The 461,373-nt window shown below is 62.7% G+C and carries 341 protein-coding genes, 4 tRNA genes, 20 pseudogenes and 1 riboswitch (1 of these 366 only partly in view); of the genes and pseudogenes, 178 read left to right on the plus strand and 187 right to left on the minus strand.

The genetic code is table 11. The annotated features are described in order from the left end of the window. Positions 1-1,251, minus strand: a pseudogene (gene egtB / locus AC15MQ_RS18515) (ergothioneine biosynthesis protein EgtB); the annotation flags it as partial. Positions 1,252-1,273: 22 nt separating this feature from the next. Continuing rightward, positions 1,274-2,209, minus strand: coding sequence for an L-histidine N(alpha)-methyltransferase (egtD, locus tag AC15MQ_RS18520; protein WP_483080934.1), 936 nt, complete (start codon positions 2,207-2,209; stop codon positions 1,274-1,276). Between the two features lie 316 nt (positions 2,210-2,525). On the opposite strand from egtD, the gene AC15MQ_RS18525 reads away from it, so the two are divergent. Further along, positions 2,526-4,730 (plus strand): thioredoxin domain-containing protein, encoded by a 2,205-nt coding sequence (locus AC15MQ_RS18525; protein ID WP_483080935.1) that lies wholly within the window; start codon positions 2,526-2,528, stop codon positions 4,728-4,730. Positions 4,731-4,774: 44 nt separating this feature from the next. Here the strand turns inward: AC15MQ_RS18525 and AC15MQ_RS18530 are convergent, their stop codons facing one another. The 5 genes from AC15MQ_RS18530 to AC15MQ_RS18550 form a co-directional block, all read right to left on the minus strand. Continuing rightward, a complete protein-coding gene (locus tag AC15MQ_RS18530) occupies positions 4,775-5,449 on the minus strand; it encodes a hypothetical protein (RefSeq protein WP_483080936.1) in 675 nt (224 codons plus the stop codon). A gap of 124 nt (positions 5,450-5,573) precedes the next feature. Further along, a complete protein-coding gene (locus tag AC15MQ_RS18535; RefSeq protein WP_483080937.1) occupies positions 5,574-6,824 on the minus strand; it encodes a hypothetical protein in 1,251 nt (416 codons plus the stop codon). A gap of 887 nt (positions 6,825-7,711) precedes the next feature. Next, a tRNA-Phe gene (locus AC15MQ_RS18540) sits at positions 7,712-7,787 on the minus strand. 288 nt (positions 7,788-8,075) lie between these two features. Next, positions 8,076-9,329, minus strand: coding sequence for an ISL3 family transposase (locus AC15MQ_RS18545; RefSeq protein WP_483080938.1), 1,254 nt, complete (start codon positions 9,327-9,329; stop codon positions 8,076-8,078). A 353-nt stretch (positions 9,330-9,682) separates the two neighbouring features. Then, entirely contained in the window at positions 9,683-9,886 is a 204-nt protein-coding gene (locus tag AC15MQ_RS18550; protein WP_042335273.1) for a cold-shock protein, read from the minus strand. A 259-nt stretch (positions 9,887-10,145) separates the two neighbouring features. Between AC15MQ_RS18550 and clpS the strand changes: the two genes are divergently transcribed. From clpS to AC15MQ_RS18575, 5 genes are all read left to right on the plus strand, one after another. Next, positions 10,146-10,454 carry an ATP-dependent Clp protease adapter ClpS gene (clpS, locus tag AC15MQ_RS18555; protein WP_287655088.1) on the plus strand — a complete coding sequence of 103 codons (309 nt, stop codon included), beginning with the start codon at positions 10,146-10,148 and terminating at the stop codon, positions 10,452-10,454. Beyond that, positions 10,455-12,713, plus strand: a complete 2,259-nt coding sequence (gene clpA / locus AC15MQ_RS18560) for an ATP-dependent Clp protease ATP-binding subunit ClpA (protein ID WP_483080939.1) — start codon at positions 10,455-10,457, stop codon at positions 12,711-12,713. A gap of 73 nt (positions 12,714-12,786) precedes the next feature. Beyond that, positions 12,787-13,293 carry a ribonuclease E activity regulator RraA gene (rraA, locus tag AC15MQ_RS18565; protein WP_483080940.1) on the plus strand — a complete coding sequence of 169 codons (507 nt, stop codon included), beginning with the start codon at positions 12,787-12,789 and terminating at the stop codon, positions 13,291-13,293. Beyond that, entirely contained in the window at positions 13,290-13,799 is a 510-nt protein-coding gene (locus tag AC15MQ_RS18570) for an ankyrin repeat domain-containing protein (RefSeq protein WP_287655091.1), read from the plus strand. Before rraA ends, AC15MQ_RS18570 begins: the two co-directional genes overlap by 4 nt. 118 nt (positions 13,800-13,917) lie before the next feature. Beyond that, the gene (locus AC15MQ_RS18575; RefSeq protein WP_483080941.1) at positions 13,918-14,118 is read left to right on the plus strand and encodes a hypothetical protein; all 201 of its coding nucleotides are present in this window, start codon (positions 13,918-13,920) and stop codon (positions 14,116-14,118) included. A 257-nt stretch (positions 14,119-14,375) separates the two neighbouring features. Here AC15MQ_RS18575 and AC15MQ_RS18580 read toward each other — a convergent pair whose 3' ends face one another. Together AC15MQ_RS18580 and AC15MQ_RS18585 are read right to left on the minus strand one after the other, a co-directional pair. Continuing rightward, positions 14,376-14,831 carry an META domain-containing protein gene (locus AC15MQ_RS18580; RefSeq protein WP_483080942.1) on the minus strand — a complete coding sequence of 152 codons (456 nt, stop codon included), beginning with the start codon at positions 14,829-14,831 and terminating at the stop codon, positions 14,376-14,378. Positions 14,832-14,926: 95 nt separating this feature from the next. After that, positions 14,927-17,728 carry an FAD-binding and (Fe-S)-binding domain-containing protein gene (locus AC15MQ_RS18585; protein WP_483080943.1) on the minus strand — a complete coding sequence of 934 codons (2,802 nt, stop codon included), beginning with the start codon at positions 17,726-17,728 and terminating at the stop codon, positions 14,927-14,929. A 207-nt stretch (positions 17,729-17,935) separates the two neighbouring features. On the opposite strand from AC15MQ_RS18585, the gene AC15MQ_RS18590 reads away from it, so the two are divergent. Then, complete coding sequence (locus tag AC15MQ_RS18590; RefSeq protein ID WP_287655103.1) at positions 17,936-18,694, plus strand: FadR/GntR family transcriptional regulator; 759 nt, start codon at positions 17,936-17,938, stop codon at positions 18,692-18,694. 242 nt (positions 18,695-18,936) lie between these two features. Here AC15MQ_RS18590 and AC15MQ_RS18595 read toward each other — a convergent pair. Both AC15MQ_RS18595 and AC15MQ_RS18600 read right to left on the minus strand, forming a co-directional pair. Beyond that, positions 18,937-19,686: pseudogene (locus tag AC15MQ_RS18595) on the minus strand (DUF1254 domain-containing protein); the annotation flags it as partial. Then, entirely contained in the window at positions 19,644-19,949 is a 306-nt protein-coding gene (locus AC15MQ_RS18600; protein WP_287655104.1) for a hypothetical protein, read from the minus strand. The gene AC15MQ_RS18600 and the pseudogene AC15MQ_RS18595, both read right to left, overlap by 43 nt. Before the next feature lie 375 nt (positions 19,950-20,324). Here AC15MQ_RS18600 and AC15MQ_RS18605 point away from each other — a divergent pair, with 375 nt between their 5' ends. Further along, entirely contained in the window at positions 20,325-20,690 is a 366-nt protein-coding gene (locus tag AC15MQ_RS18605; RefSeq protein ID WP_483080944.1) for a hypothetical protein, read from the plus strand. 368 nt (positions 20,691-21,058) lie between these two features. Here AC15MQ_RS18605 and AC15MQ_RS18610 read toward each other — a convergent pair whose 3' ends face one another. Genes AC15MQ_RS18610 through AC15MQ_RS18630 form a run of 5 tightly spaced genes read right to left on the minus strand, consistent with a single transcriptional unit; the run spans position 21,059 to position 26,146 of the window. After that, entirely contained in the window at positions 21,059-22,537 is a 1,479-nt protein-coding gene (locus tag AC15MQ_RS18610) for a lipopolysaccharide kinase InaA family protein (protein WP_483080945.1), read from the minus strand. Further along, positions 22,524-23,285, minus strand: a complete 762-nt coding sequence (locus AC15MQ_RS18615; RefSeq protein WP_483080946.1) for a lipopolysaccharide kinase InaA family protein — start codon at positions 23,283-23,285, stop codon at positions 22,524-22,526. The genes AC15MQ_RS18610 and AC15MQ_RS18615 overlap by 14 nt, the downstream gene beginning before the upstream one ends. Further along, complete coding sequence (rfaP, locus tag AC15MQ_RS18620) at positions 23,282-24,106, minus strand: lipopolysaccharide core heptose(I) kinase RfaP (protein WP_483080947.1); 825 nt, start codon at positions 24,104-24,106, stop codon at positions 23,282-23,284. Before rfaP ends, AC15MQ_RS18615 begins: the two co-directional genes overlap by 4 nt. Further along, complete coding sequence (locus tag AC15MQ_RS18625; protein ID WP_483080948.1) at positions 24,106-25,224, minus strand: glycosyltransferase family 4 protein; 1,119 nt, start codon at positions 25,222-25,224, stop codon at positions 24,106-24,108. The genes rfaP and AC15MQ_RS18625 overlap by 1 nt, the downstream gene beginning before the upstream one ends. 52 nt (positions 25,225-25,276) lie before the next feature. Beyond that, positions 25,277-26,146: a lysophospholipid acyltransferase family protein gene (locus AC15MQ_RS18630; RefSeq protein WP_483080949.1), complete on the minus strand. Its 870-nt coding sequence runs from the start codon at positions 26,144-26,146 to the stop codon at positions 25,277-25,279. Positions 26,147-26,375: 229 nt separating this feature from the next. Between AC15MQ_RS18630 and metK the strand changes: the two genes are divergently transcribed. Together metK and AC15MQ_RS18640 are read left to right on the plus strand one after the other, a co-directional pair. Further along, the gene (gene metK, locus AC15MQ_RS18635) at positions 26,376-27,542 is read left to right on the plus strand and encodes a methionine adenosyltransferase (protein WP_287654876.1); all 1,167 of its coding nucleotides are present in this window, start codon (positions 26,376-26,378) and stop codon (positions 27,540-27,542) included. A gap of 114 nt (positions 27,543-27,656) precedes the next feature. Then, the gene (locus tag AC15MQ_RS18640; protein WP_483080950.1) at positions 27,657-28,895 is read left to right on the plus strand and encodes an HD-GYP domain-containing protein; all 1,239 of its coding nucleotides are present in this window, start codon (positions 27,657-27,659) and stop codon (positions 28,893-28,895) included. Positions 28,896-28,951: 56 nt separating this feature from the next. Here the strand turns inward: AC15MQ_RS18640 and AC15MQ_RS18645 are convergent, their stop codons facing one another. The 4 genes and pseudogenes from AC15MQ_RS18645 to AC15MQ_RS18660 all read right to left on the minus strand — a co-directional run bounded on the left by AC15MQ_RS18645 (position 28,952) and on the right by AC15MQ_RS18660 (position 35,945). Continuing rightward, positions 28,952-32,287 carry a PAS domain S-box protein gene (locus tag AC15MQ_RS18645; RefSeq protein WP_483080951.1) on the minus strand — a complete coding sequence of 1,112 codons (3,336 nt, stop codon included), beginning with the start codon at positions 32,285-32,287 and terminating at the stop codon, positions 28,952-28,954. Between the two features lie 167 nt (positions 32,288-32,454). After that, positions 32,455-32,740, minus strand: a pseudogene (locus tag AC15MQ_RS18650) (pseudouridine synthase family protein); the annotation flags it as partial. A gap of 155 nt (positions 32,741-32,895) precedes the next feature. After that, positions 32,896-34,149, minus strand: coding sequence for an HD-GYP domain-containing protein (locus AC15MQ_RS18655; protein ID WP_287654873.1), 1,254 nt, complete (start codon positions 34,147-34,149; stop codon positions 32,896-32,898). A 173-nt stretch (positions 34,150-34,322) separates the two neighbouring features. Further along, positions 34,323-35,945: a tetratricopeptide repeat protein gene (locus tag AC15MQ_RS18660; RefSeq protein WP_483080952.1), complete on the minus strand. Its 1,623-nt coding sequence runs from the start codon at positions 35,943-35,945 to the stop codon at positions 34,323-34,325. Between the two features lie 182 nt (positions 35,946-36,127). On the opposite strand from AC15MQ_RS18660, the gene AC15MQ_RS18665 reads away from it, so the two are divergent. Continuing rightward, positions 36,128-37,123 (plus strand): LysR family transcriptional regulator, encoded by a 996-nt coding sequence (locus AC15MQ_RS18665; protein ID WP_483080953.1) that lies wholly within the window; start codon positions 36,128-36,130, stop codon positions 37,121-37,123. A gap of 17 nt (positions 37,124-37,140) precedes the next feature. Continuing rightward, complete coding sequence (locus AC15MQ_RS18670; RefSeq protein WP_483080954.1) at positions 37,141-38,412, plus strand: MFS transporter; 1,272 nt, start codon at positions 37,141-37,143, stop codon at positions 38,410-38,412. Here the strand turns inward: AC15MQ_RS18670 and AC15MQ_RS18675 are convergent. Then, positions 38,407-38,574: a hypothetical protein gene (locus AC15MQ_RS18675; protein WP_483080955.1), complete on the minus strand. Its 168-nt coding sequence runs from the start codon at positions 38,572-38,574 to the stop codon at positions 38,407-38,409. The genes AC15MQ_RS18670 and AC15MQ_RS18675 overlap by 6 nt on opposite strands. 75 nt (positions 38,575-38,649) lie before the next feature. Here AC15MQ_RS18675 and AC15MQ_RS18680 point away from each other — a divergent pair, with 75 nt between their 5' ends. Further along, positions 38,650-39,273, plus strand: coding sequence for a 3'-5' exonuclease (locus AC15MQ_RS18680; RefSeq protein WP_287667994.1), 624 nt, complete (start codon positions 38,650-38,652; stop codon positions 39,271-39,273). A 37-nt stretch (positions 39,274-39,310) separates the two neighbouring features. On the opposite strand, the gene AC15MQ_RS18685 is transcribed toward AC15MQ_RS18680, so the two are convergent. Then, positions 39,311-40,261, minus strand: a complete 951-nt coding sequence (locus AC15MQ_RS18685; protein ID WP_483080956.1) for a pseudouridine synthase — start codon at positions 40,259-40,261, stop codon at positions 39,311-39,313. Positions 40,262-40,274: 13 nt separating this feature from the next. Beyond that, positions 40,275-40,619, minus strand: coding sequence for an FKBP-type peptidyl-prolyl cis-trans isomerase (locus AC15MQ_RS18690; RefSeq protein ID WP_287654866.1), 345 nt, complete (start codon positions 40,617-40,619; stop codon positions 40,275-40,277). A gap of 81 nt (positions 40,620-40,700) precedes the next feature. Between AC15MQ_RS18690 and tcdA the strand changes: the two genes are divergently transcribed. The 12 genes from tcdA (at position 40,701) to AC15MQ_RS18750 (ending at position 84,933) form a co-directional block, all read left to right on the plus strand. Then, on the plus strand, positions 40,701-41,573 hold the full coding sequence (gene tcdA, locus AC15MQ_RS18695; RefSeq protein ID WP_483080957.1) for a tRNA cyclic N6-threonylcarbamoyladenosine(37) synthase TcdA: 873 nt from the start codon (positions 40,701-40,703) through the stop codon (positions 41,571-41,573). A gap of 148 nt (positions 41,574-41,721) precedes the next feature. Beyond that, positions 41,722-42,426, plus strand: a complete 705-nt coding sequence (locus AC15MQ_RS18700; RefSeq protein WP_287654864.1) for an SDR family oxidoreductase — start codon at positions 41,722-41,724, stop codon at positions 42,424-42,426. A gap of 13 nt (positions 42,427-42,439) precedes the next feature. After that, a complete protein-coding gene (gene fabD / locus AC15MQ_RS18705; protein ID WP_483080958.1) occupies positions 42,440-45,793 on the plus strand; it encodes an ACP S-malonyltransferase in 3,354 nt (1,117 codons plus the stop codon). Between the two features lie 11 nt (positions 45,794-45,804). After that, positions 45,805-46,068 (plus strand): acyl carrier protein, encoded by a 264-nt coding sequence (locus AC15MQ_RS18710; RefSeq protein ID WP_483080959.1) that lies wholly within the window; start codon positions 45,805-45,807, stop codon positions 46,066-46,068. A 40-nt stretch (positions 46,069-46,108) separates the two neighbouring features. Then, positions 46,109-48,082, plus strand: a complete 1,974-nt coding sequence (gene asnB / locus AC15MQ_RS18715; RefSeq protein WP_483080960.1) for an asparagine synthase (glutamine-hydrolyzing) — start codon at positions 46,109-46,111, stop codon at positions 48,080-48,082. Continuing rightward, positions 48,082-57,321 carry an SDR family NAD(P)-dependent oxidoreductase gene (locus AC15MQ_RS18720; protein WP_483080961.1) on the plus strand — a complete coding sequence of 3,080 codons (9,240 nt, stop codon included), beginning with the start codon at positions 48,082-48,084 and terminating at the stop codon, positions 57,319-57,321. Before asnB ends, AC15MQ_RS18720 begins: the two co-directional genes overlap by 1 nt. A gap of 9 nt (positions 57,322-57,330) precedes the next feature. Continuing rightward, positions 57,331-79,401, plus strand: coding sequence for an SDR family NAD(P)-dependent oxidoreductase (locus tag AC15MQ_RS18725; protein WP_483080962.1), 22,071 nt, complete (start codon positions 57,331-57,333; stop codon positions 79,399-79,401). 34 nt (positions 79,402-79,435) lie between these two features. Continuing rightward, positions 79,436-80,140: an HAD family hydrolase gene (locus AC15MQ_RS18730; protein WP_287654087.1), complete on the plus strand. Its 705-nt coding sequence runs from the start codon at positions 79,436-79,438 to the stop codon at positions 80,138-80,140. A gap of 42 nt (positions 80,141-80,182) precedes the next feature. Beyond that, a complete protein-coding gene (locus AC15MQ_RS18735) occupies positions 80,183-81,841 on the plus strand; it encodes a cyclic peptide export ABC transporter (protein WP_287668012.1) in 1,659 nt (552 codons plus the stop codon). A 170-nt stretch (positions 81,842-82,011) separates the two neighbouring features. Beyond that, complete coding sequence (locus AC15MQ_RS18740) at positions 82,012-82,593, plus strand: YcjF family protein (protein ID WP_287654083.1); 582 nt, start codon at positions 82,012-82,014, stop codon at positions 82,591-82,593. 93 nt (positions 82,594-82,686) lie between these two features. After that, a complete protein-coding gene (locus AC15MQ_RS18745; protein ID WP_483080963.1) occupies positions 82,687-83,490 on the plus strand; it encodes a prohibitin family protein in 804 nt (267 codons plus the stop codon). 9 nt (positions 83,491-83,499) lie between these two features. Then, positions 83,500-84,933, plus strand: a complete 1,434-nt coding sequence (locus AC15MQ_RS18750; protein WP_483080964.1) for an ABC transporter substrate-binding protein — start codon at positions 83,500-83,502, stop codon at positions 84,931-84,933. 60 nt (positions 84,934-84,993) lie between these two features. Here the strand turns inward: AC15MQ_RS18750 and AC15MQ_RS18755 are convergent. From AC15MQ_RS18755 to AC15MQ_RS18800, 10 genes and pseudogenes are all read right to left on the minus strand, one after another. Next, positions 84,994-85,593, minus strand: a pseudogene (locus AC15MQ_RS18755) (4'-phosphopantetheinyl transferase family protein); the annotation flags it as partial. 73 nt (positions 85,594-85,666) lie between these two features. Then, entirely contained in the window at positions 85,667-86,398 is a 732-nt protein-coding gene (locus AC15MQ_RS18760) for a flagellar brake protein (RefSeq protein ID WP_483080965.1), read from the minus strand. 125 nt (positions 86,399-86,523) lie between these two features. Beyond that, positions 86,524-87,831 (minus strand): 23S rRNA (uracil(1939)-C(5))-methyltransferase RlmD, encoded by a 1,308-nt coding sequence (gene rlmD, locus AC15MQ_RS18765; protein WP_483080966.1) that lies wholly within the window; start codon positions 87,829-87,831, stop codon positions 86,524-86,526. A 95-nt stretch (positions 87,832-87,926) separates the two neighbouring features. Next, the gene (locus AC15MQ_RS18770; protein WP_483080967.1) at positions 87,927-91,196 is read right to left on the minus strand and encodes a response regulator; all 3,270 of its coding nucleotides are present in this window, start codon (positions 91,194-91,196) and stop codon (positions 87,927-87,929) included. Continuing rightward, a complete protein-coding gene (locus AC15MQ_RS18775) occupies positions 91,193-93,160 on the minus strand; it encodes a cobalamin-dependent protein (RefSeq protein WP_483080968.1) in 1,968 nt (655 codons plus the stop codon). The genes AC15MQ_RS18770 and AC15MQ_RS18775 overlap by 4 nt, the downstream gene beginning before the upstream one ends. Positions 93,161-93,169: 9 nt before the next feature. After that, the gene (locus AC15MQ_RS18780; RefSeq protein ID WP_483080969.1) at positions 93,170-96,298 is read right to left on the minus strand and encodes a PAS domain S-box protein; all 3,129 of its coding nucleotides are present in this window, start codon (positions 96,296-96,298) and stop codon (positions 93,170-93,172) included. Then, the gene (locus AC15MQ_RS18785) at positions 96,295-98,940 is read right to left on the minus strand and encodes an EAL domain-containing protein (RefSeq protein WP_287654073.1); all 2,646 of its coding nucleotides are present in this window, start codon (positions 98,938-98,940) and stop codon (positions 96,295-96,297) included. Before AC15MQ_RS18785 ends, AC15MQ_RS18780 begins: the two co-directional genes overlap by 4 nt. A 75-nt stretch (positions 98,941-99,015) precedes the next feature. Continuing rightward, on the minus strand, positions 99,016-101,502 hold the full coding sequence (locus AC15MQ_RS18790) for an EAL domain-containing protein (protein WP_483080970.1): 2,487 nt from the start codon (positions 101,500-101,502) through the stop codon (positions 99,016-99,018). Further along, the gene (locus tag AC15MQ_RS18795) at positions 101,499-103,025 is read right to left on the minus strand and encodes a bacteriohemerythrin (RefSeq protein WP_483080971.1); all 1,527 of its coding nucleotides are present in this window, start codon (positions 103,023-103,025) and stop codon (positions 101,499-101,501) included. Before AC15MQ_RS18795 ends, AC15MQ_RS18790 begins: the two co-directional genes overlap by 4 nt. Beyond that, a complete protein-coding gene (locus AC15MQ_RS18800; protein WP_483080972.1) occupies positions 103,022-106,489 on the minus strand; it encodes a PAS domain S-box protein in 3,468 nt (1,155 codons plus the stop codon). The genes AC15MQ_RS18795 and AC15MQ_RS18800 overlap by 4 nt, the downstream gene beginning before the upstream one ends. A gap of 414 nt (positions 106,490-106,903) precedes the next feature. On the opposite strand from AC15MQ_RS18800, the gene AC15MQ_RS18805 reads away from it, so the two are divergent. From AC15MQ_RS18805 to AC15MQ_RS18840, 8 genes and pseudogenes are all read left to right on the plus strand, one after another. Continuing rightward, positions 106,904-108,427 (plus strand): DUF4118 domain-containing protein, encoded by a 1,524-nt coding sequence (locus tag AC15MQ_RS18805; protein WP_483080973.1) that lies wholly within the window; start codon positions 106,904-106,906, stop codon positions 108,425-108,427. Beyond that, positions 108,424-109,113, plus strand: coding sequence for a response regulator (locus AC15MQ_RS18810; RefSeq protein WP_287654068.1), 690 nt, complete (start codon positions 108,424-108,426; stop codon positions 109,111-109,113). Before AC15MQ_RS18805 ends, AC15MQ_RS18810 begins: the two co-directional genes overlap by 4 nt. 16 nt (positions 109,114-109,129) lie before the next feature. After that, positions 109,130-111,010 (plus strand): potassium transporter Kup, encoded by a 1,881-nt coding sequence (locus tag AC15MQ_RS18815; protein ID WP_287654067.1) that lies wholly within the window; start codon positions 109,130-109,132, stop codon positions 111,008-111,010. Between the two features lie 343 nt (positions 111,011-111,353). Then, complete coding sequence (locus tag AC15MQ_RS18820; protein ID WP_287654066.1) at positions 111,354-113,231, plus strand: potassium transporter Kup; 1,878 nt, start codon at positions 111,354-111,356, stop codon at positions 113,229-113,231. 376 nt (positions 113,232-113,607) lie between these two features. Continuing rightward, a pseudogene (locus tag AC15MQ_RS18825) lies at positions 113,608-113,809 on the plus strand (IS21 family transposase); the annotation flags it as partial. After that, a pseudogene (locus AC15MQ_RS18830) lies at positions 113,808-114,089 on the plus strand (AAA family ATPase); the annotation flags it as partial. The pseudogenes AC15MQ_RS18825 and AC15MQ_RS18830, both read left to right, overlap by 2 nt. A gap of 574 nt (positions 114,090-114,663) precedes the next feature. After that, positions 114,664-115,143, plus strand: a complete 480-nt coding sequence (locus AC15MQ_RS18835) for a DUF7931 domain-containing protein (protein ID WP_287654065.1) — start codon at positions 114,664-114,666, stop codon at positions 115,141-115,143. A gap of 30 nt (positions 115,144-115,173) precedes the next feature. Then, complete coding sequence (locus AC15MQ_RS18840; RefSeq protein ID WP_287654064.1) at positions 115,174-116,085, plus strand: DMT family transporter; 912 nt, start codon at positions 115,174-115,176, stop codon at positions 116,083-116,085. Between the two features lie 37 nt (positions 116,086-116,122). Here AC15MQ_RS18840 and AC15MQ_RS18845 read toward each other — a convergent pair whose 3' ends face one another. The 4 genes from AC15MQ_RS18845 to AC15MQ_RS18860 all read right to left on the minus strand — a co-directional run bounded on the left by AC15MQ_RS18845 (position 116,123) and on the right by AC15MQ_RS18860 (position 118,895). Then, a complete protein-coding gene (locus tag AC15MQ_RS18845) occupies positions 116,123-116,881 on the minus strand; it encodes an amino acid ABC transporter ATP-binding protein (protein WP_287654063.1) in 759 nt (252 codons plus the stop codon). Positions 116,882-116,894: 13 nt separating this feature from the next. Then, on the minus strand, positions 116,895-117,653 hold the full coding sequence (locus AC15MQ_RS18850; protein WP_350496207.1) for an amino acid ABC transporter permease: 759 nt from the start codon (positions 117,651-117,653) through the stop codon (positions 116,895-116,897). 15 nt (positions 117,654-117,668) lie between these two features. Next, on the minus strand, positions 117,669-118,442 hold the full coding sequence (locus AC15MQ_RS18855; protein WP_287654060.1) for an ABC transporter substrate-binding protein: 774 nt from the start codon (positions 118,440-118,442) through the stop codon (positions 117,669-117,671). A 249-nt stretch (positions 118,443-118,691) separates the two neighbouring features. Then, the gene (locus tag AC15MQ_RS18860; RefSeq protein ID WP_287669189.1) at positions 118,692-118,895 is read right to left on the minus strand and encodes a heavy-metal-associated domain-containing protein; all 204 of its coding nucleotides are present in this window, start codon (positions 118,893-118,895) and stop codon (positions 118,692-118,694) included. Between the two features lie 184 nt (positions 118,896-119,079). Here AC15MQ_RS18860 and AC15MQ_RS18865 point away from each other — a divergent pair, with 184 nt between their 5' ends. The 10 genes from AC15MQ_RS18865 (at position 119,080) to xerC (ending at position 133,119) form a co-directional block, all read left to right on the plus strand. Beyond that, positions 119,080-119,478, plus strand: a complete 399-nt coding sequence (locus tag AC15MQ_RS18865; protein WP_483080974.1) for a hypothetical protein — start codon at positions 119,080-119,082, stop codon at positions 119,476-119,478. A gap of 162 nt (positions 119,479-119,640) precedes the next feature. After that, the gene (locus tag AC15MQ_RS18870; protein ID WP_483080975.1) at positions 119,641-120,138 is read left to right on the plus strand and encodes a hypothetical protein; all 498 of its coding nucleotides are present in this window, start codon (positions 119,641-119,643) and stop codon (positions 120,136-120,138) included. After that, positions 120,135-120,956: a VWA domain-containing protein gene (locus AC15MQ_RS18875; protein WP_483080976.1), complete on the plus strand. Its 822-nt coding sequence runs from the start codon at positions 120,135-120,137 to the stop codon at positions 120,954-120,956. Before AC15MQ_RS18870 ends, AC15MQ_RS18875 begins: the two co-directional genes overlap by 4 nt. Before the next feature lie 188 nt (positions 120,957-121,144). Further along, positions 121,145-126,043: a beta strand repeat-containing protein gene (locus tag AC15MQ_RS18880; protein WP_483080977.1), complete on the plus strand. Its 4,899-nt coding sequence runs from the start codon at positions 121,145-121,147 to the stop codon at positions 126,041-126,043. Further along, entirely contained in the window at positions 126,044-127,729 is a 1,686-nt protein-coding gene (locus AC15MQ_RS18885; RefSeq protein WP_483080978.1) for a ShlB/FhaC/HecB family hemolysin secretion/activation protein, read from the plus strand. It begins immediately after the preceding gene. A 9-nt stretch (positions 127,730-127,738) separates the two neighbouring features. Further along, positions 127,739-130,009 (plus strand): CHAT domain-containing protein, encoded by a 2,271-nt coding sequence (locus AC15MQ_RS18890; protein WP_483080979.1) that lies wholly within the window; start codon positions 127,739-127,741, stop codon positions 130,007-130,009. A gap of 177 nt (positions 130,010-130,186) precedes the next feature. After that, entirely contained in the window at positions 130,187-130,717 is a 531-nt protein-coding gene (locus tag AC15MQ_RS18895) for a GNAT family N-acetyltransferase (protein ID WP_483080980.1), read from the plus strand. After that, positions 130,714-131,544: a diaminopimelate epimerase gene (dapF, locus tag AC15MQ_RS18900; RefSeq protein WP_287668062.1), complete on the plus strand. Its 831-nt coding sequence runs from the start codon at positions 130,714-130,716 to the stop codon at positions 131,542-131,544. The genes AC15MQ_RS18895 and dapF overlap by 4 nt, the downstream gene beginning before the upstream one ends. Continuing rightward, positions 131,541-132,194, plus strand: a complete 654-nt coding sequence (locus AC15MQ_RS18905; RefSeq protein WP_287654042.1) for a DUF484 family protein — start codon at positions 131,541-131,543, stop codon at positions 132,192-132,194. Before dapF ends, AC15MQ_RS18905 begins: the two co-directional genes overlap by 4 nt. 10 nt (positions 132,195-132,204) lie before the next feature. Further along, positions 132,205-133,119, plus strand: coding sequence for a tyrosine recombinase XerC (gene xerC, locus AC15MQ_RS18910; protein WP_287654040.1), 915 nt, complete (start codon positions 132,205-132,207; stop codon positions 133,117-133,119). Between the two features lie 78 nt (positions 133,120-133,197). Here the strand turns inward: xerC and AC15MQ_RS18915 are convergent, their stop codons facing one another. From AC15MQ_RS18915 to AC15MQ_RS18935, 5 genes are all read right to left on the minus strand, one after another. After that, positions 133,198-136,017, minus strand: coding sequence for a TOTE conflict system archaeo-eukaryotic primase domain-containing protein (locus AC15MQ_RS18915; protein WP_483080981.1), 2,820 nt, complete (start codon positions 136,015-136,017; stop codon positions 133,198-133,200). Then, positions 136,014-136,394, minus strand: a complete 381-nt coding sequence (locus AC15MQ_RS18920; protein WP_483080982.1) for a DUF2784 domain-containing protein — start codon at positions 136,392-136,394, stop codon at positions 136,014-136,016. Before AC15MQ_RS18920 ends, AC15MQ_RS18915 begins: the two co-directional genes overlap by 4 nt. Positions 136,395-136,458: 64 nt before the next feature. Continuing rightward, positions 136,459-136,863, minus strand: coding sequence for an RNA-binding S4 domain-containing protein (locus AC15MQ_RS18925; protein ID WP_483080983.1), 405 nt, complete (start codon positions 136,861-136,863; stop codon positions 136,459-136,461). A gap of 2 nt (positions 136,864-136,865) precedes the next feature. After that, on the minus strand, positions 136,866-137,432 hold the full coding sequence (locus AC15MQ_RS18930; RefSeq protein ID WP_483080984.1) for a response regulator transcription factor: 567 nt from the start codon (positions 137,430-137,432) through the stop codon (positions 136,866-136,868). 5 nt (positions 137,433-137,437) lie between these two features. Beyond that, positions 137,438-138,811, minus strand: a complete 1,374-nt coding sequence (locus AC15MQ_RS18935) for an ATP-binding protein (protein WP_483080985.1) — start codon at positions 138,809-138,811, stop codon at positions 137,438-137,440. Positions 138,812-138,978: 167 nt separating this feature from the next. Beyond that, positions 138,979-139,065: riboswitch (cyclic di-GMP riboswitch) on the plus strand. Between the two features lie 118 nt (positions 139,066-139,183). Between AC15MQ_RS18935 and AC15MQ_RS18940 the strand changes: the two genes are divergently transcribed. The 7 genes and pseudogenes from AC15MQ_RS18940 (at position 139,184) to AC15MQ_RS18970 (ending at position 144,543) form a co-directional block, all read left to right on the plus strand. Next, positions 139,184-139,552, plus strand: a complete 369-nt coding sequence (locus AC15MQ_RS18940; RefSeq protein ID WP_350496927.1) for a response regulator — start codon at positions 139,184-139,186, stop codon at positions 139,550-139,552. Between the two features lie 7 nt (positions 139,553-139,559). Further along, the gene (locus AC15MQ_RS18945; protein WP_332336003.1) at positions 139,560-139,889 is read left to right on the plus strand and encodes an STAS domain-containing protein; all 330 of its coding nucleotides are present in this window, start codon (positions 139,560-139,562) and stop codon (positions 139,887-139,889) included. Then, positions 139,886-140,923 (plus strand): Hpt domain-containing protein, encoded by a 1,038-nt coding sequence (locus AC15MQ_RS18950; protein WP_483080986.1) that lies wholly within the window; start codon positions 139,886-139,888, stop codon positions 140,921-140,923. Before AC15MQ_RS18945 ends, AC15MQ_RS18950 begins: the two co-directional genes overlap by 4 nt. A 17-nt stretch (positions 140,924-140,940) precedes the next feature. Then, a pseudogene (locus tag AC15MQ_RS18955) lies at positions 140,941-140,994 on the plus strand (hypothetical protein); the annotation flags it as partial. 54 nt (positions 140,995-141,048) lie between these two features. Continuing rightward, positions 141,049-142,134, plus strand: coding sequence for a chemotaxis protein CheA (locus tag AC15MQ_RS18960; RefSeq protein ID WP_483080987.1), 1,086 nt, complete (start codon positions 141,049-141,051; stop codon positions 142,132-142,134). Next, on the plus strand, positions 142,131-144,005 hold the full coding sequence (locus AC15MQ_RS18965) for a methyl-accepting chemotaxis protein (protein WP_483080988.1): 1,875 nt from the start codon (positions 142,131-142,133) through the stop codon (positions 144,003-144,005). Before AC15MQ_RS18960 ends, AC15MQ_RS18965 begins: the two co-directional genes overlap by 4 nt. Before the next feature lie 10 nt (positions 144,006-144,015). Continuing rightward, entirely contained in the window at positions 144,016-144,543 is a 528-nt protein-coding gene (locus AC15MQ_RS18970) for a chemotaxis protein CheW (RefSeq protein WP_483080989.1), read from the plus strand. Between the two features lie 75 nt (positions 144,544-144,618). On the opposite strand, the gene AC15MQ_RS18975 is transcribed toward AC15MQ_RS18970, so the two are convergent. The 3 genes from AC15MQ_RS18975 to AC15MQ_RS18985 form a co-directional block, all read right to left on the minus strand. Next, complete coding sequence (locus AC15MQ_RS18975) at positions 144,619-147,288, minus strand: PAS domain-containing hybrid sensor histidine kinase/response regulator (protein WP_483080990.1); 2,670 nt, start codon at positions 147,286-147,288, stop codon at positions 144,619-144,621. 15 nt (positions 147,289-147,303) lie between these two features. Then, positions 147,304-148,506 carry an ABC transporter substrate-binding protein gene (locus AC15MQ_RS18980; protein WP_483080991.1) on the minus strand — a complete coding sequence of 401 codons (1,203 nt, stop codon included), beginning with the start codon at positions 148,504-148,506 and terminating at the stop codon, positions 147,304-147,306. A gap of 214 nt (positions 148,507-148,720) precedes the next feature. After that, complete coding sequence (locus tag AC15MQ_RS18985) at positions 148,721-149,002, minus strand: hypothetical protein (RefSeq protein WP_483080992.1); 282 nt, start codon at positions 149,000-149,002, stop codon at positions 148,721-148,723. Between the two features lie 693 nt (positions 149,003-149,695). On the opposite strand from AC15MQ_RS18985, the gene AC15MQ_RS18990 reads away from it, so the two are divergent. Further along, positions 149,696-150,190, plus strand: a complete 495-nt coding sequence (locus tag AC15MQ_RS18990; protein WP_483080993.1) for a methyl-accepting chemotaxis protein — start codon at positions 149,696-149,698, stop codon at positions 150,188-150,190. Positions 150,191-150,375: 185 nt separating this feature from the next. Here the strand turns inward: AC15MQ_RS18990 and AC15MQ_RS18995 are convergent, their stop codons facing one another. Continuing rightward, positions 150,376-150,948, minus strand: coding sequence for a flavin reductase family protein (locus tag AC15MQ_RS18995; RefSeq protein ID WP_483080994.1), 573 nt, complete (start codon positions 150,946-150,948; stop codon positions 150,376-150,378). 309 nt (positions 150,949-151,257) lie between these two features. On the opposite strand from AC15MQ_RS18995, the gene mutY reads away from it, so the two are divergent. Continuing rightward, positions 151,258-152,352 (plus strand): A/G-specific adenine glycosylase, encoded by a 1,095-nt coding sequence (gene mutY / locus AC15MQ_RS19000; RefSeq protein ID WP_483080995.1) that lies wholly within the window; start codon positions 151,258-151,260, stop codon positions 152,350-152,352. A gap of 32 nt (positions 152,353-152,384) precedes the next feature. On the opposite strand, the gene AC15MQ_RS19005 is transcribed toward mutY, so the two are convergent. The 7 genes from AC15MQ_RS19005 to AC15MQ_RS19035 all read right to left on the minus strand — a co-directional run bounded on the left by AC15MQ_RS19005 (position 152,385) and on the right by AC15MQ_RS19035 (position 161,427). After that, positions 152,385-156,584, minus strand: coding sequence for a bifunctional diguanylate cyclase/phosphodiesterase (locus AC15MQ_RS19005; protein ID WP_483080996.1), 4,200 nt, complete (start codon positions 156,582-156,584; stop codon positions 152,385-152,387). Positions 156,585-156,690: 106 nt separating this feature from the next. Next, the gene (locus tag AC15MQ_RS19010) at positions 156,691-157,911 is read right to left on the minus strand and encodes an MFS transporter (RefSeq protein WP_483080997.1); all 1,221 of its coding nucleotides are present in this window, start codon (positions 157,909-157,911) and stop codon (positions 156,691-156,693) included. Between the two features lie 148 nt (positions 157,912-158,059). Then, complete coding sequence (locus AC15MQ_RS19015; protein ID WP_483080998.1) at positions 158,060-158,677, minus strand: flavin prenyltransferase UbiX; 618 nt, start codon at positions 158,675-158,677, stop codon at positions 158,060-158,062. Positions 158,678-158,710: 33 nt separating this feature from the next. Continuing rightward, the gene (locus AC15MQ_RS19020) at positions 158,711-159,331 is read right to left on the minus strand and encodes a Gx transporter family protein (protein WP_483080999.1); all 621 of its coding nucleotides are present in this window, start codon (positions 159,329-159,331) and stop codon (positions 158,711-158,713) included. A 58-nt stretch (positions 159,332-159,389) separates the two neighbouring features. Next, on the minus strand, positions 159,390-159,917 hold the full coding sequence (locus AC15MQ_RS19025; RefSeq protein ID WP_483081000.1) for a DUF3124 domain-containing protein: 528 nt from the start codon (positions 159,915-159,917) through the stop codon (positions 159,390-159,392). Positions 159,918-159,978: 61 nt separating this feature from the next. Beyond that, entirely contained in the window at positions 159,979-160,662 is a 684-nt protein-coding gene (locus tag AC15MQ_RS19030) for a fumarylacetoacetate hydrolase family protein (protein ID WP_483081001.1), read from the minus strand. Positions 160,663-160,680: 18 nt separating this feature from the next. Continuing rightward, on the minus strand, positions 160,681-161,427 hold the full coding sequence (locus AC15MQ_RS19035; protein WP_483081002.1) for a Nif3-like dinuclear metal center hexameric protein: 747 nt from the start codon (positions 161,425-161,427) through the stop codon (positions 160,681-160,683). A 22-nt stretch (positions 161,428-161,449) separates the two neighbouring features. Here AC15MQ_RS19035 and AC15MQ_RS19040 point away from each other — a divergent pair, with 22 nt between their 5' ends. Together AC15MQ_RS19040 and AC15MQ_RS19045 are read left to right on the plus strand one after the other, a co-directional pair. Further along, entirely contained in the window at positions 161,450-162,625 is a 1,176-nt protein-coding gene (locus AC15MQ_RS19040) for a trypsin-like peptidase domain-containing protein (protein ID WP_483081003.1), read from the plus strand. Positions 162,626-162,639: 14 nt separating this feature from the next. Beyond that, positions 162,640-163,446, plus strand: coding sequence for a class II glutamine amidotransferase (locus AC15MQ_RS19045; protein ID WP_483081004.1), 807 nt, complete (start codon positions 162,640-162,642; stop codon positions 163,444-163,446). Positions 163,447-163,482: 36 nt separating this feature from the next. Here AC15MQ_RS19045 and tatC read toward each other — a convergent pair whose 3' ends face one another. The 10 genes from tatC to hisB all read right to left on the minus strand — a co-directional run bounded on the left by tatC (position 163,483) and on the right by hisB (position 169,146). Further along, entirely contained in the window at positions 163,483-164,340 is an 858-nt protein-coding gene (gene tatC / locus AC15MQ_RS19050; protein WP_287666471.1) for a twin-arginine translocase subunit TatC, read from the minus strand. A gap of 5 nt (positions 164,341-164,345) precedes the next feature. Beyond that, complete coding sequence (gene tatB, locus AC15MQ_RS19055; RefSeq protein WP_483081005.1) at positions 164,346-164,771, minus strand: Sec-independent protein translocase protein TatB; 426 nt, start codon at positions 164,769-164,771, stop codon at positions 164,346-164,348. Between the two features lie 125 nt (positions 164,772-164,896). Then, positions 164,897-165,151 (minus strand): Sec-independent protein translocase subunit TatA, encoded by a 255-nt coding sequence (gene tatA, locus AC15MQ_RS19060; RefSeq protein ID WP_287655214.1) that lies wholly within the window; start codon positions 165,149-165,151, stop codon positions 164,897-164,899. Between the two features lie 79 nt (positions 165,152-165,230). Beyond that, positions 165,231-165,581: a histidine triad nucleotide-binding protein gene (locus AC15MQ_RS19065; protein WP_287666468.1), complete on the minus strand. Its 351-nt coding sequence runs from the start codon at positions 165,579-165,581 to the stop codon at positions 165,231-165,233. A gap of 3 nt (positions 165,582-165,584) precedes the next feature. Then, on the minus strand, positions 165,585-165,905 hold the full coding sequence (locus AC15MQ_RS19070; protein ID WP_287655216.1) for a phosphoribosyl-ATP diphosphatase: 321 nt from the start codon (positions 165,903-165,905) through the stop codon (positions 165,585-165,587). Further along, positions 165,902-166,246 (minus strand): phosphoribosyl-AMP cyclohydrolase, encoded by a 345-nt coding sequence (hisI, locus tag AC15MQ_RS19075; RefSeq protein ID WP_483081191.1) that lies wholly within the window; start codon positions 166,244-166,246, stop codon positions 165,902-165,904. The genes AC15MQ_RS19070 and hisI overlap by 4 nt, the downstream gene beginning before the upstream one ends. A gap of 56 nt (positions 166,247-166,302) precedes the next feature. Further along, complete coding sequence (hisF, locus tag AC15MQ_RS19080) at positions 166,303-167,064, minus strand: imidazole glycerol phosphate synthase subunit HisF (protein WP_287666466.1); 762 nt, start codon at positions 167,062-167,064, stop codon at positions 166,303-166,305. 40 nt (positions 167,065-167,104) lie between these two features. Beyond that, a complete protein-coding gene (gene hisA / locus AC15MQ_RS19085; RefSeq protein ID WP_287655219.1) occupies positions 167,105-167,848 on the minus strand; it encodes a 1-(5-phosphoribosyl)-5-[(5-phosphoribosylamino)methylideneamino]imidazole-4-carboxamide isomerase in 744 nt (247 codons plus the stop codon). Between the two features lie 51 nt (positions 167,849-167,899). Continuing rightward, complete coding sequence (gene hisH / locus AC15MQ_RS19090) at positions 167,900-168,559, minus strand: imidazole glycerol phosphate synthase subunit HisH (RefSeq protein ID WP_483081006.1); 660 nt, start codon at positions 168,557-168,559, stop codon at positions 167,900-167,902. Then, the gene (hisB, locus tag AC15MQ_RS19095; RefSeq protein WP_287655221.1) at positions 168,559-169,146 is read right to left on the minus strand and encodes an imidazoleglycerol-phosphate dehydratase HisB; all 588 of its coding nucleotides are present in this window, start codon (positions 169,144-169,146) and stop codon (positions 168,559-168,561) included. Before hisB ends, hisH begins: the two co-directional genes overlap by 1 nt. 157 nt (positions 169,147-169,303) lie before the next feature. Here hisB and hisC point away from each other — a divergent pair, with 157 nt between their 5' ends. Then, positions 169,304-170,380, plus strand: a complete 1,077-nt coding sequence (hisC, locus tag AC15MQ_RS19100; protein ID WP_287666462.1) for a histidinol-phosphate transaminase — start codon at positions 169,304-169,306, stop codon at positions 170,378-170,380. 76 nt (positions 170,381-170,456) lie between these two features. On the opposite strand, the gene tpiA is transcribed toward hisC, so the two are convergent. The 6 genes from tpiA to AC15MQ_RS19130 all read right to left on the minus strand — a co-directional run bounded on the left by tpiA (position 170,457) and on the right by AC15MQ_RS19130 (position 178,246). Continuing rightward, entirely contained in the window at positions 170,457-171,224 is a 768-nt protein-coding gene (gene tpiA / locus AC15MQ_RS19105) for a triose-phosphate isomerase (RefSeq protein ID WP_287655223.1), read from the minus strand. 75 nt (positions 171,225-171,299) lie between these two features. After that, complete coding sequence (pgk, locus tag AC15MQ_RS19110) at positions 171,300-172,556, minus strand: phosphoglycerate kinase (protein ID WP_483081007.1); 1,257 nt, start codon at positions 172,554-172,556, stop codon at positions 171,300-171,302. Between the two features lie 297 nt (positions 172,557-172,853). Further along, complete coding sequence (locus AC15MQ_RS19115) at positions 172,854-174,449, minus strand: phospholipase D-like domain-containing protein (RefSeq protein WP_483081192.1); 1,596 nt, start codon at positions 174,447-174,449, stop codon at positions 172,854-172,856. An 83-nt stretch (positions 174,450-174,532) separates the two neighbouring features. Then, positions 174,533-176,038 (minus strand): endonuclease/exonuclease/phosphatase family protein, encoded by a 1,506-nt coding sequence (locus tag AC15MQ_RS19120; RefSeq protein ID WP_287655227.1) that lies wholly within the window; start codon positions 176,036-176,038, stop codon positions 174,533-174,535. A 78-nt stretch (positions 176,039-176,116) separates the two neighbouring features. Continuing rightward, positions 176,117-177,904, minus strand: coding sequence for a GGDEF domain-containing protein (locus tag AC15MQ_RS19125; protein ID WP_483081008.1), 1,788 nt, complete (start codon positions 177,902-177,904; stop codon positions 176,117-176,119). Positions 177,905-177,913: 9 nt separating this feature from the next. Next, positions 177,914-178,246: a hypothetical protein gene (locus AC15MQ_RS19130; RefSeq protein ID WP_483081009.1), complete on the minus strand. Its 333-nt coding sequence runs from the start codon at positions 178,244-178,246 to the stop codon at positions 177,914-177,916. A gap of 252 nt (positions 178,247-178,498) precedes the next feature. Here AC15MQ_RS19130 and AC15MQ_RS19135 point away from each other — a divergent pair. From AC15MQ_RS19135 to AC15MQ_RS19160, 6 genes and pseudogenes are all read left to right on the plus strand, one after another. After that, positions 178,499-178,572, plus strand: a tRNA-Thr gene (locus AC15MQ_RS19135). 963 nt (positions 178,573-179,535) lie between these two features. Continuing rightward, positions 179,536-181,083 (plus strand): class I SAM-dependent DNA methyltransferase, encoded by a 1,548-nt coding sequence (locus AC15MQ_RS19140; RefSeq protein WP_483081010.1) that lies wholly within the window; start codon positions 179,536-179,538, stop codon positions 181,081-181,083. Then, a complete protein-coding gene (locus tag AC15MQ_RS19145; RefSeq protein WP_483081011.1) occupies positions 181,073-182,389 on the plus strand; it encodes a restriction endonuclease subunit S in 1,317 nt (438 codons plus the stop codon). The genes AC15MQ_RS19140 and AC15MQ_RS19145 overlap by 11 nt, the downstream gene beginning before the upstream one ends. Beyond that, positions 182,386-185,553 carry a type I restriction endonuclease subunit R gene (locus tag AC15MQ_RS19150; RefSeq protein ID WP_483081012.1) on the plus strand — a complete coding sequence of 1,056 codons (3,168 nt, stop codon included), beginning with the start codon at positions 182,386-182,388 and terminating at the stop codon, positions 185,551-185,553. Before AC15MQ_RS19145 ends, AC15MQ_RS19150 begins: the two co-directional genes overlap by 4 nt. A 434-nt stretch (positions 185,554-185,987) precedes the next feature. Next, positions 185,988-186,257: pseudogene (locus AC15MQ_RS19155) on the plus strand (type II toxin-antitoxin system RelE/ParE family toxin); the annotation flags it as partial. 27 nt (positions 186,258-186,284) lie between these two features. Then, positions 186,285-186,602: an addiction module antidote protein gene (locus AC15MQ_RS19160; RefSeq protein ID WP_287655485.1), complete on the plus strand. Its 318-nt coding sequence runs from the start codon at positions 186,285-186,287 to the stop codon at positions 186,600-186,602. Positions 186,603-186,950: 348 nt separating this feature from the next. Here AC15MQ_RS19160 and AC15MQ_RS19165 read toward each other — a convergent pair whose 3' ends face one another. Continuing rightward, a complete protein-coding gene (locus tag AC15MQ_RS19165) occupies positions 186,951-187,472 on the minus strand; it encodes a hypothetical protein (RefSeq protein WP_483081013.1) in 522 nt (173 codons plus the stop codon). Between the two features lie 91 nt (positions 187,473-187,563). Beyond that, positions 187,564-187,695 carry a cbb3-type cytochrome oxidase subunit 3 gene (locus tag AC15MQ_RS19170; protein ID WP_287655482.1) on the minus strand — a complete coding sequence of 44 codons (132 nt, stop codon included), beginning with the start codon at positions 187,693-187,695 and terminating at the stop codon, positions 187,564-187,566. A gap of 674 nt (positions 187,696-188,369) precedes the next feature. Here AC15MQ_RS19170 and AC15MQ_RS19175 point away from each other — a divergent pair. Beyond that, positions 188,370-190,403, plus strand: a complete 2,034-nt coding sequence (locus tag AC15MQ_RS19175; protein WP_483081014.1) for an AsmA family protein — start codon at positions 188,370-188,372, stop codon at positions 190,401-190,403. 60 nt (positions 190,404-190,463) lie between these two features. On the opposite strand, the gene AC15MQ_RS19180 is transcribed toward AC15MQ_RS19175, so the two are convergent. The 3 genes from AC15MQ_RS19180 to AC15MQ_RS19190 are packed head-to-tail and all read right to left on the minus strand — an operon-like array spanning position 190,464 to position 192,891. Beyond that, positions 190,464-191,879, minus strand: coding sequence for a sensor histidine kinase (locus tag AC15MQ_RS19180; protein ID WP_483081015.1), 1,416 nt, complete (start codon positions 191,877-191,879; stop codon positions 190,464-190,466). Next, positions 191,879-192,538 carry a response regulator transcription factor gene (locus tag AC15MQ_RS19185; protein ID WP_483081016.1) on the minus strand — a complete coding sequence of 220 codons (660 nt, stop codon included), beginning with the start codon at positions 192,536-192,538 and terminating at the stop codon, positions 191,879-191,881. Before AC15MQ_RS19185 ends, AC15MQ_RS19180 begins: the two co-directional genes overlap by 1 nt. After that, positions 192,538-192,891: a PepSY domain-containing protein gene (locus AC15MQ_RS19190; protein WP_287655477.1), complete on the minus strand. Its 354-nt coding sequence runs from the start codon at positions 192,889-192,891 to the stop codon at positions 192,538-192,540. Before AC15MQ_RS19190 ends, AC15MQ_RS19185 begins: the two co-directional genes overlap by 1 nt. Before the next feature lie 178 nt (positions 192,892-193,069). Here AC15MQ_RS19190 and AC15MQ_RS19195 point away from each other — a divergent pair, with 178 nt between their 5' ends. The 15 genes from AC15MQ_RS19195 to AC15MQ_RS19265 all read left to right on the plus strand — a co-directional run bounded on the left by AC15MQ_RS19195 (position 193,070) and on the right by AC15MQ_RS19265 (position 213,965). Further along, the gene (locus AC15MQ_RS19195) at positions 193,070-193,492 is read left to right on the plus strand and encodes a DUF1924 domain-containing protein (protein ID WP_287655476.1); all 423 of its coding nucleotides are present in this window, start codon (positions 193,070-193,072) and stop codon (positions 193,490-193,492) included. Positions 193,493-193,517: 25 nt separating this feature from the next. Next, positions 193,518-194,009, plus strand: coding sequence for a diheme cytochrome c (locus AC15MQ_RS19200; protein WP_483081017.1), 492 nt, complete (start codon positions 193,518-193,520; stop codon positions 194,007-194,009). A gap of 238 nt (positions 194,010-194,247) precedes the next feature. Further along, positions 194,248-195,555, plus strand: coding sequence for a ferredoxin reductase family protein (locus tag AC15MQ_RS19205; protein WP_483081018.1), 1,308 nt, complete (start codon positions 194,248-194,250; stop codon positions 195,553-195,555). Between the two features lie 463 nt (positions 195,556-196,018). After that, positions 196,019-196,095, plus strand: a tRNA-Met gene (locus tag AC15MQ_RS19210). 281 nt (positions 196,096-196,376) lie between these two features. Next, positions 196,377-196,589 carry a helix-turn-helix domain-containing protein gene (locus AC15MQ_RS19215; RefSeq protein ID WP_483081019.1) on the plus strand — a complete coding sequence of 71 codons (213 nt, stop codon included), beginning with the start codon at positions 196,377-196,379 and terminating at the stop codon, positions 196,587-196,589. Position 196,590: 1 nt separating this feature from the next. Next, the gene (gene brxF / locus AC15MQ_RS19220; protein ID WP_483081020.1) at positions 196,591-197,106 is read left to right on the plus strand and encodes a BREX-3 system P-loop-containing protein BrxF; all 516 of its coding nucleotides are present in this window, start codon (positions 196,591-196,593) and stop codon (positions 197,104-197,106) included. Continuing rightward, positions 197,103-200,801: a DUF6079 family protein gene (locus AC15MQ_RS19225; RefSeq protein ID WP_483081021.1), complete on the plus strand. Its 3,699-nt coding sequence runs from the start codon at positions 197,103-197,105 to the stop codon at positions 200,799-200,801. The genes brxF and AC15MQ_RS19225 overlap by 4 nt, the downstream gene beginning before the upstream one ends. 1 nt (position 200,802) lies before the next feature. Continuing rightward, a complete protein-coding gene (locus AC15MQ_RS19230; protein WP_483081022.1) occupies positions 200,803-202,734 on the plus strand; it encodes an ATP-binding protein in 1,932 nt (643 codons plus the stop codon). After that, entirely contained in the window at positions 202,731-205,535 is a 2,805-nt protein-coding gene (locus tag AC15MQ_RS19235) for a DNA methyltransferase (protein ID WP_483081023.1), read from the plus strand. Before AC15MQ_RS19230 ends, AC15MQ_RS19235 begins: the two co-directional genes overlap by 4 nt. 15 nt (positions 205,536-205,550) lie before the next feature. Then, a complete protein-coding gene (locus tag AC15MQ_RS19240; RefSeq protein ID WP_483081024.1) occupies positions 205,551-208,376 on the plus strand; it encodes a DEAD/DEAH box helicase in 2,826 nt (941 codons plus the stop codon). After that, positions 208,373-210,403 (plus strand): BREX-3 system phosphatase PglZ, encoded by a 2,031-nt coding sequence (gene pglZ, locus AC15MQ_RS19245; protein WP_483081025.1) that lies wholly within the window; start codon positions 208,373-208,375, stop codon positions 210,401-210,403. The genes AC15MQ_RS19240 and pglZ overlap by 4 nt, the downstream gene beginning before the upstream one ends. Further along, positions 210,400-211,143, plus strand: a complete 744-nt coding sequence (locus AC15MQ_RS19250) for a hypothetical protein (RefSeq protein WP_483081026.1) — start codon at positions 210,400-210,402, stop codon at positions 211,141-211,143. The genes pglZ and AC15MQ_RS19250 overlap by 4 nt, the downstream gene beginning before the upstream one ends. A gap of 144 nt (positions 211,144-211,287) precedes the next feature. After that, the gene (locus tag AC15MQ_RS19255) at positions 211,288-211,758 is read left to right on the plus strand and encodes a hypothetical protein (RefSeq protein ID WP_483081027.1); all 471 of its coding nucleotides are present in this window, start codon (positions 211,288-211,290) and stop codon (positions 211,756-211,758) included. Between the two features lie 53 nt (positions 211,759-211,811). Continuing rightward, entirely contained in the window at positions 211,812-213,035 is a 1,224-nt protein-coding gene (locus tag AC15MQ_RS19260) for an ISAzo13-like element ISCap1 family transposase (RefSeq protein ID WP_287655600.1), read from the plus strand. Between the two features lie 402 nt (positions 213,036-213,437). Beyond that, entirely contained in the window at positions 213,438-213,965 is a 528-nt protein-coding gene (locus AC15MQ_RS19265) for a hypothetical protein (RefSeq protein WP_483081028.1), read from the plus strand. A gap of 254 nt (positions 213,966-214,219) precedes the next feature. On the opposite strand, the gene AC15MQ_RS19270 is transcribed toward AC15MQ_RS19265, so the two are convergent. From AC15MQ_RS19270 to AC15MQ_RS19325, 12 genes are all read right to left on the minus strand, one after another. Continuing rightward, entirely contained in the window at positions 214,220-214,876 is a 657-nt protein-coding gene (locus AC15MQ_RS19270) for a hypothetical protein (protein ID WP_483081029.1), read from the minus strand. Further along, positions 214,873-215,334, minus strand: coding sequence for a hypothetical protein (locus AC15MQ_RS19275; RefSeq protein WP_483081030.1), 462 nt, complete (start codon positions 215,332-215,334; stop codon positions 214,873-214,875). Before AC15MQ_RS19275 ends, AC15MQ_RS19270 begins: the two co-directional genes overlap by 4 nt. 188 nt (positions 215,335-215,522) lie before the next feature. Further along, a complete protein-coding gene (locus AC15MQ_RS19280) occupies positions 215,523-217,154 on the minus strand; it encodes a YfjI family protein (protein WP_483081031.1) in 1,632 nt (543 codons plus the stop codon). Beyond that, the gene (locus tag AC15MQ_RS19285; RefSeq protein WP_483081032.1) at positions 217,147-217,578 is read right to left on the minus strand and encodes a DNA primase; all 432 of its coding nucleotides are present in this window, start codon (positions 217,576-217,578) and stop codon (positions 217,147-217,149) included. The genes AC15MQ_RS19280 and AC15MQ_RS19285 overlap by 8 nt, the downstream gene beginning before the upstream one ends. Before the next feature lie 173 nt (positions 217,579-217,751). After that, positions 217,752-217,979 (minus strand): helix-turn-helix domain-containing protein, encoded by a 228-nt coding sequence (locus tag AC15MQ_RS19290; protein WP_483081033.1) that lies wholly within the window; start codon positions 217,977-217,979, stop codon positions 217,752-217,754. 141 nt (positions 217,980-218,120) lie between these two features. After that, entirely contained in the window at positions 218,121-218,822 is a 702-nt protein-coding gene (locus AC15MQ_RS19295; protein ID WP_483081034.1) for a hypothetical protein, read from the minus strand. 130 nt (positions 218,823-218,952) lie between these two features. Further along, positions 218,953-219,252 (minus strand): hypothetical protein, encoded by a 300-nt coding sequence (locus AC15MQ_RS19300; RefSeq protein WP_483081035.1) that lies wholly within the window; start codon positions 219,250-219,252, stop codon positions 218,953-218,955. Positions 219,253-219,376: 124 nt separating this feature from the next. After that, the gene (locus AC15MQ_RS19305) at positions 219,377-219,604 is read right to left on the minus strand and encodes a type II toxin-antitoxin system MqsA family antitoxin (protein WP_483081036.1); all 228 of its coding nucleotides are present in this window, start codon (positions 219,602-219,604) and stop codon (positions 219,377-219,379) included. Then, a complete protein-coding gene (locus AC15MQ_RS19310; protein ID WP_483081037.1) occupies positions 219,576-220,325 on the minus strand; it encodes an HIRAN domain-containing protein in 750 nt (249 codons plus the stop codon). The genes AC15MQ_RS19305 and AC15MQ_RS19310 overlap by 29 nt, the downstream gene beginning before the upstream one ends. Beyond that, positions 220,322-221,275, minus strand: a complete 954-nt coding sequence (locus tag AC15MQ_RS19315) for a HipA domain-containing protein (RefSeq protein ID WP_483081038.1) — start codon at positions 221,273-221,275, stop codon at positions 220,322-220,324. Before AC15MQ_RS19315 ends, AC15MQ_RS19310 begins: the two co-directional genes overlap by 4 nt. Before the next feature lie 69 nt (positions 221,276-221,344). Beyond that, positions 221,345-222,580, minus strand: a complete 1,236-nt coding sequence (locus tag AC15MQ_RS19320) for a tyrosine-type recombinase/integrase (protein WP_483081039.1) — start codon at positions 222,578-222,580, stop codon at positions 221,345-221,347. A gap of 581 nt (positions 222,581-223,161) precedes the next feature. After that, entirely contained in the window at positions 223,162-223,314 is a 153-nt protein-coding gene (locus tag AC15MQ_RS19325) for a hypothetical protein (RefSeq protein WP_483081040.1), read from the minus strand. Between AC15MQ_RS19325 and AC15MQ_RS19330 the strand changes: the two genes are divergently transcribed. Next, positions 223,307-223,999, plus strand: coding sequence for a DUF3334 family protein (locus AC15MQ_RS19330; protein ID WP_350496534.1), 693 nt, complete (start codon positions 223,307-223,309; stop codon positions 223,997-223,999). The genes AC15MQ_RS19325 and AC15MQ_RS19330 overlap by 8 nt on opposite strands. Before the next feature lie 84 nt (positions 224,000-224,083). On the opposite strand, the gene AC15MQ_RS19335 is transcribed toward AC15MQ_RS19330, so the two are convergent. From AC15MQ_RS19335 to AC15MQ_RS19365, 7 genes are all read right to left on the minus strand, one after another. After that, positions 224,084-225,379: an extracellular solute-binding protein gene (locus AC15MQ_RS19335; protein ID WP_483081041.1), complete on the minus strand. Its 1,296-nt coding sequence runs from the start codon at positions 225,377-225,379 to the stop codon at positions 224,084-224,086. A 145-nt stretch (positions 225,380-225,524) separates the two neighbouring features. After that, positions 225,525-227,459, minus strand: a complete 1,935-nt coding sequence (locus AC15MQ_RS19340) for a hypothetical protein (protein WP_483081042.1) — start codon at positions 227,457-227,459, stop codon at positions 225,525-225,527. After that, on the minus strand, positions 227,456-228,142 hold the full coding sequence (locus AC15MQ_RS19345; RefSeq protein ID WP_483081043.1) for an N-acetylmuramoyl-L-alanine amidase: 687 nt from the start codon (positions 228,140-228,142) through the stop codon (positions 227,456-227,458). Before AC15MQ_RS19345 ends, AC15MQ_RS19340 begins: the two co-directional genes overlap by 4 nt. Before the next feature lie 167 nt (positions 228,143-228,309). Beyond that, on the minus strand, positions 228,310-229,563 hold the full coding sequence (locus tag AC15MQ_RS19350) for a hemolysin family protein (RefSeq protein ID WP_287653356.1): 1,254 nt from the start codon (positions 229,561-229,563) through the stop codon (positions 228,310-228,312). Beyond that, entirely contained in the window at positions 229,556-230,956 is a 1,401-nt protein-coding gene (locus tag AC15MQ_RS19355; protein ID WP_483081044.1) for a hemolysin family protein, read from the minus strand. The genes AC15MQ_RS19350 and AC15MQ_RS19355 overlap by 8 nt, the downstream gene beginning before the upstream one ends. 263 nt (positions 230,957-231,219) lie before the next feature. Further along, the gene (locus AC15MQ_RS19360) at positions 231,220-232,830 is read right to left on the minus strand and encodes a Na+/H+ antiporter (RefSeq protein ID WP_483081045.1); all 1,611 of its coding nucleotides are present in this window, start codon (positions 232,828-232,830) and stop codon (positions 231,220-231,222) included. Positions 232,831-232,976: 146 nt separating this feature from the next. Continuing rightward, a complete protein-coding gene (locus AC15MQ_RS19365) occupies positions 232,977-234,773 on the minus strand; it encodes a Na/Pi cotransporter family protein (protein WP_483081046.1) in 1,797 nt (598 codons plus the stop codon). Between the two features lie 317 nt (positions 234,774-235,090). Between AC15MQ_RS19365 and AC15MQ_RS19370 the strand changes: the two genes are divergently transcribed. Both AC15MQ_RS19370 and AC15MQ_RS19375 read left to right on the plus strand, forming a co-directional pair. Next, positions 235,091-236,674: a hemolysin family protein gene (locus AC15MQ_RS19370; RefSeq protein ID WP_483081047.1), complete on the plus strand. Its 1,584-nt coding sequence runs from the start codon at positions 235,091-235,093 to the stop codon at positions 236,672-236,674. Between the two features lie 15 nt (positions 236,675-236,689). Next, positions 236,690-237,946, plus strand: a complete 1,257-nt coding sequence (locus AC15MQ_RS19375) for a hemolysin family protein (RefSeq protein WP_483081048.1) — start codon at positions 236,690-236,692, stop codon at positions 237,944-237,946. Positions 237,947-238,026: 80 nt separating this feature from the next. On the opposite strand, the gene AC15MQ_RS19380 is transcribed toward AC15MQ_RS19375, so the two are convergent. The 15 genes and pseudogenes from AC15MQ_RS19380 to AC15MQ_RS19450 all read right to left on the minus strand — a co-directional run bounded on the left by AC15MQ_RS19380 (position 238,027) and on the right by AC15MQ_RS19450 (position 252,048). Beyond that, positions 238,027-238,719, minus strand: coding sequence for a Crp/Fnr family transcriptional regulator (locus AC15MQ_RS19380; RefSeq protein ID WP_483081049.1), 693 nt, complete (start codon positions 238,717-238,719; stop codon positions 238,027-238,029). An 18-nt stretch (positions 238,720-238,737) separates the two neighbouring features. Continuing rightward, positions 238,738-241,104 carry a TonB-dependent receptor gene (locus AC15MQ_RS19385; protein WP_287669027.1) on the minus strand — a complete coding sequence of 789 codons (2,367 nt, stop codon included), beginning with the start codon at positions 241,102-241,104 and terminating at the stop codon, positions 238,738-238,740. A 121-nt stretch (positions 241,105-241,225) separates the two neighbouring features. Next, entirely contained in the window at positions 241,226-242,950 is a 1,725-nt protein-coding gene (locus tag AC15MQ_RS19390; RefSeq protein ID WP_483081050.1) for a hypothetical protein, read from the minus strand. A gap of 241 nt (positions 242,951-243,191) precedes the next feature. Then, on the minus strand, positions 243,192-244,604 hold the full coding sequence (gene nhaD, locus AC15MQ_RS19395; protein WP_287653436.1) for a sodium:proton antiporter NhaD: 1,413 nt from the start codon (positions 244,602-244,604) through the stop codon (positions 243,192-243,194). Positions 244,605-245,050: 446 nt separating this feature from the next. Continuing rightward, a complete protein-coding gene (gene murA / locus AC15MQ_RS19400) occupies positions 245,051-246,310 on the minus strand; it encodes a UDP-N-acetylglucosamine 1-carboxyvinyltransferase (protein WP_287653366.1) in 1,260 nt (419 codons plus the stop codon). Further along, positions 246,303-246,548 carry a BolA family protein gene (locus AC15MQ_RS19405; RefSeq protein WP_287653367.1) on the minus strand — a complete coding sequence of 82 codons (246 nt, stop codon included), beginning with the start codon at positions 246,546-246,548 and terminating at the stop codon, positions 246,303-246,305. The genes murA and AC15MQ_RS19405 overlap by 8 nt, the downstream gene beginning before the upstream one ends. A gap of 3 nt (positions 246,549-246,551) precedes the next feature. Continuing rightward, positions 246,552-247,304, minus strand: a complete 753-nt coding sequence (locus AC15MQ_RS19410) for an ABC transporter permease (RefSeq protein WP_287653368.1) — start codon at positions 247,302-247,304, stop codon at positions 246,552-246,554. Beyond that, complete coding sequence (locus AC15MQ_RS19415) at positions 247,301-248,227, minus strand: ABC transporter ATP-binding protein (RefSeq protein ID WP_332337303.1); 927 nt, start codon at positions 248,225-248,227, stop codon at positions 247,301-247,303. Before AC15MQ_RS19415 ends, AC15MQ_RS19410 begins: the two co-directional genes overlap by 4 nt. 33 nt (positions 248,228-248,260) lie before the next feature. After that, on the minus strand, positions 248,261-248,554 hold the full coding sequence (locus AC15MQ_RS19420; RefSeq protein ID WP_483081051.1) for an STAS domain-containing protein: 294 nt from the start codon (positions 248,552-248,554) through the stop codon (positions 248,261-248,263). Continuing rightward, entirely contained in the window at positions 248,551-249,165 is a 615-nt protein-coding gene (locus AC15MQ_RS19425; protein WP_483081052.1) for an MlaC/ttg2D family ABC transporter substrate-binding protein, read from the minus strand. Before AC15MQ_RS19425 ends, AC15MQ_RS19420 begins: the two co-directional genes overlap by 4 nt. 51 nt (positions 249,166-249,216) lie before the next feature. After that, positions 249,217-249,559, minus strand: a pseudogene (locus AC15MQ_RS19430) (MlaA family lipoprotein); the annotation flags it as partial. Continuing rightward, entirely contained in the window at positions 249,450-249,959 is a 510-nt protein-coding gene (locus tag AC15MQ_RS19435; RefSeq protein ID WP_483081053.1) for an MlaA family lipoprotein, read from the minus strand. The gene AC15MQ_RS19435 and the pseudogene AC15MQ_RS19430, both read right to left, overlap by 110 nt. A gap of 1 nt (position 249,960) precedes the next feature. After that, the gene (gene mlaD, locus AC15MQ_RS19440; protein WP_287653373.1) at positions 249,961-250,431 is read right to left on the minus strand and encodes an outer membrane lipid asymmetry maintenance protein MlaD; all 471 of its coding nucleotides are present in this window, start codon (positions 250,429-250,431) and stop codon (positions 249,961-249,963) included. Continuing rightward, complete coding sequence (mlaE, locus tag AC15MQ_RS19445; protein ID WP_287653438.1) at positions 250,431-251,213, minus strand: lipid asymmetry maintenance ABC transporter permease subunit MlaE; 783 nt, start codon at positions 251,211-251,213, stop codon at positions 250,431-250,433. Before mlaE ends, mlaD begins: the two co-directional genes overlap by 1 nt. Before the next feature lie 16 nt (positions 251,214-251,229). Then, positions 251,230-252,048 carry an ABC transporter ATP-binding protein gene (locus tag AC15MQ_RS19450; protein WP_350496523.1) on the minus strand — a complete coding sequence of 273 codons (819 nt, stop codon included), beginning with the start codon at positions 252,046-252,048 and terminating at the stop codon, positions 251,230-251,232. A 134-nt stretch (positions 252,049-252,182) separates the two neighbouring features. On the opposite strand from AC15MQ_RS19450, the gene AC15MQ_RS19455 reads away from it, so the two are divergent. The 12 genes from AC15MQ_RS19455 to AC15MQ_RS19510 all read left to right on the plus strand — a co-directional run bounded on the left by AC15MQ_RS19455 (position 252,183) and on the right by AC15MQ_RS19510 (position 266,820). Continuing rightward, the gene (locus tag AC15MQ_RS19455; RefSeq protein ID WP_332337300.1) at positions 252,183-253,646 is read left to right on the plus strand and encodes a sigma-54 dependent transcriptional regulator; all 1,464 of its coding nucleotides are present in this window, start codon (positions 252,183-252,185) and stop codon (positions 253,644-253,646) included. Further along, entirely contained in the window at positions 253,643-255,076 is a 1,434-nt protein-coding gene (locus AC15MQ_RS19460) for an AAA family ATPase (protein ID WP_483081054.1), read from the plus strand. The genes AC15MQ_RS19455 and AC15MQ_RS19460 overlap by 4 nt, the downstream gene beginning before the upstream one ends. Positions 255,077-255,147: 71 nt before the next feature. Continuing rightward, complete coding sequence (locus tag AC15MQ_RS19465) at positions 255,148-256,977, plus strand: type II secretion system protein GspD (RefSeq protein ID WP_287653439.1); 1,830 nt, start codon at positions 255,148-255,150, stop codon at positions 256,975-256,977. After that, complete coding sequence (locus AC15MQ_RS19470) at positions 256,974-258,209, plus strand: tetratricopeptide repeat protein (protein WP_287669016.1); 1,236 nt, start codon at positions 256,974-256,976, stop codon at positions 258,207-258,209. The genes AC15MQ_RS19465 and AC15MQ_RS19470 overlap by 4 nt, the downstream gene beginning before the upstream one ends. A gap of 51 nt (positions 258,210-258,260) precedes the next feature. Continuing rightward, entirely contained in the window at positions 258,261-259,973 is a 1,713-nt protein-coding gene (locus AC15MQ_RS19475; protein ID WP_287669014.1) for a GspE/PulE family protein, read from the plus strand. A gap of 5 nt (positions 259,974-259,978) precedes the next feature. Then, the gene (locus AC15MQ_RS19480) at positions 259,979-261,181 is read left to right on the plus strand and encodes a type II secretion system F family protein (protein ID WP_287669012.1); all 1,203 of its coding nucleotides are present in this window, start codon (positions 259,979-259,981) and stop codon (positions 261,179-261,181) included. Positions 261,182-261,185: 4 nt separating this feature from the next. Next, positions 261,186-262,727 carry a hypothetical protein gene (locus AC15MQ_RS19485; protein WP_287669010.1) on the plus strand — a complete coding sequence of 514 codons (1,542 nt, stop codon included), beginning with the start codon at positions 261,186-261,188 and terminating at the stop codon, positions 262,725-262,727. Next, positions 262,724-263,326 carry a hypothetical protein gene (locus tag AC15MQ_RS19490; RefSeq protein ID WP_287653386.1) on the plus strand — a complete coding sequence of 201 codons (603 nt, stop codon included), beginning with the start codon at positions 262,724-262,726 and terminating at the stop codon, positions 263,324-263,326. Before AC15MQ_RS19485 ends, AC15MQ_RS19490 begins: the two co-directional genes overlap by 4 nt. Positions 263,327-263,349: 23 nt before the next feature. Beyond that, positions 263,350-263,808 carry a hypothetical protein gene (locus AC15MQ_RS19495; RefSeq protein ID WP_287653387.1) on the plus strand — a complete coding sequence of 153 codons (459 nt, stop codon included), beginning with the start codon at positions 263,350-263,352 and terminating at the stop codon, positions 263,806-263,808. Positions 263,809-263,971: 163 nt separating this feature from the next. Further along, positions 263,972-264,784 (plus strand): hypothetical protein, encoded by an 813-nt coding sequence (locus AC15MQ_RS19500; protein ID WP_287653388.1) that lies wholly within the window; start codon positions 263,972-263,974, stop codon positions 264,782-264,784. Further along, the gene (locus AC15MQ_RS19505; protein WP_332337292.1) at positions 264,760-265,530 is read left to right on the plus strand and encodes a type II secretion system protein; all 771 of its coding nucleotides are present in this window, start codon (positions 264,760-264,762) and stop codon (positions 265,528-265,530) included. Before AC15MQ_RS19500 ends, AC15MQ_RS19505 begins: the two co-directional genes overlap by 25 nt. 3 nt (positions 265,531-265,533) lie before the next feature. After that, on the plus strand, positions 265,534-266,820 hold the full coding sequence (locus tag AC15MQ_RS19510; RefSeq protein WP_483081055.1) for an adenylate/guanylate cyclase domain-containing protein: 1,287 nt from the start codon (positions 265,534-265,536) through the stop codon (positions 266,818-266,820). On the opposite strand, the gene AC15MQ_RS19515 is transcribed toward AC15MQ_RS19510, so the two are convergent. Further along, positions 266,817-268,535 (minus strand): ATP-binding protein, encoded by a 1,719-nt coding sequence (locus AC15MQ_RS19515; RefSeq protein WP_483081056.1) that lies wholly within the window; start codon positions 268,533-268,535, stop codon positions 266,817-266,819. The two genes, AC15MQ_RS19510 and AC15MQ_RS19515, sit on opposite strands and share 4 nt — an antisense overlap. A gap of 178 nt (positions 268,536-268,713) precedes the next feature. Between AC15MQ_RS19515 and AC15MQ_RS19520 the strand changes: the two genes are divergently transcribed. Next, positions 268,714-269,418 (plus strand): prepilin-type N-terminal cleavage/methylation domain-containing protein, encoded by a 705-nt coding sequence (locus AC15MQ_RS19520; protein ID WP_353849968.1) that lies wholly within the window; start codon positions 268,714-268,716, stop codon positions 269,416-269,418. Positions 269,419-269,495: 77 nt separating this feature from the next. On the opposite strand, the gene AC15MQ_RS19525 is transcribed toward AC15MQ_RS19520, so the two are convergent. Beyond that, complete coding sequence (locus tag AC15MQ_RS19525) at positions 269,496-271,463, minus strand: monovalent cation:proton antiporter family protein (protein ID WP_483081057.1); 1,968 nt, start codon at positions 271,461-271,463, stop codon at positions 269,496-269,498. Between the two features lie 112 nt (positions 271,464-271,575). Here AC15MQ_RS19525 and AC15MQ_RS19530 point away from each other — a divergent pair, with 112 nt between their 5' ends. The 11 genes from AC15MQ_RS19530 to AC15MQ_RS19580 all read left to right on the plus strand — a co-directional run bounded on the left by AC15MQ_RS19530 (position 271,576) and on the right by AC15MQ_RS19580 (position 281,720). After that, complete coding sequence (locus tag AC15MQ_RS19530; RefSeq protein WP_332337290.1) at positions 271,576-272,559, plus strand: KpsF/GutQ family sugar-phosphate isomerase; 984 nt, start codon at positions 271,576-271,578, stop codon at positions 272,557-272,559. Positions 272,560-272,677: 118 nt separating this feature from the next. Next, the gene (gene lptC, locus AC15MQ_RS19535; RefSeq protein ID WP_287653394.1) at positions 272,678-273,265 is read left to right on the plus strand and encodes an LPS export ABC transporter periplasmic protein LptC; all 588 of its coding nucleotides are present in this window, start codon (positions 272,678-272,680) and stop codon (positions 273,263-273,265) included. 2 nt (positions 273,266-273,267) lie between these two features. Next, positions 273,268-273,873 (plus strand): lipopolysaccharide transport periplasmic protein LptA, encoded by a 606-nt coding sequence (gene lptA, locus AC15MQ_RS19540; RefSeq protein ID WP_483081058.1) that lies wholly within the window; start codon positions 273,268-273,270, stop codon positions 273,871-273,873. A gap of 160 nt (positions 273,874-274,033) precedes the next feature. After that, positions 274,034-275,113: a pilus assembly protein PilM gene (locus AC15MQ_RS19545; RefSeq protein ID WP_287653396.1), complete on the plus strand. Its 1,080-nt coding sequence runs from the start codon at positions 274,034-274,036 to the stop codon at positions 275,111-275,113. After that, positions 275,110-275,676, plus strand: coding sequence for a PilN domain-containing protein (locus AC15MQ_RS19550; RefSeq protein WP_287653398.1), 567 nt, complete (start codon positions 275,110-275,112; stop codon positions 275,674-275,676). Before AC15MQ_RS19545 ends, AC15MQ_RS19550 begins: the two co-directional genes overlap by 4 nt. After that, the gene (locus AC15MQ_RS19555) at positions 275,673-276,347 is read left to right on the plus strand and encodes a type IV pilus inner membrane component PilO (RefSeq protein ID WP_287668992.1); all 675 of its coding nucleotides are present in this window, start codon (positions 275,673-275,675) and stop codon (positions 276,345-276,347) included. The genes AC15MQ_RS19550 and AC15MQ_RS19555 overlap by 4 nt, the downstream gene beginning before the upstream one ends. A gap of 77 nt (positions 276,348-276,424) precedes the next feature. Further along, positions 276,425-276,859: a pilus assembly protein PilP gene (locus AC15MQ_RS19560; protein ID WP_287653402.1), complete on the plus strand. Its 435-nt coding sequence runs from the start codon at positions 276,425-276,427 to the stop codon at positions 276,857-276,859. Further along, complete coding sequence (locus AC15MQ_RS19565; RefSeq protein ID WP_287653404.1) at positions 276,860-278,905, plus strand: type IV pilus secretin PilQ; 2,046 nt, start codon at positions 276,860-276,862, stop codon at positions 278,903-278,905. Between the two features lie 130 nt (positions 278,906-279,035). Then, entirely contained in the window at positions 279,036-279,527 is a 492-nt protein-coding gene (locus AC15MQ_RS19570; protein WP_287653441.1) for a shikimate kinase, read from the plus strand. Further along, positions 279,515-280,603, plus strand: a complete 1,089-nt coding sequence (gene aroB / locus AC15MQ_RS19575) for a 3-dehydroquinate synthase (protein ID WP_483081059.1) — start codon at positions 279,515-279,517, stop codon at positions 280,601-280,603. Before AC15MQ_RS19570 ends, aroB begins: the two co-directional genes overlap by 13 nt. Further along, positions 280,596-281,720 (plus strand): deoxyguanosinetriphosphate triphosphohydrolase, encoded by a 1,125-nt coding sequence (locus AC15MQ_RS19580; RefSeq protein ID WP_483081060.1) that lies wholly within the window; start codon positions 280,596-280,598, stop codon positions 281,718-281,720. The genes aroB and AC15MQ_RS19580 overlap by 8 nt, the downstream gene beginning before the upstream one ends. Before the next feature lie 149 nt (positions 281,721-281,869). Here AC15MQ_RS19580 and AC15MQ_RS19585 read toward each other — a convergent pair whose 3' ends face one another. The 3 genes from AC15MQ_RS19585 to AC15MQ_RS19595 all read right to left on the minus strand — a co-directional run bounded on the left by AC15MQ_RS19585 (position 281,870) and on the right by AC15MQ_RS19595 (position 285,607). Then, positions 281,870-282,331: a CBS domain-containing protein gene (locus AC15MQ_RS19585; RefSeq protein ID WP_287653409.1), complete on the minus strand. Its 462-nt coding sequence runs from the start codon at positions 282,329-282,331 to the stop codon at positions 281,870-281,872. Positions 282,332-282,577: 246 nt separating this feature from the next. Then, complete coding sequence (gene pntB / locus AC15MQ_RS19590) at positions 282,578-283,990, minus strand: Re/Si-specific NAD(P)(+) transhydrogenase subunit beta (protein WP_287653442.1); 1,413 nt, start codon at positions 283,988-283,990, stop codon at positions 282,578-282,580. A 27-nt stretch (positions 283,991-284,017) separates the two neighbouring features. Beyond that, positions 284,018-285,607, minus strand: coding sequence for a Re/Si-specific NAD(P)(+) transhydrogenase subunit alpha (locus tag AC15MQ_RS19595; protein WP_287668985.1), 1,590 nt, complete (start codon positions 285,605-285,607; stop codon positions 284,018-284,020). A 669-nt stretch (positions 285,608-286,276) separates the two neighbouring features. Between AC15MQ_RS19595 and AC15MQ_RS19600 the strand changes: the two genes are divergently transcribed. The 6 genes from AC15MQ_RS19600 to AC15MQ_RS19625 all read left to right on the plus strand — a co-directional run bounded on the left by AC15MQ_RS19600 (position 286,277) and on the right by AC15MQ_RS19625 (position 298,390). Continuing rightward, a complete protein-coding gene (locus tag AC15MQ_RS19600; protein WP_483081061.1) occupies positions 286,277-290,953 on the plus strand; it encodes a glutamate synthase-related protein in 4,677 nt (1,558 codons plus the stop codon). Between the two features lie 2 nt (positions 290,954-290,955). Continuing rightward, positions 290,956-292,398 carry a glutamate synthase subunit beta gene (locus AC15MQ_RS19605; protein WP_287653412.1) on the plus strand — a complete coding sequence of 481 codons (1,443 nt, stop codon included), beginning with the start codon at positions 290,956-290,958 and terminating at the stop codon, positions 292,396-292,398. Between the two features lie 311 nt (positions 292,399-292,709). Beyond that, positions 292,710-294,068: a bifunctional UDP-N-acetylglucosamine diphosphorylase/glucosamine-1-phosphate N-acetyltransferase GlmU gene (glmU, locus tag AC15MQ_RS19610; RefSeq protein ID WP_287653414.1), complete on the plus strand. Its 1,359-nt coding sequence runs from the start codon at positions 292,710-292,712 to the stop codon at positions 294,066-294,068. Positions 294,069-294,075: 7 nt separating this feature from the next. Further along, positions 294,076-295,905, plus strand: coding sequence for a glutamine--fructose-6-phosphate transaminase (isomerizing) (gene glmS, locus AC15MQ_RS19615; RefSeq protein WP_483081062.1), 1,830 nt, complete (start codon positions 294,076-294,078; stop codon positions 295,903-295,905). Between the two features lie 483 nt (positions 295,906-296,388). Beyond that, complete coding sequence (locus AC15MQ_RS19620) at positions 296,389-297,132, plus strand: DUF4399 domain-containing protein (RefSeq protein WP_483081063.1); 744 nt, start codon at positions 296,389-296,391, stop codon at positions 297,130-297,132. 280 nt (positions 297,133-297,412) lie between these two features. Then, entirely contained in the window at positions 297,413-298,390 is a 978-nt protein-coding gene (locus tag AC15MQ_RS19625) for a hypothetical protein (protein WP_483081064.1), read from the plus strand. Between the two features lie 137 nt (positions 298,391-298,527). Here the strand turns inward: AC15MQ_RS19625 and AC15MQ_RS19630 are convergent, their stop codons facing one another. From AC15MQ_RS19630 to AC15MQ_RS19650, 5 genes are all read right to left on the minus strand, one after another. Next, positions 298,528-300,342 (minus strand): diguanylate cyclase, encoded by a 1,815-nt coding sequence (locus AC15MQ_RS19630; protein WP_483081065.1) that lies wholly within the window; start codon positions 300,340-300,342, stop codon positions 298,528-298,530. Between the two features lie 663 nt (positions 300,343-301,005). Beyond that, on the minus strand, positions 301,006-302,130 hold the full coding sequence (locus AC15MQ_RS19635; RefSeq protein ID WP_483081066.1) for an ABC transporter permease: 1,125 nt from the start codon (positions 302,128-302,130) through the stop codon (positions 301,006-301,008). A 4-nt stretch (positions 302,131-302,134) separates the two neighbouring features. Continuing rightward, a complete protein-coding gene (gene rbbA / locus AC15MQ_RS19640; protein WP_483081067.1) occupies positions 302,135-304,894 on the minus strand; it encodes a ribosome-associated ATPase/putative transporter RbbA in 2,760 nt (919 codons plus the stop codon). Then, a complete protein-coding gene (locus AC15MQ_RS19645) occupies positions 304,891-305,982 on the minus strand; it encodes an HlyD family secretion protein (protein ID WP_483081193.1) in 1,092 nt (363 codons plus the stop codon). The genes rbbA and AC15MQ_RS19645 overlap by 4 nt, the downstream gene beginning before the upstream one ends. Positions 305,983-306,407: 425 nt before the next feature. Continuing rightward, positions 306,408-307,889 carry an efflux transporter outer membrane subunit gene (locus AC15MQ_RS19650; protein WP_483081068.1) on the minus strand — a complete coding sequence of 494 codons (1,482 nt, stop codon included), beginning with the start codon at positions 307,887-307,889 and terminating at the stop codon, positions 306,408-306,410. A gap of 804 nt (positions 307,890-308,693) precedes the next feature. On the opposite strand from AC15MQ_RS19650, the gene AC15MQ_RS19655 reads away from it, so the two are divergent. After that, complete coding sequence (locus tag AC15MQ_RS19655; RefSeq protein ID WP_483081194.1) at positions 308,694-309,965, plus strand: cation:proton antiporter; 1,272 nt, start codon at positions 308,694-308,696, stop codon at positions 309,963-309,965. Between the two features lie 518 nt (positions 309,966-310,483). Here the strand turns inward: AC15MQ_RS19655 and AC15MQ_RS19660 are convergent. After that, positions 310,484-311,002 (minus strand): IS630 family transposase, encoded by a 519-nt coding sequence (locus AC15MQ_RS19660; protein ID WP_483080469.1) that lies wholly within the window; start codon positions 311,000-311,002, stop codon positions 310,484-310,486. A 37-nt stretch (positions 311,003-311,039) separates the two neighbouring features. Further along, positions 311,040-311,486 (minus strand): helix-turn-helix domain-containing protein, encoded by a 447-nt coding sequence (locus tag AC15MQ_RS19665; RefSeq protein WP_287652175.1) that lies wholly within the window; start codon positions 311,484-311,486, stop codon positions 311,040-311,042. A gap of 154 nt (positions 311,487-311,640) precedes the next feature. Here AC15MQ_RS19665 and AC15MQ_RS19670 point away from each other — a divergent pair, with 154 nt between their 5' ends. Further along, positions 311,641-312,696 (plus strand): transposase, encoded by a 1,056-nt coding sequence (locus tag AC15MQ_RS19670; RefSeq protein ID WP_483081069.1) that lies wholly within the window; start codon positions 311,641-311,643, stop codon positions 312,694-312,696. Positions 312,697-312,889: 193 nt separating this feature from the next. Here AC15MQ_RS19670 and hemH read toward each other — a convergent pair whose 3' ends face one another. Both hemH and hrcA read right to left on the minus strand, forming a co-directional pair. Continuing rightward, complete coding sequence (gene hemH / locus AC15MQ_RS19675) at positions 312,890-313,993, minus strand: ferrochelatase (RefSeq protein WP_483081070.1); 1,104 nt, start codon at positions 313,991-313,993, stop codon at positions 312,890-312,892. Then, the gene (gene hrcA, locus AC15MQ_RS19680; protein ID WP_483081071.1) at positions 313,993-315,021 is read right to left on the minus strand and encodes a heat-inducible transcriptional repressor HrcA; all 1,029 of its coding nucleotides are present in this window, start codon (positions 315,019-315,021) and stop codon (positions 313,993-313,995) included. Before hrcA ends, hemH begins: the two co-directional genes overlap by 1 nt. A 75-nt stretch (positions 315,022-315,096) precedes the next feature. Here hrcA and AC15MQ_RS19685 point away from each other — a divergent pair, with 75 nt between their 5' ends. Further along, entirely contained in the window at positions 315,097-316,023 is a 927-nt protein-coding gene (locus AC15MQ_RS19685) for an NAD kinase (RefSeq protein ID WP_287653424.1), read from the plus strand. A gap of 23 nt (positions 316,024-316,046) precedes the next feature. Next, positions 316,047-317,702 (plus strand): DNA repair protein RecN, encoded by a 1,656-nt coding sequence (gene recN, locus AC15MQ_RS19690; RefSeq protein WP_483081072.1) that lies wholly within the window; start codon positions 316,047-316,049, stop codon positions 317,700-317,702. Positions 317,703-317,776: 74 nt separating this feature from the next. Here recN and AC15MQ_RS19695 read toward each other — a convergent pair whose 3' ends face one another. Next, the gene (locus AC15MQ_RS19695) at positions 317,777-318,082 is read right to left on the minus strand and encodes a helix-turn-helix domain-containing protein (RefSeq protein ID WP_287653426.1); all 306 of its coding nucleotides are present in this window, start codon (positions 318,080-318,082) and stop codon (positions 317,777-317,779) included. 243 nt (positions 318,083-318,325) lie between these two features. On the opposite strand from AC15MQ_RS19695, the gene AC15MQ_RS19700 reads away from it, so the two are divergent. Further along, a complete protein-coding gene (locus tag AC15MQ_RS19700; RefSeq protein WP_287653427.1) occupies positions 318,326-319,606 on the plus strand; it encodes an aspartate kinase in 1,281 nt (426 codons plus the stop codon). Then, positions 319,606-319,699: transfer RNA gene (locus tag AC15MQ_RS19705), tRNA-Ser, on the plus strand. The genes AC15MQ_RS19700 and AC15MQ_RS19705 overlap by 1 nt, the downstream gene beginning before the upstream one ends. Positions 319,700-320,078: 379 nt before the next feature. Here the strand turns inward: AC15MQ_RS19705 and AC15MQ_RS19710 are convergent. Further along, entirely contained in the window at positions 320,079-321,317 is a 1,239-nt protein-coding gene (locus AC15MQ_RS19710; RefSeq protein WP_483081073.1) for a tetratricopeptide repeat protein, read from the minus strand. A 348-nt stretch (positions 321,318-321,665) separates the two neighbouring features. Between AC15MQ_RS19710 and AC15MQ_RS19715 the strand changes: the two genes are divergently transcribed. Beyond that, on the plus strand, positions 321,666-322,886 hold the full coding sequence (locus AC15MQ_RS19715; protein ID WP_483079949.1) for an IS110 family RNA-guided transposase: 1,221 nt from the start codon (positions 321,666-321,668) through the stop codon (positions 322,884-322,886). A gap of 1 nt (position 322,887) precedes the next feature. On the opposite strand, the gene AC15MQ_RS19720 is transcribed toward AC15MQ_RS19715, so the two are convergent. Continuing rightward, complete coding sequence (locus AC15MQ_RS19720) at positions 322,888-323,049, minus strand: hypothetical protein (RefSeq protein ID WP_483081074.1); 162 nt, start codon at positions 323,047-323,049, stop codon at positions 322,888-322,890. 151 nt (positions 323,050-323,200) lie between these two features. After that, positions 323,201-323,419 carry a hypothetical protein gene (locus AC15MQ_RS19725; RefSeq protein ID WP_483081075.1) on the minus strand — a complete coding sequence of 73 codons (219 nt, stop codon included), beginning with the start codon at positions 323,417-323,419 and terminating at the stop codon, positions 323,201-323,203. Between the two features lie 135 nt (positions 323,420-323,554). On the opposite strand from AC15MQ_RS19725, the gene AC15MQ_RS19730 reads away from it, so the two are divergent. The 4 genes and pseudogenes from AC15MQ_RS19730 to AC15MQ_RS19745 form a co-directional block, all read left to right on the plus strand. Further along, the gene (locus AC15MQ_RS19730) at positions 323,555-324,025 is read left to right on the plus strand and encodes a YbhB/YbcL family Raf kinase inhibitor-like protein (protein WP_483081076.1); all 471 of its coding nucleotides are present in this window, start codon (positions 323,555-323,557) and stop codon (positions 324,023-324,025) included. 322 nt (positions 324,026-324,347) lie between these two features. Beyond that, positions 324,348-324,587: an AbrB/MazE/SpoVT family DNA-binding domain-containing protein gene (locus tag AC15MQ_RS19735; protein WP_483081077.1), complete on the plus strand. Its 240-nt coding sequence runs from the start codon at positions 324,348-324,350 to the stop codon at positions 324,585-324,587. Then, the gene (locus tag AC15MQ_RS19740; protein WP_483081078.1) at positions 324,587-324,997 is read left to right on the plus strand and encodes a type II toxin-antitoxin system VapC family toxin; all 411 of its coding nucleotides are present in this window, start codon (positions 324,587-324,589) and stop codon (positions 324,995-324,997) included. The genes AC15MQ_RS19735 and AC15MQ_RS19740 overlap by 1 nt, the downstream gene beginning before the upstream one ends. A gap of 84 nt (positions 324,998-325,081) precedes the next feature. Beyond that, positions 325,082-325,288, plus strand: a pseudogene (locus AC15MQ_RS19745) (hypothetical protein); the annotation flags it as partial. A gap of 155 nt (positions 325,289-325,443) precedes the next feature. Here AC15MQ_RS19745 and AC15MQ_RS19750 read toward each other — a convergent pair. Continuing rightward, positions 325,444-326,961, minus strand: a complete 1,518-nt coding sequence (locus AC15MQ_RS19750; RefSeq protein WP_332335740.1) for a MarR family transcriptional regulator — start codon at positions 326,959-326,961, stop codon at positions 325,444-325,446. 344 nt (positions 326,962-327,305) lie between these two features. Continuing rightward, on the minus strand, positions 327,306-328,565 hold the full coding sequence (locus AC15MQ_RS19755; protein WP_483081079.1) for an integrase: 1,260 nt from the start codon (positions 328,563-328,565) through the stop codon (positions 327,306-327,308). A gap of 282 nt (positions 328,566-328,847) precedes the next feature. Between AC15MQ_RS19755 and AC15MQ_RS19760 the strand changes: the two genes are divergently transcribed. Both AC15MQ_RS19760 and AC15MQ_RS19765 read left to right on the plus strand, forming a co-directional pair. Continuing rightward, positions 328,848-329,717, plus strand: a complete 870-nt coding sequence (locus AC15MQ_RS19760) for an SHOCT domain-containing protein (RefSeq protein ID WP_483081080.1) — start codon at positions 328,848-328,850, stop codon at positions 329,715-329,717. Positions 329,718-329,748: 31 nt separating this feature from the next. Next, entirely contained in the window at positions 329,749-330,477 is a 729-nt protein-coding gene (locus tag AC15MQ_RS19765; RefSeq protein ID WP_483081081.1) for an N-formylglutamate amidohydrolase, read from the plus strand. Positions 330,478-330,495: 18 nt separating this feature from the next. Here the strand turns inward: AC15MQ_RS19765 and AC15MQ_RS19770 are convergent, their stop codons facing one another. Next, positions 330,496-331,218: a proteasome-type protease gene (locus tag AC15MQ_RS19770; RefSeq protein WP_483081082.1), complete on the minus strand. Its 723-nt coding sequence runs from the start codon at positions 331,216-331,218 to the stop codon at positions 330,496-330,498. Then, positions 331,215-332,027: a transglutaminase-like domain-containing protein gene (locus tag AC15MQ_RS19775; protein WP_287668959.1), complete on the minus strand. Its 813-nt coding sequence runs from the start codon at positions 332,025-332,027 to the stop codon at positions 331,215-331,217. Before AC15MQ_RS19775 ends, AC15MQ_RS19770 begins: the two co-directional genes overlap by 4 nt. 622 nt (positions 332,028-332,649) lie before the next feature. Between AC15MQ_RS19775 and AC15MQ_RS19780 the strand changes: the two genes are divergently transcribed. Then, a complete protein-coding gene (locus tag AC15MQ_RS19780; protein ID WP_287654235.1) occupies positions 332,650-333,444 on the plus strand; it encodes a transglutaminase-like domain-containing protein in 795 nt (264 codons plus the stop codon). A gap of 65 nt (positions 333,445-333,509) precedes the next feature. Here the strand turns inward: AC15MQ_RS19780 and AC15MQ_RS19785 are convergent, their stop codons facing one another. From AC15MQ_RS19785 to AC15MQ_RS19795, 3 genes and pseudogenes are all read right to left on the minus strand, one after another. Continuing rightward, positions 333,510-336,014, minus strand: coding sequence for an ATP-binding protein (locus AC15MQ_RS19785; RefSeq protein ID WP_483081083.1), 2,505 nt, complete (start codon positions 336,012-336,014; stop codon positions 333,510-333,512). Positions 336,015-336,018: 4 nt separating this feature from the next. After that, entirely contained in the window at positions 336,019-336,624 is a 606-nt protein-coding gene (gene gstA, locus AC15MQ_RS19790) for a glutathione transferase GstA (protein ID WP_287669093.1), read from the minus strand. Between the two features lie 852 nt (positions 336,625-337,476). Next, a pseudogene (locus tag AC15MQ_RS19795) lies at positions 337,477-338,268 on the minus strand (DUF2235 domain-containing protein); the annotation flags it as partial. Positions 338,269-338,723: 455 nt separating this feature from the next. On the opposite strand from AC15MQ_RS19795, the gene AC15MQ_RS19800 reads away from it, so the two are divergent. The 3 genes from AC15MQ_RS19800 to AC15MQ_RS19810 are packed head-to-tail and all read left to right on the plus strand — an operon-like array spanning position 338,724 to position 341,631. Continuing rightward, positions 338,724-340,967, plus strand: coding sequence for a hypothetical protein (locus AC15MQ_RS19800; RefSeq protein ID WP_483081084.1), 2,244 nt, complete (start codon positions 338,724-338,726; stop codon positions 340,965-340,967). 15 nt (positions 340,968-340,982) lie between these two features. Next, on the plus strand, positions 340,983-341,369 hold the full coding sequence (locus tag AC15MQ_RS19805; RefSeq protein WP_287654240.1) for a hypothetical protein: 387 nt from the start codon (positions 340,983-340,985) through the stop codon (positions 341,367-341,369). Continuing rightward, entirely contained in the window at positions 341,350-341,631 is a 282-nt protein-coding gene (locus AC15MQ_RS19810) for a hypothetical protein (protein WP_287664047.1), read from the plus strand. The genes AC15MQ_RS19805 and AC15MQ_RS19810 overlap by 20 nt, the downstream gene beginning before the upstream one ends. A gap of 103 nt (positions 341,632-341,734) precedes the next feature. On the opposite strand, the gene AC15MQ_RS19815 is transcribed toward AC15MQ_RS19810, so the two are convergent. From AC15MQ_RS19815 to AC15MQ_RS19850, 8 genes are all read right to left on the minus strand, one after another. Continuing rightward, positions 341,735-342,337: a PEP-CTERM sorting domain-containing protein gene (locus tag AC15MQ_RS19815; RefSeq protein ID WP_350496499.1), complete on the minus strand. Its 603-nt coding sequence runs from the start codon at positions 342,335-342,337 to the stop codon at positions 341,735-341,737. 301 nt (positions 342,338-342,638) lie between these two features. Beyond that, positions 342,639-343,124, minus strand: coding sequence for a BrnT family toxin (locus AC15MQ_RS19820; protein ID WP_332337272.1), 486 nt, complete (start codon positions 343,122-343,124; stop codon positions 342,639-342,641). Between the two features lie 61 nt (positions 343,125-343,185). After that, positions 343,186-343,641, minus strand: a complete 456-nt coding sequence (locus AC15MQ_RS19825; protein ID WP_483081085.1) for a PaaI family thioesterase — start codon at positions 343,639-343,641, stop codon at positions 343,186-343,188. 1 nt (position 343,642) lies between these two features. Continuing rightward, a complete protein-coding gene (locus AC15MQ_RS19830) occupies positions 343,643-344,779 on the minus strand; it encodes an acyl-CoA dehydrogenase (RefSeq protein ID WP_287654246.1) in 1,137 nt (378 codons plus the stop codon). Continuing rightward, on the minus strand, positions 344,776-345,756 hold the full coding sequence (locus AC15MQ_RS19835; RefSeq protein WP_483081086.1) for a DMT family transporter: 981 nt from the start codon (positions 345,754-345,756) through the stop codon (positions 344,776-344,778). Before AC15MQ_RS19835 ends, AC15MQ_RS19830 begins: the two co-directional genes overlap by 4 nt. A gap of 25 nt (positions 345,757-345,781) precedes the next feature. Beyond that, positions 345,782-346,924 (minus strand): carbonate dehydratase, encoded by a 1,143-nt coding sequence (gene can, locus AC15MQ_RS19840; protein WP_287664029.1) that lies wholly within the window; start codon positions 346,922-346,924, stop codon positions 345,782-345,784. 7 nt (positions 346,925-346,931) lie between these two features. After that, positions 346,932-348,095 (minus strand): isovaleryl-CoA dehydrogenase, encoded by a 1,164-nt coding sequence (locus tag AC15MQ_RS19845; protein WP_483081087.1) that lies wholly within the window; start codon positions 348,093-348,095, stop codon positions 346,932-346,934. A gap of 16 nt (positions 348,096-348,111) precedes the next feature. Next, on the minus strand, positions 348,112-348,594 hold the full coding sequence (locus AC15MQ_RS19850) for a PaaI family thioesterase (protein ID WP_287654250.1): 483 nt from the start codon (positions 348,592-348,594) through the stop codon (positions 348,112-348,114). Between the two features lie 144 nt (positions 348,595-348,738). On the opposite strand from AC15MQ_RS19850, the gene AC15MQ_RS19855 reads away from it, so the two are divergent. The 5 genes from AC15MQ_RS19855 (at position 348,739) to AC15MQ_RS19875 (ending at position 353,938) form a co-directional block, all read left to right on the plus strand. Next, the gene (locus AC15MQ_RS19855; RefSeq protein ID WP_483081088.1) at positions 348,739-349,788 is read left to right on the plus strand and encodes an MBL fold metallo-hydrolase; all 1,050 of its coding nucleotides are present in this window, start codon (positions 348,739-348,741) and stop codon (positions 349,786-349,788) included. A gap of 95 nt (positions 349,789-349,883) precedes the next feature. Beyond that, the gene (locus tag AC15MQ_RS19860; protein WP_483081089.1) at positions 349,884-351,332 is read left to right on the plus strand and encodes a hypothetical protein; all 1,449 of its coding nucleotides are present in this window, start codon (positions 349,884-349,886) and stop codon (positions 351,330-351,332) included. Positions 351,333-351,417: 85 nt separating this feature from the next. After that, a complete protein-coding gene (locus tag AC15MQ_RS19865; RefSeq protein WP_287654253.1) occupies positions 351,418-352,587 on the plus strand; it encodes an alkaline phosphatase family protein in 1,170 nt (389 codons plus the stop codon). 50 nt (positions 352,588-352,637) lie between these two features. Continuing rightward, entirely contained in the window at positions 352,638-353,021 is a 384-nt protein-coding gene (locus tag AC15MQ_RS19870; protein WP_332337263.1) for a YajD family HNH nuclease, read from the plus strand. Between the two features lie 68 nt (positions 353,022-353,089). Next, positions 353,090-353,938, plus strand: a complete 849-nt coding sequence (locus AC15MQ_RS19875) for an HDOD domain-containing protein (RefSeq protein WP_287664022.1) — start codon at positions 353,090-353,092, stop codon at positions 353,936-353,938. A 48-nt stretch (positions 353,939-353,986) separates the two neighbouring features. On the opposite strand, the gene AC15MQ_RS19880 is transcribed toward AC15MQ_RS19875, so the two are convergent. Further along, on the minus strand, positions 353,987-354,484 hold the full coding sequence (locus tag AC15MQ_RS19880; RefSeq protein WP_332337261.1) for an adenylyltransferase/cytidyltransferase family protein: 498 nt from the start codon (positions 354,482-354,484) through the stop codon (positions 353,987-353,989). 191 nt (positions 354,485-354,675) lie between these two features. Between AC15MQ_RS19880 and AC15MQ_RS19885 the strand changes: the two genes are divergently transcribed. Continuing rightward, positions 354,676-357,606: an HD domain-containing phosphohydrolase gene (locus tag AC15MQ_RS19885; protein WP_483081090.1), complete on the plus strand. Its 2,931-nt coding sequence runs from the start codon at positions 354,676-354,678 to the stop codon at positions 357,604-357,606. Between the two features lie 807 nt (positions 357,607-358,413). Here AC15MQ_RS19885 and AC15MQ_RS19890 read toward each other — a convergent pair. Continuing rightward, positions 358,414-359,346, minus strand: coding sequence for a LysR family transcriptional regulator (locus tag AC15MQ_RS19890; protein WP_483081091.1), 933 nt, complete (start codon positions 359,344-359,346; stop codon positions 358,414-358,416). A gap of 116 nt (positions 359,347-359,462) precedes the next feature. Here AC15MQ_RS19890 and aceB point away from each other — a divergent pair, with 116 nt between their 5' ends. From aceB to AC15MQ_RS19960, 14 genes and pseudogenes are all read left to right on the plus strand, one after another. Beyond that, positions 359,463-361,061, plus strand: coding sequence for a malate synthase A (aceB, locus tag AC15MQ_RS19895; protein WP_483081092.1), 1,599 nt, complete (start codon positions 359,463-359,465; stop codon positions 361,059-361,061). Positions 361,062-361,975: 914 nt separating this feature from the next. Further along, a pseudogene (locus AC15MQ_RS19900) lies at positions 361,976-363,205 on the plus strand (aminotransferase class I/II-fold pyridoxal phosphate-dependent enzyme); the annotation flags it as partial. A gap of 155 nt (positions 363,206-363,360) precedes the next feature. After that, positions 363,361-364,584 (plus strand): polysaccharide biosynthesis/export family protein, encoded by a 1,224-nt coding sequence (locus AC15MQ_RS19905; RefSeq protein ID WP_483081093.1) that lies wholly within the window; start codon positions 363,361-363,363, stop codon positions 364,582-364,584. A gap of 57 nt (positions 364,585-364,641) precedes the next feature. Further along, entirely contained in the window at positions 364,642-365,418 is a 777-nt protein-coding gene (locus tag AC15MQ_RS19910; protein ID WP_287654262.1) for an ABC transporter permease, read from the plus strand. Beyond that, on the plus strand, positions 365,415-366,077 hold the full coding sequence (locus AC15MQ_RS19915; protein ID WP_287654263.1) for an ABC transporter ATP-binding protein: 663 nt from the start codon (positions 365,415-365,417) through the stop codon (positions 366,075-366,077). The genes AC15MQ_RS19910 and AC15MQ_RS19915 overlap by 4 nt, the downstream gene beginning before the upstream one ends. Continuing rightward, positions 366,074-367,252 carry a KpsE/RkpR family capsule polysaccharide export protein gene (locus tag AC15MQ_RS19920; RefSeq protein WP_287654264.1) on the plus strand — a complete coding sequence of 393 codons (1,179 nt, stop codon included), beginning with the start codon at positions 366,074-366,076 and terminating at the stop codon, positions 367,250-367,252. The genes AC15MQ_RS19915 and AC15MQ_RS19920 overlap by 4 nt, the downstream gene beginning before the upstream one ends. An 18-nt stretch (positions 367,253-367,270) precedes the next feature. Further along, the gene (locus AC15MQ_RS19925; protein ID WP_483081094.1) at positions 367,271-368,794 is read left to right on the plus strand and encodes a hypothetical protein; all 1,524 of its coding nucleotides are present in this window, start codon (positions 367,271-367,273) and stop codon (positions 368,792-368,794) included. A gap of 642 nt (positions 368,795-369,436) precedes the next feature. After that, positions 369,437-369,577 (plus strand): hypothetical protein, encoded by a 141-nt coding sequence (locus tag AC15MQ_RS19930; protein WP_483081095.1) that lies wholly within the window; start codon positions 369,437-369,439, stop codon positions 369,575-369,577. Continuing rightward, positions 369,574-371,067: an FkbM family methyltransferase gene (locus AC15MQ_RS19935; protein ID WP_483081096.1), complete on the plus strand. Its 1,494-nt coding sequence runs from the start codon at positions 369,574-369,576 to the stop codon at positions 371,065-371,067. Before AC15MQ_RS19930 ends, AC15MQ_RS19935 begins: the two co-directional genes overlap by 4 nt. 510 nt (positions 371,068-371,577) lie before the next feature. Beyond that, positions 371,578-372,865 (plus strand): annotated as a pseudogene (locus tag AC15MQ_RS19940) (CgeB family protein); the annotation flags it as partial. Positions 372,866-373,041: 176 nt separating this feature from the next. After that, positions 373,042-376,296, plus strand: a complete 3,255-nt coding sequence (locus tag AC15MQ_RS19945) for a methyltransferase domain-containing protein (protein ID WP_483081195.1) — start codon at positions 373,042-373,044, stop codon at positions 376,294-376,296. Between the two features lie 95 nt (positions 376,297-376,391). Continuing rightward, entirely contained in the window at positions 376,392-377,204 is an 813-nt protein-coding gene (locus tag AC15MQ_RS19950; RefSeq protein ID WP_483081097.1) for a class I SAM-dependent methyltransferase, read from the plus strand. Positions 377,205-377,245: 41 nt separating this feature from the next. Beyond that, complete coding sequence (locus AC15MQ_RS19955; RefSeq protein WP_483081098.1) at positions 377,246-377,899, plus strand: O-methyltransferase; 654 nt, start codon at positions 377,246-377,248, stop codon at positions 377,897-377,899. A gap of 227 nt (positions 377,900-378,126) precedes the next feature. Next, positions 378,127-378,396, plus strand: a complete 270-nt coding sequence (locus tag AC15MQ_RS19960; protein ID WP_483081099.1) for a DapH/DapD/GlmU-related protein — start codon at positions 378,127-378,129, stop codon at positions 378,394-378,396. A gap of 510 nt (positions 378,397-378,906) precedes the next feature. On the opposite strand, the gene AC15MQ_RS19965 is transcribed toward AC15MQ_RS19960, so the two are convergent. Further along, a complete protein-coding gene (locus AC15MQ_RS19965; RefSeq protein ID WP_483081100.1) occupies positions 378,907-380,016 on the minus strand; it encodes an alginate lyase family protein in 1,110 nt (369 codons plus the stop codon). 363 nt (positions 380,017-380,379) lie between these two features. Between AC15MQ_RS19965 and AC15MQ_RS19970 the strand changes: the two genes are divergently transcribed. From AC15MQ_RS19970 to AC15MQ_RS20000, 7 genes are all read left to right on the plus strand, one after another. Then, positions 380,380-381,342, plus strand: a complete 963-nt coding sequence (locus tag AC15MQ_RS19970) for a polysaccharide deacetylase family protein (protein ID WP_483081101.1) — start codon at positions 380,380-380,382, stop codon at positions 381,340-381,342. 72 nt (positions 381,343-381,414) lie between these two features. Beyond that, positions 381,415-382,383 carry a polysaccharide deacetylase family protein gene (locus AC15MQ_RS19975; protein ID WP_287654271.1) on the plus strand — a complete coding sequence of 323 codons (969 nt, stop codon included), beginning with the start codon at positions 381,415-381,417 and terminating at the stop codon, positions 382,381-382,383. A gap of 146 nt (positions 382,384-382,529) precedes the next feature. Further along, positions 382,530-383,720, plus strand: a complete 1,191-nt coding sequence (locus AC15MQ_RS19980; RefSeq protein ID WP_483081102.1) for a glycosyltransferase family 4 protein — start codon at positions 382,530-382,532, stop codon at positions 383,718-383,720. 4 nt (positions 383,721-383,724) lie between these two features. Continuing rightward, a complete protein-coding gene (locus tag AC15MQ_RS19985; protein WP_483081103.1) occupies positions 383,725-384,786 on the plus strand; it encodes a CgeB family protein in 1,062 nt (353 codons plus the stop codon). A gap of 15 nt (positions 384,787-384,801) precedes the next feature. After that, positions 384,802-386,277, plus strand: a complete 1,476-nt coding sequence (locus tag AC15MQ_RS19990; protein WP_483081104.1) for a glycosyltransferase — start codon at positions 384,802-384,804, stop codon at positions 386,275-386,277. After that, positions 386,277-386,423 carry an ISAzo13-like element transposase-related protein gene (locus AC15MQ_RS19995; protein ID WP_483081196.1) on the plus strand — a complete coding sequence of 49 codons (147 nt, stop codon included), beginning with the start codon at positions 386,277-386,279 and terminating at the stop codon, positions 386,421-386,423. The genes AC15MQ_RS19990 and AC15MQ_RS19995 overlap by 1 nt, the downstream gene beginning before the upstream one ends. Further along, on the plus strand, positions 386,420-386,608 hold the full coding sequence (locus AC15MQ_RS20000; protein WP_483081105.1) for an ISAzo13-like element transposase-related protein: 189 nt from the start codon (positions 386,420-386,422) through the stop codon (positions 386,606-386,608). The genes AC15MQ_RS19995 and AC15MQ_RS20000 overlap by 4 nt, the downstream gene beginning before the upstream one ends. A gap of 27 nt (positions 386,609-386,635) precedes the next feature. On the opposite strand, the gene AC15MQ_RS20005 is transcribed toward AC15MQ_RS20000, so the two are convergent. The 4 genes from AC15MQ_RS20005 to AC15MQ_RS20020 form a co-directional block, all read right to left on the minus strand. After that, complete coding sequence (locus tag AC15MQ_RS20005; RefSeq protein WP_483081106.1) at positions 386,636-387,916, minus strand: O-acetylhomoserine aminocarboxypropyltransferase/cysteine synthase family protein; 1,281 nt, start codon at positions 387,914-387,916, stop codon at positions 386,636-386,638. Positions 387,917-387,925: 9 nt separating this feature from the next. Then, the gene (locus AC15MQ_RS20010; RefSeq protein ID WP_483081107.1) at positions 387,926-388,396 is read right to left on the minus strand and encodes a CoA-binding protein; all 471 of its coding nucleotides are present in this window, start codon (positions 388,394-388,396) and stop codon (positions 387,926-387,928) included. A 169-nt stretch (positions 388,397-388,565) separates the two neighbouring features. Beyond that, positions 388,566-389,084 (minus strand): SRPBCC family protein, encoded by a 519-nt coding sequence (locus AC15MQ_RS20015; RefSeq protein WP_483081108.1) that lies wholly within the window; start codon positions 389,082-389,084, stop codon positions 388,566-388,568. Between the two features lie 105 nt (positions 389,085-389,189). Then, a complete protein-coding gene (locus AC15MQ_RS20020; protein ID WP_287655361.1) occupies positions 389,190-389,540 on the minus strand; it encodes a hypothetical protein in 351 nt (116 codons plus the stop codon). A 472-nt stretch (positions 389,541-390,012) separates the two neighbouring features. Here AC15MQ_RS20020 and AC15MQ_RS20025 point away from each other — a divergent pair, with 472 nt between their 5' ends. Then, complete coding sequence (locus AC15MQ_RS20025) at positions 390,013-390,687, plus strand: DUF2461 domain-containing protein (RefSeq protein ID WP_483081109.1); 675 nt, start codon at positions 390,013-390,015, stop codon at positions 390,685-390,687. On the opposite strand, the gene AC15MQ_RS20030 is transcribed toward AC15MQ_RS20025, so the two are convergent. From AC15MQ_RS20030 to AC15MQ_RS20045, 4 genes are all read right to left on the minus strand, one after another. After that, complete coding sequence (locus tag AC15MQ_RS20030) at positions 390,650-390,874, minus strand: IS66 family transposase (RefSeq protein WP_483081110.1); 225 nt, start codon at positions 390,872-390,874, stop codon at positions 390,650-390,652. The genes AC15MQ_RS20025 and AC15MQ_RS20030 overlap by 38 nt on opposite strands. Positions 390,875-390,891: 17 nt before the next feature. Further along, positions 390,892-391,872, minus strand: a complete 981-nt coding sequence (locus AC15MQ_RS20035) for a hypothetical protein (protein ID WP_483081111.1) — start codon at positions 391,870-391,872, stop codon at positions 390,892-390,894. After that, positions 391,866-393,029, minus strand: a complete 1,164-nt coding sequence (locus tag AC15MQ_RS20040) for a glycosyltransferase family 4 protein (protein ID WP_483081112.1) — start codon at positions 393,027-393,029, stop codon at positions 391,866-391,868. Before AC15MQ_RS20040 ends, AC15MQ_RS20035 begins: the two co-directional genes overlap by 7 nt. Before the next feature lie 90 nt (positions 393,030-393,119). Then, positions 393,120-394,094 (minus strand): glycosyltransferase, encoded by a 975-nt coding sequence (locus AC15MQ_RS20045; RefSeq protein WP_483081113.1) that lies wholly within the window; start codon positions 394,092-394,094, stop codon positions 393,120-393,122. A 472-nt stretch (positions 394,095-394,566) separates the two neighbouring features. On the opposite strand from AC15MQ_RS20045, the gene AC15MQ_RS20050 reads away from it, so the two are divergent. The 8 genes from AC15MQ_RS20050 (at position 394,567) to AC15MQ_RS20085 (ending at position 402,049) form a co-directional block, all read left to right on the plus strand. Next, positions 394,567-395,196, plus strand: coding sequence for a 2-hydroxychromene-2-carboxylate isomerase (locus tag AC15MQ_RS20050; RefSeq protein WP_287670205.1), 630 nt, complete (start codon positions 394,567-394,569; stop codon positions 395,194-395,196). After that, positions 395,196-396,812 (plus strand): carboxyl transferase domain-containing protein, encoded by a 1,617-nt coding sequence (locus tag AC15MQ_RS20055; protein WP_332337219.1) that lies wholly within the window; start codon positions 395,196-395,198, stop codon positions 396,810-396,812. Before AC15MQ_RS20050 ends, AC15MQ_RS20055 begins: the two co-directional genes overlap by 1 nt. Positions 396,813-396,821: 9 nt before the next feature. Next, positions 396,822-397,616 carry an enoyl-CoA hydratase/isomerase family protein gene (locus AC15MQ_RS20060; RefSeq protein WP_287655355.1) on the plus strand — a complete coding sequence of 265 codons (795 nt, stop codon included), beginning with the start codon at positions 396,822-396,824 and terminating at the stop codon, positions 397,614-397,616. A gap of 80 nt (positions 397,617-397,696) precedes the next feature. Continuing rightward, the gene (locus AC15MQ_RS20065; RefSeq protein WP_483081114.1) at positions 397,697-399,742 is read left to right on the plus strand and encodes an acetyl/propionyl/methylcrotonyl-CoA carboxylase subunit alpha; all 2,046 of its coding nucleotides are present in this window, start codon (positions 397,697-397,699) and stop codon (positions 399,740-399,742) included. Next, positions 399,739-400,665 carry a hydroxymethylglutaryl-CoA lyase gene (locus tag AC15MQ_RS20070; protein WP_287670210.1) on the plus strand — a complete coding sequence of 309 codons (927 nt, stop codon included), beginning with the start codon at positions 399,739-399,741 and terminating at the stop codon, positions 400,663-400,665. The genes AC15MQ_RS20065 and AC15MQ_RS20070 overlap by 4 nt, the downstream gene beginning before the upstream one ends. Before the next feature lie 52 nt (positions 400,666-400,717). Continuing rightward, positions 400,718-400,942 carry a DUF1289 domain-containing protein gene (locus AC15MQ_RS20075; protein WP_287655352.1) on the plus strand — a complete coding sequence of 75 codons (225 nt, stop codon included), beginning with the start codon at positions 400,718-400,720 and terminating at the stop codon, positions 400,940-400,942. Between the two features lie 2 nt (positions 400,943-400,944). Next, positions 400,945-401,148 (plus strand): DUF1289 domain-containing protein, encoded by a 204-nt coding sequence (locus AC15MQ_RS20080; protein WP_287655351.1) that lies wholly within the window; start codon positions 400,945-400,947, stop codon positions 401,146-401,148. After that, complete coding sequence (locus AC15MQ_RS20085) at positions 401,135-402,049, plus strand: MBL fold metallo-hydrolase (RefSeq protein ID WP_483081115.1); 915 nt, start codon at positions 401,135-401,137, stop codon at positions 402,047-402,049. The genes AC15MQ_RS20080 and AC15MQ_RS20085 overlap by 14 nt, the downstream gene beginning before the upstream one ends. 83 nt (positions 402,050-402,132) lie before the next feature. On the opposite strand, the gene AC15MQ_RS20090 is transcribed toward AC15MQ_RS20085, so the two are convergent. The 5 genes from AC15MQ_RS20090 to AC15MQ_RS20110 form a co-directional block, all read right to left on the minus strand. Then, positions 402,133-403,086, minus strand: coding sequence for a DMT family transporter (locus AC15MQ_RS20090; RefSeq protein WP_483081116.1), 954 nt, complete (start codon positions 403,084-403,086; stop codon positions 402,133-402,135). A gap of 24 nt (positions 403,087-403,110) precedes the next feature. After that, positions 403,111-403,557, minus strand: a complete 447-nt coding sequence (gene ubiT, locus AC15MQ_RS20095; protein WP_287655348.1) for a ubiquinone anaerobic biosynthesis accessory factor UbiT — start codon at positions 403,555-403,557, stop codon at positions 403,111-403,113. Continuing rightward, positions 403,557-404,477: a U32 family peptidase gene (locus tag AC15MQ_RS20100; RefSeq protein ID WP_483081117.1), complete on the minus strand. Its 921-nt coding sequence runs from the start codon at positions 404,475-404,477 to the stop codon at positions 403,557-403,559. The genes ubiT and AC15MQ_RS20100 overlap by 1 nt, the downstream gene beginning before the upstream one ends. A gap of 13 nt (positions 404,478-404,490) precedes the next feature. Then, positions 404,491-405,504 carry a ubiquinone anaerobic biosynthesis protein UbiU gene (ubiU, locus tag AC15MQ_RS20105; protein ID WP_350496300.1) on the minus strand — a complete coding sequence of 338 codons (1,014 nt, stop codon included), beginning with the start codon at positions 405,502-405,504 and terminating at the stop codon, positions 404,491-404,493. 98 nt (positions 405,505-405,602) lie between these two features. Continuing rightward, positions 405,603-406,403 carry a helical backbone metal receptor gene (locus AC15MQ_RS20110; RefSeq protein WP_483081118.1) on the minus strand — a complete coding sequence of 267 codons (801 nt, stop codon included), beginning with the start codon at positions 406,401-406,403 and terminating at the stop codon, positions 405,603-405,605. 36 nt (positions 406,404-406,439) lie between these two features. On the opposite strand from AC15MQ_RS20110, the gene AC15MQ_RS20115 reads away from it, so the two are divergent. Continuing rightward, positions 406,440-407,165, plus strand: a complete 726-nt coding sequence (locus AC15MQ_RS20115) for an SDR family NAD(P)-dependent oxidoreductase (protein WP_483081119.1) — start codon at positions 406,440-406,442, stop codon at positions 407,163-407,165. 68 nt (positions 407,166-407,233) lie between these two features. Here the strand turns inward: AC15MQ_RS20115 and AC15MQ_RS20120 are convergent, their stop codons facing one another. The 4 genes from AC15MQ_RS20120 to argS form a co-directional block, all read right to left on the minus strand. Beyond that, positions 407,234-408,007, minus strand: a complete 774-nt coding sequence (locus AC15MQ_RS20120; protein WP_483081120.1) for an SDR family oxidoreductase — start codon at positions 408,005-408,007, stop codon at positions 407,234-407,236. A gap of 62 nt (positions 408,008-408,069) precedes the next feature. Next, the gene (locus tag AC15MQ_RS20125) at positions 408,070-408,711 is read right to left on the minus strand and encodes a thiol:disulfide interchange protein DsbA/DsbL (RefSeq protein WP_483081121.1); all 642 of its coding nucleotides are present in this window, start codon (positions 408,709-408,711) and stop codon (positions 408,070-408,072) included. Positions 408,712-408,730: 19 nt separating this feature from the next. Then, a complete protein-coding gene (locus AC15MQ_RS20130; RefSeq protein ID WP_287670222.1) occupies positions 408,731-409,552 on the minus strand; it encodes an SPOR domain-containing protein in 822 nt (273 codons plus the stop codon). Positions 409,553-409,583: 31 nt separating this feature from the next. Then, positions 409,584-411,356, minus strand: coding sequence for an arginine--tRNA ligase (gene argS / locus AC15MQ_RS20135; protein ID WP_483081122.1), 1,773 nt, complete (start codon positions 411,354-411,356; stop codon positions 409,584-409,586). A gap of 139 nt (positions 411,357-411,495) precedes the next feature. On the opposite strand from argS, the gene ubiB reads away from it, so the two are divergent. Beyond that, positions 411,496-413,028 carry a ubiquinone biosynthesis regulatory protein kinase UbiB gene (ubiB, locus tag AC15MQ_RS20140; protein ID WP_483081123.1) on the plus strand — a complete coding sequence of 511 codons (1,533 nt, stop codon included), beginning with the start codon at positions 411,496-411,498 and terminating at the stop codon, positions 413,026-413,028. A gap of 23 nt (positions 413,029-413,051) precedes the next feature. On the opposite strand, the gene AC15MQ_RS20145 is transcribed toward ubiB, so the two are convergent. Genes AC15MQ_RS20145 through AC15MQ_RS20195 form a run of 11 tightly spaced genes read right to left on the minus strand, consistent with a single transcriptional unit; the run spans position 413,052 to position 422,009 of the window. Continuing rightward, positions 413,052-414,437 (minus strand): ATP-binding protein, encoded by a 1,386-nt coding sequence (locus AC15MQ_RS20145; RefSeq protein WP_483081124.1) that lies wholly within the window; start codon positions 414,435-414,437, stop codon positions 413,052-413,054. Further along, complete coding sequence (locus tag AC15MQ_RS20150; protein ID WP_287655400.1) at positions 414,434-415,096, minus strand: response regulator; 663 nt, start codon at positions 415,094-415,096, stop codon at positions 414,434-414,436. The genes AC15MQ_RS20145 and AC15MQ_RS20150 overlap by 4 nt, the downstream gene beginning before the upstream one ends. A gap of 45 nt (positions 415,097-415,141) precedes the next feature. Then, a complete protein-coding gene (locus AC15MQ_RS20155) occupies positions 415,142-416,899 on the minus strand; it encodes an ATP-binding protein (RefSeq protein WP_483081125.1) in 1,758 nt (585 codons plus the stop codon). Positions 416,900-416,927: 28 nt separating this feature from the next. Beyond that, on the minus strand, positions 416,928-417,551 hold the full coding sequence (locus AC15MQ_RS20160) for a Maf family protein (RefSeq protein WP_483081126.1): 624 nt from the start codon (positions 417,549-417,551) through the stop codon (positions 416,928-416,930). Then, complete coding sequence (gene rlmH, locus AC15MQ_RS20165; RefSeq protein ID WP_287655405.1) at positions 417,551-418,021, minus strand: 23S rRNA (pseudouridine(1915)-N(3))-methyltransferase RlmH; 471 nt, start codon at positions 418,019-418,021, stop codon at positions 417,551-417,553. The genes AC15MQ_RS20160 and rlmH overlap by 1 nt, the downstream gene beginning before the upstream one ends. Next, positions 418,018-418,401: a ribosome silencing factor gene (gene rsfS / locus AC15MQ_RS20170; protein WP_287655406.1), complete on the minus strand. Its 384-nt coding sequence runs from the start codon at positions 418,399-418,401 to the stop codon at positions 418,018-418,020. The genes rlmH and rsfS overlap by 4 nt, the downstream gene beginning before the upstream one ends. Positions 418,402-418,408: 7 nt before the next feature. Next, complete coding sequence (nadD, locus tag AC15MQ_RS20175) at positions 418,409-419,083, minus strand: nicotinate-nucleotide adenylyltransferase (protein ID WP_287655407.1); 675 nt, start codon at positions 419,081-419,083, stop codon at positions 418,409-418,411. After that, on the minus strand, positions 419,076-419,852 hold the full coding sequence (locus AC15MQ_RS20180; RefSeq protein ID WP_483081127.1) for a BPSS1780 family membrane protein: 777 nt from the start codon (positions 419,850-419,852) through the stop codon (positions 419,076-419,078). The genes nadD and AC15MQ_RS20180 overlap by 8 nt, the downstream gene beginning before the upstream one ends. A gap of 18 nt (positions 419,853-419,870) precedes the next feature. Beyond that, positions 419,871-420,608 carry a BPSS1780 family membrane protein gene (locus AC15MQ_RS20185; protein ID WP_350496292.1) on the minus strand — a complete coding sequence of 246 codons (738 nt, stop codon included), beginning with the start codon at positions 420,606-420,608 and terminating at the stop codon, positions 419,871-419,873. 31 nt (positions 420,609-420,639) lie between these two features. Then, positions 420,640-421,605 carry a homoserine kinase gene (locus tag AC15MQ_RS20190; RefSeq protein ID WP_483081128.1) on the minus strand — a complete coding sequence of 322 codons (966 nt, stop codon included), beginning with the start codon at positions 421,603-421,605 and terminating at the stop codon, positions 420,640-420,642. Positions 421,606-421,658: 53 nt separating this feature from the next. Then, positions 421,659-422,009, minus strand: a complete 351-nt coding sequence (locus AC15MQ_RS20195) for a DUF2782 domain-containing protein (RefSeq protein WP_483081129.1) — start codon at positions 422,007-422,009, stop codon at positions 421,659-421,661. A gap of 227 nt (positions 422,010-422,236) precedes the next feature. Here AC15MQ_RS20195 and polA point away from each other — a divergent pair, with 227 nt between their 5' ends. The 3 genes from polA (at position 422,237) to AC15MQ_RS20210 (ending at position 427,062) form a co-directional block, all read left to right on the plus strand. Continuing rightward, positions 422,237-424,996, plus strand: coding sequence for a DNA polymerase I (gene polA, locus AC15MQ_RS20200; RefSeq protein WP_483081130.1), 2,760 nt, complete (start codon positions 422,237-422,239; stop codon positions 424,994-424,996). Between the two features lie 20 nt (positions 424,997-425,016). Then, positions 425,017-425,595: a DUF2242 domain-containing protein gene (locus AC15MQ_RS20205; protein WP_483081131.1), complete on the plus strand. Its 579-nt coding sequence runs from the start codon at positions 425,017-425,019 to the stop codon at positions 425,593-425,595. Positions 425,596-425,688: 93 nt separating this feature from the next. Next, positions 425,689-427,062, plus strand: a complete 1,374-nt coding sequence (locus AC15MQ_RS20210; RefSeq protein WP_483081132.1) for an EAL and HDOD domain-containing protein — start codon at positions 425,689-425,691, stop codon at positions 427,060-427,062. A gap of 28 nt (positions 427,063-427,090) precedes the next feature. Here the strand turns inward: AC15MQ_RS20210 and AC15MQ_RS20215 are convergent, their stop codons facing one another. Both AC15MQ_RS20215 and AC15MQ_RS20220 read right to left on the minus strand, forming a co-directional pair. Then, on the minus strand, positions 427,091-432,304 hold the full coding sequence (locus tag AC15MQ_RS20215; protein ID WP_483081133.1) for a WD40 domain-containing protein: 5,214 nt from the start codon (positions 432,302-432,304) through the stop codon (positions 427,091-427,093). Then, the gene (locus AC15MQ_RS20220) at positions 432,304-433,002 is read right to left on the minus strand and encodes a helix-turn-helix transcriptional regulator (protein WP_483081134.1); all 699 of its coding nucleotides are present in this window, start codon (positions 433,000-433,002) and stop codon (positions 432,304-432,306) included. Before AC15MQ_RS20220 ends, AC15MQ_RS20215 begins: the two co-directional genes overlap by 1 nt. Before the next feature lie 66 nt (positions 433,003-433,068). Between AC15MQ_RS20220 and AC15MQ_RS20225 the strand changes: the two genes are divergently transcribed. Continuing rightward, positions 433,069-433,833, plus strand: a complete 765-nt coding sequence (locus tag AC15MQ_RS20225; protein WP_483081135.1) for an IS5 family transposase — start codon at positions 433,069-433,071, stop codon at positions 433,831-433,833. Positions 433,834-433,931: 98 nt separating this feature from the next. On the opposite strand, the gene AC15MQ_RS20230 is transcribed toward AC15MQ_RS20225, so the two are convergent. Beyond that, positions 433,932-435,113 (minus strand): transposase, encoded by a 1,182-nt coding sequence (locus tag AC15MQ_RS20230; RefSeq protein WP_483081136.1) that lies wholly within the window; start codon positions 435,111-435,113, stop codon positions 433,932-433,934. Between the two features lie 90 nt (positions 435,114-435,203). Beyond that, the gene (locus tag AC15MQ_RS20235) at positions 435,204-437,477 is read right to left on the minus strand and encodes a heparinase II/III domain-containing protein (RefSeq protein ID WP_483081137.1); all 2,274 of its coding nucleotides are present in this window, start codon (positions 437,475-437,477) and stop codon (positions 435,204-435,206) included. Positions 437,478-438,293: 816 nt separating this feature from the next. On the opposite strand from AC15MQ_RS20235, the gene AC15MQ_RS20240 reads away from it, so the two are divergent. Beyond that, a complete protein-coding gene (locus AC15MQ_RS20240) occupies positions 438,294-439,937 on the plus strand; it encodes a transposase (protein WP_483081138.1) in 1,644 nt (547 codons plus the stop codon). A 22-nt stretch (positions 439,938-439,959) separates the two neighbouring features. Further along, positions 439,960-440,238 (plus strand): annotated as a pseudogene (locus AC15MQ_RS20245) (IS21 family transposase); the annotation flags it as partial. Here AC15MQ_RS20245 and AC15MQ_RS20250 read toward each other — a convergent pair. Continuing rightward, entirely contained in the window at positions 440,145-440,624 is a 480-nt protein-coding gene (locus AC15MQ_RS20250; RefSeq protein ID WP_483081139.1) for a hypothetical protein, read from the minus strand. The pseudogene AC15MQ_RS20245 and the gene AC15MQ_RS20250 sit on opposite strands and share 94 nt — an antisense overlap. Then, a complete protein-coding gene (locus AC15MQ_RS20255; RefSeq protein ID WP_324568620.1) occupies positions 440,621-440,986 on the minus strand; it encodes a hypothetical protein in 366 nt (121 codons plus the stop codon). The genes AC15MQ_RS20250 and AC15MQ_RS20255 overlap by 4 nt, the downstream gene beginning before the upstream one ends. A gap of 596 nt (positions 440,987-441,582) precedes the next feature. Here AC15MQ_RS20255 and AC15MQ_RS20260 point away from each other — a divergent pair. Together AC15MQ_RS20260 and tnpA are read left to right on the plus strand one after the other, a co-directional pair. Further along, positions 441,583-442,629 (plus strand): site-specific integrase, encoded by a 1,047-nt coding sequence (locus AC15MQ_RS20260; RefSeq protein WP_483081140.1) that lies wholly within the window; start codon positions 441,583-441,585, stop codon positions 442,627-442,629. A gap of 288 nt (positions 442,630-442,917) precedes the next feature. Beyond that, positions 442,918-443,100 (plus strand): IS66 family insertion sequence element accessory protein TnpA, encoded by a 183-nt coding sequence (tnpA, locus tag AC15MQ_RS20265; RefSeq protein WP_483081197.1) that lies wholly within the window; start codon positions 442,918-442,920, stop codon positions 443,098-443,100. Positions 443,101-443,495: 395 nt separating this feature from the next. Here the strand turns inward: tnpA and AC15MQ_RS20270 are convergent, their stop codons facing one another. Beyond that, positions 443,496-444,716, minus strand: a complete 1,221-nt coding sequence (locus AC15MQ_RS20270; protein ID WP_332335577.1) for an IS110 family RNA-guided transposase — start codon at positions 444,714-444,716, stop codon at positions 443,496-443,498. A 754-nt stretch (positions 444,717-445,470) separates the two neighbouring features. On the opposite strand from AC15MQ_RS20270, the gene AC15MQ_RS20275 reads away from it, so the two are divergent. Then, positions 445,471-446,337, plus strand: coding sequence for a PA4780 family RIO1-like protein kinase (locus AC15MQ_RS20275; protein ID WP_483081141.1), 867 nt, complete (start codon positions 445,471-445,473; stop codon positions 446,335-446,337). A gap of 96 nt (positions 446,338-446,433) precedes the next feature. Here AC15MQ_RS20275 and accC read toward each other — a convergent pair whose 3' ends face one another. The 4 genes and pseudogenes from accC to scpA form a co-directional block, all read right to left on the minus strand. After that, a complete protein-coding gene (gene accC / locus AC15MQ_RS20280) occupies positions 446,434-448,422 on the minus strand; it encodes an acetyl-CoA carboxylase biotin carboxylase subunit (protein ID WP_287653616.1) in 1,989 nt (662 codons plus the stop codon). Between the two features lie 21 nt (positions 448,423-448,443). Continuing rightward, positions 448,444-449,977, minus strand: a pseudogene (locus tag AC15MQ_RS20285) (acyl-CoA carboxylase subunit beta). A 75-nt stretch (positions 449,978-450,052) separates the two neighbouring features. Next, a pseudogene (meaB, locus tag AC15MQ_RS20290) lies at positions 450,053-451,054 on the minus strand (methylmalonyl Co-A mutase-associated GTPase MeaB). 29 nt (positions 451,055-451,083) lie between these two features. Further along, positions 451,084-453,262 (minus strand): annotated as a pseudogene (gene scpA / locus AC15MQ_RS20295) (methylmalonyl-CoA mutase). Between the two features lie 200 nt (positions 453,263-453,462). Here scpA and AC15MQ_RS20300 point away from each other — a divergent pair. Then, a pseudogene (locus AC15MQ_RS20300) lies at positions 453,463-454,138 on the plus strand (GntR family transcriptional regulator). Beyond that, positions 454,135-454,918 (plus strand): annotated as a pseudogene (locus tag AC15MQ_RS20305) (enoyl-CoA hydratase/isomerase family protein). The pseudogenes AC15MQ_RS20300 and AC15MQ_RS20305 overlap by 4 nt, the downstream one beginning before the upstream one ends. A gap of 31 nt (positions 454,919-454,949) precedes the next feature. Here AC15MQ_RS20305 and AC15MQ_RS20310 read toward each other — a convergent pair. The 4 genes and pseudogenes from AC15MQ_RS20310 to AC15MQ_RS20325 all read right to left on the minus strand — a co-directional run bounded on the left by AC15MQ_RS20310 (position 454,950) and on the right by AC15MQ_RS20325 (position 459,359). Next, positions 454,950-455,699: pseudogene (locus tag AC15MQ_RS20310) on the minus strand (sulfite exporter TauE/SafE family protein). 180 nt (positions 455,700-455,879) lie between these two features. Continuing rightward, the gene (rfbD, locus tag AC15MQ_RS20315) at positions 455,880-456,776 is read right to left on the minus strand and encodes a dTDP-4-dehydrorhamnose reductase (protein ID WP_483081142.1); all 897 of its coding nucleotides are present in this window, start codon (positions 456,774-456,776) and stop codon (positions 455,880-455,882) included. After that, positions 456,773-457,840, minus strand: coding sequence for a dTDP-glucose 4,6-dehydratase (rfbB, locus tag AC15MQ_RS20320; protein WP_483081143.1), 1,068 nt, complete (start codon positions 457,838-457,840; stop codon positions 456,773-456,775). The genes rfbD and rfbB overlap by 4 nt, the downstream gene beginning before the upstream one ends. Before the next feature lie 97 nt (positions 457,841-457,937). Then, positions 457,938-459,359, minus strand: coding sequence for a mannose-1-phosphate guanylyltransferase/mannose-6-phosphate isomerase (locus AC15MQ_RS20325; RefSeq protein ID WP_483081144.1), 1,422 nt, complete (start codon positions 459,357-459,359; stop codon positions 457,938-457,940). A 158-nt stretch (positions 459,360-459,517) separates the two neighbouring features. On the opposite strand from AC15MQ_RS20325, the gene waaC reads away from it, so the two are divergent. Further along, entirely contained in the window at positions 459,518-460,474 is a 957-nt protein-coding gene (waaC, locus tag AC15MQ_RS20330) for a lipopolysaccharide heptosyltransferase I (RefSeq protein WP_483081145.1), read from the plus strand. Beyond that, positions 460,471-461,373: the 5' portion of a lipid IV(A) 3-deoxy-D-manno-octulosonic acid transferase gene (waaA, locus tag AC15MQ_RS20335; RefSeq protein ID WP_287653628.1), read on the plus strand. 372 nt of this gene lie beyond the right edge of the window; the window shows 903 of its 1,275 coding nt (coding positions 1-903); it begins with the start codon at positions 460,471-460,473; the stop codon falls past the right edge of the window. The genes waaC and waaA overlap by 4 nt, the downstream gene beginning before the upstream one ends.

The raw sequence follows: 461,373 nt of genomic DNA on the forward strand, positions 1-461,373 counted from the left end.
GCCTGCTCGACGTCGCGGGCGAGGCGGATGCCGGAGAATTGCCAGCACGCCGATGCCGGGAAAAAGTTGCGGTAGCTGGCGCGCACGTGCGCGTCGGGAGTGACGCACGACCCCCCGCGGAGGACGTACTGATTGACCATGAACTTGCCGTTGTACTCGCCGACGGCACCGGCTCCGGCGCGGAAACCGGGATACGGTTCGTAGCTTGAGCGCGTCCATTCCCAGGCGTCCCCGAACAACTGCGCCAGACCGTCAGCGACAGCGGCAGCGGGGTGAAACTCGCGCCTACCGGCGAAATGGCCGGCCACCGGCAGCGTAGCGGCCGCGTTCTCCCATTCCGCCTCCGTCGGCAGCCGCGCCTCGGCCCAACGCGCATAGGCATCGGCCTCGTAATACGAGACATGCGCTACCGGCCGCTGACGATCAAGGGGAACGAGACCGCCCAGGGTGAATTCCTGCCAATTCCCCGGCCGCTGCCAGTACAGCGGCTGGCGGCGGTTCTCCGCCAGGCGCCAGTCCCAGCCCTCGGCCAGCCAATGCACGGGATCGGCGTAGCCGCCGGCCTCGATGAACTGCAGGAACTCGCCGTTGGTGACCAGGCGTGACGCCAGCTGATAGGGTTCGAGGAACACGCGATGGCGCGGCGTTTCGTTGTCGTAGCAGAAGCCGGTGCCGGCATGGCCGATCGCGACGATGCCGCCAGGAAAGTCGTGCCAGTTCAGCTCTGGTGCGGCTTCGGCGGCCGCCGGCCTGACCGCGTAGGCCGGGGCCAGGGGACTGTGGGAGAAGAGGTGTTTGAGGTCGGTCAGGATCAGTTCCTGGTGCTGCTGCTCATGGTGCAGCCCGAGGGTGAGCAATGCCGCCAGATCCGGCATCCAGATGCGGATCCGCCGCCCTCTCGGCGAGCATGTCCTGCACGCGGCGATCGACATCGGCGCGATACGCGAGAACGCTGGCCAGTTCCGGGCGCGTCAACAGCCCGCGCTGCGGCCGCGGATGCTTGTCGCCGACGGCGTTGTAGTACGAGTTGTAAAGCACCCGGAAGGCGGCGTGAAAGGGCTTGAAGTCTCGCTCCCAGCGCTCGAGGACGAAGGTCTCGAAAAACCAGGTGGTATGGGCAAGCTGCCATTTCACCGGGCTTGCGTCGGGCATCGACTGCACGCAGCAGTCTTCTGCCGACAGGGTGGCGATCAGTGCCAGGCTGGCATCACGCACCAACCGGTAGCGGGCGGCGAGGTCGTTCGTGTTCATCGAGCCAGCCTCCATGAGGTCGTCAGGGTCGGGCAAGCAGCACCGCAAAGGCGTGCCCGGGATCGGTCCAGCACGAGCAACTGGCGAAGCCGGCGAGCTCGAGCAGGTGGGCGAAATCGGCGATGCGGTACTTGTAGCTGTTCTCCGTGTGGATGCGTTCGCCGCGGCAAAAGTGCCGGCTACCGCCCGGCCACGTCACCAGCGTGTCGGCGTAGGCCTCCAGATGCATCTCGATACGCGACTTCTCGCGGTTGAAGAGGGCACGGTGTCGCCACTGAACGAGGTCGAAATCGGCGCCCAGCAGCCGGTTGAGGTGCGTCAGGACGTTCAGGTTGAACGCGGCGGTCACCCCGGCGGCGTCATCGTAGGCCGCTTCGAGCACGGCCACGTCCTTGACCAGGTCGACGCCGATCAGCAAGGCGCCATCCGCGGCCAGCAGAGCGCGCATGCGACCCAACAGGGCAAGCGCCGCCGGCGGGTCGAAGTTGCCGATCGACGAACCGGGATAGAAGACCAGCCGCCGATCGGCCGGTATGTCGTCAGGCAGGGCAAGCTCGCCCAGGAGGTCGGCGACCACTGCGCGAACGTCGAGCGCCGGAAAGGCGTCGCGCAGGCCATCAACGGCCTGGTGGAGAAAGTCGGCCGAGATGTCGACGGCGACGAAACACCCCGGCTCGATCAGCGCGCAGAGGCGGCGCGCCTTTTCGCAGTTGCCGGCGCCGAGTTCGATCACCGTCGCGCCGCGGCCGACCTGCCGGCCGATTTCCTCGCCGTGGGCCTGCATGATCGCGCGCTCGGTACGCGTGAGGTAATACTCCGGCAAGCGCGTAATCCGCTCGAAGAGCACCGAACCCTCGGCATCGTAGAAATACTTCGGGGAAATGGTGGCCGGCGCCGCGCCAAGCCCGGCGGCGATTTCCGTGATTTCGGCGGCAAGAGCAGGCGAAGCTGGGGGCAATTCCGTGTTCTCCAGTCGTGTCCAGTGGCGGTTTCGGGTGTCACGAATTTCCGGCTCCCGGCGATCCCTGCGCGGCCAGGACTCCGGCCGCGTCACGCGCACATTCCGGCACTCCCTCTCGGTTCGCTACGCACCGGCAAACCTTACAACACTTCCGGCCGGGCTGGCGAGAAAAGGCAAACGCCCTACGCACGGTGTGCATGCCTGGTCGACAGCCCGTCCCAGGCATGCTTGCGGCCGCCGAGCGATCGCGCTTGACCTATACTCACCGCTCCCCTTGACCCACCTGACCACCCCCCGCCGCGAGGAGCACGCAATGCCTGATGGTACGCCCCCCGGAGCCGACCCGTTTGCCACCGAGCTACAAGCGCGGCTTGCCAGCGCGATTGCCCTGCGCGGGCCGGCCTATGTGCCGCGCACGCATCACCTCGACGGCGACGGGCGGCCGCTGTTCACCAACCGGTTGGCTCTGGAGACCAGCCCCTACCTGCTGCAGCACGCGCACAACCCGGTGAACTGGTTCCCCTGGGGTGACGAGGCGTTCGCCGAAGCGCGGCGGCTCGGCCGGCCCGTGTTCCTGTCGATCGGCTATTCGACCTGTCACTGGTGCCACGTGATGGAGGCCGAGTCCTTCGAGGACGCGGCGATCGCCCGCTTCCTCAACCGTCACTACGTCGCCATCAAGGTCGATCGCGAGGAGCGTCCCGACATCGACGCCGTCTACATGAGCGCCGTGCAGCAACTGACCGGCGCCGGCGGCTGGCCGATGAGCGTCTGGCTGACCGCAGCGCGCGAACCCTTTTTCGGCGGCACCTACTTCCCGCCACGCGACGGCGGCCGCGGCGGCCCGCGTGGCTTCCTGCCGCTGCTCGGCGCCTTGTCCGACACCTTCCAGCGCGATCCCGATCGTGTCCGGCAGGCGTGCACGGCGCTGGTGGAGGCGATTCGCCACGACATGCAGGGCGCGTACGGAACGGGCGGCGCCGACGCTGCCATCGGCTTGCCTGCCAGCGACGTCATCGACGCCACCGTCGCGCATTACCGGCAGTCTTTCGATGCCCGGTACGGCGGCCTGAGCCGGGCGCCGAAGTTCCCTTCGCACATCCCGGTGCGCCTGCTGCTGCGCTATCACCAGCGCACCGGCGATGCCGACGCGCTGCGCATGGCGACCCTGACGCTGGAAAAGATGGCCGCCGGCGGCCTCTACGATCAGCTTGGCGGTGGCTTTCACCGCTATTCCACCGACGTCCGCTGGCTGGTCCCGCATTTCGAAAAGATGCTCTACGACAACGCCTTGTTGGTCGTGGCCTACGCCGAGGCGTTTCAGGTCAGCGGCCGCGCGGACTTCGCCCGCGTCGCGCGCGAGACCTGCGACTACATCCTGCGCGAGATGACGGACGCCGGCGGCGGCTTCTACTCGGCAACCGATGCGGATTCGGAAGGCGAGGAAGGACGCTTCTTCGTCTGGCGCGAGGACGAGATCCGGCGCGAACTGGACGCTCTCGGCGACGGCGACACGACCGAACGTTTCCTTGCACACTATGACGTTCACCCGGGCGGCAACTGGGAAGGCCACACCATCCTCAACGTGCCGCATCCCGACGAAGCCGCCTGGGAGGCGCTGGCCGCTGCGCGTGCAAGGCTCTACGCGGTACGCGCCAGGCGCACGCCGCCCTTGCGCGACGAGAAGATCCTCGCCGCCTGGAACGGGCTGATGATCTCGGCCCTCGCCGTCGCCGGACGCATTCTCGACGCACCGCACTATGTCGCCGCGGCGGTGCGCGCGGCGGATTTCGTTCTCACTCGCCTGCGCGGCGCCGACGGCGGACTCCGGCGCAGCTTCAAGGACGGCCAGGCACGGCAAGCGGCCTTCCTCGATGACCATGCCTTCCTCGCGGCCGGCCTCATCGATCTCTACGAAGCCACCTTCGACGTGCGCCACCTGCGCGACGCCCTGGCGCTGGCCGAGACCACCGAGCGCCTGTTCGCCGATCCGGCAGGCGCCTGGTTCATGAGCAGCGAGGCGCACGAGGGCTTGATCGCGCGCGAAAAGCCCGCCTACGACGGCGCCGAACCTTCCGGAACTTCGGTCGCCCTGCTGAATGCGCTCCGCCTCGGCGTGCTCACCGACGACGATCGCTGGCGCCAGATCGCCGAGCGGGGCCTGCGTGCCAATGCCGCGGTACTCACCGAGCGGCCGATCGCCATGACCGAGGCCCTGCTGGCCGTCGATTTCCTGGCCACCACGCCGCGCCAGATCGCCATCGTCTGGCCGGATGGCGCGGCGACGGCCGGCGCGCCCTTGCTGGCCGTCCTGCGGCGGCACTTCCTGCCCGCCCGCGCGCTCGCCGCCGCGCCCGAATCGGCCATCGAAGCGCTGGCGCAAACGATCCCCTTTGTCGGCGACAAGATCGCGCAAGGCGGCCGCCCGACCGGGTATGTTTGCCGTCACGGTCGCTGCGAACTGCCGGTCAGCGATACGGCAGGGCTGGAGGCTCAGCTACGCGAAGCGGGCTCCTGAATTCCTGAGGCTCGCGGATGAGCGGATTGCCCGTAGCGCGCATGTCAGCGCGGCGGCGGATGGTTGAGGTACGTCACCGAATCGAGGATGCGCTGAACTTCCTTTTCGGCCTCGGCAGCCTGGAACACCAAGAAAAAGGTGAAGCAGAAGCCCCGATAGTAGGGGAACCAGAAGATCGCCTTGCGCGGGCCAAACTGCCGATCCTCCGAATCGAAGACCTGCAGCCGCTTCCCATGTCTTTCGACCTCGACGACCTTCCCGACGGTTCCCCGGTTGCCCACGTGGCGGGCCGTCTGATCGCGGGCTTTGCTGGTGTAAGGTGTGTGCCACTCGCGACACGCTCGCTCGCCGTCAGCGCCGGGCACCTTCTCAGCCAGGATGCTTGCCGTCGTGCCTGAAGCGGGATGCCGCATGAAGAGGAAGTGCTCGGGCATGAAAAACTCTGGCGGCTTGCCGACTTCGGAGACTTGTTCGTAGCCGGGCATATCGATCAGGAGATGCCAGTCCTCCCCCTCGATGTAGAGGCCCAGTTGCCCAGGCTGGCCGGTGGTGAAGATCTGATTCGGGAAGACTCGGAAGGACGCCGTGCCCGACTTCGAGGCGCCCTCTTCACTGGCCCAAGCCAACCCGCAGGCGACACGCAACGCCACTCCGAAGAGAAGCGCCAGACGCGTGATCCGGATCGCCCGCGCTGCCGCACTTTGCCGTGGCCGAATCACTTCGCGCAGGTTTCCCAACTAACTCGAGAAGATCATTTCGTCTTCCACTCCCTGGCAGCCACCCGATTCCCCGAGGGACGATTCATCACCGGAACATCCGCATGCCGGCGCTTGGGCCATCACTTTACTTCGGCATTTTCTTCATCAGTTCCTTGACATCCCCGCGCTCAACCTTGTTGCGGAACTCCTTGAGATCGAGCACCTTTGCCTGGGTGATGTTCTCCGTGAGATGCTCGGCAGCCGCCGTGCCGCCGTCGCTATACAAGAGGGAAATGCTCACGATGCTATCGCCAAGTCTCACGAACCCGTGGCGGTGATACCTGAACCCGTAGGTCGCGAAACCCTGCGAATACTGGGGTTCGTCACCACGGATGGTCACATCGTAATACTTGACACAGGTCTCCACACTGCACTTACTACGTGTATAGCTAACCGCATCACCCCGACCCAGCTTGGTTTGCCGCGCCGCCACGGTCATCGCTCCGGTCTGGTCTTCGGACGAGTTTGCTGTGCCGAGCGGAGCGATCAAGAACGAGAAAACCTCACCCTTTTCAGGCTGCCGCAGCTCGATTCCACCGATCGGACCGTCGGGCAGTGGCCGAAAGCCCCAGCGCCAGTCGATCGGAACGTTGAGGCGAATCCGGAAGTGGTACAGATAGAACAGTCGCTCGACGTCCGTATTCGTCGGCTTCTGGGCCAGATAGGCGACGGAATCGAGGATGCGCAGGACTTCCTTCTCGGCGGACGGACTCGATGCATCGAAATGGAAGTCGAAGCAGAATCCACGGTAATACGGAAACCAGTGCAGAGACTTTCGTCGGTAGTCCCGGAGTGGGAGACGATCGGAACCAAACTCGAAGACCAACAGTAGTTTTCCGTTCATTTCGACTTCGGAGACCGGCCCGGCTGTGCCCCCTTCGCCGAGAGAGCGGGCTGCGCCTTCTCGAACTTGACCAGAAGTGGCCGCATAGTGCCTGCGACAAGACTCTTCGCTATCAGCGCCAGCTATGCGCTCGGCGAAGATGCTGGCCGTCGTCTCTGAGCCGGGGTTGGTCATGAAGAGGAACTGGGAGGGAGAAGTGAATGGCCACTCGTCATGCACGAAGCCGGGCATATCGACGCGCAGTTGCCAATCCTCACCTTCGATCCACAGAGCGATCTGACCGGGTTTATCGGTCCGGACAACCTGATTCGGATAGGTAATCAGCGCAGGTGGCTTGCTGCCCGCGGCAAATGACGATCCTTGGCCGAAATGGAGCGAAGTAGCGTGCATCAGCAAGCTGACAGCCAACACGGCAACGGCTGTTCTGATCAGTATGGCCACCTTTCCGTCCCGGCACGATCCACGGCCGATCCTCACCTGGTTGCCAAACATGATTTTCCCCCCTTGAACGTCCGACACCAGGCGGCAACGACACGCTATCCCCCACACCAACGGTATGGCTATGAGTTCAATATAGTCCGGCGCCAGAGGGAGATCCACTCGCGAGTGATCTCTGCCTGCCGGCGCCCAGATGCGGCGCCAGATGAGCCGGGGCGCGGCACGGGCTCTCGTCGCTCAGGATCTTCTTCATCCCAAGAAACAGCAGTCCGCCGGACTTCCAGCATTATGGAGCAGCCATCCCAACCCCCCTGGGGCCGTCCCGGCGACGACGATTTCTTTCGAGCAGGCGCATTCTGCGAGCCCGGCCGTGGTTACACTGGTCCTCATGACGTACTCCCATGAGCCAATACCATGAGTCTGCATTTCCTGCTGAAAGCCGAAGCCCGGACGCGGTCCCTGGTGGAAGTCCTGGGCATGAGCGACGATGATGCCTTTACCCCGTCCCGCCGGGTTTGCGTATGGTGCGATTGGTGTAGTGCGGCGGGCGGCTGCGTGTGCGCTTCGCCACGGTGAGACTGCAGCCACCTCGCGCTGGCCTGCGTTCAGGCGCTTGCTGCGCCTGTCCCCGAAACTGGCCCAGTTTGGAATCAGGCCTTCTAACGAGCGAGCGATCAGATGCGGGTTGTCGCGCATTCCTCGTGACCGCGTCGAACACCGTGCCAGCAACCGCCTCAGGGCGGTTATTTTGTGCCTGCGTTACTCTCGGTCGCTTCTGCTGCAGGAGTTTACAACCACAACCGACCGCCTTGAAACCCGCGCAAATAAAGGAAGTGACCTCACGACCACTCGTGAGACCACCAGAGAACAGAGCGGACAGAGAGGCGTTGGCGGGAATAGGCGAAAAAAAACCAACCGAGAAAGGTTGGTTTTGTGAATTTTGGTGGCCAAGCGCGGAATCGAACCACGGACACGCGGATTTTCAGTCCGCTGCTCTACCAACTGAGCTACTTGGCCAACGAGTCGCGCAGTATACCCAATCGATCGCGCGTCGTCAAAAAACTTGGGAATGGATCAGTCCTGCTGCACGAATGGGCCAACTCCGATCCGTTGGCCGGTAACGCCTGCTTTCGCCGGCGTGGCGGTCAGATCACGGCGGGCTGTCGGGCAAGTAGGGCTTGGGTCGCAGACAGTGTGGTGCACACAAAAAGAGAGGAGGCCGTCGAGCGGTTGCTGGGGGGCCGGCAGGATCGCTGGGCGCGGCTTTTCCGGTTCGGAGAGCTCCTCGCACGTCGATTGACGGGTTTAGGTCGTTTCGTGTGGAACGGGCCTGAAAGGGACGAAGGGAGATACGGGCAAATGGATGAGTTTCCCGGCGATGAGGTAGGCCATGGCGATGAAGTTGTCGACGCGGCGATAGCCGCGGGCGCGGGCACGTGCCTCCTGAAGAGCTCTATTCATTGCTTCGACACGGCCGTTGTGTTTGCCGGATTCGAAGCCGTTGAGTACGCCAGGAAGGTGCTTGGTAATGGTCCTGCCGAGGCGCTTGAAGGGTTCCAGTCGGCAACGACAGGCCCAACTGAGCCAGCGCTTCAACAGGGGCTTGGCCTCGTCAGGTGTCTTGGCCGTGGCATAGATCGCGCGCAATGCTTCCTTGATGCGCCAGGCACGTGCGGTTTTGAGGTTGGAGCGCTGCAACCAGTGCATGGTCTGGGTTTGCTTGATGGTCCAGTCGGCGGGTTTCTTGTGCAGGCTCCAGCGGGTGCCTTTGAGTTCAGGTTCGCTTTTGACCTCCGCACGGCGCACCTCGTCCAGGGCCGTGCTGCCCAGGGCGACCACGTGAAATCTGTCGAAGCAGACCTCGGCTTCGGGAAAGTGTTCGGCGGCGCCGGCCTGAAAGGATCCACTCATGTCCATACTGACATGCGTAATCGCGCTCGGTTGGCCGCCATGCTCGGTGAGGTCGGTGGCGAACATCCCCAGCGTGGCCTTATCCCGGCCAGGCGTGGCAAACAGCAGGCGCGGCTTGTCTAGATCATGGAAAACAGTGATGTACGTCTGGCCGCGCTTACTGGCGGTTTCATCAACACCAATGGCGCGAACCTCGGCATGGCTTTCCTTGGCGCGCGCTTTGTTCACATGATGCTCGATCACGCGCCACAGTCTGCGACTGCGGACACGCAGCAGCCGGCCGGCCGCCAATACCGACATGGTCGGTGCCAGCATCAGCGTCAAGGCTTCGAACAGCAGGGTGAAGCGACTCCCTTCCCGTGCCCAAGGCACGGGAATCTGTGTCACCTTGTCGCAGACGGCACAGGCCACGCGCGGCACGGCGGCATGCAGATGAGCTTCATACAGGAAAAAATCCAGATGGCGCCACGAGCGCGCCAAGCGGTCGTGCAGTGGCTGCGCCGCCGTTCGACAGGCCGGACAGGCATGAACTGCTGCGCTGAACGTCACCTGGAAGTCAATCCGCCCCGCTTCGGGTGTAAAGATCACTTGATCCACTTGCCAAGGAGCGACAAGACCCAGAGCCTGGGTGAACAGCGTTTCAATCATGGGGAACCGGTCGAGAGAAGGAAGGCCGCTATTGTCCTCCATGCCGAGTGCGGCAGGCTGCCTCCCTCGGCCCGGAGGAAGCGTAAGCGAGGGGGCGGCGATGTCAAGGGTTCGGCTACGCCCGGACTTCGTCCGCCCTTGACATCGCCGCCCCCTCAAAACCACAAGGCCACCGCCCGTTCCACACGAAACGACATAGATCCCGATTGACCGATACAGGCACGGCGAACGTCAGCAACGGGCCAACTCTTCCGTTTGCCGGGCAGGTAGAGGACTTCCCCCTCAGGACCGTTCGCCCTGTCGGGCGAAAAAAAACCCGCCGGAGGCGGGTCCCTATTGCACACCTGACGCGATCAAGCGCGCGCGATATTCGATGCTTGCTTGCCCTTGGGGCCCTGCGTCACGTCGAAGGAAACCTTCTCGCCCTCTTTGAGGGTCTTGAACCCGCCCATGGTGATCGCGGAGAAATGAGCGAAAAGATCTTCGCTGCCATCGTCCGGAGTAATGAAGCCGAAACCTTTGGCGTCATTGAACCACTTTACTGTACCAGTTGCCATATTGCCACTTCCTTGAAAAAAGACTAAATCCGGGCATTTCCCGACTTGCATGCTTTTAATTCAACAACGGCCGGATCGGGATTTGACACACGCAGAACCACGACCCATCGGCTTGACTAAAAACATGTCCCCTTTTTACGCCAAGTCAGGCGTACCCGTCAACTGTTTTCCGCGTTTACGACTCCCCAGGCTGCCCAATTGCGCCAAGATTGGCCTACAGCGGTATTGCGCATCCGCAAAGACCCGTTAGAATTCATCCATGGCAACAAAGCATCAAGACGGTTCACTGCTCGAAGCAAGACGCGCGCAACTCGCGCCGCCACCACTGTACAAGGTCCTGCTGCTGAACGACGACTTCACACCGATGGATTTCGTGATCGTCGTTCTGCAAAAGTTTTTTGGCCTGGATAGAGAACAAGCGACGCGGATCATGCTCAAAGTCCACACCGAAGGGCGGGGAATCTGTGGAATCTACTCGCGCGATGTCGCGTCCACAAAAGTTGAGCAGGTCACAACCTTCGCACGCAGCAACCAGCATCCCCTGGCGTGCGTAATGGAGGAAAACTGAATGATTGCGCAGGAACTCGAAGTCAGCTTGCATATGGCATTTGTCGAAGCGCGGCAGAAACGTCATGAGTTCATTACCGTGGAGCATCTCCTGCTTGCCCTGCTCGACAATCCGTCGGCAGCGGAAGCCCTGCGCGCCTGTGGCGCCAATATCGAACAACTGCGCAAGGATCTGACACGATTTATCGGCGAACACACTCCGACCGTCGCCGGCGATGACGAGATCGATACCCAGCCGACGCTGGGTTTCCAGCGCGTGATTCAACGTGCGATCCTGCACGTTCAGTCATCGGGCCGAAAGGAAGTGAACGGGGCCAACGTCCTGGTGGCGATCTTCGGCGAAAAGGATTCGCACGCGGTCTACTACTTGCAAAAGCAGGGTGTCACGCGTTTGGATGTCGTCAACTTCATCGCCCACGGAATCAGCAAGGTTCCTCAGAGCGCGCCACGTAGCGATCCTGAGGTCGAGACTGAAAGCGAGCCGCCAGTGGCGGCCGGCCCGCTCGAGAGTTATACGATCAATCTCAACGCCCTTGCCCTCCAGGGCAAGATCGACCCGCTGATCGGTCGTGACCGCGAGCTTGAGCGCGTCATTCAGACGCTATGCCGCCGGCGGAAGAACAACCCCTTGCTGGTCGGCGAGGCTGGCGTCGGCAAGACGGCCATAGCAGAAGGACTGGCGCGCAGGATCGTCGAATGCGACATCCCCGAAATTCTTGCCAAAGCAAACGTGTACTGTCTCGACATGGGCTCGTTGCTGGCCGGCACCAAGTATCGTGGCGACTTTGAACAGCGCCTGAAGGGGGTTCTCAAGCAATTGAGCGACAACCCGCAGGCCATTCTGTTCATTGACGAGATCCATACGCTGATCGGTGCCGGATCGGCTTCTGGCGGCACACTCGACGCTTCGAACCTGCTCAAGCCGGCGCTCTCCACCGGACAGCTGAAATGCATCGGTGCGACGACCTACACTGAATACCGCGGCATCTTTGAAAAAGACCACGCCTTGTCACGGCGATTCCAGAAGATCGACGTCAGCGAGCCGTCGAGCGCCGAAGCGGTCGAGATCCTCAAAGGGCTCAAGTCGCGATTCGAATCCCACCACGGAATCAAGTACTCTGCCGCAGCCCTGACCTCGGCGGTCGAGTTGTCGGTGCGTTTTATTACCGACCGCCACCTTCCGGACAAGGCGATCGATGTGATCGACGAAGCGGGCGCCGCGCAACGGATCCTGCCGAAGTCCAGGCAGAAAAAGCTGATCGGCAAGATCGACATCGAGGAGATCGTCGCCAAGATCGCGCGCATTCCTTCGACGCACGTTTCCTCCGACGACAGGAACAACCTGCGGAATCTCGACCGAGATCTGAAAGCGGTCGTGTTTGGCCAGGAGGCAGCCATCGACGCGCTCGCCAGGGCGATCAAGATGGCCCGTTCCGGACTGGGCAATCCCAGTAAGCCGATTGGCAGCTTCCTGTTTTCAGGTCCCACCGGCGTCGGCAAGACCGAAGTAGCCAAGCAATTGGCCTACTGCCTGGGGAACGAACTGATCCGTTTCGATATGTCGGAATACATGGAACGGCACGCAGTGTCACGCCTGATCGGCGCACCGCCTGGCTACGTCGGGTTCGACCAGGGTGGCCTGCTGACCGAGGCCGTCACCCGGAAGCCGTACAGCGTGCTGCTGCTCGACGAGATCGAGAAGGCGCATCCCGATATCTACAATATCCTCCTGCAAGTGATGGATCATGGCACGCTGACCGACAACAACGGGCGCAAGGCCGACTTCCGGAATGTGGTGATCATCATGACCACCAACGCCGGGCAGGAAGCGATCCAGAAGTCCACGATGGGCTTCACCCCATCGAGACAGGCCGGCGACGAGATGGTCGAGATCAAGCGCATCTTCACCCCCGAGTTCCGCAATCGCCTGGACGCCACGATCTCGTTCAAGGCGCTCGACCGCGAGGTGGTCCTGCGTGTGGTAGACAAGTTCCTGATGCAACTCGAAGCGCAATTGCACGAGAAAAAAGTCGAAGCGGTGTTCACCAGGGCATTGAAGGAGCATCTCGCTGCTCATGGCTTCGACCCGCTCATGGGCGCCCGCCCGATGGCGCGCCTGATTCAGGACACGATCCGCGCCTCTCTGGCCGACGAACTGCTGTTCGGCAGGCTTGCCAGTGGCGGCCACGTTACCGTGGACATCGACGCAAACCAGAAGGTCAAACTGACCTTCGAAGAAGAGCCGGCGATCGTAGCTTGACCGCCGACGACCTCCCTGGCCAACCAGCCCGTAAGGATTTTGGTTCCCCTCAACCACCCACAAGGCAGGCAGCATGAGCTTCAAGACACCCGACCTCCTCGACAGACACGAAGAAAAGACCCAGAACGGTAGCGTCCGTGTGGTGGCACCGATGTTCCAGCCTTACGGCGGGCGGGCTTCTTTCAGTGGCCAGATCGTCACGCTCAAGCTGTTCGAGGACAACTCGCTGGTGCGAGAAGCCCTGTCCGGAGAGGGCAAGGGCAAGGTGCTGGTTGTTGACGGCGGTGGTTCGCTGCGTTGCGCACTTGTCGGCGACCAGTTGGCGTTCCTGGCCCACAAGAACAGTTGGGAAGGAATCATTGTTTACGGCTGCATTCGTGACGCGCATGACATCGGCCAGGTCGACATCGGACTGCGAGCGCTCAATACGCATCCGCTGAAGAGCGTCAAGAAGGGCGTGGGCCAGCACGATATGGTGATCAGCTTTGGCGGAGTCACCTTCAGGCCCGGCGAATGGATTTATGTGGATGGCGATGGGGTCATCGTCAGTGACCAACCACTCAACGGAGAAACCCGGTGACCCCTGCCATCGACCTGCTCAGAGCGATTCGGACAGGCCGGTTGCACGAGGTTCGTGCCGTGCTAGATGCAGGCGCGCCGGTTGAATTGCTTGATGGCCGTGGTGACCCCGGGTTGCCACTCGGTGTGGCCTGCTTCATGGGCTACGCCGACATCGTCCGCGAACTGGTCCAACGGGGCGCCAAAGTCAATACCGCAGATAACTCACAGCCCACATCTCCTTTGTCGATGGCTATTCGGGGGAACAGGACCGAGGTCGTCAAAATCCTGATCGAATTGGGAGCCGAGGTTCCGCCGAACATGGAAACCGGGCTCACGAAACAGGAAATGATGATCGCGCGCTGGCGAGGGCAGCAATACGGAACGAAGACGGTTACGCCTCCAGTAGCCAGCGACGAGCAGGAGCCGGTATTCGAGGAAATCGAAATGGTGCGTTGCTATGGTACGGACACTGCCGTGCTGGATGCGGACATGATCAGGGCCGCACGGGAAATGGACAAGAAATAGAGGGTTCCCGGACCCCGGTTCGACAGGACCCGGTGGACGGTGTTCGAAGGACCTGGAAACGTCCTCAAAAAATCATTGGCGAGCCGAACTTTGAGCACCATTGGCAAGAACGGTAGGCATGGCCCGCATCATGATCTATCGTGCGATTCATCCGCTCGTTGAGCGATTCGAGCAGGCCTACGACAAAGACGTTCGCCCCTGCAAGAATGCGATCAAGTCCAACGAAGCTCGCCACATTCGTAAGGCTGGCTTCGAAAAATGGTTCATATCCATTTTCCCCTCCCGGTGCGGGATGGTTTTTTCTTGCCGCGGTTCTTAAAAAAACTCCCGATCTGGCCCTATAACCAGATTGATGAGTTGCTGCCGCTCAGGACGGTCAACACCCTGAAGCCCACTTGGCGGCGGGCGCATAGAGCGCTGACTGTTGGATGCTACAAGCGGTCGTTTTTGCGCCTTTATTGGTCTGTTGACAGTTCAGCTGCTGGTAACCAAGTTTCGAATTCAGCGGACGGTGTTGTAACTACCAACGATGAAGTCGGCCGTCGCGGTTGGACCAGCAGCAACACCCACACCCCTCTATTTCTCTTCTGCCCGAGAATAGGGCAGCCACACGTAGATACCGCCATCTGCCATCAGCGACATGAATAGTCTGCCGTCCTTGAGCAGGTAGGAACGTACATAGGGCAGCTCGCGCATCATCTTCTGGTCGTGCGATCCCGGTGGACACGTCATGCGCGTCGTGGCGATCGGCCCGAAGGTCAGTGAGCCGGAATCGCGGGCAGCCGGCGTTGCTTGCCAACTGCCGGTGCCGCGATTGCAGTCGATGCGAAATGCCGCCCGGCCATCTGCACCAAAGCTCAAAGTGTAGCGCTGCGGCCCGGCGATCTTGGTCGTGCCTTGGGCGTCATCCATCGACTCGATGGCGACCAGTTGCCAGGAGGTACCCGACAAGGGTTGAACCGAACGCTCGGGGGTTGTCGTGCAGGCGCCAAGCATCAGGAGCAGTAGCGCGAACGAACAAGAGGATTTCATCAGACGCTCCCATTCTCACCAAATGATGATTCGCTTCTAGGGTGCCCGCCACATCGGGTCGCCTACGCGGGTGTCAAAAGCCTTGTGGAACGGATCTAGATGCAGCAATGGGCCGACAGGGTTTCCGTACGACTGCATTCCTCGAGCAGGTAAGCAATGGAGTGGTAGGGGCGGCCGGTTTCGGCGGTGAGGCCGATTTCGCAGGTGCGGTTGGTCGAGACTCCCTCGCAGCAGTTGGCGGGCAGTGCCGCGTGTACCTTGCGCAGGGCGTGCACGTTGAGTTCGGGGACAACGAAACCGCGGTCGCCGGCGAAGCCGCAGCAGGTGACGCCGGCGGGTTCGACGATTTCTTCGGCACACGCCGCGATCAGGCGGCGCAGTTTGCTGTCGGAGGCGACGCGGCGGACGCTGCAATTGATATGCAGGGCAATGGGTCCTCGCTTGCGCGTTACCATCAGACGGGGCAACAGCGCATCGTGGGCGAATTCATGGAAATCGAGCACCGTCAGGCGACCGGCGAGGTGCTTCTGCATGCGTACCGAGCAGGTACTGGCATCCATGATCACCGGATAATGGCCGCCATGCCCGTCGTCCGCCGCCCTGAGCAGCGCAGCGGTTACGCTCTCGGCCATCTGCTCGGCCTCCTCGGCCATGCCCTTGCTGGCGAGCATCTGGCCGCAGCAGAGCTTGTCGAAGCCTTCCGGCAGGCGCGGGTCGTAGCCGGCGCGCAGCAGCAGCTCGATGACGACCTCCGGCAGGGTCGCCTCTTCGGGGGTGTTGGCGCCAAAGATGCGGCCGCCGCAGGCGGGGAAATACACCACCGGGTCGCCCTCGCCGCTGCCTCTGTGGGGTTTGGGTGCCCTGCCGGCCTGTGGCATTCCCCGCTTCCATGCGCCGCGCGAGAGGCGAGCGACGAGGTTTTCGCCGACCACGCTGGAAACGGCATGGCCGATGGACAGGCCTACGCGGGAGGCGGTGGCTACCTTGCCGAAATTTTCCGCCGTCCAGTGCGCGACCTGATGCGACGGCGCCTTGTTCCCCAGCCCGCGGCCGCGCAGGCGGCGCGTCAGCTCGCCGGTGTCGATGCCGACCGGACAGGCGGTGGAACAAAGGCCGCAGCCGGCGCAGGTGTCGAGACCAAAGTAGGCAAAATCCTTGCCGACGTCGGCGGCCTCTTCGCCAGCGGCGGCACGCCGCGACAGTTCGCGCCAGCTGACGATGCGCTGGCGAGGCGACAGGGTCAAGCGATGCGAAGGGCACAATGGCTCGCAGAAGCCGCATTCGATGCAGCGGTCGATGATGTCTTCAGCGGCCGGCATCGGCTTGAGGTTCTTCAGGTGCGCCTGTGGGTCGTCGTTGATGATCACTCCGGGATTCAGCCGGTTGTAGGGATCGAGGAGCGTCTTGATCCGGCGCATCAGGTCGGTGGCCTGCCGGCCCCATTCCATCTCGACAAAGGGTGCCATGTTGCGGCCTGTTCCGTGTTCGGCCTTGAGCGAACCGTCGTACTTGTCGATGACCAGTTTGCAGACCTCGTCCATGAAGCGGGCGTAACGTTCCACCTCTGCCGCATCCGAGAAATCCTGGGTGAACACGAAATGCAGATTGCCTTCGAGCGCATGCCCGAAGATGATTCCTTCGCTGTAGCCGTGCTGGCGTAACAGCGCCTGCAGGTCGAGCGTGGCGGCGGCCAGAGACTCGATCGGGAAGGCCACGTCCTCGATGATCACCGTGGTGCCGGCGCGACGCATCGCGCCGACCGAGGGGAAAGTACCCTTGCGCACCTTCCAGTACATTTCGCAGGTGGCGGGATCGGTGGAGAACGTCGGCGCTTCGACGGTGGCGATGCCGGTCAACGCGCCGAGCGCGGCATCAATGCGCTGTTGCAGGAGCGCGGCGCTTTCCGCGCGCACCTCGATCAGCAGAGCAGCGGCATCGTTGCCCAGCGTCCGAATGATGGGTGGCAGGCCGGGCTTGTCTTCCACCGAGCGCAGGGCCGGACGATCGAGCATTTCAACGGCGGACACCGGCTCCTGCTTGAGGCGGATGACGGCTTGGCAGGCGGTCTCGATGGTGGGGAAGAACACCAGCGTGCTCGCCTTGCAGGGGTCCTCGACGACGGTGCGGTAGGTGATGCGTGACATGAAGCCGAGTGTCCCCTCCGAGCCGATCATCAGGTGGGCAAGAATATCGATCGGGTCTTCGTAGTCGATCAGGGCGTTGAGGCTGTAGCCGGTGGTGTTCTTGATCTTGTACTTGTGGCGGATGCGCGCTGCCAGTTCCGCGTCGGCGCGCGTGGCGGCGCCCAGACGCGCGAGTTCGTCGACCAGGGCAGCATGGCTGGCGCGAAAGCGGGCGACGCTGGACGCGTCCTCGGTGTCGAGTACGGCCCCGTCGGCGAACACGACGCGCAGACCGGCCAGGGTGCGGTAACTGTTCTGGGCCGTACCACAGCACATGCCGGAGGCGTTGTTGGCGGCGATGCCCCCAATCTTGCAGGCGCTGATCGAGGCCGGATCGGGGCCGATCTTGCGGCCATGCGGTGCCAGACGGTAATTGACCTCGCCGCCGATGATGCCGGGCCCGACGCGCACCGTGGCTGCGTCTGGCCCGATTTCACAGGTGGCGAAAGCTTCACCGATGAGGACCAGGATACCGTCGGTCACCGCCTGCCCCGAAAGGCTGGTACCGGCGGCGCGGAAGGTCAGGTGAACGCCATGCTGCGCGGCTACCGCCAGAACGTGCGCCACATCGTCTTCGCTTTCCACGACCACCACCACCTGCGGGATCAGCCGGTAGAAGCTGGCATCGGTGCCCCAGGCCAGTAGTCGCAGTTCGTCGGTAATGACGCTCGTTGCGGGGAAATGCGTGCGCAGGGCAGAAATGAGCGAGTTCATTATTGGCTTCCTCCTCCAGTGACCCGACGGGTGGTTACGCCCCTTTCCCTGCAACGCCGGCGAGGCATTCACTCCATGATAATACGTTGCACTTAACGAAAACCGACGGCGTGAAGATAAATCAGAGATAGAATTGACCTGAAATTGGTAGTACCAATTGTTTCCTGGAGTCAGGCGGGTCTTCGGGGAAGCTCGGGGAGGATGGCCATGGCATCGCACAGCGTTGCAGAACAGACCCGACGGGCTCTCGAAGTGCACCTGCTGGATGGTTCCTGGCCGGTCGGCACGCGTTTGCCTGCCGAGCGGGTCCTGGCGGAGACGCTGGGCGTTTCGCGAAACTCGGTACGTGAGGCGATTTTTTGCCTGAAGGAGCGCGGCCTGCTGTTCAGCAGGCACGGCAGCGGCGTTTTCGTCAGCGACCGCCTGCAGACGGCAATCTCGTCACCGTGGCGGCAACTGGTGGCAGCGCATCCGGACCTGCGTTGGGATACGCTCGAATTTCGCCGCGAACTGGAGGGGGCGAACGCGTACTACGCTGCGCTACGCGCCAACGCCAGCGATCTGGAGAACATCGAGGGCATCGTCAGGCGTCTGACCGACGCCTACGACACGGACGAAAAGGAGGAAGAGTGCCGGGCCGACGCCGACTTCCACGAGGCCATCGCCAAAGCCTCGCACAACAGCATGTTTCTCTACCTGCATTCAGGCATCGTGCGCATGCTGCGCGAGCACATCTCCCTCAATCTGATGGCCATGGAAGTTCCGACGGGAGACGTCACCGCACACCTTCGCCGGCAGCACCTTGGTATCTGGGAGCGGATCCGCACGCAGCAGCCGGACGACGCCAGGCAGGCGATGCTCGCTCACATCGACTTCACGTGGTCGGAACTGGCGCGCCGGGAAGACGCAGCTGCCGGCTGCCAGCGGCATCTGGATCAGGGAAGGTTGATGAAGGTCGCCGGATAGGCGGCTGGGTTCCTGCAAGTCGACTGCGCCGGCTCGCAAAGGCCGGCGAGAAGCTTCTGCAGGGCCCGCCATGCGGAAGAACCAACCGCGCCGCCGGCGCCACGCTGGTCCTGGCCACCATGAGACTGGGCTACGGACAGTGTATTGGGATGGTTCATGATGTCGACTCCTGGTGCTTCAGATGGCCCTTCGTGAGGGAATGTCGCCACGATAGAGGGCTGCGCACCGCGCGACAAACGATCGTTTCTCATGCTATCGAAGAAAAAGTAGTCTGAATCGTACCTCGTCAGCGACCAGAAGCCATTCACGGGTGGCTGCTGGCCTTTCTCGAAGTGCATGACGTACTTCTTCTCGCCGCTGTATCTCGCGGCAATGTCCGGCCCTTTCGAGGTCGGATACACCGCGACTTCCGGCCGGTTGGCGCCGAGGCCGATGGCAGTGACGAGTGCGCGTTGCACGTAGCTCGTACCGTACTGGCCGACCTTGGTCGAGAACAGCCAGCCGTTTTCAAGCTTGGAGTCGCCTGCGACGGTGCCGCCCTTCAACCCGCCCATGATCAGTTCCTGGGCCGGCTTGGGTGCTCCGGCCATGTCGATGGCCGGGTCGACCGTTCCAGGCGCTGGAGAGTAGGGCTTCTCGTATGCGGACAAAGGAACAACCGAAACCTTGTCCTGCAACGCGTGCACTTCCTTGTAGTCCGCGGGGGGGCCGGAACTGTAGATGCGCCCGAGGATCCAGACCAGCCCCGTCGGGGACTTGTACTCGGTCACGCCGGCGGGCAGTTTGCCGGTCCATCCCGGTCCGGTGATGGCGTAGGTTTGTGCCTTCGTGCCGGTGTTCCGGTTGCCAGGGACCTGGAATACGTTGGTCCAGCCGTCGAGCATCGGGAAGAGGAAATGACGCTCCTTCATGTCCGGGAGGCTCAGGATCCACGGCTCCTTGGAAACGTCTATCCAGGTGCTCGTGTACAGTGTGTCGGCGTTCGGAGCGGTTTGATGACTTTCTCCCGGAGGATGAGCCAGCCAGCGAGAATACTGATCCTCATCGGCGGAGGTCGGTAGCGGCGCTTTTTGGCGATGCGCTCAATCAGGCGCTTGCCCCGGAGCTTCATGAGATCGCAGGCGGCCTGTCGCCCGGTGTAGGCGTCGCGGGCGACTTCAGGCAGCGACGGACGCACTTCGTCAGCCAGATCTTGTACCGTGAAACCGTCGGGATTGGGCGCGAGAAGCAGGATGGCTTCGGCGACCGAGCGCATGCGCGGCTTCTGGAGATCGACGCCGGATAAGCGGCGATTGCCACGCTCGGTCGGTTCGATGAGGGAGTCAAGAACTGGTGCAAACTCAGCGCTGATGAGGGTTTTCAGCCAAGAGGGAAGATCACCGAATGGGAGAGGCGGATTTCGAGCGAAAAGATCTGGTCAAGGCGGTGGATAGAGCCTTGCGGGAAGTGGAACAAGGGGCGGCGGAAATGCACGTGGCCACCCCTGGCGGCCGGTTTCATGTTCGCTGGGACGATGGGGGAAGTGGTTGATGTTCTGGGCACGTGGCTGCTGTAGATCCTGGATGGACAGTGGCGTTATGCGCACGTGGCCGGGCTGCGCGGCGACGTAGTCGCGCCAGGGATTCTCGGCATGAACAAGGTCATCAGCGATGAAAGCCTACGCCGCGCCTTGGCGCATCTCGCCCCGAACCCACCCAAGGGCAGCCGTGACGAGGAGCGCGCTGGGCGCACGGCCCAACGGGCCAGGAGCACGGCCTGGATGGACAAGGCCCTGTTCGAGAGCAGCCGCGAAGCCCTGCGTACGCCCTGGATTCTCGACACCGACAGCAGCGTCAAGGTACTCTACGGCCATCAGGCAGGCGCCGAGATCGGATACAACCCCCCAGCCAAGCCCGACGGACCCAGCCCTACCCTGGACACGTACTGGATCGGCACCCTGTGCCTCTTCGTGACCGCTCGGATACGGCCACGCTCTGGGAGTATGCCGTCCTGGTGACCAACACGGACTACCGCCTTGAAGCCATTGGCCAGTTGTACCGGGATCGTGCCGATTGCAAGAACGGCTTCGACGAACTGAAGAATCAATGGGGTTGGGGCGGCTACATCACGCAAGACCTGGAGCGCTGCAACCTCTCGGCACGGGCGATGGCACTGATTTACAACGGGTGGAGCTGGTCTGTCCGTTTGGCACACCCGAAGACTCGCCTGGAGGCGATCACCAGCCGCCCGATGTTGCTCTCCGGTGTCGCCCGCCTGCAGCTCACCCTTTCCTGCGCATGCAAGCTCTGCAGTTCAGCGTGGCGCCAGCCGGCGCACCAGCCGACGCCGCGCTCTGAGCCGCGCCTCACGGCTAGCTCCGATCGCTCAGGCTGGCGGCAGGCGCGCGTCGAGCCAGCGCTGCAGAACGCTATCGGGCGGCCAGTTGCGCAGCAGGCGGGCGCGATCGCGCCGCCAGGCGCGGGCATGTGTCGCCGGCGAGCGGTGCTGGACGACGGCATCGAGGTCGATGAGCAGCACCTGGCCGGCGTCCCACAGCAGATTCGTCGCCTTCAGGTCGCCATGGCTGATCCGCTGCCGGTGCATGGCCGCGAACAGGCTGACGATCGCGTCGGCCTCGGCGGCCGGCGGTTCGCGATCGGCGGCGAGGTGGCTGAGCAGGTTCGGTCCGCTGCAGAATTCGCTGACCAGCCAGGCGCGCCGGCGCAACGGCCCGATGCGTTCCTCGACCAGCGCCAGCGGCGCCGGTGTCGGGATGCCGAGGAACTGCAGGCGATGCGCTTCACGCCACGAGTGCCAGGCCCGGGTCGGTCGCCAGCAGCGGTTCAGGGCGTGCCCCAGGCTCTTCAGGTTGTAACGCTTGAGCAACAGCACGCGCTCGTCGACCACGATCCTGGCCACCGTGCAGGTGCCGCCGTCCTTGAGCACCACGGCGCTGTCGAGCGCGGCATCCGGGTCCGGCAGCAGGGCGGCCAGCGCGTCGGCCTGGCGGCGCAGCACGGCCGTGAACCGGGTCAGCGTCTGTTCGACCGCAAACAGCGTGCAGTCGCGCACGGTTTTTCCGAGAAAGTCTCGGAGGCGCCAGGCCCGCACGTGCGCGATCCGGGCGCGCAGGGCCTGCGGCTCGGGAAAGGCGCTCGCCGCAGCGGTGCAATAGGGAGCTTGCAGGATGCTCAGCCGGTCGTCCCATTCGGCAGGCAGTTGCGCCAGCAGCACCGCCAGATTGGCGCCGGCACGTGCCATCGGTAGCGGCTGCCCGCGGCCGACGCGGCGCAGCGCGTCGCCGTCGATGACCAGCACCTCTCCGGCGTGATGCAGGAAGTTGCCGAGATGCAGGTCTTCCTGGATCAGGCCGGCGGCGTGCAGGCGGCCCAGCAGGCGCACTGCCGGAGCCAGCACGGCCAGGGCGGCGGCGTCATCCGGCGACTGCCGCGGCAAGCGCGCCCACGCCTCGGCAAGGGTCTCGGCGGGATCAAGGAAGGCGGTCAGCAGTGCGTGGCCGCCGTCGGCCAGCGGCGCCGCGGCGAGCAGCGCCGGGGTTGGTACGGCGGCCGCGACCAGTGCCGCGAGGCCGGTGCGTTCCTGCCGCCAGTGTTTCTCGCTGCGCCGTCCGACGAAGAGCTTGGCGAGGACGCGGCAGCCATCGATTTCGGCTTCGCCGACCAGACGCTTGCCCGGCAGCACGCGCAGCAGACGGCGCATGCTGATTTGTCGGCCGTCGGCCAGGGCGATCCGGAAGGGTAGTCCGGGGTTGCGGCCGGCGGCGCGCAGGGTGGCGGCATCGATCAGGACGGGGAACTCGTCGCCCGGGCGTGCTCCCGGTGAGTCCGGTTTAGTCGCGGCCATTGAAAAAGTTAACGATTTTGCCGATGCGCCGGCGGTCGGCGGCGGTCGTGCGCACGTGCTGCGTGTAATTCAGGTAGAAACGCAGTCGCTGGCTGCGCGACAGGCACTTCCTGCCGACCTTGTCGAGGCAGGCGAGATCCTTGATCATCCGGTAGTCGAGCAGCGCGCCGCGGTAGAAGCCGCCGCTGGGACAATCGATCAGGTAAACCGTCGGTTGGTCGCCGCCGGAGACCAGCAGGTTGCGCCACTTGAGATCGTTGTGCGCGAAGCGTGCCGCGTGCAGTGTGCGCGTGATGTCGGCGACCTGCCGGGAAACCTGTTCGACCCAGCGGCGGTCGCGCAGACGCGGGTCTTCGGCCCTCACCATCCCGGCCAGATCGAGCGTGTCGGGAATCTCCTCGGTGACCAGCGCGCCACGGCTGAAGCCGCCGCAGCGGCGTTCCAGGCCGTAGGCGACCAGCGTCGCCGTCGGAATTCCCCAGGCGCGGAAGGCCAGCAGGTTCTGCCATTCGGCGCGTACCCGCGGCGGACCGAGCCAGCGGCGCAGGCCGAACCAGCGGCGCAGCGGGCTTTTCCCGGTGCCGCTGTAGCATTTGACGTAATAACGCTTGCCGGCAGCGCTGACCCGCAGCACGCGGCTCAGCGAATCACTGGTGATCCGCTCGCCGGCGAGCGCAAAGACGCGATCGATGTCACCGAACAGGGCTGCCGCCGACGGGTATTGCGGATTCAGCCACCAGTCGATCATGACATTTCACCGGCGGCCGACTTGCGCGCGAAACGCGCCTGCAGGCGCTGTGCCTCGTTCGCCAGCCTGGCGAGCAGGGGCGCCTCGTCGCGCAGCACCCGCCGCAGCGGCTGGGCGAAATACGCGGAGAGAAAGCGCAGCCGGTCGTGGCGGGTGAGGGGCATGTCGAGTACCGAAAAATACAGGGCAGCGAGATCCTTGTCGCGCCAGCGGCGCGGCGTGATGTCCCGGACCTGCGCCCGGTGCAGGTCGATCAGCGACAGCCGCAGCCGGTTGGCAGTCGGTGGGGGTTGGAGATGCAGGAGGAAATGACAGATATAGAAGTCCCGATGGTTCACGCCACCCAGGTGCATGCGCCGCGCTGCCTGCGCCACGGCGACCAGCAACGCGCGCTTGAGGCGCAGCGACGGTGGGTGCTGCGCCCAGCCCAGGCAGTAGTCCTCGAGACTGATCGTCGGCGCCAGCTCCTCGGTAATGATGAACGACAGTTGCCGCGCCGGATTGCGGCCGCGCAGACCGAAGGCGACGGCGCGCATGCTGTCCACCCCGAGGTCGCGCAGGCGCTGGATCGCCAGCCACTCGTTCGCCGCCCCGAGCACGGGCAGGCGCAGCGTGGCGAGGTTCTTGGCGATTTCGGCCCAGCCGATGCCGCGATGGATCTTCACGAAGTAGCCGCGCCCGGCGACCTCGGTGCGCAGCGTGCGTCGCCCTTCCAGCTCGCGGTAGACCTCGCCGGCGAGCGCCTCGACGGCAACGAACGGGTCTCTGCCGGCCCACAACGAGCGGAACGGTTCGTCGAGAAAGACTTTGCCGGCGTCCATCAGCGTGCGCTGGTGATCACGTCGGCCGCACGTTCGGCATTGCTGTAGATGTCGGCCCGACCGGCATAAGCGAGCGCGTTGCGGCGCCAGCACCGGCGCGCGGGTTCGTCCTCCAGCATCCGAGCCAGCGCGGTGTCGAGCGCGTGCTGCGTGAACGGCTCGGCGACCACCACTCCGGCATCGGCCTCCGCGATATGGTGGGCATAGCCGCAGACGGCGGTGGTCAGCACCGGCAGGCCGGCGACCACCGCTTCGAGCAGGACCGTGCCGGTATTCTCGTTATACGCCGGATGCACCAGCAGGTCGGCACCGAGCAGAAAGCGCAGGATGTCGCTGCGCCCGCGCAGGATGCTGACGCGCTCGGCGACGGCCAGCGCCTGCGCCTGTGCGCGGAACAGCTTTGGATCATCGTCGCCGATGGCGATCAGTCGGCAACGCCTGGCAAGGGTCTGCGGCAGGGCGGCGAGGGCCTTCAGGCTGCGGTCCAGCCCCTTGGTCTTGAATCCGGAGCCGATCTGCAACAGCAGCAGGCCGTTCTCCTGGATACCGAACTCGCTGCGGAATTCGGCCCGGATGGCCGCGGCGTTGGTCGGTGCCCGCCGGTCGGCGGCGATTCCCGGCGGCAACAGGTGCAGGCGCACGTCGGGCGTGCCGTAGTACTTCTGGAACAGCGGCATCTGCAGCGGCGAGATCATCAGGATCTCGGTCCTGCTCTCCGCTCCGAAGACCGCGCGCTCGTAAGCGGCGAAATGGCGGTAGCGCCCCGAGAGGCGGTACAGCGGGTTACGCAGGGTGCGTGCCTTGTCTTCGTAACAGGGGTCGGCGGCAAAATAGACGTCCAGGCCCGGCATCTTGTTGAACCCCACCAACCGGTCGGCGGGATTGCCGTGTAGATGCGCCGAGACCCAGGCGCTGAATTTCGCATAACGGCGGCAGTTGCTCAGCGCGCGCACCGGTACCAGCACCAGTTCGAAGCCGGCGGGGATATCGCCACGCCATTCCAGTGTGTAGACGCGTATGGCGTGGCCGCGTGCCTGGCAGGCGAGCGCTACGCGCAGAAAATCGCGCTGCAGACCGCCGAAGGGGAAGTACTTGTACAGGCAGAAGGCAATTCGCATCAATGTCTGTCCGCGCTGTGGCTATCCGACGATCGCTGCGCCACGTGCCTGCTCACGTCGGTCCGCCGGCGTTCGGCAGCGGCTGCGCTTCGCTGCCGCGGCGCCCCTTGTAGCGGTTGTAGCCCCACAGATACTGGCTGGGACACTGGCGGATCAGGTGTTCGATCTCGTGGTTGATCTGTTGTGCGCGTTCTTCGATCGTGCCGCGGATCGGTCGGGTCGGTTCCTGTAGGTGGAAATGATAGCCGCGACCGCCGGGCAGGCGTTCCGCCCAGACCATGATCACGCTGGCGCCGCTGTCGACCAGGCGCGCGGCGAGGGTCATGGTATAGGCCGGTTTGCCGAAGAAGTCGAGCCAGCGACCTTCGCCCGCCTTCGGCGCCTGGTCGGGCAGCATGCCGACCGCCTCGCCACGCTTGAGTGCCTTGAGCAGGCTGCGTACGCCGGACAGGTCGGCGGCTGCCAGATGCAGTTGCGCGCGCGCCCGGCCGGCTTCGATCATCGCCTGTAGCCAGGCCTGCCGGGGCGGCCGGTAGAGGACGGTGATCGGGGCGTGCGTGGACAGGTACTGGGCGGTGATCTCGAAACAACCCAGATGCGGCGTCAGGTAGAGGATCCCCCTGCCGCGCCGCGCCGCCGCCTCGACCAGTTCCCAGCCCGAGATCTCGACGACCCGCGCGGCCGTCTCGGCGAGCGGCCGCAGCCAGATGCGCGTCAGTTCGAGCGCGCCCTTGCCGGCTTCGCCGATGGCCGCGGCGCGCAGCCGCCGGCTCTCGGCTTCCCCCAGCGCGAGCTGCATGTTCTCGCGCAGGTGCCGGCGGTAGGTCGGCGACAGTAGCCAGGTGAGCCAGCCCAGCAGGGCGCCGAAGGCATGCAGCCACGACAGTGGCAGACGACTGAGAAGACGGGAGAGAGTGAGCACGCGACAGGATTTCCAGGGAGCGTCAGAAGAGCGAAGGAAGACTGCAAGAAGGTTTGACCAGCCGGCAGGAGAAAAACTATAATTATCCATCCGCCGAGTTAATCAGGACAACTTGCAGGGCGGAAGGAGCCGGGTAATCGGCCACCAAATACTGCTAAAGCGTCGTCTGCTCGAACCCCGGAGCCGGCAACGCCGCCGTTTCGGGGTTTTTTATTGGAGCAGACGCAGCGTGAGCAAAGAGTACCTCTTCACTTCGGAATCGGTTTCCGAAGGTCATCCGGACAAGGTTGCCGACCAGATTTCCGATGCCATCCTTGACGCCATTCTCGCTGAGGATCCGCCCGCGCGGGTCGCCTGCGAAACGCTGGTGTCCACCGGTCTGGTCGTCATCTCCGGCGAAATCACCACCAGGGCACATATCAATTATCGCGAAATCGCGCAGGACGCGGTCCGCCGTATCGGCTACGACAATTCCGATATCGGCTTCGACTACAAGAGCTGCGCCATTCTGACAGCAATCAACCGCCAGTCGCCGGATATCGCGCAAGGTGTCAATGAAGGGCAGGGCCTGGATCTCGATCAGGGCGCCGGCGACCAGGGGCTGATGTTCGGTTACGCGTGCAACGAGACCGCGTCGCTGATGCCGCTGCCGATCCACTACGCGCATCGCATCATGGAGCGTCAGGCCGAGGTCCGCCGCGACGGCCGTCTGCCGTGGCTGCGCCCGGATGCGAAGAGCCAGCTCACCGTCCGCTATGTCGATGGCCGGCCGCAGTCGGTGGACACCATCGTGGTTTCGACGCAGCACGATCCCGAAGTCTCGCACGCGCAGATCTCGGAAGCGGTGATCGAGGAGATCATCAAACCGGTCGTTCCGAAGGAACTGCTGACCGGCAACACCCGCTACCTGGTCAACCCGACCGGGCGTTTCGTCGTCGGCGGTCCGCACGGCGACTGCGGCCTGACCGGCCGCAAGATCATCGTCGATACCTACGGCGGAGCCGCCAGGCATGGCGGTGGTGCCTTCTCGGGCAAGGACCCGTCGAAGGTCGACCGCTCGGCCGCCTATGCCGCCCGCTACGTGGCCAAGAACGTCGTCGCCGCCGGTCTCGCCGAACGCTGCGAAGTGCAGGTGGCGTACGCCATCGGCGTTGCCCGGCCGGTGTCGCTGATGGTCAATACCTTCGGCACCGGCAAGGTCAGCGACGAAATCATCGTCGACCTGATCGGCAAGCACTTCGACCTGCGTCCGAAAGGCATCATCCAGTCGCTCGATCTGTTGCGCCCGATTTACCGCAAGACCGCTGCCTACGGGCACTTCGGCCGTGACGAACCCGAGTTCACCTGGGAAGTCACCGACAAGGCGGCTGCCCTGCGCTCGGCCGCCGGTCTCTAGGCTCGCCGCAGCACGGTAAGGAAAGGGGGCCATTCGGCCCCTTTCTTGTTTCTGGTGCGGCGGAAGTCTACACTGCAGCCTTCACGGCGCAGCCCCGTAAACCGCGATATTGCCATGCTCAAGCGAATCAGCGTTCACCAGCTCACGGTGGGCATGTACCTCAAGGAGTTCTGCGGTTCGTGGATGGAACATCCGTTCTGGCGCTCGTCATTCGTCATCACCAATCCGAAGGACATCGAGGTGGTGCGCGCGAGCAGCATCCGGGAAGTGTGGATCGATTGCAGCAAGGGTCTTGATTTGCCGGCAGGTCAGCCCCTGGTCTCGGAAGCCGAATCGGAAGCCCAGGTGGACGCTGAACTGGCCAGCGCGGCCGACGCCGAGCGGGAGGTCGCGCGCACCACGCTCGCTGCCGAATTCACCCGTGCGGCGAAGATCGTCGCCAAATCACGGCAGGCGGTGACCTCGATGTTCGAAGAGGCGCGCATGGGCAAGGCGGTCGACACCCACGGGGCGCAGCGACTGGTCGAAGAAATCTCCGACTCGGTGAGCCGCAATCCGGGAGCAGTGATCAGCCTGGCCCGTCTGAAGACCGCCGACGACTATACCTTCATGCATTCGGTGGCCGTCTGCGCGCTGATGATTGCCCTGGCCAGGCAGCTTGCCCTCGACGAGCAGCAGACACGTTCGGCTGGCATCGCTGGGCTGTTGCACGACCTGGGCAAGGCGGCGATGCCGATGGAGGTGCTCAACAAACCGGGCAAGCTGACCGATGCCGAGTTCGCGATCATCAAGTCGCATCCCGAGGAAGGCTATCGGATGTTGCTGGAAGCCCGCCAGGTCGACGCTGTGGCTCTGGACGTTGTCCTGCATCACCACGAGAAGGCCGACGGTTCGGGTTACCCGAAGCGCCTGAAGGGTGCCGAGATCAGTCTTTTCGCCAAGATGGGCGCGGTCTGCGACGTTTACGACGCGATCACCTCGAACCGGCCGTACAAGGCCGGCTGGGACCCGGCCGAATCGTTGCGCAAGATGGCCGAGTGGAGCAATGGTCATTTCGACCCGATGGTGTTTCAGGCCTTCGTCAAGAGCATCGGCATCTATCCGATTGGTTCGCTGGTCCTGCTGAATTCCGGTCGTCTGGGGGTGGTCACCGAGCAGGGCGACAAATCGCTGCTCAGCCCACGCATCAAGACCTTCTTCTCGACACGTTCCAATTCCCGTATCCGGCCGGAAGTCATCGACCTCGCGCGACCGGGCTGTCCGCACAAGATCGTCAGCCGCGAAGATCCGGCGAAATGGAATTTCCCCGACCTTCACGAAATCTGGTCCGGCGTGCCGCGATCACCGGGCTGAAACGCCAGTCGGTCCCGGTTACCCGACGGCAATTTCCTGTACGCAGCGTCGCCCGGTCACCGTGGCCGTGTCAGCCATTTCAGCAAGGTTGCGTAGAGTCGGTCCGGCTCGACAGGCTTGGAAATGAAGTCGTCCATCCCGGCCTGCAGGCAGCGTCGGCGGTCTTCCTCGAAGGCGCTGGCGGTCATCGCCAGGATGGGAACGGATACCGGTGCACTGACCAGCCGGATCGCGCGCGTCGCCGCCAGGCCGTCCATTTCAGGCATCTGCATGTCCATCAGGACGGCCGCATAGTCGTTCGTCTGTGCCATGCGCAGCGCCTCGACTCCGGTCCCGGCGAGATCGACCTCCAGGCCGACCTCTTCCAGAAGGAACTGCGCCACCTCCTGATTGATCGGCTCGTCCTCGGCGAGCAGAACGCGTTTGCCGCGATGCTCGCGACGCAGGACGAATTCGGCCGGCTCCCCGACGGGCTCGGTAACTGCCCCGGTCGATTCCTGTTCCTTCGCCAGCCGCACGGTCAGCCAGAAGGTACTTCCCTGCCCCGGCGTGCTGTCCACGCCCACATTGCCGCCCATCAGTTCGGCGATTCGCCGGGTGATGGCCAGTCCCAGGCCGGTGCCCCCGTACTTTCGCGTCATTGAGTGATCGACCTGCTCGAAGGTCTGGAACAGATGTGTCATCTCGGCCGCGTGCATGCCGATGCCGATGCCGGTGTCGCTGACCGCGATGCGCAGCAGGTAGTCGGCGTCGGTTTCCTCAACAACGCCGACGGTCAGCGTGATGCTGCCCTGTTCGGTGAACTTGACGGCGTTGCTCATATAGTTGATCACCGCTTGCGAGAGCCGGGTCGGGTCGCCGCGCAGCGCCTGCGGCATGCCGGGAGCGTGGACGGCAATCCGCAGTCCGCGTGCCGTCGCGGAGTCGCCGACGACGGCGACGACCGAGTTCAGCACGTCGGCGAGGTTGAAATGGGTCTGTTCGAGCAGTAGCCTGCCGGCCTCGATCTTGGACAGATCGAGGATATCGTTGATCACGCTGAGCAGGTGTTTGCCCGACGCCGCGATCTTGTCGAGCTGGGCCGCCTGGCGGGGCGTGACACTGCCGCGGCGCATGATTTCCACCATGCCGAGGATGCCGTTCATCGGCGTACGGATCTCATGGCTCATGTTGGAAAGAAAGGCGCTCTTCGCCAGATTCGCCTGTTCAGCCGCCTCCTTGGCGGCTGCGAGTTCGGCGGTGCGGGCAGCAACCCTCTCCTCAAGGAGTTGGCGATGACGTTCCAGTTCGACGAGCACCCGCTTGCGCTCGCCGATGTCTCTCCAGATGGCGACGCAGCAAAAGCGGCCGCGCAGTTCAATGAAGCGCATGCTGACCTGAACCTCGATCACGCTGCCGTCCTTTCGCCGGTGCCTGGCCTCGAAATGGCGTTCTTCGCCGACCCTGGCGTCGGCCACCAGCGCGCGCGTCTGATCCCTTGGCAATTCGGCCTGGATGTCGAAGACCGTGAGCCGTGCATACTCCTCACGGGTGTAGCCGAGGAGGCGACAGGAAGCATCGTTGAACTCGATGAAGCGGAAGGTTTCCAGGTCGGTGAGTTCGATCGCATCCACCGCCTGGGAGACGATCGCGCTCATCACTTCTTCCCGATCGTGCAGGGCCTGCTCGGCCTGTTTGCGCGCACTGATGTCCCGGGCGGTGCCACGGTAACCGAGCAGTTCGCCGGTTGGCGACAGGATGGGGACGCCGCTGGTCAGCAGCGTTATCAGCCTCCCGTCGTGATGTCGGCAGAGGTTCTCCAGATCGCTGAAAGACGCCTTGCGTTCGGCCAGGCCCTGGAAGATGCCGCGCACCCGCGTGGCTTCCTGTGGTGGCATCAGGTCGAAGGGGGTGCGGCCTGTCAGTTCCGCCGGCGCATGACCGAGTATGGCCATAACATTGTCCGAGGCAAAGGTGTAGCGCCCCTGCGCGTCCATTTCCCAGATCCAGTCGGCGCTGGTGAAGGCGATATCGCGAAAGCGTTGTTCGCTGCTGCGCAGCGCTTCCTCGGCTTGTCTTTGCTCGGTGACATCCCGTCCAGCCGACTGAATCTCGGTGCATTGCCCCTGCGCGTCGAAGAGCGATACTTCAGCCCAATGAAACCAGCGCACACTGCCATCGGCGAATACCACCGAGTGCTCGTATTCGAGGATGTCGGGTGCTTGCGACAAACGCGCATGTTGTTCCAGCACGGCCACCCGTTCCTCCTCGGGAACGAATTCGATCCACCGTCGGCCGAGCACCTCGACTTCGCCGCCAGCGAACAGGCGACGATACTCGTGGTTGGCGAAGGTCAGCGTGGTGTCGGGCAAGGATCGACAAACCGCATCCTGCTGCGCTTCGATGATGGCCCGGTAACGTGTTTCGCTGTCGCGCAGGATGGCGTCGCTGCGCTTCAATCGACGCAGCAGGCCGCCCAGCGCGAGCAATCCGGCCACTGTCAGCGCCGACGAGATCAGTGCCGTGTCGCGCCAGGCCGCAAACTGTTCGTGAACGGCACGGCCGACCAGTACGTAGAACGGATAGGCGCTGACTTTCTGAAAGGCGAATATGCGATCCACCTGGTCGACCTGGCCCTTGTAACGGACGATGCCCTGCGTCTTGCCACTCTGGATGCTCAGGTAGGGTGGCGTCTGGTCGGCCGGTTTGTTGATTTCTTCGGGGGCCTCAGGCCAGCGCACGACCAGGCGGCTGTCGTCGCTCCTGCGGATGCTCACCATTCCATTCTCTCCGACCTGCAGTTCGGAAAACTCCCGGGAAAAATGGCGCAGGTCTATCGGTGTGATAACCAGCCCCAGGAATGCTCCACTTCGGTTCAGGATGGCTCGGTACGCGACGATGCTCGGCGTCCCCGTGGTCCTGGCGTTCAGCGTCTCCGAAAAATGCAGTTCGCGATCCGGGCGGTTCCTGATTTGTCGGAAGTACTCGCGGTCGGCAATGCTCAGGTCCTTGCGGCCGAAGGTGTTGCCGAAGAGGGGATTACCTTCGCTGTCGATGACCAGATAGACCAGAATTTCGGGGAAGTTCGTGGCCAAAGCGCTCAAAGTGGCGTTGATTCGTTGCGGGTTCAGTGACGAATCCTGCTGGGAAGCAGCGCCTGGGGACACGCTTTCGGCGATGAACGATGTGTTGGAGTCGATTCGTCGCAGGGTTTCACTGACCTGGTTGGCGAGAATGTGCGCTTCGTTCCGCGAAGAAGTTTCGACCGCCTGTTCGGTCTGTTGATGGCTGAGATGCAGAAAATAGCCGAGCAGCAGCGCGGTCAGGATCGACAGCAGCAGGAAATAGGCAAGGTAGGGCGTACGTCCGCTTTCGCTTCTGATTACCGACTGGGACAGGGCAGCGCGTGTCATGCGGTTACGGTTTCCGGTTTTTCGAGGGGTAATGTGGCCTGTAGAAAGGCCACCTGCGGCGGGCAGGGATTCGCCGTCTCCGCAGTGCCTCACGCTGGCTGGAGTCTGCGCCAAAGGCGAACGGACGTGCAAGCAGCCGTCAGATAAAGAGCCGGGCGCTCAAGACACTATAGCCGGCAACGATTGACCGGGCCAGGTAACTTTTCACGCTCTGGTACCGGGTGCAGGAAGCGCCATTGTCCGAGCGGTGGGTCACCGAGCCGGACCGCGCCGATGCGGACACGCTTGAGGTCGCTGATGCGCAGCCCGAGCAGTTCACACATCACCGAATCTGCCGTTTGCGTCCCTTATGGAGAACGAAACGGAGCTGGTCGTCGTTGAGCCATTCGACCCTGGCTGGTTTCAGTTGCCGCGCATCGAGGTGAGGCCGTGGTTCAGGAGAGCGAGGCCCCTGGCGTCGACGAAGACCCAGCCGCGCGTGATGTCGGCGTCCGCGTCACGACGCGAACAGAGGCCATGTCAGCCATCAGCCTGGAGATCCATGCGCCGCTCGGTGCTACGATAACCGTGCAAGTCGCCGGCCGGTGACCCGCTGGGGACAGCGCTGGTCAGCAAGGTGGCGGGCGGCTGGCGCGGGTCGAATCGGGTAGCCCGGACCATATCTCGTTCAAGTCGGGAAAGTTCCATTTCGCCGGATCTTCGCGGCTGACGATCTTGTCCTGGCCACGCGCGAGGTCGACGATTTCCGGGCGGATGCGCGCGTGGCTTCGTGTCGAGAAAAAAACCCGGATGCGTGGACTGAGCAGCGACTTGTCGCCCTGTTCGATGACGGTGCCGAGCCGACCACTGCTCAAGATCACCAGCGATCCGATCGGGTAGATGCCGACGCTCTTGACGAAGGCCTGAAAGACCTTGGGGTCGAAATGTCCCTTGGTCCACTCGGCCATCTTGCGCAGCGATTCGGATGGGCACCAACCGGCCTTGTACGAACGATTCGAGGTGATCGCGTCGTACACGTCGCAGACCGCCCCCATCTTGGCAAACAGGCTGATCTGGTCGGCTTTGAGGCGCTTCGGGTAACCCGATCCATCGGTCTTTTCATGGTGGTGGAGGACGACGTCGAGCGCAATGGCATCGACGCCGCTGCCCTGGAGCAACATCCGATGCCCTTCTTCAGGATGCGACTTCATGATCGAAAACTCCTCATCGGTCAGCTTGCCCGGTTTGTTGAGAATTTCGATCGGTATCACCGCCTTGCCCAGATCGTGCAACAGGCCGGCGATACCGGCCGAACGGATCTTTTCCTCGTCGAGGCCCAGTTGCCTGGCGAGCGCGATCATCAGAGCACAGACGGCGACCGAGTGCATGTACGTGTAATCGTCGGTACTCTTCAGACGAGCGAGGCTGATCAGGGCGCCAGGGTTGCGGCTCACCGAGTCGGCTATTTCGTCGACCAGTCGTTGCGCGCCCGACGAATTGAAGGCGTTGCCCATACGTGCTTCCTCGAACATCGAGGTCACTGCCTGCCGTGATCTGGCAACGATTTTCGCCGCACGGCCAAATTCGACGATACTCGGGACACGCTTGAGCTGGCGCACTTCGCCAACCACACTGGCCAGTTCGGCATCGACCTCGGCTTCCGATTCTGCGAACGAGACCAGCGGCTCACCAGGTGCCAGATCACGACCCTTGTCGCAATCGATCCACACTTCCTGGATGCTGCTGGCCAGGATGGTGGCGATATCCTTCGGGTCGGTGATGACGAACGATGAGCGCCAGAACGGATGCTCCATCCAGGAGCCACAGAACTCTTTGAGGAACATGCCGACGCTGAGTTGATTAACATTGATTCGCTTCAGCATGGTGACCTCCCGAGATATTGCTGACTGAAGTTGACTACAGTGGCGCGCGTCGGTACGTTCCCGTCCGAGTTCTGCATCAAGCTTCATCACTGCCTCGGGCCGAAAGGCAATCGCGAATCCCGGCAGCGTCTTCTCTACTGCCTCCGGCGATGGACACCGGCTCATTTGCGCTTCTATTTCGGCGCTTGCGCGTATCTGGTATGAATTCGCTTCATCAACTCGGCCATTTCGGCGAGTTTGGGGTGATCCGGGCACTGCGCCTCGACGTTTTGCTGGAAGGTTTGCGCCGTGCGCAGCTTGGCGGCGTCGAGACCATTCCTGAAGATGTCGAATAGGAGTGCGGTCGCCGCGTTGGCTACGACCTGCAGGTTGCCGGGCAGGCGATGCGCGGCTGCGCAGAGCATCTCGGCCGCGATGGCGAGTTCGCCGGCCTTGGCCCGCCGCACCGCCTCGTTGTTGAGTTGAATGATTTCGCGAATGCTTTCCTTGACCAACTGGTCGGCAAGTTCTGGCGCACCGTTGTCGCGCAGGACCGCCGAAATGCGTGCATGCAGATCCTTTGATTCCGGGTTTTCCTGCACCAGGTTTTTCAGTATCTCCTGCGCCGCCTGCTGATTGCCGGTCGCCAGGCAGGCCTTGGCAAGCGCCATCGTCACCGCCTCGGGCAATCGGGACGGGTCGCTCTGCATGGCACGCGCGAGCGCTGCCGCGGCTTTTTCCGGGTTGCCCGATTTCTGCTGCGCGATCGCCTCGACGGCGGCGAGCAGCGGATCGTTGGCATCGTTCCTGAAATTCGTGCGGACCTCCTCAAGCAACGCGACAGCCTTGCCAGGCTCGCCCATCTCGGTCAGCGCGTTGCCCAACTGGGCAAAGTCGCGGGTTTCGCGCAGCGGCGAATGACGCGTCTTCCGGATCACGTGGCCAAGCGCCTTCTCGACGCGCGCAAAGTCGCCTTTCTTTTCGGCGACCCTGGCGATGGCACGGTGGCGCGTCAGCGAGTTCGGGGAAATGACGCAGGCGCTGTCGAGGATGGCCATCGCCGCGTCGGCGTCGCCGCTCGCGAGATGCACCTTGCCGAGCAGGTCATAAGCGGCCATCAGCTTCGGCGACTCGGCGATCAGAGTCTTCAGTGTGGTCTTGCAGTGCGCGCTCTCGCCCAGTTGATTCAGCGCCCGCGCCAGCCCCAGGCTCGCCCAGGGAAGGGAACGCATGTGCAGCACCTGCTGGTAGAAAGCCGCGGCGGTTTCGGCTTCGCCCGCCTGCAGCAGGGCGTTGCCCTTGATGCGCAGGGCGTCGACCAGGTAACGATCCTTGGTGGCAATGATTTCATTGCAGGCGTTGATCACCCCGTTCCAGTTCTTCCTGTCGCGCATCCGATCGACTCGGGCGAGTCGTTTTTTCTTGTCGAGCAGGCGTTCGATGCGCATTTTCAGCGTATCGGCGGTGAACGGCTTGAGGAGGTAGTCGTCGGGAAGACACTCGGCGGCCGTGACGACACTGTCGTAGCTTTTCTCGCCGGTGACCATGACGAACAACACGCCACTGCCGATGATGTTGCGGCCACGCACGAATTCGAGGAATTGTTGCCCGTCGGTACCGCCGGCGAGGTAGTAATCACACAGGATGATATCGAAAGCACTGCTCTCGAGCTTCTCCAGCGCATCCTTGACGGTGTTGCTGAGCACGACGTGTTCACATCCGAGACTACCCACCTGGCGACGTAACGAAAAACGCATCTCGGGTATGTCGTCGATAATGAGGAAGCGTTTGTCTTTGCAGGCAGTATTGAATGGCATGGCGATCAGGGTGGCGAAAGTTTCTCCGGAGTGGGCGCCAGAATGCGCCCGCCGGCTCGGCAAGCCGGGTAGAGGTCATCGTCACTTCCCCGAGTTGATATCGCCTCAACCTGCATCTAGGATCTCATCGCCTTGCGGTGGTGTCCAATACCTCTGTTGCACGATTGTGATACGCTGCACGTATGATTATTGAGTTGCGCCTCATCCGCCACGCCCTTGCCCTCGGCAAGCATGGCAACTTTGCGCGCGCGGCCGAAGCCCTGCATCTCACGCAGCCGAGCCTGTCGCGGAGCATCGCCGCGCTCGAACAGGCGCTCGACGTGCCGCTCTTCGACCGCGCGCCGCGGAGCGTGACGCCGACGCCGTTTGGGCGCGTTCTGCTCGAACGCGGCGAGAACCTGCTCAGCAGCGAAGCCGAACTGCGCCGCGAAATCCGACGCCTCGCCGGACTCGAGGCGGGAAGCCTGGCCATCGGCGCCGGCCCTTATGCCAGCGAGATCTCGGTCGCCACCGCCATCGCCCGTGTCCTGAAGGCGCATCCCCGCCTGAAAATCCGGTGCGCGACCGCCGATCCGGCAGAAGTTGTGCATGACGTACTCGCCGAACGAATCGACGTGGGTATCGCCGAGATTTCTGGCGCCGATGACGACAAGCGCCTGATCGTCGAAACGCTCCCCTCGCACCGCATCGTTCTCGCCTGCCGGCCAGGCCATCCGCTGGCAACGGAAATCCAGCCTTCGCTCGCCCGGGTGAATGCCTTTCCGCTGGTGACGACCCTGCTGCGTGGCGCCGCTGCCGCTACGGCGTCCGAGCGGGGTTCGGGAGTGGCCAACGGGGGCGATTCCGAAGATTTCGTTCCTCCGATCTCGGTGAACTCGCTGGCCCTGGCTCGACGGATCGCCCGTGACAGTGATGCGCTTTTCCCCAGTACGGTCGGCATGATCGCCGACGACCTTGCGGCCGGGTTCCTCGCCGTGGTCGATTTCGCTGCGCCGGTCATGCGCACGAACTACGGCGTGATCTACCTCGCCGGCCGCACGCTGGCGCCGTCGGCCCGGGTGTTCATCAAAGCCTTGCACGCGGTCGAAGCGGAAGCCCGGCAAGCCGATTCACAGCCACCTTCACAGCCACCTTCGGTCACCAGGAGTGCGCCGCAAGGCGCGCTGCGACCCTGTTGAATCAACCCCTGGGGTGGATGAAGACACGCCAGCTCGCAGCACCGCCCGGCGCCGCAACGACGAGCCGGCGCTTCGTCACCGCGTGGATCTTCTACGACGTCGCGCTGCATGGTTACGGCCTGATGATTCCCGGCGTCGCGTATGCGATCTATTTCACGGCATACGTCGCCACCGATTCCGGCCAGGCCGACGCGCTGTGGTCGCTGGCGATCGCCCTGTCGCTCGTCATCTCCGGCCTGCTTTCGCCGTTGATCGGTGCGGTCGCCGATACCGGCGGACACCGCCGATCGCTGCTGGCAACTGTGACGCTGGTCTGCGGCGTCGCCACCGCACTGCTGACGGACGTCGGCCGCGGCGACCTCATGGCCGGTGTCGCGATCTTCGTCGTGGCCCAGGTCGGCGCGACGGTCGGCAGCAGCTTGTACAACTCGTACCTGCCGCTGATCACTGCTCCGCAAAGTGCGGCGCGCGTTTCGGGGTTGGCGTGGGGGCTTTCCTACCTCGGTGGAATCGCCTGTTTCCTGTTGTGCCTGCCTTTCACACGCGCTGGAATGACCACCGACAACGCGGCGAACTTCGCCAACGCCTTTCTCGTCAGCGCCGTTTTCCTGCTCCTGATCGGTTTGCCCGCGGTGGCCGTGCTGCCGAGCGCTTCGCCCATCCAGGCCGACACCGGTTTCACTGCCCAGTACCGGCGCATCTGGGCCACCGTCAGGCAATGGCGCGAGAATCGCGAAGTGCCGAAATTCCTCCTCGCCTACTACCTCGTGAACGACGCCATCGTCACCGTGATGTTCTTTACCGCGGTGATGATGAAGAAGACTTTCGGACTCGAAGTTCAGGAGGTCCTGGAACTCTCGCTCATGTTTCAGGCGATCGCCATCCCGTCGACGATGTTCTTCGGCTGGCTCGGTGGTCGGTGGTCACAACGTGGCGCGATCTACGTCACCCTCGCGCTGTGGATGATGACGCTGGCGCTGATGGCGCTGGCGCGGGGATGGCTTGGAGCGATCCTGATTGCCGTGTCGCTGGGGCTCGTTCTCGGTTCGACGCAGACCCTGTTCCGCAGCCTCTTCACGACCATGATTCCGAAGGAGCGGGAGTCCGAATACTTCGGCTTTCACGCGCTCGTCGGGCGCACTTCAGCGGCGCTCGGCCCGCTCTTCTTCGGCGGCGTCAGCGCAGCGACCGGCAGCCAGCGCCTGGCGATGGCTTCGCTGGCGCTGTTCTTCATCGCCGGCGGAATCATTCTCGCGTGGGTGCGTATCCCGAGCAGCGAGCAATCATGAGTGCAAGCCGCTCTTCACCGTCCAGTCGGCTTTTGCCAAATCTTGTTGCGCCTGCGCGCTGACCTTGCCGGCGACGAGCAGGAGCAGCTTTTTGCCGCCGAGTTCCTTGCGTGGTGCGAAAGTGGCTGCGGTTTCGTTCCAGTACGCGTAGTCGGTCGCCACAGCGACGACCAGCGTTCCGTTTCCATCACCGGATTGAGCGGGTATAGTTGCGGACAGGCAAGACGTGGGGGTGGCATGCGCGAGCGGGTAATCATCGATTTCGAGACCACCGGGCTGTCGGCGATGATGGGCGACCGGGCCACCGAAGTGGCGGCGGTGGTGATCGACGAAACGGGGATCATCGACCGCTTCCAGAGCCTGATGAACGGTGGTCGCCGCATTCCGCCCTGCGTCCAGCAATTGACCGGCATCAGCAACGCGATGATCAGCCGGGCGCCGAAGGCCGAGGTGGTGATGCACGAGCTGCTGGACTTCGTCGCCGGGCGACCGCTGGTGGCCCATAACGCGGCCTTCGACCACGGCTTTCTGGGCGCCGAACTCGACCGCATCGGCGCTGCTTGTCCGAGCGTTTGGCTCTGCTCGCTGAAAGTGGCGCGCCGGGTGTATCCGGAAGCGCCGAATCACCGCCTGCAAACGCTGATCCGGCACCTGTGCATCGAAACCGTCGGGCAGTACCACCGGGCGCTGGCCGACGCTGAAATGACCGCCTTGCTGTGGCTGCGCATGGAGCAGAAGCTGCAGCACGACTTTGCTTTGCCGGAGGTGCCGCTGGAACTCATGCGGCGCATCCAGACCGCGCCCTGCAAGGGCCTAGGCCAGTGTGTCGGCAGCTTCAAGCGAAGCGTCTCGTCGGCATAGCCGGGAAAAGCAATCACTGCCGCTCACGCGATTGCCGTCAGAAGCTTTCATCCGGGCGCAGGAAGCGCCATTGCCCGAGCGGCAGGTCGCCGAGCCGGACCGCGCCGATGCGGACGCGCTTGAGGCCGCTGACGCGCAGCCCGACCAGTTCGCACATGCGCCGAATCTGCCGTTTGCGTCCTTCACGGAGAACGAAACGGAGCTGATCGTCATTGAGCCATTCGACCCTGGCTGGTTTCAGTTGCCGCGCATCGAGGCTGAGGCCGTGGTTCAGGAGGGCGAGGCCTTTGGCGTCCAGATGGCCTTCGACGCGCACCAGATATTCCTTGTCGATTGCCGAGTCCTCGCCGATCAGCTGCCGCGCCACCCGCCCATCCTGGGTCAGAACCAGCAGGCCGGTCGAATCAATATCCAGCCTGCCGGCGGGCGCCAGTCCCTTCAGGCAGGCCGGATGAAACAGTGGCGTGTCCGGCGTGCGGTATTGTCGTTCCGGCTGGATCAACGTCACCGCCGGCGTAAAGCCCGGTTCCGGTTGCCCGGAGACATAACCCATCGGCTTGTGCAGCAGGATGGTCAGGCGGCTTTGCTGGTTTGCCTGGGCTTGTCGGTCGAGGGTGATGACGGCGCCCGCATCGGCGCGGGTTCCCAGTTCGCTGACCCGCTTCCCATCGACGAAGACCCAGCCGCGCGTGATGTAGGCGTCGGCGTCACGACGCGAACAAAGACCGCGCTCGGCCATCAGCTTGGAGATCCGTACGCCGACCGGTGCCGGGCTGCTCGCCGGCCCCGCGCCGGTTGTCGCAGCCGCGGCCGGCACGCGCACCATGTTCCGACGTTCGCCTCGGGGCGGGCCCGGCGAGTCGCCTTTGGCGAGTTCTGCCGTGGGTTTGTGCCTGGCCACGCCGCCGCGTACCGTCGGGCGATCGCTCACGGGCTGCGGCGGTTGCGCGGCGGGCGGGCGCGGGGGCTTGCGGGGCCCGTCGGCCATCAATCAAACATCATCAGGCAATATCGAGGAGCTCGATCTCGAACACCAGCTTGGCGTGCGGCGGGATCATCTTGCCGGCGCCACGCGCGCCGTAAGCGAGTTCGGGCGGAATGGTAAGTTTGCGGACACCGCCGACGCTCATGCCGGGAACTCCTTCTTCCCAGCCGGGAATGACATGTCTGCCGTCGAGCGGAAAACGGAAGGGTTCGTTGCGATCCACGCTCGAGTCGAATTTCTTGCCATCGGCCAGCCAGCCCGTGTAATGCACGATCACGTGTTGGCCAGCGCTGGCCGTGGGACCGCTGCCGAGAATGATTTCTTCGATCTGAAGTCCGCTGGGTGTGGTGACGATGGGCATCGGAGATCCTCTTGAACAAAAAGAGCGAAGTTTAGCCCAGCATGCCGGTTCTCTGCCAGTTCCTATTACACTCTACGAAACTTGCCGAGGACAAGCGCCATGGACAGACACGAGGTCACCGCGCCGGTCGCCAGCGACGGCGACGGCTTGCGGGAATGCATCGATCCCCGGCGCCGCTTCGCCGGCGTCGCGCGCCTCTACGGGGCCGACGCCTTGCGGCGTTTTCAGCAGGCGCATGTGGCGGTGGTCGGTGTCGGCGGCGTCGGTTCGTGGGCGGCCGAGGGCCTGGCGCGTTCGGCGATCGGCCGGATCACCCTGATCGACCTGGACATCATCGTCGAATCGAACGTCAACCGACAGGTGCATGCGGTCGACGGGGAATTCGGCAAAGCCAAGGTCAGTGCCATGGCGCAGCGCATCCGCAGCATCAACCGCGATTGTGAGGTCAGGGAAATCGACGATTTCGTGACGCCGGAGAACGTCGACAGCCTTCTCGGAGGGGGTTTCGACTACCTGATCGACGCCATTGACCAGGTACGCAGCAAGGTCGCCATGATCGCCTGGTCGCGGCGCTGCGCGGTACCGCTGATTACCGCCGGGGGTGCCGGTGGCCAGATCGACCCGACGCGCATCGCGGTCGCCGACCTCGCGTTCACCATCCAGGATCCGCTGCTCGCCAAGGTGCGCGCACTCCTGCGCAAGGAGCACGGGTTTACCCGTGAAGCCAGGAAGAAGTTCGGAATCCCGGCGGTGTTTTCCAGCGAACCCCTGCGCCATCCGGAGCGCAGCGATAGCTGCGAGCCGCCGCGGACGCTGACTGGCCTGAGCTGTGCCGGCTTCGGTTCGGCGGTCTGCGTGACCGCACCCTTCGGGCTGCTGGCCGCCGGAGAGGTCCTCAAGCACCTGGCCGACAGTTCACCGCAGGGCGCCGGAGGTGGACCGCCCGGTGAATAGGGCGGGCGCACCGGGAAGATCGCGGCGCGGCCGGACTGTCGCGATTCGACCGGTGCGGTGCGCGGCCATGCCCGGCGTGTGGGGATTGTTCATTGAAATGCCGGGCCATCCATGGCACCATGCGTCCCAGACAAAATCCGGCTGAAGCATGGCGCTGAAAAACAAGAAAATTGTGGTGGTTGGCGGCGCCACCGGCATCGGCTTTGCGGTGGCTGGCAAGGCGTTGGACGCCGGCGCCAAAGTGCTGATCGCTTCGCGCTCGCAGGAAAGTCTGCAGGCGGCGCTGTGCCGGTTGGGGCCGGGTGCCAGCGCCGATCGGGTCGATGCCGGCGACGAGCAGTCGGTGAGGGATTTTTTCCGGCGCGTCGGGTCCTTCGATCATCTGGCCATGATCATCAAGGCGGCGCTGCCGCACGACACTTTCCTGAGCAGCGACCTGAACGCCGTGCGTGCCGCTTTCGAGACCAAATTCTGGGGTCAGTATCGCCTGGCCCGGCACGCCGCGGAATGGCTACGACCCGACGGTTCGATGGTGTTCACTTCGGGCGTCGCGTCGCGCCGGGCCACCCCCGGCATGTCCGTGGTCAGTGCGATGAACGCCGCGACCGAGGCGCTGGCGCGGGTGCTGGCGGTGGAACTCGCGCCGATCCGCGTCAACACCGTATCGCCAGGGCTGGTCGACGCCCGGCCGCTCGATCCGGCGCAGCCCGAACGGTTGCAAAAGCTGGTGCAGTACGTGCCGCTGGCACGCCTGGGTGGCACGGCGGAAATCGCCGAGGCCTACCTCTACCTGTTCGGCAATGCCTACACTACCGGCAGCGTGATGGTGGTCGACGGCGGCGTCGCCTGCTGAGGGCGGCGACACCATGTCTGCGACGATCGCCCGGAAGACAGTGTTTCTGATGTCGGGGCAGGGCTCGCAGTACTTCCAGATGGGCCGCCTGCTGTATGACAGCGAGCCGGTGTTCAGGGAGCAGATGGATCGCCTCGACGAAGCCGCGCAGTTCAGCCTCGGCGACTCCATCGTGCGCATCCTGTATACCCAGGGCAGGGGTCGGGGTGGCGACTTCTCGCGCACCGTGCATACCCACCCGGCAATCTTCATGGTCGAGTTCGCGCTTGCGCAGGCACTGATGGCGCGCGGGGTGCACCCCGATTACCTGCTTGGCAGCAGCCTGGGCGAATTCGTGGCGGCGGCGCTGACCGGGGCCGTCGCGCCCGAGGCGATGCTGGCTGCCTTGATCGAGCAGGCGCATGCCGTCGAACGACACTGCCAGCCGGGCATGATGCTGACCATACTGCACGACCCGGCACTCTACGACAGCGACCCGGTACTGCACCAGCGCAGCACCCTGGCCGGTATCAACTACGACCGGCATTTCGTGGTTTCCGGCGTCCGCGAGCAACTTGAACTTGTCTTGCGCCACCTGCAGGGGCTGGGCATCAGCGCCATCAAGCTACCCATCTCGCACGGCTTTCACTCGCCGGCGATCGACGCCGCCCGCGCGGCCGTGCCCCTTGCCAGCGCATCGCTTGACTTTGCTCCGCCGCGCGTACCGATCATTTCCTGCCGGACCGGGGCGCGGGTCGAGGCGCTGTCCGATGAACATTTCCGGAAGGTCGGGCGCGAGCCCATCCTGTTTCGTGAGGCGCTGCAGCACGTGCTCAAAACGGAGTCCGGGGACCTCGACTTCGTCGATATCGGACCGGCCGGCACGCTGGCCGGCTTCGTCAGGCAGCATCTGCCCGATGGCGGTGGTCACCGCACCTTCACGGTCATGTCGCCCTTCATCGACGACCGCGAGGGATTCAGGCAGGTCACGCAACAACTCGCGGCCGGCGCAGTCGGGACGGCCACCGGCGCAAGGAGCCAGCAGATGATCGCCTATATCTTCCCGGGCCAGGGCGCCCAGAAAAAAGGCATGGGGCAAGGCCTGTTCGAGCGGTTTCCCGATCTGGTCCGGCAGGCCGACGCGCTCCTCGGCTATTCGATCCGCGAGTTATGCGTAGACGACCCGCGCCGGCAACTGGACCAGACGCTGTACACCCAGCCGGCCCTGTACGTGGTGAATGCCCTGACCTATCTGTCGGAGCGGGCCAGCGCGGTGCGCGGCCCCGATTTCGTGGCCGGCCACAGCCTGGGCGAATACGATGCGCTGTTCGCGGCCGGCATGGTCGACTTCGAAACCGGCCTGAAGCTGGTGCAGCGCCGCGCAAAGCTGATGTCGCAGGCCAGGGACGGCGCCATGGCGGCGGTGATCGGGCTCGACGCGGAGGCGATACGGCGTTCCCTGGCGGCCGCCGGTCTCGATCAGGTCGACCTGGCCAACCTCAACACGCCGTCGCAAATCGTCATTTCCGGAGCTCGGGAAGACGTTCTGAAGGCGCGGCCAGTGCTCGAAGCGACGCCGGGTTGCCGCATGGTCATGCCGCTGACGGTCAGCGGCGCGTTCCATTCGCGCCTGATGGCCGCTGCGCAGAGCGAGTTCGAAGCCTTCCTGGCGCCCTTCGTCTTCTCCGAACCCCTGGTGCCGGTGATTTCGAACGTCAGCGCCCGTCCGTACACGCTCGACAGCGCCAAGGCGCTGCTGGCGCGCCAGATCACCCAGCCGGTGAACTGGGTCGAGTCGATCCGCTACATGTGGGGCCAGGGCGTCGAGGAATTCAAGGAATGCGGTTACGGCAAGGTGCTGACCGGGCTGGTCACCAAAATCCGGGCGGAATCGGCGCCCCTGCTGGAGGCAGTGCCGGCACCGGCGGCCGTGTCGCCGGCCAGGGTGCTCGCAGAGCCGCTGATCGCAGCACCTCCGGGCACGCTCGAGCCGCCTGCGCGCCAGGCCGGCATCAGCGCCGCCAGCCTCGGTTCGCGGCATTTCAAGGCCGACTACCAGGTGCAATACGCCTATGTCGTTGGCGCCATGGTGCATGGCATCGCCTCGGCGGCGATGGTGATCCGCATGGGCCGCGCCGGCATGCTGTCCTACTTCGGCAGCGGCGGCCTTGCCCCCGGCGCGGTCGAGCAGGCGATCGTCCAGATCCAGCAGGCGCTGCAGCCGGGCCAGCCGTACGGGGTGAACCTGCTGAACGGCTCGCACGAGGAGGCCAACGTGGCGCTGTTCCTCAAGCATGGCGTGCGCAATGTCGAGGCGTCGGCCTATCTGCAGATGACCAGTGGCCTCGTACGCTACCGCCTGTGCGGCCTCGAACGTGCCGGCGACGGCAGCGTGCTGGCTCGCAATCGCATCATGGCCAAGCTGTCACGCCCGGAAATCGCCGCCGCCTTCCTCAACCCGGCGCCCGAGCGTATCGTGCGCAGGTTGCTCGAACAGGGGCTGGTCAGCGCGCAACAGGCGGAATGGTCGACCCAGGTGCCGATGGCCGACGACATTTGCGTCGAGGCCGATTCCGGTGGCCATACCGACCGCGGCGTGGCCGCTACGCTGCTGCCGGCGATCCAGCGCCAGCGCGACGCGGCGATGGCCGCGCATGCCTACCGCAAGTCGATACGCGTCGGCTGCGCGGGTGGCATCGGCACCCCGGAAGCGGCGGCTGCGGCCTTCGTGCTGGGTGCCGACTTCATCCTCACCGGCTCGATCAACCAGTGTACGGTCGAAGCGGGTACCAGCGAGCTGGTCAAGGATCTGCTGCAGGAAATGCAGGTGCAGGACACCGATTACGCGCCGGCCGGCGACATGTTCGAGATCGGCGCCAGGGTACAGGTGCTCAAACGCGGCCTGTTCTTCCCGGTTCGCGCCAACAGGCTCTACGAGTTGTACCGGTCGGTCGATTCGATCGAGCAGATCGATCAGGGAACCGCCAGGATGATCCAGGAAAAGTATTTCCAGCGTTCCTTTGCCGAGGTCTATGAGGAATGTCGGCGCCATCATGACGCCGCCCAGATTGCAGTGGCGGATCAGCATCCGAAGAAGAAGATGGCACTGATCTTCCGCTGGTATTTCGGCCATGCCAATCGCCTGGCGTTGCAGGGTGACGCCGACCACAAGGTCGATTTTCAGATCCATTGCGGGCCGGCACTGGGAGGCTTCAACCAATGGGTCAAGGGCACGCCACTGGAGAACTGGCGCCGGCGGCATGCCGACGAGATCGGCTTGAAACTGATGGATGACACCGCGCGCCTGCTGATGCGGCGCTTTGGCGCGCTGTTCGAGCAGGATGCCGCGCCGCCGATCGACCGGCGCGTGGCCGATTGCGTGGAATGACGAGGAAGACGATGGAAGAGAAAATCCGGCGGTTTATCGAAGAAACCTTCATGTTCGAGTTCGGGGAAGAGATCACGACGGAGACCGACCTGTTCAAGGCCGGCGTGATCGATTCCTTCGGCTACATGCAATTGATGCAGTTTCTTGACAGTGAATTCGGTGTCCGCTTCGCGGACGAAGAATTGCTGAGCAACATCCTGGTCAGCTACGACAATCTGATCGCATCGGTGCGCGCCAGGATGGCGACGCAGGGTGTCCGCGAAGGCGCCGCATAAGCGGGATATCGCCCAGGAATATGGGCATCGGGGAGAGCTGATGTGTGGGATATCCGGGATCTACGGCGCGCCTCTGCAGGGTGTCGAGCCGGCCGAAGCGGTCAAGAGGATGCTGGCGCTGATCCAGCATCGAGGCCCCGACGAGGCGGGTTATTACGTCGACGACCGCCTGGCGATGGGTACCGTCCGTCTCAGCATCATCGATCTCGCCTCCGGCACGCAGCCCTTGAGCGATGCCGGCGAGCGGCACTGGATCTGCTATAACGGCGAGCTGTACAACTACCGGGAATTGCGCAGGGAACTGGAAGGTCACGGCTGCCGGTTCCGCACCCAATCGGACACCGAAGTTGTGCTGCAGGCCTGGCTGTACTGGGGCGAGCAGTGCCTGCCGCGCCTGAACGGCGCCTTCGCCTTTGCCATCTACGACCATGTTGCCGGCAGTCTGCTGCTGGCGCGCGACCGCTACGGCAAGCGCCCGCTGTTCTATGCGCAACACGCCGGGGCCTTGATCTTTGCGTCGGAAATGAAGGCCTTCCTGGCGTTCAGGGATTTCCAGTTCGCCGCCGACCCGCAGCAACTGTCCTCGATCTTCGCGCAGTGGACGCCGCTGCCGGCGCAGAGCGGCTTCAAGGGTATCCGCCAGTTGCCGATGGCCTGCTTTCTGCGCGTCCAGGAGGGTCAGCGCAGCGAAGGCTGCTACGAGCGGCTCGACTTTGCTCGCGGGCCGGCGGTCGCCAGCGAAGCGCAAGCCGTGGAGATGGTCAGGCAGGCGCTGACCGACAGCGTGCGCCTGCGCCTGCGCAGCGATGTCGAGGTGGGCGTCTACCTGAGCGGCGGGCTGGACTCATCGATCATCACCCAACTCGTCACGCAGATGTCGCCGCACAAGATCCACACCTTTTCGGTGGCCTTCGAAGACAAGTATTTTGACGAGTCGGATGACCAGAGCGAGGTCAGCCGCTGGCTCGGTACCGAGCACAGTGCGATCACGATCGGCCACGCAGACATCGCCGAAAACTTTCCGGCGGCGCTCTATCATGCCGAGATGCCGGCGTTCCGCAGCGCCTTCGTGCCGATGTTCCTGCTCTCGCAAGCGGTGCGCGCCAAAGGCATCAAGGTGGTGCTCAGCGGCGAGGGGGCTGACGAGGCCTTCCTCGGCTACGACCTGTTCAAGGAAACGCTGCTGCGCACGGCCTGGAAAAGTTACGACAACGAGGAGCGCAAGCGCCAGATTGCGCGCATGTATCCGTACCTGCGCCATTTTGACGAGGGGCACGCGGCGCCATTGCTGGGGCTGTTTCAGCAGTTCTCCGAAGAGCAGTTGCCGGGCCTGTTTTCGCATGAAATCCGTTTTCAGAACGGCCGCTTCGCCAACCGCCTGCTCCGGGACCGGGCCGATCCCTTCGGCGCCTTGCTGCAACTGACGCGCGCAGACGCCCAGTTCGCCGGCATGGGGCCGATCGAAAAGGCGCAATGGCTGGAATTCAAGACCCTGCTGGCGGGTTACCTGCTGTCGACGCAGGGCGAGCGCATGAGCCTGGCGCACGGCGTCGAGAATCGCTGCCCCTTCCTCGACCCGCAGGTGGTCAGGCTGGCGGCGACGGTGAACCTGCGCTTCGACAACGGCAGCAACGAAAAGTACCTGCTCAAGCAGGCCTTCGCACAGGTGCTGCCGGCATCGATCATCAACAAGCACAAGCATCCGTACCGCGCGCCCGACAGCGCCGCTTTCGTGAGGCATCGCCCCGATTACCTCGAAGTGCTGCTGTCCGAGGCCGAACTGAAGAACATCCCCTTTCTCGACACCGCCTTCTGCAAGGCCCTCACCAGAAAGATCTTCAACAGCGAGCCGGCCACGATCAGCACGCGCGAGAATCAGGCCTTCATCTTTCTGCTGTCGGTGGCCTTGCTTGATCGCCAGTTCGTGCGCCGGGAGGGCACGCCGGCGGTGTCCGTGAATAATCTTGAGCGGGTACTGGTCCGGGCCATCGACCGCAGAAGTGGAGTTCATTGATGTTCAGTTTCCTCCGCAAGCCGGTCACCCCGCCGCCGCGCAACGACGCCGCGCCCGACGACGTGGCCATCATCGGCCTGGCTTTGCGCCTGCCGCAGTCGGACACCCTGGAACAGTTCTGGAGCAACCTGGTCGAGCAAAAGTCGTCGATTACCGAGGTGCCGGCGCAGCGCTGGTCGAAGGACGATTACTATGGCGACCCGCGCCGGTTCGACGGCAAGACCAACAGCATCTGGGGTGGCTTCGTCGAGCATGCCGATTGTTTCGACGCCGAGTTCTTCAGGATCTCGCCACGCGAAGCGCAGAACATGGACCCCCAGCAGCGCTTCGCGATGGAACTGTCGTGGCAGGCCATCGAGGACGCCGGCTACCGTCCGAGCCAGTTCGCCGGCAGCAACACCGGCGTGTACATGGGCGTCTGCCACTGGGACTACGCCGAACTGTTCGAACAGACCGGGCAGAAGGTCGATGCCTATTTCCCGACCGGTACCGCCTATTCGATCATCGCCAACCGCATCTCGCATTACTTCGACCTGGCTGGCCCGAGCCTCATCAACGACACCGCCTGCGCCAGTTCGCTGGTGTCGGTCTACCAGGCGGTGCGCGCCATCCAGAACGGCGAAGTCGAGGCCGCGCTGGCCGGCGGTGTCAACCTGTGCTGGTCGGTCAACCATTTCATCGCCTTCAGCAAGAACGGCATGTTGTCCAGGGACGGCCGCTGCAAGGCCTTCGACGGCAGTGCCGACGGTTACGTGCGTGGCGAGGGCGGGGCGGTGCTGCTGCTCAAGTCGCTGCGCAGCGCGCTGCGCGATGGCGACAGCATCCACGCGGTAATCAAGGGGATCGGTACCAATCACGGCGGCCGCACCAATTCCCTGACGGTCACCAATCCCAGGGCGCAGGCACGCCTGATCACCCAGATCTATGCCGCCGCCGGTGTCCCCCCGGCCAGCGTCAGCTATATCGAGGCACACGGGCCTGGTACCCCGCTCGGCGACCCGGTCGAGGTCCTCGGACTGAAACTGGCGTTCCAGGAACTGCACCAGCGCTTCGGCTCGGCGATGCGGCCGGCCAGTTGCGGCATCGGTTCGGTAAAGACCAACATCGGTCATCTCGAGGGCGCCGCCGGCGTCGCCGGCATGCTCAAGGTGGTGGCCGCGATGCGGCACCGGACGTTGCCGGCCAACGTCCATTTCACGCGCTTGAATCCGATGATCAAGCTCGATGACAGCCCGTTCTACGTGGTCGCCGAAAGCGTCCCCTGGCAACCGGACGGCATCCGCCGCGCCGGCGTGAGTTCGTTTGGCTTTGGCGGCAGCAACGCGCACGTGCTGTTGGAAGAGTTCATCGCACCGGCCGTCACCGTCGCGGCGCCGGCCGACGCACCCGTGCTGGTGCCGCTGTCGGCGCGCGACCCGGAGCGCCTGCGCGTTCTGGCGCAGGCCTTGTCGGCGGAGTTGCAGGCGCGTCCTGCGGTCGAGCTGGCAGCGCTCGCCTGCACCCTGCAGCTGGGACGCGAAGCGATGGCCGAGCGTGTCGTGTTCGCGGTGAGCGAACTCCCTGAACTGGTCGGCAAGCTCGAAGCCTGGCTGGCGGGCAAGCCGGCCATCGCCGCATGCTGGGGTGGCAACTCAAGCCAGGGGGGCCGGCTGGTGAGCCTGTTGACCGACGATGACGCTTACCGAAGCCTGCTCCGGCAGTGGATCGCCGACCGCCAGTTGGCAAAGATCGGCGAATTCTGGGCGCATGGCGCGGCGATCGAATGGGAGCTGTTCTATCCGGCCGGCAAGCCGCGCAAGTTGCACCTGCCGACGTATCCGTTTGCCAGGGTTCGCCACTGGTTCCCGGATCCTGTCGGCGGTGTCGGTGTGGCGCAGGTTGAGCGGCTGCATCCGTTGCTGCACCAGAACATCTCGACGCTTCGGGAACAGGCCTACAGCGTCCGTTTCAGCGGGCGCGAGTTCTTTCTGGCCGACCATCACGTGGCCCAGGAGATGGTCCTGCCCGGTGTCGTCTATCTGGAAATGGTGCGCGCCGCGCTCACCCTGGCGCTGGAGCAGGCCGAGCCGCTGCTGCTGAAGAACGTGGTGTGGACGCGGCCGCTGGTACTCGCCGACGGCCCGGTCGATCTGCGGCTCAGCCTCACGCCGCAGGCAGATGGAGAACTCGCCTATGCGGCCTCCAGCGGCAGCGGCGAACAATCGCAGGTGTACAGTCAGGGTCGGGTGACCCGCGGCGACAGCGCCAGGCCGGCCGCGCTCGACCTGGCGCGCCTGCGGGCCGAATGCCCGGACAGCGTCACTCCTGCCGCCTGCTATGGCATGCTCGGCGCTGCCGGCATCGAGCACGGGGCCAGCTTGCAGGGCCTGCAAACGCTGCACCTCGGTCAGCGCCAGGTGTTGGCCGAACTGCGCCTGCCGGCCGGGCTCGCGCCGGCAGCGGCCGAGTACGTCCTGCACCCCAGCCTGCTCGACTCGGCGATTCAGGCCACCGTGGCCCTGCTGCGCGGCGAGGGGCCGGCGCTGCCGTTTGCGCTGCGCGAACTGCGCGTCGATGCTCCGTGCACGCTACAGATGTGGGCCTGGGTGCGCTACAGCGACAGCGCTTCGCCGATGCCGACCTTCGACATCGACCTCTGCGACGGGCAAGGCCAGGTCTGCGTGCGCATGGCGGGCCTGGCGCTGCGCCGGCTGGAAACCGCGACGGCCACGCCCCGCTCCGAGCCGGAGCTGCTGTACAGCCGTAACGAATGGCAGGATCAGCCGCGGCTGCCGGGCGACATCGACGCCGCGCAGACGCTCAGCGTCTTCGTGGCGCTGTCCGACCCGCAGCGCATCGCCGCGCTCGGGGAACAACTGGGGGATGCGCATGTCGAGGCTTTGCCGCTCGCCGCCGACAGCCTGGAAGCGGCCACCCTGGCCGTGCTGCGGCACCTGCAGACGCGGCTCGGCGAGCATCGCAAGACGCTGGTGTGCATCGTCGTCCCCGATACCGAGCAGGGGCACCTGCTGACGCCGCTGCTTGCCCTGCTCAAGACCGCACGCCTGGAAAGTTCGCGCATCGACGGCAAACTGATGCGCGTGGCCGGCCTCGCGGCGATGCGTGCCGGGCCACTGGCCGAGCTGATCGGCGCCGAAAGCCGTGCTTTCGGCCAGCATGTGCGTATCGACCCGCAGGGGCGGCGCCAGGTCCGGCTTCAGGTCGAACTGGCCGTCGCTGCCCCGACCACCCCGGTGTTCAGGGAGGGCGGGGTCTACTGGATCACCGGCGGTGGCGGTGGACTGGGCCAGATCGTCGCCCGCGAACTGGCACGGGCCGGTGACGTCAGGCTGGTACTCAGCGGCCGTTCCGGCGCGCCTGCCCACGATCTCGCGGTCGATTACTTCGCAGCCGACGTCAGCGATGCCGCCGACGTGCGCCGTGTGGTCGCCGCCATCATCGACAAGTACGGCGTGCTGAATGGCGTCATCCACTGCGCCGGCGTGCTCGACGACGCCTTCATCGCCAACAAGAGCGAACGGCAGGTGGCCGCCGTGTTCGCACCGAAGGTGAGTGGCGTGCAGCATATCGACCACGCCACCCGCGACATCGGGCTCGACTTTCTGCTGCTGTTCTCCTCGGTGGCGGCAGTCCACGGTGGTGCCGGTCAGGTCGACTACAGCGTCGCCAACGCTTTCCTCGATGCCTACGCCGAACAGCGCCAGGATCGGGCGCGCGCCGGCCAGTGCAGTGGCCGCACCATCGCCATCAACTGGCCCTTGTGGGCCGACGGTGGCATGCGCATGCCTGCCGCCGGCATCGCAGCGATGCGCCGCCGCGGCATGCTGCCGCTGCCGACCGAATCCGGTTTGAGCGCGCTTGCCGCAATCCTCGCATCCGGCCATGGCGGCGCGATTGCGCTGGCCTATGGCCAGGGCGACGCGCTGCGCCGGGACTTGCGCGCGGAATCGGAGCCCCCGGCTCCGGCGGCGGCAGTGGTGCCCGTCGATGTGTCCGGTCTGGAGGCGCGGACGATGACGCTGCTGAAGACCATTCTCGGCAAGGTGCTGAAACTGGATCCGCAAAAGATCCGGCCGAAGGAAAAGTTCGAGCAATACGGTTTCGATTCGATCATGGCCGTAGACATGATCCTGCAACTGGAGGAATTGCTCGGCTCGTTGCCCAAGACCCTGTTTTTCGAATACGTCGATCTGCAGGGTGTGGCCGGTTACCTGATCGAGGAACACCGGGCCGCTCTGGTCGCCAGCCTGGACCCGCAGTCCGCTGTGGCCGACGTCGGGCCGGCTCCGGCCGCGGGGATTGCGAACCGCTTCGTGGCGTCGTTGCCGACGCGACACGACAGTGGCGATGCGCAGGATTATCACGATATCGCCGTCATCGGCCTGGCCGGCCGTTATCCGCGCGCCGAGACCATGGAGCAGTTCTGGGAAGTGCTCAGCAGCGGCCAGCACTGCTTCGAGAAGATCCCGTCCGAGCGCTGGCGGCACGCCGGCATCTACCACGACCAGCGTGACATCCTCGGCAAGACGACCATCCGCAACGGCAGCTTCCTCAGCGATATCGACCGCTTCGATCCGCGCTACTTCAATATCTCGCAGCGCGACGCCGAGCTGATGTCACCCGAGGTGCGCCTGTTCCTGCAGGTCGGGGTCGAAGCCTTCGAAGACGCCGGCTATTCGCGCGAGCAGATGCACCAGCGCTTCGACGGCGACGTCGGGGTGCTGGTCGGGACGATGAGCAACCATTACGGCCTGTACGGCTTTCAAAACATGCTGGTCCGTGGTGCGCGTGCCAATGGCAGCTACACCGGCACCCTGCCGAACATGCTGTCCTATTTCTACGGGTTTTCCGGTCCATCGATCTTCATGGATACCATGTGCTCGGCCGCCGCCACGTGCATCGACCAGGGCGTGCACATGCTGCGTTCGCGGCAGTGCCGGATGGTGCTGGCGGGCGGCGTCAACCTGCTGCTGCATCCCTACAACTTCATCTCCAGTTCTCAGGAGCACTTCACCACCCGGACTTCGGAGTTGATCCGCAGCTACGGCCAGGGCGCCGACGGCACCATTCTCGGCGAAGGTGTCGGCGCGGTGCTGCTCAAGCCGCTGGTCGAGGCGGTCAGGGACCGCGACCACATCTACGGCGTCATCAAGGGCACGGCGATCAACAATGCCGGCGTGCGCAACGGCTTTACCGTGCCCAGCCCGGCGATGCAGGCCCGGGCGGTGGACAAGGCGCTGCGCGATGCGGCCGTCGACCCGCGCAGCATCAGCTATGTCGAAGGGCACGGTTCGGGTACCAAGCTCGGCGACCCGATCGAGATCAAGGCCCTGACCCAGGCCTACCGTTCGTATACCGAGGCGCGGCAGTTCTGCCCGATCGGTTCGGTGAAATCGAATATCGCGCACTTGCTGGCCGCCGCCGGGGTGGCCGGATTCACCAAGGTGCTGCTGCAGCTCAAGCACCGGCAGATCGTGCCCTCGCTGCATGCCGAGGAACTCAACCCCGACATTCCGTTCGCCGATTCGCCGTTCTACGTTCAGCGCGAGCTGTCCGGCTGGGAGCGCCCGAAGGTCGATGGCCAGGTTTATCCGCGGCGTGCCGGTGTCACTTCCATCGGTGCCGGCGGCATGAATTCGCACATCATCGTCGAAGAGTACAGCGCAACCCTGGCGCCGCGCCTGCCAAGCCAGCCACGCCTGGTGGTCGTGTCGGCCGGGAACCGGAGCCTGTTGCTGAGCTACCTGGAACGTCTGCGCGGATACCTGGAACGGCATCCCGACTGCGACCTGGCCTCGCTCTCGTATACGCTGCAGGTGGGCCGCAACGCCTTGCCGTGCCGCCTGGCCGTGGTCGTCGCCGACGCTGCGGCGCTGTTGCGGGCAATGGCCGATTTCGCGCGCGACGGTGTCGCGGACGGGCTCTGCCATGGCGACAATATCGTCACCGGCAATCAGGAATTCGACGACGCCGACATCGAGCGCGTGCTCGACGCCGCCAGCCTGGAGCGCATCGCCGATTACTGGGTACGCGGTGCGGCGATCGACTGGGATCGCCTGTGGGGCACGCAACTGCCGTACCGCATCTCGCTGCCCACCTGCCCCTTTGAAAAGATCCGTTGCTGGTACGCCGTCGATGCGGATGCCCCGACGGTGGAAAATCCCCTGTCTTCGCAACGCAAGTGGCACCCCTTCATCGGCCGCAACGTGTCCGACCTGGCCTCGGTGCGCTACGAAACCGACTTTCGGATCAGTGAACTGCTCGACTACGCTTTTCATCACGGCACGCGTCGGCAGATCCTGCCGAGTTTCGTGATCGACACCGCGCTGGCACTGGCCGGCATCGCCGGCGTCAGGGGCGAGTTCGTGGTGGCCGACCTGAAGTGGCATCAGGCCGGCGACTGGGAAGCGGTCGCTACCCTGCACATCGCCATTGCCGCAGCCACCGACGGCACCCATGCGGCGCAGATCGCCTGGCAGGGGCCGGACGACGCGCCGCGCTTGCTGGCCGAATGGCAGTTGCGGCCGGCGCTGCTGTCGCCGGCGCCGGCGCAACTGCCGGCAGCGCAGCAGACCATCGACGGCGCCGACTTCTACCGGGAACTTCAGGAGGGCGGTCTCGACTACGCGCCTTATCTCGAAGGCGTGCACCAACTGTCCCTGCTCGACGGCGGCGCCTGCCTGGCCACGCTGCAGGCACCGCTGCTCCGGCAACACCACTACCCGTCGAATGTGCGCATCGAGCCGTACGTGCTCGGCGCACTGGTGCAGGTAGCGCAATACCTGGCCAAGCGCGAAGGCCGCAGCGACTGGGCGGGTTATGCGCCGCTCGACATCGGCGAACTGGCGCTGCTGCCAGGCCAGGTCACGCAGGTGCTGCTGCACGGCTTGCGTGGCCGTGCCGAGCTGCTCGCCAGCGACGCGACAATCCTGGGCCGGATCGGCGGTATCCGCTTCGGCAACGCCGCCGCCGACGCCACGCCGCTCGCGGTGGTGACGGTGGCGGTGCCTGACGATGAAAGCGCACTGATCCGTGCCGATCTGGTGGCGCAGATCCGCGCGCACATGTCGGCGATCCTGAAATTCCCGCTCGCCGACATCGACACCCGCACCCCCTTCTACAACTTCGGCTTCGATTCGATCTCGATGACCGAACTGGCCGGCAAGATCAGCGTCGAGTTCGGGCTCAGCCTGACTCCGGCACTGTTCTTCGAGGTCGAGAACGCCGAGCAGTTGGTCGGGCACATGCTGGGCGCGCACCCCCTGAAACTGCAGGACCGCTGGCGACGCAAGCATCTGCGGCAGCGGCCAGCCGCCGCACCGCCAGGCGTTGCGGCGGCTGGCCTGGCGGGCAGTCGCGCGCTGGCGCGCAGCCCGGCCGGGCCCGGTCTGCCGATCGCGATCGTTGGCGCGGCCGGCAGATTTCCCGGCGCGGACAACCTTGATGCGTTCTGGGACCAGCTCGCAGCTGGGTACAACGCCATTGGCCCGCTGCCGATGAGCCGCTACGGCGAAGCCTACCAGGAGCTGGTGCGACAGGCCGATTTTCCCAAGCGGGCAGGCATCCTGCACGACATCGACCGCTTCGACGCCGCCTTCTTCAATATCTCGCCCACCGAAGCCGAACTGATGGACCCGCAACACCGGCTGTTTCTGGAGACGGTGTGGAGCGCGCTCGAACACGCCGGCTACCGTCCCGCCGCCCTGCCGGCCAGCACCGGCGTCTACGTCGGGGTGTCGGCGACCGACTACGCGACGCTGCTGGCGGCGCATGCGGTGCCGGCCGACGCCTACACCTCGACCGGCACCGCCCACTCGATGCTGGCCAACCGGGTTTCCTTCTTCCTCGACGTGCACGGCCCGAGCCAGGCCATCGACACCGCCTGTTCAAGTTCGCTGGTGGCGCTGCACCGCGCTGTCGAGAGCATTCGCAGCGGCCAATGCGCCATGGCGATTGCCGGCGGGGTCAACGTCGCGCTTACCACCGACACCTTCGTCGGTGCCCACATGGCGGGCATGCTGAGCCCTGACGGCCAGTGCCAGACCTTCTCGGCGCGTGCCAACGGCTATGTGCGCGGCGAAGGCGTGGCCGCGCTGGTGCTCAAACCGCTGCTTCAGGCCGAACGCGACGGCGATGCCATCCTCGGCGTGCTCCTCGGCAGTGCCGAAAACCACGGCGGCCGTGCCCATTCGCTGACCGCGCCGAATGCCAGGGCGCAGGCCGAACTGGTCGAGCGCGCCATGCGCGGCATCGATCCTTGCAGTATCAGCTACATCGAAACACACGGCACCGGCACCAGCCTCGGCGATCCGGTCGAGATCAACGGTCTGAAACTCGCTTTCGCCAGGCTGCACGCAGAACGCGGCGGCGCCGCCAGCGGCCAGCGCTGTGGTCTGGGTTCGGTGAAATCGAACATCGGTCACCTCGAAGCGGCGGCCGGGATTGCCGGCGTGGTCAAGGTCCTGCTGGCGATGCGGCACCGCCTGCTGCCGGCCAGCCTGCACTGCGATCCCCTCAATCCGTACATCGATCTGGCGGGCAGCCCTTTCCACATCGTAAGCGCAGCGTGTGCCTGGGAGGCGCCGGCACCGCGCCGCGCCGGCGTCAGCAGTTTCGGTTTCGGTGGCGCGAACGCGCATGTGGTGCTCGAGGAATATCCGCTCCGGCCCACCGCGCCGCCGGGCACTCCGGGACCGTGGCTGGTGGTGCTCTCGGCGCGCAGCGACGAGCGGTTGCGCGCGGTGGTCGGGAACCTGTGCCGGTGGATCGAGGGCGCCGCGCCCGCGGCCGATCTGCTCGAACGGATCGCATACACGCTGCAGGTCGGGCGCGAACCGATGTCGGAGCGGCTCGCGCTGGCGGCCGGCTCGCCGGAGGAACTGTGCCACCGGCTGCGCGCCTTCCTCGACGGCCGGGCCGACGCCGCGCAGGTGTTGCGCGGCTCGGTCAAGCGCCCCGACGGCGGCCCGGCCCTGCCGGCGGAGGGCGACCCGCAGGCACTGCTGCAGCGCTGGATCGCCGGCTGCGACATCGCTTGGGACGGTCTCTACCGGCAACAACCGCGGCGCATCGCGCTGCCGACCTATCCCTTCGCGCCGGATCGCTACTGGATACCGACGGTCGCCCCCGAGGTCGATGTCGCGCGCCTGCTGGACGCAGTGCTCGATGACGTGGTCAGTGTCGATGCCGCGATCGATGCCTTGCGGCGCGCCGGTTACGGGCAGTCGGAACAAATCTAGGAGAACGGAGTGGACCGTCTGCAGGCGATTTTGCACGATTTGAAATGTGGTCGGATCGACAAGGCCGAAGCCCACCGTCGACTCGACGCCGGACGCGGTCGGCGCGACGCAGTCGTTTCCCTGTTCGCCATGCACTGGCGTGAACAGGGCCCGGGCAGGCCATTCGGCGACGACCGGCAGCGCCTGCTGTGGGCGTGCGAGCAGTTGGGACCGGTTGACGCGGCGACACCGCTGTGCGCCGGCCAGGCTGATGCGGTCGCCCGCTTCGAGACCTACGCTGCGCAGTTGCTGGCGGCGCTCAAGGCCTTGCCCGCGCAGGGCCCCGAGGTTCTCGTGCAGGTTGCCGTCCCGGCGGCGCAGGAAACGCTGTTCGGCCTGTCCGGTCTGCTCCTGACGGCGCAGTTGGAGAATCCGCGCCTGCGCGGCCAGGTGATCGGCCTGGAAGGAGTTGACGACATGGCCGCCGTGTTGCGCGTCGAGGGCAGGCAAGCCGATGCGCTGGTGCGTTATCGCGCCGGCGTGCGCTCGGTGATGGTCAGCGAGGAATGCGCCGCGGCGCCGGCCGGGCATCCCTGGCGGGACGGCGGGGTCTACCTGATTACCGGCGGCAGCGGCGGACTGGGCATGCTGTTTGCGCGTGACATCCTGCGCCACGTCGGGCAGGCCACGGTGATCCTCGCGGGTCGTTCGCCGCAGCCGGCGCAGCCGTTGCCTGAGCCCCTGCGCTACCGCCAGATCGATGTGGCCGACGCCGCGGCGGTGAGTGCCGGCGTCCGCGCGATCAGGGAAGAATTCGGTGCCCTGAACGGCATCCTGCACTGCGCCGGGGTGCTGCGTGACGGCTACCTGCGGCACAAGAGCGCTGCCGACCTGCGTGCCGTGCTGGCGCCCAAGGTGCGCGGTCTGGTCAACCTCGACCAGGCCAGTGACGGCGTCGGGCTCGATCTGTTCGTCGCCTTTTCCTCGCTCGCCGGCGTCACCGGCAATGTCGGCCAGGCCGACTATGCGGCGGCCAATGCCTTCATGGATCGTTATGCGGCCGGCCACGCGCGCCTGTTGTCGATCAACTGGCCGCTTTGGGCTGATGGCGGCATGCGCGTCGACGCGGCGACCGCCGACGTGCTGCGCGAGAGCATGGGTCTGACGCCGCTGGCGACGCAGGACGGTCTGCGGGCTTTCTACCAGGCGGTCGCCGGCGGCGCGCGACAGGTGCTGGTGGCGGCCGGCGATTCCCGCCGGATCGACGCCCTGCTCAAGCCGCCGGCGCGTGTCGCCGCGGTCGCCGGCGACATCGCCACGGACGCGACGGCTTCGCCGGCGGCCGTCCTGGCCGAGCTCAAGGTACTGTTCGCCGCCACCACCCGGTTTCCCGCCGCACAACTCGACGCGTTCGAGCCGCTGTCAAGCTACGGCATCGACTCGATCATGATCACGCGCCTGAACCAGAAGCTGGGCGCCGTCTTCGGCGCCCTGCCCAAGACCCTGCTCTACGAATACCGGACCCTCGCCGCGCTGGCCGACTACCTGTGCGCGCATCATCCCGCGGCGTGCCGGCGATGGCGCGCGCCGGCCGGCACACCGGCACCGCTCACCAGGTCTGCGGCCGGCGTCAGCGAGCCGATCGCCATCGTCGGCATCAGCGGACGCTATCCGCAAGCCCGCACCCTGGCCGAATACTGGGACAATCTCAAGGCCGGCCGCGACTGCATCGCCGAGATCCCGGACGAGCGCTGGCCGCTGCCGGGTTTCTTCGAGCCGGACCACCAGTTGGCGGTCGCGCAAGGCAGGAGCTACAGCAAGTGGGGTGGCTTCATCGATGGTTTTGCCGAATTCGATCCGCTGTTTTTCGGCATTTCGCCGCGCGAAGCCGAGGGCATCGACCCGCAGGAGCGACTGTTCATCCAGGCGTGCTGGGAGGTGCTCGAAGACGCGGCGCTGACCAGGGAGACGATCGCCAGCCGGCACCGTGGCCGTGTCGGCGTGTTTGCCGGCATCACCAAGAGCGGCTTCAGCCTGTACGGGCCGGAATTGTGGCAGGGCGGCGAGACCCTGCAGCCGCGAACCTCTTTCAGTTCGCTGGCCAACCGGGTCTCCTACCTGTTCAACCTGAACGGCCCCAGCCTGCCGGTCGACACCATGTGCTCGTCCTCGCTGACCGCGGTCCACCAGGCCTGCGAGGCGCTGCGCCACGGTGACTGCGAGCTGGCCATCGCCGGCGGCGTCAATCTCTACCTGCATCCGTCGAGCTATGTCGAACTGAGCGCCGCGCACATGCTGTCTGCGGATGGGCGCTGCAAGAGCTTCGGCCGGGGCGGCGACGGTTTCGTTCCGGGCGAGGGCGTCGGCTGCGTGTTGCTCAAGCCATTGGCGCGTGCGATTGCCGACGGCGACCCGATCCACGCCGTGATCCGCGCCACGCAGATCAACCACGGCGGCAAGACCAACGGCTATACGGTGCCCAATCCGGCTGCGCAGCGGGAACTGATTCGTGCGGCACTCGACAAGGCCGGCATCGACGCGCGCAGCATCGGTTACGTGGAAGCACACGGCACCGGTACCGAAATGGGCGACCCGATCGAGATTGCCGCACTGACCGAGGCCTTCCGCGTCGACACTGCGGATTCCGGCTATTGCGCGATCGGCTCGAGCAAGTCGAACATCGGCCATCTCGAAGCGGCCGCCGGCATCGCCGGCCTGACCCGCATCGTCCTGCAGTTCCGGCACCGGCAACTGGCGCCCAGCCTGCATGCGACGGTCTTGAACCCGCATATCGATTTCGCGCACAGCCCGTTCTTCGTGCAGCAGCAACTCGCTCCCTGGCCGCGCGGCCCGTTGCCGCTGCGTGCGGCAATCAGCTCGTTTGGCGCCGGCGGCGCAAATGCGCATGTGTTGCTGGAAGAGTACGTTGCCCCGGGCGCCGCCACGCCGCCGCCGCGGCCGGCCGCGGTGTTGCTGTCGGCGCGTGGCGAAGCCGCCTTGCGCGACCGCGCGGCGCAGTTGCTGGCCTTCCTGAAACGCCCCGGCGCTGCGCCCGCGTCGGCGTTGACCGAAGCGCTGCGGGGACGCCTGGCGGCGCTCCTGCACGTCGATCCCGGCCTGCTGGAAGGGGCGGTGCCGCTCGAAGAATACGGTGTCGAGGTGCTGCACCTGCTGCAATTGCAGGAAGAATTCGGTTTCGACGGCAGCCTGCAGGACTGCCCGACGATCGACGCCATGGCGCAGCGCGTGACGCCTGGCGACGGGCGCGTGAACCTGGCGGACCTGGCGTACACGCTGCAGATTGGGCGCGAGGCGATGCCCTTCCGGCTGGGATGTGTGGCCACCTCGGTCGCCGACCTCACTGCCAGGCTCGAGCAGTTCCTGTCCGGCGATGCAACCGGAGTGCAACTCGGGCGGGTGTCGCGGCCGGTCGAAGCGCAGCGGGAACTCGACGCCGACCCGGCGCGACAGCGCCGCGCCGCCAGCGGCGACCTGGCACAGATGCTTGAATTGTGGCTGGACGGCCAGTCCATCGACTGGTTCGCCGGGCACGCGGGCGTCGCGCCGCGGCGCATCAGCCTGCCGACGTATCCCTTCGCCAGGAACCGTTACTGGATTGGTGATCGCTGCCGCCGGACCGCTCCGGTTCCCGTCGCCGCGGCGACGGCGGCTACCGCGGCTACAGCCGCCGGGCCGCGCGTCGGCGACGAATTCATCGTCCAGACGATCATCGACAAACTCAACGCCACGCTCAACCTGGCGCCGGGCGAGCTGAGGCCCGATCAGTCCTTTGCCGACTATGGCCTCGATTCCATCCTCGGCGTCAATCTCGTGCATGCGCTCAACGAGGCCTTCGGCATCGCGTTGGCAACCACCTGCCTGTTCGACTACAGCTCGGTCGACAAACTGAGCGCCCATGTGCGCACGCTCTACCAGGAGGACGGCAGCGCGCCACTCTCGTCAGCCACCGCAGCGCCGGACGCAGCACGCGGCGGCGACGAGGCCATCGCCATCATCGGCATCAGCGGTCGTTTCCCGAAATCGGACAAGCTGCCGCAATTGTGGCGGCACCTGGCCGACGGCCGCGACCTGGTTGAACCGGTGTCGCGCTGGCCCTTGCCGGACGACGGCGGTTGCCGCCACGGTGGCTTCGTCGATGGCATCGACCAGTTCGACGCGTTGTTCTTCAATATCTCCGGTCTGGAAGCGAGTTACATGGACCCGCAGCAGCGGCTTTTCCTGCAGGAGGCGTGGCAGGCGCTGGAGGACGCCGGTTATGCCGGGGCGGCGGTGGCGGGGAGCGCCTGCGGCGTGTACGTCGGCTGCTGCGCCGGCGACTACCAGGATCTGTTCCTCGGCCAGCCCTCGGCGCAGTCGTTGTGGGGCAACATGGCGGCGGTGATCCCGTCGCGCATCGCCTACTATCTGGACTTGAAAGGCCCGGCGCTGGCCATCGACACCGCCTGTTCCAGTTCGCTGGTGGCCATCGACCTGGCCTGCAAGGACCTGCGCAACGGCGAAGTGGCGATGGCTCTGGCCGGTGGGGTGTTCCTGCAGGCAACTCCGAAGCTCTACACCTCGGCCAATCGCGCCGGCATGTTGTCGGCGAGCGGGCACTGCCACGCTTTCGACGCCGCTGCGGACGGTTTCGTGCCGGGCGAGGGTGCCGGCGTACTGCTGCTCAAGCGCCTGGCTGACGCCGAGGCCGACGGCGACCATATCTACGGCGTGATCCGCGCTTCCGGGGTCAACCAGGATGGCACCACCAACGGCATCACCGCGCCCAGTGCCAGGTCGCAGGAGGCCCTGTTGCGCCGCATCTACGACCGCTTCGGCATCGACGCGGCGCAGATCCGGATGGTCGAAGCGCATGGCACCGGCACCCGGCTGGGCGACCCGATCGAATTCGGCGCGCTCAGCAAGGCTTTTCGCGCCGACGGCGGGCGCCGGCAGTATTGCGCGCTGGGATCGGTCAAGACCAACATCGGCCACAGCCAGTACGCGGCGGGCGTGGCCGGCGTGCTCAAGGTCGTGCTCGCACTGCAGCACCGACAGATACCGCCTTCCCTGCACTACCACGTCGGCAACCCGGCGATCGACTTCGCCGACAGCCCGTTCTTCGTCAATACCACCTTGCTGCCGTGGCCCGAGGGCGGTCGCCTGGCGGCGGTCAGTTCGTTCGGCGCCGGCGGCACCAATGCCCACCTGGTGATCGGCGAGGCGCCGGTATCGGCCCGCCGGCACGCGTCCCTGCCCGCTTACCTGGTCGTCCTGTCGGCGCGTTCAGAACGGCAACTGCGGCAACAGGCCGAACAACTGCTCACCTTCTGCCGGCAAACGCCGACGCTTGACCTCGGCAACCTGAGCTTCACGCTGATCGGCGGGCGCAAGCATTTCGAGTACCGGCTGGCGGTGGTCGTCGGCAATCTTGACGAGTTGTGCGCGGCGCTTGCCGCGCCGCGCCTGCAGGCGCCGTCGGGGCGCACCCGGCAAGCCGCCGCGACCCGGTTGTGGCAGCAGTGCGTCGAGCGCCTGCCGGGCGCGCCGGTGTACCGGAGCGAACTGGAAAACCTTGCCGAAGCCTACCTTGACGGCGCCGAACCAACCTGCGCCGGACTGTTTGGCGACGGCTATTGCCGTTTGCCATTGCCGACGTATCCGTTCGCCCGCGATCGCTACTGGATCGCCCCGGCCGCGCCTGCCGAGCCGGCGGCGGCTGTGCACCCGCTGTTGCAGCGCAAGCTGGGCGACAGGTGTTTTGCTACCCGCTTCACCGGCCGCGAATTCTTCCTGGCCGACCACCAGGTCCAGGGCAAGAGCATCATGCCGGGCGTCGTGGCGCTGGAAATGGCGCGTGCGGCGTTCGCCGCCGAACTCGGGCACGAGACCGGCATTCGCCTGCGCGACGTCGTCTGGCTTCGCCCGCTGGCGGGTCCGGCGCCGGAGATCCGGATCACGCTCGATCCGGTCGCGGGTGGGTCGTTCGAATTCCGGATTGGTGCCGCCGACGACCCGCAACGGGTCTACAGCCAGGGGCTGGTCGAGGCCATGGCGCAGGTGGCGCCGCACCAGGACCTGGCTGCCTTGCGCGCCGCCTGCGCCGGCCGCAGCGTGACGCGCGGCGAGTGCTACGCGGCCCTGCGCGCCATCGGCATCGAACACGGCGAGCGCCTGCAGGCGGTGCGGGAGATCCATGCCGGTGCCGGGCTTGCCGTCGCCCGACTGGAACTGCCGGACGGCGCCGCGATGCCGGTGGTGCTGCATCCAAGCCTGCTCGATGCGGCGATCCAGGCCGCGGTGGCATTGCTGCCGGAGCAGCGCCAGACGGCGCTGCCGTTCGCCTTGCAGACGCTGGAGGTGTTCGCGCCATGCGCGCCGGCGATGTCCGCGGTCATCAGGCGCAATGCCACGCAGACGCTGGACAAATACGATATCGACCTGTGCGATGAGCGCGGCCAGGTGTGCGTGCGCATGCTCGGCTACAGTGCGCGCGTGCTGGAGACCGGCGCGCCGGCCGAAGCCGCGTTGTCGGTGCTGTTGCAGCCGGTATGGGATGCGCAGGAGTTGCCACCGGCGCCATCGCTGACCGGCCGGATGCTGGTGATTGGGGCCGCGCCGGCCGTGTTGCGACAGTTGCAGCGGTTCGCGCCGCAGGTGCTGGAGTTGGGCATTGACGACAGCGTCGCGCAGATCGCCGCGCGGCTGGCGGCGTTGGACACTTTCGACCACCTGCTGTGGGTGGGCGGCGCCGCGGCGACAGCGGAGCAGCCGGGGTGGCAGGAGCATGGCGTGTTGCGCGCCTTCCGCCTGATCAAGGCTCTGCTGGGCGCCGGCCACGACGCCCGCGGCCTGCACTGGACGCTGATCACCAGTCAGTGCCAGCCGATCGCCGGCTCGGACCCCGTTTTGCCGGCCGACGCCGCCCTGCATGGCCTGTTCGGTTCGCTGGCCAAGGAGTATCCGAACTGGCTGGTACGCATCGCCGACGTCGAGATCGGTGTGGAATGGCCACTGGAAGCCATCTTCGGCCTGCCGTTCGATGCGCGCGGCGACGCCTGGGTGTGGCGGCGGCGGCAATGGCACCGTCGGCAACTGGTGCCGCTGTCGTCGACGGATCCGGGCGCGACCGGCTACCGGCAGGGCGGCGTCTATGTGGTGATCGGCGGCGCTGGTGGCGTGGGCGCGGTGTGGACCGACTACGTGGTGCGTCGCTACCAGGCGAGCGTGATCTGGATCGGTCGTTCCAGGCCGGACGCGGCACTGCAGGCCCGCATCGACGCCTTCGGTGGCGCGGTGCACTACGTCAGTGCCGACGCGACCGACTATGCCGCGCTGGCTGCCGCGCGCGCGCAGATCGAACGCGCCTTCGGGCCGGTGCACGGGGTCGTGCACTCGGCCATCGTGTTGCTCGACCAGAGCTTGGCGAGGATGGACGAGCAACGCTTCCTCGCCGCTTACCGCGCCAAGGCCGCGATCAGCGTGCGCATTGGCGAGGTGTTCGGCCACCGCCGGCTCGACTTCGTGCTGTTCTTCTCGTCGATCCAGTCGTTCGCCAGAATGCCGGGACAGAGCAATTACGCCGCCGGCTGCACGTTCAAGGATGCCTTTGCCTGCTACCTGGGACAGCACGGCAGTACGCCGGTGAAAGTGATGAACTGGGGATACTGGGGCCGGGTCGGCATCGTGGCCGGCGAGCAGTACCAGCAACGTATGGCCCAGGCTGGCCTGGCGTCGATCGAGGCACCCGTGGCCATGGCCGCGCTGGAAACGTTGCTCGGCGGCGGCGCCGGTCAACTCGCGCTGGTCCGGAGCACCCGCCTGACGGCGGTCGATGGGATAAACAGCCAACAAAGCATCAGCGTCTATCCGCAAACCTTGCCCTCGTGCCTCGGCCAGATCGAGCAGGCGCTTCCACCGCAACAGATCCTGGTCGATGAACTGCGTGCCACGGTGGGGGCGCAGATGAGCGACCTGGATGTCCTGCTGGCGCGCCTGCTGTTCGCGCAACTGCGGGAGATCGGCCTGTTTGCCGGCCAGGGCATTGCCGCGATGAAGGCACGGTTGCCGCCGCTGTACGCGCGCTGGTTCGATGAGAGCCTGGTGGTGTTGATGCGGCATGGCTGGATCGACACTTCCGCCGTTGCTCTGCGGAGTATCGACGGCGCTGCCGCATGGGCCGACTGGGAACACGCAAAAGCACCATGGCTGCAGGACGCGAACCGCCGTGCCCAGGTGCTGCTGGTCGACACCATGTTGCGTGCCCTGCCCGACATCCTCAACCAGAAACACCTGGCTACCGACGCGATGTTTCCCGATTCCTCGCTCAGGCTGGTCGAGGGCATCTACAAGAACAACCTGGTGGCCGACTACTTCAACGCCGTCCTGTCGGACGTGCTGCTCGCCTATCTCGGGCAAAGGCTGGCGCAGGACCCCAAGGCGCGCATCCGCATCCTCGAAATCGGGGCTGGTACCGGCGGCACCAGTGCGCAGGTCTTCGCGAAGCTGTCGCGGTATCGGGATCACCTCGACGAATACTGCTATACCGATCTGTCGAAGGCCTTCCTGATGCATGCGCAGCGCGAATACGGCCCCGGCAACCCTTACCTGAGTTACCAACGATTCGATGTCGGGCAGCCGATCGCCGCTCAGCAGATCGCTGCCGGAGCCTTCGACGTGGTGATTGCCAGCAATGTGCTGCACGCCACGCGCAACATTCGCACGACGCTGCGCAACGCGAAGGCCGCGCTGCGCCGCAACGGCGTGCTGCTGCTCAACGAACTGAGTGACAACGTGCTGTTCAGCCATCTGACCTTCGGTCTGCTCGAAGGCTGGTGGCTGTACGACGACGCAGCGCTGCGCATCCCCGGGTCGCCCGGTCTGTCCCCGCAGTCCTGGAAATCCGTGCTCGAGGACGAAGGTTTCGGCCTGGTCGCTTTCCCGGCTGCTGCCGCGCACGGCATGGGTCAGCAGATCATCGTGGCGGAAAGCGACGGCGTGGTGCGACAGGCCACGCCGTTCATCCCGGAATCCTCCGGAGAACCGTTGCGCGCGCTGTCCGGGCAGGCTGAACAGAAGCCTGCCGAAGCGGCGCCGGCGCCCACTGGCGACCTGGTGCGCGACAAGGCACGCAGTTATTTCAGGGAACTGGTCGGCGAGACCATCCGCATTCCGGCCAGCGAGATCGAAGCCTGTGAGCCGCTGGAACGCTACGGGATCGATTCGATCCTGGTGGTGCAGCTGACCAGCCGATTGCGCAGCGTCCTCCCGGATATCAGCAGCACGCTGTTCTTCGAAGTTCAGAGCATCGACGGGCTGATCGAGCACCTGCTGGCAACCCAGCCGGCGGCGCTCGCCGCGCTGCTCGACGTGGCCACGCCGCGGCTACCGCCGGCGTCCTCGCCGCTCCCGCCACCATCGCCCCCGTCACCGCCAGTCGCCGCGGCGGTGGCGCCGGTCGCCAGCGTCCGGTCCGCCGCGCGCTCGCAGGACATCGCCATCATCGGCCTGGCGGGCCGCTATCCGCAGGCCGGGAACGTCGAGCGCTTCTGGCAGAACCTTCGCGAGGGCAGGAACTGCATCACCGAGATCCCGCCCGAGCGCTGGAACTGGCATGACTATTTCGATCCCGAGCCGGGCAAGAGCGGCGCCATGTACAGCAGGTTCGGTGGCTTCCTGGATGATGTCGGACATTTCGACCCGCTGTTTTTCCACCTTTCGCCGGCCGAGGCCGAGCGCATGGATCCACAGGAGCGGCTCTTCCTGCTGCAGGCCTACAGCGCCATCGAGGATGCAGGCTACACCCCCCAGAGCCTCGGCGGGCAACACAAGGTCGGGGTGTTTGTCGGGGTGATGAACGGGCGTTACCCGACCGGAGCCGCATTCTGGTCGGTGGCCAACCGGGTTTCCTATCTGCTGAACCTGACCGGGCCCAGCCTGTCGGTCGACACCGCCTGCTCGTCGTCACTGACGGCCCTGCACCTGGCCATCGAAAGCATCAACAGCGGCATGAGCGATTGCGCGATTGCCGGTGGCGTCAACCTGATCCTTGATCCGCAGCACTTTGTGACGCTGTCCGAAATGGTGATGCTCTCGCCGTCCGACGAGTGCAAGTCGTTCGGTGCGCAGGCCGATGGTTTCATTGACGGCGAAGGCGTTGGTGCGCTCGTGCTCAAGCCGCTGGCGGATGCCCTGGCCGCTGGCGACCAGGTCTATGGGATTGTCCGGGGCAGCGCCATCAACGCCGGCGGCAAGACCCACAGTTACACTGTGCCGAGCCCCGTCGCGCAGGCGCGCGTCGTCAGCGAGGCCTGTGCACGGGCCGATGTCGCGCCGCGCACCATCAGTTACATCGAAGCGCACGGCACCGGCACCGCGCTCGGCGATCCGATCGAGATCGCCGGCCTGACGCGCGCCTTTCGTGCCTCGACCGAGGACCGGCAGTTCTGCGCGGTCGGCTCGGTCAAGTCGAATATCGGCCATTGCGAAAGCGCCGCCGGCCTGGCCGGCATCACCAAGGTGCTGATGCAGTTCAGGCATGCGCAACTGGCACCGTCGCTGCACGCGGACTCGCTGAACCCGGAGATCGATTTCGCGAACAGCCCATTCACCCTGCAACGCGCGTTGGGGCCCTGGCCGCGCCCGCTGATCGAGGGCCGCGAATATCCGCGCCGCGCCGGTATCAGCTCGTTTGGCGCCGGTGGCGCGAACGCGCACGTGGTGCTGGAGGAATTCGTCGTACCGGAGCGCGCCGCTGCCGCTGCCGGTCCGCAGGCGATCGTCCTCTCGGCGAAGAATGACGAACGCTTGCGCGTGCTGACGCAGAATCTGCTGAGCTTCCTGGAGACGCATCCGGATACCCGCCTGGCGGACCTGGCGTTCACCCTGCAGGTCGGGCGGGTGGCGATGGATCATCGGCTGGCGCTGGTTGCCGATTCCCTGGCCGGCGTGCAGGAGCATCTGCGCGCCTATCTGCATGGCGGCAGCGACGCGGTGTACCACGGTCAGCTGAGCGGCAAGCGCGACGCGCTGGCCGCTAGTGACGGCGACAGCGAAATGCGGCGCAGCTTGGCGGCCTGGGCGGCGCAGGGACGATACGACAAACTGCTGCCGCGGTGGGTGCAGGGTGCCAATTTCGACTGGTCAGACTTCGGCATCCATGCCGGGGCGCGCCGTATCAGCCTGCCGACCTACCCCTTCGCTGCGGAGCACTACTGGATTGCTCGTGCAGAACCCCGGACGGACGCGGCGGCGCCGTTCCTGCATCCCCTGGTGCACACCAACAGCTCGGACCTCGACGGCCTGCGCTTTTCCTCCACGTTCAGCGGCGGCGAATCGTTTCTGGCCGACCATCTGGTACAGGGACGGCGCGTCCTGCCTGGCGTCGCCTATCTCGAAATGGCGCGCGTCGCCGTGAACCGGGTGGCTCGGGTCCAGGACGCGCGTATCGTCCTCGGCAACGTCGTCTGGGAGCGCCCCTTCGTCGTCGAGGAAGGCCAGCCGGCCGGCCTGCATGTCGGCCTGAGCCGGCAGCCGGACGGCAGCATTGCCTTCCGGATCTACAGCGATGCCGCGCTGCACAGCCATGGTCGGGCGCAAATCGCGGCGCCGCCGCCCGCCGCCACACTCGACCTGTCGGTCCTGCAGGCCAGGATGACGCGCGCCCGGTTCAGCGCCGAACAATGTTATGCGGCGTTCGCGACGCTGGGAATTGCCTACGGTCCCGCGCATCGCGGCCTCCAGACGGTCTATGCCGGCAGCGGCGAAGCGCTCGCGCGGCTGGACTTGCCGGCCACCGCTGACGCCTTTGTGCTGCCGCCCGGCCTGGTGGATTCGGCGCTGCAGGCGAGCCTGGCCCTGCTGCTCGATGCCGGGGGGGCGCTCGCCGCGCCGACGGCGATGCTGCCGTTCGCGCTGGCGCGCGTGGAGATTCTGGCGCCGTGTGCTGCGGCGGTGTGGGCGTTGGTCGCGGCGAGTGGCGATAGCCACGCCGGCGAGCAGATGCAAAAACTGGACATCACCCTGTGCGACGCCGACGGGCAAGTCTGCGCCCGCCTGCTCGGCTTTGCCGCGCGCCGCCTGACCACCGCACAGGGTCTGGCGCCGGCTGCGGACAACTCGACCGACGCCGCGCTGAAGGAGCGTACCGGCCGCTACCTTAAGGGATTGCTGGCCAAAGCCACCCGGCTGGCTGCCGAGCGAATCGCGGTGGACACTCCGCTTGAAGAATACGGGCTCGATTCGGTGATGGTCATCAAGCTGACGAGCGAGCTGGAAAAGACCTTCGGCGCCCTGTCGAAGACCCTGTTCTTCGAGCACAAGCACCTCGATGAACTCGCCGACTACTTCGTCACCGCGCACGCGGGTCGCCTGCGCACGCTTTTCGGTGCCCCCGACAGTGCTGCCGTGGCCGCCGCCACGGGGTCTGCCGCAGTGCCGTTGATCGGCGTCGAGCGTACCGCCCCTCCGGTCTCTTCCGGCGGGGTTCTCGATGTGGCCATCATCGGTCTGTCGGGGCGCTATCCGATGGCCACCAGCCTGGAGCAATTCTGGGCCAACTTGCGCGACGGCGTCGATTGCATCACCGAGGTCCCTGCCGAGCGCTGGGATCACAGCCGGTACTACCACCCGGACAGGAGCCGGCAGGGGGCGACCAACAGCAAATGGGGCGGCTTCCTGGACGGCGTCGATCAGTTCGATCCGCTCTTCTTCAACATCTCGCCGCGCGACGCCGAGATCATCGACCCGCAGGAGCGCCTGTTCCTCGAAGGGGCCTACCATGCCATCGAAGACGCCGGCTACACCCGCCACAGCCTGACCGAGTCGGGCCACAGCGTCGGGGTCTACGTCGGCGTGATGTACGAGGAGTACCAGCTCTACGGCGCCGAACAGACCGCTCTGGGCAGGCCGATGGCCTTGTCCGGCAGCCCGTCCTCGATTGCCAACCGGGTTTCGTATTTCTTCGACCTGGACGGTCCGAGCATGGCGGTCGACAGCATGTGCTCGTCGTCCTTGACCGCGATCCATCTGGCCTGCCAGGCCTTGCAGCAGGGCGATTGCTCGATGGCCATCGCCGGCGGCGTGAACCTGACGCTGCATCCGAACAAGTATCTGGCGCTGGGGCAAGGCCGGTTTGCGTCGAGTCAGGGCCGCTGCCGGAGTTTCGGTGATGGCGGCGACGGCTATGTACCGAGCGAAGGCGTCGGTGTGCTGCTGCTCAAGCCGCTGGCGCAGGCCATCGCCGATGGCGACCACATCTACGGCGTCGTCAAGGGAAGTGCCATCAACCATGGCGGCAAGACCAATGCCTATACCGTGCCGAATCCGCAGGCCCAGGCCGGCGTCATCGCCCGCGCCTACGCCAGGGCCGGCATCTCCCCGCGCACCGTCAGCTACGTCGAAGCGCACGGCACCGGCACCGCGCTGGGAGATCCGATCGAGATCGCCGGTCTGAGCAGCAGCTTCCGCGACGACACGGCCGATACCGGATTTTGCGCCATCGGGTCGGTCAAGTCGAACATCGGTCACTGCGAAAGCGCGGCCGGCGTTGCCGGCGTGACCAAGGTGCTGCTGCAGATCAAGCACCGCCAATTGGCGCCGTCGTTGCATGCGGCCACGCTCAACGCCAACATCGATTTCGACAGCACACCGTTCGTGGTGCAGCAGCACCTGGGTCCATGGCAGCGTCCGCGCATCGCGATCGACGGTGCGCTGGTCGAGGTGCCGTTGCGTGCCGGCGTCAGTTCCTTCGGTGCCGGAGGATCGAATGCCCACCTGATCATCGAGGAATACGTCGCCGCGCCGCCGGCCGCCGCCGGCGATGATGGTGATGGCGGCGGCGCCGTCGTGGTGGTGCTGTCGGCCCGCACGACGGAGCAACTCGCCCAACTTGCCCGCAAACTGCTGGACCATCTGGAAACTGAACAGCCGCGGCTGCGAGCACTCGCCTACACCTTGCAGCTTGGTCGCGAGGCGATGGACGAGCGATTCGGCCTGGTGGTTTCATCGCTCGCCGAATTGCGTTTCGGCCTGCGCCAGTTTCTAGATGGGAGCGACGCCACGGGCGCCTGGTTCAGGGGCAACATCAAGGCCGGCAAGGGGGCGTTGTCGGCCTTCCGTGACGAGGATCTGCAGGGGGCGATCGCGGCGTGGGTTGACAAGCGCAAGTACGACAAACTGCTGGAACTGTGGGTGCAGGGTATGCCGCTCGATTGGCGGCGGCTGTACGGCGGGCCGCCGCCGGCGCGCATCAGCCTGCCGGTCTATCCGTTTGCGCGCGCGCGCTACTGGATTCCCGGCACCGGCGCCACGCTCCCGGCAACGACCGTGACGGCAGCGGAACACGCCGCCGTCACGGCGCCGCCCGGCGCACTCGACGGCGTCGTGCTGCTGCACCCCTGCTGGCGCGAGCAGGCGCCTGCCAGTTCCGGCGAGGCCTCCGACCCCGGCCGGCAGCTGGTGTTGTGCTGTGGCGCGGGAAGCGTCACCGATGCGCGCTGCGAGGTGATCGACTGCGCGGGTGTCGACAGCGGCGCGCGCTTCGCCGCCGCCGCGGGGCGTGTCTTCGAGGTCTTGCAGGGCCTGCTCCGGGAGAAGCCGCGCAGCGATGTGCTGCTGCAGGTGGTGGTTCCGCTCGACGGCGAGGGGGCACTCTTCGCGGCACTGGCGGCGATGTTGAAGACCGCGCAACTGGAAAATCCGCGCCTCCGGACGCAGTTGATCGCGATTTCCGGATCGGAGGATCTCGCCGAGATTCTGCAAACCGAAAGCGCGCACCCGCACGTGCCACAGGTGCGCTATCGCGCCGGCCGCCGACAAGTCCTGGAACACGTCGAACTGCCGCCGGCCCCCGTGCTCGCGCATCCCTGGCGCGACAACGGGGTCTACCTCATCACCGGCGGTGCCGGTGCCCTCGGCCTGATCTTCGCCCGCGCCATCCTCCGCCAGGCGCCGCGTGCCACCGTGATCCTGAGCGGCCGGGCGGCGGCGGTGTCGCTGCCGGTGTCCGCCGCCGGGATGGTCTATCGCCAGTTGGACGTCACCGACGCCGTGGCGGTGGAGCGCATGCTGGCTTCGATCGGTCGCGAATTCGGCAGCCTGACGGGCATCCTGCACAGTGCCGGGGTGCTGCGTGACAGTTATCTGCTGAAGAAGAGCCGTGCCGACCTGGATGCCGTGCTGGCCGCCAAGGTGCGCGGACTGGTCAATCTCGACCTGGCCAGCCGCGCCTTGCCGCTCGAACTGTTCGTGGCCTTTTCTTCGCTTGCCGGGGTGACCGGCAACCCGGGTCAAGCCGACTATGCGTGCGCCAATTCCTTCATGGACCACTACGTCGCTTACCGCAATACCCTGGTCGCGCGCGGCGAGCGCGCTGGCCGCAGCCTGGCGCTGAATTGGCCGTTGTGGGCCGAGGGCGGCATGCGCCCCGACCCCGCCAGCGTGAAGCTGATGCGCGATCGCTTCGGTTTGAGCCCGCTGGCCAGCGAATCCGGCATCGCAGCGTTTTACCAGGCGCTCGCCAGCGGCCATGCACAGGTGCTGATCGCCGCCGGCGAGCGCGACAGGCTGCTCGATCTGTTCGATGCCCGGGCCGCGCAGCCCGGAGCCGACGCGGCGGCGCACCTGCCGGAAGCGGCGTGCGATCTCGGCGACAGGGTGCGCGCCATGCTGCGCCAGCACGCGGCGGATCTGATCAAGGTCGGACCCGAGGTGATCGAGCCGGACGTCGCGCTCAGCGAATACGGCTACGACTCGGTGGCGATGACCGAGCTGGCCAACAAGCTCAATGACGCTTACGACCTGGAACTCACGCCGACCCTGTGCTTCGAGTATCCGAGCATTGCGGCGATGGCCGACTACCTGCTCGGCGCGCATCCGGCGGTGTTCGCGCGCCGCTTCGCGCCGCGCACGCTGCCGCCCCGCCAACCGCCCACACAGCGGGAACAACCGCCGGCAGCCGCGCGGCCGGCACCGTTGCCCGGCGCGCCGGCACCGATCGCCGTCGTCGGCATCAGTGGCTGCATGCCGATGGCCGTCGATCTCGATGCCTTCTGGGCCAATCTGGTGGCCGAACGCGACTGTATCTCGGAAATCCCGGAAAGCCGCTGGGACTGGAAGGCCCTGGACGGCGATCCCGAGCGCGAACCGAACCCGTCGACTGTCAGGTGGGGCGGCTTCATCGACGGCATCGACGAGTTCGATCCGCTGTTCTTCGGCATCTCGCCGCGCGAGGCCGAAGTGATGGATCCGCAGCAGCGCCTGTTGATGGTGCACGTCTGGAAGGCGCTGGAAGACGCCGGGCATGCGCCCGAAAGCCTGTCCGGTAGCCGCACTGCGCTGTTCGTCGGCACCGGTGCGAGTGGCTATCACACCCGGTTTTCGGCGGCCCAGCGGTCGATGGATGGTTACAGCGCGACCGCCAGCGTACCGTCGATCGGGCCCAACCGGATGAGCTACCTGCTCAATCTGCGCGGCCCCAGCGAACCGATAGAAACCGCCTGTTCGAGTTCGCTGGTGGCGGTCATCCGCGGCGTGTCCGTGCTGCGCGACGGCAGCTGTGACCTGGCGATCGTCGGCGGCATCAACACCATCATCACTCCGGAAGCGCATATCAGTTTCAACAAGGCCGGCATGTTGAGCCCGGACGGGCGCTGCAAGCCTTTCGCGCAACAGGCCAACGGCTATGCGCGTGGCGAGGGCGTCGGCATGCTGGTGCTCAAGCGCCTGTCAGACGCCGAGGAGGCGGGCGACCACATCCATGGCGTGATCCTTGGCTGCGCCGAAAACCATGGTGGGCGCGCCACCTCACTGACGGCACCGAATCCGCAGGCGCAGGCCGAATTGCTGCGCGACGCCTACCGCCGCGCCGGCATCGACCCGCGCACGATCAGCTATGTCGAGGCGCACGGTACCGGTACGCGGCTCGGTGACCCGGTCGAGATCGCCGGGCTGAAGGCGGCTTTCGGCGAGTCGGGCGAGCAGGGGTTCTGCGGACTCGGCTCGGTGAAGAGCAACATCGGTCATCTGGAACTGGCCGCCGGCGTCGCGGGCATGCTCAAGGTGCTGCTGCAGATGCGGCACAAGACGCTGGTCAAGAGCCTGCACAGCGAGCAGCTCAATCCTTATTTCGACCTTGCCGACAGTCCGTTCTACGTCGTTCAGCAGACGGCGCCGTGGCTGGCGCAGCGCGATGCACAGGGCCAGCCACTGCCGCGCCGCGCCGGCGTCAGTTCCTTCGGCTTCGGCGGGGTCAACGCGCATGTGCTGCTGGAAGAATATCTGCCGTCGGCGGCGACGCCTGTTGCCACCGATCGACCGGCGCTGATCGTGCTGTCGGCGCGCAACGAGGAGCGGCTGCTGGAGGTCGTGTCCAATCTCCTGGCCTTCCTGAACCGCGCCGCCGAGCCTGGTCCGGCCTGGCTCGCATCGCTGGCCTGCACCTTGCAGCTTGGACGCGACGCGATGGAGGAACGGCTCGCCTGGAGCGTGACGACGGTGACCGAGCTGATCGGCAATCTGCAGGCTTTCGTTGCCCGTGGCGCGCTCGGCGGCGGCATGCGCGGCCAGGTCAAGCGTCACAAGGAGGCGCTGTCGGTGCTGGCGGCCGACGAGGATGCCGCGGTCCTGATCGATGCCTGGGTGGCCAAGGGCAAGACCATGCGCCTGCTTGAACTGTGGACCAAAGGACTCAACGTCGGCTGGGAGCGGCTGTACGGCGCCGGCATGCCACCGCGTCTGTGTCTGCCGACCTATCCATTCGCCAGGGAGCGCTACTGGGCGGCGCCCGCCGCGACCCGGCCGGTGGCTGCGGGGGGATCCCTGCTGCACCCCCTGTTGCATGCGAATACCTCCGATTTCAACGCGCAGCGTTTCACCTCGCGTTTCAGCGGCCAGGAGTCGTTTCTGGCCGATCACCAGGTGCAGGGGCAACGTGTCCTGCCCGGCGCGGCGTACCTGGAGATGGCACGCGCGGCAGTCGCGCACACGCTTGAGGATTGCCCGGGCATGGTCCTGAACAATGTGGTCTGGACGCGTCCCTTCATTGCCGGCGACACGCCGCTGCCGCTCGACGTGGTCCTGACTGAGCAGAACGACGGTCGAATCGCCTTCGCGATCCAGAGTGCTGTGGAGGAAGCGGTGATCCACTGCCAGGGCGTGGCCGAAGTGTTGGCCAGCGGCGTGCCGGCGGCGGTGCTGGATCTGCCCGCCGTACAGCAAAGGATGGTGCGCGGCCAGTTGAGCGGCGCGCAGTGTTACGGCGCATTTGCCGGGATGGGCATCGACTACGGACCCGGCCACCGCGCCATCGCCGCGCTCCACGTGGGGGCCGGGGAAGTGCTGGCGCGCCTTTCGCTGCCCAGCCTGGGGGCCGGTTTCGTGCTGCATCCGGGTATGCTCGACGCGGCAATCCAGTCTAGTCTCGGCTTGCTGCTCGACGACCACGGCCGGCTGGATGGCGCGGCGGCGATGCTGCCGTTCGCGGTCAGGCGGGTCGACATCGCCGCTCCCTGCGCCACCGAGATGTGGGCCGTCGTGGCGAACGCTGGCGACGGACTCGACATTGCGCTGTGTGACCAGGACGGACGCGTCTGCGTGCGTCTGAGCGGTTTTCGCACGCGCCCGGTCGAGGCGGCTGCGCCGCGGCCGCCCGGCACCGTCGTCGAGGTGCCGGCGGGCGAACTGCACGGCCAGGTGCGCGCTGCCTTGCGGCAGATGGTGTCCGCGCTGATCAAGGTGAACCCGACGGACATCGATCTGGACAGCGAGCTGAGCGAGTACGGCTTCGACTCGATTTCCCTCACCGAACTGGCCAACAGGCTCAATTCGGAGTTCGACCTGGATCTGATGCCGACGCTGTTTTTCGAGTTTCCGACCATCGTTGCGCTTGCCGCTCATCTGGTCGAGGCGCACCCGGCGGTGTTCGCGCGGCGTTTCGGCGCGGCGCCGGCAACGCCGGCGGCACTGCCGCCGCAGCCGGCGCCGCGCAGCCGGCGCCGGCACCGGACTGCCGCAGCGCCGGCCGACACCGCGTCCGAGCCGATCGCCATTGTCGGCATGAGCGCCTGTCTGCCGATGGCTGCCGATGTCGATGCGTTCTGGGACAATCTGCTCGCCGGGCGCGACTGCATCAGCGAGATACCCGCCAGCCGCTGGGACTGGCGGGCCGTCTACGGTGATCCGGGGCGCGAAGCGAACAGGACCAACGTCAAATGGGGCGGCTTCATCGACGGCGTGGACCAGTTCGACCCGTTGTTTTTCGGCATCACGCCGCGCGAAGCGGAAGTGATGGATCCGCAGCAACGGCTGTTGATGACGCATGTCTGGAAGGCCATCGAAGACGCCGGCTATGCCGCACAAACCCTGTCCGGCAGTCGCACCGCGCTGTTCGTCGGTACCGGGGCGAGCAGCTACGGCAGCCTGCTGGCGCGCTCGCCGCGCGCGCACGACGCTTTCAGCTCGACCGCCGTGGTGGCCTCGATGGGGCCAAACCGGATGAGTTACTTCCTCAACCTGCATGGCCCGAGCGAGCCGATCGAAACTGCCTGCTCCAGTTCGCTGGTGGCGCTCAACCGCGGCGTGGCGGTGCTGCGCGACGGTAGCTGCGACATGGCGATCGTCGGCGGGGTCAACACCATGGTCACCCCCGACGCGCACATCAGTTTCAGCAAGGCCGGCATGCTGAGCCCCGATGGGCGCTGCAGGACCTTCTCGCCGCAGGCCAACGGCTATGTGCGCGGCGAAGGCGTCGGCATGCTGGTACTCAAGCGCCTGTCCGACGCGGAACGGGCGGGCGACCCCATCCATGGTCTGATCCGCGGTTGTGCCGAGAATCACGGCGGGCGTGCCAGTTCGCTGACCGCCCCGAATCCGCTGGCGCAGGCCGCGCTGCTCAGGGAGACCTATGCGCGCGCCGGCATCGACCCGCGCAGCATCGGCTACATCGAAGCGCACGGCACCGGCACGCGGCTGGGCGACCCGGTCGAGATCAACGGCCTGAAGAGTGCCTTCGGTGAACTCGGGACGCAGGCGTTTTGCGGGATCGGTTCAGTGAAGAGCAATATCGGTCACCTGGAACTGGCCGCCGGCGTCGCCGGCGTCATCAAGGTTCTGTTGCAGATGCGGCACAGGACCCTGGTCAAGAGCCTGCACAGCGAGCACATCAGCCCGTACATCGAGCTCGCCGGGAGCCCCTTCTACGTCGTCCAGGAAACCACGCCATGGCTGGCGCAGCGTGACGCGCAAGGGCGCGAGTTACCGCGCCGCGCCGGCGTCAGCTCGTTCGGCTTCGGCGGCGTGAACGCGCATGTGCTGCTGGAAGAGTATCTGCCGCCGGCGCGGGAGGCGCCGCCGGCAACCGGGCGGCCGGCGTTGATCGTGCTGTCGGCGCGCAACGAAGAGCGTCTGCAGGAAATGGCGGCGAATCTGCTGGCCTGCCTGCGTGCGCGGCCAGCGCAGGCTGACGACGACAACGCCGCCTGGCTGGAGTCGCTGGCGTATACGCTGCAGGTCGGACGCGAGGCGATGGATGAGCGGCTCGGCTGGGCCGTGTCCTCGCTTCCGGAACTGATCGATCACCTGCACGCATTCGTCGTCGATGCTGCGCTCGGCAGTGGCGTGCGTGCTCAGGTCAGGCGCCACAGGGAAACGTTGTCGCTGCTCGCCGACGAAGACGGTGCGTCGCTCCTCGTGGACGACTGGCTGGCCAGGGGAAAATACACGCGGCTACTGGAGATGTGGGCCAGGGGCCTGTCTGTCGACTGGCAGCGGCTGTATCGGGGCGCCACTCCGCGCCGTCTGAGCCTGCCAAGCTATCCGTTTGCCAGGGAACGCTACTGGATCGATGCGGCGCCGCTCGTCGCCCTGCCCGCGTCGCCGCCGGCACCGCCGGCGGCGACGGATGTGCGCGGACGGGTCGTCGCCTGCGTCGCCGAACTATCCGGGCTGCCCGCCGCCGACTTCGCCGACGACGGCGACCTGCATGCGCGGGGTTTCGACTCGGTGTTCCTGCTGCAACTCGCGGCGGCCCTGACGCGCGAATTTCCCGTCCTCGACCGCCAGCAGGACGGCGATGCCTTGTTGTGCTGCAGCAGCATCGCTGCGTTGGTGGCATACATCGAGCAGGCCGGCCCGCCAGCCCCGACCGCGACCCTGCTGGCATTCACGCCACCAGCGCGGCAGGGCAGCGAAATCACCGCGCAGGTGCTCAGGCGTGACGCGCGCAACGTGCTCTGCGAGGCCTTGCGCATCGAAGCGAACGAGCCTCTGAGCCTCAAGGCGAGGGTCGTGGTCGATCAATCGCATCCCTTCCTGTTCGACCATCCGCTCGACCACATCTCGGGTCTGCATCTGGGGGCGGCGATGAGCGAGGCGGTCAAGGTGGCGCATATGCATCGCTACGGTCTGGCGCCGGAGACCGCGGTGTGCGTTTCGACGCTGGCGCTCGACTTTATCGAGGTCTGTCGCAAGCAGCCCGAAGCGCTGGTGCAAGTCGTGGCGACATCGGCGCATGACGAGTACACGGCCAGTGTCAGCCAGGAGGGGCGGGTGATGGTGCGCGCGAGCTTCGCGGTGCACGGCGGCGCACCGCGTCCCTCGGGTGCGAGCGCGCCGCCGCCCGGTTTGCGGCCGGCCAGCCCGCACACGCTCAACAAGCGTAACGAGGCGAATGTCCTGCTCAGCGAAGTGCAGGGCGGCGCCGACCGGCCGGGTTGCTGGTTGCTGGCGCCAGGCGCTGCCAGCTTCGTCAACGACTTTCCCGGCCGGATGATCGATTCGGTGGTCCTGGCCGAGGCGGCACGCCAGGGCTTGCGGCTCTTTTCGGCAACCGGGCCGGGGCAGCCCGAGCCGGCGGCGCGCCGCGCCGCGCAGGTAGATCTGCTCAAGACGCTGGAGGTGAGCCTGCAGCGCCCGCTGTATTGGGACGAAGGAGTTTATCTGGAACTACTGGCCTGTGATAGATTCGAGATCGGCAGCGCCGCCAGGTTGCGGATTGACGGCGTCTTCCTGGTCGCCGGCGCGCAGGTCGGGCGCTTTTCGGCGAGTGCCCTGTCCTTGAGCCCGGCCCTGCACCAACAGTGGGACCACTCCGGACGTGCGGGCCTCTAGGGCCGGCGCGATCTCAACCTGCGCAGAAAGTGACATGGAAACGATCAAGCTGATTGCCATCGACCTGGACGGGCCGCTGCTGGTGGATACCTTCAGCCCGATCATGTACCAGTTGTGCCGCGACTATTACCGCATCGACTATACGCGTGCGCTCGAACGCCATACCTTCTCGCGCCCGCGTGCCGAAGTGGTCGCCTACATCCGCCAGTTGGTGCAGGCTACGATGAGCGCGCAGGACCTGGCCAAGAGCACCGAGCAAAGTCTCGAAAGCTATTTCGAGTACCGCGCCGAGTATCTGCGCCACAATCCGTCGGGCATGCGGCCCGAAGTCCCGGAGTTCCTCGACCTGCTGGCTGGCCTGGAAGTGACGCTGCTCTGCTACGGTGGGCTTGCCGAACAGCACATGCGCGACGGCCTGGGGAGGTATGCCGAGCGCTTCGTGCAGTACGTGTGCACCAACGACTGTCGCCCCGGGATACGCGAAATCATCGAGGAGATCCATCAGGTCGAACCGCAACAGGCCTTGTTCATCGACGACGTCAACTTTGTCGCCGAGCATGCCCGGGCGCTGCGCGTGCCTTTCATCGGGGTACCGTCGTTGGCGCCGTGGAGCTGGCAGAAGAAGGACATGCAGGAGACTGGTGTCAGGCATATCGTCGACTCGGTCGGCCAGATTGACCGCGCCATGCTCGAAGCCATCGACCGCGAAGCCGGCAGCGGCGACTTCTGGTGGCGTTGACGCCGCCGGACGATTACCAGAAAACCACCGGACCAGCCTGGCATGGAATTGATCAAGTTATTCAAGAGCGAGTCGTCGAAAGCGTTCAAGCTCATCATCCTGATGGCGGTGGTGTCGGGCGCGGCAAACGGCGCGCTGGTCGGCCTGATCAATGCGGGTGCCATGGCGGTCCATTCCGAAACCGTCGCCACGCGCGACTTCATCCTGTTCGTGGTCGGTCTGGTGCTCTACCTGTATTCGAAGGACATTTCCGAGAATCGCGGCAAACAGGTGATGGAACTGGCGATGAGCAAGCAGCGCCTGCGCATCTACGAGAAAATCCAGAACGCCAGCCTGAGCACGATCGAAGCGCTCAACCCCAGCGAAGTGATCGCCAAGACCGCACGCAACATCAGCCAGATCCTGCAGTCCTCCGACAGCGTGATCTACGGCATGCAGTCGCTGATGATGCTGGTGTTTTGTTCGATCTACCTGTTCATCATTTCAGCCGCGGCCTTTCTGGTAGTGATGGCCGGAGTCGGGTTGCTGATCTTCCTGCGCTACATGCGCGACAGCACCAACAAGCAGCAGCTCGAAGAGTTGATCGTCCGCGAGGGTCGCCAGTCGGGTTACATGGCCGACATGATCGAGGGTTTCAAGGAAATCAAGATCAACCACGCCAAGTGCGAAGATCTGTTCGCCACCTTCAACGCCGCGGTGCAGGACGCGCGTGCCCTGAGCATGAAGACGGCGGTCCAGTACATCCGCTTCCGCATCGTCATGCAGGCCTCGTTCTATATCATCCTGGCGGTGGTGGTCTTCATGCTGCCGCGGTTCATCGACACCTACAGCCGCCAGGTCATGGAGAGCACCTCGGTGGTGCTGTTCATCGTCGGCTACCTGTCCGGCTTCGTCGAAATCATCCCCGTCTTTGCCCGCTCCAATGCCGCGCTCAAGAACATGGCGGCGCTTGAGGCGCAGCTCGACGCGGCGGTCGAACTGCGCCCGGAGACGCTGGAGCTATTTCCCGGCTTTCAGACGATCTCTGCCAGGGACATGCACTTTGCGTATCAGGACCAGTCCGGGGAGAAGGCTTTTTCGGTGGGCCCGCTCAATCTGGAGGTGCAGCGCGGCGAGATCCTGTTCCTGACCGGCGGCAACGGCAGCGGCAAGTCCACGCTGCTGAAGCTGCTGACCGGCCTGTACCGCCCGGATGCCGGAGCCATTACCGTCGATGGCGTGGCGGTCAACCAGGCCAGCGTATTCGCGCTGCGCGAGATGTACTCGGCAATCTTTACCGACTTTCATCTCTTCGACCGCTTCTACGGCTATCACGACGTCGACGCGGCGCGCATCAACGCCCTGATCCACGACCTCGGACTGGAGCAGAAGGTCAGCTTTGCCGATGGCGCGTTCTCGACGCTCAAGCTATCGACCGGCCAGCGCAAGCGTCTGGCGTTGATCATCGCGCTCATCGAGGACCGGCAGATCTATGTCTTCGACGAATGGGCAGCCGACCAGGATCAGCGTTTCCGGCGCCAATTCTACGAAGTCATCCTGCCCGAACTCAAGCAACGCGGCAAGACGGTGATTGCCGTCACCCATGACGACGCCTACTGGGGGCATGCCGACCGCCTCGTCAAGCTCGACGGTGGGGCCGTGGTCGGCGATGCGCACGCCGCACCGGCATCCCGGGAGGGATCGGCCGGCAACGCAATTTGAGTGTGCATCAATAATGAATCTGTTATAAGGCAAAATCGTTGGCAGATCGACGCGGCCGGCAAGACAACGCCTTCGCCGCAATTTTCTTCCGCCCTGGCGGGACAGGCGGCTGGCAGCAGGCCAGCGCACCGTCCTGGCGGGCATGTTTTTCATTCAGAGGAGCGGTAATCATGACGACAGACAGTAGCATTGCGGTTGCGGGCGCGCCAGCGGGTGCCGAGGACGGGCAGGTGGCGGATGCGCCGCCCGCCGTTGCCAGCAGCCGGATGGTCGATGCCGAGCGCATCATCCACAAGGATATGCTGTTGGCGATGGGGGTGGGGGTGGTGCCGATTCCCCTTGTCGACTTCATCGGTGTGACGGCCGTGCAATTGCGCATGCTGCGTCGTCTGGCCGAACTGTACCAGACGCCTTTTTCAAAACGCGATACCGGCCCGCTGGTGTCGGCGCTGGTGGGCGGTGCCTTGCCGGCCTTTGCGGCCTGGCCGGTGGCCAGCCTGGTGCGCTGGATACCGGTGGTCGGCTGGACACTGGGTTCGGCCTCGATGGTGATCCTGTCGGGCGCCTCGACCTATGCCGTCGGCAAGGTGTTTGCGCAGCATTTCGAGCGCGGCGGCAGCATCAGCGATTTCGACACCGGTGCGGCCAAGGATGAATTCCTCGCTTTCCTGCATCTCGGCAAGGAGAAGGCGGCCAAGCTGAAAACGGCAGCGCAGCCCGAGGTGGCGGAAAAGTCCGAAGCCAGCGTCTGAGCTGAACGATCGCGGCCCGCTCGTCCGGGCCCGGCCTTTCCGTCGCTGCCGGCACTCTCATGATCTGGATCATCAAGTCACATGCGTAAAATAATGCCGCAGCTGATCGTCATATCGCTGTTGGGGCTGTTCGTCTTCATCTACTTCATTCCCCAGATCTTCATCACCATCCACTCGGGAGAGGGCGGCGTGCATTTTCGCCGCTTCTTCCAGGGCACGGTGACCGATGTCGTCTATGGCGAAGGCCTGCAGATCATCTTTCCGTGGGACGAAATGGTGGTCTACAACGTGCGCATCCAGGAAAGCAAGATGACGCTCGACCTGCTCACCAGTGAGGGCCTGTCGGCGAGGGTGAAGGTGTCGGTGCGCTACTACCCGGAATACGAGTTGCTGGGGATGCTGCACAAGCGCGTCGGCAGGAATTATGCCGAGGTGCTGGTACTTCCCGAAGTGGAGTCGGTGCTGCGCACGGAAGTGAGCCGGCTGACTGCCGAGTCGCTGTATACCACCAGTGATCTGGCGGTGACGCAGGTGGTGGTGAAGGCGATCGATGAACTGGTTTCCAACTACGTGGTGATCAACGATGTGATCGTCGAAAGCATCGAACTGCCACCGTCGGTGCAGAAGTCGATTCAGGAAAAGATCCAGCAGAAGCACATTGCCGAGGCCTTCACCTTCAAGATCGCTGGCGCCCGCCAGGAAGCGATCCGCAAGGAAATCGAGGCCAGGGGTTACGCCGCCTACAACCAGATCATCGACAAGTCGCTGAGCCCGAACATGCTCAAGTGGCGCGGCGTCGAGGCCACCAGGGATCTTGCGGCTTCGCCGAATGCGAAGGTAGTGGTGATCGGCAACGGCCCAGGCGGTTTGCCGCTGATTCTCAATTCCGAGAAATAGGCCAGGCGCATGCGGACCACCTTCCTGTTCTGGGCGTTCAATGTCGTCAGCCTGGTGACCTTGCTGCTGCTGCTGGCCATGGTGCGCAAGGACACGACGGTGCAGGTGCGCTTCCTGATGCTGTTTGCGCTGGTGGTGGGCGTGGGTTATTACTTCTTCTCCGAGCGAAGTGCCTTCTACATCCACACCAGCGCGGCGCGCACCAGCCATTCACTGGAAAGCACCGGCCCGATCGACCTGGCGGCGGTCTGGGACAACCAGGACGACGGATTCTTTCGCGGTGTGCAGTTGGCGGTCGAAGAAATCAACGCGCGCGGCGGGGTGGCACAAGATCCCGAACGGGGTGGTCGCAGTGCGCGGCCGATCAGGCTGAGCCGGTTTTTCGAGCGCGATGGGCAGGAATCGGACAAGGTCCAGTACGAACTGGCGCGCCAGGTGGCGATCGTGGCGGTGGTCGGCCACCGCAGCGCCGAGCAGGCCATCTCGGCCTCGCTCACCTACGACAACAACAAGCTGCTGTATCTGGCGTCGACGGTGAGCGATCCGCGCCTGACCGGTCATGGTTTCCGGAATGTGTTTCGCTCCATTCCCGACGACAAGCAGCTTGCCGGCGCACTGGTCGCTTATTGCCGCAGTCGCGGCGCCGGGCGCATTGCCCTGCTGTATCCGCGCACCCCCTACGGCAATACCCTGGCGGCCATTTTCCGCGACCGTCTGAGGGCGAGCAACCCGAACGTCGAGGATCGCGAACATGCCCTGTCGATTGCGACGATGCAGTCCTATGCGCCCGGCGAAGACGATTTTTCCGCCCTGGTCAGCAATCTGGGCAATTACCAGTACGACGCGATCCTGATCGCCGATGCGTTGCCGCGCGCCGGCGCACTGATCAGGGAAATCCGCATGCGCGGCATCGACCAGTTGATCATCGGTTCGGACGCGATGGCCTCACCCCGCTTATGGGAAGCCTCCGGGGGGCAGGCGCGCGACGTGGTGGTGGCTTCGCTGTTGCCGGCCGACGGCACGGCGCCTGCCGCCATGGCGGTGGAGTTTGCGCGCAACTACCTGGCGCGTTATGGCATGCCGCCGGACAACTGGGCCAGCGAGGGCTACGAGGCGGTGCGACTCCTGGCCCAGGCCTGGGAGCGCGCCGGGACGACCTTGCCGGCAGCGGTCGGGTCGGCGTTGCGCGCCTACCGGGGCTGGCGGGGCCTGTATGGCGACTATGGTTTCGGTCAGGACGGCGAGGTGCTCGATCGGCCGGTCTATCTCAAGCAAATGCAGCAAGGGCAATTCGTGGCAGTCGGCTCATTCGGTGAGGGATCGGAGAACGGCATTGGCCTCGCGCTTCGCGGCGCTGGCGGCAAAGGCCGCCTGCAAGGTCTCAACGGCGAGGCCGCGGCTTTCCCGCGGCAGCACGATGGCGCAGGCGTTCTCAGCGAGTGAGAAGGCGATCGCACGATACTGGGTGAAATGCCGGAAGCAGGCGGCGAGGCCGGCGCCGGCGTGCTCGACGGCGGCCACTTCGAGGACGTGGAAGGGGCTGGTCAAGCCGCATTTGAGCACCTTGGACAAGGCTTCCTTCATCGTCCAGAGCAGGGTATACGCCTGCAGGCGGGGCAGCCGCATCTGCGCCGCGAGCGTGACTTCGTGCGCGGTCAGCGCGCTCTCGATGACGCGCGCACGCTCGGCATCATACTGCTCGACGTCGAGCGCCATCGGATGCCCTTCCGCGAACGCCAGCGCCGCCCCAATCGCACCGCTGTGGCTGACGCTGACCTGCAATCCCAGCGTATTGGGCGCCTGCAGCACCGGCTGGCGAAATACGCCCATGCCGATGTGCACCCCGGTCGGGTCGACATCCGGATGCAGGGCGGCGATCGCGCGCTTGCAGGCATAACGTCCGCGCAGGAAATCGTCGGCACGTTTCTGCACCGGCATCGCCGCCGCCAGGAGCAATTCCCCGGGGTGCAGGAACTGCCGCCTGAGGTGCCGCAGTGCGCCGGTCGACGCCGACAGCACGCAGAGGCCGACGGCCATCCGGGAGTCGCTCCGGCTCAACTCCAGCCTGAGGGTCACCTCCTGGTCGAAGGGTGAATCACTCATAGGAAGGCTTCGCTGGCGCGCCAGTCCTGGCCTCGGGCAGACACGGTCAACAGCACCGGCGCTGCCGAAGTCGTCAGCGCGACGCTTCCGCCAGGGTCTGATAGACGAACGTAGTCAGCGCAATGGCCGTGGCATCGGGCAGGCCGGCGAACTCGATGCCCTGGAGGAATTCACCGGACGCATCCTGCGATTGTGAGCGAATCGTCGCATCAATCGCCATCAGCACCTCGATCCCCCTGACATGCAGGCGAAACTTGACGGACAGGAGCGCGCCTTTCTTTCCCAGCGCCGTCTTGGTTGTCAGCAAGGCGCCGCCGACACTGAGGTTGGTCATCAGGCCTGCCGCGGCAATCGTGCTCGACCCATGCGGCATGTCGATGGCGCAGATGATCCGCACCGGGACTCTCTCGCCGGCGCGTACCACCAGACCACGCACCTGCGGCGGATAGTTGAGATACATGTGTGGAAAAGGGATGCTCGACGAACGCAGCACATTGGCGGTGAAGGCATAGGCATTCTTGCCGGCGAAAAAGCGTACGACCAGGGTCTGCCCGTCGCGCAGGTAACAGAGTTTTCCGTCTGCTTCCGGAATCGTGGTCACAACGCTCTTGCCTTTGAGATAGCCGATCAGCTTGACGTAGTACCGGCTTTGCGCCAGATCGGTCTGTGGCTGGACCTGGAAGGAATCGCCGATGGCCAGCTTGACCTCGTCGAGCGGTACGCTCCGCTCGGCAGTTGTTTCGGTCGTGCCGCGTCCCTCGGCCTCCTGCTTCGGAGCGCGTTCTTCCCTGCTGTCGGCGGTCATCGTCGAATTTCCGTGGCCCGGTCTGAAAGCACAGATCATAAAGAACTTTCAGCAGAGTGGATCTATCGGGAGAGAAATCGTTGCCGGCCGTCCTGCGTAGCGCAGTTGCCGCGGTGGGTGGATGCTCAGGGCGAGGGGTGACGTTCGAACAGGGCGATCGACTCGACGTGCGAGGTATGGGGAAACATGTTCACCACGCCGGCGCCACGCAGGCGGTAGTCCTTCTGCGTGACCAGAATCGCCGCGTCGCGTGCCAGCGTGGCCGGGCTGCACGAGATGTAGACGATGCGCCGCGGGCGCTCGGCGTCCAGTGACTTGATCAGTTCCAGAGCGCCTTCGCGCGGTGGGTCGATCAGCATCCGGTCGAAGCGGCCCAGCGCAGCCAGCGTTTCCGGCGTGGTTTCGAAGAGATTGGCGACCCGATATTCGACCCGATCGCCCAGACCGTTCGCCAGCGCGTTCCCGGTGGCGCGGCGAACCAGTTCGGGGCTGCCCTCGACGCCGACCACGCGCGCGCCCGCACGCGCGATCGGCAGGGTGAAGTTCCCCAGACCACAGAACATGTCCGCGATGCGCTCGCCCGGTTGCGGCGCGAGCAGCGTCATCGCCCGTCGTACCAGCACGCGGTTGATCGCGTGATTGACCTGCGTGAACTCGGTCGGCGAGAAGGCATGCTCGACGGCAAACTCCGGCAGGAGGTAAGACAGTTGCGGGCCGGTGAGCGGATAAAACCGGTAGGCCGTGGCCGGTCCCTGTGGCTGCAGGTAGAAGACCACCGCGTGACGGTCGGCAAACTCGCGCAGCAGGACCTCGTCAGACGGACTGAGCCCCTCCAGGATGCGCAACACCAGCGCCGTCATCCGTTCGCCGACCGCCACTTCGATCTGTGGCAGTCGATCGCGGATCGACATCCGGCCAACCAGTTCACGCAGTGGCAGGAGCATCGCCGAGAGATGCGGCGGCAGGATTTCGCACTGCTGCATGTCGGCGACGTAGCTGCTCTTCTTCTCGTGAAAACCGACCAGCACGCCCCCCTTTTTCAGCACGAAACGTACCGAGAGACGGGCGCGATAGCGGTAAGCCCAGGGTTGTCCGTGAATCGGGGCGTAGAGCTGCTCGGCCTTGATGCGGCCGAGATGCCAGAGATTGTCCTCCAGCAAACGCTGCTTGGCCGCGACCTGCGCCGCCGCGTCGAGATGTTGCATGCTGCAACCGCCGCAGACCGCAAAGTGCGGGCAGCGCGGCGTGACCCGCTCCGGCGAAGGGTTCAGGATGCGCAGCGTGCGGGCCAGTTCATAGCTCGGCTTGCGGCGATAGCTGGCATATTCGACGCGTTCGCCGGGTAGCGCGCCCTCGACGAAAACCGTCTTGCCATCGAGCCGCGTCACCCCGCGTGCCTCATGGTCCAGCGATTCTATGATTCCGGTTGGCATGCGCCGCTTTCACCCAAGGAAAGCGGCGATTTTATCCCGAATGTGCGGGCAGTTTACCGGCGATCGGGGCGAACGCCTGGCCGGATGCTCGAGTGTCAGGGCGCGAGTTCCGGGTGCTGGCTGCGGGCGCGTTGCAGGATCTCCAGGGCCTCGGGATAGCGGAACTGGCGAACCTGTCGTTCTAGCTCGGCACCAATATCGCCGAGCGCACTGTGCAGTAGCGCGGCGTTCTCATCGACCAGTTGATGGGCACGCAGATGGGAGCCGGCGAGCAGCGCTTCGATCTCTCCCAGAAGGCGGCGCGCGCCTGCCCAATCGACTTCTGCAGGCGGCGTGCCTGTCGCTTCCGGTGGCGGTTCCAGGGCGGTGATGAGTGCACTGCAGATCGTCGCGTAGCGCGCGGCGATTTGCACGGCAAGCGCGTCGAGCTCTTCGGCGGTGGCGTTGCCGGAACCGAGTGCCGCTTCGAGGGTGACAGCGGCCTGCTGCACGCCGGTGACGCGCAGATTGGACGATACGCCCTTGAGTGCGTGCGCGTAGCGCTGCACCTCGGCACGCTCGCCAGCGCGGAGTTGCCGACGCAGATCGCCGATCGTTTCTCCATAACTTTCGGCGTAGAGGCGTAGCAACCGGCAATAACTGGCCACGTTGCCGTTCAGCAGGCGCACGCCGCTGGCGGCGTCGAGATCGGCGATAGCCGCCAGGCGGCTCAGCGTCGCGTATTGGTCTACGACCGGCGTGGGTGTCGCACGCGGCGCCGGCGCGGCTGCGGCCGTCGGTCGGGAAGGCAGCAGCGGCAGGCATCGCCGCAGGGTAGCGTACAGTTGTTCGGGTTCCACCGGTTTGCCGACGAAATCGGTCATCCCGGCCGCAGTGCAGGCTCGCCGATCTTCATCGAAGACGTTGGCGGTCATCGCCACGATCGGTATCGAGGCGCCCCCTGGCAGCGCGCGGATTGCCCGCGTCGCTTCGAGACCATCCATGTCCGGCATCTGCACGTCCATCAGGATCAGGTCGTAGGCCTTTGCCGTGGCCATGCGCACGGCCGCACGCCCATCGATGGCGCTATCGACGAGCAGCCCGAGGCTCTGCAACAGGTCGATCACCACCTCACGGTTGAGTGCATTGTCTTCGGCGAGCAGCAGGCGAGTACCAGGGAAATGTCGACGCAGCGTATCCTCGGCGTTGTGGGCGGGTGCGAGCAGTGGCAGTGCGCCGCGACCGCGCCGCAGGCAGGCGGTGAACCAGAAGGTGCTGCCCTGGCCGGGCGTACTGTCGGCACCGGCGCTGCCGCCCATCAATTCGGCCAGTCGGCGGGTGATTGCCAGGCCGAGGCCGCTGCCGCCGTACTTGCGCGTGGTCGAGGTATCCGCCTGTTCGAAAGCACCGAACAGGCGCGGCAAGTTTTCAGGGGCGATGCCGATGCCGCTATCCTCGACCTCGAAGCGGAGCAGCAGGGCCTCGCCGGCTGCTTCGAGCAGACGCGCGCGCAAGGCGATGCGACCGTGTTCGGTGAACTTGAGCGCGTTGCCGGCGTAATTGAGCAGCGCCTGGCGCAAGCGGGTCGGGTCGCCGCGCAGCCACAGCGGCACATGCTCGGTGTCGACCTCGACCGCCAGTCCCTTGCTGCGCGCCTGCTCGGCAATCAGCGAGCGGACGCCATCCAGAATCGCATCGAGGCGGAAATCGGTTTCCTCCAGAGTCAGCTTGCCGATCTCGATCTTCGACAGGTCGAGCACATCGTTGATGATCGCCAGCAGGTGCCGGGCCGCCGCATCGATCTTGTTCAGACGGTCGGCCTGCTGCGGCGTCGGGTCGGCACGCTGCAGCAGGTGCGTCAGACCGACGATGGCGTTCATCGGCGTACGGATCTCGTGGCTCATGTTGGCCAGGAAGGCGCTCTTCGCCCGGTTGGCCGCCTCGGCGTGCGCGTGTGCCTCGGCCAACTGCTCGGTCCGTTCGCGGACCAGTTCTTCGAGGTGATGGCGGTGGCGGTCGAGTTCGGCGCCGATCCGCTTCTTCTCGGTGATGTCTTCCTTGACCGCGACGTGGTGGCTGATGCGTCCGTCGGACTGGCGGATCGGGGTGATGATCGCGTATTCGATGTACTCGTCGCCGTCCTTGCGACGATTATGCAATTCGCCCTTCCACGCGCCGCCGGCGGCCAGTGCCGCGGACATCGCGGCGTAACCTGTCTGCGGTGTCGGGCCCGCCTGCAGCAGGCGCGCGTCGCGTCCGATAAGCTCCGCACGCGTGTAGCCGCTGGCGCTGACGAAGGCTTCGTTGACGTATTCGATCTGTGCATCGAGGTTGGTGATGACGATGCTTTCGGGGCTTTGCTCGACCGCCAGCGAGAGCTTGCGCAGGTCATCCTCGGCCTGCCTGCGCTCGCTGATGTCCTGTAGCGTCCCCTCGAAGCGCAGCGGGCGACCGGCGGCATCGCGCAGGCAACACCAGGTCGGCTGCAACCAGCGTTGCACGCCGTTCGCCGGATTGCTGCGAAAGATCGACGCCTGTGGGTTTTCGCCGACAGTCATGAGGGTGAGCGCCTGTTCGATCTGCGGTCGATCGTCGGGATGGATCAGATCCAGGCACCCCGGCCAATCGGGAACGCCATCGGCGCGGTCAAGACCGAACAGCGCGAACATCTGTTGCGACCAGTAACTCTCGCCGCTACCGACGGCGAGCGACCAGTTGCCCAGGCGCGCGTAGGTCTCGGCGCGCTCGAGACGGTCGAGCGTTGCCTGCAGTTCGCTGCGCGCCGACTGCTCGTCTTCGAGGACGCTCAGCAGCATTTCGCGTCCGCCCTCGGCCGCCGCCAGCAGGCGGTCGGTTTCCGCGCGCGCGGCCTGCAGTTCGGCTGTGCGCGCGGTCAGTTCGTGGCGCGTCCGTTCGATTTCGCCATTCCGGGCGCGCAGCGCAACGGCCAGGTCGCGGATGCGCAGGAAGGTGGCGATCGAAGATTGCAGTTGGTGATCGCTGATCGGCAGCCCGATCCAACCATCGGGCTCACCCTCGCAGCCGGGCGCTGTTTCACCGTAGTCAGCCGGCTGGTCGACGGTGATGACCACGAAAGTGTCGGCGAGCGCCGCTTCGCCCTTGATGCGACGGCAAAGATCGCGGCCGTCGACGTCGGGCAGTCGGCGAGCGAGCAGCACCAGTGCCGCTGGCGCGGCGAGGAGCACTCGCCAGGCTTCCGCGCCATCGACAGCCAAGCAGGTCGCGTAGCCTGCCTGCTCCAGCGTGCGGCAGGTGACTTCGCGCTGTGCCGGGTCGTCGTAGGCGACGAGAATCCGTGCTGACGCAGTCACCGGCGCCTGCGCCAGCGCGCTGAATTGCTCGCTGGCGAATAGTTCAGCGCTCATGCCTGCTCCTTTGTGGCGTCAGCGCGGTGTGCCGGAACGCTGAAGGTGAAACAGGCGCCACGGCCCGGTGCGCTGTCGACGCCGATCCAGCCGCCGTGCGCCTCGATGATCCGACGGGCGATGGCCAGTCCGGGGCCGACGCTGCGGGTGCTGTCGCCGGGGCGCGTGGCGCCTCGCCCGACGCCGTCGAACCAGCGCAACTGATCGGCGACGGCAATGTCCGGACCCTGATCGTGCACCGCGACATGCAGCAATTCGGCGTCGATCCAGGCCTCGATGCGCACTTGCTGGCCGCTGGCGGAATTCTTGATGGCGCTGCCGGCGAGGTGCACCAGCACCTGCTGTAACCGGCCGGCGTCGAGCAGCCACTCGCCGGGTGCCGCAGCGGTGTCGGCGAAGAGCCGCACATTCCTGGGCTGCGCCAGTCTCTGCAGCAGGGGCAGCGTCGCCACGACAAGGTCGGCGACACTGGCCGGCGCCAGATCCAGCCGCAGACGGCCGGCTGCGGGTGTGGCCGCGGCGAGGAAGTCGTTGACTCGCCGTTTCATGCCGGCGGCGGCTGCCAGGCAACTGCGCAACGAAGCGTGGTGTTCGGAAACCGGCGTTGTGCCTGTGGCGTCGAGCACCAGTTCAGTATGCGTCATGATCAGGCCGATCGGTGTGCGCAGTTCGTCCACAGCCATGCCGAGAAAGGTTTCCCGGAGCGCGTTGAGCTCACGCAGTTCGGCGTTGCTCTGATGCAGTTGCCGGATCAGATCGTTGAGTTCGCGGTTGAGGTCGAGGACCTCGCCGCGCAGTCGTCGCTGCTCTGCAAAATCGGGCCAACCGAGAGCCAGCGTGCCGGCGGCGAGGGGGTGGAAGCTGAAGGTCAAGGTTTCCGGTACGCCGGCGGCCGTCGCCAGGGTCAGCCGTGACCGGCGGCCACCGGCGCTCCTGCCGGCGGCGACCAGCGCCGCCACGTCGATGTTGCGGCTGGTGAAATCGAGCAGCAACGCGGCCAGCGGTCGTCCGAGGCGTGCCGGCGGCAGCAGTTGTGTGGCGAACGTGTTGAGCGCGATCACCCGCAGCTCGCTGTCGAGTGTCAGTGCCAACAGTGGCGCCTCGTCGCGGACGCAAGCCTCGAGCGCTGCCAGGCGCAAGGGATCCGCTGCGATCCCGGACGTACCGGCGCCGGTGTTGTCCACGGTGCCGTCGACAGCGGCGGTGCCTCTTTCCACCATTTCGCTCGTCTGCACTGCGGGGAGCGGGGCGACCACGGCAGCATCGGCCGGGGAGGTGCCGGGACGCGCTGCGCTGCCCTCGATCCACGCTTCGAGTTCGGCCAGCGAGCCGATGACGTGCACACCGGGAATTGCTTCGACGCGGGCCCGACCAGTGTCTCCAAGACCCTGGCCGCCGACAATGATCGGCATCTCCGGGTACAGCCCGCGGATCGCGTTGGCGATTTCGAGCAGCCGTTCCAGGTGGCAGTGGACGGTCAGCGACAGGCTGACCACCTGCGGTCGCCGGCTCGCCATCAGCGCCAGAATGTCGCCCTGCGGTGTGTTGGCGCCGAGAAAATAGCTGCGCCAGCCGTGCAGCTCGAAGATGTCGGCGACCATTCGGGCGCCGATCTGGTGATGTTCGTTGGCCGCGCAGGTGACCAGTGCCGAGCAGCCGGTGGACGGTCGATCGAAGAGGTAGGGGTAGCTCAGGTTGAGCAGACTCTCGGAAATCGCCGTAGCCAGATGTTCGTCGGCCACCGAGGCGCGACCGCTCTCCCAGAGCATGCCCACATCGTAGAGCGCGCGCTGAATGAGGTCCTCGTAGAGCGCGCGGACTCCCCGGCCGGCGTCGAGCCAGGCCTGGACCTCGGCGCGGCAGTAGGCGACATCGCCGACCAGGAGAGCGTCCAGAAAGCGTCGGTAGCGGGCCTCGCCGGCGAGTCTGTCGCCAGGGTCGGCGGTGCCGGGATTCGCCGTCATGCGCATCGCCTAAGCCGGATCGCGCTTGACGGCGCCATAACGTGGTCGCCGGCCGGCTTCGGCGAGCAGGGCATTGACCTCGCGCTTGAGCTGCAGCACCCGGCCTTCGCGGTTGCGGGTCACCGCGTGCCAACGGCGTAGTTCTTCCAGCTGGGCGAGCAGGCGCGCCTTGTCCTGCTCGCGTTCGGTGATGTCGTTGGCCAGGACCACATGCGCGGTGCCGGTGCCGAAGTCGAGGGCGTGTGCAACGATGTCGACCAGGATTTCGCGGCCGTCCTTGCAGCGATGCCGCCATACCCCCGCCTCGCCGTTCGCGGCGGTTTCGGCGAGATGCGTCAGAAAGCGCGGAATGTCTTCCGTCGGCCGGATGTCCTTGATGGTCATCGTCAGGAATTCCTCGCGCGTATAACCGTAGTGGCGGATGGCGGCGTCGTTGACCTCGATGAAGGCCAGCGTCGCGTGGTCAAAAACCCACATCGGCAGTGGATTTTCCGCAAACATTTCGCGGTAGCGTCTTTCACTGTCCTGCAGCGCCAGCGTGGCCAGTCTGGCGGTGGTAATGTCCGTCCACGCGCCGACGATTTCGACGGCTAGCCCGCTGGCGTCGCGGATCGGCCGTTGCTCGTCGCGGATCCACAGGTAGTGGCCGTCCTTGTGGGCGAAACGATACTCATGAACGGTCGCGGCATCGCCCGGCAGCAGCCCGGCGGCCAGGGCCGTGGGGCGATCATCGGGGTGCAGGCCGGCAACCCACCAGCCGTCCTGCAGCGCCTCGGCAACGGTATGCCCGGAGATCCGTTCGATGTTCGCGCTGACCTGCAGCGTTCGCGTGGCGCCGTCGGCAACGCGCAGCGCGTAGAGCACGGTCGGGCTCGCTTCGAGCAAATGCTGCAGTTGCTGTGTGGTGGCGCGCAGAGCCGCTTCGGCGCGGTCGCGTGCGGTGCGGTCGCGCAGCGTGCGGATGCCGTAGGCCAGGTCGCCGGCCAGTTCGACCAGGAGTCGTGTCTCGTCGGCGTCAAAGGCATCGGCCGTACCAGCGTACAGGTTCAGCGCACCGAGACAGCCACTGTCTGCGGCGAGCAGCGGCAGCGTGATCGAGGCCGCGTAGCCTCGCCGTAGCGCGGCGTCACGCCAGGGTCCGAAGTGGGGGTCATCGACCAGATTCTGCGCCAGCACCGGTCGCCGCTCGCGGATCGCCGTACCACTCGGGCCACGCCCCCGCTCGACATCTTCCCTGGTCACGTCGGCGGTTGCCAGGTCGCCGTCTTCGAAACCGGCCTGCGCGACCGGTCGCACGCGGTGCGGCGGGTCGTCGTCGGCATAGCCGACCCAGGCCATGCGGTAACCGCCGAAGTGAACGACCAACTGACAGATCTCGGCGAGCAGTGCCGGTTCGGCGTCGGCGCGGATCATTGCCTGGTTGCATTCGCTCAAGGTGCGCAGGGCGCGATGGCTTCGCTGCAGGGCCGACGCTGCCTTCCGGCGTTCGCTGATGTCGCGGATGAAGCTCTGGCGATAGGGCTTGCCTTCGATCTCGATCGCGCGCGAACTGATCTCGACCGGAAAAGCGCTGCCGTCGCGGCGGCAGTGCAGAGCCTCGAAGAGTGCGCCTTCCGGGTTGGCGGAAGCCTGCCATTGTTGAGAGAACAGCGCCGGCGTGTCTTCGCCGCGCAGGTCGCGGATGTGCAGGGCACGCAGTTCTTCGATGCTCCAGCCATAGGCGGCGACAGCCGCTTCGTTGGCCTCGACGATACGACCGGTATCGTCGAGCAGGAGGATGATGTCGCGCGCCTTGCCGACCATCGTTTCGTAGTGGCTGACCAGCGCACCGCGCTCCTCACGCTGTCGATCGACGAACTGCTGCATGCGCAGCGCTTCGGCCTGCGCTTGCCGGACCGACTCGGACAAACGCAAGCGCTGCTGCTGACGCAACATGACCCCGAAGAAAACGACCGCGAAGAGCGCCGAAGCGACGCTGAGCGAGATCCAGAAGAGATCGTCCCGCAGCGCCAGGTCCACTTCTTCACGGTCGATCTTGGCGATCAGCCACCACCCGGTGTCGGCGACCGGGATGCCGACACCGAGCACCGGCACGCCACGGTAATCACGCGCCGCGTGCGGCCGTTCGGCGTCCGAACCGACGTTGCTGGCCTGCACGAGAAAGGACCCGGTCTCGCTCAGCGGGATGCGCCGTGGCCACGTGCTGCCGGCGCGGTCGCGCGGCGCGTCGAGCAGCAGTACCGAATCGCTGTCGCGGCGTACCAGCAGGGTTTCGGCACTGGCGCTGGGTACCGGCAGAACCTGCAGCAGCGGCAAGAGGAAATCGCCTTCATTGGCGCGCAGCAGAATGAGCAGATCCGGGGCGCCGGCGGCAGCCGGCAGCGGGGCGACGAAAGCGCACGACAGCTCGGTACCACCGGCACGGTCCACGGAGAGGTCCGCGAACTGCGATGCATTACCGCTCAGCGCGCGCTTGATCGCCGTGTCGAGCCGATCTTCAGGAAGGTGGTAGTCCTCGCCGGCGGTAAACCGCACTGTGCCGGCGGCGTCGAGCACGGCGATGCTGCGGTGGCCGCCGATGCGCAGTACCTCCACCAGCTGCTCGCGGGCGAACGTGGTGCTGGCCGCGTCCCCATCACGCTGCCACTGACGCAGCGCCCGGATAAGCTCCGGCAGGTGGCGGACGATCTCGATGTCCTTGCGCCGCTCGCCCAGCCATGCCTCGATCTGGCCGACCTTGAGGCGTGCCATGGCGTGCAGTTGCGCGGCGGCCAGGGCCTCGTGCCGCTGCGCCACCTGGCGCATGGCCGCAGCTCCGGCGAGGAGGATCAGCAACGCCAGTCCGACGACCCAGGCCACCAGCCGGCGGTTGCCGACCGGGGCCGCCGTTGCCTCGTCGGTACCGCCGACGCGCCGTAACAACGCGTAAAGCAGCAGCGAGGTCAGTGCGACAAAGGCCAGCCCCTTGAGCGTGCCGAGCATGACCAGCGTTCCGGGATTGTTGCTCAGTCTGCCGATCAGGGTATCGGAGAACAGGATCCAGAGCGTGGCGAAGACCGCGTAGGCAACCACCACGCGCAGCATCTCGGCGCGCACCGGCCTGGCGGACGTGAGCCCGGCTGCCGCTTGCGAAGTCACGGCGGCGATTCCTCGCGGTCTGGCACCGCGCTGATTGGGGTAGCCACGCCATGCCGGGCCTTGTGGCGCGCTTCGTAGTGGAGGAACGCGGCGCGCACCGCCTCGACCAGCTTGGCGTCGTCCCACGGTTTGGTGATGAACTGGTACAACTCGCCACTATTGACCGCGCGCGTGACCGCCTGCAGATCGGTATAGCCGGAGAGCATCAGGCGTACCGTATCGGGGTAGAGCGCGCGCACCTTGCCGAGCAGTTCGCTGCCGTCCATGCCGGACATGCGCGCATCCGAAATGATGACCTTGACCGGGTGCGTGGCGAGCAGGTCAAGCGCTTCGGCGCCGTTGCCGGCAGTCAGTACGGTATATCCTTCGCGCCGAAACAGGCGCTTCAGCGACGAGAGGATGCTGGTCTCGTCGTCGACCAGCAGCAGGGTACGGGAGGGTGCCGTCGGATCGGCCGTCAGACTGACGTGGCGGCCGCCACCGAGCAGTTGCGCGAAGTCGCTGGCCGGCAATGGCCGGCTGAACAGGTAGCCCTGCATCTCATCACAGCCGTGGGCGCGCAGGAAGCCCAACTGGGCTTCGGTCTCGACACCCTCGGCGATCACCGCCATGCGCAGATTGTGCGCCAGGGCGATCACCGAAAGTGCGATGGCGGCGTTCTCGGGGTCGCGGTTGATGTCGTGGACAAAAGACTGGTCGATCTTCAGACGGTCGATGGCGAAACGCCGCAGGTAGCTCAAGGACGAGAAACCGGTGCCGAAATCGTCGATCGACAGTGATACCGCCAGCGCCTTGAGGCGCTGCGTGGTGCGGATGAAGGCTTCGGCGTCCTTCATGACCGCGCTCTCGGTCAACTCGAGTTCCAGGCAGGCAGGGTCGAGACCGGTTTCCTTGAGCACACTGCCGACCAGGGCGAGTACATCCTGACTCTCGAACTGTCGCGCCGAGAGATTGACCGCCACACTGATACGCGGCAAGCCGGCGGTCTGCCAGGCCTTGTTCTGGGCGCAGGCCTGCCGCAGCACCCATTCGCCGAGCGGCGCGATCAGACCGGTATCCTCGGCCAGCGGGATGAACGCCGAGGGCGGTACGAGCCCGCGTGTCGGGTGTTGCCAGCGCACCAGCGCCTCGGCGCCGACGATGCGGCCGGTGCGCAGATTGACCTGTGGCTGGTAGTGCAGCAGCAGGTTCCCCTGGGCAATGGCACGGCGCAACTCGCCTTCCATTTCCAGCCGTTCGAGGGCGCGCGAGTCCATGTCGACAGCGTACAGGTGGCTGCGGCCGCCGCCCTCGGCGCGTGCCTTGTGCATTGCCGATACGGCATGGCGGAGCAACTCGTCGCCGTTGCTGCCGTCCTTCGGGAAAAGGGCAATGCCGATGCTGACGCCGAGCGTCAGTTCACGCCCGGCGAGCAACATCGGCCGCGCCATGGCGCTGACCACGGACTGTGCGAGGCTGCTCGCGAGTTCGCTGCGGGCGACCTCGGTGACCAGCACGAATTCGTCGCCTTCGAGCCGGGCGAGGGTGTCGGCCGGCTGCGTGTGCGTCGCCAGGCGTGTCGCCAGTTCGGTGATGACGCGGTCGCCGGTGGCGCGGCCAAGGGTTTCATTGACCGTCTGGAAGCGGTCCGGCTCGATCGCCAGCACCGCCAGCACCGCCTCCGGGGAGTGCCGGGGCTGGTCGATGGCGTGCGCCAGGCGGTCGTTGAGCAGGTTGCGGTTGGGCAGACCGGTCAGGTCGTCGAAGTTGGACTGGCGTTCGAGTTGCGCCAGGTAGCGTTTGCGCTCGCTGATGTCGCGCAGGCTGACGACGGCGCCGAGTCGCCGCTCGGCTTCGATGATCGGCACGCTCGAGTACTCGATCGGCAACTGCGTACCATCCTTTCGCCAGAAGGTTTCTTCCTGACCGCGCAGGGCGATGCCGGCGGCCAGCGAGTTGACCAGCGGACAGTCGTGCTGCGGATAGGGGCTGCCGTCGACGCGCGAGTGATGGAAGGTGGCGTGCGCCGAAAAACCGATCAGTTCGTCGCGGCTGAAGCCGAGCATCTCCGTCGCGGCGGGGTTGACAAAATTGACCACGCCGTCGGCATCGGTACCGTAGATGCCCTCACCGGCGGTGCTGAGGATCAACTCCAGTTGGTGGCTGAGCCGTGCCTGGGCTTCCCGGCTGGCGTCCTCGAGGCGGCGGTTCTCGGCGACGCGGCGGCTGACTTCGGCTTCGAGCCAGGCGTTGTGGTCGCTGAGGATGTCGCGCGCACGCTTGAGATCGAGCTGATTGCGGACGCGGGCCAGGACCACGGCCGGCTGGATCGGTTTGACGATGTAATCGACGGCGCCGAGCGACAGTCCGTGCTCCTCGTCTCCCGGATCGCCGAGTGCGGTCAGGAAGATCACCGGGGTGGCCTGCGTTGCCGGGTTCTGCTGCAGGGCGGCGAGGACCGCGTAGCCGTCCATCTCCGGCATCATGATGTCGAGCAGGATCAGGTCCGGCACCGGCTGGCGGGCGGCAACTTCAAGGGCGCGCCGGCCGTTCGGCGCGACCAGGACATCGTAACGCGTTTGCAGCAGTTCCCCGAGTACCGCAAGGTTCTGCGGCTGATCATCGACGATCAGCAGGGTGGCGCGTGCTACTGGCGCGGGCATGGGTCTGCTCCGGTGTTCATTTGCGGGATGCGAAAGGGCATCAGCGTTGCCGATCCATCGCCGTGGACAGCGATTCTAGCGCGGAATGGCCTGGCTGGCGCTGCCGAAACGTTCGTTCCAGTGGCGCAGCGCGGCGCGTACTTCAGTCTTGAGGGTTTCGTCATCCCAGGGCTTGTTGAGATATTTGTATACCGCGCCGCGGTTGATGGCGTCGGTGACCGCCTGGATCTCCGAGTGTCCCGACAGAACCATGCGCACCGTTTCCGGGTACAGCGTCCTGACTCGGGCGAGCAGGTCGGTCCCGGTCATCGTCGGCATGCGCTGGTCGGAGACGATCACCTTGACCGTTTCGCGTGCTAGGATACCCAGCGCAGCGTCGCCAGTCTCGGCGGTCAGGACGCGGTAGCCCTCGCGCCGCAGCAGGCGGTTCAGCGCCGACAGGATGCTCGGCTCGTCGTCCACCAGCAACACCGTCGGCAGTTGTTCGCCATGGTCGGTCGCCCGGAAGTGCAGTCGGCAGTCACCTGCGCGCAGCGTGGCAATCTCGTCGGCGGGCAGCGGTCGCGAAAAGTAGTAGCCCTGCATTTCGTCGCAGTCGTTGCGGCGCAGGTAATACATCTGTTCTTCGCTTTCGATGCCTTCGGCCAGCGTGATCTTGCCGAGCTTGTGCGACATGGCGATCGTTGCCTGGGCAATGGCGGCGTTGCTGGGGTTGGTGGTGATGTCGCGAACGAAGGACTGGTCGATCTTGACGACGTCGATCGGAAATCGCGACAGATAGGCGAGCGACGAGTAGCCGGTGCCGAAGTCGTCGAGCGAGAGGCGCACGCCGAGCTCCTTGAGACGCTCGCTGGTGCGGATGGCGGCGGCCACATCGTGCATCATCGCCCCCTCGGTGATCTCGAGTTCGAGCATCGGCGCCTGCAGCCGGTTACCGGTCAGCGCCTCGCTGATGGAGAGGGTCAGGTTGCTCAAACGGAATTGCCGGGCCGACAGGTTGACCGCCACCTTGATCGGCGCGAAACCGGCGTCCAGCCAGCGGCGCATTTGCCGGCAGGCTTCGCGGAGGACCCATTCGCCGATGCTGACGATGTGGCCGCTCTCCTCGGCGGCGGCGATGAACCGGCCCGGCGGCAGCAGGCCGTGTTCCGGATGCTGCCAGCGCACCAATGCTTCGAGGCCGACCATGGCGCCGGTCTGCAGGCTGAGCTGTGGCTGGTAGTGCAGGACGAGTTCATTGCGCGCGGCCGCGTGGCGCAACTCGCCAAGCAATGCGTGCCGGCCGGAGTCGACTCTGGCGAGTGCCGGGTCGAAACGGATGAACGAGTCGCCGCCGCCGCGCTTGGCCGTCTGTGCGGCGGCGGCCGCCAGCGTCAGCAACTCGCCGATGTCGCTGCCGTCGGCTGGGGCACAGGCGATGCCGATTGACGCCGTAACCTCGATCGCCTGTTGACCGAGAGCGAACGGTGGGCGAATCGCGGTCAGCAGGCGGTTGGAAACCTCGGTCAAATCGCTTGCCGAGGGTGCTTCGGGGATCTCCAGCAGCAGACCGAACTCGTCGCTGCCGAGGCGGGCAACAACGTCCGTTTCGCGCACGCTGTCGGTGAGGCGCCTGCCGAGTTCGATCAGCAGGCGGTCGGCGAGGTCCGACCCGAGCCGGCGGTTGACGGCTTCGAAGTCATCGATGTCGAGGTCGACGACCGCCAGTCCGTGTCCACTCTGAGCGGCGCTGCGCATTGACAGCGCGGCGAGGTCGAGAAAGCCGGCGCGGTTGGGCAGGCCGGTGAGCAAGTCGGTGCTGGTCAGTGTCGCCAGGCGCTGCTCGAACTCGCGCTGCCGCGACTGGTCCTCGGCGATCGAAAAATAGAAACGAATCACGCCTTCCCGATCCGGGATCGGCGAGATCTGGATCTTCTCGACGTAGGTGCTGCCGTCCTTGTGGCGGTTGATGAACTCGCCGCTCCAGCCGGTGCCGCTGTTGAGTGCGGCCCACATCGCGCGATAGGTATCGTCGGGCGTCAACCCGGAACGGAACATCCGCGGCTGGTTGCCAATCACCTCTTCGGCCGCATAGCCGCTCATCGCCAGCGCCGCCGGGTTGGCGAAACGGATGCTCAGGTCGGCGTCGGTGATGACGATGCCGAGCGGGTTGCTCTGGGCAATGTCGCGGAACAGTTGCGAAGACTCGATGCTCTCGTGCAGGCGGGTGATGTCGGCACCGACCAGGAAGATCGGCGCCAGCAGCATGTCGGTGTCGGCGCGGTGCTCGATGGTCCACGAGACCCACAGCCGGCGACCGGCGGCCGTTCGCAGCGGCGATTCGATCTGGCGAACGACGCCGTGGGCGCCGATGTCTTCGAGTTGCGCCAGAAACTCGGTGGCCTGCGCGGAGTCCCTGTCGACCAGGCTGGGCATCGAGCGCTGGAAGACCTGACCGAGGCGACTGTAGCCGAGCAGGCGGAGGCCGAAGGAATTGACGTACCAGACCTTGAGTTGCGCATCCAGCCGAATGACGATGCAGCCCAGTGCATCGTAGATCGAGGCCTGCGTTCTCTGGCTCATGGCGCGCTGCTCTTGCCGCCCGCGAGGCTTGGACCGGCGATCGGCAGACGAACGCGGAAGCAGGTGCCGCGGCCCGTTTCGCTGTCGACGCTGATCGTGCCGCCGTGACGCTGGACGATCTCCCAGGAGATCGACAGGCCGAGCCCGGTGCCCTTGCCCACCGGTTTGGTGGTAAAGAAAGGTTCGAAGATCCGCCTCTGCACCTCCGGCGGGATACCACTGCCGCTATCCTCGATCTCGATCCAGGCGTAGCCGTCGGCATGGCCGGTGCGCAGCGTAATCGTGCCGGTGCTCTCGATCGCCTGGCCGGCATTCACCAGCAGGTTCATGAACACCTGGCCGAGCTGCGCCGGGATGCAGCGCACGGCCGGCAGATCGCCGAAATTGCGCACGACCCTGGCCTTGTACTTGAGGTCGCCGCTGACGACATTGAGCGTGCTTTCCAGCCCCTGGTTGAGGTTCGCATGCTGCCACTGCGCTTCATCGACGTGCGAGAAGTCCTGCAGGTCGGCAACGATCTTGCGTACCCGCGCCAGACCCTCGGCCGATTCCTTGAGCAGGTCGGGAACGTCCTGGCGCAGGAATTCGATTTCGCTGTCCTGACGCGCCTGCTCGGCTGCGCGCCGCGCCGGGTGGTCGGCAGCCAGGGCGGCGATTGCCGGAGCGTCGGCATCGACGATGTCGAGCAACTGGCCGACGTAGTGCTTGAGCGAACCGAGGTTGGAGCTGACGAAGCCGATCGGGTTGTTGATCTCGTGCGCGACGCCGGCGGCCAGCTGGCCGACGGCAGACATCTTTTCCGACTGCAGCAACTGACTCTGCGTCCGTTCGATGGTTTCCAGTGCCTGTTGCAGGGCCGTCTGCTCGCGCAGCAGTTCGGCGTTGGTGCGCTGCAACTCGTGCGTGCGTTCGGCGACCTGTTGTTCGAGACTGGCGTTGAGTTTGCCGAGACTGGTCTGCGCCGCGTGCAGCCTGTCGTTGATCTGCACCAGGGTGCGGTTGCGTTGCGAGACGACCGTGAAGAGGTCGATCAAGGCCCCGGTTAACACGGCCTGTGCCGATTCGCTGCGGCGCTCGCGACCCAGCTCGACCGCTTTTGCCGGGCTGTGCTGGTCGGCAATCAGTCGTAATTGACGCGCCAGGTGCTGGTCTTCGACGAGAATGTGGAAGGTCAGCCAACTGGCGAGAAAGCGTAGCAGCTGCGGGCCGTCGAGGCGACGATCGGTATCGAACTGGCGACGCATCAAGGCCACCTCTTCGACAAAACTGCGATGGCTGCGCATATGGTGATCGAGGTAGTTGCCATCGATGCCGGCGTCGCGCATCAGTTGCTCTTCCTCACGAAAATGCGTCGTCGCGTATTCGGCAAGGCGATCGATCAGCACCTGCGCGTCGCCGGCGCTCGGATCACCGCACGACAACGCCGGCGCAGCGGCATTGACCAGATCGACCAGTCCCTGATGCTGGCGATCGACCCCATCGATGTGAGTCACGAAGTGCTCGCTCCAGCGGAGAAAGGTCATGCTTTGGTTTCCTTGTGCTGGCTGCCGTTCACTGGCAGCGTGATGCGGAAAGTGGTGCCGTGTCCAGGGGTCGAGCGTACATCAATCCGGCCTTGGTGTTTCTCGATGATGTTGAAGGAGATCGACAATCCCAGGCCGGTGCCCTGGCCAACCGGCTTGGTGGTGAAGAACGGCTCGAAAAGCCGTTTCTGCACCTCCGGTGACAAGCCCTGCCCGCTGTCCTCGATCTCGACCCAGACCGACTGCCCGTCGAGGCTGGCGGTTCGGACGACGATGCGCCCGCGTTGTTCGATTGCCTGGGCCGCGTTCACCAGCAGGTTCATGAACACCTGGTTGAGTTGCGAGGGCAGGCAGCGGACTTTCGGCAACTCGCCGTACTGGCGCTCGACATCGGCCTTGTACTTGAGCTCGTTCCAGGCGATGTTGATCGTGCTGTCGAGGCAGGCGTGCAGGTCAGCCCATTGCCAGTCATTCTCGCCGCTGCGCGAAAAGTCCTTGAGGTCGAGGATGATCCGGCGTACCCGTTCGAGCCCTTCCTTGCTTTCGCGGATCAGCTTCGGCAGGTCGTCGATGATGTACTCGTAGTCGCAGGCCACCTTGAGGCGGCGCGCATCTTCCAGGGCAGCACCGCTGTGCGACGGCGGCAACTGCTCGACACGGACGTAGGCGGCTTCGATCGCCAGCAGGTCATCGACGTATTTCTGGAGCGTGCCGAGATTGGAATGGACGAAACCGATCGGGTTGTTGAGTTCGTGCGCGACACCGGCCGCGAGCTGGCCGATGGCCGACATCTTTTCCGATTGCAGCAGTTGCAGGTGCGCTTGTTCGAGGCGTTCCTTGAGTTGCGTGACTTCGGCGAGGCGGCGCGCCAGTGCCGCTTCGGCACGCGCGCGGCGTACGATGCGCCAGAGGTCGTTGCCGAGCAACTGCACGGTGGTCAGGTCGACGTCGTTGTAGTCGTCGGGCTTGTTGCCGACGCCGATCATCATCCGCACCGCGCCGTCCTCGATCACCGGTACCGAGATCAGCCGTTGCAGCGCTGCGTGCCCGTCGGGCAGGCCATGTTTGTCGGCGTAGTCGGCGTAGTGGTTGAAAGTGACCGGCTGCTTGTGGCGGAAGCAATCGGCCCAAATCCCGGCCTGGCTGATCGGGTAGTGGCTGTCGAAGGCGGCTTTGCAGCCCTGCAGCGCGCCGGCAGTCCAGGTGACGAGTTCGATCGTTTCCTGGTCGTCGTTGACGAAATGCAGAAAGCCGATCCTGCTGTCGGTGAGGCGTTCCGCAAGTTCAAGACCGTGCGCCAGGAATTCCCTTTCCGGCAGACTGCCGCCGACCTCGTTGATTTCCAGCAACGCCCGGGTACGCGCCTCGAGTTGGCGGCGGCGGGTAATGTCGAGGGCGATGCCGCCAAGCAGGGCAGGGCCGTCGTCCTGCGGGATGACGAACCGGGTCGATTCGTAGATGGCGCCACCGTAGCGTTCATCGAGCACTTCGGTTTGTCCCGAAGCGAGCACGCGCCGGTCGTCGGCGCTGATCTGCTCGTTCAGTTCGCCCGGAAAGATCTCCCGGTTGCTGCGTCCGATCAACTGTCGCGAGTCGAGGTTCAGCAAGTCGAGAAAACGTCGGTTGGCGTGCACCACCCGGAGCGTCGCGTCCTTGATGTAGGCAGTGCCCGGCAGGTGGTCGAGAAAGCGCTGCAGCAGTTCGCGCGAGCGGTGCAATTCACGCTCGGCGTTCTTGCGCGCGGTGATGTCCTGAATCAGGGTGATGAAGTAGTCGATCGTACCGTCACAGCGGCGAACCACGCGCGTAGCGACGTAGGCGTCGATGACCACGCCGTCCTTCCGGATGTAGCGCTTCTCGAGTTCGTAGGCGTTGATTTCGCCGGCGACGGCGCGTTCGACGCCGGAGAAGCTGCGCGCGCGGTCATCCGGGTGGGTCAGTTCCATCCAGCTTTTGCCCAGCAGTTCCGCGCGCGGATAGCCGAGAATGTCGCAGGTGGCCTGATTGACTTCGATCCATTGACGTTCCGGTGAGGTCGTCGCCGTGCCGATGATCGAGTTCTCGAACAGGCTGCGGAACAGCAGTTCGCTGCGCCGCAGCGCGTCCTCGGCGGCGTGGCGGGCGGTGATGTCGTGGATCGTGCCGAGTACCTGCGGCATGCCGCCATTGGCTTCCGGCGCCAGGCGCCAGGCGCCGCTCAGCCAGCGCACGGCGCCGTCGACCGGGCGAACGATCCGGTACTCGTGGATGATCCGTTGCCGTCGCGAGGATAGGGCGTCGCGAAAGGCTGCTTCGACACGGCTGCGGTCCTCGGGATGGACCACCGTGCGCCAGTCCGCCCAGGTCTGCGGGGGGGCTGCGCCGACACCGGCTATTTCACAGAGTGATTTCGACGCCATCCAGCGATCGGTGATCGGGTCGATCGTAAAGTGACCGAAGCCGCCGACGCGTTCGGCTTCAACGATCCATTCGTTGCGTTCCCGCAACTCCGCCGTCAGCGCGGTCTGTCGCGTCCACGTGCGGTGCAGCAGCAGCGCCAGGCCACCGCTGAGCAGTGCGAACAGCCCGAGCAGCGCGGCCGTGGCCTGCGCCGCGCGTTGCCAGCCGGCCAGATAGCTCTCGCGGGCCAGGCCGGCGGTGACGTAGAAGCCGTAGCGGGCGCTCCGCCGGTAGGCGTACTTGCGATCGACGCCGTCGAGGCTGTCCGGGCCGGTATTGAACACGCCGTGATCGGGATGCTCATCGAGCACTTCGCGAAATCGATCGGTCATCGTCGACGATCCTGGCGCCATCGCCTCGGGCAGTGGCGGGCGGCGCTGAATCCAGCTCAGATCCGGAGCACGCAGACCGATCGCGTCGAGCGGCCCAAGATTGAGCTGTGCGAACTTGTCCTGGAAGTAATCCACCGGAATCGAGGCGATGGTGACGCCCTCGAAGCGGCCGCCGAGGTCTTCCAGGCGTCGAGCAAGAACGATTACCGTCTTGTCGCTGCTGCGACCGAGCAAGGGCGGCGAAATCTGGAGTCCCGCCTGTGCGTCGTCGCGCAGGCGGATGAAGTAGGCGCGGTCGGCGACGCTCATTGGCGGCGCGTCGTGCCTGTCCAGTGCATAAGTGGCCTGCCCCTCGGCATCGGTAATGCGCAGCAGATTCAACGCGGTATTGCGCCGCTGCAGGCGTGTCAGCCAGGCGCTCAGTTCGGCCGCTCCCCGATTGGCGTAATACGCGTGTTCTTCGGCGATGCTGCGCAGACTCTGGTCGATCTTTTCGTATTCGTGTTCGATGTCGCGGACGACCAGCAAGGCAAGGTCTTCGGCCAGTAGCCGTGCCTTGTCCTCGTCATTGGCGCGTTCGCCATTGAGATAGAACATCGCGGCAGCGATGACCAGCAGGTTGATGCACAGCACCACGACGACCAGGTAACGCGCCAGGCTGGGCTGCCGAAAGTGGGCTGCAGGCGCCGGCAAATGCGTCAGTCCCGGCCCGTAAGGCGGGCGATTGCGCGCCGCTGCGGGCTGTACCCGGAGCGCGTGTGGTCGTCTTTCGGCGATGTCAAGGTGACAGGCTCGTGCATGGTCTGGCCGTCCTCCCTGTGGGGTTGTGCGCGCCTTCTCCGGCTGTCGTCCACCCCTGCGTCGGGGCAACCACCGCCCCAGGATGACGCGCTCGGGTCCGGCAGATCGAAGGATAGTCCCGAGCGGGAAAAAACGCCATGTCCGCCGCTGGCGATGGGGCTCCGGGTCGGCCTGGATGGGGCGCGAGGCTACCCGCCGGGGCGTTTCCGCGGTCAGGCGGCGCCCTGCGAACGTGCAATGTTTACACTATTTTTACTGCACATTTACGACACTAGAGTCATCTTTTCTGGACACGGCCTTGCGGCGATGAAAACCTTACTGTTTTCCGACCGGCAGGGTGGCCGGTATCTGCTGGCCGCGGCCCTGTGCGTTCTGACCACGCTCGGTGCGTTGCCCCTGCGTGAACTGCTGGATCTGGCAAACATCGTGATGCTCTTCCTGCTGACGGTGTTCGTCTGCGCCGTCCGCCTAGGGCGCGGGCCGGCGGTGATGGCGGCCTTCTTCGGGGTTGCCCTGTTCGACTTCTTTTTCGTTCCCCCACAGCTTTCGCTGGCGGTGGCTGATGCGCAGTATCTGGTGACCTTCGCGGTCATGCTGGCCGTCGGGCTGATCACTTCGCATCTGGCCGCGTTGCTGTCCGAGCGGACCGAAGAGGCGCAGGCGCGGGAACAGGAGACACGCGCTCTTTACGAACTGGCGCGCGACCTCGGCGGCGCCCTGGCAATTGCTCAGGTGACCGACATTGCGCGGCGTTTTCTGGGCAGCCTCGACATGGACGTCAGCTTGCTGATCGCCGAGGGTGGTAGCGAAGTCTTCCCGTTTCGGCAATACGGCGGTCGCCACCTGAGCGAACTGGAGCAGACCTTCGCGCGTTCGGCCTATCAGCGCCGGAGTATTGTCGAGACCGACTCGCTGGCGGGCATGGGCGTGGCCATCGTCTTTCTGCCGCTCACAGCACCGACGCAGGTGCTCGGCGTCCTGGCCTTGGCGCCACAACGCGACAACGTCGATGAACTGCGCCAGCAGCGGCCGCTGCTGGAAGCGGTGGCCTCGCTGCTGGCGATCACTCTGGAGCGGCTTCACTACGCCGAAGCGGCGCAAAGCGGTGAATTGCAGGTGGCCGCGGAACGGTTGCGCACGTCGATCCTCGCGTCGCTGTCGCACGATCTGCGTACGCCGCTGACGACGGTGGTCGGACTCGCCGATACGCTGGTGCATGGGCAGCCATCGCTACCCGAGGGCGCGACCGAGACCGCCGGCATCATTCGCGACCAGGCGCGCAGCATGCATCATCTGCTCTCGAACCTGCTGGAAATGGCACGCCTGCAGGCCGGTGGTGTGACGCTGAACAAGGAGTGGCAGGCTTTCGAAGAGATTGTCGGCTCAAGCACACGCCTGCTCGCGACCTTGCTGGCCGACCGACAGCTGGCCATCGAGGTGCAGCGGGAATTGCCACTGGTGTGTTTCGACGCTGTGCTGCTCGAGCGCGTGTTGTGCAATCTGCTCGAAAACGCCGTCAAGTACTCGCCGCCGGGGGGGCGCATCCGGCTGCTCGCACGTGCCGGCGAGATGGCGCTCGAAGTCGCCGTGGACAACGATGGCACTGGTTTTCCATCCGACCGGATCGACCAGGTCTTCAACCTCTTTGCCAGGGGCGAGCAGGAGCCGGCGATCGCCGGCACGGGCCTGGGACTGGCGATCGCCAAGGCGATCATCACCGCGCATGGCGGCACGATTGTCGCCGAGAACCGTCCCGGTGGCGCCTGCGTACGCTTTACGCTGCCGCTCGGCACGCCCCCTGCCGTGGCGGATGAGGAGGTGTCTTCATGAGCGAGACGCAGGCGTGTGTGATCGTCGTCGAGGACGAGCCGCAAATCCGCCGCTTCGTGTGCGATGCCCTGGGCAAGGAAGGCTGTGCCTCGCTCCAGGCGGCCACCGCGCGCGCCGGGCTGGACGCCGTCGCTGCCGGCAGGGCCGACCTCGTGATCCTCGATCTGGGGCTTCCCGACATGAACGGCATCGACTTCATCCGTGAACTGCGCAGCTGGTCGCCGCTGCCGATTCTCATTCTTTCGGCGCGCTCGGCCGAGCGGGACAAGATCGCGGCGCTCGACGCCGGGGCCGACGATTACCTGTGCAAACCCTTCGGCGTCGGTGAATTGCTGGCGCGGGTTCGGGCGTTGATACGACGACACTGGCATAGCGGCGAGAGCATGCCCAGGCATCAGTTTGCCGATGTCGAGGTGGATCTTGCCCGCCATGTCGTCAGCCGGGGCGGGGTCGAGATACACCTGACGCAACACGAGTATCGCCTGTTGGCGGTGATGCTGGCCAACCGCGGCAAGGTGCTGACCCATCGTCACCTGATGCAGGAAGTGTGGGGACCGGGATACCGCGAACAGGGACATTACCTGCGCATCTACGTCGGTCGGTTGCGCCAGAAGCTGGAACTCGACCCCGCCCAGCCGCAGCACATCCTCACCGAAACCGGCGTCGGCTATCGCTTTCAACCCTGAAACCAGAGGCAAAATCATGTCTGCAACAACCCCTGACAGCCGCCTGGCGGCACTGTCGCTGGCAGCCCTCGGCGTCGTATATGGCGACATCGGGACCAGTCCACTGTACGCGCTCAAGGAGGTCTTCGGCGGTGCACACCATCCGGTGCCGATAACGCCAGACAACGTTCTCGGCATCCTGTCGCTGATCTTCTGGTCGTTGATGATCGTGGTCAGCCTGAAATACGTGACCTTCATCACCCGCGCCGACAACCGCGGTGAAGGCGGCATCATGGCCTTGATGGCGCTGGCCTTGCGGCCGACGGCGCCGGGGTCGACCCGGCGCCGGCTGATCATTCTCCTCGGCCTGTTCGGCGCCGCCCTGTTCTATGGTGACGGGGTGATCACGCCGGCGATTTCGGTACTCTCGGCGGTTGAAGGGCTGGAGGTGGCGACGCCCGCCTTCAAGCCCTACGTGCTGCCGATCTCGTTGATCATCCTGATCGTCCTGTTCGCCATGCAGCGTCACGGCACCGCCGCCATGGGCAATTTCTTCGGACCGATCATGGTGCTGTGGTTCCTGACACTGGGAGTCCTGGGGGTCGTCAGCATCGCCGAGTCTCCCGAGGTGTTGCGCGCACTCGGACCCTGGCACGCCGTCAGTTTCTTTGCGGACCATCCGCTGCTCGGGTTCTTCTCTTTGGGCGCGGCGGTGCTGGCGTTGACCGGCGCCGAGGCGCTGTACGCCGACATGGGGCACTTCGGGCGGCGGCCGATTCAGTTGGCCTGGTTTGTCCTGGTGCTGCCGGCGTTGCTGCTGAACTATTTCGGGCAGGGGGCGCTGTTGCTGCGCGATCCGCAAAGTATCGTCAACCCGTTCTACCTGCTGGCACCGGCCTGGCTGCTCTATCCGATGGTGGTGCTGGCGACCACGGCGACAGTGATCGCCTCGCAGGCGGTGATCTCGGGCGCATTTTCGATGACCCAGCAGGCGATCCAGCTCGGCTTCTCACCGCGGATGGAGATCAGCCATACTTCCGATCAGCAGATCGGGCAGATCTACCTGCCGGGAATCAACTGGACGCTGCTGGCGGCGGTCGTGGCGCTGGTGGTCGGTTTCGGCAGTTCGTCGAATCTCGCCGCCGCCTACGGGATCGCGGTCACGGGAACCATGTTCATCACCAACCTGCTGGCCTTTTTCGTCGCGCGATACGTCTGGGGCTGGTCGTTGTGGCGGGCATTGCTCGGGGCCTTGCCCTTTGCGATCATCGATCTGGCGTTCTTCTCGGCGAACTCGGTGAAGATCGCCGACGGCGGCTGGTTCCCGCTGGTCTTTGGCGTCGGGGTCTATCTCCTGCTGTCCACCTGGAAGCGCGGTCGCGATCTGCTCAGCGCCCGCCTGGCCGAGGATGTGATGGATACCCGGACCTTCATCGAAGGGATTGAAGGCGTGACCCGCGTCCCCGGTACGGCGGTCTTCCTGACGCCCAATTCCGACAACATTCCGCACGCCATGCTGCACAGCCTGAAGCACTACAAGGCCTTGCACGAGCGGATCGTACTGGTGTCCGTCGAGATCCTCGACATTCCCCGCCGCACGGACGGCAGTCGCCGGGTGGCGGTGGTACGTCTGGCCGACAACTTCTGGCAGGCCAGGGTGTTCTATGGTTTCATGGAGCAGCCGAACCTGCCGGAGGGCCTGGGATGGTGTGCGGATTACGGTCTCACCTTTGATCCGATGGACACCTCGTTCTTCCTCGGTCGGGAAACCCTGGTGCCGCGGCTGCATTCGGAGATGTGGTCGTCGTGGCGTGGAAAGATTTTTGCGGGAATGTTCCGCAATGCGGGTAGCGCCGCCAGCTTCTTCGGACTGCCGGCCAATCGCGTGGTCGAGTTGGGTACCCAGGTGGTGCTCTAGCGTTGCAGTCCGCGCACGCGTCTCGCGGCCGATGACTGTTGACAGATGAGCCCTTGCAAAACTCCCCCGCGCCATTTGCTGCGCCGCACCATTCGTCTGCTGGGAGCGATTTTTGTCGCGAGGGAAGTCTTCTTGGCTGGTTGTGCGTAACGACGGACGCTAAGCGGTCAGTAAGAAGTCTTTCGTGTTTCTATGAACGTATTTGCTTGGCTAGGAGCCTCTGAAGATCGAAGAACTTATCCGAGAGCGCTTATCGATCACGAAAATGTTGTAGGCGCTCCCGCACTCTTTCGACCTTGGACCCCGTCGAGATGCACCTGACCTGAATCCTGAGGTACACATCATGTCCGCAAACCCGGCTGACAGCAACCCGACTGGGCTGTTGTTAGCAACCCTCGGCGTAGTTTATGGCGACATCGGCACCAGCCCCCTCTATGCGCTAAGGGAGGTCTTCGGCGGCGCCCACCATCCGGTGCCGATCACACCCGACAACGTCCTCGGCATTCTCTCGCTGATTTTCTGGTCGCTGATGATCGTCGTCAGCCTGAAGTACGTGATGTTCTTCCTGCGCGCCGATAACAAGGGCGAAGGCGGCATCATGGCCTTGATGGCACTGGCCCTGCGGCCGACCACGCCGGGCTCGACACAGCGCAGAGTGATCGTCATCCTCGGCCTGTTCGGCGCCGCTCTATTCTACGCTGACGGGGTCATCACACCGGCGATTTCCGTCCTCTCCGCGGTCGAGGGCCTGGAGGTGGCAACACACGCCTTCGCACCCTACGTGCTGCCGCTCTCCTTGATCATCCTGGTGGCGCTGTTCGCAGTCCAGCGGCACGGCACGTCCATGGTGGGCAACTTTTTTGGGCCGATCATGCTGCTCTGGTTCCTGACCCTGGGCATCCTGGGCTTGATCAGCATCGCCCACGAGCCGGACGTGCTACGCGCACTCGATCCCTCACACGCGGTCCGTTTCTTTGCGGACAACCTCATTCTTGGTTTTTTTGCCCTGGGTGCAGCCGTGCTGGCGTTGACGGGTGCCGAAGCGTTGTATGCGGATATGGGGCACTTCGGGCGCTGGTCGATCCGGATTGCATGGTTTGGCCTCGTTCTGCCGGCGCTGGTGGTCAATTATTTCGGCCAGGGTGCGCTGTTGCTGCGAGATCCAGAAGCGATCGCCAACCCGTTCTACCTGATGGTTCCCGAATGGTTGCTATACCCGATGGTCGCTCTGGCCACGGTGGCGACGGTGATTGCCTCGCAGGCGGTGATTTCGGGAGCTTTTTCAATGACACAGCAGGCGATTCAGCTTGGTTTCTCGCCGCGCATGGAGATCAGCCACACTTCGGACCAGCAGATTGGGCAGATCTACCTGCCCGCAATCAACTGGACGCTGCTCGCGGGAGTGGTGGCTCTGGTGGTCGGCTTCGGCAGTTCGTCGAACCTAGCAGCGGCTTATGGCATCGCCGTAACCGGCACGATGTTCATCACCAACCTGTTAGCCTTTGTCGTGGCCAGATATCACTGGGGCTGGTCGTTCTGGCGTGCCATTTTCGGCGTCTTGCCTTTCGCAATCATCGACCTGGCCTTCTTTTCCGCCAACTCGGTCAAGCTCTTCGACGGCGGCTGGTTCCCGCTGGTATTTGGCCTCGGCGTCTACCTGCTGATGTCCTCGTGGAAACAAGGCCGTGATCTGCTTGAAGCGCATCTGGCGGCCGAGGCGATAGACACCCAGAGCTTCATCCAGGGAACTGCAGGCGTGACAAGGGTTCCGGGCACGGCGGTGTATCTGACACACAATCCCGACAGCGTGCCGCACTCCATGCTGCACAGTCTGAAACATTACAAGGCATTGCACGAGCGCATCGTTCTGGTTTCGGTCAAAATCCTTGACATTCCTCGCCGCGCTGACCCAAGGGAATGGCTAACGGTCGATGGCCTTCCTGGTGATTTCTGGCAGGTGACAGCGTTCTGCGGCTTCATGGAAGAACCAAACCTGCCCGAGTCGCTCGAAGGGTGCGCTGATCAAGGGCTCCCTATTGACCCGATGGACACGTCGTTTTTCCTCGGTCGTGAAATGTTGATTCCGCATTTGGATTCCAGCAAGTGGTCTTGGCGAAGCAAGGTTTTTATTGCAATGTTCCGCAATGCCGGCAGCGCAGCAAGCTACTTCGGTCTGCCGGCCAATCGCGTGGTCGAATTGGGAACGCAGGTGGATCTGTAGCCCTTGTGGGGCCTGTAGATTCAGAGCCTGGAGCGCGAGGAACTCCTGCCAGACCGAGAGCAAGTCCTGGTCCTTGAGCACGATCCTGAACGGCCAGTGGGCGCGCCAGCAGCGCTGCATCACCGGCCCGTTGGCGTAGAGGCCGTCGAGCAGAAGCAGGATCGGCAGACCGGGAAACAGCATCTTGAGCCGGTCGCTCAAGAGCGCAAAGGCGCGCAGCTCGCCATCCTGCTTTTGCGCTTCGGTATCGCCCAGAGCGTATTCGAGGAACTCGCTGAGCAACGGGATGACCAGACCGTTGTGGAAGGCGAGACTGTCGTCTGCAGCCGCTGCGACCGGGGCCAGATCTATTGCGCCGCTGGCTGCGCGCAGGCTGCACGCTCGTCATCTGGTTGCCTTGCACCGGCCGCGACCGAAGGCCGAAGCGTACCTGCGGCTCTCGACGCTGCCCGGCAAACAGGCCCAGGTGGACTGGGCACTTCGGCCACCTGGAAATCGGCCGCGCCCGCCGGGCACTAATGGCTTTCGTGATCGTGCTGGCGTGGTCGCGCATGATCTGCCTGCGCTTCTTTCTCGATGAAGTGGAATCCGTTTGCTCCCGAGTTGCCGATCGAAGCGATCCACATTCCGCCTCGAATTGAGAACTTCTGCTGGCGGATCGCGCACGCCCAGATCCGCGAAGGGGGCTTCGCGATGATTCACGGCGACCCGGGAACCGGGAAGAGCGTGGCCTTGCGTCTCCTGGCTGAACGCCTGGCGCGCCTGCCCGATGTCACGGTCGGCGCGATCAATCATCCCCAGAGTTCTCTGGTCGATTTCTATCGCGAATTGGGCGATATCTTCGCCGTCCCACTCAAAAGCGGGTCAAGCATCGGCTCCAACTGGAGCATACCTCCGGCCTGTCTTGGCACGCGGCGCGGCAGGATTTCGGCGCCAAGGCGGTCTACGACAACCTCAACGCCCTGGCCGCCTATGTCGCCACAGATGCTCATCTGGACCCGGAATCCTCGTACAAAATCAACCGCACCCTCGCGATCGACAAGAACAAGCGGCAACTTGGTCGCTGGCTCTTGGCCGCTCAGGCTACCACTCGCCGCCTCAAACCGCTCCTCGCAGAAATCGCTCTGAACCTCCAGAAGTTCGTTCCCGACCGTTCGCAACCTCGCAAACCTCAGCCGAAGCCGCATCTGTCTCACGCCCATAAGTGATTATGCCTATATACTAACTTGGCCTTGCAGGGCGTGATTTTCAAGAGGCTCAGATGACTTGCGCACGCGGCGGCAAGCCTGCTATCTTCATCGGCAGCCCAACGGTCATGGATTTATCAGACACTCTGGATGATGAATGCCCTGACCGTTTCCCTCTCTCGCCAGCGGGCGAGGGGAGATTCTTCAGTCGCAGGCGCGACTTTCACGGTAACGGACCGCTACTGATGACCAGCAGACTGCTCGACTCCTGGAGCGAATACGATGCCGCGGTCCAGGAAATCCTGGACTTGACGACCGACACCCTGCTCGTCTTCGACCAGGACCTGTCGTCGCTCAAGCTCGAACGCCCGGAGAGAATCGCCGCCCTGCGCCGCCTGCTCGGCGCGCGGGAATTCAACAAGCGACTGACCATCGTCGTGCAGAAACCCGCGTTCGTCAGGCAATACAGCCCGCAGTTGATGGACCTGCTGGCGGTCTACTCGCCGGCGTTGACGATCATCCAAGCGCCGCCGCATCTCGATGGCCTCAAGGATTCACTGCTGATCGCCGACGACCGGCACGTGCTCGTCCGTTTTCATCAGGATCACGCACGCGCCAGACTGACCATCGACGACGCGCCGGAGTGCGCACCCTACGTGCTGCGCTTCGCAGAAATCCTCGGCGCCGGCGGCGACCCGTTGAGTGCGACGACACTGGGGTTGTAAACTGTCGCGTTCAATCCGGGACACGTCATCTTGAAGCGCTCTCAAGCCAATCTGGTGTTGCTGGCCGTCGCCGTCATCTGGGGCTCGGCTTTTGTCGCGCAGGCCGAGGGCATGGCGGGGGTCGGGCCTCTGACCTTCACCGGCATTCGTTTTCTGCTCGGAACCGCCATCGTCGCTCCGCTCGCCTGGCGCGAGTGGCAAATCCTGTCGTCGCGCGGCGCTCGACCGCTACCCGGCGACGCGCTCGGCGTCGCGGTGCTCGGGGTGCTGCTGCTGCTCGGCGCGGCCCTGCAGCAGATCGGCATGATCAGCACGACGGTGACCAACGCCGGTTTTCTCACGGCCCTGTATGTGCCGCTGGTGCCACTGCTGGCCTGGCTGATTCTCGGGACAAGCCCGCACTGGTCGGTCTGGCCGACGTCGATCGGTTGTCTGGCCGGAACGTGGCTGCTCTCCGGTGTCCAGGGCGTCGAGCCGGCGGTCGGCGACCTGTGGGTGATTGCCAGCAGCGTCTTCTGGGCCCTGCATGTCCTTTTTGTCGGACGCCTCGCCGAGCGTATCGCCGCGCCTTTCCTGGTGGCCTGCGGGCAGTTCCTGGTTTGCGGCTTGCTCGGTCTGCTCGGCGCCGGGCTGACTGAAACGATCACGGCTTCCGGGATGCGCCAGGCGCTGCTGCCGATTGTCTATGCCGGCGTGGTTTCGGTGGCCATCGGCTTTACCGCACAGGTGGTCGGGCAGCGCTATGCGCAAGCCGCCGACGCGGCGATCATCCTCTCTGCCGAAACCGTTTTCGCCGCGCTGTTCGGCTTCCTGCTCATGGGCGACCGTCTCAACGCCAGTGGCATGGTCGGCTGCGCGCTGATCCTGACCTGTATCGTCGTCGTCCAGGTAGTACCGCTGGCGCCGGCGGCGCCCGCACTGGAGCGGCGGGACGGCCGTTAGGCCGGCCTTTCCCGGGCATGCGCTGCGGCCGTGGCCATCAAAAACCGTGCCGCACCTGCGACAGAAACGCCTTCGCACGGTCGTGGTCGGGGTTCGAGAAGAAGCTCTCGGGCGTGGTATCTTCCAGGATCACGCCTTCGTCGAAGAAAATGATGCGGTCGGCAACTTCCCTCGCGAAACCCATCTCGTGCGTCACCACCAGCATGGTGATGCCGCTGTACGCGAGTTCGCGCATCACCGCCAGGACTTCGTTGACCATTTCCGGGTCCAGCGCCGAAGTGGGTTCGTCGAACAGCAGCACCTTCGGATCCATCGCCAGCGCACGCGCGATCGCCACCCGCTGCTGTTGGCCGCCGGACAGTTGCACCGGGTACTTGGCCGCCTGATTCTTCAGACCGACCCGTTCGAGCAGGTTGAGGGCCTTGCTTTCGGCAGCCTCGCGGCTCATCTTGCGGACCCGCATCGGCGCCAGCGCGACATTGCGCAGGATGCTCAGATGCGAGAACAGATTGAAACTCTGGAAGACCATTCCGACCTCACGGCGGATCGCGTCCAGGTTCTTCAGATTGTCGTTGAGGACGATGCCGTCGATGACGATTTCGCCCGAATCATGCGTTTCGAGACGATTCAGGGTACGCAGGAAAGTCGACTTGCCGGAACCGGACGGTCCGACGATCGCCGTCACCTGTCCTTCATAGAAGGTCGCCGAAACGTCCTTCAGCGCATGGAAGGTGCCGAAGCGCTTGTCGACCTTGCGCGTCTCGATGATCGTTCGAAGGGTGCCGTCGCTGCTCATGTGATGGTCCTGGCTAACGTTTCTGGCCGACGTCGAGTTGCGCTTCCAGCGCTGCCGTGAGAGTGGTGAAGGCCGTGGTCAGGATCAGGTAGATCGCGGCAATGGTGATGAACACCGGGATCGGTTGATAGCTTTCGGCCTGCACCCGGTAGCCGACCATCGTCAGTTCGACGACACTGATCGCATAGGCCAGCGAGGAATCCTTGACCAGTGAAGCCAGGTTGTTGGCCAGCGCCGGCAGGGCCACACGCATGCTCTGCGGCAGCACGACGTCCATGAAGGTCTGCAGCGGGGTCAAGCCGAGAGCGCGCGCGGCCTCGACCTGACCATGCGGAACGGCGAGGATGCCGGCGCGTACGCATTCGGTGTTGTAGGCTCCGATATTCAGTGACAAGGCAATCGCCGCGCAGGCGAAGTCGGAGAGCTCGATGCCTTCGGGCATGATCGACGGGAACGCCAGCCAGACGAAGAGAATCTGCAACAGCAAAGGGGTGCCGCGGATCAGCCAGACGTAGCTGTCGCACAGCCAGCGCAGTGGCCAGAAACTCGACAGTTTGCCGAGCCCGGCCAGGACGCCGATCAGCACGCCGGCGGTGCCGGCAATCAGCGTCAGGCCGACGGTGATCCGGGCGCCGTCGGCGAACTGCTCTGCCGCCGGTCCGATCGGCGCCGGTGCCGCCGCGAGCGGCACCGCCATGCCCCAGAGGAACAACAGCAGCCCGATCATCGCGGCGAACATCGACCAACCCGGATATTGCCTGGTCCAGTTCATGGGTCGCTACTGGCCTCAGGAACGGCAGGAAATGTCTTCTTTGAAATACTTCTCGGACAGTGCCTTGTAGGTGCCGTCCTTCATCACTTCGGCCAGCCCCTGGTTGAGTTTGTCTTCCAGTGTCTTGTTGTTCTTGCGCAGGATCATCGAAACGCGTTCGACGAAGACCATTTCACCGGCGCTGATGCCGGCATCAGGATTCTTGTCGAGCGTCGCCTTGACGGTGAACTTGTCGGAAATCCAGGCATCGACCTTCTTGGCGCGCAGCGCCGAGAAGGCTTCGGGGTCGCCCTTGTAGGTCTTGATGTTCTTCAGCCCCTTGAGTTTCTTGGCGGCATCGGCGTAGGTGGTGGCCAGTTGTACGCCGACGGTCTTGCCGGTCAGTGCCGAGACGGTCAACGGACCGTCCTTGTAGGCGGCGATCTGGCCGCCGGTGCAGTAGTGCGGATGAGCGAAATCGACCGACTTGGCGCGTTCTTCGGTATACCCGTGCGAGGCAATCGCAAAATCGAAACGGTCCTGCTTGAGCGCTGCCAGTTGCGCGTCGAAGGGAACCACGCGCCATTCGAGCTTCAGGCCGAGCTTCTTGGCGATGGCTTCGGCGAGTTCCACTTCGAAGCCGGTCAATTTGGGACCGTCATAATAGTTGAACGGTTGGAAGCCCCCCTCGGTCGCCGCAACGATGGTGCCGGAGGTCTTGATCGCCTCCCATTCGCGGGCCTGGGACGGACCGCCGATCATCAGCGACAGCGGAACAACGACACTCAACAACCTGGCTAAGAAACGCATGACACCTCCTGTTGATAAAGATCAGACCTCGTTGAACAAGCGCCGACAACCCTCGACCCGTGCAGACCCGGTCAGTTCGGCGAAAAAGTAGCCAAGAGTACAACAAACCGGAGCACAGGGGCGCAAGAAAAACGGTCGCTGCCGCAGCTTGCTCGCGCGGCTGCGACTGGCGCAGCGCAGCACCTCAGGACAGCAAGCGCGGAGGCAGCGGCCGCGGGCCAGCCCGACTGGGGGGCCCGCGAGTCGTCGCTAGATCGTCGGATAGCCGGCATCCTCGATGATTTGCCGGATGTCGCCCTCCGAGACCATGCTGGTGTGTTCGATGGTGGCCTCACCGGTTTCCAGCGACACGTCCACGCAGCCGATGCACGGCAGATCCTGGATGGCATTCATGACGCTGCGCAGACAATCGTCGGATTGCATGCCGGTGATTTTGAGGGTGGTGGTCGGCATGGCGTGCTCCGGGCATGAGGGATCACCGATTATCCCAGAAACCGTCATTGCGCGCGTCCGGCGGGCGTGAATCGTCCCCAGGGAAAAAGAATTGAGAAAAAGAATTCCCGCGTCGGCGGGTTTTCCTAACTTGCCTTGTGAGCAAAATGAAATTACATTAAATCGTTGAGTTGATAGCGGGAGTGTGACTGAAATGGGGCAAGCAGACGTTCTGATTATGGTCTTTCTGGCGCTGACGGGAGCATTCTTCTGGCTGCGAATCCGCAGGCGGCAACCGGTGTCCAAGTCGAACCTCGGCAAACGTGACAGGTACCACTGCATCGAAGTGAAAAGTGACGATGGGGCGTGCGAGGCGGTCAAGCGTCTGGCGATCTTCCGGTTCCTGCCTGACGAGGCGCCCCGCCTGCCCGTGCCCGGATGCGACGCAAAAGAGTGCGCGTGCAGGTATCGGCATTACGACGATCGCCGACAGGAGATCCGCCGTCATCCCTACGGGCAAATGAACCGATTGCCTCCTGCCGAAATAGCCGAGCGCCGCACGCGGTCCGACCGGCGTTCGCCGCAGTTGGCATTCGATTTGTGACGGGGAACTGGTGGACCCTCCAGGGCTGGACCAGGGGCGAACTGATAGGGCACCGCGTTCATCACTGCTCGGCGGCTGAGGTGAATCTTGTCGTCTATTCCTGATTGCATTTAGTTACCGGTGCCGATATTATTGGTTACCGGTAACTAAAAGGAAGCCTGCGTGGCCGATGACGAATTCACCAAACCCCCAGGGCGCCCGCGCCTCTATGCGAGTGCTTCGGAGAAGTTGTCGGCGTTTCGGGCTCGCCTGGAGCAAGCCGGCTATGTGCGCCGGGAAGTGCTGGTTACCCGCAGCACCGAAGAGCGAGTCAAGGCCTTGGCCGAGGAACAGAACGTCAAGCCCCTGGACGTTTACTCGGCAATGGTCGCGTACGGTCTCGACGCCTATAAGCGCGAACACGGCGCTGCGGAAGTGACACTTTCCGGGTCGTCTACTGCGCAGCATGCGCAGGCATCAGGCCCCTTCATGCAGGGTGGCGAGGCCGGCCGGGCAGGGCTCGCACAGGAAACCGATCGTCCCCTCGCCGCCGCGCCGGCGCCCGGCACGGTGACCCATGTCACCGCTCCGGGCATGACCGGCAGCGGCCCTGCATCGCCGGAACGTTCCAACAATCCCATCGCCGCGTTTTTCCAGAAACGCAAGGAGACTCTCAAATGAGCACCCAAAAGAACCGTTCAGCCACCCCTGTCCAGCATCCGTTTGCTCCGGTCAGCCCGCAACCCCGCCAGCACATCCGAGCTTCACACTGGCCGGACGGGTTGCCGCCACAAGTCCGGCGCATCCTGGACACGCCCGTCCCGGTGTTCATGGCCCTGCAAAAGGAGGCCCCGGCGCCTGGTGCGCAACCCCTGACGCATGTGGGCTTTGTCCTCGACCGCTCGACTTCGATGGAAACAGGCAAGTCGGCGACAATCGAAGGTTTCAACACCCAGGTGAATGTGGTCAAGGCGGGGGCCCGGGACGCTGGAGAGACGCGCCTGACGATGGTCGATTTTGCTACCGAAGCACGCCTTCGTTATGTTGGCCGGGCTCCGGATGCGCTCGAGCCCCTGAATGAAGCCAATTACATCCCGGACGGGTGGACGGCGCTGTACGACGGCATCGGCCTGATCATCGCTGAACTCTTGGCTCAGCCTGGGATGGACTCGCCGCTGACCGCGACCCTGGTCACCATTTTTACCGATGGGGAGGAGAACCGCTCGGCCTTGTACACTGCGGCGATCCTCAGGGAACTGATCCAGAAGCTCGAAGCCAGCGGTCGCTGGACCTTTGCCCTGGTCGGCCCCAGGCACGGCGTGGCGGCATTGGCACGTTTGCTGGCCATCAACCCTTCCAACACCACCGGCTTCAATCCGGCATCGGAGTCTGATCGGGTCGACACGCAGATCAGAATGGCCTGCGCCAGTGCCAGCTACATGTCGTCCCGCTCGGCCGGGCACACGCAGATGAGCGGGCTTTACGACGAGGAAGGCTGAAGGCGAGTGCCGGAAGCGGAAACCGTAGGGGATGCTCAAGACCATTGGCATGGCCAGCCCCGGGAAACAATTTCATTGACAGGGTTATAGTCGCCGGCTAGAATCGCGCGCCATCAAGCAGTCGTTTGTCGGGGGGCGCGATGCTTAGTCAATACCGGGGGCGGTGGGTTTTCCTTTCGCAGACAGTCGTGACGGCGGCCCTGCTGACGACCGCGACCGGCGGCTACGCGGGCGCCGGAATAGCCACCGACGGCAGGGCCGGCCCCGCAGCGACGATTGCCGCGGCCAATGCGGGTCCCGGGACGTTTCGCGTTCCGCAAGGGCTGGGTTCAGTCGCCGGCAGCAATCTCTTCCACAGCTTTTCGCGATTCAATATCGACTCCGGGCAAACCGCGAGGTTCGAGACCAACACGGCGGCGATTGCCAACGTGATCAGTCGCGTGACCGGCGGAACGGCCTCGGAGATCTTCGGCCGTTTGCAACTGGCTTCGCCCGCGGGTTCCACGCCGGCTTTCTTCTTCATCAACCCGGCCGGGGTCGTTTTCGGCGCTGGCGCGACCATCAACGTCCCCGGTGCGTTTCACGTCAGCACCGCCGATTACATCAAATTCGCCAACGGCGACAAGTTCTACGCCGATCCGGCCAACGGCAGCACGCTGTCGAGCGCCGCGCCAGAGGCGTTCGGCTTCCTCGGGAGCAATAGAGCGGGCATCACGGTCAAGGATGGCGGGAGACTAGAGACGCAAGGTTCTCAGCCGATCAGCATTGTCGCAGGTGATGTCGAGATCGACGGTGGCAATGTCTGGACGCGAGGCGGCGACATTCGGGTGGTGGCGATCGGTCGGGCGGCGCAGGAGATAGGCTTCACCGGTGCCTTGCCAGCGGCATCGGGGGAATTGAATCTTGTGAATGCTGGGTGGATTCGCTCGCAAAGCGCTGGCGCAAGGGATGGCGGATCGATTGCCGTCAGCGCTGGCAATATCACCATCGACAGCGGCTATAGCTACGATTACACAGGGATTTTCAGTTTGGCGTATCCGGACGCCAACGCCGGCATGGTCAATGTCCGTGCCGGCAGTATCGCCATCACCGGGCAGGGAAGCGTCGGCTACCCGGCCGGTATCTTCAGTCAGGCGTGGGGTGGCAGCGGCAATGCCGGCAATGTTGAAGTCTCGACAACGGGGAGTATTTCTCTGGTCAATGGAGGCCAGATTTCAGCCGATACTTTCTCCGACGGTAACGCCGGGAAGGTCACCGTGCACGCCGGCAGCATTTCCATCGACGGGCAGGGAAGCTATGTCTACACGGGTTATGGTTATGGCTATACCGGTATCTTGAGCAACGCGAACAAGGGCAGCGCTGGCAATGCCGGTAGCGTCGACGTCTCGACGACCGGAAATCTCGACATCAGGAATGGGGGAGTACTGTCTACCGATACCTTTTCCTCCGGTAGCGCCGGCACGGTCAAGGTGAGTGCCGGTAGCATCGCCGTCGACAAGCAGACCGACAAGCAGACCAGTAGCAGTGATACCGGAATTTTCAGTCGAGCGATGTCGAGTAGCACGACGGGCAGCGCCGGCAGCATCGATGTCAAGGCCGCTGGGTTGGTCTCGCTTGACAATGGGGGGGCGATATCTTCCCACACATCCTCCTCGCGTAACGCTGGCACGGTAGCAGTCCGTGCCGGTAGTATCATCCTCGACCATGGGAGTGTCATAGATTCAGACACTGCTACGAGTTCATCGGGCAGTGCCGGCAGCGTCGAAGCGTCGGCGACTGGCAGGCTTGCTATCGACCATGGCAGCAAGATATCTTCCGAAACTGGTGGTGAGTTTTCCTCTGGTAACGCTGGTACGGTGACCGTCCACGCCGGCAATATTACCATCGGCAATGGCGGAAAAATATCTTCGGAAACCGGCACTCTTTCCGCTGGTGGCAATGCGGGCAGCGTGTATGTCAAAGTGGAAGATGCGCTTGAAATTTTCAATGGCGGGGTGATCAAGTCGTCTACTGGTGATAATCGGTTGATTACTAGCTTCGGCATATTCACGCTCCCTGCGCACAGTAATGCCAGCGATGTTACGGTCAAGGCCGCCACGATCCGGATCAACGGTAATGGTGCTGCTGTGCCTACAGGCATTCTGAGCCACTCATTTTCTAATAACATTGGCAATGTCGGCAACGTCGATGTGGATGCGACAGGTGATATCGCGCTCCTTAATGGCGGCACCATATCGTCCGCTGCGCTCTCGTCCGGAAATTCTGGCGCTCTCAAGGTCAGTGGTGGCAGCATCACCATCAACGGCCAGGGAAATAACCTGACCGGTATAATCAGCGACTCGAAGTCGACCACTGGGAATGTCGGCACTTTCGACGTCGCAGCCAAAGGAGATCTCTCTATCACCAATGGGGGCATGATAATTTCAGGAAAGGGTTCAAACAGTAGTGTCGGGTTGATTAAAGTCAGCGCCGACAATATCACCATTGACGGCAAGGAAACAGAAAGTACTGGCATCTTTACCAATGCGCAAGATTCTGCTACCCGAGTGGGGAGCATCGATGTGTCTGCGAAGAACAATCTTTCGATTAGCAATGGTGGAATACAGGCAAGCACTTTCTCCTCCGCTGATGGTGGTACGGTTACAGTCAGTGCGGGCAGTATCGACATCGGACGCAAGGGCATCATCGTCAGCCAAGCTAGTAGCACGGGTAATGCAGGCGATATCGATGTTTCGTCGACAGGGCATATTGCCATCACCAATGGCGGCGGAGTATCGACCTCCACTTTGTCCTCGGGTAATGCAGGCTCTATCAAACTCAGCGCTGCCAACATAGAAATCAATGGCCATGACAGAATTACTGGGATTTTCAGCATAACCGGCGGTGATGGCAACGCCGGCAGCGTCGAGATCCATGCCACCACTGGGAATCTTTCCATCGGGCATGGAGGCTCTATTTCTTCCAATACCTACGCACCTGGTCAAGCCGGCACCGTGATAGTCGACGCGGTGGGCAGTATTACCATCGACGGCCAGGGCAGCAGCGGCAACGACGTGACCATCGGAATCTCCAGCGACGCCAAGTCTGGCAGCACGGGCAACGCCGGCAACGTCGCAGTCTCGGCGAAGAAAAATCTGTCCATAGTCAATGGTGGCCAGATCTCCTCCGATACTCTCTCCTTGGGTAACGCAGGCACGGTGAAGGTCAGTGCCGCCGATATCGCTATCAGCAGTGGTGGAGGAATATCTTCCAGTACTGCGTCTTCCGGTAATGCCGGCACGGTTACCGTCAACGCCAATAACATCACCATCGACGCCTTTAACCAGGGAGGCTTGCCTACCGGCATCTTTAGCGAGAGTTCTGTGACCGACGAAGGTCCAAGCGGTCATGGCGGCGATATTGCGGTAACAGCAGATGCCCTCACTCTGACCCGAGGCGGCGTAATTTCTGCCCGGACCAGTTTCAACGGGCGCGGAGGGTCGATCAATCTGCAGGTCAACCACCTCGCCTTGACCGAGGGTGGCAGCATCACCGCCCTTACCTCCGGGACGGGGAGCGCAGGTGACATCATCATCCACAGTGCGAGCGACGTGACGATCAGTGGCGTGAGTGCTACAGACTTTCGGCGCGATTACGACGGTCAACAGGTGACAGGCCAGTTCTCCGGGATTTACCTCAATTCACAAGGCTCCGGCAATGGCGGCAACCTTCAGCTTAAGACGAGACAACTGACCGTGAACGACGGTGGCTTGATCAGTGCCATTGCCGTCGATGGCAACGTTGCCAGTTTGCCGGAGACCCAGGCTGGAAACATCGATATCGACGCCGGGAGCATCATCCTGGCCAACGGAGGAGCGATCGACGCTTCGACGTCCGGGGCAGGAAGGGCAGGTTCGGTGACAGTGGATGCGGGCACATCCATCACTATCACCGGAAAATTTGACCACGCTCTACACCCTACAGTTAACAATCAAACGGTCTCGGATCAAAGCCACATCGGCAGCAGCGCGACCTACCGCCTGAACCCGAACGCCAGGGCACTGGGTTCCGGCGGTGACGTAAGGGTAACAACTCCCAAGCTGATACTGACCAACGGTGGTCAAATCGCCGTCAATACCGAAGGGGCAGGCAGAGCGGGGTCGATTCAGATCGACGCCGGCACGCTGTTGGTCGATGGCGACTCAAGCAAGATCAGCGCCGCCGCCGAGGGCTCTTCCGGCCAGACCGGCTTCGTCAGCGTCACCGCGAACGACATCACGCTCTCGAACGGCGGCCAGATCTCGATCGAGAACCATGCCACCGTTGCCGCCCCCTCGGCGCTGACGCCTACCTCGATCAGCGTGACGGCGCCGCGCATCACCATCCTGAACAGCCCGCATGCGATCACCACCGAGTCGACCGGCAATGTCGCCGCCGGCAGCATCGGGATCACCGCCAGCGAGCAGCTCTTTCTCGACCCGAGCGGCATCACTACCACCGCCAACCTGGGGAACGGGGGCGCCATCGACATCATCACCGGGCTCTTCTGGCTCGAGAACTCCCAGATCGCGACGTCGGTGCGAGGCCTTTCCGGCAACGGCGGCAATATCACCATTTCCGCCGAGTCGTTGATCATGAATACCGGCTTCATCCAGGCCAACACCGCGGCGCCGAACGCCAGCGGCGGCCTGGTTTCGATTACGGTCGACAACCTGATCGCCAGCGGCGGCTCGCTGTTCCTCGGCGACAAAACGCCCTACACCTACCGACCGGGCGTCTTCGGTTTCAACGTCATCCAGGCGGCGGCGCCGACCGGGGTGAACGGCGTGGTGCAGATTTCTTCGCCACGGCTCGACATCACTTCCAGCCTGGTCGGTTTCGACACCCGTCTGCTCAACGCGCAGGTCGCGCGCCGCCTGTGTGGCAACAGCGGCGGCAGTTCGCTGGTGCCGGTCGGGCGCGGCGGTCTGCCGCTGGTGGGTGCCGACTACCTCAGCCCGGGCCAGGTTTCCGGTCTGGATTTCATCGCCTCGCCTGTGGCGAGCCTTCCTGCCGTGCGCACGAGTTGGCGAACGGACGCCTTTGCCCCTTGCCTGGCGAGCCTCTGAATGCTGAAGAACCCTTTGCGTGCTGCAGCCACCGCGCTGTCGGCCCTGGCCGCTTCGTCGGCACTTCCGATCGAACCCGATCACCTCAATCTCCAGGAGCCTGAGCGACCGGCCTACCTCGTGCCGCCGCCCGCTGGTCGCTTCACGCTGCCGCCGATACCGCCGGATGGCGCTGTCGCGGTGACCGACGCAGCCGTCGTCATTCTCGAAGGCGTGCGCTTTGTCGGCAACACGGTGATCGGCAACGATGACCTGCAGGCTGTCGCCGCTCCCTATCTCGGCAAGGCGCTTGGCGCCGCCGACGTCGAAACGCTGCGCCAGAAAGTCTCGCTGCTCTACATTGACCGCGGTTACGTCAATTCCGGCGCGTTGCTCCCCGCGGACCCCTGGGATCGCGGGACGCTGACACTCCAGATCATCGAAGGCAGGCTCAAGGAAGTTCGGTTGCGCGGCCTCGGACGGCTCAACGAGCACTATGTTGCCGACCGCCTGGCGCGCGACGACGAGCCGCTCAACATTCAGACGCTCAGTGAGCGCTTCCAGTTGCTGCTCGCCGACCCGCTGTTCGCGCGCATGAGCGGCCAATTGCTGCCGGATGTTGAGCGCGGCAAGGCGATCCTCGATGTCGACATCGAGCGGGCGCGGCCTTACCAGTTGAGCCTCTTCGCCAACAACTATCTGCCGATCTCGATCGGCCCACAGAGCGGCACGATTGCCGGTTGGGTACGCAATCTGACCGGTTACGGCGACGTCCTGGAAGCGAGCTACCAGGATCCCCTTGGCCACGGCGAGGCGCGCCGCGGCGCGATCGGCTGGCGCCTGCCGCTCAACACCTGGGGTACGCAGCTCTCGGTATCCTACGACCATGGTGTCTCTTCGGTCATCCAGCAGCCGACGCAGCCGCTCGACATCTCGAGTCACCTGACCGACAAGGAGATCGGCGTCGGCCAGGTGCTGCTGGAGACCCTCCGACAGAAGCTGTCGATCGGCCTTAACCGCGTCTGGCGGGAAAACAGTACGGAACTGTTCGGGTTTCCCTTCTCCTTTGTCGCCGGGGAGCCCTCCGGCACTTCGAAGGCCAGGGACTGGCGCTTCTGGCAGGAGTACACGCACCGCTCGGAGAATCAGGTGCTCGCGCTGCGTTCGGTGTTCACCTTCGGCGAGAACAACGAACTTCCCGCCAGCGCATTCCCGGTCGCCGGACTCACCCTGGATCACGATTACCGGATCTGGCTGGGGCAGGCGCAGTATGCCCGCCGGGTTCTCGACAACGGCACCCAGTTCATCCTGCGTTTCAACGTCCAGAAGACGTCGGACCGGTTGATCCCGATGGAACAGATGTCGGTGGGCGGCATCAACACCGTGCGCGGCTATCTCGAAAACCAGTTGGTGCGTGACAATGGCGTGGTCAGCAACGTCGAGTTCGACTTTCCGGTGCTGGCCGATCCCGCCAGGCGTTTGAGCGTTAACCTGAAACCCTTCTTCGACTATGGCCGCGCCTGGAACTCCGGCGAAGACGCGGCGGTGATCACCTCTCTGGGCGTCGCGGGTCGCCTGCGCTGGTACGGGCTGACCTTCGATCTCTCTGTTGCCAAGCGGCTGCATCACTCGGGGACGGTCATCAGCAACGGCTCGAATCTTCAGGAACAGGGCATCGAGTTGCAGTTGTCCTATGATTTCTTCTAGGGGAAGACCATGACGGTGCCGAGGTCGGTTGTCGCCGAAGTGTTGCTGGCCATGTTGTTGGCGGTTACCGCGGTGCAGGCTGCGCCTGATACGGCAGCGCCCCAGGCGGAAGCGCTGGCACACGGCGTTGCGCTACGCAATGGGGGCAACCTGCAGCTCGCCATCGACCACTTTCGCACGCTTTCCGCAAGTAGCGACGAGGGCTGGGTCGCCACCGGCGAACTCGGGGCTTCGCTGTTGCAGGCGCGCCGCTACGACGAAGCCGAGCCCTACCTGCGCGAAGCCTACGACAAGACCAGCGGCAGTGCGCGCGCACGTCACGCGATCGAGCTTGGGAACCTTGCCGCAGCCCGCCATCATCCGCAGGAGGCTTTGCGATTCTATGCCGAGGCACGGATGCTGGCCGGCGCGGACACGGCGCTGGTACTCGTCGCGCGGATCAATGAAGCACGCCTGGCCGGCCCCGGCGAACGGTCGGTGCTGCTCGTTGCGCTGGCGCGCGACGTGGCCGGCGTGCGTGCTCCCTTGGCGCGCGCTCGCATGCGCCTGTCGGTCGGCACGCTGGCGGGCGATGTCGGCAGTCTGCAGATCGCATACGACAACTTGGAAGACGCCCGCTTGCTCGCCGTTCAGGCCGGTGATGCGCGCCTTGAAGTTGAGGCGCTCGATGCTCTGGCGCAACTTTATGAGGGGCAGGGACGCGACGCCGACGCGTTGCGCTTGAGCCGCCGCGCCATCGCCCGCGCCCGGACGGCAGACGGCATGTATACCGACATCCTGTTGCGGCTCGAGTGGCGCCTGGGCCGCCTGCTTGCGGCGCAGGGCGCGCGCGACGAGGCTCTGGCTGCCTACCAACGTGCAGTAGACCACGTCGAGAGCATCCGCCCGGACATCCCCGTCGAATACGAGCACGGTCGCTCGTCGTTTCGCGATACGCTGGAACCGATGTATCTCGGTTTCATCGATCTGCTCCTGCAGCAAGCCGATGCGGCACAGGGAAGCGCGCGCAGTGTGCTGCTGCGGCGCGCGCGCGACGTTGGCGAGTTCGTCAAACAATCCGAACTCCAGGACTATCTGGGTGAGCGCTGCAGCGTCGACGCGGCACAGAACTCTGCACCGACGAGCGTTGCGCCGGGTACGGCGATTTTATATCCAATCGTCCTCAACGATCGCATCGAAGTGATCTTCGATTCGAGCGCAGGGATTTCCCGCCACACGACGCGCCTTGATGCCCCGTCGCTGCGTAAACTGGTGGAAACCTATACGCAGCGGCTGCGCGAGGGTCAGCCCGATTACCGTGGCGCCGCAGCGCAGATCTACGACCTTCTGGTCCGACCCTTCGAGAACGATCTGGCGACGCAAGGCGTGCACACCCTGCTGGTCGTCCCCGATGGCGTGCTGCGCCTGCTGCCATGGACTACACTACACGACGGTCAGCGCTTCCTGGTCGAGAAATACGCCGTAGTCATCAACAGCGGCCTGGCGATGACCAGCCAGAGCGCCGGCGGGAGGAACGGGTTCACCGCTCTTGTCGCTGGTCTTGCCGAGCCCGGACCGGTCGTCGATAAGCTGTCGACCAGTTCTCTGGGCAAGGTTCTGGGGGTATCAACGTCACGTTCGGCGGCGCTTGAGTCGGCCCGCCAGCGCGGCGGGATCCGGAAGCTGTCAGTCTCGTCGCGGACGTTCGCCGAGAGCGGTCCCGAGCGCACGGCCATGCTCAAGGAGCAATTGGCACTTCCGGGGGTCAAGATCGAGGTCGACTCGCTGGCGCAGATACTGCCGGGCACCAGTCTGCTTGACGGCAGTTTCACGACCGACCGCCTGAACGACGAGATCGGCAAGGGCGAATACCACATCGTGCATCTCGCTACGCATGGCTTTTTCGGCAGTACCGCCGACGCAAGCTTCATCATGGCCTACGACAACTTCGTGACGATGAATGGATTGCAGCAACTGCTGCAACTGGAGGGGGTCAGGAATCGCCCGATTGATCTATTGACCTTGTCGGCCTGCGAGACAGCCGAAGGCGACGATCGCTCGCCGCTTGGGATTGCCGGCGCGGCGATCAAGGCCAAGGCCGGGAGTGTCCTCGGGAGTTTGTGGCCGGTTTCCGACGAGGCGGCGCAGCAGGTCATGACCGGCTTCTACCACGGCCTCGTGACCGTCGGGCTGTCGAAAGCCGAAGCGCTGCGCCGCGCGCAGGCCGCGCTGATCGAAGACCCCCGCCTTGAGCACCCGTTTTATTGGGCGCCTTTCATCATCGTCGGCAACTGGCGATAGGAGCACGTCGGCCAACGCCGAGCGGTGCCAGTACGGGTCCGCGATGGCGGACCCCAGGACGCGTAAATGGGCGGCGACCCGCTACAATCGCTCCTTTGCCACCGTCACCGCGCGCTGCCGATCCGGCGTGCCTGCAGCATGCTTCGGCAGCGCGGTGACGAACCCGCCGGAGCCGCCATGGATGTCCTGATCACAGCAGTCACTCCCGCCGATGTCGCGCCGGTCACGGCGCTGGCACGCCTGGTCTGGCAGCAGACCTACCCTGGAATCATCAGCGGCGAGCAGATCGACTTCATGCTCGAGCAGCGCTACAACCCGCAGCGCTTGCTCGAAGAATTGACGATGCCATCGTTGTGGTGGGATCAGGCCCGGGTCGAGGGTCAACTGGTCGGTTTCTCGTCTTGCCTGCTGACCGCCACCGGCCGCGAAATGAAGCTTGACAAGCTCTACGTCGATCCGGCGCGGCAGCGCCTGGGCATCGGTGCGAGACTGATCGAGCAGGTGGTTCGCCGGGCCGTGCAGGCGCGCTGCGAGGCGCTGATCCTGGCAGTGAACAAGCGCAACGAACGCGCCATCGTCGCTTACAGGAAACACGGCTTCGTGGTCCGCGAATCGGTCTGCGTCGATATTGGCAACGGATTCGTGATGGACGACTTTATAATGGCCAAGTCACTGCTTGCACCGGCCGCAAATCCCCAACCCGAATGAGACTGACATTTGTCAAGATGCACGGACTCGGCAACGACTTTGTCGTGCTCGACGGCGTGCGCCAGTCGGTCGAACTGCGGGAGGAGCAACTGCGCCTGCTGGCTGACCGCCATCTCGGCATTGGCTGCGACCAGATTCTGCTCGTCGAGCGAGCTCGGCAGCCAGGCGTCGATTTCCGCTATCGGATCTTCAACGCCGACGGCGGCGAAGTCGAGCAGTGCGGCAACGGCGCGCGTTGCTTCGTGCGTTTCGTTCATGAGCAGGGCCTGACGGCGAAGCGTGCGATCCGCGTCGAAACCATGAGCGGCGTGATCGTCCCGCGCCTTGAGGATGACGGTACGGTGACCGTCGATATGGGCGCGCCGGTTTTCGCCCCCGAGCGGATTCCTTTCACCAGCGACAATGATGAGCTGGTGCAGACGCTGCGAATTGCCGACGAAGCGGTCGCCATTACCGCCATCGGGATGGGCAATCCGCACGCCGTGCAGGTGGTGGCCGATATCGACGCCGCCCCGGTCGAGCGCCAGGGGCCGCTGATCGAATCACACCCGCGCTTTCCACGGCGGGTCAACGCCGGTTTCATGCAGGTACTGGACCGACATGCCATCCGCCTGCGGGTTTTCGAACGTGGTGCCGGTGAAACCCTGGCGTGCGGCACCGGTGCGTGCGCTGCCGTGGTCGCCGGAATTGCCCGCGGACTGCTCGATTCGCCGGTGCGCGTCGAAACGCGTGGCGGGATGCTGAGCATTGCCTGGGCCGGGAAGGGCACGCCGGTGCTGATGACCGGCCCCGCGGTTACCGTATTCAAGGGAGAGATTGAGTTATGAGATCGGAAGAAGTCGCCCACTATCTGCGGGACAATCCGCGGTTCTTCGAAGAACACATCGATCTGATCGCCAATGTCGTGGTTCCGCATCCGCACGCGGGGCGAACGATCTCGATCACCGAACGCCAGATGCTGGCGCTGCGAGACAAGAACCGGCAACTCGAAGGCAAGATGGGCGAGTTGCTGCAGTTCGGCGAGGAAAACGACGCGATCAGCGTGAAGATGCACCGTCTGGCGGTCGGTTTGATCGCCGCCAGGAGCTTCCAGTCGCTGCTGCACACGCTGAATTTTCACCTGCGCGACGATTTCGCCATCCCGCACGTGGCCGTGCGCCTCTGGCATCGGCCCGAAGGCAGCGATGAACTGCCCGAATTCGCCGACGTCAGCCGCGATCTGCAAGCTTTTGCCGAAACGCTGGCGCAGCCCTATTGCGGCACGACCAGCGGCTTCGAGACTTCCGGCTGGTTCGGTGAAGCGGCGACGCACGTGCGTTCGCAAGCGCTGATCGCGATGCGCAACAGCGGCGGCACGATCGGCATGATCGCGCTTGGCAGCGAGGACAGCGAGCGCTTCTACACCGCGATGGGTACCATCTACCTGGAGCGTCTCGGCGAAATGGCGTCGGCGGCGCTGGCGCGCGTCCTGTCCTGAAATCGGGGCGATGAGCACCGGCGCGCGCGCCGCCAGCGTCAGCGCTTACCTCGACGAACTTGCCCAGCAGCGGCGCCTGTCGGCGCACACCGTCAAGAACTACGGGCGCGATCTCGATCTGCTCTGTGACCTGATCGGCGAACTGCCTGGCGCGTGCGGCTTCGCCGCCATCGAGACGCACCACATCCGCCGTTTCGTCGCCCAGTTGCACGTGCGTGGCCTGGGCGGGCGCTCGCTGGGGCGTACGCTTTCTGCCTGGCGCGGTTTCTATCGCTGGCTCGGCCAGCACGCGATGGCCACGCACAACCCGGTGGACAGCGTACGGCCGCCGAAAAGCCCGCAGGCGCTGCCGAAAGCGCTGTCGCCGGACGAGGCGAATCGGCTGCTGGCAGCGGCTGCCGAAGACCTCCTGGAAATTCGCGACCAGGCGATCTTCGAACTGTTCTACTCCTGCGGCCTGCGCCTGGCCGAACTCGCGGCGCTCGACCTGTCGTGTCTCGACGACCTGCTGGCCGGCGAGGTGCGCGTGCTCGGCAAACGCAACAAGTTACGGCTCGTCCCGGTCGGCAGCAAGGCCCGCGAAGCGGTCGCGGTGTGGGCCGGGCAGCGCGCCCGCCTGGCGGCTGCCGACGAGGCGGCGCTGTTTGTCGGCCAGCGCGGCCGGCGCCTGGGGATGCGCATGATCCAGTTGCGGCTGCAGCGACGCGGCCTGGCGCAGGGCCTGCCTGCCCGGGTGCATCCGCACATGCTGCGCCACTCGTTCGCCTCGCACGTGCTGCAGTCCTCGGGTGACCTGCGCGCGGTGCAGGAGATGCTCGGACACGCCAGCATCGCCTCGACGCAGGTGTATACGCACCTCGATTTCCAGCATCTGGCGACGGTTTACGATCAGGCGCACCCGCGCGCGAAGCGCAAGACCGAATAGTTGCCAACTGCCTGTTACGCCCCGCCGTGCGCATCAGTACAGCGCGAGGGCCTTGTTGGGTGGCATTTGGGTCAGTGCTTATCCCGAGGCGCGTTGCCGACCAGCCAGAGCGCGCAGGATGGCGTCGAGGACGTCGCCGAGATGCTTGCCGACGTCCTCGGCGAGAAAGCGCAGCACGAAGAAGCCGTTCGCCTGCAGGAGAGCATCCTTGCGACGATCTCGGCGGTAGGCTTCAGCGTCGTTCAGATGTTGAGCGCCATCCAGTTCGATCGCCACGCGTGCCTGTGCGCAAAGCAGGTCTACCTCCATTGCACCCCGACCGTCGAAAGGAATCGGTAGCTCGGCATTGAGAGAGAACTTGCCGGCGGTCTCGGGCAGGGTCTTCAGCCGACGGTAGAGGAACGCTTCGGTTGCGCTACGCGCTCGCTCCACTTCGATTGCGTCCGGATCAAAGGCGCGCACGGCGTAAATGAACAGATTGCCCAGCGGCGCGTCCACTCCGTCGCTGACCAGCCGTTGAACGCTGGCCGCATAGTTCCGTTTCCATTCGGGGTCCACCGGCAGCGGCACTTCGGACGGCCAGCCCGGTACGGCGCTGGCCGGCAGCAGGACGCTGTACCCGAGCGCCTCGTAGCCCCGGCATCGGCGGTCGAACATCCGAGCCAGCATGGGGGTATTGAGGTCTGCGTAATCATAGATGCGGACTTCTCGCTTGCTGTCGTGCAGGCGATGCAGGCGCCCGGCGTATTGGGCAATCGTCCCGCGCCACGAAACCGGCAGCGTCAGGAACAGCGTGTCGAGACGGGCGTCGTCGAACCCCTCACCGACATAACCGCCGGTGGCCAGGACGACGCGCTCCTCATTCTCCGGAATGCTCACCAGTTGGGCCCGCGCCTGTTGCAGTGGCTGCCGGCCCATGCCACCCCGCAGGACGATCAGGTGGCGCACCGTGGTAGACAATCGCGCCGCCAGTTCTTCGAGGTGTGCGATTCGTTCAGTGAGTACCACCGGAGAGCGTCCCTCGCGCACCGCCTGCGTCACGTCGTCAGCGATCAAGCGGTTTCGGTCTTGATCGGCAATCAGCGCCGCGTAAAGATCACGGAACTGGACCCGAGGATCGGGGTTTCCAGGTGTGGTGGTGCGGAACGCCGTCGGGCGTATCCACACCGCGTGGGTGAAGGGCCGTTCGGCTGCCTCGTCCTTTGCATTCACACGGTAGCGGACGGGTCCGCACTGCATGAAGACGATTGGCTGATGGCCGTCCTTGCGTGTCACCGTCGCGGACAAGCCCAGGAGATACCTCGCCTTCGCGCGTCTGGCCACCTGCTCGAAACTGATCGCGGGCAGGTGATGGCACTCGTCCACCACGAGTTGGCCGTATTCCCCGACGCGGTCATTGACCACGCCCTTGCGGACGAGGCTCTGTATCAGGGCCACGTCCAGGGTTCCGTTGGGCCTGCTTCTCCCACCGCCAATCCGACCGATGTCCCTGATCGACAATCCCAGAAAAGTCGACAGACGCTCCATCCACTGTTCCATCAATTGCAGGCGGTGCACCAGGATCAGGGTACTGACGCCGCGCCTGGCAATCAGCCACGCGGCAACGACGGTCTTGCCGAAGGCGGTGGTTGCCGCGAGAACGCCGGTATCGTGGGCAGCCAGAGCATCCGCGGCGAGTTGCTGCGTGTGCCGCAACTGGCCGTGAAACGAAACGGCCAGCGGCCGACCGGGATTGCGCTCGTCGCGGACCACGCTCTCGATGTTGAGCTCAGACAGCAGGCGCAGCAGTTCGTCGAGGCAGCCGCGCGGCAAACCGATGTGCAGGGGATGGTCCTCTGCACAGGAGATGACGCGCGGCTTTCCGAAGGTCGACAGGCGCATCGCCTGGGTCCGGTAGAACTCGGGATTCTGGAACGCCGCAAGGCGCTGCAGGCGATTACGCAAGGCCGGTGGCATCCCCTCCTTGGCGATATAGATCTCGTTCCCGAGAACCAGTTGCACGCGCTCGGGCAAGGGACCGGAAAGTGGAGGTTCACGCCGATCGCGCGAGGGCGGAACGTTCCAGGGTTCGTTGTAATCGCCGTCGTCCTCGGCGAGTGCGGGATGGCGAACAGCGATCACGCGCCCGTGGTGTTCCGCGGCGCTGGCAATACCTTCTGCGTCAGATCGCGCGATCTTCCCGAGTACCGAGAGAAACGCCCATTGATCCGGGTAGGGGAGCCAGTGTTCGTCGACAAACACGCTATGGCCGCGTTCGCGCGGGTGCTTCTGCAAAGGCAACGCGATCAGGTTCCCGAAGCCGCCCTTGGGCAGGGTGTCCTGGTTTGGAAAGAAGCGGTCGTAGGAGGCGAGCCCAATCTCCGGTCGTCGCTCCAGGGTCTCGGTGAGAAGGTGTGCCCCCAGCTTTCTGGCCAGCACGGCCGGAATGGCCTCCTCGAAGAATAGCCACAGGTGGCCGCCGTTGCCCGATCGGGATCGTTCCAGCGCTGCGGGAAGCGCCAATTGACGGCAACTTTCGAGGACGGCAGCGACATCCTCTTGCCAGCTTCCCTGGTCGAAATCCATGGCCAGGAAGAAGCACGTTTCATCGAGCAACATGGGGTAGAGACCCATGACGAAGTCTCGGCCGCTGGGGTCCTGACCGGATAGATGTTGGCGGATCACCTCGTCGGTTACGGGAAGAAATCTCCGGTTCGGGCAATCCTGGCACCTCAATCGTGGCTTGTCGCACACCTCGCGTACCCATTCATTTGAGCAGGCAGGGCTGTAGCCCGGCTTGCCGGTCTTGCGGCTCTCGAAAAGGCGGGGGTATACATCGTCCCGGCCACGGAATAGGGACCGATAGAGGGCGATCTTGGCGGCAACCTGGGAGTGTCGGGTGACTATGCTCGCGTTCATTTGGCGGTGGAACGCAAACACCTGTGCCGATAGAACAGCCAGCCATAGATGGCTACATTGACCACGATCACCACCGCCGCAAGTCCGTACTGAATGCCGCGCGTCAGCCCGGCCGGATAGATGATCGGCAGCAGGTAGTGCTCAATGAAGCTGCCTGGATAGCCGGCCGCACCGGCCGCCAGCCGGAATTGATTCTCGAGCGGCGTCAAGGGACAGATCCCGCCGCTCAGTTCGATTGCCGCGCCCCAGCAGGCCGCCGGGAGGTGCAGCAGTGCGAGCCCTGGCCAGCGCAGTACGAGGCCTCCACCGAGAACGACGAAGATGATGAACAGCAGGTGCAGGACGACGATGCCGTCTGCCAGGACTCGATGGGTCATGCTTGCAGACCGAGATTCGAAAGTCCACCAAGCGTGGTCTGGGTCATCGTCGCCGCCCTCCGGTTCAGAAACTGTCGTTGAAACCCTTGATCTGGCGTCTGGCCTTCTTGGTGGGTCGACCACGCAGGTCGCTGCCGGGGACCGGCGCGAGCTGTCGCACCTCCCGCTGCGCCGCACGCCGCGCGCGGCTTTCGCTGCTCTCCTCGTAGAGTTGCTGCGCCTCGGCCGCCGGGCGGCGTTGATCGGAGAGACCGTTGACAGTGATCGTCCATGTCTGGTCGCCGATGGCGATTTCGAGTGGGTCACCGCAGCGTATCTCGCGCGCAGGTTTGAGTGTGTGCCCGTCGAGCCGGACGTGGCCGGCGGCTACGGCCTGTGCGGCCAGGGACCGCGTCTTGTAAAAGCGCGCCGCCCACAGCCATTTGTCGATCCGCATGCGCTCCAGTACCCCCTGTTCGATGCTGCTCATGGTTACTCCCGGCTCGGGTGTTTGCCGAGCTTGCGCTGCAGCGTGCGGCGATGCATTTTGAGGGCTCTGGCGGTTGCCGAGACATTGCCCTGCTGCTCGACCAGGACACGCTGGATGTGTTCCCATTCGAGCCGATCGATCGACAGGGGCGAGCCCGTAACCGGGATCGCCGAGTCGCCGCCGCTGCTCTTGTTGAGCGCCGCGACGATTTCGTCGGCGTCGCACGGTTTGGCCAGGTAGTGGACGGCGCCGAGCTTGATCGCCTCGATGGCGGTGGCGATGCTGGCGTAGCCGGTGAGCATGACGATGCGCGTGTTCGGGTCGAGTTCCAGCAGTTTCTCGATCAATACCAGCCCCGACTGGCCGGGCATCCTGAGGTCGACGACGGCGTACTCCGGCGACTGTGCCTGTGCCTTGACGATGGCTGCCGCGACCGTGGCGGCAACGCTCACGGCATAGCCGCGTCGATCCAGCGCACGCGCGAGAACGCGTCGGAAAGCGTCGTCGTCGTCGACCAGGAGCAGCGTCGAGCGTTCGTCATCGGCTGCTTGCGGGTTTCGTCCAGGCATCTTGATCACGCTTTCAGGCGGTTCAGGGGGAGGGTGACGCGGGTGCAGGCGCCGCCCTGCGGGTCACTGCGGTTGAACAGTTCAACCTGGCCACCGCAGCGCTCGATGGTGGCGTTGCTGAGAAACAGTCCGATGCCGATGCCGCCGGCCTGGTCGTGCGCCGCGCGCTTGCTGCTGAAAAACGCCTGGCCAAGACGCAGCGCCGCTTCTCCCCCGATCCCTGGGCCGCGATCGAAAATCTCGATGCGACAGCTGTCGCTGTCCCAGGACGCCGAAAACCGGAGCGCTTCCGGGTTCGCCGCGTGCGCATCGGCGGCATTGTCGAGCAGATTGAGGAGCGCCTGTTCGAGCGTGCGCTCGGCGGTGACCAGCGGGGGGGGTTGCTCGCCTTGCAGCGTAACGCTGATCCGGGCATGCGGGCGGATGACCTGCCAGTCGTCGAGCAGACGCTGCAGATAGTCGTCGAGTGCCAGCGAGCGCAGACTTTCGTCACGGCCCTGTCCAGTCGATGCGAGGATCTGCGAGATCGTTTGCTTGCAGCGGTCGACCTGTTCTCGCAACAGCAGCAGGTCCTCCTGCAATTCGGCGTCATCGCCGTGTTGCAGTTCGAGTTCGTGGATCACCACGGCCATCGTCGCCAGCGGCGTGCCCAACTGGTGCGCCGCGCCGGCGGCGAGCGTTCCGAGCGAGAGAATCTGTTCGTTGCGCAGTGCCGCTTCGCGGGCAGCGGCGAGTTCGCGCTCACGGTTCTTGAGCGTCGCCGCCATGCGCGTCAGGAAGAAGGCCACGACGCCGAGGCTGATCACGAAGTTGAGCCACATCCCCAGAACATGCAGCGCAAAGCCGCTGCCGTGCGCGGCGTGTGTGTGGGTGCCGCCGGTAGCGCGGGCAAGCAGGGCGTCGAACTGCGCCAGGTCACCCTGCGGTGGTGGTAGTGGCAGGTTCCAGAACATCAGGAAAGTGTAGGCGAAGAGGGTGAGTCCCGCCATCGCCCAGGCGTGTCGGGCCGGCAGCATCGCCGCGGCCAGGGTTGGCGGCAGCAGGAACAGCGAGACGAAAGGGTTGGCCGGGCCGCCGGCAAAATACAGCAGCACGGCGAGGATCGCGACATCGATCGCCATATGGGCGAACACCTCGTTCGCGGTGGGCGGGCCACCCTTGTCGATCCACCATTGCGTGACGAGATTGACGGCTGCGAGCACGGCAATGGCGGCGATCATCGGTACCCCATCGAGGGGAATTTTCAGCCACGCGAGTGCGAGCACCAGCACTACGGCCTGCGTCAGCACTTCGATCCGGCGCAGCGTGACCAGCCGCCGCAGCGGATTCGCCGTGGACGAAAGAACAACGGGTGCGTGCGTCTGATGGACCCGAAACATGCGCTGCAGCATTGCCTGACAGTGATCGAAGCGCCGAATTCTACGCCCTGTGCGTCGCGGTGATGAGGGCTGCGGCAATTGGTCGCGCCTCCAGCTAGCCCTGTCCGCGATCGGAATGTGACGGAAGTCGCACATCGCCGGTCGGTTCTCCTCATATACTTCCGGCACGAGTTGAATAGCAAACGGGGCGAAAGCCCCGGACGCAAAGCTGCAGGCCCTAACCTGAAGTCGAGGAGGGTGGCTGGGTTGCCTCATGGCAAGACGTTCGTTCTGACGTCGAATGCCTCCCTGTCTGCATGCGTGCGTCTCGTGCGAGCGCGCGGCCGGTCCCTTGCGGGCGCGCCGTGTCAAACATATCAGCGGGAGCGCGTGATGAGCAAGACCATCCTGATTGTTGACGACTCTGCCTCGATGCGGCAGGTCGTCAAGATGGCGCTGAAGGGTGCCGGATTTGAAGTAATCGAAGCCTGCGACGGACGGGACGCGCTGAGCAAGCTGGGTGGACAGAAGATCCACCTGGTGATCAGCGACGTGAACATGCCGAACCTGGATGGTATCAGCTTCGTCAGGGAAATGAAGAAGCAGCCCGCCTACCGGTTCGTGCCGGTGATCATGCTCACCACCGAAGGCAACGAAGAAAAAAAGAAAGCGGGCCAGGAAGCCGGCGCCAGAGCCTGGGTGGTCAAGCCCTTCCAGCCGCAGCAGATGCTCGCGGCGGTATCCCGACTGTTGATGATCTGAAGCCGCGATGAGCCTCGCCCGCGCACGCCACGGCCAGACCGCGCGGCTGACCCTCACCGGCGAACTCACCATCTACAGCGTCGCCGAAACCAAGGCCGGACTGGCCGACGCCATGCGCAACGCCGACGACCTCGAAGTCGACCTCGCCGGCATCACCGAAATCGACACCGCCGGACTGCAACTGATGCTCCTCGCCAAACGCCATCCCGGCAAGAACGTCCGCTTCATCAACCACCCCGCGAGTGTCCTGCGCCTGATCGACCTCGCCCATCTCGGCAGCGTGCTCGGCGACCCCCTGTACCTCCCCGCCAGCGAACCGGCCGCGCGCACCCCATGAACGACACCGCCAGTGACCTCAGCGCCGACCTCGCCCAGGCCCTCGGCACCTTCATGGACGAGGCCGCCGAACTCCTCGCCGAAATGGAAGCGATCCTGCTGCGTGCCGAAGCCGGCCGCTGCCGCGAAGACGACCTCAACGCCCTGTTTCGCTGCGCGCACACCATCAAAGGCTCCGGCGGACTGTTCGGCCTCGACGCCGTCGTCCGCTTCACGCACGTCGTCGAAAACGTCCTCGACCGCCTGCGCAACGGCCAACTCCAGTTCGACAGCGAACTGATCAGCCTGCTCCTCGACTGCCAGGACCACATCGCCCAACTGATCGCCGCCGTCGCCGAACACACCACCGCCCCCCTCGCCGGCAGCGACCCCCTGCTCGCCCGCCTGCAAAGCGTCCTCGGCAACGGCGCCGGCCCGCTCCGCGTCGGCACCGACCCGTCGCCCGCCGGCGAAGTCAGCGCCAGCGGCGGCGGCGCGTTCGGCGCCGACCACTGGCATATCTCGCTGCGCCCCGGCAAACAGGTCCTGCAGGACGGCATGGACCCGCTCGCCTTCATCCACTACCTGAGCCAGTACGGCCAACTGCTGCACGTCGAAACCCTCACCAGCGGCCTGCCCGAGTTCGCCGCCGCAGATCCCGAACTCTGCCACCTCGGATTCGAAATCGCCCTCGCCAGCCAGGCCAGCAAGGCCGAAATCGAAGGCGTCTTCGATTTCCTCCGGGAAGGCTCGCAGATCCACATCCTCCCCCCGCAGAGCCAGATTGCCGAGTACCTCGCGCTCATCGAAGCCCACCACCACGACGACGTCGAACGCATCGGCGAAATGCTCGTCGCCTGCGGATCGATCACCGCCCACGAACTGACCACCGCACTGGCCGCGCAGCCACACCAGGCCCCGCGGCGCCTCGGCGAGATCCTCGTCGAACAAGCGGCGCCTGTCCCGCCGCGGCCGACAAACAACAGCGCGCCGAAGCCAGGCGCAGCAGCGACGCGCGCCTCGTCAAAGTCCCCGCAGACCGCCTGGACGCCCTGATCGACCGCGTCGGCGAACTGGTCATCGCCGGCGTCGGCACCCACCTGCAGGTCAGCCGCCTGCAACGGCCCGACCTCCAGGAATCGGCCGAAACCCTGCTCTCGCTCGTCCAGGACATCCGCGACATGACCCTGCGCCTGCGCATGGTCGCCATCGGCGAAGTCTTCGCCCGCTTTCCGCGCGTCGTTCGCGACCTCTCCCGGGAATTGGGCAAGGACATCGAACTCGCCATCCGCGGCGCCGAAACCGAACTCGACAAATCGATGGTCGACCGGATCGGCGACCCCCTGATGCACCTGGTGCGCAACGCCATCGACCACGGCATCGAGACCGCCGAAACGCGCCAGGCCCGCGGCAAACCCGCACGCGGCACCGTCGCACTCCACGCCTACCACGAGTCCGGCAGCATCACCATCGAAGTCAGCGACGACGGCGGCGGCCTCGACCGCGAACGCATCCGCCAGACCGCGATCCAGAAAGGCCTGCTCCCCCCCGACGCCCAACCGACCGACCAGGAAGTCTATCGGCTGATCCTCGCCCCGGGCTTCTCCACCGCCGAAAAAGTCACCGAGCTCTCCGGCCGCGGCGTCGGCATGGACGTCGTACGCAGCAACATCGAAGCCCTGCGGGGGACGATCGACATCGATTCCGTACCGGGGCAGAGCACCACCATGCGCCTGTGCCTGCCGCTGACGCTGGCGATCATCGACGGCTTCCACGTCGGCGTCGGCGGCTCGCACTTCATCATCCCGCTCGACATGGTCGTCGAGTGCCTCGAACTCCCCCCCGAAGTCGGCGAACGCCAATACCTCGAACTGCGCGACCAGGTCCTGCCCTTCGTTCGCCTGCGCCAGCTCTTCGACGAACCGGGGCCGCAACACCCCCGCCCGCGCGTCATCGTCGTCCGATACGGCCACCGCCAGGCCGGCCTGGTCGTCGATCGCATCCACGGCCAATGCCAGACCGTGATCAAACCGCTCGGCCCCCTGTTCGCCGGTGCGCCGGCCGTCTCGGGGTGCACCATCATCGGCAACGGCGAAGTCGGCATGATTCTCGACGTCCCGGCCCTGGTCCGACATTGCGTCGCCGCCGGCCGACGACCGCGCCGCCTGGCGACGCCCCCGCCAGGCGGCGCCGCGCAAGGACCAGACACCGGCGCCATCGACGCCCGGACAGCGATTTCAGACGATTCAACAGGGAGTAGCACATGAACGGATTACGTTCGATCACGGTCGGCAAACGCAACCTCATCTGGGGAGGGGTCACGGCCATCGGCCTGATCCTCTTCTGTATCGTGTCGCTGGTCACCATCCGCGACAGCATGATGGAAGACCGCAAGCAACGGATCAAGAGCCTGGTCGAAGCCGGCACCGGCGTGCTCGACCACTACCAGCAACTCTCGGCGAGCGGCAAGCTCAGCGAAAAGGACGCCCGCAACACCGCGCTCGAAGCCCTGCGCCACATGCGCTACGAAGGCGGCAACTACCTGTTCGGCTTCGACCCCGAAGGCAACTACTACCTGAGCCCGGCCAGCCGCGACTTCGAAGGCACCAACAAGATCGATCTCAAGGACGCGAACGGCAAGTACCTGATCCGGGAGTTGATCACCGCGGCCAAGGCCGGCGGCGGCTATGTCCAGTACGACTTCCCCAAACCGGGCCTGCAGTCGGCGTCGCCGAAGATCGGCTACGCCGCGCTGTTTGCGCCGTGGAATCTGGTGATCGGCACCGGCATCTACATCGACGACGTCGATGCCGTCTTCCGTCGCGTCCTGATCCAGCTGGGCTCGATTTCCCTGGCGCTGCTGGCGCTGCTGACTGCCCTGGGCTGGGCGATCTCGCGCTCGATTTCGGTGCCGCTCAACGCGGTCGTCGACGTCTCCAAACGCATGGCCGCCGGCGACTTCGCGTTCAAGCTCGACACCGCCGGGCGCGATGAAGCCGGCGCCGTGTTCCGGGCGGTGATGCTGGTTCAGGAAGCGGTGCGGGCGATGATCGGCGATGCCCGCGCCCTGTCGGCGGCGGCGGCGCAAGGCAACCTGGCGGCGCGCGCCGATGCGGCCGCGCACCAGGGCGAATTCCGGGCCATCATCGAAGGCCTCAACAGCACCCTGGATGCCGTGGTCGGCCCGATCAACGCGGTCAAGCAGGTGATGGCGGCGGTCGAGCAGGGCGATCTGAGCGAAAGCATCGACGCCGACTACCAGGGCGACTTTGGCGCCCTGCAGGCGAGTGTGAATAACACCGTCGGCAAACTGTCGGCCACCATCGCGCAGGTGAATACCTCGGCCAGCGAACTCTCGAACGCTGCGACGCAGGTCTCGGCGACCTCGCAGGTCCTGTCGCAAGCCACCTCCGAGCAGGCGGCGAGCCTCGAACAAACGACCTCGGCGATGGAGCAGATGTCGGCATCGATTGCCCAGAACACCGACAACGCCAAGACCACCGACGGCATCGCCGGGCAATCGGCGGCCGACGCGCTGGCCGGCGGCGAAGCCGTGCGCTCGACGGTCGCGGCGATGAAATCGATCGCCGGCAAGATCTCGATCATCGACGACATTGCCTACCGCACCGACCTGCTGGCGCTGAATGCGGCGATCGAGGCGGCCCGCGCCGGCGAACACGGCAAAGGGTTTGCCGTTGTCGCCGCCGAGGTCCGGAAGCTGGCCGAGCGCAGCCAGATCGCCGCGCAGGAGATCGGCGAACTGGCGAGCAGCAGCGTCGAGACCGCCGAACGTGCCGGCCAGTTGTTCGAGACGATGCTGCCGTCGATTCGCAAGACCGCCGATCTGGTCGGCGAGATCACCGCCGCGTCGGAGGAGCAGACCACCGGCGCCGGCCAGATCAGCCAGGCGATGGCGCAGTTGAACACCGTCACGCAGCAGAACGCCGCCACCGCCGAGGAACTCTCGGCCACCGCCGAGGAAATGAACGCGCAGGCCGAGAACCTCAACGACCTGATGCGGCAGTTCACGCTTGCCGGCCACGACGTCGCGGCGCCGGCGGCCAGGATGGCGCGACCCGGCAAGGCCAGGGCGCGCGCGGCCACCGCGCAGCCGCTGAAAGACTATGAGCGATTCTGAGGACCTGGCCATGCGCACGGCTCTTCCGGTTCCGGCCTCCCACCAGCCGCCGGTCGTCGTCGGCGGTGCGACGGCGCTGTATCTCGCGTTCCGGCTGGCCGACGAGGTCTATGCGATCGATATCCTGCGCATCCGGGAGATCCTCGAGTACCGCGTGCCGACCGGCGTGCCGATGATGCCGCCGTCGGTGCGCGGGGTCATCAACCTGCGCGGCGCGGTAGTGCCGGTGATCGACCTCGCCGTCCGTTTCGGCGGCGGCGCCACCGGCGTGGGGAAACGCAGCTGCATCGTCATCGTCGAAGCGACGCATGCGGGGACGACCCAGATTCTCGGATTGATGGTCGATGGGGTCAATGCGGTGATGGACATCGGCGCCGACCGCATCGAGCCGCCGCCGGCCTTCGGGACCGCGGTCAGCAGCGACTTCATCGCCGGCATGGCGCGCGTCGATGGCCGCTTCGTGGTCATTCTCGACATGGCGCGCGTCCTGTCGATCGGCGACATGGCAGTGATCCCTGCCCGGTCGACCGACGCGTGATGGCCGGCAAAGTGTCGCCCCTGGCCGAGCATGCGCCAATGCTCCCCATGAGCCGTACCCCCACTTTCTGGGAAGCTACGTATTGAGGGGCGTGGAGGATTTCTCCAACCACCTCAGCATCGTCGAAAACAATACATCCGGATCGACCGGCTTGCCGATGTAGTCGTTCATGCCGGCCGCCAGACAGCTGGCCGCGTCGTCGGTGAAAGCATTGGCCGTCATCGCAAGGATCGGCACGTCCTTGTAGCGGGGGATGCGGCGGATCGCGCGGGTTGCTTCAAGGCCATCCATCTCGGGCATCTGCATGTCCATCAGAATTAGCGCGTATGGATCCTGGCTGGCCATTTCGACGGCTTCCCGGCCATTCGACGCCAGATCGACGGTCAAGCCCAACGTCTCTCCGAGCAGTTCCATCGCGACTTGCTGGTTCACCCAGTCGTCTTCGGCAACCAGGATGCGGGCATCGCTATACTGTATGCACAGCCGCGTTTCGACCTCCAGCGCGGCTTCCGCCCTGGCCTCCGGCGAACTCGCCGAATCCCCGTCGGCTTTCTCAAATCGCAGGGCGAACGAGAAAGTACTGCCGGCGCCCAGCGTACTGCTCACTTCGACCTCGCCGCCCATCAGGCGGATCAGGCGCTGGCAGATCGACAGGCCGAGCCCGGTGCCGCCGTATTTGCGTGTCGTTGAACCGTCGGCCTGTTCAAAGGGATCGAAAATTCGTTTCAGGGTCTCGTCCGAAATGCCGATGCCGGTGTCGCGCACCGAGAATTTGAGATGGGCATTGTGCTCCGTCTCACTGATCAATTGCACGGCCAGTGTCACACTGCCGCGTTCGGTGAATTTGATGGCGTTACCGACCAGATTGAGGAGCACCTGTTGCAGGCGCAGCGGATCGCCGAGCAGTTCCAGGCGCCGCAGGCTGGGCGCGATCTCGCTGCGCAGTACCAGTTGCTTCGTCTGCGCCTTGTCGCCGACCAGACTCTCCAGATTGCGACACAGGCTGCCGACGGTGAAAGGAGTACGTTCGAGCGTCAGGCGTTCGGCGTCGATCTTCGACAGGTCGAGAACTTCGTTGAGCAACTGCAGCAGATGGTTGGCTGAATTGGTGATCTTGCCAAGCTTGTCGCGCTGGCCTGGATCGGTACTGTTGCGGGTGAGCAGATGGGTCAGGCCGATGATGGCGTTCATCGGCGTGCGCAGTTCGTGGCTCATGTTGGCGAGGAAAGTACTCTTGGCGCGGTTGGCCGACTCGGCAGCTTCCTTGGCGATGGACAGATCAAGCGTACGCGCTTCAACCAGTTCTTCCAGATGCTCGCGGTGATGTTCCAGTTCTGCCTTGATGCGGTTGCGCTCGGTCACGTCGTGGATGATCGAGTAGAGGTAGCGATGCACGCCGACGGTAGCCGGCCCCGAGTACACCTCGACATCGCGGATCTCCCCGGTCGCCAGGCGGTGGCGGAAGTTGAAATACTGCTGCTCGCTGCGATTCGCCGTCTGTATCTCCGTCGCGACTTCGTCTTTGCTCAGCGTGTTGATGTCGCTGATGTGCATCGACAGCAGTTGCTCGCGCGGATAACCGTAGTAGTCCACGGCAGCGCGATTGGCGTCGACGATCTGCTGCGTCTCCAGGTCGATGATCAGTTTGACGGCGGTATTGACCTCGAATGACTGCCGATAACGCTCCTCGGACTCCTGCAGACTGTGCGCCAGTTGTTCCAGATTGGCATTGGCCTGCTGGTAGGCAGCAATCGCCATGCGCAAGGTCCGGTTGAGCACGCCGATCTCGTCCAGGGAGTCATCTGGCGGAATGTTGAATTCCTCGCCGTCCAGGGTACGCCGGCTGGCGGCAGCCAGTGCATCGAGGCGCGTCGTGATGGTTGACGCCAGGCGGCGCGACAGCCATGTCACGATGATGGCGAGCGCCAGTCCCACGATCACGTAGATCGCAATGCGCTTCGCGATCGGTGCCAGAAATGAGTCTTCGACCGAATAAAATTCCAGTTGCAGCGCGTACGCCGCAGGGAATTCCGGATGCTGTAACTGGAAATACTCCGGAAAATAATGCTTTGCGTCTGGGCCGGCGGTGCGCAGCAGCACCGCGCCGTCCGACCCCAGCAGACTGATGCCGTGCTCGGTAGACACTCCCAACGTGGCACGCTGCAGCATCCGTTGCAGATCCAGTCGCCCGAAAAGGATGCCGATCACGTCTTTGGTATAGGGGAAACGGATCGGGAAGCTCACCAGCAATTCGGGCTTTGCCCCGCCCAGCACGTCGAAACGCGCGACCTGTGTGCCTAATACCTGGCTGACGGCCTCCTGCATCAACTCGCTCAAACGCTCGACCGGTGCTTCCCCCGTCACCAGGCGGCCGCGATAGTCCAGGAGGGCGAGCGCCAGAGCCGGCTCGCCCGACTGCCGATCGGCGAGGTAGGGTTTCAGATACGCTTCGCGGCCGACCGAGTCGGTCAGGGCCGTCCACATCAGCGGCGTGCGTGCCAATGCCTGCAGGCTGTCGATCTGGTGAATCAGGTCGCCCGACAGGCGCTCGCCGATCAATTGCGCGGCATTGCGGTGCACGTCGCGCTCGTTTCCGCGAATCTCCAGTATGGCCAGGAAGAGCGAAATCCCGCCGAGCACCAGGACCACGGCCATCGTGATGCCAAATGCGGCGCGCTCGAAGCGCGCTGCGAGAGAGTCGCCGCGCCTGGGGAGCAGATCGGTGGGAAAAGACAGCCCTGGCATCGTTGGCGTAAATGCTTAATGGGCGTTCCGGCGATTGAGCGGCTTCAACAAGTCGTCCGCGCCGTAACGCGCCATGAAGATGTTGGCCGGTGACAGCGCATCGTGGCGATCGGCCGAGAACGGTTTGGCGTAGCGCTGAACCAGGCCGTCGTAGGGGCCGAGTTGCTCCATCGCGACCCTGACCTTGCCACGGTCGGCGCTGCCGGCACGGGTAATCGCCTTGGCCAGCAGATGCGTCAGGTCGTAAGCGTGGGCAATGCCGACCGGACTTTTGACTCTCTCGGCCGACTCGACGCCATAACGCTGCTTCAGCGCAGCGAGCACACGCTTCGCCGCCGGAGAGGCATTGCCGATGAAGCTGTAGGTCTGAATTACCGAGAAGTCGACCGCCTGCAGCGCGTCGCCCGACATGCGCACGAAATCGCCGCCGGTGACGCCCCAATGGCTGACGATGGGCAGGCGCTCGTTGACGGGCAGTGCCGCCAGTTCGCGTACGAGAAGGGAGCCCTCGGTTTCGTTGGCGACCAGAATGATGGCTTGCGCGCCGGCCTCGCGCAGCGCGCGGTATTGCGTGAGCAGGCTGGCATCGCCCCAGTTGTACCAGTGCTGCCCGACGATGCTCATCTTGAGACCCGGCGCGGCTTGTGCAATCGCTGCCTGGTTGCTGCGCCCCCACGCCGTGTTCGGCAGGAGCACACCGACCTTGCTCGCCTTGCGCTCGTCCCGCGCGAATTGCAGCAATGCCGGTCCGGCCCAGGCGTCCTTCAGTGAAAGCCGGAAGGTGTAGCTCGGCTGGTAGCGGTGGTCGGTGATGCCGTCGGCCGAACCCCAGGGGTCGAGAAGGAGGATGCCCAACTCATGCACGGCCGGCAGCAGTTCCATATACGTCGGGCTGAACTTGCCGCCAAACACCGCCACGACGTTGGGGTTGCTGGCGTGTGCGCGCAGATTATCGACGGCGATTGCCGGTATCGAGCGATTGTCGCTGGTCACCAATTGCAGCTTGCGCCCGCCCAGCACGCCGCCAGCCCGATTGATTTCGTCGATGGCGATTTCGATTCCCTGCTGTACGGCCTGCGCCGAGGTGCTTGTCGTGTGGCCGAATTCGGCGTCGAGCGCAAGCAGGATGGGGGCCTGTTCAGCCGCGCCAGCGGGCAGCCAGAGCATCGAAAGCAGTAGAACCAAAGCAGGGAACAGACCACGAAACCAGGAATACATGGCGAAAACTCCACGTTCGAAGGCAACAGCAGTGTAAGGCAGTGAGCCTACTTCACTGTAGTGGTTTTGACCAGATCGCCTTGGGACTCTCTTGATCCAGGTCGACCGATACGCGCTATACAGGCATTATGGAGCAGCCATCCCAACCCACCTGGTGGCCGTCCCGGCGCCGACGATTTCCCCCGGGTCCCCCCAACGCCGCGCCTGTACGGTGTCACTTCGTTTCCGCCCTAGCGGCGTCCCGCAAGACAATGAGCGTTTTTCTTGTTGTGCTGCGCGGGGGCAGGTTCACAGCGATGCGGCGGTGGCGCTCATCGCAGAGGCCGTGGCGGTCGAGATACGCCGCCCAGTCGTCACCGGCAAACGGGGTCGTCCGCAGCCGCTCGACCAGCGCCTCCTTCATTCCCTGCTTCTGCAGATGGCTCAGGGCGATGTCGTTGAGCACCCAGGGCGGCTGCTCGTCATGCAGGTGGGCCAGGGTGGCCAGACCCGGCAAGGTCAGGTCGCGCTCGGTCGCAACCCATCCGCTGAATGACTACGAGCGATTCTGAGGACTAGGCCATGGCGCGCATCCTGTCGATCGACGACGTGGCCGCGATCCCCGCGCTGTCAGCCGACGCATGATGGCCTACGGGTCTGTAGAAGAATTCGTGATGGGACAAGAAATCAAGGTCATGATTGTCGATGATTCTGCCGGGGTGCGCAGCCGGCCTTCGAGGAGACAACCAGGCAGCCGAACTCGACACGGAACCGACTTCTGACAACCCCCCGCAAGCGAACCGATGCCGGCACTGACTGATCGATGGCGTTCTCGCGGCGAAACGAACGGTTCCCGTCTTATACGGTGGACGTGCGGGTACAGGTTGCGCACATCCGCCAGAAGAGAATGCGAGGCCAGGCGCGGCTGGCGACACAAGCGGTTGCTGCGACGATGCGCGGACCCAGTTCGGCGAGGGCTCTGTCCGGCGGACAGCGGTCCAGGTTCGCCGCTTCGTCAGCCGCCCCGCATTCGACGGCGGCGCGGCTCTCCGGTCGGTTCCGGCAGGTCGCGAAGGCGCCGCACCCAAAGCGTGATGTCCGGGTCCATACGCGCCAGCACCACTTGCGGGTTCCTGGCTTCGTCCACTCGCGCGATGGCCACACCGACGGCGGATCCGCCAAACAAGCCTGCCCCCCACAGTCGGTCAGCATGCTTGTCAAGCAATTCATCCAGTGCCTCCCAGGTGCGCGCACGGGTCGCGGCCGCAAACAGTTCTTCGAGCCAGAGCGGCCAGCCGGCCCTCTTCTCGAAGTGCGCAAACTAGCCGAGCGTACTACGCAAGCCACCATGGACATCGCGCGGATGATCGACGCAATACAAGACAGTTCACGGCCGGTTGTATCCGCGATGAGGTCCGCAGTCGAGGATGTCGGCGGAGGTGTAGGCATGGCCGAGCAAGCCGGTTCGGCGATCGTTCAAATCAAGGATGGCGCAGAGCGCGTGGTCAATGTCGTAGCCAACAACTCGTCGGCACTGGTTGAGCAAGGTGTCGCCAGCGAGGGCATTGCCGTCCAAGTCGAACAGGTGGCGCAAATGACCGAGCAAAACAGCGAGGCCGCATCCGTGGTCGCTACCGCCGCAGAAGTACTCATGGAGTTGGCTATTGTCATGAAGGTCCCTGGCAGCCGGTTCCAGATAGGCTGATGGCGGGGGCCGTTGGTGTTGCGATGCGGATTGGGAAGATCGGTCGCGTGCGTATCGGCAAGGTGTCTTTGGGGGGCGAATACCAAAAATCGGGCCGGGGTGCATTTCCAAGACTGTTGCGGAGGGAGTACGCGGCGATAATGACGATGGTCATCGCCCTTCGCTACGGGTGCACCGGCGGCAGTCTAATCGCTGATTCGCCGATAGCGGCCGGCATGGAAGATCAGGGGAGCTGCCGGCTCACCACGGGCGAAGCGCTCGACCCGACCCACGAAAATCAGGTGGTCGCCGCCGGGGTACTGCGCTTCGTTGCTGCACTCGAACCAGGCCGAACAGCGCTTGATCAGTGGCACGCTGGCCAATCCTGCAGTGAACTCCACCTCGCGGAAACGGTCATCCTCGCGCTTGGCAAAGCAGTCGGAGAGCCATTGTTGATCTGCCGTCAGGACGTTCACTGCATAATGCCTGGCCAGTCGGAAGGCCTCCAGTCTGGGCGAGGCGCATGCCAGGCTCCAGAGGATCAGGGGCGGTTGCAGCGAAACGGAGTTGAACGAACTGATCGTCACTCCGATTGGCTCCCCGTCAGGGGTCAGCGCGGTCAGCACCGTGACGCCGGTGGCAAAGCTTCCCAAGGCCTCGCGAAAATCAAGGCAGATCAACTCGCTCGCTGCCAGCGAGCGGCCAACTTCACAGTCCCCGCAGGGCGGGGTGAGCATCGCTGTTTCCGGGCACTCCGGAGAGGCAAGAGTAAGGTTCATCAGGCAATCCGGAGACGTTGTCGAGGCATGCTAAGATTCCCGGTCGATAGAGAAAGGAGAGACTTCCGCGATGTCACCTGCAGCCTTGGAGTGCGTCACAAAGCACATCGCCAGCGCTTGCATGCCCTTGAGTCGGTTCCCTGCACAAGCAGTGGATGCGGCGCGCCGACTATCGGCCCAGGTTCGTGATTATCGCCGTGCGACCGGCGCGTGTCGAGACGATTCTGCTGGCCCGGCGCCATGCGGGTGGTCGGTGCCAGGTTGCTCGAGTGAGTCCGCAGATCGATCCTGGTCATCGTTTATAGGCGGATGGGCAGCACGCCAGAGGTTGTTGCCTCGGGGATGAAGGCGGCTCGGTCGTCCTTCATCCCGAGCTTCTCCGAACGGGTGATCGCCTGGCAGAAGGTGAGCGGTCGTCACGACCTGCCATGGCAGCAGGGCGGCGACGCCTACCGCATCTGGCTATCCGAGGTCATGCTGCAGCAAACGCAGGTGCGCAGCGTGATTCCGTATTTTGCTCGATTTCTGGAACGCTTTCCGACGCTGGAAGTGCTTGCCGCAGCGCCGCTCGAGAGCGTGCTGGAACAGTGGTCTGGTCTTGGCTATTATGCGCGCGCACGAAATTTGCACCGCTGCGCGCAAATCCTTGTCCACGAGCGTGGCGGGGGCTTCTCTGCCGAACCGGCCGACAATGCCCAACTGCCTGGAATTGGCCGCTCCACCGCGGCGGCGATCAGCGTTTTTGCCTTTGGCCGTCGGGCAGCCATTCTCGATGGCAACGTCAGGCGCGTGCTCGGGCGTTGCTTCGGTATCGCCGGTGGCGACTCGCCGGCACGCGACGCACGCGTGTTGTGGGATCTGGCCGAATCGCTACTCCCGGAAAGCGACATCGAAACCTATACCCAAGGGATGATGGATCTCGGGGCCACTGTCTGCAGCCGTCGCAAGCCCAGTTGCGACACTTGTCCTTTGCAGGGAATCTGCGTCGCCCGGTACGAGGGTCGGCAAACCGACTTTCCTCAACGCCCGAAACCAAAGGTGCTGCCGCAACGTCTCAGCCGCCTGTTGCTGTTTTGCGATGGCCGACGAGTGCTGCTCGAACGTCGCCCGCCTAGTGGCATCTGGGGTGGTCTGCTGAGCTTGCCTGAATGGTCAGGCGAATCTGCCGAACGTTTCGCCGAGAACCAGGGCTGTCGTCTGGTGGATACACAAAGCCTGCCGCCAGTTACCCACGCCTTCACGCACTTCCGTCTGACCATCGATGTGCTGCTCTGCAAGGTCGAAATCGCAGGCCTGCGGGCAATGGAAATGCGTTGGCAATGGTTGCCTCTGGAGAACGTCGCTGCTGCGGCCTTGCCGATGCCGATCAAGAAGCTGTTGCTGACGCTGCCTCTGCAAGGTTGATCCGACAGCCTGCCGGCTCGGGTGCTGGCGGGTCAGATCGGCTTCTCCCTCAAGAACTGTTCGAAAGCTTCGACCGGCAAGGGGCGGCTGAAGAGGAAGCCCTGGTAGCCGTGGCAGCCGTGATTGGCAAGGAACTGGCGTTGGGCTTCATTTTCCACCCCCTCGGCAATCACCTTCAGGCCGAGGCTGCGTCCCATGGTGACGATGGTCTGAGCGATTACTGCGTCGTTCTGGTTGTCCGGGAGGCGGCGGACGAATGCCCGGTCGATCTTGAGCTGGTCGAGCGGTAACCGGGTCAGGTAGGAAAGCGAAGAATAGCCGGTGCCGAAGTCGTCCATCGAGAAAGTTACGCCAAGCAGCTTGATGGCATGCATCTTGGCGATGGTATCGGCGACGTTGTCCAGCACCAGGCTCTCGGTCAGTTCGAGTTTCAGGCGTGTCGGCTCGGCGCCGCTACGCTCCAGTAGCTCCCGTAGTTGGTCGACGAAATCGGCTTGGCGGAACTGGCGTGCGCTGACGTTGACCGCCACCTGCAACTCGCGAGTCCGGGCATCGGTTGCCCACGCGGTGATCTGTGCGCAGGCGGTTTCCAGTACCCAGTGCCCGATCGGCACGATCAGCCCGGTGTCTTCGGCCAAGGGGATGAATCTGGCCGGTGCGACCAGCCCGTGTTCGGGATGCTGCCAACGCAGCAGCACCTCGGTTCCGAAAACACGCTGCTGGGCGTCGATCTGCGGTTGGTAATGCAGTACAAACTGGCCCTGCTGCAGGGCCAGATGCAGATCTTCCTCGAGTTGTCGTCGGTCCCTGGCGGCCTCGTTCATGCTCGCGGTAAAGAACTGCACGTTGTTGCGTCCGGCCGATTTCGCGTGATACATCGCGGCGTCGGCATTGCGCATCAGGATTTCGACGGTTTCGCCATCTCCGGGGAAGACGGCAATGCCAATGCTCGACGTCGTATGCAGCCCATGCCCGTCGATTTGACACGGTTGCGACAGGGCCTTGAGCACTTTCGCCGCCACTCGCTCGGCAGCAACGGCGTCGGCCCCGGTCAATACGACGACGAACTCGTCGCCGCCAAGGCGTGCCACCACGTCGCTCTCGCGCACGCTTGCCGTCAGCCTCTTGGACACTTCGAGCAACAGCGCATCGCCGACGTGGTGACCGAGAGTGTCGTTGATATTCTTGAAGCGGTCGAGATCAAGGAACATCACGGCTACCGGGTGGCGATGGCCGTCTCGTCGCGCCGAGGCCAGGACCTGATCGAGCCGGCCCTGCAGGTTGGAGCGGTTGGGCAGATCGGTCAGAGTGTCGAAATGTGCCAGATGACTGATCTTTTCTTCGGCAGCCTTGCGCTCCGAGATGTCGACGAAGCTGCCGATATAGTGTTCGATGTCGCCATCGGCAGCGCGCATGGTCGAGATCGAGAGCCATTTCGGGTACACGCTGCCATCCTTGCGGCGATCCCAGATCTCGCCTTGCCAGTGGCCACTGCAGGTGATCGAATGCCACATCGCTCGATACTCTTCCGGGGCCGATCGCCCGGAAGACAGGAGACGTGGATCCTTGCCGCGGACTTCCTCGGCACTGTAGCCGGTGAGGCGACAGAAGGCCTTGTTGACTTCCAGAATGCGGTTGTCCCGGTCGCTGACCATGATTGCTTCGGCACTGTGTTCGAAAACCCCGGCCAGCAGGCGCAAGCGCGTTTCGGTGATGCGCCGGTCGCTGATGTCGCGCCACAGGGTGTGCAAGATCACCTCGCCACGCAGGGTGATCGGGGTCAGCGTGACCTCGACCGGAACCGGTGTGCCGTCCCCGCGCTGGTGCGTCCACTCGAAACGGTGGTAGCCGCAGCGATGTGCGGTAGCCATCATCGCTGCGGCTTTCTCCTTCGATGGCTGACCGTCGGGTTGGCAGGCCGGCGAGATGTCTTCCGGGTTGCGTCCGAGAAACTCGGCCTTGGAAGGGTAGCCGAGAAGTTCCAGGGTGGCTGTGTTGCAGTCGATGAAGTGTCCATCCTGGAGCAGCAGCAGGGGGTCCTTGGCGTCTTCGAAGAGGTGGCGGAAAGCCTCCTCGCTCTCGCGCAGCAGCTTCTCCGCTTGCAGGCGCTCGGTGACGTCTTCCTTGACTGCCAGATAGTGCGTCACCTCGCCGTGATCGCCGAATACCGGGGCAATCGAGGCCTTTTCCCAGAACAGTTCGCCATTCTTGCGCCGGTTGTGGAGAAGGCCGTTCCAGACCTTGCCCGCGAGCAAGGTTTGCCACAGCGTCTTGTAGGTTTCAAGAGGGACCAGGCCGGATTTCAGAATGCGCGGGTTCTGGCCGATCGCTTCAAGCCGCGTATAACCGGTTACGCGCGTGAAGCTCGGATTGACGTACTCGATCTCGGCATTGCGGTTGGTGATGACGATGGCCACGGGGCTTTGTTCCACAGCCTGCAACAGGTTCTGGGATTCTTCCTCCGCCTGACGCTGCTCCGAGATGTCGGCGTAGACCCAGATGCTGCCTTCCTGTGGTTGGCTGGGGTCGATGGCCCGTCCGGTCAGCACGCCCCAGAAGAGGTTGCCATCCTTGCGTCTCAGCATCAGTTCGGCCCGGAAATTTCGGCCTTCGGCGACGATGCTGTAAGCCCGGGTACCGATCTGTTCGAAGACCTCGTTCGAAGGGTAAAAGCATTCGGACGTTCTGCCGATCAGTTCCCCCGGGAGATAGCCGAAGATCTCCTCAAGACGCCGGTTGCACGAAACCACTCGACGGTGCCGCAGGTGTACGATGCCTACCAGTGCGTTGGCGAGGAGCGTTTCCATTTCGGCCAGCAACTGGCGGTTGGTTTCCTCCATCTGTTGCCGCTCGCTGAGGTCGGCGAGCACATTGGCGATGATCGGATCGTCACCAGCCACGTCGTGGACGACGAACAAGGTATGGATCGTCGGGATCCGCCGTCCGTCGAGCGCGGACAAGTCCAGTTCACCTGTCCACCGCCCCAACGAGAGAACGTTTGGCAGCACCTCTTCGTGCAATCTCGTGGCGTTCTCCCCGCTGTAGAACTGCGTGAAGGAGTACGTGCTGCATGTCGCGTCGAGGGGTATTCCGAGCATCTGGCGAAGCGCCGGGTTGGCATAGAGGATGGTGCCGTCAGGGTGAGCCATGCCGATTCCCTGTCCGGCATTTTCTGCCAGGCGTTCGAATATCTCGAGCCGCTGGCTGTTGGCTCGTTGTTGTTGTTCGCTGTCGATCAGGTCGGCCAATACCTTGGCCTCGCGCTGCTCGCTGTGCCACAGGCGGCGTAGCAGTCCCGCCAGGAGCATCAGCAACAGCAGCCCTGAAACCCCCACCACCAGGGCACGTGTCCGCCAACCGGCCAGCAACTCATCGCGACTGATGCCGATAATGAAATAGAAGGGATAGCGTTCGAGCCGGTGGAAACTGTAAATGCGGTAGGTGCCGTCAGTCTGCGAGACGAAATGCAGGGTGCCGGTGGTGTCTCCGCGCGCGATGGGTTGCCGAAGGGGATGGCCCGGATCGAGCGTCTGGTTTGTCTGGGTGGGTACCGACGGCCAGCGTACCACTTGCCGGTGGTCGTCGCTGCGGCGAAAGGAGATGACCCCATCGGTTCCGACGTCTACCGAGCGGAAGATCTCCGCGTAGAGGTCAAGGTTGAGTACCGCGGTAACGATGCCGCGAAAGACGCCATCCGCATCGCGCAGCGGGCTGGCGACAATCAGACTGGGGCGGTCCGTGGCGCGTGACACGATGACTTCGGAGAACACCAGACCATTTTGTGGCTTGTCCTGCAGGGCGCGGAAGTATGGCCGGTCGGCGACGTTGATGCGCGGGGTGTTGGCCCAATCCGAGCTGTACAGCAACTCGCCCTCGACATCGAAAACGCGCAGGCCGACGAGTTCGCTGAAATTGAGCAGTTGGGAGTCGAGTTCGCTGGTCATTTCGCCGATGTAGGCGGACGAGGCCTGGCGGGAGAGTGCCCGTGCCGGGATACGACGGGTCATCCCCTGCAGAATGGCATCGGTGCGGCGTAACGTAGCGTCGAGGCGGGTTTCGAAGATGGCCGCATAGCTGCGAGTCCTCGTTTCGGCATCATGAATTTCCTCGCGGTAGCTCAGCCAGAGTTGATAAGCGAGGAGTTGCACAACCAGGAGGACCAACAAGCCGAGGACCAGCAGCAGCGTCTTGCGCTGACGACGGATTTTGACGAGTGAATTCGGTGAGGTCATGCGAGAATACTGCAAGACTTCCCAAGCAAAGGCAAGGCCACCCTGCGCGACCGGGGATCTTGCGCAGGGATATCCTTGTGGCCTGAACACGAGTTTGTTCTGCGGGCTACTGTGGCCTGGTGTCGCTCCCCTGGCTTTCGATTCGGCCAATCGCCCAGCGCCCGCAGCCGACCCCACAGGCCAGGGTCACGAAACCGGCAGCCCAGCCGGCGTGAGTGTTGCGCCCGAAGGCGTCAAGTGCGGCTCCGAAGGCCACCGGCCCGATGAAGCCGCCGGCAAAACCGATCGACGAATACAGTGCGAGCGCCGTGCCGCGTTGCTCGGGAGGGGTTTCGGTGAGCAGACCGGCGGTCAGCGCCGCCGAGTCGAGGTTCATGCTCGCAGCGTAAACGAGGATCACGGGCACCAGCAAGCGGCTCGACTGACTACCCGACAAGCCGACGATGAGCGCCAGAATGCAAGACAAAGGCATTACGCTCTGCAGCCAGCGCTTGCGGCCCCAGTGTTGCGCGCCTTCGTTGCCGAGAATGCTGGCGGGCACCGCCAGGAAGGTCGCCAGTGCGGCAATCCACCCTGGTCTTGCGGTCCATGCGTCAGGTGACATGGCGTGCGTCCAGGTCAGGTAAGCCACCAGCCAGGCCCGAAAGCCAAAGAGTTCCCAATTGTGTCCGAAATAGCCGCCGCAGAACGCCAGGATGCGTCTGTCGTGCAAGACATTGCGCCACTGACCGTGCCCGACTCTGGGACGCAGCGATGACTTGCCCGGTGAGACGCCGCGCCAGACCAGCAGCACGGACAACGCGGCACCAGCGGCCGCGAGGGCGAACAGCGAGGGCCAGGGCATGAGTCCCTGCAGCAGTTCGATCCAGAGGTACGAAAGACCCACGCCGACACCGAAGGTGGCGGTGTAGAACGCAGTTGCTCGCGATTGCACGGGCACCGGCAATCGATCGGTCATCGCCTTGAGGCCCGGCATGTAGGTGCCAGCCAGGCCCAGGCCGGCGAGCGACCACCAGCACAGGGCGGCCGAAAGACTGTCCGCGAGGCTGGCAAAGCCGGCCAGTGCGATTCCGCTCAAACCTGCGCAGGCCAGGTAGACTCGCCTGGCGTCAAGGCGATCGGTCAGACTGACCAACAGCGGTACGGCGAGGATATAGCCGAGAAAGAAGATGCCGCCGAGCCAGCCGCCTTCCGTCGCGGATAGCGACCATTGCTCCGAAAGTCGTGGCAACAGCGAAGGTACGAGTGCAAATCCGGCCATCGAGAAGGTTTCTGCGGCACAAAACAGGGCCACCAGCAGCAGCGGCGAGCGGGTTGTATCGGTCACTGAAGTCGTTGCCTCCGCAGCGACAGCCAGTCCGGAATACTGTGTGCTTGCAGCAGGGCCTGATGCTGAGCGCGTAACGCAGGATTTCCAATGGGCTGACGAGCAACCGGCGTTGCCGCCGGGGGCCGGTGCGCGGCGTCAGCGGCGCTCACCTGGCGGGTTCCGCCTCTCCCCAGCGCTGCAGCAGGGTATGGCTGACCTGCAGTTGATCGAGGATGCGGGCGACCACGAAGTCAACCAGGTCCTCGACATGGCGGGGATGATGATAGAACCCTGGATTGGGAGGCAGGATCACGGCTCCAGCCCTGGACAGGCGCAGCATGTTTTCCAGATGGATCGCCGACAGGGGCGTCTCGCGCGGCACCAGAACCAGCTTGCGCCCCTCCTTGAGAACCACGTCGGCGGCACGCTCGATCAGCCTGCTCGCCAGACCCTGCGCGATTGCCGCCAGCGTTCCCATCGAGCATGGGCAGACAACCATGGCGTCGGGAGGATTGGAGCCACTGGCCAGCGGTGCGAACCACTCCTCCCGGCCATACACCTCGAGCGTGCCGGGCAGGGTGGCATAGCGTTGCTGCAGACTGGCGCGTGCTTCACTCGCTCGCGCTGGCAGCTCCAGCCCGATTTCCTGCCTGGCGACAATCTGCGCGACCTGCGAATACAAGAGCTGAACACGACACCCGGCTGCCAGCAGGCATTCGAGCAAGCGCACCCCGTAGGGCATGCCCGAGGCGCCGGTGAAGGCCAGGCAGATGGTGGCGGGCATTTTCGATATCACTGGCGTCAATGTGCAAGGGTTTCAGGGTTCGCCGTTGTCCCGCGCGCGGGACAACGGGGGAGGGGAGGCGATGGAGTGATCCTGTTCCGGGTCTGGGTGGCCATTGCATGGAAGGGCGTTGGCCGGCAACTCCAGAAGCAGACGCGCGGCGACGAGGCCGTTGATGAGGCCGAAAACGAGTGCCGCCATCGCGAAAAAAGGCACCAGAAAAAACAGGCCATCATGTGGAATGAGCCACAGTCGAGCCAGCAGCAGTTGTCCCCCGATATGGGCAAAGGCGGCCAGTATGCTCCAGCTGACGGGTCCGAAGTAGCGGCGTGGCAGGCGCATCGCCATGGCCAGCATGAGCAGACTGAAGAGCGCGCCGGTGAGGCTCATGAAAAACCCCGGCGAGAGAAAATATCCCAGCAGCAGACTGCCGGCAAAGACCCGCAGACCGCTGACCCAGGCAGCTGCGACCCAGCCGTAGCGGGACAGGACAATCAGCGACACGATGTTGGCCAGGCCAGGTTTGATTCCGGGCAGAGGCAGCGGGATTGCCGCGTCGATCAAGGACAGACCGATCGCCGCTGCCGCGAGTTGCGCAATGCGGTGGTCGTCCGGCGTCGTCGTGAGTTTGATCACGCGCAGTGTATCGGGCATCGAGATCAGTGCCGGCAGCCGACATCTGCGGAGTCCACGTGCGGGTTGCGCGGCATGCTCAAGGCTCCGAAATGGCACGTCCCCGCGAAATGAAGGCGACCGAATAGCCCGCCTGGAACTTCGAGTGCAGGGCCTCGATGGTCGGCGGGGAAACCGGCGTGGCTGCATCCCACTTGATCGCGTAATTGGCGCCTGAACCCCCGGCGTTCTCGCGCAGTTCGACGAACAGTTCGAAGGTGCCGAACGGGGCGATGACTCTTGGCGTCTGCACCGAGTTGCGAATCAGGACGCCGTCGGTGTTGTAGTACGGCGCGGCGACGACCCGGATCGGGTTGCTGGGGTCGGTGTTGCGGACGCTCACCAGTACCGACATCAGTGTGCTGTCCGCTCTCCCTGACGATGCGACATTGCCGTGCCTGATCTCCGAGTAAATTGGCACGTAAACGGTTTGTCCCTTGGTCGGGGGTTCGATGCCCTCGGCCAGTGCCGGCGCCATCGTGCCGGTGAAGAGCAGCGCTGCGAGCAGCCGGAAACTGCCGGCCGGGCTGCTGCGGCGCATGCGCGAGGAAATGCGGAGGGTGGACATGACATACTCCCTTACAGGTCAAGAGTCGCTATGGTCGTCGGGGTAGCGAGGATGAGGATTTTCATACGAGCCGGATCGTCAGCTCTCCGACGCCGGCGACCCCGGCTTCGAGGACGTCACCGCGGACCACAGTGGAGACGCCTGCCGGGGTGCCGGTGAAGATCAGATCGCCCGCCGCGAGCGCCACATAGCCCGATAGCCTGGCAATCACTTCTGCGACCTTCCAGGACATCTGCTGGAGATCGCCACTCTGTCGCAGCTGGCCGTTGACCTTGAGCCAGATCGATCCGCGCGTCGGGTGGTCAAGCGCCGCCAGCGGATGAATCGCTCCGATGGGCGCGCTCTGATCGAAGCCCTTGCCCATGTCCCAGGGGTGCCCCTTGTCCTTGGCAAGTTGCTGCAGATCGCGTCTGGTCAGATCGAGTCCGACGGCGTAGCCATACACGTATTCGAGCGCCCGCTCGGGCAGGATATCGGCACCGCCATCGCGCAGTGCCACCACCAGTTCGACCTCGTGCTGGAGATTGCTGGTTGCCGGGGGATAAGCGACATCGCCGCCGCCGGGTACCAGTGCATCGGCCGGTTTGCTGAAGAAAAAAGGCGGCTCGCGGGTATCTGCCCCCATCTCGGCGGCGTGGTCGGCGTAGTTACGGCCGACGCAGTAGACGCGGCGTACCGGGAAAAGGGCGCTGCCGCCGGTGACCGGGACACTGACCCGCGGGGCGGGTGAAAAAACGTAGCTCATAATGGCTCCTGATGTGATTCAGACAGGGTTGTCGATGTCGACGAATTCGCAGTCCAGGGCGAAACGCTCGGCCAGATGTTCGGCAAGGGCCTGTACACCGTAGCGTTCGCTGGCGTGGTGACCGGCAGCAATATAGGCGACGCCGGACTCGCGTGCCAGATGCACCGTCGGTTCGGAGATCTCGCCGCTCAGGTAGAGGTCGACGCCGAGCGCGATCGCTTGCTCGAAGAATCCCTGGGCCGCCCCGGAGCACCACGCGACGCGGCTCACCATGCGGCCGTCGCCGGCAATGACCAGCGGTCGGCGTTGCAACTCGCTGCCGACGCGATCGGCGATGGCCGAGACGCTGCACGGGTTTTCCAGGTGTCCCAGCCAGCCGAGTTCCTGTTCTCCGAAGTGGTCGTCGGCAATCCAGCCGAGTCGTTTGCCCAGTTGCGCGTTATTACCGAACTCGGGATGGGTATCGAGCGGCAGGTGATAGGCGATGAGGTTGATGTCGTGCCTCAGCAGTGTTTGCAGGCGCGTCTTGCGCAGGCCAGTGACCCGCAAATCGTCGCCGCGCCAGAACCAGCCGTGGTGGACCAGGACTGCGTCGGCACCGCGGGCGACCGCGGCATCGAGCAGGCTTTGGCTGGCGGTCACGCCGGCGAGCAGGCGCTGGACCTCAGGCCGTCCTTCCACTTGCAGGCCGTTTGGGCAATAATCCCGGAAGCGCCCTGTCTCCAGCAACTTGTCCAGGTAGCGTGACAATTCTTCGCGTTTCATTCACTGGCTCCGATTTTTGCCCATGCGCAGGCTCTGGCTGATTTTTGCACAAACGGTGACGGTTGGTCTTGCCATCCTCTTCGTGGTGAGCACGCTCAAGCCGGAGTGGCTGGGCAAGTACCCTCCGGCCGGCAGCAGCGTCGTCGCCTTGCAGGAGTCGGCGGTGGCGGCGGTGCCAGCAATTGCTGCCACATCCTTTCGCGACGCGGCGAAAAAAGCCCTGCCCTCGGTAGTGCACATTTTTACTTCACAAAAGATCAAGGCGCGTCGTAATCCGCTATTTGACGATCCGGTATTCCGTCACTTCTTCGGTGACAGCGCCGAAGGGGAGGGTCCAAGGACCTCCGGACTCGGTTCGGGGGTCATTGTCAGCCAGAACGGCTATATTCTCACGAACTTTCATGTTGTCGAGGCTGCCGACCAGATCGAGATAGCCCTAAGCGACGGCCGCAACCTCAATGCCCGTGTTGTCGGGAGTGACCCGGAGTCCGACCTTGCCGTACTCCAGATCACCGAGCAGAACGGCAAGGAACTGGTCCTGCCGGCAATCACGCTCGGGAAAATGGAGAATGTCGTGGTGGGTGACGTCACGCTGGCCATTGGCAATCCTTTCGGGGTTGGTCAGACGGTGACCATGGGAATCATCTCGGCCCTGGGTCGCTCGCATCTGGGAATCAACACCTTCGAGAACTTCATCCAGACCGATGCGGCGATCAACCCGGGCAATTCGGGGGGCGCTCTGGTAGACAGCCAGGGCAATCTGATCGGCATCAACACGGCCATTTATTCGCGCTCAGGCGGCTCGCTCGGGATCGGTTTTGCGATTCCAATCTCGATTGCGAGGAATGTCATGGAGCAGATCATCCAGAGTGGCAGCGTGACGCGTGGCTGGATCGGCGTCGAAGCACAGGAGATCAGTATCGATCTGGCGGAGTCCTTTGGACTGCCGGATACCAACGGCGCCTTGATTGCCGGCGTCCTGCGCGGCAGCCCGGCGGATGCGGGCGGGATCAAGCCGGGCGACATCCTGCTCGCTGTCGACGGCACGGCGGTCAAGGATCCGCAAGGCATGCTCGACCTGATCGCCAGTCAGAAGCCGGGTGAGACGGTTGCCTTCAAGTTGCGCCGCCAGAACAACGTGTTGGAAACCACCGTCCGGATCGGCAAGCGCGCGCCGCAGCGCCGCGAGCGCGACTAGCCGAGGCAAGATCGATGTGTCAGTTGCTGGCCATGAACTGCAATGTGCCGACGGATATCTGCTTTTCCTTCGCCGGCTTTCAGGCGCGTGGCGGCGCCACCGATGTGCACGCGGATGGTTGGGGAATCGCCTTCTTTGAAGGTCGTGGCACGCGCGTGTTCCTCGATCCGCAGCCTTCCTGCGTTTCGCCGGTAGCCGCACTGGTGCGCAGCTACCCGATCCATTCGAAGAACGTCATTGCCCACATCCGCAAGGCGACGCAGGGGGAGGTAGCGCTGGAGAACACGCACCCTTTCATGCGCGAACTATGGGGACGTTACTGGATTTTTGCCCACAACGGCAACCTGCCTGATTTCTCGCCTCAACTCGACGGCAGTTTCACGCCGGTCGGCGAAACCGACAGCGAGCGCGCGTTTTGCTGGCTGCTGCAGAATCTGCGCCAACGTTTTGGCTCCCGGGCGCCGGCGCAGGCCAGCCTGTTCGATGCACTTCATCAAATGACCGTCGAGCTTGGAGCGCGTGGCGCTTGCAACTATCTGCTGTCGAATGGCGACTGTCTGTTCGCCCACTGCTCCAACCAGCTCAGTTACATCATCCGACAAGCACCTTTCAGCGTTGCGCATCTGCGCGATCAGGATCTGAGCATTGATTTCAGTGCCGTCACGACACCCGATGATCGGGTTGCGGTGATTGCCACCGTGCCGCTGACCGACAACGAGCGCTGGATAACGATGCCCAACGGTAGTCTGTGGCTATTCGAAGAAGGGGCAGCGGTCAGGCATCAGCTCACCGTTGCCGGCCCGGTGAAGGTGCCTTCCTGAGCGGGGCAGGCAGCACAACGACGGCAGCGTAGCCGGTCACGGCGATGGATCGGGAGACCTTGCCGGCTTGTCGTCGCCATCGGGCCGATGACCCAGTCCCTCGATCGCCTTGTCCATTTCCGCAGCCGACATCGGCGCCCAGTCGGCTGTCGGTGCCAGCGGAGCGGTTCGGCGTAGCGAGCCCTTGCTGACAAAACGCGCGAGCAACAGCCCGAGCTCAAAAAGCAGGCACAGCGGAATGGCCATCATCAGTTGTGAAATCACGTCGGGTGGCGTAAACACCGCGCCCACGACAAACGCCCCAACGATCACATAGGGGCGCCATTCCTTGAGCTTGGCCAGTTCAACGACCCCTGCCTGGACCAGAACGACCACCACCACCGGGACCTCGAAAGTCACCCCGAAGGCGATGAAGGTGGTCAGTACGAAAGAGAGGTACTTCTCGATGTCGGTCATCCACGCGACACCTTCGGGCGCCACCGTGGCCATGAAGCCGAAAACCGTGGGAAAGACCAGGAAATAGGCGAAAGCCATGCCGAGAAAGAACAGCAGCACGCTCGCGGCAACCAGCGGCAGTGCCAGCCGTTTCTCGTGCGCATAGAGGCCGGGGGCGACAAAAGCCCAGACCTGGTAAAGCACGTAGGGCAGGGCGATCAGGAACGCCACCATCAGCGCCACTTTCATCGGCACCAGAAAAACCCCGATCACGTCGGTCGCGATCATCTGACCACCTTGCGGCAGTGTCGCCAGCAAGGGCTGCGCCAACAAGGCATAAAGTTCCTTGGCCCAGGGGAAGAGGCAAATGAAGACAATGCCTATCGCGATCAGCGCCCGTATCAGGCGGTCACGCAACTCGACCAGGTGCGAGAGAAAGGAGTCTTCGGGGAGGTTCATCGCGATCAGAGCGTGCGGGTGGGTTGCGCAGCTTCAGCTACCGAGGGGCCAGTCGGTGCTGGTGGTTGGGGGTTGCCCGTTGCAGCCGATGGCGATTCTGCGATGGTTGGGTATACGAGCGCCGCCGGCGCAGGAATATCGTTGGCAATCGTTGCCGGGATCTGGTCGAGCGCCTGTCTTGCTGCCTGCATTTCTGTCTTCAGACTGTGCTCAACGCTGTGCGCGGACTCCCGGATCTCGGACTGCAGTTTCTTGAGCTCTTCGAGTTGCATTTCTCGGTTGATGTCCGACTTCACGTCACTGACATAACGTTGCAGACGCCCGAGCATATGCCCGGCCGTCCGCGCCACCTTGGGCAGCCGTTCGGGACCGATCACCACCAGTGCGACGATGGCGATGACCAGCATCTCGGAAAAGCCGATATCAAACATTGGCAGCCGTCTGCAGGCGGGGCAAGGAATGCGGGGTCGTCTGCCGAGCGCGTGGGCGGCTTACCCTCCCCGGTCGATCCAGATGCCTGTTCCTGGTGTGTGTGATCACGTGACTGGCGCCGTAACTAGCTGCGGGTCTTTTCCCTGATTTCCCCCTCGATGGTCTGACCGGTGCCGACTTGTGGCGGCGGTGCAGGAGCAGGCGGAGGAGACGGCGTCTCTGCCGGCTTGTCCTCTGTGGTGGCGTCCTTGATGCCGTCCTTGAAACCCTTTACCGCACCACCAAGATCGGCTCCGAGGTTGCGCAGCTTCTTGGTGCCGAAAATCAACAGTACGATGACCAGAACGATCAACCAGTGCCAGATGCTGAAAGAACCCATGTCAGGCCTCCATCTAAAGTGAAACTCGGCAGCTTGCCCCGCAGGCAGCGCCGCCGGTGCCCGTGGTTGGTGGTGTGGTTCAGACGCGTTTGAGCATCGGTCCGACCGGGTCCGGTCCGCCGACGATGTGCGCGTGCAGGTGCTGAACTTCCTGGTGGCCGATACGTCCGGAATTGATGATCAGTCGAAAGCCGTCCGGGCTGCCCTGTTCCGTTGCCAAACGGTTGGCGACGGCAAGAATCCTGCCGAGAACCGGTGTATCGGCTTCGGTGGCGGTCGCCAGCGACGTGATGTGCCGCTTGGGGATGACCAACAGGTGCACCGGGCGAGCCGGATTGATGTCGTGAAAGGCCAGGATGTCGTCGTCTTCATAGACCTTGCGACACGGAATCTGGCCGCCGGCGATTTTGCAGAACAGGCAGTTTTCCATGTTTCAGCTTTTCCGTGATTTTTTCTCGTCGATTCCCGAAATGCCTTCGCGTCGACGCATCTCCTGCAGCACATCTTCGATCGTCAGACCATAAAAGGCCAGCAGGACCATCGTGTGATAGAGGACATCCGCAGACTCCCAGACCACGTGCAGGCGGTTGCCTTCCTTGCCGGCCATGATCAACTCGGCGCATTCCTCGCCAATCTTCTTCAGGATCGAATCCGGCCCTTTGGCCAGTAGCTGTGCCGTATAGGAAGTTTCCGGGTCTGCCTTGCGGCGCTCAAGCAGCGTATCCGAGATCCGGTGCAGCATGTCCATGTTCATTTGCCGTAAATGTCCTTGGGGTCCTTGAGCACCGGGTCGACCGCAACCCAGAAGTTCCCCTGCAGTTGATGAAAGAAACAGCTCTCGCGGCCGGTATGGCAGGCGATACCGCCCGCCTGGTCGATCGAGAGCAGCAATACGTCGCCGTCACAGTCGGTCCGGATCGAGCGCACCCGTTGCGCGTGGCCGGACTCTTCGCCCTTTCGCCACAGCCGCTGGCGCGAACGCGACCAGTATACCGCGGTCCCGCTATCAATCGTCTCCTGGAGTGACTGACGATTCATGAACGCAAACATCAGCACCCGGCCACTATCGGCGTCCTGTGCGATCGCCGGAATCATACCCTGGGCATCCCACTTGAGGGCATCGAGGCATTCGTGACGAGGGTTCAGATCGCTCACAGGCGAACCTCGATACCGCGCTCGCGCATGTACTCCTTGGCCTGGCGTACGGTGAATTCACCAAAATGGAAGATGCTTGCCGCCAGAACGGCGTCCGCATGCCCTTCGGACACTCCGTCGGCGAGGTGCTGGAGATTGCCGACGCCGCCGCTGGCAATGACCGGGACATCTACGGCATCGGAAATCGCCCGCGTCAATGACAGATCGAAGCCGTTCCTGGTGCCGTCACGATCCATGCTCGTCAGCAGGATCTCGCCGGCACCGAGTTGCTGGACGCGGCGGGCCCAGGCGACGGCGTCGATACCGGTATTGCGCCGACCACCGTGGGTAAATACCTGCCAGACACCCGGCGCCGACTGCTTGGCGTCGATGGCCACGACGATACACTGGTTGCCGACCTTGGCTGAGGCTTCGGCCACCAGATCCGGATTCTCGACCGCCGCGGTATTCATGCTCACCTTGTCGGCGCCGGCATTGAGCAGGCGGCGCACATCGGCCACCGAGCGCACACCACCGCCAACCGTCAACGGTATGAAAACCTGCGCCGCACAGGCCTCGACGATATGCAGGATAATGTCGCGCTGATCCGAGGAGGCCGTGATGTCGAGGAAGGTCACTTCGTCAGCGCCCTGCTCGTCGTAGCGGCGGGCGATTTCCACGGGGTCGCCGGCGTCACGCAGGTCGACGAAATTGGTGCCCTTGACGACCCGACCGGCAGTCACATCAAGGCACGGGATGATGCGTTTGGCCAGGCCCAAGGTCAGCTAACGCCCCGAGTTTGCCGGAATGTCGCGCGCTTCATGGTCCCGCGGCATTGTCGGCTGCCGCCTGCGCCACAGCAAAATCGAGCGAGCCATCGTAGATGGCGCGGCCGGCGATCGCGGCGCTGATTCCTTCGTCTTCGACCGCGCAGAGTTGCCGGATGTCGTCGAGGCTGGACAGGCCGCCGCTGGCAATCACCGGGATCAACAATGCCTGAGCGAGTTTTACCGTCGCCTCGATGTTGATCCCCGAGAGCATGCCGTCGCGGCCGATATCGGTATAGATGATCGCTTCGACGCCGTAATCCTCGTACTTCCGCGCCAGGTCGATGACATCATGTCCGGTCATTTTCGACCAGCCATCAACAGCCACCTTGCCGTCTCTGGCATCGAGTCCGACAATGATGTGGCCAGGAAACGCGCCACAGGCATCATGCAGGAAACCGGGATTCTTCACCGCGGCAGTGCCGATGATCACGTAGCTGACGCCGTCGTCGAGACAGCGCTCGATGGTGTCCAAATCCCGGATGCCGCCGCCGAGTTGCACCGGAATGTCATCGCCAACAGCCTTGACGATTTCCTTGATGGCTTTCTCGTTCTTCGGTTTTCCGGCGAAGGCGCCGTCGAGATCGACCACATGCAGGCGCCGAGCACCCTGCGCCAGCCAGTGGCTGGCCTGCGCGCCGGGCGAGTGGGAGAACACGGTCACCTGGTCCATGAGGCCCTGTTTGAGGCGGACGCACTGTCCCTGTTTCAGGTCAATCGCGGGAATGATAAGCATGTCGAAAGCGGAAGAAAGGTGGGTTGAAACAAGTCGGATCCCGGCAACCGGTCAGGGCTTCCAGGCAACGAAGTTGGCCAGCATGGCAAGTCCCGCTTGCGCGCTCTTTTCCGGGTGGCACTGAATGGCAAAGATATTATCCCGTGCCACTGCGCTGGTAAAGAGGATGCCGTAATCGGTCGTTCCGACGACACAGGCGTCGTCCACCGGGGCGACGTAATAACTGTGAACGAAATAGAAGCGTGCGCCATCGGCAATGCCTGCCCATAGTGGGTGCTCCCGACAGTGTCGTACCTGATTCCAGCCCATGTGCGGAACCTTGAGCCTGTGGTCGTCGCTGTCGCGCATTCTATCCGCCGGAAAACGGCGGACGCTGCCCCGAAGGACGCCGAGGCCCGGAACATCACCTTCCTCACTGTGCTCGAAGAGCATTTGCTGGCCGATACAGATGCCGAGAAAAGGTTTGTTGGCTGCGGCCTCGAGCACCGCCGGCCGCAAACCGCGGGCGTCAATCTCGCGCATGCAGTCGGGCATCGCCCCCTGGCCGGGAAAGACCACACGTTCGGCAGCGCCGACCACCGCCGGATTAGCCGAGACGAGCACTTCACGCCCATCGGCGACACGTACCAGCGCCTGCCAGACAGAGCGCAGGTTTCCCATGCCGTAATCAATGACGACGATCGCTCCCCTGCGTGCGGGCGGTTCGTGCATCACAGGGAGCCTTTGGTCGATGGAATGCTGTCGCTGGCGCGTGGGTCGTGTTCCAGGGCCATGCGCAGCGCACGACCGAAGGCCTTGAACACCGTTTCGGCCTGGTGGTGGGCATTGTCGCCACGCAGATTATCGACGTGCAGGGTCAGCAGGGCATGATTGACGAGGCCCTGGAAAAACTCATGCACCAGGTCGACATCGAACGTGCCGATCATTGCACGTCTGAAATCGACGTGGAACTCGAGGCCGGGTCGGCCGGAAAGATCGACCACGACCCGTGAAAGCGCCTCGTCGAGAGGCACGTAGGCATGCCCGTACCGCCGCAGACCCTTCTTGTCGCCCAGTGCCTGGGCCAGCGCCTGGCCGAGTGTGATGCCGATATCCTCGACCGTGTGGTGCGCGTCGATATGCAGGTCGCCCGTGGCCTGGATATCGAGGTCGATCAGACCATGGCGGGAAATCTGGTCGAGCATGTGGTCGAGGAAGGGGACGCCGGTGGCGAAGCTTCCCCTGCCGTTGCCATCCAGATTCAGACGAACGGTGATCCGGGTTTCGAGCGTATTCCTGGAAACTTCTGCTTGCCGCATCGTGAGACCATTGCAGAGTGGCAAAAAACTGTCAGGTGGGGAAAGGCTTCGGTTTGCTGCTGCGAAGTGTTGATCGCCGGCAGGCGATGGTTCTGCATCGACAGAGACGCATGATACCATTTCACGCTTGCCGTGCACCCAACCTGACCAGCCTTTCATGAGCCGCTACTGGAGTTCCCTCGTTCACCGTCTGACGCCTTACGTTCCGGGCGAGCAGCCGAAGCTGCCGAATCTCGTCAAGCTGAACACCAACGAAAATCCCTATCCCCCGTCGGCACAGGTCCTGGCGGCAATCGCCGACGAACTGGCGAATGGTGGGCGGTCGCTGCGCCTTTACCCGGACCCGAACGCCGATCGCCTCAAGGAGGCGGTTGCCGCCCGTTACGCTGACTTCGGCATCAGGCCGCAGCAGGTATTTGTCGGCAACGGCTCCGATGAAGTGTTGGCGCACATCTTTCCGGCGCTGCTCAAGCATACGTTGCCGGTGTTGTTTCCGGACATCACCTATAGCTTCTATCCGGTCTACTGCGGCCTCTATGACATTGCCTTTAGTACGGTGCCGCTCGATGAGGAGTTCACCATCCGCGTCGAGGACTATGCCATGGCCAACGGCGGCATCATCTTTCCCAACCCGAATGCGCCAACCGGCTGCCTGCTGCCGCTTGCAGACATCGAGCGTTTGCTGCTTGCGCATCGCGAGTCGGTGGTCGTGGTCGATGAAGCCTACATCGATTTCGGCGGTGATACGGCGATTGCCCTGGTTGACCGCCATCCAAACCTGCTGGTGGTGCACACCCTTTCCAAGTCGCGTTCGCTGGCCGGACTGCGGGTTGGCTATGCGGTGGGCCAGAACCATTTGACCGAAGCGCTCGAAAGAGTCAAGAACAGCTTCAATTCGTACCCGCTCGATCGCCTGGCGATTGCCGGTGCCGTTGCCGCGATCGACGACCAGGAGTACTTCGAATTGACGCGACAAGCCGTCATCGACAGTCGTGAGGCTTTGCGCCGTGCGCTGCAGGAACTTGGTTTCACCGTTCTTCCGTCGGCAGCCAACTTCATCTTCGCCAGCCACCCGCAGCGCGATGCCGGTGAACTCGCCGCCGCCCTGCGCCAGTGCGGCATCATCGTTCGCCACTTCAGGTTGCCGCGAATCGACCAGTACCTGCGGATTACCATCGGCACCGACGCACAATGCGAACTGCTGGTCGAGGCCCTGCGCAATATCCTGATTTGAACGGCGGGCCTGACGACCCGCCAGTCCGGGCGGCGCGGCGCCGGAGGCCAGCGCCGCACTTGCCACGTCGTGCCTGTTATTTGCTGATTGACTCACCAGGCGTGACGATGCCCAGGAAACTGTCTGCCTTGAGCGCGGCACCGCCGATCAAGCCACCGTCGATGTCCGTCTGAGCCAGCAGGCCGGCAGCGTTCTCCGGCTTCATCGAGCCGCCGTACTGGATTGAAATCGACTGGGCGACGTCTTCGCCGTAGCGTATGGCCAGCAGGCTGCGCACGAAAGCATGCGCTTGCTGAGCCTCGTCGTCGCTGGCGGTGACGCCGGTACCAATTGCCCAGACCGGTTCGTAGGCGATGATCGTGCGCAGCGCATCGTCGGCGGCAAGACCTTCGTAAGCGCCGTTGACCTGCGTGGTCAGTACGCTCTCCAGACGGCCATCCTTACGTTCCGCGAGCGTCTCGCCGATGCAGATGATGGGTGTCATGTCGAGTGACTGGACCTTGCGGACCTTCTTGTTGACCGTTGCGTCGGTTTCACCGAAGTACGTTCGTTGCTCGGAGTGGCCGATGATCACGTACTCGACGCCGATTTCCTTGAGCATGTCTGCGCTCACCTTGCCGGTGAATGCGCCCTGGTTTTCCCAATGCACATCCTGAGCCGCGAGTTTGACGTTGCTGCCCTGCACTACCTCCGCGACCTTGGCCAGGGCAAGGTAGGTCGGAGCAATGATGACGACTACACTCCGGATGCCTTGGGCAGCTGCCACCACGTCGGTGGCGAGCTTCACTGATTCGGCAACGGTCTTGTTCATTTTCCAGTTGCCGGCGATAACGATCTTGCGCATGGTGTTCCTCAATGTGGTGATTCCTGGGTGAAGTGATGGGCAAGCTGGCCCCGGTGAGGCCGGGGCCAACCGCACTTATTTCTCGGAAAGGGCGGCGACGCCCGGCAGGATTTTGCCTTCGAGGTACTCGAGCGACGCGCCACCTCCTGTTGAACTGTGGGTGACCTTCTTGTCGGCACCATACTTCTTCGCGGCAGTGGCCGTGTCACCGCCTCCGATCACGGTGATTGCGCCTGCAGCGGTGGCCTGGACGACTGCTTCAGCCATGGCCCGGGTACCCGCTTCGAACTTCTCGAACTCGAAAACGCCGGCCGGGCCGTTCCAGATGATGGTCTTCGCCTGCAGGATCGCGTCGCTGAAGATGCGCGTCGATTCCGGACCGCAATCAAGCCCCAGCCAGCCGTCGGGAACGCCGTCGACGTCGTTGGCACTGCCGGTGTTGGCCGCGGCGTCAAACTTGTCGCCGATGACGAAGTCCACGGGCAGCAGGATCTGCTTGCCTTTCTCGCGGGCCTTGTCCATCAGGCCGGGTACGAGTTTGGCGCCTTCTGCGTCGAACAGGGAGTTGCCGATCGGCATTCCGGAGAGGACCTTCTTGAAGGTGAAGGCCATGCCGCCGCCGATGATGATCTGGTCCGCCTTGTCGAGCAGATTGTTGATCAACTGAATCTTGTCAGCGACCTTGGCGCCGCCGAGGATGGCCAGCAGCGGACGCTGCGGCGATTCGAGAACGGCCGAAAAAGCCGCCAGTTCCTTGTTCATCAGGTAGCCCGCCGCGCGTTCGGGCAACTGCACGCCGGTCATCGACGAGTGGTCGCGGTGAGCGGTACCGAAGGCGTCATTGATGTAGACGTCGGCGAGCCTGGTCAGCGACGCACGGAAGGCTTTCACGTTTTCCGGGTTGGCATTGATCTTGGTGACCGTGCCGTCGGGGCCGGTCGCGGTGGCTTTGCCTTCTTCCTCGATATGGAAACGAAGGTTCTCGAGCAGGATGACTTCGCCGGGCTTGATCTGCGCGCATGCGGCCTCGACTTCCGGCCCGACACAGTCGGAAAGGAAGGTCACAGGTTTGCCGAGAAGGCCTTCGAGAGCGGTGGCAACCGGCGCCAGGCTGTATTGCGGCACGACTTTCCCGTCGGGGCGCCCGAGGTGCGACATGAGAATGACGGCTGCACCCTTGTCCAGGGCATACTTGATCGTCGGCAATGCGGCCTCGATGCGCTTGGTGTTGGTAATGGCGCCGCTGACTTTGTCCTGGGGGACGTTGAAGTCAACGCGGATCAAGGCGCGCTTGCCTTCGAGGGCGAGATCTTCAATGAACAGTTTGGGCATGATTTCCTCGACAGTGAGTGGGTGTTGAAAAAGGCGGGAATCCGGATCGAAAATAGCACGGGGTGTCCGTGCTGGTTGCATGACGACTCCTCGGCAGAGCATTTTCAGCAGCGACCTTGAGCAAATGAACCCCGAGGGAAGGCGTTTCAACCACGCAGACGAAGTATCCTTGGCGCTGCATACTGAGTCAAATGCCTGTTGTCAAGGGGAGTGTGGTCAACTCGTGGCAGGTGCGCATGCGGTGTCGGTGGCTCACCATTCCCCGGTTCCCGACAGGCGGGAACGAAGGATCGGGCCTCAGTAATAGATTCTGAAAAGACGCTGTATTTGCTCGAACTCGTGCAGATATGCCTTCGCTACTTCGCGATGGGTTGCCAGTACCGTCAAGTCATGCGAAAACACCGAAGTGTTGTACCAGTTGAAGCTCCCTTCGATGATCGTCGCTTCGTCGATGATGCAGTACTTGGAGTGAATCGGAGAATAAGGAACTGGTTGATCGGCTTGTCCGTAGACCAGCCCCACCGCGATTCCGGCCGATCGCAGCGCTTGTGCTGCCGGCAAGAGGGGGCGATCAAGTTCCTCCTGCATCGTACGTTCGGTGCCGACTTGCCCCTGCCGGGCAAGATGCCCGTTGAGCAGGATATGCACATGCACGCCGCGCTGCTGCGCGTGTATCAGGGCATCGACCACGCTGTCTCCGTGTTCGCCCAGAAGGTTGCCGATCAGAAACAGCGTGAGTTTGATGGAACGTCTGGCGCGGTGTATCTCGGCCAGGATGGCATGGTGCGGACGGTAATACTTGCCGTCCATTAATGCGTGTCGGCCGTAGGTGTAGAGCAGGTTGAAAGGACTCAGTGGGTCGATCCCGTATTTTTGAATCACCCCGCCGCGTTCGCTCTGAAATACGTTGTCCAGCAAACGGCATACGCCTTTCGAATGAAAACTCATCCCGGATTCCCAATTGGCCCACCATCGATCAAAGGTGATATTGAACGACCCTAATATGCAGTCTTCATCGTTGAAGATGATGAACTTGGTATGCATGTCGGGAGCGACCTCGATCAGGTGATGGTGCGGCGTGCAAAATACCCCCAGCAGTTCGATGCCGGCGCGCTTCAGACGCGCATAGTTCGAACTGTTGGTCAGCGTCATCTTTCTCCAGTCGACAATGCATTGCACGCAGACACCATGGTTGCTGGCATGTACCAGGTGGCGGGTAAAGTCATTGTCGTCGATGCAATCGACGCTGACCTTGATCGTGCAGAAGCGATTTGGGTTTTCATTCTTGCAGCGCACGACCTTGTCGATGTGATCGTGTATGAAGCGCTTGGGGTGATAGGGATGGTACTGTTGTCCCTTGGTGAACTTGGGAGTCAGGTGCAGCGATTCGAAATGATGGTTGTACCAATCGACATCGCTCTGGAGTTGCCAGGCATTCCCCTCGTGCGTACGGAAAGGGTTGCTGGTTGCCCATTCCGGGCTGATTCTTCGGTATTGCGGATGCTCGTCCCTCAATTGGGGCCAGTCCATGAAGATATACTCCATCTGTGAAGGGATGGAGCGTTCTTCTACATGCGCGATGAAGGCGAACTTGACACAGTTGGCCTGCCCGAAGGTGGCGGAGCAAGGGTGGATATAGAAATCCCTGGTCCGCCGCCGGTGATGGTTCCACTGGATATCGTAAGGGTCGGTGTCGACGATGTACGTTTCGCAGATGTTGTTATTCCGATAGACCTTGAGAATAACCTTGATATTCACCTGCACACCGAACCACACATCGAAGCTTATCTTGCCCCAGCGCAGGTGAAATTTCTCGTTGAAGTCATTTACCCGCAGGCAGGAGCCACCAAGATTGCCGTGCACAGGAACTGCATAATTCTCTGCTGTCTTCATCATCCCACTGCGTTGCTGTTGTATTGGTTAAAGCGGTACCAGCCGAACCTGTGCCGATGCCGCCACATTCCTGCTCATGCAGGTCACTTCGGCTCGAAGGTCATCAGATAGCCGCAGTGATCGGACACGGTTCCATAGTCCTGCTCAGTGAACACGGTTCGTCCCGAGGTGACGCGAAGATTGCTTCCCTTGCGGAGGAATACATAGTCGATACGATGATCATCGTCGAGGTCGTGCTGCCACCCCGGATCCCGGGTTTCGAAGATCCGTCGAAATAACTGCGGCGAAGTTGCCGACAGGTACTGGTCGTCGTATTCGTGCGAGTTGGCCACCAACTGGTAACCACTGGAACCGGCCTTGATGTTGAAATCCCCGCCGAGCAGGGTGGCGGCAACCTGCGCGCCATGTTCAGCGGCCGCCCACTGCCTCAACGCCTCGAACTGCTCCGGGAAACCATCGTCCCACCAACTCAGGTGGGACGAAAATACATTGAGCAAGCCGACATGCGGTACCCTGATCTGGCCCATCACCACCTTTCTCGAATGAATACTGTAGGGGTCGCGACTAGCCGAGACATATCTTGCGGCATGCTTCTCGATCGGGTATCTGCTCAGGATGGCAACACCTTCGCGATAACGCGCAAAGCCCAGATGCGACCAGTCCGTCACCAGATGATAAGGCGAGGCGAGCCGCTCATTGATGATTCTCGCCGTATTGGTCTGCCAATCACCCTGGCCGTTATTCCACAGTTCTGCAACTTCCTGGAGACAGATGATATCAACCTCAAGGGCACCGATCGCCTCGGCAATCAGTGACAGCTTGTAGTCCTGGTTGTCTTCCTGGCGGCAATGCAGGTTCAGGACCAGAACCTTTAGCGGGCGCCGCTGGATTGCATGGCTCTTGCCGAAATTGTCGTCCCAGAGAACGCGCTGCCGGGTTTCGCAGGAAATCTTGTATCGTACCCGGAAGGCATCGTCGACCTTGAGCGCAGCATGCCAGATCTGGCTGCCGTAGTGGTTGGGGTTTCTGGCATTGCTGAGAAACTCGGCATCCCAATAGTTCAGCCGGAAGCGGCAGTTGGACTTGTGCGTAGTCTTCCACTCGTCACGGGTCCAGTGAACGGTGACGCGCTTGACGTGCAGACTTCTGTCGACTGCCACTGCGATGGGCAGGAGGCTTTGTCCGTCTGTCAGATTGCTCTCGAACTCAACGTTCAGAAGGGGGTGTTGCTGGTCCACCCGGATCCCGGAATCCGCCTGAATCGAATGGTTTTCGCCGTGATTGTTGTCCCAGTATTCGGCGCCGGGCGTTTGGTAGCGCACCGCGAACTGAACGTTGCCAGGAAGGGGTTCGTCTGGCCCAAGGGTGAATGCAACCCGGGCGAGCCAGTATTCCTTGTGGTCATCGATCGTGCTGTGGAAGTGGGCGGGCAGGGTGCGCCATTGCCCGTCTTCCCCGCTCCACACGACATCCACACGCTTGACGAACGCCAGGTTCTCGACCAGCAGGAGAAACGACAACTCCTGCCGGACGGCAGTGGCCTTTCGGGTGATCAGGTTCTTCGCGTAGAGTAGGTCGATCTTGTGCATTTGTTCTCGCGTCGTAGATGGGCTACACAGGGATATCCGGCAAGGCGGTTCGCCTTGTGCTCCTGGGGTCGGTTCGCTTCAGCCGATGAGGACCCGATTCTTGCCGGCCTGCTTGGCAGCATACATGGCGTCGTCGGCACGCTTGGTCACCGAAACCTGTGTGTCGCCTGGCCGAAAATCGGTAACCCCGGCACTGAAGGTGATCAGTTGTCGATTGTTGTTGTGCAGGAAGATGCGTCGGGTCAACTCGCGTTGGAGCCGAACGAGAGCCGTCCGCGCGTCTTCGGAGGTCGTGTCGGGCAACACGATGATGAACTCCTCGCCGCCGAAGCGGGCAACGGTGTCCTGCGGTCGCATGGTCTCCCGGATGACGGTCGCCAGGTGGATCAGGGCAGCGTCGCCTGCATCGTGTCCCAGTGAGTCATTGAGCTTCTTGAAGTTGTCGATGTCGAGCATGGCGACACACAGCGTCGACTGGCGGCGTTGGGCGCGTGCGGTTTCCTTGTCGAATGCTTCTTCCAGTCCCCGCCGGTTGAGGGTACCGGTCAGTTGGTCGTGCCGCACCAGCGTGCTGGCCTTGTCGAGTTCCATCTGCAATTCACCGATCCGCTTGTCGGCTTCTTCGACGCGCTTCTTGGCGGTACGCAGGTCGTCACGCGAACGCTGGGCATTCAACTGGATGATGCTGGTTTCCCGAATCACTTCGGCGAGCACCTCTTCCAGTTGGGTGATGTCCTCGGTCTTGCTGATCCTCTTGGCGCAGATTTCGATCTTGTCATGATAGTCCGAGGTCGAATCGGCAAATTCTGCCAGGTGATCGACGAAGCCGGCAAGCATCTGCTTGAGGTTCTCCTTGGCTTCGTTAAGGCTGTGCTTGAGCTGGCTCTGCTTGAAGATGACGTCCTTGAGGCGGCTCTCGGCGTCACCAAGGGAGCGGACGTTCAAGGGAGCAGAGACGATGTCCCGTACGATATCGATTTGTCCCGCCAGCCAGCGGTCCTCAACGACCAGTTCGCCGACGTTCTCGATCAGCAGTTGCAGCAAATTGAGCAAACCTGCACGCAGTTCGGCACGGTCTTCGGTCAGGAGCTCAAGGCGGAATGCCAGGCGCTTGACATTGGCCAGCAAGGCGTCGATTGCTGCCGCTGAAGTTGCCGTGCGAACCTTGTGCGCCAGCGCGCGGGCATCTGCGGCAATGTCCGGTTGATCGGCGAGTTGTGACGTAACGAGTGTTTCAAGCGTGTAGGCGAAGGTGTCGCGTAGTTCGTTCGACAAATCGTTGACGGTTGGCGTGGTGACGGAGACATTGTCCGCCGGCGGGACGCCGGACTCCGGTCCGGCTATCGCCGGGTGTTCCACCAGGGTCATTTCGTCGCCGACCGGGGCGTTGAGTGACCACGATTTCACCAAGCCCTGCAACCTTGTGAACAGTAAATCACCGTTGCCTGAACCGCTGGCCAATACACGTTCAAGGGCTTCACGCTTGCGAGCGATGGTCAGGCCAGCCTGCTTGTTTTCCCATTGGCGGAGGAAATTGCCAATCAGTTCGCTCCAGGGTAATTCCTGCGCTTTGCCGAGTTGCTGCGCCAATTCGGCAAAGCCCTCGCTGATGCCGCCCCAGTTTTTCCCCTTCAGCGCCTGCTCGAAGCGCTTGGCCAGTTTCTGCTGGGCCGCGTTCTCTTTGGGCAGCGAATCCAGCAGCCCTTTGAGTTCACGCTCCGGAAATGCGTTACCGACATCCTCCGCAATGCCGGCAATCTCGTTGTAAAGCTGCCGGTAGTTCTCTGGGGAGGGAGACATCCGCCTGACAGCCAGAAGGCGCAGGGCTTCCCGGGCAATTTCCGAAGGGTTGGAGAGCTTGGGCATGACTGTCTATCAAGGAAGCAGGCAGCGCATTTTAACAGTGGGTTTGCAACTACGAAAGAAACGGCCCCAATCGTCTAGTGACCGCTGGCCGGGAGCAGCACCAGGGGTGTGGGTTTGCGATCGGTAGAAAACGACCAGGCCTTTACCGTACTCGCATTCACCCATCACCAGAGGTGGCTGCGCGAGCGTGGACAAGCCAATCTGAATGCATAAACCGGGGCTCTGTGCGTGGTTGGTCTTGAAGATTATGGTGGAAACCTCGGCCATCCACGCCTCGTCTGCCAAAGTCTGCGCCAACGAATCGGCCAGTGAGGCGACGCCAAAGAAAGCAGGAACAAGCACGATAGTTGCCAGCAAATCCTGTGCCCCGACGGGTTGGCGTCATACTCTGTACCAGTGGCGAGACCCTGGCGGCGCGAGGCGCCCGCCGACCATCCACGAGCCAATTGTCCCGGCAGAGCCGGTTACCCCGGATAAAGCGTGGCGTCGATCAGGGCAGGCGCATGCATGCATAAGCTGAATGTGACCGCACGGTGGCGTGGATGGTGGCGACGGCTTCTGGTTCCGCTATAATGCAGCGGTCCGAAGCAAGATGCCCCCGTAGCATGAAGGTCGTGCAGTTGATTTGTAATCATCAGGTGTTGGTTCGATTCCGACTGGGGGCACCATAAGTCAAGAGCTTGCGGATATTTCTGCGGTAAGGTGGGCGGGTTTAGTCACGAACTACGTCGTGCCGCCGTCCTTACCGATAGGCGTGCCCGCCCATTCTTCTCCGATGCCGCGGCCAAGCACCCTACGCAGTGCCGATCTTGCCGGGCGACGTTCATGCGCCATTGCGGGCGGTGGCGGGTTGTCGAGCCAGGGTTCCGGTGAATGACCGGTTCCGGTATTGATCCATGACGGCGAGCGACCCGTTGCGGTCATTCAGGCTTTTGAAAAAAGCAGACCCTCAACGCATTCGGTCACCCGCTCCACGTAGCGGGGTTGAGTGCGACGCCCAGCTGGGCGGGTTTCGCTTTGCTCTACCCGCCCTATACGCCACAAACAACCGTTAGCCCCCATTCAGCGCCGAACGCCGACGCGGTTCACTCCGCCATTTCGATTGGTTGCACTGACGCCCGGAGCCGCAACTACGGCGGGCCTTACCACCGTCGCGGTGGGCCGAGCCACACAACCTTTCGGTACGCCCACGGTCTTGCAATATACGACGGCGCTCGCGGGCATGGTTGTGAAAGCCAGGCCCAGGGCTAGCCCTGTTGCTACGATGATTCGGTTCATCATTGACTCCTTCATCATGAAATAAACAACACGAAATCGGTGCTTCAGGATATGGAACGTCAGCTTACACCCAGAACGCCTCGATGACTTGTTTGGGCTGACTTCTTTGGCGCCCATTCCTGGCCGGCGGCCGTCACCCACCAATCACCCCACCCGACCTACTGCATGTCCCGCACGTCGAGATCAGTGAATCCTGCCGGCAGATCGTTCACCGGCGTTCTCCTGTACTGGCAACGTGCAGGCCTGCAGCGTTCGCGGCCGATATCAGGCGCCGATTTTCCCCCGAAATGGGTCCAGCCAGGCTCCCCGATGCATAATCGATAGCTGGACCAACTCTCAGCGCCTGCCACCCCATGCTCGACGACATCAGGAAGACCTTGTGGGCGACCGCCGACAAGCTGCGCGCCAACATGGACGCCGCCGAATACAAGCACCTGGTCCTCGGGCTGATCTTCGTCAAGTACATCTCCGACACCTTCGCCGCGCGGCGTGCCGAACTGGCGCGGCGCTTTGCCGACCCCGACGACGATTACCATCTCGACGCCGCCGAACTGATCGCGGCAGAACTCGAAGACCGCGACTACTACCGCGAGGTCAATGTCTTCTGGGTGCCCGAGTCGGCGCGCTGGGAAGCGCTGCGCGCCGCCGCCAAGCAGCCGGACATCGGCAAGCGCATCGACGAGGCGCTGACCCTCATCGAAGTCGAGAACCCCAGGCTCAAGGGCATCCTCGACAAGCGCTACGCGCGCGCCCAGTTGCCCGACGGCAAGCTCGGCGAACTGGTCGATCTGGTGTCCACCATCGGCTTCGCTGCCGACCCCGGCAAGGCCCGCGACGTGCTCGGGCAGGTCTATGAATACTTCCTCGGCCAGTTCGCCAGCGCCGAAGGCAAGAAGGGCGGCCAGTTCTACACGCCGGCGTCGATCGTCAAGACCCTGGTCGCCGTTCTCGCTCCCCACCACGGCAAGGTCTATGACCCCTGCTGCGGCTCCGGCGGCATGTTCGTGCAGTCCGAGAAGTTCATCGAGGCGCACGGCGGCAAGCTCGGTGACGTGTCGATCTACGGCCAGGAATCCAACCCGACGACCTGGCGCCTCGCGGCGATGAACCTCGCCATCCGCGGCATCGACTTCAACCTCGGCCGCGAACCCGCCGACACCTTCACCCGCCACCAGCACCCGGACCTGCGCGCCGACTTCATTCTCGCCAACCCGCCGTTCAACATCAGCGACTGGTGGCATGGCAGCCTCGAAGACGACCCGCGCTGGGAGTACGGCACCCCGCCGCAGGGCAACGCCAACTACGCGTGGCTGCAGCACATGCTGTACCACCTGAAGGCGGGCGGCCGCGCCGGCATCGTGCTGGCCAATGGCTCGATGAGTTCCAGCCAGAACAGCGAGGGCGACATCCGCCGGGCGATGGTCGAGGCCGACGTCGTCGAGGTGATGATCGCATTGTCGGGGCAGCTTTTCTTCAACACGCAGATCCCCGCGTGTCTGTGGTTCCTGACTAGGCGGAAAGCTGCTCGACCGGGTGAAGTGCTGTTCATCGATGCTCGCAAGCTCGGCCGCATGATCAGCCGCGTGCAGACGGAGTTCCCCGATGAAGTGATCGAGCGCATTGCCGGTACCGTCGCTGCGTGGCGCGACGAGCTGGACGCCGGGGAGTATCAGGACGTCCCTGGCTACTGTCGCAGCGTGCATCTCGCCGAGATCGGCGAGCATGGCCACGTGCTGACGCCGGGCCGCTACGTGGGCGCCGAAGCGGTCGAGGACGACGACGAGGCCTTCGCCGGGAAGATGCAGAAGCTCACCGAGAAGCTCGGCGAGCAGATGGCGAAGGGGGCGGAACTCGATGCTTTGATCCGGCAGAAGCTGGGGGGGCTGGGGTATGAGTTCTGAGTGGGAGACGGCCGCTCTTGGCGAGACTGTTGTCTTTCTCTCTGGCAACACACCTTCCAAGAGCAACACGGATTATTGGGGAACTGGCACGTCTTGGATTTCTGCCAAGGACATGAAGTCCTTCTGGGTCGAATCCGCAGAGGACACCCTGACAGCAGCAGGTGTTGAAGCCGCCTCGCGGCTCGTTGAACCTGGGACAACGTTGTTGCTTACTCGTGGTATGACGCTGCACCACGATGTTCCGATCGTGCGGACTCGGTTTGCTGCGGCATTCAATCAGGACGTGAAGGCTGTAGTGCCGCGTTCCAGGGTACTTGCTGACTATGTGCCCTATTTGCTCTTGGGAAACAAACCTAGACTCCGGAGTATGGTCGATAGCGCAGGACATGGCACGGGGAGACTCAACTCCGATTCGTTGAAGGCACTGCAAGTTGCGATCCCTTCCATTGAGGAGCAGCGAGATATTGCCTCTTTTTTTGGTGCAATTGACGACCGCATCGCCCTCCTGCGCGAAACCAACGCCACGCTCGAAGCCATCGCGCAGGCGCTGTTCAAGTCGTGGTTCGTCGATTTCGACCCGGTCAGCGCCAAGCAGGAAGGCCGCGCCCCGGAAGGGATGGGCGAAGCCACTGCTGCGCTGTTTCCGGATGGGTTCGAGGAATCGGAACTGGGGTTGGTGCCGAGGGGGTGGCGGGTGGCGCCACTTGGCGAAGTCGTCCAGTCCGCAGGTGGCGGCACGCCAGACACCAAAGACGCGAGCTACTGGGAGCCAGCCCAACATTTCTGGACGACGCCGAAAGACTTGTCGGGTATGCAAGCGCCGGTGCTGCTGGGTACGGAGCGGAAGCTATCGGCCAAAGGCATTGCCAAGATAAGCTCAGGGCTGCTGCCGGTCGGTACGCTGTTGATGTCATCACGAGCGCCGATTGGCTACTTGGCAATGACCAATGCGCCGATGGCGATAAACCAAGGTTACATCGCAATACTGCCGGACAGCGTCTTGCCTCCGCTCTACATGCTGTTCTGGTGCCGGCTGAATATGGAAACCATCAAAAGCCATGCGAATGGTTCAACCTTCATGGAAATCAGTAAGAAGGCATTTCGACCCCTTCTGGCTCTTGTGCCTTCGATTGCCTTGCTTGCCGAATTCGTTGCTGTTGCAAGCGCTTTGTTCGAGCGTATCGTTGAAAATGAAGTGCAAGCCCAAACCCTCGCCACCCTCCGCGACACCCTGCTTCCCCGCCTGATCTCCGGCCAACTGCGCCTGCCAGCCGCCGACGCCCTGCTGGCAGAATTCGCCGCATGACCGAAAACCACCTCGAACAGGAAGCGCTCGGCTGGCTGAGCGAAATCGGCTACGACACCCGCTACGGCCCCGACATCGCCCCCGACGGCGCGAGCCCGGAGCGCGCCCGCTACCAGCAGGTGCTGCTGCCCTTCCGACTGCGCGAGGCGATTCATCGCCTGAACCCCGCCATCCCGGTCGCCGCCCGCGAGGACGCCTTCAGACAGGTGCTCGACCTCGGCATCCCGTCTTTGCTCCCGGCCAACCGCCACTTTCACCGGCTGCTGGTCGGCGGTGTGCCGGTGCAGTACCAGAAGGACGGCGAAACCCGCGGTGACCGGGTCCGCCTGATCGACTGGAGCAACCCCGCCAGGAACCAGTGGCTGGCGGTCAACCAGTACTCGATCAAGGGGCCGCGCCACACCCGCCGACCGGACCTCGTCCTGTTCGTGAACGGCCTGCCGCTGGTGCTGATCGAACTGAAGAACCCGACCGACGAAAACGCCGACATCTGGCGCGCCTACGAGCAGCTTCAGACCTACCAGGAGCAGATTCCGGACGCCTTCCTGTACAACGAGGTGCTGGTCATCTCCGACGGCAGCCAGGCACGCCTGGGGTCCCTCTCGGCGAACGCCGAGCGCTTCATGCAGTGGCGCACCATCGACGGGCTGGCGCTCGATCCGCTCGGCGAATTCAACGAACTGGAGACGCTGATCCGCGGCCTGCTGGCGCCGGCCATGCTGCTCGACTACCTGCGCTACTTCGTCCTGTTCGAGGATGACGGCACGCTGGTCAAGAAGATCGCCGGCTATCACCAGTTCCATGCGGTGCGCGCGGCGATCAATCAGGTGGTCACCGCCTCGCGCCCCGGCGGCACGCACAAGGGCGGCGTCGTCTGGCACACGCAGGGCAGCGGCAAGAGCATCACCATGACCTGCTTTGCCGCGCGCGTCATGCAGGAAGCGCTGATGGAGAACCCGACGATCGTCGTCATCACCGACCGCAACGACCTCGACGGCCAGTTGTTCGGCGTCTTCTCGCTGGCGCAGGACCTGCTGCGCGAGGAGCCGGTGCAGGCCCACAGCCGGCAGGACCTGCGCGCCAGACTCGGCAACCGTCCCGCGGGCGGCATCGTCTTCGCCACCATCCAGAAGTTCATGCCCGGCGAGGACGAGGACCGCTTTCCGGTGCTTTCCGACCGCCACAACATCGTGGTCATCGCCGATGAGGCGCACCGCACCCAGTACGGCTTCGAAGCCCGGCTCAGGACCGTCCGGGCGCCCGGGAACACCGCCGGCGACGCCGTCAACGCATTCAACGACGCCCACGCGCTGCTCGCCGCCGAGCCCGCCGCGTCGTACCGGGCACGCTACCAGCCCGGTTACGCCCAGCACCTGCGCGACGCCCTGCCCAATGCGACCTTCGTCGCCTTCACCGGCACCCCGGTATCGAGCGAGGACCGCGACACGCGTGCCGTGTTCGGCGACTACATCCACATCTACGACATGCAACAGGCGAAGGACGATGGGGCGACCGTCGCCATCTACTTCGAGTCGCGTCTCGCCAGACTGTCGCTGAACGAGGCCGCGCTGCCGCAGCTCGACGACGCGGTCGATGAACTCGCCGAGGACGAGGAGGAAGGGCAGCAGGCCCGGCTGAAGAGCCGGTGGGCCGCGCTTGAGAAGGTCGTCGGTGCCGGACCCCGTATCGCCAGCGTCGCCGCCGATCTGGTCGCGCACTTCGAGGAACGCAGCCAGGCCCAGACCGGCAAGGCGATGGTCGTCGCCATGAGCCGCGAAATCTGCGTCCATCTCTACCACGAGATCACCCGCTTGCGCCCCGCGTGGCATGACGCCGATCCGGAAAAGGGGACGATCAAGATCGTGATGACCGGTTCGGCCAGCGACAAGGCCCTGCTGCGGCCGCACATCCATAGCGCCCAGGTCAGGAAGCGCCTCGAAAAGCGCTTCAAGGACCCCGCCGACGCGCTGCGCATCGTCATCGTGCGCGACATGTGGCTGACCGGCTTCGATGCCCCCTGCGTGCATACGATGTACATCGACAAGCCGATGCAGGGCCACAACCTGATGCAGGCCATCGCCCGCGTCAATCGCGTGTTCAGGGACAAGCAGGGCGGCCTGGTCGTCGACTACATCGGCATCGCCCACGAACTCAAGAGTGCGCTCAGGGAATACACCGCCAGCCAGGGACGCGGCCGGCCGACGGTCGATGTCGCCGAAGCCTACGCGCTGCTGGAAGAGAAGCTCGACATCCTGCGCGCGATGCTGCACGGCTTCGATTACCGTGATTTCCTGACCGCCGGCCACCGGCGGCTGGCCGGCGCCGCCAACCACGTGCTGGGGCAGCCGGACGGCAAGCAGCGCTTCGCCGATGCCGCGCTGGCGATGAGCCGGGCGTTCAGCCTCTGCTGCACGCTCGATGAAGCCCGGGCGGTGCGCGACGAGGTGGCTTTCCTGCAGGCGGTGAAGGTCATCCTGAGCAAGCGCGACAACAGTCAGCAACGCCAGTCCGATGAGCAGCGCGAACTGGCCATCCGCCAGATCATCAATTCGGCGATCGTTTCCGGGGAGGTCGTCGATGTGTTCGACGCGGTCGGCCTCGACAAGCCGAACATCGGGATTCTCGACGACGCCTTTCTCGCCGAGGTGCGTAACCTGCCCGAGCGCAATCTGGCCGTCGAACTGCTGGAGCGCCTGCTCGAAGGCGAGATCAGGAGCCGCTTTGCCGGCAACGTGGTGCAGGCGAAGAAGTTCTCCGAGTTGCTGACCAACGTGATCAAGCGTTACCAGAACCGGGCCATCGAGACCGCGCAGGTCATCGAGGAACTGATCGAGATGGCCAGGAAGTTCCGGGCGGCGGCGAACCGCGGCGAGGCCCTGGGCCTGACCGAGGACGAGGTCCGTTTCTACGATGCCTTGGCCGACAATGCCTCGGCGGTCCGCGAGTTGTCCGATGAAACCCTGAAGAAGATTGCCCACGAACTGACCGAGAACCTGCGCCAGAACATCACCGTGGACTGGTCGGCCCGGGAGAGCATCCGCGCCAGACTCCGGCTCATGGTCAAACGTATTCTGCGCAAGTACAAGTACCCTCCGGATCAGCAGGAGGCGGCCATCGAGCTGGTGCTGCAGCAGGCCGAGGTGTTGGGCGAGGAGTGGATGTGAGTGCTGGCGCCCTGGCGCGGGATCGGCTCGCATGACCGGACCCGGCAGCCGCGCCGTCTCGCCCGCCTGCCGCTACGGCGCGCGCCCGTTCCTGCGAACGACGCTGCCGTGCTGCCGAGGCACGCTTTCGTCGCCCGGAACTGCGCCAGCGTCGTTCGGAACTGCACCTTCGTCGCTCGCAAGGACGAACGCGTTCCTCTGTGCAGCGATGTCGATGTTCAGAACCCCCTCCGGCGACTTCCGGAAAGACAGCGTCGTCGATCCGAAGCACGACGCCATCCCCCCGCGCAACGGCGTCGATGTTCGGAGCAACGACTTTGCTGCATGACGCCGCGTCACCATTTTTCCGGGCGACGACGGCGTAGCGTCGATCGACGCCTCTGTTATTCCTCGCCAGAGGTTGACGACTCGTATCCCATAGACTACAGTCCGGCATGCGCATTCAGTTCACCGAGGTCTATCGAGATTGGATCAATGGGCTCAAAGACCGAACAAGCCGGGCAAGGATTCAGGTGCGAGTCGATCGTCTTTCGCACGGCAATCCTGGCCAGCATCGTCATCCGACTGAAGGCGTGTCCGAACTGAAGATCGATGTTGGGCCTGGCTACCGGGTTTACTACACCGAGAGAAACGGTGAGTTGATGGTTCTTCTTGCTGGCGGGGATAAGTCAAGTCAGCAGCAAGACATCAAGGCAGCTAACGCGCTGGCGCGAAACCTTCAGGAGTACGAGATGGCTAAAGCAGCAGCAAAAGCGAGTCCGAAAACCAAGACCGTTGCCTACGATGTCGCTGAACAGCTTCGCACGCCCGAAGAAATGGCAGCGTATCTGGATGCCTGTTTCGTTGAGGCACCAGAAGATGCTGCAGGTATCGCCCGTGCGCTAGGTGATATCGCTCGCGCCAAGGGAATGACGCAAGTCGCGCGCGACGCCGGCCTCAGTCGAGAGAGCCTCTACAAGGCTCTCAGTGAAAACGGAAACCCGAGCTTCGCAACCATCCTGAAGGTCGCCCGCGCGTTGGGTGTGCGTCTGCACGCAGAGGCGGCGTAAGCGGGGCGAACGTGCCTCCGGTGACACCCTTTCCATCGAGAGGACCGTTCCGGTAAGCCGGGCCTGGCCTGTCATGCCAAACTTTGCTTCGGTGCAGTCAATGGTGGCGTCCTGATGCAGGGTCCCGGCAGTCCTCCGGAAACGATTTTGCTAATCACAGTGGCTCTCCACGGCGGGTCATGCAGCGGACTGGCCAACGCCGCCTGCAGCCGCCGCGGCTCGGCCACGCGTCAGAAAATACGACCTGATGTGGTCCGGCCTTGACCGTCGAGGCTGAGGATGCTGGCCCTGACCCTTACACTGCGTGAGCTTGGCGCTGTGGCTCCGGTCAATGACGGGGCACCCGGATCAACGCCTGGTCGCGCGATGAACGTAGAAGCTTACCGGGGTGGCGATCAGCAACGCCCTGCCGGCGCGGTCCACCACGGCAACTTCGACCTGATGTTCGACCTGATCCTTGGCCGCCATCTGCCACTCGTCGGGACTGATGTCGAACTGCAGCGTGACTCGCCGGACCGGCAGGACCGTTCCGTCGAGCCTGATCGCAATGGCGTCCCCCCGCGCTGTCCGCAAGTCGGGGGAGAGCGTCACGGCCATCGAAAACAGGCCGGTATTCGTGTGTACCGTGCCGCCGTTTTCAGGCTGCATGATCTGCACTGCGGAGTAGGGCGCCACCGCCGGCGCGGGCTGGCCGGCAACCTGGGGGGACGGCGAATCCATCAGATTGATCTGCGGCAACGTGATCTCGCGGGCTCCGGCACTCGGGAGGTCCGAAAAAACCGGGCCAACGCGGTCACTGGTTTCATACACCGGCTGTGCAACAGCGACCGTTGCGATGCTCAACACGACAAGGAGAGAAGGTTTGCTCATGGTCAGGGTTCCTCGCTGCTTCCGATCGCCCGAGCAGGCATCCCGAAGCATGCTCCGGCGCAGTTCTGCGGGGGTGTCCCCGCGACGCTTGTCAATCCTTGTCTTCCTCGAAAGGAATCCGCGCATCCCGCTCAAAACGCGCCTTGCGCTTGCGGGCGAAGACCCAGAGCACGATGCCGATGAAGGCAATGATCAGGACGAAGTGATAAATGGTCAGGTTCATGTCGTTCCCGTTGCGCAGCCAAACGTCGAGGAGGGTCTGGGAGCCTGGGCGAACTTATCTGCTCAGGTTTCGCCGGCCGCCGTTGCCCTGGCGTTGCCGCACATGTCCAGCCGATGGGCTGCCGCGACGGGTGTCAGGGAAATCTTGATCACCGCTATCCGCTTGCTCATGAGCAGTTCTCCTGGATGCCTGGTCAATGGACGATGCCCGGAACGTTTGTCCAGGTTGGATCCTATGGGTGAATTATAAGCGGCTGGCGAACAGGTACGACAGCAGATCCGACCGCAGACGCGGTTTTCCCTGCGTCGAGGCCGGCGCGCCGTCAGGCCGGAGGCTCATGCCTGTGGGTCACGGCCAGGCATTGGCCGGCGGCAGGCAGGATCGCCAGCAGGGTTGCGCGTGTCGGGTTTCCCTGGCGGGGAAGGGCGCGGGAAGGGCTTGCGCGACGCCGGCCATTGGCCTGGCACGACTTCTTCGGCAACTCGTCGCGCGCCAGGCGGGTCTTTCCAGCGTCGGCGCACACCGGGTCGCGGTAGTGGCGTTGCCGGGGTGGCCGCGTTCAAGGCGGCCGGAGGCGTAGCGGTGGGCGGCGCTTGGCTCGTCCCCGTGTGCGCTGGCGAACAGATGACGTCCCATCATCAGCATATCGTCTTGACTGGCTGTTGAAGGGCACGATGCGTACGCGTCAGCGACATCCCCGCGCGGGCATACCGGCGACGGCAAGGCGTTTCACCAGGCCTCCTGATATTCCTTCCTTCACCGCCATGACCCTGACGCGTTCGCTCAAATGGACAACTGGAGTATTTCTCGCCCTGGTGGTGCTGACCGTCATGCTTGTCGACCGGAACGGGCTGCTTGAGCCCATTGCGCGCCGGATCAGTAGCGCTACGGGTAGAAGTGTCGCCGTCAACGGCGAACTGAGCGTGCATCTTTCATGGCGGCCGCGCATCGTTGCCCACCACGTTGTCTTCGGGAATGCCGCGTGGAGCCCCGACCCCGTGATGGCCGAAATCAAGCGCCTGGAGTTCACGATCGACCTTTTCAAGCTTCTGATCGGCAGGCTGGAATTTCCCGAAGTCGCCTTGTCCGAACCGCAGGTGCTGCTTGAGGTGAGTCGGGATGGCGTGCCCAACTGGGTCTTCGACGAGCAGGACAAGAACCATGCCGTCGATTTTCCGACCATCGGCGTGCTGACCATCGATCACGGCAGCGTGCGTTATCGGGATCCCGACAATCATACCGAACTGGCGCTTGACATCAAAACGCGGGAAGACAGCAAAGATAATCCTGAACTCGGGCTGGAAGTCGCGGGCAAAGGCCGCTTCAAGGGCCTGCCGACGACGCTGCACGCGCGCGGTGGCGGGCTGCTGAGTCTGGGCAGCGCCGAAAATCCCTACCCGATCAGGGCAAATGCGATGCTGGGTAGCACCAGGGCCAGCATTGACGGCAAGCTGCTCGATCCGCTGCATCTCAAGGGAGAGGAACTGAACTTCAAGCTTGAAGGGAGCGACCTGGCGTTACTCTTTCCGATCATCGGTGTGCCATTTCCGCCGACACCCGCGTACAAACTCGTCGGATTTCTGGATCGTGAAGGCGACGTGTGGACTTTTCGCCGCTTCAAGGGGACGGTGGGGCAAAGCGATCTGGGGGGAAATTTCACGGTTGATCGGGGTCAGCGGCCCCAAATGATCAGCGCCGACCTGGTCTCACAACAACTGCTGATGAAAGACCTCGGCGGCTTCATCGGAGCTGAGCGCGGTTCGCAGCCGAGTCGGAACCCACCACTCGGCGACAAGGTGCTGCCGGCCGAGCCGTTCAGTCTGGAAAAGCTGAACGCGGCGAACGCGGATGTGCATTTCCGTGGCGAGAAGATCCTGACCGAGAACATGCTGCTCAACAAAATGAGTGCGCATCTCACCGTAAACGATGGTGTGTTGAAGCTCACACCGCTGGATTTCGGAATCGCTGGCGGAAATCTGGTGACGCGCATCGAAATGGACGGGCGCCACCGGCCCATCGCGATACAGGTAGACACCACCGCGAAAGGTCTGCACCTGGATCAGTTGTTCCCGACTTTCAGATTGGCCGACGCCAATACCGGCACGATGGGGGGGCGGGCCAGACTGGCTGGCCATGGCAATTCGGTGGCACAGATGCTCGCCTCGGCCAACGGCGAGGCCGCTCTGATCATGGCTGGTGGTTCGGTCGGGGAGTTGGTTCTCAGACTGTCGAACCTTGACCTGGCCAATTCGCTCCTGGTCATGCTGGGTGGCGACAGGCAGGTTCCGATTCGCTGCATGGTGGGTAATTTCAAGGCGCTTGATGGCGTTTTCAGCGTGCAGAACCTGGTGCTCGATACGCCCAAGGTCAGCATTACCGGTAGTGGCAACGTAGACTTCACTGATGAATCGCTCAACCTCAGATTGGTGCCCGAGTCGAAGGGCTTCAGTCTGGCATCGCTGCGCGGCCCCATCGTGATCACGGGGACGTTCAATAGCCCGACGGTACGACCTGAAATGGGCGGCGTGATCGCGCGCGGCGCTCTCGCGGTGGCTTTGGGTGCGGTGACGTCAGGTGTGGGAGCATTGATACCGCTGCTCGACTTTGGCAACGACAAGGACAGCGACTGTGCCTTACTCATCAACCAGGCCAAGTCGGATGCGCGCGTGAAGACGAGCGATATTGCGCCACGTGCCGGAAAACGGTAAACAGCGCTTCCGGCTCGACCATCAGGTTGCGTTTGGGCGATCAATTTCGCCAGTTCTGCTTCAGTTTGTCGCCGGTAGCGTCAGCGCCGAACGCAATCCGCCCAGTGGCGAATCCATCAGCTCCAGCCGGCCTCCATACAGCCGTGCCAGATCCTCGACGATGGCTAGTCCCAGCCCGGATCCCGGTACCTGTTCGTCGGCTCGAATGCCGCGGCGGATAACGGCATCCCGTTGCGCGGCGACAAGCCCCACGCCGTCGTCGTCGATGATGATGCACAGTTCACTGCCCTTGCGTTCCGCGTCGACCCTGACCTGCTGTGAGGCCCACTTGCAGGCGTTGTCGAGCAGGTTGCCTAGCATTTCCTGCAGGTCCTGTGCTTCACCCCGGAAGACCAGGGCCTCGGAAAATCTCCGGCAAGTGAGGTCAAGCTGGCGCTCGGCGTGGATATGCCGCATGGTTCGCAGCAGGCCGTCGATGACTGGCCGCAGCGAGGTTCGTGCACCGGGCATGCGGCTGGTGGCGGCGGCTTGTGCGCGGGCAAGGTGGTAGTCCACTTGTCGACGTGCGGTGGAGACCTGCTCCAGGACGAGGCGGGCGAGTGCCTCGTGCTCCCGGCTCGCAGGCTTGCTGGCGGCATCTGCCGCGTTGGCCAGTACACTCAGCGGCGTTTTCAGCGCGTGCGCCAGATTGCCGGCCTGCGTACGCGCGCGCTCGACGACCTCGGCGTTCTGCGCCAGCACGGTGTTGAGCTCTTCGACCAGCGGCATGATTTCGGCCGGAAAATCGCCATTCAGGCGCGGCGTTTCGCCGCTGCGCACCTTGCCAAGCGCGGCATGCAACTTGCGCAGGGGTGCCAGACCGACGAAGACCTGCACCAGGGCAGCGACCACCAGGCCCATGCCGAGCACTCCCAGTGCCACCCACAGCGCATCGCTGAAGCGTGCCACGGGTTCGGACATCAGGCTCTCGTCGGCAGCCACGATCAGACGGAAGCTACGGGGCTTGCCGTCCGGTATGTCGTCGATACGCACGCTGCGTTCGCCCATGCCGAGCATCTTTCCCTCAGGTCCAGCGATCCGGTGCTGGTGAATTTCGCCGTCGGCTGGCGTGTCCGGCGGGACGGCAAGCACGTGATCCCACAGCGAGCGCGAGCGCAGCAGCCCGCTGCTTACCGGGGCAGCGTCATTGATCTCGTCGATCTGCCAATAGCACCCGGAATAGGGCCGGCTCAAGCGTGGGTCGCTGAGCGGGAGGGCCAAGGTTGGCTGCCCCTTGCTGTCAAGCGTCAGTTGCGCCGTGAGTTGGTCGAGATAGGTTTTCAGTTCGGCATGGAACTGAACTTCGACATGCCGCTGGAAGAGGCTGCTCAGCCCCCAACCGGCAGCGATGATCGAAGCGGCAATCCAGAACAGGGTGCCGGCCAGCAGGCGTAGGCGTAACGAATTTCGCAGCGCGCTGCTGACGGCATTTTTCATTACGGAGGGGTCAGCCGGTAGCCGAGGCCGCGCACGGTCTCAATCAGCCCCGGCGGCAGCTTCTTGCGAAGCCGGGCGATGAACACTTCGACGGTGTTCGAGTCGCGGTCGAAATCCTGGGCGTAGATGTGCTCGACCAGATCGCTGCGCGAGATGACTTCGTCGCGGTGATGCATCAGGTAGGCGAGCACGCGGTATTCGTGGCTGGTCAACGTCAGCGCCTGTCCATTGACCGTGGCGCGGTGGTTACGGGTATCCAGCGTCAGCGGTCCGCAATTCAGTTCGGCGCTGGCATGGCCGCCGGCACGGCGGATCAGCGCACGCAGGCGGGCCAGGAGTTCTTCCATGTGGAAGGGTTTGCTCAGGTAGTCGTCAGCACCGGCGTCGATCCCGGCCACTTTCTCGTGCCAGCCGTCACGTGCGGTGAGGATCAGTACCGGCATCGTGCGTCCGCTTGCGCGCCATTTGCGGAGCACGGTGATGCCATCCACCTGCGGCAGGCCAAGGTCGAGAACCACCGCGTCGTAGGACTCGCTAGCGCCCAGGTAGTGCCCGTCTACGCCATTTCCGGCGGTATCCACGGCGTAGCTTGCAGCGCCCAGACCTTCGGCCAGTTGCGCCTGCAGGGTCGGTTCGTCTTCAACAATCAGTATGCGCATCAGCTGCCCTCTCCGCCGCGTCGATGACCACGTGGTTCCCGTTCTTGCTCCGTTCCGCTGCGTTCCTTCTTGCCGATGACTGCGCCGGTACGCGCATCGACCTTGAGTTTGATCAGGCTGCCACCACTGCGCAGCAACTTGATCTTGTAGACCCAGGGTTCAAGCTTGTTCTCGTGTTCACGTTCCAGTTCGACATCAATCACGTGTCCCGGGTATTCGCGCTCAACTCGTTCGAGGATAGTGCGCAGCGGAAGTATCTCGCCTGCCTCCACCGCCTGTCGGGCGCGGTCATGGTCGCGGCCATTTTCCGCCATGCCGCTACTGGCGCCAAACGCCAGCAACAGGGTACACAAGGCGCCTGCAGCCCTATGGCAACGGTGGCTTGCAGATCGATTGGTAGTCGGGTTCTGTTTCAGCATGCCTGATTTATAGCCCGGACTTCATGAACGCAGGATGAACGGGGGATTAACCTTCCATTCAGTTCACTCTCTGCATAGTACGCCTGACACCGACCCCAACGAGGAGTACACCATGCACAGAAAACTGACCATCACCTCGCTTGCCGTCACGCTCGCACTGAGCTTTTCCGGTGCCGGCATCTCCGGCACGCGCGAGGATCAACTGGACAAATATGCCCGTACCGCCAAGGCATCCAACCCCGCATTTTCCGGATTTTCCGCCGCCCGCGGCAAGGTGCTGCACAACCAGGCCTTCTCCGGCGGCAAGCCCGATACGCCGTCCTGTACCTCGTGCCACGGCAACGACACGCGCGGCGCAGGCCGCAACCCGGCCGGCAAGGCGATCGACCCGATGGCGCTGTCGGCTTCGCCCTCGCGATATACCGACCCGACGAAAGTCGAAAAGTGGTTCAAGCGCAACTGCAACGAAGTGCTGGGACGTGAATGCACGCCGCTGGAAAAGGGCGACTGGCTGAGTTTCATGATTAGCCAGTAGTCCAGCAATTACCAAGGAGCCGATCATGAAAATTCCCGCTCGCCTACTCGCCCTCTGCCTGCTCGCCCTGGCCTTTTCCGCACTGGTCCTCGGCCGTGCCCAGGCCGGCGGCAGCCACTATTTCGCCCCCGTTGCCGACCCGATGGTCAAGGAAGAGTGCGGCAGTTGTCATCTTGCTTTTGCCCCTTCGATGCTGCCTGCCAGTTCATGGAGACGCATGATGGCCGACCTCAGGAACCACTTTGGCGACGACGCCTCGCTCGACCCAGCCGTGACGACGAAGATCACCGAGTACCTGGTCAACAACGCTGCCGATACCGGCGGCCGGCGCTACAGCGACAAGCTGCTGCGCGGCGTGTCGGCCACGAATGCGCCGCTCCGCATCACCGAACTGCCGAAATGGGTGAAGGAGCACCGCAAGGTTCAGGACTGGGAGTGGAAGCACAAGGATGTGCGCTCCAAGGCTAACTGCGCGGCCTGCCATACCGGCGCCGAGCGCGGTTACTATGAAGACTGAGATGCTTCCTGAACGGCTGATGAACAGGACTTTCACCTCGCATTCAGGCTGCGCCGTGCATTATCTTCACATGCTCTGCAGCCTGGCTGCGACAAACGGAGGGTTCCAGCATGCGTCATCCGCGTACAGGCAACGCTTCGGTCGAATGCAAGCTGCCGCGACGATACGCCACAGCGCCCTGCGGTCATGCGGCCGGCAGCGAAGCAGGTCACCCTCAACATTTTTCGAGCGCGATGCCATGAAAACCATGCTTGCCAGTCTGTCCGCCCTGGTCGCCGTAGTCTGGGGCTGGGATGTGCTCAATACGAGCTTTCCTGTCCATGCGCATTCGTTATGGATCGCCCGTCAGGAAGCGCTCTACCTGAGCGGCCTGCTGTCGATCGCGCTGATGTCGCTGGCGATGCTGCTGGCCACGCGCCCCACCTGGCTGGAATCTTCCCTGGGGGGCATGGACCGCGTTTACCGGACGCACAAGTGGGCCGGCATTCTCGCCATCTCCTTTGCCGCGCTGCACTGGCTGATCGAACTGGGGGGCGACATCCTCAAGTCGAGCATCGGTCGCGAAGGCCGCCTGCCCAAGGAAAAATTCACCGGCCTGCTGGAAATCATGCGTGATCTTTCGAAGGACATGGGCGAGTGGGCAATCTACGCCGTGTTGGCGATGCTGGTGATCACGCTGTGGAAGAAGTTTCCGTACCGGACCTGGCGCCTGCTCCATCGGGCCATGCCGATCATCTATCTGATGCTGGCCTTTCACGCGGCTCTGCTTGCCCCCCGGAACTACTGGTTGCAGCCGGCCGGCGCGCTGCTCGCGATCCTGCTGGCTGCGGGCACCTACGGTGCCATACGCTCGCTGCTCGGTCGCATTGGCACGACTCGCAAGGCTTCCGGCGAAATCGTCGCGGTCGAACATCCCGCACACGACATCACTACGGTACACTGCCGACTCGACTCCGGCTGGCAAGGACACCGCCCAGGGCAGTTCGCATTTGTCACATTTGACGACCGGGAGGGGGCACACCCCTTCACGATCGCCAGCGCAGACCATGGCGATCGTACGATCAGCTTCCAGATCAAGGCACTTGGCGACTACACCAACCATCTGTCGGTTAACCTCAAGCCAGGGCAAGCGGTTCGCGTCGAAGGACCTTACGGCTGTTTCGAACTCCGTCGTTGCGATCCCACGGCCCGGCAGATCTGGGTAGCGGGCGGTATCGGCGTCACGCCTTTCCTCTCCTGGCTGGAATCGTTACAGGCCGACCCAGCCAGCGCACCGATAGCCGAACTGTACTATTGCACCCGCGACCAGGCAACAGATGCCTTCGTTCCTCGGCTGCAAGCTTTGTGCGCCAGCCTTCCACGCGTCCATCTGCACGTGCATGGCGCCCGCCAGGGTGCAGTGCTGGAAGTGGCATCGCTGGGCGCCTCGAAAGGCTCGGAAATATGGTTCTGCGGCCCCGCGGGCTTGGCCGAAGTACTGCGCAACGGGCTGCGTTCGATGGGAACGATGACGCGCTTCCATCAGGAAGCTTTCGAGATGCGCTAGGCCTGGGTTTCACAGTTATGAAGCTCTGCAGACTGAATCTCCAGGAAAGAGGGTTACCCAATGGGTGAGTTGGATTTTGATCGAAAAGCGCTGGTCAAGGCGGTTGGTGGTGCCTTGCAGGAGATCGGACAAGGGGCTGCGGCGATGCGGGTTGCGGCGCCTGGCGGGCGATTTCACGTTCGTTGGGACGAGGGGTGGAAGTGCCACGGTCCTGGGGCAGTTGGCGTTCTTTGCCAATTTTCTCGGAGTCTCAGGGCTATTCGCCCGCTGGCGGGACGAGTGACCCTTGGCAACATCCAGTCGCGCCAACAGGCGCAGCAGTATTGCGAATGGTGCGGTTGAATGCCGGCTTGCTGCACGTCTAGAAGAAGGTCGGGAGAAACATAACCTTCGAAGCGAGTACCTGCAGCATGCATTCAGTATTGACCATGCTCTCATGAGAGCACTATAATCACACGCCCAAGGTGATGTAGCTCAGTCGGTTAGAGCGATGGATTCATAACCCATAGGTCGGTGGTTCAATTCCACCCATCACCACCAAAGAAACAAAGAGTTAGCCTCGGTCAAATGCCGGGGCTTTTTTGCGGGGTTACGCCGGGGTTACACTTGCCATTTTTCCTCCGCAATGTTGCCCGCCGCCGCCACCACCTGCACCAGGGTGGTCCGCAGCCCGCGGCTTCCTCAAAGCAGTAGTTCGTTCTCATCGACTTTTACCTTTTCACGTCTTGTTTGGCCTCGTGGATGGTGGTAGTTTCGCTGGACGCTGCTGGAAAGCCTGCGCAACAGCGCGTGCAGCCTGTTCTGCTATTGGAGGACCAACGATGCCAGAACCCTGGGTTTCCGTAGACGAAGTCGCAAACCACTTGGGCGTGGCCAAGGACTCGGTCTACCGCTGGATCGAGCAAAAGGGCCTGCCGGCTCACCGCGTCGGCAGGCTCTGGAAGTTCAAGCTCTCGGAAATTGACGAGTGGGTTCACGTCGGGGGGGCCGGGTCGGACGATGACCTTTCAACCGGACCGCGGAGAGAGAAGTAGGATGGTGCCCCCGCTTTCACATCAAGTTGCGGAGCAGATCAAGAAGGCGAGCCAGCTGTATCACCGGCTCGTCATCGTCGCGGGTCCGCCGTGCTCGGGAAAGACCAGCGCGTTGCGCGACCTGCATGAAGAGCGCGGCTGGCCGCTCGTGAACGTCAACCTCGCGCTCTCGGAGAAGCTGCTTGAGCTCACCACCAAACAGCGCGCCCTGCGTGTCGCCCGGATCATCGACGACATCGTCCAGGGGCAAACGGGCGACACAGTCCTGCTGGACAACGTCGAGATGCTCTTTCACCCGGACTTGCATCAGGACCCGCTCCGCCTGCTGCAGAGCCTCTCGCGCAACCGCACGATCGTGGCGACCTGGCGTGGCGCGCGTGTCGGCTCCTCGTTGACCTACGCGACGCCCGACCATCCTGAATTCCGGCGCTTCGAGGAACCTCATGCGCTCATCGTTTCGAGCGGGGGCGTCCCCAGCAGTAGCGGGGCCACGTCTGCACAGGAGCACTCGGCATGAACTACGTGGACCTCATCCAGTTCGACCCCATCGAGACCGTTGTTCAGCTCCGCGAGGCTGACCAGGCTGCCAGTGCTCGTCGCCTCGTTGAGACCTTTGTCATCTCCAACCGGATGGGCGAGCAGCTCGCCGACTTGGTGCTCCCGCAGCTCCAGTTCGAGACCCCGGCCGACAACAAAGGTCTCCTCGTCGTCGGCAACTACGGGACCGGTAAGTCGCACCTCATGGCAGTCATCTCCGCCATCGCGGAGCATGCCAATCTGGCGGGGGTTCTCACCAACCCCGCGGTGGCGGACAAGGCCTCGCTTGTCGCCGGGCGCTTCTTCGTGATCCGTGCCGAGATCAACTCGTCGATGCCACTGCGGCAGTTCGTCATGGAGACGCTCCAGGACCAGCTGTCGGAACAAGGCGTGCACTTCGAGGTGCCGCCCGAGGACCAGGTCAAGAACCACAAGGACGTGTTCGCCTCCATGATGGCAGCGTTCACCGCCAAGTTCCCCGACAAGGGGCTCCTCTTCGTCCTCGACGAGCTCCTCGACTACCTTCGCTCCAACCGGGAGCAGGAGCTGATGCGCAACCTGAACTTCCTCCGCGCGGTCGGAGAGTTCGCCAAGGGCTCGCGCTTCCGCTTCATCGCCGGTGTCCAGGAGAGCCTCTTCGACAACCCGCGCTTCCAGTTCGCCGCTGACAGCCTCCGGCGAGTCAAGGACCGCTTCGAGCAGATGCGCATCGCTCGCGAGGATGTGGCTCACGTCGTCGCCGAGCGGCTCCTCAAGAAAGACGCGAAGCAGCAGGCGCTGGTGCGCGAACACCTGACCAAGTTTGCGCCGCTCTACGGCTCGATGAACGAGCGGATGGACGAGTTCGTCCGCCTCTTCCCGGTGCACCCTGCCTACCTCGACACCTTCGAACGCGTGTACGTCGCGGAGAAGCGCGAGGTCCTCAAGACGCTGAGCGCCGCCATCCGGCGGATACTCAGCGAGAGTGTGCCGGCCGACGAGCCGGGCCTCATCGCCTACGACTCGTACTGGCAGAACCTGAAGGACAACCCGTCGTTCCGCTCGGTGCCGGAGATTCGGGACGTCATCGAGAAGGCCGACGTCCTCGAAGCGCGCATCCAGCAGGCCTTCACGCGGCCGCAGTACCGCCCGGCTGCGCTGCGCATCATCCACGCGCTCTCGGTCCACCGCCTGACAACCAGCGATATCTTCGCCCCGATCGGCGCGACCGCTGAGGAGCTACGGGACAACCTCTGCGTGCTCATGCCGTTGCCGGAGCGCGACGCGGAGTTCCTCAAGACCGTCGTCGAGACCGTGCTCCGCGAGATCGTGAAGACCGTCAGCGGGCAGTTCCTTTCGTTCAACCGAGAGAACGGCCAGTACTACCTCGACCTCAAAAAGGACATCGACTTCGACTCGCTCATCGACAAGCGGGCGGAGTCTCTCAGCGACTCCCAGCTCGATCGCTACTACTTCGATGGTCTGCGCCGCGTCGTGCTCGAAGTCCCGGAGGCGCCGCCCTACGTCTCCGGCTACCGCATCTGGGAGCACGAGCTCGAGTGGCGCGAGCGCAAGGCGGGCCGCAGCGGCTATCTCTTCTTTGGCGCCCCCAACGAGCGCTCCACAGCTCAGCCGCCGCGCGACTTCTACATCTACTTTATCCAGCCATTCGAAGCGCCGTACTTCAAGGACGAGCGTAAGCCCGACGAGGTCTTCTTTCGGCTGACGCACCGGGACGAGGAGTTTGACCGCGCCCTCAAGCTCTACGCCGGCGCGCGAGAGCAATCGGCCACCGCGTCGGGCAGTAACAAGAAGATCTACGACGACAAAGCGCTCGAGCACCTGCGGACGATGACCCGCTGGCTACAGGAGAAGATCACGACTGTCTACGAGGTCACGTACCAGGGAAAGGTGCGCAGCCTGGGCGAGCTTCTTCAGACTCTCTTCGCTCGTGCACCATCGCGCGGCGGTGTTCGTGACTACGTCGACGTCGCAGCGGCCGTGTGTCTGTCGATGCATTTCGAAGATCTCGCGCCGGATTACCCCATCTTCGACACCCCCATCACGCGCGCGAACCGCGGGCAGGCGGCGCAGGACGCCCTGCGCTGGATCGCCGGGAGCGTGAAGAGCAAGCTCGGCGCCGCCGTTCTCGACGCGCTTGAGATGCTCGATGGCGACCAGCTCCGGCCGCGTGAGTCTCGCTACGCGAAGCACATCATCGAGCAGCTGGGCGCCAAGGGCGAAGGCCAGGTGCTGAACCGCTCCGAGCTCGTTCATGAGCAGGCCGGCATCGACTACTGGAACCGCTTCCGGCTCGAGCCGGAGTTCCTCGCCGTGGTCCTGGCGGGGCTGGTCCATAGTGGCGACGTCGTGCTGAGCATCACCGGCAAGAAGATCGACGCTGGTGCGATCGACCAGTTCGCGAAGCTCTCGGTGAACGACGTCGCGCAGTTCAAACACATCGAGCGCCCGCGCGACCTGCCGCTCGGCGCGCTCCAGGAGCTCTTCGACCTGTTCGGCGTGCCCAAGGGTCTGATCGTCAACCCGGCCAAGCGCGACGACGCGGTGACGCAGCTGCAGGCGAAGGTCGCCGAGCTGGTCAACAAAACGGTGCTCGCGCACGCCCACGTGGCCGACATGGTCCTGTGGGGCAAGCCCATCTTCTCGGAGCAGGAGCAGACCGAGTGGCGGCAGCGCCTCGGCAACCTGAAGCGCTTCCTTGAGTCGCTCCAGGCCTTCAACACCGCCGGCAAGCTCAAGAGCTTCCCGCACGACGTCGCGGCTATCCAGGCGCAGCGGCCCGGGCTCGCGCTCGTGCGCGAGATCGAGGAGCTCGGCGAGCTGGTGCAGCAGGTCGGTCCCACGACCTCGTACCTGGGCAAGGCGGAGGCGGTGCTCCAAGCCGGCCACCCATGGGTGGACCAGATGCGAGGGCGACGCAGCGACCTCATGGCCAAGATCACGAGCCCGAAGCACCGCGCCGACTCGGGCTTCCAGCGTGCGCTCGGCCAGGCCCTGGCGGATCTCAAGACGGCCCACCAGGACGCCTACCTGCAGCGCCATGCGCAGGCGCGCCTCGGGGCCACCGATGACCAGCGCAAGGCCCGGCTGGGGCAGGACCCGCGCCTCAAGCAGCTCCAGCAGCTCTCGACAGTCGAGATGATGCCGACCCAGCAGCTGCGCGACTTCCAAAACACGCTCTTCGGCCTGAAGACATGCTTCAGCCTGACGAAACAGGATCTCGACGCCGACCCCATCTGCCCGCATTGCGCGTTCCGCCCCGTCGAGGAGCCCTTCGCCGGGACCAAGGCGGGCGACCGGATCGGTCAGCTCGACACCGAGCTAGACGACATGGTGCAGAGCTGGACGAACACGCTGCTGGGCAACCTCCATGACCCGACGGTGTCCGGCAACATCGAGCTCCTCGGCACGGGCGAAGGCCGTGACGCCGTCGAGGCCTTCCTCAAGAGCAAGAGCCTGCCCGACCCGGTGAGCCCCGCGTTCGTGAAGGCGCTCCAGGAGATCCTGAGCGGGCTCGAGAAGGTCGTGCTCACGGAGGCGCGGCTCAGCTCTGCGCTCACCGACGGTGGCGTCCCGTGCACGGTCGGCGAGCTGAAAGAGCGCTTCGACGCCTTCGTCGCCGACCTCACCAAGGGCAAGGACGCTTCCCGCGTACGCGTCGTCGTGGAGCGCTGAAATGGCGGAGACCGCAGCCGAACAGTGGCCGCTTCGCCGCGGCAGCCTCATCTACCCGACGCCGGTTGCCATCGCCTGCGGCCGGGTCCTGCGTGCGCGGACGGCTGCGGAGCGCGTGAACGCTTGCCTCAAGGCGGCCGAGGTGCTCACCCGCTATCTCGCGACGGTGGCGGTGGCTTCGTTCGCGTCGCGGGACGATGACGCCGAGGCCAAGCTCAGCGAGCTGAGCGGCAACCTCTCCTTCGGCCACTTCCTGACTACGGTGCTGGAGATCACTGCGGCGCGCGGCCAGCATCCAGCCCAGCAGCTGCTTCGCTACTCCTTCAGGGTCAGCAAGAAGGAAAAAGGCAGCGGTGCAACGAACGAGGCGCTCTCTCGGCTCCTGACCCTGCGCAACCGACTTGGCCATGAGCTTGCGACGCTCGACGAAACCAGGGCAGGCATCGTCGAGGCTGAGGACCGGCCCCGGTATGCACTTGTTCATGCGCTCGTCGGCGCAGAGGCTCTCCTCGCCCTGCCGCTCTTCGTCGTTGAGCAGCAGGAGTGGGTGAAGAAGGACCGCGTCTTCGTTCTGCGTCGGCTGCTGCTCATGGGAGAGTCGCTGGACCCCGCGCCCACCTTTGCCGTTGTTCAACTCGAGTCGAGTATCGAGAACCTCGGTGTGCCATACGTCGCTATCGGCGAATCCTGCGTTCAGCTGCCGCCGTGGATTCTCTGGGGGATCGACGAGAAGCGAAAGAACCTATCGCTCCTGTTTCTGGATGGCGTCGAAGACGACAAGGTCATCTACTGCACCATCGACGGGACGAAGCAGGACGGCGCCACCCCTCATGCGGACGCGCTTCGAGACTTCTTCGGAGGCGTGATCGCGAGGCCGTTCGACAACGTGCTTCTCGTGGACGGCCGACACCTTGCCCAGGAGTGGGCGGAGATCCGAGAACGAATCGAAGAAAGTGGACGCCGTCAGGATGGTACGGTCGACTGGAGCACCTTCGATGCCGCGACCCTTCAGTGGTACGCACAACGCCTTGATCGCGATGCGTCAGACCCCCACGCGCTCATCCGCGAGCGACTGCTCGACGATCGATCCCACGTGGAGCCGGACGAGTTCCGTCAACTGACTCTCCTGTTCGGACGTCCTGCGGAGATTCGCTCCCGGCTACAGCGAGATGTACTGGACCTTCGGGTCATCGACCCCCAGTCGATGCGGCCCGTCAAAGACAAGAGAGACACCGTTGAGTCGGCAAACCTCGTCGAAGCACTCAAGCGGGCCGTCCGGTTCTTCGCCGAGCACACCGGCATGAAGGATGCCGATCCCGAAGACCTTAGCAGGACCGAGGGGACGATCGACTACCTCACGCTTCGTGAGATCTTCGTCAACCAGACCATCCACCAGGACTATCGGGACTCGACCGCTGCGGCGCAGATCGAGCTCTATCCAGACCGAGTGACTGTATTCAACACGGGTTACTCGTTGGTGCCGACCGACAAGCTGCTCGACGGCGGCAAGAGCCAGTCGCGCAATCCCCTTATCGCTAGGGCGCTGCGCCTCATCGGCTTCGCGGAGATCTCGGGTTCCGGCATCCGGGCAGTTCACCGCGCCTGCCAACAGGCGCGCCGACGGGCACCTACGTTCGAGAGCGACAAGGACGCCAACACATTCGCGCTGACCCTCGACTGGTCGGAAGGCGCGGTCGACATCGATACCTATTGGCAGACGCTCGTGGGAGTCCACCTCACGCAAGGACAAGCAGCTGTACTGAACGCTGTCGCGAGCGTCGCCAGCGCCACCATCCCGGTTATCGAGTCAGCCACGGCATTGAGCGCGGAAGATGTCGTCGAATCACTCGACCTCCTCGTGTTTCAGCGCGTCGTCGAGCAAGACGACGCAAACTACCGCCTCGCGCAGCACCTCAGGGAGAAGCTGGGATGAGCAATCAGCAGAATCTTGGCTTCGCGAAGCCTCACACCGACGACGGGCCCGTCGAGTGCCTCGGTAAGACCTTCGAGAGCGACGATGCGCGCCGCGCGCACTTCCTCAATCTGCTCAGCGAAAAGCTCCAGAACCCGGAGTTCCGGAACACGCCGGGATTCCCGGCAGGGAGCGACGAGTCCATCCTGCGTATGTCGGACCCGCCGTACTACACGGCGTGCCCGAACCCGTTCCTCGCGGACTTCGTTCGGGTCTACGGCAAGGTGTACGACCCCAGCGAGGAGTACGAACGTGAGCCCTTCGCTGTCGACGTGAGCGTGGGCAAGACCGACCAGCTCTACAAGGCGCACGGGTACCACACCAAGGTTCCGCACCTCGCCATCGTGCCATCGATCCTGCACTACACCCGTCCCGGTGAACTCGTGCTCGATGGCTTCTGCGGCTCTGGGATGACCGGTCTCGCCGCGCAATGTTGCGGGACCGCTTCGGCCAGCTACCGCCAGCAGGTCGAGGCGGAGTGGAAGGCTGCCGGGCACGCCAAGGCCGAATGGGGCGCGCGAAGGGTCGTCCTGAACGACCTGGGGCCTGCCGCGTCGTTCATTGCTGCGGGCTATAACCTTCATTTCGATGCGGAGCGCTTCGAGCAGGAGGCAGAGCGCATCCTGCTCGAAGTCAGCGAAGAGCTCGGATGGATGTACGAGTGTTTGCATACGGACGGCAAGACGAAGGGGCGCCTCAACTACACGGTCTGGAGCGAAATCTTCTCGTGTCCGCAGTGTGCCAGGGAGGTTAACTTCGTTGAGGAGGCCTTCGATCAAGCGTCCGGCGATACAAGCAGTGAGTTTCCTTGCCCACACTGTGGGATAGAACTCACGAAGAAGCGTCTCGATAGGCTCTACGTTACTCGTTACGACCAAGCGATCGGCGTCACAGTAAAGGTCCCGAAACGTACGCCCGTGCTCCTCAACTACAACGTGGGAGCGACAACACATCAGCGCGCTCCTTCGCAGGCGGACATTGATCTGCTTGGAAGGATCGAAGAGCTGGCATTGCCGCCGGACGTTCCGACTTCTGCGCTTCCGTACATGCACATGACGCACGAGCGTGCCCGGATGGATTTGGTTGGCGTCACCCACGTGCATCACTTCTTCATTCCTCGCGCTGCCCACGCTGTCGCAGCACTCTGGCGGAAGACAAATGCGGTGCCAGATCGGAGCCTCCGACGCATGCTGCTCTGGTTCATGGAGCAAGCAATCTGGGGGATTTCTCTCCTCAACCGCTATAAGGACAAGCAGTTCGGCCGGACGGGTGGGTCTCAGGTCAACAACTACATGTCTGGGATCTACTACATCTCCTCCGTCATTGGGGAGTGCAGTCCGTGGTACATCCTCCACGAAGCGACGAAGCGCTCTACCAAGTTGAGCCGCCTTGCAACATCGTTTACGCCGACTCCCGCGGTCGACGGACAAGCAATCATCCAAACCGGCGACTGCGCCTACGTTCCGATCCCTGACAAGTGTGTCGACTATGTCTTCACCGACCCTCCGTTCGGCGAGAACATCTACTACGCGGATCTGAACTTCCTCGTCGAGGCGTGGCACGGGGTGATGACCGCCACCGCCAACGAGGCCATCGTCGATCAGGCCAAGAAAAAGGGTGTCCACGAGTACCAGGAGCTGATGCGCCGCTGCTTCGAGGAGTACCACCGCGTGCTCAAGCCCGGCCGCTGGATGACGGTGGTCTTCAGCAACTCGAGCAACGGGATCTGGCGCGCAATCCAGGAGGCAATGGGCACGGCAGGATTCGTTGTCGCCGACGTGCGCACCCTCGATAAGAAGCAGGGCTCTTATCGCCAGGTGACCAGCTCGGCCGTGAAGCAAGACCTCGTCATCTCGGCCTACAAGCCCACCGAGGCCCTGACCCACCGGTTCGAGCTGGGTCACGCCACGGCTGAAGGAGCATGGGCCTTCGTCAAGGAGCACCTCGGCAACGTCCCGGTCTTCGTTGGGCGCGCGAGCGAAGGAAAAGTCGTCGCACAGCGCACGGCGCAGATGCTGCTCGACCGGATGACCGCGTTCCATGTGCAGCGCAGGCTGAGCGTGCCGCTCTCCGGCCCCGAGTTCCTCCAAGGCCTGTCGCAGCGATTCCCGGAGCGGGACGGAATGTACTTCCTTCCAGACCAGGTGGCGGAATACGACCGCAAGCGGACGAGCATCAGCGAGCTGCGCCAACTCAGTCTCTTCGTTAACGACGAGGCGAGCGCCATCCAGTGGGTTCGGCAGCAGCTGCAGGACAAGCCCCAGAGCTTCCAGGACCTCACGCCCCAGTACATGCGCGAAGTCCAGGCGTGGGCGAAGCACGAGGAGACAGTCGAGCTGAAGACCATCCTCGAGCAGAGCTTCCTCCACTACGACGGCCGGGCCCCTGTACCGAGCCAGATCCACCGATACCTTTCGACGAACTATAAGGACCTCCGCAACCTTGAAAAGGAGGACCCGCGCCTCGTCGAGAAGGCCCGTGACCGCTGGTACGTGCCGGACCCGAGCAAGCAGGCGGAGCGCGAGGCCATTCGCGAGAAGGCGTTGCTCCGCGAGTTCCAGGAGTACAAGACCAGCACGCAGCGAAAGCTCAAGGTCTTCCGTACCGAGGCGGTGCGCGCGGGCTTTAAGGCCTGCTGGCAGGAGCGTGACTACGGCACGATCGTCAAGGTCGCGGAGAAGCTCCCGGACGCCGTGCTCCAAGAGGACGAGAAGCTCCTCATGTACTACGACAACGCGCTCACGCTCCTCGGGGACGAGTGAGGTTGAGCGAGGCGCATGTCTGCGGGTGACTGGTGCTACAGCCTCGACCACGATGAGCCCTGCCGGGTCATCGCGCTGGACGTCGTGTGGGGGGAGGAGACCGCGCAGGTCTGGCTCGCCCGGCGCGACGCGGTCGTGCGCTTGCACCGAAGCCGCCTGCAGCCGCTCGCCGGTGCCGTCGCGCCATCGCTCGACCAGCTCTGTTACGTCGCCTCGGCGGCCCGGATCCTCGACGCCATGGAGCGCGATGCGCTGATCGCGCCGCTCGAAGGCTCGGTCATCCCTCTGCCCCACCAGCTCTTTGCGCTCCAGCGGGCGATGTCCGCTGACCGCCTGCGGTACCTGCTGGCCGACGAGGTCGGCCTCGGCAAGACCATCGAGGCGGGACTCATCCTCCGAGAGTTGAAGGTCCGAGGTCTCGCCAAGCGCATCCTCGTCGTCGCGCCCGCGGGGCTCACGAGCCAGTGGGTCAGCGAGATGAAGACCCACTTCAGCGAGGACTTCCGCCTCGTGCAACCCGGAAACTTCCCCGCGTGGCGGCAGCTCACCGGCGTCGACGAGAAGGAGAACCTCTGGCGCCTTCACGATCAGGTCGTGTGCCCGCTCGACTCGATCAAGCCGATGGACACGCGGCGGGGCTGGTCGCGCGAGCAGGTGGCTCGCTACAACCGCGAGCGCTTTGAGGACCTGGTCTCCGCCGGCTGGGATCTGGTGATCATCGACGAGGCTCACCGGCTCGGTGGCAGCTCCGAACAGGTGGCCCGCTACCGACTCGGCGAGGCGCTGGCCCAGGCGTCGCCGTACCTCCTGCTGCTCTCGGCCACGCCGCACCAGGGCAAGACCGACGCCTTCCGGCGCCTGGTCGCGTTCCTGGACGCCGACGCGTTGCCGGACGACGAGTCCGTCACGCGCGACAACGTCGCGCCCTACGTCATCCGGACCGAGAAGCGGCGCGCCATCGACGCCGATGGCAAGCCGCTTTTCCGGCCCCGCTACACCCAGATCGTCTCCGTCGAGTGGGACGCCTCGCGGCAGGAGCAGCGCGCGCTCTACGAGGCCGTCACCGAGTACGTGCGTGAGGGGTACAACCAGGCGCTCCGGGAGAAGCGAACCGCCATCGGGTTCCTGATGATCCTCATGCAGCGGCTCGTGACGTCGAGCACGGCCGCCATCCGGACGGCTCTCGAGCGGCGCCTCGATGTGCTGGAGCTGCCTTCCGGTCAGCTCTCGCTCTTCGGCGAAGATGTGGGCGCGGAGTGGGTCGAGCTCGACGGGCAGGACCAGATGGAGTCGCTCCTCCAGAGCCGGCTCAAGGGGCTCAAGAACGAGCGAGCCGAGGTCGAGCTCCTGCTTTCGGCTGCGCGACGCTGTGAGGCCCGCGCGCCCGACAGCAAGGCCGAGGCGTTGCTCGCCTGGATTCAGAACCTGCAGCGTGAGGAGAACGACCCGGCGCTCAAGGTGCTGGTCTTCACGGAGTTCGTTCCGACCCAGACGATGCTCGCCGAGTTCCTGCAGCAGCGCGGCTACACGGTGGCGTGCCTCAACGGCTCGATGGACATCGAGGCGCGCCAGTCGGTTCAGCGGGCGTTCGCCGGGGACGCCCAGGTGCTTATCTCCACGGACGCCGGCGGCGAGGGGCTCAACCTCCAGTTCTGCCACGTCATCGTGAACTACGACCTGCCGTGGAACCCGATGAAGATCGAACAGCGCATTGGCCGGGTCGACCGCATCGGCCAGAAGCACGTCGTGCGTGCGCTCAACTTCGCGCTTGAGGACACCGTCGAGCTGAGGGTGCGTGAGGTCCTGGAGGAGAAGCTCCAGCGCATCCTCGAAGAGTTCGGCGTCGACAAGCTCTCGGATGTGCTCGACTCCGAAGAGGGCGGCGTCGACTTCGAGCAGCTCTACGTCGGTGCCGTGCTCTCGCCCGAAGAGGCCGAGGCCCGGGCCGAGGCGCTGGCCGAGTCCATCCGAGCGCGAGCGCGCTCGGCTCGCGAGGGCTCGGCGGTATTGGCAGCCACCGAGGAGCTGGATCCGTCGGCCGCCAAGAAGGTCGCCGGGCACCAGATGCCCTTCTGGACCGAACGTATGACCGTCGCGTGGCTGCGCACGCAGGCCGCTCGTGGATCCTCGGTCCAGAGCAAGGCGCCCGGCGTCTACGACCTCACGTGGCCTGGTGGCGGAACGACAGCCGCCGCGTCGTTCAGCCGTTCCGCGGCCGACGATCCCGGCAAGGCGCTGCTCACGATCGAAGACCCACGCATCCGTGGTCTGACGACACGGATCCCGCCCTACGCGCCCGGCATGCCAGTCGCGCACGTCGTCATTCCTGGCGTGTCGGACAAGGTCGGTGGCTTCTGGTCCTTGTGGCGAGTAGGCATGTCGACCTTCGACGGCCGGGAGCAGCGCGTGCTGCCGATCTTCGTTACGTCCGAGGGGCAGACGCTCGGGCCAACGGCGCGCGTGGTGTGGGATCGCCCGGTCGAACTGGCCGACGGGCTCGAGGTGCTGCCAGCGGCCGCTACCACGGACGGGTCCGCGGAGCGGGCGTTCGAGCAGTCCCGAGGGGCAGCGGAGCAGCAGGGGAAGGCTACGTACCACGAGCTTTTGCAGCGGCACCGCGAGCGCCTGTCGATGGAGTCGCGGAAGATGAACGTCGCCTTCTCCGCTCGACGCCGCATGATCGAACGGCTCGGCCTGCCGCAGGTTCGCGACTTCCGGCTGGCACAGCTCGCGGACGAAGAGGCGGCCTGGCGGCGCGAAATCGAGGCACGAGAACACGGCCTTCCCGAGCTGAGCCCGATGCTGCTCGTCGCGGTGACACGGACCGGGGGTGCGCCATGACGCAGCGGCGCGACGGCTGGCGCGGTCCAATCCTGCAGCACTTCAGCGAGGCCAGCGCCAAGGCGGGACGGCTCACCGTGGTGAGCGACCCCGATGAGCTGCTCACCGAGCCCGGGGTAGTCGAGCGCCTCGCCGCGCGGGGCTTCGAGCTCATGACCTTCGGCGATCCGGTGGCCTTCCGTTACGCCTATGAGAGCCGTTTCCGTCAGCACTGGGATTGGGGCGAAGCCACGCACCTGGTCGTCGTCATCCGCACCGACCACGGCGACCTGAAGCACATTCCCCACGACCTGCTCGAGGAGGCGCGCGAGAGCGGACGTGTCCTGTCGTTCAGCCTCGTCCACCTCTTCCCGTCGCTGGCCCCGAACGTCGTAGCGGAGCTGGATCCACAACACTTCGACGCGCTCGCACAGGCGCACGAGCACGCGGGCGCGGGAAACCTCGGGACCAACGCCACCCGCGACTTCGTTCTGCGGCATGTCTTCGAGATCGCGCCCGAACTGATCAAGCAGCCGGCGGACCTGCTCCGTGTTCTGCTTCGCCGTCACTACCGGTCGCAGGTCTTTCCCGAGAGCCTGGACGCACGCTTCATCGAGGTGCTCACACAGAGGCCGAAGTGGCGGTCGTGGCCACTGGAACGTATCGTGCCGAATCGCGAGGCGTTCCTGAAATTTCTCGGCGAGCGCTGGCCGGGCTTCCTCGTCTCCAAAGGCCTGGAGGCTGTGCCTGGGCGTGAGCCGGCGGAGCCGAGCATCTCCGGCCCGACGGACCTGCCATTCGACCACGACGATGTCCGCGTCTACATGGACAACCTCTTCGTCGAGGGGCTGCTCGAGCCGACGGCGGCCGTGCGCCCGATCGACGACGACCGCTGGTTCGGCGTCGGCATCGCCGGCTCTCCCGCGTCGAGCTCCGAGGGCCGGTTCTTCCACCTGCTCGACGAGCTCGGCGCCACAATCCCGAGCTCGGACGATGCGACCTACCAGGAGTGGCAGGACTACAGCCTCCGCTGGGGCACGTGGGTGCGCCTGCGATGGCAGACCCAGCCGGACCGCGACAGGACGAGCGAAACCGCTGCCATCGGGTTCGTGGAACGTGTTCAGGCGGCCTTCTCGAACTGGCTTCTGCGGTGCTTCGGCCCGATGGCGACGCTCCCCTATCTGCCGCACCCGGTGCTCGGACACCACGTGCCCCACTATCTCGCTCATCACCTCGGCCAGCCAGGCACTGAGCGTGTCGCGCTGCTCGTGATCGACGGAATGGCCATCGACCAGTGGCGTATCGTCAGAGACTCACTCGAAGGCTTCCATTTCGATGAGCACGCGATCTTCAGCTGGATCCCGACGCTCACGCAGATCGGGCGACAGGCCATCTTCTCGGGCCGCGTCCCGCTCGAGTTCGCGAAGAGCATCGAAGGCACCCACCGTGAGCCGCAACACTGGTCGAACTTCTGGCAGGACCATGGGCTGCCGGAACGCGCGATCCGGTACCTGAAGCCGCAAGGGAAGAACGAGTCGTTCGAGCCGCTGGCGGCGGACATGCTTGGCGCTGCGGATGACGGTGCCGTGCGCGTGATCGGGGCGGTCATCGGGCTCATCGACCAGAGCATGCACCAGGTCGGTCTCGGCACGCCCGGGCTGCACGGTCTGGTCGAGGTCTGGTCGCGCACCAAGCAGCTCGCGGGGCTGGTGGACGCGCTGGTTCAGCGAGGCTTCGCCGTGTTCATCACCGCGGATCACGGCAACGTCTTCGGGCGAGGCTTCGGCAAGCCCGACGTCGGAGTGACCGCCCAGCAGCGTGGCGAGCGCGCCCACATCTTCCGCAACAAGGGCTTCCGCGACAACACCGCGCCCCTGTACCCGAACGCGATCAAGTGGCCGCAGATCGGACTCCCCCAGGACTACTTCCCGCTGATCGCACCGTACGGCGCCTGCTTCATGCCAGAGGGCAAGGAAGCCGTGAGCCATGGCGGCATCGCGCTCGAGGAGGTGATGGTGCCCTTCGTCCGCATCGCGGGGCGGTCATGAACCGGCGCTCCAGCATCGGGTTCGACCGGCGTATCGATCTCGCGTGGCTCGACTCGGCGGCTGGTCAGGCGGCGGCGGATGCCACGCCCGACGAGATGCGAGCATACCTTCGGAACTTACTCGAGGGTGTGCTAAGTGGCGATAGGTGCAACAGCGCCCGGGGTAAGACGGTAACCGTATTGAATCACATCTGGGGCGAGGTCCATGAAGGCGCCGAGGCCCTTCGGCAGCACGCCACCGTACAGCTCGCCGGGTGCTCGGCGGACGAGAGGCTCGCCCTGCACTGGGCGATGATGATGGGCACGTATCCGGTCTTCACGGATGTCGCGGCCGCCATCGGCCGTCTTCTGACGCTGCAGGGCAGCTTCACGCTCGCGCACCTGACGCGCCGCCTCGTCAGTACCTGGGGTGAGCGCTCGACCCTCGAGCGCGCTGGACAGCGCATCGTTCGCTCCATGATTCAGTGGGGAGTACTTCGGGACACCGCAACGCGAGGGATGTACGAAGGCGCGCTCCATCGCAGAACGGTCGGGCCGGCTGTGGGCACGGTGCTCATCGAGGCTCTGCTCGTCGACGCCGAGGAGGCATCAATCCCGTTTGACCAGCTGATCGGACATTCAGCACTGTTCCCCTTCGAGGTCGACGTGAACGCCAGTCATGTTCGTGGCGCCTCGCAGTTCCGAGTGCATCGGCAGGGGCTCGACTCGGACGTCGTGGAACTGAAAAGGGGCCGAGCCTGATGCATAGCGGCGCGCGACAACTTCCTGTCCAGCATCTGTCGGTCCGGGTTCCTTGGCACTGGTTGGGCGGCTGCCGTGTGCCAGATACCATCGGAGAACAGTTGGTCGACTGCACGGTCAACATGATCAATATGGAGCTTTCACATGAGGCAAGCCAAGACACAGGCCCGGGTGCTCCGGGATCCTGAAGTCGTACTCAACCTGTGGGCGTATGCGGACGAGGAAGGCTACGTCATGCGCATTGCGGGTAAGACCTACGTGATGGATGGCGACGACGCCAAAAAACTCACGTTGCTAAGACACTTGTCGGCCACTGACTTTCTGTCTGCGCCGTGGCAAACGATTTCCCGGAACTTCACTGTTCACAACGCGGATGGTCAGAAAATGCTGGGCGTTGCGCATGCCTCGCTCGTGGGTGACCCGAACGCGCAGGAAGCGCTGTTCGGGCCGCTCATGGATTCTCTGGCGAAGGGTCTGCCCGAGCAACTGCGAAATCTGCACGGCGATTACTCCAGTTTTCGTCTAGAGCTGTCGAACTCCCCGCTCTGCGTGACGACCGTAGTGATGGAGTACGAGGACGGTCGTTTGGAGCCTATGGTCTCGGTCTGCGCTTAGGACGTAAGCAAAAATAACTTGAACATTTGTGGTAATTGTCTTATGGTTTCTGCATGGAGCAAGAGCTAGCCATAGAAGCCAAGTATCAAGCGCTGTGTGGAAGGCTGGATGAGTCCACGCTTCGCCTTTGGGCGGCGACGGAGGCACGAAGCCTGGGGCGTGGTGGCGTCACCTTGGTCGCCAAGGCGACTGGCCTGTCGCGCACGACGATTCATGCCGGTTTGAGTGAACTGAATGCACCGGTGTCGGCCGGGGAGCAAGGCGTGCAACTCCGGGCGCGAGCGGCAGGAGGTGGGCGAAAGAAGCTGATTGACAAGGATGCCAGCTTGCTGAGCGATGTCGACGCCTTGGTGGAGCCGACAACGCGTGGTGATCCGATGTCGCCGCTGCGCTGGACCTGCAAGAGCACCTATCGGTTGGCTGAAGAACTGAGGCGGCAGGGGCACACGGTCAGCCAGCGAAGCCTGTGTGATTTGTTGAGTCTGGCAGGCTTCAGTCTGCAATCAACGCGAAAGACCCGAGAGGGTGGGCAGCATGAAGACCGCGATGCCCAGTTCAGCCACATTGCCCGCACCGTTGCGGAGTATCAGGCGGCAGGTGATCCGGTCATTTCGGTGGACACCAAGAAGAAAGAGTTAATCGGCGACTTCAAAAATGGCGGCAAAGAGTGGCAACCCAAGGGCAAGCCAGAAGAAGTCCGGGTTCATGACTTCATTGACCGTGAACTCGGCAAGGTCGCACCCTACGGGGTTTATGACTTGACCACCAATACGGGCTGGGTCAGTGTCGGTATCGACCACGATACCGCCGAATTCGCCGTCGAGAGCATCCGGCGCTGGTGGCGCGAAATGGGACAGGTGACCTACCCGAATGTTCGCCGTCTGCTGATCACCGCGGATGGCGGTGGCAGCAACGGTTATCGCGTGCGTCTATGGCGAAGGGAGTTGCAGAAACTGGCGGATGAACTGCGCCTGACGGTTCAGGTTTGTCATCTCCCGCCGGGAACCAGCAAATGGAACAAGATCGAGCATCGCATGTTCTGCCACATCACCGCGAATTGGCGCGGACGACCGCTAGTCAGTCGACAGGTGGTGGTGAACCTGATCGGCAACACGACCACCGAGACCGGCTTGCGAATCCAGGCGGCGATCGATGAGAACGCTTATACGTCGGGAATCAAGGTGTCCGACGAAGAGCTGGCTTCGCTCGCCATCGAGCGCGACGCGTTTCATGGCGAATGGAACTACCGGCTGATACCTCGGGACAATGACAAATAACTCGTATTGTTCAAGTTATTTTTGCTTGCGTCCTTAGCGAATAAGGTGCTTTGCCCTCTGCGCAACCTCGACAAGTGGGTACGACGCAAGTTACGCTGCTATCTCTGGAAACAATGGGGTCGAGCGGGTGTCAATGGCGGTCAAGAGGTGCCGGTAGTTGGCTGCGAGGCGTAGAGGGGGCTGCCGGCGAGGGATGGTCCGTGGCGGGTGTCGCAGACACCGGCCCCGCCGATCGCGCTACCCTTGTGCTTCTTCGACCAAATGGGCCTACCGAGCCGTGCGCCGCGGTAGGAATTCAATTCATCGAACCGCCGGATACGTGACCCCTTCGTCCGGTGGTGTGGGAGGGGAAGGCCGCGAGGCTTTCTCCTATCCCGATTAGGCATCTGAAACCGGCGTCCTATGCCCTCCTCCATTGAGCAATACCTTCTTCATGCTGCGCTGCTCTGCGGCATGAGCCCGAACGAGGGAACAGTCGTCTATCGCCAACAACTGTTCTTTGTCGCCAATCGTGATCTGGGTTCGCGAAACCACGACAGCGATTTCCAGCGTGCCCTTGAAACCGCCGTGGACAAGAAGGGGCTCTTCCGGAATGCCGAGAAGGGGCAAGGCGAATACAGCCTTACCGGGGCGGGGTTCGCCGCAGCCACTGCTCATGCAGGTAGCGTCCAAGCTCGCTACGCGCCAACACGCAGAGATGACTTTCGCCTAACTGTACGAGGTCAGGTGGGTAGGACAAGAGTTGAACTGAGGACACGTGGAGTGAGAACCACGGTGCTTCTAGATGGTCAAGCGATCCGTGCAGCAACGGACGCATGCCGTAGGCTTGAACTCGTTGCCGGCCTCAGCCTGCCCACGCAAGGAACTTCTGCCGTCCGTGTACTGCATGACTTCGCCGTCGATCGCAACTTTGAGATTGAGTTCAGCTGAAGGTTCAGCGCTTGCACAGAGGCCTAACGAATAAGGATTGATCGTGCGAAGTCACGATCTGATCCGTTTGTTGGACGAGCCAGGGGAGAGCGGCGGATTGAGTCCGTACAGCGCTCTGAATCGGTGGTGTGGGCAGCCCACCGACCGTCTAGCCGATGCGCTTCAACGTTTCGGCCTGCTCCCGCAACGCCCGTGCAAGTTGCCGCAACTGATCACGCCACCCCCCCTTGAATCCGCGCATCGCCGATCGCGCCTTACCCTCGGGAGACTTCGGCCCGGTCGACTTCTCCCAAGGTTTCCAGCGCCGGATCAACTCGGCTCGCAATGCCCGATGTTCGGGCGTCCGGTAGTAGCTCATGGGTTCCCCCTGATAGTTGGGTTTGCTCAGCGTCGATTTCCCGCGGGCGCGAAGGTACGGCGACGCTATTGTTGACCTGCTGCGGCCCAGTCGTCACGTTCGCTTGCCGGGCATAGACAATCGGCGGATTCTTGATCGCGGCCAGTGTTTCCAGCGTTGCCCGGCATTGAGACTGCGCCCGAAGCGCCAGCCGCATGAAGCCTTCAAGGTTCGGCATGTGACTTTGCTCCACCGCCCGCTCGGCGAGCCGCACGAAAAGGGCTTGCAGCGCCGCGGCCTGATTGATCAACATCGCCTCGGGATGGGACATGTCGCCGCCTTGCACCGTCGCCGCTTGCTCGCGCAAGATCGCCAGAAATGTCGGGGCATCAATTTCTTTCGCCAGATCCTTTGGGTGGTTGGCGAGAATGACGCGGTACGCGCATACATCGGGGGAGGATAGCAGCTTTGCGTACGCCCGCCCTTGCTCCTCGGCGGAAGGCCCCGACTCGCAAGGGATTGTCTTCCTTGGGAACTTCTCGGCTTCCTGTGTCTTCTGCTTACGAACCATCATTCGACTCCTTTCTGGATCAGTCCCGTCCAACGTTCGTGCCCCGGACGTTGATCGGTGTCACTGACATACGGTGAGTAGCCCGCGCACCGCTGAAGCACGCCAGGGGATGCCGGCCGGTAGCCGACGATTGCCGACACCAGCCCGCCAGGTCGAGCGGCGACGCAGACGCCGGACCGCAGGTTGCCGCACTGCGAACAGCATCGCTGGTCGTCGTAGATTTGCGGATCTGCACCGGCCCGACCCAGGTAGTACGCCCGCGCATGCGCAGCGTGCTCACACTGGGTCAGCACTTCGGCAATGGCCTCCTGATCGGTTTCTCCGATCTGCGCCAACCAGTCCAGAACTACCGCTTCCTGGTTACCGGCCAGCAGTGTGTCGGGTTGCCGCCGGCCCGGCTCGATCGGTTCCGCCGCCAGAGCACTCGGGTACGTGTCGAGCACCTCGGTATGGGTCGCCACTGACGAGAATGTGACCTCCAGCGGGTTGCGGTCGGCGAAGTGGAACAGCCAGCGCCACGAGGTGATCTCTGAAGAAATGGAGCTATTGAGAGCTATGGGCGAACTGCATAAACTGCGTAAAGCACTTTTTGCAGATTGTGCAGTTGCGTCCGATGGCTTTTTCTGCCGGAGAAGTGCGAGGTAGTCAGTCATCTCTTCACTGCCGGAGACGCGGCGTAGACCGGATCACCAGGCCTGCCGCCGTTCGACACGCCACCTTCCTGTATTTCAATCAGCCAACCAAACTCGAACAGCAGACGGCACGCTTTCTTGACCGCCTCGCGGTCGGCCAGCCCATGCCATCCCTTGCGCGAGATTTCCCAAGACTTGAAGGTGTCGGGCAATTCGCCGCGCCGCATCCGTGCAAGCAGCAGGTCGGCAGCTCCCGTTTCCGGGTGCTGCGCCGAGTGATAGACGCGCTGCGCGTGAGGCGTTAGGTAGTCGAGCCACGCCAACGCCTTGAGAATGGTTCGCTCGGATACCTCCGTACCATCAGGGTCATCCGCAACGTGTATGATCAGCGTCAGCTTACCGACAAGCCCTGGGTATTTCCCGAAGTGAGCCGATACTGGGCCGCTTTCGTCGGCCGATGCCTCGACCGATCGGCGATTCTGCATGAAGGCGATGTACCACTCATTGAAATGCCCTTGTGCCTTGTCAGAGAGACGAACAAATGGCGGGTCGTTGCCGAAGCCGTCTGTCTGGCCCATGGCGATCGGGTCAAAGCTATCTGCCCGGTCAAACAGTGTGTCCACCGCGGTTCGTGCGTCGCAATTCGGGAATCTATCGACAAGGACAAACGGTTCAGAATCCGGCCAGACGATCAGTTGGAATCGTTGCAGCAGGCCGTCCGCCCGTTCGCCTGAATATGCGCTGCGCACGTAGCGCGATAGCGGCCCAGGCTGCATTCCGCCGACCACGGAAAGCGCGAACTTTGGCAGCGCCGTAGTGCCCCTGCTGATGGAGTCGAATCGGTATCCCTCGTTGCCAGACCACCCCGAAAGATACAGGCCCCGCAACGTCGCGTTACGATCGTCTTCCAACTTGACCAGCAGCGACGATAGCTCGTCGCGCTCAACCAGTAGTCCATGCGGATTCTCGACCAGCATCACGCCAAGCTTTTCGGCCGTCGGCTCGCTTGTCCAGTAGGTCCGCGCAACGGGCGCTGCAGGGAGTTCCTCATCACCCAGATCGACTGCGGCGCCATAGTCCATCGCCAGCGCTTCGACGACTTTCTTCCGCTTAGCATCCTTGCGCAACTTGAACGCTTCCGCCTTCAGGTCGTATTCGGCCCGTTGTTGCCGGTGCAGATCGTCAGCCGCGACTTGCAACTTCTTGAACGGTCGCATGGCTGCGCGTTCCGCAGGCGACTTTAGCGCAGACGGCGGACCAATCATTGCAGCCCAGACATTAGCGTACTCTGTCCAGTCGTCGCACCGCTTCAGGCGAATACCGATCTTCCTTCCGATGACGCTGCCAAGAGCGGCCATGCTCGCCACCGCAGCGAAGTCCGGCCGAAATCGTGCTCGTTCCGATGCGTCTCGAACGTAATCCACCAGATCATCTGGCAGTAACTCCAGCGGGAAGTCTGGCACCTTCGGAAGTTTTGGCAACGGTTGAGGTTCAGGCCATGCAGGGCTTGCAGAATCGTCCGCTGTCGAGCTTTCGCCGTCCGGCCACTCTGCCCTTGCCCGGCCTGTGGTGCTGCCTACGTGGTCCGCAAGCATCCTTCTGGCCTCTTCATCGAGAAACGATTGACCGCGTTCGACGCCCCTATCCATGGCGCACCCCCGCCGCAGTGATCGCCGCATGAATTCGCGAGGCGGCCAGGATCAGACGATCGCGGTCTGTCTCGGTGACCGGCTTCCCGTCCGCCACAGCCACTGCTGCCGCCGCGACAACCAACGCATCGAAACCGACTGCGCGAAGACAGTCTGCCGCTGGGAACGGTCGACGTAGCGGCTGCACCATGTGATCGATGGCGCGCGGCGGGTATAGGTCGGAAATATCCAGATCGACGGCAGCCAGAACGTCGTGCACATCGCATCCGGCAAAGCAATGAAGCAGGACGCGCCCATCATCAAGTTCCCGGACAGCGAGACTTGGGCCGCGGTCGTCGTGAGCAGAACATCGTGCTGACCACGTGCCGGCGCCGGTCCGCCGAACCTTGTCGAGATGAGGGAGGATCTTGTCGACGGCGCTCATCGCTTCGCCCCCCTTTGCCAGCCGCGCTTCGGTTTCCGATTGCGCGAAGGCTTCAACCAGATTTTCAGCGGGTTAGGGGTTGCGGTAGAATTGCGGGCAGAGAATGCTTTTGTATTTGGGGTCGCGCGGTTGCCACCGTTGCGGCCCTTTCCTTTTGTGCTCATCGCCGCCACCTACGCCGTTGCGCCGGTTTCGCGGGTGCGCTTTTCCAGCCAGGCAATAAGATCCGCGCGCCGATACCGCACGTTGCGCCCGATCTTGATAAAGGGAAGGTTGTAGCGCCCGGTGCAGCGCCACACAGAAAGGGTGCCGGGGGAATTGTCGAGAAACCGCGCCGCTTCTTTCTCGTCGAGCAGGTCCGCGCCTGCTGCGATGAGGTTACAGAGATTCTTGGTAGTCATCATTCGCTCCAATTGAGAACTGCAAAGCGCAGTTCAAGAAGCGAAGTCTGGGGAAAGGAAAATAGGGAAAGTGGTAAATACCGATTACAGGTTCGGTATTTACCGAATGTTCCAATGATTCTTCAGGGTTTCAGGCTCGTTTCAAGGTTTTTGATTTTTCGGCTCAATGACGTTCGCCGCATCTTTCAAGAGTCCTCGCAGGGTTTTTTCCGTTACAGCCGCTCCCGCGGTCTGCAGGTCTCTGACTAAATCGCTGATACGCTCCAGCCGCGTGGCGTGAATGTTCAGTCCGTAGCCCTGCATCGCGAGACCGCCGATTATCTTCAACGCCGTGGTCCTCGACTTTCCGGTCAACGCGTCTGATTTCATCTGGTTCAGTTCGACAGTCAAGGTTTCCTGCTCATCGGTCTTTGTGCGCAGATCTCCGCGTAGCCTTTCGATCTCAATCTGCAAGCTCTCGCACTGGCCGCCTATTACTGACATGGACTCTGCTTTCGATTTCCACTGCGCGCGTTCTCGGTCGCAGCTTGCCAGTGCCTCTCGGAGTCCCGCATCAGTCGTCGGCAAAGACACGCGAGACGGCAGAGGGTAAGCAAGCCCGTTCGCGTGACACCATGAAACCATATCAGCAGGCACAATGCACCACTCTGTAGGCATTCCATTATTGTCAAAATCAGTGGCTTCGGCAGTAAGCTCGTCAGCCACGATCGCCCGCTGGAGTACTGATTTCCACCGCGAGACCTCAACATACTCGTCATCTGATCGATAGCCACTCGCTTCTAGGTCAACACCGGCGAATGCTGATGCTGCCTCACTATTGGTTAACGTCGGAAGCAAGGACATAACTTGCTTCCAATCTGGCCAATCAGGGCAAGCCGGCTCCCGTGCCGGCAGGACAGCGGGTACCTGTATTCCTCCCTTCTCCAGCAATGGCCATACCTCAGAGCGAAGGAAGCCAACGCAGTCGAGCATATCAGAAGGGTATTTCATCGTCGAAATCCTCGAATCCTGGTTTGTCTTTCCCGTATTCCGCCCATGTATTGAGGCGTTGACGGGCTGCGTTCTCGCGCCTTCCATTCTCTTCAAGTGCTACGCACCCATAGGATTGACTCCATTCGTGGAATGCTAGACGCGACCACGCCGGATCTTTCGCGAGCGAAGCAGCTAGCATTGCCGCCGCCCTCTGCTCCGGTTTCCCCGTGCTGCTTGCGATGATTCCGACCAAGTCACGGATCGAAATGAAATCTTCCCGTTCCTGCTCCGGGTCTATCATTTCAGCGCCCCTTTCACGCTTCGCCCTTAGTTCAGGATGCCGCGCCAGCCAGGCAAGGGAACCAGGTTTTTGCCCTCGGGGATCAGCCTCGGGCTAGGCGCAGCAAAAATCAGGTCTTTTCAGGTCATGCCGCCACCGCAAAGCGTCGCACGTCGATTTCCACACCTGCCGCCGCATGTTCGGCTTGTTTCAGCAAGGCAGCGGTCACGATTTCTTCATGGAAGGGTTCGCCGCAGTTCTCGCACACCAGCGTCGGCACTTCGCGGAAAACGATCGTCATGCCGTCGCGCTCAAATGAAACAGTCACAGCGCCGGGTCGGGTTTCACCGTATCGGCAGATAGGGCATTTCACTTTGTTCCCTCGCCTTGCTGACAATCTTGACGAAGAGATAAACCAGCGGCCGCTCAGGCTTGCCGTTGATTCGCTCGATGCTGGCCTCTACCGTGTAAGCGCGCAGCCAGTTCGCCACGGTGGCGCAGTAAGGCTTGGCGATGTAGCCTATACGGCCGGCACGATGACGCACGGCGATAGCATCAGGATCAGCCGGGTTGTCTGGCTCGGCGACCAATGTGACGGACTCGCCAACAGACAAACTACTTGCTGACACCGCCTGATGGCGAAAGCCGGCAACCTCCATTACAAGCTCAAGGGGGGGGAGGGCATCGGCTAAGTCCGGAATGATCTCGAAGCCGTCTCCCGGTAGCTTCGCCCCCGTGTAGGCCAACAATGCCATGTCGGAGCCATCGAAAGGTATCGGCAATCGAAACTGTGCCAGGTACTCGGAAAAATCTTCCCGCTTCCTGGGCGGTAACCGACGCATGAAAGCTTTGAGGACGCCTGACGAAGTGTATTCCTGGCCCTTGCCGATTGAGAACGCCGGAAACCCCTGAAAACCCTCGCTCCGAGCCTCCTGGTAGTCCGACAGATTCTCCAGGTATCGGAAGACGGCGCCGTCCGCCCTCCGCTCAATCTCACCCACGATGCGACGCGAACGATGCTCCATGCCGGCCACTGGCCGTTGCCAGGCCAGGAACAGGCGATGTGGCTCAACAAGGTGTTGGATGCGGTTCATTGCAATACCTTCAGCAAAAGGTCTCGACGAATCTCGACAAGACGAAATATCAAGTTTGCCCGCCACGGCGACAAGGGAACCGTCATCGGGATCTCGGCAAGGCGATTGAGAGTGTCACGCAACGCGACCATGTCGAATGCCGATAGGCGAGACATCATCAGATCGCGCAAGAGCGGAAACAAATGGGCAAACTTCTGCACCCCCGATAGATGCCCTTCCCGGTTCGCCGATTCCAACGTCCATTTCATGTGATGCGTTCCATGGGTCACATACCGTAACCATCGTGCATCGTCCCAATTTTTTCCCTGAATATGTTCCGACAGCTCATGGCCCAGACTGGTGCCGTTGTCGTAGCAGGGCGAAAGCCGGACCTTCGGCCCTTCATCGGTAAGATCGAACAGCGCCCCCCAATTGTCCTGGTGCCTGTCAGTATTGCCGCACAGTGCATCGAAAAGCAGGGTTTGCCCCCACGTCATTCGCCAATCTGACTCCATCCAGCCGTGCCTATCTATGGTGCGGAACAGGACTCGTATCGAATGGAAATTGTGCTGACTACCCTTCTCGCGATTGAAGCCTTCGAGCATTTTCTGCATGAAGTCCCCGCCCATCACGAACCGTGTCTTGCCATCCTCATAGAACCACTCAATTAGTGCGGCACATTGCCCCGAAGAACTATTGACAGCAGGGTATGCCGGTGGCACCTCGACTCCCAATAGGCCACCGATGTGATAGGCAGCGATCTCTGCCCAGAACTGCTCGGGAAATGCCTTCCGCGATCGCTTGAACAGATACCGGCGCCCAGGCCTGATGTAGTTGGGCAGAGGCCCGGCGGGTGGAAAACACGCCGTCTTGGCGCGCGCGCCCTCCGGGTAGCGTGCAAAATCTTCATCCTCCGTCCAAGTGGCGACGTCAATAGGCTCCGACGGAATGATGCGGGTCGCGAGGCTCACGGAATGATCCTCATGCGTGCTCGTCAACGGCGAAGATGCGTCGCACCATGTGCTCCCAAAAAATAAGCATTACGCTACGTTCCGGCTGATCGACAAATTCACCACTTCGGCCGCCTCTTTCATGCCGCCAGCTTCCATCATCGCCGCCGTTGCCGTGTTGACAGATGCCCGCACCGGGTCAAGGTCGAGTCGCGCATAGATTGCCGTTGCCTGCTGGCTCTTGTGGTTCAGGCTCTTGCCAATGATGGCCAACGATGCGCCCGTCTTGGCTTGCCAGCTTCCCAGGGTGCGCCGCAGATCGTGAAGGGTAACGCCGTTCGGGTCGTTGCGCCCATAGGGGATACCGGCCCGCTCCATGATGCGAATGACCGCCTTCTTCGGTTCCTCGATATGCCCGCTGGTGCCGGTGCCAGGAAAAACGAACACAGCGCCGGGCTTGGCAGCCTCCTTTCGTGCCTGCAAGATGGTCACTGCTTCAGGCGATAGGGTCACGTTCTGCGGTGTGCCGTTCTTGGTGTCGGGAATGCGCCAGACGGAATCGGCCAGGTTGATTTCTGCCCAGCGCATCGCCAGCAAGTTGGCTCGTCGTGCGCCGGTTAGCAGCGCCAGCAGGACGTAATCCCGTAGTGTTTCGTTCTGCTCTTCCGCCACCGATTGAAAGAAGCGAGGCAGTTCGTCGGCTTGTAGGAAGCGGTCGCGTTTCACCTTGGCGCGCGTTCTGATTCCCGTTACCGGGTTCGCCGTGGCATAGCCCCATTCGATCGCGCGGCCATAGATGCTCGAAACCAGCGCCCGCACGTTGTTGATGGTTGCACCGGCTTTTCCCTCCCGTTCAAGATCGGACAGGATGCGCGAAATCATAGCGCGTGAAATGGTGGTCAGCTTTCGCGGGGAGAGACTTTGAAGATGATTGGTGTACAGGCTTTGGTCGGTGGTCCAAGATCGTTTTTTGATGCCGTGCCGTGCGCCATATTCCTTGAACATTTCGGCAAAGGTCGGTTCTGCCTTGAGTGCGCGTTTCACCTCAGCAGGGTTCGCGCCGTTCTCGATTTCGGCATTCACCGTAGAGGCAGCCTTGCGCGCTTGCTCTACGGTCATGGCAGGGAAGCGCCCCAGGGTTACGCGCTCCGGCCCGCCGCCCTTGGTGCGCCGGTACATGGAAAAGGTTTTCACGCCTGTTGGGCTTACCCGCAGTTGCAGTCCTGTTGTCTTGGTGTCGTGGTAGGTCATCCGCGCGCCGGTCGCCGGCAATGGCAGAGCGAGCAGCTTTTCCTTGTTGAATTGGAACCTCGTTTGATCGTCCATGCCGTCACCTTATGCTATTAGGTTGTACCGGGGTTACTCCTGGGTTACATTTGCGGTCAAAAACCATGCAATTTGGTGTAACCCAATTAAGGAAAGTATGTCAGCAACGTCTTGATTTGTCAATATTCGTTAAGGTTTAGTAACCCACGGAAAACGCTGGACTTTGTGATTCATAACCCATAGGTCGGTGGTTCAATTCCACCCATCACCACCAGCAAAAATAGAGGCTTAGCCCAACTCCCCAGGTTGGGCTTTTTGCTTTCTGGCCTTCGTGTAGCCACCGTGTAGCCAGATTCGATCAATCCGAATCCACTCCAGCAAAGAAAAACCGTCTGAACGGGTCGTTCTCTTTCCTGTACGCCTCGACGGCTTCAAACGTATCGTATCGGCGCCAGACAGATCCGCGCAGATTGACGTAAAATTTGCTGCTAGGAAATTGTCGATTGCCACCATGTCCGTCACCATGGAATCCGCCAGATCAACCTGTTGCCGACCCCAGCCTCGCGCTGGAAAAGACCATGAAGAAATGCAGCATCTGGTAATGCGGCACGATCTCATTGCCGTGTCTGACCGGGAGTTCGTTAACTTGTCGGCAGCAGTTGTTCCAGGCGGTTCGAGTACAGACTTCGACAGTTTGCCGTGCCGTCGCGGATGAGTTCCGGACTCGGCGAACTCGCCGGATAGCGCCTCCCCTGTTTTTTCCATAGCGAAACCACGACAATCATCATGAGCAACGAAAAAAATCCCGTCGTTTTCGGCACCGAGGACCTGCTGATCAGCCTGTGCAACTCGGTAAGCAAGGTGCTGACCGCCGCAACAAAAAGCCAGATTCACTATTCCGGAATGGCTCAGCGGATCACCAAGACCTGCCTGAAGCCGGATATCGGCTGCTTCGTCCTGTTCGATGGTGGTTTTTCCGGCCTCGTGGTCATCAACTTCTCGGCGCAGGCCGCCATGGAACTGTACGAAAGCTACATGCTGGACATGGGCATGGCGAAGGAAGGCTTGGCCAGTTCTCATACCTCGGACGAGGTCAGCGATGTCATGGGGGAACTGATGAACCAGATCGTTGGCGACTTCACCGGCAAGGTCGAGCGTGAATTGCAGACGCATATCACGCAGAATCAGCCGAGGATGCTGGTCCTCAACAAGCAAGTGATGTTGAGCGTGGATACCAACCTCGACAATCCCGAGGCCCGGCGTGTGACATTTTTCACCGGTCGTCACAACATTTTCTACCTGGAACTGGCAACCGACCGGACCGAGTTCATCCGACTGTATGACTTCGAACCCGAGAAGGCTCCCGACCCGGACGAGTTGATCGCCCAGGCCAATCGTGAGTCCAGGGACTCCACTATCGTTTCCCAGCAGACGCCGGCAGACGATAGTGACGACCTGCTCCGGTCGCTCGGTATGTGAAACTGGCGCAATAACTCCTCGGTCTGCTCCTGCCAGGAGTTCTGCGCTGCTCCGATCTTGTTAGGACTGACCGCTGTCCATCCCTCAAAACGGTTGGACCCTCTTCAATCCTGGTTTGGCGCCAAGCACGGCATTGCCACGAGAAACGGCGGTATCAAGTGCTGCCTTGGCCGGTTTCCTGTCGGCCCAGACGGCTTCCAGTTCCTCGTCGGTAATGATGCGAACCGGGTCGATGTTGGCGACGCGAGCGCCCGGTTGGGCACCCTTGCCATCGATCGAGGCATAGGCCAGTTGCAGGGTCTGATCCTCGTTCTTCAGGAGCTTGCTGTGGGCAGCGCTCCGCGCCGCAGCGGTGAGTGGCAAGGGGCCGAAGGTACGCACCAGTTCGATCTGCATCTCGGGCTTCAGCAGAAAGCTGACAAATTCTGCGGCCTGTTTGTATCGGGCCGGCGAATGCCCATTACCGGACCATAGCGAAGCGCCATCGGCCAGAGTGTGCTGGCGGCCGCCATAGACATCCTCGTGAAAAGGCAGCGCTGTCACACCAAGTTCAACGCCCTGGGCATCGCGAAAATCGGTTGCCTCACGGGAATCCGTGGTGATCATCGCGCATTCGCCATTGCTGAAGTGGGCACTTGCCTCATCACGCCTTCCAAAATTCCTGAAGTAACCTGCCTTTACCCAGGTGGCCATCATCGCGACGTGTTTTACCTGTGGTAGTCCGTTAAAGGTCAGCTGGCCCCTGGCGTTCATCGCCGGCGCGCCGGACAGCGAACTGACGTTGTCGATATGCACCCATACTGGCCAGGACGACGTGTAGGGGCAGCTATATCCGGCGGCCTGAAGCTTGTCGAGCATGCCCTGCATCTCCAGCCAGGTCTTCGGCGGCTGCTCGGGATCGAGCTTGGCCTTGCGCAGCGCGTTCTTGTCAAAGAACAGAACCGGCGTCGAGTAAACCAGAGGCAAGGCGACCAGACGGCCCTTGGCATCAAGTACGCCGGCCTTGAGATCAGCGGACAACTCGTCAACATTGAGCGGCTGCCCGGCTTTGGTCATCATGTCATGGAGCGGCAAGAACTTCTTCTGCTGAACCAGCACTTCAGCCATGTCATAGCGGCTAACCAGGTTCAGTACTGCGGGTTGTTGGCCCTTCTCATAGCGAACCAGCTTCATCGAACGACCACTTTCCCTGTTGAAACGGTCAACGACTCCCTGCAGGCGTTCTTCGCCAAGGGGACCGAGGTTGTGGGCAAGTTCGAGATCGGCGGTGGCAATCGGTGCCGGCTTCGGCTTGGTGGCCGGTTTGGCTGGGGTTGCTGCCGGTGCGGCGAAAGCCAGCACCAGGCCGGCGGTGAACGCTAGGGGACGGAGGAAGGACATGAGCACTCCTGCAAGCTTGTTGAACCACAAACGAAACCGCCGCCCAAGGCCCTGGTGGGCACCGGTGCCGGCGGCACTGACGTGCCAGGTATGCGTTGACGCACCCGATCTGGCCAGAAAGACAGCGGGCACCGTCGCGCAGTGGCTATTCCATGCCAACGCTGGCCTCGATCCGGAAGAAGTGCTCGGCACGGCGATTGGCTTCACTCCGATAATCTTTGCGCTTGTCATCGGTGGCGTCGAAGTCGATCCTGGCCGCCTGAACCGCGCGACAGGTCATGTAGGCTTTGGCCTCCGGCGTCGAAATATCATCCAGATGATTGCTGACGACATCGACCAGGCCCGCCTTGCGCCGGAACAGATTCACATGCGACTTGAAGTCGGTGGCGCGCTCGTCCATCAGGCTGGCGGCGCAGACGCTGAAGTCGGCGCCATGACACCATCTCGGCAACTCGACCTGGTGCAATGCGTGGGCATCGACACCCAGATGCTGATCGACCTGTATCAGCGCCAGCAAGAGTGCGTCCTGATACGACTGTGCATTCTGGAATACGACTTGCTGGCATTCGCCGTCCTCGCACCTCGAGCTCAACTCCTGCAGCAACCACTCGATGATGCTGCCACGCGAATCGCGCTGGCGTTTCACCAACGCGGCGTCGTGTATGCGCAGAAATTCCGGCTTGAGTCCGGAGCGGGCGCAGGTTTGTGCCTCCCAGGCGGCCATCAGGTCGTCGTCGGTCAAGCTTGGGGCAGCAGCGTGGGGCATCAGATCCCCGCGGACCAGCAAGCGGTTGGCCTGTTCATCAATGGCAAAACTGATCCGCCGGTAGCCGATCGGCCAGTCCGACAGCGAACTGACGTTGAGTTCCAGTACCGGGCGCAGGGCGAGTAGGGTATGCACCGCCCAGAAGCCGCGGTGGGTGTGCGCCGAAAGGTACACCAGCGGATGACGCAGAATCGACATCAGGTTGCGCAGCAGCAGGCGCGACGGTAGACCAAGATTCGACCAGTTGTGATGTCCGGCGAAGACCACGATGTCGCCGGCGATCACCGCTTCGATCACCCAGTCCCTGACTACCTGAATCTGATCCGGGTGGATATGACCGGTGGTTCCCGGGCTACGTCCCATCAGGGTATCCCAGGTGCTGACCAGCGATCCTGCCTGGTTGGTGTCCAGGCCGATGATCACCACCCCGCGCGGGGCGCCCTCGGCGCGGGGAAGGCGCAGCCGTTGCGCGAGGAACGAATCGGCATACTGATAGCCGTCCAGCAAACGCACCTCCATGGCGGAAATGAACGCCTGCGGATCCGGATTTCGCCAACTGATCCGGAAGTCTCCCTCGACGGGCGGATCCGGCAGACCCGGAGCACGCCCACTACGCGCCTTGTTCCTGAGGTAACGGACAATGAAGTCGCGTTTGCTCAGCGCTTCGCGATCGGTCTTGCGCTCGCTGTCTTCGGGCGCTGCTCCGCGGCGGCAGGCACGATTCCAGCGTTTGGCGCCCGCATCCATGACCGCGTCGAGCAGCCGATAACCGTAGATCCCGAACATCAAGCCGTCGTGGTTGCCCGGCAGGATCGCTACCGGCTGCCGAGCGCCTTTGAATATGCGATCCATGCGCTGCGCTTCCGATTGGCACGAGAGGTCCATCACATCGCCGAGGTGAATGAAAGGCTCGTCGGGATCATGCTCAAGCGCCCACTCCAGAATGCGCCGCCCGAACAACGGTTGCTCCGGCGGGCGCTGGGCCACCTCGACGAAAGCGTCAATGGCGCTGTCGTTGTCGTGCAGGGGATACCCGGTAGACTCGTGCTCCTGCGTGTCGCCGACCGCGATGAACGGCGTTGTCAGCGTGACGTACTGGCCGCCGGGTTCAGGCAGTGGCCCGGGTTGCGGCTCGAAACCGGCACAGCCGCCCAGGACTACCAATGCCAGAGTGAAAACTGCCCACAGGGGGAGGTCGACAAATCGGCAATCCGGGCAGGAAGCGACAGCAAGTGTCGCAAGACTAGTCGCATCGTCGTAGCTGCCGTCGCCATCGTGCCACTGCGGCGAGTTCCCGAAAATGAGCGGCTTCATGGTGGTGAGGGTTTCCGGCGTTTCTCCAGAGCCAGGCACTGCATCAGTTGTCGTTCCGCATCGTTGGCCTCTCCGCGCGTATCGATGCCCAGGAAATGACGACGAAACGCCGCCAAGGCGGCCTCAGGGTTTGCCACGTCGTATCCGATGGCCTGGAGTGCGAGGACAGGATCGGATAGATCCGGAAGCAGCGTAGTCGCTTGCTGGCGGCACCACAAACCAAATCCCTCAGTCGCCAGACGTTGCCACGGGAAGTACCGACTCGGGTCGACTTTTCGACCAGGGGCCACATCGCCGTGTCCCAGGAAATTGTTTGACGGAATCCGGTAACGGGTTTTCAGGCCCCTCAGCAAATCAAGGAGAGTCAAGATCTGCGCCTCGGAGTAAGGTTCGGCCCCCGTATTGTCGAGTTCGATACCGATCGACGCGGAGTTGATATCGCTGTTGCCTCCCCAGTAGGACGCTCCGGCGTGCCAGGCGCGCCTGTTTTCTTCGACCAGTTGGTACAGGGTGCCGTCGCGTCCGATCAGATAATGCGAACTGACTTCGCGGGCGGGATCGGTGAGCGTCCTGAGTGCACGCTCGACGTCGCCACTGCCGGTGTCGTGAATGATCACGAAGTTTGGCCGGCGGGCGTTGTGGTTTGGCGATGGCACAAGAATGGCATTTCCCTCGGGACTCACCGGAAATCCGCCGCATCCGGCAAGCAATGCACAGGCGAAACCAAGAAACACGCAATGCAGGAGCCGAGAAATCATCTCAAGTCACCAGGGTTGAAATCTTCATCCGCGGCAACCGGCACTCCTGCCGTTGAGGGCGCGCCAAGCCAAACGAACTGTAGCAGCAAAGCTTACCAGCGAACCTGCACTTCCTGGATCACCTGTGGCGTGGCGCGCTGGATCGTGAACTTGATGCCTTCAACCTCAAGCGTTGTTCCCGGACGGGGAATCTCGCGTGCGTGCTCCAGGAGAAAGCCGGAGAGTGTGTCGTAGTTACCATTGCCGGGGAGCTTCAGTCCCAACTTCTCGACCAGCATACCCGGATCGGCGCGGGCACTGACCAGGTAGTCATGGTGGCCCAGTTTCTTCAGCCACTCGGCCGGCTTCTCCTGCCGATCATATTCGTCCTGCATGTCCTCGACCACGTCTTCGATGATGTCCTCAATGGTGACGATGCCTTCCGCGCCACCAAACTCGTCCATCACCACCGCCATGGCATCACCATCCTTGCGCAGTTCGACGAGCATCGATTCGGCACTCTTGCTGGCGGGAACGTAGCGTGTCGGGCGGATGAATGGCTCTATCGACGAGGACTCGTCCATACCGAGCAGGTCCATGGTGTTCAATACGCCGACGACCCGGTCGATACGCCCGTCGTAAACCGGCAGGCGAATGTGCGAACTCTCCACCGCCAGACGCACCGCCTCGCCGACGGTCACGTGCTTTTCGACGGCGTTCACGTCGATCAGGGGCACCATGACGTTGTAAACCGTGGTCTCGGAGAAATTGAACATGCGCCGGATCATCGTTTTCTCGATCGGCTGGATGTCTCCGCCTTCCTGCGGCGGCATCTGCACCATGCTCTGGATCTGCTCGCGCAGAGTGAAGGGGTTGTGTTCGTCTCGGCTACCGGCAAGACGTGAGAGAAACTTCGATAGCGTCACGAAGACGACCAGAATCGGCCAGAAGAGGATCGAGAAAAAGCGCAGCACGTAGATCACGTACGGTGTGATCGTGTCGGCGCGCTGCTGGAAGACACTCTTCGGAACGATTTCGCCGAACACCCAGATCAGTGGCGCGACCAGGATCACCGCCAGCCAGCTTCCCGCCTCACCGAACAGCGAGATCATCAGAGCCGTGGCGATCGTCGAGTTGGTGACCACCGCAATGTTGGTCCCCACCAGGGTCGTCGAGAGCAGCCACTCCGGCCGCTTTTCGAGCATTTCCAGGGCCAGGCGAGCACCGCGCGAACCCTTGGCGGCATCGTGACGCAATTTCATGCGGTCGGCACTGACGACACCAAGCTCCGAGCCCGAAAAGAATCCCTCGGCGATCAGGCAGAGCACCATCAACGAGAGCGTGATCCAGATTTCAGATTCAGACATTCTGACGTCCCCCGTTTGGTCGCGGCGCAGCCACGTCCTCCTGGGCAGCCGGCACGGTGGCTGGCAGCAGTTCGGGGGACGCACTGCCGGTGTCGGCGCACTCCGTTTCCTGCGGTTCGACCGAAATCGGCAGGCGTTCGACGACGACGCGCGTGATGCGGTTGTGCTCGATGTTGTCAACCGTGAATTTCAGACCACAGAGGACGGTTGCTGCGCCGGCAGCGGGCAGCTCGCCAAAGGCTGCGAGCAAAGCGCCGGCCAGAGTCTCGACCTCTGCGCTTGCGATGCCGACCGAGAACTCCCGGTTGAAGTCGTCAAGCAAGATGCTGGTTTCGATCAAACGACGCCCGTCGGGAAGTTCGCTGAGCAGGTGTTGGTCAACCACCTCGCTGTCCGAGGGGCTGACGATCTCGCCGAAAACGCACTCAAGCAGGTCTTCCATGGTCACCAGGCCGGTGACGCCACCATACTCGTCGACGATCAATCCGAAGGATAGCTTGCGCTGGCGGAAATCGTGGAACAGTTCGACCGCCGGCTTTGATTCGGGAAAAAAGTTCGGTTGTCGCAGCAGCTTGCGGAAACCCTGGGGATCACGTTCCAGTCTCGCGAGATCCACCCCGAGCAGATCGCGCGTGTGCAGGATCCCGAGGATCATGTCGCGATGCCCCTTGAAAACCGGGTAGCGTGACTGGCGGCTGGCCCTGATCTGGGCAATCAGCCCCGCCACCGGCAGATCGGCCGAAAGAAACTGAATGTCCGATCGCGGCCGCATGATGTCGCGCAGCGATTTGTTGCCGAACTCGAAGATCTTTTCGATGTACTGTGCTTCCTGGCTGTCGAGCGCGCCTTCGCCGACGGCGTCGTGAACCAGCGTGCGGATCATGTCCTCGGTCACCAGGTTGCCCTGCGAGCGCTGCTTGCCGACGATCAGGGTAATGAAGAAATCCGAGACGTACCGTATCACTTCGCGCAAGGGCGTGATCAGGCGGGCGACGAGCGCGATCGGGCGGCTCTCGAAGCTGGCGAAAGCGACGTTGTTGCGAATGGCCAGGACCTTCGGGGTGATTTCGCCGAACAGCAGCAGGATCGGCACCATCACCAACAGGTTGATCATTTCGTTTTCGGCGCCAAAGAGGTGGATGATCATTGCCGCCGAGATCACCGACGCGGAGACATTGACGAACTCGTTGCCGATGAGGATGGTGACGATCAGGCGCCGCGGTTCGCTGCGCAGCCTATCGATCAACTCGATACGCGGATTTTTGGCGGCGCGCATCTGTTCGAGCTGGAAAGAACTCAGGGAGAACAGCGAGGTCTCGGTACTTGAAAAGAAGCCCGAGAACCCCAGCAATACGACAAAGACGACCAACTCTATCCAGAGTGCTGGATCCATGCATATCTCCTAAATTTCCTGCCTGTGCTGATCAGAAACTGGCCCTCGCGGTGCCACAGACAGTTCGATGGAAAGTTCGAAGCTGCCGGCGATGCGTTCCTGCCGGCTTGGTATTCGCATTGCGCGATGGTCTGGTTATCGGCGACGAAGTGCTGTAGATCAATCCGGTGGCCCTGCTTCACAGACTCGGCGAGCCATTTTCTCGGAGTTTGATGCCAAGGTCAATGGTTCGAAGTCTGGTCGTGAGAGCAGACTTGTCTTGCCTAGCCGCGGTTGACGCTGGTCGAGGAGATCAGTTCGCGTTCGTCGAGTTCCGCTTCAATCGTCCGCAAGGTTTCGTCGTTGATGGCATCTGCTGCGTGCAACTCGTGCAGGCGCTCGCGTTCGGCGCGGATCGCCGCCAGACGCAAGTGCCGTCGCAGCGTGATGTGCGTTGCCCGCAAGTTCGCATTCTCGGAATCACCTTCGAGCAGTTCGAGCTTGCCTTCATAGCGGTGCACCAGTTGTTCCACGAAAGACACGTCCTCGGGATCCGCAAGCCCCTTCGCGCTGAGCGTCACGGCGCCGATCGCGGCGCGCGCGATTTCTGCGCGCGCTGCGCTCTCCTCACGCGCAGCCTCTTCCTCGTGGTCGAGCGCCAGCTTGCGGATAATCCAGGGCAAGGGAACGCCGTTCAGGGCGAGCGTCAGGATGATCGTCGCCGCTGCCAGGAAGACGACGAGATCGCGCTCGGGGAAAGGTGAGCCACCCGCAACGAAGGCAGGAACCGACAGCGCTGTCGCCAGGGTGATCGAACCGCGTACCGCTGCCCAACTCACCAGCAGCATCCGCTTCGGGTCCGGCCCGGAGCGGCTGCCTGCCCAGCCCCAGTGCAGGCGAAATCGCGCATGCGCGGAGGCCCACACCCAGCCGATACGCAGTGCCATCAACAGCAGCCACAGCACGAGAGCATAAAGCGCCAGGTCGAGCGGGGCGAAGTGGTCGACACTGGTCAGCATGCGGCGCAGTTGCAGGCCCAGCAGGACAAAGACCAGTCCGTTCAGAATATACGAAAGCATCCGCCAGACCTCACGCGCGTGCCGGCGCGCATCGGCGGTGAGCCCCTTGATTTCCTGGCCGCTGGCCCACAGCCCGGCGGCAACAACGGCCAGGATTCCCGACACCTGCAGCACCTCGGCGGCGAGATACGCACCGTAAGGAATCAGTACCGTCAGCAGCGTTTGCAGTACCGGGTCGCCGGCCTGCAGACGGATGAGTCGCTGTCGCAACTGACGTCCGCACCACTCGCAAGTGATGCCGACGACCATGCCGCCGCCGGCCAGGATCACGAAATTGCCGGCGACCTCGGCCGACGAGAACAGTCCGGTCGCCGCCGCCGCCACGGCAAGCTTGAAGGCCACCAGTCCCGAGGCATCATTGAGCAGGCTTTCGGCATTGACGATGTGTACGATCCGCCCCGGCAAGGGCAGGACTTCGGTGGTCGCCACGGTCGCCACGGCATCGGTCGGCGAGACGATCGCCCCGAGGGTAAAGGCGACCGCCAGGGGCATCGACGGAATCAGCCAGTGCATCACGTAGCCGACAGCGACCACAGTCAGCACGACCAGGCCCAGCGCCAGCAGCAGAACCGGTTTCAGCACGCGCACGAAATCGCGACGCGGCAACACCCAGGCGTCGGCAAAAAGAATCGGCGGGATGAACAGCAGCAGGAACAGTTCCGGATCGATGTGGATGGCGTCGAGGCCGGGCAGAAACGAGCACGCCAGACCGACGACGACCAGCAGGATCGGCAAGGGCAGCGGTGTCCAGCGAACGAGCGCGCCGCCGACGGCGATCGCCAGCAGCAGCAGCAGGGTGAGTTCGATGACAGGCATGGCTGATTCTACCGTACGCCCGCGAGGAATGCGACGAACGTCAAGCGGCGGGGACGGGCTGGAGGAGTAGCGATTTCCCGGCCGCTTGCACTGCGAATCCCGCACTTCCTATACGGGCAGGTCGGCCCTGCCCGTCGCCGCGACGATTACTGGCCCTGCAGTACGGCCGGCATCACAGTCTTCGCCATCCTCTTGGCGAAATAGTAGATGCGCTTCTGCTTTTCGCTGATGTCGACTTCCAGAACGTAGGCTGGGAGGCGATTGGGTTCCTCGGCAATCAGCCGGCTAGCTTGATGCGCGGCTGCCGATTCGGCGATGGCGTTGATCTCCTGCTTCATGCCGATCACCACCTGCGCCGCCCGTTCGTTATGTTGCCCGACCGCCTGCACCGCCGCCGCAACCGCCTTGCTGATGGCTGCCTGGAAGCCCATGAGCACTTCCTGGGTCGTTTCGCTGACCTGTATCCTGTCGCGTATGCGGTCATGCCCCAGCACCACCAGATTGGTTTCGACGATGTCGCCGATGTTTTCGAGGTTGCCGACCGCTTCCATCAACTGCAGCAACTCCCGGCTTTGCTCGTCACCAAGTTGCTGTTTGCTGATCTTGCCCAGATAGTCGATGATCCCGGCATGCAGGATGTCGACCGTGTCGTCCATCTGCCGGATCTCCTCGAGCGCCTGGCGGTCGCCCTTGATGATCGCCGGCATGATGCCGACAAGCATCGCGTTGACTGTCTCGCCCATGTGCGTGATCTCCATGCGGACCTGGTCGAGGGCTAGCGAAGGCGCACTCAGCAATTCATCCTGCAGGAACCTGGGGCGGACGATGAGCGCCGCCTCGGCGAGCGGCTTGTCGGGTACCAGCCATTCGACCAGGCGCGCGATCTGGGTGGTAAACCAGATGAAGATCAGCGTGTTGGCGATGTTGAAGAAGGTGTGCGCGTTGGCGATCTGGCGCGGCGTCTCGGCCGCCAGCCGGGCCGTGCCGCTGAGATTGGGGTAAGCCGGAGAGATGCTGGTCACCAGATCAGCAATGAAGCCGATGAACGGCAGCCAGATCAGTACTCCACCGACGTTGAAAAACAGGTGGACCAGCGCCGCGCGCACCGCTTCGCGCGGCTTGCCGATCACCGCCAGCAGCGCCGTCGCGCAGGTGCCGATATTGGCGCCGAACGCCAGCGCGATGCCCGCCTGCAGGCTGATGAAGCCTTGGCTGGCCATGACGATGACGATGCCGGTCGAGGCCGACGAGGACTGGATCAGGGCGGTGAAGGCGGCGGCAATCAGGACGCCGACCAGCGGGTTGTCCATGCTCTTCATCAGGTCGAGGAAGGGCTGGTAACTGCGCAGCGGCTCCATCGCCTCGCTCATCACATGCATGCCGAAGAACACCATGCCCAGGCCCATCAGCATCCCGCCGTAGTGTTTGATCCGGTCGTTCCTGGCGATGAACAGCATCGCAAAGCCGACGGCAATCATTCCCAGCGCCGCCTTGGTGATCTTGAAGGCGACGATCTGGGCGGTGATGGTGGTGCCGATGTTGGCGCCCATGATCACCCCGACGGACTGCGACAGCGACATCAGCCCGGCCGAGATGAAGCCGACGACGAGTACCGTGGTCACCGAGGACGACTGGATTACCGCGGTGACCAGCGCACCGGTGCCGACGCCCATGAACCGATTGACCGTCAGCCTGGCGAGAATGCCTTTCATGCGCTCACCGGCGACGGCCTTGAGGCCTTCCTCCATCTGCATCATGCCGAAGAGGAAAATCGCCAGACCGCCGAGCAATTCGACGGTCATCATTCCCCACGCCATTTCGCCGGCTTCGTCGCCGGAGGCCGCCAGCGCCGGCCAGGCCAGCGCACACGACCATGCCCCGAGAGCACAAAACGCGAGGGGGAGAGCAGCACGCGTACAGAGATTCAGATGCGTTTTCAGCATGGATCACTCCTTCGATGGTTGCGAGCCGGTGAAGAATACAATAAATCCTTGCCGCATACATTCCTCTGGCCCTCGGCGACAGTCACGCGCCCATCGCCGAGGTGGTCGCGTGTACCCGACAGGCTCGCTGTCGGCATTCCTGCAGACCGCTGCTGGTCGCCGGGTTGCGGACCGTAGCACCACCGCTGCCGATGGCGTTTGTGCTTGTTTCTTCGCAACATAAAGCTTATCCTCTCAGGTCGGGCGGGGGACCGTCCTGGCAGCGGGTTGCTTCGCAAGCAGCGTCCGGCGCTGCGATTCGAGATGCGTGGCACGGCATGCTGGCCGGTGAACATCTGCTGGGGCGGGGGTATTTCATGGAATGGGTGAAGGTGGCCGGCGACTTCTTCGGTCAGACGTCGATCGACTGGGAGTTGCTGGTCCGTCTGTTGATCCAGTGTGGCCTGTTCAGCATGTCGGCTTTTTTCTCGGGTTCCGAAACGGCGCTTTTCTCGCTCAGCCGCATCGACCTGCAGAAACTGCGCAATTCGCGCAATCCCCATTCCGAGAGCATCCACGCCATGCTCGACGAGCCGCGGCGTCTGATCGTCTCACTGCTGTGCGGCAACGAACTGGTTAACATTGCCGCGGCGGCGAACATGACAATGATCCTGGTGCGAGCCTTTGGCGAGGAAGACGCCGGCTGGATCAACGTCGTGGTGATGGTGCCGTTGCTGCTGCTGTTCGGAGAGGTGACGCCGAAGACCATAGCCGTCAATTTTCCGGTCAAGTTCGCCACGCTGCTGTCGGCGCGCTTCCTGCCCAAGTGGATCTTCATTGTCACCCCCCTGCGCAATGTCGTTCGGATGGTTGCCGATCGGGTCACGACGCTGGTCGTCGGCGAGCACGTCGGGCGCGAGAACATCCTGAAGGCCGACGAGTTGCGTACGTTGATGGCCGACAGCGAGGAAACGGGGGTCATCCAGGCGTCGGAACGGGTGCTCATCGACAAGGTGCTCGAAGCGGCGGAGACCGACGTGGCACGGATCATGACCCCCGGCCCGCGCATCCGCTTCCTTGACGGCGACCTGCCGATCGCGGAACTCGTCGAGCGCTTCCGCAGTTTTCGTCATCCACGTGTCCCGGTTTATCGCGGTCACTGGGACAATGTCATCGGCTTCCTGCATGCCGAGGATCTGCTGCGCCGCGTCCGCAGTGAAGGCGGCCTGGCCGCGATCGAACTTCGCGACATTCTGAAACCGGCGCACTTCGTTCCGCCGACCAAGAAGGTCGATGAGATGCTGGAGTACTTCCAGCGTTTCGACACGCGCGCGGCGGTGGTGATCGGCGAGTACGGCGAGGTCCTGGGCATCGTCACCATCAAGGATGTGTTGAGCTTCATCTTCGGCGAGATTTCGGGAAAGATGCGCGGCCAGGAATACTTTCAGCAGGAAGACAACGACAGCTTTACCGTCCCCGGCTACATGCGCCTGGCCGACGTTCGCACACTCACCAATTTCGATATCGACGACCCGCTGATGAACACCATCGGTGGGGTGACGCTGGTGCTTTTCGGGCGCCTGCCGCGTGTCGGGGAGAAGGTGTTTTATGCCGACTACGAGATCACCGTGAAGGAAGTGAGCGGCATGCGCATTACCAGGGTGCGCGTCTCGCGCGGCGCCACACCCGATGAGCCTGAGGACACGCCGGACGAACCGCTGGAGATGGAAAGTGTGGCCGAGCCCGCTGCGGGAGGCCCATCCGAGAGCCTGCAGGTAGATCAAGGGCAGGCAGCCCTTGGCGAGTACGAAGATGATCTGCTCAATGAGCCTCCCGAGTCTGGGTCGGAGCCCGGGCACCTGGAGGATGACGCGGCCGAGCACAGGACGCCGGCGAGCAAGACCACCGGTACGACGGACTAGAAGGGGAGAAATGCAATGGAGCTGGTTCTGCAATTGCTGGTCATCCTGGTCTTTCTGGTGCTGAAGGGGTTCTTCTCGGGATCCGAGTTGGCGATGATCAATTCCGACAAGATCCACCTGCGCCATCAGGCGCGGCTCGGTGACCCCGGTGCGAAACTGGTGTTGAACCTGTTTCGCACTCCTGACGTGATGCTGGGCACGACACTGGTCGGCACCAACATCGCGACGGTGACGATCACCACCATGGGCACGCTGATCTTCGTGCACCTCTTCGGGGATAACGGCGACCTGTTTTCGGTACTGATCTTCACGCCCTTCCTGCTGATCTTTGGTGAGATCGTGCCGAAAAGCATCTTTCAGCAGAAGGCCGACTGGATCGCCACCCGGATCATCTATCCGCTACGCTTCTTTTCCTACGTGTTCTATCCGGTGATCTTCGTCTTCAGCCGGGTCGCCCGCGTCGCCGCCCGCCTCTTCGGCGGCGCCACTTCCGGGCAGAGCGGATTCATTACCAAGGACGAGTTGCGTGTCCTGATCGACCTGTCCGAAACGGCATCGGACAGCGCCGCTACCAGCAAGCAGCGAATCCGTCGCATTTTTCGGTTTGCCGACACCACGGTGGGGGAGGTGATGACACCGTTGGCCGAGGTCATCGGCTTCAACGAGGCACGTGAGATGGGCGAGGCTGTGCGCCGTGTCTGGGCGTCCGGGTTCAATCGATTGCCGGTGTTTCGCGGCAACATCACCAATGTCACCGGGGTGATGACCTTGAGCACCTGGGATCTGCTGCTGCCGGATATCGAGCTGCGGCCGGTGGAGGATTTCGTCAAACCCGCTCTTTATCTGACGCCGAAGCAGAACCTGGATCAGGTGCTGCCGCTGCTGCGCGCACGTACCGATCATATGGCCATCGTCGTCGACGAGTTTGGTTCGGCGATCGGGATCCTCACGATGGAGGACATTTTCGAGGAGGTCGTCGGCGCGGTGGACTCGGGCTACGATTTCGACACCATCAAGACTCGTCGGGTGAGCATCGAGTCCGCGGGTGATGACACACACGTGGTCAGCGGACGGGCGCCGATTTCCGAACTGAATGACTCGTTGAAGCTCAATCTGCCGGTTGGCGAAGCGCATACGGTCGCCGGATTCCTGATCAACCGCCTGCGGCATATCCCGGAGGTCGGTGATACGGTGGTGGAGCAGGGGTATCGCTACACCGTGATCGAAGCGGACGCGCGCACCGTGACCAAGGTGCGTGTCGAACGTCTGTAGGAGGGGGGCGGGTCAGTACGCCCCGTGCCGCTGCACAAGCCCGGGTGCAGGCTGTCAATGCGAAGGACGTGCTCGCTGTATCAGGGCCATCCGCAAGGTGATGCTCCACCGATGATCCCGGCAGCTGAGGGGGCGTCGGCGGCATCCCGCAACACCGCAAAGGTGCGCTGCGAAGGGTGACCCGCGTTGCTCTGCGGCGCAAGAATTCCGGCATATCGCAACTGACTGACCATGCGTGAGACCGTCTCCAGGGTCAGTGCCGTGATGTCGGCCATGTCCTGGCGTGACGGCAGGACCACCAGCAGTTCGCCAGCCACCTGCCGCGCCGGACTTTCTTCGCCGGGATGTGCAAGCATCATCACCAGGCGGCGGACACGGTCGGCGGCCTGCCCACAGCGCAAGCCGATGACCTCGGCGGCGCGGCGCTGGGTCCTGGCCAGCGTATGCAGCAGCGAGTCACCGGCGGGAACGGTCTGCCCTTCCGGCCAGGGTTCGAGAACGCAGGTGGAGAGGGCAGTGGCGGTAAAGGTGTACTTCCCGAACAGCAGTGTCTCGGCACCGATGATGTCGTTCTGCACGGCCAGAGTGGCAAAACTTTGTTCGCCGTTGGGTTCCTCGCGGTCGAGGCGGACCGAGCCGCTCAGCACGCGCCAGGCACCGCCGTGGGCCTCGCCGGCGTAGATGCGCTGCCCGCGCCTGAAGTGGGGTCGCCACTGTTTCGCGCGCAGCGCCTGTGGGACGGTGCTGCGTGAAATCTTTTCGGCATTCAACATTTCTGCTTCCTCTCGCTCCTAGAATCGTAGATTCATGCCGGCATAGATCGAGCGTCCCATGCCGGGAACCGCGGTTCCCCATGCGGGGTTGCCGCTCCCAGGGTTAAGCGCCATGGTGGTTCCTTGACCGACGTAGGCGCCGCCAAGCGGCAGCGAATAGAACTTGTTGAACAGGTTGTCGACTCCAAGGTCGAGTCGCACCTGCTTCCAGGTGTAGCTGCCGCGCAGATTGGTCAGCCCGTAGCCCGCCGTCCTGGTTTCGTTGCGCACGTCGGAGAGATCGTCTTTCGCCGCAACCGCGACAATCTCGACCACACCTTTCCAGCCACCCAGCGCGTGCGTCAGCGCCAGCTTGCCGTTAAGCGGCATGATGTTGTAGAGGCCGTCGCCGGTGTCAAGATTCTTGCCGTGGGTGTAGGTGAGCGAGCCGGTGAGGCCAAAATCACCCATCCCGGTCGAGGCGAGCGGCATGTGCCCGGAAACATCGAGGCCGTAAAGCTCGGCCGACTGGTTGGCATACTGGAGGACAACGAACTGATTGGTCGTCGTGCGGTTGGCTGGCGTGCAGGATGCGCCTGCCGGGCAGCGAATGGCATCGATGTAGTCGGTGACCCGTGTGTAGTAGGGCGTGGCGCGAAATTCCCAGCGACGGTCCGCCGCATGCAGGTCGAAGGAGGCGGAAACGGTGTGCGCCTGTTCCGGCTTGAGATGGATATTGCCGAAGTAGCCGTTACCGTCGCCGACGAAGTTGTTCATCACGGCAGCCATCGACCAGGTCGACCAGGTGTAGCGCTCATACAGGTTCGGCGATCGTACCTTGCGCGCGACGCCGAATTCGATGTCGCTGTTGGCATCCGGCGTATAGCGGGCAAGCGCTGTCAGGTCCCAGTTGTTGTCGGCGCGCTCGTGATTTTGCGAATTGAACGCGGCGGCGTCCTTCTTCTGATCGTTCACCATCATGCCCATGCCGTTGGTGGTCGGGTCATAGCCCCGAACATTGCCGGCATCCGTCGTGACCCGTTCGTAACGCACACCGAGCAGGGTCAGCCATTGCCTGTCGAGGTGCGACTCCCACTCGCCGAACAAGCCTGCCCGGTCGCGCGAGCCGTCGTTGATGTTGTCGAACGTGCCGGGCCACATCATCGCGCCGGATGGTGGCCACCAGTCGTTGAGGGTGTAGTGCTGATAGAGGCCACCGACGCGGAGCAGATTCCGCGTATCGACATTCATCTCCGCCTTGACGTTCACCCCGGTGTTGCTGCTCTTGGTATACATCGGCATGCCGGCCGCGCATCCGGCCATCGCGCCGTTCACCATGCGGGTTCCGGAAATCGGGGAACATGGCGAACCGTTGACCGCGTTGTCACCTCCAGAACCTGCCGGTGGCGCGCCAGGGCCGTACCAGTACCGCTTGTCGGGTCCGAAGTCCATGAAATGCGGGTCGACTTTCTCGTAATAGGCCCTCGCCTCGAACTGTCCCCAGTCGTATTGACCGAGATAGCGCAGGTTGAATGTCTTCTGCTCGTTGTCGAGCATGTCCATGCGCTGGTTCGGATAAAGTTGTTCGGGGATGTGCTGGAATCCGAACTTGGCCTCGACGAGATGGTTGCCGCCTTTCAGTGCGAAGCTCAGCATCTGGTTCAGGCTCTCGTAGGCCGTCGAGCCGACTTCGTCGAGCGGCAGCGTGTGCCCGATGCGGCCGGTGGCCGTGGTCGTCTTGAAGTTGCCGCCGGCCTTGTAGTTGTCGGCCCGGGCACTCGAACCGGTATAGGTCAGGCTGATGTTTTCGGTGGCGGCAGTCGCCGCGATGTTGGCGCCCCAGGCGTTGCCGTTGCTGCGGTAGAAGCCGCCGAGCTGGCCCGTAGTCAGGACATTCTGGCCCGGCGCAGCGAACACCGGCGCCGGCGTCTCGGCGATGATCGTGCCGGCGATGCTGTCGCCACCGACGCTGACCGGCGTGATTCCGGCATAGACCTTGAGTGTGCCGACATTGGTCGGATCGAGGTAGGACAGCGGCGGGTTCATGTGGTTGGGGCAGGAAGCGATCAGGTCCATGCCATCGACCTTGATCCGGATGCGGTCATCAGCCAGGCCGTGAATTGCCGGCAGGCTGGATACCCCTCCGGCACCGTAGAGGCTGACTCCCGGCAGGCGTTCGAGCAGGCGGGCGGTGTCGCTGCTGGCCGCACGGTAGGGCACGATGCCTGCCGCATCGATAAGGCTTGCAACAAACGGCTCCTTGTCGTCAATGCGTGCCGCCTTGACGACGACTTCGCCCATTACCGGTACATTTGCCGCGTCCTGCGCAACCGCCGCATGCCACAGGCCCGGCCAGCCCAGCGCAGCGGCTACCGCCAGCGCACTTGGTTTTTTGACGAATTTCATTCCCCACTCCCCCATGTTTTTGGTATGCGGCATTCTAGGGAGTGCTGCCGGGTTGTGGAATGTGACATTTCGCCGCACGCGCGTGCACGCGCAGGCTGCTCAGTGAAGGCGAAAACGCTTGTCAGACGGCGGCCGTCTGCTGCTCGGCAGGCTCCTGAGTGCCGCCGCTCTCGGTCACGGGCGCTTGTTCAGCCGCCAGCGCTTCGTACAGCATGGCCATGCTCCGGGTCGAGTGTTCGATGGTTTTTGCGTCATCGGCGCTGAGCCTGCCGGAGCTGGCGATAGCGCGTCGAGAGACATCGACAATAAGTTGCGAATGTTGCAGCAGGCGGCCACGGATCGCGTTGAGTTGCTGTAACTTGGCGATCTCGGCCACATGCAGGTCTCGGTTTGCTTCGTCGCGCGCCGCCTCTGTACGCGCGCTGTCCAGGTCACGCAGGGCCATCACTTCGTTCATCGACGCCTTCCACCACCCCAGGAAGTTTGCCCGGTGATCGATCAGTGCATTCAGCGACTCACCCATGGCGTTGATCTCGTCACGTCCGCCGGGCACTGTCGGAACGCGCCCGGTCGGTGTTCCGTAGGCCAGGTCGTCGAGCAGGCCGGCCATTTGCCGAACGGGACGAACGATGCGCGCCGTGATCAGCACTGCGAAGACGATGGACAGGGTGATCGCGCAGGCCATCACGATCAGGCTCAGACGAACGCTGGCCTGCGAAGATTCGGTGATTTCGCCGGTACGGGCAGCCATCATCTGATTTGCTTGATCGACGTTTTGCCGGATCAACGGTACGACATGGTTGGCAGCCGCATCCATCTCCCGAGTCCGTTCCGCGATGATGGCACGCCGTGATACCAGCACCAGAAAACTGCGTTGATAATCACGCAGCAGGCCGCTGAGGAGTTCCTTGTCCGCAGCGGCAATATTCGACTCGGCAATCTGGGCGCGAATGCTTCTGGCGATTTCAACGACCATCTGCGGGTAGGAGTCGTCGCCGCGCAACAGGTAGTCCTTCTCTCGCCGCCGGAGCTGGAGGACGTTGGTTTCGAGGTTGCTGACCTGGAAGGCGTCGAGAATCGCTTCCATGCGCTGCGCCGCATCGCGGAAAGGCCCCTTGCCACCGTCGACGACACCGGCCTTGAGTGCGCTGTCGGAATATTCCGCGAAGGTTCTCGCGTAAACCGCCAGTTCGGCGAGTAATTTCTGCTTCACCGCTTCCTGCAGATCGGAAGTCTCGACCAGTAGGCGGAACTCGGTGACCAACTGGCGGACGCGCTCGCGGTACCTCGGATCCTTTCGCAAGGCGAAGTCTTTCTCGTTGCGGCGAATCTGCAGCAGGCTGGTGTAAAGACGGTCGACGTTGTAGTTGGCCGACAGTTCGTGAAGACGATGGATGCGGTTGCGGAAGGAGCCCTGAATCCCGGAGTTCTCGTCCAGGCCCATGCTCCGCCAGGCATCGGCGACGGCATGAAAACTCGCCTGATAGGTCGCTATCAGTGCCTGGAGTTCCTCGGCGGTCTGCCGCGACTGCTGATCGACCGTAGCCAGTGCCTTGACCTTTTCGAGCAAGGCCTGCAGATGCTGTTCGACTTTCCCGACGAAGCGTTCCTGGTGCTCGATCAGGAAGTCCTTTTCTGCTTCTCGCGCCGCGGCCATCTCGATCTCGATTTCGAGCGCCAGCGACTTGCGGACTTCGAAAACGGCATGGAGTTGCCGATAGTCGTCGAGTACCGAGCGCAGCGTGTGGTGGTAGTGCCAGACGACACCGATGAAGAGCACGCCGACCAGTCCGAAGCCGAGGCCGAGCCGTTCACCAATCCGCAATTTACTGGAAAATTTGGTCATATCTCGCTCCAGTCTGGTGAAACTGGCATTCGCCGGGCTTGCCGCACTCCGGTCGGCAAGCGCCAGCAACGACTTTCGGGTTGCGTCTACAAGCAGGCAAGGCGCTTGACTGACAGTATATCTGGCGCATCGAGTTGCTGTCGAACGGCATCTGTGGGGACTCGGCGGCCCTCCTGCGTCGACGAAAGCCAGAGGTCATTGCGGGTGTGCCGCTGTTCGGGGGGCAACCCTGCAGTCAGAGTCAGCCGGCGAACAGCCGGGCATTGATGTATATGTGGACGCCGATGCTCGCCGCATAGCCGAGGGCGATCGCCCAGGTCCACTTCAGGTGTGAGCCAAAGGTATAGACACCGCGGGCGATGCCCATCAGGGCGACACCGGCGGCCGAGCCGATGGACAACATGCTGCCGCCGACACCAGCGGTCAGCGTCACGAGCAGCCATTGGCCGACGGACATCTGCGGATCCATGCTCAGGACAGCAAACATTACCGGGATGTTGTCAATGAAGGCCGAAAGAACGCCGACGAGAATGTTGGCGACGGTTTGCCCCAGTCCGTCGTACAAAAGGGCGGATGTTCTTGCCAGATAGCCAAACTGACCGAGCCCGCCGACACAGAGGATCACGCCGTAGAAGAAGAGCAGGGTGTCCCACTCGGCCTTCGCCACCTTGCTGAAGAGATCGAAAGTCTCATGTTTGTGTCCGGTGACGTCGAGGGGGTTGTCACCGCTCAGCATGCGCCCTTCGACTTTGCTCAGGTAATAGGCGAACAGCGACAGATAGCCCATGCCCAGCATCATCCCGACGGCCGGCGGCAGATGCAGGAAGTTGTGGAATGACACAGCGGTGACAATGGTGAGCAGGAACAGCACCATGATCCGCTTCGCTCCCATTTTCATGCTTATCTTGGTGTCAATGACCTGCGGCTTGCCTTTCGGCACTGTCAGGCTCATGCAGACCGCTGGCACCAGCCAGTTGATCAGCGAGGGCACGAAGAGGGCGAAAAAGCTGAAAAAATCGACCTTGCCCTTCTGCCAGATCATCAGCGTGGTGATGTCGCCGAAGGGGGAGAAAGCGCCGCCAGCATTGGCTGCGACCACGATGTTGATGCACGAAACGACCATGAAGGCCGGATTGTTGGCGCCCACGGCCATCACCACCGCGCCCATCAGCAGGGCGGTGGTGAGGTTGTCGGCCACAGGAGAGATGAAAAAGGCAAGCAGGCCGGTCATCCAGAAGATCTGGCGCAGGGTGAATCCCTTGGTGACCATCCACGAGCGCAGCGCCAGGAAGGTATTGCGTTCTTCCATCGCGTTGATGTAGGTCATCGCCGCGAGCAGGAAGAGAAACAACTCGACGTATTCGCTCAAATTGTGCATCACCGCGGCGTGGGCATGGTCGGGCTTGCCGAGGGCCTGGTAGGAGAGGGCGACCAAGATCCAGATGATGCCGGCCGCAACCATCACCGGCTTGCTTTTGCGTAGATGCAACTGCTCTTCAAACATCACCAGTACGTAGCACACGACAAACAGCACCAAGGAGATGATTCCCATGACACTGCCGGTGAGATTCGCGATCTCGCTGCTGCCGCTTGCTGCCCAGGTCAGCGCAGGTATAACCAGCAGGGTAAAAAGGGCTACCAGATGTGGGTACATCGATGCAACTCCTTTAGTACGAGGTGGATGAGGCTTTGGAAGGCAAAGGGGGACGCCGCGTACGGGTTGGCGAGCAGATCCTCTCCGGCGCAATGATGGAGATAGGGCGAAGGGCATCATCGGGTGCCACGGCTGACCACCTTCATGAAGAGGGGGCATGATGTGACTGGCCGAGTTTCTCCCCTCGATTTGCAGGTCAAAGGTCTCTTCAATCAAGGGGCTACGACCAGCACTGCCTCGTTCTCGCTCCACAGGAACTGTCCGGTTTGCCTGCGCCAATGAGCTGTGCTGCGGGCAAGCGGTTGCCCCAGACGGGCCAAAAAGCATGGCAAGAAGGCCAAGCCTCTCGACAAAGTCAATCAATCAAAGAATTGAAAGTTGGTCGATCGAGATGCCAGGAAACGCCTCGAACCGGACAGCCTTGGCGAAGGCCGTCGTTGGACGTCTCAACGAATCCGCCTGACGTGCGCTCCGAGTTGCCCCAGCTTGTCCTCGATTCCCTCGTAACCCCGGTCGAGATGATAGATCCGCTCGATCAACGTTTCACCCTGCGCCACCAGTCCGGCGATGACCAGGCTGGCCGAGGCGCGCAAGTCGGTGGCCATCACCGTCGCTCCTTGGAGATGTTCGACGCCGGTGACCATCGCGTTGTTGGCGTCGATCCTGATGTCCGCTCCCAGGCGAATCAATTCAACGGCATGCATGAAGCGATTCTCGAAGATCGTTTCGCGAATCACCGCCGATCCCTCGGCAACACAGTTGATGGCCATGAACTGTGCCTGCATGTCGGTCGGAAAGGCCGGGTAGGGCGCGGTGCGCACGCTGACCGCCTTCAGTCGCGCCGGTGCCTGGAGGGTAATCGCATCGCGCTCGATGACGATGTCGCAACCGGCGTCGAGCAACTTGTCGACCACTGCATCCAGATAGGCCGCTGACGTCCGGGTCAGGCGAACTTGGCCGCCGGTTGCTGCCGCGGCACAAAGATAGGTACCAGTCTCGATGCGGTCGGCCATGATCGGGTGTGTCGCCCCGTGCAGACGTTCCACTCCCCGGATGCGAATCCTGTCGGTGCCGGCGCCGGATATCTGCGCGCCCATGGCGACCAGGCAATTGGCCAGATCGACTACCTCAGGCTCGCGCGCGGCGTTCTCGATGACCGTTTCTCCGGCCGCGAGCACGGCGGCCATCATCAGATTCTCGGTGCCGGTGACGGTGACCATGTCGGTGACGATGCGTGCCCCCTTGAGGCCGCCGGCGCCCGCCTTGGCATGGATGTAGCCGTGCTCGACATGGATTTCGGCGCCCATCGCCTGCAGCCCCCGAATATGCTGCTCCACCGGGCGCGCGCCGATCGCGCAGCCCCCCGGCAGGGACACCCGCGCTTCACCATGACGCGCCAGCAGGGGACCAAGCACGAGGATCGAGGCGCGCATGGTCTTGACCATGTCGTATGGGGCGAGCGGGTTGTCAAGGCCGCGGCTGTCCAGTGATACGCCATGGGTACCCTCGTCGGTGACCCGTACGCCCATCTGTTCGATCAGGCGCAGCATCGTCGAGATATCCCGGAGTCGCGGCACGTTGCTCAGATGCAGTGGCTCCGACGAAAGCAGGCCGGCGCAGAGGATCGGCAGCGCCGCATTCTTGGCGCCGGAAATGGCGATTTCTCCCGCCAGCGGCGTGCCGCCCTGGATCAGCAACTTATCCACGCGCAGCGCTCCATTCGTCGGGGGTCTGGGTTTTCATCGACAGGGCGTGCAGTTCGCCGCTGTCGAAATGCCGGCGAAGCACCTCGTTCACCCGTTGCTGGCGTTGCACACGCGTCTTGCCGACGAACTCGGCGCTGACGATCAGCGCCTCGAAATGGTGCCCATCGCCGGCGACCTGCAGGTGTTCGCAGGGTAGACCGTCGGCGATGATCTGTTGGACTTGTTCAGGCTGCATCATGATTCAGGACCTCAGTTTGTAGCCGCTCCTGAGCAGCGCCAGCGTCGCCGCCGACACCAGCAGGAAACTCGTGGCGATGACGGCCAGGCTGACTTCCGGCGGTACGTCGGAGACGCCGAAAAAGCCGAAGCGAAAGCCGTCGATCATATAGAAGACGGGATTGAAACGCGACACCTGCTGCCAGAACTCGGGCAACGAATGAATCGAGTAAAAGACCCCGGAAAGCATGGTCAGCGGCATGATCAGGAAGTTCTGAAAACCCGCCAGTTGGTCGAACTTGTCGGCCCAGATGCCGGCGACCATTCCCAGCGCACCCATGATCGCCCCACCCAGGACGATGAACGCCATCGCCCACAGCGGCGCCACCAGCGCAGGCACGGCGAAGACCATCGTCAGCAGCAGGACGCCGGTCCCGACCAGCAGACCCCGGAGAATCGCTGCCGACACGTAGGCGAGGAAGAACTCGACGTAGGAAATCGGTGGCAGGAGAACAAAAACCACACTGCCGGTTACCTTCGACTGGATCAGACTCGATGAACTGTTGGCAAAGGCGTTCTGCAGGGCCGACATCATGACCAGGCCGGGAATCAGGAAGGCGGTGTAAGGGACGCCATGAACCTGCACATGCGCTTCGAGCACATGCGAGAAGATCATCAGATAGAGCAATGCCGTCAGCACCGGCGCTCCGACGGTCTGAAAGCTGACCTTCCAGAAGCGCAGCACTTCCTTGTAGAGCAGGGTTCGGAAGCCGGTCATGGCCGCTGCCCTTCCTGCCGGTTGCCGTTGTCCTGCATGACACCGAGGAAGACGTCTTCGAGGTCGGTCTGCGTCAGACGCAGATCGTCGATCGCGCAGCCGGCCTCACGCAGCGTGGCCAGCAATGGTTCGATCTCGGCGATACTGCCGAGGTGGAAGGTCCACGTCCCTTCACTTTCCGTGGCGCCGGCGCGCAGCGTCTGGGGGATTGGTGCAAGGCCGGCCAGGCGCAGGCTCAAGGTCTGGCCCGAGAAGCGGGCCAGCAGGTTGCGAGTCGTATCCAGGGCCACCACCCGTCCCTGTTTGAGCATTGCGATGCGCCCGCACAGGGCTTCCGCCTCCTCAAGGTAATGCGTGGTCAGGATCACCGTATGTCCGTCGCGATTGAGGCGCTGGACGAACTGCCACAAACCCTGCCGCAACTCCACGTCGACCCCGGCCGTCGGCTCGTCGAGGACGATCACCGGTGGTTTGTGCACCAGCGCCTGGGCGACCAGCACGCGTCGCTTCATGCCGCCGGAGAGACTGCGCATATTGGCGTTGGCTTTGGCGGTCAAATCGAGGTTGGCGAGAATCTCGTCGATCCAGTCGTCGTTGTTGCGGATTCCGAAGTACCCGGACTGGATGCGCAGCGTCTCGCGAACGGAAAAGAACGGATCGAAAACCAGCTCCTGCGGTACCACCCCAAGCAGGCGACGCGCGGCACGGTACTCGGAGCGCACATCGTGCCCCATGATCATCAACTTGCCGGCGTTCGGGCGAGAGAGGCCGGCCAGACAGGAGATCAAGGTCGTCTTGCCGGCGCCATTGGGGCCGAGCAGCCCGAAAAACTCACCCTCGGCAATCTGCAGGGAAACGCCGGCCAGCGCCAGCAGGGAGCCGAAACGCTTTTCGACGCGATCGATGGCAACGGCGATGCGCATGGGATCCAGCCTGGTGACGGGGGGGTGTCCCCGTCAGGCGCGAGGGAGCAGTTCGGACACGCCGTAAAGCGTTGCCAGGCTGATCAGGTTTGCCGGCGGATTGGCAACGCGCAGGGTGATGCCCCCGGTGCCGGCCGTGCGCAACCAGGCAAAGACGACGCTCAAGGCTGAGGAGTCGACTTCGGTGACCGCCGCGAGATCAAGCAGCGTCAGGCCCGTATTCTTGCTGGACAGCAACAGGCCGCGCCCAGCCTCAAGCAGGGCGCGTGCATTGGCAATGATCATCGGTACCGTAACGCGCAGACTGCCGTCCGCCTGCTCGATCATTTCTTGCCGGCTTCGAGTTGCTTGTTGCGATTGCTGAGCATCGTGATCAGGCCGTCGAGACCAGTGTTGCTTACTTCCTGCTTGAAGGTGTCGCGATAGTTGGTGACCAGGCTGACGCCGGCGACGACGACATCGTAGACCTTCCAGGCGTCCCCCTGCTTTTCAAGCGAGTAATCCAGTTGCACCGGCTTGCTGCCGGGTTGCACGACTTCGGTCTTGACCACCACGCTGGTATCGCCGGCCTGCATCTTGCTGGGTTTGTAGACGACGGTCTGGTTCTTGTAGGAAGTCAACGCGTTCGAGTAGGTGCGCACCAGCAGCGTCTTGAACTCCTCGGAGAGGCGTTTCTTCTGCTCCGGCGTCGCCTTGCTCCAGTCGCGTCCCACAGCGAGCGCGGTCATGCGCTGGAAATTGAAATACGGGAGCACCTTGGTCTCGACCAGATCGATGGCCTTGCGGGTGTTGCCGCTCTGGATGTCCTTGTCCTGGCGAACGACGGTCAGCACATCCTCGGTGACCTGTCGGACCATGGCGTCGGGTGCGAGCTCCTGCGCGACGGCAGGGGCAACCATGGTCAACAGGGCAAACAGCAGGGAAAATAAAGCTTTCATGGGCGCTTCCTGGCAAAGTGGGGTCGTGAACCCGGCGGGAGGTGCATCCGCCTACTGTGAGGATTCTTCGTCAACGGCTTCGTGCGGCAGCTCGCCGTCAAAAATCTCGCTGCGGCGATGCTGCAGGTAGGCGTTCCTGATGTAGTCGTATTTGTCGAAAGCGGCCTCTTCGACCACCTTGTCGGCGGGCAGGAGGCTCGCGCGCACGCTGATATAGCGGGTAGCGACCAGGCTGTTGCGCAGCCCGATATCGTCGATCCGCCAAACCGGGTCGAAATACGTGTCTAACCATCCAGCCGAACGTATCGCGTGTCGTACGTGGCCCGATAATCGGCCAGTAGAAATAGGGACCGTCGCCGACCCCCCATTTGCCCAGGGTCTGCCCAAAGTCCTCGGAATGCTTGGTCAGGCCCATTTCCCCGGCGACGTCGAAGGCGCCGCCAATGCCTGCGGTAGCTGTTGATCAACACCCGGCCGACATCGGAAACGGCCTGCTGGCCCTTGCCCTGCAGCAGATTGTTCACCGCTGTCCAGACGTCCCAGATGTTGCCGAAGAAGTTGCCGACGACCACTTTCACCGGCAGCGGCGCGGCCGCGTCATAGCCCTGGGCGACCGGTTTGACGACCAGATCAAGGCCTTCGTTGACCGCAAACATGGCCCGGTTGAAACCCTCGAAGGGGTCTTTGGGGTTGTTCGCGGTGGTCGCACAGCCACTGGCGGCGAAAATCGCCGCGGCACAGGCCATGCAGGACACGCGCTTCGAATGGTATGGTTTCACACAATTTCCTTTCATTCTATTTGTCGCTCTGTCCTTCGGACGCCTTGTTGAACATGAACTGACTGATCAGCTTTTCCAACACCACCGCCGACTGTGTCTTGGCGATCACTTCGCCAGCCTTGAGCATCGACTCATCACCCCCCGGATCGAGGCCGATGTACTGCTCGCCGAGCAGGCCGGCGGTCAGGATCAGGGCGAAGGTATCCTTCGGGAAGCGATAGCGGCCGTCGACATTGAAGACCACTACTGCCTCGTACGTTTCCGGGTCGAAACGGATATCGGCGACCCGTCCGACGACGACGCCGGCGCTTTTCACCGGCGCGCGCACCTTCAAGCCACCGATGTTAACAAACTTGGCCGTCAGCGGGTACGTCTCGGAAAAATTGGCTGCTGCCAGATTTCCGACCTTCAGCGCCAGGAACAGCAATGAAGCCAATCCCAGGGCAACAAAAACACCGACCCACAGGTCGAGCAACTTGCGACTCATCAAGCCTCCCGGAACATGAACGAGGTCAACACAAAGTCGAGCGACAGGATCGCCAGGGCCGACTTGACGACCGTGCCCTTGATCGAACTCGACACGCCTTCAGCGGTTGGCACGGCGTCGTAGCCCTCGAAGACTGCAATCAGGGAGACGGCGATACCGAAGACAAAGCTCTTGACGATGCCACTCCAGACATCGTAGCGAAAATCAACCGAAGCCTGCATCTGCGACCAGAAGGCACCTTCGTCGACGCCGATGAAAACGACGCCGATCAGGTATCCGCCGAAAACGCCGGTGGCCGAGAACAGCGCTGCCAGCAGGGGCATCGAGATTACTCCGCCCCAGAAGCGCGGGGCCACGACGCGTGCAATCGGATTGACCGCCATCATGTCCATTGCAGTAAGCTGCTCGGTGGCCTTCATCAGGCCAATTTCTGCGGTGATCGATGAACCCGCGCGCGAGGCGAAAAGCAGGGCGGCGACCACCGGGCCAAGCTCGCGCACCAGCGACAGGGCGACCAGAACGCCGAGCGCGTCGGCGGAGCCATAGCGCTGCAGCGTCTCGTAGCCCTGCATCCCGAGCACCATGCCGATGAACAGGCCGGAAACCATGATGATCAACAGCGACTGGAAACCCGAGAAATAGATCTCGCGAATGGTCAGCGACAGACGCCGGAACGACTGCCCGGACCAGTACAGCAGCATGAAAAAGAAGCGCGTCGCAAATCCCAGTCGTTGCAGGGCGTCGTTGACGCGCCGTCCGAGGCCACTGATCGCCGACAGCATCGCTCCGGGTTTCGGGTCAGGACTGGGCATACACGCCTCTTCCGAGCAGTTCCTGAGCGAGCGGGGCCGCTGGATAGTGGAAGGGGACCGGTCCGTCCGCTTCGGCGAAAACGAACTGATGCACGAAGGGATGTTTCGACGCCCGGATTTCATCGGGCGTTCCGAGCGCGACAACTTTTCCGTCGGACATGAAGTAGATGAAATCGACGATCAGCAAGGATTCCTGGATGTCGTGGGTGACCATGATCGTCGTCGCGCCCAGCGCATCATTGAGCTTGCGGATCAGCTGGCCGATGACGCCGAGAGAAATCGGATCGAGGCCGGCAAACGGCTCGTCATACATGATCAACATCGGATCCAGGGCAATCGCCCGCGCCAGTGCCACCCGTCTGGCCATGCCGCCCGAAAGCTCGGCCGGCATCAGGTCATGCGCACCGCGCAGGCCGACGGCATTGAGCTTCATGAGCACCATGTCGCGAATCAGTTCCTCCGGCAGATCAGTGTGCTCCCGCATCTGGTAGGCAACGTTGTCAAATACCGAAATGTCGGTGAACAGCGCGCCGAACTGAAAGAGCATGCCCATGCGCCGGCGCAGGGCGTACAACTCGTCGGCGCCCAAGGCGGGTACCGCCAGTCCGTCCACCAGAACCTCGCCGCGGCTCGGTTTGAGTTGTCCGCCGATCAGGCGCAACAGGGTGGTTTTCCCGCAGCCCGAGCCGCCCATGATGGCCACCACTTTTCCGCGCGGGATCTCCAGCGTGATGCCCTTGAGGATCGGGCGATCCTCGTAGGCAAAATCAAGATCCCTGATCTCGACCAGATTTTCGGCAGGCACAGCAGCATCCCGGGGCAAGAAAATGAGCGCGAATTATACCTGAGCACCTCGGGGTCGGCTGTGAATTACTTGACGTTAATACAATTGTGGAATAATGCCGAACACGCTCATTCCTTAGGCGGCACCAGCGCTTGATGCCCACTCGTCCGGAAACCTCCTTGCCAGAAAGACCGCTGCTGCTCATCGTCGATGATGACGCACTGATCTGTGACACCTTGAGTTTTTCGATGCGTCCGCTCTTTGAAGTGGTTACCAGTCACTCGCGTCCGCACTGCATGCAACTGCTGCGAGAGTTGCGAAGAGCGCCATCACTGGCGTTGGTCGACCTCGGCCTGCCGCCGGTCCCGCATCGTCCCGACGAGGGGCTGGCGCTGATTTCCGACCTGCTCAAGGCCGCCCCGGAGATCCGCATCGTCGTCCTCTCCGGGCAAAGCGACGAGGGCAACGCGCGTCATGCGCGCGCCCTCGGTGCCGCAGATTTCGTCGCCAAGCCGTGCAATCCGGCCGATCTGCAGCAGGTCCTCAAGAGAGCGCTGGCGTTTCGCGCGCTCGACGAAAGGCACCACCAGACGGACGGCACATCGCCGCTGATCGGCAGCAGTCCGGCCATTGAAAAACTGCGGGTGCAGCTTCGACAGTATGCCGATTTGCCTTTCCCGGTGTTGATCGAAGGAGAGTCGGGCAGTGGCAAGGAGATCATCGCCTCCAGTTGCCTGCATTTTGGTACCCAGCGCAGGGAACGGCCGTTCCTGGCGCTCAATTGTGCCGCGATATCGCCGAACCTGGTCGAGGCAACCCTGTTCGGCTACGCCAGAGGTGCGTTTACCGGTGCCGTGACGGTGAAGTCCGGTTATTTCGAGGATGCCGCCGATGGCACCCTGTTCCTCGACGAGATCGGCGAACTGGCACTCGATCTACAGGCCAAGCTGCTGCGCGTGCTGGAAAATGGCGAGTATCAGCGGCTCGGGGAAACGCGGAAGCGGGTCAGTCAGGCGCGCATCATTGCCGCCACCAACCGCGACCTGCGTCGGGAGGTCAAGGCGGGAAACTTTCGTGCCGACCTTTATCACCGCCTCTCGGTGTGTTCGATCGTTGCCCCGCCGTTGCGCGAGATGGGGGAGGACAAGCTGCTCCTGATGGAGCACTTTCGTCACCACTATGCGGCGCAAACGCGACAGCCGCCGTTCCACCTCGCCGCCGAAGCGGAAGCCCTGTGGCGCAGCTACGCCTTTCCCGGCAATGTTCGCGAACTGCGCAACATCGTCATCCGCCTGACCACCAGGCACGCCGGGCAGGTCGTCGGCGCCGCGGCGCTGGAAGTCGAACTCGACCTGCCCGACGAGCCGCCACCCGCAGCGGCGCCGGCGACAAGCGTGCTCGACCAGGGCGCCGGCGATGCCATCGTCACTGCTGCCATGCATCGCCTGCGTCAGCGGGAGCCTTTCAGCCTCGACCGCCTGCTCGATACCACCGAACGCGGCTACATCGAGGCCGCGCTGAAGCTGGCGCACGGCAATGTCAGCCAGGCGGCGCGACTGCTGGGCATCCATCGGACGACGCTCTACAACCGCATGGAAGCTGCGGCGCGGGAGCCATGATGTATCTGGATCATTTCGGTTTGCAGCAGGCGCCCTTCCGCATCACGCCGCACACCGAGTTCTTCTTTGCCGGGGCCAACAGGGGCGCCACGCTCGAGGCACTGTGCTACGCAATCACCCACGACGAGGGGATCGTCAAGGTCAGTGGTGAAGTGGGCAGCGGCAAGACCATGCTCTGTCGGATGCTGCTGGAGAAACTGCCGGACAACGTCGAGACGGTTTATCTGGCCAACCCCACCTTGTCGCGTGACGAGATCCTGCTGGCCATTGCCGCCGAACTGCGGATTCCGCTTCCCGAAGAGCGCAGCCATCTGCTGCTGCGCGCGCTACAGGAGCGCCTGCTGGAGATCTATGCCGCCGGGCGTCAGGTCGTCGCCCTGATCGACGAAGCGCATGCCATGCCAGCGGAAGCTCTGGAGGAGATCCGCCTGCTTTCCAATCTGGAATCGAGTCGGCACAAGTTGTTGCAGATTGTGCTCTTCGGCCAGCCCGAACTGGATCAGCGCCTGGGTGAAAGCGCCATGCGCCAGCTCAACGACCGCATTACGCACAATTTCCGACTCGAACCACTGCATCGTCGCGACGTCGCCGGGTACCTGATGTTCCGTCTGCGCGCTGCCGGCTACCGCGGTCCGGACCTGTTCACCAAAGGCGCCATCCAGTTGATCAGCAAGGCCTCCGAGGGGCTCACCCGGCGCATCAACATCCTCGCCGACAAGGCCCTTCTGGCCGCCTTCGCCGAAGGGGGCCACCAGATTGATTGCCGGCAGGTGCGGGCGGCGGTCCGCGACGCGCAGTTCAAACCCATCGCGGGTCGTGTCGGCGTCCGCTGGGCATGGGCCGCCGCGGCCGCGACCGGTTTGTGTACGATAGTCGCTCTGGCGTACCTGGCTGGCCGCCATGACGCCGGCAGCACGGCAGCAGCGCCGCTGCCGATCAGCACCTTGCCGGATGGTGCCGCGCCCCTGTCGTCGCCAGCGGAAGTCGTTTCGTCAGTGGTCGCGGTGCCTGCTGCTGTACATCGCGAGTCTGGCTCGCCGGTGGCAGAGACCACCGGCGCAGCACTGTCGCTGACGCTTGCCGAGAGAATTGCCGCCAGCCAGAATTGGCTGAAAAGGACACCTGACAACCATTATTTCATCCAGTTGCTGGTGACTGACGCCGGCAGCCAGCGCGAAGTGGCCGATTTCATTGCCAACAACAGCAGAGCTCTCGATTTGCGGCAGCTTCGGGTTTATCGTTCGAGTTTCGGAGGCAAAGAGCGACTCGGGGTCATTTATGGCGACTATGCTTCCCGTGAGCAGGCCAACGCCGCGCTGGCAACGCTTGGCGAGATCAGTCCGTCGAGCAGGCCGTACGTGCGGCCGGTGGCCAGGTTGCGCTCTGCGCGTCTTCCGGAAGGATCAGAAAGCAAGGCCTTAAGACAATAAAAATCATGTACTTGTAAGAAAGTTCCGGCGTGGTATCATGAACTCACCCATTGACTGGATCAAGCTTGAGCGTGTCCCTGCGAATCCTGCGCCTCACTGGCGCCCTCCTTCTCCCGCTCCTGTTCGGAGCCTGTACGCCGACCACGCTCAGCAACGGGCCGTCGGCGGGGCATCTGCAGGCGGATAGTGTCGCCAAGCCGCAGGGCGCGATTCCGCAGCCCGTACAGCAGAGCGTCTATTTGCCCAAGCCCCGCGCCATCGGCAAGACGGAAACCTACAGCGTGGTGGTCAACAATGTGCAGGTGCACGACCTGCTGTTTGCCCTGGCCCGTGACGCCAGACTGAACGTGGACGTCCATCCTGGGCTCACCGGCCTGGTGACCCTCAATGCCATCGACCAGACGCTGCCGCAGTTGCTCAGCCGCATCGCCAAGCAGGTGGACATGCGCTTCGAACTCGACGGCCCCAACCTGGCGGTGATGCCCGACGCGCCCTATCTCAAGAACTACAAGGTCGACTACGTCAATATTGCTCGCGACGTCACGGCCACCGTGTCGACCAATACGCAGATTTCGACCAGTTCGCTGGCGACCGGTAGTGGTGGCGTCGCGGGCTCCGGAAATACCTCACGCATCCAGATCGAGAACAAGTCGAGGAACCGCTTCTGGGAGTCGCTCGAAAAAAATCTCAAGGATCTGCTGCACGAAACCGACAAGGTTTTCCCGGAGGGCTCGACCGAAACGGTGACCGAGCAGACGGCCTCGCAGAGCACGACCGGCACAGGTGCCGCCAGTCCGCCCAACGCCGCGGCACGTGTGGCGCAGGCCGTGCAGACGCTGGCCGGCAGTCCGAATCCGACGACGCTGCAGAACAGCGGCGCCACGGTAGTCAAGCGCATGACCTTCCGGGAAGCGGCATCGGTAATTGCCAATCCGGAAGGCGGGGTGATCACCGTTCGGGCGACCTCGCGACAGCACGAGAAGGTGCAGGAGTTCCTCGATCGGGTGATGAGCAGTGCGCGCCGGCAGGTGCTGATCGAAGCCACGATCGTCGAGGTGACACTTTCCGATGGTTACCAGCAAGGCATCGAATGGAGCCGGTTGACCCAGGCGACCGACATCAGCATCACGAAACCATCGCTGACCACGAACGTGCAGAATATTGTCACACCGTACGTTCTCAAGTACGACAGCAAGAATCCCTTGGGGGTGTTGGCAACCGTGGATTTGCTGCGCGCTTTTGGCACCGTCAAGGTGCTCTCCAGCCCAAAGCTTTCGGTGCTCAATAATCAGACGGCAACGCTAAAGGTTTCCGAGGATTTTGTGTACTTCAGTGTCAAACAGGACACGTCTACGCTCGGCGGGACGCAAGGCGGCACGCTGACCGCCACCACCACGACACCACAGTCGGTGTCGATTGGCTTCTTCATGAGCCTGACGGCGCAGATCAGCGATAGCGGCACGGTCACTTTGAACGTTCGGCCGTCGATTTCAAGCATCGTAGAACTGAAGCAGGATCCCAATCCGGCCTTGGCCGCAAACAATATCAAAAACCTGGTACCGCAGATTCGCATGCGCGAGATCGAGTCGATGATGCGTGTCGAAAGCGGGGACATTGCGGTACTTGGGGGCTTGATGGAGGATCGCCTGGACAACCGGACCGGGCGCCTGCCGGGCCTCGGCGATATTCCGTTTCTCGGCGAGGTTTTCAACAACCGCAACAACTCGTCAGTGAAGACGGAACTTGTCGTTCTCCTGCGTCCGACGGTGATCAATGATGCATCGATCGACGGCGATTACCGGAGCTTCAGAGAAACCCTGCCCAACAGGGAGTTCTTCAAGAGCGACCAGGTCTACCGACCGTTCTCGCTTCCCGAGCGACATCCGGTACCGCTGCAATGAGCCTGCTCATGGATGCCCTGCGCCGGGCCGAAGAGGCCAAACGGCTTGCCGGTCCGGCAGGGAAGCCAGACGCGCCTTCTCCGCTCGAACTCACCCTCGACCCACTTGAGCCGACGCGTCCCGCAAGCCGGCCACTGCCACCGCACGCCAGGCGCCCTGACCCGTTCGACACGGAGACGAGCCTGGAAACAGGCCCGACGCCGGCCCGACGTAGCTTCCCGTTGCCGGGAGAGATGCCGGCAGATTCCAGCAGCGGCGATGCCGGCCAACGTAGCGCGGCGAAAAACCTCTTTGCCGCCAAGCAGGCTTCCCGTTCGTCGCGCCGATCGCTGTGGATCTTTCTGGGTCTGGGAGGCCTAGCGACACTGGCGATTGGCGGTTATTTCTGGTGGCAGTTGCAAACCCTTTCCGGTGGCGCGCTCGCCAGACCGCCAGTCGCGGCATTGCCGGCAAGCCAGACACCTGCACCCCTGGTGCCGGCCGTTCAGCGCCCGGCTCCCCCTTTGCCGGCGCCGCTGGTCGCGGCTCCGGTAGAGTCGCCGCAACCGGCGACCGCCGTCAGGACACCTGCCGCAGCGCCGCGTGCGGGGCTACCGCAAAGAGAGTTCGCCGGCGTTCCGGGCGGCAGCGCGTCGGGAGTTTTCCGTCCGGGTGGCGGCCGGGAAAAGCAGCAGCAGGCGCTCGACCTTGCCTACCAGGCGTGGCAGGCGGATCGGCTGGACGACGCGCGCCACGGTTATGAGCAGGTCCTGCGCAGCGACGCCAGAAATGCCGACGCGTTACTCGGTCTGGCGGCGATTGCTGTCCGCCAGGGGCAGCCAGAGCGTGCGCATGACCTGTATCAGCAGGTGCTCGAATCCGACCCCAACGACGTCACCGCGCAGGCAGCCTTGATCAACCTGCGCGGGCAGGGCGATGCGGGCCAGTCCGAGAGCCGTTTGAAGACCCTGCTGGCCAGCCAGGCCGATTCGTCCGCCGTCCCGTTTGCGCTGGGCAACGTCTATGCCCGGCAGGGCCGCTGGAGCGAGGCGCAGCAGGCTTATTTTCAGGCCTATGCGCTGGAACCCGACAACGCCGATCTCCTCTTCAACCTGGCCGTCAGCCTTGATCACCTCCGTCAGCACAAACTGGCAGTGCAGTACTACCGGATGGCGCTGAGTGCCGCCGAAACGCGGCGTGGCGCCTTCGACAGGAACGCTGCCGGGAAGCGCATTCTTGAACTGCAACCGTAATTCCGGCACCTTGCAGGGATTTCTGCATCCGGATTGCCGGGCTCTCCGCCCATGAACGCTCCCAGCCTCTATCCGCATTCGCGACCCCTGGGTCAGATCCTGATCAGCAAGGGCATCCTCAGCGAGGATCAACTGCGAATTGCCTTGCTGGAGCAGATGAAGTCGAATCAGGCGATCGGGAAGTTGCTGGTCGCGCTCGGCTTTGTCTCGGAAGCGACGCTGCGCGACGCGCTCTCGGAAAGCCTCGGCAAACAGAGCGTCGATCTGTCGAATGCGATTATCGATCCGTCGGCGCTGAAACTCGTCCCGCGCGACCTCGCCAAGCGCCACCATGTGCTGCCGCTCGACTACGACGCGGAAAACCTGCGCCTGACGGTGGCCATCGCCGATATCAACGACATCGTCGCGCTGGACAGGATTCGTGGGCTGGCCGGCGACGAAATCGAGATCGACACCCTGCTCGCCGGCGAGACCGAGATCGATCGCGCGATCGACCAGTACTACGGCCATGAACTGTCGATCGACGGCATCCTGCACGAAATCGAAACCGGCGAGATCGATTTTCGCGGCCTGCAATCGTCCGCCGACGAGTACAGCCAGCCGGTTGTTCGCCTGATCGACTCGATCCTGACCGACGCCGTCAAGCACGATTCTTCCGATATCCACTTCGAGCCGGAGGCGAGTTTCCTGCGCATCCGCTACCGCATCGACGGCATGCTGCGGCAGATTCGCTCGCTGCACAAGACCTACTGGCCGGCGATGGCGGTGCGCATCAAGGTGCTTTCCGGGATGAACATCGCCGAAACGCGAGCTCCCCAGGACGGCCGCATCTCGCTCAACATGCGTGGTCGCCAGGTGGATTTTCGTGCCTCGGTGCAACCGACGATCCACGGCGAAAACATCGTGCTGCGCATCCTCGACCGGCAGAAGGGCATCGTGCCGCTGGAAGGTCTGGGTCTTGCCGAGAAGCAGCTCGATCAGCTCAAGCTGATGATCGCCCGTCCCGAAGGGATCGTCTTCGTGACCGGACCGACCGGCAGCGGCAAGACGACCACGCTCTACTCGGTGCTCAACCATATCAATTCCGAGGGGGTCAACATCATGACCCTCGAAGACCCGGTCGAATATCCGATGACTCTGGTCCGGCAGACCTCGGCGGCCGAGTCGGTGAAGCTCGATTTTGCCAATGGCATTCGCTCGATGATGCGCCAGGACCCGGACATCATCCTCGTCGGCGAAGTCCGCGACGCTGAAACCGCCGAAATGGCCCTGCGTGCGGCGATGACCGGTCATCAGGTGTATTCGACCCTGCACACCAATTCAGCGATCGGCGCCATTCCGCGCCTGCTCGACATCGGCATTCTGCCGGACATCATGGCCGGGAACATCATCGGCATCATTGCGCAACGCCTGGTGCGACGCCTGTGTGTGCACTGCAAGATCGCGTACCAGGCCGAGGCCCACGAAGCCCGTCTGCTGAGCAACCTGGTCGAAGGGCCACGCCCGGTCATCTACCGCCCCGGCGGCTGCGAGCGTTGCGATTTCCAGGGTTATCGTGGGCGTCTGGCGATCATGGAGCTGCTGCGCATCAACGGCGACATGGACGAACTGATCGCGCGTCGCAGTACCGTTCGTGAAATGCGGCAACTGGCGACTCGTCAGGGTTTCGCCACCCTTGCCGATGACGGTCTGCGACGGGTACTCGACGGCTCCACCTCGCTCGAGGAAATCGGCCGCGTCGTCGACCTCACCGACCGGATGTAGCACCGGTGCCGCTCTATACCTACAAGGCGGTCAACCCCGATGGGCGCCTGGTCTTCGGCAGGATCGACGCCATCAACCTGGTGGACCTCGAACTGCGACTGCGGCGCATGGAGCTCGACCTGGTCAGCGGCGAACCGCTCAGCAACCGCAGCCTGCTGGGCGGTGGTGGCGTGCCGCGTCGGGAGATCATTCACTTCTGCTTTCACCTGCAGCAACTGGTGCGCGCGGGCGTGCCCGTCCTCGAAGGACTCACCGACCTGCGCGACAGTCTGGAACATCCGCGTTTCCGGGAGGTGGTGGCGAGCCTGATCGAGTCGATCGAGGGTGGCCAGACCCTGTCGCAGGCCATGGACAATCATCGGCGCGTCTTCAACCAGGTCTTTGTCAGCCTGATCCGGGCCGGCGAGACGACCGGTCGCTTGCCGGAAGTACTGCAGAGCCTGAACGAATCGCTCAAGTGGGAGGACGAACTCGCGTCGCAGACGAAGAAAATGGTGGCTTACCCGGCCTTCGTCGGCTCGATCGTTCTCGCTGCCACCTTCTTTCTGATGGTCTACCTGGTGCCGCAACTCAAGCTGTTCGTCAAGAACATGGGGCAGGTGCTGCCGATGCAGACCAAGATCCTGTTCTTCGTCTCGGACCTGATGGTCGCCTACTGGTACCTGCTGCTTCTGCTGCCGGCTGTCGCCGCACTGGCCGTGAAATTCCTGCTGCACAGCAACCCGCTGGCGCGCCTGCGCTTCGACGGCATCAAGCTACGGGTGCCGGTGCTCGGGAACATCCTGCGCAAGATCGTCCTCTCCCGTTTCGCCAACACTTTCGCACTGCTCTATTCGTCGGGAATACCGATTCTCGAATCGATCCGGACGACGCAGGATGTCGTCGGCAATCTGGTGATTCGGCAAGGCCTGGAGCGGGTGGAACAACTGATCGGCGAGGGGCAGAACGTGACGGCGGCGTTTCACAGTACCGGCTTCTTCCCGCCGCTGGTGATCCGCATGTTACGCGTCGGCGAAAACACCGGCGCGCTCGATGATGCGCTCCTGAATGTCAGTTACTTCTATAACCGTGATGTCAGGGAATCCGTCCAGAAGATGCAACAGTTGATCGAGCCGCTGCTGACCGTGGTGATGGGCGGACTGCTCGGGTGGATCATGCTGTCGGTGCTCGGACCGGTGTACGACGTGATCAGCAAGATCAAGGCTTAGCGCCATGCATGTCCGTCGCCTCCTCTACCTCAGCGCGCATCAGCTCACGGCCTTCAAGTGGCAATCGGGTGTGCTGTCCGAGGAGGGTTCCTTCGACGCCACGGAAGCCGGGAAGCTTGGCTTTGCCAACTACCTCGCAGGCAACCGGAAGAGCATTTTCTCGATTCTCGCCAATGTCTCCGACGAAGGCTTCCATATCGAGACCATCCCCTTCCTGCGCGGCGCGGATCGAACGGCGATCGTCAGACGCAAGCTCGGGCAGCTGTTCTTCAGCGCCGCGCTGACCACGTCGATGTCTCTCGGACATCAGAAGTCACGCCGCAAGGACGAGCGCATCATGCTCGCCGCGCTGACCAACAACGAGGTCTTTGCACCCTGGCTGAGCGCCCTGGCCAGTGCCGAGTCGCCTCTCGCCGGTGTCTATTCGCTACCCCTGCTGGGTCCTGTACTGCTGCGCAAGCTCGGTATCACTGACGAGCGTTGCCTGTTGCTCACCATTCAGGACCAGAGCATCCGGCAGAGCTACCTGGAAAAGGGGGAGCTGTTTTTCAGCCGCCTCACCCCGCTGCACAACAGCAGCATTGGCGGCATCGCGCAGACCTTCGCCACCGAGGCGCGCAAACTGCAGCAGTATCTCGTCAGTCAGCGTCTCATCGGTCGTCAGCAGCCGATCAACGCCTACCTGCTGGCGCATGCGAATACCAGCAAGGCACTGGAAAGCAGTTGTGTCGACAGCGACAACCTGTCCTTCACCATTCTCGACATCGAGGCCTGTGCGCAACAATGCAGCTTCAAGACGCTCCCTGCGGATACCCGCTGCGAGCCGCTGTTTCTGCAGTTGCTGGCTGCTGATCCGCCGCGTACCCAGTTTGCCAGCGACGCGCAACGCCACGATTACCATTTATGGCTGGTCCGTTCGGTGCTGCAGGGAACGGGTGCCATTGCGCTGTTCGGCTGCCTGCTGTGGTCGGGCAGACAACTCTACGAGGCCTATCAACTCAACCAGGAGGTCGAAGTGATCACGGCGGAAACCAGCCTGGCGCGACGGCGCTACGAGGACATCCTCAAGACCTTCCCGCCCATTCCGACCAGCAACGAGAGTCTCCGACGAGTCATCAACCGCTACGTCGAACTGGAAAATGCCAGCACCTCGCCTGCGTACCTTTGGCGGGAAATCAGCCGTGCGTTGCACGACGCGCCGTCGATCGAACTCGACGGTATCGAGTGGAAAGCGGGTGGAACACAGCCGCCGCGCGCACCCCTTGGGGTCGAGGCGCAGCGCAATGAGCCGCCAGGTGTCGAACGCGAGATTGCCGTGGTGCACGGTACCCTGCGGCTCGGCGCAGAGAGTAATCCGCGCCAGGTCCTGGCGGCATTCAAGGGACTGGTTGACGCTTTGGAGTTGAACCCGCAACTGGAGGTGGAGGTATTGCAGCAGCCATTTGACGTCGAGTCGGGAAAACCGCTCAAAGGTGGCGACGCGACGGTCGCCGACAGCCAGCCGCGCGCTTTCAAGGTGCAGATCCGCAGGACGCGTGGCTCATGAACTTCGGCCGCTCCGACTTGCGCAAGGTTCAGGTGAGCGTGTTGGGAGCCGTGCTGATGCTGCTCGTCGCGGCGATCGTTCTGTATGTCGCGTATCAGCTCAGGGACAAGGCGCAACTGGCCAGAGTGGCCATTACCGCACAGCGTAGCGACGCCGATGGCAAGCTCAAACGGGTTCGCGACGAGGAATACGAGATTCGGCAAAAATCAATTCTCTTCAACCAGCTCAAGGAGCGTGGCATCATTGGCGACGAACAGCGCCTGGAGTGGGTGGAACTGCTGAAGGACATCCGTGACAAGCGTCGTTTGATCGATTTGCAGTACGAGATCGCGCCGCAGCGTTTGCTCGACGGCAAGTCGGCCGGGGAGTTTGCCTTTTCCGCCAGCGCCATGAAACTACGGGTGAAGTTACTCCACGAAGAGGATCTGAGCCGGCTTCTCGCCGACCTGCGAAGCCAGGCGAAGGCGCTGATCCAGGTCAAGGGCTGCAACGTCGAGCGTCTGCCGTCAACCGCCGACGAGCGGACGAGCGGTCGGGCAAGCTTGCTGGCCGATTGCGAAATCGACTGGCTGACGGTGCGCGAAGTCAACAGAAAGTAGCAACCAGCAGGGGGAGGGCAGTGATGACCAGGTTCTCGCGGGTGGCGGAGAAGATCATCACTGCGGTCGTGGGGGCTTGCGTGCTGCTGTCGACATGCCCCGCGGTACGCGCCGGGGATGATCTCGGTCGTTTGTTTTTCACCCCCGAGCGCCGCCAGCAACTTGACCGCCAGCGCGAGATGAATCTCCTGGACAAGCAGCAGGCACCAGCCGATCCGACGCTCACCGTAGACGGCGTCGTCACTCGCAGCAGTGGCAAGCGGACAGCGTGGGTGAATGGCAACCCGCAGCATGAGAATGATGCCTGGAGCGGCCTGACCGTCAGCACGCGGGCCGGGAATCCTGCGCAAGTGCTGATCGAATCGGGCGACGCGCCGGCGGCCAGGGCGCGTGTCGGCGAGACGGTCAACCGCAATACCGGTGAGTCGCACGATCTGCTGAATGGCGGTCGGATCAGTACTGGGTCAGGGGTTGCAAAATAACGCCGTGCGTCGAAATTGCTCCCTGTTCTTCTCAGCCCGCCAGCGTGGAGTGGCATTGCTGATATTCATGCTCTTCGTCTTTCTCGCCGCCACGGCCTGGACCCTGGGTCAGAGCCGTGCCACCGGTTTGCGCAGGCAGATTGACGAGACGACGGCCGCCGCGATGGCGCAGGCCAAGGAAACCTTGATTGGCCGTGCAGTGACCGACGGCAACCGCCCTGGAAGCCTGCCCTGTCCTGACGGGGATAACGACGGTGTGGCCGATCTCTTTGCCGGCCAGAATTGCCCCGCCTATGTCGGTCGCCTGCCGTGGAAGACGCTTGATTTGCCCGAATTGGTCGACGGCTACGGGGATCGGCTTTGGTACGCGATCTCTCCCGGGTTACGTGACCACCCTGCCGTGCAGCCGCTCAATTATCAGAGCGCGCTGCAACTCACGTTCGACGCGAGTCCGAACATTGCCGCCATTGTTTTTTCACCAGGTCCATCGCTCGCGACTCAGAACGGCCGACCAAGCGATGTCGTCGCCGACTATCTGGACGGCGCCAACAGCGACGGCGACAGCGCCTACGTTTCCGGCCCGCTGTCGCCGACCTTCAACGACAAGGCCTTGGCCATTACCCGGGATGACCTTTTTCGTACCGTCAACCAGCGTATTCTGGCGGAAATTCGTGGCCCTGACGATAACCCGGCGGGCGCTCCGACCTATGGCTTGCGCCGTTACTGGGCGGACAACGGCTTCTTCCCATGGGCTGACAGTGCCAGCGACGGCTTCGGAGACGCCGGCATCACGATCGGCAGCCTGCCTTTTAACGACCTGCTGATCAACCCGGCTGCTCTGATCTGGCTCAATCCCAACGGTTGGCTGCCGCTGGTTACTTACCAACGCCTCGGCCCGAACCTGGCCAGGATCGGAATCGTTGGCAGCGGTCACACGATGGACATCATCCCGTGCCCAAGTTCGCCCTGCCCGTGAGTCCTTCTTCCAGGAACCTCCCAGAGTTAATTCGCACGGGAGGTTTTTCTCTGGTTGAGTTGGCCATCGTTCTGATCATCGTCGCGCTACTCCTGAGCAGCCTGCTGTCACCTCTCTCAGCGCAGATCGACCAGCGGAACTACAATGAGACACAACAGCAGATCAGTGAGATCCGCGAGGCACTGATCGGTTTTGCCGTCGTCAACGGCAGACTCCCCAGACCGGCAACCTCGGCAACCAACGGCGCGGAAAAACCGGCGAACTGCGGCAGCGAAGTGAATTGCACTGGCTTCATTCCCTGGTCAACCCTCGGGGTCAAGAAGACGGACGCGTGGAACAAGATCATCCAGTACAGTGTCAGTCCGGAGTATGCCGATCTCCCACCATTTGCCTTGAATACTCTCGGCAGCAAGAAAGTGCAGACTCGCGATGGCGCCGGCAACGCCACGTATCTCATTGGTGCCAATGCCTGCAGCGTCGCTTCTCCGTGCGCACCGGCGGTCATCTATTCCGCCGGCAAGAATAACTTCGGCTTCGCCGAGGACGGTACCCCTCTGCCGAACGAATCGGCAAACAACGCTGACGAAGTTGCCAATGCAGGGGTGGCCTTGCCACCCCCCCCCCCGGTGTTCTTTTCAAGGGACCGGTACACTGTTCCGGTGGGTGGAGAGTTTGACGACATTGTCGTTTGGATTCCGCCTTACCTCTTGTTCAACCGCATGGTTTCGGCAGGCAAACTTCCATAACAGATGAACAACAAAGGCAGCTTTCTCACCGCCTTGCGCACGGCCGGAATCCTCCCGACCGACTCAGCGGAACTGCGCCTGCAGAAATCCCTGCTCTTCTTCGCTACTGGCCTGATCACGCTCGCGTCGATGGTCTGGTTGCTGATTTACTGGCAGCTCGGGCCGCAGTTCTCGTCGACCCTGCCCTTCGTCTTGCAACTGCTGCTCGTCGGCAATCTGTTGGTATACCTGAAGACGCTCAATTTCGAGGTTTTTCGGGTCGTCCAGTTGTCACTGTTCCTGTTCATGCCCTTCGTCGCGCAATGGAGCATCGGCAGTTTCATTACTGCCAGTGGCATCAGCCTGTGGGCCTTGCTGGCGCCTATCGGAGCGATCCTGTTCATCGGGCCGAGAGAGTCGGCCGCATGGTTCTTCGCTTACGTCTTTCTCACCACGCTCTCCGGAGTCTTCGATTACTACCTCGCCGAACCGCTGAACCTGCCTGCGTACAAGGTGCCGCCGCAGACCACGGCGTTCTTCTTTGCCCTCAACTTCGCCGCCGTGTCCAGCATCGTGTACCTGCTGCTGCGCTACTCGGACACCGAAAAGCACCGCGCTCGGCAGCACCTGCAGGAAGCACACCGCCTGCTGCAGATCGAGCAGGAGCGCTCGGAGCGTTTGCTGCTGAACATCCTGCCGGGTCCGATTGCCGAGCGCCTGAAAAACAGCACCCAGACGATTGCCGATGGCTTTGCCGAAGTTTCGGTGATGTTCGCCGACATCGTGAACTTCACCCGCGTCGCCGAAGGCCTGACCCCGCAGCAGGTGTTCGCCATGCTCAACAAGATCTTCTCGTGTTTCGACGAACTGGCCGAGCGCTATGGCCTGGAGAAGATCAAGACCATCGGTGATGCCTACATGGTCGCCGCCGGTCTCAATGCGGCGTCTCGTCATCCGACCGAGTCGCTGGTCGACATGGCGCTGGAAATGTGTCGCCTGCTGCACCATGATTTCAGCATCAACGAGATGCACCTCGAATTGCGCATCGGCATCGGCACCGGCCCGGTCGTCGCCGGCGTGGTGGGTAAGAAGAAGTTCATCTACGATCTCTGGGGCGACACGGTGAACATCGCCAGCCGTGTCACCACCGAAGGACTTCCCGGCATAGTGCAGGTGGATCAGCGAACCTACCGGCGCTTGTGCGATCGTTTCGATTTTCAGGAGCCGCAGACGATCTATCTGAAAGGCAAGGGAAACATGGTCGTCTATCGGCTGATCGGGCGACGCGCCGGCACAGCCGGCAGCCGCTAGACTGCGGGCGGCGTGCCGGGCTCGCGCCGGCACAGCTCGAAACACACCTTGCCGGCGACGTTGCTCGTCAGCCGCAGTTCGTAGCCGCCGCTTTCCGCCTGCTGCGCGGCGTGGTAGAGCCCGACGCCGAGGCCGTTCTCCGAGGCCACCGGCGCCCGCAGCAGGTCACCGAGTACCTCCTCGCCGATCGGGCTGCCGGTGTCACAGACGCACAGGCGCGAGGCGTCGGCGGCGAGTGTCAGGTGTACCCGCAGGCCGCTTTCCGCGCGGCCCTTGAGCAGTGCGTTCTGCAGCAGGTTGTCGGTGATGCTGTCGAAAAGCGCCGTCGGCAGCAGCACATCGGCCTGGAACTCTGCGGCGGCGAAGGTCACCGGTGCCGTCGCGTAGCGCTGTTGCTGAATGGTCCACCACATCTCCGCCGGCAGGACGCCGCCAGCCTCGGTCTGTGGTTTTTGCAGCTTGCTCAGCGTTTGCTGCAGGCGCTGGGTAATCTGCGGCAACTGTCGCTGCAGCAGCAGGTCGAGCCGGTCGTCGTCGTTGCCGCTCATGGTCTGCGCGAGAAAACACAGATTGTTCAGCGATTGCAGCAGATTCTTCACATCATGCGTGAGGCGGGCCCCGGTTTCATGGATGGCGCGCAGGTAGCTCACCTGCTGCAACTCGCGAGTGCGCAACTTGGCAAGGTAATGCTCGTTGGCCAACTGCGCCAGCAAGTGGAAATGCCAGATCAGGGCCGGACTGAGCTTGTGGCGGGTGTGCAGGGTCAGCAGCAGAGGTTGGCCGGGAAACTCGTGGCTGAAACGCGATGGCTTGCCGAATGCCCCGCTGCGGGCACCGGCGATCCAGGTGCCGCCATCGACCCACGGGAGGTCGAGCATCTCCGCCAGAGCCTGCGACAGGAAACGTTCGGGTTCGCTCTCGCTGCTGGCCAGCGTCGTCAATCGATGCAGCCACTTTTCGAAGGGCAGGCCGATGGTCAGCAGGTAGCGCGAGAAGAAGACGTCGATGCCGGTGAAGCCGGGACGGGTGTTCCACGTCCAGCCGATCAGCAGCAGCAGCAGAGCGATCGAGATCAGCGTGTTGAGCACGGCTTCGAAGTATCCGGACTGCCGCAGGAGCATGAACGCCAGGCTGCCGAGCACCAGCACGGCAATCAACAGGAAGATGAACAGGCTATAGAAGAGGTCGACCATCCCACCGCCGGGCCGGTCGCTCTCGCGCGACAGGGGGAGCAGCGTCATCGCCAGCAGGAACAACGGCATTCCCCAGGCGAATTCGCGATCCAGCGAAGGGCCGGTCAGGGCTGCGTGCGGTACCACCTTGGGCACCAGCCAGAAGAGCAGTGCCGCCAGCAGGTAGGCAAAGGCGACCAGGTAGAAGATGCGCGTCGGGCGATGGTCGATGAACATCACCCGTCCACCGACCAGAGCGGCGAGCATGACCACCCAGACGATCAGCAGCCACCAACCGTACCAGGCCGCGCCGCAGGCGAGCATCAGGGCAATCACCGCCAGGCCGGTGAGATCGACTTTTCTTTCGGCGTAGATGAACGGCTGCCAGAGAATGAACAGCCCGACGTTGACTACCCAGCACAGCAGGCTGATCGTCGTTGTGGCGCCGGCGACCAGTGCCAGGTGCACCACCGCGAGCAAGGCGATGAGCAGCCAGCGTTGGCGTTGACACAGCGCCGTGCCCATACGTTCGAGAACGGTCACGCGGCGCTCCTGGCGGTTGTCGGTAGCCGAGTGACAGGCCTGTGCATCAGTCGGACTCCGGGCAATAGTGTCGAAAATTCGACAGATCGGCAGGCTTTGACAGCCGGATCGGTGTAATTTTCCGGGCACGAAACATGCTATTAGCCAATATCATCGTCGACACGGACCGGAGAACCATATGAACCAGATGCGCAAGCAACAGTCGGGTTTTACCCTGGTAGAGATTGCGATTGTACTCGTCATCATCGGCCTGCTGCTTGGCGGGGTGTTGAAGGGGCAGGAACTGATCAACAGCGCCAAGGTGAAGAACATGGTCGGTGACTTCCGGACCGTGTCGAGCCTGGCCTATGGCTACCAGGACCGCTTCAAGGCGCTTCCCGGTGACCAGACGCAGGCTCAGCTTGACCTGGCCTTCGGTGCCGGCGTGGCCGCAGCATGCGCGCCACCGGCCGCCGCGGGTCAATGTGTGCAGAACAACGGGCGCATCGACGGCGCCTGGAATGCCGCCGCTGTGACCGACGAAACCTTCGTTTTCTGGCAGCATGTCCGCCTGGCCAACCTGGCGAGCGGGCCGACTCAGATCGCCAATCCCAATTACCAGCCGCGCAATGCCGATGGTGGTTTGATCGGCATCGAGAGCGGTCTGAATGCGGCCGGAGCGGCTGCGCCGTTCATTGTCGGCATGCGGGGAACTTTCTTTGTGTGCTCGGACGGCATCCTTGGGCGATACGTCAGGCAGATCGACACCGTGATGGATGACGGCGATACCGCCGCCGGCTCAGTCCAGGCCGTGCCGACCGGTAGCGCACGTGGTGCCGTCGCAGCGACGGCCACGGCGGCCATTCAGGACGGCGCGCAATACACGGTTTGCGCTTCATTCTGAGCGGGCGACGGTAGTCTGTCGCCGCCGGCAGGCGAAGCGCAGCTGCACGCTCACGCGGGTTGCTGCGCTCACTGTTTTTACCCTTGCAGTAATCGAGTCTCGGCAGCGGCCATGGCCGTCGGGGTACCCAGCACGACCACCACATCCCCGACCCGAAAACGGGTTTCCGGTGAGGGTTCCAGCCCGCGGATATTGCCCCGGCGAATCGCTGTCACTTCGACCCCAAGTCGCCGCAGGTCGAGTTCGTCCAGCGTGTGCCCGATGGCATAGGCACCAGCCACGAGGTGGATGGCGTGCAGACGTGCTTCCTTGCTGTCCAGCGCGTCTGTTTCGAGGTCACTTTCACCATGGAAGAATCCGCGCAACGTCCGATAGCCGGCAAGCCGCGTCTGACGGAAGCGCTCCAGCACCTGCGTGACCGGCACACCGGCATGTCGCAGCGCGTGCGAGGCGAGCACCATGCTGACTTCGAGAGTTTCCGGAACGACTTCTGCGGCGCCCGCGTGCCGAAGCGCCTCGATGTCCCGCTCGTCGAGCGTACGCACGATCACCGGCAACTCCGGATTGAGCTGGCGCACGTGTTCGAGGACTCTCTCCGCTGCACGGGTTTCGGCAAAGGTGATGATCAGCGTGCTGGCACGGCCGACGCCCGCAGCAAGCAGCGTTTCGCGGCGAGCGGCGTCGCCGTAGATGACGTTCTCTCCACCAGCCGCCGCCTCGCGCACGCGTTCGGGGTCGCGGTCGAGCGCCACATAGGCTACCGCTTCCTGCTCCATGAAGCGGGCCAGATGCTGGCCGCTGCGGCCGTAGCCGCAGATCACCACGTGCTTATCCGTATTCATCGTCTGCGCTGCGAGCTGGGTCAACTGCATTGAGCGCATCAGCCACTCGCTGGCGGCGAAACGCAGGACGATGCGGTTGCTGTACTGTACGATGATCGGCGCCAGCAGCATCGAAATGACCAGGGCTGCCAGCACGGCCTGCAGGGCCAGCGGTGGAACCAGGTGCAAGGGGCCCATTTCCGAGAGCAGGACGAAGCCGAACTCACCGCCGGCACACAACCACAGGCCGCTGCGCAGCGCGCTGCCTGGCGCGGCGCCGAAGAGGCGCGACAGGCCAAGCATCAACGCGAACTTGACGGCCAGCAGCGCGGCCAGCACGCCCAGCACCAGCGGCAGGTTGGCGAGCACCAGCGGGGCGTCGAGCAACATCCCGATGGTGACGAAAAACAGGCCCATCAGCACGTCGCGAAAGGGCTTGATGTCTTCTTCGACGTGATGACGGTACTGGGTTTCGGCAATCAGGATGCCGGCCACAAATGCGCCGAGGGCCAGCGACAGGCCGGCCAGTTCGGTCACATAGGCCAGACCCAGGGTGACCAGCAGCACGTTGAGCATGAACAACTCGGCCGACTTGCCGCGCGCGACGATGAAAAACCACTTGTTCATCAGCCGCTGGCCAAAGAACAGCACCAGCGACAGCACCAGCAAGGCCTTGACGGTCGCCACGCCGATCATCGTCGCCATCCGTTCCGGGGACTCGGAAAACGAAGGGATCAGGATCAGCAGCGGCACCACCGCGAGGTCCTGGAACAGGAGGACGCCCATGACCTCGCGGCCATGCGCGGAATCGAGTTCGAGCCGCTCGCTCAGCAACTTGGTGAGCACCGCTGTCGATGACATCGCCAGCGTGCCACCGAGCGCCACGCCCGCTTGCCAGCTCAGCCCCAGGCCGACCACGATGCCGGTGACCACCACCAGCGTCAGCAGTACCTGCAGCAGACCGAGGCCGAAAACGATGCGCTTCATGGAATGCAATTTGGGCAACGAGAACTCGAGTCCGATCGAGAACATCAGGAAGACGACGCCGAATTCAGCGAGATGTTGTGCCCCCGCAAAATCTCCTACGAGGTTGAGTGCACGCGGGCCGATGAGCGTGCCGACGAGCAGATAGCCGAGTACCGGCGGCAGATTGGCCAAGCGAAAAACGATCACCGAAACCACCGAGGCCCCGAGCAGCATCAGAATCGTTGGCAGCGTCTGCATCTTTCCGGTTCGTGCTTCCTGTCAGGTCTTCGTCGCGTGGCGCGCAGTCGGCGCGAGATGAGCACGCCGGGGCCTTCTGTTATACTCGCACCATGATAACCGCTGCCTTCTCATGAGCCAAATCCAGCCCTCGTCGAATGCGCTCAATCTTGCTCGCCGGGTGCTGCGCATTGAAGCCGAGGCCGTCCTGGCTCTGATCGACCGCATCGACAGTGATTTTCTCCAGGCGTTGCGGCTGATTCTCAATTGTCGTGGGCGGGTGGTGGTCAGTGGCATGGGCAAGTCCGGGCATGTTGGACGCAAGATCGCGTCGACCCTGGCCAGCACCGGCACCCCGGCGTATTTTGTGCATCCGGCGGAAGCCAGCCATGGTGACCTCGGGATGATTACCCGCGACGATGTGCTGATCGCGCTTTCCAATTCGGGCGAGAGTGCCGAACTGCTGATGATCGTTCCGATCATCAAGCGGCAGGGGGCCAAGCTCATCAGTTTGACCGGCAATGCACAGTCGACGCTGGCCATCGAGGCAGACGTGCACATTGACGCTGCCGTTAAGCAGGAAGCGTGTCCGCTGAACCTCGCGCCCACTGCCAGCACTACCGCTGTGCTGGCACTGGGCGATGCGCTGGCGGTGGCCCTGCTGGATTCGCGTGGTTTTGGCGCTGAGGATTTTGCTCGCTCGCACCCTGGCGGCTCGCTCGGGCGTCGCCTGCTGACGCACGTTCGCGACGTGATGCGCGTTGGCAGGGCGGTCCCGGAAGTCGTTCCCGCCACCACTTTGCCCGATGCCATCCTCGAAATGTCGCGTGGCGGAATTGGCATGACCGCTGTGGTCAGTCCGGAACATCGGGTGATCGGTATCGTCACCGACGGCGACTTGCGGCGTGCGTTCGCCAGGAACCTCGATCTGCGCGCATTGACGGTGAGCGACATCATGGGCCGGGAGCCACGCGCGATCGGACCTGAGCGTCTCGCGGTAGAGGCGGTGGAGATGATGGAGCAGCACCGGATCAACCAGTTGCCGGTGGTTGACGAAACGGGCATTCTGGTCGGCGCACTCAACATGCACGACCTCTTCAAGGCCAAGGTGATCTGATGTGGGCCACCCACGACTGTGAACGCGGAAGCGTCAGCACCCCTGGTCGCCGACGTATTCAACGAGTTGACCAACCGTTCGGCGCGCTGCCGTCACCGTGTTTCACGATGGCCGGGCGATGAGACAGTGGAGTAGCGCGGTTCTGCCGCTCAGCATTCTCCTGATCCTGCTCGCCCTGACTTCCTGGCTGCGCTACGCGACCGAATTCCCAGAAGCACGAAGCGATGGGAAGAATCGTCACGACCCCGACTACATCGTCACCGATGCGAAAGGGCGCAAGCTCGACCCATCGGGCAGACTGCTGTACACGCTGGTGGCTGATGAGCTTCGCCACTACCCGGACGACGATACGACGGATTTTCTGGGGCCGACCTTGGTGTACCTGCATCCGACGCGGCCGCCGGTGACCATCAGTGCTCGCTACGGTCATTCGACTGCGCAAGCTCAACGCGTGGATCTCAGCGAGCAGGTCGAGGTACGCCGCGCGGCCACTGACAAGGATGCGGAACTGCTGGCCGAGACGTCCGAACTGACGGTACTGACCGAAGAGGAAAAGGCTTTCACCAGGAGCAAGGTGCTGATCACCCAGGGGAACTCGTGGGTACAGGGGGTCGGCATGCAGGCCGACAACCAGTTGCAGACCTATATACTCGAATCGCAGGTTACCGGACAAATCGAGAGCCATTTCGCCAGGAAGAAACCCTAGACATGAAGAAGACCGTTTGCGGTGTCTGCGCGAGCAGCCTCATCGTCGCCCTTTCGATGCCGGCGCAGGCCGAGCGGGCTGACCGCGAGAAGCCGATCCACCTGGAAGCGGACCGCATGAGCATCGACGACGTCAAGAAGGTCAAGATTCTCGAGGGCAATGCGGTCCTCATCCAGGGCACGATGGAACTGCGCACCAGTCGGCTGGTCGTCACGGAAGACGCCGATGGCTTCCAGAAGGCGTCCGCCATCGGCGGGGCCAATGGCCTCGCGCATTTCAGGCAGAAGCGTGAGGGGCGCGACGACTTCACCGAAGGTGAGGCCGAGCGCATCGACCATGACGCACGTAGCGAAATCACCGAGTTCTTCATTCGCGCCTGGGTGCAAAGTGGGCTCGACGAAGTGAAGGGGCAGTACATCTCCTACGATGCTTTGAACGAGAAATATCTGGCCACCACCGGTGGCGGCACCAAGAGCGCTACAGGTGTTGGGCAGGCGCGTGTGCGCGCGATCATCCAGCCCAAGAGCAAGGACGAGAAACCGGCCGAGAAGAAAGGTGAGCCGTTGACGCTCAAACCCGCGCCCAAGGTCAACCCCCGGCTTGACTGAACGCACATCCGGTGCGGCCAGAAAAATTGCTTTACACGCTGCAGGCTTGTTGTTAGATTGCTTTACACGCTGCAGGCTTGTTGTTAGCATCTAAAGTAAAATATCTAAAAACACGCTAACTGCAAATTATTGAAGGGTTTTTTGAGCAGGGGGTGGCGAGTTGCAGCTTGATCTTTCGATCTTTAATCCCAAGGCCCGCTCATTGATCGGGCTGGACGTCAGTTCGTCGTCGGTGAAGATGGTCGAGTTGGCCAGCGATGGCAAGGGCGGCTACCGGGTCGAGCGTTACGCGATCGAGGTCTTGCCAAGGGATGTCGTTTCGGACGGCAACATCGTCAACCTCGAGGCAGCTGCGGAATCCGTCAGGCGGGCCTGGAAGAAACTCGCGACTTCGACGCGGCACGTGGCCATTGCCCTGCCGGCGTCACACGTCATTACCAAGAAGATCATCGTTGCGGCCGGGCAACGCGAGGAGGAACTGGAGCTGTTGGTCGAGTCGGAAGCCAATCAGTACATTCCGTTCGCGCTCGACGAGGTGAACCTCGATTTTCAGGTGGTGGGACCGGCGCCATCGTCGCCGGATGAGATTGAGGTTTTGATCGCCGCGTCGCGCAAGGAAAAGGTGGAAGACCGGGTTGCCGTTGCCGAATCGGCCGGCCTCAAGCCGGTGGTATTGGACGTCGAATCCTACGCCGTGCTCGCGGCTTTCGAGTTGATCGAGGCACAACTTCCGGAGCGCGGCAAGGGGCAGATCGTTGCCTTGGTGGATATTGGCGCGAACGTCATGAACTTGACCGTTCTCCGCAACAGCCAGCCGCTTTACGTGCGCGAGCAGGCCTTTGGCGGCAATCAGCTGACACAGGACATCGCCCGTCTCTTCGGAATGACTTTCGAGGAGGCCGAAACCGAGAAGCGCCATCACAATTTGCCGGAAAAATACGACACGGAACTGTTGCGGCCATTTCTCGAGGCCATGGCTCTGGAGCTTTCGCGGGCCCTGCAGTTCTTCTTCACCTCGACCCAGTTCAACCAGATCAACCATATTGTCCTGGCGGGGGGGTGTGCAGTCATCCCTGGTGCCGATGAAGTCGTTGCGTCCCGAACACAGATCAGCACCATCATTGCCAATCCCTTTGCCGAGATGTTGCTGTCCGATCGGGTTCGCGGGAAGAGTCTGGCGACAGATGCGTCGTCATTGATGGTCGCCTGCGGGCTCGCGCTGCGGAGATTCGACCAATGATGCGCATCAATCTCCTTCCGCATCGGGAAGAAAAGCGCCGGGCGAGACGGCAGCAGTTCTATGCCTTGTTGGGACTGGTCACCGTTCTTTCGGGACTGATCGTCTTTCTGGTCTACTCGGTGATTGGCGGATATATTTCCGCACAGGACGCCAGAAACGATTTCCTGAAAAAGGAGATCACCCTGCTGGACAAGCAGATCGATCAGATCAAGCGGCTCAAGGAGCAGAGCGACGCCTTGATGGAACGCAAGCGGATCATCGAATCACTGCAGCGCGATCGTGCGGAAGCTGTGCGCTTGTTGAGTGAACTGGCCAAACAGATGCCCGAGGGCGTGTACCTCCGTTCGCTGAAGCAGGAAGGACAGCGGATCAGCCTCTTTGGACTCGCCCAGTCGAGCGCGCGAGTGTCCACGCTGATGCGTAACATTGAAGCTTCACCGTGGCTGGAAAAGCCGCAGTTACTTGAAATCAAGGCAGTGACGGTCGACAAGCGGCGTCTCAACGAGTTCAGCATGAATGCGTCGCTCAAGAGAGTTGCCGCGGCGAAAGGAGGGCAGAAGTGAAAGCGCCCGTTCTTCCGAGCATTGATTTCCGCGCCATACTGCGGGACTTTCAGAACCTCAATCCCAAGGATGTCGGCGCGTGGCCGGTCGTGCCGCGCGTCAGCGTGCTGGTGGGCGTGTTGTTGCTGATCCTGCTTGCCGGCTGGTTTCTGGTCTGGGTTGACCAGTTGGAGGCTTTGCAGGCCAAGCAGCGGACCGAGTTGAAGCTGCGCGAAGAGTTTGTGGTCAAGAAAAAACAGGCCGTAAACCTTGACCTCTACATCCAGCAGTTGAACGAAATCGATCGCTCCTTTGGGGCGCTGCTGAAACAGCTGCCGAACAAGTCGGAAGTCGAATCTTTGCTGGTGGAAATCAACCAGGCGGGGATGGGACGGGGGCTTCAGTTCGAGTTGTTCAAGCCCGGCGCCGAGCAGATCAAGGATTTTTATGCAGAATTGCCGATCAATGTCCGTCTGACCGGTACCTACCATGACTTTGGTGCCTTCGCTGGGGACATCGGCAAGTTGTCCAGAATCGTGACCTTGAATAATGTGGCCATTGTCATCAACCCGCAGAGCAAGGACGGAACGCTGGTGATGGATGCCATTACCAAGACCTTCCGCTATCTTGACGAGGAAGAACTGGCAGCGAAGAAGAAGGCCGCCCAAGCCGCCAAGGGTGGGAAGAAATGAGAAGGCCGGCTATTCTGATTTGCTGTATCGCGTTGGTTGCGTGTTCAACAGACGATCATGAGGAATTACGGGAATGGATGGCTGCCGTGGCGCTGGATGCCAAGGCCAAAATCCCTCCACTCCCCGTGGTCGAAGCCTACGAGGCCGTTCCTTACGATGTGGGCAACCTCCTTGACCCTTTCAAACCGGCCAAGATGGCTCCTGACGAGAAGAAAGGTGGCGGGGGCTTCCGGCCTGATCTGGATCGGCCGAAAGAGCCGCTGGAGCTTTATCCCCTGGAATCGCTGAAATACGTCGGTGTGATGACCAGGAAGAAGGTGTCGTATGCCATCGTACAGGTCGACGGTACTTTGCACCAAATCAAGATCGGAAACTACATGGGGCAGAACTTCGGCGTGGTGGTGGACGTGTCCGAGTCAGAGATCACCTTGCGAGAACTCATCCAGGATTCGGCGGGTGACTGGGTGGAACGAACGAGCACCTTGCTGTTGCAGGAGAAGGGAGCGAAGTAAATGAAGCAGATTAGACAATACCTGCTCGGTCTGGTTGGTGGTGTGCTGTTGGCGCTGGGAACGGCGAATGCACAGGAAGCCAGGCTGAATTCCATCGAGTCGATGAACGTCGTGCAGCAAGGCTCGGTGCTCAACGTCAAACTTACCTTCAAGGAACCGTTGCAGGCTCTTCCGCCGGCGTTCAGCGTTGCCAAGCCGGCACGCATCGCATTTGACTTTTCGAATACCACCAATGGCTTGGGCAAGTCGAGCCAGGCGTACAACGAGGGAGACTTGAAGAGCGCCAATATTGTCCAGGCCGAGGACCGGACCCGTGTGGTCCTGAACCTGAACAAGGCCATGACCTATGAAGCGACCATCGATGGCAACAGCCTGCTGCTCGCCCTGGTTCCCAGTGCGACACCTGCCGGCTTGGCGCCGGTCGAACATTTTGCACAGGCGCGTCCGTCGGCAATGTCCAACAGCATTCGCGACATCTCGTTCCGGCGAGGAAAGGATGGTGAGGGCCGGATCACGGTTGACCTGACTGACGCCAATGCCGGAATCGACATCAAGCAGCAGGGATCGAATCTGGTGGTGGACTTCGCCAAGGTGACGCTTCCCGAGGCCTTGCGGAAGCGACTCGATGTGACCGATTTTGCGACGCCTGTGCTGACCGTGACGACCGTCGAGAAAGGGCCCAACACCCGCATGACGATTACTCCGCGTGGCTTGTGGGAGCACAATGCCTACCAGAGCGACAACCAGTTCGTCATTGAAGTGAAGCCGATCATCGAGAATCCCAACAAACTGGTGCAGGGGAGCCGCGGCGGCTATCAGGGCGAGAAGCTCTCCCTGAATTTCCAGAATGTCGACGTGCGCCGCCTGTTGCAGGTCATCGGCGAGTTCACGGGCATGAACATGGTCGTCAGCGATTCCGTGGGCGGGTCGATCACGCTGATCCTCAAGGACGTACCATGGGACCAGGCGCTGGACATCATCATGCAGCAGAAGGGTCTCGACATGCGCAAGAATGGGAATGTCATTCTTATTGCGCCGCGGGAGGAAATCGCCACCAAGGAGAAGCTCGAATTCGAATCGAAAGCGCAAATCGGCGACCTGGAACCCTTGCAGACCGAGAGTTTCCAGATGAACTACATCAAGGCTGAAGCGGTTCAGAAACTGCTCATCGATCCCAAGCAGACCTTGCTGTCCAAACGCGGCAGTGCGCTCCTCGACGACCGCTCGAACATGATGTTCGTCAAGGATACGCCGAGTCGCCTTGATGACGTGCGAGCGATGATTGCCAAAGTCGACGTCCCGGTCCGGCAGGTGATGATCGAGGCGCGTATCGTTGAAGCCGGGGATAGCTTTGCGAAGAACCTCGGGATTCGTCTCGGCTGGAACCAGAGCATTCCGGAAGGTGGCAACCACATCAGCGGTAACAGCACCTTGTTCGCCGCGAATTCTCAGGTCAATCTGCCAGCAACGCCGCGGACCGGCAATGCGGGGAACCTGTCCTTCATCCTCTTCAATAGCTCACTGACGAGGTTTCTGGCAACCGAGATTTCAGCGCTGGAGGCTGATGGTCGCGGCAAAGTGATCTCAAGCCCGCGCGTCATGACCGCCAATCAGGTGGAAGCGATCATTGAGCAGGGGGTGGAGATTCCCTATCAGCAGGCGACCAGTTCTGGTGCCACCAGCGTGTCCTTCCGCAAGGCCAACCTGTCGTTGAAGGTGAAGCCGCAGATTACCCCGGATGGCAAAATCACGATGACCCTGGATGTCAATAAGGACACGCCGAACACCCGTCTATCGACAGGCGCCGGGGTGGCGATCGATACCAAGCACGTCAAGACCGAGGTTCTGGTGGAGAACGGCGGCACGGTGGTGATCGGGGGAATCTATACGCAGGAAGTGCGCAACAACACCACGCGGATTCCGTTCTTTGGCGATCTCCCCTATATCGGGTTCCTGTTCAAGAACCGGGAATGGATCGATGACAAGACCGAGTTGCTGGTGTTCGTTACCCCGCGGATCGTGGCCGAGAGTCTATCGGTACGCTGACTGAATTTCGTGGTAGACCACAAGCCGGCGAAGAGCCGGCTTTTTGTTGCGCCGTCACGGATGGGGCATGGGATAAAATGCGGTCGTGAACAGCGAACACGACAAATGCAACGTCTACCTGGTCGGCCTGATGGGGGCCGGAAAGACGACGATCGGCAGGGCACTGGCGAGGCGTCTGGCTTACCGTTTCATCGATTCTGACCACGAGATCGAGGCGCGTACCGGCGTCAGCCTGCCGACGATCTTCGAAATCGAAGGCGAAGAGGGGTTTCGCAAACGTGAGGCTCAGGTCATTGCGGACCTTGCCAACCTGAACTCCCATGTGGTGGCGACCGGGGGTGGCGCGGTCCTGCGGCAGGAGAATCGGGAAAACCTGCGGGCCGGAGGGTTTGTGATCTACCTCAATGTGCCGCTGCCCACGCTTTGGGAGCGTACGCGGCACGACAAGAACCGGCCATTGTTACAGGTCAGCGATCCGCTGCAGAAGCTCAGGGAACTGCACGCGCAGCGCGACCCGCTTTACCGCAGCATCGCCGACCTGATCGTCAGTGGCAGTCGAATCACTGTCCAGTCGGTCGTACATCTGCTGATCAAGGAACTGGGAGAGCCATGGAAACGCTGAACGTCGCACTCGGGGATCGATCCTATCCGATTTACGTAGGGCCGGCCCTGCTTGAACGTGCCGACCTGTTGTTGCCATTCCTGCGGCGGCCGAAGGCGGCGATCGTCACCAACACAACCGTTGCACCGCTTTACCTGCAGCGCCTGGCAGACCCTTTGCGCCGGGCAGGGGTTGATGTCGCCGAGATCATTTTGCCCGATGGCGAGCAATTCAAGGACTGGCAAACGCTCAACTCGATCTTCGATGTCCTGTTGCAGCGACGCTGCGATCGTTCGACCACGTTGATCGCTCTGGGCGGCGGCGTCGTCGGCGACATCACCGGCTTCGCCGCCGCGTGTTTTCAGCGTGGTGTGCCGTTCATACAGGTTCCGACGACCGTTCTCGCGCAGGTCGATTCGTCAGTGGGGGGCAAAACGGCCATCAACCACCCGTTGGGCAAGAACATGATCGGCGCCTTCCATCAACCGCAACTGGTCCTGGCCGATACGGACACCTTGAACACGCTGCCTGACCGCCAACTGCGGGCCGGTCTGGCGGAAGTCATCAAATATGGTCTCATTCGGGATCTGCCCTTTCTTGAGTGGCTGGAGGCGAGTCTCGATCGTCTGCTGGAGCGGGAGGCGGTGGCACTTGGTGAGGCCATTTGCCGTTCCTGCCGGAACAAGGCCGAGGTCGTCGTCGCGGATGAGCGGGAGACTGGCGAGCGGGCCTTGTTGAATCTTGGCCATACCTTTGGTCATGCCATTGAAACCGGCGTCGGGTATGGTCGGTGGCTGCATGGCGAAGCGGTCGCGGCAGGCACATTGATGGCGTCAGAATTGTCGTCACAACTGGGCTGGATCGCTCCGCATGACGTCGGTCGAGTGGAGCGGATTTTTCAACGTGCCGGCTTGCCGGTGTATGGGCCGGCTTTGGCTGGCGAACGCTACCTGGACCTGATGCAGAACGACAAGAAAGTGCAGGACGGCAAGATCCGACTGGTCCTGCTGAGACAGATCGGTCAGGCGGTGGTCAGTGACGCGGCCCCACAAATCGAAATCCTCACAGCCATTGCTGCACGCTCCGCGCATGTCTGAGCTGGCACCCTACGCCGTTTGCCAGGCCAATTCCCGCGGTCGCCAGCACCCCGACTCAGAGCCCTCGCATCGCGGGGAATTCCAGCGCGACAGGGACCGAATTGTGCACTCAACCGCGTTCCGGCGCCTTGAATACAAGACCCAGGTCTTCGTCAATCATGAGGGCGACCTGTTCCGTACGCGGTTGACACATAGCCTCGAGGTCGCGCAGATTGCACGCGGGATAGCGCGTGCCCTGCAACTCAACGAGGATCTGGTTGAAGCGATCTCGCTTGCGCACGACCTGGGACACACCCCTTTTGGTCATGCCGGACAGGAGGCGCTCAACGATTGCATGCATGACCATGGCGGGTTCGAGCACAATCTGCAGAGTCTGCGCACGGTGGACCTGCTTGAGGAGCGTTACGCGGCCTTCGACGGACTCAACCTGTGTTTCGAGACACGCGAGGGCATTATCAAGCATTGTTCCTTGGAAAACGCTCGCCGGTTGGGAGAATTGGGCGAACGTTTCATCAGTCGCACGCAGCCCTCGATGGAAGCGCAGATCTGCAATCTGGCCGACGAAATCGCTTACAACAATCACGACGTGGACGATGGATTGCGTGCCGGGTTGATTACACTGGAGCAATTGGAAGATGTCAGCCTCTTTGCGCGGCATGCGGCCGATGTCCGAAGACTTTATCCGGGTATTGGTGGGCGCCGGCTGATCCACGAAACCATCCGGCGCATGATCAATGCGCTGGTATGCGACCTGGTAGAAACGACCGCCGCCAACATTTCCTGTGGGCGGCCTGCGGACCTTGCCGAGGTCCGGCTGCGGGGTGCTGCGCTGGTGGTGTTTTCCGACGATATGGGCAATGCACAGCGACTGATGAAGCGCTTCTTGCGAAGCCACCTCTACCAGCACTTTCAGGTCCTGCGGATGGCCAACAAGGCGCGGCACATCATCTGCGACTTGTTTGCGGCGTTTACCAGCAACCCGCGTCTGCTGCCTCCCCAGTACCAGGAGCCCGGGTCAAGGGAGCAGGCGCGTCGGGTTGCCGATTATATTGCCGGGATGACCGATCGTTACGCCATCAAGGAGCATCGACGACTGTTTGCGATTGGTGAAAGCTGAAGCGCTTTCTTTCGTCACTGAGTCGCGAGTGCTTTGGTGGCCCAAGGTGGCCACTCGCCAGCATCAGAACGAACAAAAGCCGACTGGATGCCGGCATGATGTCCTGTTGGTGAGATTGCCTGGCGGCCGGCAAGCGGCCGCTGCGACGTCTATGGTGCCGGCCAGTCCTTGATGTAGGCCTTGAGCAGCTTGTTCTCGAGGTTGCGCTCTTCGAGTACGGCCTTGGCCACATCGTGAAAGGAAACGATACCCACGATGGTCTCACCTTCCATCACTGGTACGTAACGCGTGTGCGAGTCGACCATCATCCGCCGCAGTTCGTCGACATCCATGTCGGGGTCTGCCGTCGGTGGGTTGCGGTCCATGGCTTCGAGCACCAGGATCTCGGCGATCGGCGGCGTCGGACCGACCCGACGCTCGGTCTGACGCTTCGCGAGGATGGCAAGCACCTCACGGAAGGTCAGCATCCCGGCCAGCTTGCCCCCTTCGGTGACAATCACCGAGCCGATGTCGTTCTCGGACATCATGATCACGGCTTCCGAGAGCGGTGTTTCGGGATGCACGCCGAAAAGCCTGGAATCCTTGACCTGTAGTACTTCTTTGACCTCCATGTCACCTCCTGGAAATAGGGTAGCTAGCTGATGCGCCCAGTTGTTTGTCGGAGTGATTCTACCAGATGTCCATCAACATCCGAAAAGCGGGTGACATCATCTTTTGATCCCTGGTTGACTCGTCCCGGTTTCCCCTGCTGGTTTCAGTGGACCGCGTTGACAGGCCGCCTTGGCAGCAATGCGCGATCAATCCCAACAGCGCAACGCCCGCGTTTGCGGACGTTGCGGCCGAAGGACGCCTCGGTTTCAGGCCTTCAGCGCCGACAGGACCTCATCAAGCATCTTCTTCGCGTCGCCGAAGAGCATGCGGTTGTTTTCCTTGTAAAAGAGCGGGTTATCGACTCCAGCATAACCGGAGGCCATGCTCCGCTTCATGACGATGGAGGTCTTTGCCTTCCAGACTTCCAGTACCGGCATACCGGCGATGGGACTGCTGGGGTCGTCCTGCGCCCCTGGATTGACGATGTCGTTGGCGCCGATCACCATCGCCACGTCGGTCTGCGGAAAGTCGTCGTTGAGCTCATCCATCTCCATCACGATGTCGTAAGGTACCTTGGCTTCCGCCAGCAGCACATTCATATGGCCGGGCATGCGCCCAGCCACGGGGTGGATGCCGAAGCGGATGTTGACGCCCTTCTCGCGCAGGTATTTGGTGATCTCGTACACCGTGTGCTGGGCCTGCGCCACTGCCATGCCATAGCCGGGAACAATGATCACACTCTTCGCCTCGCGGAGCAGTTCGGCGGTTTCGACACTGCTGATGGGCACCACTTCACCGGCCGGCTGCGCGGCATCACCCTTGGCTGCCGGGGTACCGCCGCCGGTACCGAAGCCACCGGCAATCACGCTGATGAAGTTGCGGTTCATCGCCCGACACATGATGTAGGACAGAATCGCTCCGGATGAACCGACCAGCGCGCCGACAACGATCAGCAGGTCGTTGGACAGCATGAAACCGGTGGCTGCCGCCGCCCAGCCGGAATAGCTGTTGAGCATCGAAACCACCACCGGCATGTCGGCTCCCCCGATGGCCATCACCATGTGGATGCCAAACAGGAGCGCGATCACCGTCATCACGACCAGCGGTGTCATGCCGTCGCTGATCGAGTGCGCGTTGAGGAACTCGCGACCGAACCAGATCACGACCAGCAAACCGAGGAGATTGAGCCAGTGGCGTGCCGGCAACAGCAGCGGTGAACCGCCGATCTTGCCGTTGAGCTTGCCGAAGGCGATCAGTGACCCCGAGAATGTCACCGCACCGATCAGGATGCCGATATAGATCTCCATCTCGTGGATGCTCTTTTCAGCACCGGTCAATTCGATTGAAGTGTCGATGTAGCTGGCGAAGCCTACCAGCGCCGCTGCGAGGCCGACCAGACTGTGCATCAGCGCGACCAGTTCCGGCATCTGCGTCATTTGCACGGTGCGTGCAGCGTAGAGGCCGATGGCACCACCGGCAACCATGGCGCCGATGATCCAGGGAATGCCGGCAAAGCTGACGCGCGGCCCGAAGACCGTTGCCAGTACGGCAATAGTCATGCCGATCATGCCGTAGAGGTTGCCGCGGCGGGAGGTTTCCGGATTGGATAGGCCGCCGAGGCTGAGGATGAAGAGAATGGTTGCTCCAATGTAGGAGACGGTGGCCAGCTCAGGTGTCAAAACTGCGGACATCTCGTGTCTCCCGGGTTACTTGCGGAACATGGCCAGCATGCGCTGGGTCACGGCAAAGCCGCCGAACATATTGACTGCGGTAAGTACGATGCCGCCCACCGCCAGCCAGCGTATCCACTCATTGGGTGGCGGCGCTCCTCCAGCCAGGGGTGGCGCAATCTGGACCAGGGCACCGATGGCGATGATGCTGCTGATGGCGTTGGTGACGCTCATCAGCGGCGTATGCAAAGCGGGCGTGACGTTCCAGACCACCATGTAGCCGACGAAACAGGCCAGCACGAAGACCGTGAAGTGGGCGAGGAAGGCTCCCGGCGCGTGCGCGCCGACGAACCAGAACAGCGCTGCGGCAACGCCAAACATGATCGCCAGTTTCTGTGCCGGCATCGGTTCGCCACCGCCACCGTGACCATGGCCCTTCTTTGCGGCAGGCACCGCCGCCGGCTTCGCAGCTGCCGGCGGGGTCGCAGACGGTTTCGGAGCCGGCGGTGGCCAGGTGATTTCGCCGTTCTTGATTACCGTCAGGCCGCGGATGGCTTCGTCGTCCATGTTGACGTCGATGTTGCCGTCCTTGGTCTTGCACAACTCCTCGGTGAGGCGAAAGAGGTTGGTGGAGTACAGCGTCGATGACTGCTTGGCCAGGCGCGAGGCGAGGTCGGTGTAGCCGACGATGGTCACGCCGTGTCTGACAACTACCTGGCCGGGCTCGGTCAACTCGCAGTTGCCGCCCCTCTCGGCCGCCATGTCGACGATGACGCTGCCCGGCTTCATGCTCTTCACCATCTCGGCGGTGATCAGACGGGGTGCGGGCTTGCCGGGGATCAGAGCGGTGGTGATGATGATATCCACCTCCCGGGCCTGCTTGGCGTACATCTCGCGCTGAGCCTGTTGAAAGCCCTCGCTCATCACCTTGGCGTAACCGCCGCCGCCGGAACCCTCTTCCTCGTAATCGACCTTGACGAATTCACCGCCCAGGGACACGACCTGATCGGCCACTTCGGCACGGGTGTCGTTGGCGCGCACGAGGGCGCCCAGGCCGGCAGCCGTGCCGATAGCCGCCAGGCCGGCGACACCGGCACCGGCGATGAAGACTTTGGCCGGCGGAACCTTGCCTGCGGCCGTGATCTGGCCGTTGAAGAAGCGGCCGAAGGCGTTGGCGGCCTCGATGACGGCGCGGTAGCCGGCGACACCGGCCTGGGAGGTCAACGCGTCCATCTTCTGGGCGCGGGAGAGCGTCCGTGGCAGCGAGTCGATGGCCAGCACGGTCGCGCGTTTTGCGGCGAGTTGCTTCATCAATTCCGGGTTTTGCGACGGCCAGATGAAGCCGATCAGGGTGCCGCCATCGCGCAGGAGGCCAACTTCCTCCGTCGTCGGCACGCCTACCTTGAAAACGATATCGGATTCCGCCCACAACCGGGCGGCGGTGTCGATGATCCTGGCGCCCGCTGTACGGTAGGTCTCGTCGCTGCAATTCGCCGCATCTCCGGCGCCGGCTTCGACGGCCACCGCGAAACCCAGCTTGATCAGTTTTTCGACGACCTCGGGTACGGTCGCAACCCGCTTTTCCCCAGCAGCAATCTCCTTTGGAACTCCGATTGTTAGCGGCATTCTGTCCTCCATCACTCGTTTCGTTATGCCTGCGTTCAAAAAAACCGGCCCGCAAGGCGCGGAACCTGCCCCCAAATGACACCTTCTCGGCGGACTACCATGCGGCCGAGACGCCCGCTTTTCTCCGGTCGGCATGGGGAGAACCGGCTCCTGGTTATGGCCAAGCCGGTACCCAACAGTCTCCGAAAGACGTTTCCAACAGCTTACCACAAGCGTAAAGCGGAATTTACCATGGCGATTACACGGCAGCTCCCCCTTGCGGGCGGCGGAGTAGACGGCTCCGCGTGCGCCGAGAATAAGGGTCACCGCTATCCCTGTCGCCGAACTGCTGTTTCACTGTTCCGTTCCCAAACAGGCCGGTGCGCTCAGTCAAGCTTTCGAATAGTCGGTTGTAGCGGGGCAGGCATATTAATTGCATATGGTGCAAAAAGCCTCGTTGAGGCTGTGCTGGCACAGAGAAATGGCCGCCACTGCTTCATTGCGGTGCCAAAGCGTCAACTGCGCGCACTTCCTTGGTGCGGCGCAACATCTTGAATGGCAGGAGTATTCAGGGTATAGTCGCCAGTCCCCGTGGGTGGGTCGGTGGTCGGTTTGCGCCGGTTTTGTGGCGGTTTTGCGCCCTACAGATTGCCGGGGTACCGTTTTTTGTTTTGTGAGGATTCGAGCGTGATGAATTCGGCCATACCTGAAAGGCAGGGGCTTTACGACCCGGCCAACGAGCACGACGCCTGTGGCGTCGGTTTTGTAGCGCACATCCGGGGCAAGAAGAGTCACTCGATCATCGAGCAGGGCCTGTTGATCCTGAAGAATCTCGATCACCGCGGGGCGGTTGGTGCTGACCCGCTGATGGGCGACGGGGCCGGGATCCTGATTCAGATTCCGGATGCCTACCTTCGTGAGGAGATGGCCAAGCAGGGGGTGCAATTGCCGCAACCCGGGGACTATGGCGTTGGAATGGTCTTCCTGCCGAAGGAGTCGGCTTCTCGCCTTGCCTGTCAGGAAGAAATCGAACGCGCCGTGCGCTCCGAGCATCAGGTTGTTCTGGGTTGGCGCGATGTGCCGATCGACCACGCCTTGCCGATGTCTCCCACCGTGCGTACCAGGGAGCCGGTCATCCGCCAGATCTTCATCGGTCGTGGTCCGGACATCATGGTGACCGACGCTCTCGAGCGCAAGCTCTACGTGATCCGTCGCAGCGCAGCCAACGCCGTGCAGGCGCTTGGACTGAAGCACAGCAAGGAGTTTTACCAACCGTCGATGTCGGCACGGACGATCGTCTACAAAGGGTTGCTGCTCGCCAATCAGGTCGGTGAGTACTACACCGACCTCAAGGATCCGCGTTGCATCTCGGCGATGGCCCTGGTGCACCAGCGTTTTTCGACCAATACCTTCCCGACCTGGCAACTGGCGCACCCGTTCCGCATGATCGCCCACAATGGTGAAATCAACACCCTGCGCGGCAACTACAACTGGATGCGGGCGCGCGAGAAGGGCACCTCGTCACCGCTTCTCGGCGCCGATCTTGAAAAACTGTGGCCACTGATCTACCCGGGTCAATCCGATTCCGCTTCCTTCGACAACGCGCTTGAACTGCTGGTGATGGGCGGGTATTCACTTGCGCACGCAATGATGATGCTGATCCCGGAAGCCTGGGAGTCGCATACCTTGATGGACGAGAAGCGCGGCGCTTTCTACAAGTACCATGCGGCGATGATCGAACCCTGGGATGGTCCGGCGGCAGTGGCGTTTACCGACGGGCGCCAGATTGGCGCGACGCTCGACCGCAACGGCTTGCGACCGGCGCGCTATCTGGTCACTGACGACGATCTGGTGGTGATGGCCTCGGAAGCCGGGGTGTTGCCGATTCCCGAGGAGCGGATCGTCAAGAAGTGGCGGCTGCAACCGGGCAAGATGTTTCTGATCGACCTCGACCAGGGGCGGATCATCGACGATCTGGAACTCAAGGACACGCTGGCCAGGACCAAGCCTTACCAGGACTGGCTGAGCCGCATTAATATCCGGCTCGATGAACTGGAGGTCCCGAAAAACCTGCCGGAGACAGACTGTTCCGCGTCGCTGCTCGACCGTCAGCAGGCGTTCGGCTACAGTCAGGAGGATCTCAAGTTCATACTGGAGCCGATGGCCGCCTCGGGCGAGGAGGCGACCGGTTCAATGGGCAACGATTCGCCACTGGCAGTCTTGTCGGACCGAAGCAAGCCGTTGTTCAATTATTTTCGCCAGCTCTTTGCGCAGGTGACCAATCCACCGATCGACCCGATCCGCGAGCAACTGGTGATGTCATTGGTTTCATTCATCGGTCCCAAACCCAATCTGCTCGGGATCAACGAAATCAATCCGCCCTATCGTCTCGAAGTCGCCCAGCCGGTACTCGATTTCGATAACATGGCGAAGTTGCGGCGTATTGCGACCTACACCGGCAACAAGTTCCACTCCGCCGAACTCGACATCTGTTACCCGCTGGCGTGGGGTAATGAAGGCGTTGAAGCCCGTCTGGCTTCGCTGTGCGCGGAAGCCGAGGACCACGTCCACAAGGGGTCGAGCATCCTGATCGTCTCGGATCGGCGGATCGATGCCGAGCATGTCGCGATTCCGGCCTTGCTGGCCACCTCCGCCGTGCATCACCATCTGGTTACCAAGGGTTTGCGCACGCGTGTCGGGCTGGTTGTCGAAACCGGTGCCGCGCGTGAAACGCATCATTTCGCCTTGCTTGCCGGTTACGGCGCCGAAGCCGTGCACCCGTACCTGGCGTTCGAAACACTCCGGCAGTTGGCTGGCGGGGACGCCGAAAAGGGCGAGAAGGCGATCAAGCACTTCATCAAGGGTGTCGGCAAAGGCCTGCTCAAGGTGATGTCGAAGATGGGCATTTCGACTTACATGTCGTACACCGGAGCACAGATCTTCGAGGCGATCGGTCTTCAGAAGAAGATGGTCGACAAGTACTTCAGCGGAACTTCGACGCAGGTGGAAGGCATCGGTGTCTTCGAGGTGATGGAAGAAGCGATTCGCCTGCACAAGAAGGCTTTCGGCGACGACCCCGTGTTGGCCACCATGCTCGACGCCGGCGGCGAGTACGCTTACCGCGTGCGTGGCGAAGAGCACATGTGGACGCCCGATGCGATCGCCAAACTGCAGAACGCGACACGCACAGGAAAGTACGAGACCTACAAGGAATATGCCGCGCTGATCAACGATCAGACGCGGCGGCACATGACGCTGCGCGGGTTGTTCGATTTCAAGGCTGCCGGGCCGGCGCTGTCGCTTGACGAAGTCGAGCCGGCCAAGGAAATCGTCAAACGCTTCACCACCGGCGCGATGTCGCTCGGGTCGATCTCCACCGAGGCGCACAGCACACTGGCGATCGCCATGAACCGCCTCGGCGGCAAGTCGAATACCGGCGAGGGCGGCGAAGACCCGGCACGTTTCAAGACGCTGAAAGGCGGCGAGAAGGTTTCGGATGTCATCGGTCGGTCGCGGGTGGAGCGCGATTATCAGCTACAGCCCGGCGACAGCCTGCGCTCGGCGATCAAGCAGGTCGCCTCCGGACGTTTCGGGGTCACCGCCGAGTATCTGGTCAATGCCGACCAACTCCAGATCAAGATGGCGCAAGGCGCCAAACCTGGCGAAGGGGGTCAGCTTCCAGGCCACAAGGTTTCCGAATACATCGGTTTTCTGCGCCACTCGGTGCCTGGTGTCGGGCTCATTTCGCCGCCGCCGCACCACGACATCTACTCGATCGAAGACCTGGCGCAACTCATCCACGACCTCAAGAACACCAATCCCAAGGCGTCGATCAGTGTCAAGCTGGTATCCGAGATCGGTGTCGGCACGGTCGCTGCCGGAGTCACCAAGGCCAAGGCGGATCATCTGGTGATTGCTGGTCACGACGGAGGAACAGGAGCCAGCCCGCAATCGTCGATCAAGCACGCTGGCTCGCCCTGGGAACTGGGTCTGGCCGAAACGCAACAGACGCTGGTGCTCAATCGCCTGCGTGGTCGCGTACGGGTGCAGGTCGATGGCCAGATGAAAACCGGGCGCGACGTGCTGATCGGTGCGCTGCTGGGTGCCGACGAGTTTGGTTTTGCCACCGCACCGCTGGTTGTCGAAGGCTGCATCATGATGCGCAAGTGCCATCTCAATACCTGTCCGGTGGGTGTTGCCACACAGGATCCAGTGCTGCGACGCCGGTTTTCAGGTCAGCCCGAGCACGTCGTCAACTATTTCTTCTTTGTCGCCGAGGAACTGCGCGAGCTGATGGCGCGGATCGGCGTTCGCAGCGTCAACGAGTTGATCGGCCGCTGTGATCTTCTCGACATGCAAAAGGGGATCAATCACTGGAAAGCCAGGGGGCTCGACTACAGTCGCATCTTCCACCGCCCGGAAAACAAGGTTGGCGCGCCGGTGTTCCAGTGCGAATTTCAGGATCACGGCTTAGTCAGGGCGTTGGACAATCAACTCATCGAGCTTGCCGAACCGGCGCTCGAACGAGGTGAGAAGGTGAACATCGACCTGCCGGTCCGCAATATCAATCGGACAGTCGGGGCCATGCTCTCTGGCCGGGTAGCCGGGCGCTACGGGCACGCCGGCCTGCCGGAGGGAACCATCAACATCCATCTCGCGGGCACCGCCGGCCAGGCCTTCGGCGCGTTTCTGGCGCGCGGCGTGACCCTGGACCTGGTTGGCGAAGCCAACGACTATGTCGGCAAGGGCTTGTCGGGTGGGCGGATCATCGTCCGTCCGAGTGCCGGCTTCCGGGGCGAAACCACGAACAACATCATCATCGGCAATACCGTTCTCTACGGTGCAATCGAAGGCGAAGCCTTTTTCGCTGGTGTCGCCGGCGAGCGCTTTGCCGTCCGCAACTCGGGCGCTACCGCCGTCGTCGAGGGTGTCGGTGATCATGGTTGCGAGTACATGACCGGCGGGACGGTGGTCGTGCTCGGGATGACCGGTCGTAACTTCGCGGCGGGCATGTCCGGCGGCGTTGCCTACGTGCTCGACGAGGAAGGCAGCTTCGAGTCGCGCTGCAATATGGCGCAGGTATCGCTGGAGCCTGTCGAGGAGGAACTGGTCGCCCGCCAGGGCAGCGATGCCGGTGACGACCTCGAAGGCCACGGCAAGGTGGATGTTCGCCATCTTGGCGTGATCGACGAAGTGCTGCTCAAGGGGTTGGTGGACAAACACTATCGTTTTACCGGAAGCCGCCAGGCGCTGCGATTGCTCAATGACTGGGAGCGCTGTCGCAGACGCTTCGTGAAGGTGATGCCGCATGAGTACCGGCGCGCCCTCAACGAACTGGCCGTGCAAAAGCAATTGGAGGCCGCATAGGAATGGGTAAGCCGACTGGATTCATCGAGTACCAGCGTCTGGCAGAGGCTAGCGAGCCTGCTGCATCACGCCTCAAACATTACCGCGAGTTTGTCCGCGTCCTGACCGACGAACAGGCCAGTGTCCAGGGCGCACGCTGCATGGATTGCGGGATCCCGTTTTGCAATACCGGGTGCCCGGTAAACAACATCATTCCCGACTGGAACGACCTCGTTTATCGCGGTAACTGGGAGCAGGCGCTGGTCGTACTGCATTCGACCAACAACTTTCCCGATTTTACCGGGCGCATTTGTCCGGCACCGTGCGAAGCAGCGTGTACGCTCAATATCAATACCGATCCTGTAGGCATCAAGTCGATCGAGCATGCGATCGTCGATAAAGGTTGGGAAAAAGGCTGGATCGTTCCGCAGCCACCGAAGGTGAAGACCGGCCGGAAAGTCGCCGTCGTCGGCTCCGGTCCTGCCGGTTTGGCGGCAGCACAGCAACTGGCGCGCGTTGGGCATGCGGTGGTCGTCTTTGAAAAGAACGATCGCGTCGGTGGCCTGTTGCGCTACGGTATTCCGGATTTCAAATTCGAGAAGTCGCACATCGACCGCCGCGTCGAGCAGATGCAGGCCGAGGGAGTCGAGTTCCGAGTCAATCAGGAGATTGGCGGTAGCGGTGCGAACGCTGTCCCGGTCGGCACTCTGTTGGCCGAATTTGATGCGCTGATCGTTGCCGGTGGTGCCGAATCGCCGCGCGACTTGACGGTACCGGGCAGGGATCTCGATGGCGTGCACTTTGCCATGGAGTTCCTGCCGCAACAGAACAAGGTCAACGCCGGCGATGCGGTGCCTGCGCAGATTCTGGCCACAGGCAAACGCGTGGTGGTCATCGGTGGCGGCGATACAGGCTCCGACTGTGTCGGTACCAGCAATCGTCATGGTGCACGGTCGGTTACCCAGTTCGAGGTGATGCCGCAACCACCCGAGCAAGAGAACAAGAGTCTGACCTGGCCGTATTGGCCACTGAAGTTGCGCACCTCGTCGTCGCACGAAGAGGGTTGCACGCGCGACTTTGCGGTTTCCACCAAGGAATTCGTCGGCGAAAACGGTAAACTGACAGCCCTCAAGGTGGTCCGCGTAAACTGGAGCGAAGGCCGCATGCAGGAAGTTCCGGGCAGTGAAGTGGACATTCCGGCCGATCTCGTGCTGTTGGCCATGGGTTTTGTTGCGCCGGTCAGGCAAGGCCTGCTGCAGGAACTGGCAGTCGATCTCGACGCCCGCGGTAACGTCAAGGCGACCACCGATGGTGCGGGTTGCTACGCCACCAGCGTGCCCAAGGTCTTTGCGGCGGGTGACATGCGGCGAGGGCAGTCGCTCGTCGTCTGGGCAATTCGAGAAGGACGGCAATGTGCGCGTGAAGTTGACGCTTTCCTGATGGGCCATTCAGATCTTCCGCGCTGAGTTTTCGATGCGCGGGCACCGGCACCATTCGGTTTCCGCGTCACTCGCCGCTCGGCTTGTACGCCCGGCTCAAGAAGGCTCCGCTGGCAGTGGTCGTATCGACACTCGGTTCACTGAACCGAAGGCAGTCTGTGACATACTTGTGCGTTGTCGGCTGCCAGATCTGAAATGATACGTCTGAACGAAGGGAGAGCGGCAGCACCGCAATGCTGATCTCTCTAGCCGGACCCTTCGTCATCCATCTGCTTGCCGAGCGACGGCTTTGGCGGAAGCAGAAGAGAAACCAACCTTACCGTCCCTGAGTCTAGCTGATGAACATCGTCATTCTCGCTGCCGGACAAGGCAAGCGCATGCATTCGAACTTGCCGAAAGTGCTGCACCCGCTGGCCGGCAAGGCGCTGGTCCAGCATGTGATCGATACCGCGCGCAGTCTCGATCCACAAACCCTCTGTCTGGTTTATGGCCACGGCGGTGAGGCGGTGCATACGCGCATCGATGCACCGGATCTGATCTGGGTGCTGCAGGATCCGCAACTCGGGACTGGACACGCGGTCATGCAGGCCCTGCCGCATCTGAAGGATGCCGCCATCACTCTGGTGCTTTATGGAGACGTGCCACTGATCCAGGCTGAGACGTTGCAGCGGCTGGTACACGCAGCGCGGGACGCACTCGCCATTCTGACTGTCGAACTTGCCGACCCAAGCGGTTACGGTCGGATCGTGCGTAACGCCGGAGGTGATGTGCTACGCATTGTCGAGCAGAAGGATGCCTCGGCCGAGGAGCGAGCCATCAGGGAAGTGAATACCGGTATCGTGGCGCTGCCGACGGCGCGCCTGGCCGAATGGCTGGGTCGCTTGTCAAACGACAACGCGCAGCAGGAGTACTACCTGACCGACATCGTTGCCATGGCGGTGGCCGACGGGGTACCGATTCGCACGGCACAGCCGCAGGGTGCGTGGGAAATGCTGGGGGTCAATAGCAAGGTGCAACTTGCTGAACTCGAGCGTATCCAGCAGCGCCGGACGGCGGAGCGCCTGATGGAGCAGGGCGTCCGCCTGGCCGATCCGGCGAGGATCGACGTGCGGGGTGAACTGGTTTGTGGCCGCGATGTGTTTATCGACGTGAACTGCGTTTTCGAGGGCAGGGTTGTTCTCGAAGAGGCCGTCGAAATCGGGCCTGCCTGCGTGTTGAAAAACGCCTGCATCGGTGCCGGTTCGCGTCTCGCCGCCTTTAGCCATATCGAAGACGCGATCGTCGGGCCTGACGGGGTAATCGGCCCCTTCGCGCGCCTGCGTCCGGGCACGGAACTCGCCGCTGGCGTGCACGTGGGCAACTTTGTCGAACTCAAGAACAGCAAGTTTGCCGCCAAATCGAAGGCCAATCATCTGGCCTATGTCGGCGACGCGATCGTCGGCAGCCGGGTGAACATCGGGGCCGGGACCATTACCTGCAACTACGATGGTGCCAACAAGTACCAGACCATCATCGAGGACGACGCCTTCATCGGCTCCGATACGCAACTGGTCGCACCCGTCACGGTGGGTCGTGGGGCTACGCTTGGTGCGGGAACGACGCTGACCAGGGACGCTCCGCCAGACATGCTGACCGTCTCGCGTGCGCGGCAAGTCTCCATTCCCGGCTGGAAACGGCCACAAAAAACGAAGAAATGACCTGACCATGTGTGGCATCGTTGCCGCGGTCGCCGACCGCAATATCATTCCCGTTCTCCTCGAAGGTTTGCGCAAGCTGGAATATCGTGGCTACGATTCGGCCGGGCTTGCCTTGATTGACGAAAGCGGTTTGCACCGATTGCGTTCGGTCGGTCGTGTGGCGGAGCTGACTGCCCAGGTTGACGCATCGCAGGCCGCCGGCAAAACGGGCATTGCGCATACTCGCTGGGCGACGCATGGTGTGCCCTGTGAGCGCAACGCGCATCCGCATATCTCTGCCGGTCTGGCGGTGGTGCACAACGGGATCATCGAAAACCACGAGTCACTGCGCGGACGCCTGCGCGCCCTCGGCTACGAATTTACTTCGGATACAGACACCGAGGTCGTAGCGCATCTGATCGCCCATGAATTGAAGAGCACTCCAGACTTCCTGACTGCCGTTCGTCAGGCCATTGCTCAACTGCAGGGCGCTTACGCCATTGCCGTGCTGCGCGAAGCCGACCCAAGCCGCCTCGTCGTCGCCCGCGAAGGCGCGCCCCTGCTGCTCGGTCTCAGCGATGACGGATGCTACGCGGCTTCTGATGCTTCGGCGCTGGTGCAGGTCACGCGCCGGATGGTCTATCTGGAAAACGGCGACTGCGCTGAACTCAGGCGTAACAGCTATCGCATCACCCGTGTCGACGGTACCCCGGTGGAGCGGGCCGAGACCCAGTCACAACTTTCAGCCGATGCCATCGAACTGGGTCAGTACCGGCACTACATGCAGAAGGAGATCTTCGAGCAGCCGGTTGCTCTGGCCAACACACTGGAGATGCTGGGTGCGGCCCGCAGCATCCAGCCCGGCGTCTTCGGTGCCGAAAGCGAAGTGCTGCTTGCGGATGTCCGACAGGTGCTGATCATTGCCTGTGGAACCAGCTATCACGCGGGTCTGGTCGCCCGTTACTGGCTCGAATCCATCGCCGGCATCCCGTGCTCGGTCGAGGTGGCCAGCGAGTATCGCTACCGTGATTCGGTTCCCGATCCGCAGACTCTGGTGGTGACGATTTCGCAGTCGGGTGAAACCGCCGACACGCTGGCAGCACTCCACCATGCCAAATCCCTGGGAATGCAACACACGCTATGCATCTGCAACGTCCCGGAGTCATCTCTGGTGCGCGAGAACGCCCTGCGCTTCATCACCCGTGCGGGTCCGGAAATCGGCGTTGCCTCGACCAAGGCCTTTACCACGCAACTCGCCGCGCTGTACCTGCTGACGCTGGTTCTGGCCAAGGTTCGCGGACGCCTTGACGAACAGGCCGAGGCCGCTGAACTGCATGCGGTGCGGCATCTGCCGATGGCCGTGGCCAAGATCCTCGAACTGGAGCCGCAGATTCGCGAATGGGCCGAGCGCTTCTCGATGAAGCAGCATGCACTCTTCCTCGGGCGTGGCCGACACTACCCGATTGCGCTGGAGGGCGCGCTCAAGCTCAAGGAAATCTCCTACATCCATGCCGAGGCCTATCCGGCCGGAGAGTTGAAGCACGGTCCTCTGGCTTTGGTCGATCGGGAAATGCCGGTGATCGCCGTCGCTCCCAACGATGCGCTGCTCGAAAAGCTCAAGTCCAACCTGCAGGAAGTGCGCGCCCGCGGGGGCGAACTCTACGTCTTTGCCGATGCGGATAGCGAGATGCAGGAGTCGGACGGTATTCACGTGCTCCATCTGCCTGAGCACTACGGTGCTCTATCGGCTCTGCTGCACGTCGTGCCGCTGCAACTGCTGGCCTATCATGTCGCTCTGGTACGTGGCACCGACGTTGACAAGCCTCGTAATCTCGCCAAATCGGTGACGGTCGAGTAGGCCGCGCGTTTGCCCTCAGCCTGGCGCCGAATGAAACGAAGGGTAGCGTCGTTGCGTTGCTGACCACGCTTGCCCTTGCGTGCATCGACCTCAGACGGTTGCAACGTCTGATTCCCATGTGAGCTCACCCTGCAGATGGCTGCGACTTGTGCTAAGTTGTCAGGCGTTTTCGGCGTGATGGTGCCATCTGCACGATGCGCTGCAGCACAGGGCATGAACCGGTCCTGCTGGCAGGTCTCATGTTTCAAGCCCTTGATGTTTTTCCCGCATGCGGTTTTCCTTGGTATGCCGATAGGGGGCGATATGAGGCGGTGGACAGTTTCTCAGGGCGACGGGATCTCCTGGTGTTTCAGCATTTGCCTGGTGGTGATCTCGACGGGTGTCGGAGCAAGACCGCTACCCGAGGACCCGTTACAACGGCGCTGCTGGTTGCAGCACACTGGCGAAAGAACTGCCCCTAGCCTGATACCCGACCCGACTCCGGTGACATTTTCAAACCTGGCGAACGGCTATGCGGTACGCAGTCCGTTCTGGGTCGAGTTCGGTATCCAGGGCATGGGCGTGATGCCCGCGGGCAACAAGAAAGAGAAGACCGGTCACCATCACTTGCTGATCGATACCCCCTTGCCGCCGGGTGTTTCAGATCCGCTTCCTTTTTCGGAGACGCACCGCCATTTTGGCAAGGGGCAGACCGGGACCGTGCTTGAACTGCCGCCTGGCCAGCATACGCTACGCCTGCTCTTTGCCGATTATGCACATCGTCCCTATTTTGTATTCAGCCCGGAGATCAAGGTAAACGTTGGCGGCAAACGTGACGCAACCCCGGCACCGCAGATCAACGCCGCTCAGTTCGAAGCGACCTGCAGGGCCTGGTACCAGGACGAGATGACCACTCCGCCACGATCTGGCAAGGCTGTCTATGTGAAGAACATTCGCGATGGCGAGGTGTTGGGTTCCCCGTTCCTGGTCAAGCTCGGGGTGATGGGCTTCGGAGTTGCTCCCGCAGGGAGTGTGGTCAAGGACGCCGGTTACTTTGTGTTGAACGTGTCCAGAAGCGGCATTCCCGTGACCAGTGTTTCGCTGAAAAACGGCGAGACGGAAGCTGTTCTTGATCTCGCTTCCGGTGATTATGACCTTGCGGTCGAATTCCTCGGCGTCGATGGCGGGCGCTTGCTGAAGGAGGAATTGCCGATAGCGGTCGTCAGGAAGAGCCAGAAACGCCGTTGACCAGGAGAGCATGACCGCAACAGGTTACGCAGACGGTCAAGGCGTGGCATTTGGTCAATCAGACGGCGGCATGGCTCCCGTCGCAGCATCGCCACGCCCTGCAGGGTGCGCATCGAATCGGTGCGTCGCAAGCCTTTGCCTGCACCGGGACGGCGCGCGTACGCAGCCGATCCGAACGCCGCAGCAGCCCGAGACAACTGAAATCAGTGGCTTGCGGGGGTGGCACCGACGAGCATGATTCTTGCTGTCGGTAAGAGGTTTTCCGGCACAGATTGCAGCAATGAACAATGTCCACCGACTCGAACGGCCCCCGACTTACGACTCGCCTCCTCCCGAGGGAACGCGGAGGATCGTCAATGATGAGGAGCGTGTGCTCTACGATGGCTACTGGATCAAGACGTATCCGGTTCCCGGTGATTCCTTGCAGGCCAAGAAGCTGTTGATCGAAGCGCTGACCCGGCGTCTGTTCAACCACACCGAGCACGGACTCAATATTCCGGGATGCCGCCTCGGCGAAGCCCGGCAGAGTTATCAGGCGGAGAACGACCCGGGTCGGCGTCGGGTCAAGGCCGCGATGCTCGCCGGCGCCCTGTTCAATCGCGCCACCGATATCTTCCGGAGGTTGGTGGAGTTGCAGGCGGACGGCATCGAGATCCACGGTGACGACGCGCTGATGCGCGAATGTGGCCAATGCCTGCTCGATGCGATGGACCTTGGGCATGTCGTCCTTCACCGCAGTGGCGAGGAAGGCATCGACGAACTCTGGGGCGAGCCCTTCCGTGCCTTTTCGGTGCCGATCGAGGAGTTCTACGAGAATCGTTATATCAAGATCGGCCAGAGCATGCGCGACATCGACCGTATCGCCAATGCCATGATTGCCAACTTCAGCCGCATTCCCGCTTTTGACGCCATCGAGGCCTCGGTTCGGGATTTTGCCAACGCCGCGAAAATCAAGACGGAAACCTTGCGTACCGACCCGGGAATCTTCGATGTCTGGTCGCAACTGGTCACCGCTGGCGAACGGCTTGCCAACTTCACTCCGAAACAAATTCCAAGATCGCTCGGAGAAGCAGGCGGCAGGCCTGCTCACCGAGTCTGTGATGGTCTCCTGTTGCTTCGCAATGGCCGCGATCTGGTTTTCTACATCACCCGGGCCCGTACGCCGATGCCCAAGAGCACCTGCGAATACATCGAGCGCTGTGCGGCCTACCTCGCCACCGGTCGGGTTCCCGTCACGCCGGCGCCGCTGCCAGCCTGAAACGCGGTTTGCAGAGCGTTTCGTCTGCGATGTGAAAGCATTTTTCAGGCCCCCACGGTACCGGTCCTTGCGGGCTGCCGCCACGCTCGTCGGTATCTTTCTCCCCGCCGGAATGGGGCTGCCAGCGGGTGGTCTTGCTAAACCGGACTTTCCGACCACATCTCCCGGATGAAACGGACACTCTGGTTGCGGCCCTGATCCTTGGCCCTGTACAGGGCCACGTCGGCAAACTTGATGCACTCCCAGAGGGTGCCGCTGTCGTCGGGGAATTCACTGATGCCGAGGCTGATGGTCTTTTCCAGCGTTCCGTCAGACACCTTGAAGCGGGTGCCTTCGATATTCCGGCGAATCTTTTCGGCAACTTCCAGGCTTTCCCCACCGTTGATGTCCAGCAGGATGACCAGAAACTCTTCGCCACCAAAGCGGATCACCACATCCGTTTCACGGATGCTTTTTCCGATCCTGGTCGCCGTTTCCTTGAGAACCAGATCTCCAGCATGATGGCCGTGAACGTCGTTGACCTGCTTGAAATAGTCGATGTCGCACATGATGACGCCGATCGATTTCTTGCGGCGGGTCATGCTGGCGACGAGATTGTCCATGTGCTCCTGCAGGTAGCGTCGGTTGTGCAGACCCGTCAAGGGATCGCGCAGCGACGATTCGCGGAGATTGCCCATCAACCGCTTGGTCTCAATGACGGACAGCGACTCGTTGATGTAATGCTCGGCCTTGCCGATTTTGGCCCGGGTCTGCCGGGCCTGTTCGAGGCTGGCTGGCCGGGGCGCGCGGAAAAGAATGACGCCGGTGGTGCCGCCGCCGACGATGATCGGGAAGCAGTAGTGAATTCTGCTGCCATCCGGATTCTGGAACATGGTACAGACCGACGGAAATGTCGTCGAGTCGATGATATGGCCGGTCCTCTTGGCCTTGCACAGTTCGCAGTCACTGAGGATTTCCGGGTTGCAGAACAGTTCTTCGTCATGGATCGTGACCGGGTAGGCTTGCCTCATGCCGCCACCACTGGCTGATATTTCGTAGATCACGCAGTCGGCAATGCCGATGGTTTCCGTGAATATCCAATGCAGGCGCATATAGACCTGTTCAAGAGAGGCGTCCTCCTCGATGACCTTCTTGAATACGGACAAACGGTGCAAGGATTCCATCAGTTCGTTGAACTTAGAAGTGAGCAAGCCGATTTCGTCAGTAGCGGTGATTTCGATCCGCTTGGCGAGTGTGACGCCGGTTTGCCCTTCGGCGACTTCTTCCAGCCCTTGCATGACTTCGTGCAGCGGGCGGGTGATATTGATTCCGATGATCCACGCCACGCTCAGCGTGACAACGGCAAAAATCGCCGTGCCAGTCATCAGGATGATCCGCAGTTGCCGCAAATCCTTCTCGATGTCGTCAACGTATACCCCGCCGCCGATCACCCATCCCCACGGCTCGTACAGCTTCACGAAGGCGATTTTCTTTACCGGCAGGGTGGTTCCAGGCTTGGGCCACAGGTACTCGATGAAGCCGCTGCCATCCCGCCTGCTGGCATCCACGAATTCCTTGAAGATGAACTTGCCCGTTGGGTCCTTGAAGCCACTTTGGTCGAGCCCGTCAAGGTCGGGCCTGGTGGGATGCATCACCATCCGGTAGTTGCTGTCGTTGATCCAGAAATAGTTGTTTTCCCCAAAGCGAAGCTGCTTGATGCGCGCCGCGGCGCGCGTCTGCGCATCCCCTCGGGTGACCTGGCTTTTTCTGACGTCGGCTTCGTACTCGTCGAAAATGTCGTGAGCCATCGACACGAGGTTGCGGATTTCATTCTGTCGCGCGTCCACCACCCTGCTTTCGATGAGCGGCACGAAGTAAAAGAGATTCAAGCCACTGATGAAGGCAATGCTGATTGCCGAGATGGCCATGATCTTCATGATGATCGGCCACTTCTTGAATCTCAGACCGCTCACGGCTGCTCTCCGGGCGTCAGCAATGTTCATGGACAAGTTCAGCGAGTCTCCAAAGGCATACACCTGCTCGGCTATGGCCGTCGAACATGCTATTTGCTGGCCTCCTGCAGGTCTGGGGATCGACGTGCCATCAACTCTTGGTGTGCTCTTGAGGATAACCAGCCCATGCCATGCCCCTGAAGTTGTCGCTAGTGTAGTCGAGTTCCCAATTGTTTTCCGACATGCTGTCGACAGGTCAAAGGCAGACCTACGGCAATCGCATGATTGCCAACGTCTTGGACCCTCGACCTGGGCGTGTTGCTGAGATCGTGGTAACGGGCGATGTACTCGTTCCACGGGCGGGAGTCCGCCGGACCGATGATCTGGCGCAAGCGGAGCGGCGGTAGCTCATGCACCGGCCGGACGAGCAGCGGTTGAGGATCGATGGCGGCGGTGGCGAGAGACTCGGGATGGCGAGGGGCGCGGCCGCGTGCGGTCGGCAGAGTGAACAGACCCTCCGCTTGCATGTGTAGCATGGCCACCCGACAGGTGATGTCCTTCAACCTATTTTCCTCAGCTGACCGCTCAAGAACTGGTGCAAACTCAGCGCTGATGAGGGTTTTCAGCCAAGAGGGAAGATTGAGCTGCCGCAATGGGCTAACCGAGGAATCTAGAATGAAGCACTCATCCCATCTGGTTAATGGTCGTGCGAAAACGGCGCAGTGAGGCGATGAACAGGAGGCTGCCAATCGCCAGAATGGCCAGGAGTTGCGGCCATACCACGTCGATCCCGGCGCCGCGATAGAGAATGGCCTGTGCGGCCGAAACGAAGTGCGTCGTCGGCGCGACCTGCATGATGTCCTGCACCAGTTGCGGCATACTTTCGTAGGGCGTGCTGCCCCCCGAAAGCATTTGCAGCGGCAACAACACCAGCACCAGCAGCATCCCGAATTGCGGCATCGAGCGCGCCAGCGTCGCCAGGAAAATGCCCATCGAGGTGGTGGCGAACAGGTGCAGTGCGGCAGCCAGCATGAAGAGGGCCAGCGAGCCCTGGATCGGCACCTTCAATGCTCCCTGGACAACGAAGACCAGCGCCACAAGAGCCGCGAGCAGGACCACCAGTCCCATCGACCAGACCTTGGCCAGCATGATTTCTGCCGGCGTTACGGGCATCACCAACAAGTGTTCGATGGTGCCATGCTCGCGTTCGCGGATCAGCGCCGCACCCGTCAGGATGATCGACAGCATGGTCACGTTGTTGATGATCTCCATCAGTGAGCCGAACCACGCCTGTTCGAGATTGGGGTTAAAGCGCATGCGTAGCGCGAGATCGACCGGCGGTACTCCCGAACTGCGATAACGCTGGATGAATTCATTGACCTCGCTGGCGACCATCTGCTGGATGTAGGCGTTGCCGGTGAAGGCCTGGCCCATGCGCGTGGCGTCGATATTGAGCTGGATTGCCGGGGTGCGCCCGGCCAGCACGTCTTTCTGGAAGTTCGGCGGAATGTCGAGCGCGAAGGTGAAGTCGCCGCGGTCCATGCCGGCATCCACCTCGGCCAGCGAAACCATGGCCGGCGTCATGAAGTGCGGTGGATAGAAGCTGGACACGATGCGTGCCGAGAGCGGCGACGCGTCCTCATCGACAATCGCGATTGGCGCATTGTGCAGGCTGTCGGGCATCGCCGTGGCGGCGACATAAATTGCCACGGTAAAGGTCCAGGCGATCAGCACCAGCAGCATCGGGTCGCGCACCAGGCTCCACAGTTCCTTGACGCCGAGGCGGAAAACGTTCTTGCTGCTGATCATTGTCTCAGGCCTCCTGTTTCCTGAGCAGCAGTATGGCCGCACCGAGGATTACCGGGATGGCGGCGAGCAGCGGCCAGAACGATGGGCCGAGGCTGAAAAGGCCGAGCCCCTTGCTGAACACGCCGCGGCTGATGGTCAGGAAATGGGTCGCCGGGTAAATGTGGCCGATGAAAGCAGCGATGCCTTCGAGCGACGACACCGGGTTGAGGAGCCCGGCGAACTGCACGCAGGGGATGATGGTGCCGATCATGGTCACGAACATCGCGGCGATCTGGCTTCGGGTGAAGGTCGAGACGAGCAGGCCGAAACCGGTCGAGCAGACGACGAAGATCAGCGCCCCCAGCGCCAGAGTGAAGAAGCTGCCTTTGATCGGTACCCCGAATACCGTCACGGCCATCAGCGCCAGGAGCAGGAAGTTGACCATCGCCAGCGCGATATAGGGCAACTGCTTGCCGACCAGGAATTCGCTGCGCGTCACCGGGGTAACGTAGAGATTGATGATCGATCCCAGTTCCTTCTCACGCACCACCGACAGCGCTGCGAGCATCGCCGGAATCATCATCAGCAGCATCGGGAGTTGGGCGGGAACCATCGCTGGCAGGCTTTTTACGTCCGGGTTGTAGCGGTAGCGGGTTTCCATTGTGCTGGGCGTGGTCAGCGTGATTCCCAGACGATGCGTCGCCATGTCGGCGAGCCACATCTGGTGCATCGCCTGAACGTAGCCGCGAACGGTCTCGGCGCGCGTCGGCATGGCGCCGTCGACCCAGGCTCCGACCTGCACCTGCGTGCCGCGTTCGATGTCGCGCGCGAACCCCGACGGAATCTCGATGGCCAGCGACAGTTCGCCATTGCCCATGCGCCGATCCAGGTCCTCGTAGTCGCTGATCGGTGGCTTCTCGATAAAGTAACGCGACCCCGAAAGGTTGAGCGCATAGTTCTGGCTGAGCACGGTCTGGTCGCGGTCGAGCATGGCGTAAGTGAGGTTCTCCACGTCCAGGTTGATGCCGTAGCCGATGATGAACATCAGAATCGCCGAGCCGAGCAGCGCGAGCGTCGCGCGCACCGGGTCGCGCCGCAGTTCGAGCGTCTCGCGCAGGGTGTAGCTCAAGGCGCGGCCCAGGTCGAAGCCCCAGTGCGGGGTGATGGCGCGGGGCCGGGCCGACGGTGGCGCTTCGGCGGCGGGCGCGGCGGGCTTTTCGCTGTCTGCCGAGGCCTCCTCGAGATAGGAGATGAAGGCCTGCTCCAGGGTTTGCGTGCCGCGCTGGCGTACCAGCTCAGCCGGGCTGTCGCTGACCAGCACGCGGCCGGCATGCATCAGCGAGATGCGGTCGCAGCGCGCGGCCTCGTTCATGAAGTGGGTCGAGATGAAGATCGTCACCTGGTCGTTGCGCGAGAGATCGATCATCAGTTGCCAGAACATGTCGCGCGCGATCGGGTCGACTCCCGAGGTCGGTTCGTCGAGGATCAGCAGTTCGGGCTTGTGGATCACTGCGACGGCCAGCGACAGGCGCTGGCGGATTCCCAGCGGCATGTCGTCGGGCAGGGTGTCGATGACACTGGTCAGGCCAAAGCGTTCGACGAGTTCATCGACGCGCGCGGCGATTCCTGCCTCGGGCAGCGTGAACAGCCGCGCGTGCAGCACCAGGTTCTGGCGCACAGTCAGTTCGCCGTAGAGCGAGAATGCCTGCGACATGTAACCGACGCGCCGCCGCGCATTGATGTCCTGAGCATTGACCGGCTGGCCGAAGAGCCGCGCGCTGCCCTCGCTGGCGGGCAGCAGGCCGGTCAGCATCTTCATGGTCGTCGACTTGCCGCAGCCATTGGAGCCGAGGAAACCGAAGATTTCGCCGCGCCGGATGCGAAAGTCGACGTGGTCGACGGCGACGAAGTCGCCAAAGCGCATGGTCAGGCCTCTGGACTCGATGGCGATGTCCTCTTCGTCGCCAGTGCTGCTGAACGCCAGCGGCGGCACGACAATGGCTTGATGTCCGCGCCGCTCATCCGCAGGCAGCAGGGCGATGAAGGCTTCTTCGAGCGACGCTGTGGCGGTGCGGCGGTGCAGTTCGGCCGGGGTGCCGGTGGCCAGCACCTGGCCTGCGTCCATCGCCACCAGCCAGTTGAAGCGTTCGGCCTCCTCCATGTAGGCGGTGGCGACGATCACGCTCATGGTGCCGCGTTCGCCGCGGATACGGTCGATCAGGTCCCAGAATTGTTTGCGCGACAGCGGGTCGACGCCGGTCGTCGGTTCGTCGAGGATCAGGAGGTCGGGGTCGTGGATCAAGGCGCTGCAGAGCCCGAGTTTCTGCTTCATGCCGCCCGAGAGCTTGCCCGCCGGGCGCGACAGGAAGGGCCGCAGGCCGGTACTGGCGGTGAGCTCATCGATGCGCGCGCGGCGCTCTGCGCCGTTGTGGCCGAACAGGCGACCGAAGAACTGCAGGTTCTCCTCGACCGACAGCGTCGAGTAGAGGTTGCGTCCCAGACCCTGCGGCATATAAGCGATGCGCGGGCAAACGCTGTCGCGGTGGCGCTTGCTCGCCAGGTCGCCGCCCAGCACCTGCAAGCTACCCTGCTGCAGCTTGCGCGCGCCGGAAAGCAGCGCCAGCAGGCTCGACTTGCCGACTCCGTCGGGACCGATCAGTCCGACCATGCAACTGGCCGGGATCGCCAGCGTGATGTCGTCGAGCGCGATAGTCTTGCCATAGCGTAGGCTGACACCGTCAAGCCGGACCACCGGCGCCGGGCCGCTGGCCGCCAGACCGCTCATTGCGGGACCCTGACCGCCAGTTCGGCGGGCCACGGCGCCTGGCCGTCGAGCCTGAGCCAGGCGATTCCGGGCAGGCCGGTCTTGATCTGCGTCAGGTTTTTTAGCAGCAGGTCGCGGCCGATCTGCGCCTTGACGCGGAACATCAACTTTTGCCGTTCGCTCGCCGTTTCGACGGTCTTCGGCGTGAACTGCGCGGTACTGGCGACGAACGAGACCTTGGCCGGGATCACGTACTGCGGCGCGGCGTCCAGCACGATATGGACTTCGCTGCCCAGCGCCAGCTTGCCGGCAATGGTTTCGGGCACGAAGAAGGTCATGAATACATCGCCCAGATCCACCAGGTTGAGCACCTTCCCGCCAGCGGCCAGCACTTCGCCGGCTTGCGCGACGCGGTATTGAACGCGGCCGTCGCGCGGCGCGGTGAGCGCGCTGTCGTCGATGTCGACCTTGATGCGCGCGATCGTCGCGCCTCCGGCGTCGACCGTCGCGCGCGCGCCAGCGACCTGCGCCTGTGCCGCTCTGATCGCCGCCACGGCGGCCTGCACCTGCGCCCGGCCAGCGATGACGGCGGCCTGCGCGCTGCGCACCCGCGCGCGGTCGTCATCAAGTTCCTGCGCCGAAGAAGCGCCTTCGCTGGTCAGCGTTTCCGAACGCGCCAGGCGCCGCTGCGCCGCGTCGAGTTCGCTCTCGCGCTGGGAAACGAGCGCCAGCACCGCCTGGCGGTCGCTTTCGCGCTGCGCGACCTGCGCCTGCGCGCTGGCAACCGCAGTGATCAGTTGTTGCTGCTTCGCCGCCGCTTCGTCGCGCTGCGCTTCGAGGGTCTGCACCTGCATGTGTGCCAGGATCTGGCCGGCTGCCACGAAGTCGCCATCGGCGACCAGAATGTCCTGCACACGTCCGCTGAACTTGGTTGACACATCGATTTCAGTGGCCTCAATGCGGCCATTGCTGCTCACGAACCCTTCGCCAGGCCCCTTGGTTCGCAGCAGTTGCCAGGCTAGCAGGGCGAGCGCGGCAATGACGGTCACGATGAGTGCTGGAAGCAGCCATTTTTTCCATTTCTTGAATAGTGAATCCGCCGCCACCATGACCGGTGCAGCAACCGCTGATTCGGCTGGCGGAGTGAGCGATGCGGTGGCCGGCTCGCAAGCCGCCGGGTTGGCGATTCGAATCACTTCGGGATTGGCTGCTGCATCGCCCGTTGCCTTGACTTGTGCAATAGCTGCTACGGGGGCTGGTGGTGTAGCCGTTGGGCTGACGGTTACGGTAACCGGCTCGGCCGCCAGCGGAATATCCACTGGGCTGACGGCTGCGGCGAGCGGGGGGGCGAACGTGACAGTGACCGTGACTGAAGCCGGTGGGGCAAGCGGTGCGATGACCGGTGGGGTGGCGGTAGTGCTCATGGGGTGCTCGTGGCTCGTGTGGGTTTAAAGTGAAGTCGCGCGAGTGGCTCTCGAATCTCCCCACGTTCTTTGGGAGAGGGGGATGACGATGCGGGATAGTGGCCTGATCTTCATTTCCCCGGCAGCCCGCCGATGCCCTGCCCGTCAGGCTGGTCGCCTGCGGGTGGCGAAGCGAAATCGAGCGCGCTACCGCCGAGTGCGGCATACAGGCTGACCTGGCTGCTCAGCAGTTCGCGCCGCGTCTGCACGAGCTGTTGCTCGGCGTTGAGCAGGTCGCGCTGGGCATCAAGTACGTCCAGAAAAGCCGAGGCGCCGTTGTTGAAGCGCAATTGCGACAGCCGTGCGCGCTCCACCTGTGTCGCCAGCGCTGTGCGGGCAATTGCGACCTGCTGCCTTAGCCAGACACGTGCCGAAAGCGCATCAGATACGTCACGGAAGGCAACCTGCACGGTTTTCTCGTATTGCGTCACGGCCAGATCGCGATTCGTTTCGGCCAGGCTCAGGTTGTTCTGCCTGCGCCCAGCGTCGAAGATCGGCAGTGAAATGCTCGGCGAAAATAGCCAGGCAAGGCTGCCCGAGGCGAACAGGTCCGTGAGTTCGACACTCGCGGTGCCTAGCGAGCCCACCAACGCAATGCGCGGAAAAAATGCGGCACGTGCCGCACCGATGTTGGCATTTGCGGCTTTTAGCAGATGTTCGGCAGCGACGATGTCGGGGCGCTGCAGCAGCAGATCGGAAGGCAGACCAGGGCGCAGTTCGCGAAATACATTGCTTTCATCGAGTTGGCCTTGCTCGGGAGGCAATTTGACGGGAACCCCGACCAGCAGGGTCAGGGCATTGAACTGGGCCGCTCGCGCCAGTTCAAGCTGGGCGCCAAGCGCCTGGGCCTGAGTCAGCAGGGTTTGCACCTCGGTCAGGTTGAAGCGCGAGGTCGAGCCGACCTCGACGCGGCGTGTAAATATGCGAAAGGTCTTCTCATGGCTGGCGATGGTCTGGCGCGCCAGTGCAATACGCTCGTCGAGTCCGCGTAACGCGAGGTAGCTATTGGCAACCTGAGCAACCAGCCCGATGCTGGCCGCACGGCGTGCGGCGTCGGTAGCCAGATAGGTTTCCAGCGCCGCGTCCTCCAGACTGCGTACGCGCCCCCAGAAATCGATCTCCCAGCTTGCCAGGCCCAGTCCGACCTGATACTGGCTGGCTACCAGTGGCCTGCCGGTGAGGCTCAGCCTGGCCGGCGTTCGCGAGCGGTCTTCTCTGGCTAGTGCGCCAATGCTCGGGAACAGGTCTGCCCGTTGAATACCGTAGGCAGCACGCGCTTGTTCGACGCGCAGCACGGCACTCTGCAGATCACGGTTGTTGTCCAGCGCCAGCCCGATCAACGACCGAAGTTGCGGGTCGGTGAAATAATCACGCCAGCCGATGGCCGCCGCGCTGGCACCATCCTGATGGGTAACGGACGCATAGACGGGTGACACCGGAAAGGCGGACACCTCGTAGGGCGGTGCCATCGAGGCGCAGCCCGCCATGAGCAGGGCGACGGCCGCGAGCCTGAGGCTGGACGATCCTGCATTGAGTATCCGGCTGGCTTCCAATCAAATCTCCAGGCGAGCCGGCGTGCCGGCGATTAGGTGGATGCCATGAATATCCTTCTCAAGCTGGGTGGGAACGCGTTGGCTGCGCTGCCACTCAGGATCATCGCCAATTCGACCTTGGCCGACGGTGCGTCAACGCACATAACTACACGACCACTGTAGGTGAAAATCCGCGGGTATCTGGCTCAATCTGGACGTGCTGAGTGCTTGTGCCGATCACTACGGGTCGTCCATGCAGGCGGTGATCCGGCGCTGGATCGAGTTCACGCCCGAGCGTGCCGTGATGTTGGTCTGGCGAAGAGAAATCCATCACCGAACTCGCTGCCCGGCAGAACTAAGCCGAAGTCATTCTGTACGGTAGCGCGCATAGAAGAAAAAGGACTGCGGGTATCATGGGGCCGACTAATCCCAGCGAGTGCGCCTAACGATGTCTACCCCTTTCCTGGAGCGACCCTGGCGAGCGGGTTGACAGCGTCGGTTTTCGTCTGATGTCGTCTGGCCCGATTGAGGACCCCGTCCGCGGGTAGCACCGAAGCGATTTGGTCAACGATTAGACCGTCTACTGCCAGGACCGGCGGAAGGATGTGTTGGTGCTGGCGACCTGATTGTACTGTGGAAGCGTCAATGCAGCCGATTACCCCAAGGTCTCCTTCTGGGTGCGTCCCGATTCCGGAGTCGGCGGCGAAGCCTGAGGCGACGCTGCAAACGCCCTGAACCTGGGCCAGGCCACATGGCCATCCTCAATGGCCGTCTGTCGGGCAAGCCCCGGGGTCACGATGGCGAAAGGAAACGGCGATGAATACCATGAGCAGTGCCCAGTGGTTCCTGCTAGTCGGTGGCCTGTTGCTCAGCATGGGGCTGAGCCGGCCCACCCTTGGTCACCTGCCGGTGACTTCGGCTATCATCTACCTGCTAGTCGGCCTGGTCGTCGGACCGACGGTGTTGAATGTCTTTCACTTCAATCCGCTCAAGCAGTCGGGGCTGCTCGAGGTGCTGACCGAGGCGGCGGTGCTGATCTCGCTCTACGCTGCCGGCGTCAAGATGCCGGTGCCGGTGAGACGGCAGCGCTGGCGGACGCCGATCCTACTCGCCGTGCTGTCGATGACGGTGACGGTCGGCCTGGTGACGGCGTTCGCCCACTATCTGCTCGGCTTGCCGCTGGGCGCTGCCGTGCTGCTGGGGGCGATCGTCGCGCCCACCGACCCGGTGCTCGCCACCGACGTTCAGATCCGCCATCCCGGCGACCGCGACCAACTCCGCTTCACGCTCACCTGCGAGGCCGGCATGAACGACGGCACGGCTTTCCCGCTGGTGATGCTCGGCCTCGGCCTGCTCGGCCTGCATGAGTTGGGCGACCTCGGGCTGCGATGGGTCCTGGTCGACGTCCTGTGGGCGACAGCTGCGGGCATCATTGTCGGCGTGCTGTGCGGCGTGACGCTGGCTCATCTCGGCAAGCGCCTGCGCGTGGAGGGCAACGAGCATCAGCTGATGGACGATTTCCTCGGGCTTGGCCTGATCGGGGTGGTTTACGGCCTGTGCCTTTTGCTGAGCGCCTGGGGTTTCCTGGCCGTGTTCTTCGCCGCCGTTGCATTGCGCCAGACCGAACAGCGGCTGGCCAACGTTGCCGAGCCGGTGGAGAGTGCCGATGCCTTATGCGGAGCACCGCCTTCGGTGAGTGCCGGCTCGCTGGTGTTCAAGGAGCACCTCGAACGGCTGTCCGAGGTGCTGCTGATCCTGCTCATCGGTGGCTCACTGTTCCTCGACTCGTGGAGTTGGCGCGCGGTCGGTCTCGCCGCCTTCCTCTTCGCGGTTGCCCGCCCACTGAGCGTGCTCGTGGGACTGCTGGGATCCGGCAACTCATGGCGAATATGCGGGCTGGCGGGCTGGTTCGGGGTCCGTGGCATCGGCTCGCTCTACTACCTGATGTATGCTATCGAGCACGGGTTGCCGGAGGAGATCGCACTCGAACTCATCCACATGACCCTGATCGTGGTGACGCTGTCGATCCTGGTCCACGGCATCAGCGTCAAGCCGCTGATGGATCGTTTCTGGAGTCGGCGCCGGCGCAGCCACTGAGAGGCTTGCCAAGAGTCATGATGGCATCAGCGATCATCGGAACGGGGGTTGTAAACCAAAGCTTTGCTTTTCGATGATCCTGCGCAAGTGATGCCCGATCCCGAGACGATGCGCCAAACTCTACCCCGGCTCGCCCTCTGTGTTCAGTCCTCGCCACCCGATGTGTCACCAACTACAGGCTGCCGCCTACGGACTACGGGTTCGCCGAATACTTAGGTGATTTCCAGAAAAAAACATCCCGGAATTCCGATGCCTGGACATTATTGCCAAAGCAACTCCTTCCCCTTGAATGCATGGGTATCTACACAAGTCCGAAAATAGGTTAAAAGTAGGCGGTATGGATCTGAAAATCTGGCTTTTGAACCTCGGCTGAAGCGAAGGTACGAGAAATTGGTGATGGGGCATAGCCACTGTGCGCATCAGTTGGCTGCGGGGATGAGGGCATTGCTGAGTGGCGAGCAGGCGTTTGCACACACGCAAGCCCTGTGGCGCTTTCTGGGCAACGCGCGGGTAAGCGCCTAGCAAAAAGTCATTCGATAATGAGAGCCGAAACCGTCCAGAATTTTGTCGACGTCAGCCTCAAGCCCGGCAGAGTTCCGTGCTTTGAAGGCCATCCACTCGTACTTCATTTTGTGCCAGAGCTTCTCGATGCGGTTCAGTTCCGGACTGTAGGGTGGCAGGAAGTAAAGCGTGAGGCCCTTCTCTTTCAGCAGGGCCAACAGGGTCTGGATTTCCTTCGCTTTGTGGATGGAAGCATTGTCCAGAATCACCGTCAGGGGTCTGCCGACGCTTTCCAGGAGGAGACCGAGGAAGCCGCCAAAAAGAGCTGCGGTCGTTGTCTCCCAGAACTTGGCCGTGAACAATTCACCCGTCGAGATCAACGCGGCCATCACATTCAGACGCTTTCCCCGCGCGGCCGTGATGCGGTGCACCTCTCCTGTCTCGGTCCAGGCGCTCCGATTGGGCTGGGTCTGCACAAAGCCGGCTTCATCCATATACGATAACGTGAGTTCGCCAAGCTTTGTTTTTTCAAGCAATTCATCTATTTCTACCTGGGCTGCTCGAAATTTCGCCTCATCCCGTTTTTTTTAGACTGTGCCGGGTCCTTTTCCAGACATAGTTCTTCTCTTTCAAGGCCGCCTGAACCACTCCCACCGAAACCTGTACGCCATGTTCCTCTGACAGGCGGTCCCTCAACTGGGGGGCCGTACAGGCCTCAGCCGTCGCCCAGGCGCAGAGTACCTGCTGATACGTTTCCGATAGTTTGCGAGGGGCACCACTGCGCGGCAGGTCGCGCAGCCCGATGAACCCCCTGGCCAGCCAGGCATCCCTGTGGTTGGCTACGGTTTCCTTGTGGAGCTTCTGCTGTTTCGCCACTCCGTCAAGGGACCCTCCTTCAGCCAGGAGAAGTACGGTCCGGGCTCGCCGGCGTTCGCGCCAGTCACTGCCTCGCTCCTCTACCTGCGTCAGTTGCTGGCGCTCTTGTGCTGTGAGGGTGAACTTTTTGGCTCTGCGGGACATGGCGAGGCATTCCGGAGGTTGGAGCGGACAGTATGCAGGCATACTGGCTTAACTCGAAAAATTTATCTGGAAGCGCTTAAGTGCGTCGGACCTGGGTGCGCCGCTGCTGGCGCTGGCACGGGAAGGCGTAGCCGAGGGTTGCGAGGAGTATGCCTTGGCAGTGCATGACTGGTCGCGGCTGAACTACAACACCCACAGCAGCAAGCAGGATCGTCTGCAGATGACGCACGCGACGGATTTGGGCTACGAGTTGCAGAGTATGGTGCTGGTGGCGGATCGGGATGGGGCGCCGCTGGCAGCGGTGGCGCAGAATCTTTGCACCGCGCACGGTGTGTGGAGTTCGCGTAGCCGGGAAATGCTCCCGCAGAGGCCCCATCTGGACGAATTGACCGAGCGCATGGATGGGCTGGAAGATCAAGTGTTTGCCAAACGATTGGTGCATCTCGTGGACCGTGAGGCGGACTCGATTTTCCATCAGCGGCAGTGGAGCGCGCGCAATCGACTCTGGCTGGTGCGTGTCAAGGCCGCCGGACGGGTCAGATACCAGAAGAAGGCCACCAGCTTGCAGCGCGTGGCCGATGAGTTGTGCTTTGCCAAAGTTCGACCGGTCGAACATCGAGGGAAACCGGCTGTGCAATGGCTGGCCAGCGCCGAGGTGACCATCGTCCGGCATGCCAGGCCCAAGCGACTCAATGAGCAGGGCCAGCGTGTGCCGCCGATCCCGGGTGTGCCCCTGACCGTGCGCTTGATCGTGAGCCGGATCTGTACCCCGGATGGGAAACCTCTGGCCGACTGGTTCTTGTTGAGCAACCTGCCCGGCACGGTTTCCGATGCCCAGATTGCCCTCTGGTACTACTGGCGTTGGCGGATCGAATCCTACTTCAAGTTGCTCAAGCAGGCCGGCCAACAGCTGGAACGATGGGAGCAGGAATCCGGCCCGGCCATTCTCAAGCGCCTGTTGATCGCCGGTCAGGCCTGTGCCTTGGCGTGGCGACTCATGCGCACCGAGGGGGTCTTCGCCGAACAGACGCGTGCTTTCCTCGTGCGGCTTTCCGGACGGCAGATGAAGCGCTCCACTCCTGTTACCACCCCGGCACTTCTCGCTGGCCTCCACAACCTCTTCGCCACGCTCGAAATCCTGAAACATTATTCCCCCGATGAGCCACAACGCTTCGCTCTCTTCACGGGTAGCTTGGGCCCAGGACCGTGATGAGTTGTGTAGATACTCATGTCTGAAAGGGAGGGAGCGCGTGCCGAATTCCGGTATGTGCATTGCAGGAAATCGCCTTACTGCTGGCGGGAGGAAGATCCGAATGGTTGTTCCCGGTGCTTGCCAGTCGGAGCCAGACCGGCAAGCGCGTGCGGGAGGCCGGCGGGAGTGAGCAGCTTGGCTGTGCTGCCCGTCAGGAAGGAGCGCCGAGAGCCTTGGCGCGCAGGGCGCTGAGTTCCAGGCAGGCGGTGTCGGGTGCAACCTGAGTTGGCCAGCCTTGCAGGTGCTGGGCGACAATGTCGCCCAGTGCGCGAATCCAGTCATCACGCTCGTTGAGGCAGGGCAGGTAAAAGAACTCCTTGCCGCCGGCGCGCAGGAACTCGCTCTTGCCTTCGATGGCGATTTCTTCAAGCGTTTCGAGGCAGTCTGCCGGAAAGCCGGGACAAATCGCATCGATCCGCCGCACCCCCTGCGCGGCGAGGGCCTGGAGCGTTGGCGCGGTGTAGGGTTGTAGCCACTGCGCACGTCCGAAACGCGACTGGAAACAGATCTGGTACTGCTCCGGACCCAGACCCAGTGCCTCGGCCAGCATGCGGCCGGTTTTCTGGCACTCGCAGTGATAGGGGTCGCCCTTGTCCAGCGTGTAGCGCGGCAGCCCATGGAAGCTCATGAGCAGGCGATAGGAACTGTCCGGCCGCCGGTGGCTGGTCCAGTGCTCGCGAACACTGGCTGCAAGTGCTGCGATGTAGCCCGGATGATCAGCAAAACTCCTGACGGTCCGTATTTCCGGCTGGTTGCGCACCATCTTCAGCCAGGCACCGGCCGCGTCGAGGGCGGTGGCGGTTGTGCTGGCGGCGTATTGTGGATAGAGGGGCAGCAGCAGGATGCGGCTACAGCCTTCGGCCTTGAGGCGGGAAAGCGTAGCCGGAATCGACGGCTCACCGTAACGCATCGCGTAGTCGACCAGCACCCGCTGCCCGGCTTGTCCGAGAAAACCTCGCAACAGCTTGGCCTGGCGTTCGACATGAATCTTTAGCGGCGAGCCCTCGGGAGTCCACACCGACGCGTATTTTTCGGCCGACCGTCGGGGTCGAATGTTGAGAATGATGCCGTTCAGGATCAGCCACCAGATGGGGCGCGGGATCTCGACGACGCGTGGGTCGGAAAGGAATTCCTTCAGATAGGCGCGCACCGCCTGCGTGTTCGGCGCCGCCGGCGTCCCCAGGTTGATCAGCAGCACCGCGGTCAGGGCGGGCGAACCGTGGCGGTAGGCCGGCTCCGGAAGGTAGCGTGGCATCAGCAGTTGGCCTGGAAAGTGAGTGCCGAAGAAAGCAGCTTGGCGGTGATCTCGACGATCGGGATCACTCGCTCGTAGGCCATGCGGGTGGGGCCGATGACGCCTACCGAACCGACCACCTGGCCGTCAACCTCGTAGGGAGCGGTGACCACGCTGCATTCGTCCAGAGGAGCCAGTCCCGATTCACCGCCGATGAAGATTTGCACCCCATCGGCGCGCTTCGAAAGGTCAAGCAACTGCATCAGCGCGGTGCGCTGTTCGAAGAGGTCGAACAACTCGCGAAGGCGCCTCATGTTGGAGGAAAATTCCTCGACTTCGAGCAGGTTACGCTCACCCGAGATGACATATCGGTCGCCTGGCCCCTTCATCGCCTCGTCGCCGGCGGCCAGCGCCGCCGTCATCAGTGTCTGCAAGTCACCGCGCAACTCGCGCAATTCCTCCTGGACGCGGGAATGGATATGCTCGAAGTCATGGCCGACAAAATGCTGATTCAGATAATTGGTGGCGGTGACCAGTTCGGACGGGGTATAGGAGCGCCCGGGGAAAAGCAGGCGATTCTGTACGTCGCCATCCGATGTCACCAGGATCAGTAGCAGGCGCCTCTCAGAGAGAGTGACGAACTCCATCTGGCGGATCTTCGGAGCCATTCGTCGCGGCGTCAGGACGATGCCTGCAAAATGCGTCAGCCCGGAAAGGAGATGCGAGGCGTTGCTGATCAGTTGCCGCGGCTGCGAAGGGAGCAATTGCCCCTCGATGGCGTCAAGCTTTTCCTTTTCGAGCGGCTTGACGGTAAGCAGGCTATCGACGAAGAAGCGGTAACCCCGCGACGTCGGTACGCGCCCTGCGGAAGTGTGCGGGCTGGCAATCAGCCCGATATCTTCGAGGTCGGCCATGACATTGCGCACCGTCGCCGCCGAAAGGTCCAGGCCTGAATACCTGGACAAGGCGCGCGAGCCAACTGGTTGCCCTTCTGCAATGTAGCGTTCGATCAGGGTCTTCAGGAGGGTTCTGGCACGGTCGTCGAGCATGGCTCCGATTCTACAAAAAATCCTTCCCGCACGGGGCGGCGCGGAAGCAAGCTGAATTGTGGTTTAATTCGTCCCATGAACAACGCCTTTCCTCAAGCCTCGGCTGATTGCGCGCCTCTCCCCAGGACGATAGCGCTGGTCGGAAAGTACCACAGTCCGGAGATTGCCGAGTCGACTCGTTTGCTCGCCAAGTACCTGCATGAGCGCGGCATGACCGTACTGATCGAGGAAGAGACCGCGCGCAACGTGGTTTCGCACCTTGACCTCGGGAGTTGGGCCAGCGGCGGTTTCGCCTGGCTCGGGGCACACGCCGACATCGCCATCGTCATCGGCGGTGACGGCACCATGCTCAATGCTGCACGCCAGCTTGCCCGCTATCGCGTACCGCTGGTCGGCGTCAACCAGGGGCGCCTCGGTTTCATGACCGACATTGCGCGTGCCGACATGCTGACCTGCCTGGACGACCTCCTCGACGGCAAGTTCATTCCCGAAACGCGCATGCTCCTCGATGCGGAAATCGTGCGCGACGAGCGTGGTGTCGTTTCCAACCTGGCGTTGAACGACGTGGTCGTCGACAAGGGCGCCATCGGGCGGATGATCGAATTCGAACTCTTCATCGATGGCGAGTTCATCTACCACCTGCGCTCCGACGGCTTGATCGTGGCCACATCGACCGGCTCGACAGCCTATTCGCTGTCCGCCAACGGTCCGATTCTGCATCCGCAGGTCTCGGCCATCGCTCTGGTGCCACTCTGCCCGCATGCCTTGACCAATCGGCCGATCCTGGTTGGCGACCGCAACGAGATCGAGATCCGGATTGTTAACGCAACGGATTCGCGTGCCCATTTCGATGGCCAGGTGACGGCTGATCTGCGCAACGGGGATGTCGTGCGTATCCGCCGCTCCGAATACTCGATCTGTTTCCTGCATCCACCGGGCTACAGTTACTTCGCCATGCTCCGCCAAAAGCTGCACTGGAGCGAGCGGCCCAAGGGTCATTAGACCATTCTGGCAACGGCCATATCATGCTGTGTCGTTTGACAATTCGCGACTTCGTCCTGGTTGAACGGCTGGAACTCGATTTTCAGGCGGGATTCGGCACGCTGACCGGCGAAACCGGTGCCGGCAAGTCGATCCTGGTCGACGCCTTGGCGTTCGCCCTGGGCGATCGCGCCGACGCCAGCCTCATTCGGGCCGGCAGCGAACGTGCGGAAGTGAATGCCGAGTTTGACCTTGCCGCTGCCCCTGCGGCGGCGGACTGGTTGCGGGCGCACGACCTGGATGCGCAGGGCGTACTGCTCCTGCGTCGCGTCCTGGATGCCAACGGCCGTTCGCGCGCCTATCTTAACGGCTCGCCGGTGACCGTCCAGCAGTTGCGTGAGGTGGCCGAATCGCTGGTCGATATTCATGGCCAGCACGCCCACCAATCGCTGTTGCGGAGCGAAGCGCAGCGCGCTCTGCTCGATTCGCATGCAGCGCTAGAGCCGCTGCTGGCAGAGGTTGCCGGCGCCTGGCGCCAATGGCGTGAAGCCAGGACCCTGCTCGACGCCGCCAGCAACGGGCTTGAGGCGCTGGCCATCGAGCGCGAGCAACTGTCTTGGCAGGTCCGCGAACTACAGACTCTCGGCTTCTCGCCCGAGGAATGGCTCGCGCTCAACGAGGAGCACCAGCGTCTGGCGCACGCCGCGAGCCTCGTCGAGGGCGCCCAGTCCTCGCTACAGGTGTTGGCCGAAGGCGACTCCGCGTGTGAGGCGCAGGTCGCTGGCGTAGCCCATCGTCTGCAGGACCTGTCCGAATACGATCCGGCGTTGTCGGAAATTGCCGCCTTGGTGCACTCCGCCCAAGCGGAGCTTGCAGAGGCAATATCCGCCTTGCGCCGTTACGCCGACCGTGTTGAACTCGACCCGCAGCGTCTGGCCGAAGCAGAGCGGCGTATCGACGCGGTTCTCGGCTGCGCCCGGAAGTTCCGCTGCAGTCCCGCGGAACTTCCGGCATTGCTGGTACGCTGGCAGGAGAGATTGACCATCGTCGGCCAAGCAGCCGACATCGACGCCCTGGAGCAACGCGTTGCCGCAGCACGCGCGCAATATGAACAACTGGCGCAGCAGCTCTCGGGCCAGCGCGCCAAGGCCGCCGCGGCGCTTGGCCGCGACGTCAGTCAGGTGATGCAACAACTGGCATTGGGCGGAGGTCGCTTCGAGGTCGGCTTGCTGCCGGTTGACGGGGGCAATGCAGCCGGGATGGAGCAGATCGAGTTTCGTATTGCCGGTCTGGCCGGCAGCGAGCCACGGTCTCTGGCCAAGGTGGCTTCAGGTGGCGAACTGTCGCGTATCAGTCTCGCCATTCAGGTCGTCGCCAGTCAGGCAGCGAGAGTCCCGACGTTGATCTTTGACGAAGTGGATGTCGGTATCGGCGGCGGAGTCGCCGAGGTCGTCGGTCGTTTGCTGCGCGAGTTGGGAGCCGAACGGCAAGTCCTTTGTGTCACCCACCTACCACAGGTGGCGGCACGCGCCAACTGGCAGTGGCAGGTGAGCAAGGTCGCTGTCGCCGATCAGCTTCGCAGCCATGTCGCCACGCTTACCGGGGAAGCCCGGGTCGAAGAAATCGCCCGCATGCTCGGAGGTGTCGAGATCACGGCGATTACCCGCCAGCATGCCAGGGAGATGTTGAAACTGTCCTGATCAGCACGCGGCCGGACAGCGCGCGTGTCGAGTCGGTACCCGAAACGACTACTGCGCGCCCAAACCGACGCGAATCAAACGGGCTTCTTGAGCTTGCTCCGGGCCGCTTTCCGGAGGGTCTTGAATAGTTCGGGGTCTTCTGCCTTCAGGTACTCGACGACCTCGAAGTCTTCGCGTTTCAGGCGTTGAATGTCGATCTGCTCCACATGCACGAGCCGCAGCAGTTCACGCACCGGCTTGGGCATGTTGCGGCCGCTTTCATAGCGTGAACCGCCACTCTGCGTAACGCCAATCTTCGACCAGAACTGTTGCTGATTCAAACCCAGCTTGCGGCGGATTTCTCGTGGATCGACTCTCTCAACGACTTTGACGGTGCTCATGGCTGTCCTTTCTTACAATTGCCCCAAATGAACCAGCAAGAAGCCGACTTCCTGCCAGAGATCCACACCATATGACTCTGGTAATGCACGGCACACTATAAGCGATTCATCGAGAATTGCAAGTGGCATTCTAATAGAACATCTGGCTAATGCCGATCGGCTCATCCGGGGCGGTGTTCCTTTGCCGCAACATCAGGCAATGCTTTAGAATACAGGCTTTTTCGGTTTTCAACTGGATTTGGCATGGCACTGATAGTTCAGAAGTTCGGCGGCACTTCGGTCGCATCGACGGAGCGCATCAAGAATGTGGCAAAACGCGTCGCCCGTTGGCGAGCTCAGGGCCACGACATCATCCTCGTACCGTCGGCCATGGCCGGCGAAACCAATCGCCTGATCGGCCTGGCCAAGGAAATTTCGCCTTCCCCGGACCCCCGCGAACTCGACGTGATCGCCTCGACCGGAGAACAGGTGACCATCGCTCTGCTGGCCATGGCCATGCATGCCGAGGGGGTCAAGGCCAAGAGCTTTACCGGTTCACAGGTCGGCGTATTGACCGACAGCACCTTTACCAAGGCACGCATTCTGAAGATCGACCAGGAACGAATTCGCAAGGCCTTGGGCGATGGCAATGTCGTCGTCGTCGCCGGCTTTCAAGGCGCCGACGAGGACGGCAATATCACCACGCTGGGCCGTGGCGGCTCAGACACGTCGGCCGTAGCGCTGGCGGCCGCGCTGAAGGCCGACGAGTGCCAGATCTATACGGACGTTGACGGTGTTTATACCACCGACCCACGCGTCGTGCCGGAAGCGCGCAGACTCGACACCATCACTTTTGAAGAGATGCTGGAAATGGCCAGCCTTGGCTCCAAGGTCCTCCAGATTCGATCGGTCGAGTTCGCCGGCAAATACAAAGTCAAGCTTCGTGTGCTGTCCAGCTTCGAGGACGAAGGCGAAGGCACACTGATTACTGTTGAGGAAAAAGGGAAGATGGAACAACCGATCATTTCCGGGATTGCTTTCAATCGCGATGAAGCCAAACTCACCGTTCTGGGCGTTCCCGATCGCCCGGGAATTGCCTACCAGATCCTGGGGCCGATCGCCGATGCGAAAATCGACGTCGACATGATCATCCAGAATATTGGCCGTGACGGCACTACCGACTTCTCATTCACCGTCAATCGAAGTGACTACAGCAGGTCCCTCGAGATCCTGCAAACCGTCAAGGAAAAGATAGGCGCACGCGACATCACCGGCGACAACACGACCTGCAAAGTCTCCGCCGTCGGAGTGGGGATGCGCTCCCACCCGGGGGTCGCGAGCAGGATGTTCGGCGCGCTGGCCAAGGAAAGCATCAACCTGCAGATGATCTCGACATCCGAAATCAAGATCTCGGTAGTCATCGAAGAGAAGTATCTGGAACTTGCCGTGCGCGTCCTGCACAAGGCTTTCGGCCTCGAAAAACCGCCAAAGTCGAAGTTGGGTTTGACCGGTCGCGGCGAAACCGATATCATCACCCCCTCCTAGGAGACGTGGCCGAGAGGTCGAAGGCACTCCCCTGCTAAGGGAGCATGCGGGCATAAACCTGCATCAAGGGTTCGAATCCCTTCGTCTCCGCCAGGACACCGGCTGCAAACGCTCTGCAGCCAAAACGGACACCCCGCTTAACGCCTTGTTTTGCGGGGTTTTTCGTTTATACCTCCTGACTTCGCTTACCCCACAAATGTCATATTTGCGCTCTTAACGGCCATTTCTCTCGAAACCTCCTGACTTCGGGAATTTGGTACGGTTTTTCAAGCTGTTGTTTTTGCTTGAGAATTACGGTGTGGTGGGCGGGTTTTGCGATGGCGTATGCTCTGGTTTCGTGAGGTACGCCATCGCGAAATGTCTGGTTGGTGAGGGGCAGGGAATGGCCATTACCGGTGACTTTCCCGGAATTTCCCGCTGTGATCTGCGCGGAAACGGATCTAGGCAAGTTCACCGACCAGCCAACCCATGCTCAGGCACTTGGATTTCGCCGCAGCTTGTCTCGCAGCCACGATGCAAGCCGTGAAGGGTGGAGGATGCGCCTGACAAGCTGTGTACTCGGGTGCTTCGGGGCAACCTGACACATCAGATCATAAGATCTCTGGGCCTGATCGCGGTCACCTTGGGCATGAAAGTAACGCGCCACAATGCTGTGGAAGCCTAATACCTCAGAGATGTGGAAGCGCACGCGATCCGGGTAGAGCAGCTTGAGATCGAACTTACCCGCAAAGATCTCTGCAATCTTTGCGGCCTCGCCGCGCTTGAGACATTCTTCTGCCCAGGCGATGCGGCCGAACAAATAGTCGGGAAAGCGATGCACAGTATCCTGCATCACGCTCGCGGCCTCGGCATGCTCACCCATGTTGAAATAAGCGGCGTACAAGTAGTTGTGGAGCTGCGCAATTTCGGGATACTGCTCGATCAAGGCTTTCACGTCAGCCAAGGCCTGTCTTGGTCGTGGCTTTAGCACTTTTTCGTACAGCCCGTTGATCCGTTCCTGCACCTCAGCCGGAAGTCGGTCGACTGCAGCGTCGGGCATTGGTTCCTCGGTGATCTCGTAGCTATACAAGGTCACGGGCTCGGAAGCTTCCTGCGCAGATATCACCTCGGGGGTATCGACCGCCGTAACGAAGTGGAACCCCTTCGGACCCAGCCGTCGCGTCAGTGCTTCCATGATGCGCTGCGACTGCGCCGGCGTGTCGTCAGGTCCGCTCACGTAAAGTGGCTTGCCTTCCTTGCCATAGGTGTAGCGCACGGGACACGCGGTCGCCTCGGTGGTCCCGAAAAGCGCAGCGGCACCAGTGTAGTCGGGATGCGGTGGGAAGCCGTGATCTCGGGCATAGGCGACGACGCCCTCCACGAGCTTGCGCAGGCAGCTTGGATGGATGTGATCGAAATCGAAGCGCTGGACGAATTCCGCAAATTGGTCTGGTGATACGACGCGATAAAAGGCATCCTTTACACCCAAGCAGTAGACGTCCACCAGAAAAGCGGCCAACGCCACGTCGCCGTTAGGAAGCGCCCGGGCGAGTGCCGCCATACCAATACCCGTTTCAAAGAGGTTCTTCGCCACCAGTGAATCGTGGATCGGTCGATGCGCCACACTTGCCGGAGAGTGCAGCTGACTACGGGTCGGCAGCGGCCTCTTGCCATTTTGGCCCTTGCGCTTCCTGGCGAGCTTCTTCTGCCAGCGCTGTTCGTCGAGGGTCATCGTGATATCGCCCGCTGGCAATTGACGCCTGAGGGTGTGGCCAAGCAACTGGTACTCCCCGTCATGGCGAGACCGACCGTATCCGACCCCGGCTAACGGTCATTGCAGTTGCCGCCGCCCCGGATGATGAAAGAAGATGCGGGTTGGGAAGCGGCGGGTAGAGGTCGCGCAACATTTTGGCGGCTCGACCCCGCAAGCTAACGTGACCCGCTGAACCGACTCGTACCCCGGATTGCTGCCATCGAGCGCACACATTAAAAGGGCCGTTGGCGACCTGTCGCCTTCAGGCAATTTCGGTTCTGGCACCCACCGCCTCCCGCGTTCAAGTTTATGGCGAAAGGAGACGGTATGGAACTGGTTCCGATCCACAAGCGGGTCATTGGGCTGGATATTCATCAGGCCCAGGTCACGGCGTGCGCGATCATCGAGGAATCGGGCGGCGAGACACGACTCGAGCAGCGGCAATTTGGCGCGTTCAAACGGGACCGGCGGGAGCTGGCGGTCTGGGCGGCGGCGCTTGATCCGGACGAAGTCGTCATGGAAAGCACGGGCATCTACTGGAAGAGTCCGTATGCGGCGCTGGAGGCGGTCGGTATCCGGGCGACGGTGGTCAATGCCCGTCACGTCAAGCAGGTGCCGGGACGCAAGACGGATGTTGGAGATGCCCAGTGGCTGGCCACCCTGGCGCGAGCCGGTCTGCTCCGAGGGTCTTTCGTGCCGCCGGCCCAACTGCGCGAACTGCGTCTGATCGCCCGGCAACGGCAGAAGCTCGTCGGGCTGCTCTCGTCCGAGAAGAACCGCATGCACAAAGTGCTGACCGATGCCGGCATCCGTCTGGGCGTGGTGGTCAGCGATATCCATGGTCAGTCGGCACGCGCGATGATCAAGGGGATTCTCCGGGGGCAGGCTCCGCATGAGGTTCTTCAACTCGCCAGTCGACGTCTCAAAGCCAGCCGCGAGGAATTGCACGATGCCCTGCAGGGCGAATTGACCGCGAGTCACGTGTTCGTTCTTGACGAACTATTGCGGCATATCGAGGAACTCGAAGCGCGCATCGCCCGTTTCGACGCCCGCCTGCTCGCCGAATTGGCGAGCGAGCACAATGCGCTCGCCCTGCTGCAAACCTTACCTGGCGTCGATCTCATCGGCGCCGCCATGCTGCTCGTCGAGATCGGCAGCGACATGAGCGTCTTCGGCACCTCGGACCGCCTAGCCTCCTGGGTTGGCCTCTGTCCGGGCAACAACGAGTCGGCCGGGAAGCGCAAATCGGGACGCGTCCGCAAGGGCAATCCCTACGTCCGCCGACTCCTCTGTGAGTTCGCTCACGCCGCCAGCCGCACAAAATCGGCGTTCCAGGCCAAGTTCCAGTCGTTGATCGTTCGTCGTGGTCACAAACGCGCCATCGTCGCTTTGGCTCACAAAATGTTGCGCACCATTTTTTTCATGCTCAAGCGTGGCGAACATTACCGGGATTCCGCCACCAACTATGAGCAGCTCTCCGTGCAGCGCAACGCCTCTCGCTGGATCAAGGCGCTAACTCGCTTCGGCTTCATCCCCGCAGCCGCTTGATTCACGACAACCGATCTCCATGACCGCTCGCGGTCAGGTACCCGTGCGCTTGGAGACTGGGTTCTTTCACATTAAAAATAACCGAGATCGTTGCCTCGATATCCATGGAAACGATCTCAAGAAAGCCGGCGGCGATCGCCGTGATGCGCTCGGATTTGTTCACGGCCGTATTTTACCGGAGGGACAGTCGATCAGTAAGCTGCGGCAAGCGGGGGAAACGTGTTGGCTACGGAGTGAGCGAAATGTCTGGTGGGTGATGGGCCGGGAATGGCCACCAGCGCCCCAACCCTTTACCTTGGCACACCAAGACCCTACTATTGACTCCGTTGAACAGCCATTCGAATGCGCTGGATCGTGTCGTTGACCAAAGCTGTTCTTGGCACCTCAAGCCCCAGGTTGCGTGCGATCGCGTTGATCGTTGCAGGATTCAATGGCATACCTCCTGCGTCTATGGCCGCGATGACTTCCTTGGCTCGCTGGACTTCTGGAGGTAACTTGGCTCGGGGAAGGAAGAAACCTTTCAGCCACTTCAACAGAGTCGGCTTTCGGTGAGGTATCACAATGTGTAGCCTGCTGAAATCGCCTATCTTTTTTCTGACATCCGTTTTGGCACAATTTGTTGTCGGTCCGCTGCCTTGGCGGCAACCACTCAAGCTGGAGATAAGATCGTGGACATGACCATCACTTCAAGTACGTTCGAACACAACGGGTCGATCCCAAAGCTGTACACCTGCGAGGGCAAGGATATTTCTCCACCGCTGGCATGGAGTGGCATTCCTGCTGGCGCAAAGAGTCTGGCATTGATTATAGACGATCCTGATGCGCCAGATCCCGCAGCGCCACGCATGACCTGGGTTCATTGGGTGCTGTATAACCTGCCTGTTACCAGCATCGGGCTGACCGAGGCCGTGCATTCGTTACCCGCAGGCACGCTGGATGGACTGAACGACTGGCAGCGCACTGGTTACGGCGGCCCCTGTCCTCCCATCGGTCGGCACCGTTACTTCCACAAGCTTTACGCTCTTGACGTTGTGTTGCCCGACTTGAAAAAACCGACCAAGAAGACCCTGGAGCAGGCCATCAAGGGGCATATCGTTGCGGAAGCACAGTTGGTCGGCACCTATCAAAAGGATCGTTGATCTCGCTTTGCAGGGAGCTATTGCGAATCATCACGTTTTGTGTCGAGGCCTCAACCGCAAGCCTATAGCGGCAGAGAAAGGTCGCTGGACTCAAGCGCTGGCGGTCGGTTCCCATGGGAATTGTAAGCGACATCTTCCCGGCGGCAAATCCGAACTCACCGCCCCACCTCAATACCAAACTGCAACCGGCAATAGGATCACCTTGCGCCTACCCCGCAGCTTGAAGGTCATGGGCAGATCAACAGAAATGACATTGCCGTCCATCACGCCACCACGCAAAGGTATTACAATGCAATCATGTGTAATACACAGGAGATTTGCCATGTCGACGACACTCACCAGCAAAGGACAAGTCACCATCCCCAAGCAGATTCGCGAGGCCCTCAATCTGGTACCGGGCTGCTCTGTAGACTTCGCTGTCAATCGCGTTGGCGATGTGGTGATCCACAAGGTTGGCGCCTGTTCGAGCCGTCAGCCCGACCGTTTCGATGTCGCTCGGGGCAAGGCTGACGTAAAGTGGCGAACCGACGACTTGATGGCTCTGCTGCGCGGCGAGGGCTGATGCTGTTGGTCGACACCAACGTGCTGGTCGACGTTCTGGAGGACGATCCAGAATGGGCCGACTGGTCGACTCATCAATTGCGTGCCCAGTCGAAGATTCATCGGCTGGCAATCAACCCGATCATCTACTCCGAACTTTCGCTGACCTTCTCGACGGTGGAAGCCCTGGATCAGGCCCTCGACGACCTCGGCCTGGTCATGATTGAGACACCGCGCCCAGCCCTGTTTCTCGCCGGCAAAGCGTTTGTACGTTACCGGGGACAAGCGGGTACCAAGATCAATGTCCTTGGCGATTTCTTTATCGGGGCGCACGCCGCAGTGTCAGGCTATCCCGTTCTGACCAGGGACACACGACGATACTCCTCGTATTTTCCCAGCGTGGTGCTGATCGCCCCGGAGGGATTCGCGTAACCGTCGATCAGCGAATGCGGCAAGCGGGGAATACGTGTTGGCTACGGAGCATTGGTTGCCCGGTCCGTTTCCATGGGAAATTCTGATGTCTCGATTCCGCTGTCCGTGAAGCGCATTGCCGCAGCCATCGCCACCGACAGCAATGGCGAGGCGGTATCGTTGCGCTCGGCCTGGGAGCAGTGGCAGAACGACGGTCGCACTTTTTTGCTCCAGCCAGCGAAACGCCCTGGATATCGCCTTGATCATCGTAGCCATCGGCGCCGGGTTGCCCTGCGTCCCATCCGGCTATAGGATCACCTTGCGCCCACCCCGCAGCTTGAAGGTCATAGGCAGATCAACAGAAATGACATCAGAGGCAGTGGTCGAGCCGCTGGTCTGCAGGGAAAATTCCGGCGCGCAATTAGTCACTTATGACTCAGATCTTTACATTTCCTGAGCAGATTCAGTTACGGGGTAGCGTGGGCGAGAGCCGGGACGATGGTTTGTTCAGTGATTCGACAAGCGGCGGCGATGGTCGAGCGGCCCAGACGGGTCAGGTAGTAGCGATAGCCATGAACGACTTTCTTGATGAGACCGAACTGGCGCAGGCGCCAAAGCTGGCGCGTGATGCTGGCCGGCGAGATCTGGCGCAAGAAGGGGACGAGGTCGGCACGGCGGATGCCACGGATGTTGAACTCGGGACGCTGAAGCGCCCGCAGCAGGGCCTGCTGAGTGGCATCGAAGAAATTGAAGCCCTTGAGGGTATGGCCGTTGACCGTCTTGGGGTTGACCAGCCGATGCAGGTTACGATCGCCGGCGGAAAAGTCGTCGAGTGCGGAGAGGTATTCGAGGTAGCGGCGGTTACAGCCGAGCAGGATCTCGCGCAAGTCGATCAGGCTGTAGATGGTCTTTCGGAGGGGGGCGATCTCGCGCGACTCGTGACCATCCCGATGTTCCACCTTGCGGTGGTGCTTGAAGAAGGAAACGTTGTTGGTCGTGGTTTCCAGGCGCAGCACACGGTTGAACTTGTCGTACATCTTGACCGATACCTTGCCAAAATGGTGCTTGATGCAGGTGCCCTCGATACGCGTCGTGAAGCGGCTGCCGAGTTCCTGTGCCAGTTGCGGCGTGATCTTCTTGCCCAGGAAACTGGCGACCTGCTCGGCCTTGACCGAGAAGATGGCCTGCCGGGAGAGTTCCTCGTAGAGCGACTTCAGGATGGCGTCGGAGCGGAACACCAGATCGGTAGAGTATTCGACCTGCATCAGGCTCCAGTGATAAGACTGTCCGAAGACATCCAGAATTGGGCAGCACTGCTCGGCGTAGTGGTCCAGAAGCGCATGCAGGGTGTCTGGCGAGAAGGCGTCCGCGAGTTGCTGCGCCCGTTCCCAATCGGTGATACGGATGAACGCATTGTCCGCCATCGCGTAGTCGATACCTGCCGTTGTCAGCGAGTGTGCCAACCGACTGTGGCCATTGCAGTAGAACTGCAGCCGGAATGGACTCCACGTCGGCACGCGCAGGTAGATCAGTCCGAGGGTTTCGTCCATCCAGTAGAAGTAGTAGTGCAGGCACTTGCCCGAGGTATGGCGCAGAAAGGTTTGGTGACTTTGCTTGTCGTGCCAGGGTTCGTAGGCGTCACAGGCTTCCATGGCGGAGAGCACATGCACCAATCCTGGATGATCCCCACGGTCCTTGAGCACCGCGGCAACGAGGTCTTCCTTGCGGATGTGCGCCTTGGCCACGTGCTCGATTCGCGCTCCCTGCGCGGTCGCCAAAGCCTGTGCGGCTTCACGAATGCGATCACGCAGCGGTTCGGCAAAGCGCGGGTAGTCAAAAATGCGAATGTGCCGGGCATTGAGAAAACTCGTCATCCCCGCCGCGTAGCACGCGCCCGGCAACGTGCCCGTAATCACGATCCGGTCGTAGCAGGAGAGTGTTCCGGCAAGCCGCTCGTGATAGCGATCGGTCAGCATCTGTGTCATGGTCGCCTCCGCTTTTCCGTTTGGGCTATGACAGAAATCTCAACCTGTTTGGTTCCGGCTTCGCCGGCTTAGTATTTTCCAATTCAGGTATGAGCCTGAACGAGCAACGGAATGGGTGACGCGGTGATGTGGGTTGAGGGGTTGAAAAGGGAAGTCTAACGGATTCCGCCGAGGGGCGTTGAGATGATCCTGACGGGTTGGTTTTGATCTTGGGGGTAAAGGATATTTATTCCGGTGGTACGCTTTGCTGCCCGCAGGGCTTCCGGCGGGCAGATGGCGCAGCCATTCGTCCGTCTGGCAAGCGGAGCGCGGCAGTCGTTGGGTGGCATCGTCGGGGGTCCGTGTCAGGCTCGGCGCTTGGGCTTGACGAAGCCGGCAAAGAGTTCGCGTTTGGCGCGTTGCATGGCCTGGGCGGCAGCCAGATCGGTTTGTGACTTGGCCTGAGCCTGCAAGGCTGCCAAGGTGACACCTGGCTGGAAGGTGAGCAGGTCTTGCGCCGCCAACTGGACCAAACGTTCGAGCGGCGTCTTCACATCCTGAGGCTTGTAGCGCTTGACGGTCTTGCCCTTGTCATTGGTAATCGAGGTCGCGAACAGGCACGGGCGATGCAGATTGAGCCAGGGATTGAACGTTTCCTGGTAGAATGCGTTGATCGGTTTGGCATACGCCTGCGGGATATGATCGTAGCCCATGTGCCTGCGTACCACGCTGGCATTCTTGCTCTCGGCCAGGGCGTTGTCGTTGCTGTGCCGAGAGCGTGACTTGGTTTGCTCGATGCGCAGTTTCTCCAGCAGCTTCGCGACGTGATGGTTGATGTACTCGGAGCCGTTGTCGGAGTGAAATCCGACGATGACGAACGGGAACTGGTCGATGATCAAGGCCAGCACGGGCAACAAGAAGGCCTCGCTGATGCCCTGCACGCACGCCTCGACCTGCCACTGACTGACGGCATCGACGCAGGTGATGTGATAGACGCCCTTGACGCCGTCCTGATCGCCCTGGTGAACGGTATCGATGCGCACAAAGCCGGCGCGTCCCTCGGGGCCGGGGGCTTTGCGCACGCCAATCGCGTTGCACACCGGGCGGGTCTTGGTGAAGTTCCTGCGCTGGGCCTGATAGCCGGCGCTCTTGCGTAGGTTGTACAGATGCGAGACGGACAGCGTGGCCAGGCGCTCATAGCGGGGATCGCTATAGTCCCGGTAAGCCCGTTGCAGAAGGTGCGCAATGGCCGGCCCGCAGACGTCTTCATGAGCCTGGTCCATCTCGACGAGCAACGCCACATCGAGGGCGGTGTATTTGCGCGCAAAGGGCGCAGCAGGGGCACGGTAGCGTTTGGCCAAGGGGACCGCAGCCAGGCGGTTACGCTGCCACCGGGTGACCAGACGCGTGACCTGCGCCCGACTGTAGCCACTGGTGTGCTGCAGGTACCTCAGCAGTACACCACGCTCGCGCTTCTTGCGACCGGGGTAGTCAAAGCGGGTGAGCACGCGACTGATGTGCTCATACCGCTCGCTATCGCCGCCTGCCGCCGAAAACTCTATCGAGGTGCTGGCGCTGAGAAACGCCTCGATCTGCTCGATCGTCGTCAGCCGTGCTTCGTTCATGTGGATCACCATCCTTGCGATGATCAACCCACACCTCATTTCCCCCCCAATTTCTATTCTTCAGGCTCATCCCTGGTTGGAAAGACGCTCCTCGTTCAGGCTCATACCACGTTGGACAAGGCTCAATTTTGCGCAGTGTGCGACGAAGGCGTACACTCGAACACTACCGTTCGCACGGCTTCACCATTTACAGCACGCTTACCTTCGTGGTGACGTACTCTCCGTTTTCACTTTGCCGCCGAATTCATTCCAAGCGTGTCGGCAACAAGTCAAGGGCTCTCGATGCGACAGCTTTCCCCCAGTGGCCAGCACGCCATCAGCGACATTTCACAGCGTCATGGCTTCAGCACCCATGCCGTGCAGTGCATGCTCGAAGCAGTGATCAACGGCAATGGCAGCATGGCGCAGTTCTCTCATCCCGAATTCTCCGGATCGGGTCAGTGGATGCGTGGTGGCATGGTCATGGTGTCGGACATCTTCGACAACTACCTCAAAGCGCGCGTCGACGGATTGTGCAACGAACTGTCGAACCTGGTCGCGGCGCAGCCGGATCTGGTCCGCAGCGGCAGCTTCCAGTCGCAAACCCAGGGTAGCCAGGGAACTTGCAATCCTGCGCAACCATCGGGCGCTTTCTCCGGCGTGCGCCAGCAGGGCGGCGCAGGGTCCATGGGTCCGGTGAGCCTGTTCGTGTCACCCGTGCCCGGTACCTCCGGCAACTGGTGGCCCGAAAACCTGCTTGAACCGAACAGTACCGGTGCGCAGAACGGCGTGCGCTATGCCTACTTCGCGCAGGCGCAACGGTTGGCGATCGATGTCGGCGGCACGGTCACCGTCTATGACACGCTCGATCACCAGATCGGCGGTTTTTCGCAGCAGCAGTCGGTCGGCGGCACGCTGAGCTTCGCCAGCCAGTATGGCTTGATCGATGTCGCGAGCCTGCCGGTGGTCTGGTCCACAGGTCAGTCACCACGGTCAGCGGCGACTCCGGCAAGTACACAGCAGCCGAGCAGCGCATCGCAGGCGGCGGCACCGACTGGTCGAGAACAGGATGTCTTCGCGGTGATTGAAAGACTGGCCGACCTCAGGGCCAAGGGCATCCTCAGTGACGAGGAGTTCTCAGCCAAGAAGGCAGAATTGTTGAGCCGCATTTGACATCCTGTGGTTTGCGGTTGCCGGCAAAGCGGTGAACAAGACTTGTTGCCTCGTGGTCAGCTGTGAGCACGGCGGACATGAAGTGCCGGCGGCCTACGCGGCCAACTTTGCCGGTCACGAGGGATTGCTGGAAAGCCACCGCGGTTGGGATGCCGGCGCATTCCAACTGGGGCGGCAGATCGCCAAGGCATTCGCCGCGCCGTTCTACGCCTCGATGACCACCCGCCTGCTGGTCGACCTGAACCGGTCGATGGGTCACCGCCACCTCTTTTCCGAGGTCACGAGCGGGCTTGCACGTCTGCAGCGACAGGAAATCGTCGCCAGACACTATCGGCCGCACCGGGACGCTGTCGAATGCGAGATCGCCCGGCACATTGCCGATGGGGAACAGGTGATCCATATTGCCTCACACAGTTTCACCCCACAGCTCAACGGTGTTGTCCGGTGTGCCGACGTGGCCTGGCTGTACGACCCCAGGCGAGTCCGGGAATCCGCGCTGGCGCAACGCTGGCAGGCGGAACTCGCACAACGCGCGCCCGCGCTCCGGTTGCGTCGCAACTATCCCTATCAGGGTCGCAGCGACGGCCTCGCATCGCTGTTGCGCAAACGCCATCCGGATCATGCATACATCGGCGTCGAACTCGAAGTCAACCAGCGCTTTGTGCAGCGCGGGGGATCGGCCTGGACGATGCTGCGTCGCCACCTGGTCGACTCGCTCGCGGCCGCGCTGTGCATCGAGCCGGAACACTGCTCGGGATGAGAGGGCGCGTGTCTGGTGTCACCATTGTAGTGGCGGCAACTCACTGAAGACCTTGCGTGTGCCGGCAATCCAGTGCTGCTTGAGCGTCTCGAAGTAGCTGTCGCCGGTGTCGAAGCGTCGCTTCATGGTGATCTTCAGGCTGTCTCGCGCGTAACAAAGCAGGTCGATCGGCATGCCCACCGACAGATTGCTGAGCATCGTCGAGTCGAAGGAGACCAGCACGCACTTGCTGGCGTTCTCCAGGGTTGCCGTCGGGGTCACAGCAAGGTCGAGAATGGGTTTGCCGTACTTGGCTTCACCGGTCTGCAGGAAGTTCGTATCGCTGCCAGCCTCGATGAAGTTGCCCTCGGCATAGATACGGAAGAGCCGCATCTCTTCACCCGCGATCTGACCTCCGAGAATGAATGAGGCGTTGAACTTGAGGCCGCCAGTTTCCAGGAATGGGCTGTCGCGGCGCTCGATGTCGCGCATGGCGTCGGCCACCAGATTGGCTACATCGAACATCGAGGTGACCGTCCAGAGATGCGGCGGTGCAATGGACGCGCGTTTGCGCAGCACGTTGATCACCGCTTGTGTCGCAGCCAGGCCGCCGGAACTGAGCAATACCAGCACACGATCGCCGGCGCTCTCGAACACGGTCATCTTGCAGAACTTGGCGTAGTTGTCTACGCCCGCATGGGTGCGAGAGTCGCTGGCGAAGATGAGACCGTCTTCGAGCTTGACGCCCACGCAGTACGTCATTGCTCTGAGGTCACGTCGGTCCAGACTCTGAAACCCTCCAGCGTGTTCGGGCCGAAAGTGCTGGCCAGTGCGACATCGCAGGCGTCGCGGCCGCGAGCAATCAGCACGCGACCGACTCGTGGGGTATTGTTGCGCGCGTCGAAGGTGTACCAGCGGTCGCCAAGGAAGGCCTCGAACCAGCCCGCGAAATCCATGGTCCCGTAGGGAGGCTCGGTACCGTAGTCGCCCAGATAGCCGGTGCAATAGCGCGCTGGTATGTTCATGCAGCGGCAGAACGCGATGGCGAGGTGCGCGAAATCGCGGCACACGCCGCGTCTTTCGTTGTAGGCTTCCATCGCCGAACGCGTTCGGCGTGCGTGCTGGTACCCGAACTCGATGTGTCGGTGTACAAAATCGCAGATCGCCTGTACGCGCGCCCAGCCGGGCGGGCCCGAGCCAAACTGCTGCCAGGCAATCTCGGAGAGCTGGTCGGTCTCGCAATAGCGGCTTCCAAGGAGGAAAACCAGCGTCGATTCCGGCAGGTGTTCGACTGGTGTCTGCGTGGCCCATGGAGCGACGACGTCAGGCATGCCGGAATCGTTCACCAGCGCGTCCGCGCTGAGCACGAAGTGACCCGCCGGTGCGACGAGACGACTGCACCAGTTGCCGAAGAGATCCCGGTACGCGGCAACGGGTACCGAAGGATTGCTCACCAGATAATCGGGCCGCACCAGATCGGAGGCACGCGAATAGTGGATGCTCAACGCCAGGATCATGGGTGTCGGCTGCGGACACCGGTACGCCATTTCGAAACCAACGCGAATTTGCATGTGCCTCCTTTACCCTGGTTATTCGGTCACCCCCTGCGGGTGGGCGCCGTGCTGCTGTCACCGAACCACGTCCTGCCGCGTGCTGCGTTCTGCCGGCGTGACGCCACACGGTCTGCAGAATGCACGCGCTGCCGGTGTTGGAACGGCATCCGGGCAAGACACGGTGGCCTGCAGGCGCGCCTGCTCTGAAACGACCAACCCGGTCAGTCAGGCGGCTTCCCTCGCGACAAGTGCACAGTCTTGCCGGTCAGGAGGCGTCGGTCTGTTCGGCAGCGAACAGACCGACGTTCCTGGACGATGCTTTGCGGGGAGACCGGCCAGTACGGTGGAGAGCGCGGGTGGTGTCGAGTGAAGGTCGAAAGTCCATGCCGCCCCGACTCGAGTTCTGGTAGTGCCGCAGTCCGGCCTGCACGGGAAGTCTCAGACCCGAGCACGGTAGTTGTCCGCCAGCAGGCAGCGTCGCTGCCTGAATGCAGCCCTGCCGTGTCAGAAGCCCTGTATAGTTGTGCGCTCCGTATGGCGCCAAAGACCTGCGGCTTTTCAATGCGGCGTTGCCCATCACTACGCCGCAACGTCACCTTGACCGATCGAAGTCGGTTTTCCCTTGGAGAATGCGGGTTCCATGCGACTCAAAGCGGGCTGCGAGATGACCCTTGAAGCATCCGACCCTTGCCCGGCGGTGGGCATGTTGTGCCCGCGCAGCGGCGTGGCACAGTGGCTCACCAGTGAAACCTATCTCTTTGAGCCGCAGGTGCACAACACCGAATACGTCGATACCTATGGCAACCGCTGTCTGCGCTTCGTTGTACCGCGCGGTCAGATGCGTCTACGGGTCGAGGCGACAGTCGAGACCGAGGATACGATCACCGTCGATTGGGGCGCGCCACCGACGCCCATCGCTGCGGTTCCGGACGATGTGCTGCTGTTCCTGCTACCGAGCCGCTATTGTCCTTCCGACAAGATGGCCGGGCGCGCCGAGCAGATGGTTGCCGGTTGGGCGCCGGGTTATGCGCAGGTCGAAGCGATCCGGGCCTGGATACACCGTTACATCAGCTACGTGTATGGTGTCAGCGGTCCGACGACCGACGCCATCAACACGCTCGAAAGCGGCGCCGGTGTTTGTCGCGACTTTGCGCATGTTGGCATCGCGCTCTGCCGCAGTGTCCGCATCCCGGCCCGGATGGTCGTGGGCTATCTCCACGGTCTCGATCCGATGGACCTGCACGCGTGGTTCGAGGCCTACCTTGGTGGCCGGTGGTACACCTTCGATGCGACGCAGGAGCAGCCGCGCGGCGGGCGCATCGTCGTCGCTTACGGACGTGATGCCGCCGACGTCGCCTTCATCTCCAATTATGGTGACCTGAAAGTGGTGGGCCTGAGTGCTTGGGTCCTGCGTGACGACGTAGCGGGCACCTGAACCGCCGTGGGTGAGTCAGCCGCTCAACGTGGCTGCAGCCGTGCCAATTGTTGCCAACGCACGCGTCACGTGCCCACCGTGATCCAGCGACCGAGGATATCGTCGAGTGCGACGGCCGGGAAGGGCTTGCCGAGATAATCGTCCATGCCCGCTAGCAGGCACTGCTCGCGGTAGCCGGCCATCGCGTGCGCGGTGAGCGCGACCACGGGTGTGCGTGTCAGGCCGCTGCTGTGCTCCGCGTCTCGAATCCGCCGCGTTGCCTCGAACCCGTCCATTCCCGGCATTTGGCAATCCATCAGGATCAGGTCGAAGGGCTGGCGCGCGTGCTCGGCCACGGCCTGATCCCCGTCCCTCGCCATGACGACGTCGATCCCGTAGTAGACGAGCATTGCCCGCGTCACCTCCGCGTTCACCGGTTCGTCCTCGGCCACCAGTACCCTGCGGTTCGCGAAAGACCCGGCGGGTACGTGGTCGCGGCGCTCCGCCCCTGCTGGCATTGCCGGCAGCTTTACCCGAAACCAGAAGCATGAACCTTCGCCCGGTATGCTGTGCAAGCCGATCTCTCCGTCCATCAGGCGCACCAACTCACGCGCGATCGACAAACCCAGGCCGGTGCCACCGAAGCGCCGTGTCGTTCCACCGTCGGCCTGCGCGAACGCTTCGAAGATCTGCTCCTGTTTGTCGGGCGCGATGCCAATACCCATGTCCCGGACTGCGAAGCGCACCGTATCGCCGGTTTCGCGGCGCACCTCGATGTCGATGGTGCCTCGCGCGGAGAACTTCACCGCGTTCGACACCAGATTGAGCAGCACCTGCCGCAGTCGAACCATGTCGCCGCATACCCAGCGCGGCACTTCGGGCGCCACCGTGACCTGGATGCCTGTCCCTTTGGCACGCGCCACCTCGCCAAACAGGTCGTCCATTTCTCGGACGATTTCCGGCAGATCAAACCTCGCCGATTCCAGGTCCAGCCTCCCGGCCTCGATTTTCGAGAGGTCCAGCACGTCGTCCAGGATCCCCAGCAGCGTCCGTCCAGAGCGCTGGATCGTCTGCGCGTAGTGCCGCGCCTGTTCATCCAGCGGCTCGCGCAGCAACAGTTCCGCCACCCCGATCACGCCGTTCATCGGCGTCCTGATCTCGTGACTCATGTTCGCGAGGAACGCCGACTTCGCCCGGCTTGCCGATTCGGCGGCCTCCTTGGCGGCGATCAGTTCCGTTTCGATCCGCTTGCGCTCGCTGACATCCTGCACTACGCCGACCAGTCTGGCTATGTTGCCGGCGGTATCGGTGCGCAAGACCTGTGCGCGCATTTCGACCGTCCGCACTATCCCGTCTGGTCTTACGATGCGGTGCTCCAATACTTTCGGTGTGCCGGTCGCCAGGACCTGCTCGAGTGCCTCGGTGAGCCTTGGACGGTCTTCCACATGCGTGGCGGACAGGTACGCGGTGCGAAAAAACGGCTCGAAGCTGCCAGGTTCGTGTCCGTAGATGCGGTAGACCTCGTCGCTCCACTCCAGGCGATCACTCTGCAGATCGAATTCCCAGTTGCCGACGTGCGCCATGGCCTGTGCTTCGGCCAGTTTCGTCTGGCTTTCCTCAAGGGCGAGCAGTGCCCGCTTGCGTTCGCTGTCGTCGATCCCGAAGATGTAGGCTCCTTGTACCGCGCCGTCCTCGGTCCAGTCGGGGACCAGGTACATGCGGTCGTATCTCGTCATTCCATCAGCCATTGAAAACGAATTGTCAAATTCTACATATTCTCCTCGATGCATCCTCTCCAACAAGGACTCGTCCTGAGGATACGTTGCCTCGCCGGTCGCGTTACCGAGGGCCAGGCCAGCGACTTCCTCCGGTGTTTTCCCCAGGCGCTCGGCAAAGCGCCGGTTGGCAAACGAATAGTGCGCAACGCCATCCCTCTTCTCGGCATAGGCGATCGATGCCGGCAGGCCATCGACGATGCGTTGCAGGCGCTGCGCGCCTTGCCGGACGCTTTCCTTGGCGGCCGCCCGGGCGCGCACCACGATCCGGGCGGCCATGGCGACGACGGCCAGCGACGAAAGTTGTGCGATCAACGCAAGCGTCATGGCCTCCTCGGGCGGAACCAGGTTGTGCTGCAGCAGGCCGTTCGCGGTCCCCAGATAGAGGCCGACGAGAACCAGAACATCCGCGGCGAAGGCAACGAGCAAAACGCGCGCCTTGCCGAAGGTTCCGAGCGTCGCGAGCAGCGCAATCAGCCAGGGGATTGCCACCGACAGAACGCCCCCGGTCACACTGGCCCAGATGGCGACATAGGCGATGCCTGCGAGATTCGTCAGCAGGAGCACGCCGGTCGGGTTGGGCGCAAAGCGGATGCAGACCGCGGCCAGCACCGGCGTTACCATCGCGGCAGCGAAGACCGACAGTTCGAGCGCACTGGGCCGGTCGCGCACGAGCAGGAACACCACCAGCACCAGCGAAAGAACGCCGGAAATCGTCAGCAGCGATCGCGCAACCGTTCTCCCGTGCGCGGCAAGCCTTGCGTTGGCACGCGCCTGCGGTGGCAAGAACCAGTCGATGCCGTCCTTGTGAATCACTCTGTCAGGATTCCGCCGACAAAGCGTCGAGAACGCTTTGTCGCTGGCCTACGCGTTCCTGGAAGGCGCGCAGCGTTGGCCACTGGCCGATGTCAATGGCGACTGCGCCGCCCCAGCGGAGGACGGTAAACAAGTAGCCGTCGGCGACCGTGAACTGATCGCCCAACAGATAATGCTGGCCGTGCAGACGTGCGGCCACGTAGTTTAGCCGAGAGGCAAGGTTCTCCCTGACCCTCCGCTTGTACTCCTCGGGCGTATCCGGTTTGAACAGTGGAACGAAGGCCTGATGCAGTTCGGAGTTGATGAAACCCAGCCACTCCTGCAACTGGTAGCGTTCGAGCGTATAGGGTCGCGGCGCCAGACCGCTCTCCGGCATGCGGTCGGCGATGTACTGGACGATGGCCGGGACTTCGGTGAGGCAAACGCCGTCGTCAAGTTCGAGTACCGGCACGTAGCCCTTGGGGTTGATGGCGGTAAAGTCGCTGCCGTCGGCGAGCTTGCGTTGGCGGATATCGACGCGGACGAGGTCGAAATCGAGACCGGCCTCGCGCAGGGCAATATGAGGTGCCAGCGAGCAGGTTCCGGGAGTGAAATAGAGTTTGACGTCCAGGCTGCCGGGGACCAACTGCGGCAGCAGCGCCGGTTTATGGTCGACTTCCGTCGACCATGGGAGTCGGGTCACCTGGACGGTAAGGAAGCCGCTGTTGTTGCCGTAGGAAAAGGACGAGTCGTTGGCAAAGAAGTACAGGAAACCCGGTTCGATGATCTCGATTTCACAGCCGTTCGGAGTGGCGACCAGGCTGCTCTCGTCGTCGATGCGCGCGACCCCGTTGATGGCGCTTTCAATGAGACCGCTGAGCATGTTCTCCGAGTCTACGTTGTTCGCTTCCAGGTCGGGTCGCGGATGGATGGCCGCGATCAATGAAAACCATGGGCGTTCTTCCATGCGGCGGCTACCTTCCGCGAGTTGAAGGAACCACGCCTTCGACTCATAGCCCTCGGCGCCAGCTGCGACCTTCTTGTCGATCCATGCGCCGCTGGCCTCGATGCGGTACCTTTCGCCCACGTCCACCTCGACGCCGGAGGCATTCCACCATTTGTGGGCATACGCCGGGAAGCTCGTCGAGCCATCAACCGGCAGCTTCCGGAAGGGCAGGGCTTCCCGTTCCTGCTGCAGTTCTTCTTCGGGGTGCGGCTCATCCTGCAGGTAGAAACCGGCGCATGCCGGAAGATCTTCCAGCGCCTTGGGTCGATAGTCGGCCCGCTCCTGCAAGCGTTGCAGGACACTCGGGTGGAGTTCTGCAGCTTCGGGGATCTTGCGTTCCTTGCTCGGCCGTGTTCGCCAAACTGGTCCACGGGTTTCGTCGTGTCGGTCCTGCAGGCAATCGGGGGTCAGTGCCTGGCTGAGTTGGCTGGGCGACAGCCACAGGTCGGCATCGAGCTTGTTGACCTCCTGCATCATCCATTCGAGCGCAATGTCCGAGAGACCGCGGTTTTCGTAGCCGCCCCCGACATCGGCATGCGCGCCGGGGAACCAGACCTGTTTGATCCCCTCGCGCTCGTCCCACAGCGTCGGTACGAAGTCGGCGCGCTCCTCGTCGATAGCCAGCGCCTGGCGAGCGTGCTCGACGCGCGGACTCAGTTCGCAATCACTGAATTTCAGGAAGCGGAGTTCGTCCCGGTCGACCAGGCGCAGGCCATTGAATACCGGCACGCCCAGTTCTCCAACGGTATCCCAGACGCCGATCATGCGAATCGGGGTTTCGTCGTGATGCCTCCAGAATCGCCCGCCGCGCTTCTTGCCGCGATCTTCCTTGTAGTTCAGCCAGATCTTCTCGGCCTGGTCGGCCGCACTGTCGTCGTCGGCATCTGCCGCCGGGATCAAGCCTGAGCGGGCAATGAAGGCCCCCAGACTGCGGGCGGCCCAGGCGCCGCGCGAGAAACCAAAAAGCCAGATCTTGTCGCCGCGCTGATACACCTGCGAGATCAACAGATACGCGTCGATCATGCTGTCGTGCAAACCGATTCCCTGCGTGCCGCCGAGCAGCCCCTGCGACCGCCCACCGTTGCCGATGCTTTGGAGATAGAAGGCGATGAGTTCCTCGCTACTTTTCACCAGATGTGAACGGATTGGTCCATTTTCCTCGACCTGCTGCTCCTCGCCGGTCAGCATCTGGAACAATCTGTACACGTTGGTCTGCTCGATGGGGTCGTTCCAGGTGCCATCCATGCAAACAACAATCTGTCTGGTCATCGCTTCTCCTCATTGTCAGCGCGTCGTAACCTGATGCTCGCGAAAAGTTTACTTTGGGCGGGCATTGGTCTTCGGGTCTACAAGCATACTCCGCTCGTCATATGATTTGGGTCAGCGAAGGGACTCAAATCCTCCGACGAGTCATCCTGCCCGGACGTCTGGCCAGTCGCTCCGGTCTCGCGAAACGGCTTGATCCTGCACGATCCTCGTCTACAATGCTTTTAATTAATGGCTTTTCCATACCATGTGGCAAGCAGGGCGATAGACTCCCGAACAGCGCTACGTGGGAGGAGAAGATGATGGACGCCATACGGCAGCAGGCAATGCCTTTTCACGCTCGCAACCTGGAACGTGAAGCCGGAAGGATCCGCCGTGGGCCTTGAGCGAGCCGCTTGGCTGATTTTTTCCCTCAACACCTGGCCTGCACTTTGCGGGCTCAGAAAGGAGCGTCACAAATGCCTCTCATCATGCACGGAAACTGGACCGTCGCGGTCAAGGAGAAACACGCCGCTTTCCCGCAGCGTTTCATCATCAGTGGAGCGGCCAGCGGCAATGGCACCTACCTGGCGCCGCACGCGCCGGTTCCGGTCGCCGGCGGCACCTGGTCCGTGCGGATCCAGAGCGACCCCGGCGGTTCCTCCTGGGCTGACTCGGAATACCAGATCACCTTCCCCAGCAAGTCTGCCGGACAGTACCGATTTGATCTTCAGTCCAACGATGTGTGGGGTGGAGACAAGGACTTCAATGACCTGGTCCTGACCTTCTCGACACCGGTCACGGAGACTGACTTCCTGGTCTATGGACACGTGAGCACGTACAGCGGGTGCTCCTACAACCCCTGTTACCCCGGTTACATTTACATCGAGAGCGCCCTGGCCCTCGCGAATGCTCGCCGCTTCCCGATCCTGCGCAAGGCGATCGAGCAGTTGTATCCGCAAAGCATCCCGGCCCAGCGCATTCCGCTGCCCGACCCGCCACCCGATCTGCCCGCCGCCCTGCTGAGCGGTCAGGCTTACAAGCCGGTGCTCATTCCGGTGCAGGGCAAGACGTATACCCCGGTGAAGAAGGCGCAAGTGATGCGGATTGTGCCGGACGAACGCGCAGCCGGTACAGACAACGAAACTGCGGCTACTGCTGAAGCCCGCCGTGTTCTGGTGCGTACGGTCGAGGTGGCTCAGGCGGTCAGCGAAATTGCCAGTCTGGACAAGGTTGCCCTGGGCCGCCTGCTGGATATCGGCGTCCGGAATTGTCAGACCGAATCACTGGTCAATGCGGCACTGCGTTTCCAGGAGTACGACCGCACGCTCGCGGAGTTGGGTGGCGGACCGTACACCGGTGAGGGCAATCGCGAAGAGCTGGGTCAGGCCAGCACGGACCGGAATGGAAACTACATCTTCCGTTACAGCCGCACCTTGGCCCAACTGATCGACGAGACCAACAGCGATGTCGCGCTCGGCGAGAATGAGGTCCTCGAAGCCATGCCGGATCTGATCGTGCAGGTGCTCGGCGCCACCTTGCCAGGGGGAACTCCCTACGAGACCGCGCCTTGCTGGAATATGCCGCTGGTCAAGCGCCTGAACATCTGCATTCCGTCAAGCTATTGGCACACCCCCAGCGGGTGTCATGGCAAGCCGATCTCGCACATCGGTTTCATCCCGGTTGGCAAGGCAACCACCGTCACGCTGGATGCCGACGGGCGCGTGACCTGCACCGACACCTCGAAGATCGACATCCCGCAGACGCACTGCGCGGCATGGTGGGGTGCCCTGCGCATGAGTGCCTGCATCGGCAAGTATGATCAGGTGCCGCATTACACCATTGAATATCGCGCCAAGCGGCCAGACAACAGCTGGACCAACTGGAGTCTCTATCAGGAAGCTCTGATGCTGGATAACTGGAAGACGACCGTGAACGAGTGGGTGGCCACCAAGGCCGGTCCTTTCATCCACAACCTGGAACTGCTCAAGGGGCAGCCCAAACAGGATGTCCTGGCCTATAACAACATCCAGGGCAACATGGACTGGTCCGGCCCCGACTGGTTCATCAAGGCGATCATTCCCAGTTGGGCCTATTCGTACCAGGGTGGGCCGGGTAGCGTCCAGTTCCGCCTGAAGGCCTATGGTCCGGATGGCAAGCAGATCCAGCTCTGGAGCGATCCGGTGACCTCGGCACCGCTGTATCAGGACAGCATCGTGCTCTATGTCGACCATACCGGCCCGGAGTTGAACTTCAAGGACGTGACCATCGGAACCGTCACCGCCAATCCGTGCCCCTTATTTACCCTGACCGGCAGCGAGTTGGTGAACGCGACGCTTGACCTGAAGTTCAAGGCGGTCCAGCGTCAGGGTTTCCTGGGCGCCTACACCCTGAGCGTCAGCAAGTGCAATACCCCCAACTTTCCGCTGGAAGACCTGGCATCCGCTCATCCCCTGCATCTCGACTACCTGGCCGGCCCATCTCCCTGCGGGGACCTGTTCGGCACGCTCTTCGGCGTCGACGTGGATGCCGACGTGGACGATTACGTCGCGGTTCAACTCAACCCGCCCGGAAATGTGTCCTGGCTGGAGGCCACCGAAACGCTGTCGAGCTTTACCCTCAACCTGAGCGCCAGCGTGCGCCGCACCGATGGTCACAGCAGCAATTACCCGGGTTACTACGGACCGCTGCAGTACAACCTGGTGATTCAGCGCGGCTCATAAGGTCGCGACATCGGCATGCAGCAGACGGATGGTGTTCCCTGGTTTCTGTTCGGCGTCGCGACGCTGGCGGTTTGGCGTCTGACGCACCTGCTGCACGCCGAGGATGGGCCCTTTGACCTTTGCGTGCGTCTGCGCCACCTCCTGGGCGAGGGCTTTTTCGGGAAGCTGCTGGACTGCTTCTACTGCCTGAGCATGTGGACGGCCGCTCCGGCGGCTTGGCTCGTTGGCGGCGACTGGCGGGAGTGGATTCTGCTGTGGTTGGCGCTTTCCGCGACCGCCATCCTCGTGGAAAGAGTACATGCCGGATTGTTGGCCCGGGAACAGGCTTGCAGTCTGCCGGCCATTTATTCGGAAGATGCAGCGATACCGGAGGAGGAAACGGATGGGCTGCTGCGGAAATAATCGTGCAGCTTTGGCGCAGCCAAGCCAGGCAAAACCGCTCGGTTCAGGTGACGGCACGTCGCGGCAGGCGACGAAGCGACCAGCGGCTGAAGCGGTCCATTTTCAGTATCTGGGCAAGACCGCATTGAGCGTGCGCGGTATGTTCTCCCGACGGATCTATCGCTTTGCCGCCTCTATGGCTGTGCTGGAAGTCGAAGGGCGCGACGCGCCTGGCTTGGCGGCGGTGCCCCTTTTGAAGAGGGTGAGTGCGCCGGATTGCTGAGCGGGCAAACTGCTTGATAAAGGCTCCTGGCTTCATTTCAGGACGCAAAAAAACCCGGCCGGCGTATTTTGCGCCGGCCGGGTTCCGAGAATCAAACCGCTACTTAGAGCGCAGCAGCGCGGCGACGGCGGCTCAGCCCCAAAGCGCCCAGACCGCCAAGCAGCATGGCCATGGTCGCCGGTTCCGGCACGCCAGGATCGCGCGAACCGGTGAACTCGGCATCGTCGAGAGTGAAGTTGTTGCCGCCACCGCCGGCGATCACAACCTTCGCAATCGCGCCAATGGCGTCGACCTGCAGAAACTCATTGTCAAGGCAACCCGTACCGGATCCGATGTAATTGGCGGTGCAAGCGCCGTTGGCCGTATCCAGAAGATTGTTGAGGCTGTCGTAGGCCTGAATCACCAGCGGCTGATTGTAGGTGAAGAAGCCGCTGAAGAAATCGACGGCCGTGGTGAAATTGAGCGTCATCGCCCCGATCGGGTTGTAGACGACGTTGTGACCGGAATGGGGCGGAAACGCGGGATTCAGGCTGCCGGGCAGCGAAAGGATGGTGGCGCCGGCGAAAGTGACGCCCGAGCCGAAGTCCTGGGTGGTGAACACGGTCTGGTCAGGAAAACCTTCGAAGGTGATGACGGATGCCGAACATGGAGCCGCCGCGCCGACGAGTGCGAGCGATACGACAAGTGCTTTCAAATTGCTGGTCATTTTGGTCTCCCAGAAAAGGGGGGATAACAGGGAAAGATTCAGACTTCAAACCAAACACTATCCGGTCGGGTTTGGCAATTTATAAGCAACAAGCGTGCCGATCAAGAAAATGTCTAAATATCGTGACCTTAGTCGCCGCAAGGCGAAACGGGCTGCGCGGATTGTAAAATTCGTCGACACCACGTTGCGTGTTTGGGTTAAGCCGTGCTTGCGCGATGAGACTGCATCTGCATGATATCGTGACCAGAAGACTGGCGCCTGTCCTTCAACAGGCGCGCAACAGGCCGCTGCTGGTGCAGTACTATCGCTTGTGGCGGGCGGTCAGGCGGCGGGTTTCCTGCACGAGGGCGAGCAGGCCGGCCAAGGCTTTGTTGACCGCTTCGGAGGTCGGAAAGGCCTTGTGGATTTCGGGATCGAGGACGACCACATGGCTTTCCGGCGGACCATTGCTCCGTTGTGCCAGGGGTCGGAAGTACTTGCCGCGCACACCCACTCCGACTTGCTCGCTGGTCGGTTCCGGCTTGCCCTGGTCGGGTTTTGGCGGCGAAGCTTCTTCATAGCGTGTCGCCTTGCCGGCGCTGATGATGCGCAGCTTGTTGCGGCGCTCGGTATGCACCACTACCAGCAGGCGCCCTTTCCTGGAGATGCCGTAGGTCCGGCTGCGGTGTTCGGACTCGAAGGTCAGAGCCATCGGGTCGGCAAAGACACTCACTGCCTCGTCGAAAGACACACCATGTTTCTGCAGGTTGCCTGCGGCCTTGTGATGATCCCACTCATAGTTGAACATGGTTGTTCCTGTGAGGTGAAACTACCGGTGGACGGAGGCCCTCGATCACCCTTGACGCGCATCAGCTGCGGGTTGGCGCCGAATCAGGCTTTGGCCACAACACCATCTGCGTGCAACGGAACAAGGCCAGACGGCGGCCGTCTTCACTGCTCACTTCGGCGTCCCAGACCTGCGTCGTTCGCCCGCTATGCACTGCTGTCGCCGTGCATAGCAGGACGCCTTCGGTCAGCGTGCCGAGGAAGTTGGTCTTCAGCTCGATGGTCGTGAAACTGTCGGCACCTGTCGGCAGGTGTGCGAAGGTCGCGTAACCGGCGCTGGTATCGGCGAGGGCTATCACCGTGGCGGCGTGCAGGAAGCCGTTCGGCGCCAGCATCTCGGGCCGGATCGGTAAACGGGCGGACAAGCGCCCAGGTTCGATGGCGGTGATCACGATGCCGAACCAGCCGGGCAGATGTCCGGGGCCGCGCGCGTTGAGCGCGGCGACCGTGAACTCCGGGCGCAGAATGTGCCGGCGCATGCTATTCGCTTGCCACGGCGCGGCCGATCACCAGCCGTTGGATGTCGTTCGCGCCCTCGTAGATCTGGCAGACGCGCACATCGCGATAGATGCGCTCGACCGGGAAGTCGCTGACGTAGCCGTAGCCGCCGAGAATCTGGATGGCGTCGGAGCAGACTCGCTCGGCCATTTCGGAAGCGAACATCTTGGCCATCGACGCTTCCTTGAGGCAGGGCTTGCCGGCGTCCTTGAACGTGGCCGCACGCCACACCAGCAGGCGGGCGGCATCGATCTGGGTGGCCATGTCGGCGAGGCGGAAGCTGACCGCCTGATGCTCGATGATCGGTTTGCCGAAGGTTTCGCGTTCCTTGGCGTATTGCACCGCGGCTTCGAAGGCGGCACGCGCCATGCCGACCGACTGGGCGGCGATGCCGATGCGGCCGGCTTCGAGGTTCGACAGCGCGATGCGGTAACCGTCACCTTCCTTGCCGAGCAGACACGACGCCGGCACCCGGCAGTTCTCGAAAAGGATCTGCGCGGTGTCGGAAGCGCGCTGGCCCATTTTTTCCTCGATGCGGGCGACGACGTAGCCCGGCGTCTCGGTCGGGACCAGGAAGCAGGAAATGCCCTTTTTGCCGGCAGCCTTGTCGGTGACGGCGAAGACGATCGCCACCTGTGCGTACTTGCCGGTGGTAATGAACTGCTTGACGCCGTTGAGCACGAAGTGATCGCCATCGCGGTCGGCGCGGGTGCTGATCGCCGCCGCATCGGAACCGGTATGCGGCTCGGTGAGGCAGAAACAACCGAGCATCTCGCCGCGCGCCAGTGGTTTGAGCCAGGTTTCCTTCTGTTCGTCGCTGCCATATTTCATGGTAATGCCGCAGGCCAGGGAGTTCTGCACGCTGACGATGGTCGAGGTCGCCCCGTCACCGGCCGCGATTTCCTCGATGACCAGCACCAGCGACATGTAATCCATGCCGGCACCGCCCCACTCTTCGGGTACGACCATGCCGAGTGCGCCGAGCTCGCCGAGTTCGCGCAGCGCCTCGGCGGGAAAGGTGTGCTGGCGGTCCCATTCGGCGGCAAAGGGGGCCAGGCGCTCCTGTGCGAAATCGCGCAGCGAGTCACGGATCATTTCCTGTTCCTGTGTCAAGATCATGCCACTTTCTCCTTGCTGATGACGCCGGCCGCAAGGCGCGCGCCGGCATGATTGGTGATGACGACGCCGGCGATGACCAGCGCCCCACCGGACAGAACGGCGACCCCGAGACGTTCGTCGAGCAGCACGGCACCGAGGATGACGGCGCTGACCGGGACCAGGTTGATGAATGCCGCCGAGCGCGTGGCGCCGATGCGCTGCACGGCCTCGGCGTACCAGGTGAAGGCCAGTGCCGTGCCGAACAGCCCGAGGAAAACGATGGCGCTCCAGCCGCGCCAGGTCGTCTCCGCCAGCAGAAACAGCGAACCCTGCAGCAGCGCCGCGACGGTGAGCATGATCCAGCCGGTGAGGCTGGCGCCGAAGGTCATCGCCAGCGGCGACAGCGTGCGCGTGCCGCGCCGACCGACGAAGGTATAAACCGCCCACAGCGCACTGCAGCCGATGATCAACCACTCGCCGAGGCCCACCTGACCGGTGAACAGCAGTCGCGGGTCGCCGTTGGTGACCACCAGAAGGCAGCCGAACATCGCCAGTCCGATTCCCGCCGCCTTGGTCGGTGACATCGGCGCGCCGAACAACAGCCAGTCACTGGCGGCGACCAACGCCGGCGTCAGGGCGACCACCAGAGCGCCGCGGCCGGCTTCGATCATCCTCATCCCGTAAAGGAAACACAGGTTGTAGAGAAAGATGCCGCTGGCACCGAGTGCGGCGAGGGTGACCCATTCCTTGAGTGACCAGCGCGGGCGCCCCTCGTGGACCACCACCAGCGTCCCCAGGACCAATGCCGCGAGCAGGAAACGCCAACTCGCGACCGCCAGCGGCGATGCCTCGCTGACCGCCACGCGGGCGGCGATCCACGTCGCCCCCCAGATCAGGGCGGTGGCAACCAGCTTCAGATAGGTCAGTGGTGATGCGGGCACGCTTCGGACCCCCGGTGGCAGGGCAATGGTCGCACCACCGCGGTGGTGGATGTCCATCGGCGTCGCGCAAGGACAGCGGCGCTCAAGTCGGCAGCGCCTCTAGCGCCATGCGGTAGCCGGGCAGCAGGTCATCGCGGTGGTGTACGGTGAACCCGAGGTCGCGCATCAGCCCGTCCTTCAGTCCATAGATCCAGCCATGCACGGTAACCGGCTGACCGCGTTGCCAGGCGTCCTGGACGACGAAGGTCTGGCACACGTTGGCCACCTGTTCGAGCACGTTGAGTTCGCAGAGCCGATCATGCTGCCGCTCAGGCGGCAGGGCATCGACCAGCGCCAGATGCTTGTCGTGCACGTCGCGCACATGTCGCAGCCAGATGTCGACCAGTCCGGCGCGGTCACGATTGAGGGCTGCTCGTACACCGCCGCAACCGTAGTGGCCGACGACCATGATGTGCCTGACCTTGAGCACGTCGATGGCGAACTGAATCACCGACAGGCAGTTGAGGTCGGTATGCACGACGACATTGGCGACGTTGCGATGGACGAAGACCTCACCCGGCAGCAAGCCCACAATCTCGTTCGCCGGCACCCGCGAATCCGAGCAGCCGATCCACAGGTAGGCCGGCGTCTGCAGTCGCGACAGTTTGACGAAGTATTCGGGATCGACCTGCTGCATGCGGCTCGACCAGGCGCGGTTGAAGTCGAAGAGGTGGAACAGGTTTTCGTTGGCGACTTCTTCCTCGGACCAGTTCTCCAGATCGAGCGCCAGGAACATCGTGCCCTCGACCGGCGTCTGGTAGTACGCCGGTGTCTCCTTGAAACCCAGTTCGCGATAGAGTTTGACGGCGACGCGCATGGCCGGCAGTGTGTCGAGCAGCAGCTTGCGGTAGCCGATGGCCTTGGCCGCCTTGATCGCAGCCAGCGCCAGATCGCGGCCCACTTCGAAACCGCGCTGGCCAGGTTCCACATACAGCCGCTTCATTTCGCAGAGTCCGGCCGAAAACGGTCGAATGCCGACGCAGCCTGCCGGCTGACCGTTGCGCTCGGCATAGAACAGGCGGCCGGACGGCAGTGCATAGGCGCCCGGCAGCGAGGCCATCTCCTCTTCGAAATTCTGGAACGACAGGTCGACGCCGAGCCAGGCTGCGTAATTGCGAAAGAACTGGCGAACGTGTTCGAGGGCGGTCGTATCTTCGGCGGTGAGCGCGCGCAGCGTGTTGGTCATGGCCGGCTCACAGCGTCTCGGCGAAGAGTTCGCGACCAATCAGCATGCGTCGGATTTCGGAAGTGCCGGCGCCGATCTCGTAGAGCTTGGCGTCGCGCCACAACCGCCCAGCCGGATATTCGTTGATGTAACCGTTGCCGCCGAGGGTCTGGATCGCCTCGCCGGCCATCCAGGTCGCCTTTTCGGCGGCATAGAGGATCGCTCCGGCGGCGTCCTTGCGCGTCGTTTCTCCGCGATCGCAGGCCTGGCCGACGGCATAGACGTAGGCCCGGCAGACGTTGAAGGTGGTATACATGTCGGCGAGCTTGCCCTGCATCAATTGAAATTCGCCGATCGACTGGCCGAACTGCTGGCGGTCATGCACGTAGGGGAGCACCAGATCCATGGCCGCCGCCATGATTCCCAACGGGCCGCCAGCGAGCACGGCGCGTTCGTAGTCGAGGCCGCTCATCAGCACCCGCACTCCGCCATCGACCTGGCCGAGCACGTTTTCCGCGGGGACCTCGCAGTCATCGAAGAACAGCGGGTAGGTGTTCGAGCCGCGCATCCCGAGCTTGTCGAGTTTGGATCCGCAGGAGAAGCCGGGCATGCCCTTTTCGACGATGAAGGCGGTGATGCCGCGCGGCCCGGCTTCGGTGTCGGTCTTGGCATAGACCACCAGGGTGTCGGCGTCACCCCCGTTGGTGATCCACATCTTGCCGCCGTTGAGAACGAAACGCTCGCCCCGGCGCTCGGCGCGCAGTTTCATGCTCACCACGTCCGAGCCGGCGTTGGCTTCCGACATGGCCAGGGCGCCGACGTGTTCGCCGGAAATCAGCTTCGGCAGGTAGCGATCCTTCTGCGCCGCCGTGCCGTTGCGACGAATCTGATTGACGCAGAGGTTGGAGTGCGCGCCGTAGGATAGTGCGACACTCGCCGAGGCACGGGAAATCTCCTCCATGGCTACGATGTGCGCGAGATAGCCCAGCCCGATGCCGCCGTACTCTTCCTCGGCGGTAAGACCGAGCAGGCCCATACCACCCAGCTTGCGCCACAGGTCGGCGGGAAACAGGTTGTCACGATCGATGGCTTCGGCACGCGGCGCAATTTCGTCGGCGGCAAAGGCACGCACGCTGGCGCGCAGCATGTCGATGGTTTCGCCATGGGCAAAACCGAGGCTCGGGTATTCCATTTCTCTCGCTCCTTGATCAGGGTTTGACGGCTTGCTCCTTTTTGCCGTGTATCGACATGATCGTCTGCTGCAGCAGCGCGCAAGGGGTCTTCTTGCCGTTCTTGATGGCAAATACCTCGGCACGGGTGACGATCAGCGTGCGCCCGTAGCGAACTACCGATCCCTCGGCAATCAGCAACTGTCCGTCGGCAGGAGCCAGCAGGTTGAGCTTGTACTCGACGGTCAACACCTCGGTTTCGGCGGTGGTCAGCGTACTCGCGGCGTAGCCGGCTGCCGAATCGGCAATCATGCCGACCACACCGCCATGGACGTAGCCGTGTTGCTGCGTGATCTCGGGCTTGAACGGCAGGTGGATCTCGGTGTAGCCGGGCTCGACCACCGACATTACCGCGCCGATCAGCGTCATCGCCTCCTGGCGCGCAAAACTGGCGCGGACGCGTTCGGAAAAATGTGGGTCCTGGGCTTTGTGCATGGCCGCCGTGTGGAGTTTGAAGGGCATCTGGACGTTGCTGCCTGACCGTTCCAACGCAGGGCTGCTCGCAGCCGGATCGCGTGTAGAATGGTGCGCACTCGGAGCCTCCGCAAGCTGGCCCCTGAGGCGCGCAGTTTATACCCTTCAGAGCTTTTTACAATCCGCCCCCAGATGCTGCCAGATTACCCTTTCGCCACGCCGCCCGCTGCCGGGGAAACCTTTGAGGTTTCCCCGGGCATCCACTGGTTGCGGATGCCGTTGCCCTTCGCGTTGAACCACATCAATCTCTGGTTGCTCGAGGATGATGCCGGCTGGAGCATCGTTGACACCGGCTTCGCCCTCGATACGGTCAAGGCGTGCTGGCAGCAAATCCTCGCCCGACTACCTTCGACCCCGCTTGGCGGAAAGATCGCGCGCATCATCGTGACGCATTTCCACCCCGATCATCTCGGCCTTGCCGCCTGGTTGCAGGAGCAGACGGGGGCACCGGTGTGCATGACGCTCGGCGAATATCTGACTGCGCATGCGGTCTGGCACGAAGTCGGAGGGCACGGCAATCAGCCGATGCTGCAGCAGTTTCGCGCACACGGGCTCGATGCCGATCGCTGCGCCGCGCTGGAGCGGCGTAGCGGCGCCTACAACCGTGGCGTACCGAGTTTGCCGACGCACTACCAGCGCCTGTTTGGCGGTGACCGGATAGCCATCGGCGGACATCGCTGGCAAGTGCGCATCGGCTTCGGCCACTCGCCGGAACACGCCGCGCTGTACTGCGCCGAGCTCGGGGTGCTGATTTCCGGCGACATGTTGCTGCCGAAGATCTCGACCAATGTCAGTGTCTTTGCCGTTACGCCGCTGGCCGACTCGCTCGGCGACTATCTGCAGTCGATCGACCGTTATCGCGAACTGCCCACTGAAACCCTGGTCCTGCCCTCGCACGGCCTGCCATTCCACGGCATAGAGAATCGGGTCGATGCCCTGCATGCCCACCATCAGGAGCGCCTGCAGGTCCTCGAAGAGCACTGCAACACGCCGCGCAGCGCGGCCGAGTTGCTGATCACCCTGTTCCCCAGGGACCTCGACACGCATCAGACGATGTTCGCCATGGGCGAAGCGATTGCCCACCTGAACCGGCTTGAACACGCCGGACGGCTGCTGCGCCTGCAGGACGATCAGGGGCGGGTGCGTTTTGTCAGGAAAGCGGCCGCGGCGGCGGCCACCTGACGCGGCAGCCTTCGATCGGCATGCCGGCGCCCGCAAGCGAAGGAGAGGCAGGCCCCTTGCCGGCTCCGCTGGAGTCCGCAAGGAACTATGCGTCCATGGCGCAACACGCCTCGCGGCTGCTGGCCGGCTACCTGCAGCGCCTGACCCGGAATAGCCGTGTGGCCTTTTCGCCCGAGGGACTTGCGGTTGCCAAGGCCTGCATGGATCTCTCGGTGCGCTTGCTGGTCAATCCCTACCGTTTGGCACAGGCGCAAATGGAAGTCGTGCACGACCATCTGCTGTTGTGGCGACAGGCGATGCTGAAAGCCATGGGCATGCCGTCGCAGACACTCGCCGAACCCGATGGCGAAGACCCGCGCTTCAGCGATCCGGCATGGGAAGAGAACTACCTCCTGGACTTCATCAAGCAATCGTACCTGATCACGGCCCGTCACCTGCAGCAGACGATCGAACAGGTCGAGGGCCTGGATGAGGCCAGTCAACGCCAGGTGAGATTGCTCACGCAGCAATACCTTGACTCGCTGTCGCCAACCCATTTCATTCTGACCAACCCGGAAGTGCTGCACGAAACGCTGCACAGCAAGGGCCGCAACCTGGTCGATGGCTTGAAGATCCTGCTCGGAGAACGGGAAACCGGTGTCGCGTCGGGCGGTCCAGGTGCCGGGCCCGACGAGCGACGCCTCGTTGAATACTCCGCCAATCCCCGCGGAACAGTGATCTTCCGGAACCGGCTGATGCAGTTGCTCCAATTCGAGCCGACGACCCCCCGACATTACAAGATACCCCTGCTGCTGGTGCCGCCAAGCAGCAACCGGTATTACCTTCTGGACCTGCGGCAGGATGACTCCTTCGCTCGATGGACGAGCGAGCAGGGCTTCGCTACCTTCATGGTCAGTTGGCTGGATCCCGACGAGTCCGTCGCACGCACGACTTTCGAAGACTTCTGTACCGAAGGCGTGATGGCCGCGATCACGGCGGTCGAACAAGCCACGGGCGCGACGCGTGTCCATCTTGCAGGCTACTCCATCGGCGGCAACCTGGTGATGAGCACGCTCGCCAGTATGGCGGCAATCGACGACCAGCGTGCCGCTTCGGGAAGTTTTCTGGGGGCGATGATCGAGTTTCCGGATTTGGGCGAGTGCCGTGGCGCGGGTGGACCGGATGTCGCTCAAGTCACGGTGCCGTGCTATTTCTTTTCGAGCATCGACGACCACGTTTCGCCATGGCAGCGCAGTTACCGTGCTGCGCGCCTGCCGAGCGGGCCGATCAGGTTCGTTCTCGGGGGCTCGGGCATGTTTGCCGGCGTCGTCCTTCCACCTTCGGCCAGGCGGTATGGCTACTGGACCAATGAAGTCCTGCCGGAGACGCCGGACGATTTTCTCGCCGGCGCGGCCAAGCACCTGGGTTCGTGGTGGGACGACTGGCGGCAATGGCTGCTCGCGCAGCCGGAGGGCCATGTGCTGGTGCCGACAGACATGCCCGGCGACGCTGCACCCGGGATGCTCCAGGACAAGCTCCGTTGCCATCCCGATCCGCAGCAATGAACCGCTTGCCGGGCACGCACGGTCATGTCGTGCGCTGCGGCACGGTGGCACCCAGCGCTGTCGCTTGGCGTAGAATGGCTGGACCATGAGCACCACCCTCCTTCCTGACTATTGCGGCGGCAGCATCGTGAATCTGATGCAGAGCATCGCCACCGCCTGCGGCAGCACGCTTGCTCGTTATCCGCAATTAGCGACCTTGCCGGCAGCCACGCTGAGCAGGGCACGCCATGTGGTCCTGCTGGTCATCGACGGGCTGGGCCAGCGTACCCTGGCCCGACACATGGCCGCCAGCCCGCATCTGCATCAGCACCTGCTCGGCAGCATGACTTCGGTGTTTCCATCGACCACCGCCAGCGCCATCACGGCAATGATGACCGGCCTGGCTCCGGCGCAGCACGCTCTCACCGGCTGGCACATGCACCTCGACGAAATCGACCAGACTCTGGCCATCCTGCCGCTGCTGCCCCGCATGGGGCCTGTCCGCCTGCCCGCCAACGAGTTGCCGCCGAGACTTTTCGAACATGCGTCCCTGTTTCAGGGGCTCGACCGCGAGTCCTGGGTGGTGGCACCACAGAATATCGTCGGCAGCGCCTTCAACGCCTGGCACTCGCGTGCGGCCCAGACCAGGGCCTACGGTTCGCTCGACGAGATGTTTGCCTGTCTGGGCGAGCTGTTGCAGGAAACCGCAATACCACGTTATATCTACGCCTACTATCCGGACCTCGACAGTTATTCGCATCATTACGGAACCGACAGCCGACAGGCGGTGCACACGCTGGCCGCTTTCGATGACCTCTTCGGCGACTTCCTGCGGCGGGTGCGCGGTAGTCGCAGCTGGGTACTGGTTACCGCTGACCATGGTTTCATCGATTCGCCGCCGCGACGGGTGATCAGTCTCGACGACCATCCGCAGCTCGGCGATCTGCTGCTGCGTCCCCTTTGCGGAGAGCGCCGGGTCGCCTATTGTTACGTTGCGCCGGACAAGCGACCGGCTTTCGAAGCTTATGTCCGCCGGCATCTCGCACGCGCGGCGCACCTCTATGCCAGCGACCGGTTGATCGCTGCCGGCTGGTTCGGTCCCCCGCCGTATCATCCGCGCCTGTCGTCCCGAGTCGGCGACTACACGCTGGTGATGAAGGACAACTGGACGATCAAGGACTGGTTGCCAGGCGAGAAGCACTTTGCCATGCTCGGCGTCCATGGCGGCATCAGCGCCAGCGAAATGCGCGTCCCGCTGGTAGGCCTTCTGGCCTAGCAGCGGCTGCCGGCATCGCGCACGCGCTTCATTCCAATGAGAGTACACCAATGGCCAACGACAACACCAAGAGCGCACAAACCGATCGTCTGATTGCCGACGCCGTGCGCAATCGCCTTGGCCGCGAGGCGGGTTACCGTGAACAGGCACTCAAGATCTACCCGTGGATCTGTGGACGCTGCGCCCGCGAATTCACGCACCAGAACCTGCGCGAACTGACCGTGCATCACCGCAACCACAATCACGACGACAATCCCAGTGACGGCAGCAACTGGGAACTGTTGTGCCTCTACTGCCACGATAACGAACACTCGCGACAACTCGACGCCGAAGCCGCGCGCCGGAGCGGCATCCACTCGCTTGGCGCGTCGACCAGGGCTGCGGCGACGGCACAGCCATTTGCCAACCTGAAAGACCTCCTGAAACGCCGTTAACGGTCATGGCCGTTTCCAGGCTGCGCTGCCGCCTTGCGGCGCACAGCGTGTGGACTCAAAAGCACAGAATGAACAGTCAATACAACTTCAGCATCCTCGAAGACATCGCCAGCGATCTTTCCGGCGAGGTGATTTCCTTTCCGATCTTCCTCGACATCACCTTCCAGGTGCGTAACGCACTGCGGAAACCCGACCTGACCATCGAACAACTGGGTACGGTAGTCAGCGCCGAACCCTTGATGAGCACCAAGATCATCCGCCTGGCAAACTCGGCGGCGATCAACCGCTCCGGGCGGCCCATCGTCGACATCAACAGTGCGATTGCACGTATCGGCATGGAGGCCGTACGCACCGTCTCCTTCGCCGTCGCCATGGAGCAACTGCTCAGTTCGAAGAAGATGGCGCCGTTTGAAGCGCTGTCGCGTCGGCTGTGGGAGCACACCATGCACGTGGCCGCCCTGTCGCGCGTATTGGCTCGCCGACTGACCCGGGTACATCCTGACGAAGCGATGTTTGTCGGACTGGTCCACGATATCGGTGTCTTTTACCTGCTCTCACGGGCAGCGAACTTCCCTGAACTGGTCGACGACCCGGCCGAGTTGCATCAGTTGCTGGTCCAGTGGCACGACAGTATCGGGCACGCACTGCTGGCGGCCATGGGGTTGCCGGAAGAGATCCTGGTGGTGGTGCAGGAGCATGAGATGGAGCGTAGCGTAGCTAGCCCGACGACGCTCGCCGAGGTGCTCTTCGTCGCCGACAAGCTGGCCAATGTACAGCACGCGTGGCGGGATCCCACGCTCTGCGAGCCGGTCGACGCCAGCATTCTGTTTGAGTTGTTTGACGCCGAAGGGCTGAGCACGCTGCTTGTCGAGTCGGCCGAAGACGTTGCCTCTCTGAAAAGCGCTCTGGGTACTTGAAGCCGTGGCGCGGCAGGCCTGATCCTGGCCGCGTCCGAACCATGCCGACTACAGGCGCCGGATCTTGTCGAGCAGCGCACTGGTCGAGGTCTGGTGAATGAACGGCAAGGACAGTACCCGTCCCCCCCAGTTGGTGACTTCACGGTTGCCGACGATTCGCTCGATTGGCCAGTCGCCACCCTTGACCAGAATCTCCGGCCGGCAATCGAGGATCCGTTGCAGCGGTGTATCCTCGTCGAACCAGGTGACCAGCGACACCGATTCGAGAGCGGCGATCACCGCCAGTCGATCAGACAGGGTGTTTACCGGACGGTCGTCGCCCTTGCCAAGGCGCCTGACCGAGGCATCGGCGTTTAGCGCCACGACCAGCGACGCACCAAGCGCACGCGCCTCGGCGAGAAGGGTGACATGACCGCGGTGCAGAAGGTCGAAGCAGCCGTTGGTAAACACCAGTGGGCGTGGCAGGACGAGCAGGCGCGGTGCGATCTCGCCGGGGGCAATGATCTTGCTTTCGAAGGCCGGCAGGCCGGTCGATGATCGGGACATGGTATGGGGCATGCCTCATTCGGCGAAGAACGCTCATCGTACCGGTTCCCGAAACGCGGGCCAAGCGCTGTTTGCGCATCCGATCGGTCATTGCCAGGCGGCCCCCCGGGGTGGCGAAAATTGCGAGCACGCACGCGCAGTTCATTTTTCGGTATCGTTAGATCCGTCAATCGTACTCCGAGGACCGACCGATGCGTCGTCATTACCCGTTGCACGTCCATATCTCGACGCTGTTTCTGGCGCTGATCCTGCTCGTCTGCGGCGTCCTCGGAGGCATAGGCTACCAGCTCAGCTCGGACCTGCTGGCCGCGTCCGCCGCCGACCTGACCACCCGCATCAGCCGTGAAGCGCTGCTCGAAATGGAACACATCATCGAACCGGCGGAGGTGGCCACCCGCCTGCTGAGCCTGCAACGGGTGACCACTGCCACTTCCCTCAAGGAACGTCTCGACAGCGTCGAATTTCTGCGCGAGGCGCTAGACAGCTCTGCGGCGCTGTCGTCGCTCTATGTCGGCTACGACAATGGCGACTTCTTCCTCGTCGGCCGTGTCGGGCAGGGCAGTGAAGCCGAGGCCTCGCGAGTACCGGTCGGCGCCAGCTACGTCGTTCAGAGCATCGAGCGGGCGGGCGCCGCGGCGCGTGGCCGCTTCATCTATCTCGACGCCAGGCTGAAGATCCTGCGCGCCGACGACCGCCCGGACTACGCTGCCGCCTACGATCCCCGGCAGCGGCCCTGGTTTCAGCAGGCGCTGACAGCGTCGACACAGGTCAAGACACCGCCTTATCTGTTCTACTCCAGCCGCAAGGTCGGCACCACCCTGGCCAACCGTGCTGGTGGTGGACACGCGGTGGTGGGCGCGGACATCCTGCTGCATACCCTGGGTATGATACTGGCTACCCGGAAGGTGACCCCGGGCAGCGAGATGGTGCTGGTCAATTCACAAGGTTACGTTCTGGCCTTCGAAGACCTCGACCGGATGGTGATGGCGTCTCCCGAGAGCGATGCCGCTCCCAAACTGGCGCGGCTTGACGAACTCGGCGTGCCGGCGCTGGTGTCGCTCATGGAAACGGTGAGAAACATGCCTGGCCAGGCTGCCCAGAGCCTGCGCGTCAAAGTTCGGGACGACGGTTGGCGGGTCTCGGTCAACCCGCTGTTGCTCGAAGGCGTGCCGCCGTTGTATCTGGTCACCGCGATTCCCGAGAGCGAGTTGATGGCCGGAGCACTGCAACTGAGACAGCACTCGGCGGTCGCCACGCTGGTCGTCCTGCTGATCACGATCCCGTTGACCTGGCTGCTGGCGCGCAGCATCGCGCGTTCGTTGGGCAGCCTGGCCGACGAAGCCGAGGCGATCCGTCACTTCGAGTTCACACAGCCGATCAAGCTTGAGTCTTCGATCAAGGAAGTCAGCGAACTCGCGCAGACCATGGACAGCATGAAACGAACGATTCATCGCTTTCTCGACATCAGCCACGCCGTCGCCGCGGAACAAAACTTCGACCGCCTGTTGCCGCGACTGCTCGTGGACACGCTCTCGGCATCCGGAGCGCGCGCCGGCATCCTTTACCTCGCCGAAGAAACGCAACTGAAGCCGGCAGCGGCGCTCGATGAGACCGGGTCGGCATGGGCTGGCGAATTGCCCGCGCTTGAAATCTCGAACAGCGGGCCATTGCTCGGTGCCGCCCTCAGCGATGGCAGCGCACGCGCCGAACGGCTCCGGCCCGATGACATCAGATGCCTGGGACTCGCGACCGCTGATCTGTCCGGGGCAACGCACGCGATTGCCCTGCCGCTGCTCAATCGGCAGACCGAACTGGTCGGGGCGATGGTCCTGCTCTGCGACAGCGCAACCGACAGCAGCCGTCTGAGCTTCGTCAAGGCGCTGTCCGGGTCGGCGGCGGTATCACTCGAAAGCAAGGCGCTGATCAAGGCCCAGAAGGACCTCTTCGAAGCCTTCATCAAGTTGATCGCCGCAGCAATCGACGCCAAGAGCCCGTACACCGGCGGCCATTGCAAACGCGTCCCTGAACTCACCGAGATGCTGGCCGACGCCGCCTGCGAGGCGAGCAGCGGACCCTTCCAGGGCTTTCAGTTGAGCGAAGACGAAAGGGAGGCGCTACACGTCGCCGCCTGGCTGCATGACTGCGGCAAGGTGACTACCCCCGAATACGTGGTGGACAAGGCCACCAAGCTGGAAACGATCCATGACCGTCTCCACGAGGTACGGATGCGCTTCGAAGTGCTCAAGCGTGAAGAGGAAATACGTTGCCTGCAAGCGATTGCCGACGGCGGCGATGAACCCTCGCTGCGCGCCGGGCTCGCTGCCGAATTGCTGCGCATCGACGACGACTTTGCCTTCATTGCCAACTGCAACGAAGGCGGCGAATTCATGGCGCCGCAGAAAATCGAGCGCCTGCAGGTGATCGCCAGGCGCACCTGGTGGCGCACACTCGATGACCGTATCGGTATTTCCGAGGAGGAGAAGCTGCGCAAGGCGCGCACACCACCTGCCTTGCTGCCGGTCGCCGAACCGCTGCTGGCCGACAAGCCCGAGCACCTCTTCCCGAGACGCCCACAGGATCAAATGCCGGCAGACAACCGCTGGGGGGTTCGCATGGCCGTTCCGACGCTGCTCTACAACCGCGGCGAACTTTACAATCTCGCGGTCGAGCGCGGCACATTGTCGGAAGAAGAGCGCTACAAAATCAACGAGCACATCGTGCAGACGCTGGTCATGCTCTCGCAATTGCCTTTCCCCAAACACCTTCGAAAAGTCCCTGAAATCGCTGGTGCTCACCATGAGAAGATGGATGGCAGTGGCTATCCCTGTAAACTCCGGCGAGAGGAAATGCCCCCGGTGGCGCGGATGATGGCCATCGCCGACATTTTCGAAGCGCTGACGGCCATCGATCGCCCCTACAAGAAAGGCAAGACCCTGTCCGAAGCGCTCGCCATCATGAGCAGGATGCAGCAGGAGCAGCATATCGATCCAGAACTCTTCGACCTCTTTCTGAGTTCAGGCGTATACGACAAGTACGCCAGGAAACGCATGCGCCCCGAGCAAAGGGATGTGGACCACGAAAACCTGATCATCGGCAAGCAGCGTCCGCACCCGACTGTCTGAAGCGATACCTTTGCGTCCTGCACCCCCTGGGGCGCAGCGGCTTCTCGTTACGTAGGCAAGCTGGTCGATGCAGCGGCGCGTCCGCAGGAGCCCCGACGGCGCGCCACTGTCAGGATACTTTACAACCGCAGCCGCGCGTTCGGAAGCTGTAACAGCAGACCCAGGCTAAGCCGCTGATGAATAAACACTGTTTATATCAAGGCATAGTCCTTGCTTAGATTGGTCTGGCCGCGCTGGCAAGCCCCCAAGCATTCGTCGTTGCCGTGGTGGCCGCCGCAGACCGCAGCGGCGCGCTCCGCTCGCCCGCAGTGCCCCCACGGGAATACGGCAACCCTTTGCTTTTAAATCTTTCTGTACCGACCATCCGATGGGGTCAAGAAGCATCCGGTCACCTGGAAGCGAAGCACCTAAACAACGGCAAGGCCGCAATCCGGCCCATTGCCCCGGTCAACCGCTGAAGTTTTGCATCAAATTTTTTGTTCTACCACCGAATGGATATTGTCAGTTTTATACCCTCGCAAGCGGACATCGCTTCGTCACCTCCTCCTGGCCTCCGCTGATCCCACCATTGCTCACTCTCCTTCTCTCCCCACATGAACACGAAAATCTGCGTCAAGTGCAAACAAGAAAAACCCGTACTGGAGTTTCACAGGAACTCACGGAGCACGGATGGTAAGGAGTGCAACAAGGCGCAAGCCCTGGCGCACATCAAGGCTGAAAAGGCCAGGCGGGCTCTGCTACGAGCTGCCAGGAAATGCGTCGCCGGCGAGTCATCAGGGAAATAAGGGAAACATTGTCGCGACAGGATCACTCCGCTTCCGGCGATGCGCGCGTTTCACCGCACAGGCACCAGTACCGGGGGTTACCAAAAGTGATCTTGAGTTGGTCAATGAACAAGCGCACCCGCAAGGGCAAGTGCCGTCGCTGCGGAAAAACCGCGTAGATGCCGACGGCTGGTGCGGCGTAATCGTCGAGCACGGAAACCAGCAGGCCATGGCGCAGATCGTCGCCGACTTCCCACATCGATCGCCAGGCCAGACCCTTGCCGGCCAGTGCCCAGGCATGCAACACGGCGCCGTCGTTGCACTCGAAAGTTCCCGAAACCTTGATATTCGCCACTTCTCCACCCGGCGTCTGACGTAGTGCCCAGCCACGCTGCTGGCCAAGGGACAGGCAGTTGTGGGTCGCCAGTTCGGCCGGCGTACGTGGGACGTGGTGCGCTGCAAGGTAAGCGGGACTGGCGACCACGACCCGGTGCATCTCGCCGAGCTTGTTGCTCGCCAGGCTCGAATCGGCCATTTCGCCGATGCGTACGGCACAGTCCACCCCCTCGTTGAGCAGATCGACCAGACGATCCGTCAGATCGAGCCGTACCGTGATATCGGGATTGGCGAGCATGAAGGCCGCTACTTGCGGCGCCACATGACGGCGCCCGAAACCTGCGGGGGCAGACACCTTGAGATGACCACTGGCGCGAATGCCGCCGAGCGAAACCGCCGCTTCGGCGTTTGCCAGGTCGTTGAGAATCCGTTGACAGTCCTCGAGAAATGCCTGTCCTTCGAAAGTCAGCGACAGTTTGCGCGTCGAGCGCAGCAGCAGCTTGACGCCCAGGCGTGCCTCAAGGGCATCTAGACGGCGCCCGATCACCGCCGGGGTAATCCCTTCAAGCTGTGCCGCGGCCGAAAGACTGCCACGTGTTGCCGAGTTGACGAACGCTTCGAATTGCTTGATGTGATCCACTGGTTTATTCGATACCTGAAGTAAAAGATCAATTGATTTTAATCGATCTTATCTTCTATTACGGCATTTAATAAGATCCTTGCACCGCACCATAACCCATCGCCAGGAGCCATCACATGAGCCTCACGCTGCCCGCCGGAATGCAGATCAGCGCGCCGATCCAAGCCGGTTACGAAACCATCCTCACCCCCGCAGCGCTGGCTCTGGTCGCCAAGCTGCACCGCGCTTTCGAAGGTCGCCGTCAGGAATTGCTGCAAGCACGGATCGCCCGCCAGGCGCGCATCGACGCCGGCGAGATGCCCGACTTCTTGCCGGAAACGCGGCACATCCGCGAAGGCGACTGGAAGATTTCCCCGTTGCCGAAGGCTCTTGAACGCCGCCGTACCGAAATCACCGGACCGGTCGAAGCGAAAATGATCATCAACGCCTACAACTCGGGCGCCGATTCGTACATGAGCGACTTCGAGGACTCCAACAGCCCGAAGTGGGACAACCAGATCCAGGGCCAGATCAACCTCTACAAGGCGATCCGCCGCCAGCTTTCCTTCATCAACGAGGCCGGTAAGGAATACACCCTCAACGACAAGATCGCCACACTGCAAATACGGCCGCGCGGTTGGCACCTGGACGAAAAACACGTCACCGTTGACGGACAACGCGTTTCCGGCGGCATCTTCGACTTCGCGCTGGTCTTCTTCCACAACGCCCACGAACAGATAGCGCGCGGTGCAGGCCCCTTCTACTACCTGCCGAAGATGGAGTCGCATCTCGAAGCGCGTCTGTGGAACGACATCTTAATCATGGCCCAGGAGCACATCGATCTGCCGCGGGGAACGATCAAGGCCACGGTGCTGGTCGAGACGATCCTCGCCACCTTCGAGATGGAGGAAATTCTCTACGAACTGCGCGACCACTCTGCCGGCCTCAACGCCGGCCGCTGGGACTACATCTTTTCATGCATCAAGAAGTTCAAGACGAACGCGGATTTCTGCCTCGCCAACCGCGGGGCAATTACCATGGAAGTCCCCTTCATGCGCAGCTACGCCCTGCAGTTGGTCAAGATCTGCCACAAGCGCGGGGCGCCGGCGATGGGTGGCATGAGTGCCCTGATTCCGATCAAGAACGATCCGGTAGCCAATGAAAAGGCGCTCGCCGGTATCCGCCACGACAAGACGCGCGATGCCAATGACGGTTTCGACGGCGGTTGGGTGGCCCACCCAGGCCTGGTCTCGATTGCCGGCGAGGAGTTTCAGAAAGTGCTCGGCGAGCGCCCCAACCAGTGGGAGAAACAGCGCGACGAATCGTTTACCGCCGCCGACTTCCTCAACTTCCAGCCTTCGCAACCGATCACCGAAGCCGGCGTGCGCAACAACATCAACGTCGGCATCCACTACCTGGGTAGCTGGCTGGCCGGCAACGGTTGCGTGCCCATCCACAACCTGATGGAAGACGCCGCCACTGCCGAGATCTCGCGCTCACAGGTCTGGCAGTGGGTGGTGTCCCCGAAAGGCGTTCTCGACGACGGCCGCAAGGTCACCGCCGAGATGGTCCGCGGCATGATCGCCGAGGAACTGCTCAAGGTGAAAGCCACAGTCAGTGCCCAGGGTGAAGATACCGCGACCTACGATCAGGCGGCGGTCATCTTCGACAGGATGTCGCTGACCCCGGAATACCCCGAGTTCCTGACCCTGCCGTTGTACGAGGCGATGGACTGACGGATCTTCCCCACACCCGTAAAATAACGAACAAGGCTAGATCGTGCGAACCCACGATCTGAATCGTTTGCTGGACGAAGCCGCTGCGCGGAGGAAGCAGCGGCGCCGTAGTCGTGCTGAAGTCAAGATGTGACCTCGCTCCTCAACCGAGGGATATTCATGACGAACGCGAGGTTACCGCAAGATGGAAGACATGTCCGCTGTCGCAGCGTCGATTTTTGACAGGAACTACGAACTGCATCAGAAGCACCTGAAGCTCAAGGGCTTGCAGCCGGACGATCGACGCGTAAGCGGTCAGTAAGAAGTCTTTCGTGTTTCTAGGAACGTATTTGCCTGGCTTGGAGCCTCTGAAGATCGAAGAACTTACCCGATAGCGCTTATTCGCGCACCATCCGCTGGGTGGGATACTATTTCGATCATCAGATCGACGATCTGACAGGCGGTCCCTCAACCGGGAGGCCGTACAGGCTTCAGCTGTCGCCCAGGCGCAGAGTACCTGCTGATGCGTTTCCGATAGTTTGCGGGGGGCGCCACTCCGCGGCAGGTCGCGCAGCCCGATGAACTCTCTGGCCAGCCAGGCATCCCTGTGGTTGGCTACGGTTTCCTTGTGGAGCTTCTGCTGTATCGCCACTCCGTCAAGGGATCCTCCTTCAGACAGGAGAGGTACGGTTCGGGCTCGCCGGCGTTCGCGCCAGTCACTGCCTTGCTCCGCTACCGGCCTCAATTGCTGGCGTTCTTCTGTTGTGAGGGTCAGCGTTTTGGCTCTACTGGCTGGAAATGCACTCCTCGTTCAGGCTCATACCACGTTGGACAAGGCTCACTCTAGGCCTGAAGCAGCGCTTCGATATACAATTGCAGGTTATGATGCTCAACATCCACCTCACCGGGACAAGCAAGACGCAACTGATTGACCCCATCTCCGGCAACAAAGTCGGCTCCGGTGGGGAGCCGCCGGTTACGCCGACGGCTGGTATGGCGGCGCACCCGTCGATCCCCCCGAGGCGTTCACCCGCTTCAATCGCCATCCCGGCTATGAAGAAGTGCTGATACTTAAGCCGGCGGCCGAGCGCCCGAAGTTCGCCAATCCTTTCTTCCGCACGCACGAAGGCGTTGCCTGCGCCACCTCGCGTGTCGACGGCCGCGAATACATCAACTTCTCCAGCCACAATGACCTCGGTCTTTCAGGCCACCCGGCGGTCAACCAGGCCGCGAGAAAAGCTATTGACCGCTACGGCACATCGGTCTCGGCCAACCGCTTGGTGACTGTCGAGCGGCCAGTTCAGCGCGAACTCGAAGAAGCTTTGGCCCACCTTTACGAGGTTGAGGACTGTATCTTCTTCGTCAGCGGCCTTGCCACCAACGTAAGTACCAGCGGTGACCTCTTCGGGCCAAAGGACTGGGTTATCCACAACAGCGTGCTCGAAGGCATCAAGCCCTCAGGTAGCGCTCGCCGTTCATTCCAGCACAACGACACGTCGGCTCTCTACCAGATCTTCGCCGGGATCCGCTGCCAGTTCAAGCACGTGCCCATCGTCGCCGAAAGCCTCTACAGTATAGGCTGCGACATTCCCGACCTGCCGGTGCTCTTCGCTCTCAAGCGTCGCCACAAGGACTTCCTCATGGTGAATGAGGCGCATTCCATCGGCATGATCGGTGAATCCGGGCGGTGCATCTGTGAGCATTACGGCATGGCCGGCAAGGACGTTGACGTCTGGATGGGCACGCACAGCAAGACTCTGGCCGGGTGTGGTGGCTACATCGCGGGTGAAAGAGCGATGGTCGAGCAACTCAGGTATGCGGCCCCCGGTATTGTCGACAGCGTCGGCATGGCGCCACCGCTGGTTGCGGCTTCACTCGAAGCGCTGAACATCCTGCTGACGGAACCCGAACGAGTATCGAGATTTCGTCAGCGAGCTAGTTTTTTTTCAGTTGGCCGGTTCGGCAGGCATCGATACAGGTTATTCTGCCGGGCACGTCGTGATCCCTGCCTTTGTCGACAGTTCGCTCAAGGCAACCAAATTGTCCAATCAGCTATTCGATGCCGACATCAATGTACAGCCGATCATTTATCCCGCCGTCGAGGAAAACCTGCGCACTTGAGGTTTTTTATTTCAGTGATGCACACGGAGCAGGAAATACGGTAAGCGGTCAGTAAGAAGTCTTTCGTGTTTCTAGGAATGTATTTGCTTGGCTAGTAGCTTCGGAAGATCGAAGAACTTATGCGAGAGCGCTTACGCGGTTTCTGCCATTAAAAAGAAATAGTCATATTTTGGGTAATTGCATAATTCATGACATCTCAATGCGAGACCTGTCACTGCGGCAACAAGGAAAATCGGAAATCATTATGTTCTTAGTCTTTCGGAGGCTAAGTCTGGCCCTTGGTGGCTTGGCACTTGTCGTGTCTGTAGCGGGCTGTGCCAGCTTCCCCGATTGGCTTTCCGCCGCCGGACCCAGCCGAGAGCAGGTACGTGCAGAACGCGATACCGGTAGTATTGACGGCATCCAGGTTGTGGATGTTAACGATGCGCTCGCCAGAAGACTTTCGGAAAGCAAGAAACTTGGCCAGTTTGTCGATGTTTTCCCAAATAGTGGCACCAACAATTACGGGATTGGACCTGGAGACATCATCGAGGTGTGGGTCTGGGAAGCGCCACCCGCCATGCTCTTCGGAGGCTTCGTGTTGGACGCGAAATCCGGCCCGACGACACAGCGTGCCGCGACCTTGCCCGAGCAGATGGTCACGCCGGATGGTGCGATCACCATGCCGTTTGCTGGCAGAGTGCCGGTGAAGGGCCGAACAACGCAGGAAATCGAGGCAGATATCGTCAAGCGCCTCACTGGCAAGGCAAACCAGCCGCAGGTGCTCGTGCGCGTGATCAAGAACAACACCTCGAACGTCACGGTGGTGGGTGAGGTTAACACCAGTACTTTGATGCCGTTGACCGCGAAAGGCGAACGCTTGCTCGATGCCCTTGCTGCAGGGGGTGGAGTGAAGCAACCCATCAACCGCATGGCGATTCAGCTTTCTCGTGAAAAGGTCACGGCCAGAATGCCCCTCGACTCTGTCATAAGTGATCCGCAGCAGAATGTCCTGCTTAAGCCTGGTGATGTTGTCAGTGCCCTCTTCCAACCTCAGAGTTTCTCGGTCCTGGGAGCAACAGGCAAGAACGACGAGGTCCCATTCGAAGCCCAGGGGATCTCGTTAGCCCAGGCCTTGGCGCGTTCTGGCGGCCTGAACGACAGTCGTGCCGATGCGCGGGGGGTTTTCGTGTTCAGGTTCGAGGATGCGAAGTTGGTCGATGTCCGGGGTACGACAGCCGCGGCGACCAATGGCACGGTGCCGGTGGTTTACCAGATCAATCTGCGCGATCCGGCGTCGATCTTCGTGATACAGAACTTCCCGGTCCAGAATCGTGATGTGATTTATGTTTCGAATTCGCCAGAAGCGGAATTCAATAAATTCTTGAGGCTCGTGATCTCGGTTGCCGTGCCTAGCGCAACCATCAACAGTGCTTTGCATTAACACGATAAAGCAAGGGGGAATTCGATTTTGCTCCTTGCCTTCATTCAGACGGTGAGAATGCGCAGTTCCTTATCGATTACTATTTCAGTCTGGCAGGCAATATTCTTGCGCGAGGCACTGGATCGCCTTTTTGGCGTGCGGGCCGCATGGCTGTGGTTGCTGGTTGAGCCCGTCTTCCATATCGGTTTTATTGCGACCATCTTCACGGCACTTCGCATGCGTACCGTCGGAGGAGTCGACGTGGCGGTATGGATCATCGTCGGGATGCTTGGTTTCTTCCTGTTTCGACGTACGGCCATTCAGGTCATGTATGCCATTGATTGCAATCGCCCCCTGTTTGCCTACCGTCAGGTCAAACCCTTCGATACGGCCATTGTGCGGGGTGGCCTGGAAGCTTTCCTGATGGCGAACATCTCGCTGGTCATTCTGACTGGGGCTACATTACTGGGCCGCGAGACACTTCCCAGTGACCCACTTTTGGCGATGACGGCAGCTGCGGGACTTTGGCTCTTCGGCGTGGGATATGGCCTCGTGGCTTCGGTGTTGATGGAACTCGTTCCAGAATCCGAACATATCCTTAATATTCTCATGCTTCCCTTATATCTGATTTCCGGCACGATCTGGCCCATTTCGAGCATCCCCTCGCCCTATCGTGATATGCTGATGATCAACCCGATCGTGCATGGTCTCGAAGCAATCCGCTTGGGGTTTGTTCCTTACTACCACGTTGTACCTGGTTATAGCTTGGGATACCTGTACTCATTTGCGATTGTCAGTATTTTCCTGGGGCTGTTGTTGTATCGACGCTTTGCGCTACGCTTGGTGATGGAATGATCATTGTCGAGGACGTTCACAAGCGTTACAAAACCGAGCATGGCGTTGGCAAGTGGGTGTTGCAGGGGATCAGCCTGACAATCCCGCCACACTTGAACGTTGGATTGATCGGAATCAACGGCGCAGGCAAGTCTACCCTTTTGCGCATCATTGGTGGCGCCGATTATCCGACCAAAGGGCGAGTCGAACGGCGGTGCAGAGTCTCCTGGCCGATCGGGCAGGGGGGGCTGGAGGGTACACTAACAGGTCGGCAGAACGCGAAGTTCGTCTGCCGAGTGCATGGCCATCAGGAGGATTTATCGGATCGACTGGCCTTCATCCAGGATTTCTCTGAGTTGCGAGAGTCCTTCGATGAACCGGTAAGCACCTATTCGACAGGCATGCGTTCGCGATTGCAGTTCTCCCTTTCGCTGGCCTTCGACTTTGACGTTTACATCTCGGATGAGGTGACCGCGGCGGGGGACGCTTCGTTCCGCCAAAAGGCCGCTGCCGCATTCAGGGACATGGCAGATCGTGCCGGCCTGATCATGGTGGCTCATGACGAAGGGACGCTGAAGGAATTCTGTCAGTCGGGGATATGGATCACCGAAGGAAATGCGCGCTGGTTCGACCAGATTGATGACGCATTGAAGGCGTACAAGGAAAGTTTTGCTAGATGAAAAGCGCTGTACAAGACTTTTTGAGGAGTGTCCGAGGAGGATTGGCGAAGGCACGTGACCGTGTGTCGGAATCCATTCTCTCCATTACGCTATTCCGCCAGGCGGTGCGCTTGACCGTTGTTTTGGCAGTAGTGGCGTCGGTATACTGGCTGATGATCGCTTCGGACCGGTATGTTTCAGAAGCCAATGTAATTATTCAGAAAACCGAGTTGGTCAGCGGTCCAGTTGTCGATATTACATCTCTGATCGGGGTTGGCGGTGCGGGAGGCGCCATCCGCCCTGACCAGCTATTGCTGCGCGAATACCTGCTCTCGGTGGATATGCTCAAGAGTCTTGATGCCACTCTCGACCTGCGCTCGCACTACAGCGACTGGCGTCGTGACCCCATCGCTCGCATGTGGTTCAAGGATGCCTCAATGGAGTGGTTCCATCGCTACTATCTGTCGCGGGTCAGTGTTGAATTTGACGATTACGCCGGGGTCCTCCGGATCAAGGTTCAGGCGTACGAACCCGAAGTAGCCAATGCAATTGCCAGCATGCTGGCTCAGGAGGGTGAGCGCTATATGAACCAGATCGGCCATGAACTGGCCGAGACACAGGTGAAGTTTCTTACCACGCAAGTAACGTTGGCTCAGGAGCGCTTTCGTCAGGCAAGCCAAGCCTTGCTCAACTTCCAGAACAAGAAGGGCCTGGCGTCACCGCAAGCGACGGCGGAAAGCATCATTGCCATTATCGCCAAGCTGGAAGCGCAGCGAACCGACCTCCAGACCCAATTGGCTTCTCTGCCCGCTAGCCTTGAAAGGAATCACCCGAATATCTTGATGCTCAAGCGGGCCATTGAGGCTGTGGAGCGACAGATATTGCAGGAGCGGGCCAGGCTGGCGTCGACGTCCGGCAAGACGCTCAACTATACCGTCGAGGAGTTCGAGCGTCTAAAAATGAATGTGAGTTTCACCCAGGATATCTACAGGACAGCTCTAATTGGGCTCGAAAAGGGGCAGATCGATGCAACCCGAACGCTCAAGAAGGTTTCACTGCTGCAGGCACCGACCTTCCCGGAATACCCTATGGAACCGAGGCGTATCTATAACACGGTAGTGACCCTGCTCCTTGCTACCATGATCGCGGGCATACTGAAGTTGCTGGAAAGTGTGGTGCGAGATCATGTCGATTGACTATAACGAGGCGTGTCTATGACTTCCGAATTTCTTACGCAGGGTGAAGCAGGAAATGACGCTTCCGAAGTGCGGATCAAGGATCTGGAAGAGGAAAATGAACTGTTGCTTTCGCAGCTTCATCAGATCCAGGAAGATCTGGAATGGAATTTCTGGCAAGGTAAAACTCGCGATTCAACCTATTCAGCCGCTCCGCAGAGAATAGCTTGGGTAGCCGATGAACTGCCGGAGGTTGTAGCAGAAAATCTTCGTTTGCGCACCATCCTGGAAGTACAGAAGCGAACGCACGACGTTGTGGCGCGCAATGCCTTGAATGTCAAGGTTGGCGATGTGCTGATTCAAGGAGTCGAGTCTCCGGCAGGTCTGTTGAGGATTCCGGGCAAGCTTGGGCGCCTATGGCGTGAGTCGAATCGGCAGAAGCCTCCCGATGTTCTAGGCGGGCAATCCTATGGCAAACTCATCGAAACATATCGCGCGGGAGGCGTTGCAGCGGTGGATGCACTGCTGACTTCCGCATCGGTTTCACCGGGTCTGCAGGCGAATGCGCTGACAGCCCTGGCCCGCAGCTTGGTGCATGTCGAGGCAGATCAGGCCGCAGAGTTTGCCAGGAAAGCTTACTCGATTGACCCCCGTGCCTTCCGGCTTAAGTGGCTAGCCTTCAGGCTGCATGAGGCAGGGGAAGTGATCGAAGCGGAAGCGGTGCTGGAGACACTGCCCCCACATGTCAAATTCAGCGATTCGGAAGCTCGACAGGCAAGCCGTCTGCGTTATGAAGCGAAACAAGCCCGCCTCCATGCGGCGAAGCAGGAGACCGAATATACGGAGCGGCGCGCCCAGTTGGCGCAACAGTGGAGCAACCTGGCACAAGAGCGAGACGAGCAGACACAGCTCGCGGCTGAGCGCAGTCGAAAGATCGACGCGTTGCAGACGGCGCAGACTCAATTGGAACAGGAAAAATCGGCGCTCTCCGGGCGGCTGGACGAACAGGCGCAGCTCACTGCGGTACGCAGTCGTGAGATTTACGCGCTGCAGGCGGCACGGACCCAACTGGAACAGGAAAAGGCCGCGCTCTCCAGGCGGTTCGACGAAAAGACGCAACTCGCGGCGGCGCGCAGTCGCGAGCTCAATGCGCTGCAGGCGGCACAGGCCCGACTGGAACAGGACAAGGCGGCGCTCTCCGGGCGGCTGGACGAACAGGCGCAGCTCGCGGCGGCACGCAGTCGCGAGCTCGACGCGCTGCAGGCGGCACAGGCCCAACTGGAGCAGGACAGGGCGGCGCTTTCTTGGCGTCTCGGCGAACAGACGCAACTCACTGTGGCGCGCAGTCGCGAAGTCGAAGCGCTGCAGGTGGCACAGGCCCGACTGGAACAGGACAAGGCCGCGCTCTCCGGGCGGCTAGACGAAAAGGCGCAATTCGCGGCGGCGCGCAGTCGCGAGGTCGAAGTGCTGCAGGCGGCACAGGCCCAACTGGAACAGGATAAAGACAACGCTCTCCGGGCGGCTCGACGAACAGACACAACTCTCTGCGGCACGCGGTCGTGAGCTCGAAGCACTGCAGGCGGCGCAGGCCCAACTGGAACAGGATAAGACAACGCTCTCCGGGCGGCTCGACGAACAGACACAACTCACTGCGGCACGCGGTCGTGAGCTCGAAGCACTGCAGGCGGCACAGGCCCAACTGGAAAAGGAAAAGGTCGCACTCGACCGGGGCGGCTCGACGAGCAGACGCAACTCACTGCGGCACGCAGTCGTGAGCTCGAAGCACTGCAGGCGGCACAGGCCCAACTGGAAAAGGAAAAGGTCGCACTGACCGGGCGGCTCGACGAGCAGACGCAACTCGCGGCGGCACGTAGTCGTGAGCTCGAAGCACTGCAGGCGGCGCAGGCCCAACTGGAACAGGAAAAGACGGCGCTCTCCGGGCGGTTCGACGAACAGACACAACTCACTGCAGCGCGCAGTCGTGAGCTCGACGCGCTGCAGGCGGCGCAGACCCGACTGGAACAGGAAAAGGTCGCACTGACCGGGCGGCTCGACGAGCAGACGCAACTCGCGGCGGCACGCAGTCGTGAGCTCGACGCGCTGCAGGCGGCACAGGCCCAACTGGAACAGGAAAAGGCCGCGCTCTCCGGGCGACTGGGCGAACAGTCGCAGCTCGCGGCAGAGCGGTCAAAGCAGCTAAGCGACTTGCAGCAACAGATTCAAAGCCGCAAAGCCGCAGAGTCTGAACTCTCCACCCGCCAGCAGGGCCTGCAGGAAGAACTCATCAAGGCCGAAGCACAACTTGATCTCATCAAGGATCTGTTCCTCCGAGATGAGGGGCTATGAACACTACCTCCTCTGGAAGCCGACGCCGTGTATCGCCTCCCAATAATTCGGTTGATGTCGGCGAAGCGCAACCTGAACAGGTGGTTGTTCCGTATGACGAGAACCTGCTTGAGCGTGCACGCACTCAATGGCAATTCGGCGATTGGCAGAGCCTGACGAGGCTCGACCGCGACACCTTGCTACATCATCCGGATCGCGCCAAGCTCGCCTTGCTCGCCGCCGCCGGCCAGCTTCAGGCTGGCGGCGTGGGGCTTGCCCGCCAATTCATACGCCTGGCGCAGGATTGGGGCTGCAGTCACAAGTTGCTCACCCAAATTCTTGCCGCGGGTGTGCATAACAGCCTTGGCCGAGCCTATGCCCATGGAGGTAGTTACGAGCGCGCCTACAACCATTTCGAGAAAGCGATTCGCCTTGGATCTGCTGGCAGTGATGTCCGTTTAATGACGCAAGCGCGCGCTGGCGAGCAGTTTTCGCAACTTCGCCTGAAGCCCCCAAAGGACTCAGTGGGCGTGGCATCGGCCAATAGCACACGGCTCAATACCCCGGTACCACTCAGTGTGCAGCCAGCGTTACGCGATTCCCCGATCTCCGTCGAGATGTTCTTTTCGGAGCACGATGGTGATCGAGCAAAGTCACTGGAAGGTTTGCAGAAGTCGCTAGCGCGTTTGTCGTCGGCAGGAAATCTGCCAGATGTCGCTTGGGGCAGTGCCGAGCATAGAAACAAAACGTTCTTTTTTGTTCACCTTTCAGGTGACTATATACCTGCGAAGATTGCGGAGAAGAAGCAGTTCTACGAATCACCATTTCTCAATCTTCTCGCCCGTCTGCACCATCCGGGAAGACTGATTGTCGACGGTGGCGCAAACATCGGCAATCATAGTGTTTTCTTCGCCGGCGTAATCGGCGCGCCAGTAATTGCATTTGAGCCGCAGCCGCATAACTTCGAACTGCTTCTTGCCAATGTTCGACTGAATCGTCTCGAAGCTAAGGTCGATGTTCGTAATGTAGCTATTGGTGACCGGTCAGGGGGCATCGAGTTGGTGCAGGTATTGCAGGGTAACTCTGGATCTTTTACTGCCGATCCAAGTTTTCTTCAAAGAACCGAGGGGACGGGGACTTCTCTTGATAAGTTCGAAGCAAATCTCTCGACGCTCGATGAGGAACTTGCAAACTTCAGGGATTCCATATCGATCATCAAGCTCGATCTGGAGGGAATGGAGCTTTCCGCGTTGCAAGGTGCAAGGCGAATTATCATGGAGAGCATGCCGGTGATTGCCGTCGAGTGCTTTACCAGATCCCAATATTTGCACATCAAGGAATTTCTGGCTCCTTACGATTATTTCGTCATCGATTCCACCAATGCCACGCCAACATTCATCTTCCTGTCCCGTAAGAGTCCGCACCATCAGGAAATGCTTTCGCGATACCTGGAGATGTCGTCGATAGGCAAGTTTTCCACAAACCAGTCATTTAACGAAACGACAGCATGATAAACAAAGGAATAAACAACAGTCGACGACTGACGCGGGAGTCTGGCTGTGGAAATCGCCAAGGTGTCGCTCCCTTGGATGCCAAGTATTAGTGACGGAGCCAATCATCGAAGCCCATTCCGGAAAACCAACCGGGTGCAGGCACAGCCGGGTGTCATTGGACGAGGCCTTGGCAAGTGCCGATGTGGTGGGCGTGCTGGTGAAGCACCGCCCATTTATTCATTGAGGAAATTTCAGAGATCAGGAAGCACGCCAGGGCTGTCGACGCCGTGGGCTTGTTCGCTTCCGGCGTAACCAGAATGTAAGGGGAAGCAGTTGATGCAGCAGCAATCCATGGTGCGGCGCGCAGCGGATGAATTAACGCAGGGCAACTATCTGGTAGCACTCGACCTTTACCGGCGGCTGGCAGAACAGTTGGGGGAGCGAAATTTTCGGGCGAATATCTGGCTTTGTGAGAAAAGATTGAGAGGGCAAGGCCGCAGGAATTGTACGAATCTTGCCCTCGGGGCGATCAAGGTGGCCGCTGTCATGGACGAGTTCACCTTCCATTGCTATGCACCGGAATGCAATCTGTTTCCACTTACGCCGGAACATGCGCTTGGAGAATTGGAGGCATTTAACCCGGATTTGCTCTTCATCGAATCAGCTTGGCGCGGTAAAGATGGGCTTTGGGATCGAAAGATTGGCACATTAAGCCAGGAACTGCGAGCGGTACTGCAGTGGTGCAAGCAACGGCAAGTGCCGACCGTATTCTGGAACAAGGAAGATCCGATTCATTTCGAGACCTTTCTGACGACCGCTCAGCAATTTGACATGGTCTTTACTACCGACATCGACTGTATCGCCCGATACAAGGCAGCATTGGGGCATGAGCGGGTCTATCTGCTTCCCTTTGCCTGTCAGCCGAAGCTGCACAACCCAATCGAGTTCTATCCGCGCAGGGATGCCTTTTGCTTTGCCGGAGCATATTATGTTCGTTACCCGGAGCGCACTCGCGACCTTGAGAACTATGTGGTCGAGTTTCCCAAGTACAGGCCCCTGGAGATTTTCGACCGCAATTTTGGCAAGAGTGACGGCAACTACAAGTTTCCACCCGAGTACGAACCCTACATCGTCGGCACGCTGCCGTTCAACGAGATCGACAAGGCATATAAGGGATACCGATACGCCATCAACCTGAATTCGATCAAGCAGTCACAGACCATGTTCGCGCGGAGGGTTTACGAGCTACTTGGTTCAAACACCATCACGGTCAGCAATTTCTCGCGCGGCGTTCGACTGATGTTTGGCGATCTGGTCATTTCCAGCGATAACGGGAAGGAAATCGTTGAACGCTTGCAACGGCTGGACGAGGAGGTCAGCCAGAAGTTCCGGTTGGCGGGCCTGAGAAAAGTCATGCTTGAACATACGTACGAGCAGCGTTTGGCGTATGTGGCGCGCAAAACGCTGGACTGGCGATTGGACGATGCCCTACCCGTCATGGTCGTCGTTGCTCTGGTCGCCTCGCGGGGCGAATACCTGCAGGTGGTCGAGAATTATCAGGCGCAGCAACATGCTCGCAAGCGACTCCTGGTCGTTTTGAAGCGAGCCATAGATGTTGAGAAATTGGCAGGGCCCCATGACAAGACAATCCGTGTGGTAGATTCGAGCAAGGCTGCGGAATTGCATCTTGGCAACGACCTCGGCCATGATGAATGGCTTGCCGTGATGACTGCAGATGACTATTACGGACCGAACTATTTGCTCGATCTGGCTATCGCCACTCGCTACAGCGACGCGCAAGTCATCGGCAAGTCGACACGTTATCAATGGACTGATGAAGGTGTTCACCTAATCGATCAGGGCCGCTCCTATCAGCCCGTAAGTCGCTTACCTGTCCGTTCCAGCGCCATTCAGTCAGATGCCTTGCCGTGCGGGCAGACTCTGCTGCCGTGGCTGTCGAGCGCATCTTGCGAGGACTGGAAACTGACGGGGTTGGCAATCGACCCATTCAACTACTGTCTACAGGGCCAACATGCACATGATCCTGCGGCGGTTAGTGCGCGCGTGGACGATCTGGCTCTGGACACCGGGCTATCGATACATGAACTCATCCGCGCGGCGGAAAGCATTCCCCCGGCCGAGTTCGACGAAACGAGTGTTCCCAATTGGACAGCCGCTAGGCTTATGCAGGTTTTCGGCCAGGTAAGGCGTACGCAGGTAAGCATTGAGGCCAAGCAGGGGGGACTTTGTGTACAATCGGCCCTGCCCGAAGGTCAGCATGAATATCTCTACGCTGCCCAGGATCTGCCGTTGGGTGCAGTACCGGTCAAGAACACCATTGACACCTACCTCGATGCCACCCCGGGGCTCGATCTTCAATACGTATTCGTGTTTGTCGATGACAAGAAACAGAAAATTAGTCACGTCATCCGTACCGCCAATCGTAACCACACAGCCCCTATCCCCGCCGAGACGGCGTTCGTGCGAATGGCTTGGCGCATCAGTGGAAGCGGAACGACCACCATCAAGTCATTGCTGTGGGGTCATCGCAAGCTCGAGCCGGCCCAGTTACTCAGCCGTTGCGATATCCTGCTATTGACCAACCACTACCCCAGTTACAACGACCTCTACCGGAATGGTTTCGTTCACAGCCGGGTCAAGGCCTATAAGGAGCGCGGGGTAGAGGTTGACGTCTTCCGGTTTCGCGCGGCCGAAACTGTCGGTTATCACGAATTCCAAGATGTCGATGTGGTTACCGGCGGACAGGAAGCTCTACGGAAATTGCTGGACGGCGGACGCTACAAGACTGTTCTGGTGCATTTCCTGTCGTCAGAAATGTGGGAGGTGCTTGAACGGTACCCGAAACTTAAGCGGATCGTCTGGGTCCACGGTGCCGAGATCCATCCGTGGCATCGCCGCGAGTACAACTACCAGAACGAACAGGAGCGTGCCAAAGCAATGTGGGAAAGCGGAGGGCGCATGGCGTTCTGGCGTGGCATTCTCAACCCTATGGCACCCAACCTCAAGTTGGTATTCGTGTCGCGCCACTTTGCGGAGGAGGTTTTTGAAGACTTAGGATTCCGCTTGCCCGATGACAGCTACACGATCATCCATAATCCTATTGATACGGCGCTGTTTTGCTACCAGCCGAAACCGCCAGATCAGCGAAAACTTGTCCTTTCGATTCGCCCATATGCGTCGCGCCAGTATGCAAATGACCTGAGCGTTGCCGCAATCCTGCATCTAGCTAATAAGCCCTATTTCAGTGAAATGCAGTTTCGTCTTATCGGCGACGGTAAACTCTTTGAAGAGACCGTTGCTCCCTTACGAGAGTTTGCCAACGTAATTGTCGAGAAACGATTCCTAACCCAATCAGAAATTTCGAGCCTGCACAGAATGTATGGTGTTTTCTTGTGTCCTACTCGGTGGGATTCACATGGGGTCTCCCGCGATGAAGCCATGTCATCGGGGTTGGTGCCAGTGACAAATGCTATTGCTGCAATTCCTGAATTTTTGGACGAATCCTGTGGGATATTGGCACCTCCGGAAGATTCAGTCGCCTTGGCCGACGGTATCGCCAAGCTATACGAATCCCCTGCGTTGTTCGGTCGGTTATCGACGGCTGCTGCGCAACGCGTAATACACCAGAGTGCGTCCAATCGCATAATCAAGCAGGAAATTGCTTTAGCAAAGCCAACATATGGTCGGATCGATGACGGACGTCCCATATCGTTTATTTCGTTCGACGTTGAGGCATTGCCTGGGCGAGCCGCACAAGACCCTTTCGAGCGCCTGATCTGGGGGCGTTACGATGGACAGGAATTCGGCATTCGTCGGATCAGCGGCATTCTGAAGCAATACGACATCAAGGGAAATTTCCTAGTCGATTTCTCAGCCTGTCTTCTGTACGGGGACAAAGCCGTTCGAGAGGTCGTCGAGTTCTTGTTATCTGAAGGTCATGAGGTACATGTCCATTTGCATTCGGAATGGGTCGTCCGCAAATGGGGCCTTGCGAACAAAAAATGGGTTGACGGTGCTGTCGCAATGGACATGCTTGACGAAACGCTAAGCCATTCACTACTCCACTTTGCGGCCTTCAAATATCGTGCCATGGTCGGACAAGCGCCAACGGTGTTTCGATCTGGCGAATACAGATTCAATTCTTGGACTATCGATGCGGCCGGAAAGTTAGGATTCAAGGCCTGCAGTAACTTCAACAGTACCCGTCATGCGAAGGCATGGCACAGCCAAGATCCGGTGGTGGTCAATAACGAGCCATTCCGTTGGCAAAACGGCCTGGTTGAATTGCCGGTCGATTTCTCGCCGGAGCCACTGAGTCACAACTGGGAAATATACCAAGGGAGCTTTGATCGCGTACTGTCGCGCAAGCGTCTGCGAACCTTCAACTTGACGCTTCACTCATGGTCATTGTTGACGCGTGAAACTGGTGGTCACTTTATTGGGTTCTCTGCTGCACATGAAGAGCGCCTGCACGAGATCTGTGAGCACTTGCGTGCGAATACCCGTTCAATGGGATATGCGGAATTTCTCTCCAGCGACGTCGACATTCCGGTAGAGACGGATTGTCACTGCGAACTGGCATCCCAAGTAATCACTGAACGAACCTGGAACTGCAGTATCTGCGGTGCAACCTACGGCATGGCCCTGAATAGCGACATCTGTCCGAGCTGTGAGTCGCGTGCGCGCCATCGTCAGATTCTCGATGTGCTTAACAAAATCGGAAATCCATTCGATGGCCATAGCGTGCTTGCGTGCCACGCCAATCCTGTTGAAATGCAAGCCTTTCTTGCAAAAGCAACTGAAGTCGTTAATTTTGATGTCCGTCCGCTGGGCTATGCCGATTTGCAAATGGACATCCAATCGATGGACAAGGTTGAGGATGACAGCTTCGACACTTTTGTCGCGATTCATGTCCTCAACCATGTTGCGGATGACGGTCGGGCACTGGAAGAAATTCACCGGGTCTTGAAGCCGGGCGGTGTCGCCTTAATTACCATTCCATGTCGGGAAAAATCCTCTACCGAGCCTTGCACGAATGTCGTCGAGCACTATGGCCAAGAGTCACTAACACAATTCGGTGTTGGTACGTATAGAATCTACGGATTGCATGATACAGTTAAGTTATTTTCAAAATTATTTTTTGTAGAGAAATACGACGGCTTTGACGAATTATCATCGAGCAATGGAAGTGTCTTTATATTGACTAAGGTGCGAGAAGCAAGTTAGTACGACTGTGTGGGAATAACCATTCGAAGTAAAGCATGACGTGGTTTATATTTGTCAGTAAGGTTTGACAAGAATTTTCCTTGGAGGTTAATGAATTGAGTGCTCAACAAACAGCAGTGTCGAAGGATGTAGTGAAACTCTTGTACGACGATAGTAGCCGGCTTGAACGTGCCAGAGAGCGAGCGAGTCGCTTAGATAAACTCCTGGAGCTTCGCGGAAAAAAAGTTCTTGAGATCGGATGCGGCCACGGCGACTTAGCCTATGTATTGGCGAAGGAATATGATTGTGACGTGGTTGGTTTAGAAATAAGGGGATACGACACATGGAAAGATATGAAGCACCCCAGATTGCAGCTTCTGGAGGCCGATATTTCATCCTTGTCGCCGGCGGGGTATGACAAGCTACCTACTGATTCGTTTGATCGAATAATCTCATACGTCGTATGGGAGCACATGCGCCATCCTTACTCAGCTTTGGTACAGTGTCAGAGAATCTTGAAGCCAACAGGAAAGAAATATCTACATGCCTATCTGGGCGGAGCGCCGACATTGAGTCACTTGTATCATGAGCTCAAAGAACCGTGGATTCACTTGACACACTCAGTGAGAGAAATTAGGACGGCCCTCGGTGTTGATGAACTGCCGTGGTATTACTGGTGCAACCGGCTGACGCATTCTCACTATCTTACATATTTTAGACAACTGGGGTTCTTTGTCACTTGGGAACATGTGATTAACGAACCTTTTGATGAGGAGTTTTATATCAATAACGAACAATTTTTAGGCCTGTTTCCTCTCTACGATTTGAAGGCACACGCTTTGCAGGTTGTCTTGGAGTTTGACCCAATAGAATCCAAGAAGCCCATCGCTGACCCCGTCTATGCTAAGTGCCGCCATCGTTCTAGATAGGTTAATTGTCACCGTAGCTGTTATTTAATAAAGGTGGTTATATGAACACAGAGTTTGGAAAGAATTTAGTCCTAAAGATACAAGATCAAAAGGCCAAATGGGATGCCGATACGAGGCCATTGATTGATGGTTCACTGGCAGTAGCCGGTGCGTTTGATGTCCCGAGTGACACTATTGCTTCTGTCGTGAGGGCTTCTGAAACGTGGCAAACATTACAGATATTGTACAATCTATGCCTTATTCATCGGCCTAAATTTGTACTTGAACTAGGCATGAATATGGGCATCTCGACGGCATATATTGCTGCCGCACTGAAGGCCTTGGGTGAAGGGAATCTGGTTCACACGGTTGACGCCTCGCCTTATAAAGGAAAATATGCAAAAGAAATGCACTTGTCCCTTGGCCTTGATAATATAAACTATACTTTTGGATTGTTTGCAGATGTCCTGACTGAAGTAGTTGATAGCTGTCCAGTTATCGACATGGCCTTTATTGATGGGCAACACGAATATCGTCCGACAATGGATTTCTTTCGCATTATCTCCAAGAAAGCGTCGAAGGGCGCGCTCTTGATATTCGATGATATCAATGGTTATTCAGCGGAGATGGATTCTGCTTGGGCTGAAATAAAGAAAATGGATTCTGTTTTCTCTTGGGCGGAATTCGGTACGATTGGATGGGTGGTTGTCAATTGAATACTCTGATTGCGAGGCAGAGGGTCGGTTAAAATTTTAGAGGTTACATTCCGGCACCATTCTCTTTCGAAGATCCGGTCGATATCGGATCTGACGTACTTGTTTTCCCCGACGTAACCATTGGTGCGCATTCATATGTGAATGGTGGCATATTATTCGACCGTGTCAAAATCGGGCGATTTTGTTCGGTTGGCTATGGTGTGAAGATCGGCGTAGGAAACCACCAGATGGGCACCTTATCTACCCATCCGTTTGCATCAAAACGCTTTGATCCGGAGTGTGAAAATCCATACTTAACCGTAAATCGATCGCTTGAGTATACGGAAATGGAGCATGATGTTTGGGTCGGTCAGGATGCCATTATTATACAAGGCGTAAGGCTAGGGTTGGGCTGTGTTGTAGCAGCAAACTCGGTGGTAACTGAAGACGTGCCAGATTATGCGATTGTGGGAGGTAGCCCTGCACGCATTCTAAAGTTCAGATTTGATAATGACTAAAATATTATCGTCCCCCTAAGAAATTAGGCTTGGTGGGAATGCTCAATGGGGTTTCTTGCCACCCTGCCGACCAACAATATAGTTAAATCAGTGGGGCTTATACAAGACTGGAAAAATAGTCGGCATGAATTAAATTCATGTTATGTTATGAGACATATTTCAGAGTCATTGCAAGCTGTTTCGTAGATCTAGCTTAAAAGGATAGAATGCGCGACGGCAGTTTTTGGTTATTCTAGCTTCGGAAAGAAACGCTGATAGGGGCGTCGCGCTGAGAGAGAGTGATGTCGCATGGTGGGGTGCGGGAAGGGGTCGAATTTTTAGCTTTTTGGCCTGTTGGTGCGGGCGGTAATCCTGCGGACCTTGACGGGATTGGCTGATGAGGTTCTCATTTGGACATGGAGTCGTTAGTGAATAAGCGTTTGGTGAAAAGGGGGTCTTTCAAGGGAAGGGGTAGAACTCCCTGTAAAGGTGGAAGGATAGCAGTATTGAAGATACTGAGGATGTGCGGCGCTATTTAGGACATTGATCAGGATGTCCGAAAAATACGAACCAGTCGCCGCCAGTACGCCAAGAGTAAAGAGGACGATAGGCACAGATTGCCCGGAGCGCTTCCGGATCTGATGTTTTCCGATAGTAAATTTCAAGCCACCCCATCATTTGTCTGTCGAAGTTCTCTTTATCTATGGCGGATGGCTCATCTGTAAGGGGCAGGAAACTTTCGGGGTCATTAATTGTCATTACCATGCGACGCATTAAGCGAAGAATGGACTCACCTTCCGGTTCGGAAAAAATGTCAATTCCGTTTGCTTGTCCAACGACAATGATTATGGTCAGTGCCTGCGTGGCTGACATATTATACTGAACAGACATTCTGCCGCGAGCCATTTCCTGGGGTAGGACGCCATCGGAGGTAACATTGCCTGCTTTCCTGCGAACCACAGCGAAAGCGTCGTTTAATAAGTCAGGGCGATCGAGTGCCACGGCCCCAAGGGCATATGCGGATGCTGTCCAGTCTTCAAGATTGTTGTCGTACTTCCACTCAATTTCAAGTCTCTTCAATAAAACCATTAAGTCTCTAATCCACTCACGAATTTCACGGTCTTGTTCCGGAAGTAAGTGCGCTCCTTGACGAAGCAATATGTACGTAACCAATGGCGCAGTAGTCATCAGTCGAACTTGGCCGCCTCCGCGCTGATCGAGTGACTGAAGAAAAGCACGATCACGTGCAAAACGAAGCAAGTGTGCTATCAAACACTCGCTGAGCTTTAGGCGCATTGGCGAATTGGCCTTTACAAACTCTCCATTTATAGTGGAGAGAAAATTCTCTTCATCTACAACGATTTTACGCAACTGCAGGTGCTTCTCTAGCAATAAAGGGTCGATGATGGAATTCTGTGAATCAACATAAATTTTGTTAGACACTACCTTTGACGGGAGTGCAGGGGGAGTAGGACAGAGACTAGCAACACTCGGGTGTGGCGGGAAAAAAGTTAAATCCAGGCGGAAAGGTGACAAGACAACTGCATTAGAATCGTGCGACATCTGGGCCCAGAAAAATGAGCAAACAATAATCCACCTAAAGAAAGCAGTTAATGGTTTATTTCTTATGCGTTGTCTCATGGTCAACTTCCGAACGTTATGGAAAATGTTGCTAGATAGTTACCGGCCGGTTGAGGAAGAAGCCTCACCGGCCACTTTTATACAACATTAAGGAAGCGCGGAAGGAGAATGCCTAGTGCGAACTGCGAGTGGCTGTTGGCGTCTAAGGTGGCTAGGGAACCACTGATTAATGGACGTTTGCAGCAGACCGAATGACCGGAATCTTACCCGAACGTAACCAATATCATACAGATACATTGCGATTGAATCAAATGCTCCCTTCGCTGCGGGTCGGCGCGCGTCAAGATAGATATGTCGCTGTAGATAGTTATGTCCCTCGATAGATCGCTATAATCGTGTTTGGTTCGGTTTCATATTTACCAGATGAAATTACTACAGCGTTATGCAATGCTCACTGTCGACACCGAGGCCTTGCCGAAGCGCGCGCTTAATGATCACGTCAATCGGCTTATCTGGGGAAGGCATGACAAGGGCACTGCCGGAGTACGCGAGATGTGCGCGATCGGTGACGAGTTCAATGCCAAGCATGTGTTCTTTGTCGATATGTGCGGCGCCTATTTTTATCCTGAAGAAATGTGCGAGGTGGTCCGCTGGCTGGACCGGAGTGGTCAGGATGTTCAGTTACATACCCATCCGGAAGTGTTGCCCAAGAGTTTTTGGACGGAGAATGGCGTCGAATTCCGTCCCGAGTACATGAATGACTACACCGAGGATGCCTGGGCGGGGTTTATCATCAGCCATTTCGGAAAAATGATTTCTGAGATTACCGGCAAGGAGATTCTCGCGTATCGAGCCGGCTCATTTCGTTGGAATGGATGTTCCATCCGCGCACTAAAGGCGGCCAACATACTGCTGTCCTTCAACAATTCCATGCGCGCCTATCGTGCGGGGCGGTGTGTTTTCAGCGAACCCACAAACTTACCCTACGCATGGTCCAACGGCATCATCGAAGTACCGGTTACTGAAAAGCAAATTCTTATTCAGCCCGGAAGAACAGAGTCTTGGGCGAGTTTGACCTATCCCCAGTCAGCCTATTTTCCGTTCTATACTGAGCGGCAATCAGTAATTTCAAGGATTTTTGGCAAAGGTTTAACATTATCTGTTTTTCTAATCCATTCCTGGTCACTGCTGTCTTGGGACGAGAATGGCCACGCCACTTACCGGGATGATCAGCGCCTGGAAGGATACCGCAAGCTGTTGGCCCAGCTTGCGGGCGACTACGACATCATCACCACACGGGATTTTCTCGACCTGTACGCGCTGGGCAAGATCACTGTCTCGCAAACGGTCGACATTGCTAAAGCGGACTTGAAGCGGTATGCCTGAGGTTGTTCTTCATGTCCAAGGCCAGGAGTCGAGGACTTTCCGGGGGCAATGCGCACGAAATGGAAATAAGGAATGACGAATCGCTACGTGCTCTTGACGGTTGATACGGAAGCGTTGCCGAAGCGTGCTTCGCTTGATCACGTCAAGCGGCTGATTTGGGGTGTCCATGACAATGGGTCGGCTGGTATTCGGGAGATGTGCTCGCTTGGCGACGAATTTAATGCCAAGCACGTTTTCTTCGTGGATCTGTGCGGTGCTTACCCATACCTCGATGAGATGCGCGAGGTGGTAGAGTGGCTTGATGGGCAAGGCCAGGACGTTCAGCTGCACACGCATCCCGAATATCTTCCCGAAAGCTTCTGGGGCGAACATGGACTCGACTCCAGGCCGCAGTACATGAATCAGTATGCCGATGATGCGCGCGCCGAGTTTGTCATCCAACACTTTGGGAAGTTGATCGCACAAATTACAGGCAAGGAAATTCTGGCCCATCGAGCTGGCTCGTTCCGGTGGAATGCTTGCTTGATTCGCGCGCTGAAGGCCGCCAACATCCCGCTGTCTTTCAACAATTCGATGTGCGCCTTTCATGCCGGGCAGTGTGTGTTCAGTGAGCCAACCAATCTGCCATTTGTTTGGTCAAACGGTGTGATCGAGGTTCCGACAACGGAAAAGAAGATTTTTCCGAAGGTTGGAAAGGAGGAATGGTGGGCGCGTTTGACTTACCCTGAGTCGAGCTATTTCAAGTTCGATCCGTGGTGGGGGGGATTTCTGCTCAACCTGCTGAGTGATAGTCCTGCGTTCTCGGTGTTTCTGCTACATTCTTGGTCTCTGCTTCATTGGGACGAGAATGGGTACGGTGTCTATAAGGATGATCAGCGCCTGGAAGGGTATCGAAAGCTGCTGGCCCGGCTCACCAAGGACTACGATGTGATCACGACAGCGGACTTTCTTGATCTGCATGCTCGTGGCCTGATCACCCTGACGCAAACGGTCGATCTCTCCAGGGCTGAGTTGGCGGGGTCAGTGTCGGGTAACCAATGAGCAGGATCGCCAGGCGACTCCAGTCGCTACTGAGAGAACAGTGGCTCGCCTGGAATCGGGTGCTGACGTGCAGAGTTCTTGGTCGCAAGTTGCTCAGGCGTCGCCGAGGGTTATCGTATGCGCCGGAGCCAGGAAGCATTTTGTATGTGGCGGCGAGTTCCCTGCCTTACCACACTAGCGGCTACACGACACGTACGCATGAGGTGATCTGCGCATTGCGCTCCGCCGGGCTGACGGTGCATGTACTGACCCGGCCTGGCTATCCCTGGGACCGCAAGGACCGGGATTGCGACGCCGATGGTGAGGAGACGGTGGTGGGTGATGTGACGTATCGACACGTGCGCAAGCCTTCCAATACGCGGCCAGCGTTGCAGTACGCAGTGCAGGCGGCGCCGGTGGTGGCGCGGGCGGCGGCGCGCCATAGGGTTTCGGTGATCCACGCAGCCTCGAACCATATCAATGCGCTGCCGGCGCTCCTGGCGGCACGGCAACTGGGTATCCCTTTCCACTATGAAATGCGCGGGCTCTGGGAACTGACCCGCGCATCCAGGATGCCGGAATACGAGGGTTCGCAGGCCTTCCGGCAAGGGATCGATCTCGAAGGCCTGGTGGCCCGCCAGGCGGACAGACTGTTCGTGATTTCGGAGCAGCTGGGCAATTATGCCCGGGAGAACTGGGAGGTTCCCGCCGAACGTATTGCCTTGCTGCCCAACTGTGTCGATCCTCTACGCATACTGGCGGCCGATCCGCAGTTTGTTGAACCGAATACCATTGGCTATGCGGGCTCGTTGATTTCCTACGAAGGCCTGGATACCCTCCTGGACGCGGTCCAACTGCTGGTCAGGGGTGGTTCGGATGTCCGAGTGAACATCGTGGGTGATGGGGAGGCGCGTGCGCAACTCGAAGCGCAGGTGCTGTGCCTGGGGCTTTCCGATCGCATTCGTTTTCTGGGCAAGGTGCCGCCGGACTCCGCCCGTAAAATTCTGGGGCGCTGCGCATTGGTCTGCATTCCGCGCAAGCCGTTCAGGGTGTGCGAGATCGTGCCGCCGATCAAGCTGATAGAGGCCCTTGCCATGGCGAAGCCAGTCGTTGTTGCCGATCTGCCGGTATTCCGCGATGAACTGGGAGAGAATCCTGCCGGCTGGTTTTTCCGGGCGGGAGATGCTGCGGATCTGGCGCGTGTCCTCGGGATTGCCCTGGCCGATGGCGAGGTACTGGCAGCTGTCGGGACACGTGCGCGCGAATATGCGGCCACGAAGCGTTCCTGGCAGGATTTCGTTCGCAATGTGTTGTCGGCCGTATCGGATGAGGAGTCAATTGGTCGCCAGGGTCATTAGAAAATTGGGTTCGCTCTTCTACGAGTATCCGCGAGTACCGGAGGATGTCGTTCGCCAGGGAAAGTTCGGTCAGTTGAAGATGGCCGTCGTCACGGACTACTTCACAACCGAGTGTTTGTCCGAGGAGTGCCGGATCAGGTCGATGACGCCGGGGAATTACAGAGAGATCATTAACGAGTGGAAGCCGGACTTGGTCTTCGTGGAGTCGGCATTTCATGGGTTGCGCGGCGCTTGGCGCTATGAGTTGGCGAAGCAGCCGAAACTGTTGCTCCTGAGTAAGCCCAAGGCGATCTACCGCCTGGTTGAGTACGCCAGGAGCCGTGGCATCCCGACGGTGTTTTGGAACAAGGACGATGGCGCCTTTTTCGATGCCTTCATCGACGTGGCTCAGGCATTTGACTACGTTTTCACCACCGACAAGGAATGCATCGAGCGTTATCGGCAGCATGTGCCAGCGCGTGTGCCTGTGAACACCCTTGTCATGCCGTATCAGCCCGCGTTTCACGACTTCGCGGGCTTCGATTTCACACGCAAAGAGGCCTGCTTCACAGGGAGCTATTACCGTCGCATATTAAACGAGCGCAGGCGTTTCCTCGACATGATGTTCGATGCCTGCGAAGAGGCCGATGTGCTGCTGAATGTCTTCGACAGGAATCATGATCGCCTGTCCCGGCACTTTGAGTTCCGCTTTCCTCGGAAGAGCCAGCTACGCTTGCACGGCAGGGTGCCGCATCGTGAGACGGCCCAAGTCTACAAGTCGCATGCCGTGTCGCTCAACGTGAACTCGGTAACCGATTCCGAGACGATGTTCTCGCGGCGTTTGCTGGAAATCCTGGCCTGCGGTGGCATCGCCGCCACCAATCGCAGCCGTGCCGTTGACCGGTATTTCTGCGACTACTGCCATGTGGTGAATACGCCCGAGGAGGCGCAAGAGTTGTTGTCCCGCCTTCGGCACGGTCCATCACGAGAAGACATGGAGCGTGCCGAAGCAGGTGCGACCTACGTACGACAGAACCACACTTGGACCCATCGGCTGGAAGAGCTTTGCGCCATTGTGAAAATTTGAGCGGCGCCTGGAACGATGCTCGTTTTTCTCTCTTACTTCGCCCAGGCCGTGTTCGCAGTGGTGGTGGCATATTTTGCGTTGTACGTGTTCCTCGAACTGAGAGTCTTGCTGATCTCGCGCAAAGTGGAACGGCGCAAATTGTCCGAGGTTACACAGCCATCGGCCGGGTTTGAAGACTCATTCAGTCCACCTGTCAGCGTCTTGTTGCCGATCTGTAACGAATCGGCGATGGTCGAGCGCCTGGTTGATGCCGCCTGCCAATTGCGCTATCCGGCGAAAGCACTGGAAATCTTGCTACTCGACGATTCCTCGGATGACACGTCCGAGCTTGCCCAGGCGAAGGTTGACCAATCTGCCGCGCAGGGAACCAATATCCGGCTTGTCCAGCGGCAGAACTGTCAGGGCTACAAGGCCGGGAATCTGGTCAATGGCATCCAACTGGCGTCCGGCGAATTCTTCGCCGTTTTTGATGCGGACTTTGTCCCACCGAATGATTTTTTGATGAAGGCCATGCCGTGCTTCAAGGACCCCAGATTGGGTTTCTTGCAGACCGGGATTGGCTATGAGAACCGGGACGTTTCATTTCTGACCCGGTTTCAGGCCATGGAAATGGGGCATCAGCAATTTATCACGGTGGGCCTGAGCGAAGACGGTGACATGGCATCCCTAAGCGGTAGCTCTTGCATATGGCGCAGGGCGTGCGTCGAAGCTTTGGGGGGCTGGAATTCGACGACCGTGACGGAGGACGTGGATCTCGGTTACAGGGCGCAGATTGGGGACTGGAAGTACGCCTATCTGCGCGATGTGGTCTCCATGTCGGTACTGCCCGAGACTGTCAGCGCGTTTCGCGTTCAGCGCGAGCGTTGGGGAAGGGGGCTGATTCACAGTGCGTTCAAGCATGTCAGGGAGATGCTCAGGCAACCCATGCCTTTGGTAAAGAGACTTCATGCGATTTCCATGATGTTCTCTTCTGTGCTCTTGGCTTCGATCTACGTACTGGTGCTACTGAGTTTGCCGTTGAACTATCTGATTGATTTCGATGGATCAACTGTACGTTGGGTGGCTGTGGGCTTCTTTGTTCTGGTCGCGATTTGGACGCTAGACAATGCCTTCGGAGCACGTAAAGGAGCAAGGTTCGATCAGAGACCAGGCGTCGTGCGAACGCTATGGGACGCCTATCTTTATGTCGCCATGTTCTTGCCGATGTCCTGGTATTACTTCGCCGGCGGCATTCGGGCGTTATTTGGCGTTTATGGAGATTTTCACCGGACTCCCAAGGGCGAGGACGAGCATCGAACAATCATGCCCCGCATCAACTCTATGCTGCTGGCCGGTGAACTCTTCACTTTTTCTTATTCGCTGCTGGCGGTTTTGCTGGCCTTGCAAAAGGGGAATTGTTTCTTGATGCCCCTAAATGTAACGGTGTGTGTGGGTTTTGGCATGATTCTCTACTGGTCCTGGCAAGAAGGGCGTGCGCGTGCCCGCGGGTGATGTGCAAGCGTTCAGCCACTCCATCTGTAAAGCGGCTGAGATGTGGAGACCCGCCATACCACAGCAAATACAATCCGGTGGAGCGTTGCTGGGGAATCCTGGAAAAGCACTGGAACGGTGCCAAGCTGACACCGATACCCAAATGATGCTGGAGTGGGCCAAGACCATGACCTGGAAAGGCGTTCATCCCTTCGTCGAACTGAGCCGCACGGTCTACGAGAAAGGAGTAACGGTGGCCAAGGAGGCTATGCAAGCGGTCGAGTCCCGGCTGGAACGAAAACCGCTCCTAACCAAGTGGGACATCTTGATCCGACCAGCCTGCGCGGTATGAACTTTCGTAGAAATCACCTGCATTTGATTAGCTTTTGGCCAGCGCCTGGTCGATATCCCAAAGAATGTCGTCGAGTGTTTCCAGGCCGACCGAGAGTCGGATCAGATCGGGTGGCACGCCGGCGGCCACTTGTTGCTCTTCGGAGAGCTGACGGTGTGTCGTCGACGCCGGGTGAATGACCAGGGTCTTGGCATCACCGACGTTGGCCAGGTGGGAAAGGAATTCGACGCTGTCGATAAACTTCTGCCCGGCCGCAGCGCCGCCCTTGATGCCGAAACTGAGCACCGCGCCGGCACCTTTCGGCAGGTATTTATTGGCAAGGTCGTAATAGCGGTTGTTCTTCAGTCCCGGATAATTGACCCAGGCCACCTTCGGGTGATCCAGCAGGAAACCGGCGACTGCCAGCGCGTTGCTGCAATGACGTTCCATACGCAGCGGCAAGGTTTCGACCCCCTGCAGCAGCAGGAAGGCATTCAGCGGGGAAAGCGCCGGGCCGAAGGTGCGCAGGCCTTCCATGCGGCATTTCATCGTGAAGCCGAAATCACCGAAGGTCTCGTAGAATCGTACGCCGTGGTAGCCCGGCGAGGGTTCGGTCATGGTCGCGAACTTGCCGTTATCCCAGGGGAATTTTCCGGATTCGACGATGATGCCGCCCATCGTCGTGCCGTGGCCGCCGATGAACTTGGTCGCCGAGTGCAATGAAATGGCGGCGCCCCACCTGAAAGGCTGGCACAGATAAGGGCTGGCGAAGGTGTTGTCGATGAACAGCGGCAGGCCGGCCTGGTTGCCGAGTCTTGCCACCGCCTCGATATCGAGCACATTGAGCGACGGATTGCCCATCGTTTCGGCGTAGATGACTTTGGTCTTGGGCGTGATGGCGCGGGCGAAATTTTCCGGATCATCCGGGTCGACGAAGATGGTATCAATGCCGAGCTTGCGGAAATTGACGTCGAGCTGGGTGTGCGTGCCACCGTACAGGGTGCGGGCTGCAACAATCTCGTCGCCGGCCGCGCACAGGTTGAGCAGGGCGATCATCTGGGCGGCCATGCCACTGCCGGTAGCGACTGCGGCGCGGCCGTTCTCGATTGCCGCGATGCGTTCTTCCAGCACAGCGACGGTCGGATTGGAGAGCCGTGAATAGACGTTGCCGAAGGTTTGCAGGTTGAACAGGCTGGCCGCATGCTCCGGGCTGTCGAAGACGTAGGATGTGGTCTGGTAGATGGGCACAGCGCGGCTGCCTGTGGCGGCGTCGGGAATCTGGCCGGCGTGCAGACAGAGGGTATCGAACCCGTATTCATGATCAGCCATGGAAAACTTTCAGTGAGGCAGCCAGGTCGGCCGGCGGGAGGAAATCAGACGGGTATTGACCCCGAACCAGTTGAGGCCGCCGAACAGGCGGGCATATTCAATCTTGACGCAGCGGTCCATCACGACGGTTAACCCGGATTCCTCGGCAATTTTCACGGCCTCATCGTTGATCACGCCGATCTGCAACCACAAGGTCTTGGCCCCGATGGCGACAGCCTCCCGTGCGATCTGAGGCGTGTCGGCCGGCTTGCGGAAAACATCGACCAGATCGACCGGTTCGCGAATCGCCGACAGCGTCGGGTAGCACTTCTCGCCCAGGATCTCGTCGTACTTCGGATTGACCGGAATGACCCGGTAACCGTGTTCCTGCATGTACTTGGCCGCGAAGTTGGAGGGGCGGAACCAGTCGGCGGAAAGGCCCACGATGGCCAGGGTACGGCTTTCACGTAGCACGCGGCGCAGGGTGTTGATATCGCTCATGGGTGTGATCCTAGTGGACAGTGCGAAAGCCGATACAACGAAATGGTTGGAAGCTTATGAGCCGATCGATTCGTCAGGGCTTGACCGTGAACCGAATCCTCGAAAGGACGGCCGGGCCTGCGTGCCATAACGTCAGGCGAAACCGAGACAGACACCAATGCGCAAACCGCTATTGGGCCTTGCGCCGCATCATTTCTGCGGCAATCAAGGCAAATTGCTCCTCGACCTCATGTTGAACAAAGGGGCCACCGAATATCCGTGCGATGCTCGAATCAGGAACAATCTCGGCACGGTAGCGAACTCGCGTGCCGCTCCTGGTTTCCGACAGCGCCATCTCACTTTCGAACCGCTTGGCACTTCCAGTGAGTTGTATGGCGAGAATCCGTTTCATCGGCTCAAGCTGTATTTCTCTCACGGAAGCAAACGAGTAAGAAAAGATTCCGAACTTTGCGCTTCCTTCCTGCATCACAAACACCGAACTGCCTTTTCGGCGAATGATCCTGCTCAATGTCAGGTTGTTCATAATGCCAACCATGTTGTTGAAGTCCGTGAGTACCTCCCATGCTGTGCGCAAAGGCACCGGAATGACGATCGTTGCATCAACCAGAAAAGTATCATCGCTCTTCTCGACGGCGACCAGGATCTCGGGTTCGGCTCCGAACGCGGCGAGGCACATGATCAGCAGCAAGAGGACGGCGACACATCGCAATTTGGGCATGGCGGGGGCGCGCTTTGCTTTTGGATTTCAGGTTCTGACTGAACGAGTTGCCCATTACATCCACGGGGTGCACTGCTAGCGAATGGCCGCCTGTAACTTGCGCAGTTCGACTTCAGCCCAAAGTGCTTTGCCAAACGCCTTCCAGGCTGGGCCTCCGTGGCATTCGAATCCGACACCGGCACATTCCTCCATCGTCTTGAGCATGATGGCGGCGAGACCGAACAGATCGACCTTGGCCATGAGCTTGTGGTCGATAGGACTGGAAGCGGCAAGTTTGACCTCGACAGCGGACTGGTCAAGCGCTTCCTGTGCCAGTGCACGCACCCGGACGTCATCCGTCCAGTCGATACCGAGCACAATTCCCTTTCGCTCGATTTCTAGCTCAATCTCCCTTACAACTTCAGTGTAATTTTCATAGCCGGCCATCGTGGTCTCCATCGCTCGTAGCACTCGACTCTAGCAGGCTTGAGGAAAGCCGCAACGAAGATTGCCACAAAGGCATCACACGCTACTCAAAAACACCTCCCGTTTCACCATCCGACCGCCCGAGGCGCACGCCTTTGGCGGTCTTTTTGCATTGGCGATTCACCATGCTGGAACCTACCAGTAGTGCCGTCTCCGGGGTGGCGTGCTGCAAGGCGACTGGCGGCGCCTTGCAGCATGCCACCATAGCGGTGATGTTGATAACGCAGCCACTCGCATCGGGAGTGGGCGGTCGGGGCGATCAGTACCGTGCTGATCTGGGTCGGTGGCGGGGCGATTGCGGCCCAGTTCCATGGGCTGCAGGAGTGGGTGGATTCGGTGACTGCCGCAGGGAGGACGCCATGAACCGCCGGAAAACGCGCCATAATGTCGAGCAATACCACCCATTGCCTTGACGACATATTGCATTGACACCATGTTCACTAGAGCCAGCATCAAGTTCCTTGACGATCTCGCAGCCAACAACAACAGGATTTGGTTTGAAGAGAACAGATCACAATACGAAGCGCTGGTGCGTGCGCCAGCGTTGGCATTCATCTCGGAAATGTCTCCGGTGCTGAAGACGTTTGCACCGCACTTCCGCGCAGACCCACGCAAGACAGGGGGTTCCCTGATGCGGGTTTTCCGTGACACACGTTTCTCTCGCGACAAGACTCCGTACAAGACCAACATCGGTATCCAGTTCCGCCACGCCGTCGGCAAGGACGTGCATGCGCCGGGATTCTATGTGCATATCGCCAGCGATGAATGTTTCTTGGCCGTTGGCTGCTGGCATCCAGACGCAGACTCCCTGGCGCGGATTCGAGACTGGATGGCGTGTAATCCAGAGCAATGGTTTGCAGCACGTGACCACAGCAGTTTCGTCGGAACATGGACATTGTCAGGTGATAGTCTGGCGCGGCCTCCGCGCGGCTACCAGGCAGATCATGAAGCGATAGAGGATTTGAAGCGGAAAGACTTTATTGCGATTGCGGCATTGTCTCTGGACGAGGTCACCAGTCAAGACTTAGTGAGGTTGGCCGGATCGCGGTTTGCCGTCGCCACACCGTTCATCAGGTTTTTGTGTGATGCTTTGGATGTCCAGTGCTGACAAGCAGTGTCTGCGCCCTTCCCAAGGCATTGCTGCGATACGCCCAAAGATACGCCCGATTGGTCTTGCGCCGGTCCGGATCGGGTTGTGGCACCGGGGTTTCATCGGCATGCAGCACCGCGCCCTGGCGCAGCTGCTCGGCGAGGCACCGCCAGAGCGGTTCCAGGGCGACGCCGGTACGGCCCATTTTGTTGCCATTCGAACTCAATAGGCGGTGGCAGCATCCGAAGCAATTGCCGTTGCAGAATCGTCAATAGCATCACTGCCATACTCTTCAATTCCGCTGGCGTTTCCTGGCGCCATGCTGCCAGGCATTTCTCCTGACAACACATCAACACCGGCTATCCCAAGTGCCGTGTTCGACGATGCTGCCAGAATCCGGCCAGCCGCATCGACACCGGGAGGCAATACTGTGGTTCCGCCGCGCACTCCTGTCGCTGCTCCCATGGCAACATCCCAGGTTCCACTGGCACCCGCGCCGCCGAAGTTGCCATCCTTGCCCTGAAATGGGCTGTTCTCTGCAAATACGTTGTCCTGGGTGTCGTGATCATCCCGCCAGGTATCGGCACATGCGACTCGCTGTATGCCGGGCTTGCGGCTGACGACATGGCGCATCGCTTCAGCCAGCAAGGTGGCTTCGTCGAGAGGCGGTGCGGTGAAGCGAGGTCCGTCTGTCGACAACGGGTATGGAGTCGGCAAGCGACGCCAGAATTGCCAAAATGATGGGGGTACCAAAGGCGACAGGCTTACCCGTATTTCCGCCTCCGTGGCCATCCGCAGCCGAATCAGCTTCATGAACTCCTCGGAAATGCGCAGCCCTCCCTGTGTACGGCGCGGGCGCCGGTCACTGCCCGCCGCACCGGCGTAAACCGCGAGGCCGAGGCGTCCAAACGATTCAGCGTCCAGAGCAACTCCGCTTTGCGGCTCGAAGGCCAGCAGCACCAATCCATATTCACCGCGGCAGCACTCCGGTAAGTTGGTACTGCCAAACAGGCGGTAGCTGCCGAAGGCGGGGTTGCCCCATTGGCGCATCATGTCGCAGGAAGGGTTGCCTTTTTGTGCCGCGAGTTCGCGTGCCACTGATGCTGCCGCATGGCCTGTTTTCAGAACCTGTCTGTCCGCGTAGAGGGTAGCAATGGCCGCCTGGTTCCGGTTGGCGGGTACGCGCACGTCGAGCATCAGCATGGTTGCCTTTCCTTCGCCACGGTATCGAATAATTGCAGATAGGCGTTAGCCATCGCCGCCATGGAAAATCGTCGAGTCACGTGCGCGCGTCCGCGCCTGGACAGGCGCCTGGCCAGTGCTGGATTCGACAATACGGACAGCAAACCCGCGGCAATGGTCGCTGGTTCGCGGTCACGCAACAGTATCCCCGTCTTGCCGTGCAGGACTTGTTCGCGCGTGCCGCCCGAATCGTTGGCAACCACCGGCAAGCCCGCCGCGAGTGCCTCCAGAACCGAGTTGGGGCATCCTTGATGCTCGCCTAGAACCAGAGTCAGGTCATACTCGGCAAGCCGCTCGGGGGCATCGAAGGCGGCGCCGTGCAGAAGGACCCGCCGCCCGAGTTCATCGCCGGCCGAACGGAGCACGGCGGCGGCATACTCCGCATGGCGTGGCTCCGCCGTTCCCAGGAGATGAAGCTCGACGTCCGGAAAGCTTGCCCATACCCGCGCCATCGCAGAAATGGTTTCCAGGAGGAATTTGGACGGCGCGAGACGCCCGCTCATGACAATGCGCGCGCGGTTGTAAATCGTCATCCCGTCTTCCACAGTATGCTGTCGTACCGGAATCACCACTCCGTTGGGGATCACCGCGGTAACCGGCCTGCTGCCTCGCCAGCCTGCAGCTTCGGTGGCTCTGTATTTCAACACCAGCCGAGACAGGCGCTGGTAGTACTCACCCGCCGCAAAGGCGATCCACTGCCGGAACGGGGCCATGCTCCGCATCTCCTCAAACGCATATTCGCCCGGCGAGACGTCGATGAAACGCAAGCAGCCTGTGCCCAATACCTTCACCAGCAGCAGTTTGATCTTCGGATCCACGTTCCAGAAACACATCACCGCCGGCCGCGTGGCAATAACGAATCGCACCAGCGCTTCCACGTGGTCGAAAACATCTGTTGAATCCGCGCTGCGACGCAAGGGAACACCGACCTTGTGCAATGCCTGGGTGAAATGCGACGCCGTCGAATTGCCGCAAACCACGATTTCGAACGGCATCCTGTCAATCAGCGCTTGCGCAAGATTGACCAGCGAACGTTGCGCCCCGCCAGCGTTGAGGTTGGCAGTGACGAACAGAACACGGGGCCGCGCGCCCTGGCAAGGGTCGAACGGTTCGGCCAAATGGAAGAGCGTCCACAATCGATCGCTTGGAAAGCCGCTCCAGTCAGGCTTCGCCGGGCAGGTCCGGACATTCGCAGCCACAGCAGAGGCCTAGCTCTCGTCGGTTTCGTCAACGCCCACCAGCGTGAGCCCGGGCGAACTGATCTCGCCCTGTCCGCCGACGCGGCTGGCGACGACCGGCAGCCCGCCCACCAGCGCTTCCAGAGTGGCGATCGACAGCCCTTCATAACGGCTCGTGTTCAGGAACAAATCGAATGCTGCGAAGCACTGTGCCGCTTGCGGCACAAAACCCGGCAAACGCACATGGGCTTCCAGCGCGAGGCGCCTGGTCTGTTCCAGAACGGTTCGCCATGCCAGCAAGCCATCGCGCCCCGTCGGCCCGCCAAGGATGACCAGGTGCGCGTTGGCCAGAGCGGGCCATGCACGCAAGGCGGCAAGCACGCGCAGTGCGCGCGGATAGGCTTTCTGCGGCTTCACACCGCCGGCCATGCCGATGACGATGGTGTCCTCGCGCAGCGCCCAGCGTATACGCCAGTCACGACGCGCATCGGGATGGTTCGTTCGCTTGCGCGGGAGGTAACGCACTACCGCGCACGGCAGCTTGGGCGCTGCCACACGCAATTCATCCGCGGCCGCTTGCGAGACGGCAATGGCGAATGGCGGGTTGCCGCTTGCTGCAAGACAGCGACCAGGCTCCAGCCAGCCGGCGCTGGCGTTATGCAGCACCGGGATTGGCAAGGCGCCGCCGCGCGCAAGGGCACTACGCTCGTCGTTCAGAAGCATATGACACAACACGATGCGATTGCCATCGGCCGTAAGTCTTGCGCCCGCCATTTCGAGCCGCCGGCCGATATCAACCCCGCCAAGCCGGGTGATTTCAATGCCGGCTGGCATGGGCCATTCCTGGCTGGCGTCGCGTAATACCAGCAGCCGGACGCCATGCCGTACGGCGGCGCGCGCAGCCCATTGCAACACGATGTACTCGGCACCCCCGAGGGCAAGGCTGCCTACTGCGACGTTCAGTACCGCCGCGGGTAAAGCGAGTAGCTTCGGCTGCTCAGGCACTGGCTGCTGCGCAAGGTGCATGGGCTGAACGGTGGCAAGGCTGTTTGCTGCTGACATGGGATAGCGGGTTACCCGATCTTGTATAGTCCCACAGGATCATCTCCACCAGCAATCCCAAACGACTCGTTCCGCCCCTCCCGCCAACCGCAAACGGTGCCAATCAGCTCCCTGACCTTCAGCCACGCCGGTATGATGCGCTGCGAGAAATTCCATGCAGCACGCCGATACGCAGTGGAGGCGGTCGGCATCACCAGTATTCGCGGTAGCTTCCAAGACGGCCGGCAGGACGCCGGCGATGGACATTCGCCATTTTCCCGGCAAGAATAGTCGGTTACGGCACGCCGAACCTGCTCCCCCGGGGTTGCCGTGCAGGAATCCGCATCGCCAGGGCCGGCGTCGGCCTTGCGGTGCACCCGTTTCGCCCGTTCTGAGCGATCAGCATAGAGCCCCACACCCCTTGGGAGAACACACCATGTCGCAGCCCATCGAAGCCACTGCATCCCTCGCACCCGTGGAATTCTACTTCGACTTCACCTCGCCCTACGGCTATCTGGCTTCCGAGAAGATCGATGCCCTGGCCGCGCGTTATGATCGCCGGGTCAAGTGGCGGCCGTTCCTGATGGGGGTGGCGCTCAAGGCGACCGGTGCCGGGATTCTGACCCGGATACCGCTCAAGGGCGAGTACGCCTTGCACGACTTCGCACGTTCGGCGCGTTTCCTCGACGTGCCGTATACGCAGCCGGCGAACTTCCCGCTGGCCACGATGCAGGCGGCGCGCGCGTACTACTGGCTGCATGACCGGGACTGCGCGACGGCGCGCGCTTTCGCGCATTCGCTCTATCGCGGCTACTTCATCGATGGGCGGGACATTTCCGACCCGGAGGTGGTGCTCGAACTCGCGGCACGGCATGGCGCCGACCGCGCTACACTGGCGGCAGCGCTCAACGACGCGCTACTGAAGGAACGCCTGAAAGCCGAATGCGAGGCGGCGATCGCCAGAGGGGTCTTTGGCTCGCCGTACCTCATCGTCGACGATGAGCCATTCTTCGGCGTCGACCGTCTGCCACAACTTGAACGCTGGCTGGCCAGCGGAGGTTTCTGATGCCTGTTCTGCAAACCCGGCTTGATGCGCGCAGCGCCGACTTTCAGGCCAACGCGGCGGCGATGCGCCAGATCGTCGCCGACCTGCGCGCGACGGTGGACCGGATCGCCCTCGGCGGCCCGGAAGCCGCACGCCAGAAGCACCTGGCGCGCGGCAAGCTGCTGCCGCGCGAGCGGGTCAACGCGCTGATCGATCCGGGTTCGGCCTTCCTCGAACTGTCGCAACTGGCGGCGTACGGCATGTACGGCGCGCAGCCCTTCGAGGTTCCGGCGGCTTCATTGATCACCGGCATCGGGCGGGTCAATGGTGTCGAATGCATGATCGTTGCCAACGATGCCACGGTGAAGGGCGGCACCTATTACCCGCTGACGGTGAAGAAACACCTGCGGGCGCAGGAGATCGCCGGCGAGAACCGCTTGCCGTGCATCTACCTGGTCGACTCGGGTGGCGCTTTCCTGCCGCTGCAGGACGAGGTCTTTCCCGACCGCGACCATTTCGGCCGCATCTTCTACAACCAGGCCAATCTGTCGGCGGCGGGCATTCCGCAGATCGCCGCGGTGATGGGCTCGTGTACCGCCGGTGGTGCCTACGTGCCGGCGATGTCGGACGAATCGATCATCGTCAAGGAGCAGGGAACGATCTTTCTCGGCGGGCCGCCGCTGGTCAAGGCGGCCACCGGTGAGGTGGTCAGCGCCGAGGATCTCGGCGGCGCCGACGTGCATACCCGCATTTCCGGTGTCGCCGACCATTACGCCGAGAATGACGCGCATGCGCTGGCGATCGCCCGGCGCATCGTCGGCAACTTCAACTGGCGCAAGCGTCCGCCGCTGCGCCTGAGCGAGCCGTGCGCGCCGCTCCATGCGCCCGAGGAACTGTATGGCGTGATCCCGACCGACGCCAGGAAGCCCTTCGACGTGCGCGAGATCATCGCCCGCCTCGTCGATGGTTCGGATTTCGACGAGTTCAAGGCGCGCTACGGGACGACCATCATCTGCGGTTTCGCGCGCCTCTGGGGATATCCGCTGGGTATCGTCGCCAACAACGGCATCCTGTTCTCGGAGTCGTCGCTGAAGGCCGCGCATTTCATCGAGCTGTGCGCGCAGCGCGGCATCCCGCTGTTGTTCCTGCAGAACATCACCGGTTTCATGGTCGGTCGCAAGTACGAAAACGGCGGCATTGCGCGCGACGGGGCCAAGATGGTCACCGCCGTGGCCTGCGCGCGCGTGCCGAAGTTCACGGTGGTCATCGGGGGTTCCTTCGGCGCCGGCAACTACGGCATGTGCGGGCGTGCCTATTCGCCACGTTTCCTGTGGATGTGGCCGAACGCGCGCATCTCGGTGATGGGCGGCGAGCAGGCCGCCAAGGTGCTGGCGACGGTCCGGCGCGACGGCCTCGAAGCCGCCGGAAAAGCCTGGAGCGCAGACGAAGAGGAGGCCTTCAAGGCGCCGATCCGTGCGCAATACGAGTTGCAGGGTCATCCCTATTACGCCAGCGCCCGCCTCTGGGACGACGGCGTGATCGACCCCGCGGACACCCGCCGGGTGGTCGGCCTCGGCCTGTCGGCGGCGCTGAACGCCGACGCCGAAGCGACGAAGTTCGGCATTTTCCGGATGTAAGGGGCCTTGATGAGCGAGTACCAATCGATACTGACCGAAGTCGACGGCTACGTCGGCATCCTGACGCTGAACAAGCCACAGCGGCACAACGCTTTCGACGAGCAACTGATCGCCGAGATGACCGCCGGCCTGCGCGAACTGGCGGCCGACCCGCGGGTGCGCGCGGTGGTCCTGTCGTCTACCGGCAAGAGCTTCTGTGCTGGCGCCGACCTGCAGTGGATGAAGCGCGCGGCCGGCTATTCGGATCAGGAAAACCTGCAGGATGCCAGGCGGCTCGCCGAGTTGATGGCGACGCTGAACGAACTCGCGAAGCCGACGATTGCGCGCGTGCAGGGCCCGGCCCACGGCGGCGGCGTCGGACTGATCGCCGCCTGCGACATTGCGGTCGGCACCTACGATGCGCTGTTCGCGCTCAGCGAGGTGAAGCTGGGCATTGTGCCGGCGGTGATCAGTCCGTATGTGCTGGCGGCGATCGGCGAGCGCTATTGCCGTCGCTACATGCTGACTGCCGAGCGTTTCTCGGCGGCCGAGGCCTATCGCATCGGTTTGCTGCATGAACTCGTTCCCGGCGAGGAGCAACTCGACGAGGCGATTGCCGAGATCATCGACAGCCTGCTGGCCAACGGACCGCAGGCACAGGCCGCGTGCAAGTCGCTGATCCGCATCGTCGCCGGGCAGCCGATCGACGAGGAGACCATCGACGAAACGGCGCGGCGGATCACGCGCGTACGTGCCAGTCCCGAAGGCCGCGAGGGGCTGGCGGCTTTTCTTGAAAAGCGGCCGCCCAACTGGGTCGCCGATTGACGTGGCGGCTGGCCGGCAGCGCTTGCTCCCGGAAGCCGAGACCTTGAACGGGCGCCAGAGGGCTCGATGAAAGATTGCCGATGTTTACCAAGATTCTGATTGCCAACCGCGGCGAGATCGCCTGCCGCGTGATCCGGACCGCGCGTCGGATGGGCGTGCGTACCGTCGCCGTCTATTCGGAAGCCGATGCCGAGGCCCGGCACGTGCGCGTCGCCGACGAAGCGGTGTGCATCGGTCCGGCGGCGGCGCGCGCATCGTACCTGTGCGGCGAGCGCATCCTCGATGCCGCCGCGCGCACCGGCGCGCAGGCGGTGCATCCGGGCTACGGCTTCCTCTCCGAAAACGACCGTTTTGCCGACGCCTGCGCCGCCGCGGGCATCGTTTTCATCGGCCCACCGGCGGCGGCGATCCGGGCGATGGGCTCGAAGTCGGCGGCCAAGACGCTGATGGCCGCGGCCGGCGTGCCGCTGACGCCGGGTTACCACGGCGACGATCAGGAACCCGCCTTTCTGCAGCGGCAGGCCGAGGCCATCGGTTATCCGGTGTTGATCAAGGCCGCCGCCGGTGGTGGAGGCAAGGGCATGCGCCTGGTCGAACGCGGCGACGATTTTCTGGCCGCACTGGCGTCATGCCAGCGCGAGGCGATCTCCGCTTTCGGCGCCGATCAGGTGCTGATCGAGAAGTATCTGCGACGCTCGCGGCACATCGAGATCCAGATCTTTGCCGATACGCAGGGCAACTGCGTGCATCTCTTCGAGCGCGACTGCTCGGTGCAGCGCCGCCACCAGAAAGTGCTCGAAGAAGCGCCGGCGCCGGGCATGACACCGGCGCGGCGCGCGCTGATCGGCCAGGCGGCCGTCGAGGCGGCGCGCGCGGTCGGCTACGTCGGCGCCGGCACCGTCGAGTTCATCGCCGGCGACAGCTTCTCGCAGGACGGCCGCTTCTATTTCATGGAGATGAATACCCGCCTGCAGGTCGAGCATCCGGTGACCGAGATGATCACCGGCCAGGATCTGGTCGAATGGCAGTTGCGCGTCGCCGGCGGCGAGCCGCTGCCGCTGCGCCAGGAGCAACTCGACATTCGTGGCCATGCGCTCGAAGCCCGCATCTATGCCGAGAATCCCGAGCACGATTTTCTGCCGTCGACGGGTCGCCTGCTGCATCTCGCGCGCCCGCCCGAGAGTCTCAACGTCCGCGTCGATACCGGCATCGAGCAGGGCGACGAAATCACGCCTTATTACGACCCGATGATCGCCAAGCTGATCGTCTGGGACGTCGACCGCCATGCCGCGCTGGCGCGCATGCGGCAGGCGCTGGCCGACTACCGCATCGTCGGGGTCAGCACCAACATCGACTTTCTTTCGCGCCTGGTGGCCTGCCCGGCCTTTGCCAACGCCGATCTCGACACCGGCCTGATCGAGCGCAGCCGCGACTTTCTCTTCCCGGCGCACAGCGAACCACCGCAGAGTGTCTTCTTTGTCGCCGCGGTCGCCGGCTTGCTGCGCGAGCACGCCGCCGCGCTGGCGCGCGCCAGCCAGTCGGGAGATCCCTGGTCGCCGTGGAGCCTGCACGACGGTTGGCGGCTGAACCTCCAGTCGCGGCGAACGCTGACCTATCGCCACGGCGACACCCGGCACGAAGTCCTGGTCGCCTATGAGGCCGACGGCTGGCGTTTGACGCTGGGCGGCGAATCGGTGCTGGCGCGCGGCCGGATCATCGACAGTGGCCAGTTCGCCGGGCAACTGGCCGTCGAACTCGACGATCGCCGCCTGATCGCCAGCGTCGTCGCGGTGACCGAGAAAAACGAACAGAAGCGGCACGTGTTCCTCAACGGCAGCAACTACGTCATCCTTCGCGACGATCCGCTGCACCTGGTCGCAGCCGGCGGCACGCAGGGCGGCGGTCTGACCGCGCCGATGCCCGGCAAGGTCATCGCCCTGCTCGCGACGGCCGGGCAGAAGGTGGACAAGGGCGCGCCGCTGCTGATTCTCGAAGCGATGAAGATGGAGCACACGATCACCGCGCCGAAGAACGGCCGGGTGCGGGCTTTCCGCTACGCGGCCGGCGACCAGGTCGCCGACGGTGCAGAACTGGTCGATTTCGTCGATGGCGAGGGCGAGCCATGAGCCTGCCGCAGCGGGTGAAGCTGGTCGAGGTCGGGCCGCGTGACGGCCTGCAGAACGAGCGGCAGCTCGTTCCCGCGGCGATCAAGATCGAACTGATCGAACGGCTGGCTGCCGCCGGCTTGTCGGCGATCGAAACCACGTCCTTCGTGTCGTCGAAGTGGGTGCCGCAGATGGCCGACAATGCCGAGGTTCTGCGGGCGGTGCTGGCCAGCCCGCGGCGTCGGTCGCAGGTTTCCTATCCGGTCTTGACGCCGAACCTCAAGGGCTTTGACGCGGCGCTCGAAGCCGGCGCGCAGGAAGTGGCGATCTTCGCCGCGGCCTCGGAGACCTTCTCGCAGAAGAACATCAACTGCAGCATCGCCGAGAGCCTGAAGCGCTTTGCCGCCGTGCTCGACGCCGCCAGCGCCCTGGAGATCAGGGTGCGCGGCTATGTATCGTGTGGCGTGGCCTGTCCGTACGAAGGCGCGGTCGATCCGGCGAAGACGGCGCGGGTGGCGCGGCAGCTGTTCGAAATGGGTTGCTACGAGGTCTCGCTCGGCGATACCATCGGCGCCGGTACGCCGGCATCGGTACAGCGGATGATCGAAGCCTGCGCGGCGTTGCTGCCGATCGACAGACTCGCCGGGCATTACCATGACACCTACGGGATGGCCATCGCCAACATCTACGCCTCGCTCGAACTCGGCATGGCGGTCTTCGACAGTTCGATCGCCGGCCTCGGGGGCTGCCCCTACGCCGCCGGGGCGACCGGTAACGTGGCCACCGAAGACGTGGTCTATCTACTGCAGGGGCTGGACATCGAAACCGGAGTCGACATGGAACAATTGCTGGCCGCAGGCCAGTTCATCGCCGGCTACCTCGGCCGCGAACCGGCGTCGAAAGCGGCGCGTGCCCTGCTTGCCCGGCGCGGTGCCGGATGCTGATGCCTGCAGAGGGCCGCGCGCGTGCGCGTGTCGTGCATTCGGGAGACCACTCATGAGCTCGATGGTCGTTTCACCGTGCATCAATGTCTGCCGCATGGATGCGCAGACCGGCTTGTGCCTGGGCTGCTTCCGGACGATCGAAGAGATCGCGGACTGGAGCCGAGCCTCCGATGCGCAAAGGCTGCGGGTTCTGTTGGCGGTCGAGCGCCGCCGCGTCGAGCACGATCCGCTCGGGTGTGCCGCGGGCGGTGATTTCCGTGGCGATTGCGAGCGTTGACCATGAGCGATTCCGAAGAAGAATATCTTTGCGTCGGCATCTGCATGCCCGACCCGGATTCGGGTTATTGCCTCGGCTGCGGTCGTCCGCCGCTGCCGGTGTCGCTGGTCACGCAGGGGATCGTCGCCGAGGAACAGCGCCCGCTGCGGATCTGGGGCGAATTCCCCGACGGCGATTCCCCGAAAAAGCCTGATGCTTCCCGCTAACCTGCTGGTTTTCGAACGCGGCTGGTTGTCGTCGAACAACATCCTGTTTCTCGAAGGCGAGCAGGCGGCGCTGATCGACAGCGGTTACGTCAGCCATGCCAGCCAGACGGTCGCCCTGCTCGAACATGCGCTGGCCGGCCGTCGCCTGACACGGCTGCTCAACACCCACTCGCATTCAGACCACATCGGCGGCAACGCGGCGGTGACCGAGGCCTTCGGCTGTCGTGTCGTCGTCCCCGCAGGCATCGACGCGACGATTGCCGAGTGGGACGAAGAGGCGCTGCTGCTCTCGCCACTGGGCCAGTCGGCGGCGCGTTTTCGCCATGACGAATCGATTGCCGCCGGCGACCAGGTCGAACTCGGCGGTCTCGAATGGCAGGCCATCGCGGTTCCCGGCCACGACATGGACGCGCTCGCCTTTCACAACCCCGAGCGGCGTCTGCTGATCTCCGGCGACGCCCTGTGGCGCAACGGCTTCGGCGTCATCTTCTCGGAACTGCTGGGTCACCCCGAGGATGCCGGCGGCCTGAAGGCGGCGCGTGAGACGCTCGACGTGCTCGCCCGGCTGCCGGTCGAGGTGGTGATCCCGGGCCACGGCGCACCCTTCGTCGAGGTCGAGGATGCCTTCGAGCGCGCTTACCGGCGCCTCGCGGCATTCGAACAGGATGTCGAGTTGCTGGCCCGGCATGCGCTCAAGGTCATTGTCGCCTTTGCCCTGCTCGAAAGGCGGCAACTGGCACGCGCCGATCTCCCCGCTTTCCTCGCCAGCCTGAGTTTCTGCCAGAGCGTCAACGCCCGTTACCTGAATCACAGCAATGAGCAACTCGCGCACTGGCTGGTCCGCGACCTGCTGCGTGTCGGGACGCTGAAAGACGTCAATGGGGTGCTGTTGGCGACGTGAACACCAGGCACTACGGCGGTTTTACCCCAGTTCGTTTCTCTATCGGCCGGCCGCGCAGATGCGACCGTCGGGACGCCCGGCGATCAGCCTGCCCGGAACGCGCGGACTCCGAGGATCACCCCGCTGACCAGCAGGGCGATACCGAGCAGCGCCATGCCGCCGGGCAGTGCGCCGCGCCAGATGAAGGCGTAGGCCAAGGCCGAGAGGGTCTCGAAAACGATCAGTTGCCCGGTCAGCGCCGTCGGCAGCAGCCTGCTGGCGCGGTTCCAGAGCAGCGTGCCCAGCCACGAGGCACACAGTCCCAGGGTCAGCATCAGCCCGACATAACGCAGCGGCTGCGGGCCGAGCGGGTAGTCGAAGCCGCCGGGGTCCTGGAACAGGAGAGCCGCGGCGGCCATGCCGACGGCGGCCAGCGGCAGCGTCGCCAGCCCCTGCGCGACGGCCCAGGTGCCGGAAGCGAGGGTCGGTCGCTGCCGCAGCCAGCGCGAGTTGCGCAGCGGGTACCAGGTCCAGGCGAGTACCGCGGCGACCGCCAGCAGCGCCCCGAGCAGGTAGTCGTGGGGGCTGCGCCGTGTGCCGAGCAGCGCCATTTCATGGCTGTTTACCAGCGCGATGCCGACCGCGATGACCAGCAGCGAAGGCAGCAGGCGACGCCACGGCAGGGCTTCGCTGCCGAAGTTGGCGGCGATGGCGATGACGATCGGCAGGGTACCGATCAGCATCGTCGGCAGCGGGGCGTCGGCCAACTGGATGGCCGCCGCCAGAAACAGGTAGTAGAGCAGGTTGCCGACCAGCGCCAGTTCGCAAGCCATCCGCCAGTCCTGGCGCTGCAGGCGTTGCAGGCGCTGCAGGTCGGTGCCGGCGAGGAGCAGCGCGATGACCCCGAAACCGAGATAGCGCCCGCAGGAGAGCATCGCCGGCGGATAGTCGGGCAACATCAGCGGCACGACGAATACCAGTCCCCAGAGCAGGCCGGCACCCAGCGCGCAGGCGATGCCCTCGACCAGGACGCGGCTGGCCGGCAGCTCTGGCCGCATGGCTCGCGCCGGCTCTTGCGGGGGTCAGTGACGAAAGATCGGCAGCGTCGGAAGCTGCGGCCACTCGATCGCGTCGAGCATGTTCTTGATCACCAGGCCGAGTTCGGTGTCGCCGACGATCGACAGTTCGCGGTTGAAGAACAGCGTGTCCGGATCTTCCTGGCGGGCGAGCAGTTGCAGAAAGGCCGAGAGGTTGGCGCGGAACGACAGATCGGGGCTCGCGGGGGCGGTGAACAGCGGCCGGAAGAGGCCGTCGCGGTAGCAGAAGCACGCTTGTCCGCCGGCATCGAGCACCTCGACGAGAAAGCTTCGCCCTTCGAGCAGCGCCAGGCTGTCGTCAGGTAGCAGGCCAATCCTCGCCGCGACATTGAGCGCGCTGGCGAGCGCCAGCGAATGCGGCCATTGCGGCAGGCGGGCGCCGATCGTGGACAGGACGCCGGGCAGTTTGAAACGGGGTATCGAAAAGCTCATCACAGGGTTCCTTGCAGGTGTGCGGCGGCACCCGACTGGTGGCAAACGATGCCGGCATCGGCATACCAGTAGCCGTCGGCCAGACCGTCGCTGGCCCAGCCGGAGCTGTCGACGTCGACCCGCTGGCCGCGACGGGCGGCATCGAAGGCGGCGATGATCGCCGGCATGGCCATCGGCTGCGGACTGAGGCGCGCGACCTCGATGCCCATCGCCAGCAACTCCGGTATCTGCGGCAACAGGTTGTAGGTCTGTGCCGACATCGTCTGGATACCGTTGATGGTCAGGAACGGCTGCCCTTCGCGGGTGCGCAGGGTCAGTCCCTCGGGGTGATCGAGACACTTGAACTGGCAGTCGTCCTTGTTGAGATTGTAGTGCCGCGCGGTGAAGCAGCGCGCGGAAAAGGCCAGCGGCAGCTTGCCGAAGACGAAGACTTCGGTGTCGACGCCTTGCGGGCGGCTGCGGTGCAGGGTTTCGATCAGCCGGCGGTCGCCCTCCAGCGGCGGCAGCCAGCGACACATGCCATAACGGGCAAAGGTGGCCAGCGTCGCTTCGTTGTAGATGTTCAGGTGCGGGCCGGCGACAAAGGGGCGGCCAGCGGCGATGTTCACCGCGCCGAGATCGTTGGCTTCGAGCCGGCAGCCGGGAATTTCCGTCAGTTCGTCAGCCAGGCGGCGCAGCGCCTTGAGGTCGCCTTCCGATTCGAGCAAGGCCTGCGCCGAAACGACTACCTCCTTGCCGGCGTCGCTGAGGTCACGCGCCAGTCCCAGCCAGTCGGCGACGCGAATCTGCTGGCGGCGCGAGCAGACCACCTCGCCGAGGTAGATGATGTCGATCGCCGGGTTCTGTGCCATCTCGGCATAGAACTCGAAGACTTCGTTTTTCGGCCAGAAGTAGAGCAGCGGCCCGAGAGCCAGTTTCATCGCGGTCTCTCCATCAACGCCACGGCCGGCTGTAGGCGCCGAGGGTGACCTGGCTGCCCTCGGCGACCTTGGCCAGCGTCGCCTGCCAGGCCGCCTTGACGTGAAAATGCTGCGCGTCCCTGGCCAGTTCGTCGAGCGCGGCGCGCAGGGTGCGGGTGACCTGCGCGACGTAGGTCGGGCTGCGCTGGCGTCCTTCGACCTTGATCGCCGCGACGCCGGCGCGCGCAATCTCGGGCAGGATTTCGAGCACGTTGAGGCTGGTCGGTTCCTCGAGGGCGTAGTAGGTGTCTCCCGCGACCTCGAAGCGACCCTTGCACAGCGTCGGGTAGCCGGCCGGCTCGTCATCGCCGAAGCAGTCGATGAGGATGCCGTTCAGGCGCGTCGTCATCTGGCCAGGCGATCTTTCCCACTGCACGTACCTGGCCGGCGAACAGGCGCCGACGGTATTCGGCGATTCGCCGGTGGCGTACGAGGACAGCCAGCAGCGGCCCTCGTTCATCACGCACAGGCTGCCGAATCCGAACACCTCGATCTCCACCGGTGTGTTGCGGATCACCGTTTCGACCTGGGCCAGCGTCAGCACGCGCGGCAACACCGCGCGCCGCACGCCGAACTCGCGGTGCGCGAAATTGACCGCTTCGTAGCTGGTGGCCGATCCCTGCACCGAGAGATGCAGACGCAGGGCAGGGTGGCGCTGGCTGGCGTAGTCGAGCAACCCGACATCGGCCAGGATCACCGCGTCGACTCCGAGATCGACCGCGCCATCGACCGCGCGCTGCCAGTCGGCGGCGCGACCGGGCTGGGCAAAGGTGTTGATCGCCATCAACACCTGCCGCTGTCGCGACTGCGCGTAGCGGATGCCCTCGACCATCGCCTTGTGGTCGAAATTCAGGCCGGCAAAATTGCGCGCGTTGGTGTCGTTGCGATAGCCGAGGTACACCGCGTCGGCACCGTGGTCGACTGCCGCCTTGAGCGCCGGCAGGCTGCCGGCGGGACAAATCAGTTGGGGAACGCGTGGGCGCGTCATGGCAAACCTCGTCTGGCGAAGCACGCCAGTATAGTCACGCCGGCCGGGTTGCGCTTGATGCTCGTCAATTTCCCGAGGATTGGCCGTCCCGGCAGCGCTCAGCGTTGCCCAAGGCGGGTCCGCAAGGCGCGCAGATAGGCCAGTCCGGCGATCGCCCGGCTGCCGTACCAGGAAACCATCTCGCCGTCGATCAGGGCGCAGCGCACTTCCGGCAGTTGTGTGGCCAGCAGTTGCCGGTGTTTTTCCCGAAAGGGGTAAGGTTCGCTGGACAGGAAAACGATGTCCGCCGCGCGCGCCAGCGCCGGCAGATCGATCTCCGGGTAGCGCAGCCGGCTGTCGACCGGCAGCGTATCCCAGCCGGCGGCGGCCAGCATGCGCGAGATGTAGGTGTCGCGGGCGACGCCGAGCCAGGGCTCGCGCCAGATCAGGTAGAGCACCTTCTCGCGCGGCAGCAGCTCAGTCGCGGCACGCAGCGCCTGCCATGCGTTCTCGAAGTCGGCACACAGGGCCTCGGCCGCGGCCTCGCGCCCGAAAACGCCGCCCAGCAGGCGGTAGAGGTCGAGGTTGTCGCGCGCTTCCAGCGGGTGTGTCACGATCAGGTGCGGCACGCAGTCGGACAAGGCTTCGACTTCCTCACGGCGGTTTTCGTCTATGTTGACGATCACATGCGTCGGTTCCAGGGCGCGCAGTTTGTCGGCGTCGAATCCCTTGGTGCCGCCGAGCTTCGGCACCCGCCGCAGCAACTGCCGCGGATGGATGCAGAAGCCGGTACGGCCGACCAGCGCTTCGGCGAGTCCCAGCGCGACCAGCAGTTCGGTGATACTGGGCACCAGCGAAACGATCCGTGGCCTGCCAGAATAGCGGCCGTGTGTCTTGCCGAGCGCGTCAGACCATTGCATGATGGGGGTTTCCGGTGCAAACAACAGGAGGAACAGATGCTAGCTCAGAAACTTGCGGTCGTCACAGGAGCCGCCCGTGGCATCGGCCTGGCCGTGGCACGCCAGCTTGCGGCCGCCGGCTGCACGGTGCTGATGGTCGGACGCGTTGCCGAGGCGATCGAAAACGCCGCCGGACAGTTGCGCGAGAAGGGCCACGACGTGCTGCCGCACGTCGCCGACGTCACCGACGCGAGTGCCGTGGCAGCGCTTGCCGCACGACTGCGCCGCGAGTTCGGTCGCGCCGACATCCTGGTCAATAACGCCGGGGTGTTGCTCGAACCGAAGGATTTCGCCCTCCCGCAGGCCGCGAGCGTGTTCGTCGTCGACCCCGATGTGGTTGCCGCCACGCACGCCTGCAACGCGCTTGCACCGCTGCGCCTGATTCAGGCGATCACGCCGCTGATGCGCGAAAACGCCTGGGGGCGGATCGTCAATGTTTCGTCGAGCCTGGGGCAACTGAGCGAAATGGGAGGCTGCTGGCCCGGCTACCGGATGTCGAAAGCCGCCCTCAACGCGCTGACGCGGCTCACCGCCAAGGAACTGGAAGGCAGCCCGATCAAGGTCAACTCGGTCTGCCCTGGGTGGTGCCGCACTGACATGGGGGGCAAGGATGCCGCACGCAGCGCAGACGAGGGCGCTCGCGGCATCGTCTGGGCCGCGCTGCTGCCCGATGACGGTCCGAGCGGTGGCTTCTTTCGCGACGGGCAAGCGATCGACTGGTGAGGGCAGCGGCAGGCGAGCGCGCGGCCGAGTTGCACAGCCGGCGGCGTCCGGGAAAGTCGCTTTCCTGATCAGGAAACCCCACGCGGCTTGCGCGGTACCCCGGCAAACAGCCGATCGTAGAGGGCATTGGGCAGCAGCCGCAACAGCTTGCCGACGAGTGCCATCTGCCAGGGCACGACGGCATAACTCCTGCCGTCGGCGATGACGCGCGCAAAACGCCGCGCGGCCAGGTCGGCGGGAATCAGGAAAGGCATCGGAAACGGATTCGACTCGGTCATCGGGGTCCGGATGTAGCCTGGACAGAGGGTGACCACCTTGACGCCCGAGCCGCGTAGTTCCAGACGCAGGCTTTCGAGATAGCTGATCGCCGCCGCCTTCGAAGCGCTGTAGGCCTCCGCACCCGGCAAACCGCGGATTCCGGCCAGCGAGGCGATTCCCACCAGGCGACCACCGGCGGCGCGACGCATGGCGCCGATGAACGGCGAGAAGGTGGCCGCCATGCCGTAGAAATTGACGTCCATGATCCGGCGGATCGCCGCCAGGTCTTCCCGGTACTCGCTCAGCGTGCCTGCCGAGACGCCGGCGTTGGCAATCACGATGTCGGGAACGCCGTGGCGGGCGATGAAGTCTGCGGCGGCGGCACACAGGGCCGCCGCGTCGGTCACGTCGAGCGGGTAGCAATTGACCTGCCCCGGCCAGCGTTCGGACAGGCTCCGCAAGCGCTCGGCGCGCCGGGCACAAAGCCCGACCAGCGCTCCCTGCGCGGCGTAGTGCTCGCTCAGCGCCCAGCCGATGCCGGAAGAGGCGCCGGTGATGAAAACCTTGAGGACGGGGGTCGGCACGCGCAGGCGTGGAACGTCACCGCATCAGGCGGCAGCCGACTCCCACCGGGCGGGCGGCGGCGTCACTTCTTGCCGCGCTCGCCGCGTGCCTTGGCGATCACCTGGTCGGTGAGCGCGATCAACTCCGGAAAACCCTTGCCGCCGGTCATCAGGTACTTGCCGTCGACGGCCAGCGCCGGAACGCTCTGAATCTTGTACGCCTGCGCCATCTGATCGCCACGCCTGGCCTTGCTGACGACTCCGAAGGAGTTGTAGGCATCGCTGAATTTCTTGGCATCGACGCCCTGTGTGCTCACCCAGTCGATGATGCTCTTGTCGTCATAAAGCTTGCTGCCCGTCTTGTGCAGGGCTTCGAAGACCGCGGCATCGAGCCGGGCCAGATCGCCGGTGGCCTCAAGGGCATAATAAAGCCTGGCCAGGCTCGCCCACTGCGGTCGCGCGAACGAGATCGGCACGCGCTTGAAGACCACATCGCCCGGCAAGGCGGCGGACCATTTGCTGACCGTCGGGTGAAATTCGCTGCAATGCGGACAGCCGTACGAGAAGAATTCGATCACCTCGAGTTTGGCCGGGGTGTCGGAGGCCTGTGCCGGGACGATGGGCACGTAATCGCGGCCGACGACGAGTTCGGCGCGGGCCGGCAGAACCACTGTCAGTGCGGCCAGGGTGAGCGCCGCGAACCATCCGCTGATACGTCGATGCATGACTCTTCTCCTGAATGGGTTAGTCTTTCTTGACCACGTTGGCGTCGATGCCCTGCTTGGCGAGGTCGGCACGCAGATGGTTGACGTCGTCCAGTTTCTGATACGGTCCGAGACGAACGCGGTACCACACCTTGTCCTGGAGCATGACCTGCTGGATCCGCGCCTCGGCACCCATCATCGCCAGTCGCGCCTTCTGGTTGTCCGCCTCGTTGGCGCTCTGGAACGAACCGGCCTGCAGATAGATCGGCTCCTTGAGCGTTTCGCTCTTGCTCTTGCCGCTCTCCGCCTGCTTCACCTCGCCGGGTTTGCCTTCGACGGTTTTGGCTGCCGCGGCCTTGCTGTCCGCCGGTTTGGCTTCCACCGGCCGGGAGTCCACGGCCTTGGCATCGGCCGGTTTCGCTTCGCCTGGCCGGGTTTCGACCGGCTTGGTCTCGGCATGTTTGTTGTTTACGATTTTGCCTTCGGCGGGCTTGGCATCGGCCGGTTTCGGTTCTTCGGGTTTGGGGTCGGGAATGGCTTCGGCCTTGCCTGGCAGGATCTTGTAGAAATCAAAGCGTGGCTTCTCGGTGCCGATCGGGTCGCCCGGCTTGCCAGGGAGCGCCACCGGCGCCGTGGCGACCGGCGGCACTTCTGGTGTGGTGGCCGCCGGGGTCGGGGGCTTGCTGGCCACGGGTGGCGGCAGCTTGGGTTGCTGGCCGGTGGTGGTGAACGGTAGCGGCGCCTTGTTGATATACCAGACGACGCCGGCCACTCCGATGACGCCGATGACCAGGCCGATGAACAGGCCGAACAATGTGCCCCCCCCCGACTTCCTTGCGGGGGGAGTTCTAAGGGGTTTCATGTCGCGACTCATGGAAGTCCTCTGTTTCTGATTACATCGATTCGGGGCAGGAGACACCCAGAATCGTCATGCCGTTGCGAATCACCTGCCTGACCGCAGCCGCCAGTGCCAGGCGCGCATCCTTCTGCGCCGTATCATCGACCAGAATGCGTTCGGCATTGTAGTAGCTGTGAAATTCGGCGGCCAGGTCTTTGAGATAGAAGGCGATCAGGTGCGGTGCCAATTCCGCGGCGGCGGTTTCGACGACCGCGGGGAATTCGCCGATCCGGGCCGCCAGGGCCAGTTCATGCGCGCCTTCGAGGCGGTCGAACGGCGCTGCGGCGAGGGTTGCCAGATCCCCTCCCCAGAGTGCCAGCAGCGAACTCACGCGGGCGTGCGCATACTGGATGTAATAGACGGGGTTGTCGTTCGACTGGCTTTTCGCCAGGTCGAGGTCGAAATCCAGGTGCTGGTCGGACTTGCGCAGCACATAGAAGAAGCGGCAGGCGTCGTTGCCGACGTCCGCGCGCAGCGTGCGCAGGGTCACGAATTCGCCCGATCGGGTGGACATCTGCGCCTTGCAGCCGGAGCGGTAGAGCACGGCAAACTGCACCAGCGCCACCTCCAGAGCTTCCGGATCGAGCCCCAGCGCGCCGAGCGCGCCCTTGATGCGAGGAATGTAACCGTGGTGGTCGGCGCCCCAGACATTGATCATCCGCTCGAAGCCACGCTCGTACTTGTTGAGGTGGTAGGCGATGTCCGACGCGAAATAGGTATAAAGGCCATTGTCGCGGCGGACGACGCGATCCTTCTCGTCGCCGAACGCAGTCGACCGGAACCACAGGGCGCCGTCCTGCAGATAAAGATGGCCGGCCTTCTGCAGTCGCTCGACGCCACGCGCGACCAGACCGGTAGCAAACAGCGACTGCTCGGAGAACCACACGTCGAAATGCACCCCGGACTCTTCGAGATCGCTGCGGCAGTCCGCGAGCTGCTCGGTGAGCACGAAGTCGTGCACATACTGCCACTCCTCGCCAAGCAGTCGCTTGGCATTGACGATCAGGGCGTCGAGGTGCGCTTCACGGATTTGCGCGGCCGCGGCGTCGGTGCGGCCGGGGTCGGGCAAGGGCGGAACGCCGTCGATGACGCCGGCGGGCGCCCGCAGGAAGCGCTCGGCATGCGCCGCCAGCATCTGTCTGGCCATCTCGCGCACATATTCGCCCTGGTACGCATTGGCAGGAAAAGGCAGGGGTTCATCCGGTTGGCGGTGCAGCTCCAGATAGCGTAGCCAGGTCGACAACGCCAGGATGTCCATCTGCCGGCCGGCGTCGTTGACGTAGTATTCACTGGTCACGTCCCAGCCGGCGAAAGCGAGCAGCGTACACAGGCTGCCGCCGTAGGCGGCGCCACGACCGTGACCGACGTGCAGCGGGCCGGTCGGGTTGGCGGAGACGAACTCGACGAGGACCTTGCGTTTGCCGCCGGTCGTCGAGCGGCCAAAGGCCTCGCCCTGTTCGAGAACGGCGCGCACGACTTCGAGCTTGGCTGCCGGCCGCAGGTGGAAGTTGATGAAGCCCGCGCCGGCGATGTCGGTCTTGTCGACCAGGGGCGAATACGGCAACTCCGAAACCAGCAATTGGGCCAGTTGCCGTGGGTTGCGCTGCATCGAACGCGCCAGTTGCATCGCCAGGTTGCACGAAAAATCACCGTGCGAGGCCTGTTTGGGTCGCTCGATATGGATGCTGGTGTCGGCCTCGTTCGGCGCGACGCTGAGCAACGCGGCACGCATCAGGTCGGCGAGGTGGGACTTCAGGTCGGAACTCATCGGGGAGCGTCTGCTGTAGGATTCGGTCAAGCCGCTGATTATACGATGCACGACCGAGCGCGGGGCGAAGGATGCGGCGCGATGACGCGCGTTTCTGTGTAAACTCCCCGATTTGCCCAAGACTAGGCCGTTGCCAGCCGTGCGACTATTCCGCCTCGCCAAAATCCTCAGTATTGCGCACCGCTACGGTCTCGACGAGATGCTCTTCGAGCACGAGCCCAGCGGTCGCCTGGCGGCCGTGTCGCGGGTCCTGCACTTCCGGCGCCGCTTCGACGCGCCGCCGGCGGTGCGCCTGCGCCTGGCGCTGGAATCGCTGGGGCCGATCTTCGTCAAGTTCGGCCAGGTCCTGTCTACGCGTCGCGACCTCCTGCGTCCCGACATCGCCGACGAACTGGCCAGGCTGCAGGACCGCGTGCCGCCATTTTCACCCGCCCTGGCGCTGGCGCAGATCGAGAAGGCCTATGGCCGGCCGGCGAGCGCGGTGTTCGCCGAGTTCGATTCGACACCGGTGGCCAGTGCCTCGATCGCGCAGGTCCATTTCGCCCGGCTGCGACCTGAAGACGGCGGCCAGGAAGTGGCGGTCAAGATCCTGCGCCCGGAAATGCACGCGGTGATCGCCAACGACCTGGCGCTGCTCGAGACCCTCGCCGGCCTGCTCGAGAAAGTCTGGTCGGACGGCAAGCGGCTGAAGCCCCGCGAAGTCGTCGGCGAGTTTGCCAAGTACCTCTACGACGAACTCGACCTGATGCGCGAAGCCGCCAACTGCTCGCAATTGCGGCGGAATTTCAGCGGTTCGCGGCTGTTGCAGGTGCCCGAGGTGTATTGGGATCAATGCACGACGACGGTGATGGTCATGGAGCGCATGCGCGGCGTTCCGATCAGCCAGACCGAGGCACTGCTCGCTGCCGGCATCGACCTGCCGGCGCTGTCGCGCGCCGGCGTCGAGATCTTCTTTACGCAGGTGTTTCGCGACGGCTTCTTTCACGCCGACATGCACCCCGGCAACATCTTCATCGCCACCGATCCGGATCACCACGGCAGCTACATCGCGCTCGACTTCGGCATCGTCGGGACGCTGACCGACACCGACAAGAATTATCTGGCGCAGAACTTCCTGGCCTTCTTCCAGCGCGACTACAAGCGCGTGGCGACGGCGCACATCGAAGCCGGCTGGGCGCCACCCGAGACGCGGGCCGACGAGTTCGAAGCCGCCATCCGCGCGGTCTGCGAACCGATCTTCGACCGGCCGCTGCACGAGATTTCCTTTGGCCGCGTGCTGCTGCGCCTGTTCCAGACCTCACGCCGCTTCAACGTCGAAATCCAGCCGCAGCTGGTGATGTTGCAGAAGACCTTGCTCAACATCGAAGGCCTCGGCCGGCAACTCGACCCCAACCTCGACCTGTGGAAGACCGCCAAGCCTTTCCTCGAACGCTGGATGAGCGAGCAACTCGGCGGCCGTGCCTTTCACCGCGGGGTGCAGCAGGAAGCCCCCTACTGGGCACGCATCCTGCCGCAGATACCGCGCCTGGTGCACCAGGCTCTGGCGCAGGCGAAAGCGCCCGATCTCGCGCCGCTGCTGGCTGACCTGGCACGCACGCAGCGCCAGCAGCGGCGCTTGCTGAGCCTCATCGCCGTACTCCTGGCCGCCCTGCTGCTCAGCCAGTATCTGTGACCAGCCTGGCGATGCGCTGAGGCTCAGGCTGTTGGCGGTCGCGGCCAGCGCAGGTGCGCGGCGAATCCCCCGCCGGGCAGGTTTTCCAGTTCGAAACGGGCGGCGTGCAGTTCGGCGACGCGCTGCGCGATGGCCAGCCCGAGGCCGCTGCCTTCGGCCCGCGCCGCGCTGCCGCGATAGAAGCGTTCGACCAGCCGCGGCAGTTCCGCGGGCGGGACGCCGGGGCCGTCGTCGATGACGCCGAACGTCAACTCGCCATCCTGTCGCGCGGCAATAACGCGGATCGTCGTCGCGGGCGGGGTGTAGCGCAGCGCGTTGTCGAGCAGATTGCGCAGCGCGATGGCCAGCAATTCGGCGTCTCCACTGAGCAGCAAGGGGTCGTCGCTGCGTTCCAGTGCGATGCAGCGGTCAGCGGCGGCGTGGCGGGCGTCGCTCAGCACCCGCTCTGCCAGCTCGGCAAGATCGACTTCGGCGGGATGGGGCAGCCCGTCCAGCGGGTCGAGGCGTGCCAGGCGCAGCAGTTGTTCGAGCACGCGGGTGGCGCGGTCGGCGCCAAGCAGGATCTGTTGCAACGCGTGCTGCCGGTCATCGGCGTTCCGACTGAGTTGCGCGACCTGTGCCTGGATCCTGACCACCGCCAGCGGCGTACGCAACTCGTGCGCGGCGTCGGCCGTGAATCGCCTTTCGTTCGCCAGGGTGTCGTCGAGCCGGCCGAAGAGGCGGTTGAGCGCCGAAACCAGCGGCCGGGCTTCTAGGGGGGCCGCGTTCTGGGCCAGCGGCCGGAGGTTTTCCGGCGAGCGCGAGGCCACCTCGGCGGCCAGCTCATCGAGCGGCTTCAACGCGCGCCGCACCGAGTAGTAGAGCAGCAAAAGCAGCACCGGCGAGATCAGCGCGATCGGCAACACCGTCCGGCGGGCGACCTCGAGCGCCGTGTGATCCCGCAGGTCGATCGATTGTGCGACCTGTACCCGGTAGTCTCCAGAGGTCGAGGCGATGGTCAGGACACGCCAGGGGTGGCCTGCGTGGGTCATGTCGTCGTAGCCGGGCGCCGCGGCCAGCGATTTTGCCGGCGCGTGCGCCGAGCGCAAGAGCAGCGAACCGTCGGCACGCCCGACCTGGAATTCGAGCGGTGACTCGTAACGATGCCTTTCCTGGCTGCGGACCGTCGCCAGGCGCGCTGCCAGGTCTTCCAGGTGGCTCTCGTTGTCGCGCACCAGCGCCAGCAACAGGCGGGCGGCTTGCGCCAGATGGCCGTCTATCAGTTCTTCGGCTTCGTGCCGGGCCTGGGTGTAGCTCAGGATCGCGTTCAGCCCCCAGACCAGCAGCGCGGTGGCGAAGACGGCGCGCAGCAGCCGCCAGCGCAGCGACTGGCTGCGCGCGTGTGGCTCTGGCTCTGTCCCGGGCATCATCCCGGATCGCCCAGGCGGTAGCCCAGGCCGCGGACGGTGCGGATGAACTGGGCACCGAGTTTCTTGCGCAGGTGGTGGATGTATACCTCGACGGTGTTGCTGCCGGTTTCCTCGCCCCAGGCATACAGGCTTTCCTCGAGTTGGGCGCGTGTGCGGATATGGTTCTTGTGGCTGAGCAGGTCGCGCAGCAGGGCGAATTCGCGCGCCGAGAGGGTGACCGGCTGGCCGTCCCGGCTGACCCGCTTGCTGGCCGGTTCGAGCACCACGCCGGCGTGCTCCAGGCGCGGCGTGGCGCTGCCGCCGGCGCGGCGAATCAGGGCGCGCAGGCGTGCCTGCAGTTCGAACAGATCGAAGGGTTTGGTCAGGTAGTCGTCGGCGCCGGCGTCGAGCCCGGCGATCTTGTCGGCGCTGCTGTCGCGCGCCGTGAGAATCAGTACCGGCAACGGATTGCCGCGTTCGCGCAGGTCCTTCAGCAGCCACAGACCATCGCGCTTCGGCAGGCCGAGGTCGAGAACGCAGGCCTGATAGGCGTGGTCGAGCAGTGCCAGGCGTGCGGCTTCTCCGTCACGTACCCAGTCGACGGCGTAGTCGGCCAGCTTCAGGCCGGCACGTATGCCGTCACCAAGCAGGTCATCGTCTTCCACCAGCAGTATCCGCACTGATCGTCTTCCTTCCTGATTCCTGCGCGGCAGCGGCGCGCATCGTCAAAGCCAGCGGCGCAGCACCGCTTGCAGTCCGGCCTGGGTAAACGGCTTGGCGACGAAGTCGTTCATGCCGGTACTGAAACAGCGCTCACGATCCCCTTCGAAGGCGTTGGCCGTCAGGGCGATGATCTTCAGGGCGTCCCTGTCGCTGGTGCCCAGCGCCCGTTCGCGAGCCCGGATGCGTAGCGTCGCTTCGAAACCGTCGAGTTCGGGCATCTGGCAGTCCATCAGCACGAGGTCGAAGCGCCGCTCGGCGGTCATCTCGACCGCCTGCAGTCCGTTCTCGGCAAGGGTGACCTGCAAGCCGAACGCTTCCAGGAAAGCCTGCGCGACCAGTTGGTTCACCGCGTTGTCTTCGACCAGCAGCACCTGTCCCTGCAGACGCGCCGGCGGCGCCGGCGGGGAGAGCGCGGCAGAGAGGTTCGCGCTGGCCTGCCGGGCAGGGGTGAAGGCGACCTCGAACCAGAATGTCGAGCCCTGCTGCTGCTGGCTATCGACACCGATGCGGCCGCCCATCAGGCCGACGATCTGCCTGGAGATCGCCAGCCCCAGACCGGTGCCGCCATGGCGCCGGGTGTGCGAGAGGTCGGCCTGGGAAAAAGCGTCGAAGATGTGCGTCCGGTCTTCGTCGCGCAGGCCGATGCCCGTGTCCTGCACGGAAAACCGCAGGCGCTGCTCGCCGAGGCTTGCGACCGACACCACCACGCTGCCGTGGTCGGTGAACTTGATGGCGTTGCCGATCAGGTTGGTGAGCACCTGGCGCAGACGCGGCTGGTCGCCGTGCAGCTCGGTCGGCACGTCGGCGGCGAGGTGCGAGGACAGCGCCAGACCCTTGCCGTGCGCGGCAGTGGCAAAGGCATCGATGACCTCGGCGAGCATTGCTCGCAGGTCGAAGTCGTCGGTCCGCAGTTCGAGTTTGCCGGCCTCGATCTTCGAGAAGTCGAGAATGTCGTTGATCACGTCCAGCAGGCCCTGGCCGGAGCGATAGAGCGTTTCGAGGCGGCTGCGCTGTTGCGCCGCGAGCGGTGTGGCGAGCAACAGTTCGGCGATGCCGAGCACGCCGTTCATCGGCGTGCGGATTTCGTGGCTCATGTTGGCGAGAAACTGCGACTTGGCCTCGCTGGCGGCTTCCGCCGCGTCCTTGGCTGTACTCAGTTCCAGGCGAAGGCGGATGGCATCGATGGTCATCCGCTCGAAGCGGCGGGCATTGGAGAAGACGATGAAGACGAACAGGAAGGTGGTGGCACCGGTCAGTTGCAGGCCGGGGACGCCGGAAGCCAGCAGCCACAGGCCCATCGGCACCAGGGTCAGGCCGCCCAGCGGCAGGAACGAGCGGAAATGGGCAGCGAGGGTAAACATGCCGGTGGCGGCGACACCGACCAGATACATGCCGACGAAGAACTGCGCCGGATCTCCCGGGCCCGGGAACAGCACGGTGCCACAGCCCGCCCAGATCAGTCCGGCGGCGCTGGTGCCGACGATGAATCGCCGGGCCCAGAGCCGAGCCGCCGTCGGCGCCGGCTTCGCTCGCCGATAGGCGCGGATCAGCAGACAGCGGGCCAGCGTGACGAGATGGTGCAGCAGGTACCAGGCGATCAGCATGGTGCGTGGCGCCGAGGTCCAGAGGACCACCAGGATCAGCGTCGAGCCGAGCAACGACATGGCCAGCGTGTGTGGCGTCAGCCGATAGACCATGGCGATCTGCTCGGCAAACACGCGCGTCCCGATGTCGCTGGGTTCGCTGTGCGGGCTGGCCATGGGCGGTGTTCCTGAGCGTCGGCCGAGGTTACAGACGATACCCGAAGCGCTTCAACAACTGTGCCGTTTCGCACAGCGGCAGGCCCATGACGCCGCTGTAGCTGCCGGCGAGATGCGCGACGAACATCCCGGCGCGCCCCTGTATGGCGTAGGCGCCGGCCTTGTCCATCGGTTCGCCGCTGGCGACGTAACGGGTGATCTCGTGTGCATCGAGAGGGCGAAAGCGCACCTCGCTGATCGAGACGGCGAGTTCGAGGCGTCCGGCGGCGGCCACCGCCACGGCGGTGAGAACCCGGTGGGTGTTGCCGGACAAGGTCTGCAGGATGCGCTCGGCGTCGCCGGTGTCGAGCGGTTTGCCGACCAGCCGACCGCCGACTTCGAGGATGGTGTCGGCAGCCAGCACCGGTTGCGGCAGCAATTTTCGCCAGCCGGCGATGCGGCGGCCGTGTTCCGCCTTGTTGCGCGCAATGCGTTGCACGTAGCCCACCGGGTCCTCGTCGGGCAGTGGCGTTTCGTCGAGTTCCGGGTCCTCGCGCGGCGAATTGCGGAAGATGATGCTGTCGAAAGCGACGCCGATCTGGGTCAGCAGTTCGCGCCGGCGTGGGCTGCGCGAGGCCAGATGCAGGCGCGCGTGCTGCAGATCGACCGGCATCAGCCCTCCCGATGGTAAGGGTGCTGGCGGACGATGCTGATCGCGCGATACAACTGCTCGCAGAGGATCAGCCGCGCCAGGGCGTGCGGCAGGGTCAGGCTGGAGAGGCGAATCGCGTCGTCGGCCTGCAGCTTGAGGGCCGCGTCGATGCCGTCGGCACCGCCGATGACGAACGCGGTATCGCCGCCGGCGCGCATCCAGGCTGCGAGGCGCTCGGCCAGCTTCAGGGTCGGCAGGTCGGCGCCGCGCTCGTCGAGCACCACCATGCGCGCATAGCCTTGCAGCGCGGCCACGAGGCGCACCTTCTCGGCAGCCAGCAACTGTTCGCGGTTCTTCGAGCCGCGGCTTTCCGGCTTGACTTCGACGATCGACAGGGGCAGTTCGCGCGGCATGCGCTTCTGGTACTCGGCGCAGCCCTGCGCCACCCAGGCGGGCGGCTTGTGACCGACGGCGAGAATGGCCAGTTTCATCCCTGGCCCGCTGTCGCATCCTGGGCCGCAGCGGGGAGCCGGCGCACGCGCACGGGTCCCTTGCCGCCCCACAACTCTTCGAGATTGTAATAACTGCGTACCGCCGGCTGCATGACATGCACGATGATGTCGCCGAGGTCGACCAGAATCCATTCGCCGACCTCCTCGCCTTCGCACGAAAGGACCGGCGCACCGGCGGCGCGCACCTTGTCCTGGACGTTGCGGGCCAGAGACTTGACCTGCCGGTTCGATTCGCCGCAGGCGATGACCATGCGGTCGAAAAGCGAGGTCAGGCGGCTGGTGTTGATCACCTCGATGTCGTGGCCCTTGATGTCTTCGAGGGCGTCGACGACGAGCTTTTCCAGTTGGGGAATCTTCATTGTGGCTTCAGTACTCCGGGTAAAGGCCATGCTGGCGAATATAGGTGAGCACCGTGTCGGGCAGCAGGTAGCGCGCACTGCCGCCACTGGCCAGGAGGGCGCGAATCCGTGTCGCCGAGATGGCGAGTTGCGTCATCGCAAAGGTGACGATGCGTCCCGCCGGCGACTCGGTCAGCAGCGCCGGACTGGCGCAGAAACGGTCGTGGTAGCAGCGCGCCAGCGACGTGGGCAGCTGCCCGGCGTCGATGGCGAAGCCGGGGCGATGGGCGACGGCAAGGTGCGCCAGATCGAACAGCGCTTGCCAGCGGTGCCATTTCGGCAGGCCGTTGAAGGCGTCGGCACCGAGCAGCAGCACCAGCGGGCGCTGCCGACCGCACACGTCGGCCTGGCGCAGGCGTTCGAGCGTCGGTACGCTGTAGCTTGGCCTGGCCGCTTCGACTTCTGCCGCATCGACGCTGAAGCGCGGGTTGCCGGCAGTGGCCAGGCGCACCATCTCCAGGCGTTGCCCGGCGGTCACCCGCGGGACCTCGCGCAGCGCCGGCTGGCCGGCCGGAATCCAGCGGATGCCGGCCAGATCGAGACTGTCGGCGGCTTCCTCGGCCAGGCGCAAGTGACCGAAGTGAACCGGGTCGAAGGTGCCGCCGAAGATTCCCAGCGGTCGTTCGCCGGGTTGCTCAGGCATCGTCGTCCGCGCTGACGAAGACGTCGCGATAACTGACGTAGAAGCTGGCGAACAGCGTCGGGGCGAGCACCAGGATCAGCAGCACCATCATCAACACCAGCACCAGCGAGGCACCGCTGGGTAGCAGGGCCGCCAGAATGCCGAGCACGATGCCCGGTACCAGCGTGGCCACGACGCCGATGGCCAGGGAGTACACCAGGAAGGGGCGCCAATTGCGCAGGCAGGCGACGAAACTGAAGAACAGCGCCTTGGCGGGCGACAGGCCGTGCCACCCGGCAAGGACCGGCGCGTACCAGTAGGCCATGATCAGCGGGCACAGCAGGACCAGCGCGATCTCGGTCGCCAGCAGCAGGCTGCCGCTGCTGACGGTTTCGGCGTCCGGCTTCTGGCCGGCCAGCATCATCGCCATCAGGGCGCCGTCGTCGGCCAGCGCCGAGAGGCCAAGAATCGCCACCACCGCGGCCAGATAGATCGCTCCGAGGGTGAGCAGCGCGCGCAGGTTGCTGGCAAAGCCGGAAAACAGCAGTTGTGGACCCAGTGGCGTGCCGCGCTCGATGCTGCGGCAGGCATTCATCAGGCTCACCGAGAAAGCGGGGATGCACAGCGTCGTGGCGATCGTGCCGATCACTGGAATGACATTCACCAGGGCCATCAACACCCAGTAGCTGACCACCAGGAAGGTCAGCATCAGATGATTCCTGCGGAAGATCCGGAAGCCGTCGGTCAGCCAGCGCCAGCCTTGTGCGGCGGGAAGAGTCAGTGCTTGCATGGTTTGTCGTAGGGTCGCTCAGGCGCCAATGAAGATGTCACGATAGGAAGCATACACCGAGCCGGCGAGCACCGGTCCGAGGACCAGGAACCCGAGACCCAGCGGCAGCGCGGCGAAGAAGCACAGCACCAGGCTGATCAGGCCGTAGACCAGGAACACGAGGGTGTTCTTGAGGCAGGCATGGAAGCTCGCCTTGAGGGCATCGACCGGCTGCAGCCGGTTGAAGACCACCAGCGCCGGCGCAAACCAGATGGCCATGACGATCGGCAGCGACAGCAGCATCCACAGCAGTCCGGCCAGGAATACGCCACCGAGGGCGACACCGGCACCGATCGGGTTGCCGATCAGCAGGCCGCCGGCGACGCCACCGCCGACGAAGACGAAAGCCAGCACGAAGACGACCAGCATGCCCAGCATGTACAGCACGCCGAGCATCACCAGGCTGCCGGTGTGGTGCTGGAAACCGGCGAAAAGGTCGGTGATGGCGAACTCCTCCTGGCGGGCGGCCCTCTCGCAGGCGAGCAACATCCCGGCCGCGAGGACCGGGGTCAGCAGATGCGAAGCGAGTGGCCCGATCCAGGGGACGAGCGCCAGGCCCAGGTAGATGACGATCAGGATCACCATCATCGCTATCCAGGCGCCGGGATTGACGATGAAGATCGCCCAGCCCTGCCGGAACCAGTTGAAGACGTTGTCGACCTCGGTTCGGCGGCTGGCGCCGTTGAAGCCGGGGGCGGGGATCGGGAAGTTTTCCATGCGTATGCTCGTGTCTGGGCAGGGTGGCGGATCAGCCGCCGGGCCGGGAAGTGGCAAGCCGCACCTGGCTGGCGTCGCTGGCGATGTGGGCCAGCAGGATGGCCCGGTAGGCGTCGGGGTCGCGCCGGATGACCAGGCTGCCGGGCCGCGGCAGATGATGGTCCTGCAGCCGGGAGATCCAGAATCGCAGTGCCGCCGCACGCAGCATCGTCGGCCAGGCGCGCCGCTCGGCGGCCAGGAGCGGGCGGCAGTGATCGTAGGCGGCCAGCAGCGCGGCGCTGCGCTGCGCGTCAAGCACTCCGTCGGCGGTGGTGCACCAGTCGTTGACCGTGACCGCCAGATCGAACAGCAGGTCGTCGACGCCGGCAAAATAGAAGTCGAGCAGGCCGCTGACTTGATCGCCCACGAACAGGACGTTGTCGCGAAACAGATCGGCGTGGATTACGCCGCGTGGCAGGTCCGCCGGCCGGTAGCGTTGCTGATGGCGGAGCTCGTTGCGCAGCAGGCGGGCGTCGTCGTCTTCGAGGCAGGGTTCGAGCTGCGCGGCGACCTGCGCGCACCAGCCGGTATGGCGCTGATGCGCGAGGGGTTCGGGATACGATTCTGCGGCGAGGTGCAGCCGCGCCAGCATGCTGCCGATCGCCTCGCAGTGGCTGATCTCCGGCAGGCTCCGGGAACTTCCGGGCAGGCGGCTGACGATCGCCGCGGGCTTGCCGGCGAGCTGGCCGAGGTATTCGTGGCGACGGTTGGCGACCGGCGCCGGGCAGGGAATTTCACGCGCGGACAGGTGCGCCAGCAGTTGCAGGTGGAAGGGAAGCTGCGCGCCGGGTTGCTGCTCGAAAATCGTCAGCACGTACTGACCCAGCGTCGTGTCGAGAAAGAAGTTCGAGTTCTGCACGCCTTCGGCAATACCCGTGAGCGTCACCAGATTGCCCAGCGCATAGTCCTCCAGCCAGGCGCTCGCCTGCGCCGCGCTCAGTTCGGTGAACACCGACATGGCGAACCGGCGCGACCGGCAGACAGGCGAGAAGGCATCAGCAAGGTTGGGGTTCAGAAGGTGCCGATGACCCAGGTCGGCACGCTGACGTCGGGCGTGCCCATCGTTTCCTGAGTGAAGTTGCCGTCGCCTTGTCGGTCGGTCAGGTAGTAGGGAACGCCGTGTTCGGGCGTGACCTTGATGCGGTACAGCTTGCCGTTGATCCGGTGCTCCTCGACGGTATCCCCTTCGCGCTTCGTGATCGTCACCTCGGGTTCCAGCGACGCGTCGAAGGGCGCCATCTCCGGCGGTGGCGGCGGCACCGCCGGCAAGGGCTGCAGATCCGACCGCTGCTGGCCGACGGCAGGCGCGGCAGCGAGGGCCAGGAGTACGAGGGCGGAGCGGAGGGCTTGAAGGCGGCGCATGAGCAGTTTTCCGGGTGATTGGTCGATCAGTGAGCATCTCACCTGTCAGTGCCGATTGTAGTACAGATTGAGGAGCTGCCCTTGCCCGAAGGCGCGACGGCGACGCGGTGGCCTGGCGAACTCTGCGATAATAGGCGTCAGGACACGAAGCACCCGCCGCGCTCGACCGCCGCTGTCGCGGTCTGGCAGGAAGGTCCTCCCCTCGGTCAAAACTGTGTTGCTCGCCTATGCCCACCCTGCTGCTGGTCGACGGATCGTCTTACCTCTACCGCGCCTTCCATGCCATGCCCGACCTGCGTACCTCGCAGAACGAGCCCACCGGCGCGATCCATGGCGTGCTGAACATGCTGCGGCGACTGGAAAGCGATTACCAGGCGTCGGGAATCGACTACAAGGGCTGCGTCTTCGACGCCAAGGGGCGGACCTTTCGTGACGACTGGTACCCGCAGTACAAGGCCAATCGCCCACCGATGCCCGAGGACATGGTGCGTCAGATCGAACCCCTGCACGCGGCCATCGTGGCCCTCGGCTGGCCGCTGCTGATGTGCGACGGCGTCGAGGCGGACGACGTGATCGGTACGCTGACGACGCAGGCGGCGGCGCAGGGCGTGCAGGTGGTGGTGTCGACCGGCGACAAGGATCTCGCGCAACTGGTCGGCCCGCACGTCAGCCTGATCAACACGATGAGCAACGAGGTGCTCGACGAAGCCGGCGTGCTCGGCAAGTTCGGCGTGCCGGCGGAGCGTATCGTCGATTACCTGGCGCTGATCGGCGACGCCGTCGACAACGTTCCCGGCGTCGACAAGGTCGGCGCCAAGACGGCCGTCAAGTGGCTCGCGCAGTATGGTTCTCTCGACGGGGTGATCGCCGCCGCCGCCGACATCGGTGGCGTGGTCGGGCAGAATCTGCGCCGCGCCCTCGACTTCCTGCCGCTGGCGCGACGCCTGGTGACCGTCCGCCGCGACCTCGAACTGCCGTACGCGCCCACCGATCTGCAGCCGCGCCCGCGCGACCGTCAGCGTCTGATCGAAATCTTCGCGCATTACGAGATGCGTTCGTGGCTCAGGGAAGTGCAGGGGGGTGACGCGGGCGGTGCGGTGCCACCGGCGGCGGCCTCTCCCGCGACGATCGGCAGCGGGCCGGCCGACCAGCCTGCCGACGACGCGCATCGAGCGGCCTACGCAACGATCCTTGACCGACCGATGCTCGACCTCTGGCTGGAGAAGATCGGCCGCTGTCCGCTGACCGCGCTCGATACCGAGACCACCAGCCTCGACCCCTTCGCCGCGCGCCTCGTCGGTGTGTCGCTGGCGGTCGCGCCCGGCGAGGCGGCCTACCTGCCGCTCGCCCACACCTATCCGGGCGCGCCGCCGCAACTGCCGCGCGATGAAGTGCTGGCGCTGCTGAAGCCGTGGCTGGAATCGGCGGCGCACGCCAAGATCGGCCAGAACCTGAAGTACGACCAGCATGTGCTGGCCAATCACGGCATTCATCTGGCCGGCGTGCGGCACGACACCCTGCTGCAATCGTATGTCCTCGAATCCGGCAAGGACGGCGTGCGCGGACATGACCTGGGACAACTCGCGACCCGCCATCTCGGGCTGGCGACGATTCCCTACGAGGCGCTGTGCGGCAAGGGTGCCGGCCAGATCGGCTTCGACCAGGTGGCGATCGAGCAGGCGTCCGAGTACGCCGCCGAAGACGCCGATCTCTGTCTGCGCCTGCAGCAGCGGCTTTATCCGCAGATCGCCGCCGATGCCGGTCTCAGCCGTATCTACGAGGACATCGAAATCCCCGTGCGCGACATCCTTTTTCGCATGGAACGTACCGGTGTGCTGATCGATGCGCAGTTGCTGACGCAGCAGAGCCACGAAATCGGCAAGCGCCTGCTCGAACTCGAAGCACGCGCGCACGCGGCGGCCGGGCAGCCGTTCAACGTGAACTCGCCGAAGCAACTGGCCGAGATCCTGTTCGACAAGCTCGGCATGCCGGTGAAAAAGAAGACCCCCTCGGGGACGCCCTCGACCGACGAGGAAGTGCTCTCCGAACTCGCGCTCGACTATCCGCTGCCGAAGATCCTGCTCGAATCCCGGCAGCTTTCCAAGCTCAAGGGGACCTATACCGACAAGCTGCCGAAAATGGTGAACCCCGGCACCGGCCGCGTGCATACCAGCTATGCGCAGGCCGTGGCGGTGACCGGCCGGCTGGCGTCGAGCGATCCCAACCTGCAGAACATTCCGGTGCGCACCGCCGAAGGGCGGCGCATTCGCGCGGCGTTCATCGCCCCGCCGGGCAGCAGCATCGTCTCGGCGGACTACTCGCAGATCGAGCTGCGCATCATGGCCCACCTCTCCGAGGACGCGCGCCTGCTCGAAGCCTTCGCGCAGGGCGAGGACGTGCACCGGGCGACGGCGGCGGAGATCTTCGGCGTTCAGCCGGCAGAGGTTGGCCCCGATCAACGGCGCGTCGCCAAGGTCATCAACTTCGGCCTGATCTACGGCATGAGCGCATTCGGCCTGGCGCGGCAACTCGATCTCGAACGCGGCGCGGCGCAAGCCTACATCGAGCGCTATTTCGCGCGCTACCCCGGCGTTGCCGGCTACATGGCAAGAACGCGCGAGACGGCCAGGACCCAGGGCCATGTCGAAACCGTTTTCGGCCGTCGCCTGTGGCTTCCCGAGATTCGTTCGAGCCAGGCCGCGCGTCGCCAGGGCGCCGAACGGGCGGCAATCAACGCGCCGATGCAGGGTTCGGCGGCCGACCTGATCAAGTCGGCGATGATCGTCGTGCAGGGCTGGCTCGACGCCGAGTCACTGCGGACGCGCCTGCTGATGCAGGTGCATGACGAACTCGTGCTCGAAGTCCCCGACGACGAACTGGCGCGCGTGCGCAGCGAACTGCCGCGTCTGATGACCGAACTGACCCGCCTGCGCGTGCCGTTGGTGGTCGACGTCGGTGTCGGCACCAACTGGGACCAGGCGCATTGACGTCGGGTCTGGCGGACGGCATGCGGGAGCGGAAGATCTGGCGGGGCAGGGCGTGCATCGGCGCGCCCCCGCTGCTGGCCGCGGTCTTGCTCGGCCTGCTGGCCGCCTGCGGCAGCACGCCGGGCAGCCGGGTGGCGGTCTACCAGAACGAACGCTTCGAAGCCGGTGAGACCTTCTCGCGCCTGTTCGACGCCGGCGTCGATGCGACCTGCGAGGCCGCGCGGCGTGCGCTGCTCAGCCAGGGCTACCTGCTGACCACGGTCAGGCCCGACGCCATTGCCGCCAGCAAGCATTTTCAGCCCGATGGCGAGGTGCATGTCCAGATCGCGTTCAACGTCGTCTGCGCCCCGGAGGGCAGCCAGGGCAAGCTGGCCACGGCCTATGTCAGCGCCATCCAGGACCGCTATGCGCTCAAGAAGAGTTCGAATTCGGCCAGCGTCGGCGTCAGTGCGCTCGGCTCTGTGTCGATCCCGCTGACGCCGAGCGAGGATTCGCTGGTCAAGGTGGCCAGCGAAACGATTCCCGCCGGGCCCTTCTACGACCGCTTTTTCGCGCTGATGCAGCGCCTCCTCGCCCAGCAGGTGGACGAGCAGCAATAGCCCACCGTTGTCGGTCGTGCCGCGCGGATCGAACGGCCGGCGGGGATGCGTCCCGGCCGGCGACGAGCACGAGGCACCAACAAGGGGAAACCGATGTTCAAAGCCCTGCTGTCCCTTTTCCGCCCCAGGGCAGCGAACAAGCTGGCCGAGGTGCGGCCGGCGGCGGTCGCGGCGGCGGTCGCGGCTGCGGACGCCGGCCAGACGTACCTGTGCCACCGGCCGATACTCGACCGCGGGCAACGTGTGGTCGCGCACGAGCTGAGCGTCGACGTGCACCGTGCCTTGCGTGCCTGCCCGTGGCAAGTTCCCTCGCGCAAGCTGTTCGAGGATGTCCTGTTGCGGCAGTTCGCGCAGGCCAGGCTGGAAGCGCTGCTGGCGCAACGTCGGGTATTCCTGCCGGTGGGGAGCGGCATTGTCGAACATCCGGCGCTGCACAGCCTGCCGCGGCAGAACGTCGTGTTGCAGATTGCCTGGCACGAGGAAGGCCGTCCCGGATCGCCGGGCACGCTGGCCGACGGCATGCAGCGCCTGCGCGCCATGGGCTTCGCGCTGGCCTGCGCCCACGAACTGCTCGACGGCGACGAAAAGGCCGGGCTGCTGGCGGATTATGTCACCGTGGACGTCGGCCGGATGGCGCCGCCTGAACTCCTCGACGTGCAGCGGCGGCTGGCCACCCATCGCCAGCAACAGCCGTTGCTGGCGATGAACATCGCTTTCATGGAGATGTACCAGGCGTGCCGGCAAATCCGCTTCACGCATTTCCACGGCGATTTCATCCGCTGCAGCGAGGAGGCGCCGGTAGACATCGATCTGCCTCCCTACAAGGCGGCGGCGATGGAATTGCTCAACGCCATCCGCGCGCAGGCCAGCGCTGCCGTGCTGGCGGAAAGGGCCTGGATCGACCCGACGCTGGTCCTGCGCCTGTTGCGCGTCGTCAACTCGCCGGCGATGCGCCTGCGCACGCCGATCAGCGACCTCAAGCAGGGCATCGCCTACCTTGGCTACGACGAACTCTACCGCTGGGTGACGCTGCTGCTCTTTTCCAGCCAGCGCGCCGAAGACCGGCACCCGATGGAATACGCCTGGCGCGAAACCGCACTGGTCCGCGGTCGCTTCATGGAACTGGCCGCCGCCGGGCGGCTGCCGGCGAAGGCGTGCAGCCAGCTTTTCGTCGTCGGCGTGCTGTCGATGATCGACAAGCTCTTCGGCATGCCCATGCCTTATGCGCTGGAGAAGTTCGCCCTGTCGCCGGAGGTGAGCCAGGCGCTGCTCTTTCGCCGCGGCAGCTACGCCCCTTATTACGAACTGGCGCTCGCCTGCGAGAACGGTGAGCAAATGTCGATCGAGACGCTGGCAACGGGCTGCGGACTCGACATGGACATCGTCAACCGATACCAGATCGAGGCCCTGGAGTGGATGCTCGAGTTCACCGATGCGCTCGAGGAACTCGCCAGGGACATGCGCTAGGGCGGGCTGGCCAGGACGCGCACGAGCTTCAGGATTCGGGAAACCACAATTCCGGCAGGTCGTCGGCGAGCCAGTGGCGGGGAATCCACGGGGCCGGTGGAATGTGATCGATGGGCTCGACGAAGGCCAGCGGGACCGGACCATGACCGCGGAGCATGGGTTTCTGGAGGTCGGCGAAACGCGCCATTGGCTGGAAAGAAGCCATGTCGAGCGTGAACCATTGGTCGCCGTTGGCCCAGCACCAGCGCAATTGCCGGCCGGATTCTGCGTCCCAGAGGCGTATGGTATTATCGGCACTGCCTGAGAGCAGAAGGCTGCCATCGGGAGAAAATGCGATGCTGAACACTATCGCCTGATGTCCGGTGAGCGCGCGGATTTGCTTCCCCGATGCCACATCCCAAAGGCGCAGCGTATTGTCGCCGCTGCCGGAGAGAAGACGACGGCCATCGGGAGAAAAGGCGACGCTTCTCACCCAAGCCTGGTGGCCGGCGAAATCCCGGATTGCGTGGCCCGACTCGGCATCCCAGAGCCGCAGGGTATTGTCAGCGCTGCCGGAGAGTAAGTGGCGGTCGTCAGGCGAAAAAGCGACGCTCGATACCGACGATTGGTGGCCAATGAGGGTGCGGATTTCTTTGCCCGACTCCGTATCCCAGAGACGGAGCGTATTGTCGTTGCTGCCGGAGAGCAGGCGGCAGCCATCGCGTGAAAATGCGACGCTCAATACTGGAGCTTGATGGCCACTGAACGTGCGGATTTCACGACCGGATTCCGCATCCCAAAGCCGTAACGTATTTTCGTTGCTGCCGGAGAGTAGCCAGCGGCCATCGGGCGAAAAGGCAACGCTCGATACTGGTGCTTGAAGACCCGCGAAGGCAAGAGTTTCACGACCAGACTCCGTGCCCCAAAGACGCATCTTGTCGCTTCCGGAAAGCACGTGCTGGCCATCTGGAGAGAAAGCTACGCTTGATACTGGAGTTGAAAGCCCAAAAAAACTACGGACTTTCATTCCCGATTTGGCATCCCAGAGGTGCAGCGCATTGTCGAGACTACCGGAGAGCAGGCGGCTGCCATCGGGCGAAAACGCGACGCTCAAAACCATAAGCTGTTTAGCGGAGAAAGTTTGGACCTCCTGTCCAGATTCGGCATCCCATATACGTAGCGTACCAAGGATATCGCCCGATAGGATGCTACGACCGTCTGGAGAAAAGGCAATGCCCAAGGCCGGAACCTGAGCGTCTTTGGGGCTTGGGGTTGAGAAAATGCGGATTTCCTGACCAGAGTCGGGATCCCATAGTCGGACCGTACTGTCATGGCTGCCTGAGAGCAGACGGTGGCCATCTGGTGAAAATGCGACGCTCCACACTGGAGCTTGATGGCCGGAGAATGCTCGGATTTCCTGGCCCGATTCGACGTCCCAGAGGCGTAGAGTCTTGTCGGCACTTCCGGAGAGGATGCGGCGGCCATCGGGCGAAAAGGCGACGCTCCATATTGAACCCTGATGGCCGAGGAACGCGCGAATTTCCCGGCCTGATTTCTCATCCCATAGGCGCAACGCTCGGTCCTCGCCCCCGGAGAGCAGGTGGCGACCATTGGGAGAAAAGGCAACGCTTGACACACGACTCTTATGGCCGTCGAAAACCCGAATTTCTTGCCCAGATTTGGCGTTCCAGAGGCGCATCGTGTGGTCGAGGCTGCCGGAGAGCAGGCTGCGGCCGTCGGGAGAAAAGGCCACGCTCCACACGGCATAACGATGGCCTGAAAAAACGCGGATTTGATGCCCCGATGCTGCGTCCCAGAGGCGCAGCGTACGGTCATAGCTACCGGAGAGCATGCGGGTGCCATCAGGAGAAAAGGCGACGCTCGAAACCGATGCCTGATGGCCAGCGAAAGCACGGATTTCCTGCCCAGTCTCGATGTCCCAGAGCCGCAGAGTGTTGTCGTGGCTGCCGGAGAGCAGTCGGCTGCCGTCGGGGGAATAGACAACGCTGCTGATGCCGGTGTTGTGGCCTTGGTGTAGCCATGGCGCGAAGCGTACAAGGGTGGTGGCTGGCATGCGCGGCAGATCCGGATGCTTGGCACCCGGCGCGGTCGCGCCTTCGAGCCGCGCCCCGGCGAGTTCGGGAACGCCGCGGCAGCCCGCCAGTCTTGCGCCGCGCAGGTCGGCTCCCGAGAAGTCGGCATCGGTGAGCCGGGCGCCGGTCAGCCGCGCAGCGATCCATTGCGATCCGGCCGCTCTGGCGCCGGTCAGATCGGCGCCGTCGGCGTCGGCGTCGTTGAAGCAAGTGCCTTCGATCCGGGCGGCGGCCAAAGTGACGTTTCTCAGCCGGCAAGCGGTGAAGCTTGCGCCCCCCGCGCCAGCGCCGCGCAGATCGGCGTCGCTCAAGTCACTGCGGTCCCAGGTGCTGTCGGCGAGATTGGCGTCAGCGAGCAACGCACTCGGTAGAGCCAGATCGTTGCAGCGGCAACCGGCGAGTTCGAGGCGTTGCGGTGCTTGCGGCAGCCACGCGCTGTGTGCGGTCGCCACGTCTTCGTCGGCTTGCCTGCGGCTGACCCAGTAGCTCAGCAGGTAGGCGTTGCGGCGTGTAGTCGGTGCCGCGCTCGGATCGGCAAGAATCCGAGTGACGGCTTGTTCGATGAAGGAACGCTCGGGTAGCGGTGGCGACGCCGCGAGCAGGTCGGCGAAGAATTCGGCAAGTTCGCGGCTGGGGCGCGGCGCGGCCAATAGCCCGCCGAGTGCCAGCGCTGCCGCTTGCGGGCTGGCTGCCGCGTGCAGAGCCTGCAGCAGCGCGCGGGCGTAGAAGAATTCAAGGAAGCTGCGGTGAGAAAAGCCGTAGTAGCCGTCCGGCGTGCGCGAGAGAAAAGCCGCGGTGCGCAGTTCGACGTCGAGAACGATCGGGTCGTGGCGGCCGCGCAACTCACCACGCTGACTGATCAACTGGTAGAGGTCGGCGTGGTGGATGCGCTGGCCGTCGCGGCGCCAGAGTTCCACCGCCAGTGCTTCGAGAACCCCGCGCAGTTCTGTGCTACTGCTTTGCCGGTCGGCTGGACGAATGGCCGGGTCCTCCAGCCAGCGATTGGTGTAGCGCAGGTAGAGCGCCCCCGGCGACACCGTCTGCCCCTCACGCAGCAGGTCGGGTAGCGATTCGATGATCATTTCCAGCAATTGCGGGCGGTCGGCCAGGCTCTTGAGGTTGTAGAGCCGGTCGATCGCGGTCCACGCCCGCCGGCCTGCGTCGGCGCCGAGTCGCTTGTGCAGGTACTCGCGGATTTGCCCGTCGGAAAAGCGTGGCAGCAGGTCGATCGCGCCGTCGAAGCCGCGCGCTGCCTGTTCGAGGGCTGCCAGTCGATCGGTCTGGCCGCGGACAGCCTGCAGCGCTTCGCCCTGCTCGCGGAAAAACTGTTCGCGGCAGGTGAGCAGCACGCGGTTGGCGCGGTTGTTGTCGCCGCCGCTGCCGGTGGGCTGGGCGAGCATGCGGAATTGCTCGACGACGTTGCGGTGTGCCTGGCTGATGCCCATTTCGTCGAAGCTGTCGAGGAGCAGGATGAGCCGGCCACGTGCCTGCAGGTGCAGGAAGATTGCCGGGTCGCGGCGCTCGCCGGTCTGCCGATGCCAGTGTTCGTGCAGGAGGTCACCGAGGCTGGTCTTGTTGGGAAAGTCGCGCAGATTGATCAGCAGCGGCAGCGGGACTTCGGCGCTGCTCCTTCCCAGCGCCTGTTGCGCCAGTTCGTAGGCGAAGCGTCGGGTGAACGCTGTCTTGCCGGTGCCATAGTCGCCCAGCAGCACCCACAGGCGGTTGCCCTCGCCGCCGGCCCAGGCCAGCGCGTAGGTGAGGAGGTCGACGGTTTGTTCGTCCTTTTCAGTCTGTATCTGCTGCGGCACGTAGTACTGCGCCAGCGCGCTGTGCGCGAAGTCGGCGATCAGGCGGTTGAGGTAGGGTGAGAAATCGAGCAACGCACGTTCGAGGTCTTCGGGCGTGAAGCAGCGGATGCCGCAACCCTTGGCGGCTTCGAGCGCCTGTGGGCTGAAGCGGCGGCCGACGATCATTCCCCTGGCCTGCAGGGCGACGGCCCTGGGTCGGCGCAACCAGCTGTCGAGCGTATCGACGACAGCGGTGCCGACGGCGTCCTTGTGGTCCTTGCATTCGACGAGGTAGGCGGTTTCGTCGAGGCCCTGCTTGAGCGTGGCGACGAGGTCCACCCGGTTGCCGTCCAGCGTCTGCTCGGCTTCGACGCGGTAGCCGAGCATGCGCAACAGGTCGGCGACGCGCTCTTCGAAGCCCTTGCCCTGCGCGGTGCGCAGGCGCGGATCGGCGGGATCGAAGAGGTCGCGACGCTGCCTGACGGCCAGCGCTTCGGCAGCATTGTCGTCTTCGATGTCGCTTTCGATGGTGAGCAGTGCGCACGCCAATTCGTGGTATTTGCCGACGATCGGGGAATCGCTTTCGTTGAGTGTCAGGAGCGCTTCGGTGCGGCGCAGGTCGCTGCGTTCGGGGATTTCGATCAGGCTGCCGGCGGCGAGTTCGAAGTCCTTCTCCCATATCTGCTTGAGACGGCTGCGAATGTCCGCTCCTTCGTCGGGGATTGGCGAGGCCACGAGCCGGATCTGCAGAGGTCGGCGTAGTCCTCCGTTGCCGCGCCGTGCGTCGTCGGCGTGCGACTTGAGCCCTTCCCAGACGCCCTTCAAGCCGCCGGTATTCTGCGCGCCGTAGTTGCCGACGAGGACGGTGACGTCGGGTAACAGGGCGGCGAGAAAACCGCCGATGTCGGTGATGCCGGTGCGGGCGTCGAGCAGGAGGTAACGAAAATGGTGCTTCTCACGCAGGTGCCGCAGTACATCACGCAGGAGGCCGAGGCCCAGGTCCGGGTTGTCGGCGAGAAAATGCGGCCAGTCGATGCTCTGGTACAGTTTGGCGGCGTTGGCGCGGGTGCCATGCGCGGGCAGGATGAACAGGCGCTCCTGCTTTTCTGCAGGTAGGATGGCAGTGGCCAGCCGATCCAGATCGCGCAGGTTCGGCTGGTCGAAATGCCGCTTCTCCTGCCAGTCATACAGCCACTCGAAAAGTCCGCGTTGATTGGGGCGCGAGGGCGCGAGGTCACCGATTCGGTGCAGGCCGGGTGCTTCAAGGTCGAAGTCGCAGAGCAGCGTCCGACCATGGCGGGCGAGCAACACGGCCATGTTCGCCGCCAGCAGTGTACGGCCAACGCCACCCTTGTAGCTGTAGAAGGTGGCGGTGAGGGACATCAGGCGGCTTTCGCGAACAAGCAACTCGCCCCGCGACCTTCCCTGGACCGCTGCGGTGCTAGGGCCTGCGCCTGGCTGCTGCTGGCGGGCTGGTGTTCGCTCGTCGAGCCACCATCCCGTGCCGCCGCTCCTTCCGCCTGCAAGCTCCAGATTCCGGACGGATTGAGCCGCCGCTTGCCTCCTTCCTTGATACGTTCGATCAAGCCGGCGGCCTCGGCCAATGAGAGCAATTGACTGATCCGCGATCTGGGCAGGCCAAGCAATTCCGGCAAGTCGCTGACCGCCAGGTTCCGGCCGTGCTGGTGCAGTGCTTGCTTGAGCTTGTCCATGTGCGTGCGTGCGGCCACTGCCTGCGGGTCGTGGCTGTCATGCCGATGGGCGCGGGCAGCCAGGAGGTCGGCCATGGCGTCCCAGCGGTAGTAATGGCCTTCGACGGCAGGCTGCAGCGTGTCTGGCTGATGGCTGACGGGCTGGAAGACCTGGATTCGCTCCAGCAGACTGTGCAACTCGGCCCAACCTTCGCGGTTGCCTAGCGATGCCAGGGCATCGGCAACCCACTCGGTGACGATCACGTCGGTCCAGTGCAGACTGCGTTCATCCCAGCAGGACAGCGCCTGGACAGCCTTGAACAGGGTTTCAGGCTCGTCGGAGTCGGCGGTACGCATGGGGTTGGCGGCGTTGAAGTCGAGTGGGCTCATCACGGGAAGATAAATTATGCTGGGTCATGCGCGTTGAGCGCTGTCGGACCGACGAATGGTGAAGCGATGAAAGAGCGGCACGCACTGAGAGACGACCAATGGGAACGCATCAAAGATCTGTTGCCTGGGCGTGTTGGGCACGTTGGGGTCACCGCCGTAGACAACCGCTTGTTTGTAGAAGCGGTGCTGTACCGAACTCGAACAGGCATGCCGTGGCGCGACCTGCCCAAGCGTTTCGGGGACTTCCGCGTGGTGCACACCCGGCTCTCTCGCTGGAGCAAGTCTGGGGTCTGGGAGGGCGTATTCAGACGATTGGCGCAAGATGCGGACAACGAGTGGGTCATGATTGATTCCTCTATCGTTCGTGCTCACCAGCACAGTGCCGGAGCCATCAAGAAGGTGCCTGGAGTATGCCAAGCCATCGGACGTAGCCGCGGCGGACTGAGTACGAAGATCCTCGCCACGCTGGATGCCTTGGGCAATCCGACAGGGTTTCACCTCACCCCCGGACAAACCCACGATCTCGTCGGCGCCGATGTCTTGCTGGCGAACTCCCCGGCTGATGCCGTCCTGGCGGACAAAGCCTATGACGCACAGGAGCGTCTGGTTGAGCCGCTGGAAAAGGCAGGGAAACAGGTCGTGATCCCTCCGCGCAGCACCAACCTGATCCAGCGCCACTGTGACAGACATCTGTACCAGGCTCGCCATCTGATCGAAAATTTTTTCGCCAAGCTCAAGCAGTTCCGTGCCATCGCCACCCGTTACGACAAAACTGCCCGCAATTTCCTGGGCGCCATTTATTTGGCTGCCTCTATCGTCTGGCTCAATTGATGACACGCCCTAACCTGATGACATGGTTTTCATCGTTCGGTGCGAACCCTCTCCTGCATTCCACGAATGCACAGCGGTCGGAGAGGGAACGCTGGGGGTTATTGTCGTAATCGCATCAACTGGTCAGCGGACAGCGCCAAGATGCCGAACATCAGGTGGGCCATCACTTTGGTATCGCCCCGGACTCTGAGGGTCTTGCCGCCGAATTCGTCCTTGAGCCGCGCGTTGCTGCGCTCGGCGGCGGTCCGCTCGTTATAGCGGATCGCCTCAGCCGGGGAGAATTCGATCTTCGTGCCACGGCGTGGATTGTGATCGATCAGGGGCACATGGCCGAGACTCCGGCTGTGGTCACGCAACTCGCTGCTGCAATAGGCGGCATCCATCAGATCGTAGAGGTTGGTCACCCGCTCGGCGCTGATCAGCGACAGGGGAATGGCAGCCAGGCTGTCGTGCATCGAGGCGCTGGAGAGCAGCGCCGCAATCGGCACGCCACAGTCGGCGGTGTCGAGATGCAGCTTGTAGCCGCTCCAACTGTTCTTGTAGCCTTGGGCATTGCACTTCGTGCCGCGATCACACTCCGTTGGAATCTGATCGAGCATTTGCGCCAACGTTTGCCCGCGTTGGCGCTGGATCGGGGACGCTTTCGCTGCCGGACGCATTTCGCCGCGCCGCGGGCGGCCGCGTTTTCTGGCCGGTGCTGGCGTTTCAGGCACCGTCGTTTCGGCAGCGCTCTGTTCTTCCGACCACAGGGCGGATGGGGCTGTGGCCGCCGCTTCCGCCGCCGGCGTCTCCTTCCGAGCGGGGGATTCGCGGGCTTCGATGGCCGTGCCGTCACGACTGAGATGCCCGATCAGTTGATCCCCGAGATGTTCCTTGATCAGGGCTTCATGCACGCGTTGGCCCAAGCCGGCTTCGGCAAACTCGTCGAAGGCGCGCGAGAAGGTGGTTTCGGAAGGCAGTCTCTTGCCCCGCGGGAAACCGCAGATGCGGCGCAACGCACGGTCGATCGTCAGCCGTTCTATCAGCCCCACCGTCGTCGCCAACCCCAATACCGCCTTGGCTACAAAGCCGTTCGCCAGCCACGCTCGCTCGAAGGGCGGACGTCCCACCCCGCACCACGATGTCCCCGTGAATTCCTCAATGCGTACCCATTCCAGCGTGTGAACCACCTTCTCCAGTTTCGGCGTCAGCGAACCGCATTGCTCCGCCAACTCCGGCAACAACGCGTGCTGAATCACGAACCACCGTTGCTTGATCCGTTGCGGTTGGGTAGTATCCATTGGGCGGGCGTTATGATGTTGGTCTCGATAACCGTAGCATGCCAGAAGTGGCCGCCCGCACCCTCAGCTCTCGCCCCCAGCCGCGAAAAATCAGCCTTGCAGGGCGTGTTTTGCAAGTGGCTCATCTAAGCAAGCGATTGCCCTGAGTTTCCAGTGTGCGTCGACCGCGCGCTCGAGCACGCACTCGATGGTCGTAATCGAAGCATGTTCCATCCAGCCTAAGCCGGTGAAACCGCGCGGCTCGCCGTCTTGAAATTGTCCGTGGTAGGTGAGGGTTCGAGTAGTTGGAAGGTCCAGCCGCAACTCGAAGGTCGAGGCCGGGTGCCGAAGCACCAGATCGGCGCCGTCCAACGACGCTACCACGCCATCGCCGCAATGAAGCATCAGGCGCGCCTCTAGCTCGATGCCGTTGGCCCTAGGCAGCACGCGCTCGACGAATTCCAGGGTGAGGGTATCGAAACGCCCGCGCACGACCCGCTCGATGCGCGCTTCCGAGTAAGCGTCGTGCTGGCCTTCAAGTACGAAGTTGGCCGCGCTGCGGGTGGCGTGCAAGCGAGCGACGCCGGGAGCCAGTGAATACGCTAGCCCCAGCAGCGAGACCGCATTGTGCGCGGCGGCTCCACGCAAGTAGTTCGAAATTGGGTCGCTCGGCTCGTAGGACCGAAAGCCGGGGTCGATCAACCATTCGATGCCGTCAAAGAACAACGTGAAAGAAAGGTTGTCCTCGTGTTTATGCGTCTCGACGAGCGAGGTAGCGTTCAAGGTCAGCATGAAGGCTCGCCTGTCATGCTGGCCTCGCACGAAAACGTGCCCGGCCTTGGGCAAAAGTGTGAGCTCAGGCAACGCGTTCGGGATCTCAATCGCCCTAGCAGGCACGCCGCTGTTCGCGACGCGCGCGCTATCTCCTAGCCCCGGCAGGCGCCCGTCCGGGTAGGTCGCGAGTTCGGCGAAGCGGCGCATGGCAGGCGCGAGCCTCATAATGTGTGACTCGCTCTTCCCGAGTCGGATCAGGTTGTCCGCGAACTCGACCAGCAATTGTACGCCGAAGTGATATTTGACCGAATTCTCGATCAACACGGCGCAGTCGCCATCCTCCACGAGCAAACGCTCCACCTGGTCGGTAACCCGGGCAACGGCCAGCTCAAAGTAGCGCCGGGCTCCCGCCAGCTCAGGCACGCCGAGGGCTGCGAGCATCAGCGAAAAGTCCTGAAATACCGAGTGATTGTTATAGCGCGTCTTTTGGTCCGAAGCGTAGAAGGCTTCACTGCCGAGCAGCTGCATGTGTCGCGAGATCGCCTCCAGAACACGGGTCATGAAGCGTTGATCGAAGCCAAGTCTGAGTCCACGATCCCAAATCAGGATCAGCGCCAATATCCGATCGCCAGTGCCTTGGTCGTACCAGCAGTATTTGCTGTCGCTATCGACCTGATAGTAGCTGCGATCGAGCCAGCAGGTCACGAGCTCGCGCGCGGCGAAGATCGGTGCCACGTCGCCGGTACGCTCCGCGCGCTGCAGCAAGACCGGTACGGCGTGCAAGCAGTGCCAAGACCAACGGTAAATATTCTCCTTGGCCAGATCCGGCGGTAGCGAGGCGTCGAACGGCCACGGCAGGCTCGCATTGAAGGATGGCAAAAGGCCTTGGGTCATGAACGCTTCGGCCTGTGCATCAGCCCCGGCATGGAAGCGCTCGAAATAGGCAGCGAGTGCCGCCAACAGCTCGGGCCGCATTGGACTCAGCCGTGCAGCGAAGTTTGGCTGCTGTCGAAAGACTGAGAAGGTGGTGGATCGGCCGTCGACTTCGAGGTAGAAGTCGTGCTCTTGCTCTTCCCACACCTCGAGCTGTTCAATCGTTACGTGCACCACGCCAGTCTTCGACCGCCCGGTAAAATGCAGATGCAGCTCGCTCAGTTGGCCGCTTGGGATCCTCTCCCAGCCATTGCGAATTCTGAAGCTCAGGTCAGCCAGACCGAACGAGACGTCGACCCAGCGCTCTTGCCACAGGTTGGGTACCGTAATGCGGCGTAGCGTCCCGTCGAGCACGAAGCCGAAGAGCAACTGGTCCAGTGACTCAAAGCCGCTGACCAGGAGACGCGCGCTGAAGCCATTGCCTTGGAATGGCCGGCCCACCGGAAGCCTCAGCCAGTGCGTCCCTTCATTGCTGAACGTGGTGACGAGCTTACCCTCGGAAATCCGAACTCTGCCGGTGCTGCTCACGGCTGCCAGTTCCAAACGTTCCACGGTGCTGTCTCGGAATGCGTCGAAGGTCAGTACCTTGCGCGCGCGGAGCACACGCTCCGGTTCGACGATCCGACTATCGTCAACGGGCTCGAGGCCCAGCCCAAGGCTTCCACTCTCGGATAACATGGTACCTTTCATCATATCCTTGCAAGCAAAATTTGCTGATATTCATAGAATTATGCCATAGAACGAGCACGACACCGGCCAAACCCGCAAAGTTGACACCGATGCCGTGCCCCACACCGTGCTGGGCACGGGTGCAGGGAGGGTATTTCACGAGCGGCCTCTTCCTGTCGATAGCTCATTGGCGTGACGGGAACCGCCAATGGAAGCCACCGGCCGACACTTCCTGTGCCATCGCTGCCGAACCCAGGCGTCGTCTTCAGCCGCTGCGACCGGGGCCAGATCTATTGCGCCGCTGGCTGCGCGCAGGCTGCACGCCGCGCTTCCGTCCAGGAAGCCGGCCACCGCTACCAGAAGAGCCGAAGAGGCCGCCTCAAGCATGCCGAAAGAAGCCGCCGTTACCGGCTGCGCCGGCAGAATGTGACGCATCAGGGTTCTATGCCACCGGCACAAAGTGATCTACTGGCGGCGAACTCGGCGGTGGGCCGGGAACCGGCGGCAGCAGGGTTGCCGGCCACGCTCCGGGCGGCGCGCTGCCATTTCTGCGGTACGCGCTGTTCGGGCTTGCTCAGGCAGGGCTTCCTGGGTAGCTGCCGGGTTCCATCCGCCATCTCACCTGATTGAAGAGGAACCCGAGTTGACCATTTCCCCTGAAACGCAAGCACAGATTCTGCGCTACTACCCTGCCGAGCGCTGGCGCATCGGCACCATCGCCACCCAGCTGTGCGTCCATCATCCTATTTTCCTCAGTTGAAAGAGCAAGAATTGCTGCAAACTGAGTGCTGGTGAGGGTTTCCGGCGAATCGGGAGGGTCACCCAATGGGTGAGTTGGATTTCGAGCGAAAAGAGCTGGTCAAGGCGGTGGATGGTGCCTTGCAAGAGATCGAGCAGACGGCGCTGGAGATGCGTGTGGCGACGCTTGGTGGGCGATTCCACGTTCGCTGGGACGAAGGGGGAAGTGCCACGGCCCTGGGGCAGTTGCCGTTCTTTGCCGAATTCCTCGAAGTCTCGGGCCTATTCACCCGTTGGCTGGGGGGGTGTCCGATGGCCTACACCAGCTCCAACGCACCCGAGTCGGTCGACGTTCTCGGCACCTGGATGTTGTCGATACTGGATGGCCAGCGGCGCTATGCGCATGTGACCGGGCTACGCGGCGACGAGGTCGCGCCGCAGATTCTCGGCATGAACAAGATCATCAGCGATGAAAGTCTGCGCCGCGCCCTGGCGCATCTGGCGCCGAACCAAGCCAAGCCGTGCCGCGGCGAAGCGCGTGCTGCCCGGGCGGCGCAACTGGCAAAGAGTACGGCATGGATGGACACGGCGCTTTCGGAGAGCAGCCGCGAAGCGCTCCGTACGCCCTGGATTCTCGACGTCGACACGACCATCAAATTGCTCTACGGCCACCAGGCGGGCGCCGAGGTCGGATACAACCCCACGAAACCGGGACGGCCCAGTCATACACTGCACACCTACTGGATCGGCAATCTGCGTTTGGTGCTTGATGTGGAAGTGCAAGGCGGCAAAGCCATTGCCGGGAAATATAGCCGGCCCCGGCTACGCCTGCTGCTCGAACGACTCGCTGTTGAGGAACGTCCCGTCCTGGTGCGCGGCGACATCGCCTTCGGCAATGAAGGCATGATGGCCGAGATGGAAGAGATAGGGCAGCGCTATCTCTTCAAGCTCAAGCAAACGGCTGGGGTCAAGCGCCTGATCGAGCGGCTCTGGCGGCGCAGCGACTGGCAGGGTGTCGGCCAGGGTTTTGACGCGGTGGAAGCCGAACTCCAATTGGCGGGCTGGACTCGCGCGCGGCGTGTTGTGGTGCTACGGCGACGCGTCAAGTCCAGCCTGGTCGCCGAAGCGAGCAACGAGAGCACCCAGCCCGAGTTGCAGTTCCTCGACCATTCGGAGAGGGCCAAACTCTGGGAATACGCCGTCCTGGTCACGAACGCGGACTACTCGACAGAAGCCATGGGCCAGTTGTATCGGGATCGGGCCGATTGTGAAAATGGCTTCGACGAACTGAAAAATCAATGGGGCTGGGGCGGCTACACCACGCAGGACCTGGAGCGCTGCAACCTCTCGGCGCGAGCGGTGGCGCTGATCTACAACTGGTGGAGTTGGTATGTTCGCCTGGCGCATCCGAAGACACGCCTGGAAGCGATCACCAGTCGCCCGATGTTGCTCGCCGGGGTGGGCCGCCTGACCGAGCACGCCGGCCAGTCTCGCTTGCTGCTCACGCTCTCCCATGCGGCGGGGGACCAAATCAAGGCGATGATCGTCAATGTCCGCAAGGGTCCTGACCATGTTCTGGCAAGTGCGCCTCAGTTGCCAAAAGCTGGCCGCTGGCCGGCGCTTGTCCGCTACATCGTCGACAAAATCATCAACGCTAGACCGAAAGCTAGACCGAAAGCATCTCCTCCTACGCCTGTGGCTCCCCCAAGTCTCGCACTTGCCGCGGGTTAACAGAGGAATTTAGGATCATGGCACTGTCCTGCGTGTACTGACACAGGCGGGTCTGCCACGCGCCGGTATCGCGCTTCGCGCTTCCCGCATCGACCCCTATCTGCCCTTCGTCCGCGAGACCCTGGCGCAGTTTCCGACCCTGACCGCCAGCCGGCTGTACGTCATGGTCAAGGAACGCGGCTATCCCGGCCGTCCCGATCACTTTCGTTATCTGGTTGCCTTGCACCGGCCGCGACCGAAGGCCGAAGCGTACCTGCGGCTCTCGACGCTGCCCGGCGAACAGGCCCAGGTGGACTGGGGGCTATGCCGAGCTCGGCATAGGGGACAGTCGACCTGGGCGGCCTCGCCCGGAGCAAAGGCGAGCGTCAGAAAGGCTTCCCGCGGACGCGGGCGGATGGCCCGCACATAATCCTTGACGATGCTGATGCCGCCGCCGTAACCGTTGTCGCACAGCCGCTGAAAGACTTGCTGCGCCGACAGCGGATGGGCGTCGAGCCAGCCGACGATGCGGCCCTTGAAGGGATCGAGCTTGCTCGATCGGCGGACCGCTTGCCGCGGCGCGTAGGGGCGTCCGATCCAGTGGCGTACGGTCTTGACGTCGAGGCCCAGCGAAACCGCGAGTTGGGCGGCAGTCAGGTGTTTCGCAACGCCATCGCCAATGGCGGCCCAGGTCGCGTAGTCGATCATGGACGCCCTCCAAGAATGGCATGCAGACGCTCGATGCGGGCGGCAACGGGCACCGACTCGGGCAGGCTGAGCACTTGGGTGAGCGGCGGGTCGTAGGCGATCAGGTCGAGGGCGATGAGCTCCCGGCGGGCCTGGGCCAGCCGTCGCAGGTCCAGCTTCAGGCGCCGGGACAGGCTCGCGTCGCTGTAATAGCTCAAGCCATGGGCATCGGCGGCGGTGACGAGAAACAGATACAGCGCCCAGGCACAGACGTCAGCCTTCTCGATGGTGTGCTCCCGCACCAGGCGGTGGTCGAGCCAGCTGAAATGCTCGGGCACTTGGCGCAGGCGTTCCGGGTTCAAGACCCGCTTGGTCGTACTCATGGTTTCCTCCTCGGATGTCGAGCCCGAGTTGTAGCAAGCGCGACAGGGCCGAGGCGATGTCCTCTTGTAACGCACTGCCCCAGATGTGGGCAATTAGCCCCACGAGAACAATGGGTTGCGCATTCAAGAGATCTTGTAACGGTGCCGCCGGAGCGTTACAAGATGTCTGCGCCGGCAGTGCGGGCGGCGTCGGTTCTGACGCTGGCGGTGGGGTGATTGCGGCAGCGGCCGCCGTGATCCAGTCGTCTTGTACCGGCTCCGGCGGCAACCGCGTTCGTCGGCTGTACCCGGGATGGGCTGCCCGCCACGCCTTGACCCGGGCCACCGATTCCGGTCCCCGGTGGTAGTCCCGGTTCTCCGGCTTGGCCAGCCAGTTCGCTTGGCTGGCCCGCTTGCTGGTTGCCTTGCACGCCACCGCCGTGCAGTAACGCTGGTGTCGCGCGTTGCGCGCGTCAGCCGTGAATGGCTCGCCGCAGTTCAGGCACGTCCGCTTCTCCGTCTTCCCCATCTCGTGTCTCTCGCCAAGTCGCAACCCCGGCTAATACACGATCCCGGAAGAACACCGAAGAACACCCAAACAGCGAAGAAGACCCCAGATGCGAAACCGACCAACCCGGAAGAAAATCCAGTTTCATGTCGTCAGGTTTGAACCGGTTTCAGATTGGCCGCGACAGCTGACCCGCTTCTTCACCCAACGCCTGATGCAGCAGCGGCAAGCGAGCCCCCATACGATCCGTTCTTATCGCGACACCTTTCGCTTACTGCTCCAGTTTGCAAAATCCCGTCTCGGCAAAGAGCCGTCCCAGCTCGCCTGGGAAGCGCTTGATGCGCCGCTGATCAGCGCTTTTCTCGAGGACCTGCAGGCGCAGCGGGGGATCGGGGCGCGCAGCCGCAACCTGCGGCTCACCGCCATCCGTTCCTTCTTCGGTTATGCCGCCTTCGAGTTGCCCGAGCACGCCGAGCAAATCCAGCGCGTGCTCGCGATTCCCGCCCAACGCTGCGCTCATGAGCAGGTGCATTACTTGTCGCGGCCGGAAGTCGACGCGATCCTCGTCGCCCCCGACCAGAGCACTTGGTCGGGCCGCCGCGACCACGCCTGGCTGCTCCTGGCGGTGCAGACCGGCCTGCGCTCGTCTGAGTTGACCGCGCTGACCCGCGAGGATACCCATCTTGGCGCCGGTGCCCATGTCCATGTGCTGGGCAAGGGGCGCAAGGAACGCTGCGTTCCGCTCACCAAACAAACAGCGGCCGTTCTGCAAGCCTGGCTGAAGGAACTCGCGCTCGGGGAAGGGCAAATCCTCTTCCCCAATCGCCGTGGTGGCCGATTGAGTAACGATGGGGTCCAGTATCTGCTGGCGCAGCACGTCGCCACCGCCCGTGAGGGCTGCCCATCGCTGCGAACGAAGCATGTATCGCCGCATACGTTGCGGCATACGGCCGCCATGGAGTTGTTGCAGGCCGGCGTCGATACAACGGTGATTGCGCTCTGGCTGGGCCATGAGTCGGTCGAAACCACCCACATTTACCTGGAGGCCGATCTGGCGATGCGGGAGAAGATCCTCGCCAAGACCACACCCCATGAGGGATGCCCTGGCGTCTACAAACCGGACGATGCCTTGCTCGCTTTCCTCAAGGCGCTTTGAAGGGGCGCCGACTATGCCGGGTAAACCGCTCGCCGCGCCGGTCCGGGGCCTTGTTCTGGGCGCCAACGGGCTATCTCGGTGGAGCGACTCGGCATAGTCCGGGACTCGGCATAGTGGGGCACTTCGGCCACCTGGAAATCGGCCGCGCCCGCCGGGCACTGATGGCTTGCGACATGGTGCTGGCGTGGTCGAGAAGTAAGCGTTCAGCCGATCCACCTATAAAAGAGCCGATAGGTGGAGCAACCTCCCGGTTTTCGACAGGAGGAAGAGATGGCCAAAGGAGGGTAACTGGAAGCACGCTGGCGAAGGCATGTTGACGCCTGGCGGGCGAGCGGGGGCACACAAACTGCGTACTGCAAGGAGCACGGGCTGAGAAGTTATTCGTTCAGTTACTGGCACCTGCGCTTTTCGGGGGAGTCAGGATCAAGCAGTCCAGAGCTTCGAAGAGGGCCAGAGGATCTTGTGCAATAGCTTTCCTGAAGTCGGGGTGGGGATCTTCCAGCCAGTCGTGAAATTGGACAGTTAGTGTTGTCCGTTGCGGATGGCGCGTTTGCCAGATACTGGCTTGTTTCGCTCCCTCAACCGCGGCATTATGGAGCAGCCACCCCAACTCATTGAATCATGCACTTACAGCGCCCATGGGTGGTGCCAACGGCTCAAAAAGACGACGAAACCAGCCATCATCGTGTCGATGGCATGAGCGGACGCGGGTTGCGACCCGGTTCGGACCTCTGACGGCAAGGGCCAGACCAGTGTGGCTTGCGTAACTCGTTGATTTTGGTCATGGGGTTTTAATGTGAAAGAACCCAGTCTCCAAGCGCGCGAGTACCTGACCGCGAGCGGTCATGGAGATCGGTTGTCGTGAATCAAGCGGCTGCGGGGATGAAGCCGAAGCGAGTTAGCGCCTTGATCCAGCGAGAGGCGTTGCGCTGCACGGAGAGCTGCTCATAGTTGGTGGCGGAATCCCGGTAATGTTCGCCACGCTTGAGCATGAAAAAAATGGTGCGCAACATTTTGTGAGCCAAAGCGACGATGGCGCGTTTGTGACCACGACGAACGATCAACGACTGGAACTTGGCCTGGAACGCCGATTTGGTGCGGCTGGCGGCGTGAGCGAACTCACAGAGGAGTCGGCGGACGTAGGGATTGCCCTTGCGGACGCGTCCCGATTTGCGCTTCCCGGCCGACTCGTTGTTGCCCGGACAGAGGCCAACCCAGGAGGCTAGGCGGTCCGAGGTGCCGAAGACGCTCATGTCGCTGCCGATCTCGACGAGCAGCATGGCGGCGCCGATGAGATCGACGCCAGGTAAGGTTTGCAGCAGGGCGAGCGCATTGTGCTCGCTCGCCAATTCGGCGAGCAGGCGGGCGTCGAAACGGGCGATGCGCGCTTCGAGTTCCTCGATATGCCGCAATAGTTCGTCAAGAACGAACACGTGACTCGCGGTCAATTCGCCCTGCAGGGCATCGTGCAATTCCTCGCGGCTGGCTTTGAGACGTCGACTGGCGCGTTGAAGAACCTCATGCGGAGCCTGCCCCCGGAGAATCCCCTTGATCATCGCGCGTGCCGACTGACCATGGATATCGCTGACCACCACGCCCAGACGGATGCCGGCATCGGTCAGCACTTTGTGCATGCGGTTCTTCTCGGACGAGAGCAGCCCGACGAGCTTCTGCCGTTGCCGGGCGATCAGACGCAGTTCGCGCAGTTGGGCCGGCGGCACGAAAGACCCTCGGAGCAGACCGGCTCGCGCCAGGGTGGCCAGCCACTGGGCATCTCCGACATCCGTCTTGCGTCCCGGCACCTGCTTGACATGACGGGCATTGACCACCGTCGCCCGGATACCGACCGCCTCCAGCGCCGCATACGGACTCTTCCAGTAGATGCCCGTGCTTTCCATGACGACTTCGTCCGGATCAAGCGCCGCCGCCCAGACCGCCAGCTCCCGCCGGTCCCGTTTGAACGCGCCAAATTGCCGCTGCTCGAGTCGTGTCTCGCCGCCCGATTCCTCGATGATCGCGCACGCCGTGACCTGGGCCTGATGAATATCCAGCCCAATGACCCGCTTGTGGATCGGAACCAGTTCCATACCGTCTCCTTTCGCCATAAACTTGAACGCGGGAGGCGGTGGGTGCCAGAACCGAAATTGCCTGAAGGCGACAGGTCGCCAACGGCCCTTGTAATGTGTGCGCTCGATGGCAGCAATCCGGGGTACGAGTCGGTTCAGCGGGTCACGTTAGCTTGCGGGGTCGAGCCGCCAAAATGTTGCGCGACCTCTACCCGCCGCTTCCCAACCCGCATCTTCTTTCATCATCCGGGGCGGCGGCAACTGCAATGACCGTTAGCTCCATAATGCCGCTCAACCGTTGCTTCGGCCTTGACCCACAAGCGGATTAGAGCTTCATCCGGTTGTCCGGCGATGATGGCTTCGATAACGCTGTCCATGTCTCCAAGTTGCCAAGTGGTATCCTGTATCTATAACACGATCACGGTCGAACCGGACAATGATTCCGCTGTGGCGAAGATGCAGCAGTCCGGGCCTTTACAGAGAGGCTCCCATGGGTTTTCGTGTTGCGTCGATGAGCAGAGTGTGGGCCGACCGCAGGTGGCGCCGGGCAGGCAGCAGCATTGCCGCCATTCGCGAAGGGTAAGTTCTCCTTGATCTCGCACCGGGAGCAGCGCCAGGCCGTACAGCGCTGGTCTTCTCAACTGCGCCATACTGTTTTTTCTCCCTCACCAACCCAGCAGGATGTGTCCATGCAATCAGGAAGTCCCCTCACCCGCAAGAACGGTCCACTGGGCGCGATGCGCGCCGGCTCCGGCCGCGAGTACCCGGCTCGATCATGAAAACCCCGAGCAGATTATTGCCTCTGGTCACCGACGGTCTGGTCGACGCGGTGCTTCGCCAACTCATGAGCGGCAAGGAGGCGATGGTCTATGTCGTCCAGTGTGGCGACGAGTTGCGCTGCGCCAAGGTCTACAAGGAGGCCCAGCAGCGCAGCTTCCGGCAGGCCGTCGATTACACCGAAGGCCGCAAGACCAGGAACAGCCGGCAGGCGCGGGCGATGGCCAAGGGCTCGCGCTACGGCCGGCAGGAGCAGGAGTCCGCCTGGCAGAGCGCCGAGGTCGACGCCTTGTATCGCCTTGCAGCGGCCGGTGTGCGGGTGCCGACGCCGTACAACTTCCACGCGGGCGTGCTGCTGATGGAACTGTTGACCGATGCCGCCGGCGAACCGGCGCCGCGGCTCAACGATGTGCTGCTCAGCGAAGCGCTTGCCCGTCAGTTTCACGCGATCCTGATTCGCCAGGTGGTGCGCATGCTCTGCGCCGGAATCGTGCACGGCGACCTGTCCGAATACAATGTGCTGGTGGACAGCGAAGGGCCGGTGATCATCGACCTGCCGCAGGCGATGGACGCGGCGGCCAACAACAACGCCCGGCGTATTCTTGAGCGTGACGTCGACAACCTCAAGGCCTACTTCGGCCAGTTTGCGCCGGACCTGCTGTCGAGCAATTATGGCCGGGAAATCTGGTTGCGCTACGAGGCCGGCACGCTGCACCCGGAGAGCGTACTCGACGGGCACGTCCCGCTGGTGGAAAAAACCGCCGATCTGGACGAAGTGATGCAGGTCATCGACGCGGCGAGTGATGAAGAGGCGGCGCGAAGAGCGCGTCAGGAAGCGGTCAGGCTGGGCGGGCGAACCGTCTGAGTGCCGTTTGGGCGGGAGATGGCCCGCCGTGCCAGGCATAAAAAAGCCCGCCGGGTGGCGGGCTGCTTGGGCAGCGCTGGATCTGCCGGCCCGGGCTTATTCGAACTCGATGATCACCTGATCGACCGACAGGCTTTCGCCGGCCTTGGCGACGACCTTCCTGACCTTGCAGTCGCGCTCGGCCTTGAGGACGTTTTCCATCTTCATCGCTTCGATCACCGCCAGTTTCTCGCCGGCGGCGACGGCTTCGCCTTCCGCCACCGAGACTTCCCGCAACAGGCCCGGCATCGGCGAAAGCAGGAACCTGGAGAGATCCGGCGGCACCTTCTTCGGCATCAGCGCCAGCATGCGCGCGGCGTTGGCGGTCATCACCGTGGCCTTGACCTGCTTGCCGAAGTGGACCACCCGATAGAGCAGACCGATGCGTTCGAGTTGCATGCACAGCGGCGCGCCGTTGCAGGTGCCGTGGAAGACGAGTTCACCGAAACGCCAGTCGGAAACCAGGTCGTAACGGTCGGTGCCGTGGCTGACCGAGTAACCGCCGGGAATCGGGTGCAGGACGACCGGGTAGTCCTTGCCTTCGATCTGGACCACCCACTCGCTGCCGACCTTGCGCTCGTGGCCCGGCATCTGGCCACTGACCTTGACCGCGCGGTCGATGTAACGGCGGCGACCAAAAGCGGCGACGGCGGCCAGCAGGCCGGGATCGCTGTGCACGACATCGGCGGCGACGAAGCCGCTGGGATATTCGTCGGCGATGAACGAGGTGGTGAAGGTGCCCGACAGGAAGCGCGCGTTCTGCATCAGCGCCGCCTGGAAGGGTATGTTCGAGTCGATGCCGCGAATCACGAAAGCGTTGAGCGCGTCGCGCATGCGGTTGATCGCCTGGTCGCGGGTGCTGCCGTGGCAGATCAGCTTGGCGATCATCGAGTCGTAGTACATCGAGATTTCGCCGCCTTCGAAGACGCCGGTATCGACGCGGACTTCACCGTCGGTAGTCGCCGGCGGGCGGTACTTGACCAGCCGGCCGATCGACGGCAGGAAGCCGCGGAACGGGTCCTCGGCGTTGATCCGGCACTCGATCGCCCAACCCCTGGGCTTGATGTCGTCCTGGGTGAACGGCAGCTTCTCGCCGGCGGCCACGCGAATCATCAATTCGACGAGGTCGACGCCGGTGATCATTTCGGTCACTGGATGCTCGACCTGCAGACGGGTGTTCATTTCGAGGAAGTAGAACGACTTGTCCGAGCCGACGACAAACTCGACGGTGCCCGCGCTCTGGTAGTTGACGGCCTTGGCCAGCGCCACCGCCTGTTCACCCATGGCCTTGCGGATGCTGTCGTCGATGAACGGCGAGGGCGCTTCTTCGAGGACTTTCTGGTGCCGCCGCTGGATCGAACACTCGCGTTCGAGCAGGTAGACGGTATTGCCGAAGGAGTCGGCGATGACCTGGATCTCGATGTGGTGCGGTCCTTCGACAAACTTCTCGATGAACACGCGATCGTCGCCGAAACTGTTGCGCGCTTCGTTGCGGCAGGCTTCGAAGCCCTCGAAGGCTTCCTTGTCGTTGAAGGCGACGCGCAGTCCCTTGCCGCCGCCACCCGCCGAGGCCTTGATCATCACCGGGTAACCGATCCCCTTGGCGATTTCCACGGCCTGCGCGGAATCGGTGATCTCGGCGTTGTAGCCGGGAATGGTGTTGACCCGGGCTTCCATGGCCAGCTTCTTGGAAGCGATCTTGTCGCCCATCGCCGCGACCGAATAGTGCTTCGGCCCGATGAAGATGATGCCTTCGTCTTCGAGGCGGCGCGAGAACTCCTCGTTCTCGGAAAGGAAGCCGTAGCCCGGGTGTACCGCTTCGGCACCGGTCTGCTTGCAGGCGGCGATGATCTTGTCGATCACCAGATACGATTCCTTGGAGGCCGCCGGGCCGATGCATACTCCCTCGTCGGCGGTCAGCACGTGCATCGAATCCTTGTCTGCTTCGGAATAGACCGCGACCGTCTTGATGCCCATTTTCTTGGCGGTCTTCATGACCCGGCAGGCAATCTCGCCGCGGTTGGCGATCAGAATTTTCTTGAACATCTCTTATTTCTCCCCGTGGTATCAAAGCGGAATGTTGCCGTGCTTGCGCCACGGGTTTTCCAGTTGCTTGTTGCGCAACATCGCGAGAGAGCGGCAGATGCGCTTGCGAGTCTCGTTGGGCATGATCACGTCGTCGATGAAGCCGCGCGCACCGGCCACGAAGGGGTTGGCAAACTTGGCCTTGTATTCGGCTTCGCGCGCCGCCAGCTTGGCCGGGTCGTTCTTTTCCTCGCGGAAGATGATCTCGACCGCGCCTTTTGGACCCATCACCGCGATCTCGGCCGACGGCCAGGCGAAGTTCACATCGCCGCGCAGATGCTTCGAAGCCATCACGTCGTAGGCACCGCCATAGGCCTTGCGGGTGATCACGGTGATCTTGGGTACCGTACACTCGGCGTAGGCATAGAGCAGCTTGGCGCCATGCTTGATGATCCCGCCGTACTCCTGCGCGGTCCCGGGCATGAAACCGGGAACGTCGACGAAGGTCACCACCGGGATGTTGAAGGCGTCGCAGTAGCGGACGAAGCGGGCAGCCTTGATCGAACTCTTGATGTCCAGGCAGCCGGCCAGGACCAGCGGCTGGTTGGCGACGATGCCCACCGTCGAACCATCCATGCGCGCAAAGCCAATGACGATGTTCTTGGCGTATTCGCGCTGCAGTTCGAAGAAGTCGCCATCGTCGGCGACCTTGATGATCAGTTCCTTGATGTTGTACGGCTTGTTCGGCGTTGTCCGGGACCAGTGTGTCGAGCGAGAAGTCGAGGCGGTCGGCGGGATCCTGCGAGGGCAGGCGTGGCGGCTTTTCACGGTTGTTCGACGGCAGGAAGCTGATGAAGCGGCGAATCATCATCAAGGCTTCGACGTCGTTCTCGAAAGCGAGGTCGGCGACGCCGGACTTGGTGGTGTGGGTGACCGCGCCGCCGAGTTCTTCGGAGGTCACGTCTTCGTGGGTCACCGTCTTGACCACTTCCGGGCCGGTGACGAACATGTACGACGAGTCCTTGACCATGAAGATGAAGTCGGTCATCGACGGGCTATAGACCGCGCCGCCGGCGCAGGGCCCCATGATCAGCGAAATCTGCGGCACCACACCCGAGGCGAGAACGTTGCGCTGGAAGACGTCGGCGTAACCGGCGAGCGACGCGACACCTTCCTGGATGCGCGCCCCGCCGGAGTCGTTGAGACCGATCACCGGGGCACCGACCTTGATCGCATGGTCCATGACCTTGCAGATCTTTTCGGCGTGCGCCTCCGACAGCGAGCCACCGAAGACCGTGAAATCCTGTGAGAAGACGAACATCAGCCGGCCGTTGATGGTGCCGCAGCCGATGACCACACCGTCGCCCGGTACCGACTGCTCGGCCATGCCGAAGTCGTTGCAGCGGTGCTCCTTGAACATGTCCCACTCTTCGAAAGAGCCACTGTCGAGCAACAGTTCGATGCGCTCGCGGGCAGCCAGTTTGCCCTTGCTGTGCTGGTTGTCGATGCGCTTCTGGCCACCACCCAGACAGGCCGCCGCGCGCTTTTCTGCAAGCTGGCGAATGATGTCGTGCATAAGTTCTACTCCCTAACGTTCGCGTCAATCAGAACTACTCAAACAGGTCGGAGGATCTCGGTCCGATCCCTGCAATCAGTGCTTCAGAAAGGCCAGCAGTCGCGACGCTGCCGCACCGGGCGTGGTGCGCCCTTCGGCGACGTCGCGTGACAGTTCCGGCAGCGCCGAGCGCACGGCCGGATGGGCACGGAAATAGCGGCGCAGGCCGGAATCGATCAGGTTCCACATCCAGTCCACGGCTTGCCGACGGCGCTTCTCGTCGAATTCGCCGGTGGCCGTGAGGGTGCTCTGGTAGCGTTCGATCTCGGCCCAGAATTCAGCGATACCGCGCTTGGCCAGGGCGCTGAGGGTGAGTACCGGCGGCCGCCAGTTCGGGCTGGCACTGCGCAGCATGGTCAGCGCCGCTTTCATCTGGCCGCGGGCGAAAGCGGCGGCGCGTTCGTCGATGTCGGCCTTGTTGAAGACGATCAGGTCGGCAATTTCGACGATCCCCTTCTTGATTGCCTGCAGGTCATCGCCGGCGTTCGGCAACTGCAGCAACACGAAGACGTCGACCATGCCGGCGACCGTCGTTTCGGATTGCCCGACGCCAACCGTCTCGACGATGATCACGTCGAAACCGGCCGCTTCGCAGACCAGCATCGCTTCACGCGTCTTGTCGGCCACCCCGCCCAGCGAACCGGCCGAAGGGCTCGGTCGGATGAAGGCCTCGTCGCGCTGGCACAGCAACTCCATGCGCGTCTTGTCGCCGAGAATCGAACCTCCGGAAACCGACGACGAGGGGTCCACGGCCAGCACGGCGACGCGCTTTCCGCCTGTCGATCAGATACATGCCCGAGCGACTCGATGAAGGTCGATTTGCCGGCACCGGGAGCGCCCGAGATACCGACCCGAATGGTCCGTCCGGTGTGCGGCAGCAATGCCGTCAACACCTGTCGCGCACGCCGCTGGTGGTCGCTGGTGCGTCGACTCGACGAGGGTGATGGTCTTGGCCAGCGCCCGGCGGCGACCGCTCAGGACGCCGTCAACGAGGTGCTGGTCGGCAGCCGCCAGGCTGCCGGCGGAGGCACTGGTCATATCCATGCGCTACCGTGAGTGCGGCGCGTTCAGGCCGTTGCCTGCGAACGTGCCTTGCGGATTTCCGCCAGCACGGTCATGGCCGAGTCCTCGATGCGTGTGCCGGGGCCGAAAATGGCCTTGGCGCCGGCCGCGAACAGGAAGTCATAGTCCTGCGCCGGAATCACCCCGCCGGCGAAGACAATGATGTCGTCGGCACCCTGATCCTTGAGCGCCTGCACCAGCGCCGGCAACAGCGTCTTGTGGCCGGCGGCGAGCGAGGATACGCCGACCGCGTGCACGTCGTTCTCGATGGCCAGGCGAGCGGCCTCTTCCGGGGTCTGGAAGAGCGGGCCGACGTCGATGTCGAAGCCGAGGTCGGCAAAGGCGGTAGCCACCACCTTGGCACCGCGGTCGTGACCGTCCTGACCGAGCTTGGCAATCATGATCCGTGGCCGGCGGCCTTCCTCGTCGTTGAACCTGACGATTTCTGCCTTGAGCGTTTTCCCAGCTGGCGATGCCTTCGACGACCGCGCCATAGACACCCGAAACGGTCTGCTGCGTGGCACGGAAACGGCCGAAGATCTTCTCCATCGCGTCCGAGACTTCGCCCACCGAGGCGCGCAGGCGCATCGCCCTGACCGTGAGGTCGAGCAGATTGCCTTCGCCGGTTTCGGCGCAGCGCGTCAGGTCGGCCAGCGCCGCATTGACCTTGTCGGTGTCGCGATTGGCGCGGACCGCTCTTCAGGCGCGCGATCTGCGAGTCGCGGACGGCGTTGTTGTCGATGTCGCGAATGTCGAGCGCTGTCTTCCTTGGCGAGCTTGTACTTGTTGACCCCGACGATGACGTCCTTGCCGGAATCGATACGTGCCTGCTTGTCGGCGGCGCAGCCCTCGATCTTCATCTTGGCCCAGCCGGATTCGACGGCGTGCGTCATGCCGCCCATGCTCTCGACTTCCTCGATGATCTTCCAGGCTTCGTCCACCAGGTCCTGCGTCAGCTTCTCCATCATGTACGAGCCGGCCCAGGGATCGATGACGTTGGTGATGTGCGTCTCTTCCTGGATGACCAGTTGCGTGTTGCGGGCGATGCGCGACGAGAACTCGGTCGGCAGGGCGATGGCTTCATCGAGCGCATTGGTATGCAGCGACTGCGTCCCGCCGAAGACTGCAGCCATCGCCTCGATGGTGGTCCGCACGACGTTGTTGTAGGGATCCTGTTCGGTCAGCGACCAGCCGGAGGTCTGGCAGTGGGTGCGCAGCATCATCGACTTCGGGCTCTTCGGCGAGAATTCCTGCATGATCTTCCACCACAGCAGGCGGGCAGCGCGCAGCTTCGCCACTTCGAGATAGAAGTTCATGCCGATGGCAAAGAAGAACGAGAGCCGGCCGGCAAAACCGTCGACGTCGAGACCGGAAGCGATGGCCGTCTTCACGTAGTCGCGACCATCGGCCAGGGTGAACGCCAGTTCCAGCGCCTGCGTCGCGCCGGCTTCCTGCATGTGATAGCCGGAGATCGAGATCGAGTTGAACTTCGGCATGTGCTGCGCGGTGTAGCCGATGATGTCGGAGATGATCCGCATCGACGGTTTCGGCGGGTAGATGTAGGTATTGCGGACCATGAACTCCTTGAGGATGTCGTTCTGGATGGTCCCCGAGAGTTTCTCCTGCGGCACGCCCTGCTCTTCGGCAGCAACGATGTAGCCGGCCAGGATCGGCAGCACGGCACCGTTCATGGTCATCGACACCGAGATCTTTTCGAGCGGGATGCCGTCGAACAGAATCTTCATGTCCTCGACCGAATCGATCGCCACGCCGGCCTTGCCGACGTCGCCGGTGACGCGCGGATGATCGGAGTCGTAGCCGCGGTGTGTGGCCAGGTCGAAGGCCACCGAGACGCCCTGACCGCCGGCGGCCAGCGCCTTGCGATAGAAGGCATTCGAGGCCTCGGCCGTGGAGAAGCCGGCGTACTGGCGAATGGTCCACGGCCGCACGGCATACATCGTGGCCTGCGGACCGCGCACGAAGGGCGGGAGGCCGGGCAGCGTATCGGTGTACTGCAGCCCGTCGAGATCCTGCCGTGGTGTACAGGGGTTTGACGACGATACCTTCGGGAGTGACCCAGTTCAGTGCTTCGACATTCCCGCCCGGCGCCGACTTGGCGGCAGCCTTTTTCCAGGCATCGAGACTTGCAGAATCACTTGGTGCAGCATTGTTCGCGTTGGACATGACGGAACCTTTCAAGAAATCTGTGGATTGAGGCGGTACTCCCGCCTGACGACGCAGGGGCCCTGACTGACCAAGGGTGCCGCGCTCGCCGTTTCGGTGATTTTAACGCTTGACACCCCGCCCCGCGAATAATACTGTATCCATAATTATGAAAGCAAGGTCCCTTGGAGACCCTGAACCAGTCTTAGCGAAAAAGATCGATGGCTCCGAGTCGCATCGCCCAGACTGCCCTCTACCAGGAAGTCGCTGAACGACTACGGCAGCGAATCTTCGCGCACGAGTTGCCGCCGGGAATCCGGATTGACGAACAACTGCTGACGGTCGATTATGGCATCAGCCGGACGCCCTTGCGGGAAGCCCTCAAGGTTCTGGCGGCCGAAGGCCTGGTGACGCTGCGGCCGCGCCGCGGCTGTTTCGTGACCGAGATCTCGGAGCAGGATCTGGACGAAATATTCCCGGTCATGGCCATGCTCGAAGGGCGCTGCGCGCTGGAAGCGACGCACCGGGCGCAAGCCGGGGCAAATCGCCGAACTTGAGGCGATTCATCGGCAACTCGACGTTTTTCGCCAGCAGCAACCAGATCGAGCGGTTCTTCGAGGCGAATCAGGAGTTTCACCTGCGCATCCAGGAAATGTCCGGCAACCGCTGGTTGCGGCAGGCGATCCAGGACCTGCGCAAGGTGCTCAAGCTGACGCGCCTGTTTTCCCTGAGCATCGAAGGTCGGTCTGCAGCAGTCTCTGGCGGAACACGCGGCGATTCTCGCGGCGATCCGGGCCGGCGACGCAACGCGCGCGCAGACCACTGATGCACGATCACATTCTGGCGGGGCGGCAGGCGGTGGCCAGAAGTCAGCCGCAGCTGGAGGCGATGGCGTGAGCGGGCGCATCCTTTGTGTCCGCGAGGACGCCATCGCCACCGTCACCCTGTCCAATCCGGGCAAACTCAACGCGCATCGATTTTGCGATGTGGCAGAAGCTCGCCGAGGTATTGCAGCGAGATTTCTGGCGACGAGCAGGTGCGCTGTGTCGTCCTGCGGGGCGATGGCGAGCAGGCGTTTCGCCGCGGGCGGCGACATCGAGGAGTTCCTGCATCCGGCGCGATACCCTGGAGCGTGCGCTGGCGTATCACGCACAGGTTGGCGCTGCCTTGCAGGCGGTGTTCGACTGTCGCCACCCGACGATCGCCCTGCTGCAGGGTGCGTGCATCGGCGGTGGCCTGGAAATCGCCGCGCAATGTGATCTGCGCGTCTGCGGCGAGTCGTCACGCTTCGGAGCGCCGATCAACAAGCTCGGCTTCTCGATGTATCCCGGCGAGATGGAAGGTCTGTTGCGTCTGGCCGGGGCGGCGACGGTGTTCGAAATCCTGCTCGAAGGCCGCATTCTCGGCGCCGCCGAGGCCCTGGCCAAGGGCCTGGTGAACCGTGTCGTCGCCGATGTCGAAGTGGTTGCCGAGGCCTATGCGAGTGCCCGGCGCATTTGCGCTGGGGCGCCGCTGGTCGCCACCTGGCACAAGCAATGGGTGCGGCGCCTGCAGCACGATGTGCCGCTCAGCGAGCAGGAACTGCGCGCCTCGTTTGCCTTTCTCGATACCGAAGACTATCGCGAAGGGCTGTCGGCGTTCCTCGAAAAGCGCAAGCCGGATTTTCGCGGTCGCTGATCACCGTTCGCGAGGATTGTCGCGCGGCGGTTCACCCGAAGAGACTCCACAGCATCTTTGCCTGCCAGCAGAATCAGCACCCCGGCAAAGAGGCGCTTCAACGTCGCGACCGGCAGTCGGTGCGCCAGTCTTGCCCCGAAGCGGAGCGATCAGCATGCTCGACGGCACCAGCCAGAGCAGGGCCGGCAGGTAGACGTAGCCTAGACTCCCTGGCGGCAGGCCGGTGTGCTCCCAGCCGTTGAAGATGTAACCGAGCGAGCCGCCCAGGGCGATGGGGAAATCCGACCGCCGCCGACGTGCCGATGGCATGTTGCACGCGGACGTTGCACCAGGTCAGGAAGGGCACGGTGAGGGAGCCACCGCCGATGGCGACCAGCGCGGAAATCGCGCCGATGCCGGTGCCGACGGCAAACACGCCGACGGCGCCGGGCAACTCGCGCGACGGTTTCGGCTTCAGGTTGAGGATCATCTGTACCGCCACCAGGCAGACGAAGACGGTGAAAAACAAGGCCAGCGGCCTGGCCGGGACGCGCGCGGCGAACAGGGTGCCGAGCAAGCGTTCCGGCGAGAATGCCCGGCGTGATCTGGGCGACGATCTGCCACAGCACGGCGCCATGCCGGTGATGCGCACGCAGGCTGGCCAGCGAGGTGAACAGGATCGCCGCCATCGACGTGCCGAGCGCCAGATGCAGGACCTCGGCCGAGCGGGAACGCCTGCCTGCGCAGCGAACATCATGGTCAGCGTCGGGACCATCACCAGCCCGCCGCCGATGCCGAGCATGCCGGCGAAGAAACCGGTAAACAGGCCTAGCGCAATGTATGCCAACCACCAGTGCAACTCGGACTCCTTGTCAATAACCGCCGGACCGGTGGCCCGGCACCTGCGCTGGGCTCGCCGGGTGCTCCCGTGCCGGTCGAACCGGCCGGGCGGCTTCAGACTCCCGCGGTGATGACGCCTGCCTCATCGCCCGAGAATTTCCTCCAACATGCGATCTACGCCGTCCTGCCAGTCGGGCAGCCGCAGGTCAAAGGCCGTCTGCAGCTTGCGGGTGTCGAGTCGCGAGTTGAGGGGGCGGGGGGCAGGTGCCGGGTAGGCGCTGCTCGGTACCGCCACGATGGCTTCCGGGGCCACCCGGATGGCCTGTCCGGCCTGCCGGGCACGCTCGATGACGTGTCGGGCGTATCCATGCCAGCTGGTTTCACCGGCGGCCACCAGATGGTAGAGACCGGCGAGATCAGGCTGCTGGCAGACGCGGCGAATGGCATGCGCGGTGACGTCCGCCAGCAGTTCGGCCCCGGTCGGGGCACCGATCTGGTCGGCGACCACCTTGATCTGTTCGCGCTCGTTCGCCAGACGCAGCATCGTCCGGGCAAAATTGTTGCCACGCGCGGCAAAGACCCAACTGGTACGAAAGATCAGATGCCGGTCGTGGCGGGCGACGGCCTGCTCGCCTGCGAGCTTGGTCCTCCCGTAGACCCCGAGCGGGCCGGTAGCGTCGCCTTCCCGCCATGCCGTGTCGCCGCTGCCGTCAAACACATAGTCGGTCGAGTAGTGGACCAGCCAGGCGTTCAGCCGGGCGGCTTCTGCGGCCAGCACAGCGGGAGCCAGGGCGTTGATGGTTCTTGCCCGTTCGGGTTCCGACTCGGCCTGGTCGACGGCCGTATGGGCGGCGGCGTTGACCACCACGTCAGGAGCGACCGCACGCACGCAGGCGGCGAGACCGGCAAGGTCGGTGAAATCGCCGCACAGCCTGCCCTCCGGCTGCCAATCGAGAGCGACGATGCGGCCCAGGGGTGCAAGGCTGCGCTGCAATTCCCAGCCGACCTGTCCGCCTTTGCCAAAGAGCAGGATGTTCACCCCTGGCGTTCGCCGTAGTTCTTCTCGACCCAATCGCGGTAGGCGCCGGACTGTACATTGCCGACCCAGGCCTGATTGTCCAGGTACCACTGCACCGTCTTGCGGATGCCGGTGGCGAAGGTCTCGGCGGGCTTCCAGCCCAATTCGCGCTCGATCTTGCGGGCGTCGATGGCGTAGCGCCGATCGTGGCCGGGCCGGTCGGTGACGTAGGCGATCTGTTCGCAGTAGGGTTTGCCGTCGGCACGCGGGCGAAGTTCGTCGAGCAGGGTGCACACCGTGCGTACGATGTCGAGGTTGGGCTTCTCGTTCCAGCCCCCGACGTTGTAGGTCTCGCCGGGACGGCCGGCTTCGAGCACCCGTCGGATCGCGCTGCAATGGTCCTTCACGTACAGCCAGTCGCGAATCTGCTGGCCGTCGCCATAAACCGGCAGAGGCTTGCCGGCCAGGGCATTGACGATCATCAACGGGATCAGTTTTTCGGGGAAATGGTAGGGGCCGTAGTTGTTCGAGCAATTGGTGGTGAGTACCGGCAGGCCATAGGTGTGGTGGTAGGCACGTACCAGATGGTCGCTCGCGGCCTTGCTCGCCGAGTAGGGGCTGTTCGGCTCGTAGCGGTGGGTTTCGCTGAAGGCGGGCTCTTCCCTGGCCAGGGAGCCATAGACCTCGTCGGTGGAAACGTGCAGAAAACGGAACCCGTCCCTCGCCTCGCCTTGCCGGCTGCCCCAGTAGCCGCGCACGCTTTCGAGCAGGTGGAAAGTTCCCACGATATTGGTCTGGATGAAGTCTTCCGGGCCATGGATCGAGCGATCGACGTGCGATTCGGCGGCAAAATTGATGATCGCGCGCGGCTGGTATTGTGCGAGCAGGCGGTTGGTCAATGCGCTGTCGCCGATGTCGCCGTGCACGAAGACGTGCCGCGGGTCATCAGTCAGGGCGGCGAGGTTCTCGCGGTTGCCCGCATAGGTCAGCTTGTCGAGGTTGACGAGGGATTCTTCGCTCAGTGCCAGCCAGTCGAGAACGAAATTTGCTCCGATAAAGCCCGCGCCGCCGGTGACCAGAATCATGGAGAGGTCCTTTCAAATCGTCTTGGGCGTGGCGCGTGGGAGACTGTCAAGCATCGGTTTGCCGTCAGGCCCTTCACCGCGTTGCGCAACTGCGGGCCTAGCGACCGTAGCTGTCTTCGAGGCGGACGATGTCGTCTTCCCCCAGATAGCTGCCGGACTGGACCTCGACGATTTCGAGGTCGATCTTGCCGGGGTTTTCCAGGCGATGCACCACGCCGAGGGGAATATACGTCGATTGGTTCTCCGACAGCAGCAGCGAGTCGTCGCCGCGGACGATCATTGCCGTACCCTTGACGACGATCCAGTGTTCGGCGCGATGGTGGTGCTTCTGCAGACTCAGGCTGGCCCCCGGCTTGACCAGGATGCGTTTGACCTGGTAGCGCGGACCGTGCGCCACCCCTTCGTAGCTGCCCCAGGGACGATGTACGATGTGCCGGAATTCGGTCTCGGCGCGGGACGAGCGCTTCAATTCGTCGACCAGCGCCTTGACCTCCTGTGCTTTCGCCTTGTTGGCCACCAGCACGGCGTCCGGTGTCGCCACCACGACCAGGTCGCTGACGCCGACCGTGGCGAGCAAACGGCCTTCGGACAGCAACACACAGTTGCGGGTATCGATGCTGAGCACATCGCCGCGATGCGTGTTGTTGTTGGCATCGGCCTGGCCGATCGTTGCCAGCGCATCCCAGGCGCCGATGTCGCTCCAGCCGGCATCGAGCGGAATCACCACCCCGTGCTCGGTCTTTTCCATGACCGCGTAGTCGATCGAGTTTGCCGGGCTGGCCGCGAAGGCCGTCTGATCGAGGCGCAGGAAGTCGAGATCGCGGTGCGCGCCAGCAACGGCCGTGGCAACGCACTCGCGAATGGCCGGCGCAAAGCGCTCCAGAGCCTCAAGGTAGGTGTCGGCACGGAACAGGAACATGCCGCTGTTCCAGAAGTATTGACCGGAATCCAGGTAGGCCTGCGCTGTTTCGGGGTCGGGCTTCTCGACGAAACGGTCGAGAGCGTAGCCGCCGAGCACCGGGTCGCCGCGGCGAATATAGCCGTAGCCGGTTTCGGCACGGTCGGGGACGACGCCAAAGGTGACCAGCGCCCCGGCGAGGGCATGCGGAATCGCCGCCCTGACCGCGGCCTGAAAAACCGCCACCTCGGCGATCACATGGTCCGACGGAAGCACCAGCAGCAAGGGCGGGTCTTGTCCAGGGGCCTCTCCGAGCGCATGCAATGCGGCGGCGGCGACGGCCGGCGCCGTGTTGCGCGCTGCCGGTTCAAGCAGGAGATCGGCCTGCAGCCCGATCTCGTGGAGCTGCTCGGCGACCAGAAAGCGGTGGTTCTCGTTGGCCACGGCAATCGTCCGGCCCAGCCCCGCGAGTCCGTCGAGTCGACGCAAGGTGTTCTGCAGCAGCGAAAACTCGTCGACCAGGCGGAGGAACTGCTTCGGATAGTGCGTTCGCGAAAGGGGCCACAAACGGGTTCCGGAACCGCCACACAGGACTACCGGGCGAACGACAGGGGAATTCATTGAGCGTGTCTCCAGAGGGGGCCGGGTCGCCGCAGGGTTTGCAGGAGGCGGCATTATAGCGCTTCGTCGGGCTGCGAGCCGGCCTGAGGCGCGCTGGCATCTTCTATAATGCGCACTTCTCGGCTCCCGCCGATCGCCCCCACACCGTCAGCTCACCGATGCGCATCCTACTGGTCAAGACCTCTTCGCTCGGTGACGTAATTCACAACCTCCCGGTGGTCAGCGACCTGCGCCGGAGCTTTCCGGAAGCCCGCATCGACTGGTGTGTCGAAGAGGCCTTTGCCGATGTTCCGTCAATGCATCCGGGTGTCGGTCAGGTCATTCCGGTGGCCATCAGGCGCTGGCGCAAGAATCTTGGCGGACTCGCCACCTGGCGCGAAATGCGCGATTTCCGGCGGCGAATCGGCGAGACGCGCTACGACGTGGTGCTCGACACGCAAGGTTTGCTGAAAAGCGCCTTGATCGCCCGACAGGCGCAAGGCCGGCGTTGTGGTTACGCCGCCGAAGCGGCGCGAGAACCGCTCGCCGCGCGTTTCTACGACGCCACCTTCGTGATTCCGCGCAATGTGCACGCCGTACAGCGCAACCGCTGGCTGGCCGCCGCAGTTTTCGACTACCCGCTCGACCTGCCGCTGGATTACGGGATCGCCGCGCCGGTGAGTGCGTTCTCCTGGCTGCCCACGGGGCCTGTGGCGGTGCTGCTGACTGCGACCAGTCGCGACGACAAATTGTGGGATGAAAGGCATTGGTGTGCGGTCGGGCGGGCGCTCCTGGCGCGCGGACTGACGCCCGTCCTGCCTTCTGGTCACGCGCTCGAACGGCAGCGCGCCGAGCGCCTTGCCGCTGCGGTGGTTGGATCGGTGGTGGCGCCTCCCCTGCGCCTGCCGCAGGTGGCGGCACTGATCGCACGCGCAAGCCTGGCGATCGGCGTCGATACCGGCCTGGCGCACCTCGCCGCTGCCCTGCGCGTGCCGGTGCTCGCGCTCTACATTGCGACGGATCCGGCATTGACCGGCGTTTGCGGCACCGGCTTCGTGCGTAATCTCGGAGGTGCGGGTACCCCACCGTCGGTGCAGGAGGTCCTGACGGTAGCCGCGCAGGCCCTGCGCGCATGAGCCGTCTGATCTATTCGCTGCTGTTCTATCTGGCGATGCCTTTGGTCTGGCTGCGGCTGTTGTGGCGGGCGCGCAGGCAGCCCGAGTATCTGCAACAGCTTGGCGAGCGGCACGGTTTTTATGGTGCGCATGCAGCACAGCCACTGCTCTGGCTGCACGCGGTTTCGGTGGGTGAGACGAGGGCTGCCGAGCCGCTGATCGCCGCGCTGTTGCGCGACTACCCGGCGCACGGCGTGTTGCTGACGCACATGACCCCGACCGGTCGAACGGCGGGCGGCGAGCTGCTGCGACGGTACCCGGGGCGCGTGCTGCAGGCGTACCTGCCCTACGATCTGCCGGGTGCCTGCGCCCGCTTCCTCGACCATTTTCGTCCGCAGATCGGGCTGCTGATGGAAACCGAGATCTGGCCAAACCTGATCGCCGCTGCCGGAAACCGCAATCTACCGTTGGCGTTGATCAACGCTCGCCTGTCGGCTCGGTCGCAGCGTGGCTACGCCCGCTTGCCGAGCCTGATCGGGCCGGCGCTGGCTTCCCTGAACGCTGTCGCTGCGCAAACGGTGGCCGACGGCGAACGCTTGCAGCAGCTCGGAGCGCGTCGCGTCAGCGTTTGCGGGAACCTGAAGTTCGACGTCTCGCCGGCACCTGAACAATTGCGCCAGGGGGAATCATGGCGGCAGTCTCTTGGCGCCCGCCCGGTGTGGCTGGCGGCCAGTACCCGCGAAGGCGAGGAGGCACTGATCCTCGACGCGTTTGCCGCGCTGCGCATTCCCGGTTTGCTGCTGCTCCTGGTACCTCGCCATCCGCAACGTTTCGCCGCGGTCGCCGCTCTCGTCGACGAGCGTCGGCTGCGACTCTGCCGAAGGAGCTCCGGGACCTTGCCGTCCCCCGCAACGCAGGTC

The sequence above is a fragment of the Candidatus Accumulibacter propinquus genome, assembly GCF_056856495.1.

What these genes read in the sequence shown, in the direction of transcription:
- AC15MQ_RS18525 (WP_483080935.1), top strand. Translation starts at nt 2,526, where the DNA reads ATGCCTGATGGTACGCCCCCCGGAGCCGACCCGTTTGCCACCGAGCTA.
- AC15MQ_RS18535 (WP_483080937.1), bottom strand. Translation starts at nt 6,824, where the DNA reads ATGTTTGGCAACCAGGTGAGGATCGGCCGTGGATCGTGCCGGGACGGA.
- AC15MQ_RS18545 (WP_483080938.1), bottom strand. Translation starts at nt 9,329, where the DNA reads ATGATTGAAACGCTGTTCACCCAGGCTCTGGGTCTTGTCGCTCCTTGG.
- AC15MQ_RS18550 (WP_042335273.1), bottom strand. Translation starts at nt 9,886, where the DNA reads ATGGCAACTGGTACAGTAAAGTGGTTCAATGACGCCAAAGGTTTCGGC.
- clpS (WP_287655088.1), top strand. Translation starts at nt 10,146, where the DNA reads ATGGCAACAAAGCATCAAGACGGTTCACTGCTCGAAGCAAGACGCGCG.
- clpA (WP_483080939.1), top strand. Translation starts at nt 10,455, where the DNA reads ATGATTGCGCAGGAACTCGAAGTCAGCTTGCATATGGCATTTGTCGAA.
- rraA (WP_483080940.1), top strand. Translation starts at nt 12,787, where the DNA reads ATGAGCTTCAAGACACCCGACCTCCTCGACAGACACGAAGAAAAGACC.
- AC15MQ_RS18575 (WP_483080941.1), top strand. Translation starts at nt 13,918, where the DNA reads ATGGCCCGCATCATGATCTATCGTGCGATTCATCCGCTCGTTGAGCGA.
- AC15MQ_RS18580 (WP_483080942.1), bottom strand. Translation starts at nt 14,831, where the DNA reads ATGAAATCCTCTTGTTCGTTCGCGCTACTGCTCCTGATGCTTGGCGCC.
- AC15MQ_RS18585 (WP_483080943.1), bottom strand. Translation starts at nt 17,728, where the DNA reads ATGAACTCGCTCATTTCTGCCCTGCGCACGCATTTCCCCGCAACGAGC.
- AC15MQ_RS18590 (WP_287655103.1), top strand. Translation starts at nt 17,936, where the DNA reads ATGGCATCGCACAGCGTTGCAGAACAGACCCGACGGGCTCTCGAAGTG.
- AC15MQ_RS18600 (WP_287655104.1), bottom strand. Translation starts at nt 19,949, where the DNA reads ATGCGCTCGGTCGCCGAAGCCATCCTGCTTCTCGCGCCCAATCCCGAC.
- AC15MQ_RS18605 (WP_483080944.1), top strand. Translation starts at nt 20,325, where the DNA reads ATGAACAAGGTCATCAGCGATGAAAGCCTACGCCGCGCCTTGGCGCAT.
- AC15MQ_RS18610 (WP_483080945.1), bottom strand. Translation starts at nt 22,537, where the DNA reads ATGGCCGCGACTAAACCGGACTCACCGGGAGCACGCCCGGGCGACGAG.
- AC15MQ_RS18615 (WP_483080946.1), bottom strand. Translation starts at nt 23,285, where the DNA reads ATGATCGACTGGTGGCTGAATCCGCAATACCCGTCGGCGGCAGCCCTG.
- rfaP (WP_483080947.1), bottom strand. Translation starts at nt 24,106, where the DNA reads ATGGACGCCGGCAAAGTCTTTCTCGACGAACCGTTCCGCTCGTTGTGG.
- AC15MQ_RS18625 (WP_483080948.1), bottom strand. Translation starts at nt 25,224, where the DNA reads ATGCGAATTGCCTTCTGCCTGTACAAGTACTTCCCCTTCGGCGGTCTG.
- AC15MQ_RS18640 (WP_483080950.1), top strand. Translation starts at nt 27,657, where the DNA reads ATGCTCAAGCGAATCAGCGTTCACCAGCTCACGGTGGGCATGTACCTC.
- AC15MQ_RS18645 (WP_483080951.1), bottom strand. Translation starts at nt 32,287, where the DNA reads ATGACACGCGCTGCCCTGTCCCAGTCGGTAATCAGAAGCGAAAGCGGA.
- AC15MQ_RS18655 (WP_287654873.1), bottom strand. Translation starts at nt 34,149, where the DNA reads ATGCTGAAGCGAATCAATGTTAATCAACTCAGCGTCGGCATGTTCCTC.
- AC15MQ_RS18660 (WP_483080952.1), bottom strand. Translation starts at nt 35,945, where the DNA reads ATGCCATTCAATACTGCCTGCAAAGACAAACGCTTCCTCATTATCGAC.
- AC15MQ_RS18665 (WP_483080953.1), top strand. Translation starts at nt 36,128, where the DNA reads ATGATTATTGAGTTGCGCCTCATCCGCCACGCCCTTGCCCTCGGCAAG.
- AC15MQ_RS18670 (WP_483080954.1), top strand. Translation starts at nt 37,141, where the DNA reads ATGAAGACACGCCAGCTCGCAGCACCGCCCGGCGCCGCAACGACGAGC.
- AC15MQ_RS18680 (WP_287667994.1), top strand. Translation starts at nt 38,650, where the DNA reads ATGCGCGAGCGGGTAATCATCGATTTCGAGACCACCGGGCTGTCGGCG.
- AC15MQ_RS18685 (WP_483080956.1), bottom strand. Translation starts at nt 40,261, where the DNA reads ATGGCCGACGGGCCCCGCAAGCCCCCGCGCCCGCCCGCCGCGCAACCG.
- AC15MQ_RS18690 (WP_287654866.1), bottom strand. Translation starts at nt 40,619, where the DNA reads ATGCCCATCGTCACCACACCCAGCGGACTTCAGATCGAAGAAATCATT.
- AC15MQ_RS18700 (WP_287654864.1), top strand. Translation starts at nt 41,722, where the DNA reads ATGGCGCTGAAAAACAAGAAAATTGTGGTGGTTGGCGGCGCCACCGGC.
- fabD (WP_483080958.1), top strand. Translation starts at nt 42,440, where the DNA reads ATGTCTGCGACGATCGCCCGGAAGACAGTGTTTCTGATGTCGGGGCAG.
- AC15MQ_RS18710 (WP_483080959.1), top strand. Translation starts at nt 45,805, where the DNA reads ATGGAAGAGAAAATCCGGCGGTTTATCGAAGAAACCTTCATGTTCGAG.
- asnB (WP_483080960.1), top strand. Translation starts at nt 46,109, where the DNA reads ATGTGTGGGATATCCGGGATCTACGGCGCGCCTCTGCAGGGTGTCGAG.
- AC15MQ_RS18720 (WP_483080961.1), top strand. Translation starts at nt 48,082, where the DNA reads ATGTTCAGTTTCCTCCGCAAGCCGGTCACCCCGCCGCCGCGCAACGAC.
- AC15MQ_RS18730 (WP_287654087.1), top strand. Translation starts at nt 79,436, where the DNA reads ATGGAAACGATCAAGCTGATTGCCATCGACCTGGACGGGCCGCTGCTG.
- AC15MQ_RS18735 (WP_287668012.1), top strand. Translation starts at nt 80,183, where the DNA reads ATGGAATTGATCAAGTTATTCAAGAGCGAGTCGTCGAAAGCGTTCAAG.
- AC15MQ_RS18740 (WP_287654083.1), top strand. Translation starts at nt 82,012, where the DNA reads ATGACGACAGACAGTAGCATTGCGGTTGCGGGCGCGCCAGCGGGTGCC.
- AC15MQ_RS18745 (WP_483080963.1), top strand. Translation starts at nt 82,687, where the DNA reads ATGCCGCAGCTGATCGTCATATCGCTGTTGGGGCTGTTCGTCTTCATC.
- AC15MQ_RS18750 (WP_483080964.1), top strand. Translation starts at nt 83,500, where the DNA reads ATGCGGACCACCTTCCTGTTCTGGGCGTTCAATGTCGTCAGCCTGGTG.
- AC15MQ_RS18760 (WP_483080965.1), bottom strand. Translation starts at nt 86,398, where the DNA reads ATGACCGCCGACAGCAGGGAAGAACGCGCTCCGAAGCAGGAGGCCGAG.
- rlmD (WP_483080966.1), bottom strand. Translation starts at nt 87,831, where the DNA reads ATGCCAACCGGAATCATAGAATCGCTGGACCATGAGGCACGCGGGGTG.
- AC15MQ_RS18770 (WP_483080967.1), bottom strand. Translation starts at nt 91,196, where the DNA reads ATGAGCGCTGAACTATTCGCCAGCGAGCAATTCAGCGCGCTGGCGCAG.
- AC15MQ_RS18775 (WP_483080968.1), bottom strand. Translation starts at nt 93,160, where the DNA reads ATGACGGCGAATCCCGGCACCGCCGACCCTGGCGACAGACTCGCCGGC.
- AC15MQ_RS18785 (WP_287654073.1), bottom strand. Translation starts at nt 98,940, where the DNA reads ATGCCCGCGCCAGTAGCACGCGCCACCCTGCTGATCGTCGATGATCAG.
- AC15MQ_RS18790 (WP_483080970.1), bottom strand. Translation starts at nt 101,502, where the DNA reads ATGAGCCAGAGAACGCAGGCCTCGATCTACGATGCACTGGGCTGCATC.
- AC15MQ_RS18795 (WP_483080971.1), bottom strand. Translation starts at nt 103,025, where the DNA reads ATGACCTTTCTCCGCTGGAGCGAGCACTTCGTGACTCACATCGATGGG.
- AC15MQ_RS18805 (WP_483080973.1), top strand. Translation starts at nt 106,904, where the DNA reads ATGAAAACCTTACTGTTTTCCGACCGGCAGGGTGGCCGGTATCTGCTG.
- AC15MQ_RS18810 (WP_287654068.1), top strand. Translation starts at nt 108,424, where the DNA reads ATGAGCGAGACGCAGGCGTGTGTGATCGTCGTCGAGGACGAGCCGCAA.
- AC15MQ_RS18815 (WP_287654067.1), top strand. Translation starts at nt 109,130, where the DNA reads ATGTCTGCAACAACCCCTGACAGCCGCCTGGCGGCACTGTCGCTGGCA.
- AC15MQ_RS18820 (WP_287654066.1), top strand. Translation starts at nt 111,354, where the DNA reads ATGTCCGCAAACCCGGCTGACAGCAACCCGACTGGGCTGTTGTTAGCA.
- AC15MQ_RS18835 (WP_287654065.1), top strand. Translation starts at nt 114,664, where the DNA reads ATGACCAGCAGACTGCTCGACTCCTGGAGCGAATACGATGCCGCGGTC.
- AC15MQ_RS18845 (WP_287654063.1), bottom strand. Translation starts at nt 116,881, where the DNA reads ATGAGCAGCGACGGCACCCTTCGAACGATCATCGAGACGCGCAAGGTC.
- AC15MQ_RS18850 (WP_350496207.1), bottom strand. Translation starts at nt 117,653, where the DNA reads ATGAACTGGACCAGGCAATATCCGGGTTGGTCGATGTTCGCCGCGATG.
- AC15MQ_RS18855 (WP_287654060.1), bottom strand. Translation starts at nt 118,442, where the DNA reads ATGCGTTTCTTAGCCAGGTTGTTGAGTGTCGTTGTTCCGCTGTCGCTG.
- AC15MQ_RS18860 (WP_287669189.1), bottom strand. Translation starts at nt 118,895, where the DNA reads ATGCCGACCACCACCCTCAAAATCACCGGCATGCAATCCGACGATTGT.
- AC15MQ_RS18875 (WP_483080976.1), top strand. Translation starts at nt 120,135, where the DNA reads ATGAGCACCCAAAAGAACCGTTCAGCCACCCCTGTCCAGCATCCGTTT.
- AC15MQ_RS18885 (WP_483080978.1), top strand. Translation starts at nt 126,044, where the DNA reads ATGCTGAAGAACCCTTTGCGTGCTGCAGCCACCGCGCTGTCGGCCCTG.
- AC15MQ_RS18890 (WP_483080979.1), top strand. Translation starts at nt 127,739, where the DNA reads ATGACGGTGCCGAGGTCGGTTGTCGCCGAAGTGTTGCTGGCCATGTTG.
- AC15MQ_RS18895 (WP_483080980.1), top strand. Translation starts at nt 130,187, where the DNA reads ATGGATGTCCTGATCACAGCAGTCACTCCCGCCGATGTCGCGCCGGTC.
- dapF (WP_287668062.1), top strand. Translation starts at nt 130,714, where the DNA reads ATGAGACTGACATTTGTCAAGATGCACGGACTCGGCAACGACTTTGTC.
- AC15MQ_RS18905 (WP_287654042.1), top strand. Translation starts at nt 131,541, where the DNA reads ATGAGATCGGAAGAAGTCGCCCACTATCTGCGGGACAATCCGCGGTTC.
- xerC (WP_287654040.1), top strand. Translation starts at nt 132,205, where the DNA reads ATGAGCACCGGCGCGCGCGCCGCCAGCGTCAGCGCTTACCTCGACGAA.
- AC15MQ_RS18915 (WP_483080981.1), bottom strand. Translation starts at nt 136,017, where the DNA reads ATGAACGCGAGCATAGTCACCCGACACTCCCAGGTTGCCGCCAAGATC.
- AC15MQ_RS18920 (WP_483080982.1), bottom strand. Translation starts at nt 136,394, where the DNA reads ATGACCCATCGAGTCCTGGCAGACGGCATCGTCGTCCTGCACCTGCTG.
- AC15MQ_RS18925 (WP_483080983.1), bottom strand. Translation starts at nt 136,863, where the DNA reads ATGAGCAGCATCGAACAGGGGGTACTGGAGCGCATGCGGATCGACAAA.
- AC15MQ_RS18930 (WP_483080984.1), bottom strand. Translation starts at nt 137,432, where the DNA reads ATGCCTGGACGAAACCCGCAAGCAGCCGATGACGAACGCTCGACGCTG.
- AC15MQ_RS18935 (WP_483080985.1), bottom strand. Translation starts at nt 138,811, where the DNA reads ATGTTTCGGGTCCATCAGACGCACGCACCCGTTGTTCTTTCGTCCACG.
- AC15MQ_RS18940 (WP_350496927.1), top strand. Translation starts at nt 139,184, where the DNA reads ATGAGCAAGACCATCCTGATTGTTGACGACTCTGCCTCGATGCGGCAG.
- AC15MQ_RS18945 (WP_332336003.1), top strand. Translation starts at nt 139,560, where the DNA reads ATGAGCCTCGCCCGCGCACGCCACGGCCAGACCGCGCGGCTGACCCTC.
- AC15MQ_RS18950 (WP_483080986.1), top strand. Translation starts at nt 139,886, where the DNA reads ATGAACGACACCGCCAGTGACCTCAGCGCCGACCTCGCCCAGGCCCTC.
- AC15MQ_RS18960 (WP_483080987.1), top strand. Translation starts at nt 141,049, where the DNA reads ATGACCCTGCGCCTGCGCATGGTCGCCATCGGCGAAGTCTTCGCCCGC.
- AC15MQ_RS18965 (WP_483080988.1), top strand. Translation starts at nt 142,131, where the DNA reads ATGAACGGATTACGTTCGATCACGGTCGGCAAACGCAACCTCATCTGG.
- AC15MQ_RS18970 (WP_483080989.1), top strand. Translation starts at nt 144,016, where the DNA reads ATGCGCACGGCTCTTCCGGTTCCGGCCTCCCACCAGCCGCCGGTCGTC.
- AC15MQ_RS18975 (WP_483080990.1), bottom strand. Translation starts at nt 147,288, where the DNA reads ATGCCAGGGCTGTCTTTTCCCACCGATCTGCTCCCCAGGCGCGGCGAC.
- AC15MQ_RS18980 (WP_483080991.1), bottom strand. Translation starts at nt 148,506, where the DNA reads ATGTATTCCTGGTTTCGTGGTCTGTTCCCTGCTTTGGTTCTACTGCTT.
- AC15MQ_RS18990 (WP_483080993.1), top strand. Translation starts at nt 149,696, where the DNA reads ATGCTTGTCAAGCAATTCATCCAGTGCCTCCCAGGTGCGCGCACGGGT.
- AC15MQ_RS18995 (WP_483080994.1), bottom strand. Translation starts at nt 150,948, where the DNA reads ATGAACCTTACTCTTGCCTCTCCGGAGTGCCCGGAAACAGCGATGCTC.
- mutY (WP_483080995.1), top strand. Translation starts at nt 151,258, where the DNA reads ATGGGCAGCACGCCAGAGGTTGTTGCCTCGGGGATGAAGGCGGCTCGG.
- AC15MQ_RS19005 (WP_483080996.1), bottom strand. Translation starts at nt 156,584, where the DNA reads ATGACCTCACCGAATTCACTCGTCAAAATCCGTCGTCAGCGCAAGACG.
- AC15MQ_RS19015 (WP_483080998.1), bottom strand. Translation starts at nt 158,677, where the DNA reads ATGCCCGCCACCATCTGCCTGGCCTTCACCGGCGCCTCGGGCATGCCC.
- AC15MQ_RS19020 (WP_483080999.1), bottom strand. Translation starts at nt 159,331, where the DNA reads ATGCCCGATACACTGCGCGTGATCAAACTCACGACGACGCCGGACGAC.
- AC15MQ_RS19025 (WP_483081000.1), bottom strand. Translation starts at nt 159,917, where the DNA reads ATGTCCACCCTCCGCATTTCCTCGCGCATGCGCCGCAGCAGCCCGGCC.
- AC15MQ_RS19030 (WP_483081001.1), bottom strand. Translation starts at nt 160,662, where the DNA reads ATGAGCTACGTTTTTTCACCCGCCCCGCGGGTCAGTGTCCCGGTCACC.
- AC15MQ_RS19035 (WP_483081002.1), bottom strand. Translation starts at nt 161,427, where the DNA reads ATGAAACGCGAAGAATTGTCACGCTACCTGGACAAGTTGCTGGAGACA.
- AC15MQ_RS19040 (WP_483081003.1), top strand. Translation starts at nt 161,450, where the DNA reads ATGCGCAGGCTCTGGCTGATTTTTGCACAAACGGTGACGGTTGGTCTT.
- AC15MQ_RS19045 (WP_483081004.1), top strand. Translation starts at nt 162,640, where the DNA reads ATGTGTCAGTTGCTGGCCATGAACTGCAATGTGCCGACGGATATCTGC.
- tatC (WP_287666471.1), bottom strand. Translation starts at nt 164,340, where the DNA reads ATGAACCTCCCCGAAGACTCCTTTCTCTCGCACCTGGTCGAGTTGCGT.
- tatB (WP_483081005.1), bottom strand. Translation starts at nt 164,771, where the DNA reads ATGTTTGATATCGGCTTTTCCGAGATGCTGGTCATCGCCATCGTCGCA.
- tatA (WP_287655214.1), bottom strand. Translation starts at nt 165,151, where the DNA reads ATGGGTTCTTTCAGCATCTGGCACTGGTTGATCGTTCTGGTCATCGTA.
- AC15MQ_RS19065 (WP_287666468.1), bottom strand. Translation starts at nt 165,581, where the DNA reads ATGGAAAACTGCCTGTTCTGCAAAATCGCCGGCGGCCAGATTCCGTGT.
- AC15MQ_RS19070 (WP_287655216.1), bottom strand. Translation starts at nt 165,905, where the DNA reads ATGAACATGGACATGCTGCACCGGATCTCGGATACGCTGCTTGAGCGC.
- hisI (WP_483081191.1), bottom strand. Translation starts at nt 166,246, where the DNA reads ATGATTCCGGCGATCGCACAGGACGCCGATAGTGGCCGGGTGCTGATG.
- hisA (WP_287655219.1), bottom strand. Translation starts at nt 167,848, where the DNA reads ATGCTTATCATTCCCGCGATTGACCTGAAACAGGGACAGTGCGTCCGC.
- hisH (WP_483081006.1), bottom strand. Translation starts at nt 168,559, where the DNA reads ATGCACGAACCGCCCGCACGCAGGGGAGCGATCGTCGTCATTGATTAC.
- hisB (WP_287655221.1), bottom strand. Translation starts at nt 169,146, where the DNA reads ATGCGGCAAGCAGAAGTTTCCAGGAATACGCTCGAAACCCGGATCACC.
- hisC (WP_287666462.1), top strand. Translation starts at nt 169,304, where the DNA reads ATGAGCCGCTACTGGAGTTCCCTCGTTCACCGTCTGACGCCTTACGTT.
- tpiA (WP_287655223.1), bottom strand. Translation starts at nt 171,224, where the DNA reads ATGCGCAAGATCGTTATCGCCGGCAACTGGAAAATGAACAAGACCGTT.
- pgk (WP_483081007.1), bottom strand. Translation starts at nt 172,556, where the DNA reads ATGCCCAAACTGTTCATTGAAGATCTCGCCCTCGAAGGCAAGCGCGCC.
- AC15MQ_RS19115 (WP_483081192.1), bottom strand. Translation starts at nt 174,449, where the DNA reads ATGAAGACAGCAGAGAATTATGCAGTTCCTGTGCACGGCAATCTTGGT.
- AC15MQ_RS19120 (WP_287655227.1), bottom strand. Translation starts at nt 176,038, where the DNA reads ATGCACAAGATCGACCTACTCTACGCGAAGAACCTGATCACCCGAAAG.
- AC15MQ_RS19125 (WP_483081008.1), bottom strand. Translation starts at nt 177,904, where the DNA reads ATGCCCAAGCTCTCCAACCCTTCGGAAATTGCCCGGGAAGCCCTGCGC.
- AC15MQ_RS19140 (WP_483081010.1), top strand. Translation starts at nt 179,536, where the DNA reads ATGCTCGACGACATCAGGAAGACCTTGTGGGCGACCGCCGACAAGCTG.
- AC15MQ_RS19145 (WP_483081011.1), top strand. Translation starts at nt 181,073, where the DNA reads ATGAGTTCTGAGTGGGAGACGGCCGCTCTTGGCGAGACTGTTGTCTTT.
- AC15MQ_RS19150 (WP_483081012.1), top strand. Translation starts at nt 182,386, where the DNA reads ATGACCGAAAACCACCTCGAACAGGAAGCGCTCGGCTGGCTGAGCGAA.
- AC15MQ_RS19160 (WP_287655485.1), top strand. Translation starts at nt 186,285, where the DNA reads ATGGCTAAAGCAGCAGCAAAAGCGAGTCCGAAAACCAAGACCGTTGCC.
- AC15MQ_RS19165 (WP_483081013.1), bottom strand. Translation starts at nt 187,472, where the DNA reads ATGAGCAAACCTTCTCTCCTTGTCGTGTTGAGCATCGCAACGGTCGCT.
- AC15MQ_RS19170 (WP_287655482.1), bottom strand. Translation starts at nt 187,695, where the DNA reads ATGAACCTGACCATTTATCACTTCGTCCTGATCATTGCCTTCATCGGC.
- AC15MQ_RS19175 (WP_483081014.1), top strand. Translation starts at nt 188,370, where the DNA reads ATGCGTACGCGTCAGCGACATCCCCGCGCGGGCATACCGGCGACGGCA.
- AC15MQ_RS19180 (WP_483081015.1), bottom strand. Translation starts at nt 191,879, where the DNA reads ATGAAAAATGCCGTCAGCAGCGCGCTGCGAAATTCGTTACGCCTACGC.
- AC15MQ_RS19185 (WP_483081016.1), bottom strand. Translation starts at nt 192,538, where the DNA reads ATGCGCATACTGATTGTTGAAGACGAACCGACCCTGCAGGCGCAACTG.
- AC15MQ_RS19195 (WP_287655476.1), top strand. Translation starts at nt 193,070, where the DNA reads ATGCACAGAAAACTGACCATCACCTCGCTTGCCGTCACGCTCGCACTG.
- AC15MQ_RS19200 (WP_483081017.1), top strand. Translation starts at nt 193,518, where the DNA reads ATGAAAATTCCCGCTCGCCTACTCGCCCTCTGCCTGCTCGCCCTGGCC.
- AC15MQ_RS19205 (WP_483081018.1), top strand. Translation starts at nt 194,248, where the DNA reads ATGAAAACCATGCTTGCCAGTCTGTCCGCCCTGGTCGCCGTAGTCTGG.
- AC15MQ_RS19215 (WP_483081019.1), top strand. Translation starts at nt 196,377, where the DNA reads ATGCCAGAACCCTGGGTTTCCGTAGACGAAGTCGCAAACCACTTGGGC.
- brxF (WP_483081020.1), top strand. Translation starts at nt 196,591, where the DNA reads ATGGTGCCCCCGCTTTCACATCAAGTTGCGGAGCAGATCAAGAAGGCG.
- AC15MQ_RS19225 (WP_483081021.1), top strand. Translation starts at nt 197,103, where the DNA reads ATGAACTACGTGGACCTCATCCAGTTCGACCCCATCGAGACCGTTGTT.
- AC15MQ_RS19230 (WP_483081022.1), top strand. Translation starts at nt 200,803, where the DNA reads ATGGCGGAGACCGCAGCCGAACAGTGGCCGCTTCGCCGCGGCAGCCTC.
- AC15MQ_RS19235 (WP_483081023.1), top strand. Translation starts at nt 202,731, where the DNA reads ATGAGCAATCAGCAGAATCTTGGCTTCGCGAAGCCTCACACCGACGAC.
- AC15MQ_RS19240 (WP_483081024.1), top strand. Translation starts at nt 205,551, where the DNA reads ATGTCTGCGGGTGACTGGTGCTACAGCCTCGACCACGATGAGCCCTGC.
- pglZ (WP_483081025.1), top strand. Translation starts at nt 208,373, where the DNA reads ATGACGCAGCGGCGCGACGGCTGGCGCGGTCCAATCCTGCAGCACTTC.
- AC15MQ_RS19250 (WP_483081026.1), top strand. Translation starts at nt 210,400, where the DNA reads ATGAACCGGCGCTCCAGCATCGGGTTCGACCGGCGTATCGATCTCGCG.
- AC15MQ_RS19255 (WP_483081027.1), top strand. Translation starts at nt 211,288, where the DNA reads ATGAGGCAAGCCAAGACACAGGCCCGGGTGCTCCGGGATCCTGAAGTC.
- AC15MQ_RS19260 (WP_287655600.1), top strand. Translation starts at nt 211,812, where the DNA reads ATGGAGCAAGAGCTAGCCATAGAAGCCAAGTATCAAGCGCTGTGTGGA.
- AC15MQ_RS19265 (WP_483081028.1), top strand. Translation starts at nt 213,438, where the DNA reads ATGCCCTCCTCCATTGAGCAATACCTTCTTCATGCTGCGCTGCTCTGC.
- AC15MQ_RS19270 (WP_483081029.1), bottom strand. Translation starts at nt 214,876, where the DNA reads ATGATGGTTCGTAAGCAGAAGACACAGGAAGCCGAGAAGTTCCCAAGG.
- AC15MQ_RS19280 (WP_483081031.1), bottom strand. Translation starts at nt 217,154, where the DNA reads ATGGATAGGGGCGTCGAACGCGGTCAATCGTTTCTCGATGAAGAGGCC.
- AC15MQ_RS19285 (WP_483081032.1), bottom strand. Translation starts at nt 217,578, where the DNA reads ATGAGCGCCGTCGACAAGATCCTCCCTCATCTCGACAAGGTTCGGCGG.
- AC15MQ_RS19290 (WP_483081033.1), bottom strand. Translation starts at nt 217,979, where the DNA reads ATGACTACCAAGAATCTCTGTAACCTCATCGCAGCAGGCGCGGACCTG.
- AC15MQ_RS19295 (WP_483081034.1), bottom strand. Translation starts at nt 218,822, where the DNA reads ATGTCCTTGCTTCCGACGTTAACCAATAGTGAGGCAGCATCAGCATTC.
- AC15MQ_RS19300 (WP_483081035.1), bottom strand. Translation starts at nt 219,252, where the DNA reads ATGATAGACCCGGAGCAGGAACGGGAAGATTTCATTTCGATCCGTGAC.
- AC15MQ_RS19310 (WP_483081037.1), bottom strand. Translation starts at nt 220,325, where the DNA reads ATGAACCGCATCCAACACCTTGTTGAGCCACATCGCCTGTTCCTGGCC.
- AC15MQ_RS19320 (WP_483081039.1), bottom strand. Translation starts at nt 222,580, where the DNA reads ATGGACGATCAAACGAGGTTCCAATTCAACAAGGAAAAGCTGCTCGCT.
- AC15MQ_RS19330 (WP_350496534.1), top strand. Translation starts at nt 223,307, where the DNA reads ATGAGCAACGAAAAAAATCCCGTCGTTTTCGGCACCGAGGACCTGCTG.
- AC15MQ_RS19335 (WP_483081041.1), bottom strand. Translation starts at nt 225,379, where the DNA reads ATGTCCTTCCTCCGTCCCCTAGCGTTCACCGCCGGCCTGGTGCTGGCT.
- AC15MQ_RS19340 (WP_483081042.1), bottom strand. Translation starts at nt 227,459, where the DNA reads ATGAAGCCGCTCATTTTCGGGAACTCGCCGCAGTGGCACGATGGCGAC.
- AC15MQ_RS19350 (WP_287653356.1), bottom strand. Translation starts at nt 229,563, where the DNA reads ATGTCTGAATCTGAAATCTGGATCACGCTCTCGTTGATGGTGCTCTGC.
- AC15MQ_RS19355 (WP_483081044.1), bottom strand. Translation starts at nt 230,956, where the DNA reads ATGGATCCAGCACTCTGGATAGAGTTGGTCGTCTTTGTCGTATTGCTG.
- AC15MQ_RS19360 (WP_483081045.1), bottom strand. Translation starts at nt 232,830, where the DNA reads ATGCCTGTCATCGAACTCACCCTGCTGCTGCTGCTGGCGATCGCCGTC.
- AC15MQ_RS19365 (WP_483081046.1), bottom strand. Translation starts at nt 234,773, where the DNA reads ATGCTGAAAACGCATCTGAATCTCTGTACGCGTGCTGCTCTCCCCCTC.
- AC15MQ_RS19370 (WP_483081047.1), top strand. Translation starts at nt 235,091, where the DNA reads ATGCTGGCCGGTGAACATCTGCTGGGGCGGGGGTATTTCATGGAATGG.
- AC15MQ_RS19375 (WP_483081048.1), top strand. Translation starts at nt 236,690, where the DNA reads ATGGAGCTGGTTCTGCAATTGCTGGTCATCCTGGTCTTTCTGGTGCTG.
- AC15MQ_RS19380 (WP_483081049.1), bottom strand. Translation starts at nt 238,719, where the DNA reads ATGTTGAATGCCGAAAAGATTTCACGCAGCACCGTCCCACAGGCGCTG.
- AC15MQ_RS19385 (WP_287669027.1), bottom strand. Translation starts at nt 241,104, where the DNA reads ATGAAATTCGTCAAAAAACCAAGTGCGCTGGCGGTAGCCGCTGCGCTG.
- AC15MQ_RS19390 (WP_483081050.1), bottom strand. Translation starts at nt 242,950, where the DNA reads ATGACCAAATTTTCCAGTAAATTGCGGATTGGTGAACGGCTCGGCCTC.
- nhaD (WP_287653436.1), bottom strand. Translation starts at nt 244,604, where the DNA reads ATGTACCCACATCTGGTAGCCCTTTTTACCCTGCTGGTTATACCTGCG.
- AC15MQ_RS19405 (WP_287653367.1), bottom strand. Translation starts at nt 246,548, where the DNA reads ATGATGCAGCCTGAACAAGTCCAACAGATCATCGCCGACGGTCTACCC.
- AC15MQ_RS19410 (WP_287653368.1), bottom strand. Translation starts at nt 247,304, where the DNA reads ATGACCGGCTTCCGAACCCTGCTCTACAAGGAAGTGCTGCGCTTCTGG.
- AC15MQ_RS19415 (WP_332337303.1), bottom strand. Translation starts at nt 248,227, where the DNA reads ATGCGCATCGCCGTTGCCATCGATCGCGTCGAAAAGCGTTTCGGCTCC.
- AC15MQ_RS19420 (WP_483081051.1), bottom strand. Translation starts at nt 248,554, where the DNA reads ATGATCGAGCAGGCGGACGGCAGTCTGCGCGTTACGGTACCGATGATC.
- AC15MQ_RS19425 (WP_483081052.1), bottom strand. Translation starts at nt 249,165, where the DNA reads ATGAAAGCTTTATTTTCCCTGCTGTTTGCCCTGTTGACCATGGTTGCC.
- AC15MQ_RS19435 (WP_483081053.1), bottom strand. Translation starts at nt 249,959, where the DNA reads ATGAAAGGAAATTGTGTGAAACCATACCATTCGAAGCGCGTGTCCTGC.
- mlaD (WP_287653373.1), bottom strand. Translation starts at nt 250,431, where the DNA reads ATGAGTCGCAAGTTGCTCGACCTGTGGGTCGGTGTTTTTGTTGCCCTG.
- mlaE (WP_287653438.1), bottom strand. Translation starts at nt 251,213, where the DNA reads ATGCTGTCGGCGATCAGTGGCCTCGGACGGCGCGTCAACGACGCCCTG.
- AC15MQ_RS19455 (WP_332337300.1), top strand. Translation starts at nt 252,183, where the DNA reads ATGCCCACTCGTCCGGAAACCTCCTTGCCAGAAAGACCGCTGCTGCTC.
- AC15MQ_RS19460 (WP_483081054.1), top strand. Translation starts at nt 253,643, where the DNA reads ATGATGTATCTGGATCATTTCGGTTTGCAGCAGGCGCCCTTCCGCATC.
- AC15MQ_RS19470 (WP_287669016.1), top strand. Translation starts at nt 256,974, where the DNA reads ATGAGCCTGCTCATGGATGCCCTGCGCCGGGCCGAAGAGGCCAAACGG.
- AC15MQ_RS19475 (WP_287669014.1), top strand. Translation starts at nt 258,261, where the DNA reads ATGAACGCTCCCAGCCTCTATCCGCATTCGCGACCCCTGGGTCAGATC.
- AC15MQ_RS19485 (WP_287669010.1), top strand. Translation starts at nt 261,186, where the DNA reads ATGCATGTCCGTCGCCTCCTCTACCTCAGCGCGCATCAGCTCACGGCC.
- AC15MQ_RS19490 (WP_287653386.1), top strand. Translation starts at nt 262,724, where the DNA reads ATGAACTTCGGCCGCTCCGACTTGCGCAAGGTTCAGGTGAGCGTGTTG.
- AC15MQ_RS19495 (WP_287653387.1), top strand. Translation starts at nt 263,350, where the DNA reads ATGACCAGGTTCTCGCGGGTGGCGGAGAAGATCATCACTGCGGTCGTG.
- AC15MQ_RS19500 (WP_287653388.1), top strand. Translation starts at nt 263,972, where the DNA reads ATGGCGCAGGCCAAGGAAACCTTGATTGGCCGTGCAGTGACCGACGGC.
- AC15MQ_RS19510 (WP_483081055.1), top strand. Translation starts at nt 265,534, where the DNA reads ATGAACAACAAAGGCAGCTTTCTCACCGCCTTGCGCACGGCCGGAATC.
- AC15MQ_RS19520 (WP_353849968.1), top strand. Translation starts at nt 268,714, where the DNA reads ATGAACCAGATGCGCAAGCAACAGTCGGGTTTTACCCTGGTAGAGATT.
- AC15MQ_RS19525 (WP_483081057.1), bottom strand. Translation starts at nt 271,463, where the DNA reads ATGCAGACGCTGCCAACGATTCTGATGCTGCTCGGGGCCTCGGTGGTT.
- AC15MQ_RS19530 (WP_332337290.1), top strand. Translation starts at nt 271,576, where the DNA reads ATGAGCCAAATCCAGCCCTCGTCGAATGCGCTCAATCTTGCTCGCCGG.
- lptC (WP_287653394.1), top strand. Translation starts at nt 272,678, where the DNA reads ATGAGACAGTGGAGTAGCGCGGTTCTGCCGCTCAGCATTCTCCTGATC.
- lptA (WP_483081058.1), top strand. Translation starts at nt 273,268, where the DNA reads ATGAAGAAGACCGTTTGCGGTGTCTGCGCGAGCAGCCTCATCGTCGCC.
- AC15MQ_RS19550 (WP_287653398.1), top strand. Translation starts at nt 275,110, where the DNA reads ATGATGCGCATCAATCTCCTTCCGCATCGGGAAGAAAAGCGCCGGGCG.
- AC15MQ_RS19560 (WP_287653402.1), top strand. Translation starts at nt 276,425, where the DNA reads ATGGCTGCCGTGGCGCTGGATGCCAAGGCCAAAATCCCTCCACTCCCC.
- AC15MQ_RS19565 (WP_287653404.1), top strand. Translation starts at nt 276,860, where the DNA reads ATGAAGCAGATTAGACAATACCTGCTCGGTCTGGTTGGTGGTGTGCTG.
- AC15MQ_RS19570 (WP_287653441.1), top strand. Translation starts at nt 279,036, where the DNA reads ATGGGGGCCGGAAAGACGACGATCGGCAGGGCACTGGCGAGGCGTCTG.
- aroB (WP_483081059.1), top strand. Translation starts at nt 279,515, where the DNA reads ATGGAAACGCTGAACGTCGCACTCGGGGATCGATCCTATCCGATTTAC.
- AC15MQ_RS19580 (WP_483081060.1), top strand. Translation starts at nt 280,596, where the DNA reads ATGTCTGAGCTGGCACCCTACGCCGTTTGCCAGGCCAATTCCCGCGGT.
- AC15MQ_RS19585 (WP_287653409.1), bottom strand. Translation starts at nt 282,331, where the DNA reads ATGGAGGTCAAAGAAGTACTACAGGTCAAGGATTCCAGGCTTTTCGGC.
- AC15MQ_RS19595 (WP_287668985.1), bottom strand. Translation starts at nt 285,607, where the DNA reads ATGCCGCTAACAATCGGAGTTCCAAAGGAGATTGCTGCTGGGGAAAAG.
- AC15MQ_RS19600 (WP_483081061.1), top strand. Translation starts at nt 286,277, where the DNA reads ATGAATTCGGCCATACCTGAAAGGCAGGGGCTTTACGACCCGGCCAAC.
- AC15MQ_RS19605 (WP_287653412.1), top strand. Translation starts at nt 290,956, where the DNA reads ATGGGTAAGCCGACTGGATTCATCGAGTACCAGCGTCTGGCAGAGGCT.
- glmU (WP_287653414.1), top strand. Translation starts at nt 292,710, where the DNA reads ATGAACATCGTCATTCTCGCTGCCGGACAAGGCAAGCGCATGCATTCG.
- glmS (WP_483081062.1), top strand. Translation starts at nt 294,076, where the DNA reads ATGTGTGGCATCGTTGCCGCGGTCGCCGACCGCAATATCATTCCCGTT.
- AC15MQ_RS19625 (WP_483081064.1), top strand. Translation starts at nt 297,413, where the DNA reads ATGAACAATGTCCACCGACTCGAACGGCCCCCGACTTACGACTCGCCT.
- AC15MQ_RS19635 (WP_483081066.1), bottom strand. Translation starts at nt 302,130, where the DNA reads ATGATCAGCAGCAAGAACGTTTTCCGCCTCGGCGTCAAGGAACTGTGG.
- rbbA (WP_483081067.1), bottom strand. Translation starts at nt 304,894, where the DNA reads ATGAGCGGTCTGGCGGCCAGCGGCCCGGCGCCGGTGGTCCGGCTTGAC.
- AC15MQ_RS19645 (WP_483081193.1), bottom strand. Translation starts at nt 305,982, where the DNA reads ATGGTGGCGGCGGATTCACTATTCAAGAAATGGAAAAAATGGCTGCTT.
- AC15MQ_RS19655 (WP_483081194.1), top strand. Translation starts at nt 308,694, where the DNA reads ATGAGCAGTGCCCAGTGGTTCCTGCTAGTCGGTGGCCTGTTGCTCAGC.
- AC15MQ_RS19665 (WP_287652175.1), bottom strand. Translation starts at nt 311,486, where the DNA reads ATGTCCCGCAGAGCCAAAAAGTTCACCCTCACAGCACAAGAGCGCCAG.
- hemH (WP_483081070.1), bottom strand. Translation starts at nt 313,993, where the DNA reads ATGCCACGCTACCTTCCGGAGCCGGCCTACCGCCACGGTTCGCCCGCC.
- hrcA (WP_483081071.1), bottom strand. Translation starts at nt 315,021, where the DNA reads ATGCTCGACGACCGTGCCAGAACCCTCCTGAAGACCCTGATCGAACGC.
- AC15MQ_RS19685 (WP_287653424.1), top strand. Translation starts at nt 315,097, where the DNA reads ATGAACAACGCCTTTCCTCAAGCCTCGGCTGATTGCGCGCCTCTCCCC.
- recN (WP_483081072.1), top strand. Translation starts at nt 316,047, where the DNA reads ATGCTGTGTCGTTTGACAATTCGCGACTTCGTCCTGGTTGAACGGCTG.
- AC15MQ_RS19695 (WP_287653426.1), bottom strand. Translation starts at nt 318,082, where the DNA reads ATGAGCACCGTCAAAGTCGTTGAGAGAGTCGATCCACGAGAAATCCGC.
- AC15MQ_RS19700 (WP_287653427.1), top strand. Translation starts at nt 318,326, where the DNA reads ATGGCACTGATAGTTCAGAAGTTCGGCGGCACTTCGGTCGCATCGACG.
- AC15MQ_RS19710 (WP_483081073.1), bottom strand. Translation starts at nt 321,317, where the DNA reads ATGACCCTCGACGAACAGCGCTGGCAGAAGAAGCTCGCCAGGAAGCGC.
- AC15MQ_RS19715 (WP_483079949.1), top strand. Translation starts at nt 321,666, where the DNA reads ATGGAACTGGTTCCGATCCACAAGCGGGTCATTGGGCTGGATATTCAT.
- AC15MQ_RS19735 (WP_483081077.1), top strand. Translation starts at nt 324,348, where the DNA reads ATGTCGACGACACTCACCAGCAAAGGACAAGTCACCATCCCCAAGCAG.
- AC15MQ_RS19740 (WP_483081078.1), top strand. Translation starts at nt 324,587, where the DNA reads ATGCTGTTGGTCGACACCAACGTGCTGGTCGACGTTCTGGAGGACGAT.
- AC15MQ_RS19750 (WP_332335740.1), bottom strand. Translation starts at nt 326,961, where the DNA reads ATGACACAGATGCTGACCGATCGCTATCACGAGCGGCTTGCCGGAACA.
- AC15MQ_RS19755 (WP_483081079.1), bottom strand. Translation starts at nt 328,565, where the DNA reads ATGAACGAAGCACGGCTGACGACGATCGAGCAGATCGAGGCGTTTCTC.
- AC15MQ_RS19760 (WP_483081080.1), top strand. Translation starts at nt 328,848, where the DNA reads ATGCGACAGCTTTCCCCCAGTGGCCAGCACGCCATCAGCGACATTTCA.
- AC15MQ_RS19770 (WP_483081082.1), bottom strand. Translation starts at nt 331,218, where the DNA reads ATGACGTACTGCGTGGGCGTCAAGCTCGAAGACGGTCTCATCTTCGCC.
- AC15MQ_RS19775 (WP_287668959.1), bottom strand. Translation starts at nt 332,027, where the DNA reads ATGCAAATTCGCGTTGGTTTCGAAATGGCGTACCGGTGTCCGCAGCCG.
- AC15MQ_RS19780 (WP_287654235.1), top strand. Translation starts at nt 332,650, where the DNA reads ATGCGACTCAAAGCGGGCTGCGAGATGACCCTTGAAGCATCCGACCCT.
- AC15MQ_RS19800 (WP_483081084.1), top strand. Translation starts at nt 338,724, where the DNA reads ATGCCTCTCATCATGCACGGAAACTGGACCGTCGCGGTCAAGGAGAAA.
- AC15MQ_RS19805 (WP_287654240.1), top strand. Translation starts at nt 340,983, where the DNA reads ATGCAGCAGACGGATGGTGTTCCCTGGTTTCTGTTCGGCGTCGCGACG.
- AC15MQ_RS19810 (WP_287664047.1), top strand. Translation starts at nt 341,350, where the DNA reads ATGGGCTGCTGCGGAAATAATCGTGCAGCTTTGGCGCAGCCAAGCCAG.
- AC15MQ_RS19815 (WP_350496499.1), bottom strand. Translation starts at nt 342,337, where the DNA reads ATGACCAGCAATTTGAAAGCACTTGTCGTATCGCTCGCACTCGTCGGC.
- AC15MQ_RS19820 (WP_332337272.1), bottom strand. Translation starts at nt 343,124, where the DNA reads ATGTTCAACTATGAGTGGGATCATCACAAGGCCGCAGGCAACCTGCAG.
- AC15MQ_RS19825 (WP_483081085.1), bottom strand. Translation starts at nt 343,641, where the DNA reads ATGCGCCGGCACATTCTGCGCCCGGAGTTCACGGTCGCCGCGCTCAAC.
- AC15MQ_RS19830 (WP_287654246.1), bottom strand. Translation starts at nt 344,779, where the DNA reads ATGATCTTGACACAGGAACAGGAAATGATCCGTGACTCGCTGCGCGAT.
- AC15MQ_RS19835 (WP_483081086.1), bottom strand. Translation starts at nt 345,756, where the DNA reads ATGGACATCCACCACCGCGGTGGTGCGACCATTGCCCTGCCACCGGGG.
- can (WP_287664029.1), bottom strand. Translation starts at nt 346,924, where the DNA reads ATGACCAACACGCTGCGCGCGCTCACCGCCGAAGATACGACCGCCCTC.
- AC15MQ_RS19845 (WP_483081087.1), bottom strand. Translation starts at nt 348,095, where the DNA reads ATGGAATACCCGAGCCTCGGTTTTGCCCATGGCGAAACCATCGACATG.
- AC15MQ_RS19850 (WP_287654250.1), bottom strand. Translation starts at nt 348,594, where the DNA reads ATGCCCTTCAAACTCCACACGGCGGCCATGCACAAAGCCCAGGACCCA.
- AC15MQ_RS19855 (WP_483081088.1), top strand. Translation starts at nt 348,739, where the DNA reads ATGCTGCCAGATTACCCTTTCGCCACGCCGCCCGCTGCCGGGGAAACC.
- AC15MQ_RS19860 (WP_483081089.1), top strand. Translation starts at nt 349,884, where the DNA reads ATGGCGCAACACGCCTCGCGGCTGCTGGCCGGCTACCTGCAGCGCCTG.
- AC15MQ_RS19865 (WP_287654253.1), top strand. Translation starts at nt 351,418, where the DNA reads ATGAGCACCACCCTCCTTCCTGACTATTGCGGCGGCAGCATCGTGAAT.
- AC15MQ_RS19870 (WP_332337263.1), top strand. Translation starts at nt 352,638, where the DNA reads ATGGCCAACGACAACACCAAGAGCGCACAAACCGATCGTCTGATTGCC.
- AC15MQ_RS19875 (WP_287664022.1), top strand. Translation starts at nt 353,090, where the DNA reads ATGAACAGTCAATACAACTTCAGCATCCTCGAAGACATCGCCAGCGAT.
- AC15MQ_RS19880 (WP_332337261.1), bottom strand. Translation starts at nt 354,484, where the DNA reads ATGTCCCGATCATCGACCGGCCTGCCGGCCTTCGAAAGCAAGATCATT.
- AC15MQ_RS19885 (WP_483081090.1), top strand. Translation starts at nt 354,676, where the DNA reads ATGCGTCGTCATTACCCGTTGCACGTCCATATCTCGACGCTGTTTCTG.
- aceB (WP_483081092.1), top strand. Translation starts at nt 359,463, where the DNA reads ATGAGCCTCACGCTGCCCGCCGGAATGCAGATCAGCGCGCCGATCCAA.
- AC15MQ_RS19905 (WP_483081093.1), top strand. Translation starts at nt 363,361, where the DNA reads ATGCGAGACCTGTCACTGCGGCAACAAGGAAAATCGGAAATCATTATG.
- AC15MQ_RS19910 (WP_287654262.1), top strand. Translation starts at nt 364,642, where the DNA reads ATGCGCAGTTCCTTATCGATTACTATTTCAGTCTGGCAGGCAATATTC.
- AC15MQ_RS19915 (WP_287654263.1), top strand. Translation starts at nt 365,415, where the DNA reads ATGATCATTGTCGAGGACGTTCACAAGCGTTACAAAACCGAGCATGGC.
- AC15MQ_RS19920 (WP_287654264.1), top strand. Translation starts at nt 366,074, where the DNA reads ATGAAAAGCGCTGTACAAGACTTTTTGAGGAGTGTCCGAGGAGGATTG.
- AC15MQ_RS19925 (WP_483081094.1), top strand. Translation starts at nt 367,271, where the DNA reads ATGACTTCCGAATTTCTTACGCAGGGTGAAGCAGGAAATGACGCTTCC.
- AC15MQ_RS19935 (WP_483081096.1), top strand. Translation starts at nt 369,574, where the DNA reads ATGAACACTACCTCCTCTGGAAGCCGACGCCGTGTATCGCCTCCCAAT.
- AC15MQ_RS19955 (WP_483081098.1), top strand. Translation starts at nt 377,246, where the DNA reads ATGAACACAGAGTTTGGAAAGAATTTAGTCCTAAAGATACAAGATCAA.
- AC15MQ_RS19960 (WP_483081099.1), top strand. Translation starts at nt 378,127, where the DNA reads ATGGGCACCTTATCTACCCATCCGTTTGCATCAAAACGCTTTGATCCG.
- AC15MQ_RS19965 (WP_483081100.1), bottom strand. Translation starts at nt 380,016, where the DNA reads ATGAGACAACGCATAAGAAATAAACCATTAACTGCTTTCTTTAGGTGG.
- AC15MQ_RS19970 (WP_483081101.1), top strand. Translation starts at nt 380,380, where the DNA reads ATGAAATTACTACAGCGTTATGCAATGCTCACTGTCGACACCGAGGCC.
- AC15MQ_RS19975 (WP_287654271.1), top strand. Translation starts at nt 381,415, where the DNA reads ATGACGAATCGCTACGTGCTCTTGACGGTTGATACGGAAGCGTTGCCG.
- AC15MQ_RS19990 (WP_483081104.1), top strand. Translation starts at nt 384,802, where the DNA reads ATGCTCGTTTTTCTCTCTTACTTCGCCCAGGCCGTGTTCGCAGTGGTG.
- AC15MQ_RS19995 (WP_483081196.1), top strand. Translation starts at nt 386,277, where the DNA reads ATGTGCAAGCGTTCAGCCACTCCATCTGTAAAGCGGCTGAGATGTGGA.
- AC15MQ_RS20000 (WP_483081105.1), top strand. Translation starts at nt 386,420, where the DNA reads ATGATGCTGGAGTGGGCCAAGACCATGACCTGGAAAGGCGTTCATCCC.
- AC15MQ_RS20005 (WP_483081106.1), bottom strand. Translation starts at nt 387,916, where the DNA reads ATGGCTGATCATGAATACGGGTTCGATACCCTCTGTCTGCACGCCGGC.
- AC15MQ_RS20010 (WP_483081107.1), bottom strand. Translation starts at nt 388,396, where the DNA reads ATGAGCGATATCAACACCCTGCGCCGCGTGCTACGTGAAAGCCGTACC.
- AC15MQ_RS20020 (WP_287655361.1), bottom strand. Translation starts at nt 389,540, where the DNA reads ATGGCCGGCTATGAAAATTACACTGAAGTTGTAAGGGAGATTGAGCTA.
- AC15MQ_RS20025 (WP_483081109.1), top strand. Translation starts at nt 390,013, where the DNA reads ATGTTCACTAGAGCCAGCATCAAGTTCCTTGACGATCTCGCAGCCAAC.
- AC15MQ_RS20030 (WP_483081110.1), bottom strand. Translation starts at nt 390,874, where the DNA reads ATGGGCCGTACCGGCGTCGCCCTGGAACCGCTCTGGCGGTGCCTCGCC.
- AC15MQ_RS20035 (WP_483081111.1), bottom strand. Translation starts at nt 391,872, where the DNA reads ATGCTGATGCTCGACGTGCGCGTACCCGCCAACCGGAACCAGGCGGCC.
- AC15MQ_RS20050 (WP_287670205.1), top strand. Translation starts at nt 394,567, where the DNA reads ATGTCGCAGCCCATCGAAGCCACTGCATCCCTCGCACCCGTGGAATTC.
- AC15MQ_RS20055 (WP_332337219.1), top strand. Translation starts at nt 395,196, where the DNA reads ATGCCTGTTCTGCAAACCCGGCTTGATGCGCGCAGCGCCGACTTTCAG.
- AC15MQ_RS20060 (WP_287655355.1), top strand. Translation starts at nt 396,822, where the DNA reads ATGAGCGAGTACCAATCGATACTGACCGAAGTCGACGGCTACGTCGGC.
- AC15MQ_RS20065 (WP_483081114.1), top strand. Translation starts at nt 397,697, where the DNA reads ATGTTTACCAAGATTCTGATTGCCAACCGCGGCGAGATCGCCTGCCGC.
- AC15MQ_RS20070 (WP_287670210.1), top strand. Translation starts at nt 399,739, where the DNA reads ATGAGCCTGCCGCAGCGGGTGAAGCTGGTCGAGGTCGGGCCGCGTGAC.
- AC15MQ_RS20075 (WP_287655352.1), top strand. Translation starts at nt 400,718, where the DNA reads ATGAGCTCGATGGTCGTTTCACCGTGCATCAATGTCTGCCGCATGGAT.
- AC15MQ_RS20080 (WP_287655351.1), top strand. Translation starts at nt 400,945, where the DNA reads ATGAGCGATTCCGAAGAAGAATATCTTTGCGTCGGCATCTGCATGCCC.
- AC15MQ_RS20085 (WP_483081115.1), top strand. Translation starts at nt 401,135, where the DNA reads ATGCTTCCCGCTAACCTGCTGGTTTTCGAACGCGGCTGGTTGTCGTCG.
- AC15MQ_RS20090 (WP_483081116.1), bottom strand. Translation starts at nt 403,086, where the DNA reads ATGCGGCCAGAGCTGCCGGCCAGCCGCGTCCTGGTCGAGGGCATCGCC.
- ubiT (WP_287655348.1), bottom strand. Translation starts at nt 403,557, where the DNA reads ATGAGCTTTTCGATACCCCGTTTCAAACTGCCCGGCGTCCTGTCCACG.
- AC15MQ_RS20100 (WP_483081117.1), bottom strand. Translation starts at nt 404,477, where the DNA reads ATGAAACTGGCTCTCGGGCCGCTGCTCTACTTCTGGCCGAAAAACGAA.
- ubiU (WP_350496300.1), bottom strand. Translation starts at nt 405,504, where the DNA reads ATGACGCGCCCACGCGTTCCCCAACTGATTTGTCCCGCCGGCAGCCTG.
- AC15MQ_RS20110 (WP_483081118.1), bottom strand. Translation starts at nt 406,403, where the DNA reads ATGCAATGGTCTGACGCGCTCGGCAAGACACACGGCCGCTATTCTGGC.
- AC15MQ_RS20115 (WP_483081119.1), top strand. Translation starts at nt 406,440, where the DNA reads ATGCTAGCTCAGAAACTTGCGGTCGTCACAGGAGCCGCCCGTGGCATC.
- AC15MQ_RS20125 (WP_483081121.1), bottom strand. Translation starts at nt 408,711, where the DNA reads ATGCATCGACGTATCAGCGGATGGTTCGCGGCGCTCACCCTGGCCGCA.
- AC15MQ_RS20130 (WP_287670222.1), bottom strand. Translation starts at nt 409,552, where the DNA reads ATGAAACCCCTTAGAACTCCCCCCGCAAGGAAGTCGGGGGGGGGCACA.
- argS (WP_483081122.1), bottom strand. Translation starts at nt 411,356, where the DNA reads ATGAGTTCCGACCTGAAGTCCCACCTCGCCGACCTGATGCGTGCCGCG.
- AC15MQ_RS20145 (WP_483081124.1), bottom strand. Translation starts at nt 414,437, where the DNA reads ATGATGCCCGGGACAGAGCCAGAGCCACACGCGCGCAGCCAGTCGCTG.
- AC15MQ_RS20155 (WP_483081125.1), bottom strand. Translation starts at nt 416,899, where the DNA reads ATGGCCAGCCCGCACAGCGAACCCAGCGACATCGGGACGCGCGTGTTT.
- AC15MQ_RS20160 (WP_483081126.1), bottom strand. Translation starts at nt 417,551, where the DNA reads ATGCCGGTCGATCTGCAGCACGCGCGCCTGCATCTGGCCTCGCGCAGC.
- rlmH (WP_287655405.1), bottom strand. Translation starts at nt 418,021, where the DNA reads ATGAAACTGGCCATTCTCGCCGTCGGTCACAAGCCGCCCGCCTGGGTG.
- rsfS (WP_287655406.1), bottom strand. Translation starts at nt 418,401, where the DNA reads ATGAAGATTCCCCAACTGGAAAAGCTCGTCGTCGACGCCCTCGAAGAC.
- nadD (WP_287655407.1), bottom strand. Translation starts at nt 419,083, where the DNA reads ATGCCTGAGCAACCCGGCGAACGACCGCTGGGAATCTTCGGCGGCACC.
- AC15MQ_RS20180 (WP_483081127.1), bottom strand. Translation starts at nt 419,852, where the DNA reads ATGCAAGCACTGACTCTTCCCGCCGCACAAGGCTGGCGCTGGCTGACC.
- AC15MQ_RS20185 (WP_350496292.1), bottom strand. Translation starts at nt 420,608, where the DNA reads ATGGAAAACTTCCCGATCCCCGCCCCCGGCTTCAACGGCGCCAGCCGC.
- AC15MQ_RS20190 (WP_483081128.1), bottom strand. Translation starts at nt 421,605, where the DNA reads ATGTCGGTGTTCACCGAACTGAGCGCGGCGCAGGCGAGCGCCTGGCTG.
- AC15MQ_RS20195 (WP_483081129.1), bottom strand. Translation starts at nt 422,009, where the DNA reads ATGCGCCGCCTTCAAGCCCTCCGCTCCGCCCTCGTACTCCTGGCCCTC.
- polA (WP_483081130.1), top strand. Translation starts at nt 422,237, where the DNA reads ATGCCCACCCTGCTGCTGGTCGACGGATCGTCTTACCTCTACCGCGCC.
- AC15MQ_RS20205 (WP_483081131.1), top strand. Translation starts at nt 425,017, where the DNA reads ATGCGGGAGCGGAAGATCTGGCGGGGCAGGGCGTGCATCGGCGCGCCC.
- AC15MQ_RS20210 (WP_483081132.1), top strand. Translation starts at nt 425,689, where the DNA reads ATGTTCAAAGCCCTGCTGTCCCTTTTCCGCCCCAGGGCAGCGAACAAG.
- AC15MQ_RS20215 (WP_483081133.1), bottom strand. Translation starts at nt 432,304, where the DNA reads ATGTCCCTCACCGCCACCTTCTACAGCTACAAGGGTGGCGTTGGCCGT.
- AC15MQ_RS20220 (WP_483081134.1), bottom strand. Translation starts at nt 433,002, where the DNA reads ATGAGCCCACTCGACTTCAACGCCGCCAACCCCATGCGTACCGCCGAC.
- AC15MQ_RS20225 (WP_483081135.1), top strand. Translation starts at nt 433,069, where the DNA reads ATGAAAGAGCGGCACGCACTGAGAGACGACCAATGGGAACGCATCAAA.
- AC15MQ_RS20230 (WP_483081136.1), bottom strand. Translation starts at nt 435,113, where the DNA reads ATGGATACTACCCAACCGCAACGGATCAAGCAACGGTGGTTCGTGATT.
- AC15MQ_RS20235 (WP_483081137.1), bottom strand. Translation starts at nt 437,477, where the DNA reads ATGTTATCCGAGAGTGGAAGCCTTGGGCTGGGCCTCGAGCCCGTTGAC.
- AC15MQ_RS20240 (WP_483081138.1), top strand. Translation starts at nt 438,294, where the DNA reads ATGGGTGAGTTGGATTTCGAGCGAAAAGAGCTGGTCAAGGCGGTGGAT.
- AC15MQ_RS20250 (WP_483081139.1), bottom strand. Translation starts at nt 440,624, where the DNA reads ATGATCGACTACGCGACCTGGGCCGCCATTGGCGATGGCGTTGCGAAA.
- AC15MQ_RS20255 (WP_324568620.1), bottom strand. Translation starts at nt 440,986, where the DNA reads ATGAGTACGACCAAGCGGGTCTTGAACCCGGAACGCCTGCGCCAAGTG.
- AC15MQ_RS20260 (WP_483081140.1), top strand. Translation starts at nt 441,583, where the DNA reads ATGCGAAACCGACCAACCCGGAAGAAAATCCAGTTTCATGTCGTCAGG.
- AC15MQ_RS20270 (WP_332335577.1), bottom strand. Translation starts at nt 444,716, where the DNA reads ATGGAACTGGTTCCGATCCACAAGCGGGTCATTGGGCTGGATATTCAT.
- AC15MQ_RS20275 (WP_483081141.1), top strand. Translation starts at nt 445,471, where the DNA reads ATGAAAACCCCGAGCAGATTATTGCCTCTGGTCACCGACGGTCTGGTC.
- accC (WP_287653616.1), bottom strand. Translation starts at nt 448,422, where the DNA reads ATGTTCAAGAAAATTCTGATCGCCAACCGCGGCGAGATTGCCTGCCGG.
- rfbB (WP_483081143.1), bottom strand. Translation starts at nt 457,840, where the DNA reads ATGATTCTGGTCACCGGCGGCGCGGGCTTTATCGGAGCAAATTTCGTT.
- AC15MQ_RS20325 (WP_483081144.1), bottom strand. Translation starts at nt 459,359, where the DNA reads ATGAATTCCCCTGTCGTTCGCCCGGTAGTCCTGTGTGGCGGTTCCGGA.
- waaC (WP_483081145.1), top strand. Translation starts at nt 459,518, where the DNA reads ATGCGCATCCTACTGGTCAAGACCTCTTCGCTCGGTGACGTAATTCAC.